The sequence below is a fragment of the Rhizobium sp. H4 genome (genome assembly GCF_003013335.1).
In the GTDB taxonomy this organism is placed as follows: Bacteria; Pseudomonadota; Alphaproteobacteria; order Rhizobiales; family Rhizobiaceae; genus Rhizobium; species Rhizobium sophoriradicis.
In genome coordinates this window covers 54,767-402,993 of the sequence record NZ_PSOW01000003.1, presented here as the reverse complement: position 1 = coordinate 402,993, position 348,227 = coordinate 54,767, and the positions used below count along the sequence as shown (strand labels likewise).

Annotated in this window: 335 protein-coding genes, 9 tRNA genes and 8 pseudogenes (1 of these 352 cut by a window edge); 138 read left to right on the top strand and 214 right to left on the bottom strand. The window is 61.2% G+C overall.

Annotated features, from left to right (window positions below; all coding sequences use genetic code 11):
- Window positions 1–323: 323 nt before the first annotated feature.
- A complete protein-coding gene (locus C4N04_RS06840) occupies window positions 324–2,579 on the top strand; it encodes an EAL domain-containing protein (protein ID WP_106795647.1) in 2,256 nt (751 codons plus the stop codon).
- Between the two features lie 5 nt (window positions 2,580–2,584).
- Here C4N04_RS06840 and C4N04_RS06835 read toward each other — a convergent pair whose 3' ends face one another.
- From C4N04_RS06835 to speB, 5 genes are all read right to left on the bottom strand, one after another.
- Window positions 2,585–4,018 (bottom strand): NAD-dependent succinate-semialdehyde dehydrogenase, encoded by a 1,434-nt coding sequence (locus tag C4N04_RS06835; protein ID WP_106795646.1) that lies wholly within the window; start codon window positions 4,016–4,018, stop codon window positions 2,585–2,587.
- A gap of 15 nt (window positions 4,019–4,033) precedes the next feature.
- Window positions 4,034–5,626 (bottom strand): gamma-glutamyltransferase, encoded by a 1,593-nt coding sequence (gene ggt, locus C4N04_RS06830; protein ID WP_106795659.1) that lies wholly within the window; start codon window positions 5,624–5,626, stop codon window positions 4,034–4,036.
- A 17-nt stretch (window positions 5,627–5,643) separates the two neighbouring features.
- A complete protein-coding gene (locus C4N04_RS06825) occupies window positions 5,644–7,026 on the bottom strand; it encodes an aspartate aminotransferase family protein (RefSeq protein ID WP_077993637.1) in 1,383 nt (460 codons plus the stop codon).
- 121 nt (window positions 7,027–7,147) lie between these two features.
- Window positions 7,148–7,990 (bottom strand): transporter substrate-binding domain-containing protein, encoded by an 843-nt coding sequence (locus C4N04_RS06820; protein ID WP_077994075.1) that lies wholly within the window; start codon window positions 7,988–7,990, stop codon window positions 7,148–7,150.
- 74 nt (window positions 7,991–8,064) lie between these two features.
- A complete protein-coding gene (speB, locus tag C4N04_RS06815) occupies window positions 8,065–9,111 on the bottom strand; it encodes an agmatinase (protein WP_106795645.1) in 1,047 nt (348 codons plus the stop codon).
- Between the two features lie 177 nt (window positions 9,112–9,288).
- Between speB and C4N04_RS06810 the strand changes: the two genes are divergently transcribed.
- The 6 genes from C4N04_RS06810 to C4N04_RS06785 all read left to right on the top strand — a co-directional run bounded on the left by C4N04_RS06810 (window position 9,289) and on the right by C4N04_RS06785 (window position 16,439).
- On the top strand, window positions 9,289–9,987 hold the full coding sequence (locus C4N04_RS06810; RefSeq protein ID WP_225880917.1) for a GntR family transcriptional regulator: 699 nt from the start codon (window positions 9,289–9,291) through the stop codon (window positions 9,985–9,987).
- A 33-nt stretch (window positions 9,988–10,020) separates the two neighbouring features.
- Window positions 10,021–10,746 carry an ABC transporter permease subunit gene (locus C4N04_RS06805; RefSeq protein ID WP_096762764.1) on the top strand — a complete coding sequence of 242 codons (726 nt, stop codon included), beginning with the start codon at window positions 10,021–10,023 and terminating at the stop codon, window positions 10,744–10,746.
- Complete coding sequence (locus C4N04_RS06800) at window positions 10,746–11,444, top strand: ABC transporter permease subunit (RefSeq protein ID WP_106795644.1); 699 nt, start codon at window positions 10,746–10,748, stop codon at window positions 11,442–11,444. Before C4N04_RS06805 ends, C4N04_RS06800 begins: the two co-directional genes overlap by 1 nt.
- A gap of 12 nt (window positions 11,445–11,456) precedes the next feature.
- Window positions 11,457–12,260, top strand: a complete 804-nt coding sequence (locus tag C4N04_RS06795) for an ATP-binding cassette domain-containing protein (protein ID WP_106795643.1) — start codon at window positions 11,457–11,459, stop codon at window positions 12,258–12,260.
- A gap of 178 nt (window positions 12,261–12,438) precedes the next feature.
- Window positions 12,439–15,684, top strand: a complete 3,246-nt coding sequence (locus C4N04_RS06790; protein WP_077993644.1) for an adenylate/guanylate cyclase domain-containing protein — start codon at window positions 12,439–12,441, stop codon at window positions 15,682–15,684.
- A gap of 74 nt (window positions 15,685–15,758) precedes the next feature.
- Window positions 15,759–16,439 (top strand): peroxiredoxin-like family protein, encoded by a 681-nt coding sequence (locus tag C4N04_RS06785; protein ID WP_038688944.1) that lies wholly within the window; start codon window positions 15,759–15,761, stop codon window positions 16,437–16,439.
- Between the two features lie 143 nt (window positions 16,440–16,582).
- On the opposite strand, the gene C4N04_RS06780 is transcribed toward C4N04_RS06785, so the two are convergent.
- The gene (locus C4N04_RS06780; RefSeq protein ID WP_077993648.1) at window positions 16,583–18,091 is read right to left on the bottom strand and encodes a winged helix-turn-helix domain-containing protein; all 1,509 of its coding nucleotides are present in this window, start codon (window positions 18,089–18,091) and stop codon (window positions 16,583–16,585) included.
- 144 nt (window positions 18,092–18,235) lie between these two features.
- On the opposite strand from C4N04_RS06780, the gene C4N04_RS06775 reads away from it, so the two are divergent.
- The 3 genes from C4N04_RS06775 (at window position 18,236) to C4N04_RS06765 (ending at window position 20,720) form a co-directional block, all read left to right on the top strand.
- On the top strand, window positions 18,236–19,405 hold the full coding sequence (locus C4N04_RS06775; RefSeq protein WP_077993651.1) for an MFS transporter: 1,170 nt from the start codon (window positions 18,236–18,238) through the stop codon (window positions 19,403–19,405).
- Window positions 19,406–19,519: 114 nt separating this feature from the next.
- Window positions 19,520–20,026 carry a MarR family transcriptional regulator gene (locus C4N04_RS06770; protein WP_096762759.1) on the top strand — a complete coding sequence of 169 codons (507 nt, stop codon included), beginning with the start codon at window positions 19,520–19,522 and terminating at the stop codon, window positions 20,024–20,026.
- A 13-nt stretch (window positions 20,027–20,039) separates the two neighbouring features.
- A complete protein-coding gene (locus C4N04_RS06765; RefSeq protein WP_009996873.1) occupies window positions 20,040–20,720 on the top strand; it encodes a GNAT family N-acetyltransferase in 681 nt (226 codons plus the stop codon).
- Window positions 20,721–20,792: 72 nt separating this feature from the next.
- Here the strand turns inward: C4N04_RS06765 and C4N04_RS06760 are convergent, their stop codons facing one another.
- Window positions 20,793–23,639, bottom strand: coding sequence for a M16 family metallopeptidase (locus C4N04_RS06760; RefSeq protein WP_096762801.1), 2,847 nt, complete (start codon window positions 23,637–23,639; stop codon window positions 20,793–20,795).
- Window positions 23,640–23,940: 301 nt separating this feature from the next.
- Between C4N04_RS06760 and C4N04_RS06755 the strand changes: the two genes are divergently transcribed.
- Window positions 23,941–24,921: a substrate-binding domain-containing protein gene (locus C4N04_RS06755; protein ID WP_077993655.1), complete on the top strand. Its 981-nt coding sequence runs from the start codon at window positions 23,941–23,943 to the stop codon at window positions 24,919–24,921.
- A 65-nt stretch (window positions 24,922–24,986) separates the two neighbouring features.
- Here the strand turns inward: C4N04_RS06755 and C4N04_RS06750 are convergent, their stop codons facing one another.
- From C4N04_RS06750 to C4N04_RS06725, 6 genes are all read right to left on the bottom strand, one after another.
- Window positions 24,987–26,252, bottom strand: a complete 1,266-nt coding sequence (locus C4N04_RS06750; RefSeq protein WP_009992734.1) for an ABC transporter substrate-binding protein — start codon at window positions 26,250–26,252, stop codon at window positions 24,987–24,989.
- Between the two features lie 25 nt (window positions 26,253–26,277).
- Entirely contained in the window at window positions 26,278–27,111 is an 834-nt protein-coding gene (locus tag C4N04_RS06745) for a carbohydrate ABC transporter permease (protein WP_077993657.1), read from the bottom strand.
- Complete coding sequence (locus C4N04_RS06740; RefSeq protein WP_077993659.1) at window positions 27,108–28,031, bottom strand: sugar ABC transporter permease; 924 nt, start codon at window positions 28,029–28,031, stop codon at window positions 27,108–27,110. The genes C4N04_RS06745 and C4N04_RS06740 overlap by 4 nt, the downstream gene beginning before the upstream one ends.
- Window positions 28,024–29,235 (bottom strand): ABC transporter ATP-binding protein, encoded by a 1,212-nt coding sequence (locus C4N04_RS06735; RefSeq protein ID WP_106795642.1) that lies wholly within the window; start codon window positions 29,233–29,235, stop codon window positions 28,024–28,026. The genes C4N04_RS06740 and C4N04_RS06735 overlap by 8 nt, the downstream gene beginning before the upstream one ends.
- A complete protein-coding gene (locus tag C4N04_RS06730; protein WP_077993661.1) occupies window positions 29,232–30,062 on the bottom strand; it encodes a metallophosphoesterase in 831 nt (276 codons plus the stop codon). The genes C4N04_RS06735 and C4N04_RS06730 overlap by 4 nt, the downstream gene beginning before the upstream one ends.
- Before the next feature lie 184 nt (window positions 30,063–30,246).
- On the bottom strand, window positions 30,247–30,642 hold the full coding sequence (locus C4N04_RS06725) for a hypothetical protein (protein WP_077993663.1): 396 nt from the start codon (window positions 30,640–30,642) through the stop codon (window positions 30,247–30,249).
- 209 nt (window positions 30,643–30,851) lie between these two features.
- Between C4N04_RS06725 and C4N04_RS06720 the strand changes: the two genes are divergently transcribed.
- The 5 genes from C4N04_RS06720 (at window position 30,852) to C4N04_RS06700 (ending at window position 34,641) form a co-directional block, all read left to right on the top strand.
- Entirely contained in the window at window positions 30,852–31,040 is a 189-nt protein-coding gene (locus tag C4N04_RS06720) for a hypothetical protein (RefSeq protein WP_039619729.1), read from the top strand.
- A 138-nt stretch (window positions 31,041–31,178) separates the two neighbouring features.
- Complete coding sequence (locus C4N04_RS06715; protein WP_077993665.1) at window positions 31,179–31,685, top strand: helix-turn-helix domain-containing protein; 507 nt, start codon at window positions 31,179–31,181, stop codon at window positions 31,683–31,685.
- A 13-nt stretch (window positions 31,686–31,698) separates the two neighbouring features.
- Window positions 31,699–32,964: a beta-ketoacyl-ACP synthase II gene (gene fabF / locus C4N04_RS06710; protein ID WP_077993667.1), complete on the top strand. Its 1,266-nt coding sequence runs from the start codon at window positions 31,699–31,701 to the stop codon at window positions 32,962–32,964.
- 80 nt (window positions 32,965–33,044) lie between these two features.
- Window positions 33,045–33,473 carry a DUF4864 domain-containing protein gene (locus tag C4N04_RS06705; protein ID WP_039619726.1) on the top strand — a complete coding sequence of 143 codons (429 nt, stop codon included), beginning with the start codon at window positions 33,045–33,047 and terminating at the stop codon, window positions 33,471–33,473.
- Window positions 33,474–33,567: 94 nt separating this feature from the next.
- The gene (locus C4N04_RS06700; protein ID WP_077993671.1) at window positions 33,568–34,641 is read left to right on the top strand and encodes an acyltransferase; all 1,074 of its coding nucleotides are present in this window, start codon (window positions 33,568–33,570) and stop codon (window positions 34,639–34,641) included.
- A gap of 13 nt (window positions 34,642–34,654) precedes the next feature.
- On the opposite strand, the gene tgt is transcribed toward C4N04_RS06700, so the two are convergent.
- From tgt to coaD, 5 genes are all read right to left on the bottom strand, one after another.
- A complete protein-coding gene (gene tgt / locus C4N04_RS06695) occupies window positions 34,655–35,785 on the bottom strand; it encodes a tRNA guanosine(34) transglycosylase Tgt (RefSeq protein WP_077993673.1) in 1,131 nt (376 codons plus the stop codon).
- Window positions 35,782–36,867: a tRNA preQ1(34) S-adenosylmethionine ribosyltransferase-isomerase QueA gene (queA, locus tag C4N04_RS06690; protein ID WP_077993675.1), complete on the bottom strand. Its 1,086-nt coding sequence runs from the start codon at window positions 36,865–36,867 to the stop codon at window positions 35,782–35,784. The genes tgt and queA overlap by 4 nt, the downstream gene beginning before the upstream one ends.
- Window positions 36,868–36,936: 69 nt before the next feature.
- On the bottom strand, window positions 36,937–37,446 hold the full coding sequence (locus C4N04_RS06685; protein ID WP_106795641.1) for a peptidylprolyl isomerase: 510 nt from the start codon (window positions 37,444–37,446) through the stop codon (window positions 36,937–36,939).
- Window positions 37,447–37,474: 28 nt separating this feature from the next.
- On the bottom strand, window positions 37,475–38,047 hold the full coding sequence (locus tag C4N04_RS06680) for a peptidylprolyl isomerase (RefSeq protein WP_106795640.1): 573 nt from the start codon (window positions 38,045–38,047) through the stop codon (window positions 37,475–37,477).
- A 56-nt stretch (window positions 38,048–38,103) separates the two neighbouring features.
- A complete protein-coding gene (gene coaD / locus C4N04_RS06675) occupies window positions 38,104–38,598 on the bottom strand; it encodes a pantetheine-phosphate adenylyltransferase (protein WP_077993679.1) in 495 nt (164 codons plus the stop codon).
- Between the two features lie 90 nt (window positions 38,599–38,688).
- On the opposite strand from coaD, the gene C4N04_RS32580 reads away from it, so the two are divergent.
- The 3 genes from C4N04_RS32580 to C4N04_RS32470 all read left to right on the top strand — a co-directional run bounded on the left by C4N04_RS32580 (window position 38,689) and on the right by C4N04_RS32470 (window position 39,437).
- A complete protein-coding gene (locus C4N04_RS32580; RefSeq protein WP_106795639.1) occupies window positions 38,689–38,979 on the top strand; it encodes a hypothetical protein in 291 nt (96 codons plus the stop codon).
- A gap of 131 nt (window positions 38,980–39,110) precedes the next feature.
- Window positions 39,111–39,266, top strand: coding sequence for a hypothetical protein (locus C4N04_RS31795; protein WP_003539654.1), 156 nt, complete (start codon window positions 39,111–39,113; stop codon window positions 39,264–39,266).
- 36 nt (window positions 39,267–39,302) lie between these two features.
- The gene (locus C4N04_RS32470) at window positions 39,303–39,437 is read left to right on the top strand and encodes a hypothetical protein (protein ID WP_010056528.1); all 135 of its coding nucleotides are present in this window, start codon (window positions 39,303–39,305) and stop codon (window positions 39,435–39,437) included.
- A gap of 149 nt (window positions 39,438–39,586) precedes the next feature.
- Here the strand turns inward: C4N04_RS32470 and gyrA are convergent, their stop codons facing one another.
- Window positions 39,587–42,409 (bottom strand): DNA gyrase subunit A, encoded by a 2,823-nt coding sequence (gene gyrA / locus C4N04_RS06665; protein ID WP_077993681.1) that lies wholly within the window; start codon window positions 42,407–42,409, stop codon window positions 39,587–39,589.
- Between the two features lie 237 nt (window positions 42,410–42,646).
- Here gyrA and C4N04_RS06660 point away from each other — a divergent pair, with 237 nt between their 5' ends.
- Window positions 42,647–43,294: a MarC family protein gene (locus C4N04_RS06660; RefSeq protein ID WP_038688903.1), complete on the top strand. Its 648-nt coding sequence runs from the start codon at window positions 42,647–42,649 to the stop codon at window positions 43,292–43,294.
- Window positions 43,295–43,379: 85 nt separating this feature from the next.
- On the opposite strand, the gene C4N04_RS06655 is transcribed toward C4N04_RS06660, so the two are convergent.
- Entirely contained in the window at window positions 43,380–43,892 is a 513-nt protein-coding gene (locus tag C4N04_RS06655) for a single-stranded DNA-binding protein (RefSeq protein WP_086156221.1), read from the bottom strand.
- Between the two features lie 283 nt (window positions 43,893–44,175).
- Here C4N04_RS06655 and uvrA point away from each other — a divergent pair, with 283 nt between their 5' ends.
- The 3 genes from uvrA to C4N04_RS06640 are packed head-to-tail and all read left to right on the top strand — an operon-like array spanning window position 44,176 to window position 48,386.
- Window positions 44,176–47,097 (top strand): excinuclease ABC subunit UvrA, encoded by a 2,922-nt coding sequence (gene uvrA, locus C4N04_RS06650; RefSeq protein ID WP_038688898.1) that lies wholly within the window; start codon window positions 44,176–44,178, stop codon window positions 47,095–47,097.
- Window positions 47,094–47,555: a GNAT family N-acetyltransferase gene (locus C4N04_RS06645; protein ID WP_106795638.1), complete on the top strand. Its 462-nt coding sequence runs from the start codon at window positions 47,094–47,096 to the stop codon at window positions 47,553–47,555. The genes uvrA and C4N04_RS06645 overlap by 4 nt, the downstream gene beginning before the upstream one ends.
- 24 nt (window positions 47,556–47,579) lie before the next feature.
- The gene (locus tag C4N04_RS06640; RefSeq protein WP_106795637.1) at window positions 47,580–48,386 is read left to right on the top strand and encodes a DUF72 domain-containing protein; all 807 of its coding nucleotides are present in this window, start codon (window positions 47,580–47,582) and stop codon (window positions 48,384–48,386) included.
- Window positions 48,387–48,392: 6 nt separating this feature from the next.
- On the opposite strand, the gene C4N04_RS06635 is transcribed toward C4N04_RS06640, so the two are convergent.
- The gene (locus C4N04_RS06635) at window positions 48,393–49,865 is read right to left on the bottom strand and encodes an NAD(P)H-hydrate dehydratase (RefSeq protein WP_077993690.1); all 1,473 of its coding nucleotides are present in this window, start codon (window positions 49,863–49,865) and stop codon (window positions 48,393–48,395) included.
- Window positions 49,866–50,208: 343 nt separating this feature from the next.
- On the opposite strand from C4N04_RS06635, the gene C4N04_RS06630 reads away from it, so the two are divergent.
- From C4N04_RS06630 to hspQ, 3 genes are all read left to right on the top strand, one after another.
- On the top strand, window positions 50,209–50,547 hold the full coding sequence (locus tag C4N04_RS06630) for a P-II family nitrogen regulator (RefSeq protein WP_003539626.1): 339 nt from the start codon (window positions 50,209–50,211) through the stop codon (window positions 50,545–50,547).
- Window positions 50,548–50,625: 78 nt separating this feature from the next.
- A complete protein-coding gene (gene glnA, locus C4N04_RS06625) occupies window positions 50,626–52,035 on the top strand; it encodes a type I glutamate--ammonia ligase (protein ID WP_038688890.1) in 1,410 nt (469 codons plus the stop codon).
- A gap of 158 nt (window positions 52,036–52,193) precedes the next feature.
- On the top strand, window positions 52,194–52,523 hold the full coding sequence (hspQ, locus tag C4N04_RS06620; protein ID WP_009992774.1) for a heat shock protein HspQ: 330 nt from the start codon (window positions 52,194–52,196) through the stop codon (window positions 52,521–52,523).
- Window positions 52,524–52,862: 339 nt separating this feature from the next.
- On the opposite strand, the gene C4N04_RS06615 is transcribed toward hspQ, so the two are convergent.
- The gene (locus C4N04_RS06615) at window positions 52,863–53,516 is read right to left on the bottom strand and encodes an invasion associated locus B family protein (RefSeq protein WP_038688888.1); all 654 of its coding nucleotides are present in this window, start codon (window positions 53,514–53,516) and stop codon (window positions 52,863–52,865) included.
- Between the two features lie 282 nt (window positions 53,517–53,798).
- On the opposite strand from C4N04_RS06615, the gene C4N04_RS06610 reads away from it, so the two are divergent.
- Window positions 53,799–55,601: an extracellular solute-binding protein gene (locus tag C4N04_RS06610; protein ID WP_106795636.1), complete on the top strand. Its 1,803-nt coding sequence runs from the start codon at window positions 53,799–53,801 to the stop codon at window positions 55,599–55,601.
- A 62-nt stretch (window positions 55,602–55,663) separates the two neighbouring features.
- Window positions 55,664–56,335, top strand: coding sequence for a DsbA family oxidoreductase (locus C4N04_RS06605; protein WP_106795635.1), 672 nt, complete (start codon window positions 55,664–55,666; stop codon window positions 56,333–56,335).
- 30 nt (window positions 56,336–56,365) lie between these two features.
- On the opposite strand, the gene C4N04_RS06600 is transcribed toward C4N04_RS06605, so the two are convergent.
- The 3 genes from C4N04_RS06600 to C4N04_RS06590 are packed head-to-tail and all read right to left on the bottom strand — an operon-like array spanning window position 56,366 to window position 60,655.
- Window positions 56,366–56,833 (bottom strand): OsmC family protein, encoded by a 468-nt coding sequence (locus tag C4N04_RS06600; RefSeq protein WP_077993692.1) that lies wholly within the window; start codon window positions 56,831–56,833, stop codon window positions 56,366–56,368.
- A 16-nt stretch (window positions 56,834–56,849) separates the two neighbouring features.
- Entirely contained in the window at window positions 56,850–60,353 is a 3,504-nt protein-coding gene (mfd, locus tag C4N04_RS06595) for a transcription-repair coupling factor (RefSeq protein WP_077993694.1), read from the bottom strand.
- Window positions 60,350–60,655, bottom strand: a complete 306-nt coding sequence (locus tag C4N04_RS06590) for a succinate dehydrogenase assembly factor 2 (RefSeq protein WP_009993873.1) — start codon at window positions 60,653–60,655, stop codon at window positions 60,350–60,352. Before C4N04_RS06590 ends, mfd begins: the two co-directional genes overlap by 4 nt.
- A 92-nt stretch (window positions 60,656–60,747) precedes the next feature.
- Between C4N04_RS06590 and recG the strand changes: the two genes are divergently transcribed.
- Window positions 60,748–62,853: an ATP-dependent DNA helicase RecG gene (gene recG / locus C4N04_RS06585; protein ID WP_106795634.1), complete on the top strand. Its 2,106-nt coding sequence runs from the start codon at window positions 60,748–60,750 to the stop codon at window positions 62,851–62,853.
- 77 nt (window positions 62,854–62,930) lie between these two features.
- Here recG and C4N04_RS06580 read toward each other — a convergent pair whose 3' ends face one another.
- The 14 genes from C4N04_RS06580 to pcsA all read right to left on the bottom strand — a co-directional run bounded on the left by C4N04_RS06580 (window position 62,931) and on the right by pcsA (window position 79,209).
- Window positions 62,931–63,638 (bottom strand): DUF502 domain-containing protein, encoded by a 708-nt coding sequence (locus tag C4N04_RS06580; protein ID WP_038688880.1) that lies wholly within the window; start codon window positions 63,636–63,638, stop codon window positions 62,931–62,933.
- Between the two features lie 135 nt (window positions 63,639–63,773).
- A complete protein-coding gene (gene glmS / locus C4N04_RS06575; RefSeq protein ID WP_106795633.1) occupies window positions 63,774–65,600 on the bottom strand; it encodes a glutamine--fructose-6-phosphate transaminase (isomerizing) in 1,827 nt (608 codons plus the stop codon).
- A 109-nt stretch (window positions 65,601–65,709) separates the two neighbouring features.
- The gene (glmU, locus tag C4N04_RS06570; protein WP_106795632.1) at window positions 65,710–67,071 is read right to left on the bottom strand and encodes a bifunctional UDP-N-acetylglucosamine diphosphorylase/glucosamine-1-phosphate N-acetyltransferase GlmU; all 1,362 of its coding nucleotides are present in this window, start codon (window positions 67,069–67,071) and stop codon (window positions 65,710–65,712) included.
- Between the two features lie 165 nt (window positions 67,072–67,236).
- Window positions 67,237–68,022 carry a FadR/GntR family transcriptional regulator gene (locus C4N04_RS06565; protein WP_039623240.1) on the bottom strand — a complete coding sequence of 262 codons (786 nt, stop codon included), beginning with the start codon at window positions 68,020–68,022 and terminating at the stop codon, window positions 67,237–67,239.
- Between the two features lie 15 nt (window positions 68,023–68,037).
- On the bottom strand, window positions 68,038–69,006 hold the full coding sequence (gene yjfF / locus C4N04_RS06560; protein WP_009995722.1) for a galactofuranose ABC transporter, permease protein YjfF: 969 nt from the start codon (window positions 69,004–69,006) through the stop codon (window positions 68,038–68,040).
- A complete protein-coding gene (locus C4N04_RS06555; protein WP_009995723.1) occupies window positions 69,003–70,016 on the bottom strand; it encodes an ABC transporter permease in 1,014 nt (337 codons plus the stop codon). The genes yjfF and C4N04_RS06555 overlap by 4 nt, the downstream gene beginning before the upstream one ends.
- Window positions 70,013–71,536, bottom strand: a complete 1,524-nt coding sequence (gene ytfR, locus C4N04_RS06550; protein ID WP_106795631.1) for a galactofuranose ABC transporter, ATP-binding protein YtfR — start codon at window positions 71,534–71,536, stop codon at window positions 70,013–70,015. The genes C4N04_RS06555 and ytfR overlap by 4 nt, the downstream gene beginning before the upstream one ends.
- A gap of 119 nt (window positions 71,537–71,655) precedes the next feature.
- Entirely contained in the window at window positions 71,656–72,618 is a 963-nt protein-coding gene (ytfQ, locus tag C4N04_RS06545; RefSeq protein WP_003559333.1) for a galactofuranose ABC transporter, galactofuranose-binding protein YtfQ, read from the bottom strand.
- Between the two features lie 145 nt (window positions 72,619–72,763).
- Complete coding sequence (locus C4N04_RS06540) at window positions 72,764–73,840, bottom strand: BMP family ABC transporter substrate-binding protein (protein ID WP_106795630.1); 1,077 nt, start codon at window positions 73,838–73,840, stop codon at window positions 72,764–72,766.
- A 49-nt stretch (window positions 73,841–73,889) separates the two neighbouring features.
- Window positions 73,890–74,810: an ABC transporter permease gene (locus C4N04_RS06535; protein ID WP_106795629.1), complete on the bottom strand. Its 921-nt coding sequence runs from the start codon at window positions 74,808–74,810 to the stop codon at window positions 73,890–73,892.
- Window positions 74,807–75,892: an ABC transporter permease gene (locus tag C4N04_RS06530; RefSeq protein WP_106795628.1), complete on the bottom strand. Its 1,086-nt coding sequence runs from the start codon at window positions 75,890–75,892 to the stop codon at window positions 74,807–74,809. The genes C4N04_RS06535 and C4N04_RS06530 overlap by 4 nt, the downstream gene beginning before the upstream one ends.
- Entirely contained in the window at window positions 75,882–77,450 is a 1,569-nt protein-coding gene (locus C4N04_RS06525; RefSeq protein ID WP_086156219.1) for an ABC transporter ATP-binding protein, read from the bottom strand. Before C4N04_RS06525 ends, C4N04_RS06530 begins: the two co-directional genes overlap by 11 nt.
- A gap of 39 nt (window positions 77,451–77,489) precedes the next feature.
- Window positions 77,490–78,470, bottom strand: coding sequence for a quinone oxidoreductase (locus C4N04_RS06520; protein WP_077993708.1), 981 nt, complete (start codon window positions 78,468–78,470; stop codon window positions 77,490–77,492).
- Window positions 78,471–78,480: 10 nt separating this feature from the next.
- Window positions 78,481–79,209, bottom strand: a complete 729-nt coding sequence (pcsA, locus tag C4N04_RS06515; protein WP_010060952.1) for a phosphatidylcholine synthase — start codon at window positions 79,207–79,209, stop codon at window positions 78,481–78,483.
- Window positions 79,210–79,545: 336 nt separating this feature from the next.
- Between pcsA and C4N04_RS06510 the strand changes: the two genes are divergently transcribed.
- On the top strand, window positions 79,546–80,358 hold the full coding sequence (locus C4N04_RS06510; RefSeq protein WP_010060954.1) for a ferredoxin--NADP reductase: 813 nt from the start codon (window positions 79,546–79,548) through the stop codon (window positions 80,356–80,358).
- A 50-nt stretch (window positions 80,359–80,408) separates the two neighbouring features.
- Here the strand turns inward: C4N04_RS06510 and C4N04_RS06505 are convergent, their stop codons facing one another.
- The 6 genes from C4N04_RS06505 to C4N04_RS06480 all read right to left on the bottom strand — a co-directional run bounded on the left by C4N04_RS06505 (window position 80,409) and on the right by C4N04_RS06480 (window position 85,483).
- Window positions 80,409–81,023, bottom strand: coding sequence for a GntR family transcriptional regulator (locus C4N04_RS06505; RefSeq protein WP_010060956.1), 615 nt, complete (start codon window positions 81,021–81,023; stop codon window positions 80,409–80,411).
- Window positions 81,024–81,429: 406 nt separating this feature from the next.
- The gene (locus tag C4N04_RS06500) at window positions 81,430–82,632 is read right to left on the bottom strand and encodes an ABC transporter permease (protein WP_096762745.1); all 1,203 of its coding nucleotides are present in this window, start codon (window positions 82,630–82,632) and stop codon (window positions 81,430–81,432) included.
- Complete coding sequence (locus C4N04_RS06495; protein WP_106795627.1) at window positions 82,622–83,338, bottom strand: ABC transporter ATP-binding protein; 717 nt, start codon at window positions 83,336–83,338, stop codon at window positions 82,622–82,624. Before C4N04_RS06495 ends, C4N04_RS06500 begins: the two co-directional genes overlap by 11 nt.
- A gap of 12 nt (window positions 83,339–83,350) precedes the next feature.
- On the bottom strand, window positions 83,351–84,643 hold the full coding sequence (locus C4N04_RS06490; protein WP_106795626.1) for an efflux RND transporter periplasmic adaptor subunit: 1,293 nt from the start codon (window positions 84,641–84,643) through the stop codon (window positions 83,351–83,353).
- Between the two features lie 247 nt (window positions 84,644–84,890).
- The gene (locus C4N04_RS06485) at window positions 84,891–85,265 is read right to left on the bottom strand and encodes a GFA family protein (RefSeq protein WP_106795625.1); all 375 of its coding nucleotides are present in this window, start codon (window positions 85,263–85,265) and stop codon (window positions 84,891–84,893) included.
- 8 nt (window positions 85,266–85,273) lie between these two features.
- Window positions 85,274–85,483, bottom strand: coding sequence for a hypothetical protein (locus C4N04_RS06480; RefSeq protein WP_009993527.1), 210 nt, complete (start codon window positions 85,481–85,483; stop codon window positions 85,274–85,276).
- A gap of 369 nt (window positions 85,484–85,852) precedes the next feature.
- Between C4N04_RS06480 and C4N04_RS06475 the strand changes: the two genes are divergently transcribed.
- A complete protein-coding gene (locus tag C4N04_RS06475; RefSeq protein ID WP_004673791.1) occupies window positions 85,853–86,035 on the top strand; it encodes a hypothetical protein in 183 nt (60 codons plus the stop codon).
- Between the two features lie 65 nt (window positions 86,036–86,100).
- Here C4N04_RS06475 and C4N04_RS06470 read toward each other — a convergent pair.
- The 6 genes and pseudogenes from C4N04_RS06470 to C4N04_RS06445 form a co-directional block, all read right to left on the bottom strand.
- Window positions 86,101–86,469 (bottom strand): annotated as a pseudogene (locus C4N04_RS06470) (TOBE domain-containing protein); the annotation flags it as partial.
- Between the two features lie 525 nt (window positions 86,470–86,994).
- Window positions 86,995–88,074, bottom strand: coding sequence for a sn-glycerol-3-phosphate ABC transporter ATP-binding protein UgpC (gene ugpC / locus C4N04_RS06465; RefSeq protein WP_106795624.1), 1,080 nt, complete (start codon window positions 88,072–88,074; stop codon window positions 86,995–86,997).
- An 18-nt stretch (window positions 88,075–88,092) separates the two neighbouring features.
- On the bottom strand, window positions 88,093–89,145 hold the full coding sequence (locus C4N04_RS06460; protein ID WP_096762742.1) for a carbohydrate ABC transporter permease: 1,053 nt from the start codon (window positions 89,143–89,145) through the stop codon (window positions 88,093–88,095).
- Window positions 89,142–90,179 (bottom strand): sugar ABC transporter permease, encoded by a 1,038-nt coding sequence (locus C4N04_RS06455; protein ID WP_096762741.1) that lies wholly within the window; start codon window positions 90,177–90,179, stop codon window positions 89,142–89,144. The genes C4N04_RS06460 and C4N04_RS06455 overlap by 4 nt, the downstream gene beginning before the upstream one ends.
- Before the next feature lie 11 nt (window positions 90,180–90,190).
- Window positions 90,191–91,450 carry an ABC transporter substrate-binding protein gene (locus C4N04_RS06450; RefSeq protein WP_096762740.1) on the bottom strand — a complete coding sequence of 420 codons (1,260 nt, stop codon included), beginning with the start codon at window positions 91,448–91,450 and terminating at the stop codon, window positions 90,191–90,193.
- 166 nt (window positions 91,451–91,616) lie between these two features.
- Window positions 91,617–94,136: a hypothetical protein gene (locus C4N04_RS06445; RefSeq protein ID WP_106795623.1), complete on the bottom strand. Its 2,520-nt coding sequence runs from the start codon at window positions 94,134–94,136 to the stop codon at window positions 91,617–91,619.
- A gap of 187 nt (window positions 94,137–94,323) precedes the next feature.
- On the opposite strand from C4N04_RS06445, the gene C4N04_RS06440 reads away from it, so the two are divergent.
- Window positions 94,324–95,379, top strand: coding sequence for a LacI family DNA-binding transcriptional regulator (locus tag C4N04_RS06440; RefSeq protein WP_106795622.1), 1,056 nt, complete (start codon window positions 94,324–94,326; stop codon window positions 95,377–95,379).
- 235 nt (window positions 95,380–95,614) lie between these two features.
- Here C4N04_RS06440 and C4N04_RS06435 read toward each other — a convergent pair whose 3' ends face one another.
- From C4N04_RS06435 to C4N04_RS06415, 5 genes are read right to left on the bottom strand one after another with little or no spacing between them, the layout of a single operon-like run.
- Entirely contained in the window at window positions 95,615–96,358 is a 744-nt protein-coding gene (locus C4N04_RS06435; protein ID WP_106795621.1) for an ABC transporter ATP-binding protein, read from the bottom strand.
- On the bottom strand, window positions 96,355–97,194 hold the full coding sequence (locus C4N04_RS06430) for an ABC transporter ATP-binding protein (RefSeq protein ID WP_106795620.1): 840 nt from the start codon (window positions 97,192–97,194) through the stop codon (window positions 96,355–96,357). The genes C4N04_RS06435 and C4N04_RS06430 overlap by 4 nt, the downstream gene beginning before the upstream one ends.
- Before the next feature lie 16 nt (window positions 97,195–97,210).
- Complete coding sequence (locus tag C4N04_RS06425) at window positions 97,211–98,113, bottom strand: ABC transporter permease (protein WP_106795619.1); 903 nt, start codon at window positions 98,111–98,113, stop codon at window positions 97,211–97,213.
- Complete coding sequence (locus tag C4N04_RS06420; RefSeq protein WP_038688838.1) at window positions 98,110–99,138, bottom strand: ABC transporter permease; 1,029 nt, start codon at window positions 99,136–99,138, stop codon at window positions 98,110–98,112. The genes C4N04_RS06425 and C4N04_RS06420 overlap by 4 nt, the downstream gene beginning before the upstream one ends.
- Before the next feature lie 20 nt (window positions 99,139–99,158).
- Window positions 99,159–100,754: an ABC transporter substrate-binding protein gene (locus C4N04_RS06415; protein WP_106795618.1), complete on the bottom strand. Its 1,596-nt coding sequence runs from the start codon at window positions 100,752–100,754 to the stop codon at window positions 99,159–99,161.
- A 132-nt stretch (window positions 100,755–100,886) separates the two neighbouring features.
- Here C4N04_RS06415 and C4N04_RS06410 point away from each other — a divergent pair, with 132 nt between their 5' ends.
- The 3 genes from C4N04_RS06410 to kdgD all read left to right on the top strand — a co-directional run bounded on the left by C4N04_RS06410 (window position 100,887) and on the right by kdgD (window position 103,599).
- The gene (locus tag C4N04_RS06410; RefSeq protein WP_106795617.1) at window positions 100,887–101,597 is read left to right on the top strand and encodes a FadR/GntR family transcriptional regulator; all 711 of its coding nucleotides are present in this window, start codon (window positions 100,887–100,889) and stop codon (window positions 101,595–101,597) included.
- Window positions 101,598–101,661: 64 nt separating this feature from the next.
- The gene (locus C4N04_RS06405; protein WP_106795616.1) at window positions 101,662–102,636 is read left to right on the top strand and encodes a mannonate dehydratase; all 975 of its coding nucleotides are present in this window, start codon (window positions 101,662–101,664) and stop codon (window positions 102,634–102,636) included.
- Window positions 102,637–102,672: 36 nt separating this feature from the next.
- Window positions 102,673–103,599 carry a 5-dehydro-4-deoxyglucarate dehydratase gene (gene kdgD / locus C4N04_RS06400; RefSeq protein ID WP_106795615.1) on the top strand — a complete coding sequence of 309 codons (927 nt, stop codon included), beginning with the start codon at window positions 102,673–102,675 and terminating at the stop codon, window positions 103,597–103,599.
- A gap of 316 nt (window positions 103,600–103,915) precedes the next feature.
- Here kdgD and ugpC (C4N04_RS06395) read toward each other — a convergent pair whose 3' ends face one another.
- From ugpC (C4N04_RS06395) to C4N04_RS06380, 4 genes are all read right to left on the bottom strand, one after another.
- Window positions 103,916–104,989 carry a sn-glycerol-3-phosphate ABC transporter ATP-binding protein UgpC gene (gene ugpC, locus C4N04_RS06395; RefSeq protein ID WP_106795614.1) on the bottom strand — a complete coding sequence of 358 codons (1,074 nt, stop codon included), beginning with the start codon at window positions 104,987–104,989 and terminating at the stop codon, window positions 103,916–103,918.
- A 23-nt stretch (window positions 104,990–105,012) separates the two neighbouring features.
- Window positions 105,013–105,861, bottom strand: a complete 849-nt coding sequence (locus tag C4N04_RS06390) for a carbohydrate ABC transporter permease (protein ID WP_038688829.1) — start codon at window positions 105,859–105,861, stop codon at window positions 105,013–105,015.
- Window positions 105,854–106,792, bottom strand: a complete 939-nt coding sequence (locus C4N04_RS06385) for a sugar ABC transporter permease (protein WP_009989437.1) — start codon at window positions 106,790–106,792, stop codon at window positions 105,854–105,856. The genes C4N04_RS06390 and C4N04_RS06385 overlap by 8 nt, the downstream gene beginning before the upstream one ends.
- Before the next feature lie 83 nt (window positions 106,793–106,875).
- Window positions 106,876–108,180 carry an extracellular solute-binding protein gene (locus C4N04_RS06380; RefSeq protein ID WP_106795613.1) on the bottom strand — a complete coding sequence of 435 codons (1,305 nt, stop codon included), beginning with the start codon at window positions 108,178–108,180 and terminating at the stop codon, window positions 106,876–106,878.
- Between the two features lie 199 nt (window positions 108,181–108,379).
- On the opposite strand from C4N04_RS06380, the gene C4N04_RS06375 reads away from it, so the two are divergent.
- Genes C4N04_RS06375 through C4N04_RS06365 form a run of 3 tightly spaced genes read left to right on the top strand, consistent with a single transcriptional unit; the run spans window position 108,380 to window position 111,372 of the window.
- Entirely contained in the window at window positions 108,380–109,579 is a 1,200-nt protein-coding gene (locus C4N04_RS06375; protein WP_077993734.1) for an ROK family transcriptional regulator, read from the top strand.
- Between the two features lie 33 nt (window positions 109,580–109,612).
- Window positions 109,613–110,713, top strand: a complete 1,101-nt coding sequence (locus C4N04_RS06370) for a Gfo/Idh/MocA family oxidoreductase (RefSeq protein ID WP_009996613.1) — start codon at window positions 109,613–109,615, stop codon at window positions 110,711–110,713.
- Window positions 110,714–110,730: 17 nt separating this feature from the next.
- On the top strand, window positions 110,731–111,372 hold the full coding sequence (locus C4N04_RS06365) for a ThuA domain-containing protein (RefSeq protein ID WP_077993736.1): 642 nt from the start codon (window positions 110,731–110,733) through the stop codon (window positions 111,370–111,372).
- A gap of 203 nt (window positions 111,373–111,575) precedes the next feature.
- On the opposite strand, the gene C4N04_RS06360 is transcribed toward C4N04_RS06365, so the two are convergent.
- Window positions 111,576–112,055 carry a DUF2938 domain-containing protein gene (locus C4N04_RS06360; RefSeq protein WP_077993739.1) on the bottom strand — a complete coding sequence of 160 codons (480 nt, stop codon included), beginning with the start codon at window positions 112,053–112,055 and terminating at the stop codon, window positions 111,576–111,578.
- 366 nt (window positions 112,056–112,421) lie between these two features.
- Between C4N04_RS06360 and C4N04_RS06355 the strand changes: the two genes are divergently transcribed.
- The 4 genes from C4N04_RS06355 (at window position 112,422) to C4N04_RS06340 (ending at window position 115,363) form a co-directional block, all read left to right on the top strand.
- Window positions 112,422–113,309 (top strand): AraC family transcriptional regulator, encoded by an 888-nt coding sequence (locus C4N04_RS06355; RefSeq protein ID WP_077993744.1) that lies wholly within the window; start codon window positions 112,422–112,424, stop codon window positions 113,307–113,309.
- 170 nt (window positions 113,310–113,479) lie between these two features.
- Window positions 113,480–113,878 carry a heme-binding protein gene (locus C4N04_RS06350; protein WP_106795612.1) on the top strand — a complete coding sequence of 133 codons (399 nt, stop codon included), beginning with the start codon at window positions 113,480–113,482 and terminating at the stop codon, window positions 113,876–113,878.
- 53 nt (window positions 113,879–113,931) lie between these two features.
- On the top strand, window positions 113,932–114,735 hold the full coding sequence (locus C4N04_RS06345; RefSeq protein ID WP_077993748.1) for an SDR family oxidoreductase: 804 nt from the start codon (window positions 113,932–113,934) through the stop codon (window positions 114,733–114,735).
- Between the two features lie 79 nt (window positions 114,736–114,814).
- Window positions 114,815–115,363 carry a nuclear transport factor 2 family protein gene (locus C4N04_RS06340; protein ID WP_077993750.1) on the top strand — a complete coding sequence of 183 codons (549 nt, stop codon included), beginning with the start codon at window positions 114,815–114,817 and terminating at the stop codon, window positions 115,361–115,363.
- 169 nt (window positions 115,364–115,532) lie between these two features.
- On the opposite strand, the gene C4N04_RS06335 is transcribed toward C4N04_RS06340, so the two are convergent.
- From C4N04_RS06335 to C4N04_RS06325, 3 genes are all read right to left on the bottom strand, one after another.
- Window positions 115,533–115,769, bottom strand: coding sequence for a hypothetical protein (locus C4N04_RS06335; RefSeq protein WP_096762727.1), 237 nt, complete (start codon window positions 115,767–115,769; stop codon window positions 115,533–115,535).
- Window positions 115,769–115,939, bottom strand: a complete 171-nt coding sequence (locus C4N04_RS06330) for a hypothetical protein (protein WP_164517744.1) — start codon at window positions 115,937–115,939, stop codon at window positions 115,769–115,771. The genes C4N04_RS06335 and C4N04_RS06330 overlap by 1 nt, the downstream gene beginning before the upstream one ends.
- Before the next feature lie 116 nt (window positions 115,940–116,055).
- On the bottom strand, window positions 116,056–116,313 hold the full coding sequence (locus tag C4N04_RS06325; RefSeq protein ID WP_106795611.1) for a DUF982 domain-containing protein: 258 nt from the start codon (window positions 116,311–116,313) through the stop codon (window positions 116,056–116,058).
- A gap of 417 nt (window positions 116,314–116,730) precedes the next feature.
- Between C4N04_RS06325 and C4N04_RS06320 the strand changes: the two genes are divergently transcribed.
- A complete protein-coding gene (locus C4N04_RS06320) occupies window positions 116,731–117,567 on the top strand; it encodes a nickel-binding protein (RefSeq protein WP_038688808.1) in 837 nt (278 codons plus the stop codon).
- A 148-nt stretch (window positions 117,568–117,715) separates the two neighbouring features.
- Here the strand turns inward: C4N04_RS06320 and C4N04_RS06315 are convergent.
- The 7 genes and pseudogenes from C4N04_RS06315 to C4N04_RS06280 all read right to left on the bottom strand — a co-directional run bounded on the left by C4N04_RS06315 (window position 117,716) and on the right by C4N04_RS06280 (window position 124,892).
- Window positions 117,716–118,007, bottom strand: a pseudogene (locus C4N04_RS06315) (DUF982 domain-containing protein).
- Window positions 118,008–118,508: 501 nt separating this feature from the next.
- Window positions 118,509–119,393, bottom strand: coding sequence for a ribokinase (locus C4N04_RS06305; protein ID WP_096762724.1), 885 nt, complete (start codon window positions 119,391–119,393; stop codon window positions 118,509–118,511).
- Window positions 119,390–120,262 carry a MurR/RpiR family transcriptional regulator gene (locus C4N04_RS06300; RefSeq protein ID WP_038688805.1) on the bottom strand — a complete coding sequence of 291 codons (873 nt, stop codon included), beginning with the start codon at window positions 120,260–120,262 and terminating at the stop codon, window positions 119,390–119,392. Before C4N04_RS06300 ends, C4N04_RS06305 begins: the two co-directional genes overlap by 4 nt.
- Window positions 120,259–121,233, bottom strand: coding sequence for an ABC transporter permease (locus C4N04_RS06295; RefSeq protein ID WP_039619652.1), 975 nt, complete (start codon window positions 121,231–121,233; stop codon window positions 120,259–120,261). The genes C4N04_RS06300 and C4N04_RS06295 overlap by 4 nt, the downstream gene beginning before the upstream one ends.
- Before the next feature lie 17 nt (window positions 121,234–121,250).
- Window positions 121,251–122,762, bottom strand: coding sequence for a sugar ABC transporter ATP-binding protein (locus C4N04_RS06290; RefSeq protein WP_077993765.1), 1,512 nt, complete (start codon window positions 122,760–122,762; stop codon window positions 121,251–121,253).
- 65 nt (window positions 122,763–122,827) lie between these two features.
- Window positions 122,828–123,874: a substrate-binding domain-containing protein gene (locus tag C4N04_RS06285; RefSeq protein ID WP_077993768.1), complete on the bottom strand. Its 1,047-nt coding sequence runs from the start codon at window positions 123,872–123,874 to the stop codon at window positions 122,828–122,830.
- Window positions 123,875–123,902: 28 nt separating this feature from the next.
- Window positions 123,903–124,892 carry a TIM barrel protein gene (locus C4N04_RS06280; protein ID WP_106795610.1) on the bottom strand — a complete coding sequence of 330 codons (990 nt, stop codon included), beginning with the start codon at window positions 124,890–124,892 and terminating at the stop codon, window positions 123,903–123,905.
- Window positions 124,893–125,470: 578 nt separating this feature from the next.
- Between C4N04_RS06280 and C4N04_RS06275 the strand changes: the two genes are divergently transcribed.
- Window positions 125,471–127,261, top strand: coding sequence for an ABC transporter ATP-binding protein (locus C4N04_RS06275; RefSeq protein WP_077993773.1), 1,791 nt, complete (start codon window positions 125,471–125,473; stop codon window positions 127,259–127,261).
- Window positions 127,262–127,486: 225 nt separating this feature from the next.
- Window positions 127,487–128,245, top strand: coding sequence for an alpha/beta fold hydrolase (locus C4N04_RS06270; protein WP_179363819.1), 759 nt, complete (start codon window positions 127,487–127,489; stop codon window positions 128,243–128,245).
- Between the two features lie 150 nt (window positions 128,246–128,395).
- On the opposite strand, the gene C4N04_RS06265 is transcribed toward C4N04_RS06270, so the two are convergent.
- On the bottom strand, window positions 128,396–129,802 hold the full coding sequence (locus C4N04_RS06265) for an adenylate/guanylate cyclase domain-containing protein (RefSeq protein WP_106795609.1): 1,407 nt from the start codon (window positions 129,800–129,802) through the stop codon (window positions 128,396–128,398).
- Window positions 129,803–130,065: 263 nt separating this feature from the next.
- Between C4N04_RS06265 and C4N04_RS06255 the strand changes: the two genes are divergently transcribed.
- Entirely contained in the window at window positions 130,066–130,797 is a 732-nt protein-coding gene (locus tag C4N04_RS06255) for a hypothetical protein (RefSeq protein WP_106795607.1), read from the top strand.
- Between the two features lie 15 nt (window positions 130,798–130,812).
- Here the strand turns inward: C4N04_RS06255 and C4N04_RS06250 are convergent, their stop codons facing one another.
- Both C4N04_RS06250 and C4N04_RS31790 read right to left on the bottom strand, forming a co-directional pair.
- The gene (locus C4N04_RS06250; protein ID WP_106795606.1) at window positions 130,813–132,306 is read right to left on the bottom strand and encodes an FAD-dependent monooxygenase; all 1,494 of its coding nucleotides are present in this window, start codon (window positions 132,304–132,306) and stop codon (window positions 130,813–130,815) included.
- A gap of 344 nt (window positions 132,307–132,650) precedes the next feature.
- Window positions 132,651–132,821 (bottom strand): hypothetical protein, encoded by a 171-nt coding sequence (locus C4N04_RS31790; protein ID WP_010053075.1) that lies wholly within the window; start codon window positions 132,819–132,821, stop codon window positions 132,651–132,653.
- 265 nt (window positions 132,822–133,086) lie between these two features.
- Between C4N04_RS31790 and C4N04_RS06245 the strand changes: the two genes are divergently transcribed.
- From C4N04_RS06245 to C4N04_RS06185, 13 genes are all read left to right on the top strand, one after another.
- The gene (locus C4N04_RS06245; RefSeq protein WP_106795605.1) at window positions 133,087–133,710 is read left to right on the top strand and encodes an outer membrane protein; all 624 of its coding nucleotides are present in this window, start codon (window positions 133,087–133,089) and stop codon (window positions 133,708–133,710) included.
- A gap of 697 nt (window positions 133,711–134,407) precedes the next feature.
- Window positions 134,408–134,734, top strand: a complete 327-nt coding sequence (locus tag C4N04_RS31550; RefSeq protein ID WP_158775547.1) for a hypothetical protein — start codon at window positions 134,408–134,410, stop codon at window positions 134,732–134,734.
- A 1,104-nt stretch (window positions 134,735–135,838) separates the two neighbouring features.
- On the top strand, window positions 135,839–137,134 hold the full coding sequence (locus C4N04_RS06230) for a site-specific integrase (protein WP_106795603.1): 1,296 nt from the start codon (window positions 135,839–135,841) through the stop codon (window positions 137,132–137,134).
- Window positions 137,135–137,333: 199 nt separating this feature from the next.
- Window positions 137,334–137,597 carry a helix-turn-helix domain-containing protein gene (locus C4N04_RS06225; RefSeq protein ID WP_106795602.1) on the top strand — a complete coding sequence of 88 codons (264 nt, stop codon included), beginning with the start codon at window positions 137,334–137,336 and terminating at the stop codon, window positions 137,595–137,597.
- 125 nt (window positions 137,598–137,722) lie between these two features.
- Entirely contained in the window at window positions 137,723–138,028 is a 306-nt protein-coding gene (locus C4N04_RS31545; protein WP_158775545.1) for a hypothetical protein, read from the top strand.
- Window positions 138,012–138,227, top strand: coding sequence for a hypothetical protein (locus C4N04_RS31540; RefSeq protein WP_158775544.1), 216 nt, complete (start codon window positions 138,012–138,014; stop codon window positions 138,225–138,227). Before C4N04_RS31545 ends, C4N04_RS31540 begins: the two co-directional genes overlap by 17 nt.
- Window positions 138,228–138,277: 50 nt before the next feature.
- Window positions 138,278–139,087, top strand: a complete 810-nt coding sequence (locus C4N04_RS06215; RefSeq protein WP_245425542.1) for a hypothetical protein — start codon at window positions 138,278–138,280, stop codon at window positions 139,085–139,087.
- Window positions 139,084–139,986: a toprim domain-containing protein gene (locus C4N04_RS06210; protein ID WP_245425540.1), complete on the top strand. Its 903-nt coding sequence runs from the start codon at window positions 139,084–139,086 to the stop codon at window positions 139,984–139,986. The genes C4N04_RS06215 and C4N04_RS06210 overlap by 4 nt, the downstream gene beginning before the upstream one ends.
- Entirely contained in the window at window positions 139,983–141,242 is a 1,260-nt protein-coding gene (locus C4N04_RS06205) for an AAA family ATPase (RefSeq protein ID WP_106795599.1), read from the top strand. The genes C4N04_RS06210 and C4N04_RS06205 overlap by 4 nt, the downstream gene beginning before the upstream one ends.
- A gap of 408 nt (window positions 141,243–141,650) precedes the next feature.
- A complete protein-coding gene (locus C4N04_RS06200) occupies window positions 141,651–142,100 on the top strand; it encodes a hypothetical protein (RefSeq protein ID WP_158775542.1) in 450 nt (149 codons plus the stop codon).
- A gap of 56 nt (window positions 142,101–142,156) precedes the next feature.
- Window positions 142,157–144,139, top strand: coding sequence for a head maturation protease, ClpP-related (locus tag C4N04_RS06195; RefSeq protein ID WP_106795597.1), 1,983 nt, complete (start codon window positions 142,157–142,159; stop codon window positions 144,137–144,139).
- 29 nt (window positions 144,140–144,168) lie between these two features.
- On the top strand, window positions 144,169–144,384 hold the full coding sequence (locus C4N04_RS06190; RefSeq protein WP_106795596.1) for a hypothetical protein: 216 nt from the start codon (window positions 144,169–144,171) through the stop codon (window positions 144,382–144,384).
- A 179-nt stretch (window positions 144,385–144,563) separates the two neighbouring features.
- Window positions 144,564–145,268, top strand: coding sequence for a hypothetical protein (locus tag C4N04_RS06185; protein WP_106795595.1), 705 nt, complete (start codon window positions 144,564–144,566; stop codon window positions 145,266–145,268).
- A 211-nt stretch (window positions 145,269–145,479) separates the two neighbouring features.
- On the opposite strand, the gene C4N04_RS06180 is transcribed toward C4N04_RS06185, so the two are convergent.
- Complete coding sequence (locus C4N04_RS06180; protein WP_106795594.1) at window positions 145,480–145,914, bottom strand: hypothetical protein; 435 nt, start codon at window positions 145,912–145,914, stop codon at window positions 145,480–145,482.
- 833 nt (window positions 145,915–146,747) lie between these two features.
- Window positions 146,748–146,823 (bottom strand) — tRNA-Lys (locus C4N04_RS06170).
- A 319-nt stretch (window positions 146,824–147,142) separates the two neighbouring features.
- On the opposite strand from C4N04_RS06170, the gene C4N04_RS06165 reads away from it, so the two are divergent.
- A complete protein-coding gene (locus tag C4N04_RS06165; protein ID WP_106795593.1) occupies window positions 147,143–147,892 on the top strand; it encodes a cytochrome c biogenesis CcdA family protein in 750 nt (249 codons plus the stop codon).
- Between the two features lie 47 nt (window positions 147,893–147,939).
- Window positions 147,940–148,902 (top strand): AEC family transporter, encoded by a 963-nt coding sequence (locus C4N04_RS06160; protein ID WP_106795592.1) that lies wholly within the window; start codon window positions 147,940–147,942, stop codon window positions 148,900–148,902.
- Here C4N04_RS06160 and C4N04_RS06155 read toward each other — a convergent pair.
- Genes C4N04_RS06155 through cysG form a run of 5 tightly spaced genes read right to left on the bottom strand, consistent with a single transcriptional unit; the run spans window position 148,870 to window position 154,074 of the window.
- Complete coding sequence (locus tag C4N04_RS06155) at window positions 148,870–150,081, bottom strand: UbiH/UbiF family hydroxylase (RefSeq protein ID WP_106795591.1); 1,212 nt, start codon at window positions 150,079–150,081, stop codon at window positions 148,870–148,872. The two genes, C4N04_RS06160 and C4N04_RS06155, sit on opposite strands and share 33 nt — an antisense overlap.
- Window positions 150,082–150,118: 37 nt before the next feature.
- Window positions 150,119–150,631: a DUF934 domain-containing protein gene (locus tag C4N04_RS06150; protein WP_106795590.1), complete on the bottom strand. Its 513-nt coding sequence runs from the start codon at window positions 150,629–150,631 to the stop codon at window positions 150,119–150,121.
- Between the two features lie 10 nt (window positions 150,632–150,641).
- Window positions 150,642–152,312 (bottom strand): nitrite/sulfite reductase, encoded by a 1,671-nt coding sequence (locus C4N04_RS06145; protein WP_106795589.1) that lies wholly within the window; start codon window positions 152,310–152,312, stop codon window positions 150,642–150,644.
- A gap of 8 nt (window positions 152,313–152,320) precedes the next feature.
- Complete coding sequence (locus tag C4N04_RS06140) at window positions 152,321–152,635, bottom strand: DUF2849 domain-containing protein (protein WP_038688777.1); 315 nt, start codon at window positions 152,633–152,635, stop codon at window positions 152,321–152,323.
- Window positions 152,636–152,637: 2 nt separating this feature from the next.
- A complete protein-coding gene (cysG, locus tag C4N04_RS06135) occupies window positions 152,638–154,074 on the bottom strand; it encodes a siroheme synthase CysG (protein WP_106795657.1) in 1,437 nt (478 codons plus the stop codon).
- Window positions 154,075–154,340: 266 nt separating this feature from the next.
- On the opposite strand from cysG, the gene C4N04_RS06130 reads away from it, so the two are divergent.
- On the top strand, window positions 154,341–154,928 hold the full coding sequence (locus tag C4N04_RS06130; protein WP_106795588.1) for a nucleoside deaminase: 588 nt from the start codon (window positions 154,341–154,343) through the stop codon (window positions 154,926–154,928).
- A gap of 20 nt (window positions 154,929–154,948) precedes the next feature.
- Window positions 154,949–155,788 carry a nucleoside triphosphate pyrophosphohydrolase gene (gene mazG, locus C4N04_RS06125; RefSeq protein WP_106795656.1) on the top strand — a complete coding sequence of 280 codons (840 nt, stop codon included), beginning with the start codon at window positions 154,949–154,951 and terminating at the stop codon, window positions 155,786–155,788.
- 370 nt (window positions 155,789–156,158) lie between these two features.
- Here the strand turns inward: mazG and hflX are convergent, their stop codons facing one another.
- The 7 genes and pseudogenes from hflX to C4N04_RS06090 all read right to left on the bottom strand — a co-directional run bounded on the left by hflX (window position 156,159) and on the right by C4N04_RS06090 (window position 165,105).
- Window positions 156,159–157,484, bottom strand: coding sequence for a GTPase HflX (gene hflX / locus C4N04_RS06120; RefSeq protein WP_077993797.1), 1,326 nt, complete (start codon window positions 157,482–157,484; stop codon window positions 156,159–156,161).
- A gap of 77 nt (window positions 157,485–157,561) precedes the next feature.
- Window positions 157,562–157,804, bottom strand: coding sequence for an RNA chaperone Hfq (gene hfq, locus C4N04_RS06115; protein WP_003539403.1), 243 nt, complete (start codon window positions 157,802–157,804; stop codon window positions 157,562–157,564).
- Between the two features lie 111 nt (window positions 157,805–157,915).
- Window positions 157,916–158,779, bottom strand: coding sequence for a D-amino-acid transaminase (locus C4N04_RS06110; protein WP_038688771.1), 864 nt, complete (start codon window positions 158,777–158,779; stop codon window positions 157,916–157,918).
- Window positions 158,780–158,900: 121 nt separating this feature from the next.
- Window positions 158,901–160,265, bottom strand: coding sequence for a sigma-54 dependent transcriptional regulator (locus C4N04_RS06105; RefSeq protein ID WP_106795587.1), 1,365 nt, complete (start codon window positions 160,263–160,265; stop codon window positions 158,901–158,903).
- A complete protein-coding gene (locus tag C4N04_RS06100) occupies window positions 160,255–162,525 on the bottom strand; it encodes a PAS domain-containing sensor histidine kinase (RefSeq protein WP_096762710.1) in 2,271 nt (756 codons plus the stop codon). The genes C4N04_RS06105 and C4N04_RS06100 overlap by 11 nt, the downstream gene beginning before the upstream one ends.
- A gap of 218 nt (window positions 162,526–162,743) precedes the next feature.
- Entirely contained in the window at window positions 162,744–163,733 is a 990-nt protein-coding gene (locus C4N04_RS06095) for an aldo/keto reductase (RefSeq protein ID WP_077994089.1), read from the bottom strand.
- A 197-nt stretch (window positions 163,734–163,930) separates the two neighbouring features.
- Window positions 163,931–165,105: pseudogene (locus C4N04_RS06090) on the bottom strand (MFS transporter).
- Here C4N04_RS06090 and gcvA point away from each other — a divergent pair.
- The 4 genes from gcvA (at window position 165,072) to C4N04_RS06070 (ending at window position 169,563) form a co-directional block, all read left to right on the top strand.
- Complete coding sequence (gcvA, locus tag C4N04_RS06085; RefSeq protein WP_245425538.1) at window positions 165,072–166,232, top strand: transcriptional regulator GcvA; 1,161 nt, start codon at window positions 165,072–165,074, stop codon at window positions 166,230–166,232. The pseudogene C4N04_RS06090 and the gene gcvA sit on opposite strands and share 34 nt — an antisense overlap.
- A 467-nt stretch (window positions 166,233–166,699) precedes the next feature.
- The gene (locus tag C4N04_RS06080; protein ID WP_245425537.1) at window positions 166,700–167,710 is read left to right on the top strand and encodes an alcohol dehydrogenase catalytic domain-containing protein; all 1,011 of its coding nucleotides are present in this window, start codon (window positions 166,700–166,702) and stop codon (window positions 167,708–167,710) included.
- Window positions 167,697–168,371: a cupin domain-containing protein gene (locus C4N04_RS06075; protein WP_077993808.1), complete on the top strand. Its 675-nt coding sequence runs from the start codon at window positions 167,697–167,699 to the stop codon at window positions 168,369–168,371. Before C4N04_RS06080 ends, C4N04_RS06075 begins: the two co-directional genes overlap by 14 nt.
- Before the next feature lie 97 nt (window positions 168,372–168,468).
- Complete coding sequence (locus tag C4N04_RS06070; RefSeq protein WP_106795654.1) at window positions 168,469–169,563, top strand: FAD-dependent oxidoreductase; 1,095 nt, start codon at window positions 168,469–168,471, stop codon at window positions 169,561–169,563.
- 373 nt (window positions 169,564–169,936) lie between these two features.
- Here the strand turns inward: C4N04_RS06070 and ntrC are convergent, their stop codons facing one another.
- The 3 genes from ntrC to dusB are packed head-to-tail and all read right to left on the bottom strand — an operon-like array spanning window position 169,937 to window position 173,555.
- Entirely contained in the window at window positions 169,937–171,388 is a 1,452-nt protein-coding gene (gene ntrC, locus C4N04_RS06065; RefSeq protein WP_038688732.1) for a nitrogen regulation protein NR(I), read from the bottom strand.
- Window positions 171,385–172,539 (bottom strand): nitrogen regulation protein NR(II), encoded by a 1,155-nt coding sequence (locus tag C4N04_RS06060; RefSeq protein WP_077993809.1) that lies wholly within the window; start codon window positions 172,537–172,539, stop codon window positions 171,385–171,387. The genes ntrC and C4N04_RS06060 overlap by 4 nt, the downstream gene beginning before the upstream one ends.
- Window positions 172,536–173,555, bottom strand: coding sequence for a tRNA dihydrouridine synthase DusB (gene dusB / locus C4N04_RS06055; RefSeq protein WP_106795585.1), 1,020 nt, complete (start codon window positions 173,553–173,555; stop codon window positions 172,536–172,538). Before dusB ends, C4N04_RS06060 begins: the two co-directional genes overlap by 4 nt.
- 143 nt (window positions 173,556–173,698) lie before the next feature.
- On the opposite strand from dusB, the gene C4N04_RS06050 reads away from it, so the two are divergent.
- Window positions 173,699–174,916: a bifunctional 2-C-methyl-D-erythritol 4-phosphate cytidylyltransferase/2-C-methyl-D-erythritol 2,4-cyclodiphosphate synthase gene (locus tag C4N04_RS06050; RefSeq protein ID WP_106795584.1), complete on the top strand. Its 1,218-nt coding sequence runs from the start codon at window positions 173,699–173,701 to the stop codon at window positions 174,914–174,916.
- Window positions 174,916–175,416 (top strand): CinA family protein, encoded by a 501-nt coding sequence (locus C4N04_RS06045; protein WP_077993813.1) that lies wholly within the window; start codon window positions 174,916–174,918, stop codon window positions 175,414–175,416. The genes C4N04_RS06050 and C4N04_RS06045 overlap by 1 nt, the downstream gene beginning before the upstream one ends.
- An 18-nt stretch (window positions 175,417–175,434) precedes the next feature.
- Here C4N04_RS06045 and C4N04_RS06040 read toward each other — a convergent pair whose 3' ends face one another.
- From C4N04_RS06040 to C4N04_RS06030, 3 genes are all read right to left on the bottom strand, one after another.
- Window positions 175,435–175,887: a type II toxin-antitoxin system RatA family toxin gene (locus tag C4N04_RS06040; RefSeq protein ID WP_077993816.1), complete on the bottom strand. Its 453-nt coding sequence runs from the start codon at window positions 175,885–175,887 to the stop codon at window positions 175,435–175,437.
- Window positions 175,888–175,981: 94 nt separating this feature from the next.
- A complete protein-coding gene (locus C4N04_RS06035; RefSeq protein WP_077993818.1) occupies window positions 175,982–176,512 on the bottom strand; it encodes a cytochrome b/b6 domain-containing protein in 531 nt (176 codons plus the stop codon).
- Window positions 176,493–176,969: a MarR family winged helix-turn-helix transcriptional regulator gene (locus tag C4N04_RS06030; RefSeq protein WP_106795583.1), complete on the bottom strand. Its 477-nt coding sequence runs from the start codon at window positions 176,967–176,969 to the stop codon at window positions 176,493–176,495. Before C4N04_RS06030 ends, C4N04_RS06035 begins: the two co-directional genes overlap by 20 nt.
- 106 nt (window positions 176,970–177,075) lie before the next feature.
- Here C4N04_RS06030 and C4N04_RS06025 point away from each other — a divergent pair, with 106 nt between their 5' ends.
- Entirely contained in the window at window positions 177,076–177,435 is a 360-nt protein-coding gene (locus tag C4N04_RS06025; protein ID WP_077993821.1) for an antibiotic biosynthesis monooxygenase family protein, read from the top strand.
- Window positions 177,436–177,866: 431 nt separating this feature from the next.
- Here C4N04_RS06025 and lipA read toward each other — a convergent pair whose 3' ends face one another.
- From lipA to C4N04_RS05960, 13 genes are all read right to left on the bottom strand, one after another.
- Entirely contained in the window at window positions 177,867–178,838 is a 972-nt protein-coding gene (gene lipA / locus C4N04_RS06020; RefSeq protein ID WP_106795582.1) for a lipoyl synthase, read from the bottom strand.
- A 47-nt stretch (window positions 178,839–178,885) separates the two neighbouring features.
- Window positions 178,886–179,134 carry a GlsB/YeaQ/YmgE family stress response membrane protein gene (locus C4N04_RS06015; protein WP_009984605.1) on the bottom strand — a complete coding sequence of 83 codons (249 nt, stop codon included), beginning with the start codon at window positions 179,132–179,134 and terminating at the stop codon, window positions 178,886–178,888.
- Between the two features lie 14 nt (window positions 179,135–179,148).
- Entirely contained in the window at window positions 179,149–179,403 is a 255-nt protein-coding gene (locus C4N04_RS06010; RefSeq protein ID WP_011425215.1) for a GlsB/YeaQ/YmgE family stress response membrane protein, read from the bottom strand.
- 93 nt (window positions 179,404–179,496) lie between these two features.
- A complete protein-coding gene (gene lpdA, locus C4N04_RS06005; RefSeq protein WP_077993826.1) occupies window positions 179,497–180,942 on the bottom strand; it encodes a dihydrolipoyl dehydrogenase in 1,446 nt (481 codons plus the stop codon).
- An 18-nt stretch (window positions 180,943–180,960) separates the two neighbouring features.
- Window positions 180,961–181,542, bottom strand: coding sequence for a GNAT family N-acetyltransferase (locus C4N04_RS06000; RefSeq protein ID WP_077993829.1), 582 nt, complete (start codon window positions 181,540–181,542; stop codon window positions 180,961–180,963).
- A gap of 2 nt (window positions 181,543–181,544) precedes the next feature.
- Entirely contained in the window at window positions 181,545–182,186 is a 642-nt protein-coding gene (locus C4N04_RS05995) for an SGNH/GDSL hydrolase family protein (RefSeq protein ID WP_039619569.1), read from the bottom strand.
- A gap of 19 nt (window positions 182,187–182,205) precedes the next feature.
- Window positions 182,206–183,546 (bottom strand): pyruvate dehydrogenase complex dihydrolipoamide acetyltransferase, encoded by a 1,341-nt coding sequence (locus tag C4N04_RS05990; RefSeq protein WP_077993831.1) that lies wholly within the window; start codon window positions 183,544–183,546, stop codon window positions 182,206–182,208.
- Between the two features lie 15 nt (window positions 183,547–183,561).
- Entirely contained in the window at window positions 183,562–184,959 is a 1,398-nt protein-coding gene (locus C4N04_RS05985) for a pyruvate dehydrogenase complex E1 component subunit beta (protein WP_077993834.1), read from the bottom strand.
- Window positions 184,960–184,975: 16 nt separating this feature from the next.
- A complete protein-coding gene (gene pdhA, locus C4N04_RS05980; protein WP_038688700.1) occupies window positions 184,976–186,022 on the bottom strand; it encodes a pyruvate dehydrogenase (acetyl-transferring) E1 component subunit alpha in 1,047 nt (348 codons plus the stop codon).
- A gap of 145 nt (window positions 186,023–186,167) precedes the next feature.
- Window positions 186,168–186,488, bottom strand: coding sequence for a septum formation initiator family protein (locus C4N04_RS05975; protein WP_009993749.1), 321 nt, complete (start codon window positions 186,486–186,488; stop codon window positions 186,168–186,170).
- A 136-nt stretch (window positions 186,489–186,624) separates the two neighbouring features.
- The gene (gene eno, locus C4N04_RS05970; RefSeq protein WP_038688698.1) at window positions 186,625–187,899 is read right to left on the bottom strand and encodes a phosphopyruvate hydratase; all 1,275 of its coding nucleotides are present in this window, start codon (window positions 187,897–187,899) and stop codon (window positions 186,625–186,627) included.
- A 141-nt stretch (window positions 187,900–188,040) separates the two neighbouring features.
- Window positions 188,041–188,886, bottom strand: coding sequence for a 3-deoxy-8-phosphooctulonate synthase (gene kdsA, locus C4N04_RS05965; RefSeq protein ID WP_106795581.1), 846 nt, complete (start codon window positions 188,884–188,886; stop codon window positions 188,041–188,043).
- Complete coding sequence (locus tag C4N04_RS05960) at window positions 188,883–189,779, bottom strand: VOC family protein (protein ID WP_106795580.1); 897 nt, start codon at window positions 189,777–189,779, stop codon at window positions 188,883–188,885. The genes kdsA and C4N04_RS05960 overlap by 4 nt, the downstream gene beginning before the upstream one ends.
- A 196-nt stretch (window positions 189,780–189,975) precedes the next feature.
- On the opposite strand from C4N04_RS05960, the gene lexA reads away from it, so the two are divergent.
- The gene (gene lexA / locus C4N04_RS05955; RefSeq protein ID WP_009995727.1) at window positions 189,976–190,695 is read left to right on the top strand and encodes a transcriptional repressor LexA; all 720 of its coding nucleotides are present in this window, start codon (window positions 189,976–189,978) and stop codon (window positions 190,693–190,695) included.
- On the opposite strand, the gene C4N04_RS05950 is transcribed toward lexA, so the two are convergent.
- Window positions 190,676–193,108: a ComEC/Rec2 family competence protein gene (locus tag C4N04_RS05950; RefSeq protein WP_106795579.1), complete on the bottom strand. Its 2,433-nt coding sequence runs from the start codon at window positions 193,106–193,108 to the stop codon at window positions 190,676–190,678. The genes lexA and C4N04_RS05950 overlap by 20 nt on opposite strands.
- 290 nt (window positions 193,109–193,398) lie before the next feature.
- Here C4N04_RS05950 and gltA point away from each other — a divergent pair, with 290 nt between their 5' ends.
- Complete coding sequence (gene gltA, locus C4N04_RS05945; RefSeq protein ID WP_038688692.1) at window positions 193,399–194,688, top strand: citrate synthase; 1,290 nt, start codon at window positions 193,399–193,401, stop codon at window positions 194,686–194,688.
- A gap of 35 nt (window positions 194,689–194,723) precedes the next feature.
- Here gltA and lpxB read toward each other — a convergent pair whose 3' ends face one another.
- From lpxB to C4N04_RS05855, 18 genes are all read right to left on the bottom strand, one after another.
- Window positions 194,724–195,893, bottom strand: coding sequence for a lipid-A-disaccharide synthase (gene lpxB, locus C4N04_RS05940; protein ID WP_009986721.1), 1,170 nt, complete (start codon window positions 195,891–195,893; stop codon window positions 194,724–194,726).
- The gene (locus C4N04_RS05935; protein WP_077993838.1) at window positions 195,890–196,771 is read right to left on the bottom strand and encodes an LpxI family protein; all 882 of its coding nucleotides are present in this window, start codon (window positions 196,769–196,771) and stop codon (window positions 195,890–195,892) included. The genes lpxB and C4N04_RS05935 overlap by 4 nt, the downstream gene beginning before the upstream one ends.
- A gap of 2 nt (window positions 196,772–196,773) precedes the next feature.
- A complete protein-coding gene (gene lpxA / locus C4N04_RS05930; RefSeq protein WP_038688686.1) occupies window positions 196,774–197,592 on the bottom strand; it encodes an acyl-ACP--UDP-N-acetylglucosamine O-acyltransferase in 819 nt (272 codons plus the stop codon).
- On the bottom strand, window positions 197,589–198,056 hold the full coding sequence (gene fabZ, locus C4N04_RS05925; RefSeq protein ID WP_077993839.1) for a 3-hydroxyacyl-ACP dehydratase FabZ: 468 nt from the start codon (window positions 198,054–198,056) through the stop codon (window positions 197,589–197,591). Before fabZ ends, lpxA begins: the two co-directional genes overlap by 4 nt.
- Window positions 198,049–199,116: a UDP-3-O-(3-hydroxymyristoyl)glucosamine N-acyltransferase gene (gene lpxD / locus C4N04_RS05920; RefSeq protein WP_038688682.1), complete on the bottom strand. Its 1,068-nt coding sequence runs from the start codon at window positions 199,114–199,116 to the stop codon at window positions 198,049–198,051. Before lpxD ends, fabZ begins: the two co-directional genes overlap by 8 nt.
- A gap of 50 nt (window positions 199,117–199,166) precedes the next feature.
- Window positions 199,167–201,506, bottom strand: coding sequence for an outer membrane protein assembly factor BamA (gene bamA / locus C4N04_RS05915; RefSeq protein ID WP_038688680.1), 2,340 nt, complete (start codon window positions 201,504–201,506; stop codon window positions 199,167–199,169).
- Window positions 201,507–201,702: 196 nt separating this feature from the next.
- Entirely contained in the window at window positions 201,703–202,827 is a 1,125-nt protein-coding gene (gene rseP, locus C4N04_RS05910; protein ID WP_038688678.1) for an RIP metalloprotease RseP, read from the bottom strand.
- 37 nt (window positions 202,828–202,864) lie between these two features.
- The gene (locus C4N04_RS05905; RefSeq protein WP_077993842.1) at window positions 202,865–203,695 is read right to left on the bottom strand and encodes a phosphatidate cytidylyltransferase; all 831 of its coding nucleotides are present in this window, start codon (window positions 203,693–203,695) and stop codon (window positions 202,865–202,867) included.
- Window positions 203,695–204,438: an isoprenyl transferase gene (locus C4N04_RS05900; RefSeq protein WP_077993852.1), complete on the bottom strand. Its 744-nt coding sequence runs from the start codon at window positions 204,436–204,438 to the stop codon at window positions 203,695–203,697. Before C4N04_RS05900 ends, C4N04_RS05905 begins: the two co-directional genes overlap by 1 nt.
- A gap of 37 nt (window positions 204,439–204,475) precedes the next feature.
- A complete protein-coding gene (gene frr, locus C4N04_RS05895; RefSeq protein ID WP_004678618.1) occupies window positions 204,476–205,036 on the bottom strand; it encodes a ribosome recycling factor in 561 nt (186 codons plus the stop codon).
- 74 nt (window positions 205,037–205,110) lie between these two features.
- The gene (pyrH, locus tag C4N04_RS05890; RefSeq protein WP_038688672.1) at window positions 205,111–205,833 is read right to left on the bottom strand and encodes a UMP kinase; all 723 of its coding nucleotides are present in this window, start codon (window positions 205,831–205,833) and stop codon (window positions 205,111–205,113) included.
- Window positions 205,834–205,929: 96 nt separating this feature from the next.
- A complete protein-coding gene (tsf, locus tag C4N04_RS05885) occupies window positions 205,930–206,856 on the bottom strand; it encodes a translation elongation factor Ts (RefSeq protein WP_009994369.1) in 927 nt (308 codons plus the stop codon).
- A 239-nt stretch (window positions 206,857–207,095) separates the two neighbouring features.
- Window positions 207,096–207,863, bottom strand: a complete 768-nt coding sequence (rpsB, locus tag C4N04_RS05880) for a 30S ribosomal protein S2 (RefSeq protein WP_008526906.1) — start codon at window positions 207,861–207,863, stop codon at window positions 207,096–207,098.
- A 232-nt stretch (window positions 207,864–208,095) separates the two neighbouring features.
- The gene (locus C4N04_RS05875) at window positions 208,096–209,202 is read right to left on the bottom strand and encodes a substrate-binding domain-containing protein (protein ID WP_106795578.1); all 1,107 of its coding nucleotides are present in this window, start codon (window positions 209,200–209,202) and stop codon (window positions 208,096–208,098) included.
- Window positions 209,202–209,819, bottom strand: coding sequence for a 5-bromo-4-chloroindolyl phosphate hydrolysis family protein (locus tag C4N04_RS05870; RefSeq protein ID WP_077993855.1), 618 nt, complete (start codon window positions 209,817–209,819; stop codon window positions 209,202–209,204). Before C4N04_RS05870 ends, C4N04_RS05875 begins: the two co-directional genes overlap by 1 nt.
- 7 nt (window positions 209,820–209,826) lie before the next feature.
- Window positions 209,827–211,395, bottom strand: coding sequence for a substrate-binding domain-containing protein (locus C4N04_RS05865; RefSeq protein WP_077994092.1), 1,569 nt, complete (start codon window positions 211,393–211,395; stop codon window positions 209,827–209,829).
- Window positions 211,396–211,409: 14 nt separating this feature from the next.
- Window positions 211,410–212,486, bottom strand: coding sequence for a toxic anion resistance protein (locus C4N04_RS05860; protein ID WP_106795577.1), 1,077 nt, complete (start codon window positions 212,484–212,486; stop codon window positions 211,410–211,412).
- Window positions 212,487–212,685: 199 nt separating this feature from the next.
- On the bottom strand, window positions 212,686–213,522 hold the full coding sequence (locus tag C4N04_RS05855) for a cell envelope integrity EipB family protein (RefSeq protein ID WP_038688665.1): 837 nt from the start codon (window positions 213,520–213,522) through the stop codon (window positions 212,686–212,688).
- Window positions 213,523–213,658: 136 nt separating this feature from the next.
- Here C4N04_RS05855 and C4N04_RS05850 point away from each other — a divergent pair, with 136 nt between their 5' ends.
- The 4 genes from C4N04_RS05850 to C4N04_RS05835 all read left to right on the top strand — a co-directional run bounded on the left by C4N04_RS05850 (window position 213,659) and on the right by C4N04_RS05835 (window position 216,596).
- Window positions 213,659–214,129, top strand: a complete 471-nt coding sequence (locus tag C4N04_RS05850; RefSeq protein WP_009986485.1) for a RidA family protein — start codon at window positions 213,659–213,661, stop codon at window positions 214,127–214,129.
- Entirely contained in the window at window positions 214,126–214,845 is a 720-nt protein-coding gene (locus C4N04_RS05845) for a glycerophosphodiester phosphodiesterase (RefSeq protein WP_077993857.1), read from the top strand. The genes C4N04_RS05850 and C4N04_RS05845 overlap by 4 nt, the downstream gene beginning before the upstream one ends.
- 78 nt (window positions 214,846–214,923) lie before the next feature.
- The gene (locus C4N04_RS05840) at window positions 214,924–216,114 is read left to right on the top strand and encodes a GNAT family N-acetyltransferase (RefSeq protein ID WP_106795576.1); all 1,191 of its coding nucleotides are present in this window, start codon (window positions 214,924–214,926) and stop codon (window positions 216,112–216,114) included.
- A 50-nt stretch (window positions 216,115–216,164) separates the two neighbouring features.
- Complete coding sequence (locus tag C4N04_RS05835) at window positions 216,165–216,596, top strand: HIT family protein (protein WP_009985296.1); 432 nt, start codon at window positions 216,165–216,167, stop codon at window positions 216,594–216,596.
- 42 nt (window positions 216,597–216,638) lie between these two features.
- Here the strand turns inward: C4N04_RS05835 and C4N04_RS32075 are convergent.
- The 10 genes and pseudogenes from C4N04_RS32075 to C4N04_RS05785 form a co-directional block, all read right to left on the bottom strand.
- Window positions 216,639–216,783 (bottom strand): annotated as a pseudogene (locus C4N04_RS32075) (gfo/Idh/MocA family oxidoreductase); the annotation flags it as partial.
- A 20-nt stretch (window positions 216,784–216,803) separates the two neighbouring features.
- Window positions 216,804–217,253, bottom strand: a complete 450-nt coding sequence (gene aroQ, locus C4N04_RS05825; RefSeq protein WP_077993862.1) for a type II 3-dehydroquinate dehydratase — start codon at window positions 217,251–217,253, stop codon at window positions 216,804–216,806.
- Between the two features lie 31 nt (window positions 217,254–217,284).
- Window positions 217,285–217,653, bottom strand: coding sequence for a 5-carboxymethyl-2-hydroxymuconate Delta-isomerase (locus C4N04_RS05820; RefSeq protein ID WP_077993864.1), 369 nt, complete (start codon window positions 217,651–217,653; stop codon window positions 217,285–217,287).
- Window positions 217,654–217,668: 15 nt separating this feature from the next.
- Complete coding sequence (locus C4N04_RS05815) at window positions 217,669–218,517, bottom strand: shikimate dehydrogenase (protein WP_010057705.1); 849 nt, start codon at window positions 218,515–218,517, stop codon at window positions 217,669–217,671.
- A gap of 18 nt (window positions 218,518–218,535) precedes the next feature.
- A complete protein-coding gene (locus C4N04_RS05810; protein ID WP_039623222.1) occupies window positions 218,536–219,297 on the bottom strand; it encodes an amino acid ABC transporter ATP-binding protein in 762 nt (253 codons plus the stop codon).
- Between the two features lie 19 nt (window positions 219,298–219,316).
- Window positions 219,317–220,141, bottom strand: coding sequence for a transporter substrate-binding domain-containing protein (locus C4N04_RS05805; RefSeq protein ID WP_077993867.1), 825 nt, complete (start codon window positions 220,139–220,141; stop codon window positions 219,317–219,319).
- 40 nt (window positions 220,142–220,181) lie between these two features.
- Window positions 220,182–220,832, bottom strand: a complete 651-nt coding sequence (locus C4N04_RS05800; RefSeq protein WP_039619523.1) for an amino acid ABC transporter permease — start codon at window positions 220,830–220,832, stop codon at window positions 220,182–220,184.
- A 9-nt stretch (window positions 220,833–220,841) separates the two neighbouring features.
- A complete protein-coding gene (locus C4N04_RS05795) occupies window positions 220,842–221,510 on the bottom strand; it encodes an amino acid ABC transporter permease (protein ID WP_039619521.1) in 669 nt (222 codons plus the stop codon).
- Between the two features lie 46 nt (window positions 221,511–221,556).
- On the bottom strand, window positions 221,557–222,378 hold the full coding sequence (locus C4N04_RS05790; protein WP_164519052.1) for a sugar phosphate isomerase/epimerase: 822 nt from the start codon (window positions 222,376–222,378) through the stop codon (window positions 221,557–221,559).
- Entirely contained in the window at window positions 222,378–223,115 is a 738-nt protein-coding gene (locus C4N04_RS05785; RefSeq protein ID WP_038688642.1) for a GntR family transcriptional regulator, read from the bottom strand. Before C4N04_RS05785 ends, C4N04_RS05790 begins: the two co-directional genes overlap by 1 nt.
- A gap of 248 nt (window positions 223,116–223,363) precedes the next feature.
- Between C4N04_RS05785 and C4N04_RS05780 the strand changes: the two genes are divergently transcribed.
- Genes C4N04_RS05780 through C4N04_RS05765 form a run of 4 tightly spaced genes read left to right on the top strand, consistent with a single transcriptional unit; the run spans window position 223,364 to window position 226,516 of the window.
- Window positions 223,364–224,257 (top strand): intradiol ring-cleavage dioxygenase, encoded by an 894-nt coding sequence (locus C4N04_RS05780; protein ID WP_039619514.1) that lies wholly within the window; start codon window positions 223,364–223,366, stop codon window positions 224,255–224,257.
- Window positions 224,258–224,278: 21 nt separating this feature from the next.
- Window positions 224,279–225,061 (top strand): 2-oxo-hept-4-ene-1,7-dioate hydratase, encoded by a 783-nt coding sequence (gene hpaH / locus C4N04_RS05775; RefSeq protein ID WP_106795575.1) that lies wholly within the window; start codon window positions 224,279–224,281, stop codon window positions 225,059–225,061.
- Between the two features lie 7 nt (window positions 225,062–225,068).
- The gene (gene hpaI, locus C4N04_RS05770) at window positions 225,069–225,833 is read left to right on the top strand and encodes a 4-hydroxy-2-oxoheptanedioate aldolase (RefSeq protein WP_077993875.1); all 765 of its coding nucleotides are present in this window, start codon (window positions 225,069–225,071) and stop codon (window positions 225,831–225,833) included.
- 11 nt (window positions 225,834–225,844) lie between these two features.
- Window positions 225,845–226,516 carry a transporter substrate-binding domain-containing protein gene (locus C4N04_RS05765; protein ID WP_096770996.1) on the top strand — a complete coding sequence of 224 codons (672 nt, stop codon included), beginning with the start codon at window positions 225,845–225,847 and terminating at the stop codon, window positions 226,514–226,516.
- 70 nt (window positions 226,517–226,586) lie between these two features.
- Here the strand turns inward: C4N04_RS05765 and clpA are convergent, their stop codons facing one another.
- The 6 genes from clpA to C4N04_RS05735 all read right to left on the bottom strand — a co-directional run bounded on the left by clpA (window position 226,587) and on the right by C4N04_RS05735 (window position 232,449).
- On the bottom strand, window positions 226,587–229,076 hold the full coding sequence (gene clpA, locus C4N04_RS05760) for an ATP-dependent Clp protease ATP-binding subunit ClpA (RefSeq protein ID WP_038688631.1): 2,490 nt from the start codon (window positions 229,074–229,076) through the stop codon (window positions 226,587–226,589).
- A gap of 10 nt (window positions 229,077–229,086) precedes the next feature.
- Window positions 229,087–229,440 (bottom strand): ATP-dependent Clp protease adapter ClpS, encoded by a 354-nt coding sequence (clpS, locus tag C4N04_RS05755; RefSeq protein ID WP_008526939.1) that lies wholly within the window; start codon window positions 229,438–229,440, stop codon window positions 229,087–229,089.
- Between the two features lie 276 nt (window positions 229,441–229,716).
- Window positions 229,717–230,088, bottom strand: coding sequence for a phasin family protein (locus C4N04_RS05750; protein ID WP_038688629.1), 372 nt, complete (start codon window positions 230,086–230,088; stop codon window positions 229,717–229,719).
- Between the two features lie 272 nt (window positions 230,089–230,360).
- Window positions 230,361–230,564, bottom strand: coding sequence for a DUF3126 family protein (locus C4N04_RS05745; protein WP_010021897.1), 204 nt, complete (start codon window positions 230,562–230,564; stop codon window positions 230,361–230,363).
- 137 nt (window positions 230,565–230,701) lie between these two features.
- A complete protein-coding gene (gene cysE, locus C4N04_RS05740; protein WP_096770995.1) occupies window positions 230,702–231,535 on the bottom strand; it encodes a serine O-acetyltransferase in 834 nt (277 codons plus the stop codon).
- 128 nt (window positions 231,536–231,663) lie between these two features.
- The gene (locus tag C4N04_RS05735; RefSeq protein WP_096770994.1) at window positions 231,664–232,449 is read right to left on the bottom strand and encodes an alpha/beta fold hydrolase; all 786 of its coding nucleotides are present in this window, start codon (window positions 232,447–232,449) and stop codon (window positions 231,664–231,666) included.
- Between the two features lie 158 nt (window positions 232,450–232,607).
- On the opposite strand from C4N04_RS05735, the gene C4N04_RS05730 reads away from it, so the two are divergent.
- Window positions 232,608–232,853: a zinc-finger domain-containing protein gene (locus tag C4N04_RS05730; RefSeq protein WP_010024961.1), complete on the top strand. Its 246-nt coding sequence runs from the start codon at window positions 232,608–232,610 to the stop codon at window positions 232,851–232,853.
- A gap of 28 nt (window positions 232,854–232,881) precedes the next feature.
- Complete coding sequence (locus C4N04_RS05725) at window positions 232,882–234,027, top strand: FAD-dependent monooxygenase (RefSeq protein WP_106795574.1); 1,146 nt, start codon at window positions 232,882–232,884, stop codon at window positions 234,025–234,027.
- 35 nt (window positions 234,028–234,062) lie between these two features.
- Here the strand turns inward: C4N04_RS05725 and C4N04_RS05720 are convergent, their stop codons facing one another.
- Window positions 234,063–235,253 carry a cystathionine beta-lyase gene (locus C4N04_RS05720; RefSeq protein ID WP_077993884.1) on the bottom strand — a complete coding sequence of 397 codons (1,191 nt, stop codon included), beginning with the start codon at window positions 235,251–235,253 and terminating at the stop codon, window positions 234,063–234,065.
- A gap of 354 nt (window positions 235,254–235,607) precedes the next feature.
- On the opposite strand from C4N04_RS05720, the gene C4N04_RS05715 reads away from it, so the two are divergent.
- From C4N04_RS05715 to C4N04_RS05700, 4 genes are all read left to right on the top strand, one after another.
- The gene (locus C4N04_RS05715) at window positions 235,608–236,633 is read left to right on the top strand and encodes an amino acid ABC transporter substrate-binding protein (protein WP_077993886.1); all 1,026 of its coding nucleotides are present in this window, start codon (window positions 235,608–235,610) and stop codon (window positions 236,631–236,633) included.
- A 96-nt stretch (window positions 236,634–236,729) separates the two neighbouring features.
- Window positions 236,730–237,932 carry an amino acid ABC transporter permease gene (locus C4N04_RS05710; protein WP_077993889.1) on the top strand — a complete coding sequence of 401 codons (1,203 nt, stop codon included), beginning with the start codon at window positions 236,730–236,732 and terminating at the stop codon, window positions 237,930–237,932.
- 1 nt (window position 237,933) lies between these two features.
- A complete protein-coding gene (locus C4N04_RS05705) occupies window positions 237,934–239,079 on the top strand; it encodes an amino acid ABC transporter permease (RefSeq protein ID WP_077993892.1) in 1,146 nt (381 codons plus the stop codon).
- Window positions 239,080–239,097: 18 nt separating this feature from the next.
- Window positions 239,098–239,871, top strand: coding sequence for an amino acid ABC transporter ATP-binding protein (locus C4N04_RS05700; protein ID WP_038688615.1), 774 nt, complete (start codon window positions 239,098–239,100; stop codon window positions 239,869–239,871).
- Between the two features lie 60 nt (window positions 239,872–239,931).
- On the opposite strand, the gene C4N04_RS05695 is transcribed toward C4N04_RS05700, so the two are convergent.
- Window positions 239,932–240,585 (bottom strand): hypothetical protein, encoded by a 654-nt coding sequence (locus C4N04_RS05695; protein ID WP_106795573.1) that lies wholly within the window; start codon window positions 240,583–240,585, stop codon window positions 239,932–239,934.
- Window positions 240,586–241,092: 507 nt separating this feature from the next.
- Here C4N04_RS05695 and C4N04_RS05690 point away from each other — a divergent pair.
- From C4N04_RS05690 to C4N04_RS05665, 5 genes are all read left to right on the top strand, one after another.
- The gene (locus C4N04_RS05690; RefSeq protein ID WP_038688611.1) at window positions 241,093–241,515 is read left to right on the top strand and encodes a DUF3597 domain-containing protein; all 423 of its coding nucleotides are present in this window, start codon (window positions 241,093–241,095) and stop codon (window positions 241,513–241,515) included.
- 201 nt (window positions 241,516–241,716) lie between these two features.
- Complete coding sequence (locus C4N04_RS05685; RefSeq protein WP_009990942.1) at window positions 241,717–242,028, top strand: hypothetical protein; 312 nt, start codon at window positions 241,717–241,719, stop codon at window positions 242,026–242,028.
- Window positions 242,029–242,213: 185 nt separating this feature from the next.
- Window positions 242,214–242,546 carry a hypothetical protein gene (locus C4N04_RS05680; RefSeq protein ID WP_077993898.1) on the top strand — a complete coding sequence of 111 codons (333 nt, stop codon included), beginning with the start codon at window positions 242,214–242,216 and terminating at the stop codon, window positions 242,544–242,546.
- A gap of 174 nt (window positions 242,547–242,720) precedes the next feature.
- Window positions 242,721–243,098: an immunity 50 family protein gene (locus C4N04_RS05675; protein WP_245425535.1), complete on the top strand. Its 378-nt coding sequence runs from the start codon at window positions 242,721–242,723 to the stop codon at window positions 243,096–243,098.
- Between the two features lie 824 nt (window positions 243,099–243,922).
- Complete coding sequence (locus C4N04_RS05665) at window positions 243,923–245,755, top strand: choice-of-anchor Q domain-containing protein (protein ID WP_038688606.1); 1,833 nt, start codon at window positions 243,923–243,925, stop codon at window positions 245,753–245,755.
- A gap of 175 nt (window positions 245,756–245,930) precedes the next feature.
- Here the strand turns inward: C4N04_RS05665 and C4N04_RS31785 are convergent.
- From C4N04_RS31785 to C4N04_RS05645, 3 genes and pseudogenes are all read right to left on the bottom strand, one after another.
- A pseudogene (locus C4N04_RS31785) lies at window positions 245,931–246,153 on the bottom strand (ATP-binding protein); the annotation flags it as partial.
- A 686-nt stretch (window positions 246,154–246,839) separates the two neighbouring features.
- Window positions 246,840–246,916, bottom strand: a tRNA-Arg gene (locus C4N04_RS05650).
- A gap of 57 nt (window positions 246,917–246,973) precedes the next feature.
- Window positions 246,974–247,279, bottom strand: coding sequence for an ETC complex I subunit (locus tag C4N04_RS05645; protein WP_009995432.1), 306 nt, complete (start codon window positions 247,277–247,279; stop codon window positions 246,974–246,976).
- Window positions 247,280–247,867: 588 nt separating this feature from the next.
- Here C4N04_RS05645 and C4N04_RS05640 point away from each other — a divergent pair.
- A tRNA-Pro gene (locus tag C4N04_RS05640) sits at window positions 247,868–247,944 on the top strand.
- A 69-nt stretch (window positions 247,945–248,013) separates the two neighbouring features.
- Here C4N04_RS05640 and C4N04_RS05635 read toward each other — a convergent pair.
- Together C4N04_RS05635 and C4N04_RS05630 are read right to left on the bottom strand one after the other, a co-directional pair.
- Window positions 248,014–248,496: a DUF192 domain-containing protein gene (locus tag C4N04_RS05635; protein WP_106795572.1), complete on the bottom strand. Its 483-nt coding sequence runs from the start codon at window positions 248,494–248,496 to the stop codon at window positions 248,014–248,016.
- A 1-nt stretch (window position 248,497) separates the two neighbouring features.
- Window positions 248,498–249,076 (bottom strand): cold-shock protein, encoded by a 579-nt coding sequence (locus C4N04_RS05630; protein WP_004675946.1) that lies wholly within the window; start codon window positions 249,074–249,076, stop codon window positions 248,498–248,500.
- Between the two features lie 195 nt (window positions 249,077–249,271).
- Here C4N04_RS05630 and gloA point away from each other — a divergent pair, with 195 nt between their 5' ends.
- The 5 genes from gloA to C4N04_RS05605 all read left to right on the top strand — a co-directional run bounded on the left by gloA (window position 249,272) and on the right by C4N04_RS05605 (window position 251,749).
- Window positions 249,272–249,712 carry a lactoylglutathione lyase gene (gene gloA, locus C4N04_RS05625; protein ID WP_106795571.1) on the top strand — a complete coding sequence of 147 codons (441 nt, stop codon included), beginning with the start codon at window positions 249,272–249,274 and terminating at the stop codon, window positions 249,710–249,712.
- A gap of 166 nt (window positions 249,713–249,878) precedes the next feature.
- Window positions 249,879–250,955: a D-Ala-D-Ala carboxypeptidase family metallohydrolase gene (locus C4N04_RS05620; protein WP_106795653.1), complete on the top strand. Its 1,077-nt coding sequence runs from the start codon at window positions 249,879–249,881 to the stop codon at window positions 250,953–250,955.
- Window positions 250,956–251,152: 197 nt separating this feature from the next.
- Window positions 251,153–251,227, top strand: a tRNA-Glu gene (locus C4N04_RS05615).
- A gap of 74 nt (window positions 251,228–251,301) precedes the next feature.
- A tRNA-Glu gene (locus tag C4N04_RS05610) sits at window positions 251,302–251,376 on the top strand.
- A gap of 298 nt (window positions 251,377–251,674) precedes the next feature.
- Window positions 251,675–251,749, top strand: a tRNA-Glu gene (locus C4N04_RS05605).
- 46 nt (window positions 251,750–251,795) lie between these two features.
- Here the strand turns inward: C4N04_RS05605 and recJ are convergent.
- From recJ to C4N04_RS05580, 5 genes are all read right to left on the bottom strand, one after another.
- Window positions 251,796–253,598, bottom strand: coding sequence for a single-stranded-DNA-specific exonuclease RecJ (recJ, locus tag C4N04_RS05600; protein WP_106795570.1), 1,803 nt, complete (start codon window positions 253,596–253,598; stop codon window positions 251,796–251,798).
- An 80-nt stretch (window positions 253,599–253,678) separates the two neighbouring features.
- Window positions 253,679–253,924: a hypothetical protein gene (locus tag C4N04_RS05595; RefSeq protein WP_106795569.1), complete on the bottom strand. Its 246-nt coding sequence runs from the start codon at window positions 253,922–253,924 to the stop codon at window positions 253,679–253,681.
- A gap of 207 nt (window positions 253,925–254,131) precedes the next feature.
- Complete coding sequence (locus C4N04_RS05590) at window positions 254,132–255,457, bottom strand: homoserine dehydrogenase (RefSeq protein WP_039619482.1); 1,326 nt, start codon at window positions 255,455–255,457, stop codon at window positions 254,132–254,134.
- 61 nt (window positions 255,458–255,518) lie between these two features.
- The gene (locus C4N04_RS05585) at window positions 255,519–256,736 is read right to left on the bottom strand and encodes an LL-diaminopimelate aminotransferase (RefSeq protein ID WP_106795568.1); all 1,218 of its coding nucleotides are present in this window, start codon (window positions 256,734–256,736) and stop codon (window positions 255,519–255,521) included.
- A gap of 220 nt (window positions 256,737–256,956) precedes the next feature.
- The gene (locus C4N04_RS05580; RefSeq protein WP_106795567.1) at window positions 256,957–257,370 is read right to left on the bottom strand and encodes a hypothetical protein; all 414 of its coding nucleotides are present in this window, start codon (window positions 257,368–257,370) and stop codon (window positions 256,957–256,959) included.
- 146 nt (window positions 257,371–257,516) lie between these two features.
- Between C4N04_RS05580 and phaC the strand changes: the two genes are divergently transcribed.
- Window positions 257,517–259,385 carry a class I poly(R)-hydroxyalkanoic acid synthase gene (gene phaC / locus C4N04_RS05575; RefSeq protein ID WP_225881373.1) on the top strand — a complete coding sequence of 623 codons (1,869 nt, stop codon included), beginning with the start codon at window positions 257,517–257,519 and terminating at the stop codon, window positions 259,383–259,385.
- A 207-nt stretch (window positions 259,386–259,592) separates the two neighbouring features.
- Complete coding sequence (locus tag C4N04_RS05570; RefSeq protein ID WP_077993908.1) at window positions 259,593–260,936, top strand: DUF2778 domain-containing protein; 1,344 nt, start codon at window positions 259,593–259,595, stop codon at window positions 260,934–260,936.
- A 37-nt stretch (window positions 260,937–260,973) separates the two neighbouring features.
- Here the strand turns inward: C4N04_RS05570 and C4N04_RS05565 are convergent, their stop codons facing one another.
- Window positions 260,974–262,131 (bottom strand): aminotransferase class I/II-fold pyridoxal phosphate-dependent enzyme, encoded by a 1,158-nt coding sequence (locus tag C4N04_RS05565; RefSeq protein ID WP_106795566.1) that lies wholly within the window; start codon window positions 262,129–262,131, stop codon window positions 260,974–260,976.
- A gap of 209 nt (window positions 262,132–262,340) precedes the next feature.
- On the opposite strand from C4N04_RS05565, the gene C4N04_RS05560 reads away from it, so the two are divergent.
- The 5 genes from C4N04_RS05560 to aat all read left to right on the top strand — a co-directional run bounded on the left by C4N04_RS05560 (window position 262,341) and on the right by aat (window position 266,164).
- Window positions 262,341–263,099 (top strand): DsbA family protein, encoded by a 759-nt coding sequence (locus tag C4N04_RS05560; protein WP_039619477.1) that lies wholly within the window; start codon window positions 262,341–262,343, stop codon window positions 263,097–263,099.
- A 151-nt stretch (window positions 263,100–263,250) separates the two neighbouring features.
- Complete coding sequence (gene aroQ / locus C4N04_RS05555) at window positions 263,251–263,688, top strand: type II 3-dehydroquinate dehydratase (protein ID WP_038688586.1); 438 nt, start codon at window positions 263,251–263,253, stop codon at window positions 263,686–263,688.
- Window positions 263,689–263,708: 20 nt separating this feature from the next.
- A complete protein-coding gene (gene accB / locus C4N04_RS05550) occupies window positions 263,709–264,182 on the top strand; it encodes an acetyl-CoA carboxylase biotin carboxyl carrier protein (RefSeq protein WP_077993912.1) in 474 nt (157 codons plus the stop codon).
- Window positions 264,183–264,186: 4 nt separating this feature from the next.
- On the top strand, window positions 264,187–265,542 hold the full coding sequence (gene accC / locus C4N04_RS05545) for an acetyl-CoA carboxylase biotin carboxylase subunit (protein WP_179363877.1): 1,356 nt from the start codon (window positions 264,187–264,189) through the stop codon (window positions 265,540–265,542).
- A gap of 7 nt (window positions 265,543–265,549) precedes the next feature.
- Entirely contained in the window at window positions 265,550–266,164 is a 615-nt protein-coding gene (gene aat / locus C4N04_RS05540) for a leucyl/phenylalanyl-tRNA--protein transferase (RefSeq protein ID WP_009995153.1), read from the top strand.
- Between the two features lie 116 nt (window positions 266,165–266,280).
- Here the strand turns inward: aat and C4N04_RS05535 are convergent, their stop codons facing one another.
- The 5 genes from C4N04_RS05535 to gatB form a co-directional block, all read right to left on the bottom strand.
- Window positions 266,281–266,721, bottom strand: a complete 441-nt coding sequence (locus tag C4N04_RS05535; protein ID WP_009995152.1) for a DUF2155 domain-containing protein — start codon at window positions 266,719–266,721, stop codon at window positions 266,281–266,283.
- Window positions 266,722–266,833: 112 nt separating this feature from the next.
- Complete coding sequence (locus tag C4N04_RS05530; RefSeq protein ID WP_004671258.1) at window positions 266,834–267,232, bottom strand: NADH:ubiquinone oxidoreductase subunit NDUFA12; 399 nt, start codon at window positions 267,230–267,232, stop codon at window positions 266,834–266,836.
- Between the two features lie 102 nt (window positions 267,233–267,334).
- Window positions 267,335–267,808: a GNAT family N-acetyltransferase gene (locus tag C4N04_RS05525; protein WP_009995150.1), complete on the bottom strand. Its 474-nt coding sequence runs from the start codon at window positions 267,806–267,808 to the stop codon at window positions 267,335–267,337.
- Window positions 267,809–267,811: 3 nt separating this feature from the next.
- A complete protein-coding gene (locus tag C4N04_RS05520) occupies window positions 267,812–268,315 on the bottom strand; it encodes a GNAT family N-acetyltransferase (protein ID WP_096764049.1) in 504 nt (167 codons plus the stop codon).
- A 3-nt stretch (window positions 268,316–268,318) separates the two neighbouring features.
- Window positions 268,319–269,821, bottom strand: coding sequence for an Asp-tRNA(Asn)/Glu-tRNA(Gln) amidotransferase subunit GatB (gatB, locus tag C4N04_RS05515; protein WP_077993918.1), 1,503 nt, complete (start codon window positions 269,819–269,821; stop codon window positions 268,319–268,321).
- Window positions 269,822–270,080: 259 nt separating this feature from the next.
- On the opposite strand from gatB, the gene C4N04_RS31780 reads away from it, so the two are divergent.
- Complete coding sequence (locus C4N04_RS31780) at window positions 270,081–270,257, top strand: hypothetical protein (RefSeq protein WP_009991334.1); 177 nt, start codon at window positions 270,081–270,083, stop codon at window positions 270,255–270,257.
- A gap of 7 nt (window positions 270,258–270,264) precedes the next feature.
- Window positions 270,265–270,639 (top strand): VOC family protein, encoded by a 375-nt coding sequence (locus tag C4N04_RS05510; protein WP_039619465.1) that lies wholly within the window; start codon window positions 270,265–270,267, stop codon window positions 270,637–270,639.
- 77 nt (window positions 270,640–270,716) lie between these two features.
- On the opposite strand, the gene C4N04_RS05505 is transcribed toward C4N04_RS05510, so the two are convergent.
- A complete protein-coding gene (locus C4N04_RS05505; protein ID WP_077993920.1) occupies window positions 270,717–271,223 on the bottom strand; it encodes a GNAT family N-acetyltransferase in 507 nt (168 codons plus the stop codon).
- Between the two features lie 309 nt (window positions 271,224–271,532).
- Here C4N04_RS05505 and C4N04_RS05500 point away from each other — a divergent pair, with 309 nt between their 5' ends.
- On the top strand, window positions 271,533–271,790 hold the full coding sequence (locus C4N04_RS05500) for a YjhX family toxin (protein WP_039619461.1): 258 nt from the start codon (window positions 271,533–271,535) through the stop codon (window positions 271,788–271,790).
- Between the two features lie 51 nt (window positions 271,791–271,841).
- Here the strand turns inward: C4N04_RS05500 and C4N04_RS05495 are convergent, their stop codons facing one another.
- The 5 genes from C4N04_RS05495 to C4N04_RS05475 form a co-directional block, all read right to left on the bottom strand.
- Window positions 271,842–272,117 carry a hypothetical protein gene (locus C4N04_RS05495; RefSeq protein ID WP_077993923.1) on the bottom strand — a complete coding sequence of 92 codons (276 nt, stop codon included), beginning with the start codon at window positions 272,115–272,117 and terminating at the stop codon, window positions 271,842–271,844.
- A gap of 6 nt (window positions 272,118–272,123) precedes the next feature.
- A complete protein-coding gene (locus C4N04_RS05490; RefSeq protein ID WP_077993925.1) occupies window positions 272,124–272,636 on the bottom strand; it encodes a GNAT family N-acetyltransferase in 513 nt (170 codons plus the stop codon).
- Window positions 272,627–274,108 carry an Asp-tRNA(Asn)/Glu-tRNA(Gln) amidotransferase subunit GatA gene (gatA, locus tag C4N04_RS05485; protein ID WP_077993928.1) on the bottom strand — a complete coding sequence of 494 codons (1,482 nt, stop codon included), beginning with the start codon at window positions 274,106–274,108 and terminating at the stop codon, window positions 272,627–272,629. Before gatA ends, C4N04_RS05490 begins: the two co-directional genes overlap by 10 nt.
- Before the next feature lie 57 nt (window positions 274,109–274,165).
- Entirely contained in the window at window positions 274,166–274,453 is a 288-nt protein-coding gene (gene gatC, locus C4N04_RS05480; protein WP_009992749.1) for an Asp-tRNA(Asn)/Glu-tRNA(Gln) amidotransferase subunit GatC, read from the bottom strand.
- Window positions 274,454–274,521: 68 nt separating this feature from the next.
- Complete coding sequence (locus C4N04_RS05475) at window positions 274,522–275,226, bottom strand: metal-dependent hydrolase (protein ID WP_009992750.1); 705 nt, start codon at window positions 275,224–275,226, stop codon at window positions 274,522–274,524.
- 113 nt (window positions 275,227–275,339) lie between these two features.
- Here C4N04_RS05475 and ruvX point away from each other — a divergent pair, with 113 nt between their 5' ends.
- Entirely contained in the window at window positions 275,340–275,834 is a 495-nt protein-coding gene (gene ruvX, locus C4N04_RS05470; protein ID WP_106795652.1) for a Holliday junction resolvase RuvX, read from the top strand.
- On the opposite strand, the gene C4N04_RS05465 is transcribed toward ruvX, so the two are convergent.
- The 3 genes from C4N04_RS05465 to C4N04_RS05460 form a co-directional block, all read right to left on the bottom strand.
- A complete protein-coding gene (locus C4N04_RS05465; protein WP_077993930.1) occupies window positions 275,771–276,103 on the bottom strand; it encodes a DUF6105 family protein in 333 nt (110 codons plus the stop codon). The two genes, ruvX and C4N04_RS05465, sit on opposite strands and share 64 nt — an antisense overlap.
- The gene (locus C4N04_RS31775) at window positions 276,100–276,273 is read right to left on the bottom strand and encodes a hypothetical protein (RefSeq protein ID WP_009994755.1); all 174 of its coding nucleotides are present in this window, start codon (window positions 276,271–276,273) and stop codon (window positions 276,100–276,102) included. Before C4N04_RS31775 ends, C4N04_RS05465 begins: the two co-directional genes overlap by 4 nt.
- Window positions 276,274–276,404: 131 nt before the next feature.
- The gene (locus tag C4N04_RS05460; RefSeq protein ID WP_009994753.1) at window positions 276,405–277,064 is read right to left on the bottom strand and encodes a TetR/AcrR family transcriptional regulator; all 660 of its coding nucleotides are present in this window, start codon (window positions 277,062–277,064) and stop codon (window positions 276,405–276,407) included.
- A 236-nt stretch (window positions 277,065–277,300) separates the two neighbouring features.
- On the opposite strand from C4N04_RS05460, the gene map reads away from it, so the two are divergent.
- The 7 genes and pseudogenes from map to C4N04_RS05425 all read left to right on the top strand — a co-directional run bounded on the left by map (window position 277,301) and on the right by C4N04_RS05425 (window position 284,455).
- Window positions 277,301–278,137: a type I methionyl aminopeptidase gene (map, locus tag C4N04_RS05455; protein WP_077993931.1), complete on the top strand. Its 837-nt coding sequence runs from the start codon at window positions 277,301–277,303 to the stop codon at window positions 278,135–278,137.
- Between the two features lie 7 nt (window positions 278,138–278,144).
- Window positions 278,145–278,969, top strand: a complete 825-nt coding sequence (gene radC, locus C4N04_RS05450; RefSeq protein ID WP_077993932.1) for a DNA repair protein RadC — start codon at window positions 278,145–278,147, stop codon at window positions 278,967–278,969.
- Between the two features lie 105 nt (window positions 278,970–279,074).
- Window positions 279,075–280,262, top strand: coding sequence for an alpha-hydroxy acid oxidase (locus C4N04_RS05445; RefSeq protein WP_106795565.1), 1,188 nt, complete (start codon window positions 279,075–279,077; stop codon window positions 280,260–280,262).
- A pseudogene (locus C4N04_RS05440) lies at window positions 280,252–280,412 on the top strand (JAB domain-containing protein); the annotation flags it as partial. The gene C4N04_RS05445 and the pseudogene C4N04_RS05440, both read left to right, overlap by 11 nt.
- A gap of 96 nt (window positions 280,413–280,508) precedes the next feature.
- Window positions 280,509–281,915 carry a Si-specific NAD(P)(+) transhydrogenase gene (sthA, locus tag C4N04_RS05435; RefSeq protein ID WP_038692490.1) on the top strand — a complete coding sequence of 469 codons (1,407 nt, stop codon included), beginning with the start codon at window positions 280,509–280,511 and terminating at the stop codon, window positions 281,913–281,915.
- Between the two features lie 56 nt (window positions 281,916–281,971).
- Window positions 281,972–282,523 (top strand): hypothetical protein, encoded by a 552-nt coding sequence (locus C4N04_RS05430; RefSeq protein ID WP_009996532.1) that lies wholly within the window; start codon window positions 281,972–281,974, stop codon window positions 282,521–282,523.
- A 162-nt stretch (window positions 282,524–282,685) separates the two neighbouring features.
- Entirely contained in the window at window positions 282,686–284,455 is a 1,770-nt protein-coding gene (locus C4N04_RS05425) for a radical SAM protein (RefSeq protein WP_106795564.1), read from the top strand.
- A 94-nt stretch (window positions 284,456–284,549) separates the two neighbouring features.
- Here C4N04_RS05425 and C4N04_RS05420 read toward each other — a convergent pair whose 3' ends face one another.
- From C4N04_RS05420 to C4N04_RS05400, 5 genes are all read right to left on the bottom strand, one after another.
- The gene (locus tag C4N04_RS05420; protein ID WP_009996534.1) at window positions 284,550–284,972 is read right to left on the bottom strand and encodes a nuclear transport factor 2 family protein; all 423 of its coding nucleotides are present in this window, start codon (window positions 284,970–284,972) and stop codon (window positions 284,550–284,552) included.
- A 184-nt stretch (window positions 284,973–285,156) separates the two neighbouring features.
- Window positions 285,157–286,641 (bottom strand): trigger factor, encoded by a 1,485-nt coding sequence (gene tig, locus C4N04_RS05415; protein WP_106795563.1) that lies wholly within the window; start codon window positions 286,639–286,641, stop codon window positions 285,157–285,159.
- A gap of 204 nt (window positions 286,642–286,845) precedes the next feature.
- A tRNA-Leu gene (locus C4N04_RS05410) sits at window positions 286,846–286,930 on the bottom strand.
- A 152-nt stretch (window positions 286,931–287,082) separates the two neighbouring features.
- A complete protein-coding gene (locus C4N04_RS05405; protein WP_086156208.1) occupies window positions 287,083–287,673 on the bottom strand; it encodes a GDYXXLXY domain-containing protein in 591 nt (196 codons plus the stop codon).
- A complete protein-coding gene (locus tag C4N04_RS05400; protein ID WP_077993941.1) occupies window positions 287,670–288,773 on the bottom strand; it encodes a DUF2157 domain-containing protein in 1,104 nt (367 codons plus the stop codon). Before C4N04_RS05400 ends, C4N04_RS05405 begins: the two co-directional genes overlap by 4 nt.
- An 898-nt stretch (window positions 288,774–289,671) precedes the next feature.
- On the opposite strand from C4N04_RS05400, the gene C4N04_RS05395 reads away from it, so the two are divergent.
- From C4N04_RS05395 to trmFO, 3 genes are all read left to right on the top strand, one after another.
- Window positions 289,672–289,818, top strand: a complete 147-nt coding sequence (locus C4N04_RS05395; RefSeq protein ID WP_004678838.1) for a DUF1127 domain-containing protein — start codon at window positions 289,672–289,674, stop codon at window positions 289,816–289,818.
- 299 nt (window positions 289,819–290,117) lie between these two features.
- Window positions 290,118–290,261 (top strand): DUF1127 domain-containing protein, encoded by a 144-nt coding sequence (locus C4N04_RS32575; protein WP_004678841.1) that lies wholly within the window; start codon window positions 290,118–290,120, stop codon window positions 290,259–290,261.
- 100 nt (window positions 290,262–290,361) lie between these two features.
- Window positions 290,362–291,798 (top strand): methylenetetrahydrofolate--tRNA-(uracil(54)-C(5))-methyltransferase (FADH(2)-oxidizing) TrmFO, encoded by a 1,437-nt coding sequence (gene trmFO / locus C4N04_RS05385; RefSeq protein WP_077993943.1) that lies wholly within the window; start codon window positions 290,362–290,364, stop codon window positions 291,796–291,798.
- A 55-nt stretch (window positions 291,799–291,853) separates the two neighbouring features.
- Here the strand turns inward: trmFO and C4N04_RS05380 are convergent, their stop codons facing one another.
- From C4N04_RS05380 to yajC, 5 genes are all read right to left on the bottom strand, one after another.
- On the bottom strand, window positions 291,854–292,321 hold the full coding sequence (locus tag C4N04_RS05380; RefSeq protein WP_077993945.1) for a hypothetical protein: 468 nt from the start codon (window positions 292,319–292,321) through the stop codon (window positions 291,854–291,856).
- Window positions 292,322–292,392: 71 nt separating this feature from the next.
- Entirely contained in the window at window positions 292,393–293,250 is an 858-nt protein-coding gene (locus tag C4N04_RS05375) for a phytoene/squalene synthase family protein (RefSeq protein WP_077993948.1), read from the bottom strand.
- A 2-nt stretch (window positions 293,251–293,252) separates the two neighbouring features.
- Window positions 293,253–293,639, bottom strand: a complete 387-nt coding sequence (locus C4N04_RS05370; protein ID WP_077993951.1) for an Mth938-like domain-containing protein — start codon at window positions 293,637–293,639, stop codon at window positions 293,253–293,255.
- A 4-nt stretch (window positions 293,640–293,643) separates the two neighbouring features.
- Complete coding sequence (gene secDF / locus C4N04_RS05365) at window positions 293,644–296,184, bottom strand: protein translocase subunit SecDF (protein ID WP_077993953.1); 2,541 nt, start codon at window positions 296,182–296,184, stop codon at window positions 293,644–293,646.
- A 44-nt stretch (window positions 296,185–296,228) separates the two neighbouring features.
- Complete coding sequence (gene yajC / locus C4N04_RS05360; RefSeq protein ID WP_004678848.1) at window positions 296,229–296,576, bottom strand: preprotein translocase subunit YajC; 348 nt, start codon at window positions 296,574–296,576, stop codon at window positions 296,229–296,231.
- Window positions 296,577–296,778: 202 nt separating this feature from the next.
- Between yajC and C4N04_RS05355 the strand changes: the two genes are divergently transcribed.
- Window positions 296,779–297,651, top strand: coding sequence for an ATP-binding protein (locus C4N04_RS05355; protein ID WP_009990833.1), 873 nt, complete (start codon window positions 296,779–296,781; stop codon window positions 297,649–297,651).
- Between the two features lie 54 nt (window positions 297,652–297,705).
- Here C4N04_RS05355 and C4N04_RS05350 read toward each other — a convergent pair whose 3' ends face one another.
- From C4N04_RS05350 to C4N04_RS05290, 13 genes are all read right to left on the bottom strand, one after another.
- Window positions 297,706–299,286: a peptidoglycan DD-metalloendopeptidase family protein gene (locus C4N04_RS05350; protein ID WP_106795562.1), complete on the bottom strand. Its 1,581-nt coding sequence runs from the start codon at window positions 299,284–299,286 to the stop codon at window positions 297,706–297,708.
- A 139-nt stretch (window positions 299,287–299,425) separates the two neighbouring features.
- Window positions 299,426–300,079: a protein-L-isoaspartate(D-aspartate) O-methyltransferase gene (locus C4N04_RS05345; RefSeq protein WP_077993958.1), complete on the bottom strand. Its 654-nt coding sequence runs from the start codon at window positions 300,077–300,079 to the stop codon at window positions 299,426–299,428.
- Complete coding sequence (gene surE, locus C4N04_RS05340) at window positions 300,076–300,849, bottom strand: 5'/3'-nucleotidase SurE (protein ID WP_106795561.1); 774 nt, start codon at window positions 300,847–300,849, stop codon at window positions 300,076–300,078. The genes C4N04_RS05345 and surE overlap by 4 nt, the downstream gene beginning before the upstream one ends.
- Before the next feature lie 4 nt (window positions 300,850–300,853).
- Window positions 300,854–302,137 carry a serine--tRNA ligase gene (gene serS, locus C4N04_RS05335; protein WP_077993961.1) on the bottom strand — a complete coding sequence of 428 codons (1,284 nt, stop codon included), beginning with the start codon at window positions 302,135–302,137 and terminating at the stop codon, window positions 300,854–300,856.
- A 99-nt stretch (window positions 302,138–302,236) separates the two neighbouring features.
- A complete protein-coding gene (gene tatC / locus C4N04_RS05330) occupies window positions 302,237–303,064 on the bottom strand; it encodes a twin-arginine translocase subunit TatC (RefSeq protein WP_038688492.1) in 828 nt (275 codons plus the stop codon).
- Window positions 303,061–303,678, bottom strand: a complete 618-nt coding sequence (gene tatB / locus C4N04_RS05325; protein WP_009990120.1) for a Sec-independent protein translocase protein TatB — start codon at window positions 303,676–303,678, stop codon at window positions 303,061–303,063. Before tatB ends, tatC begins: the two co-directional genes overlap by 4 nt.
- Window positions 303,679–303,729: 51 nt before the next feature.
- Entirely contained in the window at window positions 303,730–303,921 is a 192-nt protein-coding gene (locus C4N04_RS05320) for a twin-arginine translocase TatA/TatE family subunit (protein WP_009990121.1), read from the bottom strand.
- Between the two features lie 182 nt (window positions 303,922–304,103).
- Window positions 304,104–304,808, bottom strand: coding sequence for an SMC-Scp complex subunit ScpB (gene scpB / locus C4N04_RS05315; protein WP_077993964.1), 705 nt, complete (start codon window positions 304,806–304,808; stop codon window positions 304,104–304,106).
- The gene (locus tag C4N04_RS05310; RefSeq protein WP_106795560.1) at window positions 304,805–305,662 is read right to left on the bottom strand and encodes a ScpA family protein; all 858 of its coding nucleotides are present in this window, start codon (window positions 305,660–305,662) and stop codon (window positions 304,805–304,807) included. The genes scpB and C4N04_RS05310 overlap by 4 nt, the downstream gene beginning before the upstream one ends.
- A gap of 18 nt (window positions 305,663–305,680) precedes the next feature.
- Complete coding sequence (nagZ, locus tag C4N04_RS05305; RefSeq protein WP_077994098.1) at window positions 305,681–306,694, bottom strand: beta-N-acetylhexosaminidase; 1,014 nt, start codon at window positions 306,692–306,694, stop codon at window positions 305,681–305,683.
- Window positions 306,695–306,804: 110 nt separating this feature from the next.
- Window positions 306,805–310,014: an SPOR domain-containing protein gene (locus C4N04_RS05300; RefSeq protein ID WP_077993965.1), complete on the bottom strand. Its 3,210-nt coding sequence runs from the start codon at window positions 310,012–310,014 to the stop codon at window positions 306,805–306,807.
- Window positions 310,015–310,075: 61 nt separating this feature from the next.
- Window positions 310,076–311,833: an arginine--tRNA ligase gene (gene argS / locus C4N04_RS05295; RefSeq protein ID WP_106795559.1), complete on the bottom strand. Its 1,758-nt coding sequence runs from the start codon at window positions 311,831–311,833 to the stop codon at window positions 310,076–310,078.
- A 63-nt stretch (window positions 311,834–311,896) separates the two neighbouring features.
- Window positions 311,897–313,114, bottom strand: a complete 1,218-nt coding sequence (locus C4N04_RS05290; RefSeq protein WP_077993968.1) for a deoxyguanosinetriphosphate triphosphohydrolase — start codon at window positions 313,112–313,114, stop codon at window positions 311,897–311,899.
- A 218-nt stretch (window positions 313,115–313,332) separates the two neighbouring features.
- Here C4N04_RS05290 and erpA point away from each other — a divergent pair, with 218 nt between their 5' ends.
- Together erpA and xth are read left to right on the top strand one after the other, a co-directional pair.
- Window positions 313,333–313,665 carry an iron-sulfur cluster insertion protein ErpA gene (gene erpA / locus C4N04_RS05285; protein ID WP_009996185.1) on the top strand — a complete coding sequence of 111 codons (333 nt, stop codon included), beginning with the start codon at window positions 313,333–313,335 and terminating at the stop codon, window positions 313,663–313,665.
- A 125-nt stretch (window positions 313,666–313,790) separates the two neighbouring features.
- Window positions 313,791–314,582, top strand: a complete 792-nt coding sequence (gene xth / locus C4N04_RS05280; RefSeq protein ID WP_039619369.1) for an exodeoxyribonuclease III — start codon at window positions 313,791–313,793, stop codon at window positions 314,580–314,582.
- 61 nt (window positions 314,583–314,643) lie between these two features.
- On the opposite strand, the gene exoR is transcribed toward xth, so the two are convergent.
- The 7 genes from exoR to C4N04_RS05245 all read right to left on the bottom strand — a co-directional run bounded on the left by exoR (window position 314,644) and on the right by C4N04_RS05245 (window position 323,225).
- Window positions 314,644–315,438, bottom strand: coding sequence for an exopolysaccharide production regulator ExoR (gene exoR / locus C4N04_RS05275; RefSeq protein WP_009996187.1), 795 nt, complete (start codon window positions 315,436–315,438; stop codon window positions 314,644–314,646).
- A gap of 19 nt (window positions 315,439–315,457) precedes the next feature.
- A complete protein-coding gene (locus C4N04_RS05270) occupies window positions 315,458–315,919 on the bottom strand; it encodes a hypothetical protein (RefSeq protein ID WP_106795558.1) in 462 nt (153 codons plus the stop codon).
- Between the two features lie 227 nt (window positions 315,920–316,146).
- On the bottom strand, window positions 316,147–317,412 hold the full coding sequence (locus tag C4N04_RS05265) for an OmpP1/FadL family transporter (protein ID WP_096764065.1): 1,266 nt from the start codon (window positions 317,410–317,412) through the stop codon (window positions 316,147–316,149).
- A 400-nt stretch (window positions 317,413–317,812) separates the two neighbouring features.
- Window positions 317,813–320,656: a valine--tRNA ligase gene (locus tag C4N04_RS05260; RefSeq protein WP_106795557.1), complete on the bottom strand. Its 2,844-nt coding sequence runs from the start codon at window positions 320,654–320,656 to the stop codon at window positions 317,813–317,815.
- Between the two features lie 117 nt (window positions 320,657–320,773).
- Entirely contained in the window at window positions 320,774–321,643 is an 870-nt protein-coding gene (locus tag C4N04_RS05255) for a DUF2497 domain-containing protein (protein ID WP_077993974.1), read from the bottom strand.
- A 365-nt stretch (window positions 321,644–322,008) separates the two neighbouring features.
- Window positions 322,009–322,674, bottom strand: a complete 666-nt coding sequence (locus C4N04_RS05250) for a protein-L-isoaspartate O-methyltransferase (protein ID WP_009995508.1) — start codon at window positions 322,672–322,674, stop codon at window positions 322,009–322,011.
- A 477-nt stretch (window positions 322,675–323,151) separates the two neighbouring features.
- Window positions 323,152–323,225: transfer RNA gene (locus C4N04_RS05245), tRNA-Cys, on the bottom strand.
- Window positions 323,226–323,486: 261 nt separating this feature from the next.
- Between C4N04_RS05245 and C4N04_RS05240 the strand changes: the two genes are divergently transcribed.
- The gene (locus C4N04_RS05240; protein WP_106795556.1) at window positions 323,487–323,825 is read left to right on the top strand and encodes a KTSC domain-containing protein; all 339 of its coding nucleotides are present in this window, start codon (window positions 323,487–323,489) and stop codon (window positions 323,823–323,825) included.
- Window positions 323,826–323,881: 56 nt separating this feature from the next.
- Here the strand turns inward: C4N04_RS05240 and C4N04_RS05235 are convergent, their stop codons facing one another.
- Window positions 323,882–324,169: a hypothetical protein gene (locus C4N04_RS05235; protein WP_009995501.1), complete on the bottom strand. Its 288-nt coding sequence runs from the start codon at window positions 324,167–324,169 to the stop codon at window positions 323,882–323,884.
- A 71-nt stretch (window positions 324,170–324,240) separates the two neighbouring features.
- A complete protein-coding gene (locus tag C4N04_RS05230) occupies window positions 324,241–324,555 on the bottom strand; it encodes a PGPGW domain-containing protein (RefSeq protein ID WP_077994101.1) in 315 nt (104 codons plus the stop codon).
- 117 nt (window positions 324,556–324,672) lie between these two features.
- Between C4N04_RS05230 and C4N04_RS05225 the strand changes: the two genes are divergently transcribed.
- A tRNA-Asn gene (locus C4N04_RS05225) sits at window positions 324,673–324,747 on the top strand.
- 311 nt (window positions 324,748–325,058) lie between these two features.
- Here the strand turns inward: C4N04_RS05225 and C4N04_RS05220 are convergent.
- From C4N04_RS05220 to C4N04_RS05205, 4 genes are all read right to left on the bottom strand, one after another.
- Window positions 325,059–325,367, bottom strand: coding sequence for a hypothetical protein (locus tag C4N04_RS05220; protein ID WP_077994103.1), 309 nt, complete (start codon window positions 325,365–325,367; stop codon window positions 325,059–325,061).
- 535 nt (window positions 325,368–325,902) lie between these two features.
- Window positions 325,903–326,106 carry a CsbD family protein gene (locus C4N04_RS05215; RefSeq protein ID WP_009986102.1) on the bottom strand — a complete coding sequence of 68 codons (204 nt, stop codon included), beginning with the start codon at window positions 326,104–326,106 and terminating at the stop codon, window positions 325,903–325,905.
- A 150-nt stretch (window positions 326,107–326,256) separates the two neighbouring features.
- On the bottom strand, window positions 326,257–326,436 hold the full coding sequence (locus tag C4N04_RS32065) for a hypothetical protein (protein WP_096764068.1): 180 nt from the start codon (window positions 326,434–326,436) through the stop codon (window positions 326,257–326,259).
- A gap of 277 nt (window positions 326,437–326,713) precedes the next feature.
- Window positions 326,714–327,052, bottom strand: coding sequence for an oxidoreductase (locus C4N04_RS05205; RefSeq protein ID WP_077993978.1), 339 nt, complete (start codon window positions 327,050–327,052; stop codon window positions 326,714–326,716).
- Between the two features lie 266 nt (window positions 327,053–327,318).
- Here C4N04_RS05205 and C4N04_RS05200 point away from each other — a divergent pair, with 266 nt between their 5' ends.
- From C4N04_RS05200 to C4N04_RS05185, 4 genes are all read left to right on the top strand, one after another.
- A complete protein-coding gene (locus tag C4N04_RS05200; RefSeq protein ID WP_009996375.1) occupies window positions 327,319–327,591 on the top strand; it encodes a hypothetical protein in 273 nt (90 codons plus the stop codon).
- Window positions 327,588–327,857 (top strand): hypothetical protein, encoded by a 270-nt coding sequence (locus C4N04_RS05195; protein ID WP_096770361.1) that lies wholly within the window; start codon window positions 327,588–327,590, stop codon window positions 327,855–327,857. Before C4N04_RS05200 ends, C4N04_RS05195 begins: the two co-directional genes overlap by 4 nt.
- 195 nt (window positions 327,858–328,052) lie before the next feature.
- Window positions 328,053–328,973, top strand: a complete 921-nt coding sequence (locus C4N04_RS05190) for a hypothetical protein (protein WP_106795555.1) — start codon at window positions 328,053–328,055, stop codon at window positions 328,971–328,973.
- Window positions 328,974–329,218: 245 nt separating this feature from the next.
- A complete protein-coding gene (locus C4N04_RS05185) occupies window positions 329,219–329,578 on the top strand; it encodes a low affinity iron permease family protein (protein WP_009996378.1) in 360 nt (119 codons plus the stop codon).
- A 12-nt stretch (window positions 329,579–329,590) separates the two neighbouring features.
- On the opposite strand, the gene C4N04_RS05180 is transcribed toward C4N04_RS05185, so the two are convergent.
- Both C4N04_RS05180 and C4N04_RS05175 read right to left on the bottom strand, forming a co-directional pair.
- Complete coding sequence (locus C4N04_RS05180; protein WP_009996380.1) at window positions 329,591–329,998, bottom strand: low affinity iron permease family protein; 408 nt, start codon at window positions 329,996–329,998, stop codon at window positions 329,591–329,593.
- Between the two features lie 224 nt (window positions 329,999–330,222).
- Complete coding sequence (locus C4N04_RS05175; RefSeq protein WP_038688460.1) at window positions 330,223–330,522, bottom strand: DUF6074 family protein; 300 nt, start codon at window positions 330,520–330,522, stop codon at window positions 330,223–330,225.
- A gap of 186 nt (window positions 330,523–330,708) precedes the next feature.
- Between C4N04_RS05175 and C4N04_RS05170 the strand changes: the two genes are divergently transcribed.
- Window positions 330,709–331,977 (top strand): glycerate kinase, encoded by a 1,269-nt coding sequence (locus tag C4N04_RS05170; RefSeq protein WP_106795651.1) that lies wholly within the window; start codon window positions 330,709–330,711, stop codon window positions 331,975–331,977.
- 12 nt (window positions 331,978–331,989) lie between these two features.
- Here the strand turns inward: C4N04_RS05170 and C4N04_RS05165 are convergent, their stop codons facing one another.
- From C4N04_RS05165 to C4N04_RS05155, 3 genes are all read right to left on the bottom strand, one after another.
- A complete protein-coding gene (locus C4N04_RS05165; RefSeq protein ID WP_009995843.1) occupies window positions 331,990–332,943 on the bottom strand; it encodes an NAD(P)-dependent oxidoreductase in 954 nt (317 codons plus the stop codon).
- A 95-nt stretch (window positions 332,944–333,038) separates the two neighbouring features.
- Window positions 333,039–333,995, bottom strand: a complete 957-nt coding sequence (locus C4N04_RS05160; RefSeq protein WP_106795650.1) for a lytic transglycosylase domain-containing protein — start codon at window positions 333,993–333,995, stop codon at window positions 333,039–333,041.
- A gap of 144 nt (window positions 333,996–334,139) precedes the next feature.
- Window positions 334,140–334,799 (bottom strand): peroxiredoxin, encoded by a 660-nt coding sequence (locus C4N04_RS05155; protein ID WP_038688456.1) that lies wholly within the window; start codon window positions 334,797–334,799, stop codon window positions 334,140–334,142.
- Window positions 334,800–335,215: 416 nt separating this feature from the next.
- On the opposite strand from C4N04_RS05155, the gene C4N04_RS05145 reads away from it, so the two are divergent.
- From C4N04_RS05145 to C4N04_RS05120, 7 genes are all read left to right on the top strand, one after another.
- On the top strand, window positions 335,216–335,803 hold the full coding sequence (locus C4N04_RS05145) for an ANTAR domain-containing response regulator (RefSeq protein WP_010058808.1): 588 nt from the start codon (window positions 335,216–335,218) through the stop codon (window positions 335,801–335,803).
- Window positions 335,804–335,837: 34 nt separating this feature from the next.
- Window positions 335,838–337,121, top strand: a complete 1,284-nt coding sequence (locus C4N04_RS05140) for a CmpA/NrtA family ABC transporter substrate-binding protein (RefSeq protein ID WP_009995378.1) — start codon at window positions 335,838–335,840, stop codon at window positions 337,119–337,121.
- Window positions 337,122–337,157: 36 nt separating this feature from the next.
- On the top strand, window positions 337,158–337,340 hold the full coding sequence (locus C4N04_RS31530; protein WP_158775538.1) for a hypothetical protein: 183 nt from the start codon (window positions 337,158–337,160) through the stop codon (window positions 337,338–337,340).
- A gap of 175 nt (window positions 337,341–337,515) precedes the next feature.
- Window positions 337,516–338,757, top strand: a complete 1,242-nt coding sequence (locus C4N04_RS05135; RefSeq protein ID WP_077993984.1) for a nitrate/nitrite transporter — start codon at window positions 337,516–337,518, stop codon at window positions 338,755–338,757.
- 18 nt (window positions 338,758–338,775) lie between these two features.
- On the top strand, window positions 338,776–341,226 hold the full coding sequence (gene nirB / locus C4N04_RS05130) for a nitrite reductase large subunit NirB (RefSeq protein WP_077993986.1): 2,451 nt from the start codon (window positions 338,776–338,778) through the stop codon (window positions 341,224–341,226).
- A gap of 4 nt (window positions 341,227–341,230) precedes the next feature.
- On the top strand, window positions 341,231–341,566 hold the full coding sequence (gene nirD, locus C4N04_RS05125; RefSeq protein WP_010048597.1) for a nitrite reductase small subunit NirD: 336 nt from the start codon (window positions 341,231–341,233) through the stop codon (window positions 341,564–341,566).
- Entirely contained in the window at window positions 341,566–344,223 is a 2,658-nt protein-coding gene (locus C4N04_RS05120) for a nitrate reductase (RefSeq protein WP_106795554.1), read from the top strand. Before nirD ends, C4N04_RS05120 begins: the two co-directional genes overlap by 1 nt.
- Before the next feature lie 27 nt (window positions 344,224–344,250).
- Here the strand turns inward: C4N04_RS05120 and C4N04_RS05115 are convergent, their stop codons facing one another.
- Window positions 344,251–344,928 carry an HAD family hydrolase gene (locus tag C4N04_RS05115; protein WP_096770391.1) on the bottom strand — a complete coding sequence of 226 codons (678 nt, stop codon included), beginning with the start codon at window positions 344,926–344,928 and terminating at the stop codon, window positions 344,251–344,253.
- Between the two features lie 116 nt (window positions 344,929–345,044).
- Window positions 345,045–345,362, bottom strand: a complete 318-nt coding sequence (locus C4N04_RS05110; RefSeq protein WP_096770364.1) for a hypothetical protein — start codon at window positions 345,360–345,362, stop codon at window positions 345,045–345,047.
- Between the two features lie 196 nt (window positions 345,363–345,558).
- Between C4N04_RS05110 and C4N04_RS05105 the strand changes: the two genes are divergently transcribed.
- The 3 genes and pseudogenes from C4N04_RS05105 to C4N04_RS05095 all read left to right on the top strand — a co-directional run.
- A complete protein-coding gene (locus tag C4N04_RS05105; RefSeq protein ID WP_010038239.1) occupies window positions 345,559–345,885 on the top strand; it encodes a hypothetical protein in 327 nt (108 codons plus the stop codon).
- Window positions 345,886–346,011: 126 nt separating this feature from the next.
- Window positions 346,012–346,502, top strand: a pseudogene (locus C4N04_RS05100) (deoxyribodipyrimidine photo-lyase); the annotation flags it as partial.
- 1 nt (window position 346,503) lies between these two features.
- Window positions 346,504–347,144: pseudogene (locus C4N04_RS05095) on the top strand (cyclopropane-fatty-acyl-phospholipid synthase family protein); the annotation flags it as partial.
- On the opposite strand, the gene C4N04_RS05090 reads toward C4N04_RS05095, so the two are convergent.
- Together C4N04_RS05090 and C4N04_RS05085 are read right to left on the bottom strand one after the other, a co-directional pair.
- Window positions 347,145–347,978, bottom strand: a complete 834-nt coding sequence (locus C4N04_RS05090) for an SDR family NAD(P)-dependent oxidoreductase (RefSeq protein WP_106795553.1) — start codon at window positions 347,976–347,978, stop codon at window positions 347,145–347,147. It abuts the pseudogene before it with no gap.
- Window positions 347,979–348,076: 98 nt separating this feature from the next.
- On the bottom strand, window positions 348,077–348,227 hold the final stretch of the coding sequence (locus tag C4N04_RS05085; protein ID WP_199852446.1) for a ChrR family anti-sigma-E factor. 512 nt of this gene lie beyond the right edge of the window; only the last 151 of its 663 coding nucleotides appear in the window; the start codon falls outside the window, past its right edge; the stop codon is at window positions 348,077–348,079.

The window sequence follows — 348,227 nt, the reverse complement described above, 5'->3', positions numbered from 1 at the left end:
CCCGCCCCGATCTGATCTTGCAACCCGGACCAGCCGCTCAGATCGGGGCTGATCGGCCTGCCGGATGCAGACCAAAGTGACATTTCGACTTTGCAGAGATCCGGACATTCCAACTTCACCGCCACATTTGATGTAGCCGGGTACATTCTATTTCCAAGTGCGACGGTCCCGCCTCCTCCTCGCCCTCCTGACTCCGCAACCCGCGCGCGCCGGACTGACCATATTCCCACTGGATTGTCCTTCCTGCACCCGGATCGGCCGCTTAGCGTTGCCTTAAAGAAACTGTGCAAGGATGCCAGCCTGTCATTCATACTGGCGACTTGATGAAGTTTCGAAGAAACACAAAGACAATTCGTGGCCTCGCTGGCTCCCTGATGAGCCATGCGAGCGCATTTGCTCCGGCAATATTTGCGGCCGTTATCGCAGCCATCGTCGTTTGGGTGGCAACGAACTGGCGGCTTGAGCGGTCGTTGGCCAACGAGCGCTCGGTTGTTGCCGGCGAGCTTGCGACGATGTCATCTCGGCTTCAGACCAACCTCAATAGCAATGTGAAGCTGTTGCAAGGTTTGGCGGCGGGTATCGCGGTCGATCCGGCGATGGGCCAGAACAGATTTTCCAAACTTGCCGCGCAGATTCTGCAGCCGGATTCACAATTGCGAAGCTTCGCTGCTGCGCCCGACATGGTGGTCCAGTGGGTCTATCCGGAAAAAGGAAACGAAAGGGCCATCGGACTCGACTACCGAAGAAATGAGAAGCAACGGGCCGCCGCGATGCTGGCGCGCAACACACACAATATCGTCCTGACAGGCCCGGTGGAGCTTGTCCAAGGCGGAACGGCTTTCGTTGTCAGGTGCCCGGTCTATATCGACGATGGAAACAGCCAGATCTTTTGGGGTCTGCTTTCCGGCATCATCGATATTCCGAGGCTATACCGGGATAGCGGTCTTAGTTCGACCGAGCTGGAGATCGCCATCAGCACGACGCCGGAGCCGAACTCGGCCAAACAGGTCTTTTTTGGCAGCCTGGAAACCTTTGAGAAGAAACCGGTCGTCGCCTCCGTCGATATGACTTACGGCCGATGGTCCCTCGCCGCACTGCCCAGGCATGGATGGGGGCAGAATAACGGCATCGGCACTTTTGAGCTCTATGCCAGTCTGTTGGCCTTGTGTGTCGTCGCGCCGATCGTCTGGGTCGGCTTTCTGACCAAATCGCGCCAGAAGACCATCGAAAAATTGCGCCTTCACAAGAGCAAGCTCGTACGAACACGACAGAGGCTGGAGCACCTGTCACTGCATGACGCCCTCACCGGACTACCCAATCGGCGGTTTGTCGACCAGATGATCTCGCAGCCGCCGAGGCCCGATCCGCAAGATCGCCTGATCCTCATCCATATCGACCTCGACCGCTTTAAAGAGATCAACGACACGAAGGGGCACGCCGGCGGCGACATGGTCCTGCAAACAACGGCTTCGCGGCTTGCCGAAATGACCGGCCCCAACGATGTCGCGGCGCGCATCGGCGGAGACGAGTTCGTCTTCGCCAGCTGGAGCAGCGATCCCGAGCCCAAAGCAACCGAATTGGCCAGGCAGATTGTCGACGCACTGCAGCAGACCATCTTTATCGATGGAGCCGGTTATGTGGTCGGCGCAAGCGTCGGTGTCGCCTGGGAACGGGCTCGCGACCGGGACCTCGGTCAGTTGCTTCTGAATGCCGATCTGGCTCTGTACGAGGCGAAGAAAGCCGGCCGCGGCCGCGCGGCCGTTTTCACCGAAGAGCTCCGCAGCGCCGCAATCCATTCAAAAGAATTGGCGGATGACTTCAATCAGGCGCTCGATCGCGACGAACTCGTCGCATTCTTCCAGCCGCAGTTTAACGCGGTCACGCTTGATATCGCAGGCGTCGAGGCGCTCGCCCGCTGGAACCACCCGCGAAAGGGTGTGCTCGGACCCGACAAATTCCTTGACGCCGCGGAAAAGCTGGGGCGCACCGGCGACATGGATCGGCTGATCCTGCAAAAGGCGCTGTTCGAGCTGACGAGATGGGACGGCTTGGGAATGCAAATTCCGCGGGTCTCCGTCAATATTTCAGCGCGCCGCCTGGCGCAGCCGAGCCTGCTTACCGAACTGTCGGAGCTTCCCATAGCGAAAGGCCGTCTGTGTTTCGAGCTGCTCGAGACGATCTCTTTCGACGATCTTCAACCTGCCCTCAGCGAGATCATTCCGACGATCAAGGCGCTCGGCATTGAAATCGAGATCGACGATTTCGGCACGGAACATGCCAGCATCGTCAGCTTGCTTCGATTTGAGCCGCGCAGACTTAAGATCGATCGAGAAATCATCAAGCCGATCATCGCCTCCCCCTCGCAACGCCGTCTGGTCTCCTCCATCATCGAAATCGGCCGGTCGCAAAACATCGACATCGTTGCCGAGGGCGTGGAGACAATGGAGCATGCGAAGATCCTGAAAGATCTCGGTTGCCATTTGCTGCAAGGTTACGCCCTGGCCCGACCGATGACCTCGGATCAGTTGATCGAATTTTGCCGGATGAAGGGCAAGGGAACGGCAAAGGCAAGCCGATAGCCTGCTCAAGCCGCCTCGGTCACGAGTTTCGTATTGAAGTAACTCTCCATTGCTTCAGCGCCGCCTTCCGAGCCGTAGCCGGAATCCTTGATGCCTCCGAACGGCAGCTCCGGCAGCGCCAACCCATGATGATTGATCGACAGCATCCCACTTTCGATATCGCGAGCAAGGCCTGCGCTGGTCCTTGCCGAAGTTGTGTAGGCATAGGCCGCCAGGCCGTATGGCAGACGGTTGGCCTCCGCAATGGCAGAGTCGTAGTCCGAAAATGCACTCACGATCGCCAAGGGGCCGAATGGTTCTTCGCTCAGCACGCGGGCATGCTGCGGAACGTCGGTGAGAACCGTCGGCTGGAAGAAGTTACCGAGATTGCCGATCCTTTTGCCGCCGGTCGCAATCTTCGCACCACGCATCTCCGCGTCTGCTACCAGCGCCTCCATGGCCCCTACCCTCCTCGCGTTGGCGAGCGGTCCCATGGTGACGCCGTCGCTCAATCCATCGCCGACTGTGATCGCCTCGGCCGCCTTTACCAGGCCATCGAGGAATTTATCGAAGACGCGTTGCTGAATGAGAAACCGGGTCGGCGCGACGCAGACTTGCCCGGCATTTCGAAATTTCGCAGCGGCCAATAGCCTGACTGCGAGATCGATATCGGCATCATCGAAAACGAGCGCAGGCGCATGGCCTCCGAGTTCCATTGTTACCCGCTTCATGTGGGCGCCGGCCAGGGAGGCCAACTGCTTTCCGACGACGGTCGATCCGGTGAAGGAAATTTTCAGGATAACGGGGTGTGGGATCAGGTGATTTGAAATATCGGCCGGAATTCCGAAAACGAGATTGAGGACGCCCGCCGGCAGACCCGCATCGGCAAAGGCGCGAACCAGTTCGGCGCAGCTCGCCGGCGTCTCCTCCGGCCCCTTCAATATGATCGAGCAGCCGGCTGCAAGGGCGGCCGCGACCTTGCGGACAGCCTGGTTCAGCGGAAAGTTCCAGGGACTGAAGGCCGCCACCGGGCCAACAGGCTCCTTGATCATCATCTGCCTGACATTGCTCGCTCGTGGCGGGATCAGCCGGCCGTAGGCACGGCGAGCTTCCTCGGCAAACCAGTCTATGATGTCGGCAGCTGCGGCTGACTCTGCCTTGGACTCGGCGAGCGGTTTGCCTTGTTCCAATGTCATTATTCGAGAGATCGCTGCTGAGCGCTGGCGCAGGATCTCGGCCGACTCACGCATCATCTTTGCCCGGTCGAACGCACTTATGCGCCGCCACTGCTCAAACCCGGCGGCGGCTGCCGAAAGCGCTTCGTCGAGATCAGGAGCGCCGGCATTGGAAACACGGCCGATGACTTCGCCCGAGGCCGGATTGACGACAGGCAGATCGTCGTTTGAACCCTGCCTCCAGCGGCCGTTGATATGAAGTTGGGTACTCGGATACGCCGACATTCAGCTCTCCTGCTGTTAGTAACCGAGCGCGCAACCATCTTTTCGATGATCGGAGGCGCCGAGCAGTGTGTTGTTTTGATCATCTATCCAGATCGCCTGGGCGCCGCCGATCGCCCAAGTCGGGGCGACGACCTTAAAGCCGCGGGCTTCGAGCTCACGCCCGATCGAGGTTCTCAGAAGCGCCTCGGTTTCGATCGATGCCGTGCCGGGAAGCGGAAAGAGCCGAGGCAGATCAATCGCACTTTGTATGTCCAGATTGAACTCGAACAGCTTGGAGAGGAAGTGGGCGTGGCCCATCGCCTGATAGTGCCCACCCATCACACCGAACGACAAGACGCTCTTGCCATTGCGGGTGACCAGACCCGGGATGATGGTGTGCATGGGCCTCTTGCGCGGCCCTATCGCGTTCGGATGCCCCTGCCTCATACTGAAGCTCTGCCCGCGATTGTGGAACAACACACCGCAATTCGGCGCCATCAATCCGCTTCCGTAAGAATGAAAGATCGAGTTGATGAAGCTGGCGACATTTCGGTCCTTGTCGATAACCGTAATGTAGACAGTGTCCGCATGCTCGACGCCGTCGATAACGGCCCCGGCATCGGCGATGGTATTCAGGTCGATCCTGGCGGCAAGGCTGTCGGCGAGTTCATCGGATAACAGGAAGTCGACCGGAACGTCCGAGGCCGCCATGTCGGCAACCCATCGATCACGAGCCGCATAAGCCAGCCGCGTGGCCTCGACTTCGATATGCAGATTGTCCACACCAAGCGGATCGCCTTTGCGTTCGAAACGCTCCAAGATCTTCAGGATCATCAGAGCGACGATGCCCTGCCCGTTCGGCGGACATTCATGCACCGTCCATCCCCGAAATGTCGCGCTGATCGGCTTCACATAATCGCCGGCAGTTGCGGCAAAATCCTCAACTGTATGGAGGCCGCCAAGGGAATTCAGCCGGGCCACCATGTCGGCTGCCACCGGACCGCGATAGAAGCCGTCACGGCCCGACGCTGCGATCGTTTCCAGCGTCTGCGCCAGTTCCGGCTGATGTTGAACCGATCCGACCGGCGGAGCCTGATCATCGATCAGGAAAAGGCGACGGGTCGATGGATCGCGCAGCAGCAGGTCCCGTTGGTTAGAGATGTCGGCGGCAACCCGTGGCGTGATCGCATAGCCGTCGCGAGCCAATGCAATTGCTGGCGCAAGAATTTCCGACAGCGGCATCCTGCCGTGATCGGCAACGAGGCGGGTCCAGGCGTCCACCGCCCCAGGAACGGTCACCGCATGCGGCGATGACCGCTCGATCGAACTGATGCCGTTTTCCTGAAACCAGTCAAAATGCGCCGCCGCCGGCGTGCGCCCCGAGCCGTTATAGGCAATGACATCATCATTTCCATTCGACGCCAGCAATGCAAAGCAATCGCCGCCTATGCCGGTGGATCCGGCCTCCACGACACATTGCACGGCACAGGCGCCGACTGCGGCGTCGATGGCCTTTCCGCCGGCTTTCAGGATCTCGATCGCAGTCAAAGTCGCCATCGGGTGCGATGTCGCGGCCATGCCATTGCGGCCGACGGCCATCGATCTTCCCGGCAATTCGAAATTTCGCATATCGTCGCTTCCTTCGCTCAATAGAGGCCGGTTGCCCTCGCCCATGTATAGGTATCATCCAATGCGCGCGTGGAGCGATCGAACAATTCGTGGATTTCTGCCTCGGTGATGATGAGCGGCGGGCAAAGAGAGTAGTTGTCGCCAAGGGCGCGTGTGATGACGCCATGGAGCTGAGCCTGCTTGCCTGCGTGAATGGCAATGCCGTCCGTCGGCTTGAACGGCTCTTTCGTTTCTTTGTTGCGAACCAGTTCAAGGGTGCCGATGAGTCCACGACCGCGAGCGTTTCCGACGAGCGGATGGTCGCCAAGTTCGTTCAACCGCCGCTGGAATACCGGGGCGATGGTGCGGACGTGGCCAAGGATGTCGCGTTCCTCGTAGATTTTCAGGGTTTCCAATGCGACGGCCGTCGCGACGGGATGGCCACTATAGGTGAAGCCATGGCCGAATGTTCCGATTTTCTCGCTCTCAGCAACGACTGCGGAATGGATCTTTTCATTGATCATCAGTGCCGAGATCGGCTGATAGGCGGCAGAAAGCTGCTTTGCCATGACGATCATATCCGGCTGGAGCCCAAAGCTTTCCGAACCGAACATCGTACCGAGCCTGCCAAAGCCGCAGATAACTTCGTCGGCGATCAGCAGTACGTCATATTTCTTGAGGATTGCCTGGATCTTCTCGTAATAGGTTGGCGGCGGAACGATACAGCCGCCGGATGCCATCAAGGGCTCGGCGAAGAACGCGCCGATGGTCTCCGGTCCCTCTGCGAGGATCATCTGTTCAAGCGAGTGGGCACAGCGCGTGGCGAATTCTTCCTCCGTTTCGCCCGGCCGGCCATAGCGATAAAACTCCGGGCAATCCGTATGCAGCACCCGATCAATCGGCAGATCGAAATCGCGGTGATTGTTCGGCAGTCCGGTCAGGCTTGCCGAAGCGATGGTCACGCCGTGGTAAGCCCGCATGCGCGAGATGATCTTCTTCTTTTCCGGTATGCCGATGGCATTGTGATAATACCAGACAAGCTTCATGGCCGTGTCGTTGGCCTCGGAACCCGAATTTGCGAAGAAGACTTTGGACATGGCGACTGGTGAAAGCTGAATAAGCCTTTCGGCCAGCTCGACCGCCGTCTCATGCGTTTTGCCGCCGAAGCTGTGATAGAAAGGCAGTTCCTTCATCTGGCGGGTCGCCGCGTCTACCAGACGTTGTTCGCTGAAGCCCAGCGACGCGCAGAACAGCCCGCCGAGACCTTCGATGTATTTGTTGCCTTCGCTGTCGACGATATGGATCCCCTCGCCCCTGGTGATCACCAGCGGGCCGTCCTTCAGATGCTGCGAAGCGTTGGTATAGGGATGAAGAACAAACGCAGCGTCCCGGGATTCGACGGAATTGAGAAGGATGGTCACAGAGGTTCTCCAAATGTGGATCTTATTCATAGGCGACGCCTGGCAAGCTGCACCGGTCAGCCGGCGCGACCTAGTCGGTGCACCAGCTGCCAATTGCTGCCGAGGGAGCTTTGCCGCTTAATCAATCAAGGGATGTCTTGATCCATTTCTGCGCAAGCTTGTTGATCGTGCCGTCGGCTTCCGCCGCTTCGATCGCCGCGTCGAACATCGACTTCAACACCGTATCGTCCTTACGGATCCCCGCCGCGATCCCCTGTCCGAAGACCCCGCCTTTGAAGGTCGGGCCGGCGATCTTGTAGTCTTTGAAGTCGTCCTTGCCGAGCGTTGCAGTCAGTGACGTTTTCTGGGCAACGACGGCGTCGATGCGGCCGGCCTGGAGGTCGAGATCATGCTGCTCGACGGTCTTGTATTCTCTCGGATCGACAACGCCCTTGAAATAGCTGTCGAGAAAGGCGGCGTTCGCCGTCGATACCTGCGCGCCCACGGCCTTGCCTTTGAGGGCGTCCCGAAGCGGCTGTAATTCCTGCTCCACCTTCGCCTTGTCGGCGGCGAGGTCGACCGTCGTCCCCGTCCCCGGCAGATCGGCGAGAGGGCCGGTTTTCTCGACCATGAAGGTGGCGGCGGTCGGGGCATAGGGCTTGCTGAAGGAGATGACCGCAAGGCGTTTTTCGGTCACGATCATCGAGGCCATGATGGCGTCGAACTTTTTGGCCGTAAGCGATGGAATAAGCCCATCCCAGTCCTGCGCCACGATGGTGCATTTCACTTTCATGCGGGCGCAGAGGTCGTTGGCGAGATCGATCTCGAACCCTGCGAGCTTGCCGTCGGGACCGGAAAAATTCCAGGGCTCGTATGCGCCCTCGGTCGCAATGGTGATCTCGGTTGGTTTCGTCTGCGCAACGGCAGCGCCGGCCGAGATGACGCCGAGCAGAGCGGACGTCAGAAAAAGCTTTGATACTTGCATGTTTTTATTCCCCTTTTGGTGCGCCCTGCCCTTTTCCCAGGCAAGGCGGTTGCAGACTCCGCGACGTCCGTAAGCTAGGACGCGCGAACCTTGATTGCCTCGGCCGCGAGGCAGAGGAGTTCGAACAAAACCTGAGCGGCAATTTGCGCCGTATTCGACGTCGGGTCGTACTGCGGAGCGATCTCGACAACGTCGCCGCCAACAATGTTCAAGCCGATAAGACCGCGCAGAATGCCCAGGGCCTGCGCCGAGGTCAGTCCGCCTACCTCTGGCGTTCCCGTCCCTGGTGCAAATGCGGGATCGAGAGAATCGACGTCGAAGCTGGCATAGGTGGGCCCCGCCCCGGCGATCTCTCGCGCCTTGGCGATGACGGCGCTTATGCCGAGATCGCCGACCTCTTCCGCATGAATGACGGTCATGCCGGACGCATACGAGAATTCCCACAGATACTCGGAATTGCCGCGAATTCCGATCTGGATCGTCCGCCTGGGATCAAGCACACCGTCCAGAACCGCCTGGCGAAACGGTCCGCCATGGTGGAATTTGCATCCCTCGAACGAACCGCCCGTGTCGCAGTGGGCGTCGATGTGGATCATCCCCACAGGACGATCCCTGCCGACCGCCCTGAGGATCGGAAGGCCGATAGAGTGATCGCCGCCGACTGCCAGGGGCACGACTCCCGCCTTTAACAAGCCGCCGACAAATTCTTCGATATCGTCATGGGATGCAGCTAGATCGAAGCGGCTTTTGAACGGTACATCTCCGACATCGGCAACACGTGCATGGGCGATCGGGACGGTCCGCAAGACATGATCGTAAGGGCCAACCCGGTCGACGTTGCGCACAGCCCGGGGCCCGAACCGCGCTCCAGATCGGTTCGTCACCCCGAGATCCATCGGAATACCGAAAAGCGCAATATCTATATCAGCAAAGCTGGGTGCGGCATCTGGACGATATGGCGCTTTCAGCAATGTCGGGACGCCGCAGTAAGGCGCTTGGCGACGATCGCCCTCGCCGAAGACCAGGTCGGCCACCTTCCGAAACTCCGGATCGAACATCTCACCGCCTGAGGCGTTCGAAAAGCGCTTCCGCAATTCGTCCAGACTGAGAATCTCCGGCATTGGACCTCCAGGTGTTGCGACCAGATCGCCAGCGACTTTGAAAGCCGGGGAAAAGACGATTGCTTGTTGTAGCCAACATTGTATACATAATCGTATTCTTCTTGATCGAGCAAGAGGGAAAAAGTTATGGTGACGCTCACCGAGCGGTGAATGGACCGGAGACGGAAGGGGAATCGATTGGCATCGACCAAAACTGAACAGCGGGGATCGTTGCGGGAGAGCACCTATTCGCAATTGAAGGACCTGATCCTCACCGGCCAACTTCGCCCCTCCGAGCGCCTTTCGGAAGTGACGCTCGCCAAGCGCTTCGGCGTCAGCCGAACACCGCTGCGTGAAGCCCTGATGAAGCTGGAAGAAGAAGGGCTTATCGTCGGTCAGCGGAATTTTGGTTACACGGTGACCGATCTCGACGTCACCAAGTTCTGCAATCTGCTGGTCGTTCGCGAAGCGCTCGACGTTTGTGCGGCGCAACTCGCCTGCGAGGTGGCGAGCGAGGAAGACCTCGATAGGCTCAGGGGCGTCATTGCCCAGATGGTCGAACTCAAGGATACGACCAACAAGACGCCGTCTGACGCGGCCCGTAACCTCGATCTTGGACTATACATCCATCGCGTCATCGTGGAATCAACCCGAAACGAGGCCCTCGTCAGGGTGACGGATCAAGTTTATCAGCAGCTTCGCCTAGCCCTTTGGCTCGAAGTTCTTTGGGTCGATCTGGAGCATACGGACCTCGACGAGCACCGGGCGATCGCGGACGCCATCTGCGCACGCGACCGGGAGGCGGCGGCCGCGGCCGCGCGAGCGCATGTGCAAAGCTCGCTCAAAAACATGTCGAAGCTCCAGCGCATCTGGGCGCATCGGCGAGCAGCCGACTGACGCAAACCCGATCCTTCTCAAAGAGGTCCCCGCATGGCACCCATCGACAGTTACCTTGCTATCGTCGGCTTCGGGCAGACGGGTTGGGGTTGGCTCCTCCTCACTGCAGCGGCCATGACAATCGGCGTATCCGTCTGCGGCTTTCTGGCCGGAACGGTGATCGGTACGATGATCACCTTCATGCAGCTGTCCCGCCACATGGCCATTCGCTGGCTTGCGGACTGTTACACCACCGTTCTGCGCGGCGTCCCGGACCTTCTGGTCATCTATCTTTTCTATTTCGGCGGCAGCGCATTCCTGGGATCCTTGGGCGGCCTGTTCGGCTATCAAGGGTTCATCGGAATGCCGGCATTTCTCACCGGAACCCTGGCGCTTGGCGTGGTTTCGGCGGCCTATCAGGCTGAGGTATTTCGCGGCGCCTACAGGTCGGTTGCACGCGGCGAAATCGAAGCTGCCAGCGCCGTCGGCATGCGGCGATGGCCCAAATTCAGGCGCATCGTCGCCCCGCTCGTCCTGCGCTACGCTATTCCGGGTCTCGGAAATACCTGGCAACTGGTGCTGAAGGAATCGGCATTGGTCTCCGTAACCGGTCTCGTAGAGCTCCTGCGTCAATCGCAAATCGCTGCCGGATCGACCCGCCGCCCCTTCGAGTTCTATCTGATGGCCGTCGCTCTCTATCTCGTCATCACATGGTTCTCTTCAATCCTGTTCAGACGAATGGAAGCTCGAACGACCCAGGGCATAAGGGGAGCGTTGTAATGGATACCGGCTTTCTGTGGGATACGTTTCTCACGCTTCTGAGCGGTTTGCCGCTAACGCTTGAGCTTGCCGTTACGTCCATTATGGCAGGAAGCATCTTGGCGCTTGCGATCTCGCTCCTGGCCGTCACGGGCGGTGCAGTGGGTCGAAACATAACCAGTGCTTATGTCTTCGTATTCAGAGGTTCGCCCCTGCTGGTCCAGATGTTTCTGATCTATTATGGCCTAGGCCAATTTCGGCATGAACTGCAGGACCTCGGCCTGTGGGGCTTCTTTCGCGAACCATACTGGTGCGCGGTGCTGGCGCTCACTTTGAACACCGCCGCTTACTGCAGTGAGATTTTCCGTGGCGGCCTGCAGGCCGTTTCCGTCCAGGAGATCGCGGCGGCGCGCGCATGCGGCATGTCGGGCGTTCTCTTGTTCAGACGGATCATCCTGCCGATTGCCATCAGGCATGCCCTGCCCGCCTATGGCAACGAAATCATCCTGATGATCAAAGCAACGGCACTTGCGTCTGTGATCACGATCATGGAAGTCACCGGCCTGGCTGGAAAATTGATCGCCGACAGCTTTCGCGCTTTCGAGATATTCATCGTCGCAGGCGCGATCTACCTTGCGATCATTTTCGTCGTCACACGAATGCTCATGGTGGTCGATTTCTGGCTTTCGCCTCATATGCGCATGCGGCTGCAATCTTAAACGGGAGTGTGCATGTCTGACAGGGGAACAGGTTTGGTCAGCGACAATAAGGACAAAAGCGCTGCCGTTTCGGTCAAGGATCTTCGCAAATGCTTCGGCCCGCTGGAAGTCCTTAAGGGAATTTCGCTTGAAGCGCATGAGGGGGACGTGATTTCCATCCTCGGCTCATCCGGCTCCGGAAAATCAACGATGCTGAGATGCCTCAACATGCTCGAAATTCCCGACAGCGGGGAAATTCGCATCGGGGGCGAGATGTACGCTCTGAAGAAATCGGGGCATAGAACGGTGCCGGCTGACCGCAGGCAAGTCGACCGGATGCGCGAACACATCGGCATGGTGTTTCAAAATTTCAACCTTTGGTCGCATATGACGATCCTGGAGAACGTAATCGAAGCGCCGGTGCACGTGCAGAAGCGCAACCGGGCGGAATGTATCGCTGAGGCCGAAGCTCTGCTCGAACGGGTCGGCATCGCCGAAAAACGAAATTTTTATCCGGCGCATTTGTCTGGCGGGCAGCAGCAACGCGCTGCGATCGCCCGCGCTCTCGCACAGCGGCCGAGGCTCATGCTGTTTGACGAGCCGACCTCGGCGCTTGATCCCGAACTCGTCGGCGAAGTGCTGAAAGTGATGCGCTCTCTCGCTGAGGAAGGTCGGACCATGCTTGTCGTAACCCACGAAATGGCCTTCGCGCGAGACGTGTCGAGCAAAGTGGTTTTTCTTCACCGGGGCGTCGTCGAAGAAGCAGGGGAGCCCACCGAGCTTTTCACGCATCCGAAATCGGATCGCTTCCGCCAGTTTCTGGCAGGGACGAGGTGACCTCGTTTGACCTCCGACGCCGATAGCAAGAGAGCCCGGCGTTCAACGGCGATCGTCGTTCTGCGCCCTGATTTGATGCTTGCGGGCACAGGGCAACAGGTTCATGCTGCTCTTCTGTTGAGGCCCGTTGGTTGCGGCTGATATAGCCGTCGCATACCGGGTTCGTGAGACGCCTGCGATGGATTGCGCTGGCTGCGGTTTCGATATTCAGAGCGGTTTTGCTTTCTGTCCGCGATGCGGCGCAAGGCAGCCCCTCTCCTGCGCCGCCTGCGGCTATGCGTGTCAGCCCGATTTTGCTTTCTGCCCCAAATGCGGTGCATCGATCTCAGGTAGAGCCCCGCCTGCGCCGAAGCCGACTATTGAGCTCGTGCCGGCGAAATCCGACGGCGATGCCGACCGACGGCCGGTGACGGTGCTGTTTGCCGATCTCTGCGGCTTCACCACGCTGAGCGAGCAGATCGACCCCGAAACCATGCGGGCGCTGCAGAACGAATTGTTCGAAGAGATGACCCGGGCGGTGGAAGCCTATGGCGGCTTCGTCGACAAGTTCGTCGGCGACGCCCTTCTGGCGCTGTTCGGCGCGCCGGTTGCCCACGAGGACGATCCGGTGCGGGCGCTTGGCGCCGCGCTTGATATGATCGACCGAGCCGCCGCGGTCGGCACACGCTGGCAGTCGCGCGCCGGTGTGCCGCTGCGCCTGCATATCGGCATCAATAGCGGCCCTGTCGTTACCGGCGGCTTCGGCGCGGTCGGCGCCAAATCCTATTCCGTGACCGGCGATACGGTGAACACCGCCCAACGGCTGCAATCCATGGCCGGCGAAAACGATATTCTTGTCGGTCCACTGACTTACCGCCTCACCCGGCATGCCTTTGCCTTCGACAGCCTCGGCGCGCAGACCTTGCGCGGCAAAAGCGGAAACGTCCACGTCCATCGGCTGACCGGGCTGCTGGACGCGCCGCATACAGCGCGCGGGCTCGAAAGTTTCGGCCTTCAGGCGCCGATGATCGGACGGGATGCGGAATTGTCGCGGCTGCTCGCCTGCCTCGATCTCGCCTGCGACGGTGCCGCGCAGCTCGTCCGCCTGATCGGCGAAGCGGGTATCGGTAAGTCGCGTCTTGCCACCGAATTCGTCGGGATCGCCGCGAATGCGACCCGCTTTCCTGGCCTTGCCATCCGCAAAGCCACCTGCTCTCCCCTTGGCGAACAATCCTACGGCACCCTCGCCGCGGTCGTGCGAAGCGCTTACGGGATCGGCGAGCGCGACGATCGCGACAGGACACGACAGCTGTTGACGACGGGGTTTCGCGCACTCGATCTGACGCAGGACGATGTCGACGGGCTCCTGCCGCTTTTTCTGCATGTGCTCGGCCTCGGTGATCCCGATGGCGCGTTGCGCCACATCGAGCCGGAGCAGTTGCGGCGGCAGATCTTCTACGCGATCCGCACCGTCTTCGAGCGGCGGCTGGCGCAAGGCCCTCTTCTGCTGGTCATCGAGGATCTACATTGGGCAGACGCGGCTTCGTTGGAAGTGCTTCGTTTCATGATGGATCGGCTGGAGCGCAGCCGGCTGATGCTGCTTGTGATCTACCGGCCGACATCGCAGACCGACCCACTGAACTCCAATCGCGTCAACGTCACCGTGCAGCGTCTTGGCCCACTCGCCGCGGCCGACGGGCAGAGGCTGCTTGCCGCCTTTTTTGGCGAGGCGCATGGCAAGCTACCGGTCGCAATGCGCAAACGCATCCTCGACCGCGCCGGGGGCAATCCGCTCTTCATCGAAGAAATCCTGCGTGGACTGATCGACATGGGCACGTTGCATCATGACGGTGAGCGCTGGCATGTTGCGGCCGACGACACGGATGTCGCCATCCCGGTGAACCTGCAAGCCTTGTTGCTTGCCCGCGTCGATCGTCTGCCGCAGGAGATGAGACGGTTGGCGCAGGAGGCGGCGGTGGTCGGCCCGAAATTTGATACCGCCCTGCTCCGCGCCGTCGCCACCGAGCCGGCCGCCATCGATGCCGCGCTGGACTATCTCTGCGATGCCAATATCATCGAGGAATTGCGCGGCCCCGATGCCGGCGGGTCGCCCGGCTATCGCTTCAGCCAAACGCTGATGCACGACGTCATCTACCAGAATCTGCTGCTGCAACGGCGCATGGAGCTCCATGGCAGGATCGGCCGGGTTCTGGAGCGCCAATATGGCCTGGCGCCCGAGCGTCCCGAGCATCTGGCGCAACTCGGCCATCACTTCAGCCTCACGACTGATAAAGCCAAAGGCGCAGCCTACCTAATGGCGGCGGGTGATCAGGCGCGCAAGACCTATGCCAATGACGATGCGATGCGCCTCTATCGTCAAGCCCTCGCGGCCTTCGCTGACGAGCCGGAGGTGACGCCGGAGCAATTGGAGCTGCTGGAGCGCCTTGCCGATCTCTGCGGCCCTGCCGGCCGCCGCGACGATGCCTTGACCTATTATCAGCAGGCACTTGCGATCCACCGCGCCAACGACGACCGGATCGCCGCAGGAAGGATATTGCGAAAGATCGGCCGCCTGCATCTCGATGCGGGGCGCCGCGACCAGGCGGAGACGCATTGCGCCGCCGCGGAAGCGATGATTGCGACGATCGATGCCCCGGTCGAACATGCCCACCTACTGCAGGAGCGCGGCCATCTCGCCTTCCGCATGGGTGATCAGGCCGCCGCCGCCGAGTGGGCGACACAGGCGCTGCAATGCCTGCAGACGCTGCCGATCGACGGCACGACCGAAGCCGGTCGCGAGGCAGCCCGGGCGATGGCGGAAGCGTTGAACACCAAGGGTGCCGCGCTCGCGCGGCTCGGACGCCGGCGCGATGCCGTGCAGGAAGTGGAGCGCAGCCTCTCGGTCGCCGAAAAAGCCGATCTGCAAAGTGCCGCCTGCCGCGCCTATTCCAATCTCGGCGTTCTCTACACGATCGTCGATCCGGCCAACGCCATCACGATCTGCCGCCGTGGCCTGGAGGTCGCAACCCGCATCGGCGATCTCGGCTTTCAGGCGCGCCTTCTCGCCAATCTCGCAGTGTCCTGCTGCACCTTCACCGATCGCTGCGCCGCCGAAGGCGTGCCGGCGGCGGAAAAGGCAGTCGAAATCGACCGGGCGCTCGATCAGCGCGATCATCTATCCGTGCCGCTGATTGTCCTCGGCCAGATCCACCAATGCCATGGGCAGCCGAAGCTAGCTCGTAAGTATTACGAAGAAGCTCTTGAGGTTGCTCAGGAAATAGACGAGCCGCAACTGCTCTTTCCGTGTTATGATGGCTTGGCGACGTTGAGCCTCGAACATGACGATATGGACGAAGCGGAACGGTACTTCACGCTGGCACAGAATGTGTGCATCCGCCACAACCTCGACCCAGGTACGCTCGTCGTCTTGCCGTTTCTCGACTGAATGGTTCGCGTCGCAATAACCTTGCAATATCGAATCCATCAAGAGATTCAAACATATAATGGGAGGAATGAACAATGCAAGAGAACCGCGCCGATAGACCATTGCAGCCTGGAGATCGCGCGCCAAACGTGGTGCTGGATGCGATCACCCGCCAGGGCAAGATCGCCATCGACGACTTTCGCGGCCAGAAGCCGCTGCTCGTCGGCCTGTTCCGGGGACTGCATTGCCCCTTCTGCCGCAGGCAGATCGCCGCCATGGCCGAACTGACCGATGCATTGCAGGAGAAGGGCATCGACAGCCTGACCGTCGTCAATACCCCAATCGAGCGAGCCCGCCTTTACTTCCGCTACCACCCGCTTCCCAACCTGCTGGCGGCCTCCGATCCCGAACGGGTATCGCATCGCGCCTTCGGCCTGCCGCGCGTTCATTTCACCGAGACCGAAAACGAGTGGCCGCACAAGGTCAGCAAGGACACGGTGATGTCGATGCGCGTCGACATGCCGGGCGAGCTTCCCGAACCGATGAACCCGATGGCGGCGATGGAAATTCTCGACAGGGCCGACGGCTACGAAATGACAGAGGATGACAAACGGATGCTCGTCCCCGGCGAAGGCCAGCTTGTCGGCGAATTCCTGCTCGATCGCGATGGCGTCGTGCGCTGGTGCTTTACCGAAGTCGAGGAGGCCGGCCGTCATATGTTCGGCGTTCCCGCCCCTCGGGAAGTGATGTCGGCGGCGGCCAATATGGCGGTCTGAAGCGGCCGCCTTAAATCGCCTGATCCGAAATTGGAAGCCGGCGCCCGCGGTCGGCGAAGGCGTGTCCGGGCGGCCTCTTGTCGATATCCGGACGTCGCCGCGCCATCCATGGCACGCTCGCCGGCCGTGAGTGCTGCGGCGGATCAATCCGGAAGACCGGCCTTGCGGTAGCCTTCTACGAAATGGTCAAGCACGCGAGCGTCGCGAAACGGTTCGGTCGCCGCCCAATGGCGGATGGAAAAGCCGGGGTTGGCAACAAGGAAGAGTTCGGTCTCCGCCTGCGCCTCGTCGAGCCGGCCGAGCTGAGCAAGGCTTGCCGCCAGGAAACGGCGCGAGCTTGTGCGATACGTCTCGTCGCGGCGCAACGTCTCGACGGCGGCCGCATATTGCCCGGCCGCATATTGTGCCTGGCCGAGCGTCAGATAATACCAGCTTGCCGGAAACGGGTTCAGCCGGAACGCCTTGCGAATCTGCTCAAGCCCCTCCTCGACCCGCCCTGCTAGAACGGTAACGTCGGATAATGCCGCAAAGGTATCGGCCTCGTTCGGGTCAAGTTCGATCGCCTTGGCGAACTCCGCATCCGCCGCGGCAAAATCGCGTTCATAGGCAAGAAGGTAGGCCAGCACCCAGCGGCAGCCGGCATCGTTGGGGTCGATCGCAACGGCCTTGCGCGCTAAGTTTAAGGCGATGCTGCGGGTCGCTTCCGTCGGCCCGCCACTATGAACCCACCCCATCCAGTGGTTCATGGCCAACCAGCGATAGGCCTCGGCATAGTCGGGGTCGAGAGCGACTGCGCGGGTCAGCATCAGATGCGCCTCCTCAGCCGCCTGCGGGGAATCATCCATCAGCTTGCGCGCCCGCACGCAGAGATCGTAGGCCTCAAGACTTCTGGGCCGATGGCGCGGCGGCGGGGTGCGCAGTCGGCCGAGCAACGCCTCGACGATTCTGGCGGTGACCTCGTCCTGAACGACGAAAATATCGTCCATGCTGCGATCGAAGCGTTCCGCCCACAAATGAGTGCCGCTGAGGGTGTCGACCAGCTTGGCGTTGACGCGCACGCGCCCCGCGGCGCGCCTCGCGCTGCCCTCCAGCAGGTAGCGTACGCCGAGCTCCTCGGCGATCTCCCGTACGTCAACCGCCCTGACCTTATAGGCGAAGGCCGAGTTGCGGGCGATGACGAACAGACCCGGCATTCTCGAAAGGTCGGTAATCAGGTCCTCGGTCAGCCCGTCCACGAAAAATTCCTGTTCGGGATCGTTGCCGATGTTCAGGAAGGGCAGCACGGCGATCGATGGTTTGGCAGGCAGCGGCAAGGTCTTTCGCTTCACGCCGCTCAGCCGCTGCATGGCACCCGTGAAGCGGTAGCCGACGCGCGGAACCGTTGCAATCCATTCGCCGCCGTCGGCAGCGGGGCCGAGCAGCTTGCGCAGCTGCGCGATCTGGACGGTGAGGTTGCCCTCCTCGACCGCCATGCCCGGCCAAGCCGCGTCCATCAGTTCGGCCTTGGCAAGGATTTCGCCGGATCGCCCGACGAGCGCCGCAAGCAGCTTCAACCCGCGATGACCAATGGCAACGGGTTCATCATTCCGAAGGAGCGTTCCCGCCTCCGGATCAAGCACGAACGGACCAAAGGCAAAGCGCAATCCCTGCATAGAGCGGATCTATAGTCCGTTTGGAAGTTTTTGAGAACTTTTTGGAGCGGCTTAATTACGCCGCTCCTTCTATTCCGCAGAATTTATCCTCTTTCGGGCGGGGCTTCTGCCCCCTCACCTATGCCGACTGACGAGGAGATCTGCATGACTGCCGCAAGCACGACAGCACAGCAAGACGATCGGATCCGCGGGGCCGCGATGGCAGGCATCATAGCGACGGTCACGGTGTTTGCCGTGGCGCAAGGGCTAACCTATCCGCTGCTGAGCTTCATCCTGGAGCGCCAAGGAACGGCCTCTGGTCTGATCGGTCTGTCGGCGGCGATGACGCCCCTGGGCTTCATCATATCGGCACCCGTAATTCCAGCGCTCTCGCGGCGGGTGGGCGCAGCGCGGCTTGCAACCCTCTGTTCGATCCTGGCCGCCTTCACCCTTATTGCAATAGCCGGGCGGCAGGACGTCTGGGCCTGGATGCCGCTGCGTTTCCTGCTCGGCTTCTTTGCCAATCCACTCTATGTCATCAGCGAGACCTGGCTGATCGCGATCACGCCGGCGTCGCGCCGGGGCCGCATCATGGGCCTCTATTCATCGATCGTTTCGGCCGGCTTTGCCGTCGGTCCGCTCTCGCTCGGCCTCAGTGGCACGGAAGGCTGGGCACCCTTCCTGATCGGCATTGGGGCCTTCCTTGGCTGCGGCCTGATCGTGCTTGTTGTTGCCCTCCGCCTGCCTGACATGCCCGGCGAAGGCGAGGCAATATCGGTCGGCGGCTTCCTTGCGCGGGCGCCGCTGCTGCTGTTTGCGGTTTTCACCGCCGCCGCCTTCGAGCAGATCCTGCTCTCCCTGCTTGCCGTCTATGGCGCGGCACTCGGCAGCACTGAAAGCCGCATCGCTTCGCTTATCACCTGTTTCGTTGCCGGCAATGCCGTGCTGCAGATCCTGCTCGGGCGCGTGGCGGAACGGTTCGGCGCGACGCGGACCATGTTGTTCTGCGTCCTCACTTGTCTTTCCGGCTGCCTGCTGCTGGCGTCAACCTTCACCACCTGGCTCATCTGGCCGCTCGTTTTCATCTGGGGCGGCGTCTCGTTCGGGCTCTACACCATGTCGCTGATCCAACTCGGCGAGCGTTTCAGCGGTCAAGCCCTGATTGCCGGCAATGCGGCCTTCGCCTTCGCATGGGGCATCGGCGGCATGGCGGGCTCGCCCGCGGCCGGATTGGCAATGCAACTGGTCGGGCACCAGGGGCTGCCGTCGTCCCTCGCCCTACTCAGTTGTGTCCTGGCGATTTCTCTGTTGGCCGCGAGGCGGCGTGACCAATGAAGGACCTCGCGTGCTTTCGATAAGTCCCCTCCGGCCGCTAGATACCTACTCTTGAATTTCGCGTTGCAAATATATAACGTGTTATATAACATTCAATGCAATTGGAGAGATTGAATGGTCGAAGATGTGGTGCGAACACTTGGCTTTTTGTGCCTGGGCAGCCGGTTGCGTCGCATCGGCGAGAGACTGCAGGCCGATACGCAGCAGGTCATCGACGAGGCCGGCGTCGGCATCCAGGCAGGTCAGTATCCGTTCCTCGCAGCGATCGACCGGGCCGGGCCGCTGACGATCGGCGAGCTTGCGCAGGCGGTGGGCATCACCCAGCCCGGCGTGACGCGGACCATCGGGCAGCTTCTCGAACTCGGCTTCGTCGATATGCAGTCGGCGCCGGACGATCAGCGCCGCAGATTGGTGTCGCTATCCGACAAAGGACAGGAACTCGTCGATCATTCGAAGGCAACCATCTGGCCGCGCGTTGCGGCTGCGGTTGCGGATCTCTGCGGCGACCTCGACGGACCGATCCTCGAGCAACTCGCTGCCATCGAGGACGGGCTGGCGGCACTGCCGCTCATACGACGGAGCACGGTTGCAGGCCCGCACGCCCTTTCCACCGCGCAATAGGGAGAGAAAGACGATGAATCACGTGCTTGACCGGCCGATCTGGAGCGCGCTCAAAACCGCGCATGCCGCTCTTGCCGAAGGCAACAGCTACGCACGGCGATACCCACCCTCCATCGTTCCCTTCGCGGCCTCTGCCGACGATAGCCTTGAGAGCCTCGATGCCTTGGAGAATCTGCCGTCAGCGGAAGAGAAGATGTTTCTCGTCGAGGCCGGGCCGATCGCGATTCCAGCGGGTCTTGCCGTCGTCATGGAGGCGCCGGTGACCCAGATGGTTGCCGAGCGGCCTCATGAGAGGATTTCGGATTCCCGCATTCAGCCGCTGACCGAGGCCGACGCCGCCGACATGCTTGATCTGGCGAGCTTGACCAGACCCGGGCCGTTCACCCTGCGCGCTCAGAGCCTGGGCAGCTTCTGGGGGATCAGGCATGAAGGCCGTGTGGTGGCGATGGCCGGGCAGCGTATGCGGCAGACCGGTTTCATCGAGCTGAGTGGCCTTTGCACCCATCCCGACTTCCAAGGGCGTGGCCTCGGCACCCTGCTGTTCCGCTTCGTTGCCGGCGAAATCGCTGCTAACGGCGACACGGCCTATCTGCATGTCTATGCCGGGAACACCTCCGCCATTTCCCTCTACAAGGCGCAAGGCTTCACGCTTCGCTCGGAGATGAACATGCGGGTGGTCAAACGCCGCGCCTGAGTTGTTGCTCAACGGCCGGGACGGTGTCTCCTCCCCAACACCGTCCAATTTAAGGGGCTTCGGTTCGAGAAACTACCTTACGGCCGCCGGCAGCACTTCGAACTTCCAGAATTTTTCCGGGCGGAAATAGGTTGTGGCGAATTCGCGGATATTTGCGGCCGTAACCTCGTTGTAGCCGCTGAGATTGCTGCGTATGCGGTCCAAACGACGCGGATCCGTCTGGGCGCCGCGCAGATATTCAATCCAGTACTCGTTGCCCTGCCGCTGGTGTTTCAGTGTCTCGATGATGGGTTCGCGAGCGCGTGCGAGCTCGTCGGCAGAAACATCATGCGACCCGAGATCGTTGGCGATCTCGTCGACAAGTGCATAGAAGCGCGCGAGCTTTGTCGGATCCGTCTCGACGTAGAAATAGGCGTAGCCATAGCCGGGAATTTCCCTCGACAGATTAACGTCGCCGTCCAGCGCGTAGCTTGCTCCTTCTGCAATACGAAACTGGTCGGTCAGCCTATTCTGGAAAATCTGGGTGGCAACATTGGCGGTGAAGGAGCGCGGGAGATCGGAGAGCAAATCGCCGACGGGAACTCCGACGACGGCGGCGGCGCTATCTGCCCTTCCGTTATGGGTCTGCAGAACGGGCTTCTCAGTGGCCGCCGGAAAACGCACGTTACCCCAATCATTACTCGGCGCCGCCTCCGGGCGTGGCAGCAAAGCGCCAAAGGTTTCAGCTGTCAGCCGGATGGCGTCGTCCACCGTCACGTCGCCGACGATGGTGATATCGATCGGGCCATTAGACACCACAGGCCGGAACAGCGCCTCGAAATCGTCCGGCCTGGCGGCGGACAACTGGGCGCGATCCGGAAAGGTCCAGCGCGGATCGCCGGAGTGGACCAGACCTCCGAGGTTACGGCTGACAACGCCGCCAGGGGTGGCCTCATACTGATCGAGGCCGCTCAAAAAGGCCTGCTGCACCCGCCTGAACGCCTCGGGGCGGTATGCGGGATCGGAGGTGTATGCCGTCATGAGCTGCAATTGCGTCGCCAGATCCTCAGTCCGCGTGCGACCGTCGAACTTGAAGGAGCTGTCGCCTACCGAGACGTCAAGGCCGACGATGTTGGCGGTCAGCGCCTTCTGGATATCCTGGTAGTCCATGGCCTTCACGCCGGACAGCGCGACCGCCGGCGATGCCCAGATCGGGAGGGGACGGTCATGCGGCAAGTCCAGCCGGCCCCGGCCGATATCCTCGCGCACCAGCACTTCATTGGCGCGCAGCTTGGTCGGCTTGACGGTAAGCCGTACGCCGTTGGAAAAGCGGACCATGGTCAGGCCGAGATCTTCGACGGCGCGGCGTTCGACCACAGCGCCCGGCGCGCCGAAATGGGTGTAGGGCCAGGCGACATCGGCTGCACTGGAGGGCGCCGAGACGGCAATCGCCTTGGAAGCGTGATAGACCTGCCGGAGCGCGTCGGCTCCGCCCTGCGGCGATTGGGCGGTCTGGAGCACGATCTGCGGACCATTGCCGGAGAAAGCACGCTGCAGGGCCTTATTGACCTCGGCCGCGGTGACGCCGTTCGTCACCCTCTCAAAGAGCGAGAGGTCGTCGGCCGGCGACGTGAAGACTTGATTGTCATCGACGCTGCCAGCCAGCGCCGAAGCGATATCGGTGGTCGTGCGCGTCGTGGCTCCGGCGGCAGCAGCCTTCAGGGCTGAGCGATATTCGAGGATTTCGCGATCGATCTCAGCCTGGGCAACGCCGAACTGTTGAATACGACGCTGTTCCTGGTCAATGGCCCCGAGTGCCGTCTGCCATTTGTCCGGTTCGGAATTCGCCGTGACCAGGACGACATGAGCGGAATCTAGGAGATCCTGGGAGCCGACGCCCGCGCTGATGAAAGGCGCATCCGGCTTGCTGGCGATGGTGCTGACTCGGCGTTTGAGCACCATCAGGCCCAGATCTTCAATAAGCTGCGTGCGGCGCTTGGCCAAGGTGTCGGGTGCGGCGTCATAAGGACGCGTCCAGGCGATCTGGACGCTGGTCATGCCGCCGGGAACGACGATGACATCCGCGCTTTCGCCTTTCGCCTGTAGCGCGCCAGTATCCTGACTTGCAGGCGTAGGTCCTATGGCTTTCCAGTCGCCGAAGCGCTGCCGGATTTCGATTTCCATGGCAGCGGGGTCGATATCGCCCACCACGATAAGCGTTGCCCGATCGGGCCGGTAATTGGCCCGGTAGTAATCGCGGACGAGGTCTACAGGCGCATTGCTGATAATATCGGCTTTACCGATCGGCGGGCGCATGGTCACGCGCCGGCCGGCGAGCAATGAATTCAGGATTGCGAGCCCCGCGCGGTACTGCGGCGTATCGCGCAGCCGCTCTTCCGACAGGATGACGCCGCGCTCGCGATCGAGGGCGCCGGCATCGAGGGTCAGCTCGCTCGCGGTTTCTCGCATCAGCATCAGGCCCGTGGATAGCGTCTCTGGATCGACCTCGGGCAAATCCAGTGCATAGACAGTCTCGTCATAAGAGGTATGGGCGTTGGTGTCCGGTCCAAAGGCCAGGCCCTTGCGCTGCAGGATACGGATCATTTCGCCTTCGGCGACATGCGTCGAACCTTTGAAGGCCATATGTTCGAGAACATGCGCCAGGCCCTGCTGGTCGTCGTTTTCCTCCAGTGAGCCGGAGCCGATGCGAAAGCGGATCGCTGCCTGTCCTGATGGCGTGGCGTTGCGCATGATTGCAAAGCGCATGCCATTGGCGAGCACGCCGAAATGGACATTGGAATCGGCTTGGATGTCGCTTTGCGTTTGCGGCCAAGCGGTGGACGGCGTGTCGGCATGGGCCGGCGATGCAAAAATTGCGACAAGGGAGACCGTCGCGAGAAACCGCCAAGCGGCGGCGCATTCCATTTGTTTGGGAGACATTCTTATCCAGGCGATGAGCATGAAGAGAGGAAACGACTTTGAACCGACCATTCCATAAGTTGCATATTGCTTCAACTTCCATGTGTGAATGGATAAGACGCAGATAATTCGGGTTAGAGCTCGCGGGAGCTCCATAGAAATCTTAGAATTATTGTATAGGCTGTTGATATTTAAATCTTATGATCGTGGCTTCCGTCGTCATTCCCGATGAATTCCCCACACCTCGTCAATTGTCAGATCACTGTCATCGAGCCCGACTAAAAGATTGCGCTTCGACGCTGTGACCAGGAGGGCGCATTCGATGGCGACATTGCAGCAAGTCGCATTCCGGGCAGGATGTTCGCTGGCGACGGCAAGCCGGGTTCTCAATCGCAACGGACCGGCCAGCGATCTGATGGTGCGCAAGGTGCGCCGTGCCGCCGCCGAACTCGGTTATCGCCCGGCCGGCCATGCTGTCGTGCGGCTCGGGCGCAGGCCGGTAATCGGCGTCTTGATCCCGAGCATCACCAATCCGGTCTTTGCCTCGTCGCTGTCGAGCATCCAGAACCGCATGCTGGTCGCCGGCCATGGGGTGTTGATCGCTCAGTCGAATTACGATCCGGCACGCGAGGCCGATGCCGTCGCCGCACTCCTGAATGACCGGCCGACCGGGCTGATCCTCACCGTCTGCGACCCGTCGACGAGCGAGGCGCTGCTCCCCAAGCTGCCGCCGACCGTGCTTCTCAACAACCTGCCGACGGCGCAGTTTCCGGCGGCCGTCACCGCCGATAATCGCGGCGCCGGCCGGGTGATCACGACGTTCCTGATCGGCATGGGCCACCGCCACATCCTCTTTCTCTCCGGCAATTTCGCCGCCTCCGATCGCGCTCGTCTTCGCTACCAGGGTTACCTCGACGCCATGGCCGAGAACGGCCTGACGCCGCTCGACGCTATTCAGATCTCCTTCGTCGGCGGCTATGACCAGCTCGATCTCAGTGCGGCGATGACCTCGCTTTCGCCGACGGCGATCATCGCCTCCAACGATCTTCTGGCGCTCGGCGTCATCGGCGCGCTGAAGCGCGAGGGGCTGTCGGTGCCGGGGGATGTTTCGGTCGCCGGCTTCGACGGCATCGCCATCGGCCGGCTGATCGATCCGCCGCTGACAACCATCGAAATGCCGGATGCCAGCATGGGCGCGACGGCCGCCTCGCTGCTGCTCGACATGGCAGAGAATGCCGCCCCTGCCCGCCACCTCGACGTCGCCTATACGCTGCGCCGCGGCGGCACGGTGCGCGCCATCTAACCACCCGGAATAAAGGGCCGCCGCGCGCTCGGCGTGGCGGCCCCTTCTTCTGACGCGGAAAACGATCAGCTGCGCGGCAGCATCCCTTCGACATCGGCGGCTGCATCGTCGAGCGCTTCCTTCGGCTCGGCCGACTGGTCGACGATGCGCGAAAGATTGTCGACGATCGTCTGGGTGACCTTGACACCGTTGGAGCCGGGGAAGGCATACCAGGGGATCATGACCGGCATCTGGCTGAGGCCCGCCTGGAACAGCGGGTTCTGCTTGTAGAAATCGCCGAGATATTCGGGCGACTTGGCGGCAAGCTCGTTGTTCGGGACATAACCGGTGCCGGGCACGACTACCGAGGCGCCGTAAGGGCCGGCGGCGAACTTGGCGAACTTCCAGGCGGCGTCTTGCTTGGCGGCGTCATGGGTCAGGATGACGACGGCATTACCGCCTGTGGGAAGGCGGCCGTTCACCGGATCGATCAGCGGGATCTTGGCGGTGCGCAGATCGAATTTATTGCCGACATTCTTGATCGTGTTGCGCAGAGCGCCTGTGGTCTGGAATTCGAAACCGACCTTGCCGGCGGCGAAAGCCTGTTCGCCGGCGGGCTTGGTGAAGACGGGCATGCCGCCCTCGGTGACCAGACGATGCAGGACCTCGACGGCCTTCTGACCTTCCGGACCGTTGAAGGCGACCTTGCTTTCGTCATCGCTCAGCATCTTGCCGCCGGCGCCGAAGAGCAGCGCCGAAAACATCCAGTCGTCGCCCTGCCAGCGGAAATCGATGCCGTCGACGCCGTTGCCGAGCGCCTTGATCTTGCCTCCGAGCGCAATGACCTCATCCCAGGTCTTCGGCGGATTGTCGGGATCGCCGCCGGCCGCCTTCACGAGATCGGCGTTGTAATACATGATCGGGTTGGAGGTCGCGAAAGCGAGGCCAACCTGCTTGCCCTTGACCTGGGCGAGCTTGAGGATCGTGTCGGAGAAGCCCTGCTCGGCCATGTTGCCGTCCTTCTTGACGAGCGGGCCGAGGTCGACGGCGACATCGCGTTCGTCGAGCATGCGCAGGCGGTTCAGGCCGATGAAGGTGATATCGGGCATTTCGCTGGTGCCGGCCTGGCGAAGGATCGTCTGGATGCCTTCTTCATAGGTGGCCGAGGGGCTGGCGAACTGGATCTTGATATCGGGGTTCTCAGCCATGAACTTCTTCGAGATCGTGTCCATCACGTCCTTGAAGAAACCCGGCATCGGGTAGTGAACCGTCAGCGTCGTCTCGGCATGCGCGGGAAGCGCGATTGCCATCGATACGGCCGCTGCGGCGAGAATCTGGGTGATAAGTTTCATCGCTCGTTCTCCTGGTTGAAGCCGGTCAGCCTTTGAGACCGGTCATGGTGATGCCCTCGACGAAACGCTTCTGCGCAAGCAGGAAGGCGGCGACGAGGGGAAGGGTTATGATGAGGGTCGCCGCCATCAGTGCGCCGTAGTCGTCGCCGGCCTCGGCGGCGCGGAAATACATCAGCCCGAGCGGTGGCGTGGCATAGTCCTGCTTGCTGATGACGATCAATGGCCAGTAGAGATCGTTCCAGTGGGCGACGACCGAGAAGATGGCGAAGGCGGTGACGGCTGGCCAGGCATTCGGCACGATGACGCGGGCGACGATGCCGAGCTCCGACATGCCGTCGAGGCGTGCGGCATGGATGAGGTCGTCAGGCATGGCACGGAAGAACTGCAGGAACATGAAGATCGCGAAGACCGAAATCGTAAAAGGCGCGACCAGGGCGGCATAGCTGTTGAGCAGCGCGGCGCGGTCGAAGGCGACATAAAGCGGCAGCGCGGTCGCATGGATCGGCACGAGAAGTCCGAGCATGACCAGCACCATCATGGCCCGCGCCGCGCCGAAACGCAGCTTCGCCATGGCATAGGCGCAGGGGATGGCCACCAGCACCTGAAAGAAGAAGATCAGCCCGCAGACGACAACGCCGTTCCACAGGAGCCGCGCCATCGGCACCCGGCTCAAGGCCTTGGCGAAATTCTCGGCATAGGCGAGATGCGCCGGGATGAGCGACAGCGACGAGGTAAAGATGTCGCTCTGCGTCTTGCCCGCCGCCGAGATCATGAAGACGTAGGGCGACAGGAAGATGATTGCGCCCAGCGAAAGCAGCGTCAGGCGGATGATCCTGCCAAGGGAAAATGCGCTCGTCATGTGTAATGCACCCGGCGATCGAGAAGGCGGTATTGCAGGAACATCAGCACCACGAGGATCAGCAGGAAGACCACGGTCATCGCCGAGGCGTAACCGATGCGTAGGTAGACGAAACCCTCCTGGTAGATCGTGAAGAGCAGCACTTCAGACGCCTTGTTCGGGCCGCCCTCGGTCAGCGTTTTGACAGTCTCGAAGACCTTGACCGCATTGGTGATGCTAATGGTGATGACGAAGAGCGTCGTCGGCCCGAGCATCGGCCAGGTGACCAGCAGGAAGCGATCGAAGGCGGATCTGGCGCCGTCCACTTCGGCCGCTGCGTAAAGCTCCCGCGGGATTGCCGTCAGACCGGCCAGAAACAGCACCATGTTGAAGCCGGCCGATTGCCAGACGCCGATGATCGACAGGCTGTAAAGCACGGTGCCGGAGCTGCCCAGCCAGTTCGGACCGGCCAGACCGACAAGTGACAGCAGCGCGTTGAGCGGGCCGATCGTCGGGTGGAACATATATTGCCAGACGGTCGCCATGGCGACGATCAGCGAGGCGACCGGCAGGAAATAGGCCGTGCGGAAGAAGCTGCGCGCCGCGGTCTCGCTCTCGATCAGCAAGGCGATGCCGAGACCGAGCAGGATCGAGACCGGCGCCACGATCGCCGTATAGAGCGTCGTATTCCACAGCGATTTGCGGAAGGTGCGGTCGGTGATCAGGTGAGCGTAATTCTCGAAGCCGACGAAACGGAACTTGCCGTAGCCGAGTTCGAAATCGGTAAAGCCGAGCACGACGACAGCCGCGACCGGCAACAGCACGAAGAGAAAGAGCAGGATCATCGCCGGCAGCACCAGCATCCAGGCTATGCGGGCCTCGCTGCGGCGATGGGCAACGGCGGAGTTATCAGGGATGGCCATGGAGGCGAGGCTAGCCATGCGCCCACTCCCGCTGGACGTCGGCATCAGCAGCGCTGAGCCCGGCATCAGCGGCGCTGAGCCCGGCATCACTACCGGCGACGAAGCCGGCCAGCCGGCTGCCGTCCTCGGCAAAGATCAGCGTGCGGCCGGGCGACAGTCGCAGTCCCACGGCATCGCCGGCCGCAAGCCCGGAGGCTTCGGACGGCTGTACCTTGGCGATGACGGTCTCACCGATCGCGTCGAGCCGACAATGGAGGATAACCTCGGACCCCAGGAATTCGACGCGTTCGATCCGGGCGGCAAGGCCGTCATGCCGGCTCTTGGCGAGAAAGACGAATTCAGGGCGAATGGCGAGCGTGACCGGCATCTTTCCGGCGGGTGAATTTTCAAGCGTCAGCCGCAGGCCGCCGCAGAGAACGACGCCGCCTTCGGCAAAGGCCGGAAGCAGGTTGATGCGCGGCTGGCCGATGAAGCGGGCGACCTCGATATGGGCTGGATCGTCGTAGACGAGCTGAGGACTTGCGATCTGCAGCAATCGGCCGCCCATCATCACCGCGACGCGATCCGCCATCGACAGTGCTTCCGCCTGGTCATGGGTGACATAGAGCGTCGGCACGCCGGCGCGGCGATGCAGGTCGACGATCTCGCCTCTGGCGTGAACGCGCAGATTGGCGTCGAGATTGGACAGCGGCTCGTCCATCAGGAAGATGCTCGGCTGGCGCACCATTGCCCGGGCCAGCGCCACGCGCTGACGCTGGCCACCCGACATCTGGCCGGGTTTGCGGTCGAGCAGATGGTCGATCTTCAGCGAGGTCGCCATATCGCGGACGTCGCGGGCGATCGCCGCACGAGTGGCGCGCTGGCCTGGTATCAGCGATCCGATGAAGGGCAGCCGCTGCACCCTCGAGAGCCGGCGCATCGCCAGCGGCACGGCGATATTCTGAGACGCCGTCAGATGCGGATAGAGCGCGTAGGACTGAAAGACCATGGCGATGTTGCGCTCGGCAGCCGCGACGCCCGACATGTCTTGCCCACCGATCAGAATTTCGCCGCTATCGGCATGGTCGAGGCCGGCAAGGACGCGCAAAAGCGTGCTCTTGCCGCAGCCGGAGGGGCCGACCAGGGCGATGAATTCACCGGCGCCGACATCGAGGCTGACGCCGTTGAGGATCTGGTTTCCGCCGAAGGCCTTGGTGATGCCGCGAAGCGAGAGCGCGCTCATTCGACAGGTTCCCGCTGCTTGACCGCTTGGGGATAGACATCGAGCACAACATCATCGAGCACATGGGCGGTCATGCCGGGAACGGCGACGATCTGGCTTTCGACCCAGGTATCGAACTCGTGAACGACGGCGCCGATCAGGCGCTCGCCCGGCATCTCGCGCTCCATCTTGTCGATGATGAAGGCAGCCGATGGACCCCAGGTCAGCTGAGTATTGTCGAAACGGCCCTGCCAGGCCCAGTGAAGGTGGCCGCTGGCAAACAGCGCCACGTCATGGGCTGCGATCAGATCATAAAGCCGCCGGCGCTGAGCCGGGCGAACGCTCCAGTAGCCGGTATCGCCTTCATCGGGTGCATCGACGAACAGAGGCTTATGCGCGAAGAGAGCCACGCGCCGCCCCGCCCTGTCTTCGAGCGCCTTGGCGAGCCATTCGAACTGGGCCTCCTCCTCGTCATCCTCATGACCGAGAAGCAGCGAATTCAAGCCGATGAAGCGCCAGCCGGCCGCATCCTCGAGCCAGCGATCGTCACCGGCTAGGCTGCGCCAGCGGGCCAGCCGCTCGGCGTTGACGGGCTGGTCGGTTTCCCTGAAGTGGCCGACATCGTGATTGCCGGGAACGATCAGCATCGGGATCGACACTTGCCGCATCAGATCCATCGAGAAGATTATATCCTCGTCCTTGTCGGCGCCGTCGACGGTGAGATCACCGGTATGCACGATCAGATCGGCGCCGGTCGCTTCGATCCAGCTCAGAAGCGGCGCCCAATTGCCGTTGAAATGCGGTTTGTTCGGGCTGAAATGAGTGTCGGTGATCTGGATGATTTTCATGAGGGCGCGTCTCCAAGACCTGGGAAGCGCGTCACGGACGCTCCCTTCTCGGACCCTCTCTAGAAGGCTCGCATGTCAATCAGACATCCGCGGATTTCAGCTGTTTTTCAGTTTTGACATCAATCCGTCATACGGGCGCTGATCGCCCCCGCGAAGGGGCGGTCAGCGGCAAGCTCCGCGGAGATCAGTGCCGAGGCGCAGTGGCGGGAATAGACGACACGGTTGCCGAAACGGGGTCGCTTGCCGGAAAGCTATCTTCGAGGCCTTCGTTCAGCTCCTCTTCCAGCGTTTCGCTGTCATGGGTCGAACGTGCGCTCGGCTGGCCTTTCAAACCCTTGCTGCCTTCGTCGAAGTTGCCGTTGCTCAAGGCGTCGTAACGGTTGATGCTGCCGTCAGCGCCGCGGCCGGGAAATGCAGTCAGCTGAACCATCATCACCTTGGCGTGGTCCAGCGCCGTCGAGCTGTCGAGTTCGCCATGGGAATTATCGATTTTGACGGAAACCGATTCTCCTCCCTCGCCCAGGAATTCGACGATGAAGAAGTCGCCGGACTGTGTCACGCGTGTATCGATCAACTGCATGGAAACCTCCTGTGTTCATGCCAGATCAACGGCGAGCAACATCAGGAGTTCCAGCGACAATACCATTTCAATCGGGGTGAATGCCGCGCCGAGGTTGCAGCGGCTTACCCTCGGCCGGAATTTATGGTTAATTTATTAATAATTCAGCTTCTATAGTTGGAACCATGCGGCCTTTCCGAGTGTTGATGCTGCGCCGTGGAGGAACCCCGATGATCCTGAAAATCCTTGCGCCGAAGACCGACGCCGACTGCCATGATACCGGCACCTATCCCGACGGGATCTTTGCCGAAAACCGTATCGACCTTTCCTCGCGCCGCGACGACCGCCGCCGGTCGCCGCATGAGCGCGATTACGGCGCCGACAGGAAACCGGAAAACCTGCCGCTCGGTTTCGCCTGACATTCCTTCGGGATAAGTGGGGCGCCCCGCGGTTTGCCGCAGAACTGGCATGCGTCACTGGCACCCTGCCCGCCCGTTTTCTTTTGCGCGATAGATGTAACTTGCATGATGATAGTCACTGCTGTAGTGACTATCATCATGCAACGAACCAGCTTCAGTGAGTCCAAATGCCCGGCGGCGCGCGCGCTCGACAGCGTCGGCGACTGGTGGAGCATTCTGATAGTGCGTGATGCCTTCCAGGGTCTGTCCCGCTTCGATGAATTCCAGAAAAGCCTTGGCGTGGCGCCGAACATCCTGACGCGGCGGCTCAAACACCTGACGGATCAGGGGCTGTTCGAACGACGGCTCTACCAGCAGCGCCCTGCCCGTTACGAATATCAGCTGACGGCGAAGGGCCGCGATTTCTTTCCGGTGCTGATGGCGCTGTTTTCCTGGGGAAGCCGCCACATTCCGGAAGAGGATCTCGCCTTTTTCCTCAGCGATGCGGCCTCGGGCAGAGCGCGCGAGACCGTGTTGGTCGATGCGCAGACCGGCGAACAAGTGACACCCGAAAACACCGGCCTGCTTGCAGGCCCTGCAGCCGATGACGAGGTGCGCGCGCGGATCGCCCGCATGCGCGCCTGGTATCTCGGCATCGACGCATAGAAAGGATAATAAAATGGATCGCATCGTTGTCACCGGCATGGGACTTGCCTCGCCACTCGGAACCGGCGTCGAGCCCGCCTGGAAACGCCTTGTCGGCGGAGCCTCGGGTCTGAGGACACTGCCCGAGGATGTCGTCGGCGAACTCGCGGCCAAGGTCGGCGGTATCGTTCCCGGTATCACCGAGGATGTTGAGGCGGGCTTCGACCCCGACCGCTACATTACACCCAAGGACCAGAAAAAGATGGACCGCTTCATCCAGTTCGCCATGGCGGCAACGGAGGAAGCGGTGAAGCAGGCCGGCTGGATGCCGACCGACGAAGGTGAGCGCGAACGCACTGCAACGATCATTGCCTCCGGCGTCGGCGGCTTTCCGGCCATTGCTGAAGCGGTGCGGATCGGTGAGGCACGCGGCGTGCGGCGGCTGTCGCCCTTCACCATCCCCTCCTTCCTCGTCAACCTCGCCGCCGGCCAGGTCAGCATCCGCTACGGCTTCAAGGGGCCGCTCGGCGCGCCGGTGACGGCCTGCGCTGCCAGCGTCCAGGCGATCGGCGATGCGGCACGGCTGATCCGCTCCGGCGAGGCGGATGTGGCGATCTGCGGCGGCGCCGAGGCCTGCATCGACAAGGTGAGCCTTGGCGGCTTCGCCGCTGCGCGCGCCCTTTCCACAGGCTTCAACGAGACGCCGGAGCTGGCCTCGCGCCCCTTCGACACGGCACGCGACGGTTTCGTCATGGGCGAAGGCGCCGGCATCCTGGTGATCGAGACGCTGGAGCATGCGCTCGCCCGCGGCGCCACACCGCTTGCCGAACTGGTCGGCTACGGCACGGCGGCGGATGCCTACCACATGACCGCAGGTCCCGAAGACGGCGACGGCGCGCGCCGGGCCATGGAGGCCGCGCTCAGGCAGGCGAATATCCCTGCTTCCGAGGTCAAGCACCTGAATGCGCACGCCACTTCGACGCCGGTCGGTGACAAAGGCGAGATCGCTGCGATCGGCACCGTCTTCGGCCGCGATGGCGCCATTGCCGTCAGCGCGACGAAATCGGCGACCGGCCATCTGCTCGGGGCCGCCGGCGGGCTGGAGGCAATCTTCACCATCCTGGCGCTGCGCGACCAGATCGCGCCGCCGACCCGCAACCTCGATGAAGCCGATCCTGATGCCGACGGCATCGATATCGTCGGCAAGACAGCGCGACCCGTGGCGATGGACTATGCCATCACCAACGGTTTCGGCTTCGGCGGGGTCAATGCCAGTGCTCTCTTCCGGCGCTGGTCGTAAAGTCCACTTTTCTTACGCTGGAAATGGCCTACACTCTGCTCTGTCGGGGATTATTCTCCGATAGAGCCGGAGATCACCCAATGCGCGCCTTCTTCGCAGTTGTCATTCTGTGTGCCGCGTCCCTCCTCTCCATCGTCTCGGCCCACGCCGAAGATCCGATCGACACAACGCGAACGATGATCGAGGCGCAGATCAAAGCCTTCCTCAAGGACGATGCCGAAACCGCCTATTCCTTCGCCGCTCCCGCTATCAAGGCGATGTATCCCGACAAGAACCTGTTCTTCGCCATGGTCAAGAAGAGCTACGAGCCGGTCTACCACCCCGGCAACTACGCCTTCGGCCGCAGCCGCTCGATCGACAACGGCGCGCTGATCTACCACGAGGTGCTGATATCGGGCCGCGACGGCAAGGATTGGACAGCGATCTACCAGATCACCCGCCAGCCGGACGGCAGCTACGGGATCAACGGCGTGCAGATCATGCCGGATGCGGACAGCAAGGGGATCTGACGGGCTAAGGAAAGCTCGCCGTAACACAGACTGGTTGCACTAATAATTTTGAAACCCTGCCGTTGCAAGATAACGCCAGCGGGGGACTGTCGTATTGAATACTGGCAAGCAATTTTTCACGGCGCTTGAAGCCTTGCGAGGAATCGCGGCCATCATGGTCATGTTCCTGCATACCGGAGGCACGCTTGGCCCGATCCCGGCGAACATCGGTTACCTTGCCGTCGACCTCTTCTTTCTTCTCAGCGGCGTCGTTCTGGCAAATTCCTACGAGAAGCAGTTGATCGCAGGACAGATCTCACCCGTCAAATTTCTGCTCCAGCGTATTATCCGGCTTTACCCTCTCTATCTGCTTTCGCTCCCGATTGGCCTTGTTAACTATGCGGTTCACTTCGGTCTGGACTACGGCGCTCTGGCAGGCCTTCTGGTGAGGGCGATCCTGCTCGTCCCAAACCTGAATGCGGCAGGCGCGTTTCCATTAAACGAGCCCAGTTGGTCCCTTTTCTTCGAGTTCTGGGCCGGACTGCTGTTCTCCGTTCTGCTGATGCGGCTGTCATTCCAAAGCTTGCTGGCGGTGGCTCTGGGGTCTGCCTGCATCACAACGTATGGGGCATCGATCGGAGGCAATTTCGATATTGGCCACCAGGCGGGCTATTTAGGATTTGGCTTTTCGCGCGTGCTTTTCTCGTTCTCGCTCGGAATTTGCCTCTACAGGCTATTTGACGTCCGCAAACCGAATACTGCCGAGAACGGCAATCTTATCGGCCTTCTTGTCTGTGGTTGCTTACTCACGATCACGAACATACCAGCCGCCCTATTCTTCGGCTTCCCGTATTTCGATCTTCTAATATGCCTTACGGTTTTCCCGACCATTGTCTGGATTGCGATGCGCACGACGCAGACCGGCTCAATTGACCTGACATTCCGGTGGCTGGGGAGGCTGTCCTATCCGATTTATATCCTGCATGGGCCCATCTTCAGCCTGCTGCAGTCGTTGCGGCAAAAGGGCTTCAACCTTCCCGCCTCTCCGGGAGCCGGCATCATCGTGGTTATCGCAGTTTTCATTGCTGCCGGCATCTTCGCCGTTCGCTTCGACGAGCCCGTGCGCAAAAAGCTCAAAATCATGGTTTTGCCGAAGCCGACGTCTATCGCCCCGCAATCAGCAACCTAGGCTGAGGCCGCGATCAGACAGGTTCGAGGTCGCCCCTCGCCCATTCCTCCTGCGTTTCCGCCATGAAATCGGCAAAGCGGCCTTCGGCAATTGCCTTGCGAATGCCCTGCATCAGTTCCTGGTAATAGGCGAGGTTGTGCCAGGAGAGCAGCATGCCGCCGAGCGCTTCGTTGGCGCGGACGAGATGGTGCAGATAGGCGCGTGAATAATCGCGCGAGGCCGGGCAGTTCGACTGTTCGTCGAGCGGACGCATATCCTCGGCATGACGGGCATTGCGGATATTGACCTTGCCGCGGCGGGTAAAGGCGAGGCCATGGCGGCCGGAGCGGGTCGGCATCACGCAATCGAACATGTCGATGCCGCGGGCGACCGATTTCAGGATATCGTCAGGCGTGCCGACGCCCATGAGGTAGCGCGGCTTTTCCACCGGAAGCACGGGCAGCGTCGTTTCCAGCATCCGCAGCATGACGTCCTGCGGCTCGCCGACGGCAAGACCGCCGACGGCATAGCCCTTGAGATCGAGCTGGCTCAGCGCCTCGGCCGAGCGGACGCGCAGCGCCGGGATGTCGCCGCCCTGGACGATGCCGAACATCGCCTTTCCGGGCTGCTCGCCGAAGGCGACCCTGCAGCGCTCGGCCCAGCGCAGCGACATCTCCATGGCGCGCTCGATCTCCTTCGGCTCGGCCGGCAGCGCCACGCATTCGTCGAGCTGCATCTGAATATCGGAGCCGAGCAACCCCTGAATTTCGATGGAGCGCTCCGGCGACATGTGATGCAGGCTGCCGTCGACATGCGATTTGAAGGTGACGCCCTGTTCGTCGAGCTTACGCAGGCCGGAGAGCGACATGACCTGGAAGCCGCCGGAATCGGTCAGGATCGGATGTTCCCAACGAATGAGCTTGTGCAGACCACCCAGACGGGCGACGCGTTCGGCGGTCGGGCGCAACATCAGGTGATAAGTATTGCCGAGGATGATGTCGGCGCCGGTCTCGCGCACCTGGTCGAGATACATGGCCTTGACGGTACCGACCGTTCCAACAGGCATGAAGGCCGGCGTGCGGATTTCGCCGCGCGGCATGGAGATTTCGCCGAGACGCGCGCCGGCATCGGTCTTATTCAGGGTGAATTGGAAGTTCTCGGTCATTGGTCTTTCCGGAAAAGTAGGCTCGCGTCGCCGTAGGAGTAGAAGCGGTAGCCTGTCGAAATGGCATGTTCATAGGCCGCGTGCATGGTTTCGAAGCCTGAGAAGGCGGAGACCAGCATGAACAGCGTCGAGCGCGGCAGGTGGAAATTGGTCATCAGCATGTCGACCGCTTTAAAACGGTAGCCGGGTGTAATGAAGATACCGGTGGCGCCGGCCCACGGCTTGATCTCTCCGCTTTCCCCGGCCGCGCTTTCGATCAGCCGCAGCGAGGTCGTGCCGACGCAGACGATACGCCCGCCCCTTGCCTTGACGGCATTCAGCCGGGCCGCGATTTCACCGCTGACATAACCGCTTTCGAGATGCATCTTGTGATCGTCGGTATCGTCGGCCTTGACCGGTAGGAAGGTGCCGGCCCCGACATGCAGCGTGACGAAATGGCGCTCGATGCCGGCCTTGTCCAAGGCCGCAAACAGATCCGGCGTAAAATGCAGGCCGGCGGTAGGGGCGGCGACGGCGCCCTCCTCGCGAGCATAGATCGTCTGGTAATCGGCGCGGTCGCGCTCGTCCTCGGGACGTTTGGCGGCGATATAGGGCGGCAGCGGAATATGGCCGACGGCGGCGATCGCCTCGTCGAGGGCCGGGCCTGTGAGATCGAAGGCGAGCGTCACTTCGCCGGCCTCGCCCTTTTCCTCGACGGTGGCATCGAGCGAGCCGAGGAAGCAGCTTTCACCGGAATGGCCGAAGGCGATGCGGTCGCCCTCCTTGATGCGTTTGCCGGGCTTGGCAAAGGCCTTCCAACGGCTGGGGCCGAGGCGCATATGCAGCGTTGCCGACACCTGCTGGCCGCCGGCGCCGTCGCGGTGGCGGATGCCCTCGAGCTGCGCTGGAATGACCTTGGTATCGTTGAAGACGAGCGCGTCACCGGCACGCAGAAACGACGGCAGATCGTAAACGTGATGATCAGACAGCGCGCTTTCCGCATGGGGATCGACGACCAGTAAGCGCGCGCTGTCGCGCGGTTCGGCGGGCCGCAACGCGATGCGTTCATCGGGCAGATCGAAATCGAAAAGGTCTACGCGCATAAGAGCACTTTCAAAGCGAAACCCGCCCCCGCGCTTTCGCGCAAGGGCGGGTTCCAGCAGAAATCACAATCAGACGTCGGCGGCAACCCGCATCGAGACGATCGAATCCGGATCGGAAACCGGTTCGCCGCGCTTGATCTTGTCGACATTGTCCATGCCTTCGATCACCTGTCCCCAGACGGAATACTGCTTGTTCAGCCACGGAGCGTCGGTGAAGCAGATGAAGAACTGCGAGTTGGCCGAGTTCGGGTTCTGCGAACGGGCCATCGAGCAGGTGCCGCGCACATGCGGCGTGGCGGAGAATTCAGCCTTCAGGTCCGGCTTGGACGAGCCGCCCATGCCGGCCCGGCCGGGATTGAATGTTTCAGAACCCTTCTTGCCATATTCGACATCGCCCGTCTGGGCCATGAAATCCTGAATGACGCGGTGGAACACGACGCCGTCATAGGCCTTCTCGCGGGCGAGTTCCTTGACGCGGGCGACGTGTTCCGGGGCGACCTGCGGCAGCAGCTGAATGACAACCCTGCCCTTGGTGGTTTCCAGAATGATGGTGTTCTCGGGATCCTTGATCTCGGCCATTGTCTACTCCTCTTGTTTGTCTCGTAACTTACTTCTTGGCCAGCGTGACCTTGATCATCCGGTCGGGATTGCTGACTTCGCCGTTCTGGCCTTCGCCGCGTTTGATCTTGTCGACGTTTTCCATGCCGGAAACGACCTTGCCGACGACGGTATACTGGCCGTTCAGGAAGGAACCGTCGGCGAACATGATGAAGAACTGCGAATTGGCGGAATTCGGATCCTGCGAACGGGCCATGCCGACCGTGCCGCGCACGAACGGGGTCTTGGAGAACTCAGCCGGGATATCGGGCATGTCGGAGGAGCCGGTGCCGGCAAGGCTGGCATCGAAGCCCTTTTCCATGTTGCCGTATTTGACGTCGCCGGTCTGGGCCATGAAGCCGTCGATGACGCGGTGGAAGGCGACATTGTCGTATTCGCCCTTCTTGGCCAGCGCCTCGATCTGGGCGACGTGCTTCGGCGCCACCCCGGGCATCAACTGGATGACGACAGGGCCGCTCTTCAGCTGGATGGTGAGATAATGATCGGCCGCCTGGGCGAAGGCATCCCCGGCGAAGGAGGCCAAATAGAGCACGCCGGCAAATGCGAGATAAAAGAGTTTCATATGGGCTCCGTTGCGGCGGGTTCCGCCTGGTCTGCGTTTGCTAGACTTTTTACTTGCTAGTTCGGGCGCTTGGATGTGAGGGCTTGCAAGACGGCGGCCGGCACGAAAGCGCTGACATCGCCGCCCATGGCGGCGATCTGGCGGACCAATGTGGCGGTAATGGGCCGCGACGCCGTGCCCGCCGGCAAAAAGATGGTCTGGATGTCGGGCGCCATCGCCCTGTTCATGCCGGCCATCTGCATTTCGTAGTCGAGGTCGGTGCCGTCGCGAAGGCCGCGGATCAAAAGCGTTGCGCCATGGGCACGGGCGGCATCGACGACCAGATTGTCGAAGGCGACGACGGTGATGCCGCCGGTCTTGCCGGGCAGCGCTTGCGCCAGGGAAAGGCGGATCAGCTCGGCTCGTTCGTCGAACGAAAAGAGCGGCGCCTTGCCGGGGTGGATGCCGATCGCGACGATCACCTTTTCGGCGACGTTCAGGGCCTGAACCAGAACATCCACATGTCCGTTGGTGATCGGGTCGAAGGACCCAGGATAAAAAGCTGTCGTCATCTGGCTCGGCCGTTGGTTTGACGCCTTTTGTCACGGATGCCGGTTTGCCGCAAGTGATTTGCCCCGCCGCTTCCTGCGGCTGAACAGCGAATGAACATGCCATTCAAGGCTGTTTCAGACAGGACCTGCTTAACTCGGATCATCAAGGCAGCCGATGCCATTCCGGCATCCGGCGTTCCCCGAAGGACCATATCCATGCTGATCGTGCTCGTTGCGCTTGCCGTCTTTTTCTCTCTCGCTGCCGAAATGGCCTATGGCTTTTTCGCCGATCGCTACCAAGTGAGCTGGGTGCGGCCGGAGGTTGCCGAACATGCCGCGATCGTGCGCGCCCAAGGCCGGCTGCGCGAACAAAACCGGGCCTCGAATCTGAACGCCAGATGAACGACACATTCAAGGAGGCTTCAGATCGGCATTGGTAAACACCGCCTCAACATCCGGCGGAACCAATTTAAAACGGATGCGTTCATTCAACCGACACATAGATGCGATTATCGCGGCAGGAAGGACTAAAGATGCCCGGCAAGATTACGATGATTAACGTGCTCTGGATGGTAATGGTCACGGGCATGCTCACCGCAACTGTCGCTCTATATGATCAGAAGGTAGATACGTCCAAGGTTTATGGTCCCTATGCTTCGGCCCGCACGGCCGTACTTGGCCAGTACTGAGGGGCGAGAACGCAACTCCCCAGGAAAGGAATGCCTATGTTCACGATCTTGACAGTGCTCACCGCCCTCATCAGCGTCATGTTCATCGTGTCTGTGGCCTCGACGATTTCAGCGCTCCGGCGCGAAGGCGAAGAGGTGAAAGCGCTGAACGAAAAGCATAGCGCATTCTGATATTCCTCTCTTCCCCACCCAAGAGCGGCACCCTTCCGCCGCCTCGGGCCCTACAAAGCCGGATGCACCCAGCATCCGGCTTTTTTCTTGGGACAAACCAGGCTAAGCCCGAACAGAAAAGGGCGGCCCGAAGCCGCCCTTTCTCTTGATCATTCCTCGGTGGTCCCGGCGGGATCGCCATCGGCAACCGGCGTCTCGCCGGTTGAACCTTCCTCAGCAACAGGAGCACCTTCGGCGGTCTCGACGGCTTCCTCCGTCTCGTCCTCTTCCGGCTCGCTGATGCGCTCGACGGAAACGACCTTCTCATCCTTAGCCGTCGAGAAGATGGTGACGCCCTTGGTGGCGCGGCTGGCGATGCGGATGCCGCCGACCGGCACCCGGATCAGCTGGCCGCCATCCGAAACCAGCATGATCTGATCGCCGTCATCGACCGGGAAGGCGGCGACCAGTTCGCCGATTTCGCCGGTCTTCGACGTGTCGGTGGCGCGGATGCCCTTGCCGCCGCGGCCGGAGATGCGGAAATCGTAGGACGACGAACGCTTGCCGAAGCCCTTCACAGAGACCGTGAGCACGAACTGCTCGCGTGCCTTCAGCTCTTCATAACGCTCGTCCGAGAGCTGTCCCTCTTCGGTGACTTCCTCGCCGACGAGAGCGATATCCTCTTCATCGACGCCCGTCGCGCGACGTTCGGCGGCAGAGCGTTTCAGATAGGCTGCGCGCTCCCACGGCTCGGCATCAACATGGCCGACGATGGTCATCGAGATGATGCGATCGCCTTCACCGAGATTGATGCCGCGCACGCCGATCGAGTTGCGGCCGGCGAAGACGCGAACGTCGTCGACGGAGAAGCGGATGCACTGGCCGAGCGCGGTCGTCAGCAGAACGTCGTCATGTTCCGTGCAAGTCTCGACGGAGAGGATCTCATCGCCCTCCTCCTCGAGCTTCATGGCGATCTTGCCGTTGCGGTTGACCTGAACGAAGTCCGACAGCTTGTTGCGGCGAACCGTGCCGCGCGTCGTCGAGAACATGACGTCGAGATTGTCCCAGCTCGCCTCGTCCTCGGGCAAGGGCAGGATGGTGGTGATGCGCTCGCCGGGGGCGAGCGGCAGCATGTTGATCAGCGCCTTGCCGCGCGAGGTCGGCGTGCCGATCGGCAGGCGCCAGACCTTCTCCTTGTAGACGATGCCGCGCGAGGAGAAGAACAGAACCGGCGTATGGGTATTGACTACGAATAGCCGGCTAACGAAATCTTCGTCGCGGGTGGTCATGCCGGAGCGACCCTTGCCGCCACGGCGCTGGGCGCGGTAGGTGGTCAGCGGTACGCGCTTGATATAACCAAGATGCGAGACGGTGACGACCATGTCCTCGCGGGCGATCAGATCCTCATCGTCCATTTCGAGACCGCCATCGACGATCTCGGTGCGGCGCGGTGTGCCGAACTCGTCGCGCACAGCGGTGAGCTCATCCTTGACGATGGTCTGGATGCGGACACGCGAGGAAAGAATATCGAGATAATCCCGGATTTCCTCGCCGATCTTGTTGAGTTCATCGCCGATTTCGTCACGGCCGAGGGCCGTGAGGCGGGCAAGACGCAGTTCGAGGATGGCGCGGGCCTGTTCTTCCGACAGGTTGTACGTCATGTCCTCGTTGATGCGGTGGCGCGGATCGTCGATCAGACGGATCAGGCTTTCGACATCTTCTGCCGGCCAGCGGCGGGTCATCAGCTCTTCACGGGCCGACTGGGGGTCCGGCGCCTGGCGGATGACGCGGATGACTTCGTCGATGTTGGCCACCGCAATGGCAAGGCCGACCAACACATGGGCGCGCTCGCGCGCCTTGCGCAGGAGGAATTTCGTTCTCCGGCTAACGACTTCTTCGCGGAAGGTGACGAAGGCTCGCAGCATATCGAGCAGCGTCAGCTGTTCCGGCTTACCGCCGTTCAGCGCCACCATGTTGCAGCCGAAGGAGGTCTGCAGCGGCGTATAGCGGTAGAGCTGGTTAAGGATGACCTCGGCATTGGCGTCGCGCTTCAGCTCGATGACGACGCGATAGCCCTGGCGGTCGGATTCATCGCGCAGGTCGGAGATGCCCTCGATGCGCTTTTCGCGCACCAGTTCAGCCATCTTTTCGATCATCGTCGCCTTGTTCACCTGATAGGGGATTTCGGTGATGATGATCTGCTCACGGTCGCCGCGCATCGGTTCGATCGTCGCGACACCGCGCATGATGACGGAACCGCGGCCGGTCTCGTAAGCCGAGCGGATGCCGGCGCGACCGAGGATCTTTGCGCCTGTCGGAAAATCCGGGCCGGGAATGATCTGCATCAGTTCCGGCAGCTCGATCGCCGGATCGTTGATCAGCGCGATACAGCCGTCGATCACTTCCGACAGGTTATGCGGCGGAATGTTGGTCGCCATGCCGACGGCGATGCCGCCGGCGCCGTTGACGAGCAGGTTCGGGAACTTGGCGGGAACCACCACCGGCTCGGAGAGCGTGCCGTCATAGTTGTCGCGGAAGTCGACGGTTTCCTTGTCGAGATCATCGAGCAGCGAATGGGCGGCCTTTTCCAGGCGGCATTCGGTGTAACGTTCGGCCGCCGGCGGATCGCCGTCGACGGAGCCGAAATTGCCCTGACCATCGATCAGCGGCAGCCGCAGCGACCAAGGCTGCGCCATGCGGGCGAGCGCATCGTAGATCGCGGCATTGCCGTGCGGATGGTATTTACCCATCACGTCGCCGGTGACGCGGGCGCATTTGACGTATTTCTTGTTCCAGTCGATGCCGAGCTCGGACATGCCGTAAAGGATGCGCCGGTGCACGGGCTTCAGGCCGTCGCGCACGTCGGGCAGCGCGCGGCTGACGATGACGCTCATCGCGTAATCGAGATACGACCGCTGCATTTCCTCCATGATGGAGATGGGCTCGATGCCTGGCGGGAGCTTCCCGCCGCCGGGGGGTGTTTGCTCAGTCAAAACAGATCACGATCTCTTCTAGAATCACTTGAAGATTTATAGCGGAAAGCCTGTTGCCGCGCCAATTTCCGAGCGCGTTTTGAACAGGCTTTTGCGGCCGAAAAAGGGTAAAGCACGGGACTTGTGCGGCCGGACCGGACAAATCCGCAGCGGCCGCCCGCGGCATATTTGCCAAATCCAAATCCCCGCTTCACAATCGTAGAAAATCACGCACCCATATGGGCTTTCGGAGAGACGATGGCAAGCGCCGACCAGTTGATCAACGCCTTCACGACGCTTCTCGTCACCATCGATCCGCCCGGGCTCGCCCCGATCTTCCTGGGACTGACGACCGGCATGAGTCGGAGCCAGCGAACCCAGGTAGCGCTACGCGGCTCAACGATCGCCTTCATCATCCTCGCCGTCTTCGCCCTGTTCGGCTCAAGCGTTCTCGGCGTGCTCGGTATTTCGATCGGCGCCTTCCGCATCGCCGGCGGGCTGCTGCTCTTCTGGATCGCCTTCGAAATGGTGTTCGAGCGGCGCCAGGAGCGGAAGGAGAAAGCCAGCGAGGCAGCTGTCACCAAGGACCATATCGAGAATATCGCCGTCTTCCCCCTCGCCTTGCCGCTGATCGCCGGCCCGGGTGCGATCTCGGCGACAATCCTATTGGCCGGCACGCTGCCGACCTCGGTGGAAAAGGCCCAGCTGATCGCCGTCATCGCCGCCAACCTACTGCTGACACTGCTCATGCTGCTGATTGCCGACAGGCTCGACCGTTTCCTCGGCGTCACCGGGCGGGCGATCCTGACACGGCTCCTCGGCGTCATCCTTGCCGCCCTTGCAGTACAGTTCGTCGTCGACGGCGCGAAGGCAGCGCTTAATCTGATCAGCGCGACGCCGCACTGAACAGCGCGAGAGCAAACAAAAAGAGCATGACGCCGTCAAAGGCATCATGCTCTCGGATCTTCTTCAAGCCGGGATAGGCGGCCGATCAGAACGGGATGTCGTCGTCGAGATCGCGCGAGAAGTTGCCGCCACCACCGCGGTTCGACGATGGGGACGAAGCCGGGGCGCCGTAATCGTCGCCGTAATCATTATTGCTGCTGCCGCCGCGGCTGCCGCCGAAACCGGAGCTCGCACCACCACCGTCGCCGCGGCCGTCGAGCATGGTCAGCGTCGAGCTGAAGCCCTGCAGCACCACTTCCGTCGAATAACGGTCCTGGCCCTGCTGGTCCTGCCATTTGCGGGTCTGCAGCTGGCCTTCGATATAAAGCTTGGCGCCCTTCTTCACATATTGCTCGACCACCTTGCAGAGGCCTTCGTTGAAGACGACGACAGTATGCCATTCGGTCTTTTCGCGGCGTTCGCCGGAATTGCGATCACGCCAGGTCTCCGAGGTCGCGATACGAAGATTGGCGATCGGCCGGCCGTCCTGAGTGCGGCGGATTTCGGGGTCTGCACCCACGTTTCCAACCAGAATTACCTTGTTCACGCTACCAGCCATCTTCTCACCCTGCCTGCCGCCCTGCCCGGCGGCGTTTCAATCGATCGGCGCACCTTAAACCATCACGGACCGCCGATGCGCATGGGCGGCATTTAATCCACATGTTTATCCATCAGAAAGCCGCATGCATTCATCAGGAAATTTGTTCTTTATTTGTTCTAGTTTATCCGTATCATCCTGTCAACAGAATCGAAAACCTTGAACCTTCCCGGATATTCAGCCTCGACTCGCCCGCCGGCATCACTAAATAAGGGCTGTTATCCAGAAAACCAAAGCAGAGACGATGAGCGAACTGAAGACGATCTCCATCCGCGGCGCGCGCGAGCACAATCTGAAGAGCATCGATCTCGATCTGCCGCGCAACAAGCTGATCGTCATGACCGGTCTTTCTGGCTCGGGCAAATCCTCGCTCGCCTTCGACACGATCTATGCCGAGGGCCAGCGGCGCTATGTCGAAAGCCTGTCGGCCTATGCCCGGCAGTTCCTCGAAATGATGCAGAAGCCCGATGTCGACCAGATCGACGGGCTGTCGCCGGCCATTTCGATCGAGCAGAAGACCACCTCGCGAAACCCGCGCTCGACCGTCGGCACCGTCACCGAGATCTACGACTATATGCGCCTGCTCTTTGCCCGCGTCGGCGTTCCCTATTCGCCGGCGACCGGCCTGCCGATCGAGAGCCAGACCGTCAGCCAGATGGTCGACCGCATCCTCGCTTTCGGCGAAGGCACCCGTCTTTATATTCTCGCGCCGCTGGTGCGCGGGCGCAAGGGCGAATACAAGAAGGAACTGGCGGAGCTGATGAAGAAGGGCTTCCAGCGCGTCAAGGTGGACGGCCAGTTCTACGAAATCGCCGAGGCGCCTGTTCTCGACAAGAAATACAAGCACGACATCGACGTGGTGGTCGACCGCATCGTCGTGCGCTCCGATGTTTCGGCGCGGCTGGCCGACAGCCTGGAGACGTGCCTGAAGCTCGCCGACGGGCTGGCGGTCGCCGAATTCGCCGACAAGCCGCTGCCGCCGGAAGAGACCTCGGCTGGCGGATCGGCCAACAAGTCGCTGAACGAGACGCATGAGCGCGTGCTGTTTTCCGAAAAATTCGCCTGCCCGGTCTCCGGCTTCACCATTCCGGAAATCGAACCTCGGCTCTTTTCGTTCAACAATCCCTTCGGCGCCTGCCCGACCTGCGACGGCCTCGGCGCTCAGCAGAAGATCGACCCCGATCTGATCGTACCCGAGCCGGAGCGGACGCTGCGCGACGGGGCGATCGCGCCCTGGGCGAAGTCGACGTCGCCTTATTATAATCAGACGCTGGAAGCGCTCGGAAAACATTACGGCTTCAAGCTCGGCACCCGCTGGAACGATCTTTCCGCAGAGGCCAAGGACGTCATCCTCAACGGCACCGACGACAAGATCGAGTTCCACTACGCCGACGGCGCGCGCTCCTATACCACCCACAAGAATTTCGAAGGCATCATCACCAATCTCGAGCGCCGCTGGAAAGAAACCGATTCCGCCTGGGCGCGCGAGGATATCGAGCGCTTCATGTCGGCAGCCCCCTGCCCGGCCTGCAACGGCTATCGCCTGAAACCCGAAGCGCTGGCTGTGAAGATCAACAGGCTGCATATCGGCGAAGTCACTGAGATGTCGATCCGTGTCGCGCGCGACTGGTTCGAGACGCTGCCAGCCAGCTTCAACGCCAAGCAGAACGAGATCGCCGTGCGCATCCTCAAGGAGATCCGCGACCGGCTGCGCTTTTTGAACGATGTCGGTCTGGAATATCTCAGCCTGTCGCGCAATTCCGGCACGCTGTCGGGCGGCGAGAGCCAGCGCATCCGGCTTGCCTCGCAGATCGGCTCGGGGCTGACGGGCGTGCTCTACGTGCTCGATGAGCCGTCGATCGGCCTGCATCAGCGCGACAATGCCCGGCTGCTCGACACGCTGAAGCACCTGCGCGATATCGGCAACACGGTCATCGTCGTCGAGCATGACGAGGATGCGATCCTGACGGCCGACGACGTCGTCGACATCGGCCCGGCGGCCGGTATCCATGGCGGTCAGGTCATCGCCCATGGCACGCCGCAGGATATCATGGATAATCCGAAGTCGCTGACTGGCAAATATCTCTCTGGCGAACTCGGCGTGCCGGTTCCCGACCAGCGCCGCAAGCCGAAGAAGGGTCGCGAGATCAAGGTCGTCGGCGCGCGCGGCAACAATCTGAAGAATGTCACGGCCTCGATCCCGCTCGGCGTCTTTACGGCGGTGACCGGCGTTTCCGGCGGCGGCAAGTCCACCTTCCTGATCGAGACGCTGTATAAATCGGCGGCGCGCCGCGTCATGGGTGCGCGCGAAATCCCTGCCGACCACGACCGGATCGACGGTTTCGAGCATATCGACAAAGTGATCGACATCGACCAGTCGCCGATCGGCCGCACGCCGCGCTCGAACCCGGCGACCTATACCGGCGCCTTCACGCCGATCCGCGACTGGTTCGCCGGCTTGCCGGAAGCCAAGGCGCGCGGTTATCAGCCGGGCCGCTTCTCCTTCAACGTCAAGGGCGGACGCTGCGAGGCCTGCCAGGGCGACGGCGTCATCAAGATCGAAATGCACTTCCTGCCCGACGTCTACGTCACCTGCGATGTCTGCCATGGCAAGCGCTATAACAGAGAGACGCTCGACGTCACCTTCAAGCAGAGGTCTATCGCAGACGTGCTCGACATGACGGTGGAGGAAGGCGTCGATTTCTTCGCGGCGGTGCCCGCCGTACGCGACAAGCTGCAATCGCTGAAGGATGTCGGCCTCGGTTACATCAAGGTCGGCCAGCAGGCCAACACGCTTTCCGGCGGCGAGGCGCAGCGCGTCAAGCTCGCCAAGGAACTGTCGAAGCGCTCGACCGGACGCACGCTTTATATTCTCGACGAACCGACGACCGGCCTGCATTTCCACGACGTCGCCAAACTGCTCGAAATGCTGCACGAACTGGTCAACCAGGGCAATTCAGTTGTAGTGATCGAGCACAATCTCGAAGTCATCAAGACGGCCGACTGGGTGCTCGATTTCGGTCCCGAGGGCGGCGATGGCGGCGGCGAGATCGTCGCAGCCGGCACGCCCGAGGCAATCGTCAAGGAGAAGCATTCCTATACCGGACAGTTCCTCAAGGAATTGCTGGAGCGGCGCCCGGCGAAGAGGGCGGCGGCGGCGGAATGACGATGAGGCTGGCGTCGCGCGACGATCTCCAAACGATCACGACGCTGACGGCAGCCGCCTATCTGCCCCATACCGAACTTTTCGGCGTTCCACCGGTGCCAGCGACAGAAGATTACGTGCCGCGCATCGAACGCGGCGAGGTCTGGCTGCGCGAGATCGGCGATGAAACGGTCGGCCTCGTCTTCGTCGAGCAGCATCCCGACCACCTCATGCTGTTCAGCATCGGGGTCTCGCCGGCCTTTCAGGGCGCCGGGCACGGGCTTGCGATGCTGCGCTGGCTGAAAGGCAAGGCGCGGGAATGGGCCACGCCGCAGATCCGGCTCTATACGAATGCGCGGATGGAGCGGAACGTCGCGCTCTATCGCGCCTTCGGATTTCAGGAAACGGGTCGCCGGCAAAATCCTTATCGGCCAGGATGGACGCTCGTGGACATGGCGAAAGAGATTGTTGCGGCCTGAGCGGCTGCCAAAGGGGAGGACGACATGACGAAATCCGGCACTATCCGCACTGGCATCGGCGGCTGGACCTTCGAGCCCTGGCGCGGGCATTTCTTTCCCGATGATCTCAAACAGAAGGACGAGCTGCATTATGCCAGCCGCCAGCTGAAGGTCATCGAGGTCAATGGCACCTATTACAGCACTCAGAAGCCGGCGGTCTTTGCGAAATGGGCGGCCGATGTGCCCGACGGCTTCATCTTTTCGCTGAAGGCGACGCGGTTCGTCACCAATCGGCGGGTGCTCGCTGAGGCTGGGGAATCGATGGAGCGCTTTCTGACATCCGGGATCAGTGAACTCGGCGACCATCTCGGGCCGCTGCTCTGGCAGTTCGCGCCGACGAAGAAGTTCGATCCGGAAGACTTCGAAGCCTTCCTGAAGCTGCTGCCGGCAAAACAGGACGGGCTGGCGCTTCGCCACGTTGTCGAGGTCCGGCACGATTCCTTCAAGGTGCCGGAATTCGTCGCCCTGCTTGCCAAATACGGCGTGGCGCCGGTTTGCGCCGAACATTTCGAATATCCGATGATTGCCGACGTCACGGCCGTTTTCATCTATGCCAGGCTGCAGAAGGGATCGGACGATATTGCGACCTGCTATCCCGACAAGGACCTGAAGGCCTGGGCGGACCGGCTCGAGACCTGGGCGGAAGGCAAGGTTCCTGACGACCTACCGCTGATCGATAAAGACCGCAAGATCAAGGTCGAGCCGCGCGACGTCTTCGCCTTCATGATCCATGAGGGCAAGGTGAACGCACCGCATGGGGCGATCGCCCTGCAGAAATTGCTGACGAAATAAATCGAGTTACAACGGCAGTACCGCCGTTGCGAGATCTTCCGCTGTCAGACCTTTGCCGGCGCGGCGGCCTGCCTCTCCATGCAGCCAGACGCCGGCGGCTGCCGCCTCGAAGGCCGGCAGGCCCTGCGCAAGCAGTCCTCCGATGATGCCGGCGAGCACATCGCCTGAACCGGCGGTCGCAAGCCAGGCCGGCGCATTGGTATTGATCAGCGCGCGGCCGTCCGGTGAGGCGATGACGGTGTCGGCGCCCTTATAGACGATCGCGGCATTGGCGCGGCGGGCGGCGGCGAGCGCCTTGTCGACCTTGCCCAGCGCATCGTCGCCGCCGATCTCAGGAAATAGCCGCGAAAATTCGCCCTCGTGCGGCGTCAGCACCAGGCGCGGCTCGCCTTGGAACAGATCGAAGAGCTGTTGCGGATCGTCCTTGAACGAGGAGATGCCGTCGGCGTCGAGAACCAGCCGGCGATCGGCAAGGGCAGTGACATAGGCGCGCGCCCTGGCGCCGATGCCGAAACCGGGGCCGAGGACGAAAGTCTGCAGCCGGGAGTCGGACAGCCAGTCTTCGAGTTCGGCCTCGCCGTCGATCGCATGCAGCATGACGGCTGTGAGATGGGCGGCATTGGCGGCCATTGCCGCATGGGGCGCTGCGATGGTCACCAGGCCGGCGCCAGCCCTCAGGCCGGAGGCCGCCGACATGCGCGCGGCACCCGTCTTGTCGGCGTCGCCCGAAAAGACGACCAGATGGCCGCGCTTGTATTTGTGGGTCTCCAGCTGCTCGGGCGGCAGCGCGGCCTTCCAGGCATCCGGCTTGTTCTCGGCAATCAGACCGCCTGCCTCGGCCCTGATGATGCGGGCGGGAATGCCGATATCGAAGACCGCCAGCTCGCCGCAAAGCTCCCTGCCCGGCATCAAGAGATGGCCGGGCTTGCGTGTCATGAAAGTGATGGTGTTGCGAGCGCCGAAGGCTGCGCCCAGCACCTTACCCGTGCGGCCGTCGAGGCCGGAGGGCAGGTCGATGGCAAGCACGGGGATGTCGGCCTCGGCGACCTGCTCGACCACCGTGCGGACAGCGGCCGGCACCGCGCGTGCGAGCCCCGCGCCGAACAGGCCGTCGACGACGACATCGCCGCTTTCGGGCCGGTAGAGCTCGAGCCCCTGACCCTGAAGCGCACAGCCGGCCCGAGCGCGGGCGGCGTAGCCTTTCAGCCCGGAGGGATCGCCGAGATGGAAAAGCGCCACTGTCGCTCCGCCTTCCTGCAGATGCCTTGCCGCGACATAGGCGTCGCCGCCATTGTTGCCCGGGCCGCAGAGCACGACGAAACGCAGAGCAGCCGGGTAAAGCCTCAGCGCGGCAGCGGCGACCGCAGCCCCCGCTCGTTCCATCAGACCGAAGGAGTCGATGCCCGACGCGGCGGCAGCCGCATCGACGGCTGCCATTTCGGCTGGCGTAAGGAGAAGGTCGGAGAGATGTTTGCTCATCAGCCTATTCAATTCAAAAAACGCTCAAAAAACAACCGCATGAACCGTCCAGCGGAAGCCCTTATTTTATGCATTTGCCTATCTTTTCACCGAATCGAGATCTGCTTTGGCAACCACCGGAAAATGTGACTTTCGCGGTTTTCGATCTGATTTTGGGCGGGAGGCCATGTTTTTTCACTTTTCCATCACCAAAACCATATCGAATGCCCCGCAAACGCGCCGGTTTTGACAGAATCGGCGTATTTTTTCGAAAAGACGGATTTCAAACTGGCACGATATCTGCATCATATTCGGCGAGCGGGAAACATCCTGCCATAACGGGAGAAGCGGAGAGCATTTTCTCATGAAAAAGATCGAAGCGATCATTAAGCCTTTCAAGCTGGACGAAGTGAAGGAAGCCCTTCAGGAAGTCGGCCTCCAGGGTATCACAGTCACGGAAGCCAAGGGCTTCGGTCGTCAGAAGGGCCACACGGAACTCTACCGCGGTGCCGAATATGTCGTCGATTTCCTGCCGAAGGTGAAAGTCGAGGTCGTGCTGGCCGACGAAAACGCGGAGGCCGTCATCGACGCGATCCGCAAGGCGGCGCAAACCGGCCGCATCGGCGACGGAAAGATCTTCGTCTCCAATGTCGAAGAGGTTATCCGCATCCGCACCGGCGAGACCGGCATCGATGCCATCTGACCACTTTGCCTACCGCGCAAAGTCCGATACCGTCACCGCGCCCACCTATTGTCATTGCAAATTGGAGGAAGGTATTTAATGGCGACCGCAAGCGAAATTCTGAAGCAGATCCAGGAAAACGACGTGAAGTTCGTCGATCTGCGTTTCACCGATCCGAAGGGCAAGTTGCAGCACGTGACGATGGACGTTGCCGTCGTCGACGAAGACATGTTCGCCGACGGCGTGATGTTCGACGGCTCCTCGATCGGTGGCTGGAAGGCCATCAACGAGTCCGACATGGTGCTGATGCCCGATACCGAAACGGTGCATATGGACCCATTCTTCGCCCAGTCGACCATGGTCATCGTCTGCGACATCCTCGATCCGGTCTCCGGCGAGGCGTATAATCGCGATCCGCGCGGCACCGCCAAGAAGGCCGAAGCCTATCTCAAGGCCTCCGGCATCGGCGACACAATCTTCGTCGGCCCGGAAGCCGAATTCTTCGTTTTCGACGACGTCAAGTACAAGGCCGATCCCTACAATACCGGCTTCAAGCTGGATTCGACCGAACTGCCGTCGAACGACGACACCGATTACGAAACCGGCAACCTTGGCCATCGTCCCCGCGTCAAGGGCGGCTATTTCCCGGTTCCGCCGGTCGACAGCGCCCAGGATATGCGTTCGGAAATGCTTACGGTTCTCTCCGAAATGGGCGTCGTCGTCGAAAAGCATCACCATGAAGTGGCAGCCGCCCAGCACGAACTCGGCATCAAGTTCGACACGCTGGTGCGCAACGCCGACAAGATGCAGATCTACAAATACGTCGTGCACCAGGTGGCAAACGCCTACGGCAAAACGGCGACCTTCATGCCGAAGCCGATCTTCGGCGACAATGGTTCGGGCATGCACGTGCACCAGTCGATCTGGAAGGGCGGCAAGCCGACCTTTGCCGGCGACGAATATGCCGGTCTCTCGGAGAGCTGCCTCTATTATATAGGCGGCATCATCAAGCATGCCAAGGCGATCAACGCCTTCACCAACCCGTCGACCAACTCCTACAAGCGTCTGGTGCCGGGTTATGAAGCGCCGGTACTGCTCGCCTATTCGGCCCGCAACCGCTCGGCCTCCTGCCGTATTCCGTTCGGCTCTAATCCCAAGGCCAAGCGTGTCGAAGTCCGCTTCCCGGATCCGACCGCCAACCCCTACCTCGCCTTCGCCGCCATGCTGATGGCCGGCCTCGACGGTATCAAGAACAAGATCCATCCCGGCAAGGCCATGGACAAGGATCTTTACGACCTGCCGCCGAAGGAATTGAAGAAGATCCCGACCGTCTGCGGCTCGTTGCGCGAAGCGCTCGAAAGCCTCGACAAGGACCGCAAGTTCCTGACGGCCGGCGGTGTCTTCGACGACGATCAGATCGATGCCTTCATCGAGCTGAAGATGGCAGAGGTGATGCGTTTCGAAATGACGCCGCACCCGGTCGAATACGACATGTATTACTCAGCCTGATCGGCTGCAATATTGAAAGTCCCGGTTCGCCGGGGCTTTCACCTTCCCAGGTCATGAACGGCAGAAGGAGGATATGACGTTCATGTGACGGACAAGTGCAAAAATCTTGATTTGCACGACACCAATCACCAAATTCGGTGATGAAAGGAAGTCGTACCATGAAAGAAAGAGTAGCAAAGTTCAGTATCGGCGAAGTGGTCCGGCACAAGGTATTCCCGTTTCGCGGCGTCATCTTCGACGTTGATCCGGAGTTCGCGAATACGGAGGAGTGGTGGAATTCCATTCCCGCCGAGGTGCGCCCCAGCAAGGACCAGCCATTCTACCATCTGCTCGCCGAGAATGACGAAAGCGAATACGTCGCCTATGTCTCCGAGCAGAACCTGGTGAATGACGAAAGCGGCACGCCCCTTCGCAATCAGCAGGTCTACCAGATTTTCGACCAAGCCCCATCAGGGCAGTTCAAACCCAAGATGAGCTTCGCCCACTAAGGTCAGACGTACCGATCATTGAACAAGGCCTCGCCTCTCCCAGCGAGGCCTTTTTCTTTTGTTATCAGATCCGGCTTTTTGCTTTTCATTGGGAAGCCCCTCTTCCGGCTGCCGCCACCTTCTCCCCGTTCTGACGGGGCGAAGGGAGCAGGCCGCGTGTCGGTTCCCACTTACCTCGCGCAGGGCACGTCCCCTCGCCCGTTTAAGGCAAGAGGGTTAGGGTGAAGGGCATATCCAGAGCACGAACACACAACCGAGGCGCAAAGCCAAACCGAGACAACTGTTGGCCAATAAAAAACCCGGCCTGAAGCCGGGTTTCGATTCGATACGGCGGCAGGATTACTGCGCCTTGGCTGCCTTCTGGGCCTCTTCCAGTTTCTTGCGGGCTTCGTCAGCCTTCTTCTGCATGCCTTCCTGCAGGCTGCGCTGGCTTTCGGCGAGCTTGTTTTCGGTGACCGGTTCGCCGTCATAAGCGCCGGTGAAGCCTTCGAGCGAGATCTTGATCGGGTTCGGGGCGCGGCGGAAATTGATCGACGTGAAGATCACGTCGCTGCCCTTCTTCAAGCTGGCGATCATCGCGTCGGTCAGCGGGATTTCGGCGGTGCACTTGTCCGGCAGGCAGACGGCATAATCGAGCTTCTGACCCTTGCCGCCATCGATCTGCATCATGATGCCGGGGGGAATCAGGCGTGCGGTCGGAACGGAAACCTGCAAGAGCTTGCGGTTGATCTTGCCGGAGACCGAGATCAGGCCGACGGCCGTGACGAGCTGGCCGCCATTGGCGAGGATCAGGTTCTGGACGACACAGATGTCGTTGTCTTCCTGCTTGCTGCAGGTCTTGTACCAACCGAGCTTGGGAGCGCCGACGCCCTGGGCTGGGCCCTGTGCCGCAGCATCCTGAGCGAAGGAGGAGACCGGAGCCGAAGCGGCGCCGAACATCACTGCCAGAACGGACAGTGCTGCCCGCATTTTCTTTTCAGACTTGAACATCATAACGAATTCCGTCTCCTGATATCCGTTCGGGGCAGCGACCTGCCGCCCCAACCATCGGGTCATTCGGCACTCCACCTCATGGAAAAATGAGGCAAATGCATGACCCCGAAACTTCGGGTTCACCTGTTACATCGCAGCGTTCAAGATATCCAGCTTTTCTTTGGCAATTTAACGAGCAATTTCGCCGCCACGCCAAAGAAATGGCTCTCACGTGTTGGAATCGGTCGACCAGATGTTAATCTCGCGGTGAATCATGCCCTTTCACGGATCAAGGATTGCCGAATGCTCCGGATCGTCGTCCCGCTCGTCCTCTCGCTGCTGTGCGGCACTGTTGCCGCCGAGCCGTTGCATGGAATCGCGATGCATGGCGCGCCGGCTCTGCCGCCTGACTACAAGCACTTCCCTTACGTCAATCCCGACGTCAAGAAGGGCGGCAAGATCACTTATGGCGTCGTCGGCACCTTCGACAACCTCAATCCATTCATTCTGAAGAGCATGCGCACGACAGCACGCGGCATGTGGGACCCGGACTACGGCAACCTCGTCTACGAATCGCTAATGCAGCGCTCCAGGGACGAGCCCTTCACGCTTTACGGCCTGCTTGCCCAGACCGTCGAATGGGACGACGACAGGAGCTTCATTCAGTTCAACCTCAATCCGAAGGCAAAATGGTCCGACGGTCAGCCGGTAACGCCCGAGGATGTGATGTTCAGCTTCGAGCTGTTGCGTGACAGGGGCCGCGTCCCTTTCGCCAACCGCCTCAAGGTCGTCGCCAAGATGGAGAAGGTCGGCGAACACAGCGTGCGCTTTACCTTCAATGACAAGGCCGACCGAGAGACGCCTTTGATTTTCGGCCTTTTCCCGGTGCTGCCGAAACATGCGATCGATCCCGAAACCTTTGATCGCACATCGCTGACGCCGCCGGTCGGTTCCGGCCCCTACAAGGTGAAGGTGGTCAAGCCCGGCGAAAGTATCACCTATGAGCGCGACCCGAATTACTGGGGCAAGGACATTCCTGCCAAGGTCGGCACCGACAATTACGATCAGATCACTGTCCAGTATTATTTGCAGGACACGACCTTGTTCGAAGCCTTCAAAAAGGGCGATGTCGACATCTATCCCGACGGCAATCCCGGTCACTGGGCCAATGCCTATAACTTCCCCGCGGTCACCTCCGGGGCTATCATCAAGGATGTGTTCACGCCGAAACTGCCGAGCGGCATGCTCGGCTTCGTCTTCAACACGCGCCGGCCGATCTTTGCCGATCCGAAAGTGCGTGAAGGCCTGTCGCTGGTGTTCGATTTCGAATGGGCGAACAAGAACCTCTATTCCGGCGCCTACAAGCGCACGCAGAGCTTCTGGCAGAATTCCGAGCTTTCGAGCTTCGGCGTGCCCGCCAATGCCGCGGAGCTTGCGCTACTCGGACCGATCAAGGACAAGATCGCGCCCGCGATTCTCGACGGCACCTACAAGCTGCCGGTTACCGACGGCTCCGGCCGCGACCGCAATGTACTGAAACAGGCGGTCGCGCAGTTGAAACAGGGCGGCTATACGATCCAGGGCGGCAAGATGGCCGATGCCTCGGGGCGGCAACTCGCTTTTGAAATCATGACGCAGAATGCCGACCAGGAGAAGCTCGCCGTCGCTTACCAGCGTTCGCTACAGGCGATCGGCATCGCGGCGTCGATTCGCACGGTCGATGATTCGCAATATCAGAGCCGAACGAACAGCTTCGATTACGACATGATCATGAAGTCCTTTACCTCTTCGCTGTCACCTGGAAACGAGCAGCTCGGCCGATGGTCTTCGGCTGCCCGCACGCGCGAGGGCTCGGACAGCTTTGCCGGCGCCAACGATCCCGATCTCGACACGCTGATCGACCATCTGCTGAGGGCGCGCTCGGCGGAAGAATTCACCGCGGCGGTTCGCTCCTACGACCGGCTGCTGCTCTCGAGCCACTATGTGCTGCCGCTCTATCACATGGACCAGCAGTGGGTGGCGCGCAGCAAACGCATCGGCCATCCCGAGAGGGTTCCGCTTTATGGCTATCAGCTGCCGATATGGTGGGATACAAGCGCGCAATAGAAGCGGCCGAACGCCTCGGCCCGATGTCTCCTCCGGAGACACAGAGAATAAGGAAAACGATCATGGAGCGCATCACCATCGACGTGGTCTCGGATGTCGTCTGCCCCTGGTGCTATCTAGGCAAGGCGCGGCTGGAACTCGCCATCGCCGAGGTGCAGGACGAGATCGGCGTCGACATCAACTGGCGGCCGTACCGACTCAATCCCGACTATCCCAAGGAGGGCGTCGACCAGATGAAGGCACTGGCCGAGAAGCTCGGCGGCGAGGAGCGTGTGGCGCAGGCCCACAAGATGCTGACCGATCTCGGCCGCGAAGTCGGCATTGCCTTCGATTTCGAGGCGATCAAGATCGGCCCAAATACGCTCGATGCCCATCGGCTAATCCACTGGGCGATGATCGAAGGACGCGAGGCGCAGGACCGGGTCGTCGCCGCCTTGTTCAAGGCCAACTTCGAAGAAGGCCGCAATGTCGGCGACCACGCGGTGCTGCTCGATATCGGCGAAAAGGCCGGCCTAGACCGTTCGGTCATCGCCTCGCTGCTCGCCTCCGACGCCGATCGTGATCTGATCGGTGCCGAAATCAAGGCGGCGCAGGAAATGGGCGTCAACGGCGTGCCCTTCTTCATCTTCGACCAGCAATATGCCGTCAGCGGCGCGCAGACACCGGATGTGCTGGCGAATGCACTGCGCGATATCGCCAAGGCGAAGGCCGAGGCGCGATCGGGGCTTAACTAACAGAGGGCAAGGCCGGACACGGCCCTAGATTTACCCCAGAACCGGCACGCAGCGCACCTCGGTCTTCACCGAATTGGCGATGAAACATTCGTCGTGGGCGCGATGGTGCAGCGCTTCGAGTTGGCTCAACGAGGGCTGCTTGTCGCCGGAGAAGACGACATGCGGGCGGAGCGTTACGACGGTCATGGCGAGGCGGCCTTCGGCATTCTTCTCCATGATGCCCTCGGCGGCATCGGTGTAGCCGTCGACGCAGAAGCCCTGTTTGGCGGCGATCGACAGGAACCAGAGCATGTGGCAGCTGGAGAGCGAGGCGACGAAAGCCTCTTCGGGATCGACGGCGTCTTGGGCGGAATAGGGAAGCGGAACGACATGCGACGATGAGGACGCCCTCACCTGGATGCCGCCGTCGAACGTCCAGCGATGGACGCGGCTGTAGCGGTTGTCCGTGAAGGTCTCGCCGTTTCGCCGCCAGGCGATTGTTGCGCCGTATGTCGCCATGCCCTTTTCCCTCGGTTTATCTCGCCATCTCTGCCAGTTGCGTCATGATGACCGCGGCCCCCTGGAGGCGTTTTTCCGGTGTCGGCAGGTCGCGGGTCAGGAACAGGCTGTGGTCGGGGCGGATCTTCGCCATCGTACCCTGCTTGCCTATATAACCGACGAGATTTGCCGGGTTCGGGAATTCCTTGTTGCGGAACTGCACGACGACGCCCTTCGGGCCGGCATCGAGTTTTTCGACATTGGCGGTGCGGCAGAGCGACTTGATGTAGACGATCTTGAGGAGGTGCTGGACTTCGATCGGCATCGGGCCGAAGCGGTCGATCATCTCGGCGCCGAAGCCGTCGATCTCCTTGAGCTCGGTGAGTTCGCCGAGACGGCGGTAAAGCGCCATGCGCAGATGCAGATCGGGAACGTAGTCCTCCGGGATCATCACCGTCGTGCCGACCGAGATTTGCGGCGACCAGCCGGTATCGTGGATCTCGTCGACGCCCTTCACCTCGGCGACCGCTTCTTCCAGCATCTGCTGGTAGAGTTCGAAGCCAACCTCTTTGATATGGCCAGACTGCTCTTCGCCGAGCAGGTTGCCAGCGCCGCGGATATCGAGGTCGTGGCTTGCCAGCTGGAAGCCGGCGCCGAGCGTATCGAGCGACTGCAGCACCTTGAGGCGGCGATCTGCCGTCGGCGTCAGCACCTTGTTCACAGGCAGGGTGAAGAGTGCGAAGGCGCGCACCTTCGAGCGTCCGACGCGACCGCGCAACTGATAGAGCTGGGCAAGGCCGAACATATCGGCGCGGTGAACGATCAACGTGTTGGCTGTCGGCACGTCGAGGCCGGATTCGACGATGGTGGTCGACAACAGCACGTCGTAACGGCCTTCATAAAAGGCGTTCATGATATCTTCGAGTTCGCCGGCCGGCATTTGACCATGCGCCACGGCAACCTTCAGCTCCGGCACATCGGACTGCAGGAAGGCGTGCACATCGGCGAGATCGGCAAGCCTCGGGCAGACGTAAAAACTCTGGCCGCCGCGATAGTGCTCGCGCATCAGCGTCTCGCGGATGACCAGGCTGTCGAAAGGCGAGATGAAGGTGCGCACCGCCATGCGATCGACCGGCGGCGTGGTGATCAGCGACAGTTCGCGCACGCCGGTCATGGCAAGCTGCAGCGTGCGCGGGATCGGTGTGGCCGACAGCGTCAGCACGTGCACGTCGCTCTTCAGCTCCTTTAGCCGCTCCTTGTGCTTGACGCCGAAATGCTGCTCCTCGTCGATGACGAGCAGGCCGAGATTGGCAAATTTGATGCCGGCGCCGAGCAGCGCATGGGTGCCGACGACAATATCGGTCTTCCCTTCCGCCACTTCCTTCTTGGTCAGCGCCAGCTCCTTGGCGCCAACCAGGCGTGAGGCCTGCTGGATGCGCACCGGCAGGCCGCGGAAGCGCTCGGAAAAGGTTTTGAAATGCTGGCGCGCGAGCAGTGTCGTCGGCACGACGATGGCAACCTGGACGCCATTCATCGCGGCGACGAAGGCGGCGCGCAGTGCCACTTCGGTCTTGCCGAAACCGACGTCACCGCAGACGAGACGATCCATCGGCCGGCCGGCGCCCAGATCGGAGCGCACCGCGTCGATGGCGTTATCCTGGTCCTCGGTCTCATCATAGGGGAAGCGGGCGGCAAATTCGTCGTAAAGGCCGTCCGGCGTCGTCAGAACGGGCGCATGGCGCGTCAGGCGCTCGGCGGCGATACGGATCAGCGCATCGGCCATGTCGAGCAGGCGCTTCTTGAGCTTGGCCTTGCGCATCTGCCACGCGCCGCCGCCGAGCTTGTCGAGCTGGGCGTCGGTGCCCTCGCCGCCGTAGCGCGAGAGCAGGTCGATGTTTTCGACCGGCAGGAAGAGTTTGGCCTCATCGGCATATTGCAGTTCGAGGCAGGCATGCGGGGCGCCCGCCGCCTCGATGGTCTTGAGGCCGATGAAGCGGCCGATGCCGTGTTCGGCATGGACGACGATCGAGCCTTCGTCGAGGCCGGCGACCTCGGCGATGAAATCGGCGGCGCGCTTGCGGCGCTTGGAGCGGCGCACCATGCGGTCGCCGAGAATATCCTGCTCGCCGATGACGACGAGATCACCGGCCTCGAAGCCGGATTCGAGATTGAGCACGGCGGCGGCGGCCTCGCCTTTGCCCAGCGCCGCGAGATCCTTCAGCGCCTCGACCGGCTTCACCTTTTCCAAGCCGTGCTCGTTCAGCACCTGCAGCAGGCGCTCCAGCGAACCTTCGGTCCAGGCGGTGACCAGCACCTTCGCCCCGTCGGCGCGTCGGTCGGCGATATGCTTGACGACGACGTCGAAGATATTGACGCGTTCGGCATCGCCGCCGCCTTCGGCATTCGAGCGGGCCCAGCGCTGGCCCTGGCGGGCCTCGATATTGACGACCCGCCTCGCCTCGCCCTCTATCTCGTTGAAGGGGCTGATGCGGATCGCGCCGAGCGCGTCGAGAGTCTTGGCGAAAAGCTTGCTGTCCAGGTAGAGCTGCCCCGGCGCCACCGGCTTGTAGGGTGTGCCCTGCGCCATCTGACCCTTGGACGGCTGGCCGGAATTCAGGCGGGCATCGAAATAATCGAGGACGAGCTTGGAGCGTTCCTCCGCCGCCTCCCGCACGGTGTGGTCGGTGACGACTCGGAAGCCGCTGAGATAATCGAAGACGGTATCGAGCTTCTCGTAGAAGAACGGCAGCCAATGCTCCATGCCGGGATAACGGCGGCCTTCGGAGACGGCGAGATAGAGCGCGTCATCACGGGTCGTCGCGCCGAAAGCCGAGAGGTAATTCTTGCGGAAGCGGCTGATCGTATCCGGCGTCAGCGTCACCTCGCTCATCGGGTTGAGATCGAGCGAGCGCACCTGACCCGTCGTGCGTTGGCTCGCCGGATCGAAGCTGCGGATCGATTCCAGCGTATCGCCGAAGAAATCGAGGCGGACCGGCTCTTCCGAACCCGGCACGAAGACGTCGAGAATGCCGCCGCGCACGGCATATTCGCCGACCTCGCGAACGGTCGCAACGCGATCGAAGCCGTTGCGCTCCAGGCGCCCCGCGAGATCGTCCATGCGCAGCTGGTTGCCGGGTCGGGCCGAAAAGCTCAGGCTTTCGATGACATCATGCGGCGCCACCTTCTGCAGCATGGCATTGGCGGTGACGAGCACGATGGCCGCATGCGGCTTTTTCCGGTGGGCGATGAGGCCGCCGAGTGCCGCAAGCCGGCGGGCCGAGGTATCGGCGCTCGGCGAGACGCGGTCATAGGGCAGACAGTCCCAGGCCGGCAGGGTGAGAACCGGAATGTCGGGGGCGACGAAGCCCAGCATCTGCTCGAGATCGGCCATGCGGTGGCCGTCTGACATGACATAGGCGACCGGCTCTCCCGTGCGGGCGAGTTCGGCGAGCAGCAGCGGTTCGAGGCCGGCAGGCACATTGCCGATCGTCAGCGGCTCGGCAATGGCCGCAAGCTTCTTCGCATCGAAACCAGGGATCATTCCGGCGTCCTGAGGGGCTTGTCGAAATCGGGCGTATAGGCGGCAAGGCGGGCAAACATCGGTGTCTGGAAACGCTCTGGCACCGGCCAGGTTCCCATGATCCAGCGGAGCAGGTCATTATCCTCTTCGGCCATGATCGTCTCGAACTCGTCGAGCTCGGCGTCCGAAAGCGTCGCGATCTCGGCTTCGGCGAACTGGCCGAAGACCAGATCCATCTCGCGGATGCCTCGATGCCAGCAGCGGAAAAGGATGCGGCGGCGGCGCGGGTCGAGACCGGCACTCGTGAGCGTGACACCTGTCATGGCATTACCTTCCTGTTGATGCGCCTCTATAGCCACTCGAAAGCGGCTTGTCAGCCTTGCCAAGGCCGCATTGTTCATCGCATTTTGACCGCATGCGCCCCGCCATTCTCGATCCGCTGTTTTCCCCCATTTCGGGCCTTCCGGGCGTCGGCCCGAAGATCGCCGAACTGCTGGTCAAGCTGCTCGGTCGCGAGACGCCGGAGGATTGCCGGGTCATCGATCTCCTCTTCCACGCGCCCTTCTCGCTGATCGACCGGCGCAATCAGCCGGGAATCGCCTTGTCGCCGCAGGGTGCGATCGTGACGATAACCGCCCGCGTCGACCGCCACCAGGTTCCGCCGCGCGGCAAGACCAATGTGCCCTATCGCGTCTTCCTGCATGACGAGACCGGCGAACTGACGCTGGTCTTCTTCCGCGGCCAAGCGGCTTGGCTGGAAAAGCAGCTGCCTGTTGATGCCGAGGTGACGGTCAGCGGCAAGGTCGACTGGTTCAACGGCCGCGCCTCGATGGTGCATCCGGACTATATCGTCAGAGCGGAGGAAGCGGAGAACCTGCCGCTGGTTGAGCCGATCTATCCGCTGACGGCGGGGCTTTCACCGAAGACATTGCGCAAGATCATCGATGCCGCCCTGCCGCGATTTCCCGAGCTGCCGGAATGGATCAACTCGGCGCTGGCGCAGAAGCAGGGCCTGCCGTCGATCCGCGACAGTTTCCATATGCTGCACGAGCCGCGCGACCCCGCCGATATCGACCCGCAAGCCCCGGCGCGGCGGCGGCTCGCCTATGATGAGTTCCTCGCCGGCCAGCTGTCGCTGAGCCTGGTGCGCCAGCGGCTGCGCAAGGTGGCGGGCCAGCCTGTGCAGGCGACGGGTGCGGTCAGCGGCAAGATCCTGAAGGCGCTGCCCTTCTCACCCACATCAAGCCAGAACGAGGCGATCGCCGACATTTTGAATGACATGGCCGGCAACGAGCGCATGCTGCGGCTGCTGCAGGGCGATGTCGGTTCCGGCAAGACGCTGGTGGCGTTGATGTCGATGGCGGCGGTGATCGAGAGCGGCGGCCAGGCCGTTCTGATGGCGCCGACCGAAATCCTGGCGCGCCAGCACCACGCGACGATCTCGAAATTCGCCGCCTCCGCCGGGCTCGGCATCGAGGTGTTGACCGGGCGCACCAAGGGACGCGAGCGGGAGGAGATCCTGGAGCGCATCGCCTCGGGTGCGGCGCAGGTCATCATCGGCACCCATGCGCTGTTCCAGGATACTGTATCTTACGCCAACCTCATGCTGGCCGTCGTCGACGAGCAGCACCGTTTCGGCGTGCATCAGCGGCTCAGGCTGACGGCCAAGGGCATCTCGCCGCACATGCTTGTGATGACGGCGACGCCGATCCCGCGCACGCTGGTGCTTGCCGCCTTCGGCGACATGGACGTTTCCAAGCTCACGGAAAAGCCGGCCGGCCGCAAGCCGATCCAGACGATCACCGTGCCGATGGAGCGCACCGGCGAGATCGTCGGCCGGCTGCAGAGCGCGCTTGCCGAGGGCAAGAAGGCCTACTGGATCTGCCCGCTGGTCGAAGAGTCCGAAGAGCTCGACCTGATGTCGGCCGAGGAGCGGCATGCGACACTTGTTGTCGCACTCGGCCCCGATATCGGCCTCATCCACGGCCGCATGAGCGGGCCGGAGAAGGATGCGGCGATGATGGCGTTCAAGAACGGCGAGAGCCGGCTGCTCGTCGCCACCACTGTCGTCGAAGTCGGAGTCGACGTGCCGGATGCGACGATCATGGTGATCGAACATGCCGAACGCTTCGGCCTGGCGCAATTGCACCAGCTGCGCGGCCGGGTCGGACGCGGCGACGAAGCGTCGACCTGCATCCTGCTCTACAAGGGGCCGCTCGGCGAGACTGGCCATGCCAGGCTTTCGATCATGCGGGAAACGGAGGACGGATTCCGCATCGCCGAGGAGGATCTGAAGCTGCGCGGCGAAGGCGAGCTGCTCGGCACCCGGCAGTCCGGCACGCCGGGTTTTCGTATCGCCAGCCTCGAGGCGCATGCCGACCTGCTGGAAATTGCCCGCAAGGATGCGGCCTATCTCATCGAGCGCGATCCGGAGTTGACCAGCGACAGAGGACAGGCGATCCGCACGCTGCTCTACCTGTTCCGCCGCGACGAGGCGATCCGGTTCTTAAGAGCAGGATAAATCGCGCCGCGGCGCTTCAATCTTCTTTCCATGCATGTCGTTATCTCAAAGCGCCAAACACTTTTGGGCGATATGCATCAATCCGCCTTGGACACCGCCACCGGCTTCGGCCGCGGCAGATGCTTCTGCTTCGGCTCGGACGGCTTGTGTTCGGGGGCGACGAGGCCGCCTGAGATCAGGAACTTGGCGGCGTCCTCCGGGCTCATGTCGAGCATCACGATCTTTTCGCGCGGCACGAAGATCAGGAAGCCGGCCGTCGGCACCGGCGTCGGCGGCAGGAAGACGGCGACCATATCCTGGCCCATGGCATTGAACTTCGAGGCGATCTCGCCCTTGGCGTCGGTTGCGACGAAGACCAGCGCCCAGAGGCCGGGGCCTGGATATTCAATAAGCCCGACCTTCTTGAAGGAGTTCGACTGCTCCTTCAGCACGGTTTCGAAAATCTGCTTCACGCTTCTGTAGATCGTGCGCACTAGCGGCATGCGCTGGACAATCGATTCGCCGAAACGGACGATGCTCTGGCCGATGAGGTTCTTGCCGAGGAAACCGACGACGGTGATCAGCACGATGGCGATCAGCAGGCCGAAGCCGGGAATGGCGAAATTGAGATAGCTTTCCGGATTCCAGCGCGCCGGAATATAGGGCCTGACCCAGCTGTCCGACCAATGGATGAAGGTCCAGGTCAGCCAGATGGTAATGGCGATCGGCGCGCAGATGATCAGGCCTGCGAGAAAATTGTTCCTCAGCCGGGTCGCGACCGGCATTCTGGGGGCGTTGTCGGCCATCGTTTCCTGATGAACTCCATCTCAGTCCTGGACGGGCCGGAACGCCGGCCCTTCCCCCTTGTCCGCATCCCAAAATTGCCAGAATTCGGGGCGTCGCACAATATGTTTCGGGGCGAAGACCCCGGTCCAAAAGGCTTATTCCACGGTCACGGATTTCGCGAGATTGCGCGGCTGATCGACGTCGGTGCCCATGAAGACGGCCGTATGATAGGCGAGCAGCTGGATCGGCAGCGAGAAGATCATCGGCGCGATGATTTCGTCGACGACAGGCAGGGTAATCGTCGCCATGGTCGGCAGTTTCGAGGCGGCGGCACCGGCTTCGTCGGTGATGAAGACGATGCGGCCGCCGCGGGCTGCGACCTCCTGCATGTTGGAGACGGTCTTTTCGAAGAAGCGGTCATAGGGAGCAATGACGATAACAGGCATGTTCTCGTCGATCAGCGCGATCGGCCCGTGCTTCAATTCGCCGGCGGCATAACCCTCGGCGTGGATATAGGAGATTTCCTTGAGCTTCAGCGCGCCTTCCATGGCGAGCGGGAAGCTGGTGCCGCGGCCGAGATAGAGCACGTCCTTGCATTTCGACAGTTCCCGCGACAGGCTTTCCATCTGCGGCTGGATGAGGTTCAGCACCCGGCTCATGATGCGCGGCATTTCGGCGAGATGCCGCACCAGCGCCCTCTCCTCTTCGGCGCTGACCGTGCCGCGCGCCTTGCCGGCACCGATCGCCAGCGACGCCAGCACGGCGAGCTGGCAGGTGAAGGCCTTGGTCGAGGCGACGCCGATTTCCGGGCCTGCCATGATCGGGAACACGGCGTCGGATTCGCGCGCCATAGTCGATTCGCGGACATTGACGACGGCGCCGATCTTCAGGCCGTTGTCGCGGCAGTAACGCAGCGATGCCAGCGTGTCGGCGGTTTCGCCGGACTGCGAGATGAAGAGGGCCGCCTGCGTCGGCGAAAGCGGCATTTCGCGGTAGCGGAATTCCGAGGCGACGTCGATCTCGACCGGCAGGCGGGCATAGCGCTCGAACCAGTATTTGCCGACAAGGCCGGCGAGATAGGCGGTGCCACAGGCCGAGATCGCCAAGCCGGTCGCCGCTTTGAAGTCGATCGCCGCGGCATTGGCGCCGATCGTGTTCTCGGCGAAATCGACATAGTGGCTGAGCGCATGGGAGATGACCTCCGGCTGCTCGTAGATTTCCTTTTCCATGAAGTGGCGGTGATTGCCCTTGTCGACGACATAAGCGGTCGCCTGCGAGATCTGCCGGGCGCGCTCGACCGGCTTGCCGGTAAAATCCAGCACCGAGACGCTATCGCGGGTGATGACGGCGCAGTCGCCGTCGACGAGATAGGTGATTTCGTTGGTGAAGGGCGAGAGCGCGATGGCATCCGAGCCGAGGAACATCTCGCCGCGGCCGTAGCCGACGGCAAGCGGCGGACCGGAACGGGCGGCCATGATCGTGCCGGGATCGGCCTTGAGCATGACGGCCAGCGCATAGGCGCCGGTCACCCGGTTCAGCATTTTCAGCATGGCGGCGCGCGGCTCGAAGCCCTCGCGCAGATATTTTGCCATCAGCTGGGCGACGACCTCGGTGTCGGTCTGGGTTTCGAAGACCGAGCCGTCCGCGGTCAGTTCGTCGCGAAGCTCGGAGAAGTTCTCGATGATGCCGTTATGGACGACGGCGACGCCTTCGACGAAATGCGGATGGGCATTGGTTTCGTTCGGCACGCCGTGGGTCGCCCAGCGCGTATGGGCGATTCCGACCAAACCCGGCAGCGGTTCCGCATCGAGGCGTTTTTCCAGATTGAAGAGCTTGCCCTCGGCGCGGCGGCGATCCATCACGCCCTCATGGATGGTGGCGACACCGGCGGAATCATAACCGCGATATTCGAGACGCTTCAGCGCATCGACCAGGCGCCCGGCAACGGGCTGAGTTCCGACGATCCCCACAATTCCGCACATGCAATATCCCCATGAGCCTCCAACAATGAGGCCAGTCCTACTGATTTCCGCTTATTTCTCAATGGCCTCGGCGGTCACTTTCAATTTCCGCCGGTTACGGAAAGCGGCCTCAAGCCTTGGCCTTCTTCGCCGCCTTGCTGGCGAGCGCACGCTCGCGCAGCAGGGTCGCCCGGCCGGGCTTGATCTCTTGGCGGGCGCGGCCGAGCGCCAGCGCATCGGCCGGCACGTCGGCGGTGATGACGCTGCCAGAGCCGACATAGGCGCCGTCGCCGATCGTCACCGGCGCGACCAGCGACGAGTTGGAACCGATAAAGGCGTTCTCGCCGATCACCGTCTCGCTCTTGTTGACCCCGTCATAATTGCAGGTGATCGTGCCGGCGCCGATATTGCTGCCGGCGCCGACGACGGCATCGCCGATGTAAGTGAGATGGTTGACCTTGGCGCCCTCGCCCAACCGGCCATTCTTAACCTCGCAGAAATTGCCGACCTTGGAACCATTGGCGAGATCGGCCCCCGGCCGCAGCCGCGCGAAGGGACCGACGGTCGCGCTCTCACTGACATGGGCGCCTTCGATATGCGAGAAGGCGTGAATGACGGCGCCGCTGTCGATCACTGCGCCGGGACCGAAAACGACATTCGGCTCGATCAGCGCATCCTGGCCAATGACGGTATCGTAGGAGAGGAACACCGTTTCCGGTGCGATCATGGTGACGCCCGCCAGCATCATCTCGCGGCGGCGGCGTTCCTGCCAGAAGCGCTCGATGACGGCGAGTTCCGCGCGGTTGTTGCAGCCGGTCATCTCGATTTCAGGGGCATCGACGGCGGTGACGCGGCTGCCGAGCGAGCGGGCGATCTCGACGAGATCGGTCAGATAGAATTCGCCCTTAGCATTGGCATTGCCGATGCGTGAGAGCAGATCGAGCGCCTTGCGGCCGTTGATCGCCATCAGCCCGCTGTTGCACCAGGTAACGGCGCGCTCGGCATCGGTCGCATCCTTCTCCTCGCGGATGGCGATGAGTTCGCCGTCCTTGACAAGCAGCCGGCCGTAGCCGGTCGGACGGTCGGTGTGAAAACCGATGACGACGATGTCGCTGCCATCGGCAAGACCCTGGCGGGCGGCTTTGAGCGGGCCGTCGGTCTGCAGGGGCACGTCGCCATAGGTGACGAGGATATCGTCATAACCCCTGGCGATCGCTTCGCGCGCCGCCAGCACCGCATGGCCGGTGCCGAGGCGCTGCTGCTGCAGATAGGATTCGACGCCAACACCATCGGTGCTTGCGGCCTTTGAAACCGCCTCGGCGTCGCGGCCGACGACAAGGGCGACGGAGGAAATACCGGCGGAGGCGACCGCCTCGACCACATGGGCGATCATCGGCCGCCCGGCGACCGGATGCAGCACCTTCGATTTCGAGGATTTCATCCGCGTGCTGTCACCGGCAGCAAGGATGACGGCAAGGCAAGTACGTTCCATGATCTGCTCCGCGAATCCGCGCGATAAGGCGGCTTTGCTGCCTCATACTGCATAATTCCTGAAATCGGAATCGATTTTCGGAAGCCGCGATGGAAGGATCGAAAGTGCGATGGCGTGCTTTGCGCGTCTCCAAAGAAGCACAAAGCCACAGCTCAGGCAAAGCCCTTACTTAGGTGAAATTTCCGGCGAAAGCGGCTCCATGACATCAGGAGAGCCGCTGGTCGCAAAGGATTCGCGCACATGATCGCGGCCGTCCAAGATGACGACTTCCATCGCCCGGCGCGCGGCGGCGCTGTCACCGGAAGCGATGGCATCGACGATGCGCATATGGGTGTCGGCAATATTGGCAAAGCCATTTTCGGAAGGCGGCGTACTGATGCGGAACATGCCGACGAGAGCCGCCTCGATGAGGCTGCCGAGGGTGCGCATGAAGGGATTGTGCGAGGCTTCGGCGAGCGCCAGGTGAAAGTGTAGGTCGGCGAGCGCCAAGCTGTCGGCCGTATGGCCGCTTGCCGCCATCTCCTCCGCCAGCCCGCGCAGCGTTTCGATTTCCTCGGCATTGGCCCGCTCGGCGACGAGGCCGGCGGCGAAGGGTTCGACGGCAAGACGGATATCGTAAAGCTGCAACAGGAATTCTTCCGTCACACCACTGTCGAAGTGCCAAGCGATAATCTCGCTGTCGAACATGTTCCAGAGGTTCTTCTCGGTCACACGCGTGCCGACGCGCGCCTTGGCGACGACCATGCCCTTAGCGGCGAGCGTCTTCATCGTCTCGCGCAAGACCGTGCGCGACACCTTGAAGCGTTGCGCCAGTTCCGTATCGCCCGGCAGGATCGAGCCGACGGGATAGGTGCCTGCGACGATCCCCTTGCCGAGCTCGTCGACTACCTGCGCGTGGCTCGTCCGCGTCCGGCGCCCTGTCTTGCGTGTCTCGATCAATTTGTTGCGCAAGCGATCCGTCTCCCCTCAGGCATACCTCTTGTTCAAACTGGAAAGGAACAGGATCGCCTTCTGCATCAGGATGAATGCAAACAGCAGAAGGCCGATCAGGATCTTCGTCCACCAGCTCGACAGCGTGCCGTCGAAGGTGATGTAGGTCTGAATGAGCCCCTGGATCAGGATACCGATCAAGGTTCCTGCCACGAATCCCGCTCCTCCGGTCAGCAGCGTCCCTCCGATGACGACTGCCGCGATGGCGTCGAGTTCGACGCCGACCGCCGCAAGAGAATATCCAGCAGAGGTGTACAGCGAAAAAACGATTCCGGATAGGCCGGCGAGAAAACCCGACAGCGCATAGATCTGGATCGTCGTGCGTCCCACAGGCACGCCCATCAGCCGCGCCGTCTGCGGACCACCGCCGAGCGCATAGACATTGGTGCCGAAGCGGGTGCGGTGGGCGATGAAGATGCCGGCGGCGAAAACCAGAAGCATGATGGCGCCGATCAGCGTCAACCGCCCGCCTCCGGGCAGCCGCCAATAGAGGCTCGTCAGCGTCGAATAATAGTCGTGGTTGATCGGAATGCTGTCGATCGAGAGCACAAAGGCAATACCGCGCGCCAGGAACATACCGGCAAGTGTCACGATAAAGGCCGGCATTTCGAGATAATGGATGATCGCGCCCATGACGGCACCGAAGGCGGTGGTGATGACGAGGACGAGCGCGAAGGCGAGCAGCGGATGGATCGAGGTGTTCTGCAGGATAACGGCAAGGAAGACACCGGTAAATGCGATGATCGAGCCGATCGACAGATCGATGCCGCCGGAAATGATGACGAAGGTCATGCCGACCGCGGCAATTCCGAGGAAGGCGTTGTCGGTCAGCAGATTGCCGATGACGCGCGTTGACAGCATGTTCGGATATTGCAGCGTGCAGCCGGCATAGGCGAGCACGAAAATGACGATCGTCGCAAGCAGCGGCAGGTATTTGGAGTTCATTTCGGCTGCTCCCTTCCGCCCTGCCGGCGGCTGGCAAAGATGGCGAGCGACTGCACCGCCGGCGACTGAATGACGAGGATCACGATGATAATCACCGCCTTGATGATCAGATTGAATTCGGGCGGAAAGCCGGAGGACAAAATGCCGGTATTGACAGCCTGGATGATCATCGCGCCGATCAGCGATCCCACGATGCTGAAGCGACCGCCGAGCAGCGAATTGCCGCCGACCACCACGGCGAGGATGGCGTCGAGTTCGAGCCAGAGACCGGCATTGTTGGCGTCGGCGCCCTTGATGTCGGCTGCGACGATGATGCCTGCAATCGACGCGCAGAGCCCGCTCAGCATATAGACGGCCATCAGCAGCACCGGCGTCTGGATGCCGGAGAGCGTGCTGGCGCGGCGGTTGATGCCGACGGCTTCGAGCAGCATGCCGAGCGCCGTTCGGCGGACGAGCAGGATGACGAGCAGGCCGACGAGGAACCAGATGACGACGGGCATCGGCAGGAGAGCCATGGAGCCGCTGCCGAAGAAGATCAGCCCGTCATCGTTGAAGGTCAGGATGGCGCCCTCGGTGATGAGCTGGGCGATGCCGCGGCCGGCGACCATCAGCACCAGCGTGGCGATAATCGGCTGGATGTTGAGGATCGCCACCAGGAAACCGTTCCAGACGCCGCAGGCAAGTCCGATCGCCAGCGTCAACAGAATGGTGTAGGCAACTGAATTTCCAGACACGATCGATGATGCGGCAACGGCGCCGCAGATGGCGATGATCGCGCCGACGGACAGGTCGATGCCTTTGGTGGCAATCACCAGCGTCATGCCGATCGCCAAGAGCGCCACCGGCGCGCCGCGATTCAGAACGTCGATCAGGCTGCCATAGAGGCGTCCGTTCTGAACCACCACATTAAAGAACTGCGGTGACGTTATGAAATTCAACAGAAGAATGACAGCGAGAGCGATCAATTGCGGCGCCAGGCGATAGGCCAGCGCATTCCGGGAGGATTTCATGCGTCCTCCGTCTTGTGTTCGGCGGCGGCAATGGCATCGACGATACCAGCGGCGGTGATGCGCTCGCCCGTGAGTTCGGCGATATGCTGCCTGTCGCGAAGTACGATAACACGTGAACTATAGGCGACAAGCTCTTCAAGTTCCGAGGAAATTACGATCAATGACATGCCTTCGGCGCAGAGCTGTTCGATGAGCCGGATAATCTCGGCATGGGCGCCGACATCGATACCGCGGGTTGGCTCGTCGAGGATGAGAAACTTGGGATTGGTCGCCAGCCAGCGGGCAAGAATTGCCTTCTGCTGGTTGCCGCCGGAGAGCAGCCGGATCGGCTTCTCGCGGTCGGTCGTTCTGATGTCGAGCGCCTTGATGTAGCGGTCGGCCAGCGCATTCTGCTCGGCGCGCGACAGCGGCCGGGTCCAGCCGCGGCGGGCCTGCAGCGCCAAGGCGATATTTTCCCTGATCGACAGGTCGCCGACGATGCCATCGGTCTTGCGGTCCTCGGGGCAGAAGCCGAAGCCCTTTTCGATCGCGGCACGCGGACTGGACAGGGTTGCAGGCTGGCCGTCGATCGTAACACTGCCGCTATCGGCATGCTCGACGCCGAAGAGCAGTTCGGCGGTCTCGGTGCGCCCGGAGCCGAGCAGGCCGGCGATGCCGACCACCTCGCCCGCGCGCACATCGAGATCGAAGGGTTTGACCTTGCCGCGTTTGCCGTAGCCGGCAAATCTGTAGCGGACTTCGCCCGCCGCAATGCTGTGTTCCCTGACCGTCTCTTCGGCCTGGGCAAGCTCGCGGCCGAGCATCATGGCGATCAGGCCCTGGCGCGGCAGATCGGCGGCGTCGCGGGTGCCGACTAGCTTGCCGTTGCGCAGCACGGTGATGCGATCGCTGATTGCATAGACCTGCTCAAGGAAATGGGTGATGAAGACGATGCCGAGACCGCGCTTCTTCAAATCCTCGATGATGCGGAAGAGCAGCGCCACTTCCTGGTTGTCGAGGCTTGCCGTCGGCTCATCCAATATCAGCACCTTGCCGGAGAGATCGACGGCGCGAGCGATCGCCACCACCTGCTGGACGGCAACGGAGAAGCGGCTGAGTTCGGCGGTGACGTCGATATCGATGCCGTAACCGGCAAGCAGTTCGCGCGCCTTGCGGTTCATCGCGCGCACGTCGGTCATGCCGAACCGCCTCGGCTGGCGACCGAGAAAGAGATTTTCGGCGACGCTCAGATTAGAGAGGAGGTTGACCTCCTGATAGACGGTGCCGATGCCGAGATTCTGGGCAGCGAGCGTATTGGCCGGATTGATCTCCTGGCCGTCCAGCATCAGGCTGCCTTCGTCACGATGGTAGGCGCCGGTGATGCACTTGATCAGCGTCGATTTGCCGGCGCCGTTCTCGCCGAGAAGCGCATGAACCTCGCCGCGGCGCAGCGTGAAATCCACCTTGTCCAATGCGATGGCGCCCGGGAAGAATTTCGATATGGCCGAGGCTGCGAGAATAGTCTCGTTATTGTGAACCATGAGGGCTGCTGTTTCCTGATATTTCGCCTTGCGCCTGCGCCAAACCGGGCATGACGCCCGGTCCGGCACCGGCAGTTCCGTACCGGTCCATGATGGACCGGTACGGTTCCAGGTTCAAATCAGTAGCCCTGACCCTTCTTCTCTTCGTAGACCTTCATCGGCTCGTCGGCGGGCGTGTAGAGCTTTGATTCGGTCTGGATCCACTTCGCCGGAGCTTTCTTGTCCTTCAGATAGGCTTCGAGCGCATCGAAGGCCGGACCAGCCATGTTCGGCGTCAGCTCGACCGTGGCATTGGCTTCGCCTTCGGACATGGCCTTGAAGATATCGGGAACGGCGTCGATCGAGACGACGAGGATATCCTTGCCTGGCTTCAGGCCGGCTTCCTTGATCGCCTGGATGGCGCCAACGGCCATGTCGTCGTTATGGGCGTAGAGCGCGCAGATATCCTTGCCGCCATTCTCGGCCTTCAGGAAGCTTTCCATGACTTCCTTGCCCTTGGTGCGGGTGAAGTCGCCGGTCTGGCTGCGAACGATCTTGAGGTTGTCGTGGCCGGCGAGAGCTTCTTCGAAGCCCTTCTTGCGGGCGATGGCCGGCGACGAACCGGTCGTGCCCTGCAACTCGACGACATTGCACTTCTTGTCGCCAACGGTCTTGACCAGGAAGTCGCCTGCGACCTTGCCTTCATGGACGAGGTCCGACGTGACAGCCGTCAGGTAGAGATCATCAGGAGCCTTGATGGTGCGGTCGAGCAGAATGACCGGGATCTTGGCTTCCTTGGCTTCCTTAAGAACATCGTCCCAGCCGGTTTCGACGACCGGAGCAATCAGGATGGCGTCGACGCCCTGGGCGATGAAGGAGCGCAGGGCCTTGATCTGGTTTTCCTGCTTCTGCTGGGCATCGGCAAACTTCAGATCGATGCCGCGCTTCTTGGCTTGCTCCTTGGTTACGGTCGTTTCAGCCGCACGCCAGCCCGATTCCGAGCCGATCTGCGAGAAGCCGACGGTCAGGCCGGCGGCCGAAGCCGAACCGAACATGCAGGCAGCAAGAATCGTAGCACTCAAGAGTGCAGTCTTCAATTTCATGATATCCTCCCAATGCCGCTCCTTCGCGGCGCAGGGTCAAAAAATCATATAGTATTACTTTTGTAAATCGGTTTTTTAGGATGCACCGCAACAAAAAAAGGGCGTCCACAGGGACGCCCTTCGCACGTGCAAAATCAGCAACCGGTTATTGCGCCGGCAGCTTGTCGTCGACGCCTTCGACGTAGAAGTTCATGCCGAGCAGCGTGCCGTCATCGGCCTTCTCACCCGCTTTCAGCCAGGGCGTACCGTCCTGCTTGTTGATCGGGCCGGTGAAGGGATGCAACTCGCCCGACTTGATCTTGGCTTCGGTCTCTTCGGCGAGTTTCTTCACATCATCGGGCATGTTCGTATAGGGCGCCATCGTCAGAATGCCGTCCTTGAGGCCATCCCAGCTCTGTTCCGACTTCCAGGTGCCGTCGAGGAGCGCCTGGACGCGCTTGACGTAATAGTTGCCCCAGGTGTCAATGATCGCGGTAAGCTGTACGTTCGGGCCAGCCTTGATCATGTCGGACGCCTGGCCGAAGGCCTTGACGCCGCGTTGCTCGGCAACCTGCATCGGTGCGGTGGTGTCCGTGTGCTGGGTGAGAATATCTACGCCTTGGTCGAGCAGCGCCTTGGCGGCATCAGCCTCCTTGCCCGGGTCGAACCAGGTATTGACCCAGATGACCTTCATCTTGAAGTTCGGGTTGACCGACTTGGCGCCAGTTTCGAAGGCGTTGATGCCCATCACCACTTCGGGAATCGGAAAGGAGGCGATATAGCCTGCCGTGCCGTTCTTCGACAGCTTGCCGGCGATAATGCCGCTGATGTAGCGGCCTTCATAGAAGCGCGAGTTGTAGGTCGCGACATTGTCTGCGGCCTTGAAGCCCGTCGCATGCTCGAATTTCACCTTCGGAAACTTCTTGGCGACGGCAACGGTCGCGTCCATGTAGCCGAAGGAAGTGGTAAAGATCAGAGCGCAGCCGGAACGGGCCATGCGCTCGATGGCGCGTTCGGCATCCGGACCCTCCGGCACACTTTCGAGGAAGGACGTTTCGACCTTGTCGGCGAATTCCTTCTCGACCTGGAGTCGGCCGTTTTCATGGGCCTGCGTCCAGCCGCCATCGGTGCGGGTGCCGACATAGACGAAGCAGACCTTGGTCTTGTCGGCAGCCTCGGCGGCAGTACCGATGCTCAGGACAAGGGCAGCTGTCGCTGCGAGAGCAAGTGCAAGTTTTTTCATTTTGATCCCTGTTGGTTGGAAGTTTGAAACCCGTCTTTTTTGTTGTTGCTCACCGGTCAGGCACGAAGGCTTTGCCAAGCGAGGCCGGCGTATTGATCATCGTCGTGCGCCGATTATGCGAGATCATGATGAGGACCACAACTGTCGCCGCATAGGGCAGCATCGACAGGAACTGCGACGGAATGCCGATGCCGAAGGCCTGCGCGTGCAGTTGCAGGATCGTCACAGCCCCGAAGAGATAACCGCCAGCCAGCAGCCGCCAAGGCCGCCATGAGGAGAAGACGACAAGCGCCAGCGCGATCCAGCCCCGCCCGGACGACATATTCTCGGTCCATTGCGGCGTATAGATCAGCGACAGCTGCGCCCCTGCAAGGCCGGCGCACGCACCGCCGAACATTACGGCGAGATAACGCGTGCGGATGACGTTGATGCCGAGCGCATGGGCGGAGGCGTGATTATCGCCGATGGCGCGTATCTTCAGGCCGGTGCGGCTCCTGAAGAGGAACCAGTTGACGCCGATAACGAGCAGGATCGACAGGTAGAAGATCGGATCCTGCTTGAAGAGGACGGTTCCGATATATGGAATAGCCGAGAGCACCGGGATTTCGATCGGCAGAAGCCGGACGCCGGGCGCGCCGACGAAGGGTTCGCCGAGCATACCGGAAGCGCCAAGGCCGAGGATCGTCAGGGCAAGGCCCGTCGCCACCTGATTGGTGACGAGCGTCAGCGTCAGAAAGGCGAAGAGCAGCGAAAAAACCGCTCCGCTGGCGATGCCGCCGACGATGCCGATATAGGCCGATCCGGTAAGCTGAGCTGCGGCAAAGGCACCGACGGCGCCGATGATCATCATGCCTTCGACACCGAGGTTGAGAACGCCGGAGCGTTCCGTCACCAGTTCGCCAAGGGCTGCGATAACGAGCGGTGTCGAGGCGGTGATGACAGTCAGCAGAATGGCTTCGAAGATGCTCATGCCGCCTCGCCCCTGACCCGCGACCAGACAAAGCGGATTTTATAATAGATGAGCATATCGCAGGAGAGTACGAAAAGGAGCAGCAGCCCCTGGAAAACGCGGGTGACCTTATCGGAAATGCCGATCGAAAGCTGCGCGGCCTCGCCGCCGAGATAGGTCAGCGCCAGCACCAGTCCCGATGCGATGATCCCGAGCGGGTTGAGACGGCCGAGGAAGGCGACGATAATGGCGGTGAAGCCGTAGCCCGGAGAGATTGCCGGCTGGAGATGGCCGATCGAACCGGACACCTCCGATATTCCGGCGAGGCCCGCAAGAGCGCCAGAGAAGAGGAAGCTGAACCAGATCATCTTCTTCGAGGAGAAGCCGGCAAAGCGCCCTGCCCGCTCCGACTGGCCGAGCACGACGATCTCGAAGCCTTTCAGCGTATAACGCAGCATGAACCAGACGCCGATCGCCGCAATGATGGCGAAGATGAAGGCCCAGTGAGCCCGGCCCGATTCTTCCCAGATCGCCGGCAGCACGGCCTCCGGCGCGAAATCGCGTGAAACAGGAAAGTTGAAGCCCTTCGGATCGCGCCAGGCGCCGCGGACCAGCCAGTCGAGGAAGAGCTGGGCGATATAGACCAGCATCAAGGACGTCAGGATTTCGTTGGTGTTGAAATGCGCCTTCAACAACGCCGGAATGGCGGCGAAAAGCGCGCCGCCGAGCGCTCCCAGGATCAGCATCAGCGGCAGGACTAGCGGCGAATGCCAGTCGTAGAAGACGATCGGCAGATAGGAGCCGGTGATGGCGCCGATGGTGAACTGTCCCTCGGCGCCGATGTTCCAGTTGTTCGAGCGATAACAGACGGCGAGGCCGACCGCGATCAGGATCAGCGGGGCGGCCTTGATCGCCAGCTCATGCAGCGACCAGACCTCGAGCAGCGGTTCGACGAAGAAGGCGCTCAGTGCCGCGGCGGGGTCCTTGCCGAGCAAGGCGAACATGATAGCGCCGAAAGTCAGCGTCAGGACGAGAGCGAGGAGCGGCGAGACGAAGCCGAAGAGCTTCGAAACGTCGGGGCGTTTTTCCAGTTCAATGCGCATGGGCTGCCTCCGCGGCAGAACTGCTCTCATGCAGGCCACCCATCAGCAGACCGATCTTTTCGCGCGTCAGCTCGCCCGCCGGGAAAGGCCTGGAAAGGCGGCCTTCGGAAATGACGGCGATATCGGTCGCCACCTCGAAGATTTCGTCGAGATCCTGGCTGATGACGACGACGGCGGAGCCGGTTTTTGCGAGATCGACCAAAGCCTGGCGGATGCGGCTCGCCGCTCCGGCATCCACGCCCCAGGTCGGCTGGTTGACGACGAGGACGGCCGGTTGGCGGTCGAGTTCACGGCCGACAATGAACTTCTGCAGATTGCCGCCGGATAGCGATCCGGCGGCCGGGTCATCGCCGCTCTTGCGAACATCCATCGCTTCGGAAATGCGCCGTGCGGCAGATTTCACCGCGCCGTGGCGGATAATGCCAAGCACGCCGAGAAAGGCTTTGCGATCCGATTGGCTGCGGGCAAGCACCAGATTGTCGGAGAGCTTCATGGTAGAAACGGCGGCGTGGCCGTGACGCTCCTCCGGAACGAAGCCGGCTCCGAGCAAGCGGCGGGCCGTGATGCCCTCGCTGCCCACAGGCTTTTTGCGGATCACGATCGCTTCGGCCGAGGCGACCGGATATTCGCCGGATAGCGCATCGAAGAGCTCGCTCTGGCCGTTGCCGGCAACACCGGCGATGGCAAGGATCTCGCCTGATCGCACCGAGAGCGAGATGTCGCGCAAAGCCATGGCGAAAGGCGTGCGCGCGGCAACTGATAGGTTCGATACGGCAAGCTGCACCTCGCCCTTGTCCGAACGCTCGGGGTGGGTGACAGTCGCCACCTCGCTGCCAACCATCATGCGGGCAAGCGAGGCTGGCGTCTCCTGCTTCGGATCACAGGCGCCGGTCACGCGCCCATGGCGCAGCACGGTGGCGCGATCGCAGATGCGCTGCACCTCTTCCAGGCGGTGGCTGATATAAAGAACCGAGCGCCCTTCGGCGCGCAGCTTGAACAGCGTTTCGAACAGCCTGTCGGCTTCCTGCGGCGTCAGCACCGAGGTCGGCTCGTCGAGAATGATCAGCTTGGGGTTCTGCAGCAGCGCACGGACGATCTCGATGCGCTGGCGTTCGCCGACCGAGAGATCGGCGACATGGGCATGGGGGTCAAGCGGCAGGCCGTAGGCGACGGAGAGCGCCCTCGCCTCTTCGGCGATCCTGTCGATTGGAATGGCGTCATCGAGCGACAGCGCAATGTTCTCGGCAACGGTCAGCGCTTCGAACAGCGAAAAATGCTGGAACACCATGCCGATGCCGAGCCTGCGGGCCTCACCGGGCGAAGCAACGGTGACCGGCGCGCCCTCCCAGCGGATATGACCATGGGTCGGCTCCAGAACGCCGAACAGCATCTTTACCAGCGTGGATTTGCCTGCGCCATTTTCACCGAGAAGCGCGTGAATTTCGCCCGGCGCGATATCGAGATCGATTTCATTGCAGGCGGCAAAGCCACCGAAAAATTTCGTCAACTTCTGGACGGATAGTAACGCACCGGAATCCGGCACATTCAATGGCGACACGTTCCCCTCATTTCTTCTGCCAACCGGTCCGTTCGGATCTCATGGAATCAGCAGCGTCGTTCCTGTTGTTTTTCTTGATTCCAGATCCGCGTGAGCCCGCCCAACCTCACGCAGCGGATAGGTTTGATTGACATTGATACGCACTTTGTTGCTTTGCACAACATTAAATAGCGCTTTCGCACTGTCGATCAGTTCCTGACGCGCGGCGATGTAGGTGAAGAGCGTCGGCCGTGTCGCAAAGAGTGAGCCCTTCTGCGCCAGCTGGGAAAGCGTGAAATTCTCGACCGGGCCGGAGGACTGGCCGAAGGAGGCGAAAAGACCACGCGGTTTCAGGCAGTCGAGCGACTGGGGAAAAGTATCGCGGCCGATCGAATCATAGACGACATCGACGCCCTTGCCGCTTGTTATGTCGCGGACCCGGCCGACGAAGTCTTCGCTCTTGTAATTGATCACATGGTCGTAGCCATGGGCGAGCGCAAGCGCGACCTTGTCTTCAGATCCCGCCGTGCCGATGACGGTGGCGCCGAGCGCCTTCGCCCATTGGCCGGCGATCAGGCCGACGCCGCCGGCGGCGGCATGAAACAGCAGTACCGTCTCAGGGCCAACTTTGAAGGTGCGGTTCAGCAGATATTCCGCGGTCATACCCTTCAGCATCATTGCCGCCGCGGTTTCGAGCTCTATGCCGCCGGGCACATGAACCAGATGACGCGCCTCGATATTGCGCTCGACACTGTAGGCGCCGTCGGCGCTGGCATAGGCGACACGGTCGCCGACCTTGAAATCCTCCACACCAGGGCCGACTGCCGTCACGGTGCCGGCGCCCTCCTTGCCGGTGACAAAGGGAAGATGCGGCACCTTGTAGGAGCCATTGCGGAAATAGACATCAATAAAGTTGAGGCCGACTGCGGCCTGACGAATCTGCACCTCACCTGCAGCAGGTGGCGCAAGGTCGATGTCGACGTACTCGAACACCTCAGGTCCGCCGGTCTTGGAGAATGAAACTGCCTGGGTCTTCGTCATATTGCCGTCCTTAAGCTTTCCGTCCGAGGGCCGGGAAGAATTGCAGCACCGCGCCGATGACGTAAAGATAGATCCCGGTCACAATGAAGAGAATGAGCGCCCATTCGGGCGTCTGGAAATTTTTCAGCAGCGAATAGATGCCGAGCGCCGACCAGAGGAAAAAGACGCCGAGATTGAGCGGGCGCAGCCTTTGGACGCGAACCGGGTGCAGGAAATTGATCGGCAGGAAGGTCAGCACCACAGAAACGATGACGACGGCAAGTGCCGTCGTCGCGCTGGCGTCGATGACGAACAGGGTGAAGACGATCATGTTCCAGACAACGGGAAAGCCGGAGAAGAAGTATTCCTCCGTCTTCATGCCCATATCGGCATAATAGATGGCGCTGGAAACAACAATCATGCCGGCGGCGACGAAGGACCAGGGCTCGCCAATCATGCCGCTCTGATAAAGCGCAAAGGCCGGCAGCAGCACATAGGTGACGTAATCGATGATATTGTCGAGCGTATCCCCCGACCAGTTCGGCAGCACTTCCTTGACGCGCACCTTACGGGCAATCGGGCCATCGATGCCGTCGACGAGGAGGGCAAGGCCCAGCCACCAGAACATGTCGATGAAGCGGTGCTCGGCGGCGGCGACGACACCGAGAAAGGCCAGGAAGGAACCGGAAGCCGTCAATATATGGACGGAAAAGGCGCGCATCTCCGCGTAAGGAACACGCTTATAGTTGAAAATCTTCATATTCCCCGACCGCCCTATCGCGCTCGCCCCTGCAAGCGTCTTTTTGCCACCAGCACCGATCCCGTCGCTGAATCGGTTCTCGTAGATCGTTGTTGTCGCACCGCTTTTGCCGAAAACCGGCGTCCACATCAGGCACGCCGCCCTAATATGCATCCTTTGCCGGGCTTCGCCAGCGGGAAATGAGACATTCCCCGGCGGCCATTGAATCCTGACAATGACATGCATATTTCCCTTCATGAGCGCTGCGTGGAATGGAATGCCTTTAATTACGGCCGGATATGTAATATCTGCCTCGCATCTGATGGTTCATCCGACGAAACGGGATCCTCTACCGCAATGAACGCGCCTGCAAAGACCGAAGACTTCGCCTCGTCCATCCCCGCCGGCGTCTATGCCGAGACGGTGCTTGCCGTGACGCATTACACCGACCGGCTCTTCCGCTTCACGATGACCCGGCCGCAGGGCTTCCGTTTCCGTTCCGGCGAATTCGCGATGATCGGCTTGATGGTCGAAGGCAAGCCGGTGTTCCGCGCCTATTCGATCGCCAGCCCCGCCTGGGCCGAAGAGCTCGAATTCTTCTCGATCAAGGTGCCGGACGGCCCGCTCACCTCGCATCTGCAGGCGATCAAGCCTGGCGATCAGGTGCTGATGCGCAAGAAGCCGACCGGCACGCTGGTGCTCGATGCCCTGACCCCCGGCCGCCGCCTCTACATGTTCTCGACGGGAACGGGCGTTGCGCCCTTCGCCAGCCTGATCCGCGATCCCGAGACTTACGAGAAGTTCGAGGAAGTCATCCTCACCCATACGACCCGCGACGTCGCCGAGCTGAAATACGGCTTCGACCTGGTGCATGAAATCCAGAACGACGAGCTGCTGAAGGAAGTTGTCGGTGACAAGCTGCGCCATTATGCGACCGTCACGCGCGAAGACTTCGAATATCGCGGCCGCATCACCGACCTGATTTCGTCAGGCAAGCTGTTTACCGATCTCGGCGTGCCGCCGCTCGACCCGGCAATCGACCGCGGCATGATCTGCGGTTCCTCGGCGATGCTGAAGGACACCAAGGAGCTGCTCGAAAAGGCCGGCCTCAATGAAGGCGCCAACAGCAAGCCCGCGGAATTCGTCATCGAACGCGCTTTCGTCGGCTGAACTTTTCCCGATAATCAAATCAGGCGGCGGCTCCGGAAACGGGGCCGTTTCTATTTGTCGGCCAGATAGTCGATCAGCACTGTCATCGTAGCGCGCGCCTCCTCCGCCCTGCCCTCTTGGATAGCGTGAATGACGGCAACATGCAGCGCGATGGCGCGATCCATTCGCTCCGGGCTTGCCGTCGAGTACCAAAGGCGACGCGAATGCGTCTGCACCGGCCCGAGTGCTGCCACGATGAAGCCGTTCGGGCAGGCATCCTCGAGGATTTCATCGAAGGCCTTGTCGGCGGCGAAGAAGCCGGCGAGATCGCCGGTCACCGCGCATTCCTCCATCGCCCGGGCGCAGTCGCCAAGGCGGTCGCGCTGCTCATCAGTCGCATGTTCGGCGACCGATGCGGCCGCAATCGGCTCCAGCTCGCGGCGAACCTGCATGACATTGCCATGATCCTCAGGCGCAATCTCGGCCACCTGCAGCCCGACGCGCGGCTTCACCAGGATCAGCCCCTGCCAGGCAAGCTTCTGGATCGCCTCGCGCACCGGCGTGCGCCCATGGCCCGCCAGATCGATCAGCTGCTTCTCAGTGACGAGCGCGCCTGGCTTCAGCGCCAGGGTGACAATCAGGTGCTCCAGCGCGAGATAGGCACGATGGCTTTGTGACGTCTGCATGCTGAAAGTCCGCTGGCCAAACTGATATATCACATAGTGGCACGGTCAAAAACCGAAGACAACATTGAAATACCAGAACAGAGACAAATAGATAACAGCGGCGTGAGTTTCGGCGAATGCATTGATAACTTGGTTGTCCACGCCGAGGCCGCCGCGGGAAGATTGGGAGCGGTAGGGTCGGATCTGAGACTAAGTCTGTTGGAGTGAGCTATCTCCGGCGACTTTAGCCCCACTCTCCGTCATGCTCGGCCCCTGAGCCGAGCATCCACGCCGCAACCGCCAGCAGTCGCGGCATGGATCCTCGGCTCAAGGCCGAGGAAGACGGAGGACAGGTTGGAGCTCCTCCCAAACTCACTCGGCATAAAGAACGAGATCGCGCGCTTTGCCACAACGCCTTTATCTTGCGTCACTCATGCCGCAGCGCCTCTATCGGGTTGAGCTGGGCTGCCCGTCTTGCCGGAAAATAACCGAAGATCATGCCGATTGCGGCGGAGAAGAGGAAGGCGACGGCGACCATCATCGGGCTGAAGACGAAGGGGACCTTCAGGAGGGTGACCGACACCAGGCCGAGGCTAAGCCCCAGCACGATCCCGGTGATGCCGCCGAAGAGCGAGAGCGCCACCGCTTCGACCAGGAACTGGGTGAGCACCTGGCTTTCGAGGGCGCCGATCGCTAGCCGGATGCCGATTTCGCGGGTTCGCTCGGTGACGGAGACCAGCATAATGTTCATGATGCCTATGCCGCCGACAAGCAGGCTGATGGCAGCCACCGCGCCGAGCAGGCCGGTGAGCAGCGTCGTCGTGCCGGTCATCGCCTCGGCGATCTGGGTCATGTCGTTGACGTTGAAATCGTCCTGCCGGCCAGGAATGATCTTGCGGCGCTCGCGCAGCAGGTTTTCGACATCGGCCTGCACCTTGGCAGTCGATACACCGTCGCGCGCCGAGATGACGATCTGCGGCACGTTGCTGTTGCCGCTGATGCGCCGCTGAAACACCTTGACCGGCATGATGACGACGTCGTCCTGATCGGTGCCCATGCCGGACTGGCCGCGCCTGGCGAGCACGCCGATGACGGGGCATGAGACCTTGCCGACACGGATCTGCTGGCCGATCGGGTCGGCGGCGCCGAAGAGCTGTGAGCGAACCGTCTCGCCGATGATGCAGCGGGACTGGCCGCGTTCCTCGGCAGGCGTGAAATTGCGGCCGAGCGCCAGGTTCCAGTCCTGCGCGACGAAATAGTCGTTCGTGGTGCCATAAACACTGGTCGAATGGTTCTGGCCGCCGAAAATAACGGTCGCCGTCGACTGATTGAGCGGCGCCACGGCCCTCAGGCCACCGATCTGGTCGCGGATGGCGGCGACGTCCTTGACGCTGAAGCGTTTGGCCTCGGAGCTTGCCCGGCCGGGGCCGAACTGGCCGGGACGGACGAACAGCATGTTGGTGCCGAGCCGCGACAATTCGGTCGAGACCTGCGCGGTCGTGCCGTTGCCGATCGTCACCAGGGCGATGACGGCGGCCACGCCGATGACGACGCCGAGCACGGTCAGGAAGGAGCGCAGCATATTGCGGCTGATGGCGCGCAGCGCCAGTTTCAGCGTCTCAAAGAACATGATCCGCCCTCCTCCGGTGCTCGACCTCGGTCTCCAACTTACCGTCGACAAACCTGAGCAGCCGCTCGGCATAGGCGGCGATATCGGGCTCGTGCGTGACCATGACGATGGTGATGCCCTGCTCGCGGTTCAGCCGCGTCATCAGGTCCATGATCTCGACGCTGGTCTTGGTGTCGAGATTGCCCGTCGGTTCATCGGCGAGCATCAGCGCCGGCTCGGTGACGATGGCGCGGGCAATGGCGACGCGCTGCTGCTGGCCGCCTGACAGTTCTTGCGTCTTGTGATGTTCGCGGCCGGAGAGGCCGACCAGGGCCAGAGCTTCCCTTGCGCGTTCGCGCCGCTCGCGCACCGCCATGCCGCGATAGATCAGCGGCAGCTCGACATTCTCGACCGCCGAGGTGCGCGACAGGAGGTTGAAGCCCTGGAAGACGAAGCCCAGCATGTGGCGGCGCAGGAGCGTCAGCTGGGCGCGGTCGAAGCCGCTGGTCGCAATACCCTGGAAGACGTATTCGCCGGATGTCGGCACGTCGAGGCAGCCGAGGATGTTCATCGCCGTCGACTTGCCGGAGCCTGACGGCCCCATGATCGCGACGAATTCATGGGCCTCGATCGCCATGTCGACATGGTCGAGCGCGCGAATCGCCGCCTCGCCCTCGCCGTAGATTTTCGAGACCTGCCTGAATTCGATAAGCGGCGGGCTTGTCATCCATCTCTCCGCCTAGTTCGTCCGCACCGCGGCGTCGGTCACCAGCGCGTCGTTTTCCTTGAGGTCGCCGGAGACGACCTGGGTGAACTGGCCGTCGGACGAGCCGACCTGGATGACAACGGGCGTGGGGCGGCCGTCGCGCAGCACCCAGACGCGGCGCTCCGCTCCCGTCAGCGCCTGAGGTGCATTGCCGCCGCGCCGGCGTGGCGGGCCGAAGATTCCCAAAATGCCGCGGCCGCGCCGCTCTGCCTGCGGCAGGGCGTAACGCAGCGCGGCATTCGGCACCATCAGCGTATCCTTGACGGCCTCGACGGTGATATCGGCGGTCGCCGTCATGCCGGGGCGCAGCAGCAGGTCGGCATTGTCGACGGAGAGAACCGCCTTGTAGGTCACGACGTTGTTGACCACTTCGGAGGCGAAGCGGATCTGCTCGATCTCGGCGGGGAAGGACCGGTCGGGATAGGCGTCGACGGTAAATTTCGCCTTCTGGCCGACGGCGATCTTGCCGACATCGGCCTCGTCGACATCGACCTGCAACTCCATCTTCTTCAAATCGCCGGCGATGGTGAAGAGGATCGGCGCCGAAAGCGAGGCAGCGACGGTGGCGCCGGGATTGACCGAGCGGGTGAGGATGACGCCATCGATCGGCGAGATGATCTTAGCCTTGGCGAGATTGACCTCGGCCAGTTGCAGGTCGGCTTCCGAGGCGAGCACTTCGGCTTCGTTGATCTGTTTGGCGGCGACGGCGGAATCATATTTGTAGGTGGCATCGTCGAGGCTCTGCTGGGTGGAGACATTGCTCCTGACCAGGCTCTTCAGCCGCTCGAGCGAGGTGCTTGCCGATTCGAGATCGGCATTGGCCTTGGCGACGTTCGCCTTGGCCGAATTGACCTTGGCGCGCGAACTCTTCACATCCGCCTCGAGCTTGTTGGTATCGAGCTGCGCCAGCACGTCACCAGCCTTGATCGTGCTGTTGTAATCGACGTTGACGTCGCGGACGGTGCCGGAAAGTTCGCTCGATATATCCACCTGCTCGGTCGGCTGCACCGATCCGGTGGCGGTGACGAGTACCGTCAGGTCGCCGCGTTTGGCCGGCTGCGTGGTGTAGCTCACTTCACTTTGCCCGCGGGCGGCATAGAAATAAGCGGCGGCCGCGGCGGCAGCGACGAGGATCAGCAGGATGAACAGCCGTCCGCGCCAGCGGCTGCGCTTGTCCCGCTTGCCCGATGCGGCAAGAACCGCTGCGAGGTCGGGCGTCGGGCCCGCCTTTGCTCCGGTTTCGTTGCCGCTCAAGATTTTGTTCATGTCATCCTCGATCAGTCAGTGGCCGCCTCGGCCCTGCAGTGAACTAATCACACCGCAGATGAACCGGGAATTAGCGTCGCCGCCGAACTGGCACGGAATTGCCGACGGGTGAAATGAAATATTGGTGAGAAAACTCAAGTTTCGACGCGGCGGAGCCTATCGTGCGAAACTGCGCAGCGTTTTTCCCAATGATGACATCGGGAAACCAAAGAGCTGACGCGTGACAAACGACACGCCTCGGCGCCGGTCACTCGGCATCCTCGGCATATTGATCCGCACCCGGCAGCGGATGCAGCCACGCTTCGCGCCGCTTGATCCAGAGTTCATAATTCGGTTCAAGGTCGGTCGGGGGATTGTCGAGGGAACCGAGCCGGACTTCCACCGACTTCTCCTGCAGGCAGAAGAGCCTACCGCCGCAGGCGGGGCAGAAGCTGCGGCCGGCGAAAGTGGCGATCTGGCCGGTGTGGGAAAAAGCCGGGCGCGGCCAGACGGCGAAGAAGACAAAGGCTGAACCGCTCGTTTTGCGGCAATCGGCGCAATGGCAGAGACCGACGCGGAGGGGCTCACCCTCGACGCTGTAGACAACCGCCCCGCAAAGGCAGCCTCCCGTTCGCCTCCGCATCGCGGCGGTCAGGAATCGAGACTGGTGGGCAGCCCTGGCGGGCGCCGCTTTGCCGCCATCAGCAGATCGAGTTCGGTGGCGGAGGGGCCGAACTTCTCATAGAGGCGTTTGGCCTCCTTGTCGTCCAGCCGGTATTTCCTGGCGAATTCGCTGAAGCTGTAGGGGCGGCCACGCAGGACTCTTCGCGCCGGGGTCGCCGTTTTCGGTGCGTCGGTCATGGTTTTCTCCTTTCATTAACTGCCCTTTAAGTTAGAGCGCCGCACCCATTTGGAAAGAGTCGCATGGCCGTGAAGGGGGGCGGATGCGGCTGATTTTCCGGAACCTTTTCGCCGATAGCTGGTTTGCGAAGCGAGGTTGCGGGCCGCGCCAAGCGGACGCGGCGGTGCTGGAGAACCTCGGGATTTTTCCGCGTTCTCCCGAGGGCCAACGAAACGGCAGGCGAGCTCCCTACCCGCCCGGTCCGCTTCCTCATCTCCCCGTTTCGGGATGAGATCACGAAATGTTAAAATGCGGAACGCTCGCGCCGAAGCGAGGTTGTTCACACGAGGTCGACGTGGCCTCAGTTGATAAAACCAAGGAGAAACCAAATGGCAAACCAAGGTGGAACCCACGAACAGCACGTCAAAGCCGGGCAGCAGAGTCACAAGAACGACTCCAATACCCGCAGCGCCTCTTCAGGCGGCCGCGACGCGCAGTCCAGCGGAACCCGCGGCGGCAGCCATGAGCAGCATGTAAAGGCTGGTCAACAAAGCCACAAGAACAGCCACTAAAGCTGTCCTGAAATGAAGATTGGGCGGGCTCGCGCTTCGGCGCGGGCCTTTTTCCTTGTCTTGTGTCAGGACAGACGCCGGCCATCCTCGGCGAAGAGATGCAGCACGGCGGGATCGAGATGCAGCGGCAGGCTGTCGCCCGATTTCATCTTCTGCTGGCCGGCAAAGACCGCGATCAGTTTCTTGCCTGATGCGTCGGCGTGGACGACGGTCTCCGAGCCCAGTTCCTCGACAAGGGTGACGCGGGTGTCCAGCCGGCCTGCGGCGGCTCCATCGGCCAGGGTGATGTGTTGCGGCCGGATGCCGATGCTGACCCTTTCACCCGCCGGGCGCGTCTCCCGGGCAGTGACTGAAAGACGGTGGCCGCCGACGGTTTCGACCTCGGCAAAACCGCCATCATGATCTATGTCTTGCGCATTATTTTGTAAGTAATTCCCGCGTATCCATTTCTTGCGTGAATCTCCAAGGTTAATCCTTCGATAGGCTGACAACCGCTAAATGGCCAATCAATTCCGAAATCCAAAGGATCGAAGTTCATTACCGAATAGGATCCTTCTCCAAGCAGGTACATGCTGAAATAACTCATGCTCAGAGGATCATTCAATTCAACGCCTGAGACCAGTTTCGAGTTTCTTAGTTCATACGGTGGAGTTCCACCTTCGCCGGACAAACATACCTTGTCGAATTTGTATTCACTATTTTTCAAAACATCCTTAAACCAAAATTTCCCCTCACCGTTCCTCCAAAAATAAGAATTCAAATAATTCGGCTCCGCGAAAATGTAATTCGGGCGATAGGGAGGAGAGTAAATATAAGCACCAGCACAGAAAGAAAATGCTACAAACAGAACAATCAATAAATCTCGAAATATCGTCATCACGAAATCCTCAATTCTCGCAATTTCGGTACTAAAAACTCTTCTGGAATTAATCCTCTCTTTTGCGATTAGCAATGCCGCCTTAGGACAGACGCCGGCCATCCTCGGCGAAGAGATGCAGCACGGCGGGATCGAGATGCAGCGGCAGGCTGTCGCCCGATTTCATCTTCTGCTGGCCGGCAAAGACCGCGATCAGTTTCTTGCCTGATGCGTCGGCGTGGACAACGGTCTCCGAGCCCAGTTCCTCGACAAGGGTGACGCGGGTGTCCAGCCGGCCTGCGGCGGCTCCATCGGCCAGGGTGATGTGTTGCGGCCGGATGCCGATGCTAACCCTTTCACCCGCCGGGCGCGTCTCCCGGGCAGTGACTGAAAGACGGTGGCCGCCGACGGTTTCGACCTCGGCATAACCGTTCTCGTGGCCGATGATCGAGCCTTCCAGGAAATTCATGTGCGGTGCGCCGATGAAGCCGGCGACGAAGCGGTTGGCCGGGCTGTTATAGAGTTCCAGCGGTGTTCCGACCTGTTCGATCCGGCCGCTTCTCAGCACGACGATGCGGTTGGCAAGCGTCATCGCCTCGACCTGGTCATGGGTGACGTAGATCATCGTCGCCTTCAGCCGCGCGTGAAGGGCCGCGAGTTCGGCGCGCATGCTGACCCTGAGTTCTGCGTCGAGATTGGAAAGTGGTTCGTCGAGCAGGAAGGCATCCGGGCGGCGGACGATGGCGCGGCCGATCGCGACGCGCTGGCGCTGGCCGCCGGAGAGCTGGCCCGGACGGCGCTGCAGGAAAGGCTCGATCTCCAGCATGCGGGCGGCGTCGGTGATGCGCGCTTCGATCTCGGGTTTCGCCACCTTGGTATTCTCGAGACCGAAGGCCAGGTTCTCCCGCACGCTCATATGCGGATAGAGCGCATAGGACTGGAAGACCATGGCAAGGCCGCGGTCGGCGGCGCCGATCTCGGTCACATCCTTGCCATCGATGGCGATGTTGCCGCCCGTCGGCTTATCGAGGCCGGCGATCAGGCGCAGCAGGGTCGATTTTCCGCAGCCGGACGGGCCGACGAAGGCGACGAACTCGCCGTCATTGACGGCAAGCGAGACATCGCGGATGACCTCGACGGCGCCGAAATTCTTGACGATGTTTCTGAGCTCAAGGCCGCTCATGCACTCTCCTGTGTCATCTTATTTCAGTCCGGAGCCGGCAATGCCCGTGGTGATGAAGCGCTGCAGGAAGACGAAGATCAGCACCACCGGGATCATCGAGACGACGGTCATGGCGAGGATATAATGCCATTGCACATTGAGTTCGCCGGCATAGACGTTGAGGCCGACCTGCAGCGTATAGAGTTCCTTGCGCGACAGCACGATCAGCGGCCAGAGGAAATCGTTCCAGCGCCAGACGACCGAGAAGATCGCCAGCACCGCAAGGGCGGGTGCTGACAGCGGCAGGATGATGCGCCAGTAGATCTGCCATTCGCTGGCCTTGTCCATGCGCGCCGCGTCGATCAGCTCGTCGGGGATGGTCAGCATATATTGCCGCAGCAGGAAAACCCCGGTCGGAGTGGCCACCGTCGGCAGGATGACGCCCCAGAGACTGTCGAACAGGTTCAACGTGCCGATGACGGAATAGAGCGGCACGACGATGACCGAGAGCGGCACCATCAGCGTCGCCAGGATCATCAGCATGACGGCGGTGCGGCCGGGAAACTGGTATTTCGACAGGGCGAAGGCGGCCATGGAATTGACGATCAGCGTGATTGCCGTCGCCGTCACCGTGACGAAGACAGAGTTGCGCAGGAACAGGAAGAAATCGAAGCGCTGGAACGGTTCTGTGTAATTGCCGGCAGCGAATTCGACCTTACGCACCGGCGTGCGGTCCTTGATATTGACCTTGACGATTTCACCCGGCTGTTTCGGATCGACCATCTGGCCCATGATGCCGATGCGGCGGACTTCGGCGAGCACGCGGCTGCTGCCATCCGGCATCACAACGTTATAGAGCGGCAATGGCTTGTCGTGGCCAGGCACGACAGTCTGTTCGGTGACATAGGGCAGGACGGAGGGCGGGAATTCGGCAAGGGCCGCCGGCGTCTTGAAGGAGGAGAAGACCAGCCAGACGGCTGGGCCGAACATCAGGAAGACGCCCGAGATCAGCCAGATCCAGGTGACGACGTCAGTCCAGTGCCAGCCCCGGCCGCCGCGGCGGCGGAGGAGAAAGGTGCCGACGGCGCTCATTGGCGTTTCCCCTTCTTCTCGTTGCGATTGCTGGCGCTGAGTTGGATCAGCGTCAGGATGACGAGCACGATGCCCATCAGGATCGAGGCGGCCGATGCAAGCCCCGGATTGCGCAAGGAACTCGCAAAGCCGGTCTCATAAATATACTGGGTGATGTACATGGTGCTCGTGCCCGGCCCGCCGCCTGTGAGCACGAAGACCTCGTCGAAGATCTGCACGGCGCGGATCAGCGCCAGAACCAGGACGACGATCAGGTTCGGCATCAAAAGCGGCAGGGTGATGCGGCGGAAGATGCGGGTCGGGCTCGCCTTGTCCATCGCTGCCGCCTCATAGAGATCCTTCGGGATCGCCTGCAGGCCGGCAAGCAGAATCAGCGCATAAAAGCCCATATGCGCCCAGACCGAGACGAAGACGGCGAAGAAGAAGGCCCAGAAACGGTCGCTGAGCCAGGAGAAGGGCTCGAAGCCGAAGGGGCTCAACGCATAGTTCAACAGCCCCTCGCGCTGCAGGATCCATTTCCAGATCAGCCCGACGACAACAGGCGACAACAGCACCGGGAAGAAGAAGACGGCGCGCCAGAAGCCGCGATTGGACAGCTCGCGGTTGAGGATCAAGGCCGTCGCCAGTGCCGCGATCAGCATCGCCGTGACCTGGAAGACGACGAAGACGGCGGTGTTGCGCACGGCCGCCCAGAAGGTGTCGGCCGCGCAGGTCGAGGGGTCGAGATAGGAGCCGCAGTCGAAGAGGATGCGGTACTGTTCGGCACCGACATAGGTTCTGTTCGGCAGGAAAATGGCGCTGCCGCTGGTCGTCGAATAGATGAAGTTGATGACCAGCGGCAGGAGCACGAAGACAGTGAAGATCAGCATGTTGGGCGCCAGGAAGACGCCCGCCATGCCGTTCAGCCCCGTCAGCTTCTGCCAGGCGCGCATGGGGATGTCGACCAGCCCCATGACAAGCCGGACAGGCGCTGAGAGCGCCTGCCGCAGACCGGCCTTTGCCGGTGGTTCGGAAGAAACCGTCTTTCCCGCCATGCGCTGTTCCGTCAGTTGCCGGCGACCTTGGCCTTGATGTCCTCGTCGATGCGGGCATAGGCGTCGTCAAGCTTCATTTCGCCGGCGATCACCTGGCTGATGCGGGCGACGATGGCGCTGTAATAGGCGTCCGACCACTTCCAGCCCGGCAGTTTGACTGCGGGTGCGGCCGTCTGGCCGGACGATTCGACGAAGGCCTTCAGCGCCGCCTGCACATGCTGATTGTCGGTCTTGAAGTCCATCTGGCCGGCGGCCACACCCTTATGCGCCGGAATGAACAGGCTGCGCTCGGCAAATTCCTTCTGCACGTCGGCGCCTGCCAGGTAGTCCATTACCTTGGCGACGTCCTTGGGGTTCTGGGTGTATTTGACGGCGACCAAACCGGCGCCGCCCAGCATGCCGGTGCAGGCGGCCGTGCCGCACGGGCTTCCCGCCATCACCCAGTCGAAACTGTCGCCGATCTTCTGGGCGAAGGCCGAAATCTGCCAGCTGCCGGAGTAATAATAGGCAAGGCCGCCATTGATGAAGTCCTCGGCCGCGGCGCGATAGGTGGTGCCGGCCGCACTCACCCAGACATCCTTGTTGACGATGCCCTCCTCGTTCCACTTGACGAAGCGGCTGAGGAACTCCTTGGCGCCCTGATCGATTGGCGCCGGCTTGCCGTCGGAGCCGATGTAGTTGGCGCCGTAGGAAATATTAGGGCCGGAGACGCGGTGGCCGGAGCGGTCGATCGCCATGGCGAAGACCTTCTGGCTGTCGGCGACCTTCTTGGCGGCCGCTGCCCAATCATCCCAGGTGGCCTTCGGGCCGGGGATTTCGACACCGGCCTGCTCGAACAGCGTCTTGTTGACGAAGCCGCCGGTCAGCGTCAGCTGGGTCATGAAGCCGGTAATGGCGTTCGAGCCGTCGGGACGCATCCAGTCGGCCTGGGCGCCGAAATTGTCGTCCCAATATTTCGCATCGGCCAGCAGCGGGCGAAGATCGAGCCAGTGCTGCGCCTGCGCCTTCAGATTGGTGACGCGGGCGATGTCGGGCCCCTTGCCGGCTTCGAGCTGCACCGGCAGCTGTTCCTTGACGACATCGTAGGAGACTTCGTCGAGGATGACGTTGACGTCGGGATTGGCCTTGGAGAAGCGCGACAGCAAGTCCTTGATGACAGCGCCTTCGCCGCCATCGGAATACCACATGATGCGCACGTCGCCGGCATGGGCAGCCACGGAACTCAACAGAACCGCGGCAAAGGCCGCGCCGATCGATTTCATTCTGGTCATTTTCTCCTCCTCTTGACCGATAAATTCCTACAGCGCCGCGCGTCTTTTCAGACGCGCAAAGGACGCTGTAACACTTTGAATTGCTGCATAATTTTATCCTTAAATCGATTCCGATTTAAGGAATTATGCAGCAGGTCCGGCCGGTCCTCCACCTGCCGGGCATCGTTTACGAGGCGGCGCGGCGAAGCTGCCTGCCCGGTATCTTTAGATGTACCGCGTCTCCCCGCACCGACCAGTCCGAGGGACGAAGAATGCGGCCTTCGGCGCGCACCGTGCCGTCCTCTTCGAAGACGACCTCGCCATAATCCGGATCGACAACGATCAATGCGCCCCCATTAGTGCGGCGGGCCACAAGGCTGGCGAAACGCTCCCGCATGCCGTCAAGACCGCCTTCGCGGCCGAGATCGGAGAGACGGACGATCCAGCGGCCCCGGCGGCCGGCAAGCCGCAGCTCGACATCCGCGGTCGGGCCCTGCTTCACCGGCTCCAGCGCTCCGTTGCCGATCAGCATGGCGACGCCGCCGCCGGAGCGGGCGAGCGCCAGATTGGCATCGACCACCGTTTCGTCGAAGGCTTCGAGCGGAAACCAGGCATGGGTGAAATCAGGCTGGCCCGCGTGGATCTCGAAATCGAGGATCGCTAGATCGCGATATTGATGCACACGCGGCAGCGTTCCGCAGCCGCCCCAGAAGCTCGGCCGGCCGTAGCCGAACTGGATGGTTTCGCCGGGATGGTTGATCCAGATCTGCGCTTCCGGCCGGTCGCCGAGGCGCAGATGCAGCACCGTCTCCTGATAGCCCCAGGCGCCGGGGCGGTAATGGGCGATGGTGCCGAGCGCGGTGTCGCGCGTCTTGTAGTGATAGAGGGCGGCGAACCGATTTTCGCCCTGGGAGAAGGTCCATTCCTGCGCGTCGTCGGACTGGTGCGCGGCGATTTCGGCGAGCGCCTCGGGGAACTGCAGGCCGTGATCGCGGATGCAGACGGCAAGCTGCGGCAGCGCATGGACGCGCCGGCCGTACCAGCCGCGGCCCCAGAGCAGCCGGGCGATGGCCGACAGCTCGACCGAGCGGCCTGGGCGCAGCGTATGTTCGTAGGAGCGGCCCTGGCTGCCGGTCAGCATGCCGTGATGGGCCGAGCGGGCGACGATTTCCATCAAGCGGACGATGCTGGCATTGGCCCGGGCGCGGATCGTATCATCCGGCGCGCAAGCGGCGAGCGCCGTCAGGCCCTTCAGGTCGATCGGGAAATAGGGAACGGAATTCCACTCGGCCATTTCCCAGCGTTCGAAATGATCGAGCCAGGCGCGGACCCGCTCTTCGCCGACCTTCATCTGCTCAGCGCCGGTGCGGCCGGAGCGGACGAAGATGGCATCGGAAAACAGCCTGCCGCCGAGATAAGCGGCGGTATGGAAGAGCAGCGCATGGTTTTCCGAAAAATACCACTGAACGTCGTTGCCCGGCTCGTCCATCCAATAGCGGTAATTGAGGACCGCCTGCTCGATTCTGTCGCGTAGCGCCGGTGAGAGCAAATCGCTCCAGCGCGTATAGGCAAAGAGCAGCGGCACCAGCACGAAATCGGCGCAGTCGTGACAATCCTCGATGACCGGCAGCATAGCCGAAATCATCGCCTCGGTCTCCTCGCCGCCCTGCCCCAGGGCAAGACGGGCGAAAGCGCAGACCGTGTCGGGTTCGGAATGGGCGGCGACTTCGGCAAGCGCCTCGGAGACGCGATCCGCCAGCACAGCGGGCGCTTGCCCCTGGCGTTGGGGGTGACAGATCTCGACGCCGAGCGTGCGGCCGAGCGAAAGTTCGCCTGTTTTGAAGGTGATGCGGAAATGGCGGAAATCGGCGGGCATATCCCCCGAGCTTCCGAGCGCCAGCTTGGTTGCGGCTTTCTCCAGCGGGAAATCATAGTCGAAGCGCTCGGTCGACATGAAGTCGCCTTCGATCTCGACATGGCAGCGCAGCGCCACCGGCAGGGGCGCGGGAAACAGGATCGCCACGTCCTCGCCGAGATAGGCGGTGCGGTCGAAGCGCATGCCTTCGAGGATCGCCTCCAGCCGATCCGCTTCATCGGCGGCGATCGGAACGGGAAGTGATGTTTCGACTTCCGGTCCGTCGAGATAATCCAGCTGGAAATAGAAGCGGGCGTCGCGCTCGGCGAGATCGTCGAAATAGACGCGGATCTCGTTGAGGCCGGCGACAAGCTCGACCTCGAAGGTCTGCTCGGCTTCCAGATTGCGCTCGTAAGGCGCCATGAAGCCCTGTTCGGCGCCGTTGACGAAGAGGATGGCGCCGCCGCAGGTCGACAGGCGGAGGTCAGCTGGCCCGGCCGTGCGGGCATCGAGGAAGGTGCGCGCCCAGCAGCCGATACGTGTCGGGCGAAACCAGAAGCCGGAGAGGTCGACACGCGGCGAGGCAAAGGGCAGCCACCAGCGGACGACCTCGAACTCGGCAGCTGGCTGCGGCCGCCGGCCGGAAAAGGCAGCCTTGAAGTCGGTGCGGCAGGGATATTCATGCGGAATGAAGTTCTTCGTCTTGGTGACGAAGAAAAACGGATCCATCCTGCCTTCCATCGGACGGTCGGTGACATCGTAGCGCGCCTGCGAGAGCTGGCCGAGCTGCCAGTAGACGATCGGGCTATTCTTTGCGGTATCGCGGCGGAGACGGGCTTGCTCAGCGGCCATCTGAAATCTGCTCCGGCCTTGGGATTTCCGAAAAAACGCCGTCGCATGGATGGCGGTCAAGCCGCATCTTCAAAGCCTCCCTGCTTTGCCTGGTGTCACGGACTCCTCATCGGCAATTGTGCATAGGCATTCCATTTGCGCAATCTGAAAGATTTTTGCATAAAGGAGTGGGAGCGAGGAAACCGACATGGCCCCGGACCAAAAGAAAGGCAGGCGCACGCGCCTCGACGACATCGCCGCCCGCTGCGGCGTATCAATCAGCACCGTCTCCCGGGCGCTCGCCGGTGAAAAGGGCGTCAGACCCGAGATCCGCAAGCTGGTGCTGGAAACGGCAAGTGCCGTCAGTTACGCGCTGCCGGCCAGTGTCGCCGGCAAGAAGGTGATGCTCGTCGCCTCCGGCGCGGCGATGATCGATTATGTCCGCAACCAGTTCACCCTCTACGTTCTCGAGGGCTTGAATGCGCGCGCGGCCGCCCTCGGCATCGAGATGGCGATGCGCCCGGTCGCCGACAAGGCGGACGAAGCTCGGGTCATCGCCGAGATGCGAGACGATTCTGGCTTTGGCGGCATGCTGATCCTGACCGTCGACGAGGAGGATATGCTGGCGGCGGCCGCAGGCTTGGGGAAACCTGTCGTGCTGGTCAATACCGACGATCCCTATATGCGGCTTTCGAGCGTGACGCCCTGCAACCGCTCGGCCGCCTTCATTGCCGCCGAGCGGCTGATCAGGGCCGGGCATCGACAGATCCTTTTCATGCTGCGCCCGGGCCGGCGGACGATCGAGCGGCGCCTGGAGGGCTGGCGTGATGCCCTGCTGCATCACGGGCTTAAGGCCAATGCCGCGCTGGTGCTCGAGGTCGATGACTGGCTGCCGGAACTCGGCGCCGAGGCCATCACCCGCCTCGTGCGCGACAAGGGCCTTTCCTTCACCGCCGTCCTGACGGCGGGCGACAGCCTTGCCAATGGCGCCATGCGTGGATTACAGGCGATGGGATATGCGGTACCACAGGACATCTCCGTCATGGGCATCGACGACCTGCCGCAATCGGCCTTTCTCAATCCGCCGCTGTCGAGCGTGCATATTCCGATGCGAGAACTCGGCGCCACCGCGCTCGATCTCCTGCGCGACATGATGCTCGGCCTTGCCGCGCCGCGCCGCCGTGTCGAGCTTGCCTGCCATCTCGTCGAAAGGAGCAGTGTGGCGGCTGTCAGCCGGCCTGCTGCGGCGCCGGCAGATCGCTGATGATCTCGGCCGAGAGATTGCGGGCACCCGCCCCTCATCCGCCTGCCGGCACCTTCTCCCCGTAAACGTGCGAAGAGACATGCCGCCGTCCGTTGTCCACCTCTCACATGGCACGTCCCCTCGCCCCGTTTACGGGGGTCCGAAGGACGGATCGGATGGCTCGACCCCGGTCGGTAGGGTGAGGGGCAAGAGCGATCGGTGCGAACCGGACAGCAACGGCAAGAGGCAGAGGTTATCAAGCCGCGATGAAGCTCGCCTCGAACAGCTCGCGCGCATAGGCATCATGGGTGGTGCCGGCCTGCAGATCCTCCTTGGTCAGTTCGTCGACGAAGCCGCCGTTCTTCATGATCAGCACCCGGTCGCACATATGGGCGATCACTGCGAGATCGTGGCTGACGAGCAGATAGGTCAGCCCCTTTTCCTCACGCTGATCGGCCAGCAGATTGAGGATTTCGGCCTGGACGGAGACGTCGAGCGCCGATGTCGGCTCGTCGAGCAGCAGGATGGGCGGCGACAGGATCAGCGCCCGGGCGATCGCCACGCGCTGCCGCTGGCCGCCGGAAAGCTCATGCGGAAAACGATTGGCGAAGCTGGCCGGCAGCCCCACCTGGATCAGTGCCCTTTCGACTTTCGACCAGATATCGGCATGGCGCATGGCGCGCAGCGGCTCGGCAAGCGCCGTGCCGATGCGATGGCGGGGATGCAGCGAGCCGTAAGGATCCTGAAACACCATCTGTGCCGACGTCAGTTCCTCGCGCGAGCGCGTCTTGCCGATCGGTTTGCCGCCAAGCTCGATCTGACCGGTCCAACCGGCCTCCATTCCGGCGAGGCAACGCAGCACCGTCGATTTGCCGCAGCCGGATTCGCCGACGATGCCGAGCGTCTCGCCCGGACTGACCTGAAAGCTGATGCCCCTGATGACATGGTTGCTGGATTTGCCGGCGGAAAAGACGACATCGAGATCACGGACATTGATCATTGCGCCGTCTCCAGATCGAGTTTCGCCCTGTCGAGAACGGCGAGCCGGCGAACCGGGTTCTTCGGGTCGGGCAGCGCCGATATCAGCCCGCGGGTATAGGGATGGCGGGCCTCCTCAAGACTGGTCAGCGTCTCGACAATGCGGCCGGCATACATGACGATGATGCGTTCGCAGAAGGCCGCGACCATGCGGATGTCATGGCTGATCAAAAGCAGGCCGGAATTGTTTTCGCGCACCAGCTCGTCGAGCAGCAGCAGCACGTCCTTTCGGACACTGACATCGAGCGCCGAGGTCGGTTCGTCGGCGATGACGAGCTTCGGCCGCGCCAAGAGCATCATGGCGATCATCACGCGCTGGCCCATGCCGCCCGATATCTGGTGGGGATAAAGCGCCATGACCCGATCGGGATCGCTGATGCGCACGCGCTCCAGCATGGCGCGGACGGCATCCCGCGCCTGAGTGCCGCGAAGGCCGAGGTGAAGACGGGCGGCCTCGCCGATCTGCTTGCCGATCGACAGCACCGGGTTCAGGGAATAACGCGGATCCTGCATGATCAGCGCGATATCCTTGCCGCGCAGCGTCCCCATCTGGCGCTCGGTCTTGGCAAGCAGCGAACTTCCGGCAAGATCGAGGCGTTCGGCGGAGACGATCGCAGCCGGCGGCAACAGGCGCATGACAGCGCGCCCGGTCGTCGACTTGCCGGAACCGGATTCGCCAACGATGCCGACACGTTCGCGCCCGACATCGAAGCTGACACTGGAGACCGCGGGCACAGCACCCCGTCCGAAGCGGACGGTCAAATCCTTGACGGAGAGAACGGGTTGAAGATCTTGCATGTCACGATCTTTCTTTTCACGATCTGGCATGCCGCGGATCCAGAATGTCGCGCAGAGCATCTCCGGCGATGTTGAAGGCAAGGCTGGTCAGCAGGATGGCGATACCGGGCATGACGGCAACCCACCAGTAATCGAGCATGAACTTGCGGCCGTTGGAGATCATCGCACCCCATTCGGGCGCCGGCGGCTGGGCGCCGAGGCCAAGGAAGCCGAGCGAGGCAGCCGTCAGGATGATGCCCGCCATGTTGAGGGTCAGCCGGACGATCACCGATGGAATGCACATGGGCGCGATATAAAGCAGCAGGATGCGCAGCGGCGAAGCGCCGTACAGGCGGGCGGCGACCACATAATCGGCATTTCTGACGACCAGCGCTTCGGCGCGGGCAAGCCTTGCAATCGGCGGCCAGGCCGTCAGCGAGATAGCAATGATCGCCGTGCCGAGACCGGCGCCGAGCGCGGCGGCAAAGGCGAGCGCCAGGATCAGCGAGGGGAAAGAGAGCACGATATCAGTGGCGCGCATCAGCAAGGCATCGGTATTGCCGCCGAAGAAGCCGGCGACGACGCCAATCAGCAATCCGATCGGCCCGACGATCAGGGACACCGACAGCACTGTCTGGATGGTGATGCGGGTGCCGAAGATCAGGCGGCTCAAAATATCGCGGCCGAATTCGTCGGTGCCGGCCAGATGCGCAAGGCTTGGAGGCTGCAAGGCATCACCAAGCGCCTGGATTGTGGGATCGTAGGGCGCCAGAAGCGGCGCGAAAATCGCGACGATGCAAAGCAGACCGAGAATGACGAAGCCGGCAAGACCGAGCGGCTCGTCGGCCAGTTTGCGGCCGGCGCGCCCGAACGAGGCGGCAACGCGGCTCGGCATGCTCGGCGGGCGGATCCGGATCTCGCTGTTGACGGCGTCGCTCATCGGGTCGCCTCCCGCATGCGCGGATCGAGCAGGGCGTAGGCGACATCGGCCAGGAAGTTCAGGAACATGAAGATGAATCCAACGATGATGGTGGCTGCGACGATAGCGTTCATGTCTCCGATCATCAGCGCGTTCGTCATATATTGGCCGATGCCCGGCCAGGAGAAGACGATCTCGGTGACGACGGCGCCTTCGAGCAGCCCGCCATAGGAAATGGCAAGGATGGTGATCAGCTGCACCGCAATATTCGGCAGGACATGGCGCAGAACCGTGCCGGTCGGGCTGACACCCTTGGCGCGGGCGGCAATGACATAATCCTGGCTCAGCTGCTCCAGCGTGAAGCTGCGGGTCATGCGGGTGATGTATGCCATCGCCGCATAGGCAAGGATGATGGCCGGAAGAATGATGTGGCCGAGCGCGTTCCAGAAGATTTCGGTCTCGCCCTGCAGCAGGCTGTCGACCAGCAGCAGACCGGTCTGCGGTGTGACCAGCCCCTCGTAGAAGACGTCAACCCTGCCCGGCCCGCCGACCCAGTTCAGGCCGGCATAGAAGATGACGAGTCCGACGATACCGAACCAGAAGACCGGGATCGAATGGCCGACGAGGGCGACAACCCGGGCGATCTTGTCGATCAGGCTGTCGCGAAACAGCGCCGCGACCAGGCCGAGCGGCACGCCGACGAAGGTCGAAATGATCACCGCCAGCGTCGCAAGTTCGAATGTCGCGGGAAAGGCCTGTGCGAGGTCCGAAGAAACGGGATTGCCGGTGAGCACAGCCGTGCCGAAATCACCATGGGCGAGGCCGTTCAGATAGAGGAAGAACTGCTGATAGATCGGCAGATCGAGCCCCAGGCGCGTCCGCATCGCCGCATAGGCGGCGGGATCGGCGAGTTCGCCGACGATCGCGCCGACGGGATCCGTGGGCAGGACGCGGCCGATTACGAAGGTCACACACAAGAGGATGAACAGGCTGACGAGCAGATGCGCCAGGCGTCGGCCAAATTCGGCTACAGAGAGTTCCTTCATGATCGGCGGCCTCGGGAGTATTACTGGGTTTCGGACTTCGTGACGTTCTCGAGGCGCGTCAGCTGGGTCGGGTGCCCGACATATCCCTCAACCTTGCTCGACAGGACGATCGGCTCGAAGCGCTCGAACATCGGCAGCACCGCCGGCTTCTGCTCGACGAACATGTTCTGCATCTGAACATAGAGCTCGCCGCGCTTCGTCGCGTCCGGCTCCATCGAAGCCTTGGCCGTCAAAGCCGTCAGTTCCGGAATGTCCCAGGCCGAGCGCCAGACGAAGTTGCCGGCATTGTTGGCTTCCTTCGAATTGTCCGGGTTCGACGAGAACTGCTCCATCGATCCGAGCACATTCGGCATGTAGGCGCTGGTCTGCGGGATCAGCAGGTCGAAATCCCGGGCGCGGTGGGCGGCGATGATTTCCGAGCCGTTGCCTTGCTGGATATCGACCTTGATGCCGACCTGGGCAAGCGATGCCTGGATGGCGGTGGCAAGATCGATGCGCGGCGTCTGCGCGATCGTCTTCAGCGTCAGCGAGAAGCCGTCCTTGTAGCCTGCCTCAGCCAGCAGCTGCTTGGACTTCTCGACGTCGAGATGCCAATCGGGGCTCGGGATCGCAGATTCGAAATTCTCTGGCACGGGAACGGTTCTCGCCCGCCCGTAAGGACCCATGATGGTCTTCTCGATGCCCTTGTAATCGATGCCGTAGGCGATCGCCTCGCGGACCTTCGGGTTGGAGAGATACTGGTTGCCGGCATTCATCGACAGCACGTAGAAGCCGCCTGTCGGGATGCGCTGAATGGTAAAGCCCTCTTTGTCCTTGAAGGTCGCGAGATCGGCTGCGGTCAGCGCGCTGGCGATATCGATGTCGCCTCGCTCCAACATCAGCCGCTCAACCTGGCTTTCCGGAACATGGCGGACGATGACGCGCTTCATCTTCGGAGCACCGGTGACATAATCCTTGTTGGCGTCGAGGATCACGAGTTCGTTAGGAGACCAGCGGTTCAGGGTGAACGGACCGGAGCCGGCCGAGTGCGTGCGCATCCAGGCGTTTCCCCAGTCGTTGTCGGTGACATGCTTCTGCACTTCGACGCTGTCGACGACGCTGGTGGTCGATGCCGCGAGCCGGTAGAGCAGCATTTCCGCCGTCACCTGCCCGGAAAAATCAATGCGAACGGTCTTGTCGTCGACCGCCGTGACAAGCTTGTCGACATTGGTCTTGTCATAACCGATGCGCTTGAGGTTGGCGGCGGCGGCCTGGTCGAGCTTCAATAGTCGCCCCAGCGAATAGACGACATCCTTTGCCGTGACAGGATTGCCGGAGGCGAAATTGGCCTGGCGCAGCGTGAAGGTGATGCCCTTGTCGTCGACCTTCCAGCTTTCGGCGAGCTGCGGCACGATCTTGCCATCAGGCGTGCTGTTGACCAGCCGGTCATAAAGGTTCGACATGATCTCGACCGCCTTGCCCTCGGTCGCCTGATGCGGATCGAGCGACAGAACCTGCGCCAATGATGTTCCGATCACCAGCTGGTCCTTGGGCGTGGCGGCGTATGAGAGCGGCGCAGCGATCGTCAGAGCACCGAAGACGGCGCCGACGAACAGGCCTTTAGAAAAATGCTTCATTGTCACTCCTCCCTGAATTACTATAAGAGACATATTATGTCGTCCGTATGTCGTATTATGATTTATCGAAGTCCAAAACGATTTGCAAGAGCCGTGCGGAAGACTTGAGGCGAAGGAACTGGGGAATAGAAAATGACGACACTCAGCCGTGGGCGGCAAAGACTGGCGCAGCAGGTCATCGATCAGCTGCGGGCACAAATCGAGACGGGGAAATTGCGCGTCGGCGACCAGCTGCCGACCGAGCCGCAACTCGAATCGACCTTCGGCGTCAGCCGCACCGTGGTGCGCGAGGCCATCGCCGATCTGAGGGCTGCCGGTTTCGTCCGGCCGATCCAGGGCAAAGGCGTTTTCGTCGCGGATCCGAAGGTCCATTCGGCGATGTCGCTGACGCCGGTGGAAATCAAAAGCATTCCGGAAACCCTTGAATTGCTGGAGTTTCGCATGGCGACCGAGGGCGAAGCGGCGGCGATTGCCGCCTATCGTCGCACCGCCGAACAGGAGGCCGCGATCCGCGAGGCCAACCGCAAAATGGCGCAGCTGATCGAGAGCGCACAGCAAACCGTGGAGGCGGATTATGCCTTTCACATGGCGATCGCCGCGGCCACCAACAATCGATTCTATGTCGACGTGCTGCGCCATTTCGGCCCCCGCGCCATCCCGCGCGGGCAGTTCCCGACGCTGCCCGAAGCCAATGACCGCGACTATCTGCAAAAGGTCCATGCCGAACATGTGGAGATCCTGTCGGCGATCGCCGATCAGGATCCGGACCGCGCGCGCCAAGCGATGCGCGCCCATTTGATGGCGAGCCAAAGGCGCTATCGAATGCTCGCGGAGCAGCAATAGGGCTCGACACCCTTTCGAATTCATATTATGTCATATGACCTTGTTGAATTCGAGAGGGTCTCTAATGTATTTGGGAACACAGGTGGCGGCGCGGGATGACGACGATTATCGGATCTTCGCGCAATTGGGCGTCAAGCATATCAGCGCCGATCCGCCGGGAAAGCCGAGCAGCTGGACACTTGCCGACATCGAGCGCCATCGCGACAAGGTCGAAAGCTTCGGCCTGATCCTCGACATGATCCAGCTGCCCCTACCCTCGCAGCCGATCGAGAGGGCCTCCTATCCCGATATTCTGCTCGCCGGTCCCGAGCGCGACCGGCAGATCGATGCGGTCTGCACCATGATCGAGAATGTCGCGAAGGCTGGCATTCCGGCGGTGAAATACAATCTCAACCTGATCGGCATTCCCCGCACCCCGGATGAGCCGGGGCGTGGCGGCTCGATGAATGCCAGCTTCCGCTGGGACAAGACCGATCAGCAGGCCGCACCTGGTCTTGCCGGCGTGCTCTCCGAGGACGAAAACTGGGAACGGATCGACTATTTCCTCGAAAGGGTCGTGCCGGTTGCCGAAAGTAACCGCGTCAGGCTCGCCTGCCATCCGCACGATCCCTATACGCCGCCCGGCTATCGCGGCGTCACGCGGGTGCTCGGCACGGTGGAAGGCCTGAAGAAGTTCGTGCTAATGCGCGAAAATGCCTATCACGGCCTGAATTTCTGCCAGGGATCGATCGGCGAGATGCTCGAAAATCCCGGCGAGGAGATCGACGACGTCATTCGCTGGTTCGGTCAGCGCGACAAGATCTTCAACGTCCACTTCCGCAATATTCGCGGCGGCAAGCTTTCCTTCATGGAGACCTTCCCCGATGAAGGAGACATGGACATGGTCCGCTCGGCCAGGATCTACAAGGAAGTCGGCTTCAAATACATGCTGATGCCCGACCATGTGCCGACCGTCAGCGGCAAGGATCCGTCCGCCACCGCATTCGCCTTCTGCTACGGCTATATCGCAGCGCTTCTGCAAGTGCTCGAGAGCGCCTGACGCCGCCGATTTTCAACACCCAAGGAATAGGACTTGATGATGAACCCGATTGAATTGAAGAAGGCCGTCGGCAGTGGCCTGCTCTCGTTTCCGGTCACGCATTTCGACGACCACCTGAAATTCGACGAGGCGAAGTACCGCCGCCATGTCGAGTGGCTTGCCGGTTACGACGCCGCCGCACTGTTTGCCGCCGGCGGCACCGGGGAGTTCTTCTCGCTCAATCCGAGCGAGATTCCGCAGGTCGTACGAGCCGCCAAGGCATCGGCGGGCAATACGCCGATCATCTCCGGAACCGGCTACGGCACGTCGCTTGCCATCGAAATCGCACAGGCGGCCGAAAGGGCAGGCGCCGACGGATTGCTGCTGCTCCCGCCCTATCTGATGTTTGCCGAACAGGCCGGCCTGATCGCCCACGTCAAGGCGGTCTGCCAATCGGTCGGCATCGGCGTCATCGTCTATAACCGCGACAACGCCGTCCTCACCGCCGAGAGCATCGCGCGGCTCGCCGAGGAATGCCCGAACCTGATCGGCTTCAAGGACGGCGTCGGCGATGTCGACAAGGTCATCGAGATCACCACGCTGCTCGGCGACCGTCTCGTCTATGTCGGTGGCATGCCGACCCACGAGGTCTATGCGCAAGCCTATTTTGCCGCCGGTGTGACGACCTACTCGTCCGCAGTTTTCAACTTCGTCCCTGCCCTCGCCCAGCGCTTTTACGGCGCCTTGCGCACCGGCGACCAGGCGACCGTCGATGAAATCCTGAAAAGCTTCTTCTTCCCCTTCGTCGCCTTGCGCAATCGCAAGAAGGGCTATGCTGTCTCGATCATCAAGGCGGGGCTTCGCGTCCTCGGACAGAATCCAGGCCCCGTGCGCCCGCCTTTGACGGATCTCACCCAGGAAGAACTGGCGCTGCTGGAGAAGATCGTCCAGACCAACGGCGTCTCGAAGATCGCGGCGGAATAATCGTCGACGGAGGACAGCAGCAGTATCTGCCGCGCCCTCTCGATTCCCTCTTCTCCCCTCGGGGAGAAGGTGCCCGTAGGGCGGATGAGGGGGCCAGCATCGCCGGTCTCTCCTTCACCCCTCTGCGGGCTTCGACCGTCCGGCTCATCTCGACCATGCTCGGGGTGCTGGGCACAACATTTCCGTCGGCGAGCCGGAATAGAATTTACGTGAGGGGGTGCTGTTCCGCCCCCTCATCCGCCTGCCGGCACCTTCTCCCGGAGTGGAGAAGAGGATGCGCCGCACCCTCTCCGTTCCCCAGCAGACTTAACCGCGTTTACAGCGCCATCCCGCTGCCGCGATCAAAGACATGCACCTGGTCGCTGGCGATGCTTGCCTCGAAGACGGCGCCGTAGCGGGCAGGATATTCGCCGTCGACAATTGCGGTCACCTGCTGGCCGGCGAGATCGAAGACCACATGGGTCTGGGCGCCTGTGGGTTCCACCAGCATGGTGCGGCCGGCGAGCGGCGTGCCGGCCGATATGCCGGGAACGAGATGTTCGGGGCGCAGGCCGATGGTGATGGCCTGGCCGGGTCTGACCCTGCGGTCGGGCGCAAGGCGGATCGCCGTGCCGTCTTCGAGGCGGGCGGCGGGCGCACCGTTTTCACCGTCGACAGTACCCTCAAGCATGTTCATCGCCGGCGAGCCGATGAAGGCGGCGACGAAGAGGTTGGCCGGCTTCTTGTAAAGTTCGAGCGGCGTCCCCGACTGCTCCACCCTGCCCTGGTTGAGCACGACGATGCGGTCAGCGAGCGTCATTGCTTCGATCTGGTCGTGGGTGACATAGATCGAGGTGGTTTTCACCTTCTGGTGCAGCGTCTTGATCTCCGAACGCATCTGCACGCGGAGTTTAGCATCGAGGTTGGAGAGCGGCTCATCAAACAGGAAGACGGCCGGATTGCGCACGATGGCGCGGCCCATGGCGACACGCTGGCGCTGACCGCCGGAAAGCTGGGCCGGCTTGCGGTCGAGCAACTGGGCGAGATCGAGCATGCGGGCGGCTTCAGCAACGCGGGCCTCGATCTCAGGCTTCTGAACGCCGGCAAGCTTCAGGTTGAAGCCCATGTTTTCGGCGACGGTCATATGCGGATAGAGCGCGTAGGACTGGAAGACCATGGCGATATTGCGCTCGCGCGGCGTCATGCCGTTGACGACATTGCCGCCGATCGCGATCTCGCCGTCGGTGATCTCTTCCAGGCCGGCGATCATCCGCAACAGCGTCGATTTTCCGCAGCCGGACGGCCCGACCAGGGCAACGAATTCGCCATCTTCGATATGAAGCGAAATGCCGTGGATGACGTCGACGGCGCCATAGGCCTTGCTTACATCGTGCAGTGAAACGGATGCCATGATTGCAACTCCAATGGTTCGGCTCAGGACTTGACGGCGCCTGCGGTCAGGCCGGCGATGATGTGCCGCTGGGCGACGAAAAAGACGATGATGGTGGGAAGGATGGTCAGCGTGATGAAGGCCAGCACCAGCTGCCATTCCGTGCCGTATTCGCCGCGATAGACCATGATGCCGAGTGGCCAGGGATATTTCGATTCCGAGTTCAGCATGATCAGCGGCAAGATGTAGCTGTTCCAGCTGCCGACGAAGGAAATGATGCTGACGGTGGCGACGATCGGCCGCGAAAGCGGCAGCGAGATATGCCAGAAGAACCGGAGATAACCGCAGCCGTCGACGAAGGCCGCCTGAAATAACTCCTCCGGCAGATTGCGGAAATAATTGCGGAACAAGAGGATGCTCATGCCGAGGCCGAAGGCCACCTGCGGCAGCACCACGCCCCAATAGGTGTTCAGCAAGCCGAGATCGCGAATGCGGATGAAGAGCGGCAGGATCGCGGTCGCCGCCGGAAACATCAGGCCGAGCAGGAAATAATTGAGCAGGAAGGACGAGCCGAAGAAACGGACATGGGCAAAGGCAAAGGCCGCCATCGACGAGACGATCAGCGTCAGCAGCACGGTGAGCGCTGCAATGACAAGCGAATTGCCGATCTGCAGCCAGTAACGCTCGCCGAAGAGGATATCGGTGTAGTTCGTCCACTGCCATTCGGTCGGCAGGCCGAATGGATTGGTGCGCAGGTCGCCCAGCGTCTTGAAGCCGCCAAGCGCTGTCGTCAGCAGCGGGATCAGCACGATGGCGGCAATCAGGCTCAGCGACACGTAGAGGTAGATGCGGGTCGATGTGCGCATGCGGATGGAAGAGCTCATATCAGTCATGGCGCATGAAGATCCTTTTGTAACCGAAGGCGAGCGTCACGCAGATGATGAAGAGCACGACGCCGACGGCGCTGCCGAGACCGACCTGCATGCGCATGACGCCATAGGTGTAGAGGAAGGTGACCATCGTCTGGGTGGAGTTGGACGGTCCTCCGCCGGTCAGCGGCATGATCATGTCGAAGAGCTGCAGCGAGCCGACGACGGCAAAGAAGATCGACAGGCGCAAGGTCGAGCCGAGCAGCGGCAAGGTGACGTAACGGAATTTCTGCCAGCCGGTGGCGCCGTCGATCTCGGCCGCCTCAAGCACGCTCTTGTCGACCGATTGCAGGCCGGCGATGAACAGCATCATGTGAAAGCCGAAATACTTCCACACGACGACCCCGAGCACGGCATAGATCGCCACGTCCTTGTCGGCGAGCACATAGGGGTTGGCGAAGCCGAAGAAGTTGGAAATGGCGGCAAACAGGCCGTAATCGCCGTCATAGACGAAGCGCCAGATCAGGCCGGCGGCGACATCCGCCAGAACATAGGGCAGGAAGAAGATCAGCCGGTAGCCGACGACACCGGGAATGCGGTGGGCGAGCATGGTGGCAAGCCAGATGGCGAGCGGCACCTGGATGCAGATCGAGATGACGATGATCAGGCCGTTATTGACCAGTGCCTGGGTAAATGCCGCATTTCTGAACAGGACCTGGAAATTGCGCAGGGCGATGAACTCGGTCGGCGTGCCGTAGCCATTCCATTTATAGAGGCTGTACCAGGCCGCCTCGCCCATCGGCATGATGACGAAGAGCGTGAACAGCAGCAGCGCCGGCGGCAGGAAGAGCAATAGCACGGCCAGCCGGTCGTGAGCGACCGAGCTTTTCCGGTTTGCGGCTCGTCGGGCCGGCCTTGCAGCCGATGTCATCGAGGGGACTGAAATATTGGCCATGGATCCTGCTTTCGTTCGTCGGCAGCAATGCCGGCGCTCCGCCGCTTTTGGCAGGAGCGCCGGGAAGGCTCTGCGGGCGCTGGTTATTGTTCCAGTTCGAAAGCGTCCTGGATCATCTGGGCGCCGTCCTTGGAATTCATCTGGCCAGAGACGATTTCCACCGAGACGTCGTTGACGACGCGGCCGACGGCGGCGCCGAGATCCTGGTCGAAGAAGTTCTGATGCCAGGTCGAACCCGCAAGCTGCTTGGCCGATTCGGCGAGCAGCGGGCTTGTGACACCGTCGCCGGCGCCGACGGCAACCGGCAGAAGCATGCCGGCCTTGGCCATTGCCCGCTCATTCTCCGCGTTCGTCAGGAATGCGAGGAAGTCGATCGCTTCCTTGGACGCCTTCTTGGTGACGGCCCAGCCGTTCAAACCGCCGAGCGTATCGGTCGGCTTGCCGGCGCCGCCCTCGACCGCCGGGAAGGCAAAACGGCCGATATTGTCGGTCGCTAGCCCCTTACCGTCACCGGCATTCTTGCGCTGGTTAGCTTCGGTGTTTTCGAAGCCGAGGATCATCGCAGCCTTGCCGTCACCAAAAACGCCGAGCGTCTGCGGCCAGGTGGCGCCGAGATAGCCGGGCTGGAACGGTTCGAGCTTGCCGAGTTCGGCGAGATCGTCGCCGGCCTTGATGATAGCGGGATCGAGGAAGCCTTCACCTTCACCGTTCTTGGCCGCGTCGAAGACCTTCTGGCCACCCTCGCGCATGACGAGATAGCTCCAATAGAAATGGATCGGCCATTTCTCACCGCCGCCGCCGGCAATCGGCACGATACCGGCCGCCTTGATCTTCTTCACCGTGTCGAGAAAATCAGCCCAGCTCTTGATGTCCCCGGCCTTGACGCCTGCCTTGGCAAACAGCGCCTTATTGTAGAAGAAGCTGACCAGGCCGACCTTATAGGGGATAGCCCAGGTCTTGCCCTCGAAAGTCAGGCCTTTGACCGATGCCGGCGTATAAGCCTTGCGCAGTTTGCCGCCATCGGCGTCGAGGGCTGCCGTCACATCTTGCAGAGCGCCGGTCTCGGACTGCTGCTTTAACACTCCGCCGCCCCAGCTATAGAAGAAATCCGGCACGTCGTCGGACTGCAACAGCGTCGGAAGTTTGGCCTTGAACGCCTCGTTTTCGAGGAACTGCATCTGGATGTCGACGTCGGGATGCTGGGCTTCGTATTTCTTGACGATGTCTTCCCAGGCCGCAACATTTTTCGGGTCGAGCTCGAGATGCAGCCATTTGACCACCGTGGTCGCCGAGGCAGCGCCTGCTCCCGCCAGCAGCATGCCGGCTGCCGCGGCCATGGATACGAAACGCCTGCCGCCGAATGCTGCGTTCTTCAGCATGAACTTCATGATTTTCCTCCCAGGGGACCTATCCTCATAATTTTTCCCCTATGCGGATTAATTCAACGGAGCTTTCGTCGGATGTCAACCCAATAGGCGCTATTTTTACCAAATGCGCTTGACAGGCTCGTGGGATTGCCTGCTATTTATTTCGTAACCCGTTAAAAATATTGGCTTCCGCCCAACGAACGATGCCGGCTAGTTTTTCATGAAGACCGCAGATCCAGAATTGATGCGCGCGATCAATCGCTTGAACGTGCTTGATACCGTCCGGCGCCATGGGCCGATCTCGCGCATCGAGATCAGCGAACGCACCGAACTCTCAACCACCACGGTTTCCGCCATCACCGCTTCGCTGCTCGACGACGGGCTTATTCTGCCGCGCCACGAAGGCGATATCCGCAACGAAGCGGTGCGCGGCAGGCCACGCGTGGCGCTGGAGCTCAATCCCGACGCCGCGCGAGTGGTCGGCGGCAAAATCGCCGCCAACCGGATGGTCTTCGTCGTGACCAATTTCCGCGGCGACGTGCTGTCGAAGCTCGCGCTGCCGATCCGCATCGACCGGCAGCCAATCGGCGTCATCGCCGATCTCGTCGAGGATGGTGTGCGGCGTTGCGTCGTCGACGCCGGGCTATCGCTCGAAGATGTCGACAGCGTCTGCCTCGGCTTTCCCGGCGTCATCGAGCACCGCACCGGCTACATCAGAAGCAGCCCGATCTTCCGCGACATCAATGTCGATTTCGCCGCCGAGATGTCGACGCGGCTCGCAACGCCGACCATTGTCGAAAGCGACGCGCATGCCATCACGCTCGGCCATCACTGGTTCGGCAAAGCGCGCGATCTCGAGGATATGGTGTTGATTTCATTGGAGCAGACGCTGGGTCTCGGCGTTCTGCACGGCAACAGCCTGTTTCGTGGTGCCGGCGGCCTCAGCCACAATCTCGGCGATCTCGTGCTCGGCATGGGGCCGAATGGCGTCGTGCGGCTGTTCAGCCAGGCCGGCGAAAGCGCCATACTCGGCGAACAGCAGGCCGATGGGCGTTTTGCCGAAGCAATCCGGCTCGGCCGCGGCATGACCCACGCCCAGGCGCTGATCAAGGCCGATGACGACCGGCTGATCAGCGCCGCCATTCGCGCCGGCGAAGCGGTGGGATTGACCATCGCCAATATCGTCACGCTGTTTGCGCCGCCGCGGGTCATTCTTGTCGGGTCGAGCCTGGCGCTTGGCGAACCCTTTTTGAACAGCCTGCGCGATGCCTATGCGCTCGCCATTCCGCCTTCGCTGAAGGGGGTCAGCGAACTCGTCTTCGACGATTCGAGTGATGATTTCTGGGCGCAGGGTGCCGCCGCGGTGGCGCTCTACGAGCTCTACGAATCGCCCTGGAGCACGACCGGGCCGGCGCTCTGACTAGCGACAAAATCACAATGAATGGAGGAGTTTATGGATAAAGTCGGTATCGGCATCATCGGATGCGGCAATATTTCGGGCGCCTATCTCACGGCAATGGCGTCATTTCCTATTCTCGACATCCGCGGCGTCGCCGATCTCAACCGGGAACTGGCGGAAGCCAAGGCACGCGAATTCAACGTTCCCGCCAGGTCGGTCGAGGAGCTTTTCGCCGACCCCAAGGTCGAGATCATCGTCAATCTGACGATCCCGAAAGCCCATGTCGCTGTCGCGCTGCAGGCGCTCGAAGCCGGCAAACACACCTATTCGGAAAAGCCGCTCGGGATTAATTTCGCGGAAGGGAAAAAATTGGCCGAAGCGGCGCGCGCCCGCAATCTGCGCATCGGCGCGGCGCCCGACACCTTCCTCGGCGGCGGCCATCAGACGGCGCGGGCCCTGATCGACCAGGGCGCCATCGGCCAGCCGGTCGGCGGTTCGGCCACCTTCATGTGCCCCGGCCATGAGCGCTGGCATCCGAACCCGGCCTTCTATTACGAAGTCGGTGGCGGGCCGATGCTCGACATGGGTCCCTATTACATCACCGATCTCGTCAATCTTCTCGGGCCGGTTGCTCAAGTCTCCGGCTTTGCGACGACGCCGCGGTCCGAACGGCTGATATCAAGCGCGCCGCGCAACGGCGAACGCATTCCAGTCCATGTGCCGACCCATGTTGCCGGCATGATGGCTTTTGAGAACGGCGCCGTTGTCCAGATCGCCATGAGCTTCGATGTCGCCGGTCACAAGCATGTGCCGCTCGAAGTCTACGGCACCGAAGGAACGTTGATCGTTCCCGATCCGAACAAATTTGGCGGCCCGGTGGAATATCTGAAGAAGGGCGCCGCATTCGAGGATCAGCCGGTCACATCACCCTATGCCGAGGGCAATTACCGGTCGCTTGGCGTCGCCGACATGGCGCATGCAATCCGCTCCAACCGGCCACATCGCGCCAATGGCGACCTGGCGCTGCATGTGCTCGAAGTCATGGAAGCTTTCCACACCGCCGCCAAAACCGGCCGGACGGTCACCATCACCACGGTGACGGAGCGCCCTGCCCCCTTGTCGGATTCCATCATCGACGGACGGCTGGCGAAATAATTTCAGGAGGAATGACTATGCGTGAAGCACTGATCGTCTGGGGCGGCTGGAGCGGGCATGAGCCGCAGGAATGCGCCGAAATCATCAAGGGGATGCTCGAGGAGGACGGGTTCAAAGTCTATCTCGAACATGGCACCGAGGCGCTTGCCGACCCTTCCGTCCATGATCTCAGCCTGGTCGTGCCGATCATGACGATGTCGAAGATCGAGAAGGAGGAGGTCAAGAACCTCGCCGCGGCGATCGAGAGCGGCGTCGGCATTGCCGGCTATCACGGCGGCGCGGGCGACGCCTTCCGCGACTCCGTCGACTACCAATTCATCATCGGCGGCCAGTGGGTGGCCCATCCCGGCAACATCATCGACTATACCGTCAACATCACCAGACCGGACGATCCGCTGATGGGGGGGATCTCTGATTTCCCCTATAGGTCGGAGCAATATTACATGCATGTCGACCCCTCGAACGAGGTTCTGGCGACAACCAAATTCACCGGCGAGCACGCCTACTGGATCGACGGCGTCGTCATGCCTGTCGTCTGGAAGCGCAAATACGGCAAGGGCCGCGTCTTCTATTCCTCGCTGGGCCATCAGGCCAAGGAATTCGACGTGCCGGAGATGAAGACGATCTTCCGCCGTGGCGCGAACTGGGCGGCGCGGTGAGATAGGGCCTTTCGCGGGGAACCAAAAGACCCCTCCCCAACCCCTCCCCACAAGGGGGAGGGACTAAGACGCCGCACCGCTTAACATAAACTCTACTGTATCAATCCGTCGAACGGTAACAGCCAGCAAGACCTCTGCGTTCGGTCGCCGCCGGACGCCACAGCATAGTCCCTCCCCCTTGTGGGGAGGGGTTTTTGGCAATCTCAGCGCAGAATCAACGCCGTCCCAAATAGCCCCAGCGCAAACACCGTATGCGCAAGCAGGTTGAAGCACCGGACTTTCATCGGCTTCGGATGTTTGGAAGCCGCCCAGCCGAGACCGAGGCCGGGCAGCAGCAGGAACCACCCTGCCCCGACGGTGATGATGCCGAAAATCCAGGCGGGGAGAAATGTCGGTGTAGCGAGCCAACCCTGCCCCATGATGATCGCGAAGATCACGCCATAGAGAATGCCGACGGCGTAGTGGCTGATCCAGCCGAGCGCCAATTCCCCGGCATAAGGTTCGGCATCGGCGATGTTGTCATGAAAGACCTTGCCGCGGCGAAGATGCCAGAACCAGCGGCCGACCGGCGCCCAATTGGCCGGTGTCTGGCCGAAGACCTTGGTAAGCACGATCGCCCAGAGATCCATGAGGATGGTTGCGCCGGCGCCGATCGCCAGGCCGCGCAATAGAATATCGAACATCGGGAATCACCGGAAAGTGTTGCGAATGCAGGACGCTACCAAACCATTGCGGACGCGCCGGCGCAAGGCTGCCGCGAATTCATTGCCTCAACTTCGCTTTGAATAGCTGCGACTTTGGCGGACTTTCGTCCGACACATTCGGAAGCCGCAACAAGGGGTGCGGTATCGCTTCGTGTCATGAGACTTGCGCTCCCCTGAAATTTAGCGAAAAATCCTCATCGCAATACCCGCCCCCGGACGGCAATGCGGCGCGCCTGGCTATCCATTTAATAGATCAAAGATGATTGCAGATTGACGGCAGCGTAATCGGCCCGCCGAGACTGAACAATTCGAACTTTTCTCCTATCTTCACGGCGTGGATGCGACATGACTTTCGTGGAATCGCAAGGGGACAAAAAGTATCGGACCAGCGAGCGGGTGGGCGGGCTTGTTGACTGCTCATCGCTGCAGGTCGAACTCAGGCATTTCGATCCGGGCTGGCAGGTCGACCTGACACTCGAATGCACGGAAATAGCCGTCCTGCTCTCGGGTCAGTCGAAGATCAGGTGGACCGGTGACGGCCACAGGCGGGAGGCGATCGCTCGCCCCGGTGTCGCTTGGGTATGTCCGGCGGGTGTGCATGAGAGCGGCGTAGAAATTGTGGGTACCATGCCCGAGTCCCTGCACATCTTCCTACCGCCGTCGCTCGTCGGTGAGAGCGCGCTTTCAAACTTCGACATTGACCCGGCCAAGGTGCAGCTTGCCTATGCAGGAGGCGTCCCTGATCCTACGGTGCTGCAGATCGGTCAGCTCTTTCGGGGTTTGTTGAACAGACGCCTCGAGCCTACTGACCGACTCTTCCTCGACGGACTTCAGATGGCGCTGGCGGCGCACCTGCTCGGCACCTATTCACCCGTTCGCTGGCAACCCGCCGCACGGGCGCCGAATGTCGACCGAAAAAGGCTGCAACGCGTCTTCGATTTCATTGAAGCCCGCATCGCGGCAGAAATCTCGCTGGATGACCTTGCGGCGGAGGCTTGCCTCAGCCCCTTTCATTTTGCCCGCATGTTTCGCAAGGCTACCGGCCTGACGCCGCATCGCTACGTCACCGAGCGACGGATCGAAGCGGCCAAGGAAAAGCTGCGGCTCGCACGGTCCTCGCTGGTGGAGATCGCGCTCGACACCGGCTTCGGCTCGCAGGCGAATTTCACCCGGGTCTTCCGCAAGATGACCGGCTTGACGCCCGGCCAATACCGCTCGCTCATCACCGGTTAGCGGGTTCCGCCTATCGGACATAGTTCTCCGTTCGCGTATGCCGGCAAGCCGGAGAGCAAGATTTGAGCATAGCGCAGCAAGAGCTGAAAATACTGCAGAGCGGTTCCGCCTATACACCTGTCTCATCGCGCGGGGAGCGCTAGCGCCCGAACGAAAAGAGGAGACAGGAGATGATTACCATTGACGACGCTCGCAGGGTCATCGCCGCAGGTGAGGCGCGGGCCAATGAGATCGGTGTGCCAGTCAATATCACGGTCTTGGACGCCGGAGCGCATCTCAAGGCGTTCAGCCGAATGGACGGCGCAGTGCTCGGCTCGATCGACCTCGCTATGGGCAAAGCGCGAACGGCCGTATTGTTTCAAACGACAAGCGAGGCCGTCTGGGAATATTGCAAGCCCGGCGCTCCCGCCCATGGCCTCGAATTGTCCAATAGCGGCCTAACTCCCTTTGCCGGCGGCATCTCGCTCTTTGCCCGCGACGGCACGGTGATCGGCGCCGTTGGCGTTTCCGGCGGAGCGGTTCCACAGGATCTCGAAATCGCGCAGGCAGCGGCTGCGGCCGTCGCGTGAGCTGTGCCAAGACCTGATTTCCACCAACCCGAAACCATCGAAAGGAATGTCTCATGAGCAAGACCATTTTGATCACTGGCGCAGGCTCCGGCTTCGGCAAGGGTGCGGCCATCGGCATGGCCAGGAACGGCCACAGCATCATCGCGACCACGCAGGTTTCCTCGCAGGTTACGCCACTGCGTGAGGAGGTCGCCGCCCTCGGCCTCAAGAACGTCCGTGTCGAGCGGCTCGACCTCACCGATCCCTACGACATCAAGCAGGCGCAGGGCTGGGATTTCGACGTTCTTTGGAACAATGCCGGCATGGGCGAAGCCGGCCCGGTTTGGGAAATCCCGATCGAACTTGTTCGCAAAAATTACGAAGTCAACGTCTTCCTGCCGCTGGTGCTGACTCAGGGCGTCGTCCAGAGATGGGTGCGCGAAGGCAAGAGGGGCAAAGTCGTGTTCACCTCCTCGATGGGCGGCCTTTTCACTCCGGCCAACTGGGGCACCTATGTCTCCACCAAGCACGCGTTGGAATCGATCGCCGAAGCGCTGCAGCAGGAACTCGCCCCTTATGGCATCAAGATCCAGACGATCAACCCAGGCGCCTACTACACCGGCTATAACGAGACGATGGCGGACAATCCGTTCCGCTGGCTGGATGACAGCAAGAACTTCACAAAGCGCGCAGATCTGCGAAAGGGCTTCGATGATTTCTTCGCGACGCCCGAAGGCAAGATGGATCCGAAGGAGATGATCGACCGGATGATCGAAGTCGTTCCGGCCGATATCGGCAGGTTCCGCAACGTCGTTCCGAAGGTCATCGAGGACATGCTGAAGGAGCATCAGCTGAGAGCCTGGGAAAACCAGATCTAAGCAGATTGCCGGCTGCGTGCGCCGCAAGCGGCACCCGGCCAGCGGGTGTCGCCCCACTCGTTTACCTCTGGAGAAAACCATGTCCTACACTGCAACGGCAACCGTCTGCCGCCCGCAATCCCTGGCCAAGCGCATCTTCAATGCAACTCTCGGCGTCGCCGCCGCCATCCTTGCTCTGGGCGGGCTCGAAGCTCGCGCCGCAGCGCAGTCTCTCACTGAAGCCGAACGCCGCAACAAGGCAGCCGTCGAGGCTGGATTCGAAGCCTGGGCGGCCGGTACAGGCAGTCCTTACGACCTCCTCGCCGACGACGCCCGCTGGACAATCGAGGGCTATTCGCTGGCATCGAAGACCTATCCCAGCCGCGAGGCATTCCTGCGAGAGGTGATCCGCCCGTTTAACGCCCGAATGAAGGCACCGCTGAAGCCGGCGATCCGCAACGTATATGTCGACGGCGACACTGTGATCGTCTTTTTCGACGCCCGCGGCGTCGCCCGCGACGGAGAGCCCTACGCAAACACCTATGCCTGGTTTCTCGACATGCGTGACGGCCGCATCGTCCGTGCCTCGGCCTTCTTCGATTCGGTCGCGTTCAACGCCTTTTGGACCCGTGTGACGCCGGTCGACTAGAGTCTTCCAGGTCAGAACCAATCCTGCCGTTCCTAGATGGCGTGGCGGACATCCTGCACCATCACTCGGATGCCCGCTGCCTTCTCTGCGGCTTCGATCAGCCGCCCTCTTCCTGCGCTTCCTCGGCGCCGTTACCGATATCGTCACTGATATCACGGGCAGGCATGTTTCAGAGTGTGTCGCGTTCGTATCGCGGTGTCCAGCCGCGGGCCATCCCGCGGCTCATCACGCTTTCCGCCAGCGCCAGTTGCCGGCGCAGATGCCTGCAGTCGTCGAGCAGAGTGCGGATCGCCGCCTTGGCATCGTCGTCATGCCAGGCGAGCACGGCCTCCACTTCCCATGCGCGATCAGGCCAAGCCGGGGTGGAGCAAGCGAGATCGGGCCTGAATGACTTTGCCGGCTGCATCAGTTCAACGCCAGCGGCAATTGGACCGGCCGCGGCAAGGGCGGCAGCGGCCGGCTGAGTTCGACCTTTTTCTGCCAGGCAGCGCGACGCTGCTGATCCCGTTCGCGGGCCGCGCGGGAGGCTTCGACAAGGGCCAGGGCGTTGGCGATCACCTGTTCCGTATGTGTCATGACCATCTCCAGTGTTCCTGTTTTGTTCTAATTTAGACCCTAACCCGCAGAAGTCAAGTGCGGCGAGACCTTCTCGTGAAAACGGGAGAAAACAGAGATCGAGATACGGCCGCTGTTCAGTCGGCGGCTTCTATGACGGCGATGCCCGCCTCCTGAGCAGCCCTGACGAAGGCGGCCCGCACATGATCCGGCGGCAAATCGCCGATGATCGCATCCAGGCAGGCTTTGACGGCTTCGAAATATTCCTCGCCGTCGTCCACCGGCCAGTCATGGAGGAGCGTGCGCGCGGCATCCCACACAGAGTTAATAACCGCATAGTGCCCGAGCCGCATCGAGGCCAGGCCGACCGGTCGAAAATGTGCCCTCTGTCTCACTTTGCTACAGCTTTTCCTGATTTCGGCGAGCTAATCGATAATAAGCAATTTGCGTGCCGTTGGCGGCGGCTTTTCGATCCTGGCCAATCATGGCCGCGATAAACATGTCTCTCCATCCAGGATCCGGCGGGCTAGGCTTGAGACAGGAAACGCCTGCAGCCTCTCGAGGGGGTCCGGAAACCCTGCCATCAGTCAATAAACGACAGACTATGGTAAATATCAGACTTAGAGCGCCAAGCCTACTCGTTAAAACTGGCTATTTTCTTGATTATTCTACCGACGATGCAGCAACGCGTTGCTTTTGCGGAAGCAACGCAGCGCAACAATGCAACGTCGATAATCCCGAAGGTGGACGGGGAGATATCCAGATCGTACAATGCCCGCCTCTTGCACGCGGCGGATCTGGGAGGACGCGCGATGCCCATCTTCATGGATCGGCACTTTCTCGAAGGTACCTCGCCCGCCGAGGTTGCCCAGGCACATCGCATGGATATTGACATTCAGGATCGATACGGCGTCAAGTTCCTGACCTACTGGTTCGACGAGCGGCGCGGGACGGCCTTCTGCCTGGTGGATGCGCCCGATATGGCAACCGTCCAATGCGTGCATCGCGAGGCGCACGGGTTTGTCGCCAATGAGATCGTCGAGGTGGCGCTGTCGGCGGTGGAGGCTTTTCTCGGCCGCATCAATGACCCTGATCCGGCGCCCGGCCAATCGTCGCCGCAAATGGATCCAGGCCACCGGGCGATCCTTTTTACTGATATCGTCGGCTCGACCGAGATGACGGCGCGCCTTGGAGACCGTATGGGGACAGAGCTGGTCAGGGCGCATGACGCAATCGTGCGCCGATGCCTCGGCAAGAATTCAGGCCGCGAAGTCAAGCATACCGGCGACGGCATCATGGCGGCCTTCGCGGCGACAACGGCAGCCGTCGAATGCGCCATGGCGATCCAGCAGGAATTCCAGCATTACAACAGCGGCAACAATGCCCAACCGATCCATATCCGCATCGGGATCGATTGCGGCGAGCCGGTCGAGGACAGCAACGACCTCTTCGGCTCGACCGTGCAGCTGGCGGCCCGCCTCTGCGCGGCAGCCGCCAGCGACCAGATCCTCGTCTCGGAGAATATTTTCCGGGAATACGGCGCCGCCGATCTCTTCGCCCACGCGACACGCCGCCGTCTCAAGGGATTTGCCAAGCCCGTGCTGGCCTTCCGATGCGACTGGGCCAACGCCCGCCGGCAAGTGAGCTAGCGCACCGACCCGAAAAAACCATCCCGATTTTCGGGTCGGTGCGCGTCGCCACGCGCCATGACAAGCACGCCGCCGATTTCTCGCGGTGGCCGAACCCGCCTCGATGCGGCCGTGGCAGCGCCCTTATCCGTCGCCTGTCTCAATCAGATCAAGCAGCGCCGATCGTTCGATCGTTCATCAGCTGCTCGAATTGGCGCGCCCTCGCCTTTTGCAAGCACGCCCGACATTTTTAGGAAGCGGCGGAAATTCTCCCTCGCCGCGTTCAACGGGAAGCGGCCGCTCGCCGTATCTCTGCACGCCTTCAGAAGCGTGTCATATGCCAATCCTCGCTTGTCCTGCGGCCATTCGTCCAGAAAATCCATGATTTCGTCGAGACTCGTGATCTCTGCGACGAAATGCTGACGGCGAAGAAAAACCGGCTCGAACCGAGCTTCTGGCATAGTATCCTCCCATTTATATTACTTTTTTATGGGTTTATATTACTGAAAAAGCTTGAATATTTCAACATGAATCGAGTATTTTTTGCCAACAAAGACAATGCAACTACTTCCATAACGGCAGAATAGCGCGACAGATCAGCTGAACATAAAATATGCAATTACAGCTTTTGCCGCGCGCGTGATCACGTCCATCCCTGCTCGCGAATCCATGGGCTGCCATGATAGATTGCGAGAATCGAGCCGAAGGAGATGCAGATGAACCGGATTATCAGATTGGCCGCAGCCGGCGTGCTGATCGGCTTTTCCGCTCTGGGCTCCGCCTGCACCTCACCTGCGAAACACGACAGGGAGGATTATCAGTATCAGCTGGATACATCGAGGAACCCGGCTTGCGCAGGCGGGTTCAGGCCCGGCAATGCTCGCTCCTGCAGCTATTGAAAAGCATCAGGGATTTCCCTGAGCGCCAACCTCGCCAGGGGCGCCGCTCCAAGCGCGCCGCGTTCAGCTGATGCGGGGCGTGCTGACCAGCACAGCAGCGGCGCGGTTCGCCGAAGCCAGCGCCGAGCGGATGTCACGACCGCGGGCGAGCTCGGCGGCGAGCACACCCGTGAACTCGTCACCGGCGCCGTGCGTGCTCACCACGTCGACCTTGACCGCTGCAATCGAGAAGGTTTCGCCGTTCTTCGTCGCGCAGGCTACCCCCTCCCCACCCGCCGTGACCACGACCACCGGGAAACGTTCCGCCAGCCGCCTTGCCGCCTCCAGCGCCCCGGCCAAGCTGTCGACGACCGGAACCTGCGCCAACTGCTCCGCCTCGATCGCATTCACGACGACGATATCGACAAGCTCCGCGAGGCCGTCCGACAAGGGCCGCGCCGGCGCCGCATTCAGCACCACCTGCCCGCCGGCCTCCTTCATCGCCCGTGCCGCCGCGACGTTGGCAGGATCGGGGACTTCATTCTGCAACACCAGGACGCCGCCGCCGGCAAACACCTCCCGGGCGGCATCGACATCCGACTGGCCGAGCGCAAGGTTGCTGCCCGATACGATGACCGCGCCGTAATCGCCTTGCCCATCGAAGATTGCAACGCTCATGCCGCTGCCGACGCCGGCCACCGTCTTGACGAAGCGGTGATCCACGTTGCCAAGCGCAAGGTGGTCGGTCAAAGCGCGTCCGAAATCATCGTCGGCGACAGCACCGACCATATGTGACGAGACGCCTGCCTTGGCGGCCGACAGCGCCTGGTTGCCGCCCTTGCCGCCGCATTTGGGATGCCAGCTGCTTCCCGTCACCGTTTCACCCTTGCGCGGCCGCGCCGGGCCGTACACCATAATGTCGTAGTGCAGGCTGCCGAAGACGACGACGGAGGGTGAAGCACTGGTCATGGAAGCTTGTCCTTGCGTTTGGATGTAACGGCGGACATCGTCCTTTCGAGGTTTCTCTCCGCCGCCTGGTAGTTTCTCTTGGCGACGGCCATGAAAAGCGCGTCGAGTATGTTGAGTTGCGCAATCCGCGCCGCGGCGTTTTCGCCCATCAGCGGCGATCCCTGCGCCGTCGAACACAGAACGATGTCGGCGATCTGAGCCAAAGCCGATCCGCCGTAATTGGTAATGGCGATCGTACGCGCGCCGGACTTCCGCGCGAGCTGTATCGCCTCGATCACCGCCGTCGTGTTGCCCGAATGGGAGAATCCTATAGCCACGTCGTCTGTCCCCAGCAGGGAGGCCGACATCAGCATCATGTGCGAGTCGTCCTGGACGCTGCAGCGCACGCCGATCCTCAGGAATTTGTGCGCGACATCGCGGGCGATTTGCGCCGAACCTCCGACACCATAGAAATCGCGTTGTCCCGGTTTCGCCAACAAGTCGGCAGCGCGATCGAAGGCATCGACATCAAGGATCGCAAGGGTTTCCTCCAGCGCGTTGATCGATGTACGGAAGACTTTCTGGATAATTTCGGCGGAACTGTCTTCCGCGGAAAGTTCCTGATGCATTTCCGCGGTCGGTAGCTTGTTGTAACTTGAGACGGCGGTGCGGAAGTCACGAAAGCCGCTGAATCCCAGTTTCTTGGTGATCTTCACGACCATTGCCTCGGAAACCCCGGCCTCGGCCGCCAGGTCCTTGAGAGCGGTGTCTTCGGAGAAATCCCTCAGCCCGAAAACCGTCTCGACGACACGCGCCTCCAAGGGGGTGAGCTGAGGCATCATCATCCGGATGCGCGGGCCCACCGCCTTGAGATCATTTGCAGAATTCATCCCCGTCCCCTTGTGACGCGATCGATCATCATCGCGACAAGGATAATAAGGCCAGTGGCAAGAAGTTGGTAGAAGGCCTGCACGTTCATCAACGTCAATCCATTGCGCATCGCCCCTAGAATGATCGCCCCGAGCAGCGTGCCGATGACGCTGCCCTTGCCGCCCATCAGCGACGCCCCGCCGATTGCCGCTGCGGCGATTGCGTCGAGCTCCCACAGATTGCCGAGGATCGGTTCGGCGGCCCCAAGCCGACCGATGAGGATCATCGAGGCGAGCGCCGCCAGTACACCGGAGATCACATAGGCCGTGATCTTGGTCATGGCGATCGGGACACCGGCGACGTAGGCCGCCTCTTCATTGCCGCCGACCGCAAGCAGATATTCACCCAGCGGAGTCTTCTTGAGAAGCACCCAGGCCAGGAGAGCGACGACCGCCACCATCACGACGGAATTTGGAATGCCTGCGGCGCTGCCGTTGAACAGCGTCCGGAAGCTTTGCGGGACACCGAGCACAGGGTTGCCGCCGGTATAGATGAGCGCAATAGCTCGATAGGTGCTGAGCGTGCCGAGCGTCACAATGAAGGGCTGCAGCCCGGCATAGGCGACAAGCACGCCATTGACGAGGCCACAGAGGACGCCGATGCCGAGCCCGGCAAGGATGGCGAGAGGAACCGGGACGCCGGCCACGAGCAGCGTCGCCGAAATGACGGCCGCAATCGCCGCCGTCGGACCAACGGAGAGGTCGATGCCGCCGGAGATGATCACCAGGGTCATGCCGAGCGCCAGACAGGCGTTGATGCTGGACTGCTGGAGGATGTTCAGGAGGTTTCGCTGCGAGAGAAAATCGGGAGCCAGAAGGCCGAAGATGATCACGATGGCGACAAGGCCGATCAGCGTGCCGGCGTCGCGGACCGATAAGGATCCGACAAGCCTGGTTGATGGCGCTGCGGTATTCTCGATGGTGTCAGACATAGGCTCTTTCCTGTTGGTCACACCGAGCCGATGCGGCTTGCGGTCGTGCCGACGGCATGGGAGACGATGGTTTCTTCGCTGAGTTGGTCGCGGCCGAGTTCAGCCGCGATAGCGCCGTCGCGCATCACGAGCACACGGTCGGATACCCTCAGCACCTCCGGGAGTTCGGAGGAGACGACGACGACGCAGTGCCCGTCGGCGGCAAGGTCTTCGATCAGCTGATAGATTTCGGATTTGGCGCCGACGTCGATGCCGCGGGTCGGCTCATCGAAAAGGAGAATGCGCGAGCCGGCCGCCAGCCACCGTGCAATGATCGCCTTCTGCTGATTGCCGCCGCTGAAAAGCTTGATCTGGCGATCTAGCTGAAATGGCCGCAGATTGACGCGTTTGAGAAGGTCTTCCGCGGTTCGCTTGAGCTTGCGGTGGTTGATCATACCTGCCTTGGAGAAACGCGCCATCGAAGGCAGCGCCATGTTCGAGGTCACCGACCTCCCCGGAATAATCCCTTCCCGCTTACGCTCCTCTGGGAGCAGACCGATGCCGGCGGCGATCGCGGCACGAGGATTGGATAGCGCCAAGGTCGTCCCATCGACTTTGACGGTGCCTGACGTCAGCCTATCAGCGCCGGATATGGCGCGCAGAAGCTCCGTCCGGCCGGAGCCGACCAGACCAGCCACGCCGAGAACCTCGCCCTGGTGCAGGTCGAACGATACGTCGCGGATACGGTGCGTTGAAAGATTGCGGACTTCGACACTCACCGTGCGGGTCGCGTGCGAATGGTGCTCTTCAGCCAGCAATTCGCGGCCGACCATCATGCCGATGACTTCATCAGGCGCGCTCGCCCTGAGATCGATGCCTGTGCGCACGACCCTTCCGTCACGCATAACCGTCGCCCTGCGGCAAACTTGGAAGACCTCGTCCATCTTGTGGGACACATAGATGATCGACACGCCGCTGGCGGCAAGCCGTTCGATGATCTCGGCCAGCCGGTCAAACTCACTGGGCGTCAGGCTCGATGTCGGCTCGTCCATGGCAACGATCCTGGCTTTGTCGAGCAGCGCGCGGGCGATCTCGACGACTTGCCGCCGGGCCACCTTCAACGAGGAAATCGGCGCAGACGGGTCGATCGCCGGATCGATCATCGCCAGAGCTTCAGCCGCTCGGCGCTCCTGCTCGCGTCGGTCAACGATGATGCCTCCAAGCCTGGTGAGGGAATGACCAAGAAACATATTCTGGGCGACGGTGAGATGGGGAACCTGCTGGAGCTCCTGATGGATCATGGCGATCCCTGCCTGGCGGGCGCTTTCCGGCTTGCGGAAATGATGGACCGTCCCATCGACCTTCACCTCGCCCTGCGTCGGCCGAAAGACACCGGAGAGGATGCGCAGGAGTGTCGACTTTCCCGCCCCGTTCTCCCCAAGAAGCGCGTGAATTTCACCTGGCGCGACGTCGAAGGAGACTTCCGAGAGCGCCTTGACGCCGGGAAAGACCTTGGAAATGTCTTCGAATGCCAGTCTGGAAGGAGCCATGGAACCGAACCCTTTGTGAATGAGGACGACCGGCCGAGCGCCGGCCGTCCCGCCTTGGGAGGCGCTTACTTGCCTGCGGCCTTCATCAGCACCGTGCGTATGTCGACGCCCTGACCCTGGAAGTCCTTGACGTTGTCCTTGGTAATCAGCGCCTGCGGCGTCGCCACAACGCGCGGCAGCTTCTGGCCCGCGACGAGGCGAAGAGCGACTTCCATCGCGACCTCGCCCGTCAGAATCGGGAAGCTGTCGACGGTGCCCGTGAGCTCGCCGGCTTCGATCGACTTATAGGCGTCCGATATGCCGTCGGTGCCGAACACCACGACCTTGTCCTGCAGTCCCGCCGCCTTCACGGCTTCGACGACGCCGAGCGCCATGCCGTCATTGTTGCAGTAGAAGCCGACGAGATCGGGATGTTGCTGCAGGATGGTGGTCGCGGCGTCATAGGACATCTGCCGATCCCAGTTGCCGGGAACGCTTGCGACCACGGTGAACTTGCCACCTTCCTCGATCGTGCTCTTGAAGCCGCTGGTGCGCTGCACGGCGGCGTAGACTCCCGCCTGCCCTTCGATGATCGCGACCTTGCCGCCGTTCAGGCGGTTTTCGACGAACCACTTGGCGACGCGGACGCCGTTGTCGCGCTGGACATTGCCGACATAGTGCTCCGCCTGCGGGATCACGGCGTCGTTGACATTGACGACAGGGACATTGGCCGCCTTGGCCTGTTCCATGACCGGTTGGAGATTGGCGTCAGTCTGCGGAGAGACGAGCAGAACATTGTAGCCCTGCGTGACCATGCCTTCGGCGATCGTCAGCTGGCCGAGCTGATCGCCTTCGCTTTGGGCAGCCTGATAGGCGACGCTCACACCGAGCTTGTCCGCGAACTTCTGGTAACCCTCGCCGAGCGAGCGCCAGTATTCATTGGTCAGCGTCTTGGAGACACCGCCGACCTTGAGACCTTCGGGCGGTTTCGCCAGTGCGCCGAGCTTGGCATCGAGGTCGGACCAGTCCATGCGGTCCGGCTCGGAGTCCGAGTTGAGCGGCTTCAGTTCCTGCGCTGTCGCGATGCCAGCACAAAGGGTGGCGGCAAGAGCCGCGGCAAAAAACCTGTTCATGGAATCCCTCCCGGAGAGTTAAGTCGGTTCAGTGGTCCGCGCCGAGCATCAACTCCTGTACAATGGCCAGCGTGGAAAGGGCGTCCTGTCGGTCAATCGCGCTCGATAGGCGGTTGTCCTGCTCGAGGCGGTCGACGACCCTCAACATCCGTCGGACGGTCTTGATGTTGACCTCGCATTCGCGGACCGGGTCGAGACCGGTCAGATCGGGGAACGTGTCGAAATAGATCGCGCCGTCATAGCCATCCCGGCGAATCTGGCGGAGCAACTCGATGGTCTGCAGCGAATGAACGGCGCCGACCATCAGCCCGTCGTCGCGCTTGGCGTAGCCATCATTCAGATGGACGCCGAGAACCCGGCTGTGACGTGCGATCAGGGCCGCCGCGAAGGCGGGTTGTTCGTCGGCATAGAGGACATGGGCGAAATCAAGCGTCACGCCGAGATTCCCGGCCCCCACTTCCTTGATGGCGAGCAGCGTTGTCGCGGCATCAGGCAGCAGGCTGTAGGAGCGCGGCTCGTTCGGCTTGTATTCGATGGAGATCAGGCAATCCGGGTCATGTTGACAAACTTCACGGATTCCGTCGATTTCGTGTTGCCACAACCTAGCATAATCGGCCTGGAAAGCGTAATCGAAGCCATCCTGCCCGAGCCAGATGGTCATCAGGTTCGCGCCGGCCTCGCGCGCTGCGTCGATGCCTTTCTTCGTCAGATTGATCGCTTCGCGGCGAACCGCTTCCTCCGGATGTGTGAAGGCGCCGAGCTTGAAATCCGGATTGGTGTAGTAGCGCATCGCGAAGCCATTGATGGACAGGCCGAAATTGCCAAACTTCCGGGCCAACTCAGCCGGATTGTCGTTCACGTGATCGGGGTAATTCAGGTCGAGGTCGGTCAATCCTTGCACGCGAGCCGCACGCTCCGCCATCTGCAGGACGGACGGCTTTCCAGACTGCCCGGGCCAGGCGAGGTGCGCACCAGAGGCGAAGGAATTCAATCGTGTGGCAAAACGTGTCTCGCTCAAGGCATTCGTCCCGTCTGTGAAGCTTTACACTACTTCACAGATTTTTGCATATTTGTAAAGCAGAATATGTACTGCGAGGCACCATCTGAAGCGGCAGAGCGGTGACGGAGCTTCCCCGTGCGGCTGGGAGCCCTGTCTGCGCAGGTGGATCGAGGCCAACCGATAGGGGATGCGATCTGTCCGTAACAGCTGTTCGCAGGCTGCCCGACCGGCCGCCTCGAGCGTCGTTGGAATGCGTCCCTTCCCGCCCTCTTCAGCCTTTAAATTGTGTCGTTTCCGCACCACTGCCTGCAGGGTTGTAAAAATCCGCTTGGCAATGGCGAAATGCTCCGGTACATAAAGCTCACCGCTTCAGATCGAACATAGGGAGGCGTTGCATGACAGCAGCATTCATCGACAGCTTCCCGCACGGCATGCGACGACACTAGTCGCGGCCCGCCCCGAGCGCGCCACATGCGGTTTTTCCACTCTTCATAGCCCGATTGATCTGACGGGATCATTTCGCCTCCCGCCCGGGCTGTGTCATCCAACTCTCGATTTTGAGGCCGGTTGCCGAATTACGGGCCGGGCAGGTTAAAATGACGCGCAAGAAGCTCGATTTCCGTGCCGATGCCTATCGCCAGGTGCTCGGCTTCGTTTTTCATCATTGGAGCCATCAGCGCTCTCTTGTCGGCGCTATTGTCGTGCTGGTGATATCAAGCACGCTCGCCGAAGTCATGGTGCCGGTGTTTTCCGGCCGCATCGTCGATGCCATTGCCGGCGCCACGGCAGCCGACGGCGCCCTAAACGCTTTCGCCGTCGTCGTGGTTCTCGGCCTCACCAGCGTGGTGTTGCGCTGGTTCATCTTCAACGGCATTATCCGGCTGACGCTCCGCATCATGGCGGATGTGGTCAATAACGGCTTCCACAAGGTGCAGCGCTTTTCGACCGACTGGCACGCCAACAGCTTTGCCGGCTCGACAGTGCGCAAGATCACCCGCGGCATGTGGGCGCTCGATTCGCTCAATGACCTGCTGCTCGTCGCCCTGCTGCCCTCCATCGTCATGCTGATCGGCGCCAGCATCGTGCTCGGCAGCTACTGGCCGGTCATGGGACTGTTCGTGGCAGTGGGATCGCTGATCTATATCGGCGCGACGGTGGCGCTTTCCATGGGTTTCGTGTCCCCGGCAGCGCGGCTTGCCAATGCCTGGGACACCAAGCTCGGCGGCGCGCTGGCCGATGCCATCAGCTGCAATTCGGTGGTCAAGGCCTTCGGCGCCGAAAGCCGCGAAGAGGCGCGCCTGCGCCACGTGCTGGCAAGATGGGACAGGCGCACCCGGCGGACATGGAAGCGCGGCACGTTGAGTGGCACGATCCAGGGCTTCATGATGGTGTCCATGCAGGCGGGCATCCTCGGAACGGGTCTGGTCATGTGGCAGCGGGGGTTGGCGACGCCCGGCGACATCACCTTCGTGCTCGCCATGTTCTTCGTTCTGCAAGGCTATTTGCGCAATGTCGGCCAGGACATCCGCAACCTGCAGCGCGCCGTCAACGACATGGAAGAGCTGGTGCTGCTCGACAAGATGCCGCTTGGCGTCGAGGACAGGCCGGACGCCAGGCCGATCGCGATCGATACGGGCGAGATCGTCTTCGATCGCGTCACCTTCCAGTATGGTGCTCATCCCGATCCGCTCTATCAGGACTTTTCAGTCACCATCAAAGCGGGCGAGCGTGTCGGCCTCGTGGGGCATTCGGGCTCGGGCAAGACGACCTTCGTCAAGCTCATCCAGCGCCTCTACGACGTCAATTCAGGCGCCATCCGCATTGACGGACAGGATATCGCCGATGTCAGGCAATCGGACCTGCGCGGCCAGATCGCCATCGTGCAGCAGGAGCCGATCCTGTTCCATCGCACGCTGGCGGAAAACATCGCCTATTCCAGGCCGAACGCCTCGCGGCGCGAGATCGAGCAGGCGGCGAAACAGGCCAATGCGCACGGCTTCATCATCGGCCTGCCCAAGGGCTATGAGACGATGGTCGGCGAACGCGGAGTCAAGCTGTCGGGCGGCGAACGCCAGCGCGTCGCCCTCGCCCGCGCCTTTCTGGCCGATGCGCCAATCCTGATCCTGGACGAGGCGACCTCGAGCCTCGACAGCGAGAGCGAACAGCAGATCCAGCAGGCCATGGAACGGCTGATGGTCGGCCGCACGACGCTCGTCGTCGCCCACCGCCTGTCGACGGTGCGGGCGCTCGACCGGCTGCTCGTCTTCGACAAGGGCAAGATCGTCGAGGAGGGTGACCACCAGGCGCTGATCCGGCTCAATGGCGGCATCTATCGCCGGCTGTTCGAACGCCAGGCACTGGAACTGACCAAGGGACTGGTGGCCTGAACCTGAATGCCGGGGCTGACGTCCCGGCATTCAGACGACTGACAAGAGGCGCCCCTTCGTTTCGTCAGGGGGCTTGGCAAGCACCAGAGCTAAGGGCAAGGTTTGCCAATGGCCGAAACGCCAAGGCCACTGCTCCCAAACCACCTCCGCCTTCTACCAACATCAGAGATTGACAACCTCCCCTGCCCGCCTATCCTCGGCCGGCGGGAAAACCTTTTGGTGTTCATGCCTGGAGTGACGCGGCATCTGATTGATCGAGGCGATGGCGCTGCTGTCGAGCTTTTCCAGGCTGAGGCCGCCGGTGCGGCGCCGGCCGGTGCGATCCTGTTCGTCCACGGCAATCAGGGCGGCCTTCTGCTTGGAGCGAAGGAATTCGCCGATAATGGAACCTTGCTTCGCTTCTCGTCCCGCCTGAATATCACGGCGGCGGCTGTATCACAGCCCGGCTTTGGGGCTTCGGACGGCCCGGCCGATTTCTGCGGTCCATCCACTCAGCGGGCGATCATGGCCGCCCTCTCCTTCCTGAAGCAACAACCGTCCGTCGCTCCCGAGCGCATCGTCCTCTACGGCAACAGCAGGGGAGCCGTTGCTTCGGCAATGGTCGCGGCTCAGTTTCCCGACCTTAGAGCCATCGTTCTCTCGAGCGGCGTCTATGATCTTGAAGCCGTCTTCATAAACAGCCCACCCGGCCTGCAAAGAGCGATCGAAACCGAAGCCGGCCTGTCGAAAGAGGCTTTCCTAAAGCGCTCAGCCTTGCACCATGCGCAAAAAATCCGCTCGGAAACACTCCTTCTGCACGGACGGCACGACGATCGCGCTCCCGTTGCTCAGGCCGAAAGTTTCTCGAAGGCTCTGTCCGATGCCGGAGTCCCGGTTAGTCTCAGCATCTTCGAATGCGGGCATCGTATCCCGCGCGAACACTCTCAGGCGGCCCTTCGGCCCTTCCTGCAGCGGATATTCGGTGCTCGCGTAACCTCTCACTAGGCGTGCATCCTACTCGACCACCCGGTATATCTCGGCCAGGTCGCACAAGTCCCAGCTCCCGCCAGTCAAAACCGCACAGACCTTCTCATCCGGGCTGTGTTCAGGTCGAACGCGCTTTCGCCTCGATGCCGGCGTTCAGCGCAACGACGCTCACGACAGGGCAAAGATCCTGACCTCCCTGCCGATGCCCTGGAGTTCCGCCATCCGGGAGGCCGAGCTGATGCCGCTGTCACGCAGGATCTCCGAGACATTGACATCCTCGACGATCGCCTCCGTCGTCATGATCACGTTGGGGTCGGCAAGGCCCTGGACGCGCGAGGCGATGTTGACGGTCTGGCCGAAATAGTCCTGCCGATCGTTGAGGTTGACGGCGAGGCACGGTCCCTCGTGAATGCCGATCTTCAGGAGCAGGTCCTCGCTGCCGTGTTCGGCATTCAACCGGCGCATCGCCTCGCGCATTCTGAGCGCTGCCGCCACCGCACGGTCAGGGCTCGGGAAGGTCGCCATGACAGCATCGCCGATCGTCTTGACGACGGCGCCCGCTTCGGTGGCGACGATCTCGTGAAGAACGCGGAAATGCGCCCGCACCAGGTCGAAGGCGGCAAGATCACCGACACGCTCGTAAAGCGCGGTCGAGCCCCTCAGATCAGTGAACAGAAAAGTCAGGCTGGTGATCTTCAGGCGCTGGTCGACGTCGAGCGTATCGGTCCTGTAGATGTCCCGGAAGCTCTGGTTGGTCAGCAGGCGCTTGGCCGTCAGAAAAGGCCGGCGACGGCCCAGGAGATCGTGCAAATCATCTCCGGCGATGCAGACATTCGGCACCACCCGGCGATCGGTATGGTTCTCCAGGGTGAGCCGCAGCAGACCCGGGCGCAGGGTCACGGTTTCGTTCAGCGCATGCCCGCGGCTGATGACCATCGACAGGGCCTGGCGTTCGCTGGTGGGTTCACCCTGCACATCGATAAACTGCGCCGAGTGCGTGACCGCATCGAAGATGATGACGAATTGCGCCGGTAGCTGCAGCGAGACGAAAGCCTTCTCGCCCGGGGCCAGCTCGATCATCTCCAGCAGTATGCGTTGAAACTTCGCTTCCAGATCCTGCGGCAGGTCGACGCCGGAACTGAAGAATATCTGGCGATAATATTCGAGCGGCGGCAGCCTGTCGGGATCGTGGGCGGCAATCCCGCGCACCCGCGGACTGACGGTAAAGGTGACCTCGACCATCTCGTCGAGGGTCGGTTCGTATCCGGCCGCGCAAAGCGCGCAATGATAGGTGTCCTGGACGACGCCTTTCAGGGTCGCGCCGCTGTCCAGAACGCCGCCGCATCCCGGACAAAGCACGTTCCAGGTCATCTCGAACGCGCCAATGCGGGCGGCATGCAGAAAGGCGGCAATGGTTTTCTCTTCCTCGAGATGATGTTTTTCGGCGAAGGCGAGCACATTGATGCGATTGAGCTCGCGATCGGCGCCATGCCTGACGACGTTTTCGATGCACTCGACTACCTGCGGGTCAGCCGCCTGTCGCAGGGTGGCAAAAAGCACGTCCATTTCGCTCATTGGATAGTCTCTACGCGCATGACAGGACAGACAACGTCAATGCCGCGATCATAACACGACAACCTGCCAATAGAAATCGATGGGTCCGCTTGCTTGCCAATCGACAGAGTCCGCCGGTAGCAATCGCCTGTCGGGCCGCCCGTCACCCGTTGCATCTCCGTTTCAACAATTTGCAGGACAACGGAGAAAAATGCGAGCATCACCCCCTCGCCCTCCTTTACAATCGATCGGTTCGGCTCCGGCCGATCGACGAAGGAGAAGCGATGGATCGTCTTGAGGAGAAAGGGGCTCGATCGGCAAAGCCGGCGGAAAAAGCCGCTCATGCGGAGGCGCTCGCACGGGATATCACGGCGATCAAAATCGGCGATTGTCTGCTGGGCTACAAGGCCGTGCAGCGCCGGATGCGGGGCGGCCGCTGGAACCATTTCCGCGGTCGCATGCGCGAGATCGAGAAATTGATCCGGCACCGCCATGGAGAGATCGTGCCGGAAGCGGATGACGCCCTGATCTATGTCGAGGTGATCGCCAGCCTTGCTTTCGTCGAGTTCAAGGAAGGGTTTGTCGAGGTGGTGCTCGGCTGGGCGGCGCGGTGGGTCCCCTGGGCTGGGAAGGCCGCGATCGAGGAAATCATCTATGAGCGGACAAAGGTGCGCTTTTCCCCGCTTTCCGCCGACGCGCTCGGCCATGCCCTGCATCTGAGCTACGCCGAACGCTGCGCGCTCGATATCCGCACCGTCGGCGCCTTCGACGTACCGAAGGCGAAAAGGGCAAAACTGCAAAAGGCAAAGCGCCGCCAGCGCGAGCAGAACCGCAAAGAGCAGCAACGCCGCGCCGCCGGCGCTGTTCCCAGAGCCGACTATCTCTCCAACTCCCTCAGCCAGTCCCGCCCATGGGAGGCCTTCGGCATCAGCCGTCGGACGTGGGAACGGCGCGGCAGGCCGATGCCGGAACCCGAGGCGATACCGGAGGGCGGCTCGATCCCGCTCGCCGCTTAACCGGGGCTGCGGCTCTCAGGCGGGTGGTCCGAACCAGGTGATCATCGCGTCGTGAAGCCCATCCTGCGTCCCCTCGCCGACCCATGCCACATATCCGTCGGGCCGGATCAGCACCGCGCTCGGCGCCGAAACTGCCCCGAGCGTCGGCAGTTCCCATGGACCGCCATAGCTCGCCTGAACCAGCCGGACGTGGCCTAACCATGGCGCGATGTCGAGGCTGCCGGCGGCGCCGAGATTCAACAGCACCGGCCGCGCGTTTCTGAGCAGCGCAAAGACGCGGATGGCCCCGTCCGGGGTGGCGAGGTCGAGGTCGGGCATGCGGCGGCCGAGCAGCGGGTGCCCCTCGCCGAGATCGTAGCGGAGGGCAAGTCCGGACATCTCGCCGGCAATCGTCTTGCGGGCCCCCTCCAGCCCAAGCAGCTCCAGCACGATGTCTCTCAGAGCTTCGGTGCGGTCATCTGAGCGCTGCAGGGCGACCTGGGCCATTGTCGTGCGCAACACGCGGGCGGCGACCGGATGCCGCTCGGCATGATAGCTATCGAGCAGGGGCTCAGGCGATAGTCCCTTCACCACCTGGGCAAGCTTCCAGCCGAGATTGACGGCATCCTGGACGCCGGTATTGAGGCCCTGCCCGCCCACCGGCGAATGCACATGCGCTGCGTCCCCCGCCAGGAATACCCGGCCCTTGCGATAGGCCGCCGCCTGCCGCGACATGTCGGTGAATCTGGAAATCCACTTGAGACCATGAATTCCGTAATCCGTGCCGCAGGCGGCGATCAGCGCTTGCCTGAGATCGCCGAGCGTCGGCTCGCCTGCTGCGCCGGCATTGCTTTCCGTCACCATGATGTTGATCGGGCCTTCGCTGGCAAAGACGACCTTGCCGTCGCGAATTTCATAATCCTCGCGGCCGAAGGCATGCATGCCGAGTGCCGTGCGATGGACGCCGAGCGGCGGCTCCTCCTCCACCTCCGCCTCGGCGAGAATATTGCTGGTCGTCGCGTCCCAGCCGGGAAATTCGATACCGGCCAGCTTGCGAACCAGGCTGCGGCCGCCATCGCAGCCGACCAGGTAATCTGCGCGGATTTCCGAAGCGTCGGAGAGTTCGACGGTCACACCAGCAGCGTCCTGCACGAAGCCCGTCAGCTCGCAACCGCGATAGATCACGACCGGTAGCTCGCCGACCCAGCCGGCCAGGATGCGCTCGATATGCTTCTGCCGCAGCGCCAGCCCGTAATTGTGCCGCGTCGGAAAATCGCTGATATCGAGCCGCGTGACCGCAAATCCGGTCACCTGGGCGACCTGCCCCTCGGCCAGGAACCGCTCGACTATGCCCCGCTGATCGAAAACCTCGAGCGTGCGCGCGCTCAGGCCGCCGGCACGCGAACCAACGATCTCCTGGTTCAAGCGACGCTCGACAATGGCGACATCGACGCCGGCTAAGGCCAGCTCGCCCGCCAGCATCAGCCCGGTCGGCCCTCCTCCGGCAATCAAGACCGCATGTTCCCTCATCCGCAAACTCCTCTGCCCCGACTGTCAGGATAACGTCTCAGCATTCCACACCGACCGGCCCGGCTTGGTGCTCCTGCAGTTTGACCGGCTCTCTCAGGTGCCTAATTCCCCTGTCGCAGGTTGTTCCCCCTATAAATATAAGCTCTCTACTGGTGGGAAGGACTTGCGACAGGATTTCCGTCTGGCCTTCCAAAGCCCTTTTCGTTGCCGCTCGTGCGGCTTCTTGGCTTAGACCCAGGCGCTTCAACGCGACCAAACCGGGTCAGCGCCGGATTTGGCAAAACTCCATCAATTTCACCATTCGTTCTCGAAGGGCGATCAGAATAGCTGGGTGTGGTTGCCGCTCACTGCGGAGCCGTGGCTTTTTGCGGAATCGTTTCAGCCGCCGGCGGCTCCGAGGGATCGGCGGGATGGCCGTAGATCGTGTAGACAGCGCCTGCCAGAACGCCCAGGACGAGGAGAGCGAGCACGTATAACATCATTCCCCGGATAGCGGTTTTGGGTGTCTCTTCCATATGGCATCTCCAAAATTGCTCAGCCGTCAAAGTAGATGCGAGCGCGTTTGGTTCCGGGGTTGAACATCTTGAAAAGGCAAATCGTCGGTCTATGTGCCCGCATCAGGACAGTTTCTGACGACGCCGGCTTCGGCTCGCCCTCTGGCCCGGCGACATGACAACTTGTACGACAGCTTACAATTCCGCGAGTGTGTCCTTATTGCTACAGCCTTCTGTTGAGCAGCTGTATATCCTTTGGTTCTAATGTAATCCACGGGGTACGAAAATGAAGTTAACTGTCGCCACTATCTTTCTCGCACTTGTCGCTACGACTGCGTTCGCGGCCGATGTCGTTCAGGAGGCCCCGACCGCCCCGCTTGCGGCAGCGCCTGTTTTCACCTGGTCTGGTCCGTATTTCGGTATCGATGGCGGCGCCGCTTGGTTGAACGGTGATTTCAGCGCCGGCGGTGCCTCTGCCTCTGAGGATTTTAACGGCGGCGTCTTCGGCGGGTTCGCAGGTTACAATTTCCAGTTCGATAACTTTGTCGTGGGCATCGAAGGAAACCTCGAACACAATTGGAATGAAGAGGACGCGCTCGGCGCAGAAGTCGGGACGGATTGGGCTGGAGCCGTTCGCGGTCGTGTCGGCTACGCCTTCGATAAGGCTCTGATCTACGGCGCAGCCGGCTGGGCCGCCACGCGCGGTTACGTCGATGCGCCCGGCTTCGATAAGGAAACCGAGACGTTCAACGGGTACACGGTTGGAGCAGGTGTCGACTTTGCTATCACCAACAACATCTTCGCCCGCGGCGAATACCGCTACAATGACTATGGCGAACAAGATATCCTGGGCGTTGACGTCGACCTCGATCAGCACGAACTGAAGTTCGGTATCGGTGTGAAGTTCTAATAAGAATTCCTCGGATCGATAGCATCAGAGCCTCGCCGCGTTTCGGCGGGGCTTTTTCATTCCTCCGGATCACGTCGCGGTTCACGCGCGACATATGGGGCCGGACCGTTTAGCGGTGAGCCGCCCGGTGATCGAAACGAAATCATTAGTTTCCCTGCCCGTGCCCTAAGCGACGATCCCGCTCGGCGCCACTTGCAGATCCAATTTCGCCAATTTTCTCGCGCGTCGATTCTCGGTGTGGCGGTCTTTGCCGCCCATCAAAACGGCAAGCGGAGCGGCGGCGCTTCGACACGGCGATCAAACCGCCGCTTATTTTTTGCTCGCACTGGCCGATCAGCCCTCGGCCCCAGTTGCCGCATGTCTCGCCTGAGATCGCGGGGCGTTATTGCGAGGAGACGCGCATGGTAGTGCGAAATTGGAACCAGAGCTGCCGCGACGCATTACATGCTTGCAACTTGGCTCATTCCATTTCGAAGGAGATTTCACATGAACCAGCTTATTTGGATCGTCGGTGCCGTCGTCATCGTGCTCGCTATCCTGAGCTTCTTCGGCTTCCGTTGAGAAAGGGATCTGCGGCTCGACCGCACCATCCACAACGCAACAGCGCCGCTGCTCTGGCCGCAGAGCACGATGCCAGGCGCAGCGTGATGGGTACCATTAGCAGTGGCTTGTATGTCTGCTATCGTATCCGGTTGGTGTGAGGCTGGCCTGGCGAATTCAGAGTCTCAAACGTCCGCGGATCGGCGGCGCCTCAATAAAAAGACGGCGCCCGAAGACGCCGCTGGGTATTGGAACCTCTTCACTGAGAATACGATCTGAGCATGCGGCCAACCGGACATCTTCGCTGGTCGTCGAATTGTTGAAAACGCCGCGCCGCGCCGTCGACATCGATGAAATCGTCAATCCCTGCTTCTACCAAAATTCGCACCGCGTTTCGCTGCATGGGCCGGCGCAGCTGTTTAGCGGCGAGCCGAGCGCCGAGCGAAAAGAAATGATTACTCTCAATCACCTGCCGCTACTCTGAGGCGACTATCGCGCTCGGCGCCACTTGCAGATCCGATTTCGCCAAACTTCTCGCGCATTGATTCTCGGTGGCGTCTTCAGCCTTGCCAGTCGCTATCCTGCTGATCTCGTCGTTCTAGACGCGCAGGACAGCGCTTCCAACCCACCGACATGAGAAGAATCTCTGCCGCACCCATCACCGTCGCAGGCGGAGCGGCGCCACTTCGACCCGGCGCGATCCAAGCGCCGGTATTTTGCTCGCACCGGCCGATCAGCCCTCTGCGCTAGTTGCCGCATATCTTGCCTGAGATCGCCAGACGTCATCGATCCCGAACTATTGCGAAAGCAGCTTGATACAGGTGGAAATTTTCATGCCGAGAAATTGTACTATTCACTCTTAGAAGCGATGGGATAATGCTCTCACGTTCGGCTGGCGGTCTGTTTGGGTAAGGGCTTCGCGTGGAAATCAAGACTATGCTTGGCGAGATCGCTGACAAAGGTGGCAGTGTCGAGGTCTTGGAAGATCACTATTGCCCTTGTGATGCAGAGGCAGAGTTGCTTGGCTTGATCAAAAGAGAGAATAATGGCGGCGGTTTTGGCTTCACCGAAACACTCTCCCTAACGAATAAAGGCCGACAGTACCTTGGAACAGGCGTAGTTACGCCCCCAGTTCAGCTCTCAGCCAAAAGTGCATTCACTCGTTTTCTCCGTAGGCTTACGCGTCCAATCCTGGCTAGATAAACTCCCGCCATTCCTCTCATCAGATGACGGGTCAATCATCTCGCGCGACGAAAGAGAACCTGCAGCGGATCGAGGCCGGCCGGCGGCAGAATCGGACTTGATGGTGTGAGGAATTTCGCCTCACAAACTTTTCTACTAAAGCAGTTGAAATGATGGTGAGAGCGTCGGGGTTCGAACCCGAGACCTACTGATTAAAAGTAAGTTGCAGAACCGATTCTAGCGCCAACAATCACCAACATAATGTCTCCCAACATTGAGAAATAGAGATTATTTTACAGCTATTTAGACCATCATTAATAAACACTCGCTAACACTTGCAATCCCTCCTATAATTTTCCCCCAGCTTTCCCCCGGATGGTCCGGGGAAAATTTTAGGGGGCGGAAGATGAGGAAGGCGAAGAGTGCATTCACGGCTAAATGGGTGGAGGCCGTCGCGGCAACCGACAAGCGACAGGAGATTGCCGATCCGAGCTTGCGAGGATTCTACCTGATCGTCCAGCCGCTTCCGGGAGCGGCGAAAAGTTGGGCTGTGCGCTACAAGGGAAAACCAAAATTTACGATCGGCAGCGTCGCGGCGTGGAGCCTCGCGGATGCCCGTAAGGAAGCTGGGCGCGTCATGCGCGCCCTTGACGAGGGCCGTGATCCGCACGCCGAAAAAAAGGAGGCGACCAGCGATGATAATCTCACCGAGAACGTGCTCGATGAATTTCTGAAACGACACGTCAAGGCAAAGAACAACGGTCGCACCGCCTACGATGTAGAGAATACGATCAGGCGGGAGATCAAGCCGAAAATGAAAGGCAAGATGATCACGGCCATCCGCCGCCGTGATGTCATCAGTCTGCTGGACGACATGGTTGATCGCGGTGTGCCGACCATGGCGGTGAGGACCTACGCGCTGCTTAAGAAATTTTTCAATTGGTGCATTGAACGTGGAATTCTCGAAGTTTCGCCTATGGGCGGCCTGAAGCCCCCCGCGACAGTGGAAGCGCGTGACAGGGTTCTTTCTGACACGGAGCTTCGCTGGGCGTGGCTCGCGGCGGACGAGATCGGATGGCCTTTCGGGCCGTTGTTCAAAATGTTGGCAGTGACGGCCCAGCGCAAGGAGGAAGTAGCAGGAGCATCCCGGCCAGAATTCGACTTGAAAGCCAAAGAGCCCGTATGGGTTATCCCGCCAGCGAGGGCCAAGAACGGCCGCGAGCATCTTGTGCCGGTCACGCCGCTGGCGATCAATCTTATCGAGTCGCTGCCTGTTATCAATGAGTCAGGTCTTCTCTTTACGACCAACGGCGAAACGACCGTGGGCGGCTTTTCCAAAGCCAAGGAACGGCTAGATGCGGCGATGTTGAAGATCGCTCGCAGAGAGGCACAGGAACGGGGCAACGATCCTGAGGAAGTCAAGATCGCACCGTGGGTACTGCATGATTTCAGGCGAACGGTGGCAAGCGGTATGGCTGCACAAGGGGTTCAACCCCATGTCATTGAGGCCGTGCTGAACCATAAGAGCGGTACGATCAAAGGCGTCGCAGCAGTATACAATCGCTACGACTATGATCGCGAGAAAAAACGGGCTCTGATAAGTTGGGAGAGACACGTCAGGTCGATCATCGCCGCCAATCCGGGTTCGAATGTTGTCCCATTAAAAAAAATCGGCAAGGGAAAGTTGCTCGATCAAGGGTAAATGCTGGTGAATGCGGATCATTGATAAAGCTATGATCCGCGAAAGAAAACTTTATTTTAGGGTAAGCTAAAGGCAACAAGAGCTTGCATGCTACGAGCAAGAAGAGGTTGCCAGATCAATAGGTTAGCGAAAATTTGGTGTTGCCGGAGTGCGCGCGATTGCTGTAGTCTGTTAGCGATTGTTTTAAAAGGAAAGCGCGATGGGCAAGCGGTTTTTGACCCAACCCCAGCTAAGGCTGAGGTATGGCAACATCAGCGACATGACGGTCTGGAGATGGATCAAGGCCGGTCGCATTCCAGAACCGGCATTATTCGGCAACCGGAACTATTATGCCGAGGATGAGCTTGATGAGGCTGACCGTCGGGCCAAGGCCGACTACCGCCAGGCACGGGCACAGTCGTCCATGCACAGGCCGCCCAGCAAAGGTTCTGCCGTCGATGCGGCTGATACCAAAACAGATTAGAGCCGCCGCTATTTGCGCGCGCGACGGCTCCTAGGCATCAGGGTTTTCTCGGGGGCGAGAACTGCGAAATCTAGCATACCTTCCTAGCGCGTCAAATCCGGCGATTTCCACCACGGAGATCGCTAATGAACTTCGATTTTTCATCTTGTGGCGGGCTTATGCAGCGCCATCTCGACTGGTTGACCGGCTCCGGCGTGCCGATGAGCGCGATAATCCGGCCCGAGCCGATGCGCCTTGCCCATGGCTTTCGCGCGGCTGACAGTCGGTTCGACCATGACCCGAGCAGTCCCGCCTGGCTGGCATTTCCCGAACCCGAAGATTGCGTCTTCTGGGAACCGCGAACTGGCTTGCGGGCGACAGCGGTGGCAGATGTCATTTCCCCACAAGGACCGGTGACAATGGGAGTGACGGCCAATGGCTCGCATTCCTGAGTCTGAGCGGCAGCGGCTCGACCTTGCCCGTCACCTTGCCAATTGCGGCGCGCGGCCGGTTCTGGAAGCGCTGGAGGCGGCTGCGCGGGGAGAGCCAGTTGACGCCGTGCTTGCCGAGTTTGCCCGCCTTCCCTCCGGTTGTGATCGCCCAAGGTTCCCCGGAAAGATCGTCGCCATCGCCAGCGGTGACCTGCGATGAGAACAAATCCGGCTAGCCGAAAAAAACGACACAAGGCAACGCGCGCCGAAATGGTGGCGCTGAAACAGCGGCTCTACGAGATCATCGCGATACAGCGACCGATGACAGTGCGCCAAGTGTTCTACCAGGCCACCGTGCATGGCCTCGTGGAGAAGACCGAGCAAGCCTATGACCGTATCCAATGGACCTTGGCGCAGATGCGCAGGGACGGCGATCTGCCCTATTCCTGGCTGACGGATTCCAGCCGCAGCGTCTATCGCGTCGATTCATTTGAAACGCCTGAAGATGCCATTGAGGCGACCGCCCGCTTCTATCGAAAATCTCTTTGGGCTGAGGCCGATGTCCGAGTCGAAATCTGGTGTGAGAAAGATGCGTTGTCGGGCGTCATCCTGCCGATTACCAACGAATATGATCTTGGGCTCTACGTCGCGCGTGGCTTCGCCAGCCTAAGCTACCTTCATGCCGCCGCCGAGGTGATTGCCGCTTCCTACAAACCGACGGTCATCTACCACCTTGGTGATCATGATCCATCTGGCGTGATGGCGGGGAGGAAAATCGAGGAGACGCTCCGCGATCTAGCGCCGGAGGCGGATATCCGTTTTGAGCGCCTTGCCGTCACGGAATATCAAATTGAGCTGTGGAATCTTCCGGCACGACCGACGAAGAAAAGCTCACATGATCGCGGCTGGCAGGGCCAGAGTGTCGAACTCGATGCGATCCCGCCAGATATGCTCAGAGAACTTATCCGGGCGACCATCGAAAAACATCTACCGCGCGAGCATTTCAAGGTGCTGAAGATCGCCGAGGAAAGCGAACGCGCCTTCCTGAGGCAATGGGCGGATGATGGAGGCGGACGATGATGTCGGCGCGCGACATCACGGCTGCACTCGGCGGCTTCTGGCACGGCTCCTACGGCATGGCGAAATGCCCGGCGCACGACGATCGTTCGCCGTCGCTGTCAATCCGCGACGGCAGTGACGATAAGGTGCTGGTGAAATGCCATGCCGGATGCGATCAGGCCGACGTGATCGATGCGCTCCGGCATCGCGGATTATGGCCGCGCCGGCGTGATGATCCGGAATCATCGCGCACCCGGTCGCCGTCGCCGTCGCGCTCTTCGAAGCCAAGGGATGAACGCGACGAAATATCCCGCATCGCGCTTGTTCGCCGTCTGTGGCGCGAAGCAATCGACCCTCAAGTGCCATTGGTCTTTGCCTATCTTGACCATCGCGGCCTACCGCCGCTGACTTACGATCAGATCCCCGTCTTCCGCTTCCATCCGCGTTGCCCCTTCGGCAGCGAGTGCGTGCCGGCGCTGATCGCTCGTTTCTCGCCGATCGAAAATTTCGGACCTGAGAGCGAGCCGACGGCGCTCTTTCGAATCCGGATAGACCGCTTCGACGGAGACCGGCGCAAGCTAGCGCTCGGACCGTCTCGCGGGCAAGTCGTCAAGCTATATCAGGACACCAGTCTCGGCGGCATCGGCTTAGCCGAGGGCATCGAAAAGGGCCTGGCGTTGGCAGCGAGCGGCTGGAATCCGATCTGGGTGACATGCGGCACCTCAACCATGCGCAGCTTCCCGCTGTTGCCCTGGATGGAGGCGTTGACGGTTTTCTGTGACGCCGACGACCCCGGCCGTGATGCCGCGCTTGCTGCCGCCGGTCGTTGGCATGGGGCCGGCCGCGAAGCGCGGATCCTTCAACCGCCTTCGCCCTACAAGGATTGGGACGCTTGGTATCGTGGAGGTGGTGAGTCATGAGCCACCGCACCGCCGATGACATCGAGCGCGAGGCCGTTCGGATCGAGCCGGGATTTGGAGTGGGACCGAGCGGCGAATCCAACCGCGACCATCATCCCCCCGCGCGGGGCTACGACAACCGTTTCAGGTCAAAGCCCGATGATCGAAACGGAAGCCAGCAGCAGCCGCAAGAGGAAGACCAGCCGCTTGAACCGCTCGAAACCTTCTCGGTCGCCGACTTCGCTGGAAAGCCTGTTCCCGAACAAGAATTCCTAGACGGGCGACAGATGTTCCCGGCCCGCAACGTCACGCAGCTGCAGGGCGACGGCGGCACCGGCAAGTCGCTGCTCGCCATGCAGCTTTGTATGGCAGTCGTGAGCCGCAGCACTTGGCTCGGAATCAGCGTCCGCCACGGCGCGGCGCTCTATGTGTCCGCCGAAGACGACAAGACGCAAAACCATATCCGCGCTGCCGCGATTGCCGATGCTGAAGGACTCGACCTCGCCGCCATGTCAGGACTGCGGATCACATGCCTCGCGGGCGAGGACGCGACGCTGGCGACCGAGGACCGCAAGGGCCGGCTCTCCGTTACCTCGCTTTTCAAGCGCCTCGAACTGACCATCGCGAACGTCAAACCGCAGATCGTCGTGCTCGACAACCTCGCCGACGTTTTCGGCGGCAACGAGATTTCGCGTTCGCAGGCAAAACAGTTCATCGGCATGTTGCGCGGTCTCGCGATCCACTTCGATTGCTGCATCCTGCTTCTCGGGCATCCCTCACTTACCGGGCTGAATAGCGGTTCAGGGACATCCGGTTCGACCGCCTGGTCGAATTCCGTCCGGTCACGGCTCTATCTGTATAAACCGACCGACGAGGGCGCCGACGACGGCGCGCGCGTGCTCGAAATCATGAAATCGAACTACGGCCCTCGCGGCGATCCGATTAACCTCAAGTGGGACATGGGCCGCTTCATCTGCACCGACAAGCCGGAACGGGCCGGATCGAATATAGGCAAGGCGGATCGCGCCGAGCGCGTGTTCATGAAGCTGATGCGCGCCGGCATCGAACATGGGCAGACGTTCTCGCCCTCCATCAGCGCCCGCACGTATCCACCGACGCTGTTCGCCGGCAGCAACGAAAGAGAGGGCGTAAACAAGCGCGAATTCGAGCGCGCCATGCACGTTTTGCAGGACAGGGGCGACATCAAAACCGCCATTCTTCACCCCGGAACAAGCCGGCAAAAAATCATACTGGTGGTTGCGAATGACAATGGCTGATTTTCCACCTCAGGTAAGCCGCACACACTGCTATGTCGCTGTGTGCTGCACCCCCACCTATGTATTTGGTTTCATTGCACTATCGTCGTGTGGTGCACACACACCCTATATCTACGATATAAAGGGCCGCTTGGCGGTGGCCCCTAATATCGACACACGGAACGATAAAGCCGGACCTCCTATTTGCGGCACAAGCTGCGGCGCAACATGGGAGGGAAAGCATGATCGATTCCGTCACGACTGCCGCCGCCGCAATGAAAGACGAGCTCCCCGTGCCACGCGCTGCCGAAGGGCCGGTGGCCTAGGTTCTTCCCAGCCGAAAACTGAAAGCGGGAGGGGCGGCAGCGCAGTAGTTTTGACTATATACGCAACTGCTAAACTAACCACTACCATGATGATGGTTGAACGATGAACGAGCCTCACGCTTCGAGCCCGATAGAAGACGTCATCAACCTAGTGGAGCACCTCGACGGGGTGCAGGAGCGTTGGGCGCGCAACATTGCCGCCGGCCTAAACCGGTTCCTTTCGGGCGAAACGGATGACGTCGCCGCAGCGCTCGATCTCAAAGTGGCACGCGGAAAGCGCGGCTGGCGCGGGCTATCGGTGTTTGCCGCACGCGACACGGCCATTCGGGAAGCCGCAGCGAAATTCTTTCCCGCACTGAAGACGTCGCAGCAGGCCGAAGCGCTGGCGGTAGCGCTTCAACGCTATGCGACCTCCGCCTGGTGCATCGATCGGCAGAAGCAAGAATGTCCATACAAAGCCGGTGACCTGCGTGCCGCACTCTGGCTCATCTTGACCCGCGTCGATTATGCGGTTGCGGCTCGGCGGATCAGAAAAATTTTGGCCACGAGATAGGGCTTTTCGTGGCCACGCTTTCGGGAAATCCTTAAGGCAACCGAATTGAGGCAGGCATGTCAAAACTGATCGTAGACGGCGAGCTGATGCTTTACGGGCCGGTTGGCTTCACCGATTTCTGGGATGAAAGCGGCTTTACCAGCTCGCAGGTGATCGAGGCTTTGGGCGCGCTTTCCGGCGACATCGTCGTGCGCCTCAACTCCGGCGGCGGCATCGCCATGGAGGGCTCGGCGATCCACAATGCTCTAAAGCGCCGCGACGGCAGGGTGATCGTGAAGATCGACGCGATAGCCGCCTCGGCGGCTTCCTTGATCGCTATGGCTGGCGACGAAATCGAAATGCCGCTTGGCACCCTGTTGATGATCCATGAGCCCTCGGGAATGACCCTCGGCCCGGCCGATGATCACCGGCGCACCGCCGGCGTTCTCGACACGATGACCGGTGTGTTTGCACAAGTCTATGCCGAGCGCACCGGTCTTTCCGAAAACGAAGTCCGGCAAATGATGAAGGATGAAACATGGATGGCGCCGCAGGAAGCGCTGGCCAATGGATTCGCCACCTCGGTTTCCGAACATGTACCGACCGCGCCGACGGCCGATGCGGCGTTTGACTATAGCAGCTACGCAAAAGCGCCGGATCGCCTGAAGAGGCTGGCGGGAGAGCGGAAGGCCATGGGTCTCCCGATGGTGGCGGTTGCGTCCGCTCCGCACAAACGAAAGGAAGTGACCATGACCGAACCGAACGTGGCTGCGGCCGATGACCAGGCGGCCGCCAAGATGCAGGACGTCAACAGCCGCATCTATCAGCTCTGCACCACTGCGAAGATGACGCTGGTGGAGGCAAACGAAATCGTGCTCAACGCGAAGGGTGATTTCGCCAAAGCACAGACGATGGTTATCAACGCGCTCGCCGACAAAGAGCCGGGCGGCGGTCGGGTGTCACCGTTGGTTTTGGACGAAAGCTACGGCTCGATGATGGTCGCCCGCGATATCGAGGATGCGCTTTATGCCCGGATCGCTGGCAAGCCCGCCCAGGGCCGCGCCTCGGAATGGCAGGGCCGCAGCCTACTCGACATGGGGGCTGCTCTGCTTGAGGCGCGTGGTGAGCGGGTCATTTCGCGAAATCGCGATCGGCTTGCGACGCAGATCATGAGCAGCGGATCGACACACAGCACGTCAGACTTTCCTTTTGTCACCGGCAACGCCGCGAACCGCTTCCTGCTCGATGCCTATCGCGCCGCCGAAACGCCGCTGAAGCAATTGGCACGTGTCCGCAACGCCGCCAATTTCAAGGCTATGACAATCGGCCGCATGTCGGAAATGCCGACGCTCGAAGAGGTGCTTGAAGGCGCCGAAATCACCTACGGCTCGCGATCGGAGGCGAAAGAAACCTACCGTGTCAAGACATATGCGAAAATGTTCGGCATCTCGCGGGAAGCGCTCATCAATGATGATCTAGACGCCTTCTCCGACACGCTCCGGGCGTTCGGCCAAGCCGCCGCTCAAACGGAGGCGGATTTGATCGCCGATCTTCTGCTCGACAACAGCGGCCTCGGGCCGCTGCTCGACGACAGTGTCACGCTCTTCGCAAATGCACGTGGAAACAAGGCGGTTACCCCATCCGCCCTGACGATCAGCAGCGTCAGCGCAGGCCGCAAGGCGCTGCGCGATCAAAAGGGGCTCGACAACGAGACGCCGCTTTCGCTGAAGCCGCAGTTCCTCATCGTCGGCTCTAATAACGAAACGACGGGCGAGCAAATTATCGCCGCGATCACGCCCTCGGCCACCGAAGAGGTGAACCCCTTCTCCGGGAAACTCACGCTGCTGGTCGAGCCTCGCCTTGAGGATGCCGCCTGGCGGCTCTTCGCATCGCCCGACCAGGCGCCCGTCTTTGAGATCGCCTACCTTAACGGTGTCCAGCAGCCCAAATTGGAAACGCGCGAAGGCTGGAACACGCTGGGAACCGAATTCCGGGCGATCCTCGATTTTGGCTGTGGCATCACCGGCTGGCGTGGCGCCTATCTCAATGAGGGCGAATAGAAAGCCCGGATCAACCGAGAGGACTGGGAATGTCGGAACATTACTCGCATCTCACCGACGACGAAATCATGGCCGAAGGTTCAAAGATCGCCCAGGAGCGCGCGCAGGGCAAAATCATATCTATTGACGAACTTTGCGCCCGCTTAGGTATCACGTTAGAAACGGCTCTTGCCTTGGGAGCCGAGGAGGCATCTCGCATTCATGGCCGGCCGATGAAAATCATTCGAATCGACTCGATCAACTAAAATGCCGACGCCGACGGCGTCGCAGTGCCTGCGCATCGACGGGTTTCATGTCCCCTCCGGTCCGCTGCATTGAAGGGGCGCTGCTAAGGGAAGCGCCACTACAAATCAATCTGTTGATAGCCTAGAATCGTCTTAGAGACTGGATATCGAGCTGGCGGCGCTGCTGATAGCATCAATGTATGGCTGCGTACAAAATAAATACTGTCTTAGGTGGCGCGTTCCTCGTTGAGGGAGATACGTTGCGCAATCTCGTGAGATTCGTCGCCGAAGCCTATGGGAAGCCCCCAGAGATTACAGCCACCTTCGAGGAAGCTCGGTCGATTCAAACCGACAATATCGACGACATATTCACCGACCCATTAGTTAGGTCGGTGGAGCTAACGGCCTTCAAGATATTGGCTGTTAGTGAGACGGGATACACGTCAATACAATTCAACAACATCGACAGCCGACCGGCCACGATTGATATCAGTGGTGATAGAACGTGGGCTCTGGCGCTTGAACATAAACTGAACAATGAATTGCTGGCGTGCAATCGCTGGTGGGGGTTCTTTCGGGACAACACAAAACGCAGAGAGAACATAGGTTTTTGGATGTTCATCCTGACATTAATGTCAGTATCCGCAATTTTCCTTGGGTTGACCTATGACTGGAAATCCACACTACGGGTCGGTGGTCTAGTTCTCGCGTTGGTAAACCTTAGATTTCTAGTTAACCTGGGGATGAATGCCCTCTTTCCCGTCGTCCAGTATAATTTCGGAATGGGTGAAAGACGGGCCAGGCTCCGAACGAATATCCTCAAATTCATTATGAGTGGCGTTGTCGTTGCCGTTATTGTTGGCCTCTTTACGGGTTGGCTTGAGAAGCTTTTGGGAATCGACTAGGGCGTCGCGCGAGGAAAACTTGCTGACAAATGCGTCTACTGGTCAGTCGGAGTTCGACGCTCCCACAAGACTCCGACGCAGATGACAGCGATCACAATCGAGAGCGTGATTGCCATGGCGATGTTGCCAAAGTAGGCAGCGGCTGCACATAGAATTGCGAGGCCCGCGATGATCTTCAAGGTTGCGTCTGCATACTGGTTGCTTTTTGGCATCAATAGCGCCCTGATTTCGATTGCTTCACCGTCACATGGCCCAAATGCGCCTTGCACTTCGGGCAGTTGAACAGCCTCCCTTGTCCAGCGAGGTCCTGAACGACCTTAATCAAAGATCCATTTTCCTCACATATCGGGCAGTATGGCCGCCCAACCGGCTCACCGTCTTCCATGTCGTAAAGCAGGGAGTTCAGCCGGGTAGTGTTCTCCGCCTTGTATTTCAGTTGGTCGGAGAGCTTTCGAATTTCGGCATCCTTTCGGCGGACGACTTCTTCAGCATCGACCAAACCGAGCTTTGCGCTGGCAAGTGCCGAAGTAATCTCCGCGATCTTCAATTTGAGATCGGCTTTATCGAAGTGGACGTCAATCTCGTTGAGTTGCTTCACCACACCAAGTGCTGCGCCGATCGCAGTAATCGTACCGGTAATATCCATAAAGCTGCCTCCCGTTGTCTACAGGAGATCATCTCACTATTCCGCCGTCAAGATTGCATGTGGCCTAGATTTCACCTTCGGATAGTAGTCGCAGCCTCACGATATCAATAAGTGGACGGTGCTCGCATCGAGAAGACAAGGGCGTTCTACCCCGGCTAATAGCCACGGATGCGTTGTCTGTGCGCCCCTGGGCGCAAAGGGGGCATCAGCGCCGTGTTGCCAGCCGCCAAAGCTCAGCGAGATCATCCAAACTCATCCGGAGCATATCCGCCGCCGTCAGCCGTTCCCGCTTGCCACCGCCGACCACCTTATGCAGCGCATAACCCTCACCGCAAACTGCGGAAACGAGGCCATACATTCGGACCCCCAAGGAGAGCCCGGCATCGCGCCAGTTCCTTGCTCGCATTCACCTGCCGCTCGGTGATCGGGTCGCGCGCCTTGCCGCCGTCAACGTGTTCCCGGCCGCAATTAATGGCCGAAGCACCCTTGCCACCTATCGATTCCCACAGCGCCCGAAACGAGTCGCGGCGGCCACCTGAGCAGCATCGAGAACATCTCTCGCCGCCATTGTCGTGAGGGCGTCCGCCCCGTCATCGTGGAGAATCCCTATTATTCCCGCGCACACTGCGAGGATGCGACGAACCCTCGAACGATTCCCGCGATGAACATCCGCGAAAGCGGCTTTGTTTTCGATGGCGCGGCATGTTCGGCAGGATGCCATAGAGGCGGGGAAAACGGAAAACCAATTTTCCCCCAGATTTTCCCCCAAGCCGAGTCACCGGAGCTATGGTTCCGTATTAGAAACTATATGCATTTGTTTTTCTTGGGGTTTTTGGTGAGAGCGTCGGGGTTCGAACCCGAGACCTACTGATTAAAAGTCAGTTGCTCTACCGGCTGAGCTACGCTCTCCCTCTCCGCGGGTGTGAAGCACCCCGGCTGGAAGTGGGCGGAACATAGGCAGGCGACCCATTGCGGTCAACCGAAAAATTCGGCTTTTTCCAGCGATCGGCACATTTCTTGCGGGCGCAAGGCTTATCCCTCGCGCGTGCAAGGCTTATCCCTCGCGCGTGCACGGGTTATCCCTGCGCGTTCAAGGGTTATCCCTTGTGCTTTCAAGGCTTATCGCCTGCGTGCGACAACTTGAGTTCTTGCGCACGCAAAAAGGTGATTGGCAATCCGGGCCTCGCAAAGCTAGGAACAGGGCGCAGATTGCAGCCGGAGAGAGTGCGTGTCGATTGCCGATATTTCCCTGTGGAGCGCTTTGATAGCCGGGGCGCTTTCCTTCCTCTCGCCCTGCGTGCTTCCCCTCGTCCCGCCCTACCTCTGTTATATGGCCGGTATTTCAGTCGAGCAGTTCCGGGGCGGCTCCGCGGTGGCGGTGGCGCCCGATGTCAGGCGCGGCGTGCTGTTCTCCGCGCTGCTTTTCACGCTCGGCTTTGCCACCGTCTTCGTGGCGCTCGGCGCCGGCGCTTCCAGCATCGGCATTGCGCTGCGCCAGCATCTCGACCTGCTCTCCAAGATCGGCGGGCTGATCATCATCGTCATGGGGCTGAATTTCCTCGGTCTCTTCCGAATCGGAATTCTAGGCCGCGAGGCGCGCTTCCAAGGTGGCGGCAAGCCCGCGACGCTGACGGGGGCGTATATCATGGGCCTGGCCTTCGCCTTCGGCTGGACGCCCTGCATCGGCCCAGTGCTCGGCGCGATTCTCGGTGTGGCCGCCTCGCGCGAGACGGTCGGCTCCGGCGCCGGGCTGTTGGCCATCTATTCGCTGGGTCTTGCCATTCCCTTCTGGATCGCCGCCGGCTTTTCCGGCGCCTTCATGCGCTTCCTGTCGCGCTTCCGCCGCCATCTCGGCACGGTGGAAAAGGTGATGGGCGTCTTCCTCATCCTCACCGGCCTCGCCTTCCTGTTCGGCTGGGTCAGCGATGTGGCGATCTGGTTTCAGCAGACCTTTCCGATCCTTATGAAAATCGGCTAAACCGGTCTTCCCTACCCGCCGATCATTCCCGCGTCCTGGAAGACCTCTTGGCCGATATCGTCAGTCTGCTTCTGCCGTTCTTCGGCCTGATCCTAATCGGTTACATCGCCGCCAAGGCGACGAAGCAACCGGCGGAAGCGCTCGGCTGGCTGAACACCTTCATCATCTATGCCGCCCTGCCCGCTCTGTTTTTCAAGCTCGTCTCGCGCACGCCGATCGAAGAGCTGACGCGGGTCGATTTCATCGTCACCGATGTCGCCGCGACCTATGCAGTCTTCATCCTGCTCTTTGCCATCGGCCGTTTCGTGCGCGGCAATGCGCTTGATGACTGCACCATCCAGTCCTTTGCCGGCGCCTACGGCAATATCGGCTATATGGGGCCGGGGCTGGCGCTGCTGGCGCTCGGCGAAGGCGCCGCCGTGCCGGTGGCGCTGATCATCTGCTTCGAGAATGCGCTGCATTTCATCGTCGCGCCGACGCTGATGGCGGCCGCCGGCGACGACAAGCGTTCAGTGGGCCAGCTTGCCGCCGATATCACCCGCAAGGTGACGCTGCATCCCTTCATCCTGTCGACGGCGGCAGGGTTTGCGGTGGCAGCCTTCGATATCGACCAGCCGCTGGCGTTTCAGCGGCTGGTCGATTACCTCGCCCAGGCGGCCGCCCCCTGCGCGCTCTTTGCCATGGGCGTGACGCTGGCGCTGCGGCCACTGAAGCGCATCCCGGCGGAAATCTCCTATATCGTGCCGGCCAAGCTGATCCTGCATCCCATCGCGGTTTTTCTGGCACTGACAGCTGTCGGCGGTTTCGAGCCGGTCTGGATCCAGGCAGCCGTGCTGCTCGCCTCATTGCCGACGGCGACCAACGTCTTCGTCATCGGCCAGCAATACGGCGTCTGGCAGGAACGCGCCTCGGCGACGATCCTGATCATGACGGTGCTTTCGGTGGCGAGCGTTTCGCTCTGGCTGGTCGTGATCCGCTCAGGCCTTCTTCCGCTTCAGCTTTTCCTTTAAGGAATCGGGAATATCACGGAAGCCCCGGCCGGGCTCAATGCCCTCACGCATGACGAGGTTGCGCAGCGGCGGAATGGCCGAAAGAATATGCAGGCCGGCAGCCCGCAGCATTTGCACCGGCAGGAAATCGGAGAGCAGCGAGCGGTTGAGAAGATCGACACTGGCGGTGCGCGTCATGATGTCGGCGCGGCGTTTGCGGTCGAAGCTGTCGCCGGCATCGGCCGGCAACGGCAATTCGGCCCTGTCACAGAGGATGTCGACGAGCGCCATGATATCACGCAGGCTGAGGTTCAGCCCCTGCGCCCCGATCGGCGGGAAAACATGCGCCGCCTCGCCGATCAGCGCGATGCGCCCCTTGCCGAAACGATGCGCCATCATGCCGGACAGCGGCCAGAGCTGGACGCCCTCCTCCACGTCGACTTTGCCGAGCATGGACTGCATCTGCGCCTCGACCATGGCCGAGAGTTCGGCCAGCGGCAATTCCATGCGAGCGGCGGCCTCAGCGGGATTCTGCACCCAGACGAGGCTGGAGCGGCTTCCCGACAGCGGCACCTGGGTGAAGGGGCCGTGTTTGGTGTGGAATTCGCTCGAGATGTTCTGGTGCGGCAGCGAATGGGCAAAATTCAGCACCATGGCCGATTGCGGATAGGACCAGTTGCGAACGCCGATCCCTGATGTCTCGCGCAGCTTCGAGCCGCGGCCGTCGGCGCCGACGGCAAAATCGGCTGCGAGCGTCTCGCCGCCGGCAAGGGTGATTGACACCTTCTCGGCCGAGATCTCGATCGATTCGGCCATGTCGCTGAAGCGGCTGATGTTGCCCTCGCCGGCCGTGGCCTGTTCGAGGATGTCGATCAGCGCCTTGTTGGGGAAATTATAGCCGAAGGCATCAAGGCCGACCTCAGCGGCGCGGAATGTCGTCGTCGGCGCGCGCAGCAGCCGGTCGGTGCCGTCGATGATGCGCATGCTGGTGAGAGGTGCTGCCGCCGGGCGCAGCCTGTCCCAGAGCGTCAGGCGATCGAGGAAGCGGATCGATTGATCCATCAGCGCCGTGGTGCGCCGGTCCTCCTTCGCGGCAACGGGTGCAACCAGCGCCACGCTGCGGCCACCGCGGGCGAGCGCAATTGCGGCGATCATGCCGGCGAGCCCGCCACCGATCACCGCGATTTCAAATGTCTTCATGCTATTGTTCCGCCATCGCAAGAGGCGGACCAGCCGCTTATGCGGCCGGCTTCGCCTGACGGCGCCAACTATAGCCCTTGCCGGCTTCGGCGTCACGCACCGCCGGCTGATAATGATGGGGAATGGCGGGAAGGCGGTTTTCAGCAAGCCGCTTCAGCGCCGTCGCGTTGCTGACGGCAAAACTGTCGATGCCGACGCGCAGCATCAACGGTACCTGGTCGATCAGCACGTCGCCGACGGCGCGCAGCTCGTTGGCGTAGCCCAAACGCTGGCGCAGCAGCGAGGCATGGCTGAAGGCGCGGCCGTCGTTGAAGGCCGGGAAGGCGACGGCGACGATGTCAAGGCGAGAGAGATAGGGCTCCAGCCTCCGCACGTCGTCAGCCGGCTTGATCAGCACGCCAAGGCCGATCTCATTGCTTTCATCAGCCTTGACGATCAGCTCGTCGAGGCCGAGCAGCGGCTTCTCCTCGCCAGTCGCCTTCACCTCGTCGGTCTCGATCACCCAGGGATCGTTTTCGACAAAACCGGTTTCTCTCCAGATCTTCGTCATGATCCCCTCCTTATGCCGCTTCGGCGGCCGAGCCGTAGAGCGCAGTCTTGAAAGGCTGCGGCCCGACGCGGCGATAGGCGGCGAGGAAGGTTTCGGAATGATCGAGGCGCAGGCCGAGATAGGTATCGACGATCGTCTCGATTGCATCCGTCACCCGGTCCGGCTCGAAGCCGCGGCCGATGATTTCGCCGATCGACGTATGCTCGTCGCCGGAGCCGCCGAGCGTGATCTGATAGAGTTCGGCGCCCTTCTTCTCCACACCGAGCAGGCCGATATGGCCCACATGGTGATGGCCGCAGGCATTGATGCAGCCGGAGATCTTGATCTTCAGTTCGCCGATCTCGGCCTGGCGTTCGGGATTGCCGAAGCGGCGGGAGATTTCCTGCGCGACCGGAATGGAGCGCGCGTTGGCAAGCGCGCAGTAGTCCAGCCCGGGACAGGCAATGATATCGGTGATCAGGCCGGCATTGGCTTCGGCGAGATCGATCGCGACAAGACCGCGATAGACGGCTTCGAGATCGGCCAGCGCCACATGCGGCAAGATCAGGTTCTGCTCATGGCTCACGCGGATTTCGTCGAAGGCATATTCCTCGGCGAGATCGGCGACCGCATCCATCTGCGCGTCGGTGGCGTCGCCCGGAATGCCGCCGATCGGCTTCAGCGAGATCGTCACCATGCCATAATCGGGGTTCTTGTGCGGCTGCACATTCTGCTGGACCCAGCGGGCGAAAGCCGGATCGGCCTTCTTCCAGCGGGCGAGGTTTTCCCAGCCCTCGGGGCGCTGAGGCAGATCAGGCAGCGCGAAATAGGCGGCGATCGCCTCGACATCCTGTTCCGGCAGCTTCAATTCACTATCCTTCAAGGCAGCGAATTCGGCTTCCACCTGGCGGGCCAGTTCCTCGGCGCCGGTTTCGTGCACGAGGATCTTGATGCGAGCCTTGTACTTGTTGTCGCGGCGGCCGTGCAGATTGTACACGCGCACGATCGCCGTGGTGTAGGAGAGCAGATCCTCCTCCGGCAGGAAGTCGCGGATCAGCTTGGCGATCATCGGCGTGCGGCCCTGGCCACCGCCGACATAGACGGCAAAGCCGATCTCACCCTTGTCGTTCTTCTTCAGATGCAGGCCGATATCATGGACCTGGATGGCGGCGCGGTCGCGCTCGGCGCCGGTGACGGCAATCTTGAACTTGCGCGGCAGGAAGGAGAATTCCGGATGGACCGACGACCACTGGCGCAGGATTTCCGCATAAGGCCTGGGATCGGCGACCTCGTCGGCCGCCGCACCGGCAAAGTGATCGGCCGTCACGTTTCTGATGCAGTTGCCCGAGGTCTGCAGCGCATGCATCTCGACGCTGGCGAGATCGGCCAGCGCATCGGGGATCTCCGACAGCTTCGGCCAGTTGAACTGCAGGTTCTGGCGCGTGGTGAAATGGCCGTAGCCGCGGTCATAGGTGCGGGCGATATGGGCGAGCATGCGCATCTGGCGCGCGCTCAGCGTGCCATAGGGAATGGCAATGCGCAGCATATAGGCATGAAGCTGCAGGTAGACGCCGTTCATCAGGCGCAGCGGCTTGAACGCATCCTCGGCAAGCTCGCCGGAAAGGCGGCGCTGAACCTGGTCGCGGAACTGCTCGACGCGCTCGCTGACAAAGGCATGATCAAATTCGTCGTAACGGTACATCGTCTTCCTCAGACTGCAATGAATTCGGGATCGGCGGGAGCGTAGCCCGGAGCATATTCCATGGTCGGCCCTTGCGCGCGAATGCGCTCGCGAAGGCGAAGCGGCCAGAGAATGCCGTTGGTTTCCTGAACGTCGACGACGGCGACGTCAACGACTTCGTTGTCGGCATAGGATTTCTTGCCGATCGCTTCCAGCGCTTCGACGGCTTCGTTGTGGCGGGCGACAAGCGCCTCCTGCAGCGAGGTGGACCATTTCCCGTTCGCATCCAGCCAGACGGCAATGCCGTCCGTCAGCCGGTTGGCCGTCAGAACCTTGTCTACCATATTCAGCTCCTTGCAAGTTCCTCGAGCCGGGCGTTCGCACGCACCAGCGGCTCGGACAGTTCGAAATTGGCGCCGGCGACCGCATCGCCGATAATGACCATGACCGGTCCGGTCAGCTCGTCGCGGTGCTGCAGATCGGGAAGATCGGCAAGCGTGCCATGCAGCAGGCGGCGCTCCGCGCGGCTGGCATTTTCGATGACGGCGACTGTCGTCTCGGCGGGAATACCGGCCTGCATCAGTCGCTCGGCGACCGAGGCGGCAACGGTGCGGCCCATATAGACCGCGATCGTCGCGCCGGAGACGGCAAGGCTCGCCCAATCGGGCAGTACATCGCCGGTGAGATCATGGCCCGTGGTGAAGACCAGCGAGGAGGCAACGCCGCGCAGCGTCAGCGGCAGCTCGAAATCGGCGGCGGCGGCGAAAGCCGAGGTGATGCCGGGCACGACCTCATAGGTGATGCCGGCAGCGCGCAATGCAGCCATCTCTTCGCCTGCCCGGCCATAGACCAGCGGATCGCCGGACTTGAGGCGGACGACACGTTTGCCCTGGCGGCCGAGCTCGACCAGCAGCTCGTTGATCTCTTCCTGCGATTTCGAATGGCAGCCCTTGCGCTTGCCGACGGAACGCCGCTCGGCATCGCGGCGGCCCATATCGACGATCGCCTGCGGCACGAGCGCGTCAAAAACGATGACGTCGGCTTCCATCATCACGCGCTGGGCGCGCAGCGTCAGCAGATCCTCAGCCCCCGGACCGGCACCGACCAGCCAGACGTGGCCCGCGACCTTGTCCATCGCGCCCAGCAGCCGGTCGGCGGCGTGGCGGGCCTGCGGCAGGTTGCCGTTTGCAACAGCATCGGCAACGGCGCCGGAGAAAAAGCGGCGCCAGAAGACGCGGCGGGAAACGCCACGGGGGATCAGTTGATCGACGGCCTTTCTGTAGCTCGTCGCCAGCGCGGCCAGACGCCCAAGCGAAGGAGAGAGAAGCTGATCGATCTGGGCTCGGATCATCTGCGCCAGGACCGGCCCTGCCCCTTCGGTGCCGATTGCGACGGCAACCGGCGCACGATTGACCAGCGCCGGTGTGAAGAAATCGCAGTAATCGGGCTGATCGACGGCGTTGGCCGGAACTTTGGCGGCGCGCGCGGCATCGACGATGGCCCGATCGCTAGCTTCGTCACCGGTTGCGGCAAAGACCAGTGCAGCTCCCTCGACCTGCTTGGCGGCAAAGGCGGCGCGCACGGTCTCGATCCGGTTGGCGATCAGGAAGGCATGATAATCGGCTTCCGGCCGCTCGGCGTAGGCGACGATCCGCGCCCGCGTGTTGAGCAGCAGCCGCACCTTGGCGAAGGCTTCGTCGCCATTACCGAAGACAGCCGTCTTCTGGCCTTCGACGCGAAAGAAGGCTGGAAATACCGAAAGCTGCTCAGTCTTGGGAGACATCATCAATCCACTTCGAAGTTGCCAGAATATGCCCGTGATCGACAAGCGATTGAAGGAACAGAAATTCGAAAGCCCCAGCAAGCGCGTATTCTTATGCTCGCGCCATCGGCGATTTGAGAAAAGTCAACCGTGCCGACAAAAACCACCTGCTCCCACTCTCTTTGTTGCGGTGCAGTATAAAGCCTGTGATAAACGGCGTCCACCGGCGTTTGGCGCATTTCGCTCGCGCCTCCAAGGCGATAGACTGGGAAAAACCGGAGACGCCAATGCCTGGCAAGACCATCGCCGCCCGCCTGCTTTCGGTGATCGAGGACGATATCCTGCCGCTTACCGAACGCGGCGTTTCGCTTGGCAACAAGGTGTTCGGCGCGGCGATCCTGCGCAAATCCAATCTGTCGCTCGTCGTCGCCGAGACCAACAACGAGTTGGAGAACCCGCTCTGGCATGGCGAGGTGCATACGCTGAAGCGCTTCTACGAACTTGGCGACAAGCCGGCGACCAAGGATTTGATCTTCCTTTCCACCCACGAACCCTGCACCATGTGCATGTCGGCGATCACCTGGGCGGGCTTCGACAATTTCTATTATTTCTTCAGCCACGAGGATTCCCGCGATGCCTTCGCCATCCCGCATGACCTGAAGATCCTGAAGGAGGTCTTCGGGCTTGAACCCGGCGGCTATCGCAGGCAGAACGCCTTCTGGAACAGCTTTGCGGTCGCCGATCTCGTCGAGACCGAAGAGGCTCAAATGAGAGAGGCGCTCAAGGCGCAGACCGCCCGCATCAAGGCGCGCTACGACGCATTGTCGGCCAGCTACCAGTCATCGAAGAGCGCCAACGATATTCCCCTCAACTGAGGATGCTGAACCGAGGCACCATGGAACCTTCAAAAGACATTTCGCGGCTGATCGAGATCATGGCGGCATTGCGCCATCCCGAGACTGGTTGCCCCTGGGACATCGAGCAGAATTTTCAGACGATCAAGCCCTATACGATCGAGGAGGCCTATGAGGTTTCCGACGCAATCGAGCGCGGCGATATGGACGATCTCTGCGACGAGCTCGGCGACCTGCTGCTGCAGGTGGTCTTCCATGCCCGCATGGCCGAGGAAGCCGGCGAATTCTCCTTCGGCGACGTGGTCAACGCCATCACCACCAAAATGATCCGCCGCCACCCGCATGTCTTCGCCCGCTCGGAAGCGGATACGCCCGACGCGGTGAAGATCCAGTGGGACGAGATCAAGCAGGCGGAAAAACGCGAGCGCGCCGAGCGCCGGTCAAGGCAGGGGATTACCGAGGATTTCAACGGCGGCTTCCTCGGCTCGGTGCAGCGCAGCTTCCCGGCTTTGACGGAAGCGCTGAAGCTGCAGGAACGCGCCGCCAAAGTCGGCTTCGACTGGTCGGCGCCCGAGCCGATCCTCGACAAGATCGAGGAGGAGATCGGCGAATTGCGGATGGCGCTCAGAGACGGCGACCGCGCGAAGGTCAACGACGAACTTGGCGACTTGATCTTCGCGGTCGTCAATATCGGCCGGCATGTGAAGGCGGATCCGGAACAAGCGCTGCGCGGAACGAATACGAAATTCCGACGTCGGTTCAATCATATCGAGCAGGTTCTTGATGCGGAAGGTGAGACGCTGGAGGCGGCTACTCTGGAGCGGATGGAGGAGATCTGGCAGGCGGCAAAGGCGATAGAGCGGGCGGTGACGTCGGGATGACTCGGGCCGAGTTTGGCGAGAAGCTAACCCCACTCTCCGTAGTCCTCGGCCTTGAGCCGAGGACCCATTGCCACGGCTGTCGGTGGATGCGGCAGCGCCGGTTTGTCGACGGCAAGACGAGCGGGCAGTGACGCCGGGGGGGCTGAGTGAGCAGAACGTTGCCGCATCTCCCTTCTCCCCATCGGGGAGAAGATGCCGGCAGGCAGATGAGGGGGTGAGCGACGACAGGAGCGAATGCGCTGAGCGCAAGCGAAGGGCAATGAAGGGCTTGCCGCGTGGGCCCCTCATCCGACCCTTCGGGCCACCGACCGGGGTCGAGCAACAGGTCTCGACCCGTCCTTCGGACCCCCGCTGGGGAGAAGGGAGTGCCTCACCGCTCCCAATCTTCCTTCGGAGCCTTCGGCCCGTTGCCGATGCGGCGTTCGAGTTCGGCGGCTTCGGTTTCGGAGAGGCGCAGGTCGAGCGTGATCGAGCCGTCTTCGTTGTCCTCGCGGGCATCGACGATCGCGTGGTCGTAGAGCCAGGGCAGCAGCGCCAGCTTGTCGACCGGAAGGCGGATGGTGGTTTCGGTCATCACGCCGGAGAGCCGGCGGCTGATCTCGTCCATCAGCGTGTCGACGCCCTCGCCGCTGACGGCTGAAACCGCCACCACGTTGCTAGCGCCGGCAGCCTTCTGCACCATCGCATCATGCACCTCGGGCTCCAACCGGTCGATCTTGTTCCAGACCTCGATCAGTCGCTTCTCGGCTTCGGCCTCATCGATGCCGAGATCACCGAGGATACGCATCACGTCGGAGCTCTGCGCCTGATTGTCGTCATCCGACATATCGCGGACATGCAGGATGAGATCGGCTTCGAGCACCTCCTCCAGCGTCGCCCGGAAAGCGGCGACGAGATGGGTGGGCAGGTCGGAGATGAAGCCGACGGTGTCGGACAGGATGACGGTGCGGCCGTGCGGCAGCTTCATGCGGCGCAGCGTCGGGTCGAGCGTGGCAAAGAGCATGTCTTCGGCCAGCACGCCGGCGCCGGTGATGCGGTTGAACAAGGTCGACTTGCCGGCATTGGTATAACCGACGAGCGCCACGATCGGATGCGGCACCTTGCGGCGCTTGGCGCGGTGGAGCTGGCGGGTGCGCACGACCTGCTCCAGCTCGCGCTCGAGCTTGATGATGCGGTCCTGCAGCAGCCGCCGGTCGGCTTCGATCTGAGTTTCGCCGGGGCCGCCCATGAAGCCGCCGCCGCCGCGCTGGCGTTCAAGGTGGGTCCAGCTGCGAACCAGCCGGCCCTTCTGATAATTCAGATGCGCCAGATCGACCTGCAGCGTGCCCTCTTTGGTGGAGGCGCGGCGGCCGAAGATTTCAAGGATCAGGCCGGTGCGGTCGATGACCTTGGCGTTCCATTCCTTTTCGAGATTGCGCTGCTGCACAGGGGTCAGCGGATGATCGACGATGACCAGACCGGAATCGCGCTCGTCGAGTAGCGCCTTGATCTCCTCGATCTTGCCGGTGCCGAGCAGCGTCGCCGGTCGGGGATCATTGACTGGGACGATCGAGCCGTTAACGACATCGAGGTCGATCGCCTGGGCAAGGCCCGTCGCCTCCTCCAGCCGGCTTTCCGGCGTGCGGGTCGAGGCCGATTCGGTCTGGCCGCCGCGGTTGCGGGATTTCAGAACCGGCACGACGACGGTCGCGCGCATGTCATCCCTGTGCTTGGCTGCCTCAGGGATGATCGAATCGTTCTTGGTATCGCGTGTCGAAATGACGGCTGATCCTGTTAGGACGCGGCTTCTTCACTCTCGAACATCTGCATCGGCTGACCCGGCATGATCGTCGAGATCGCATGCTTATACACCAGCTGCGAGTGGCCGTCACGGCGAAGAAGAACACAGAAATTGTCGAAAGAGGTAACAACGCCCGTGAGTTTCACGCCGTTGATCAAAAAGATTGTCAGGGAAATCTTTTGCTTGCGAACAGTATTGAGAAATAAGTCCTGCAGATTCTGAGAACGTTCCGCCATCGCGCCGCTTCTTTCTTTATTGCCGACCTGATCTGGCCGGTTGAATATTAATCAACCTCTCAATGCAAGACCGGCGGCACCCTCATTCCACCTGTCCAGCAAATCTTGGTATCAAATCGCAATCTTTTCCGCAACGTCGAAAAAGGCTTCACGGACTTTCTGCGAGACGCTGCCCGGATGACCGTTGGCAATGGCTTGGCCATCGACGGAAACCACCGGAAAACAAATACTTGTGGCTGCCGTCAAGAAAACCTCGCGGGCCGCGAGCATCTCTGAAACGGAGAAATTCCGCTCGGTGATCTCAAGCCCCAGCCGGGCTGCGACGTCGATCAAGGTGGTGCGCGTAATGCCGCGCAGAATGCCGTGTTCGGCGGGCCGCGTCACCAGAGTTCCGTCCCGGTCGACGATCCAGACATTGGTCGCCGCCCCTTCCTTCACCATGCCGTCGCCATCGACATAGATCGCCTCCTGGGCGCCGGCTTCCTTCGCCTGCTGACGCGCCATGGCGTTCGGCAGCAGGCCGACGGACTTGATGTCGACGCGGTCCCAGCGATTGTCGGCAACGGTGATCGCCTTGATGCCGTTGGCGTTCTTGGCGGCGATGATCTTCGGGTCGGTGCTCTTGGCAGTGATGACAAGCGACGGCGGCGTGCCCTCGGCGGGAAAGACATGATCGCGGCGTGCGACACCGCGCGTCACCTGCAGGTAGAAAAGCCCGTTGCGGACATGATTGCGGCGCAGGGTCTCGCGAATGACCTGCGTCAGCGCCGCCCGGCTCATCGGCCAGACGATGCGCAATTCACCGAGCGACCGGTCGAGACGGTTCAGGTGGCGGGTGAGATCGACGATATAGCCGTGACGGACCTCGCAGACTTCGTAGACGCCGTCGGCGAACTGATAGCCGCGGTCCTCGATATGGACGCTCGCATCGGAATGCTTGACGTAACGGCCGTTCACATAGGCGATTCTCGGCATGGGAAACCTGATCTTCCGGGAAGCGAGAGAAGGATATGGCGCGGCGGCATGGCCGCGCCTGCTAGATCAAAAAGTGGAGCATGATGTTGCCCGAACCGCTCACACTTTTCGGCATCATGCTTTAGACGCCGAGCGATTTCAGCTTGCGGTGCAGCGCCGAACGCTCCATGCCGACGAATTCGGCGGTGCGTGAGATGTTGCCGCCGAAGCGGTTGATCTGGGCGATCAGATAATCCTTCTCGAACATCTCGCGGGCTTCGCGCAGCGGCAGCGTCATGATGTGATAGTCGTTCTTGGCCGACACCTTCGGCAGCATGTCGCCGAGATCTGTCGGCAGCATGTCGGCGGTGATCGGCGCATCCGGCCCGTCGGTGCGGGCAAGAATCATCAGCCGCTCGATATTGTTGCGCAGCTGGCGGATATTGCCCGGCCAGTCATGCGCTTGCAGCACCGCCATGGCGTCGTCTCCGATGCGGCGCGGACGAATGCCAGCCTGTTCGGAAATCTGCCGCATCAGATGGTCGACGAGGAAGGGAATGTCCTCGCGCCGCTCGGCAAGGGCGGGTACGCGCACCGGCACGACGGCGAGGCGATGATAGAGATCCTCGCGGAACCAGCCTTCGGCGATGCGGCTCTCGAGATTATAGGCGGTCGAGGAGATGATGCGGACATCGACCTTGACGCGCTTGGAGCCGCCGACCCGCTCGAACTGCTGATCGACCAGCACGCGCAGGATCTTGTTCTGCGTCTCGCGCGGCATCTCGCCGACCTCGTCGAGATAGAGGATGCCGCGATGGGCCTCCTCGAGCGCGCCGATCTTGCGCGCCTGGCCGGGCGTGCCCTCGGTTCCGAACAGCGCAACTTCCATACGATCGGGCGTGATGTTGGCGGCATTGATCGCCACGAAGGGGCCGTTGGCGCGGGCCGACTTCTTGTGGATCATCCGCGCCACCAGCTCCTTGCCGGAGCCTGAGGCGCCGAGGATCATGATGCGGCTGTTGGTCGGCGAAACCTTCTCGATCGTCTGGCGCAGCTGCGAGACGGCGACCGAGGTGCCGATCAACTCCAAGGCATCGCCGGTTCGCCGCTTCAGCTCGGAAACCTCGCGCTTCAGTTTAGAATTTTCGAGCGCCCGTTCAGCGATCAGTATCAGCCGGTCGGCCTTGAACGGCTTTTCGATGAAATCGAAGGCGCCGCGTTTGATCGCCGAGACGGCGGTCTCGATGTTGCCGTGGCCCGAGATCATCACGACGGGCAGATCGGGATGGCGGGTCTTGATCTCGTCGAGCAGCGACAGGCCGTCGAGCTTGCTGCCCTGCATCCAGATATCGAGGAAGATCAGCCGCGGCACGCGGTCGGAAATCGCCGCCAGCGCGCTGTCGCTGTCATGGGCGGTGCGTGTTTCGTGTCCCTCGTCCGAGAGAATGCCGGAAACGATCTCGCGAATATCGTGCTCGTCATCGACGACGAGAATATCAGAGGCCATAAACACTTTCCTTGTCATTGGCTGCGGGGGCAGCAGGCGTCGGATCCCGGCGTGGCAGATGCACGCGGATCATGGCCCCTCTTCCCCGGTCAAAATCGGCGGGCGCATCGTGCAGCTCCAGCTGCCCGCCATGTTCCTCGATGATCTTCTTGACGATGGCGAGGCCAAGGCCGGTGCCCTTCTCGCGCATCGTCATATAGGGCTCCAGAATGCTGTGGCGGTTCTCCACCGGCAGGCCGCGGCCATTGTCGATCACGTCGACGGTGAAGCGGTCGCGGCCGGCGTCGAGGGCGGCGCGGACGAGAATCTTGCGCTCGTCCCGTTCATCGCTTGGAACCGCCTCGATTGCTTCCACGGCATTCTTGATGAGATTGCCGAAGGCCTGGCCGAGCATGCGGCTGTCGAACAGGCCCTCCAACGGCTGGTCACCGAAATCCTGCTGGAAGGCGACATGCTGGTTGCCCATCTCACGCAGGAAGATCGCGTCGCGCAGAATCTCGCGCAGATCGCTCGGCTCCTTGGTCGGCTTCGGCATGCGGGCAAAGGCGGAGAATTCGTCGACCATGCGGCCGATATCGCCGACCTGGCGGATGATCGTATCCGTGCACTGGTCGAAAACGGTTCGGTCGTTCTGGTCGATCTGCTTGCCATAGCGGCGCTGGATGCGTTCCGCGGACAGCTGAATCGGCGTCAGCGGGTTCTTGATCTCATGGGCGATACGCCGTGCGACGTCGCCCCAGGCGGTCGAACGCTGGGCAATGACGAGGTCGGTGATGTCGTCGAGCGTAATCACATAGGATTCGCTCATGTCACGCACTTCCTCGCGGGTGACCTGGACGCTCAGCGTCCTGACCGTGCCGCCGCGCACCAGCGCGATCTGCTTGCGGAAATCGCCGCGATGGCGCACCGCCGCCTCGGTCAGCACCTGATCGACCTCCGGCGCAATGTCTGCCAATTGCTTGCCGAGCATTGCGTCGGCCGACAATGACATCAGCGTCTCGGCCGAACTGTTGACGATGGCGATGCGGCGGTCCTGCTCGACGCCGATGACGGCGGCGGTAACACCCGACAGCACCGCCTCGATGAAGCGCCGGCGGTCGTCGACCTCGTCCTTGGCCTCAAGGATCTCGTCGCGCTGGGTGCGGATTTCCGAGATCATCTTGTTGAAGGTGCGCGACAGATTGGCGACATCGCCATCGACGGCATGCACCGGCACGACGATGTCCATATTGCCCGAGGCGACGCTGTCGGCAGCGGTAATCAGCAACCGGATCGGCCGAACGATGCGGTCGGCAACGGCGATCGCCGTCCAGATCGCCGCCAGGAGCACGATCAGCGCAAAGCCGATGTAAAGCACAGCAAAGGCGATCTGCAGCGAGAAACGGTTGGCCTCCATCGAACGGTATTCGGTGGCGTTCTCCTCCATCATGCGCATGGCGCCCATGACCTTGGGATCGACCGCGCGCACCGTGTAGAGGAAGGTACCCTGGATGGCATCGAGCCTGATGATGGCGCCGACAAGGTTGGTGACGCCGGGCGGGATCAGCGTCGGCTGGCCGGCCGCCGCCTTTTGCAGCGCGTCCTGTGGAATGGCCGGCAACGGCTTTTCGGTGGCGATGTCGGCCTGGACCTTTACCGAGCCGTCGCTCTCGACAAGAAAGGCGCCGAGCAAGCCGCGGCCTCTCGCCTGGCGCGTCATCAATTCGGCGAACCCCGTCCTGTCGAGACTGTAGAGGGCGCGGTTGCGCTCCAGGTCGTTGGCCATGGAAACCGTCTGCCCCTGCAGGTAGCTGGCATTCTCCATCATATAGGCCTGGCCGATATTGCGCGACGAGCTGACGATCGACTGGGTGCGTAGGGCAAACCAGCGGTCGAGGCCGGCATTCAGCGTGATGCTGGCGAAGATGGCGACGAGGATCGCCGGCGTGATCGCGACAATCGAGAAGAGCACGACGATGCGGATATGCAGGCGCGCGGCCGCCCTACCCCGGGTGCGGGCCTTGAGCAGCCTTGCCACCTCGCGGCCGATCAACGCCAGCAGCGTCAGCACGAAGAAGGAATTGACGATGACCGAGGTGATGACGACATGCGAGGTCGGCGCAATCGGCGTCAGGCCCAGCAGTATGAAAAGCGTAATCGTGGCGCAGAGGAGCGCGCCGCCGGCGAGCACGAGGCCGGGCACGGCAAAAAGGGCGCGGCGATCGGTCACCGTCGTCACCGCCTCGCCCGCCGCCGCCGGCGCTACCCCATCCTGCGTCATTCGGCCTCTCTTCAGGCAGCGCCCGCCGCCCTGCCCTTCGACCGAAACCAGCCAACGCCGGCTTGAGAAAGCCAGCGCCAAGACGACTCGATCGGGAGCGAAATGTCCAAAACCCTGCGTGACCTTTAAGCAACGCATTGTGGCGAAAATGCAACGCGCCTTGTCACATTGTCAAGCTCCGGTGGAGCCCCGCCTCGGACACTTTTGCGCGACACGCGTCAGAATCGACGTGCACCTTCCGGCTTATTTCCTGCAATTGCATCGATCCGCTCCATCACCTCAGGCGTCATCTTGTGCCGGTGCGAGAGGGCCGCGAGGTTGTCCTGCAGCTGGCTGGCGCGTGAGGCGCCGAGAATGACGGTGGAGACGTTGGAATTGGCGAGGCACCACAGAAGGGCGAGATGGGTGATCGACAGGCCGACATCGCCGGCGAGTTTTGCCAGTTGGCCGACCTGCTGGAGCTGGGCGCGGCCGGCATCGCTCGACCACTTCTCCTTCAGCCATTCATAGCCGGGCAGGTTCATGCGGCTGTCGTCCGGCACGCCGTTATTGTATTTGCCGGTGAGCACGCCCGAGGCGAGCGGCGACCAGATGGTGGTGCCGAGGCCGATAAGGTCATAGAGGGGGAGATAATCGGCCTCGACCTTCTGGCGCTCGAAGATGTTGTACTGCGGCTGCTCCATGGTCGGCGGCGTGATGCGCAGGTCCCGGGCAACGGCGTAGGCTTCCGTTAGTTGCTGCGCCGACCATTCCGATGTTCCCCAATAGAGCACCTTACCCTGGGCGACGAGATCGTGCATCGCCCGCACAGTTTCCTCGATCGGCGTGTCGATGTCAGGGCGATGGCAGAAATAGAGGTCCAGATAATCGACCTGAAGCCGCTTCAACGCTGCATGGCAGGCGTCGGTCACATGCTTGCGCGACAGGCCGCGCTGCGTCGGCTTCTCCCCTCCCCAAAAGACCTTGCTGGAGACGACGTAGCTGTCGCGGCTCCAACCCAGCGCCTTCAGCGCCTCGCCCATGACGATTTCGGACTTGCCGCTCTCATAGCCTTCGGCATTGTCGAAGAAGTTCACCCCATTATCGTAGGCAAGCCTCATGAGGTCGACGGCGTCACCGCCGTCCACCTGCTTGCCGAAAGTCACCCATGAGCCGAAGGAGAACTCGCTCACCTTCAGGCCCGACTTTCCCAAACGACGATATTCCATCATGCAGCTCCCGCAGGTTTTGAGCATGTGCCGGCCGGTGCCGGCCTCGACATTCACACAATCGATCAACGACCGACCGGCTTAATCTATGGCATGAACAACGATAGGCGAGCCTCGGCGCAACAACCTGCTTAAACCAGCCCCAAGAAAAACGCTCAATGCGGTTTTGATGCCTCCTCGATACCTCTAACTGCCAATCACGCCCGCGCCGACTGCCATACAAGCGGAACGAGCACCAGGGCGACGGCGGGATGACGAACCAGTTCACCGTCTCCCAGCCGGAGCTGAACATCAGCGAGCCCGAGAAGAACGAAGCCATCGCCACGGTCCCGAACACGACGAAGTCGTTTGCCCCTTGGACTTTGCCCCGTTCCTCAGGCGTGTGGCAATCCGACACCATTGCCGTCGCGCCGATGAATGCAAAATTCCAGCCGATGCCGAGGAGGATCAGCGAACCCCAGAAATGTCCGATGTCGAGACCGGATAGCGCCACCATCGCCGAGCCGCCGATCAAAAGCAGTCCGACGGCGGTGATCTTCTCTTTGCCGAAACGCGCCATCAAACGACCGGTCATGAGGCTCGGAGCATACATGGCAAGAACATGCCACTGAATGCCGAGCGCCGCATTGTCCATCGAATGGCCGTGACCGACCATTGCTATCGGCGCTGCCGTCATGACGAAGGTCATGAGACCATAGGAGACGACGCCCGCGGCCACCGACAGGACGTACCGGGGCGTGGTGAGTATCTCGGATAATCTACGTCCGCCACCGCCGCGGCCAGTCTTCGCTGCAGGAGGCGTGCTGCGGTAGGCCAGAAGCAGCGGGATCGCGAGGAGCGCCAGGCCCGCCTGGCTGACAAAGCTGCCGGCGAAGGCAAAGCCGGGCACGGAATCCCGCGTCCAGATGACGAGCTGCGGCCCGATGATAGCAGCAAGCAGCCCGCCCACCATGACGCGGGAAATAGCCTTGTCCCGCTGCGATCCCGACATCTCGTCGCCGGCTGCGAACCTATAGCTTTGAACATAGGAGCCATAAAAGCCGGCAGCCATTGTTCCCAGGCAAAAGATCAAGAACAGATTCGCGATGATCCCGAAAGCGGCAATCAAACCGCCTGATATCCCCAGGAAGGCTCCAAGGATATAGGCATTGCGGCGGCCCAGACGGCGCATGAAGTAAGCGGCTGGAAGGGTGCCGAGCGCCAGCCCGACATTGTAGAGACTGACGGGAAGTGTGGCGAGCGCCGGGTTCGAGGAGAGATGCTGTCCGACCAATCCACCCAGGGAAATCACGATCGGACCATTGGCGCCGCCAAAAACCTGGCTTCCCGCCAGAATGTATGTGTTTCGGTTTTTGGCGCGTTCATCGATCAAGCTTCACCTGCAATTCGTTCTGCCAGACCGGCGCCCGCAGCGGCGACTTCCCGGACTTGTCTCGAATAGAAAAACTGACCCATAATGCAAGAAAGGGGCCGGCACCCCTCGCGACATCGCCATGCGAAGGCGGAGGCAATTTAGAGTTTCACCCCGTTCTGACAACATCGAAAAATTCCGCTCACGACAAAGAAAACATTTCCATGAAATCGCCCGTCTATCTCAATGCTCTCCGCGCGTTCGAAGCCAGCGCCAGGCATGGCAGCTTCGTCGAAGCCGCCGCCGAGCTCAATGTGACGGCTCCTGCCGTCGGACAGCTCGTGCGCGGCCTTGAAGAATGGCTCGGCACGCCGCTCTTTTATCGAACGGCGACGGGGAAAACCCGGCTGATGCCAACGGAGGCGGCAAACCGGGCCTTGCCTGACATCCGGGAAGGATTGGATCGACTGAGCCTCGGACTTGAGCGCCTGAAGGAAGGGGCGGCCGGCCGGGTCCTCACGGTCACGGTCAGTCCCGCTTTTGCGGCAAAGTGGCTGCTTCCCAGAATCGAGCGGTTCCAAGCGAGGGTACGGGAGGTCGATATTCGCTTGGACACCAGCCTGAAGCTGGCCGACTATGCTGCCCAGGGCATCGATATCGGCGTCCGATACGGCGCCGGTGATTGGCCCGGCCTGGTTTCGGAGAAATTGATGGAGGAAGAGGTTTTTCCAGTGTGTTCTCCGACGCTGAGGGGCTCCCTTAAATTACAGCAGCCGGATGAACTTGCTGCCTGCACGCTTATTCACGACGTCTCGGTCGATCCGAGTTCCGGCTTCATGACCTGGGATTTGTGGTTCAAGACGGTCGGCTCTACGCAGACGACGCAGCCAAGGGGCTTAACCATCAACAATTCGGCAGCTGTGCTGCAAGCCGCAATCGATGGGCGTGGCGTTGCTTTGGCCCGAAGTATTTTGGCGCATGACGACCTTGCGGCCGGCCGGCTGGTCAGACTGTTCCCCGATCGGTCGGCCGCTTCGCCGCTGGCCTATTACGTCACCTATCGGCCCGATTTTGCCGGACTGCCGCGCCTTGCCGCATTCCGGGACTGGCTGTTCGAGGAAGCGCTCGCCGAGCGGCCCGCGGCCTGAATAGTTTTTCTTTCCGATCGACGAAGAACTTCGCGTTTGCGAGTTCGTGCAGCTTCGATCAATCCTCACATCAGTGGAGTGTCTCCGGCGGCGCTGTGGGCTGGGCGCGACGCAATTGCGGTTTGCGGAGACACAAAGTTTTTCTTTCAATCAAATCCCTGGCGCTCTCCGCCGGTGTTTTGGGAAGCAGATCGATCATGTTGAACAACGGGAGCTGCCTTCGGGGCGGCCAATGACCCTTCCTGTCATGATTGTTGGTGGCGGTATTGCGGGCCTGACGGTTGCTCATCCGGTTCCGAAACCAGCATGACCAACCCGGGTTACCTGGAAGGCGGGGCTGAAGCGGCTCTGTGGGTCGCGGCTGACAATGAACGGACACGGCAGAGCCTTGCTAGGCAACCGGCCTCGGCATCCACCTTGTGACATTCCAGGAGGTTCAAATGAAACGGACATATCGCGCGATACAGGTGACGAGCCCGGGCACGCTCGAGTTGGTGGAGAGGCCAATTCCGACGCCGGGCGACGGCGAAGTGCTGATTGAGGTCGACGCCTGCGGAATCTGCGGCGCAGACGCCAAAGACATTGAGGGCCCGGACACCAATGGCCGTTTGCCCCGAGTGCCGGGACACGAGGTGGTCGGCAGGATTGCCGCCATAGGACGAGGGACACCCGGGCGATGGAAGATCGGCCAGCGTGTTGGCGTCGGCCGGCTTGGCGGTCATTGCAATGAATGCGACGCGTGCCGCGGTGGCCAATTTCAGCTGTGCACGAACCAGCCGATCGTCGGCGCGACCTGTGACGGCGGCTATGCCGAGATGATGATCGCCCGCAATACCGGGCTTGTGGCGATACCCGACGAACTCACGGCCGAGGAGGCCGCGCCGATCCTCTGCGCGGGGCTGGCGACCTTCAACGCGCTGAAGAAATGTGGTGCAGAAGCCGGCGACGTCATGGCGATTGTCGGCATAGGCGGTCTTGGCCACATGGCGCTGCAGTATGCCCGCAAGATGGGTTTCAAGGTGATTGCCATCGGACGGGGCGACGACATTGCTGACGACGCCAGATCGCTTGGAGCATATGATTATATCGATGCCGCGAGGGAAAACGCAGTAGAATGTCTGCAGCGCCTTGGTGGTGCGAAGGCCGTTATTTCCACCATCGGAGATCTTCAGATGGTTTCGGCACTCATGCCAGGTGTCGCGGCTCAAGGCCGGCTTGTCGTCCTTGGAATCGGAAAGGACCCTTTGGCGGTGTTGTCAAGACCGCTGGTCGGCGGTGAGCGCAGCGTGTTGGGTTCGATCACCGGAACGCCTTTCGAGAACGAAAAAACCTTGGACTTTTCCGTCCTCGTTGGCGTGCGTCCCCAGTTCGAGACCATGCCGTTCGAACAGGCCGCGAGCGCTTTCGAAAAGATGAAGTCCGGTGGCGTCAAGTTTCGAGTGGTGCTGACCATGGAGAAAAACGATGCGTCTGAATGATGATTTCACCAAGCCGACGGTCGTGCACGCCGCGAAACTGGATTGGGTCGCCAGTCCGGCTCGCGGGGTCGATCGCCGGATGCTTTATCGCGTCGGCGAGGAAGTGGCTCGGGCGACGTCGATTGTCCGCTATGCCGCAGGCAGCGTATTTCCGTCTCATACCCACACGGGCGGTGAGGAAATATTGGTGCTCGATGGGATATTCGAGGACGAACACGGTCGTTTCCCGGCCGGATCATACTTCCGAAATCCGCCGGGTACGTCGCATGCGCCTGCATCCGCTGACGGCTGCACCATCTTCGTCAAGCTCTGGCAGTTTCGCGAGGGCGACGAGGCGCAAATCGTGCGCAGAACGGGTGAAGGAGAGCCTGGACTTCAAAACGATGCCGTCACCGCAACGATCCTGTTCGATGACGGTCATGAGCAGGTCTATCTGCAAAGGTGGGGTAGCAGCGCCTCGATCAGACTCTCGAATCATCGTGGATTGGAGCTGCTGGTTCTCGAAGGCGAGCTGTCCGTCGGCGCGCAACGACTTGTATCCCAGAGCTGGATGCGGCTGCCCGCAGGCGAAAACCTGATGACGAGCGCCGGTGCACAGGGTGCCTATGCTTGGATCAAGGACGCGCCATTGCAGCATGCCGATGTTTTGAAACTCCCCTAGCAAGGCAACCTCTGTGCTTTGACTAGACGCCGGCCCGTGCGTGCCCGCGCTGAATTCGCCCGCATCCGCATTCTGCCGGTAAGCCAGAGGTATGTTGATGAAAAGATACCAAGTCGCGATTGTCGGCGGAGGGCTCGCTGGGCTCTGCGCCGCACGGGCCTTGAATTCGAAGGGCGTCGACTTCCTTTTGTTCGAAGCTAGAGATCGACTGGGCGGTCGCATCCTGACGACAGATGAACATGGGATTGCCTCCGACAACGGGTTCGATCTCGGTCCGTCCTGGTTCTGGCCGATGATGCAGCCGGAGCTTGCCGACCTGGTGCTGGAACTTGGGCTTTTGTCGTTCGCGCAAGCCAACGACGGCGATGTGATCTTCGAGCGAATGTCGCGCGAAGGACCGCAGAGGTATCGTCCTGTCGAACAGCAAGGAAAATCTCTTCGCTTGACCGGCGGGTCGGCGGCGCTGGTGCGTGCTTTGGAACGAGACATCCCTGCGGGCAAAATTCAACTCAATACCCATGTGTCGGCGATGGCGCTTACCGGTGACGGTGTCGAGATTACCTCGAACGCTGCGGACGGCACGGCCGCAGTGATCCAGGCGCAGCAGGTCATTTGCGCCCTGCCGCCTCGACTGCTTGAGGCGAATGTGACGTTCACGCCGCAGCAGGACCAATCCACCTTGGCTCGCTGGCGGGATACGCCGACCTGGATGGCGCCACACGCCAAGTTTTTCGCGATCTATGATCGGCCTTTCTGGCGCGACGGCGGGTTGTCGGGAACCGCCCAGAGCATGGTTGGCCCCATGGTCGAAATGCATGACGCGACCCTCGCGGATGGAAAGGCAGCCCTCTTCGGCTTCATCGGCACCGGCGCGGATCAGCGAGCGGCACTCGGCGAAGAGCTGTTGAACAAGGCCTGCCTTGCTCAGTTCGGGCGAATTTTCGGCGCTGGCGCATTGGAGCCGCGCAGCACTATTTTGAAAGACTGGGCAGCCGATCCATTGACTGCCACAAGCCGTGACCGCGTCGCGGCGGGACACCTATCGGCCGAGGACACGAATTGGATGTCGGGACGGTGGAGCCGGCGGCTGGCCATGGCCGGCAGCGAGACGAGCGCGATTGAACCCGGCTTTCTTGCCGGGGCCGTAGCCGCTGCGAAACAGGCTGTTTCGGCGGTTGTCTCGTCACTCTGACCGCGAAGAGCTACTTCCTCAATGACCTAAGCCCGACGGAAGCAACGGCGATGACGCTCCTTGGAACGAATTAGCAACATCCGGGCGAAATCGGGCCGCCGTCGCCCGCTGACCGGCCCATGCCATCCACCTGTTATCCACAGCTTATCCACAGGCGTGGTGGCGGCGACCGCAGCAACTTCAATGACATTTGCGCGGCGGCAAACAATAGCTCGCAAATACTATGTGACTATCAAATGACACTGCGTTTTTGTTTTCCGGCGCAGATACAAACCGTGACGGGGCTGCGATAGATTTAATTTTGTTCCCGACCGTGGCGGCGGATACTGGGAGGAGGAGGCGGTGGGCAAACGAGGAGCCCACCGCCTTTTTTTCAGGCCGTGCGGGAGCTTCTGTAAACCGAAACGCCGAGTTCCCTGATCTTCTTGCGCAATGTGTTGCGGTTGAGGCCGAGGAGATCGGCCGCCTTGATTTGGTTGCCGCGCGTTGCCGTGAGCGCAGCAAGGATCAACGGGTATTCCATCTCGGTCAGCACCCGGTCATAGAGGCCGGGCGGCGGCAGGTTTTCGCCGAAGCTGGAGAAGTAGGTGCGCATGTTCTCCTCGACCGCTTGCGCGATCGTCATCGAGCCGTTGCGGATCGGCCCCTTGTCGATCGGGCTGTCGGGAACGTCGGAGCGCAGCTCGGCATCGATGATCTCGCGGGTAATGACATCCTGCGGATAGAGCGCCATCAGGCGGCGGATGAGGTTTTCCAGTTCGCGCACATTGCCCGGCCAGGCATAGGCCTTCATCAGTTCCAGCGCCTCCTGATCGAAGCGTTTGGAGCCGAGGCCTTCCTTTTCGGCCTGCTGGATGAAATGGCGCACGAGATCGGGAATATCCTCGGCGCGGTCGCGCAGCGGCGGCAGGCGCAGCGGCACGACGTTGAGGCGGTAATAGAGGTCCTCGCGGAAGAGGCCCTGGTTGATCGCCTGCTTCAGATCCTTGTTGGTGGCGGCGACGATGCGCACGTCGGTGCGGATCGGCGTGCGGCCGCCGACGGTGGTGTATTCGCCCTGCTGCAACACGCGCAGAAGCCGGGTCTGGGCGTCCATCGGCATGTCGCCGATCTCGTCGAGGAAGAGCGTGCCGCCTTCGGCCTGCTCGAAACGGCCGGTCGAGCGGGTCTGCGCGCCGGTGAAGGCGCCCTTCTCATGGCCGAAGAGCTCGGATTCGATCAGGTCGCGCGGAATGGCCGCCATGTTGATCGCGACGAAGGGGCCGTTGCGGCGCTTGCCGTAATCATGCAGCGCGCGGGCGACAAGCTCCTTGCCGGTACCGGATTCGCCGGTGATCATCAGCGTCAGATCCGTCTGCATCAGACGGGCGAGCACGCGGTAGATTTCCTGCATCGCCGCCGACCGGCCGACGAGCGGCATGCCGTCCTGCATATCCTCTTCGAGCTTGGCGGGCTTGCGCTTCGGCTCGGCGAGCGCGCGGCCGATGATGCCGATCAGCTCGGTCAGGTCGAAGGGCTTCGGCAGATAATCGTAGGCGCCCTTCTCCGAAGCCTTGATGGCGGTCATGAAGGTGTTCTGCGCGCTCATGACGAGAACCGGCAGATCGGGACGCGCCTTCTTGATGCGCGGCAAGAGGTCGAAGGCGTTTTCGTCAGGCATCACCACGTCGGTGACGACAAGATCGCCCTCGCCCGCCGAAATCCAGCGCCAGAGGGTAGCGGCGTTGGAAGTGATGCGAACGTCATAGCCGGCGCGGCTCAAAGCCTGATTGAGCACGGTGCGGATCGCCGCATCATCATCTGCAACGAGGATCGTGGCTGTCATCGAGAAGGTCCTGTCGAGCTTGCGGAAGAGGCATCCTCGAGCGAAACGTCTTTCGACGCCGGCATGAGAACGCGGAAAGTCGTGCGGCTGTTCTGGCTGTCGCATTCGATGATGCCGCCGTGATCACCGATGATTTTGGCGACCAGCGCCAGGCCGAGTCCGCTGCCGTTCGTCTTGGTGGTGATGAAGGGATCGAAGAGATGCGGCAGCAGATCGGCGGGAACGCCGGGGCCATTGTCGTGAACGCAGAATTCCAAGGGCAGCGAGATCTTTTCACGGGTGCCGGCGACGGAAAGACGGATGCCCGGGCGATAGGCGGTCGTCAGCATGATCTCGCCGTCCGCCCGATCGCCGACCGCTTCGGCGGCGTTCTTCACCAGATTGAGGAAGACCTGGACGAGCTGGTCGCGATTGGCATAGACGGCCGGCAGCGACGGGTCGTAGCTTTCGGTGACGCGGATGTTGCGAGCAAAACCGGCCTTGGCGACGGCCTTCACATGATCGAGAACGGAATGGATATTGACCGGCATGCGGTCAACAGGACGTTCGTCGGAAAAGACTTCCATGCGGTCGACCAGCGAGACGATGCGGTCGGTCTCGTCGCAGATCAGCCGGGTCAGCGCCCGGTCGTCGTCAACCGCGGACTGTTCGAGCAGCTGGGCGGCGCCACGGATGCCGGAGAGCGGGTTCTTGATCTCATGCGCCAGCATCGAGGCGAGACCGGTCACCGAGCGGGCGGCGGCGCGATGCGTCAGCTGCCGGTCGATCTTGTCGGCCATCGATCGTTCCTGAAACACGATGACGACGGCGCCGGGCTCGCTGAGCACCGGGGCGACGTAGAGATCGACGAGCTTGTCCTGGCCGAGGCGGGGCGAACTCAGGTCGACGCGATATTCGTTGACCGGCGCCTTGCGCTCCCGCACCTGATCGATCAGGGCGAGCAGCGGGCTGCCGAAGGGAATGAAGGTGGAGATGCGGTAACGCGCCAGATGCGGGGCGCTGGCGCCGAAGAAGGCTTCCGCCTCCCAATTGGCGAAGGCGACGAAGCCGGATTCGTCGACCATGACGACCGGGTTCTGGATGGCGTTCAGCACGGCCATGGCGACGGTTCCCCCGGTCTGATCGGGCGGAGATATCGTATCCTTCGTCATGCCGCCTCCCGGCTATCGACAAGAGCTGCATCAAGCGCATCGTAAAGGCGCGCGGCCACCTCGCCCGGATCGCGCGAGGTCATGATCGCAGCCTTCTCGCCGTCGGCCAGCGCGGGGGCAAACCGCTCGAGATACCAGCCGAGATGCTTGCGGGCATGGCGGATCGCCACCGCCTCGCCGTAGAAATCGAGCATCATCCGGTAATGTTCGACGGCGATATCGGCAATGTCTTCGCGCCGCGGCTCCGCGGCACCGGCAAGCACGCCGGCATGCCACGGCCTGCCCTGGCAGCCCCTGCCGATCATCACGGCATCGGCGCCGGAACGGCGCAGGATTTCCTGCGCATCCGCGGCGGTTTCGACATCGCCATTGGCGATCAGCGGGATGGAGATAACTTCACGGACGGCACGGATCGCATCCCAATCGGCGCGGCCTTGGTAGAATTGCATGCGGGTCCGCCCATGAATGGTGACGAGCTGAATACCGGCGGCTTCGGCGCGGCGCGCAATGTCGGGCGCGTTGATGGAATTCTCGTCCCAGCCAAGGCGCATCTTGAGCGTCACCGGAATGTCGACGGCCTTGACCGTCGCCTCGATCAGGCCGAGCGCATGATCGGGGTCGCGCATCAGCGCCGAGCCGGAATAACCGCCGATCACCTTCTTTGCCGGGCAGCCCATATTGACGTCGATGATATCGGCGCCGTGATCGGCGGCGATCTTCGCCGCCTCCGCCATCCAGTGCGCCTCCCGGCCGGCAAGCTGCACCATGTGCGGCCGGAAGCCCGCCGCCTTGAGCCGCGACCAGGATTCGGCCGTGTCGTTGACCAACTCGCGGCTCGCCACCATCTCAGTGACCACGAGCCCGGCGCCAAAGCGCCAAGCCAGCTCGCGGAACGGCACGTCCGTGACGCCGGACATCGGCGCCAGCACAACCCGGTTCCGCACGGATACGGATCCGATTCGGAGAGGCGCTGCGAGGTCCTTGCAAATCAAATGATTATCTTTCAGGCACACCATGTAACTGCATTATTTTTAGCCATAGATCCATGGCTTTGCCAAGGGGGCTTGGATCGGAATCGATATTTTTCGGGCAGATGCTGGAAAAGGCCCAAGCAAGAGGTTAGAGCACTCCGGTCAATTCCGCATATTTTAGGGGATTTATGCTGCAAATGCCGTCCAAGCAACCGATATCGGCCGGAATTGTCATCGTTGCCGCCGGCCGCGGCGAGCGGGCCGGATCCTCCAAGGACGGTCCCAAGCAATATCGCCTGATCGGCGGCAAGCCGGTTATCGCCCATACGCTTGAAAACTTCATGACATGGGAGCTGGCGACCGAGATCGTCGTCGTCATTCATCCCGATGACGAGGCGCTGTTTGCCAAGGCGTTTCGCCATATCATTTCGGCAACGCCGATCGAAATCGTGCATGGCGGCCCCACCCGGCAGCAATCGGTGCTGGCCGGCCTTCGATACCTCAAGGACAAGCATGTCAGCCATGTGCTGATTCACGATGCGGTGCGGCCCTTTTTCGACCACGCGCTTCTCGACCGCATTGCCGAAAGCCTTGGCAACGGCGCGGCGGCAGTGCTGCCGGCCATGCCGGTAACCGATACTCTCAAACGCGCCGACGGCGCCGGCACGGTGCTGACGACGGTTTCACGCGAGCAGCTTTATTCGGCGCAGACGCCGCAATCCTTCGCTTTCGAAACCATTCTCGACGCGCATGAAAAGGCGGCGGCGAGCGGGCGCAGCGATTTCACCGACGATGCCTCGATCGCCGAATGGCTGGGCATTCCGGTGACGATCGTCGAGGGCACGGGAGATAACGTCAAGCTGACTGTTAAAAGCGATATTGTCATGGCCGACGACAAGCTGTCGGCGTCGCTGCTTCCTGATGTGCGCACCGGCAACGGCTACGATGTGCACCAGCTCGAAGCAGGCGACGGCGTCACGCTCTGCGGCGTGTTCATTCCGCACGACCAGAAGCTGAAAGGCCATTCGGATGCCGACGTGGCGCTGCATGCGCTGACCGACGCGCTGCTTGCCACCTGCGGCGCCGGCGACATCGGCGATCATTTCCCGCCATCCGACCCGCAGTGGAAGGGAGCGGCTTCGCGGATCTTCATCGAGCATGCCGCGCGAATCGTGCGCGAACGCGGCGGCACGATCATGAATGCCGATGTCTCGCTGATCGCCGAGGCGCCGAAGGTCGGCCCGCATCGCGAGGCCATGCGGGCGAACCTGTCGGAATATCTCGGCATCGATCTCGAGCGCTGCTCGGTCAAGGCGACGACCAACGAGACGATCGGCTTCGTGGGCAGGCGCGAAGGCATCGCGGCGATCGCCACGGCGACCGTCGTCTATCGCGGGAGGAAATGATGAGCCCTTTCCCTCCAGATATCCTTACGGCGGCAGAGGCGATCATCCGTGACTTCACCGCGGCAGGGCTGATGGTGTCAACCGCCGAATCCTGCACCGGCGGGCTGATATCAGGCGCGCTGACGGAGATATCCGGCTCATCCGCCGTCGTCGACCGCGGCTTCGTCACCTATACGAATAGCGCCAAGACCGAGCTGCTCGGGGTGCAGGCGGAAACATTGCTGCGTTTCGGCGCAGTCTCCGAGGAGACCGCCCGGCAAATGGCGCACGGCGCCCTCTTCCGCTCGCGCGCCGATATCGCCGTCGCCGTCACCGGCATTGCCGGCCCCGGCGGCGGATCAGCCGAGAAGCCGGTCGGCCTCGTGCATCTCGCTGCCAAATCGCGCGCCGGCGTCCTTATCCATCGGAAAATGCTCTATGGCGACATCGGCCGCAGTGAGGTTCGGCTGGCAACGGTCAGGACGGCGCTGGAGATGGTGCGTTTGCTGCTCACGCATTGATGTGCCTGCAACCGGCCGTCAGACCGGAGCGTAGATCTTACTCGCGCGCGTTTCGAAGGCTTCGGTGAACATGCGGAAGGCGCGGTCGAACATCGAGCCCATCAAAGCGCCAAGGATGCGGCTTTTGAATTCGTAATCGATGAAGAAATTGATGGTGCAGCCGCCAGCCGGTGTCTCGATGAAATGCCAGCGATTGTCGAGATATTTGAACGGACCGTCGATATATTTGACTTCGATGACACGCTCGGCCCGGTTCAACAGCACCTGGGTCGTGAAGGTCTCGCGGATCGCCTTGTAGCCGACGGTCATATCGGCCACGAGCAGGATCCTGCCGTCACGCTCCTTGCGGCTTCTGACCGACAGCGCCTCGCAAAGCGGCAGGAACTCGGGATAACGTTCGACATCGGCAACGAGATCGAACATCTGGTCGGGCGTATGCGGTACGGAACGGTGCGTTTCGAAGTGCGGCATAGGCGGCACTTAAGCGGCTGCGCCAAGAAGATCAAGAAGCTGGCGCATACGACGGCGGGATTTTAGCTGAGAACGGGGCGAAGGCGGCGCGGTCTCAGCGCCTATACCACATACGCTGGAGCAACCTGTCGCTGCGGACGAACTGATGGAACAGTGCCGCTCCAATATGTGCGGAAAGCAGTGCCAGCAGGAGATTTGCCCCAAGCCCATGCGGCAGGCGCGGCGGATAGAGATGGAAGTTCGGCAATTCCGTGCCAGCACCGAATATGGCTTGCGCCGCGCCGCTCAGCGCGATGATGCCGACGCCGCTCGCAATCATGCCGAGGATGACCACGTAGAAGGCAAGATGGACGGCGCGGGCCAGCCACTCTTGCCACGAGGGCGCGCCCTGAACAGGCAGCGGCTTCCTGTCGAAAAGCCACCACCACACGATGCGGCACACGGTCAGCAGAAGAACCATGATCGCCGCTGGGATATGAACACGAAGGAGCGCCACCTTTGCGACCGGTTCGACGATATTGCCTGCTCGAAAGCCGGAGACGAGGGCAACGAGCAAGAATATGGCGGTCAGCCAATGCATGGAGACGGCGATGGCGCCGTAGCGATCAGTCGTGCTTTTCAGCATCAATTTCTCCTTCGAGACTGTGCCGCAGCCTCGTCATGACGCGATGTGCGGTTTGGATTTCGGCAAGTGAAAGCCCTGCGGCCATGGCGTTGACGCGCGGGTTGTAGGCTGCGATCGCAGCATCGTAGGTTTGTCGTCCTTTGTCGGTCAGCACGACGAGCTGCGCCCGCCGGTGATGCGGATTGGGTTCAAAGGCGACCAGCCCCTCTCCGTGCAGATCATTGACGATGCGCTGCACGTTCTGGCGGTTGGCACCAAGGTCCCGGGCCAGCCATGCCACCGGCTGCGGCCGATCCGCATAGACGATGGCCCCGAGGATTTGCCAGCGTGCGCTGGTCAGCCCATAGGCCGCCACAAGTCTGTCTCCCCAGGTCAAGGTCAAGTTATTCACCCGAAACATTGAAAGGATCAGTTCCGTCAAGGCGTCGCCTGTCGTGGTTCTCGTCGCTTCATCCATTTGTCACCATATATTGTTATTGACATCATCATGTCAAGTTATTATGTATGCACCACACCAAATTGACATCATTACACCAATACGAAAGGGATCTGAAGTCATGCACATGCAACCACTTGATGAGAATTTTCCGATCCACCGCCAGCTCGATGTCGATGCAGCCCCGGTCGTGCTGATCAACCTCTTCACGCTCGATCCCGCTGATGAGCCGCGTTTTCTCGAAGTCTGGAGCCGTGATGCCGAGTTTATGAAGCGGCAGCCCGGCTTCATCTCGACGCAGCTTCATCGAGCACTCGGCGAGAGCATGACCTACCTGAATTATGCGATGTGGGAATCGAACGAGGCATTCCGAGCCGCCTTCACTCATCCCGACTTTCGCGCCCAGGTCGCTGCATACCCGGCATCCGCCGTCGCTCGGCCGCACCTGTTTCAGAAGGTCGCCGTAGCCGGCATCTGCACAGCTTGAGCATCATTAGAAGGAGGATCTGCTGCGCATTAATCGGTAGCAGATGCTCCGGACAAGCCCACAGCCGTCCGGTTAAAAAATTTGGACTGGACGGAAGACACTGATTGTCTTTGATTCTGGCGTTTTTCGCTGTTCGGGACACGAACGGCAGCTCACTACCTAGGCGACATCCCCCGGCCTGGGAGATCGGCGAAGGCTGCCCCTCATCCGCCTGCCGCCACCGACCGGGGTCGAGCCGCGGGTCGCGACCTCTCCGCCTCTCTCCAGTCACTCGCAGGGCTCTCCCCGTCAGAACGGGGAGAGGGTTAGGGTGAGGGGCAATCGTGAGTGTGAACCGAACAACCGTCGGACAAGCCCGAGCATGACGCAGGAGAGGTTAGCAAGCATTGTCGTCCGCAGACCGACCAGGGCGAAAGATTGCGCGCCGAACCTTACTCAGCCGCCATCAACAGCTTCTTTTCCCGAGCCGCTCTCAGCCGGGCGAAGTCGTCGCCGGCATGGTGGGAGGAGCGGGTCAGCGGGCTTGAGGCGACCATCAGGAAGCCCTTGCTGTAGGCGACCGTCTCATAGGACTTGAACTCTTCGGGGGTGACGAAGCTTCCGACCTTGTGGTGCTTGCGGGTCGGCTGCAGGTATTGGCCGATCGTCAGGAAATCGACATCGGCAGTGCGCAGGTCGTCCATCAGCTGCAGCACTTCGTTGCGCTCCTCGCCGAGGCCGACCATGATGCCAGACTTGGTGAACATGGTGGGATCGAGTTCCTTCACTCGCTGCAGCAGCCGGATGGAGTGGAAGTAGCGGGCGCCGGGGCGAACCGTCAGATAGTTGCCGGCGACCGTTTCCATATTGTGGTTGAAGACGTCGGGTTTGGCGGCGACAACACGCTCCAGCGCGCCCGGTTTCTTCAGGAAGTCCGGCGTCAGGATTTCGATCGTCGTCATTGGCGAGGCGGCGCGGATCGCCCAGATCACCTTTTCGAAATGTTCGGCGCCGCCGTCCTCGAGGTCGTCGCGGTCGACCGAGGTGATGACGACGTGGGACAGGCCCATCTCCTTGACCGCCTTGGCGACATTTTCCGGTTCGGCCATGTCGAGCGCATTCGGCTTGCCGGTGGCGACATTGCAGAAGGCGCAGGCGCGGGTACAGATCTCGCCCATGATCATGAAGGTGGCGTGCTTCTTGTCCCAGCACTCGCCGATATTCGGGCAGCCGGCCTCCTCGCAGACGGTGACGAGCTTGTGCTCCTTCACGATCGCCCGCGTCTCGGCATAACCTTTGGAGGTCGGCGCCTTGACGCGGATCCAGTCCGGCTTGCGCATGACTTCCGTATCCGGCCGATGCGCCTTTTCGGGATGGCGCACGCGCTTGGCGTCGGGATTGATCGTGTCGAGAATGGTCACCATTGCAGTTTCAGCTTTCCGTCGCCCTTTAAGCGGCATCATCTCTTGATCTAGCGCCGCACCAGCCGCGCAAGGAATATCAGCAGGCAGGCGCCAAGGAAACCCGTCACGAAATAACCGAGCCGGCCGCCGGCGAGCTGGACATGGAATTGGGCGAGGATGGCGGTGGCGACGACCGAGCCGGCGATGCCGAGCACGATGTTCAGGAAAATCCCGTACCGCGCCTCCATCAGCTTGCCGGCGAGCCAGCCTGCAAGCCCGCCGATGATGATTGCCGAGATCCAGCCCACGCCTTCCATACCCGCCCTTACCCCTAAGCGACCGCTCTGGCGACCAGAACCACTATGATGGCACCGACGGTGGCGTGGATGATCTGTACGACCAGCGCGTTCTCAATGCCCAGCGAAATGCCGAGCGCGCTGAACAGATAGCCGCCGACGAAGGCGCCGATGATGCCGCTCAGCAGGCACCTGATCAAGCCGCCGCCACCGACGACGAGACTTGCAAGGAAGCCCGCCACCAGGCCGATCAGCAAAAACACCAGCAACGCCTGCGTCTCCATAGACATGAGGATTTCCTTTCGATTTTTCCACTCCCGGCGTGGCTTTCCACCCCGGGAGCAAATTTCCACCCCGGACAAAGAGGGCGGCCCCGGAAATTATCAAGCGTTCAGCACACGGCCATAGGCATCGAGCACCGCTTCCTTCATCGTCTCGGAAACTGTGGGATGCGGGAAGATCGTGTGCATCAGCTCTTCCTCTGTCGTCTCGAGGTTCATCGCAACGACGAAGCCCTGGATGAGTTCGGTGACTTCGGCGCCGACCATGTGGGCGCCGAGCAGCTCGCCGGTCTTCTTGTCGAAGATCACCTTGACCATGCCCTGGTCTTCGCCGAGCGCGATCGCCTTGCCGTTGGCGGCAAAGGAGAAGCGGCCGACGCGGATGTCGCGGCCGAGCTCCTTGGCCTTGGCTTCGGTGAGGCCGACAGAGGCGACCTGCGGATTGCAATAGGTGCAGCCGGGGACCTTGCCCTTGTCTGTGGGATGAACGTTCGGCAGGCCGGCGATCTTTTCGACGCAGACGACACCTTCATGTTCCGCCTTGTGCGCCAGCATCGGCGGGCCGGCGACGTCGCCGATGGCATAGATGCCGGCGACATTGGTCTTGCCGTAACCGTCGGCGACGACGCAGCCGCGATCGGTCTTGATGCCGAGCGCTTCGAGGCCGAGATTTTCGATGTTGCCCTGAACGCCGACAGCCGAAATCATCCGGTCGGCGGTGATCTGCTGCACCTTGCCGTCCGACGTCTCGACATGGGCAGTGATGCTGCCCGCCCCCTTCTCGACCTTGGTGACCTTGGCGCTGGTGAAGATCTTCAGGCCGCGCTTTTCCAGCTGCTTGCGGGCGATGGCGGTGATTTCGGCATCCTCGACCGGCATGATCGTCGGCATGACTTCGACAACCGTCACATCGACGCCCATCGAGCGGTAGAAGCTGGCGAATTCGATGCCGATCGCGCCCGAGCCCATGACGATCAGCGACTTCGGCAGCGCGTCGGGCTTCAGCGCCTCGAAATAGGTCCAGATCAGCTTGCCGTCCGGCTCGATTCCGGGCAGTGCGCGCGGACGGGCGCCGGTGGCGATGATGATGTGCTTGGCAGTATAGGTGCCCTCGCCCTTGACGTTCTTCGGCAGCGGATGCTGCGGCTCGACGACCGGCTTCGACGACTTGCCGACGACGATCTCGCCTGGTTTGGTGATCTTTGCCTCGCCCCAGATGATGTCGATCTTGTTCTTCTTCATCAGGAAGCCGACGCCGGCATTGAGACGGGCGGAGACGGCGCGCGAGCGGCCGACGACGGCCTTGGCGTCCGGCTTGACGGTACCTTCGAGAACGAGACCGAAATCCTTGAAGTGGTTGGCGTGATCCAGCACCTCGGCCGAACGCAGTAGCGCCTTTGTGGGTATGCAGCCCCAGTTCAGGCAGATGCCACCCATATGCTCGCGCTCGACGATCGCCGTCTTCAGGCCGAGCTGGGCCGCACGGATGGCGGCGACATAGCCGCCGGGACCGGAGCCGATGATGATGACGTCGTAGGATTCAGCCATATGTGTCCTGCCCTTCGTTTACGCTGCGCTGCGGGTCATGAGCACCCAAGCGTGTCTCTTGCTGTTTTCGAAGAGCGGCACGGCATCAGCGCGCGCAGCCTCCGAGAATCCGTTTCTTCCATAAAGCGACAGAGCCGCCTCGTTATCACTTGCGGTAATGAGACTGACAGGCCGGCCATCGGCCCTGTCGATCTGATCCTCCAGCAACGTTCGCCCGATGCCGATGCCACGCAGATGGCGGTAGACGCCGAGACTGCCAATGAACCAGCTTCCCACAACCGTCTTCTGCAAGACGAGCATCGGCTCGGTCGCCGCGCTCGTCGCCTCGATATCGCCTATGCCTTCCCCGAGCGTATGGCCGATTGCCACGCCCGCAACCTCGCCATAAGCCTCGGCGATCACCGCATCCCGCCAGCCGCCGACAGCCTCCTCCTCACTCATTTTCAGCCGCCCCCGCTCCAAAGGCGTGTCGCTTATGCCGTTCGCCACATCGGCGAACCAGAGCCAGGAGGCAAAGCCATGCGAGGCGATATCCGCCAGGATCGCCAGCTCCGAGGCATCCCGCCGCGAGGCCTGCCGCAGGGCGACGAAGGCAGCCATTTTCAGATCCCCAGCATCATCCGCACGATCGATTCCAGGCCGCGTCCGAGCGCACGCGTGTTCTCCGCGTCGAGATGAATGCCGTCGATCGGCGTGGTCTTGGCGACGGAATTGCCGTCGAAAAAGCCGCAGCCAAGTTCGTCGGCAAGGTCACGATAGAGCGTTGCAAGCTTGGCCGATTCTTCGATTCCGCCGGGAAAGGATGCGGCAAAAGGCACATTGCCCGTCGCGCAGATCGCCGGTGGCGCCACGATCAGGATCTCCGGCCCATCGAATTCGAAGGGCCAGGCGTGATTGCGGATCAGCCGCACGAGGCGGCTGATGCCCTGGCAGGCGGCAAAGGCCGAACCCGCCACGACCGGCTTCATGTCGTTGGTGCCGAGCAGGAGGATGACAAGATCGAGCGGCGCATGCGTCTGCAGGATCGTCGGCAGGACGCGCGCCCCGTTGCGGTCGCAATCGGCGAGGTGATCGTCGAAGGCGGTGGTGCGACCGTTCAGGCCTTCGGCAATGATGCGGGCCTCGCTGCCGAGCGCTGCCTGAAGCACGCTCGGCCAGCGATTCTTGTAGTCATGACGGCCGATCGTCTCGGCGTCATAACCCCAGGTCAGCGAGTCGCCATAGCAAAGAACGGTCTTGGTCATTTCCGCCTCCGCTTCGCGATCAGACAAGCATGCCCATCGGGTTTTCGATGTAGCCCTTGAAGGCCTGGAGAAGCTCGGCGCCCAGCGCGCCGTCGACGCAGCGATGGTCGGTCGAAAGCGTGACGCTCATGACCGTGGCGATCGCCATTTCGCCGTTCTTGACGACGACCCGCTGCTCGCCGGCGCCGACCGCCAGGATCGTCGCATGCGGCGGGTTGACGACGGCGGCGAAGTTCTTGACGCCCATCATGCCCATGTTGGAGACGGAGCTGGTGCCGCCCTGATATTCCTCGGGCTTCAGCTTGCGATCCTTGGCCCGCTTGCCGAGGTCGCGCATCTCGTTGGAGATGACAGACAGCGTCTTCTGCTCGGCCTTGCGGATGATCGGGGTGATCAGGCCGCCGGGGATCGAGACGGCGACGCCGACATCGGCGTGCTTGTGCTTGACCATGTTGCTGTCCGTCCACGACACGTTGGCCTCGGGAACGTCGCGCAGCGCCAGCGCCATGGCCTTGATGACCATGTCGTTGACCGAAAGCTTATAGGCCGGAGCGTTGTCCTTGCGGGGCGCCGCATCGTTCAGCTGGGCACGCAGCGCCATCAGAGCGTCGAGCTCACAATCGACGCTGACATAGAAATGCGGGATCGTCTGCTTGGATTCAACCAGGCGCCGGGCGATCGTCTTGCGCATGCCATCATGCGGCACGAGCTCGTAGGAGCCCGGCTCGAAGAGCTTGAGCACGGCTTCCTCGGAAGCGCCCTTCGGCGCTGCGGCGGCCGGAGCCGCGGCGGCCTGCGGAGCAGCAGCAGCCGGTGCGGGCGCAGCCTTGGCGCCACCGCCGGCAACGGCGGCTTCGACATCGCTCTTGACGACACGACCGTGCGGGCCCGAGCCTGCGACAGCCGAAAGGTCGATGCCGGCTTCTCTCGCTAGCCTGCGGGCAAGCGGCGAAGAGAAGGTGCGGTTGCCGCCGGCCGAAACTGCCGCGGGTGCGGCAGCGGGCGCAGCAGCCGGAGCGGCCGGGGCCGGTGCAGCCTCGGCCTTCGCAGCCGGGGCGGCCTCAGCTTTTCCCGGAGCGGCGGATCCTGCGCCGCTTGCGGCGGCGGCGACATCCTCGCCATCGGCGGCGAGAACGGCGATCAGCGCGTTGACCTTGACACCCTCGGTGCCGGCGGCAACGACGAGCTTGGCGACCGTGCCTTCATCGACGGCTTCGACTTCCATCGTCGCCTTGTCGGTCTCGATCTCGGCGATCACATCGCCAGACTTGACCTTGTCGCCTTCCTTGACCAGCCACTTGGAAAGATTGCCTTCTTCCATGGTCGGAGAGAGGGCGGGCATCGTGATATTGATCGGCATCGAGATACCCTCCCCTTATTTGTAGCAAACAGCCTTCACCGCATCGACGACTTCGCCGACGTTCGGAAGCGCCAGCTTTTCGAGATTGGCGGCGTAAGGCATCGGCACGTCCTTGCCCGCAATCGTCAGGATCGGCGCATCGAGATAGTCGAAGGCCTGCTGCATGACGCGGGTGGCGATTTCGGTGCCGACGGAGGACTGCGGATAACCTTCCTCGACGGTGACGAGGCGGCCGGTCTTCTTGACCGATTCGATAACCGTCGGCAGGTCCATCGGGCGGATAGTGCGAAGGTCGATCAGTTCGACGTCGATGCCGATCTTTTCGAGTTCGGCAACCGCCTTCGTCGCATAGGTCATGCCGATGCCGAAGGAGACGACGGTAGCGTCCTTGCCCTGACGATGGATGCGGGCCTTGCCGATCGGCAGGACGAAATTATCGAGCTTCGGCACATCGAAGTGCTGGCCGTAGAGAATTTCGTTTTCGAGGAAGATGACCGGGTTCGGATCGCGGATCGCCGCCTTGAGCAGGCCCTTGGCGTCGGATGCCGTGTAGGGCATGACAACCTTCAGGCCGGGGATGGCGCTGTACCAGGCCGCATAATCCTGGCTGTGCTGGGCGCCGACGCGGGCGGCTGCACCATTCGGGCCGCGGAAGACGATCGGAGCGCCCATCTGGCCGCCGGACATATAGAGCGTCTTGGCGGCCGAGTTGATGATGTGGTCGATCGCCTGCATGGCGAAGTTGAAGGTCATGAATTCGACGATCGGGCGAAGGCCGGCCATGGCGGCGCCGACGCCGACACCGGCAAAGCCGTGTTCGGTGATCGGCGTATCGATGACGCGACGGGGGCCGAATTCCTGCAGCAGTCCTTGAGTGACCTTGTAGGCGCCCTGGTATTCGGCGACTTCCTCGCCCATGACGAAGACGTCGTCACTGGCGCGCATTTCTTCGGCCATGGCGTCGCGGAGCGCTTCGCGCACGGTCATCGACACCATTTCGGTGCCGGCCGGGATTTCCGGGTCGTTCGGAACGACGGCCTTGGGCTCTGCGGGAACGGGAGCAGAAGCGGAACCGGTATTTGTCGGCTTTTCTTCCTGAGCAACCTGCGGAGCAGCGACCGGAGCCGGCTGAGCAGCGGCAGGAGCGGTGGAAATCGCGTCAGCCGATTCGCCGTCCTGCAGCAGCACTGCGATCCTGGTGTTGACCTTGACGCCTTCAGTGCCGGCATCGACCAGCAGCTTGCCGATGATGCCTTCGTCGACGGCTTCGACTTCCATCGTCGCCTTGTCGGTTTCGATTTCGGCGATCACGTCACCGGAGGTGACCTTGTCACCTTCCTGCTTCAGCCATTTGGACAGCGTGCCTTCTTCCATCGTCGGAGAGAGGGCGGGCATGAGGATATCGATGGGCATGGGTTCCCTCCCCCGATTAGAGCAGAATGTCGGTGTAGAGCTCGGATGCATCCGGCTCCGGATCGGCCTGGGCGAAGTCGGCGCTGTCGGCGACGATGTCGCGGACATCCTTGTCGATCGCCTTCAGATCGTCTTCGGAGGCCCAGCCCTTTTCGATGAGGCGCGCCTTGACCTGCTCGATCGGATCCTGCTCGGAGCGCATCTTCTGCACTTCTTCCTTGGAGCGATACTTCGCCGGGTCGGACATGGAGTGGCCGCGATAACGGTAGGTCAGCATTTCGAGAATGATCGGGCCCTTGCCGGAGCGGCAATGTTCGAGCGCCTCGTCGGCCGCCGCCTTGACGGCGCGCACGTCCATGCCGTCGACCTGGATGCCGGGGATGCCGAAGCCGGAGCCGCGCAGCGAATAGTTCGACTGCGCGGTGGCGCGGGCCGTCGACGTGCCCATGGCGTAGCGGTTGTTCTCGACGATATAGACGATCGGCAGCTTCCAGAGAGCGGCCATGTTGAAGCTCTCGTAGACCTGGCCCTGGTTGGCGGCGCCGTCGCCGAAATAGGCGATCGCGACATTGCCGTTGTTACGGTAGCGATTGGCAAAGGCGAGACCGGTTCCGAGCGAAACCTGGGCGCCGACGATGCCGTGACCGCCGTAGAAATGCTTCTCTTTCGAGAACATATGCATCGAGCCGCCCTTCCCGTGGGAATAGCCGCTGCGGCGCCCGGTCAGCTCGGCCATGACGCCGCGCGCTTCCATGCCGGTTGCCAGCATATGGCCGTGGTCGCGATAGGCGGTGATGACCTGGTCGCCTTCCTTCTGCGCCATCTGCATGCCGACGACGACAGCTTCCTGACCGATGTAGAGATGGCAAAAGCCGCCGATGAAGCCCATGCCGTAAAGCTGACCGGCCTTCTCCTCGAAGCGGCGGATCAATAGCATCTCGCGATAGGCCTTGAGTTCCTCATCCCGATCGAAGTCGGCTACCGGGCCTCCATTCGATGCTTTGGCTGCTGGTTTTGCTGCAGTTTTGCGGCTGGAAACGGTCGCGGTCTTTCGCGGCGCCATTCAACCCTCCCTATGGGTTTGTCGTTTCTCGATGGCGCGTACCATAGGGAAGAAATATGACCACAGCAATGCCATAATTGCATGGCTCGTATTCGTCACCAAGCTGTTGGAAATACAGCAGAAATTGAAATTAACCGAATTCAGGTTAATTGGAATAATGGTTGAATATGACGATCTCGTCCGCGCGCGACATATTCAGCTGATAGCGCGCCTTTTCGTCCAGCATATCCTTGTCGAGCGAACCGTCACTGAGGAGCGCGACCTGACTTTCCAGATGTTCGCGCTTCGCCTTCAATACCGCAAGCTCTTTTTCGCGCTCGACGCGCTGACGCTCGAACGTCTCCGTCGCCCGCAACCCGTAATCGCCATGGATGCAATGATAACCGAAATAGGAAAGGAAGGCGACCGTCATGGCCGGAATGACGAAGCGACCGAGCTTTCTCTTCTTATGATGCTTTGTCCACATACACGTATGCTCTTGAACGCATTACCAATTCGTTCAGCATAATGCGCAGAGATTAACCGTTCGTTGACCGTAAAAATCAGGCAATAAAAAAACCGCGCCAGGTGGGCGCGGGTGAAGCCATTGAAATCAGATTTGCTCAGCCGCGGATGATCGAGCGGCCGGCATACTGGGCCTGCGGCCCAAGGCCTTCCTCGATGCGGATCAGCTGGTTGTACTTGGCGAGGCGGTCGGAACGCGACAGCGAACCGGTCTTGATCTGGCCGCAGTTGGTGGCAACCGCGAGATCGGCGATGGTCGAATCCTCGGTCTCGCCGGAGCGGTGCGACATGACGGCGGTGTAGGCCGCCTTGTGCGCCGTATTGACCGCATCGAGCGTTTCCGTCAGCGAACCGATCTGGTTGACCTTGACGAGGATCGAGTTGGCGACACCCATGCGGATGCCGTCGCGCAGACGGGCGGAGTTGGTGACGAAGAGATCGTCTCCGACGAGCTGCGTCTTCTTGCCGGTGAGGTCGGTCAGCGCCTTCCAGCCGTCCCAATCGTCTTCAGCCATGCCGTCCTCGATCGAGATGATCGGGTACTTGGCGGCGAGTTCGGCCAGATATTCGGCCATGGCGCCCGATTCGAGCGTGCGGCCTTCGCCTTCGAGCACGTATTTGCCGTCCTTGAAGAATTCCGTCGAGGCGCAGTCGAGGCCGAGGTAAATGTCCTCACCCGGCTTGTAGCCGGCTTTTTCAACCGACTTGACGATGAAGTCGAGGGCTTCCGAAGCGCTCTTCAGGCCCGGTGCGAAACCGCCTTCGTCGCCGACATTGGTGTTGTGGCCCTGGGCTGCAAGCTCCTTCCGGAGCGTATGGAAGACTTCCGAACCCATGCGCACGGCTTCGGCGATCGAATCGGCGCCGACCGGCAGGATCATGAATTCCTGGAAGTCGATCGGATTGTCGGCATGAGCGCCGCCGTTGATGATATTCATCATCGGCACCGGCAGCAGGCTCGCCGAAGCGCCGCCGACATAACGGTAGAGCGGCAGGCCGGAGGCCTGGGCGGCAGCCTTGGCGACGGCGAGCGACACACCGAGGATGGCGTTGGCGCCGAGACGCGACTTGTTCGGCGTGCCGTCCAGTTCGATCATGATGTTGTCGATCTGGATCTGGTTTTCGGCGTCGATGCCGCCGATGGCGTCGAAGATCTCTGTGTTGGCGGCCTCGACGGCCTTCTCTACGCCCTTGCCGAGGTAGCGCTTGCCGCCGTCGCGCAGCTCGACCGCCTCATGGGCGCCCGTCGAGGCGCCCGAGGGAACAGCCGCGCGGCCCATGCTGCCGTCTTCGAGATAGACGTCGACTTCGACGGTGGGGTTGCCACGGCTATCGAGGATCTCGCGGGCGATGATATCGGTGATTGCAGTCATGGGTTCTTCCTGCTCGGTGGGTGATCAATCGTTCGAAGCCTGTCATAATCGAAGGCGTGCAAATTACAATGCCGCAATTTCCAGCCTTCGTACCGGCGTTCTGAAGTGGCCTAAACCACGGTCGTGTCAACCTGTTGAACGTCAAGCCTTGGCAACCGCATCGAACGCAAGCAATTTCTCAAGCAGTCGCGGCATGTCCTTGAGATAGACCATGTTCGGGCCGTCGGACGGAGCGTTGTCAGGGTCCTGGTGGGTTTCGAGAAAGACACCGGCAATACCCGTCGCCACGGCTGCGCGCGCCAGCGTTTCGACGAATTCGCGCTGGCCGCCGGAGGACTCGCCCTGCCCGCCGGGCTGGGCGACGGAATGGGTCGCATCGAAAATGACGGGCGCGCCCATCGCCGCCATGATCGGCAGCGAGCGCATGTCGGAAACCAGCGTGTTGTAGCCGAAGGAGGCGCCGCGCTCGCACAGCAGCACGTTCGGATTGCCGCTGGCATTGAGCTTCTTCAGGACATTCTTCATGTCCCAGGGGGCGAGGAACTGGCCCTTCTTGACGTTGACGACGCGGCCCGTCTTGGCGGCAGCGATCAGAAGATCCGTCTGGCGGCATAGGAAGGCGGGGATCTGCAGAACGTCGATCACCTCCGCCACCTCGGCGCATTGCTCGGCGGTGTGGACGTCGGTCAGGACGGGAAAGCCGAATTCCCGCTTCAGGTCGGCGAAGACCTGCATGCCCTTTTCAAGCCCGATGCCGCGCTCGGCCGAGAGTGAGGTGCGGTTCGCCTTATCGAAGGAACTCTTATAGACGAGGCCGATGCCGAGCTTTGCGCAGAGATCTTTCAGCGTGCCGGCGACCATGAAAGCGTGATCACGGCTCTCCATCTGGCAGGGGCCGGCAATCAGCGACAGGCGGCCGGTATTGGAAAAGGTGACCTGGCCTTCGCCTTCGCCGATCTTGACCTCGGAATTTGTATCAGTGCTCATCGTGGTTCCTCGAAGGCAAAAAGCGCGCCCTGCCCGGGCGTGGGCTTCACCAGAATGCGATTGTTCTTGCGTGTGTATGTCACTCCGTTAGCAGCCAAATGCGCTTCTGTCACGGCAAGATCGGTAACGGTGAAGAGGATTGCCCGGCCGCGCAGACCACGATCGGCGGAGGAGACGACAGGCTCGAAATAGGCCTCCAGCCCTTCCGGCGTCATCAGGCTGATCTTGGCATTCGATGCCGCGATATTCATGCCGAAACCGGTTTTTTCCACCGCCGTTTGCCCGACGGCAAGACCAACGAAGGCGGCAAACGCAGCCGGCTCCGGCGCACAAAGCGCGATCTCGGCAAGGCCCGTCACGCCGTTGGCATGCGCCTCCAGCGCCGCGCGGTCGGCCGGGAACGAATTGATGCGCTGACAGGTGAAGAGAAAGAAGTCGGGCGCGCGCAGATCGCTTGAAAAGGCCAGTTTGAAGCTGCCGACGCTTTCCGAACCGTCCGGCATTCGCATCGGCCGGCTGAACTGCAACATCTCGCCGGCGCTCGCGCCGTTGCCGACGAATCGCCGATGATCGAGGCCGGCATCCTCGGTGAGGAAGGCCAGCGCCGAAAGGCCCTCCTCGCCGCAGCGGAAGCGGAAGGCACGATTGCGGGCGACGAAGACATTCCCCTGACGGGCCGCCGCCTCGCTCTCCTCGACGCTCGCCACGCCGAGCGGCTCGATATAGGTCTTGTCGGCGAAAAAGACGCAGGCATTTTCCGTTCCGAACGGATGGCGCGCATCGGCGGCGACGGTAAAGCCGAGCTTGCCGAGCCTTTCGCGCGCCAGATCGATATTGACGACGGGCAGCACGACATGATCCAGCGGGTGCGGCTTGGCGGAATGTGCGATCATAGGATCCCTCCTGACACGTCAAAGAGATGTGCGACAGCCCCATTCCCAATGCAAGACATGTGCGCCAATCCGGCGAATGAAAATAAAAATCTCGACGAGTTGGCGCGAAGTTTTACGGAAATTTAGCTACTTGCGGAACACATATGGAACATATAGTGTCCGTTCTGGATTTGTTTCAATCAGGGGTCTGACGTCGATGCTCACGCGCAAACAACAGGAGCTTCTCCTTTTCATTCATGAGCGCATGAAGGAATCCGGCGTTCCTCCCTCTTTCGACGAGATGAAGGATGCCCTGGATCTGGCCTCGAAATCCGGCATTCATCGCCTGATCACGGCGCTGGAGGAACGTGGTTTCATTCGCCGCCTACCGAACCGGGCCCGGGCCTTGGAAGTGATCAAGCTGCCGGAGGCCTATAGCCCCAGTCTTCAGCCGCGCCGCGGTTTTTCACCGAGCGTTATCGAAGGCAGCCTCGGCAAGCCCCAGCCGGTCGCCGCCCCCGCTGCCGCAAAGCCGATCGCCGACAACGGCAGCTCTGTCTCCGTGCCGGTCATGGGCCGGATCGCCGCCGGCGTTCCGATCTCGGCTATCCAGAACAATACGCACGACATCGTCGTTCCTGCGGATATGCTCGGCTCGGGCGAACATTACGCGCTGGAGGTCAAGGGCGATTCGATGATCGACGCCGGGATCTTCGACGGCGACACCGTGATTATCCGCAACGGCAGCACCGCAAGCCCTGGCGATATCGTCGTTGCGCTGGTCGACGACGAGGAAGCGACGCTGAAACGCTTTCGCCGCAAGGGCGCCTCGATCGCCCTCGAAGCCGCCAACCCGGCTTACGAGACCCGCATCTTCGGGCCTGACCGGGTCAAGGTGCAGGGCAAGCTGGTCGGCCTCATTCGCCGTTATCACTGACAGCCAACGGAGCTGATTCGGTAAAAGCGTCTTTGCGCCAATCATAGGCGCGATGGCGCATCCATGGACGCGACAAGGCATCGAATGCGGTTGCGACCTCGAGGCCTGTCTGCGCAAAACGCAATTCGACGGAACCGGTCCTGCGCAGCGTCTCGCCGGTGAAGAGTGTCGCACCCGAGTGGCAGCGGTCGAAACGCAGGCGCACCGCGGTCACGACAATCTCGCTGGCGTCGCAGGCCGGGCCGAGATAGGCGGCATTGTCGATGACGGCGACGACATGGCCATTGCCGAGCCTGGCGATACACCAGGCTTTCTTGACGCAGGAAAAACGATTTGCCTCACCGCCGGCTGCGGCGGCCACCATTGCCGTCCTCGCCTCATTCTGCTGATCGCGGGAAAGCCTGAGGCGGCGGTCCTCACCCTGCGGCGGGATGGCAGGGCCATCCAGCATCTTCGGCGGGTGGTGCGTCGGCAGGACCAGCGCTCTCTGCCACTGGTCGAAGATGAAGTCCGGCGGGTTTTCACGGTTGGAAGCCATTGCCGCCGTCGCGACGAGCGCGACCAGACCACCATCCTCGGAAATCACCAGATCCGGCGGTCGGGAACCCGGCAGGATCAGCACGATAAGCGTCGAGACGGCGAGGATCGATGTGCCGGCATGGCGCAATCGGGTGCGGAGCAGCGTCAGCAGCAGAAAGCCTGCCACGGCGACGGCGAAATACCAGGCGGGCAAACGGCCGAGGTCGATATCGCCGCCCCAGCCGGACACCGTCTTGGCGACCGCAATCACCAGATCGAGGCCGAAGCCGACCACAGTCCAGAGCGGAGCGTCCAGGCCGAACGGCATGAGCAACATCGCCAGCAGCCCGGCCGGCATGACGATGAAGGAGATGATCGGCATCGTCGCAAGGTTCGCCGGCAGGCCATAAGCTGTCAGGCGATGAAAATGCTCGACCGCAAACAGCGCCGTGGAAAAGCCGCCGATCAGCGAGGTCAGGAAGACGCCGCCGAAGAAACCGGCGACCGCCACGACCGGCCGCAGGACCGGCAGCTTCAGCAACGGGTTTTCCCGGACGCGCCGGTCCTTCCACAGCTGATAGCCCGATACCAGTGCCAAAGTCGCGGCAAAGGACATCTGGAAGCTCGGACCCAGGACTTCGGAGGGTGAAATGGCGATGATGATGAGCGCCGAGAGAACGACATTGCGCAGGCTGATCGACGGCCGGTCGAAGAAGACGGCAATCAGCATGATCGCCATCATGATGAAGGCGCGTTCGGCCGAAACCCCGAATCCTGAGATCAGGAAGTAGGCTGTAACGGCGACGAGTGCGCCGGCGGCGGCGATCTTCTTTGTCGGATAGGCTTGAGCGACACCCGGAACGAGGCTGAGCAGCATCCGGAAACCGACGAAGAAGATGCCGGCCGACAACGCCATGTTAAGGCCCGAGATCGCCACGATATGAGCAAGGCCGGACTGACGCAGCGCCTCCGTCGTTTCCTTCGAGATGGCGCGCCGCTCGTCGGTCACGAGAGCAGCGGCAAAAGCGCCCGTGTCGCCGGGCAGAATAGAGCGTATACGATCGCCGATGCCGCTGCGCAGCCGGTAAAGCCGTTCGAGCAGAGCGTCGGATGTCGATCTCGCAGCCTGCGGGCCCGCCTGCACATCGACTTTCTCGGGCGCACCGTAGAAGAAGCCGTTGGCGCCGATGCCATCGAAATAGGCACCGAAGGAAAAGTCGTTGAGGGTGGGAAGCGCCGGCCCCGCCGGCGGCGTCAACCGCGCTCGGCCGGTGATGATGTCACCGAGGTCGAAAGGCGCATCGGCACCGCGGGCGATCACGGTTATGCGCCTCGGCGGCCGCTTCACCTGCGGCGCCTCGGTGCCGGTGACCGCAAGAACATAGCGCCACCGCCCGCGATCGTCGCCTTCGCGCCGCTCGACGCGGCCGGTCACCGTCGTCGTCACGGATGAATCGAGGATGACAGTCGAGGCCCGCCGGCTTTCGAGCTGCGCACAGAGCATGCCGCATGCCACGAGGGCAAGCGCCATAAAGGTTGCCCGCCAGGCCGGCCGGCTGCGGCCGGCGACGAGCACCGCAAGCATCAGCACCGACAGGCAGAGCAACGATGGAATGAGCGGAAAATCCGTTGCAGCAAGAAACCAGTATGCCGCGCCGGCGCCGAGGAAGACCGGCGAGAACAGGAGCAGGCGGCCGTGGTCGGCCTCCTCGCTGAGCAAACGGCCGGCAGCGCGCAGCAATTGTGCGACCGCGGTCGTCAGCCGGTGGCGCAATGGCACCGCAGACTGCGTTTTTGCCGGCCGCGATCCCACGGCAGGAGCCGGAAACGCGACGTGATCGGCAAGGCCGACGCCTGCTTGCGGCCGCAATTCGACTGTCGTCAACTCCTGCATGCGCCGCCCAAAATGACCTTACCCTGGGCCCAGAATGCAACCTCCGAGCTCATCCGGCAAGAATAATCGATTGAAATACGGGCGAAAATTGCGAGCGCGAAAAGAACAGTCGAATCATCGGCTTCCGCTATGCGTGCTGCTCATCGCTGCAGTGCCTAAAAGGTGATGCCGCAATGCACAAAATGGCGTCACGGTAACTTGGCATTAGCCTCGCGATCATATAGCTATCGCAAAGGACGCTTAACCCCTATGGCGCTTTTGTGGCGCCACCGACATTTCGGAGGATCAGCATGACGGATCAAAGCGCAACAATAAAAATCGGTGACAAATCAGTCGACCTCGCCGTCAAAAGCGGCACGATCGGCCCGAGCGTCATCGATATCGGTGCTCTCTACAAGAACACCGCCTCCTTCACGTACGATCCGGGTTTCACCTCGACCGCATCCTGTGAATCCAAAATCACCTATATCGATGGCGACGAAGGCGTTCTGCTGCACCGCGGCTATCCGATCGAGCAGCTCGCCGAACATGGCGACTTCCTCGAGGTCTGCTATCTGCTTCTCTACGGCGAACTGCCGACGGCAGCGCAGAAGAAGGACTTCGACTATCGCGTCACGCATCACACCATGGTGCATGAGCAGATGAGCCGCTTCTTCACCGGCTTCCGGCGCGATGCGCATCCGATGGCCGTCATGTGCGGCTGCGTCGGCGCGCTGTCGGCCTTCTATCATGACTCCACCGACATCACCGATCCGCACCAGCGCATGGTCGCCAGCTTGCGCATGATCGCCAAGATGCCGACGCTTGCGGCCATGGCCTACAAGTACCATATCGGCCAGCCCTTCGTTTACCCGAAGAACGATCTCGACTATGCGTCGAACTTCCTGCGCATGTGCTTTGCCGTTCCGTGCGAGGAATATGTGGTCAATCCGGTGCTTTCGCGCGCCATGGACCGCATCTTCATCCTGCATGCCGACCACGAGCAGAACGCCTCGACCTCGACGGTCCGCCTCGCCGGTTCGTCGGGCGCCAACCCGTTCGCCTGCATCGCCGCCGGCATCGCCTGCCTCTGGGGCCCGGCGCATGGCGGCGCCAATGAAGCAGCGCTCAACATGCTGACGGAGATCGGGACGGTCGACCACATTCCTGAGTATATTGCCCGCGCCAAGGACAAGAACGATCCTTTCCGCCTGATGGGCTTCGGCCACCGCGTCTATAAGAACTACGATCCGCGCGCCAAGATCATGCAGAAGACGACGCATGAAGTGCTCGGCGAACTCGGCATCAAGGACGATCCGTTGCTGGAAGTGGCGATGGAGCTGGAGCGCATCGCGCTCACCGACGAATATTTCATCGAGAAGAAGCTCTATCCGAACATCGACTTCTATTCCGGCATCACGTTGAAGGCGCTGGGCTTCCCCACGACCATGTTCACCGTGCTCTTCGCGCTTGCCCGCACCGTCGGCTGGATCGCGCAGTGGAACGAGATGATCGAGGATCCGGAACAGCGCATCGGCCGTCCGCGCCAGCTCTATGTCGGCGAACCGAAGCGCGACTACATCCCGGTTTCGAAGCGCTGATCGCTTGAGACCAATCGGCTCAAACGAAAACCCGGTCAGAAACGACCGGGTTTTTTCTTTTTCAGCACCTCGAGCAGGATTTCGGCAGCATGTTCGCCGGGCGGCTTTTCGGTCTGCATGCGCTGCCAGATCAGCTCATAGCCTTCCTTCATCGCCTTGAGCTGGAGAGTGTCGGCCGACAGCCTTTCCATCCAGCGTGCGAGACTTGCCCCGCGAACGATATCGTTCAGATATTCCGGCACGACCGCGTAATCGGCGATCAGGTTCGGCAGCGCTCCTGTCCAGGTCTTGATGCCCGATGTCAGCAACCGCATGATCCAGTCGACCTTGTAGGCTGAGACGACGGGAACGTCGGCAAGCGCCAGCTCGAGAATAACGGTTCCGGATGCGGCCATGGCCGCATCGGCCTCGACGAAAGCCTTCCACTTTGCTTCTGCGCCGATAACGATCTCCGGCGTTACCGCCCATTTCGCAGTCAATTCGCGCACAAGCCCTTCCTTGTGTCTCATCGTCGGCAGGATAAAACGCATCGGCCCATTGCGGGAGACAAGTTCGCTCACCGCCGCCTCGAAATGCGGCAGGAGCTTCTGGATTTCCGAGGAGCGTGAGCCGGGCAGAAGCAGGATTGTGCCGCTGCCGGGCCGTCTTCCGGCGCGCAGGCGTCGGGTCTCCAGGAGCGCAGGGTCAGCGGTCAGGCGATGCCCCACATAGGTCGTTGCCGGGCCGTTGAGGCGCTGCATCGTCGCCGGTTCGAAAGGCAGAACGGCGAGCACGTGATCGACATAGGCAAGCATGCGGTTGGCGCGATATTCCTTCCAGGCCCAGACGCTCGGACAGACATAATTGACGACAGGCAAATCCGGCAGCGCCGTGCGGACACGTTTTGCCACGCGATGAGTGAAATCCGGGCTGTCGATGATGAGCAGAATGTCAGGCTTCGCGGCGATGATCTCGGCCGTTGTCCGGCGGATCAGGCCAAACAGCTTCGGCAGCCGGCTCAGCACCTGGGTGATGCCCATGATCGACAGTTCGGAAAAATCGAACAGGGATCGCAGGCCCTCCGCCTGCAGCCCCTCCCCGCCGACGCCGACAAGTTCCACCGGTCCGTCATGGATGCGCTTCAGCGCAGCGATGAGGTCGGCGCCGAGGAGATCGCCTGACACCTCACCGGCAATGACGGCAATCTTCAGCGGCGCGCCGTTCATTCCAGCCCCCATTCCGGCAGGCCGCGATCAATGCCGCAGACGAAAAGCTCTGTCTCGTCGGCGGCGCGGATGACGGCAGCACGATCGAGCACCAGCGAGCGGCCGGCTTCGACGGCGATACCGGCAAGGCCGGCTTTACCGGCGTTCAGCACCGTGGAAACGCCGATCGCCGGCAGGTCGGCACGAATATCCTGCTGCGGCTTGCAGAGCTTGACGAGCACGCCGCGGCGGCGCGTCGAAATGCGCCCGGCGGCTCTGAGCCCGGCGACACGGTCAAGCATCTCGTCGGTGCCCTCAAGACCCTCCAGTGCGACAACCCGCCCGCCGATGCTGACGGCGCCCTGCCCGACATCCAGCCGGCCGAGCGTCTCGGCGGCTTCGGCAGCACGGCTGATATCGCGCCGATCTTCGTCACCGGGTGTGACGGCGCCAAGCGGACCGACGGAAGCCAGCAGGTCGGGGGCGATCTCATGGGCGCCGACGACGCGCCGGCCATTTCCCTCGATCAGCCGGATCACCATCTGCAGGACCGTATCGTCGCCGCCGGAGAGCAGGGTGCGGATCGCAGCCGGCACCCTCATCAGAATACGCAGCGTCGGGCGCACCTCACGCCATTCCGGCCGGCGGCGCACGCTGCCCGACATCACCACGCGGCCGATGCCATAACGGTTGAGAAGACTATCGAGAGCGGCGAAATCGCCGATGCCGATAATGGCGTGGTCGTAGCCTTCCCAACGCCGGTCGCTTTCGTCCTTCAGGGCGACGATAACAGGATTTTCGCCAGCGGCGCGTGCGGCTTCCGCGACATAGGAAGGCAGAAGGCCGCCGCCGGCGATGATCGCTAGCCGGCCCGCCGCGGTGTCGCTTGATAAAGCCACGGCTAGCCCTTCTGACCTCGGGTCGGCGAGGACAGGGCGCGGTCGCTATCGGCGGCGATGAAATCCAGGATCTGCATCACCTCTGCGCAATCGGCATATTCCTCGCGGATGGCCGCGGCGTTCTCACGCACGGAGGCCGTTCCCTCAAAGATCGCCTTGTAGGCGCGGCGGACCCTGTGGATGACAGCGCGGTCGATGCCGGCGCGCGTCATGCCGACGACATTGAGGCCGCCCAGCAGCCCGGGATTGCCGTTCAGCATGCCGTAGGGAATGACGTCGTAACTCACTGCCGACAGCCCGCCGACGAAAGCCTGGCGGCCGACGCGGGTGAACTGATGAACGGCCGACCCGCCGCCGAGAATGACACGATCCTCAATGACGACGTGGCCGGCGAGCATGACGTTGTTCGACATGATCACGTGGTTGCCGACGCGGCAATCATGTGCCACATGCGAATTGGCCAGGAACAGATTGTTGTCGCCGACGATCGTCTGGCCGCCGAAATCTGCGGTACCGGTATTCATCGTCACGCCTTCACGGATCGTGCAGTTGGCGCCGACCGAAAGCGTCGTCTCTTCGCCGGCGTGATGCACGCTCTGCGGATCGCCGCCGACGACCGCCATCGGGAAGATGCGCGTGCCCTTGCCGATCACGGTCCGGCCGGTGACGATCGCATGCGCCAGGAGCTCGACATTTTCATGCAGGACGACGTGCGGCCCGACATGGCAGAAGGGACCGATCTTCACGCCCTCACCAATGGTGGCCCCGTCTTCGACGACGGCCATCGGGTGAATGCGGGCGCTTTCGGCAATCGTACTCATGCCTGATCCTTACGAACGATCATCGCGCCGATATCGGCCTCGGCGACCAGCGCGCCGTCCACTTTGGCGTCGCAATGAAATTTCCAGATATTACCACGCTGCTTGTGCTTCTTAACGTGGAATTCGACGCGATCGCCGGGCACAACCGGCTTGCGGAAGCGCGCATTCTCAATGGTCATGAAGTAGACAAGGTTGCCGGGCTGGCCTTCCTTCTTGGCACAGATCGCCCCCGCCGTCTGCGCCATGCCCTCGATCAGCAGCACGCCCGGCATGATCGGCGACTCCGGAAAATGGCCGGTGAAATGCGGCTCGTTCACCGTGACGTTCTTGATGCCGACCGCTGAGTTGTCGCCATCGATCTCAATGATCTTGTCGACCATCAGAAACGGATAGCGATGCGGCAACAGCTTCATGATCTCGATGATGTCAGCCGAAGAAAGCGTCGTCGTGGCTTCCTCAGTCATTTTCCTTGCCTCCAGGGTTCCGCCCGCGCAACTTGGACTTCGCCACTTGTTGCGCCGCCTCTCTCAGATAGTCTTTCAGCGGACGAGCCGGCACGCCGCCATATTGCCCGCCGGCGGCAAGATCGGTCATGATACCGCTTTTGGCGGCGATCTGCACGCCGTCGCCGATCGTCACATGGCCCTTGATGCCGGCCTGGCCGCCGATCTGCACGCCGTTGCCGATCTTGGTGCTGCCGGCGATGCCGACCTGCGCGACAATGGCGCAATGGCGGCCCATCTGGACGTTGTGGCCGATCTGGACCTGGTTATCGATCTTGGTCCCCTCGCCGATTACCGTATCGTCCATGGCGCCGCGGTCGATCGTGGTATTGGCGCCGATCTCGACATTATCCTGGATGATCACCCGGCCGATCTGGACGATCTTGATCATGCCGCGCGGACCGGGCGCATACCCGAAACCGTCCTGGCCGATGCGAACGCCGTTGTGGATGATGACGCCGTTGCCGATCAGCGCACAGAGAATGCTGGCGCCGGCTGCAATCGAACAATCCCGGCCGATCTTGACGCCCGGACCGATGATGCTGTGCGCGCCGATGCGGGTGCCTTCGCCGATTTCGGCATGGGCGCCGATAACCGCCAGCGGCTCGACGATCACGCCCTTTTCCAGCCTGGCGCTCGGATCGATCACCGCGCTCGGCGCGATCTCGCTTTCACCCGGCGAAATGGCGACCGGACGCAGTGCTGCCGGATAGAACAGGCCGCCTGCCATCGCAAAAGCCGCATGCGGATTGGACGACAGGATGATCGGGATATGCTGAGGTACGAGGTCGGCGAGCGCCTTGTCGCAGATCACCGCCGAAGCCTCGCAGGTCAGCAGCTCATCCCGGCTGCGGCGCGACAGGATGTAACAAACATCGCCCGCCCGCGCCCGGTTGATGGGAGCGACGGATCGGACAATGACATCGGCATGATCGGAATTGGCGAGTTCCGCCCCAAGAAACTCTGCCAGCTCAGCGAGCTTCAGACCTTCATGGGGCAGAAAAAAAACGTTTTGCTCCATCGGCAATGCTCCAGAACGGAATTGAGTCTTACAGTTCCGGACTGCCGATATCAGAATTGGTTGTTGATGCCAAACTTGAAGTTCTGCGTCTTGTCAAAGTCTTCCTTGAGGACCGGGATTGCGTAATCCAGACGCAATGAACCGAAAGGAGACTGCCAGACGACGCCGACACCGACGGAAGCGCGCAGCGAGGCGTCTTCACCCTCGATGCCGTCGCCCCTGAGGTCGACGTCGTTGCCGAACAGCGTGCCCGCATCGGCGAAGACCGCGCCGCGCAGATTGAAGTCACGCGGGAAGCCCGGCATCGGGAAGGTTGCTTCGGCCGACGCCGTGAAATACGTCGTACCACCCAGCGGATCGTCGTTGGTGCCGGCAACGCGAGGGCCGATGCCCTTGTTTTCGAAACCGCGAATGTCGCCGTTGGTCAGCGTGAACTGGTCGAAGACGTTCAGGTGCTCGCCGAAGCCGACGACATAACCAGCCGAGGCCGAAACCGAGCCGATGATATCGGCATCGTCAGCGAGCAGGTGGTAATAACGCGCCTTGCCGTAGATCTTGTAGAACTGCGAGTCACCGCCGAGACCGGCGATTTCCTGCGTCGCCGTCGCGTAGATGCCCTCGCGCGGCAGGACGGTGTCGTCGAGCGTGTTGTAGGTCAGCGTCTGCGAGATGGAAGACCGCGTCCACGGGCTGTCCTCGACGAGGTGCTGATATGGAGCCGACAGGTCGGAAAGATCGCCGTTATCAGCGTCATACTTCATCTGCTTGTAGTTATAACGGAAGGTCGTCGCCAGATCTTCGGTGATCGGCGCGGTGACGCGCAGGACGACGCTGGTTTCCTCGTAATCGTAGTTGTCGTTGCTCGACGTCTCGCTGTGGTTGACGTCGAAGCCCGCCGCCAGACGATAGCCGAGGAAATAGGGCTCGGTGAAGCTGACGCCGTAGGCGCGCGAACCTTCCTGACCGCCGCCGGCCGAGATGCGGATGTACTGGCCGCGGCCGAGGAAGTTCTTCTCTTCGATCGAAGCTTCGAGCAGCAGACCGTCACCGCCGGCGGCATAACCCGCACCGACGCCGAACGAACCGGTGGACTGATCCTGCACGTCGACGACCACCACGACGCGATCCGGCGAGCTGCCCGGCTGGGTGGAGATATTGACGGAGGAGAAATAGCCGAGCGCTTCGAGGCGGCGCTTGGCCTTGGTGATCATCTGCTGATTGAAGGCGTCGCCTTCGCTCATGTCGAATTCGCGGCGGATGACGTAATCGCGCGTGCGGCTGTTGCCGCGGATTTCGATGCGCTCGACATAGGCGCGCTCGCCCTGGTCGACCAGATATTCGACCCCGATCGTGTTGTTGTTGAGGTCGCGGTTACCGCGCGGCGTGACGCGCGCGAAGGGATAACCGGCAGAGGCCACCTGATCGGAGATCGCTTCGATTGACTTCTGCACCTCCTTGGCGCTGTAGACATGGCCTTCCTTCGTGCGCACCAGCGGCAGCAGCTGATCCGAGCCGACGCCTTCGACGGTCGACTGCACGGTCACCGGTCCGAAGTCGTAACGCTGACCTTCCTCGATATTGAAGGTGAGCGTGTACTTGTTGGTTGCCTCGTCGAAGCTCGCATCGGAAGAGACAATGCGCATATCGGCATAGCCGCGGTTGTAATAGAACTGGCGAAGCGCTTCTTCGTCCGCGTGAAGCTTGTCTTCGTTGTAGACGTCCTTGCGGGTCAGGAACGAAAGGAAGTTCGAACGCTTGGTGTTGATGACGGCAGCCAGGCGGCCGGCGCTGTAGGCATTGTTACCGACGAAATTGATCGCATCGATCTTGGTGCGGTCACCCTCGTTGATGACGAAGGCAAGGTTGACGCGGCCCTCGCCGAGCGGCACGACCTGCGTCGTCACTTCGACTTCGCTGCGGCCGGTGGCGGCATAGGCTTCCTTGATCGCCTGGATATCGGCCTGGATCTGGGTGTCGCTGTAGGGGCCGGCGGCATGGGTCTGGACGATCGTCGCGAGCTTGTCGTCCTTGATCTTGCGGTTGCCGTTGAAGACGACCTGATTGACGAGCTGGGCCTCCTGGACATTGACGACGAGCGTACCGCCGGAGACCGAAATCTTGACGTCGGAGAAGTAACCGGTGCCGTAGAGCTGCTTGACCGAGTCATCGATGTCTGTGTTCGAAAAACTCTTGCCGGGCGTGATGGTCAGGTTCGACCGGACAGCTTCCGCGCCGACGCGGCTGGCGCCGCGCACATCAATGCGCTGGATAACCGCGGCCTCGGCGGCCGTAGCGGAAACGAACGTCAAAGCGCCTGCGCCCGAAGCAACAACACTAGCAGACAGCGCAACCGCCGATACTGCGTTCAAAAACTTTGAACCAGCCTTCATTTCACCTATTACCTTTTTTCCCTCGTCCCCGTCCCCGGGAGAACCCGATTCCGGTCACGTGTGTCGTTTTACCCGCTTTTGACATACAAGCAAGGGAGGGCGTTAATTTCTGTTTACTTCATTTCGAAGCGTGACCCATTCGCCACTACAGCCTTGAAACATCGTAAATAAATAGTAATTCCCTTGCCTTGCGCGTTTACCCTGAGCTCACGCTTATGTCGTTCCAGGTCGTAAAAACCATCAATGTCAGTATCATTGCCAAGCCGATGCGAAACGCAATTTCCTGAGCCTTGGAACCCAGGGGTCTGCCCCTCACCGCCTCCACCGCATAGAACATCAGGTGGCCGCCATCAAGTACCGGAACGGGCATCAGGTTAAGCAATCCTATCGAAACTGAAAGTGCGGCAGCAAGTTGCAGCACTGCGCCGATACCAAGGCTTGCCATCTGGCCGGACGCCTGCGCCACGCGGATCGGCCCGCCCAGTTGATCGGCCCGCATCGACCCGGCGAAGATATTGGCGATATATTTGAAGGTGCCGGTAACGATGCCAGCGCTTTCGATCACACCCTCACGCACCGCCTCAAGCGGCGTGTAGGTCCGCAGGCGGAAATTGCCCGCTTCCTTGTTGGTGATGATGCCGATCTGGCCGAGTTCGATCTTGTTGCCGAATTGGTCTGTCCGGTCGGTCCGCTGCGGCACCATCGGCACATCGAGCTTCTGGCCGCCGCGCTCGACCGTCACAATAATCTTCTGGCTTGGACGAATGGCGACGTAGCGGCGCACGTCGTCGAAGGTCTCGACCTTGTTGCCGTCGATGGCAACCAGCAGATCGCCGGGAAGGATGCCGGCGGCAGCAGCCGCTCCGTCCGGCGCAACTTCGGCAACGACGGGATCGGCGATCATGCGGCCATAAACCGAGAAAAGAACGGCGAAAATGGCGATTGCCAGCAGGAAGTTGGCGATCGGGCCGGCGGCGACGGTCGCGGCGCGTTTCCACAGCTTGGCGCCGGCAAAGGAGCGCGCCCTGTCCTCCTCGGACATGGCGGCGATCCCATCGTTGTCGGGCTTGCTCGAAACATCCTCATCGCCGAAGAAACGGACGTAACCGCCAAGCGGGATTGCCGAAATCTTCCAGCGTGTCCCATGGCGATCGGTGAAGCCGAATATCTCCGGACCGAAGCCGACAGAAAAGGCCAGGATGCGGATGCCGCTCCAGCGCCCGACGAGGTAATGGCCCATCTCATGCACGAAGACGAGCAGCGACAGCACCAGGATGAAGGTGACGACATTCCCCATCAAAAATGTATATAGGCCGCTCATCACTTCCTTGAGTTCCTTCCGTCAGCCTGCAGCCTCATCAGAGGCCGAACAATGCCGAGCCGAGAGACGTCATTTCAGCCCCCTTTATCAAGGAAAAAAGCCCAGCAAGCAAGAACGCCGAAAAACAGGCGAAAATCAGTCCGTCGACTCGATCCATGACGCCGCCGTGGCCCGGGATGAGACGGCTTGAATCCTTGACCCCGAATTTTCGCTTGATGAAAGATTCGAACAGATCGCCCGACTGGCTGCAAACCGACAGAATGAGCGCCACGCCGGCGGCAACGACTTCCGCGCCCGGAACAAGAAAATGGACAAGAACGACGCCGGCTGCGACCGCCGAGACGGCGCCGCCGATGGCGCCGGACCAGGTCTTTCCGGGCGAGATCGAGGGCGCAAGCTTCGGCCCGCGCAGAGCCCTGCCGACGAAATAGGCGAGGATATCGGTTGTCCAGACGACGGCGAAGACAAAGAGCATGGCATAAAGGCCGGGCCGGTCGTCGCCTCTGATACCGGCGAGCGCCACGCCGGTGGCGCCGGCATAAAACAGGCCCGCCGGGAACCAGCGGCTGGTGCCGTGAAGGATGATCAGCGCGATGCCGACGGCGGTCACGCCGGCCAGCATGCCGGCGGCAAATTCGAAATTGCCGACAAGCACCAGCAAAGCGATCGCCGCCTCGCCGATCCAGCCGACGGCATTGGAAACCCAGTCACGTGCGACGCCTGATATTTTCGACCATTCATAATAGATCAGCAGGCCGATCACGGCCGCCAGAATGCGGAAGGCAAGGCCGCCATACCAGGTGGCGGCAAGAACGATGACTGCGAGAATCAGCCCGGAAGCGATGCGCAGTTTCAGTTCCTGCTGCATCAGGTGCCAACCGCGGCTGCCTGCGACGACAGGCCGCCGAAACGCCTGTCGCGGGAGGCGAATTTTTCGAGCGCCGAGCGAAAGATTTCCGGGCTGAAATCCGGCCAATATTCCGGAACGAAGATGAATTCCGAATAGGCGGCCTGCCACAGCAGGAAATTGGAAAGCCGCTCCTCGCCGCTGGTCCGGATGATGAGATCCGGATCGGGGATGCCCGCCGTGTCGAGACGGGCGTCGATCAGCGCAGGCGTGATATCCTGCGCCCTCAGGCGGCCGGACTCGACGTCCTTGGCCAGGCTCACCACAGCGCGGGAGATTTCATCACGCGAGCCGTAATTGAACGCGATGACCAGCGTCAGCGCCGTATTATCCTTGGTCGTCTCCTCCGCCTCGAGCAGCAGACCGAGGATATCGCTGCGCAGGCTGTGGCGATCGCCGATCACCCTGATGCGCACATTCTGGCGATGAAGCTCGGCCAGGTCACGGCGGATGAAAGCCTTGAGCAGACCAAGCAGATCGGAGACTTCAGCCTCGGGCCGGCGCCAGTTCTCCGAGGAGAAGGCAAAGAGGGTCAGATATTTTATGCCGGCCGCGCCGGCCGCGCGCACTGTCTCGCGCACAGCCTCGACGCCCTTGCGATGGCCCATCGTGCGCGGCAGGCCACGTTGCTTGGCCCAGCGGCCATTGCCATCCATGATGATGGCAACATGCTCTGGCACAGTCAAAAATACAGTTTCCGACATTTCCCGTCCGGTCTTTCCAGGCAAAGGCACAGATCCACTAGACCTGCATGATTTCCTTTTCCTTCTCGCCAAGCAAGCGGTCGATTTCGGAAATCGTCTCGTCCGTCATCTTCTGTACGCGTTCCGACTGTGCACGGCTCTCGTCCTGGCCGATCACGCCATCCTTTTCGGCCTTCTTGAGACCGTCCATGCCGTCGCGGCGGACATGGCGAATCGCGACCTTGCTCTTTTCGGCATAGTCGTGAGCGACCTTGACGAGCGATTTGCGACGCTCCTCGTTCAACTCCGGCAGCGGGATGCGCAGGCTCTGGCCGTCGACGATCGGGTTGAGGCCGAGGTTGGATTCGCGGATCCCGCGCTCGACGGCGCTGACCATCGACTTGTCCCAGACGGAAACAGTCAGCATGCGCGGCTCGGGCACGGTGATGTTGGCCACCTGGTTCAACGGCACGCGCGAACCATAGGCCTCAATCGTCACCGGATCGAGAATGTTGGCCGAGGCACGGCCGGTGCGCAGCGATGCGATGTCGCTCTTGAATGCGGAAACTGCGCCATCCATGCGACGCTTCAGTTCCTTGATATCGATACCTTCACTCATGTCGATGCTCCCGTCTCAAGCACGATGCCGAAAAAGCGTCAGCGGTTTCGGACACCATCATGCTCTAACTATTGTCAATTGTCGGAGACGATGGTCTTGAGGCCACCGCCCGTCAAGATTTGGGCAAAACCGCCCTTCTCGTGAATCGAGAAGACGATGATCGGAATGGAATTCTCCCTGGCGAGCGCCACGGCGGCAACGTCCATCACCGCAAGCCCCCTGTCCAGCACTTCCTGGTGCGTCAGACGATCAAGCCGCGTCGCGTCGGGATATTTCTTCGGATCGGCGGTATAGATGCCGTCGACCTGCGTGCCTTTGAAAATCGCTTGCGCACCCATTTCGGCAGCGCGCAGCGCGGCGGCGGAATCGGTGGTGAAGAAGGGGTTGCCGGTGCCGCCGGCAAAGATCACCACGCGTCCCATCGACAGATGATAGAGGGTCGCGCGCTGCGAAAAGCTCTCGCAGATCTCCGGCATGGAGATGGCCGAAAGTACCACCGTGTCGATGTTGAGCTTGCGCAGCGAGGTCGCCAGCGCCAGCGCGTTGATGATGGTGCCGAGCATGCCCATATGGTCGCCGGTCACCCGGTCGCCGCCCTTGGATGCCACCGCGACACCGCGGAAGATATTGCCGCCACCGACGACGACGCCGACTTCCACGCCCATATGCCTTGCCTCGGCGATATCGGATGCAATGCGGTCCGCCACCGCGACATCGATCCCGAAACCCTGAGCACCCATGAGCGCTTCGCCGGAAGCCTTGAGCAGAACGCGTTTATAGACAGGCTCTAAAGACATCTTGGCTCCTCGTAAATTGCCGTGAATGCCCGATACACGAAGGGCACCGCGTTGTCACGCGATGCCCTTCTTGTTTTCAGAATTATGGCTGGAAGATCAACCCTTGACGGCAGCCGCGACTTCGGCTGCGAAATCGGTTTCTTCCTTCTCGACGCCTTCGCCGAGCAGAAGACGGGCCATGCCGGCAACTTCGATCGGAGCGCCGACGGCCTTTTCAGCTTCCTTGACGGCGGCTGCGACGGTCAGATCAGGATTGATGACGAAAGCCTGCGAGAGAAGGGCGACTTCTTCGAAGAACTTGCGCATGCGGCCTTCCACCATCTTCTCGATGATATTGTCCGGCTTGCCGGAGGCGCGCGACTGCTCGATGAAGACGTTGCGCTCGCGCTCGGCGACGGCGGCATCGACTTCTTCGGGGCGGATCGCCAGCGGCGCGGTCGCGGCAATATGCATGGCGACCTGGCGGCCGATTGCGTTCAGGGCTTCCTTGTCGCCGGTCGACTTCAGCGCGACGAGGACGCCGAGCTTGCCGAGGCCGTCGGAAACGGCATTGTGGATATAGGTGGCAACAACGCCGTCCTCGACGGAGAGAGCGACCGAGCGGCGCAGGTTCATGTTCTCGCCGATCGTTGCGATCGCATCCTTGATCGTGTCGGAAACCGACTTGCCGGATGCCGGGTAGGTCGCGGCCGCAACGGCCTCGACGCTGCCGTTCGTGGAGACGGCGACCTTGGCGATGCCGCGGACGAGATCCTGGAAGGCGTCGTTGCGGGCGACGAAGTCGGTTTCGGAGTTGACTTCGACGACGACGGCCTTGGTACCCTCGCTCGAGACGCCGATGAGGCCTTCGGCAGCGGTACGGCCGGACTTCTTGTCGGCCTTGGCAATGCCCTTGGCGCGCAGCCAGTCGATTGCCGCTTCCATGTCGCCATTGGTTTCGGCAAGCGCCTTCTTGCAGTCCATCATGCCTGCGCCGGTCTTTTCGCGCAGTTCCTTCACCATTGCAGCCGTAATCTCGCTCATTATCTTCCTCTTGTCGGTTCAAACGGTGGACCGCAAAGCGCGGCGCGGCACCGGATTGAGGCACGAAATGTACCTGTATGTATGACAGCGTGATGAAGACGCGTCATAACGAAAACTTATCTGGCGAACGGCTGACGCCTCCGCCCTGAAACAGGTAAGGCCGCCGAACTTCGATGAGTCGCGAGCGGCCTTCCCAGTCTATGCAAGCTTTGGCGGAGTTTCCGATCCGCCCGCTTTCATCAGCCTTCGGCTGCTTCTTCGAGAGCCGGCTCGACCGGAACTTCGGAGGATGCGCCGAGATCACGGCCGGAAGAGCTCTGCTGACGCGCGATGCCGTCGATGGCAGCGCGGGAGATCAGTTCGCAGTAAAGAGCGATTGCGCGCGATGCGTCGTCGTTGCCCGGGATCGGATAGTCGATCAGGTCGGGATCGCAGTTCGAGTCGATGATGGCGACAACCGGGATGCCGAGGCGCTTAGCTTCGTCGATCGCGATCTTTTCCTTGTTGGTGTCGATGATGAACATCAGGTCGGGAGTGCCGCCCATATCGCGGATACCGCCGAGAGCCTTGTCGAGCTTTTCACGCTCGCGCTCGAGGTTCAGACGTTCCTTCTTGGTGAAGCCCTGGGCTTCGCCGCCGAGGATTTCATCGAGCTTGCGCAGGCGCTGGATCGAGTTGGAGATCGTCTTCCAGTTCGTCATCATGCCGCCGAGCCAGCGCGAGTTGACGTAGTACTGGGCCGAGCGCTTGGCGCTGTCGGCGATGATCTCGGAGGCCTGGCGCTTGGTGCCGACGAAGAGAACGCGGCCGCCGCGAGCAACGGTGTCGCTGACAACCTGCAGGGCACGCGACAGCATCGGAACGGTCTGTGCCAGGTCGATGATGTGAATGTTATTGCGATCGCCGAAGATATACGGCTTCATCTTCGGGTTCCAGCGGTGCGTCTGGTGGCCGAAGTGGACGCCTGCCTCAAGAAGCTGGCGCATAGAGAAATCGGGCAATGCCATGCCTTTTTATCCTTTTCCGGTTGAACCTCCGCAAGGCGAACAGCATCCTCTTCGAGGATGCCACCGGGCGGAACAGCCCGGATTTCTCCCGGACGATCCCATGCCTTACGTGTGGAATGCCGGTGCCCATACATCCCGTTTGGCATAAAAGCAAGGAAAACATTCCATTCGGCACAGAAACACGGACTCCGCCGCGCATCCCGACGCTGCCCTGCCCTGCAAATGCCGCCGCTCAGCTCACCAGCATCGACAGCAGCGACAGCATCACGCCTGCGTCCGGCATCGGCAGAATAGCGTCGACCTCGGCCGGCAACAGGCTGCCGATCGCACTGTCGGCATTGCCGGTCGCAGTGCCCAAGGGACCGCGGAAGCCGTGTCTCGTCCAGGCAAGTTCCTGTAGCCGCGGGCTCACCAGCGCCTCGATCAGTCGGTTGGCGTTTTCGTCGACGACGATCAGCGGATGCGCGGAATAGACGGTCGGTCTGGGATAGAGCACCACCGGCTTCGCGCCCGCGCTCGTCTTGATGCGATCCCAGCGCGTGGGGTCGGCGAGGATCCATTCGACCAGCTGGTTCTCATAGCCGACGATCATCGGCTCGCCGCCAAGGCCGCCGGCCAGATACTGGTCGAAAAGCTTGCCTGACGACGGCGATTTGAAACCCATATTGCGGAAGATCGCCTGCGCCTTGCCGCCGAACGTCGCAAGATCGCTTGCCGTCGCGACATTGCCACTGAAAAGGCTCAGCACTAGCCCCGCGAACATGAAGCCGGAGTTGGAGCGGTTGGGATCGGTCGAGACGATGCGAGCGCGGCCATAGAGCGAATTGACGCCGAGCTTCGACCAGTTGGCGCCAGCGAGGATCGCATCGAGCAGGGCCTTCAGATCGAGCTGATGATGACCTTCGCTGATCACCGTCACCAAACCCGCCTTCATCAACCCATCGACCACCGGCTGCCAGGAATAGACGACGATCGGCGTATTCAGCACGACGCGGTCGTTGCGGATACCGATGCCGCTCTGCCGGGCGATATCGACCATGATCGAAGAGGACGGCCATAAATATTGCGGATGCTGCGACAGCAGCGCCTGTTCGCGCACCATCTCGACGGAGCCGGCGACGCGGCTGTCCATCGTCAATCCGTATGAACCGAGCGCCCTGACAACTTCGGGGTCGGCGAGGAAGGCCTCCTTCTCACCGCCGACGAAGCCAAACAGCGTCGTGCGGCTGCCCAGCAAGCCCTGCAATTCCGGCCGGTCCCGAACGGCGAAATAACCGCCGGTGCCGACGACACCGGCTCCGAGCAATCCCACTCCAAAGGCGCGACGAGAAAGGGCCATCAGCGTCCGATATCCTCTTTGAGCGATGCCTGGATGAGGCGCAGGTCGGTGTCGAGCGTGCCGAGTTCCTCGTCGACGAGACTATCGGCATAATGAACGAAAGCCTCTTCGAGCTTCACCAGAACGCCGCGCACCTCCCCCAACTGCTTCGGGTCGGGAACGCGCTTGGCTTCGATCACGGCAAACCCCTCCGCCACCTCGGCGGCGCGCGGCAGATAATAGGAGAGAAACCGGCGAACGGCGTTGGCGCTTTCGGGCTTGGCCTCGACCTTGCGAAAGACATCGGCGGCGATTTCGGCAAGGTGCCGGACGGCGGCTGCAGCCGGCTTGTCGCCGATCGCATCGGCGGCAGTCTCCAGCCTTTCAGCAAAGGGAACGGCCGCCTCCAAGAGGTCGCGGGCAAAAGCGACGCGCCCGCTGCCGATGCGCTTGAAATCGAGACCTTCGAACAGCCGACGCGGCGCCAGCAGAGATACGAGCCCGACAAAGACCAGAAGGGCGATGATGGCGGCAATCCAGAAGGGCATGCCGGCGGCAAAACTCAACAGCGGCACGGTGATGGCCGCCGCCAGTCCCGCCACGATCCAGTTGCCGTCATTGCCGAGCCAGTTGCGCATGCCTGTCCTAATTATAACCGCGCGCGGTGCGGAAGGCGGTGGCGAGATCCGAACCACCGTCGAACACACGCGCCGAGGTCTGCTTGGCAAGACTGTCAAGCTGGGTCTTGTCGGCGTCGCCGAATGTGATGCCGAAGATCGGTACACGCGGCTCGATCGCGTTCCACTCGCTCATGAAGGCCCGGCTTTGATCATCGGACCTGCCGTCGGTCATGATGACGATGGCCGGCAGATAAGTCGAGAGCCGGTCGGTTCCGGCGATCTGCTGCAGCGCCCGTTCGGCGCAAGCATACATGTTGGTGCCGCCGTTGGCCTTCTGCCGGGAAATCTCGTTCAGCAGTCCTTCCTGCTCCAGCGGATTTCCACTTGCCATGAAGGTGTTGCGCACGCGGCCGTCGAAAGGGATGACGATGATCTGGTCGGCCGGCGACCATTGCACCAGCACTTTGCTCGCTTCGTCCGGTGTCAGCAGGAATCGCATAGCCTTCTGCAGCTGGTCCTCGCCGTCGCCCTGCATCGAGCCGGAAAAGTCGAGGCAGAGCGCGGTCAGGGACGGCTTGCGCAGCGCCGCCTGATAAAGGTTGAGCGCCTGGCGGATAACGCCCGGCTCCGGCATACGGATCGCCGTCACCAGCCGGGTCGGATCGAAATTCCAGTTTGGTTCCGGCTTCGCGGCGACGTCGGTCAACGGGATGCGCCGGCCCGTATCAGCAATGCGCTGCTGCACGGGGCCTGAGCGGAGATAGGCGAGCAGATCGTTGAAGAAGGTCTGGACTTCGGGCCCGCGGCCATGATCGACGAAGCCGATCGGCGAATCCGCCATGGCGACGCCGTCGGCCGGATAGATCGCGTAAAGCGGTTCCTGCGACAGGCCGGCGAGCCTGTCGTTGGTTTCCTTCAGCACCGCCTCGTAATTCCACATCGCGTCGTAAATCGTGCCCTTGCCGGCGGATTCGACATAGAGATCGGCAAGCCAGCCGGAGGACCCGGAAGAGCGCACGACACCCGACAGCAGCGACCGGACGCTCTCCTGGACTGCTCTGTCGTCGAGATCACCGGGTTCGATCACAGGCTTATTGCCGAGCGCGCTCGACAGCATGGAGAGATAGGCGCTGGCGCCGGAATTGGATTGCGTCGCCGAAGTCATCAGGAATTTCAGCGATCCGCTTTCGACGGCAGCAAGAATGTCCTTCATGAAGACATCCTTGCCGATCCAGCCGAGCTGCTCGGCCTTGGACCGGCGCACGCCCAAGACCACCGGCGTCTGGGCGATAGAGGTCAGGCTCTTGACGCGGCGTTTGGTGTCGAACATGTCCACCCAGACGCTCGAGGCCGGCCAGACCGCATCCTGGGCGACACCCTGGTCGCTCTGCAGCGCCAGGCCGATATCGAGCGTGCCTTCGTATTTGAAGGTGCAGGTGGCATTCTTCTGCTTGCAGAATTCCTCGACGATTGGCTGCAGGACGGTATTCTCCGATCCCGACACGATCGAGAACTCCGGCCCCTGGCCGAAGGGATTGCAGCCGGCAAGGGGGAGAGCGGCAAGAAGTGCCAGGCCTGAAAGCAGCGCTCGCATCGTCATCCTGTCGATCACGCCTGAGTCACCGCCTTCTTGAGCTCGCTCGTCATCTGCTCCATCTGCTGTTCGGCGATCGCCCGCTTCCGACGCCCCTCCTCCTGAACCCGAAGCACGCCTGATATCGTATCGATCAGATCCTTGTTCGCCTTGGCGAGCGTGTCGATATCGACGATGCCGCGCTGCGACTGCTGCTCGATTGATATCGCCTGGTCCTTCATCATCTCGGATGCCTGGCGGATCATGTCGTTGGTGGCGTCGGTCACCGCCTTCTGCAGCTCGAGCGCCGATTTCTGCCGCGTCAGGCCGAGCAGGATCACCATCTTCTGCTTCCAGGCCGGCACCGTCAGCGCCGAAGTCGCCTGCAGGTTCTCGATCAGCGTCTCGTCACCCGCTTGGACGATGCGAATTTGCGGCAGTTGCTGAATGCCGAGCTGGCGCGCCTGCTGCAGGTAGAACACCCGCTTTTCCAGCCGGTCGAGCGCCTGCAGACTGTCCTGATAGGTCTGCGCCTCCAGCATGCCGCCGCCGGGGCCGGTTGCGGCCGCTTCGGCCTGCGCTTTCAACCTCGGCAGCTCGGTGCTGCGAAAACGCTCGGCGAAAGTCTTGCCGGCCTGCACATAGGCTTCGAGCCGCATGATCGACTGCCGGGTTTCCTCATGCAGGTCGTCGAGCAGCGCGATGTCGCGCCGCAGCGTATCCTTGTGACGGTCGAGCTCCAGGCAGATCCGGTCGATCTGGCCGGCCACGTCCTCGAACTCCGCCTTGAACCGTTCGAGCCGGGCCTTGGCGGAAAGAAATATGCGGCTGAGGAAACCCTTGTCCTTCAGCGACGCCGGATCGAGGCCTTTCGACTTGAGGATGATATCGCTCAGGAGTCGGCCGATCTCGCCGAGATCCTTGCTGCGGACCTCGCGCAGGATCCTGTCGGCATAGTCGCTGACCGCCTGCTGGGCTCGGTCGCCATAGACCGAGATGCCGGCGCGGTCGGTGATGTTGATCGTATCGGAAATGCGGGCAATTTCCGCCGGATCGGCGGCGACGACCGGCAGGGCGGCGTTTTGAACAGTCGCGAGATCGGTATCGGCCATGAGGCAGGGCTTTCCAGGCTTGCGGCAGGAATCGTCTGGAGGCCCATCTTCGCAACAAACAGGCCTCATCGCGATGGACTGGCCGCTGGGATCGCATCGACCCGGTGAGCAGGACGATAGAATGCGACTCAATCATCGCTGGTCCCGACACAATAATGAACTTTATGCTACAGATTTATGACAGTGGACAAGCCGCAGTTTACTGACAAGCCTCGGCCTTGCGTTCAAGCAGTTCCAGCTTGGCCAGCTTGCCGGTCAGGACGAAATCGCCGTAATCCATCGTCAGGTCGCGGGTGATGCCGTTCTCATAAAGCTTGAAGGACATGCGATAGACCGGCAGCGCATCCGATTTCGCATTCTCGTTGAAATAGGCGATCGTCACCGGCCAGAACGCGGTCTTCGAGAAGGCGCCGGCATTGCCGGCATCGGCCTCCTCGGCAACCGGCGTCTGCTGCTTGCCGACGATCGTCGTCGTCACCAGCGCCTTGTCGCCGTCATCGGAACCGTCGAAAACGCGCGCCTCGAAGAAGCGCTTGCCGTCCTTGGCGTTCTGGATCACATCAAGCATGTGTTCGGTGGGAAAGCGGCTTTCGGCCAGTTGCAACTCGCGGCTCGCCGGCTGCTTGAGATCGACCTTGACGCCATCAGGCTGGTCCTGAGCGGCGCCGTTGACCTCCTTGTCGAGCTGGTCGTCGGTGAAGGATTTGGTGTCGAAGGTGAACTTGCCGTCCTTCAGGTTCTCGAAGGTCGTCGTCTGCTGGTCGCTGACGCGCACGCTGTCGCCGGTGTCGATTTGCGTCACGAAGCGGAAATTGGTGGTGAAGCCCTGGCAATAGCTGCCGTCGAACTCGTAGACCATGCGGCCGTACATGCCGGCGATGCCGGAGCGGTCCGAAGCGTCCTTCAATTCCAGATCGTAGACGGCGCGATGGGCGATGAGGCCGGTCGCGGCCGCAGCGCTTGCCGCAGGCGCGCCCGCCCATGCATTGGCGGATACGCTGGCAAGAAGCAGAGCGGCAAGCGACGATCGGAACATTCATTCACTCCTGTTGGACTCGGCCGCAATGTTATATGAACTCTTTCGGCCAAATCGAGGCTCGAAGCTGTCATAATAAAGATTCTAGTCTTGATGCATAATTTTTGAAACATTGACAACAAAAGCGGAGACGAAAATGTCCGATGAAATTGCTGCGCGCCTGACTGAGATGGGGATAACCCTGCCCGAAGCCGCAGCCCCAGCCGCAAATTACGTTCCCTATGTCATCAGCGGCAATCTTCTCTACATCTCCGGCCAGCTGCCGCTCGAAGGCGGCAAGGTCGCCGTCGCCGGCCATCTCGGCAAGACGGTTGATGTTGCAAGCGGTCAACGCGGCGCCGAACTCTGCGCCATCAACATCCTCGCTCAGGCCAAGGCCGCACTTGGCGGCGATCTCGGCCGCATCCGCCGGGTGATCAAGCTGAACGGCTTCGTCGCCTCGGCGCCCGACTTCGTCGAGCAGCATCTCGTCATCAACGGCGCTTCGAACCTGATTGCCGGCGTGCTCGGCGAGGCCGGCAAACATGCGCGTGCCGCCGTCGGCATGGCAGCCCTGCCGCTGAACGCCGCCGTCGAGATCGACGCTATCATGGAAATCACAGAATGACCAATGCAGACTGGATCAAGGACGTGCCGGTCGCCCATCGCGGCTTTCACGACCTCAATAAGCTCGTCTGGGAAAATACGCTTTCGGCTTTTTCGCGCGCCGTCGAAGCGGGCTTTGCGATCGAATGTGATCTGCATTACGCCTCCGACGGCGTGCCGGTCATTTTTCATGACGAGGACCTGCAGCGACTGTGCAGTCTCACCGGCGACGTTCGCGAGCGCACCTCCCGGGAGCTTGGACTGATCGCCGTCGGCGGCACCAGCGACAAGGTGCCGACGCTCAGCCAGCTTCTCGATCTCGTCCAGGGCAAGGTGCCGCTGGTACTGGAGCTGAAGGGCCGCGAGGCCGATGACGAAGGGTTTGCCGAATCTGTTCTCGAAGTGCTGGAAGGCTATGAAGGCAAGGTGGCGCTGATGAGCTTCGACCATTGGCTGCTGCGCGATCTGAAGGCGCTTGGCCCCCCTTACCCGCTCGGGCTGACCGCCATCGGCAACACACCGGAGGAGTTCGCAACCCACGCCCAGGCGATGGAGATCGGTCTCGATTTCATCTCCTACTATTACGACGACCTGCCGAATGCCTTCATATCAGGCGAACGCGAAAAGGGCATTCCCGTCATCACCTGGACGGTCCGCGACGAAGAGGCGCGCCAGCGGACCTTCGCCAACGCAGACCAAATGACCTTCGAAGGGTTCGATCCGCGTGCGGCGGTTTGAGGCTCGCTTTTTGGCCAAGATCATGCGCAGACTGAAGCAAAGCCGAGACCATCTTCCCACAGGCTTCGCATCTGCTCCATGACCGATGAATTATCCATTCGCGTAGAACGCTCCTTCACCGCGATTTCCCCGGAGAGCTGGTCCAGGCTTTCCGGGGCATCGAAGAGCGCCACCACGATCGCTTACAATCCCTTCGTCTCGCACGCCTTTTTGTCGTCGCTGGAAGAATCGGGTTCGGCCACTGCCGAGACCGGCTGGCTCGGCCATCACCTGCTGCTCGAGACCGATCGCGGCGAACTGATCGGCGCCCTGCCCGCCTACCTCAAGAATCACAGCCAGGGCGAATATGTCTTCGACCATGGCTGGGCCGATGCTTTCGAGCGGGCCGGCGGGCGCTATTATCCCAAACTTCAATGCTCTATCCCATTCACTCCTGCGACGGGCCCGCGGCTTCTCGTCACCGAGGGGCTGCAACGGCTGCCGATCCAGAGTGCGATCGCCGAAAGCCTGAAGGAGGTCGTGCGCCGGCTCGGCATCTCCTCGGCCCATGTCACCTTCGTGCCTGATGAAGAGATCGGCGTCTTCGAGATGGACGGCTATCTGCACCGCACCGACCAGCAGTTCCATTTTATCAATGACGGCTATGCCAATCACGAGGAATTCCTCGAAACGCTCGCTTCGCGCAAACGCAAAGCGCTGCGCAAGGAGCGCCGTGTCGCGCTGGAGAACGGCATCAGCATCGACTGGCTGACCGGCCGCGACCTGACCGAACGCATCTGGGACCAGTTCTTCAAATTCTACATGGATACGGGTGGGCGCAAATGGGGCCGGCCCTATCTCACCCGCAAATTCTACTCGCTGATCGGCGAGCGCATGGCCGACGACATCCTGCTCGTCATGGCCAAGCGCGACGGGCGCTATATCGCCGGCGCGATCAACTTCATCGGCGGCGATACGCTCTACGGCCGTCACTGGGGCTGCATCGAGGACCATCCCTTCCTGCATTTCGAGGTCTGCTATCACCAGGCGATCGATTTTGCCCTTACGAAAGGGTTGAAGCGGGTCGAGGCGGGCGCCCAGGGCGAACACAAGCTCGCCCGCGGCTACCTGCCGGTGACGACGCATTCGGCCCATTATGTCGCCCATGCCGGCCTTCGTCGGGCGATCGACGATTATCTCGCCCGCGAGCGCGCCGATGTCGAACAGATGGGTGAGCTCTTGGCCGAGCACAGCCCCTTCCGCAAGGGCGAGCGCCAGCAGGAGGATTGACGTTGCCCTGCCGGCCGCGTTACCCCAACCAGAAACGAGGAGATTTCGCGATGACCAAGCCGGCCGCCTATGACGACAACAACATCTTCGCCAAGATCCTGCGCGGCGAAATTCCCTCGCACCGTATCTATGAGGATCAGCATGCGGTCGCCTTCATGGATGTGATGCCGCAGGCGCCGGGCCATGTGCTCGTCGTCCCGAAGGCGCCTTCCCGCAATATCCTCGATGCCGATCCCGCCACCCTCGCCCATGCCATCACTGTCGTCCAGAAGGTCGCCAAGGCGCTCGAAGAGGTCTTCGATGCCGATGGTGTGTTCATCGCCCAATTCAACGAACCGGCCGCCGGGCAGACGGTGTTTCATCTGCATTTCCACGTCATTCCCCGCCATGAAGGCGTGGCGCTCAAGCCACATTCCGGCAAGATGGAGGACGGCGCGGTGCTTGCCGCCAACGCCGAGAAAATCAGGGCAGCTCTGGCATAGGTAGCACGTGACGTGCTTCAGGGCAGCGCAACGCGCTTAAGCGATGAGGATCCCGGCTGTCTCCTCGACGGTGTTTCCGCGCATTGCGTTGGAGCCGCGCCTGGACGGCCGCGATATCCCCCAACAGGTAGCGAAGATCGTCGATGTCGTGGATGAGGTTTAGGAAGACCGGCCGACCGCTCGTTTGAACCGGTCGACCATTTTGCGCTAGTCGTTCTTCGGGGTCTTCAGCATTGTCGCGACGCGGCGGATACCGAGCTGGTAGCCTTCCGTCCCAAGGCCGGCGATTACGCCGTCTGCCCGATGGGAGACAAAGGAGTGATGGCGGAAGCTTTCGCGCTTATGCACGTTGGAGATATGGATCTCGATGACGGGACCTTCGAACGTATTCAGAGCGTCGAGGATGGCAAGCGACGTGTGCGTGAATGCAGCTGGGTTGACCACGATCCCGGCTCCATTCTCACGCGCTTCATGGATCCAGTCGATGATTTCGTATTCGCGGTTGCTCTGGTGGAAGCGGAGCTCGTGTCCGAGTTCCGATGCCAGCCTCCGACAGGACGCCTCGACGTCGGCCAGTGTCTCGTGGCCGTAGATGTGGGGCTGGCGCTTGCCCAGTAGGTTGAGGTTTGGGCCGTTCAAAACATAGATCAGGCTCATTGCAATTACCCTTGTGAAAGCACCGACAAGTTCAGGCGAGTGCTATTTCCTGGAATGCGAAATTCGGATCGGATTCGTAGAGATCCGCGCGAAGCCCAAGCCGCCCTTCCTGCAGTGCGGGTGCTGCGACATTCTGAGCGGCGTCGAGAACCGCTTTCAGCAGTTCTCGCTTGGTCTCCGTCGGCCGTCCGGGAGCCACACGCACAATTATTTGAATGAAGTGATTGTCGGCATGTTCGTCACCGACGCAGGAGAAAGTCGCTTCCCTGGCGAATGTACGAACTATAGTAGGCTTTACCAGTCCCCCGTCGCGGACTCGGCGATGCACTGCTCTGGTCAGCTCGTCGATAACGACGCGCTCGGCAGCGCCCCGGCTATAATCAATGATGATATGCGGCATCGCATGTCCTCCAGCTCAGCACAACTCTTCAAAATGACGCGACATTCGTTCCGCGTCCGGCTGCACGCTGGTGAACAATTCGAACGCCGCGGCGGCCTGGAATACCGTCATTCCACCACCGGGCAGCGTTCTGCAGCCCTTCTTCTCGGCCAAAGCCAGAAGTTCGGTCACGACGGGCATGTAGACAATATCGGCCACCCAGTGACGCGACTGAAGCGCTTCCGGGTCGATCGGAATGCCAGGATGGCTTCGCATACCCGTCGGCGTGGCGTGGATCAGCCCGTCGGCCGAAGCGAGCGTGGCCCTGACATCCCTGATCGCCTGCGCGCACCTTTTTGAGAAGCGCTGATTGAGCTGATCGGCAAGCGTGGCGGCGCGATTTGCGTCCTGATCGAAGATCGAAAGCAGCTCGATTCCGAGCTTGATGGCTGCGTGCGCGACTGCGACCCCCGCGCCGCCTGCGCCAAGCAGGACCGCATGCGTTTTGGCAACATCGGGCAATCCAAGCTCGAAATTCTTATAGAAGCCATACCAATCGGTGTTGTGCCCAATCCGCTTTCCATTGCGAAGCACGACCGTGTTGACTGCACCGAGCATCCGGGCATCTTCCGACAGATCTGTAAGGTGAGCGATGACGGTCTGCTTGCACGGGTGAGTGATGTTGCTTCCCGCAAAGCCCCGGCGTTCGATCTCGTCGAGAAGGTCTGGCAGCGCAGATGCAGGGAGACCACGCTCGGCCAGATCGAGCAGCTCGTACCGATATTCCAGTCCAAGCTGACATGCTTCGGTCTCATGGAGAGCGGGCGACTTCGACATCTGAATGTCCGCTCCGATCAGCCCGACATGAAATTTCCTGTTGTCCATTTTGATAGCTCTACCGGATCAGTGATGGGCAAGTATTTCGCCGAGAAACGCCTTGGTGCGCTCGTGCCGAGGAGACTTGAAGAAAATCTCCGGTTGAGCCTCTTCGATGATCTCACCGGAGGCCATGAAGATGACCCTGTCTGCGACCTGGCGGGCGAAGCCCATTTCATGGGTCACACAGATCATGGTCATGCCGTCGCGTGCGAGCCCGATCATCGTATCCAGCACTTCCTTGACCATCTCAGGGTCAAGCGCGCTCGTGGGCTCGTCGAACAGCATCACTTTCGGCTCCATGCAGAGCGCACGCGCGATCGCGACGCGCTGCTGCTGGCCTCCGGAAAGCTGGGCGGGATATTTTGCCGCCTGATCAAGAATTCTGACACGCTCCAGATATTTTCGTGCCAGTCGTTCGGCGTCGGCGCGGCTGGTGCCGCGAACGCGCATGGGCGCTAGCGTGCAGTTCTGAAGTACGGTCATGTGAGGGAACAAATTGAAACTCTGGAACACCATGCCCACTTCGCGTCGGATCGTGTCGACAGCCTTGGTGCTGCCATCCAGCAGCTGTCCCTCGACGACGATCTTCCCGTCCTGGACCGTTTCAAGCGCGTTGATGCAGCGGATCAAAGTAGATTTGCCAGAACCCGATGGGCCGCAAAGGACGATCTTCTCGCCTTTGCGAACCGACAGGCTGACGTTTTTCAGAGCATGGAAGGAGCCGTACCATTTCTCCAGCTTCTCGAGTGAAATCAACGTCGACTGATCGTTTGAAGAATTGAGCACGGCGCCCTCCATCTATGCTTTACTTGACAGTGAACGGGATGTTGGGGATGGATTCGGGGAATGTCGGAAGGTCGATGCCCATCCACTTCTTGGTGATGGCCGCCAGCTCCCCGCTTGCCTTGATCTTGTCGATGAAGCTGTTGGCGGCTTCGTTCCAGTCCTTCTCGCCAAGGCGAGTTCCGACGCCGTTATAGGTCTTCAGGAAGTCGATCTTACGCTCGTAAGTCCCGGCGCTGGCCGTATCGAGCCTCTGTCCGTAGAACTGGTTGCCGCCGACAGCCTTTACCTGTCCCGAGATGAGAGCCTGGATAGTGGCGGCGTCATCGTCGAAGCGGCGGATCGTTGCAGTCGATCCTACGGCGTCCGTCACAGCCTTATCCTGCGAGCTCGACTTCGGCACACCGATCTCCCAGCCAGCTACATCGGCCGGCGCCTTTGCGGCATCGGCCTTCGCGGCATAGAGCGAGATTGTGTTCGCCGCATACGGCTTGCTGTACTGGATCGATTTGGCGCGCTCCTCGGTCATGGCCATTGTGGCGAATAGGATATCCACCTTCCCCGTCGTCAGCGCCGGAATTCGGTTGGCGACGGCGAGCGGCTGGAACTCGACCTTCACGCCGAGTTCCTTGGCGAACAGCGTTGCGATATCTGCGTCGAAGCCGTCCTGCTTGCCGCTCGTATTCACAAAGCCCCATGGTGCGTTGTCGCCTTGGATGCCGACGACGAGAGTGCCTTTGGCTTTGATCTCTTCGACCGTGGCGGCCGATGCGGCGGCAGCGCCGATGGTGGCGAAAGCGGCCGTCGCAAAAGCGATCCCCAGAAATTTCCTACGGTTGATCTGCATTGCTTATTCCTCCTCTTTGGTTTTGCTTCGAACGAAGCGGTTAGCGGACTGCTTTCGCCATCCGTTTTTCGAGGCCGCTTCCAAGGTGCGACAGCGGCCAGCAAATGATGAAATAGATCACGCCGACGACCCCGAAGACGAGGAGCGGCCGGTAGGTCTGGTTCGAGATAATCTGTCCAGCTCGGGTCAGCTCGATGAAGCCGACGATCGCCGCGAGCGAGGTTCCTTTGATGAGCTGGACAAGGAAGCCGATGGTCGCAGGCATGGAGATTTTCAGGGCTTGCGGAAGGATGACGTCCCTCATCCGCGATACGTAGTGGAGGCCGAGCGCGTTTGCGGCTTCGCTCTGACCTTTCGGAACGGCTTCGATGGAGCCGCGCCAGATCTCGCCGAGGAAGGCACTCGCATGAAGAGTGAAGGCAATAGCCACCGCGAGCCAGGCATTGACATCAATGCCGAGCAGCGCCACGCCGTAGTACACGACGAAAAGCTGCATCAGGAGCGGCGTGCCCTGGAAGAGTGCGATGTAGCCCGAAGTCGCGATGCGCGCGGTCCGATTTCTCGATGTGCGCGCCAGGGCGATCAATATCCCGAACACGCCTCCACCTACAAAGCCGATGATCGCTAGCAGTACGGTCCATTTGAGGCCCTGCAAGATGAAGAGAAATTCGTTTTCGCCGATGGGACTCATAAGTGCCTCCTATCGCGTCGGGTAATTGAACTGGTGGCGGGAAATGAGGGCGAACATACCCATCATCAGGGTCGAAATGACGAGGTAGATGGCTGTTACGGTGAAGTAGACCTCGAAGCTGCGGAACGTATCGGATTCGATTCTCTGCGCCGCCGATGTCAGCTCGTAGGCTGCGATCGAGGTGCAGACGGAGGTCGTGAGGGTCAGCATCACGAACTGACTTGTGAGCGACGGGTAGATTGCCCGCAGAGCCGGCTTCAGCACGATCAACCGGAAGACGTCGCCCTTATGGAGGCCAAGCGCGAAGCCTGCCTCGATCTGACCTTTGCTGATGCTCTCGACGCCGCCCCGGATGATCTCGATCGCGTATGCACCGCCGTTGATGCCCAGCGCGATGATCGCGGTGACGGTCGGGTTTAGGCGTATCCCCATCAAGGGAAGCGCGAAGTAGATGAAGAAAATCTGCACGAGGAAAGGCGTGTTCCGGACGACTTCAACGAACCCGATGACGAGAGCTCGAACGAGCGGAATCTTGGACGTTCTGGCGGCAACGCCGAGAACGCCGATTAGGAGCGCGAGGAGCATTCCGGCCAGCGCCAGCCCCATCGTACCGAGCGAACCCCAAAGCAACTCCGGGGCGCGGTCAAAGACCGCACCAAAATCGAACGTATAACCCATGTATGATTTCCTCCTCCCCGTGCGGAAAATTTGCACCCGCGCCGGACTATCGATCCGGTCTGACCATTCTTTCCGCGCAGTTGAAAAGATGTTTAAGGTGGACCTCCGGCGCCACGGATCCGACCAGAGGCACCTCCACCGAGATGGAAGCGGCGGTGCCGACCACAGCAACCAAATCCCTCAGCGGCAGCTCCCCCTCGCCTGGAGGCAGTCGGCCGCTTCGTGCTTCCGCGATCATTTCCTCCGGCTTTGTCGGCGCCGGGCCGGCTACGTCGCATATTTGAACATGTTTCACTTTGTCGAGGTTGGCCCGCAACTCTGCCAGAGCCGCGCCGTTCCTGAAAAAATGGATGCCATCGACGAGAACGCCGGCATTCTCGATCCCCGCCCCTCTCACGAGATCAATGCTGTCTTCAAAGGCTTTGACCACCCGCCAGCCCATGTTTTCGACGTCGACCGCCAAGCCGTACCGTCCCGCGAGAACGCAGAAATCCGAAAAGTTCGATAACAGTCTGGCATGATCCTGATCGTCACCACAGACGCTGAGCCGACGCGCTCCAATGTTGGCAGCAGCGGCGAGGGTCGACTCCACTGACGACGCGTCGAAAGAGGGATCGATGACGAAGAACTCGATGTCGAAGACCTCTACTTCTTCACCGGCAAGCACAGCCTTCAACTCTCCGGCTGCTGCGCTACCGACAGGCAGCTCATAGTACGGCGCACCGGGAAAGGCTGGGTGGAGCCTGAGGCCGATCCTGGAGAAACCTGCGCGTCCGGCTATCTTTGCGAACTCCGCAGGGGGCAGCATTATAGACGAGAAGTGCGCGACGCCGATCGGGAGCGTCGCTCTTGGTCTTGAGGCGGCCATCATGCGACGCCTTTCGTCGCAAGATGGTTGCGAAGATTGGTTCCGGTGCGGTGGATGTGCTGTCGCAGCTTCTCGCAAGCATATTCAACGTCGCGCGCCACGGCGCCCTGCGCAATCTCGCTGTGTTCCTGACCTACATTGCGGTCCCCGGATGTGCGGACAAGGAAGGCGCGGCGGTATCGGTCGTTCAGATTCAGCAGAAGATTGCAAAAGTGAAGAAGCAGGGGCTTGCCACAGCCCGAGATCAAGGTGAGGTGGAATTCGCGGTGCAGCGCTTCCCAGTGCTCCAGGGTTTCGGGACGGGCGGCATCGCGCTCAGTGCGGTTCAAACGATGGAGCGCACGCATGATGTTGCCCTCCCACTCGACGTCGCCGACGCGAATAGATTCGCGTAGCGCGAAGACCTCGAGCTCCTCCCGAAGTGTCGTAACTTCTTCGAGATTGGCAAGCGAGATCGGGGCGACGCGATAGCCTCGATTGTCCTGAAACTCAACCAAGCCGTCGGAAATGAGTCGGGCCAGGCCTTCGCGCAACGGGCTCAGGCTGACGTTGAACGTCTTTCGCGCCCTGTCGAGATTGATCTTGCTGCCCGCCTCCAGTTCCCCAGAAATGATGGCCTCTCGAAGACGCGAAGCCAGCTGGCTGCCGATGGTGTTTTTTCCATCATCGGCAAAAGCAGCGGACGGCGCGTCTTCTTCTGTCAGTGCGCCACGGGCGCCGTCGTCGCTCGAGTCCATCTCTCCTCCCAGACTATCAAAACTTTCGATGATCGATATAATAAACGATTATTGATGTCAACTTTCCCCTAAGAAAAGCTCCTCGACTCCCACAAATCGATTCACGATTTTTAAAAATATTATTCATAATAAATAGGTTAATTCTGCTTTACCGGCCAGCCAGACAAACTTGGCGGTTGAGACGCACTTAATCAGCTTGACAAATAATCGATTATTTCAATACTGGAGCGCCATGAGGAGGTGGCAGCATGCCAATCAGAACCGAGAGCGAGTTGACGCCCGCCGTCCTCGCCGTGATGAACCGCACCGAGGATCCCAGACTGCGCGAAATACTCGTCGCAATGGTGAAGCATCTCCACGCGTTCGTACGGGAGGTCAGGCTTTCGGAAGCTGAATTCCGCGAGGCCACAGCGGTCCTCAACGAAATTGGCCAATTGCAGACTAATAGCCACAACGAGTTCGTGCTGATGGCAGGATCGCTCGGCGTCTCTTCGCTCGTCTGCCTGCTCAATAACGGTGACAAGGGGCAGACGGAGACGTCGCAATCGTTGCTCGGACCATTCTGGCGGCTTAACTCCCCGCGGGTCGAGAACGGCGGAACCATCATCCGGTCCGAGACTCCAGGCACGCCTTTGTTCGTCCACGCGAAGGTGATTGATCGGGACGGCAAGCCTATAGCAGGCGCCGAGGTCGACGTGTGGCATGCGTCGCCTGTCGGTCTTTACGAAAACCAGGATCCCGATCAGGCAGAAATGAATCTCCGTGGCAAGCTCACCACGAACGAAGAAGGCCGCTTCTGGTTCAGAACGGTCAAGATGGTTGGTTATCCTATCCCCGTCGACGGGGTCGTGGGCCGCCTTCTCAAGGCGCAAGGCCGTCACCCCTATCGCCCCGCCCACCTGCATGCACTCATCTTCAAGCACGGGTACAAGACACTCATCTCCCAGGTCTTCGACCCGAGCGATCCAAATATCGACTCCGACGTGCAGTTTGGCGTGACCGCGGCGCTGACGGGCGACTTTGTCCGGCATGAAGAGCCGCACCCGTCCTACTCAGACGTCGCAGGCCCGTGGTTCTCGCTCGATTACACCTATGTCATGGAGCGGGGCGAGGCCGCCCTGCCGCGCCCTCCGATCAAATAACGAAACCAGCAGAGCCAAATCATGATCACGGAAAAGGAACGCCAGGAGGCAGCCGACGCGCTGCTGAGGGCCGAAGTCGAACGCAAGCCAATCATCCAGCCAAGCAAGACATACCCGAACCTGGAACTCGAAGACGCCTACAATATACAAGCGCTCTGGGCGCAGGCGCGGGTTGCGAAAGGTGCACGGATCGTCGGCCACAAGATCGGACTGACGTCGCGGGCAATGCAGATGGCCTCGAAGATGACGGAGCCCGATTACGGCGTCATTCTCGACGACGCTCTCTTCAATGATGGAGCGCAGATCAAAGCGGATCTGTTCATCAAGCCTCGTCTCGAAGTCGAACTCGCATTCGTAATGGGCGAGGATCTTGAAGGTCCAAGCACCCGTATCTATGACGTGATGAGGGCGACCGAATTTGTCGTTCCAGCTCTCGAAATCATCGACTATCGAACCGAAGTGCCAAGAGCGATCACCGACACGATCGCCGACAACGCGGCTTTCGGAGCGATCGTCGTGGGTGGTCGTATCGTCCGGCCGATGGATATCGATATCCGCTGGGTCGGCGCGACGCTTTCGAAAAATGGCATCATCGAGGAGTCTGGCGTTTCCGCAGCCATCATGGGGCATCCAGCCGCCGGAATCGCATGGCTCGTGAACAAGCTCCATGCTGTCGGAGGTGGCTTGAAGAAGGGCCAGATCGTTCTTGCCGGTTCGTTCACCCGCCCCGTGGATATCGCCACGGGCGATGTCATCCAGGCTGATTACGGGCCGGTCGGCTCCATCGGCGTTTCGTTCGTGTGAGGTGGCGATGGAACTCCCCGTCAATCACTTTAAGCGGAATCTTATGGCTGGGCAAAGCCAGATCGGTCTATGGTGCGGCCTTCCGGGAAGCTACGCAGCGGAAATCGTGGCGCCGGCAGGCTTCGACTGGTTGCTGTTCGACACCGAGCACTCTCCCAGCGACGTCCTCACCGTCCTGCCCCAATTGCAGGCGGTCGCGCCCTACAGCGTTTCTCCCGTCGTACGCCCTGCCTTCAATGACCCTGTGCTGATCAAGCGGTTCCTGGACATTGGCGTGCAGACGCTGCTCGTTCCGTATGTGCAGAATGAAGAGGAGGCGATGGCCGCCGTAGCAGCCATTCGGTATCCGCCGCGCGGGATTCGCGGTGTCTCCGCCTTGACGCGTGCCACGCGCTTCGGGCGCGTTTTGAACTACGCACAGGTCGCGGAGCAGGAGATATGCTTGCTTCTTCAAATCGAGACCCGGGAAGCGCTCGATCATCTCGAGTCCATCGCCGCTGTCGAAGGAGTGGACGGCATCTTCATCGGCCCGGCTGATCTCGCGGCGAGCTTTGGCCATCCTGGTCAACCGGGCCACCCGGAAGTGGTTGTGGCGATCGAGGATGCGATAAGGCGCTTGAAGGCGCTTGGAAAGCCGACGGGCATACTCACCCCCGACGAGAAGTTCGCAGCCCGCTGCATTTCGCTGGGGACGCTGTTTACCGCAGTCGGTGTAGATGTCGCCCTACTCGCAAGAGGATCCGAAGCGCTCGCGGCCAGGTTCGCATCTTAGGGAGTTCGAAGATGTCGACGCGGAAGCAGATTTTGGCTGAGATAGCGCCGACCGGCGCTATCAGGGCCGCCATCAATATGTCAAATGCGGCGTTGGTCCGATGGGACGATGAGGCGGGCGCCCTGGTCGGTCCGAGCGCCCAGATAGCCCACGAGATTGCCGAACAATTGGATTGCGGCCTCTCTCTAATCCAGTACGGCTCGGCTGCCGACATACTTGCCAATGCCGACGGCGACGAATGGGACATCGCTTTCATTGCCTCGGATCCATCAAGAGCCGACCGCTTCTCCTTCTCACCTCCATACATCTCCGTCAAAGCGACCTATCTCGTGCCTGACAGTTCGTCCTTCCGGCGTGTCCAAGATATTGACGTCGAAGGAGTCCAGATCGCCTCTGCAAGGAGTGCAGCCTATACGAAGCAGCTCGAACGAATCCTTCAAAGAGCTTCAGTCTCCTACACCGATAGCCCTGCAACGGCCATCAATCTGCTTGTCGAATCGCAGTGCGCTGCGGCTGCTGGACTGACCGAGTATCTCATCCAAACTTCGGAAAGAATTTCAGGCTTCCGGCTCGTGGAAGGAACATTCTCCGAAATCCCCCAGACGATCGCCGTGCATAAGCGATCCGTTCATGCCTCAGCCTTTTTGGCAGATTTCGTACGCGATTTTACAGTGCGCCCTTAGCTAGCAACACAAGGCGGAAAATCAAAAAGGCCGCGGATGACGCGGCCTTTTCCAATTCAGTGGCAAGATCTCACTTCTTGCGGGGAACCTTGGGGACCGTGCTTCCCTTCTTCGGGGCGTCGCGGACTTCAGGCTCTGCCTGCGGGACCGTCTTGGCGCGGGTCTTGCGGGCCGTCTTCGTCTTCAGCTCGCCGTCGCCCTCGTCATCGGCTTCGGGATGCACGACTTCGGCTTCCGGCTTCGGCTTGATCGGCGCCGTATCCGGTATGGCTTCCAGCACGATGCCCGGCTTGCCGTCTTCCTTGGGACCGACGGTGACGTTGACGACGCCGCCCTTCTTCAGCTTGCCGAAGAGGATTTCGTTGGCAAGCGGCTTCTTGATGGTGTCCTGGATGACGCGGGCAAGCGGGCGGGCGCCCATCTTCTCGTCGTAACCCTTTTCCGCCAGCCAGGCGATCGCGTCCTCATGCAGGTCGAAGGTGACGTTCCGTTCGGAAAGCTGGGCCTCCAGCTGCATGATGAACTTCTGTACGACCTTGTGAATGACAGCCGTCGGCAGCGCCGCGAAGGGAATGATCGCGTCGAGACGGTTGCGGAACTCCGGCGTGAACAGACGGGTCAGCGCCTCCTCGTCCTCGCCGGTGCGCTTGGACGAGCCGAAGCCGATCGCAGCCTTGGCCATTTCGGACGCGCCCGCATTGGTCGTCATGATCAGGATGACGTTGCGGAAGTCGATCTTCTTGCCGTTATGGTCGGTCAGCGTGCCATGGTCCATGACCTGCAGCAGGATGTTGTAGATGTCAGGATGCGCCTTTTCGATTTCGTCGAGCAGGACCACGCAATGCGGATGCTGGTCGACGCCATCTGTGAGAAGACCGCCCTGATCGAAACCGACATAGCCGGGGGGTGCACCGAGCAGACGCGAGACCGTATGCCGCTCCATATATTCCGACATGTCGAAGCGCAGAAGCTCGACGCCGAGCGACGACGCCAGCTGCTTTGCGACCTCGGTCTTGCCGACGCCGGTCGGACCGGAGAAAACATAGGAGCCGATCGGCTTGTTCGGCTCGCGAAGGCCGGCACGCGCCAGCTTGATCGAGGTCGAAAGGGCTTCGATGGCGATATCCTGGCCGTAGACGACCGAGCGCAGTTCCTGCTCGAGATTGGCGAGCACCGCTTCGTCATCCTTGGAGACGGTCTTCGGCGGAATGCGCGCCATCGTAGCGATCGTTGCCTCGATTTCCTTTTCGGTGATCAGCTTGCGGCGCTTCGACGGCGGCAGCAGCATCTGGGCCGCACCGGTTTCGTCGATCACGTCGATCGCCTTGTCCGGCAGCTTGCGGTCGGAGATGTAGCGGGCCGAGAGTTCGACGGCCGATTTGATGGCGTCGTTCGAATAACGCAGGTGGTGATACTCTTCGAAATAGGGCTTCAGGCCCTTCATGATCTCGATCGCATCGTTGATCGACGGCTCGCTGACGTCGATCTTCTGGAAACGACGCACCAGCGCCCGGTCCTTCTCGAAGAACTGGCGATATTCCTTGTAGGTGGTCGACCCGATGCAGCGAATCGCGCCGGATGACAGTGCCGGCTTCAGCAGGTTCGATGCATCCATCGCCCCGCCCGAGGTGGCGCCGGCGCCGATCACCGTATGGATCTCGTCGATGAACAGCACCGCACCCGGATATTCCTCCAGCTCCTTGACGACCTGCTTCAGGCGCTCCTCGAAATCGCCGCGGTAGCGCGTGCCGGCAAGCAGCGTGCCCATGTCGAGCGAGAAGATCGTCGCATCGGCAAGCGCCTCGGGAACCTTGCCCTCGACGATGCGCTTGGCGAGGCCCTCGGCGATCGCCGTCTTGCCGACGCCGGGATCACCGACATAGAGCGGATTGTTCTTCGAACGGCGGCACAGGATCTGGATGGTACGGCTCACCTCGGCGTGACGGCCGATCAGCGGATCGATCTTGCCGCCCTTGGCCTTCTCGTTGAGGTTGACGCAATAGGCTTTCAGCGCATCCTGCTGCTTCTTGGGGCCGCCCTCTTCCTCGCCGCCGCGTGCCGTCGGCTTGCTCTCGGCTTCCTCTTCGGCGCCGCGCGGAGGGCGGGCCTCGGAGGCGCCCGGCCGCTTGCCAATGCCGTGAGAGATGTAGTTGACGGCGTCGTAACGGGTCATTTCCTGCTCCTGCAGGAAATAGGCGGCATGGCTTTCGCGCTCGGCGAAAATCGCGACGAGCACGTTGGCGCCGGTGACTTCCTCGCGCCCGGAAGACTGCACATGGATGACGGCGCGCTGGATGACGCGCTGGAAGCCGGAGGTCGGCTTCGAATCCTCGTCATATCCGGTGATCAGATTGGAAAGTTCATTATCGACATATTCGACGAGCGTCTTGCGCAACGCGTCGAGATCGACATTGCAGGCACCCATGACCGCGGCCGCATCGGCATCGTCGATCAGGGCGAGCAGCAGATGCTCGAGCGTCGCATATTCGTGATGCCGCTCGTTGGCAAAGGTCAGTGCCTGATGGAGCGCCTTCTCTAAACTAGGCGAAAATGTTGGCACGTTCAGATCCTCACTTCTTTTCCATGACGCATTGCAGCGGATGCTGGTGCTGCCGGGCGAAGTCCATCACCTGGCTGACCTTCGTTTCCGCTACCTCGTATGTGAATATTCCGCATTCGCCGACGCCGTGATTGTGGACATGGAGCATGATGCGGGTGGCACTTTCACGATCCTTCTGAAAAAACCGTTCCAGAATATGAATGACGAATTCCATGGGCGTGTAATCGTCATTCAGAAGCAGCACGCGATAGAGGTTGGGTTTCTTGGTCTTCGGCTTGGTGCGCGTGATGACCGAGGTTCCGCGATTTCCGTTGTCCCCGTTCCTTTCGCTGTCGTTCTGCATCCGGATCGGCTTTGCGATCATTGTCATTCATTCCTCAATCAATCCGGCGGAGCATGGGAGGGTGCTTTTCCCGCCGAATATCTGAAACACTAACTTAGTTCATAATAGGCCGATTTTAAGCCCCCTGTCAGACACTGCAATCAAGAAATGCCGGCATGCACGGGAAAGACCAAAAAAGTCCCCGGGCCGATCCAAGCCGACGCTGTGGCGAAAGTGGAAACAAAAAAGACCGGCTACAGATGCGTAACCGGCCCCGGTATTTCAATATGTCGCGCAGGTTGCGCCGTCGCAATCAACTCATGCGGCGGCAGGCGTTGCCGCCGGCGCCTGCCTGCCCGTCTTGGCGACGGCAGCGGCGATCGGAGCCTCGTAAGGCTTGTAGGCGGACTTGGCGAGATCGGCGTACATTTCGCCGAGCTTGGTGGCCTCGGAAACGAAGCTCTCATAGCTGGACTTGACGTAGCTGGTCTGCAGTTCGAACACGGCCTCGAAGCTCTTGGCCCCGGCCAGCGTTTCGAAATGCGTCACTGCATCCTGGAAGGACTTCTTCGAATAATCAGCAGCTTCGGCGGCGATTGCCTGAAAGCCCCTCGCCGTTTCGGAATAGGTTCTCAGCGCCGTATCGACGGCTTCCTTGCTCTTCCTGTTTGCATCATCAAAGTTGAACATGACCGTCCTCCGTTGGGCTGTGGATGGCGGCAGGGTAACTGCGACGCACAAATAGTCAAGTAGTCTTGTGCAATGCAAAACAACCCTGAGGTTGCATGACAGTAATAAAACAAAGGCCGCGCGCCGGGGCACGTACGTCTTTAACTGATTTTGCTAATATATATCAAATGCCCACAACCCAAGATTTTAAAAAAAAATTTTTTTGACAAGCCAAAAAACGAAAAAACCGGGCGGATCGCGCCGCCCGGTCCTCTTGAAACGTTTGCGCGCGATCAAAGATCGACGTCGAGGATCGCCATCGAAAAGTTGTAGGAGCGGTCGCCGTCCTCGTCATCGATATAGACGACGCCCAGAAACTCTTCACCGAGATAGACTTCCGCGGAATCATTCTTGCGCGGACGCGCCTTGACGATGATCTGCGGGTTGAACATGCGCTTGAAATAGGCGTCGAGCTTCTTGATTTCTTCAGGCTTCACTCTGTCATCTCCGTAAGCGGTCTTGATTGGCCGCTTCTCGCACAGGAAAAGCAGCGGTGTAAAGGCGGGCTGCTGCTTGCGCAGTGGCTGTCCCCGCTCGGCTCCTGCCGGTTTTCCTATCTTTTTCCAACAGGCGCTCAGATATCGGCGCCGATCACCTGGTCCATGTTGCGCGACGGTTCGGAACAACCGGCCTCGCCGACGACCTTGGCCGGCACGCCGGCTACCGTCTTCTTCGGCGGCACTGCCTTGAGCACGACGGAGCCGGCGGCAACGCGCGAGCAGAAGCCGATTTCGATGTTGCCGAGGATCTTCGCGCCGGCGCCGATCATCACGCCGCTGCCAATCTTCGGATGGCGGTCGGCGCCCTCCTTGCCGGTGCCGCCGAGCGTGACGCCATGCAGGATCGAGACATTGTCGCCAACAACCGCCGTTTCGCCAATTACGAGGCCGGTGGCATGATCGAGGAAGATGCCCTTGCCGATACGGGCGGCCGGATTGATGTCGGTCTGGAACACGCTGGAGGAGCGGCTTTGCAGATAGAGGGCGAAGTCACGCCTGCCGCGGTTCAGCAGCCAATGGGCCAGACGATGCGTCTGCAGCGCATGGAAACCCTTGAAATAGAGCACGGCCTCCATAAAGCGGAGGCAAGCGGGATCGCGGTCATAGACCGCCTGGATATCGACTCGCAGGATCGAGCTCCATTCCGGCCAATCGGAGAGCATTTCCTCGAAGGTCTGGCGCAGGAGGATCGCCTGCATGTCGGGGTGATCGAGGCGTTCGCAAATGCGGTGAATGACGCATTCCTCGAGCGAACGGTGATTGATCACCGTCGAATAGAGAAAGGCGGCGAGAACCGGATCCGTTTCGGCGGCGGCGCGGGCTTCCTCGCGCAGGCTGTCCCAGATGGGATCCATCACTTTCAGCGGATGGCCTGTCTCAAAAGCACGAATGTCTGTCTTGGCGACCATCGCCACTCTCCTCGGTACCTAACAGGAATGCCGTTTTCGCAATGCCAGTATATAGTGGAAAACGCCAATAACATAAATGGGTGCCGTCACCATGGTTTTTAGCACGGTTTTTCGGCATCACGATGATGTCAGCGCCCGGCCACCCTTGCGTAGAAGGCGAGCACCGCCTGCTTGAAAACCTTGTCGCCGACGGCGAGCATATGATCGCGGCCGGGAATATCGAGCGCCTCGGCCTCGGGCATCAGTGCGGCCAGCTGCTGCGGCGAGCCGGCGATATCATCCCTGGTGCCGACGCCGATCAGCGCCGGCATATCGAGTTTGGCCATATCCGAGCGAGCGACGAGATCGCGCGAGCCGCGAATGCAGGCGGCGAGCGCGGTGCGGTCGCTCTTTGTCTGTTCGGCAAAGGCGCGGAACATGCGGCCGCGCTCATGCGTCACGACGTCCAGCGACGGAGCCAGCAGCGCATCGGCAATCGGGTCCCAGTCGCCGACGCCGTCGGTCATGCCGATGCCAAGGCCGCCGAGCACCAGTGAGCGGACGCGATGCGGATTGGCAAGTGCGGCAAAGACGGAAATGCGCGCGCCCATGGAATAGCCCATGACATTGGCTTCGGCGATGCCGAGATGGTCGAGCAGCGCAATTGCGTCACCGGCCATCACCCACGGACGATAGGCTTCGGCGTCATGCGGCTTGTCGCTTGCGCCATGACCGCGATTGTCGATGGCGATCACCCGGTAGCCGGCATCGCCGAGCGTCTTCAGCCAGGCCGGATGCACCCAGTTGACGTTTGCCGTCGAGGCAAAGCCGTGAATCAACAGGACAGGCACACCGGAGGGATCGCCTTCGTCGAAAAAGGCGAGCCGCAATCCGTCATGAGTGAAGCTTGAAAATGCGGGCGTGTTCAGGTTCATCGGGTCTTCCTTTTTGGCGCGACCATAATTGAGCCGCCTGCCAGCGTGAAGCCAAAAACCGTAGCTGAAAACTGTGCTTGCCGCTGCGCTTTGGCTCTACACATTTGCGGCGAAGGCTTATAAGGTCCGCGCACCTTGCAAAGCATTCGGAGAGCGATATGGCCGGCCACAACATTCCTCACTTCCAGAACGACGGCGGTCATCGCGTCATCGAAGTCGGCGTCAAGGAATTCATGTGCACGGGCGCTTCGGTTCCCTTCGATCACCCGCACATCTTCATCGACATGGGCGACGACAACGAGAAGGTCTGCTCCTACTGTTCGACGCTCTATCGCTTCAATTCCTCCCTCAAGCCCAGCCAGACCAATCCGGCCGGCTGCGTTTTCCATGTGAAGGCGGCGTAGCCCGACTAGAAGCCGGAACGGACTGGCAATGCCCGTCGAACATGCCGTCATCATCGGCGCCGGAATTGCCGGGCTGACCGCTGCGCTGTCGCTTTCGCGCCGGGGCATCAGCTCGGAGATTTTCGAGCAGGCGGACGAACTTACCGAAATCGGCGCCGGATTGCAGCTTTCGCCGAATGCCTCGCGTATTCTTGCTGACCTCGACATCCTCAACGTACTTTCCAAGATCTGGCTCGAACCAGAGAGCATCCGACTGATTTCGGGCAGTTCGCTGCGCCAGCTTGCGGCAGTGCCGGCAGGCAAATTCGCGCGGCAGCGCTGGGGCGCGCCCTATGGCGTCCTGCACCGCACCACTTTGCAGAAAGCGCTGCTCGCCGCGGTCGAAGCCGATCCGCTCTGCCGGCTTCGTCTCGGCATGCGCATGGAAGCGGGTCCGCCTTCCGAGCGGCCGGCCGATGTCGTGATCGGGGCCGACGGCGTCTGGTCGAAGCTGCGGCAATCTATTGCGGGCGGCCCCTCGCCACGTTTTTCCGGCAATATCGCCTACCGCTTCACCATTGCCGAGGATGAAGCCCCCGGCTTCCTCGATCGGACAAGCGTTTCCGCTTTCCTCGGCGGGTCGGCGCATCTGGTCAGCTATCCGCTAAAAGAGACCGGCAGCTTCAACATGGTGGCAATCACTGCCGGCAACATTGCGCCCCAGACCTGGCAAAGCGAGCCGACGACAGAGCAACGCGCACAGCTGCGAGCGCGTCTCGCCGGCTGGAACGCGGCCATCGTCTCGCTGCTCGAAAGGCAGCGGAAGCTGACCTTCTGGCCGCTGTTCGAAACGACGTCAGGCGCGTGGCAGGACGGCAGGGCGGTTCTGATCGGCGACGCCGCTCACGCGATGATGCCCTTTGCCGCCCAGGGAGCGGCGATGGCAATCGAAGATGCCTACGAACTTGCCGCGTTTCTGTCGGATAGTCCCGTGACCGAAGCGCTGGCGCATTTCGAAAGGCATCGCGCGCCGCGCATCGCCAAGCTTCGCCAGCGCGGCGCCTTCAACCGGTTTGCCTATCATGCGAGAGGGCCGATCCGCATCGGCCGCGACCTCGTGCTCGGGCTGAAGCCGCCGCAAAGCCTGGCGGCGGATCTCGACTGGATCTACGGCTATCGCGCCATGCGGCCATAGAGCGCCGCAAGCGACGGAGGCGCCCACGCCTGCCCTCAGACGGCGCTTGCCGCGGCAAACCCGCGTTCGATATCGGCCTTGAGGTCAGCCACGTCTTCGATGCCGATCTGCAGGCGGATGACCGCACCGTCGGTCGGGGCCTTGGCGACCCTGCGGTCGTTGAGATAGGCGTGCAGAGCGAGGCTTTCGAAACCGCCCCAGGAATAGCCGAGGCCGAAGATCCGCAGCGCATCGAGGAAGGCATGCGCCTTTGCCCTGGACTGCTCGGGACCATTGGCGGCAAGCACGAAGGAAAAGATGCCGCTGGCCCCCTTGAAATCGCGCTTCCAGAGATGATGGGAGGGGAAGCTCGGCAGCGCCGGGTGCAGCACGCGGGCAACATCGTCCCTGCCCTCCAGCCATTCGGCGATCGCAAGCGCACTTTCATAATGGCGCTCGAGGCGCAGGCCCATAGTGCGCAATCCGCGCAGGATCTGATAGGCATCATCGGGCGCGCCGCAGATGCCGAGGGCGCCGTTCGCCTCCTTCAGCCGCTCCCAATGCTCGGCATTGGCCGACACCGTCCCGAGCAGAATGTCGGAATGGCCGGACGGATATTTCGTCGCCGCGTGGATGGAGATGTCGACGCCATGATCGAGCGGCCGGAAATAAAGCGGCGTCGCCCAGGTATTGTCCATCATGACGACGGCGCCGTGGCGGTGGGCAACCGCCGAGATCGCCGGAATATCCTGCATCTCGAAGGTGTTGGAGCCGGGAGCCTCGGTGTGCACGATCTTCGTGTTCGGCCGGAAAAGCGCCTCTATGCCGCCGCCGATCGACGGGTCGTAATATTCCACCTCAACGCCGAGGCGCTTCAGCATCGTGTCGCAGAAATGTCGGGTCGGACCGTAAACCGAATCGACGACGAGAGCATGGTCGCCGGCGGCGGCGAAACCCAGGAACGGAATGGTGACGGCCGCAAGCCCCGAGGGAACGAGGATGGTGCCGGCCGAACCTTCGAGCGCGTCGATCGCCTCGCAGAGCGCATCCGTGGTCGGCGTGCCGCGGGTCCCGTAGGTGTATTTCTGCGAACGCGTCTCCATCGTCCGGGCATTCGGAAACAGCACCGTCGAGGCATGCACGACTGGCGGATTGACGAAACCGTGATAGTCGAAGGGATCGTTGCCGATATGGCTCAAGCGGGTGTTGATACCGGCATTCTGCAGCAAGCTGTCTTTGTCTTTCATGGTCGGGAATAGCCTTTGGCGAAGAACGCGAAAACGAGACTTTTGGACACCTCGCCGCCTCCGGTCAACCCCTTGGGACCTTGGGGTAGATCCCATCGAAAAGTATGATTTTCGCGTTATTTTTCCGCAATTGGACGCCCATTTCCTGGCCAACCGCCCATGAATGCGGCGCAATTGACCAAATTTCTGAATTTTGCCGCAATTATCGATGGCGACACTTGACCATGGTGACATTTGCGACTGTGATAGACCCACTCGCGCCGGGAGGGTGTCGAGACGATTGGGGAGGCCGACGCAACGTTCGGGCGCACTCCCCACAAGATAAAGATAAGACAACGGAAAAAGGTTGGGAAAATGAAGAATAAGCTCCTGTCCGCCGCCATCGGCGCAGCGGTTTTGGCACTTGGCGCATCGGCAGCCTCGGCCACCACTCTCGGTGACGTCAAGGCGAAGGGTTTCGTACAATGCGGCGTCAATACCGGCCTGGCCGGCTTTGCTGCACCCGACGCTTCCGGCAATTGGGCCGGCTTCGACGTCGATTTCTGCAAGGCCGTCGCTTCAGCCGTCTTCGGCGACCCCACGAAGGTGAAGTTCACCCCGCTCAGCGCCGCCAACCGTTTCCCGGCGCTTCAATCCGGCGAAGTCGATGTTCTGGCTCGCAACACGACCTGGTCGATCAACCGCGACACCGCTCTCGGCCTGAACTTCCGTTTCGTTAACTATTATGACGGCCAAGGCTTCATGGTCCGCAAGAGCCTGAACGTGAAGTCGGCGCTCGAACTCTCCGGCGCATCCGTCTGCGTCCAGTCGGGCACCACCACCGAGCTCAACCTCGCCGACTACTTCAAGGCAAACAACCTTCAGTACAATCCGGTTGTTTTCGAAAAGCTGGATGAGGTCAACGCCGCCTATGACGCCGGCCGCTGCGACGTCTACACGACCGACCAGTCCGGTCTCTATTCGCTGCGCCTGACGCTGAAGAACCCCGACGAGCACGCGATCCTTCCGGAAATCATTTCCAAGGAGCCGCTGGCGCCGGCTGTTCGCCAGGGTGACGACCAGTGGTTCGACATCGTCAGCTGGGTTGGCTACGCCATGATCAATGCTGAAGAGTTCGGCATCACTCAGGCCAATGTCGACGACATGAAAAATTCGCCGAACCCTGACATCAAGCGCTTCCTCGGCGTGGAAGCAGACACCAAGATCGGCACCGATCTCGGGCTGACCAATGAGTGGGCCTACAACATCGTCAAGAACGTCGGCAATTACGGCGAAGTCTTCGAGCGCAATATCGGCCAGGGCAGCCAGTTGAAGATCGATCGCGGCCTCAACGCCCTGTGGAGCAAGGGCGGCATCCAGTACGCCCCGCCGGTTCGCTGAGGGGTATCACGCAGGAAAGCCGGAAAGGCGGGCGACCGCCTTTCCTCCTCCAATAAAAAAGCTCCGAAAAGGAGCGTAATGGGGAATTGGCCAGGCATGACGCATCAGGCTGTGGATTCGACACATTTACCCAAGAGCGGCTGGAGCTTCCAGACTGCCCTCTACGACCCGAGAATTCGGGGCATTTTCTTCCAGATTCTCACCATCGTATTGCTGGTGGCCTTCGTCTGGTGGGTTGCACATAACACTGCCGTCAATCTGGCGCGCGCCAACATCGCATCGGGATTCGGCTTTCTGAATGGCCGCGCCGGCTTCGAGGTCGGTCAGTCGCTGATCGCCTATTCAAGCGATTCGACCTACGGCCGCGCGCTGCTCGTCGGCCTTCTGAACACGCTGCTAATCGCGGTGACCGGCATCATCACCGCCACCATCATCGGCTTCATCATCGGCATCGGCCGTTTGTCGCGGAACTGGCTGATTGCCAAGCTGTGTACGGTCTACGTGGAAGTTTTCCGCAATATTCCGCCGCTGCTGGTGATCTTCTTCTGGTATTCGGGCGTTCTGGCGGTTCTGCCGAATGCGCGCGAATCGCTGCATCTGCCGCTCGGATCCTATCTGAACAATCGCGGCCTTGCCTTCCCCAAGCCGATTTTCGGTGAGGGTTTCTGGCTCGTCGGCGTCTCCTTCGTCATCGCGATCATCGCCGTCATCGCGACGGCCCGATGGGCGCATCGCCGGCAGGCGGCCACTGGTCAGCCGTTCCACACGATCTGGGCTTCGATCGGCCTGCTGATCGGCCTGCCGCTCATCGCCTTCCTGATCGCAGGCGCGCCGCTTTCCTTCGATTATCCGATCGTGGGTAAATTCAACCTCACCGGCGGCTCCGTCGTCGGGCCTGAGTTCATGTCGCTCTTCCTGGCGCTTTCCTTCTACACCGCAGCCTTCATCGCCGAGATCGTGCGCGCGGGCATTCGCGGCGTGGCGAAGGGACAAACGGAGGCGGCAGGTGCACTTGGGCTTCATCCCTCGTCGATCACCCGGCTGGTCGTCATTCCGCAGGCGTTCCGCATCATCATTCCGCCGCTGAGCAGCCAATATCTCAATCTGACCAAGAACTCATCGCTGGCGATCGCCATCGGTTTCGCCGATCTCGTCGCCGTCGGCAGCACAACGCTGAACCAGACCGGTCAGGCCGTCGAGGTGATTCTCATCTGGATGGTCATTTACCTCGCGCTCAGTATCGTGACTTCGCTGTTCATGAACTGGTTCAATGCCAAGATGGCGCTAGTGGAGAGGTAAGATGAGCAACAGTTTCGTCAGAACCGCCATACTCGCGCCGGAGCCGCCTCCACCGGGAGAAAGGGGCGCGGTCGCCTGGATTCGCCGCAACCTGCTTGCCACGCCGAAAGACATCGTTCTTACCATCGTGGCGCTAGTCTTTATCTCCTGGGCGATGCTCCACGCGATCGACTGGCTCTTCGTACAGGCTGTCTGGAGTGGCCCAGACCGCACCTTCTGTGCCACTGCCGTACAGGGCGGCATCCAGCCGGATAGCTGGAACGGTGCGTGCTGGGCCTTCGTCAACGCCAAATTCGACCAATTCATTTTTGGTCGTTATCCGCTTGACGAGCGCTGGCGCCCGACGCTGGTCGGCATTCTTTTCGTGCTCCTGCTGGTGCCGATGCTCATCCCTTCGGCACCACGCAAGGGCCTCAACGCCATCCTGCTCTTCGGCGTGCTGCCGGTCATTTCCTTCTTTGTGCTTTATGGTGGATTTGGCCTGGAAATCGTCGAGACCCCGCTCTGGGGCGGCTTGCTGGTGACGCTGGTCCTCTCCTTCGTCGGCATCGCCGTCTCCTTCCCGCTCGGCATCATCCTGGCGCTCGGAAGGCGCTCGCAAATGCCGATCATCCGCACGGTCTGCATCGTCTTCATCGAGGTCGTCCGCGGCGTGCCGCTGATTACGGTCCTCTTCATGGCGAGCGTCATGCTGCCGCTTTTCCTGCCTGCCGGCTGGACGGTGGACAAGCTCTTGCGCGCGATCATCGGGGTATCGATCTTTGCCTCCGCCTATATGGCTGAGGTCATTCGCGGCGGTCTGCAGGCAATCCCTAAGGGGCAGTTCGAAGGAGCGGATTCGCTGGGGCTCGGCTACTGGCAGAAGATGCGGTTGGTCATCATGCCGCAGGCAATCAAGCTGGTGATCCCTGGCATCGTCAACACCTTTATCGGCATGTTCAAGGACACCTCGCTGGTTTCGATCATCAGCATGTTCGACCTTCTCGGCATCGTTCGCCTCAACTTCGTCGATCCGAACTGGGCGACCGCAGTAACGCCGCTGACGGGACTGATATTTGCCGGCTTCGCCTTCTGGCTCTTCTGCTTCGGCATGTCGCGCTATTCAGCATTCGTCGAACGTCACCTCGACACCGGCCACAAACGATAAGAATGAGGGAAAACAATCATGGCTGAAGCTCCAGCTAAAAAGCTCACCGTTTCCGCAACGGAAGTGGCGATCGAAATCATCAACATGAACAAGTGGTACGGCGATTTCCACGTGTTGCGCGACATCAACCTGAAGGTCATGCGCGGCGAGCGCATCGTCATCGCCGGCCCATCCGGCTCGGGTAAATCGACCATGATCCGCTGCATCAACCGCCTGGAAGAGCATCAGAAGGGCCAGATCATCGTCGATGGCACAGAGCTAACCAACGATCTGAAGAAGATCGATGAAGTCAGGCGCGAAGTCGGCATGGTGTTCCAGCACTTCAACCTCTTCCCGCACCTGACGATCCTCGAAAACTGCACGCTGGCGCCGATCTGGGTGCGCAAAATGCCGAAGAAGCAGGCGGAAGAGATCGCTATGCACTTCCTGAAGCGCGTCAAGATCCCGGAACAGGCCAATAAATATCCGGGACAGCTTTCCGGCGGCCAGCAGCAGCGCGTGGCGATCGCCCGGTCGCTCTGCATGAACCCGAAGATCATGCTGTTCGACGAGCCGACCTCGGCGCTCGATCCCGAAATGATCAAGGAAGTACTCGACACCATGGTGGGTCTTGCCGAGGAAGGCATGACCATGCTCTGCGTCACCCATGAAATGGGCTTTGCCCGCCAGGTCGCCAACCGCGTCATCTTCATGGATCAGGGCCAGATCGTCGAGCAGAATTCGCCCGCCGAGTTCTTCGACAATCCGCAGCACGAGCGCACCAAGCTGTTCCTCAGCCAGATTCTGCACTGAGCCAAGGCCGAAGCTTTCAAAGACCCGCCGCAGCCTTCCGGTTCGGCGGGCCTTTTACATTCAGCGGAAGGTTGCCGCCTGTAACAGGCTGCAGAGGCCGGCAAGACCGGAATCGGAGCCACCTGAAGCAGAGCCGCCCGGCGACGAGATATCAGCGCAGCGGACAAGCATCTTGCGCTGCTCACTGACCGGCCTTGCCCGGAAGTCTTCCAGGGTGCGAGCCTGGGCAGCGCTAAGCGTGCCGTCAGCCGCGGACCCGTTGCTGCCGTCTGCCCCCGCTCCTCTGCCGACCGCAAGAGCTTCGACGCCGCTACCGCGTCTGACGGAGGCGGTGGCGTTATCGAGCCTATCGGACCTCCCGATGCGCGCATTGAGATCGGCATTGGCGCCGCGGCCGCCGCCGAGCCTGGCATTGGCATTCGTGTCGAGACCATTGCCGCCGCCGCGACCGGCATTGATATCGGCATCGACGCCCCTGCCGCCGCCGAAATTGGCCGCCGCATCGGCATTGACACCACTCGAGCCGCCGAGTGACGCATTGGCATCGGCGCTGATGCCGCCGCCAAGCGAAGCCCCGACATCGGCGCTGGCGGCATTGCCTGCATTCACGGACACGCCGACATCAATCGCATGCGCATCGCCTGCGGGTATGGCAAACAGGACGCAGGTGGATGCAAGCGCTACGAGGGATAGTCTATGGTGCTTGTGGGTCATGTTTTCCTCTCCGTTGTCATTTGCCGGGCGAACTTGTCCGGCAGTTGAAAATCGAGGAACGCGCGTGCCGTCGATCGTCCGGACGCCTGCAAACCTACAGGGCGTCCACGGCAAGGCAACGTGAGGAGATGACAAATGTTTCACGACACTGCCCGGCAAGTCGGCTCTAGGGCGAGCAATGTTCTTTCAGGGTTATTGAAATACCAATTGCCGGCCAGACTGTGCCAAAAACAAACGTGTCCTGCAGCGAGTAGAACGCCGACCGATTATGTCCTTTTGGGTTGCATCAGGAAATCCCCGGGGTGAGCAAGAAAAGCTCAGTTGTCGACGGAATTGCCGCGATTGATCTATCGCAACGCTGTCGCGCAGATCGCCAATACCTTGTCCAGAACCGGACGTTCTGCCGCTGATCGATGCCGCCAAAAATAACTCCTCTTCCGCCTGGATATATCGGGCGAGAAATCCATGTTTCAGCATGTTCTCATCTAACCGAGTGGAGGTTCTGGAATGGGCATTTTCGACAAGATCAAACAGGCAATCTTTCGAGAAGCGAAAGCAGCCGAACCGGCCAGCGCGCCGAAGACACAGCCCGTTTCGCCGTCACCAGCACCCAGTCCGGCGCCTGCGGCCTCCCCCGCTCAGAGCAAGCCGGCCACCGCCCCGGCCACAGCCGCAGTGGATATCGTCCCTATCCTCGACGCGGCGGTAAAAAAGAGCGGCCAGAAACTCGATTGGCGTCACTCGATCGTCGACCTGATGAAAGCCGTCGGGATGGATGCGAGCCTGACCGAGCGCAAGGAGCTCGCCGCCGAGCTCGGCTATACCGGCGACAGCGGTGATTCCGCAAAAATGAATATGTGGCTGCACAAGGCGCTGATGAAGCGGCTTTCGGAAAATGGCGGCAAGGTGCCGGCCGATCTCCTGGATTGATCCATCAAAATGATGGATGACCACAGCCGCCACGCTGCGGCGGTGGTCATCCGGCCAGGCTAGAAAAGGATGTCATCCGAAAACCGCTCACACTTTGGGCACCATGCGCCGGCAGTGCGCCCCCTCTTGCCCGCAGGCGTTGAAGCAAATAACCTCACGCTCGATTACTTCGAGGATCGATCAGGGGAGAATCTAAATCCAATGAGATTGATGGCAGTCGTTGGCGTTGCACTTAGCTTGGGCTGTATCTCGGCCGCAGAATCCCCTTCAAACTATCGATCCTACAGCGGTGTTCGGGTCGATACCGATCCCGTCCTCCTGGCTCGATACGACAAAGCCCTCGGCTGGTGCGTACCGGAGGCCGGTTCATCGCGACGCGGCTCGCCGGATTCGCAAAGCCTGCATTACAACGCAGCGCTCAGAAACTGCCTTTACAGACGCGGCTTCGTCGACCGTGGCGTCTATGCCTACCCCATTCCCAAGGTTTACTTCGATCATTTCCTGGATCGCTGAGAAGAGCTTCAGCGCGACGGCTGGGAACGCGATGAAATTCGGCCGTCGCTGCGGCAATCCACAATAAGCAATTGCTTCCAGCTCCGGTGAAAACCTTGTGATTTCGCGCGAGGTCTTTCCGGCGTCACACGAATCGAAATAAACATCGGACGCCGATCATTGGGTAATTAGGGGATAGAATAATAATGCGCGCTCGTACCACAACAGTATTAATTGCCATGGGACTTCTGACTGCCTGCGTGCCGACGCGCCAGGACTATGATGCATACGTCACATTGCTACAGGGCAGCTCAAGAGCAAGAAATGAAGCAACTAAAGATTGCGTGAGGGGCTTCGATGGAAAGTCCAGTCGCAACCTCGGCCTTTTGACAGACACATCGGACAAGGACGCTGTACGCGTTGGTTGCGATCGTTTTATTGCAGCGGTCGTTTCCGGTCGCGCCACCTATGACGACGTCGTTGATATCAAACGCCAACGGCCCACTCCCAAAATAATCAAAATTTTCCAAGGTCGCTAAACAAGATCGCGCGGCGGCTTGCAGCCTCAAGCTCAAGCCGTCGACAACTCGCTCCGGAGCGAAGCCGCCGCCCAGAAAGCGACGGACGCGGTGCATTCAGGGCCGATGGCCAACTCATCTGAGATTGCTATCGTGTGGCATGTGGCATCACCAATCTGACGCGTGAGATGAGAGATGACCTACGAGAAGATAGCAGGAGACCCGGAACTGCTGGCATGGTTTCGCCAGAAGCCGACCTTTCATGACGCGGAAATTCTGAGTCTCTCACTCAATCGCACTGGGGTCAGCGAGTTGACGATTCATGGGTGGATCGCCACCGATGGTGTTGATCAAGATGGATACTGCATCCTTGACAAGCATGCAGTCGTCACTTTCGCCTTCGAAGATATTATGGACCTGCAGTTGGACGGCTTCAGCCACCAGAACGTGATCAATGGTCTCGTCCTCCGCTACGCAAGAGATCGCGGTCGAGCTGGCTACTACCGGAAGACATCGAAATCGAGCTCCGACCCTGTTACGGGCTGGATGGTTTCATCCGCGCGAAGAAAGTGACCGTGACGTTCCGTCCGGGTCGGCCTGCTGACGACAGACCAATTGCCGCAGCAGTCCCTTGAGGAAATCTTTGCTTCTCGACTTTGTCAACGCCTAGCCTGAGCCGGGGCTTTCCCTGTGACATCAGTCGGCAACGGGTTTGCGGCGGCGAGCAATTGACCGAGTGATGCGAGTGCTGCGGTTCGTGCTGCAATGTTGACGGTCGATCCAAAGCGATCGCCTGCTCTGCGGATAACTGGGAATTGGTTCAGCCTCGCTCGAGTGAGTGGTTGGCGCGGTTCCTTGCGGCATGCTTTCCGAGTACCTCGATCGTTGTCGGGCTCAACACGAGAGCATTGCCTTACCGGCAATTCCCTTGATTGGGGGCTCATTTTGACGTTCGAGGTGTGGGCGATTCGACGGTCATGTCCTCCCTTACCATGTCGATAAGTATCACTTTTGAGGGCGAATCTACCCAAAAAGGGCTGGATTCACAAAAAATGCAGATTCCACCTTTGGCCGGAGGAATTCGCTCACGCCCACCAAGTTTTTTGTAATGTTTTCAATCTGTGCATATCGCTATAGTTGCAGAAAGAATAATTCGCGGCTTGCGAGATAGAAATACTGCCACATTTTGAGTCAGTCAAAATTCCGCAAATATTTCAAAATGTAACTCCGGAGTGATCGGCACATTATGGCAGCAATATGGCCATACTTCTCAAGTACTTACTGTCGCGATGCTGTTGCACTTTCCCAGGATGACGTCCTATAACCCCCGCCGTAACGGCTGATTAGCTAGAAAATATTAACTGACAAACACAACGTCAGAGTTGAGGAACAGGACTATGACAACATATTACGTATCGACGACCAGCAGCGGCGGAAACGGCAGTGCCTCTTCCCCCTTTCGCACGATCAGTGAGGCGATGAGGGCGGACCTTAAGCCAGGCGACGAGGTCGTGGTGAAGCCCGGGACCTACAATGAGAGCATCAACTTCGATAAGGACGGCTCGGCGGCAGCCGACATCACGCTGCGCTCGGAAGTGCCCGGCGCAGCGCTGATCCGGCCGCCCGCGGGCTCGTGGAACGCGATCAGTGTCAACGCCAACTACGTGGTCATCGACGGCTTTGACATCGGCGGCGCCGCCGGCGACGGCATCGAAGCGAACGGTGTCCACCACGTCCAGATCCTCAATAACAAGGTCCACGGCAACGGGGAGTCGGGCATCCAGTTCAACCAGTCGGACTTCATCCACGTCGAAGGCAACGAGACCTACAACAATGCGTCGTCGGGCTGGTTCTCGGGCATCTCGCTCTACCAGAACCGGAACATCACCGGTGATACCTCGACGGACGGCTACCGGAACATCGTGCGCGACAACATCTCCCATGACAACGTCACGAAATCGGGTGCGCACACCGATGGTAACGGTATCATCATCGACGATTTCCAGAGCACGCAGACGAGCGGTCATCCGAACTACACATTCAAGACCCTGGTCGACAACAACCTTGTCTACGAGAACGGCGGCAAAGGCATCCAGGTTACCTGGAGCGACTCCGTCACTGTGTCGAACAACACCGCATACCACAACAATCAGGACCCGCAGAATGACGGCACCTGGCGCGGCGAGCTCAGCAACTCGGCGTCGAGCAACAACACCTGGGTCAACAACATTGGCGTAGCCGACCCATCGCTGAACAAGAACAACACTGCGATCGATAACACGTCAACCGGCGGCTACACCAACAACAACGTCGTCTGGGCCAACAACATCACCTATAACGGCACGGCCGGCCAGGCCTCGGTCAAGACCGACGGCGGCAACGCGATGCCGAGCACGGCGAACGGCAACAAGCTTGGCGTCGACCCGCATTTCGTGAATGCAGCGAACGGCGACTTCCACCTCGCCTCGGGCTCGGCGGCAATCGACAGCGGAACCACCAAGTACGGCGTCGACTCGGTCGACCTGGACGGCGACGCCCGCGTCGTTGGAACTATCGATATGGGTGCCTACGAATCTGGCTCCGCCCCGGTTTCGGGAACGCCAACCACGCCGACGCAACCGACAGCGCCAACCACGCCGACAGAGCCGACAGCGCCCACCGCGCCGACAGCGCCCACCGCGCCGACCGCGCCCACCGCGCCCACCGCGCCCACCGCGCCCACCGCGCCGACCACATCGACGAAGGTATACACCGGCACCAGTGGTAACGACTACCTGCCACACACCGGCCAGTCCAACGGCGGTAACGAAACCTACAAGGGTCTCGGCGGCAATGACGTGTTGAAGGGCGGCGCCGGCTCGGACATCCTCATTGGTGGTACCGGAAAGGACATCATGACCGGTGGCACGAGCTCGGATACCTTCGCCTTCAAGGCACCGACAGAGACCGGGTCCGGCTGGGCCCGCGACCTCATCACCGACTTCCGGCATGGCATCGATAAGATCGACGTCTCGGCGATCGATGCGAATGGCTCTGCGCAGGGCGATGCAACCTTCCATTTCCAGGCGCAGGAGAATGCCTTGTTCGATAGGAAGGCCGGCGCGCTCGCTTGGCACTACCAGGACGATGATACCGTTATCCAGGCCGACTTGAACGGCGACGGCGTTCATGACTTCGAGATTCAGCTGAAGGGCCACGTCCAGCTGGGGGCAGGCGATTTTCTCCTGTAATGATACCCGTTGCGGCGGTCGTCGGACCGCCGCAACAATCGGAAACGTGTCGACGGCGGGGTAAAAACCGCCCCACGGCGCGCAAACTTCGGTTTACTTCAGCGCGTGGATGAGCAAGCTGGGAGGGCATAGCCCGAGCGGCGATCTCATCCACGCGCTGCGTTTTTGACGGGTGTCAGCCGAACTTTCCGGTGCCGCTTTGCGGGAGGCGATAGCGGTCGCCATTCATCTCGAGGATGTTGACATTGCGGGTGACGCGATCGAGCAGAGCGCCGGTCGGGCGCCCGGATACGGGGCAGGCCGTGCATTCGTCGAACGGAAAGGCTGCTGGTGATCAAGATGGCAATGCGTTCGTGGTGTTGCGATATCAGCTCGAACAATAATTCCGCACCGGTCTCGTGCCTCTCCCGCGTTAGCTTGAAGAATTCTGCCGAGCGGGTTTTCGTCGGGGTAAGGCGACTTGCGAAAGGCATACCCAAAGGCGCGCTAACTCAATCGCTTTTGATCGGAGCCTACGGTCTGCAATCACACTCGCAATTTACAACCACAGTGATATTCTACCCGCGCACCCGTTGCCGTGCAGAACCCGCTCTGATCGACTGAGGGTTTCGACCTGGACAACACCGTGGGGTCCATGTGATACGGGTAGCAGCTTTCGGGGGAGCGCCACAGCCAAGCGAAACGGTATCAGGTCAAGCGAGGCCCGTCAGAATCATCGGCCGTCGTCGATGATCGTCCGTCGAGATGGATGGGAAGGCGATCAGGTACTTCTATCGTCTGAGCGACACAGTCCCCACCGTTAGCGGAGAAGTGATGAAGGCTGGATTGGGCAAAGAGACGTGCAACTTTTGGAAGCCCAAATTCAAGGCAGGTGAATTTACGTCAGCCTTGTATGATTACACATTCAAAGACGGGCATTCGAGCTTTGTGCTAAATGCCTATGAATGCGAGTGAAGCACCGTTGGGCAAAAGGTCCGGCAATACCTCGCTGACAAAAATCAACGCTAAGCCCTTCTGCGAAAAACCATCAGATGTTCGTAGTAAGTGGCCGAAGAGAACAAGGACTGCTAACTTTTTGAAATGGTGGCGACCCCTGCAGGAATCGAACCTGCGACAACCTGCTTAGAAGGCAGGTGCTCTATCCAGCTGAGCTAAGGGGCCGTCTGCTGGCCGCGCCCAAGAAGCGCGACCGGATGCGGCATATGTGGACGAGAAACCTCAATGCGTCCAGGGCTGCGTGCGGGTATATCGGAAATTATCCGGATAGGCCACGACCTGGCGAGCCGGCTCCTTCGGCGCGATGACGCGGTATTCGATGCCGTTGCGTTGGGCATAGGCTTCCGCGAGCGCCTGCGTTTCAAAGGTAAGCTTGACCTGCTGGCGGGTATCGCTGGAGGAGGTATATCCCATCATCGGATCGATTTTGCGGGGCGACTCCTGATCGAATTCGAGCACCCAGAGATGGGTCTTGGCCTTGCCGGACTGCATGGCGGTCTTAGCAGGACGATAGATCTTGGCAGACATGACTGCGGCATCTCCGAATATGCGGGGACAGCGCCCGCCTTTCATGGTCTCAACCCGTCCCCGGGCTTTGCTTCGTCGTCAGGGATAACGCGACGAGGTGAATTTTGCTTAGCCGCGAATCCCTGCCTTTTCAAGAAAAAAGGCGTATCAGGCGGCTGCAGACATCTTCCATCTTATCGCCCGCCGTCACGGCCAATTAGACGGATTTCGCAATGTAACCGATTGTCTCATGTTGTGATCACAACCTGATTGCCGCAATCGGTGCCGGGAACTAGTTTACGGCCTAATCGACTTCAGTGGATTTGCAAGCATGATGAGACGTTCGGCAGAGTTCAATGCCATTGTGATAGGAGCCGGCATCACCGCGTTCTTCTATGTCGCCATCAGCTATGCCCAATATATCGGCCTGCTCGCCCGCGGCTGAAGGCTGAACCATGCTGGCGGCTGATCGCACCTCGCAAACAAATCGAGGGCCGCTGAAGATTTTCCGCATTGCGTCCACAGGCCGGTGAGAAATCTCCGGGCAGAGCGGGATTTATGGGTTGCGAGGGCGAAGTGAACCGTGTATTCCCCCTGCCAATCACGGCACGGAGTGTAGCGCAGTCTGGTAGCGCATCTGGTTTGGGACCAGAGGGTCGGGAGTTCGAATCTCTCCACTCCGACCATTCAATATCCCGATATTCCCGAGTTTTCGATGGTTGCTTCGCAGCCCGCGGGCGCACGCTTGCGCCCCGTCACTTCACCTTTGTCGTCGTGGCGCTCATGATCCTGTCGCCCACCTTGATTCCCAATTTGCCGACAATGCCGGCATTGAGTTCAACGACGTATTTCACCGGGCTCATCGAATCGATGATGTCGCGCGAATAGGGCGTTGCGTTTTCCTTGATGTGGCGGATCGTGCCGGTGTCGTCGGCAAAGAGCATGTCGAGCGGCAGGAAGGTGTTTTCCATCCACATGGCGACGCGCCGCGGCTCGCCGAAATCGAAGATCATGCCGGCGTCATCGGCCATCGTCTTGCGGAACATCAGTCCATGGGAGCGCTGGTCGGGGTTTACCGCGACCTCGACGGTGAAATGCAGCGTCTTGCCGGCGGCCGTCTGGATGAGCAGCGGCTCCTTGTCGAACCGCATCGGCTCCTCAGCCAGGGCCGGCAGGGCGATCAAGAAAAAAAGCGCCGTGATGGCGCTTCTAATCGCATGAAGGACGAGATCTCGCATCTCAGTGCGACCGGCTTGCCGGGCTCGGAATATCGGGGTGAATTTCCGCGGCCATCAGGCCTTTTTCGCCATCGCCGAAGCGGACGAGAACCACCTGACCGGGGCGCAGCTCCGTCAGGCCGAAACGGCGCAGCGTCTCCATATGCACGAAGATGTCTTCCGTGCCCTCGCCGCGCGTCAGAAAGCCGAAGCCCTTGGTGCGGTTGAACCACTTGACGAGCGCACGCTCGAGACCGCTGGTGGCGGTGACCTGCACATGGGTGCGGACCGGGGGCAGCTGCGAGGGATGAACCGCGGTCGACTGATCCATTGAAAGGATCTTGAAAGCCTGGTAGCCGCGCTCGCGGCGCTGGATGAGGGCAACGATGCGCGTTCCCTCGAGGATCGTCTGGTAACCGTCGCGGCGCAGGCAGGTCACGTGCAGGAGAACATCCTGCATGCCATTGTCCGGAACGATGAAGCCGAAGCCCTTGGCGACGTCGAACCACTTGACGACCCCGGTGATTTCAACAAGATCGACCGTCTCTGACGACAGCTCGTCGAGATCAGTGTATTCGTTCGATGAAATCCTATCAGCCATAGTCGCCAGCCCCTCGAATACGCGTCACACTGTTACGGTTAACTGATTCTTGAAATCAAGATTAACATCTTGGTAACGGATAAGCGCAAGTCCTAGTTTTCGGTTATTCCCAGCTGCACATTTTATAAAGATGACTTGCCCGAAGCTGACCACGGCTGGCCGATAAGGGCCAGCCCCAATAAAGGAGTAGATAGAATGCGTTATCTTCATACGATGGTTCGCGTCAAAGATCTGGACGCTTCGCTCGCCTTTTACACCGCCCTGTTCGGGCTGGAGGAGATTCGCCGCCACGAAAACGAGAAGGGCCGTTTCACCCTGGTTTTCCTGGCTGCCCGCGACGATCTTGAGCGTGCGCGCAGCGAAAAAGCGCCCTGCCTCGAGCTTACCTACAATTGGGATACAGAGGATTATAGCGGAGGACGCAATTTCGGCCACCTCGCCTATGAAGTCGACGATATTTATGCGATCTGCCAGAAGCTGATGGACAACGGCATCACGATCAACCGGCCGCCGCGCGACGGCAATATGGCCTTTGTGCGCTCGCCCGACGGCATCTCGATCGAAATCCTGCAGAAGGGAAGCCCGCTTCCACCTTCCGAACCCTGGGCGTCCATGCGCAATACCGGCGCCTGGTAAGGGTTTTCGCCGCAAGGCTTTTGCGAAGCTTGCGGCTTTTGCGATTTCGGGTCCGGCCGGCGCCTTGGTGCTTGCCGCGGTCCGGCCCCGCAGGCAATCTCCAGCTGACTCGACGCGGAAAATGGCGATTTTCGGCCGTTTTCCGCATCAACTGGAGACTGGTTGCTTGCGTAACAATGAGATGCGGATGCCCGTAACAGGCGCTTTGCTGATCGCCACCTCGATGCTGGCGCTGTCTGGCTGCGCGTCAGACAAGAAGGCGCTCGATTCAGCCGCCGCTGTTCCGGTCGTTCCGGCAACGGCCGCCGCAGCGCCCCAGCTTGCCGCGACAGCGCCGGCGAAATCTGCGCCGCGCTCGGTCTACACCGACCCCCGCCTTGTCAATGTCTCCGGCGCCCAGGCCGCGCCCCAGGGCGTGCTAGCGGATCCGAATGCCGCCGTTCCGCCGGCCGATCCGGCAATGGCAGCGCCTGCCAATATCGGCGGGCTGGTCATGCAGTCGACACGGATCAACGCCCAGGCGATGAGCATCTTTTCCGATCGCCAGCCGCTGCCGCAGAACAACAGCACGTCCACCATCATCCAGCCGCAAGCCTATGCGCCGACGCAGGGCGTGGCACCGACAAGAAGCAGCGTTTACAGCCAGCCTGCCGTGCCCACACAGCCGGCGACGCCGGTGCTGCCGCAGCAATCCTCGGAGAACTCCGGCACGCAGCCTCTACCCGTTCAAACCGCCGCGCTGGCAACAGGGGGCATTCCGGCCTCGACGACGAACGCGCTCTACAGCGCGCCGAAGCAGAACCTGCTCGGCAGCCTTTCCGGCCTCCTGCACAAGGCCGCCCTGCCCGGTGTGACGCGTGTCGCCCCGAACGGGCTGCATGTCCAGAACGATCATGTCGAGGTCGGCTGCTTCAAGCCCGACCTGTTGAAAGTGATCAAAATGGTCGAAGACCATTTCGGCCGGCCCGTCATCGTCACCTCGGGCTATCGCGACGAAGAGCATAACCGCCTGGTCGGCGGCGCTGACGAATCGATGCACAAGAGCTGTGAGGCCGCCGACATCCGGATCGACGGCGTGTCGAAATGGGATGTCGCCGCCTATATCCGCTCCTTGCCGGATCGCGGCGGCGTCGGCACCTATTGCCACACGGAGTCCGTCCACCTCGACACCGGCAAGGGCCGCGACTGGAACTGGGGCTGCGGCGGCAAACGCGCGCCCATGACGACCGCCAAAGCGATCTGATATCGACCGCATGGAATGGCATCACGTTACGTCATCTCGGCTTGCCGCGCTTCCGGCAAGCCATACAAGCCGTTGATTCGGCATCGGTAATCTCCCATGCTTGAGCCGCGAAATATCTGTCATTTTTTTGAAAAAAATCGAATTTGCCGCTTGCGGCTTTTGAAGGTGCTGACTATAAGGGCGCCACCACGAAGGAAGCGCCCTTCGTCTATCGGTTAGGACACCAGATTTTCATTCTGGGAAGAGGGGTTCGACTCCCCTAGGGCGTGCCATTCTCCTCCACATTGAAGCCAACGCACCCGCTTGCAGAAGCTGGCGTGCGCTCCTATTTTAGCAAAGCCGGCCTGCGCCCTTCGTCTATCGGTTAGGACGACAGATTCTCATTCTGTAAAGAGGGGTTCGACTCCCCTAGGGCGTACCACATTTGGGCTAGAGCTTGCCTTTGACGAAAGCGCGCCGAAGAAAATCTGATCATCGAGGAGGCGACCGCTTGCGGCAGTCATTGCGGCGACAGCTCTCGTAAGACGTTGCGCAGAGCCCTCGTAAGGGGTGGGGCGTGTCGCCCAAATGATCCGCCGGGCTTGAATTCTCCCGGTCCGCCATACCGTTCGCCACGTTTTCCACAGCAGCAAAAAAATCGGCGAAAACGATGATTTTTTCGCGCCTTGGCGCTTGCGGCTTTTGAAGGTGCTGACTATAAGGGCGCCATCACGAAGGAAGCGCCCTTCGTCTATCGGTTAGGACACCAGATTTTCATTCTGGGAAGAGGGGTTCGACTCCCCTAGGGCGTGCCACTTTCTCCCCGCGAATTCCTCAACATCAGCCCTTTTGTGCGGCCTTCTATTTTGCCGGCGCGGCATCGCAGACGCGCAGCTGGATGCGGCGGGCGCCCTGGTAATGCTCGGCGCCGAGCGTACCGGCCACATGCAGGCTGGCGCCGCGAGAATTGACGAGAAGATTGCCGAGCGCCGTGTCGGCGGCGCGGAAGGCGATTCCATCGAGCCGCGACCCGTCCATCGCCTCCAGCGTCACCTTCACATGTTTCTCACCGACTAGGCGCGCGTCGCGCACGCGGTGCGCCGGCACGGCAAAGAGCGGCTGGGCGTGGCCGGAGCCGTAGGGGCCGGCGGCCTCCAGGCGATCGATGAGTTCGAGCGTGGCGCCGCTGGCGCCGATCGCCCCGTCGATCTTCAGCGTCTCGTTGGCGACGAGGTTCGCCACCGTCCTTGCCGCCTTTTCGGTAAAGAAAGTTCTGAGCCTGCCGAGATCGGCGCGCTCGACGGTCAGGCCCGCGGCCATGGCGTGGCCGCCGCCCTTGACGAGCAGCCCCTCGTCGACCGCCGCCCGCACCATTTTGCCCATGTCGAAGCCGTTGATGGAGCGGCCCGAGCCGGTGCCGCGGCCGGAGGGATCGAAGGCTATCGCGAAGGCCGGCCGTTTGAACTTTTCCTTCAGCCGCGCCGCGATCAGCCCGACGATGCCAGGATGCCATTTCTCGTGGGCGGTGACGATGACGGAGGCGCCCTCGCCGTCGCCGTATTCGGCCAGCGCCTCGGCTTCCGCCTCCTGTAGCATCACGGCCTCCATTGCCTGGCGCTCGCGGTTGAGCTCGTCGAGGCGTTGGGCGATCATTTCCGCCTCGCCCGCATCGTCGAGCGTCAGCAGGCGGCTTCCGAGTGCGGCATCGCCGATTCGCCCACCGGCATTGATGCGCGGGCCGATCAGGAAGCCGAAATGATAGAGTGTCACCGGGCCGGCGAGCCCGGCCTTGCGGAAGAGCGCGGCAAGTCCGGCATTGCTCTGGTGGCGGGCGGCGACCAGCCCCTTCACCACATAGGCGCGGTTGAGCCCCTTCAGCGGCACGACATCGCAGACCGTCGCAAGTGCGACGATATCCAGCCATTGCAACAGGTCGATGGCCAGGATGCCCTTGTTGCCGGCCGCGCGCAGCAGCCTCAGCGTCGCGACCAGCACCATGAAGACGACGCCGGCCGCGCACAGATGCCCCTGCCCCGAGAGATCGTCTTCACGGTTCGGGTTGACCAGCGCATGGCAAGGCGGCAGCTCGTGTGTCACCTGGTGGTGATCGATAACGACGACATCGATATTGCGCGCCGCAGCCGCCGCAAGCGCCTCGTGACTGGTGGAGCCGCAATCGACGGTGACGATCAGCCGGGCGCCGTTGTCGATCAGCTGGTTGATCGCTGCCGGATTGGGGCCGTAGCCTTCAAAGATCCGGTCGGGAATGTAGATGTTCGTCTTGACGCCGAAATGGCTGAGAAAGCGAAACATCAGCGCCGATGAGGCCGCGCCGTCGACATCGTAGTCGCCGAAAATCGCCACGCTCTCGCCGCTCTCGATCGCGCGCATGAGGCGGGTCGCCGCCTTCTCGCAGTCGGTCAGCGTGTGGGGATCGGGCATCAGGCTGCGGATCGTCGGATCGAGAAATTCGATCGCCTCGTCCACCGGGACGCCGCGTCCGGCGAGCACGCGAGCGATCAGATCCGGCAGCCCGTGAACCTGCGACATTGCGAGCGCCCGATTCTGGCCGGCCTGGTCGAGCCGCGCAACCCAACGGTTGTCGAGCGCGGATTTCTCCACGCCGAGAAACGCGCGTTGTACCGGATCGACGAGATCTGCCATGCCAAACTCCGCTGATGTCATCTGTTCTTTCTACAGGAGCAGCGGAGATAACATAGGGATCGACGTGCAGACACGGATTTTTACCAGAAGATCGCCCAGATGATCATGGCAATGCCGCCGATTTGCACCAGCAGGAACGAAAAGAGCGTCAGCAGAATGGCCCAGTTGCGGCCCTCAGTGTTTTCTTCGTCGTCAACGTCATCGGCAATCTCCCCGCGAATGTCGCGATGGACCGGCTTGAGAATTGCCCCAGGCACATCAGGACGGTTTGGCGGCACCTCGCTCGGGCAGCCATACCCCTTCCCGGCATGGCTGTCCTTGCTCATGAAATTCTCCACGCCGACGACTCACCATCTATGGTTTTATTTATATCAATATTTGCGTCTTTGTTAATATAGACTTCAGTACGGGCGGGTTGCACGATCAACAGAAATAGCCGCGCTGCCATCGTGAACTGCCCCGAAGTTTGATGTCCAACTTTCGCGGGTCAGTTCCAGAAGACAGGGCGGCTCGTGTTCCCGAACGGGATAGGATCAAGCTTCCTCTTTCGGCCGCTCGATGCGGATGACCTGCGGCTCGCCGAAGAGATAACCTTCCGACCTGATCGAGGCGACGGCCTTGCGCACCGATTCCTCCATCGTCGCATGGGTAACGAGAATGATCGTCTGGTGGTGCGACGGCGCCAGATGCTGCTTGGAGCGCTGGACGATCGATTCGAGCGAGATGTGGTTTTCGGCCATGCGGGTGGCGACGCTTGCAAAGACGCCGGTGCGGTCGAGCACCGTCAGGCGGATGAAATAGCCGCCCTCGTGGCTCTGCATCTGCGCCTTGCGGTAGGGCTCGAGCGCCTTTGCAGGATGGCCGAGCACCGGCACGCGCTGGGCGCCCGGCCGGCTCTTGGCGATATCGGCGATGTCACCGAGCACCGACGAGGCCGTGGCATTGCCGCCGGCACCGGGACCGACCATCAGCAGCTCGCCGAGCACATCGGATTCGATCGCCACCGCATTGGTGACGCCGTCCACCTGGGCGATGACCGAATCGACCGGCACCATTGTGGGATGGACGCGCTGCTCGATGCCGGTATCGGTGCGCTGGGCAACGCCCAACAGCTTGATGCGGTAGCCGAGCTCGGCCGCGGCATGAATATCCTCGATCGAGATGTTGGTGATGCCTTCGAGATAGATGTCGTCGGCCGCGATGCGATTGCCGAAGGCGAGCGTCGTCAGGATGGCGAGCTTGTGGGCGGTGTCGTTGCCCTCGATATCGAAGGCAGGATCGGCCTCGGCATAACCCAGCCGCTGCGCTTCCTTGAGGCATTCGGCGAAGGAAAGCCCCTCCTTCTCCATCTTGGTCAGGATGTAATTGCAGGTGCCGTTCATGATGCCGTAGATGCGCGAGACGGCATTGCCCGTCAGCGATTCGCGCAGGGCCTTGATGACGGGAATGCCGCCGGCGACCGCTGCTTCGAAGTTCAGGAGCGAGCCCTTCTCTTCGGCGATCGTCGCAAGCTCGACGCCGTGATAGGCAAGCAGAGCCTTGTTGGCCGTCACCACATGGAGACCGCGCTGCAGTGCTGTACGCACCGAGACGTTGGCGGGCCCTTCGGCCCCGCCCATCAGCTCGACGAAGACATCGATGTCGCCCTTTTCGGCAAGCTCTTCCGGCCGGTCGAACCAGGTGACGCCGGAAAGGTCGATGCCGCGGTCCCGCGTCTTGTCGCGTGCGGAGACCGCCGTGATCGTGATCGGACGCCCGCAGGTGACGGCAAGCTCGTTGCTCTTCTGCTGAATGATGCGGACAAGCGAGGCGCCAACGGTGCCCAAGCCCGCAATGCCGATTTTGAGGGCATCTGCCATGGATCGATCCTGAAATGTCTGTGTGGCGGCAGCCGCGGAAGGCGGCTGCCGAGCGTTGAGATTAGCGGTGTGCGTTCAGCGAAATGACGTTATGCATCGTCTCGTCCGCCGTCGACATGAACTTCTTGATGTTGCGCGCAGCCTGGCGGATGCGGTGTTCGTTCTCGACAAGCGCCAGACGGACATAGTCGTCGCCCTGTTCGCCGAAGCCGATACCGGGGGCAACGGCGACATCGGCCTTTTCGACCAAGAGCTTGGAGAATTCCAACGAGCCGAGATGACGGAACTTCTCCGGAATCTTCGCCCAGGCGAACATGGTGGCAGCCGGCGGCGGCACTTCGAAGCCGGCCTTGCCGAAGCTTTCGACCATGACGTCGCGACGGCGCTTATAGACGTTGCGGACTTCGGCAATGTCGGAACCATCGCCGTTCAGCGCGTGCGTCGCCGCCACCTGGATCGGCGTGAAGGCGCCGTAGTCAAGATAGGACTTGACGCGGGTGAGCGCCGCGATCAGCCGCTCATTGCCGACGGCAAAGCCCATGCGCCAGCCGGGCATGGAGAAGGTCTTCGACATCGAGGTGAACTCGACCGTCACATCCATCGCGCCCGGCACTTCGAGAACCGACGGCGGCGGAGCGCCGTCGAAGTAAATCTCCGAATAGGCAAGGTCGGACAGCACGATGATGTCGTGCTTCTTGGCGAAGGCGACGACGTCCTTGTAGAAATCGAGCGTCGCGACGAGGGCGGTCGGGTTCGAGGGATAGTTGATGATCAGCGCCAGCGGCTTCGGGATCGAATGCCGGACGGCGCGCTCGAGCGGCGGAAAAAAGCTCTCGTCCGGCTCGACCGACATGGAGCGGATCACGCCGCCCGCCATCAGGAAGCCGAAGGCGTGGATCGGATAGGTCGGGTTCGGGCAGAGGATGACGTCGCCGGGCGCCGTGATCGCCTGCGCCATATTGGCGAAGCCTTCCTTGGAGCCCAAGGTGGCGACCACCTGCGTATCCGGGTTGAGCTTGACGCCGAAACGGCGGGCATAGTAGGCGGCCTGAGCGCGACGCAGCCCCGGAATGCCCTTGGACGACGAATAACGGTGCGTGCGAGGGTCCTGCACGACTTCGCAGAGCTTGTCGACGATCGCCTGGGGAGTGGGAAGGTCAGGGTTTCCCATGCCGAGATCGATGATATCGGCGCCGCCCGCTCGCGCGCTTGCTTTCAAACGGTTGACCTGTTCGAAAACATAAGGCGGCAAACGCCGGACTTTGTGAAACTCTTCCATTTCATTCCCCATGGAAAGGCGGCATTCGGGCCGCAGTCGAAGTTCGTTCCGTCTCCCGGCGGCTGCGACACGAACTTCAGAATCGCAGCGCCGTATTCATCAGACCCAAGCCACGCGGCAAATCTTTGACGAAAAGGCCGCGCAAAGCGCATTATCAGGAAAATTGCATCTTCCGATCCTTGCCGAAGGCTTTGCGTCCAAATTGCTTGAAAGGCAAGGTTTATTTGGAGATTTCGGAGAGCGTCTGCTCGCCGTGCTCGGCGGCCAGGCGGCGCATTTCGGCAACCCTGGCCTTATATTCGGCTTCCGAGATCGTGCCGGCCTTGCGCCGGGCGGCAAGTGCTGTCAGCTGATGCTGCAGTTCGGCCGCCTGCTCGTCGCTCATCTGGACATTGGCGGCCGTCAGCGGCGCGCCGAAATTGGGATAGCCGTCCGGCGACTTCGCAAGCCCACCTTCGACCGCATCGCCCTTGGTGGCCGGCATGACGACGGCGGTCGGCGCCGCTCGCTTGGCAGCGGCCGCGGCCTTCTCCTCCGCCGTAAGATTGCATCCGGCAAGGACCATCGCCGCCGCGGCGCAAATCAATGCGGTGCGGTTGAAGGTTGCGATGCGCCGAATGCCGTTCTTCGTCATGCCTCAAAATCCAGTTCTGACTGGTTCGACTGTTAAATTTGTCGCAGCCACAAAGCAATAGCACGAGCCGATGCGGGTGGAACTTGTTTTCTCGTTCGATCACGATGTACAACGAACGGATAAATAGGGTGCTGCCGCCGGAGGAAATGGTGACCGACAGCAAGCAGGAGAGTGGCGGCCAGAAGAATGGCGGCAAGGCCGGTTTCGACGCAACCGATCTCGATCCCTATGTGTTGAAGGATCCCGAGACCATGGCGATGAATTTCGCCCGGGCGCTCGAAAATCTCGGGCAAGCCGCTTCGGCCTGGCTTGCGCCGCGCGAACGCGGCGAGATCAGCGAAACCGTCATCGATCCGATGGCCGACATGGTCAAGACGCTTTCCAAGGTCAGCGAATACTGGATTTCCGATCCCCGCCGCACCTTCGAGGCGCAGACGCAGCTGATGTCTTCGTTCTTCGGCATCTGGATGCGCTCGATGCAGCGCATGCAAAGCATGAGCGGTCTGCCAGGCGAGCCCCTGCCGCCCGAGCCGGACACCCGCAAGGACAAGCGCTTCTCCGACGAGGACTGGCAGAAGAATCCCTTCTTCGATTTTCTCCGCCAGGTCTATTTCGTAACCACCGACTGGGTGGAGAAGCTGGTGTCGGAGACCGACGGCCTTGACGAGCACACGAAGCACAAGGCCGGCTTCTATGTGAAGCAGATCACGGCAGCGCTTTCGCCGAGCAACTTCATCCCCACCAATCCGCAGCTCTATCGCGAGACGATTGCCAGCAACGGCGAAAACCTGGTGCGCGGGATGAAAATGCTCGCCGAGGATATCGCCGCCGGCAGGGGCGAGCTTCGCCTTCGCCAGACCGACATGACGAAATTCGCCGTCGGCCGCGACATGGCGCTGACGCCGGGCAAGGTGATCGCCCAGAACGATATCTGCCAGATCATCCAGTACGAGGCGTCCACCGAGACGGTGCTGAAGCGGCCGCTGCTGATCTGCCCGCCCTGGATCAACAAATTCTATATTCTCGACCTCAACCCGCAGAAATCCTTCATCAAATGGTGCGTCGACCAGGGGCAGACCGTCTTCGTGATTTCCTGGGTCAACCCGGATGCGCGGCACGCCGAGAAGGACTGGGCGGCCTATGCCCGAGAAGGCATCGATTTCGCGCTCGAGATAATCGAGAAGGCGACCGGCGAGAAGGAGGTCAATGCCGTCGGCTACTGCGTCGGCGGCACGCTGCTGGCGGCGACGCTGGCCTTGCACGCCAAGGAGAAGAACAAGCGCATCAAGACTGCGACGCTCTTCACCACCCAGGTCGACTTCACCCATGCCGGCGACCTGAAAGTCTTCGTCGACGAGGAGCAGCTTGCCGCGCTCGAAGAGCATATGAAGTCCGCCGGCTATCTTGACGGCTCGAAAATGTCGATGGCCTTCAACATGCTGCGCGCTTCCGAGCTGATCTGGCCCTATTTCGTCAACAGCTACCTCAAGGGCCAGGAGCCACTGCCCTTCGACCTGTTGTTCTGGAACGCCGATTCGACCCGCATGGCGGCGGCAAATCATGCCTTCTATCTGCGCAACTGCTATCTCCGCAACGCGCTGACGCAGAACGAGATGATCCTCGACGGCAAGCCCGTGTCGCTGAAGGACGTGAAGATCCCGATCTATAATCTCGCCACCCGCGAGGACCACATCGCCCCTGCCAAATCCGTCTTCCTCGGCAGCCGGTTCTTCGGCGGCAAGGTGGAATTCGTCGTCACCGGCTCGGGACATATCGCCGGCGTTGTCAACCCGCCCGACAAGAAGAAGTATCAATTCTGGACGGGCGGCCCGGCCAAGGGCGAGTACGAAACCTGGCTCGAGCAGGCGACCGAGACGCCGGGATCGTGGTGGCCGCATTGGCGGGCCTGGATCGAGACGCATGACGGCAGACGCGTTGCGGCGCGCAAACCCGGCGGCGATGCGCTGAATGCGATCGAGGAAGCGCCGGGAAGTTACGTGATGGAACGTGTCTGAGAAGCCTACCCGCATCTCTCTTTGAGACGTCTTGGGAAAGAGCAATCCCGCGTAAACAAATTAGAAACCATAATTCGTCATTCTTGCGAAACAGTCGGATGTCGCGAATGGTCTAAATTCGGCCCATTTGCGCCATTACCGGCCCCGGCGAAGTGTAGTCAGTCAGTGCCGCCGGCCTGCGTAGCGAGTTTGAAAGACGAGTCTGGTATGGCGTTTGCGGTCGGGGCGTTTAATGGCGCCACCTCACTTGGTGGATCTGCTGTTCGTTTGCGCAGATCTCGCGGCTTTCTTTACGGCGTCGTCGGCGCCGGATTCCTGACCTCGACATGGCTGATCGCGACCTTCGCGACAATGCATTCGATCGGCGCACCCGTTTCTCCGTCCGAGAGCTTCACGCATGTCGCGTCGGCGCCGAAGTCTAAGCCGGCGACGTCGCACGAACGACTGATCCATGTCGGCAAAGCCGATCGGCTGGCCGCCTTCAATGCCAAGCCGGTCGTTGCCCTGACGGCTCATCTCATCCAATCGCATGCGCAAAAGACCAACGCTGCCGCAGCGGCATCGCTGGCGCTTGCAAAGAATCGCCCTGTCACCCCTGCCGAACCGCCGGTCGCCGTTGCCGCAGCAACGCCTTCCGACACCGCGAAATTCGTCAAGGACGACAGCATCACGCCGTCGGTCGAGCTTGCCCGGGCGGATACGGAAGAGAACGACGGCGACCGCATCATCATTCCTTCCAAGGAAACCGTCGCAGCCGTTGAACTTCCTGCCCTGCTCGCCCTTGCGGATGCCGGGCCCCAGCAGATTGCGCCAGCCCCGGTCGAGCCGGCCGCACCCGCCCTCAAGACGGCGTCGCTGCCGCAGGAAAAGCCTGCGCCGGTAGAAGTTGCCGAGGCCGAAGAACAGCAACCCTTCGATCTCGTGCTGGCGCCGGATGCCGGTTCAGTGCCGCTGCCGATGGCGCGTCCGGATGGCCTGATCGGCAAACCGGCCCTGGGTTCCAAGGAGGTGCAGCGTTCCGCCGCGCCCGTGCTTGCCTATGCCAAGCCGAACGCGCCGATCGAGGACGATGAGGACGACGCCGTCCCGCGTTACGACAAGCCGGTCTTCTCGCCGAAGCTGCGCGCCGGCGTCGCCATCTACGATATCGAAAACAGCACCGTCTATCTGCCGAACGGCGAGCGGCTGGAGGCCCATTCCGGCCTCGGCAAGATGCGCGACAATCCGCGTTACGCCAACAAGAAGATGCGCGGACCGACACCGCCCCACACCTATGTCCTCACCATGCGCGAGGCCCCGTTCCACGGCGTCGAGGCATTGCGGCTGACGCCGGTCGAGGGCTCTGACGCCATCTACGATCGGGTCGGCCTGCTCGCCCACACCTACATGCTCGGCAAGAACGGCGATTCCAACGGCTGCGTTTCCTTCAAGGATTACAAGCGCTTCTTGGCCGCCTACAAGCGTGGCGAGATCAAGCAGCTCGTGGTCGTGCCGCGGCTGAACAACAAGCCGGCTTCGACGCTTGCCTCGCTGTTTTCATCTCGCAGCTGATGGATAAGAGAACAAGCAGTTTTGCTCTCGCCGAACGCTACTTCAACCAGGCAGCGATTCGCTCCACCGCCTCAGCGATCTCTGCCTGCGATCCCGCATAAGACACGCGCAGGGTGCGGTGTCCCTCCAGCGGATCGAAGTCCAGCCCAGGGGTTGCGGCGACATTGATTTCGGTGAGCATCCGCTTGGCAAAGCCCATGCTGTCATTGGTGAAGCGCGAGACATCGAGATAGGCATAGAAGGCGCCGTCCATCGGTGAAGCGGGTGCTAGGCCGATCTTCGGCAGGCGGTCGAGCAGCAGATCACGATTGGCGGCGTAACTTGCTTTGACTTTGTCAAGCTCTTCGGCTGCGCCGAGCGCCGCCGTGGCGGCGATCTGGGAGAGCTCGGGCGGGGAGATATAAAGGCTCTGCGCCACCCGCTCGATCGGCCGCACCAGGCGCTCGGGCAGCACCATCCAGCCGATTCGCCAGCCGGTCATGCAATAATATTTGGAGAAGGAGTTGATGACGATCGCCTCGTCGGTCAGCTCCAGCGCGCTCGCCTCTTCACTGGCGAAGGTCAGCCCGTGATAGATTTCATCGGAGATGAAGGCGATGGAATGCGCCGCGCAATTATCCGCAAGCGCCTTCAGTCCGTCCCGGCCAGTCACGGTTCCGGTCGGGTTGGCTGGGCTTGCGAGCAGCACGCCTTTCAGCGTCACGTCGTTTTCCCTCTGCGCCGCCTCGAGGCTCTCGGGCGTCAGGGTGAAGTGAGTCTCGGCACTTACCGGCACTTCGACAACCTTCAGGCCCAGCGCGCCCAGGATGTTGCGATAGGCGGGATAACCGGGTCTTGCGATCGCCACCGCATCGCCGGCATCGAAGAGGGACAGGAAGGCGAGATTGAAGCCGGCCGAGGAACCTGTGGTGACGGCGATACGCGCCGGATCGATCTCCAGGCCGTGGCGATTCCGGTAATGCCAGGCAAGTGCCGATTTCAACCGCGCCGTTCCCAGCGCATTGGTGTAACCGATCCGGCCTTCTGCCAGCGCTTCGCGGGCCGCTTGGAGGGCCGCCTGAGGGGCCGGATGCGAGGGTTGACCGACCGCCATGGAGATGACGGGATGGCCGCCGGCGCGCCGCTTCGTCGCCTCGGCCAGGACATCCATGGCGTGAAAAGGCTCGACTTCGCTGCGTTTGGATATGGAAAACAAGGTCGTTTCTCGCTCGGCTTCTTCGATGACGGCCCGACAATTGCCGCATTAATCGGCTCATCACAATCCCGCGAGCGTTACGCGGGGATGAAAAATTCCTGTTTGAGCGGAACCGAACGCCCTCTACCTTGACGCGACGCATTCAAGTCCATTAACCCGGCGACGGTCTTCTCAATAGGAGACCACCCATCGCCGTTGACGAGGATATCATGGCCTTCTTCCCGAAAACCTTCACCGCACTGGCGCTTGCCGCATCGATCGCCCTTCCGTTTCCGGCGGCAGCGCTCGACGACCAGCAGAAGAAGGAATTCGGCGAATTCATCAAGCAATATCTGATCGAGAATCCCGAGATCATGCTCGATGTCCAGGAGGCGCTGCAGAAGAAGCAGGAAGCCCAGCGGCTGGTGAAGGCCAATATGGCGATCGAAGAGAACACGGCCGCGATCTTCGATTCGAAGAACGACGTCACGCTCGGCAATCCGAAGGGCGATGTCACCGTCGTCGAGTTCTTCGATTATAATTGCAGCTACTGCCGTCATGCGCTTTCCGACATGCAGGCGATGCTGAAGAAGGACAAGAATGTCCGATTCGTGCTCAAGGAATTTCCGATCCTCGGGCCGGATTCGGTTGCCGCCCACAAGGTGGCGGACGCCTTCCGCAAGTTGGCGCCGGAGAAATACGCCGATTTCCATTTTGCCTTGCTCAGCAGCGAGGGCCGCGCCTCCGACGAAAGCGCGATCGGGGTTGCCGCCTCGCTCGGCGTCAGCGAAGACAAGATCCGCGCCGAGATGGCGAAGAGCCCGAATGACGGCATCGTCCAGGCGACCTACCAGCTCGCCTCCAGCCTCGGCATCAGCGGCACGCCGTCCTACGTAATCGGCAACGAACTGGTGCCGGGCGCCGTCGGCCTCGACGATCTCGAAGCCAAGGTCAAGAATATGCGCAACTGCGGCAAGACCGCCTGCTGAGCAAAGCGGCCATCTCATCAAATCGCCAAAATCGAAGCGTTTCAGCCATGTGGACAAATGTGGCGCGATTCCGGCCGGCCAATCCGTAAGGGCTTTCATTCAGCCCTCGCGGAGTCTATAGGTTGCCGTCGTGCATTTTACGGAACATTCGATGACGCAAACGATTTTTGTCCTGAACGGCCCCAACCTGAACATGCTCGGTAAAAGAGAGCCCGGCATTTATGGCGGCAAGACGCTGAAGGACATCGAGACGGACTGCAGGGCCGCCGGCCGCGAACTCGGCTTCGATATTGATTTCCGCCAGAGCAATCACGAAGGTACGCTTGTGGATTGGTTTCACGAGGCCGACGAAAAGGCCGTCGGCGTCGCCATCAATGCAGGCGCTTATACGCACACATCGGTCGCGCTGCATGATGCGATCCGCGCTATTTCCATTCCCGTCGTCGAACTGCACATTTCCAACGTCCATGCACGGGAAGAATTCCGCCACAAATCGATGATCGCGCCTGCATGCAAGGGCGTGATCTGCGGTTTCGGGCCTCACAGCTACATCCTGGCGCTGCATGCGCTGAAAAACATCACGGCATAAGAAGAAGACAGGGCAACACCATGGCTGAAAAGAAATCGGGTATCGATCAGGCACTGATCCGCGATCTCGCCAACATCCTCAATGAGACGGATCTGACGGAGATCGAGGTCGAGCAGGACGACCTGCGCATCCGCGTTTCGCGCGCCGGCGCGACGCAATACGTGCAGGCGCCGATCGCAGCACCGGCCTTTGCCGCGCCCGCAGTCGCCGCTCCGGCAGCGGCAGGCGCAGCACCGGCCGCAGCACCCACCCGCAATCCGGCCAATGTCGTCAATGCGCCGATGGTCGGCACCGTCTACATGGCGCCGGCTCCGGGCGCGCGCCCCTTCATCGAGATCGGCGCCACCGTCAAGGAAGGCCAGACGCTGATCATTATCGAAGCGATGAAGACGATGAACCAGATCCCTTCGCCGAAGTCGGGCAAGGTCACTGAGATCCTCGTCGATGACGGACATCCCGTCGAATACGGCCAAGCCCTCGTCGTCATCGAATAGGCCTATGCCCATGATTTCGAAAATCCTCATCGCCAATCGCGGGGAAATCGCCCTTCGCGTGCTCCGGGCCTGCAAAGAGCTCGGCATTGCCTGCGTCGTGGTGCATTCCACCGCCGACGCCGATGCCATGCATGTGCGCCTTGCCGACGAAAGCGTCTGCATCGGTCCGCCCTCCTCGCGCGAGAGCTATCTCAATATCCACCAGATCGTCGCCGCCTGCGAGATCACCGGCGCCGACGCCGTGCATCCGGGCTACGGCTTTCTCTCCGAGAACGCAAAGTTCGCCGACATTCTCGAAGCCCACGGCATCACCTTCATTGGACCGACTGCGGATCATATTCGCATTATGGGCGACAAGATCACCGCCAAGACGACGGCACTGGAACTCGGCATTCCCGTCGTTCCAGGCTCGGACGGCGAAGTGAAGACCGAAGAGGATGCGCTGCGGACGGCCGCCGAAATCGGCTATCCCGTGCTGATCAAAGCAACCGCCGGCGGCGGCGGGCGCGGCATGAAGGTCGCCAGGAGCGAGGCCGATCTGATCGAGGCCTGGTCGACGGCCCGCACGGAGGCGGCAGCCGCCTTCGGCAACGATGCCGTCTACATGGAAAAATATCTCGGCAAGCCGCGCCACATCGAAATCCAGGTGTTCGGCGACGGCGAAGGCAACGCCATCCATCTCGGCGAACGCGACTGCTCGCTGCAGCGCCGCCACCAGAAGGTCTGGGAAGAAGCGAATTCGCCGGCGCTCAATGTCGAGCAGCGGATGAAGATCGGCCAGATCTGCGCCGACGCCATGAAGAAGCTGAAATATCGCGGCGCCGGCACGATCGAATTCCTCTACGAGAATGGCGAGTTCTATTTCATCGAAATGAATACCCGCCTGCAGGTGGAACATCCGATCACCGAAGCGATCACCGGTATCGACCTCGTGCACGAGCAGATCCGTGTCGCTTCCGGCGGCGGCCTGTCGGTGACGCAGGACGAAGTGCATTTTTCCGGCCACGCCATCGAATGCCGCATCAATGCCGAGGATGCGCGCACCTTCGTGCCCTCGCCCGGCACGATCACGCACTTCCATGCGCCGGGCGGCCTTGGCGTGCGCATCGATTCCGGCGCCTATCAGGGCTACAAGATCCCGCCCTATTACGACAGCCTGATCGGCAAGCTGATCGTGCACGGCCGCACCCGCGTCGAGTGCATGATGCGGTTGCGCCGCGCGCTCGATGAATTCGTCGTGGACGGCATCAAGACGACGCTGCCGTTGTTCCAGGAACTCGTCTCCAACCAGGATATCGCCAACGGCGACTACGACATCCACTGGCTGGAACACCACCTCGCCAACACACCGGCGGCATAGGATAGGAATGGCAGGACCGCGCAGGAAATCACCAGGCATCACCCCTGACATTCTCCTGCGCGCCTATTCCATCGGCCTCTTCCCGATGGCCGAATCCGCAGACGACCCGGAGATTTTCTGGGTCGAGCCGGAAATGCGCGGCGTATTGCCGCTCGATCGTTTCCATGTATCGAAGAGCCTCGCCAAGACGGTGCGCCGGCATCCTTTCGAGATCCGTTTCGACCACGCCTTCGAGCAGGTGATTGCGGCTTGCGCCGAGGAGACATCGGGTCGCCCGAGCACCTGGATCAACCAGACAATCCGATCGCTCTATTCGACGCTGTTCGACATGGGCCACGCCCACACCGTTGAAGCCTGGCACGGCGATGAACTGGTCGGCGGCCTCTACGGCGTCTCGCTCGGCTCGGCCTTCTTCGGCGAAAGCATGTTTTCACGCCGAACGGACGCGTCGAAGATCTGCCTCGTGCATCTGGTCGACCGGCTTCGGCAAAAGGGCTTCACCCTGCTCGACACCCAGTTCACCACCGAGCATCTGAAGACGTTCGGAGCGATCGACGTTCCGAAGGCCGATTATGCCCTGCTGCTTGCCGCCGCGATGGAATCGCCACACCTCAAGTTTTAAGCGCGATCGAGGAACAAAACACCACCGGTACGCGCGCGAGCGCAGCAAAGTGCTGCGGCTTCCCCTGCGTGTCTCAAAAGACGCGCTGACGCTGCGGTGCCCTCGCGCGGCACGTGTTAACGGGCGGTCGCCTTGGTGCCGTCAGGAGCCGGGACGTCGGAGCTTGTCTTGCAGTCCTTCAGCCAGACGTCATAGATCGGGTGCTCGACAGCGTTGAGGCCGGGGCTGGCGGCAAACATCCAGCCGGTGAAGATGCGGCGGATCTTGCGGTCGAGGGTGATCTCGTCGACCTCGACAAAACCGTCGATCTTCTGCGCTTCAGCCTGATCGCGCGAATAGCAGACCTTCGGCGTCACCTGCAACGCGCCGAACTGCACCGTCTCGTTGACATAGACGTCGAAGGTCGTGATGCGGCCGGTGATCTTGTCGAGGCCGGAGAAGACGGCAACCGGGTTTTCGATGCGGGTGGCATGTGCCGCACCGATCGGAAGCAAAGCCGTGAGCGCCAGCAGCGATCCGGCGGCACGCAGGACCATGTTCCGCGTGAAGAGCTTCATGTACCCGTCTCCAGATAATTTTCAGTTTCATCCGCGGTCAAGCGCGGCCAACCTGCGGGTAAAGGTCAATTGTGGCCAAAAGCCGGGCTTGGGGATCGCCCGGTCAGCCGTCTCAGTTGCCTGGCGTCCAGGCGTCGTAATCGCCGGTGACGCGCGGACGCTCGCCGGGAACCGCGAGAGAGCCCGGCGGGCGGTAAGCCTGTGGCGATCCGGTGAGGTTGGGGCGGTGCGTCTTCTGCCATTCCTTGGCGACGTAGTTTTCCTTGGACGGAGGTACATCGGTGCGATGGTGCATCCAGCCGTGCCAGCCCGGCGGAATGGCCGAGGCTTCGGCATAACCCTTGTAGATCACCCAGCGCTTCGGCAGACCGTAGGACGACATGCCGCCTTCATAATAGACGTTGCCGAATTCATCCTCGCCGACGCGTTTGCCGAAACGCCAGGTCGCAAAACGCGTGCCCATCGTCTGACTATTCCACCAGGTGAAGGTCTGAACCAGAAGATTCCACATGTCTTTTCCTTGTGCCCGCCAGCGCGGACCAAACCAGAATTCGTTTTCTCGCTTATGCCGTCGCCAAGCCGAATTGTCCAGCGATTCCACGAGAGCCAAGGGTCATTTCAAGGCCATCTTGAAGCCCAGATGCGAAGGTTTGAAGCCAAGCCTTTCATAGAAACGATGGGCGTCTTTGCGTATCGCATTCGAGGTCAATTGCACAAGGCGCACACCGCGGCCTTTTGCCTCGGCGATGGCGAATTCGATCATCCGCGCGCCGATCCCCTGCCCGCGCATATCGGAGCGCGTCTGCACCGCCTCGATGATCATCGCCGAGGAGCCGCGGCCGGTTAACGAGATCGTCAGCATCGTCTGGAACGTACCGACGACCTCGCCGCCGCGCTCGGCAATGTAAAGCGTCTGGTTGGGCGAGGCCTCGATGGCTGTGAAAGCCCTGACATAATCGACAAAGGCCTCAGGATCCGTCGTATCGCCATGACCGCCGAGCGCATCGGCGGCAAAGATTGCCACGAGGGCCGGGAGATCGTCCTTTCGCGCCTGACGAACGAGAATATCAGGCACCCCGACCTGCATGGCTCAGTGCCCCTCGAGCGGTTTTTCCAAGATCAGCGCCGGAATGCCGGATTGCCCGGGCGCGCTATACTCGTTGCGTCCGACCTCGGTGAAGCCGTGCGCATGGTAGAAGGCGATGGCCGCCGCATTTTGCGGCTCGACTTCGAGACGCATGATTTCCGCATCGGGAAAGCAGGTTTCGAGTTCAGCGAAGATGTCGCGGCCGATGCCCTGGCGCTGCAGCGTCGGGCTGACATAGAGCAGATGCAGCATGACCGTTTTCGTCAACGCCTGCGACATCGCCGCATACCCCACGCCGCCGAACTTGCGGCCGTCGTCGGCAACGAGGAACTCGGCATCTTTGCGCGCCAGGCGCGCCTTCAGCGCCGCCGGTGTGAAAAGATGGGCGATCAGCTCGTCCACCTTGGTCTTGCCATGCAGGTCGTCATAGGTGGCGTGAAAGCTCTCCACCAGAAGAGCGCGAACCTTCTCCAGGTCGCCCTCGCCGGCGGTGCGGACGAAATACACCGCTTATTCCTCGATGCCGAGCTTTGCCTTGACCAGCGCCTGGACGGCCTGCGGATTGGCTTTGCCACCGGTCGCCTTCATCACCTGGCCGACAAACCATGCGGCCATGGTCGGCTTCGCCTTGACCTTTTCCACCTGATCGGGATTGGCAGCGATGATCTCGTCGACGGCCTTTTCGATCGCGCCGGTATCCGTCACCTGCTTCATGCCGCGCGCTTCGACGATTTCGGCGGGGTCGCCGCCTTCGGTCAGCACGATCTCGAAGAGGTCCTTGGCGATCTTGCCTGATATGGTTCCAGCCTTGATAAGGTCGATGATGGCGCCGAGCTGGGCCGGCGAGACCGGCGTTTGCTCGATGTCCTTGCCGGTGCGGTTCAGCGCGCCGAGCAGGTCGTTGATCACCCAGTTTGCCGCTGTCTTGCCGTCGCGGCCCGCGGCCACAGCCTCAAAATAGTCGGCGATCGCCTTTTCGGAGACAAGCACGGAGGCGTCGTAAACCGACAGGCCGAGCTCGCGCACGAAGCGCTCCTTCTTGTCGTCAGGCAGTTCCGGCAGATCGGCTGCCAGCGCCGTGACGAAGGCATCGTCGAATTCGAGCGGCAGCAGGTCCGGGTCGGGGAAGTAACGATAGTCGTGCGCATCCTCCTTGGAGCGCATCGAGCGCGTCTCGCCCTTGTTCGGGTCGAAGAGGCGCGTCTCCTGCTCGATCTCGCCGCCATCCTCGAGAATGCCGATCTGGCGACGGGCTTCATATTCGATCGCCTGGCCGATGAAGCGGATGGAGTTGACGTTCTTGATCTCGCAACGGGTGCCGAAAGCCTCGCCCGGGCGGCGGACGGAGACGTTGACGTCGGCGCGCATCGAGCCCTCGTCCATGTTGCCGTCGCAAGTGCCGAGATAACGCACGATCGAACGCAGCTTGGTCATATAGGCCTTGGCTTCGTCGGAGGAACGCATGTCGGGCTTGGAAACGATTTCCATCAGCGCCACGCCGGACCGGTTCAGATCGACATAGGACATGGTCGCATGCTGGTCATGCATCGACTTGCCGGCATCCTGTTCCAGATGCAGGCGCTCGATGCCGATCTCGATATCCTCGAACTGGCCCTGACGGTCCGGCCCGAGCGAAATGACGATCTTGCCCTCGCCGACGATCGGATCCTTGAACTGCGAGATCTGATAGCCCTGCGGCAGATCGGGATAGAAATAGTTCTTGCGGTCGAAGAGCGAGCGCTTGTTGATCCGAGCCTTGAGGCCGAGACCGGTGCGCACCGCCTGCTTGACGCATTCCTCGTTGATGACGGGCAGCATGCCGGGCATGGCGGCATCGACCAGCGACACGTTCGAATTCTGCGGCTTACCGAATTCCGTCGAGGCGCCGGAGAAGAGCTTCGAATTGGACAGCACCTGGGCATGAACCTCCATGCCGACAATGACTTCCCAGTCGCCGGTGGCGCCGGGGATGAAGCGTTTCGGATCAGGCGTGCGGACGTCGACAAGGGTCATCTGATACTCTTTGCAGGCTGTTCTTTTCCATTGGTGAGGTAAAGGAAATGGCGTGCCGGTGCAAGGCTTTCGCGGCGTTAGCAGCCGCCTATGGTCGCTTAAGGCCGAGACGCTGCTTTGCACCGGAGCGCGGTATGCTCCGATATGCGAAGCGACCGAAACGAGCTTCGACCGTCCCCGATTGTCGATACCGCAGTCCTCTCTATGTTTGTCTCAAAATACCGTTCGGACTTGAGGCCCTGACAATATGGAGGCTCGATTGAAGGATTATCTGCCCTATCTGGTCGGAACCCTCACGGGGGTGCTGGTCGCGCTCATCATTTCCGCCTTGTTGACGCTGCAGGGAACACCGCAGCTCATGCTTTTCGCACTGCTACCGGCTATCGGTGGCGCGATCGTCGAGCGCGTTTCCCAGCGCCGATCCCGCAAGTCATAGAAGCGTCATGGGAAGGCTGAAGGAGATCGTCATCGACTGCGACATCCCCTCGCGTGTCGCCCGTTTCTGGGCCGCGGCGCTCGATGGCTACGAAGTGATGCCTTATGACGATGCGGAGCTGGCCCGCCTTGCCGAGATGGGGCTGACACCTGAGACGGACCCGACCGTGATGGTCGACGGTCCCGGAACACGCCTCTGCTTCCACCTTCGCCAGGGAGAGCGCCCCGCCCGCAACCGTGTCCATCTCGACATCGCCGCTTCGGATCGCAGACAAGAAGTGGAACGGCTCTTATCCCTCGGCGCGACTTTCGTGCGTGAGACGGATGCCTACACGGTCTTGAATGACCCCGAAGGCAACAACTTCTGCGTCACCTCCGAATAGCCTCGCGTACGGCGCCCGGCGACATTTGCACATGCGCGCCGCAAGCACTCATCCGCCTTCTGCGGGGATTTGAAACCTCAGAATTCCTGTCCGTATCCGCCGCCGTCGGAGACGAGCTGCTTCGTCAGTCCGACGGAGGGTACGTCGCGGTCGAGCTTCGGATTATAGGCGACCGAGAGCCAATGGATGCTGTAGCCGTGCTTCCGAAAGAAACCGATCGCCTCGCTGTTGCCAGAGTGAGTCTGCATCGCCGCCTTCTCCAAGCCCTGTTCGGCGATCTCCTTTTCAATGCGCTCGAGGAGCGCCGAACCCAGCCCCTGTCGAGTGAAGACGGGGTCGATCCAGAAATCCGAGATGGTTTCATCCAGGCCCTCGCGCGCCGCCCAGCCGGCGACCTGGCCGTTCTGTTCGAGGACGGTGATGGTCAGCCAGTCGTTTTCCACGAAGTTGCGAAAGGCGCTACGCGCTGCGTCGATCATCGCGTCCGATTCGCCGATCGACGCCATCGCCTTTTGCCAGGCCCTCAGCCCGATCTCACTCAAAAGTTCCGCTTCCCCGTCGCGGGCATTGCGAATGTGGATCAACGACACCTCCGCGTTAGCCCACAACTAGACCATTGAGTCGCGGATTTTACCAGTGCCCCCAAAAGGATGACTGGTGGAAACCATGGTTTTCGACCGGTTTTGAACGACAAGGGCGCTCTTGACCGCTTTTTGCGACCTCAATACAAAACATTATCGAGGTGTTTATGTTGAACCTGCCTGAGACCCGGTAAAGGCCCTGCCCGCAAGTTTTCTTGCGCGCATGGGCCCGAAAAAACGAAGCCCTGACGTTCGATTGAGCGTCAGACCGTTTTTGTGCGCCCTGCCGGGCGCAATACCGGATCTCAACACATGGATATTTCCCGCACGGATCAGCGCATCCTGCATCTCATGGCCCAAGGCGGCCGCATCGAAATCACCCGCGACGACGACAGGAAGATCGAGAACGTCAGTTGCTTCACCCGTGACGGCTGGCTCTATCCCGGCGTCGACCTCGATCTCTTCCGCAGGCTGAAGCGGCTGAAGGCGATCAAATCGTCTGGCGGCCAGCCCTACCGGATTACCGAAAGGGGGTTGAAGCTGGTCAGATCACAGCTGGACAACAGATAATAGGGCCATCAACCTGATCGCGCCTCAAACCGGCGCGGTCAGGGCACGGCCTCAAGCCTTCTGAGACAATACCGCTCGCATCGCCGACCATTCGTCGGCCATCGTGCCGGTGCCGCGCGTCTTGCCGGCGCGGCGATACCAGTAATCGGCATTCCAGTCGTCGCCCTCGATGCGGTGGCAGAGGGCATGGCCCCAGTCGAACGGCTGTTCGCCTTCATGGCGCTGACAGATATCGTGAACCGCCTGCCAATCCGCGCCCATGACGAAACCGCCTGCCGCCAGACGATCGATTGCCTCGATCAGTCGCACAAGATCACTATTCGCCATAAGACCTCATCTCCGATTTGGTCGATCAGCCAATTGCTTCTCCATATGCACCTTTTCGAGCGGAACGCCCATGCTCTTGGAGAATTCGACGCCATGCCAGATGATGGTGAAGCCGCAGCGTTCGTAGAGACGGATCGCGCGCTCATTCCTTGCATGTGTGTCGAGCCGGACCGTCGCCAGCCCTTCGGCCGCCATCAGCTCATATAAATACGACAGCAGAGCCCGGCCGACACCCTTGCCCTGAGAATACGGATGCACCCAGAGATCGGACACATAATTCCGTTCGCCTTCCCGTGCTGTCCAGCCGACGATCTCGCCCGCTTGTTCAGCAACGAAGATTTCGCCCTTCGTCTCATGTGGAAAGGCGGCGAACTCTTGCTGTACCTTGGCGATCACATGAGGATCGCGATAGCAATCCTCGAAGGCGCCGCCTGCGGCCCATGCGGCGAAGCCGACGGCACCGACCGCTTCGTGGTCGGCGGGGACTATCGTTCGGATCGTGAGATCCGTTACCACCACTTGGCCGGCGTAAACTTGCCGGCGGCCTGTTCGATGACGTAAGCGGTCTTGAAGAGAGTTTCCTCGTCGAAGGCCTTGCCGATCAGCTGCAGGCCGAGCGGCAGGCCCTTGTGGTCGAGGCCGGCAGGCACGGCGATGCCCGGCAGGCCAGCCATGTTGACCGTCACGGTGAAGATGTCGTTCAGATACATTTTCACCGGATCGGCGGCGAGGTTCTCGTCGGCGACGCCGAAGGCAGAGGATGGGGTGGCCGGGGTCAGGATGGCGTCGACACCGGCGTCGAAGGCGAGTTCGAAATCGTGCTTGATCAGCGTGCGGACCTTCTGGGCGCGGATGTAATAGGCATCGTAATAGCCGGCCGACAGCACATAGGTGCCGATCATGATGCGGCGCTTGACTTCCTGGCCGAAGCCGGCGGCGCGCGTCTTCTCGTACATGTCGACGATATCCTTGCCGTCGACGCGCAGGCCGTAGCGCACGCCGTCGTAGCGCGCCAGATTCGAGGAGGCCTCGGCGGGGGCGACGATGTAATAGGCCGGAAGCGCATATTTGGTGTGCGGCAGCGAAATATCGACGATCTCGGCGCCGGCATCCTTCAGCCAGGCAATGCCCTGGCGCCACAGGGTCTCGATCTCCTCGGGCATGCCGTCGACGCGATATTCGTTCGGGATGCCGATCTTCATGCCCTTCAGCGACTGGCCGAGGGCTGCCTCATAATCCGGCACGGGCAGATCGACCGAGGTCGTGTCCTTGGCGTCAACGCTTGCCATCGACTTCAAAAGGATCGCGGCATCGCGCACGTCGCGGGCGATCGGACCGGCCTGATCGAGCGAGGACGCGAAAGCCACGGTGCCCCAGCGCGAGCAGCGGCCATAGGTCGGCTTGATGCCGACCGTACCGGTGAAGGCAGCCGGCTGGCGGATGGAGCCGCCGGTATCGGTTGCGGTGGCGCCGGCGCAAAGATGCGCGGCGACGGCGGCGGCCGAGCCGCCGGAGGAGCCGCCCGGAACGAGCTGCTGGTTGGAGCCCTCAGCCCGCCAGGGATTGATCACCGGGCCGTAATAGGAGGTCTCGTTGGACGAGCCCATGGCGAATTCGTCCATGTTCAGCTTGCCGAGCATAACGGCGCCGTCGTCCCAAAGGTTCTGCGTGACGGTTGATTCATAACGCGGCTCGAACCCATCGAGGATATGGCTGCAGGCCTGGGTGTGGACACCGACGGTGGCGAAGAGATCCTTGATGCCGAGCGGAATGCCTTCGAGCTCGCCCGCCGTGCCGGCGGCGATGCGCTCGTCCGATTTCCTGGCCATGACGCGGGCCAGATCCGGCGTGACCTTCACATAGGCGTTCAGCCGCTCATTGGCCGCATCGATCGCCGCGATGTAAGCGTCGGTCAGTTCGAGTGCGGTGATTTCCTTGGCGCGCAGCTTCCGGCGGGCTTCGGCAATGGTCAGGCTGGTAAGTTCGCTCATCGTGTTTTCGCTTCAGATCTTAAATGGCAACAGGGTCGGAAAGAGGCTTGTGGCGCCCTATTCGACGACTTTCGGCACCAGGAAGAAATTGTGGTCGGTGACCGGTGCGTTAGCGACGATATCGGCCGCCTTGTTGCCATCGGTCACCTCGTCGGTCCGCTTCTTCATCGCCATCGGGGTGACCGACGTCATCGCCTCGACGCCGTCGACATTGACTTCGGAGAGCTGCTCGACGAAGCCCAAGATGCCGTTCAGCTCGCCGACCATGCGGTTTGCCTCGTCCTCGGAGACGGCAATACGGGCAAGTTTGGCGACGCGCTTCACGGTGGCAAGATCGACGGACATGGCATTCTCCGGATAGGATTTTTCCTATCGCTATAAAGGCCATGTCCGCCCGGTGCAACGGGGTTTCGTCAGATCGACAGGCTCTCGGCAGGCTTCAGCGCCTTCACCTCAGTCTTCGATCCCTCCATGCCGTCAATGAACTTATCGGCCGTCTGATCGATGATCGGGAAGGTGCCGAAATGACAGGGGATCGCGGTCTTGAAGCTGAAGTAACGCTGGCAGGCGAGTGCCGCCACTGCGCCGCCCATGGTGAAGCGGTCGCCGACCGGCACGAAGCCGATATCCGGCTGGTGCAGTTCGTTGATCAGCCCCATGTCGGAAAAGATATCGGTGTCGCCCATGGCGAAGATCGAGGCTTCGTCGTCGAAATGCAGCATCAGTCCGTTGGCGTTGCCAAGCGCATGCGAGACGCCGTCCTCGGTGATCTGGGCGGAGGAATGCAGCGCATTGGTGAAGGTCGCCGAGAAGCCGCCGAAGGTGATCGTGCCGCCGGTATTGCCCATTTCGATCCTGTCGACGCCCTTGGAACCCAGCCAACCGGCGAGATCGGCATTGGCGAGAACGACGGCGCCGGTTTCCTTGGCGAGCGCGACCGTATCGCCTACATGGTCGCCATGGCCGTGCGTCAGCAGGATATGGGTGATGCCTGAAGAAACATCCTTGATGTCCTGGCCGGCAAAGGAAGCGTTATGATTGAGGAACGGGTCGAGCAGGATCTTCGCCTTTCCGGTCTCGATGCGAAAGGCGGAATGGCCAAGCCAGGTGATCTTCATAAAATCTCTCCTTAAGTGATGCAAAATCTGATTTCGATGGTAAGGACATATCTCATGCGCCGGCGAAGGAAAGCGGCGGCGACTTCAATTTCTTTTGACGGGATGAAATGGCAATGACGGTGCTGACCATCGAGGAAATGGCCGCAACCCTCGCCCCCGGGAAGGCGATTGCCGGCCTCGATCTCGGCACCAAGACGATCGGGCTTTCGATGTCCGACCTCGGACGGCGTTTCGCCACGCCACGGCCGGTGATCCGCCGTGTCAAATTCACCATCGATGCGCAGGCGCTGCTGGGTTTCGCGGCAACGGAAAAGGTCGCGGGCTTCGTGATCGGCCTGCCGATGAATATGGACGGATCGGCGGGCCCGCGCGTGCAGGCGACGCGTGCCTTCGTACGCAACATGGAGCAGAAAACGGCGCTGCCCTTCGTCTATTGGGATGAGCGGCTTTCAACGGTTGCGGCCGAACGGACGCTGCTCGAAATGGACGTCTCGCGCGCCAAACGCGCCGAACGGATCGATTCGGCCGCGGCCAGCTTCATTCTTCAGGGCGCGCTCGACAGACTTTCCTTGCTGGCAAGATCTGCAGGGGAGGAATTCAGCGCCTGACGCGCCTGCCACCAGGCAATGATCGACTTGCGCTTTCTGAAGCCAAGGAGGGCGAAGACGATGACACTGTCGACGGCGATTGCCCGGGCAACGAGCGGCGGGATAGCCTCCGGGGGCATGCCGAGCGCCTCGCCGTAGATCTGGAACGTCAGGTCATGGACCTGCCGTGTCAGCATGAAGATGCCGAAATTGATGTCGTAATAGGAGAGCCAGTACCATCCGCCCAGAAAGACGATGGGGCCGGCCCAGAAGATCAGAAACCACTTCATGCGGCCTCTCCTCCATGCTTGCGCGCGACGGGCAGATCGAGGGAGACCAACCAAGTCGACAATGCCATGGTGCAAAGCACCAGCGTCGGAATTGCAATATCCAGCGCCAGGAGCGCGAAGAACATCATTGCCGTCACCAAAAATGCGGCTTTGGCGATCTTGCTTCCCATGGATGTCAACTCGGGGACTTTCACTCGTACCATCTCTGCTGGTGTCACAGTGTCGGCTTAACCCGCCCCACGCAACGTAAACCATTCGTTAAGGTTAACGCCGCATCCGCCTCCTGTGGATAACGGAAATGTCAGCCATAGACGCCGCGAACGAGACGCTTCAGCGCCGTCGCCGCCTTCTCCCAGTCCTTTGATGTCTTGAGCGACAGGCCGGCGCATTGGCCGCCGGCGGACCCGGCAAGCACGAGATGCTGGATTGCAGCGATGACGACGGCATTGACAGCCGCCGCATCCACACCCTTCGGCGGCGCCAGCGAGCCGCGCATGCGATCCAGCCAAAGGGCGAGAGCCTTCGATCGTGCTTCGGAAAGGCGCCTCACCTGCTCGGTATTTTCCGATACCTCCCAGGCGAGGATGCGGCGCATCAGCGGATCATTTCTCAAGGCGTCGAGCAGAAGCAGCGCCAACCGCTCCATCAGATCGCCGTAAGTGAGCAGGAACATGCCGCCAGCATCTTCCGGAATGCGATCCCTCACCCATGTGCCGAGATCGGCGCCGATCGCCTCGACCAGACCGTCAAGGCCGCCATAATACCGGTAGATCAGTTGCTTGTCGCAACCGGCGCGGCGGGCGACGGCATTGATGCCGAAATTCTGGAAGCCTTCTTCCGCCAGCAGGCCCTTTGCGGCGGCAAGGATGGCGCGCTCGGTGGCGCCGCGATCGCGCACCCGCCGTTCCGGCTCGCCACCGGCGCCGGGCGAACTATCAAGATTTATTGCTTCATTCAGCATGACCGACCCTTCCCCGCTGTCACCAATCGGTGAGTAGCGGGGAGGCTTCCTCCGATCAATCCTATCCCTTTGGGAAGATTGTGGATATTTCGTTCGGCACGAATAATTCGGCTGCGAATGGCTGCTTGAGGCGGCCAAATCCCTTGAGAAATCTCGCCCCGACGGTTGATCGCGATGGACGAACCCGTCATAGCTGAATTATGAACAAAGCTAATATTCTCCGCTAAGGCCCTGCAATGGTGAACTATATCGAAGCCTCTTCCGCGCCGCCGAAGAACACCGGCGCCATCCGGCTTTACGACACGCAAGCATTCGAAGGCATGCGCAAGGCATGCCAGCTGACCGCCCGCTGCCTCGATGCGCTGGCCGATATCGTCAAGCCCGGCCTGCTGACCGATGAGATCGACCGGTTCGTCTTCGATTTCGGCATGGACCACGGCGCCTATCCGGCGACGCTGAACTATCGCGGCTACACCAAGTCGACCTGCACGTCGATCAACCATGTGGTCTGCCACGGCATTCCGAACGACAAGCCGCTGCGCGAAGGCGATATCGTCAATATCGACGTCACCTTCGTGCTCGACGGCTGGCACGGCGATTCCAGCCGGATGTATCCCGTCGGCACCGTCAAGCGCGCCGCCGAGCGACTGCTCGAAGTGACCTATGAATCGCTGATGCGCGGCATTGCCGCGGTCAGGCCGGGCACCCGCACCGGGGCGATCGGCGAAGCGATCCAGACCTATGCGGAGGCCGAGCGCTGTTCGGTGGTGCGCGATTTCTGCGGCCACGGCGTCGGCCGGCTGTTCCATGATTCACCGAACATCCTGCATTACGGCCGCGCCAATGAAGGGCCCGAACTGCGTGAAGGCATGATCTTCACCATCGAGCCGATGATTAATCTCGGCCGGCCGCATGTGAAGGTGCTGGCCGACGGCTGGACGGCGGTGACCCGCGACCGCTCGCTTTCGGCACAATACGAACATACGGTCGGCGTCACCGCCGACGGCTGCGAGATCTTCACGCTGTCACCTGCTGGGCTCGACCGGCCCGGACTGCCGTCGCTTGCCAGGTGACGATCCGATGGCGAAGGGGCCTGCTGCAACATCTTCTGACGACGAGCTGCCTTTCGCGACTGAAGAGCCTGTTGCCGACGAACGTTCGTTCTTCGGCGGCCGGCCGCAAAACCCAACCGTGCCGAATGCCCGGACCGCCCTGCCCGCCTCGCTCTCCGCACCGGAACATTACCACGGTCATCGCGAGCGGCTGCGTGACCGCTTCCGCGAGCAGGGCGACACGGCGCTGGCCGATTATGAAATCCTCGAGCTCCTGCTTTTCCGCCTGATCCCGCGGCGCGACACCAAGCCGATCGCCAAGGCGCTGATCGAACGCTTCGGCTCACTTTCCGGCGTTTTTGGCGCGCCGGCGGCGTTGCTGACCGAGGTCAAAGGCGTCGGCGAGAATGTAGCCCTCGACCTGAAACTGATCTCGACGGTGGCCCACCGGACGTTGAAAAGCGAGATCAGAAGCAAACAGGTGCTCTCCTCCTGGTCCTCGGTCATTCAATACTGCCACGCCGCCATGGCGCACGAGACCCGCGAACAGTTCCGCATCCTCTTCCTCGACAAGCGCAACGTGCTGATCGCCGACGAGGTACAGGGCCGCGGCACGGTCGACCATACGCCAGTCTATCCGCGCGAAGTGGTCAAGCGCGCGCTCGAGCTTTCGGCAACAGCGATCATCCTCGTCCACAACCACCCCTCCGGCGACCCGACGCCCTCTCGCGCCGACATCGACATGACGAAGGTGATCATCGAGGCGGCCAAGGCGCTCGACATCACCGTCCACGACCACATCATCATCGGCAAGGACGGACATGTCAGCCTCAAGGGGCTGAAGCTGATCTGAGAAGCAAGGCTGGAGTTGACAGCAGTCGGTGGCGCGCGATTGTATGCAATCTGCGCTCCATTCGCTGAACAATGCCCGCTGGGGATACCGAGAAGATGAAGCTCCATGACGATCCGCAGCGGTAACATTGATCGATCGACCCGGCTCTGCCGCGGCGTGCTCTGCCTCGACGACTTTGAAATGAAGGCACGGCGACATTTGCCGAAGCCGCTGTTCGGTTACATCGCCGGCGCGACCGAGACCAATGCGTCGCTGCGGCGTAACGCCGAGGCCTTCCAGGCCTATGCCTTCCGGCCTCGGGTCCTTCGAGACGTCTCGACGCGCAGCACCGAGACGAGCCTCTTTGGCAAGACCCACGCCGCCCCGTTTGGCATCGCGCCGATGGGGATCAGCGCGCTGATGGCCTATCGGGGGGACATCGTGCTCGCGCAAGGCGCGGACCAATCGGGAATCCCGATGATCATCAGCGGCTCGTCGCTTATCCCCTTGGAAGAGATCGCTGCGGCTTCGCCACAAGCATGGTTTCAGGCCTATCTGCCCGGCGAACCCGATCGTATTGATGCCCTCATCGATCGCGTCGGTGCGGCCGGCATCGACACGCTTCTGCTGACCGTGGACACTGCCACGCTGCCCAACCGCGAAAACAATGTCAGGGCTGGATTTTCGACGCCTTTGCGTCCCGGCCTCCGCTTGGCATGGCAAGGCATCTCGCATCCCCGCTGGACCACCGGCACATTGCTGCGCACGATCGCCCGGCACGGCATTCCGCATTTTGAAAATTCCTATGCCACAAGAGGCGCGCCGATCATCTCCTCCAACGTCATGCGCGATTTCGGCAGGCGTGACCATCTCAACTGGGCCCATTTGGAGCAGATCCGCAAGAGGTGGTCCGGCAAGCTCGTGGTCAAGGGGATCATGCATCCCGAAGACGCAGCACGGGCGGCCGATACCGGGGCGGATGGCGTGATCGTCTCCAATCATGGCGGCCGCCAGCTCGACGGCACCGCATCTCCCCTTCAGGTCCTTCCGGAGATTGCGGCACGCGTCGGAGACAGCATTGCCGTCATGATCGACGGCGGCATCAGGCGGGGAACTGATATCATGAAGGCGCTGGCGCTGGGGGCCCGTTTCGTGTTCGTCGGCAGGCCGTTCCTCTATGCCGCAGCCGTCGCGGGGCTGCCGGGCGTGCTGAAGGCGGCGGATATCCTGACGGCGGAACTGCATAGCAATATGGCGTTGCTCGGCGTTACCAAGGTGGGCGATATTTCTGCGGACTACATCACCCGCGCATGAAAAGCCGTCGCGTGCTGACATCGATAGGACGAAGCTGATCATCGACGCGGTGAAAGCACTTGATATCATCGTCCACGACCAGATCATCATCGGCAAGAACGGCCATGTCGCCTGAAGATGCTGAAGCTGATAAAACACAGGTCCGGCTGAATCGGCGGTCGTAAAACAATCTGTAACATTGACCGGCTACCGATGAGGCGCGACATTTTTGTCGCAAATGATTCCATTCCAATCCGGGGCTTGATGATGTTTCAGTACGATCTCGTTGTGGTGGGTAGCGGTCCTGCGGGGCGCCGCGGCGCGATCCAGGCTGCCAAGCTCGGCAAGAAAGTGCTTGTCATCGAGCAGGGTAAGCGCGTCGGCGGTGTGTCCGTCCATACCGGCACCATTCCCTCGAAGACGCTGCGCGAGACCGCGCTCAATCTTTCCGGCTGGCGCGAACGCGGTTTTTACGGCCGATCCTACCGCGTCAAGCAGGAGATCAGCGCCGAAGATCTGCGCCGTCGCCTGCTGATTACGCTCAACCATGAAGTGGAAGTGCTGGAGCATCAGTTCGCCCGCAATCGTGTGCACCATATGCGCGGCAGGGCGAGCTTCGTCGATACGTCGACGCTGCAGGTCATCAAGGATGACGGCGAGATCACCCAGGTCAGCGCCGCCAGCGTGCTGCTCGCCGTCGGCACCAAGCCGTTCCGCCCCGATTACATGCCCTTCGACGGCAAGACGGTCCTCGACAGCGACGAACTGCTCGACATCGAGGAGCTGCCGCGCTCGATGATCGTCATCGGCGCCGGCGTCATCGGCATCGAATACGCGACGATCTTCAGCGCACTCGACACCGCCGTCACCGTCATCGACCCCAAGGCGACGATGCTCGACTTCATCGACAAGGAAATCATCGAGGACTTCACCTATCAGCTGCGCGACCGCAACATGAAGCTACTGCTCGGCCAGAAGGCCGACAAAGTTGAGAAGCTCGAAAACGGCAAGGTCGAGCTGACGCTCGATAGCGGTCGGCGCCTGACCACCGATATGGTGCTCTTCGCCGCCGGCCGTATGGGGGCGACCGACATGCTGAACCTTGAGGCCATCGGCCTCGAAGCCGACAGCCGCGGCCGCCTCAAGGTCAACCCGGAGACGTTTCAAACATCGGTTGCCAACGTCTACGCCGCCGGCGACGTCGTCGGCTTTCCGAGCCTCGCCTCGACCTCGATGGAACAGGGCCGCATCGCCGCGCGCGTAGCGATCGGGGCGGTTGCCAAGGAGCCGCAGAAATATTTCCCCTACGGCATCTATGCCGTGCCGGAGATTTCGACTTGCGGCCTGACCGAAGAGGAAATGAAAGAGCGCGGTATTCCCTATGAATGCGGTATTGCCCGCTTTCGCGAGACCTCGCGCGGCCACATCATGGGTCTCGACACCGGACTTCTGAAGCTGATCTTCTCGCTGAAGACGCGCCGCCTGCTCGGCGTGCATATCGTCGGCGAAGGCGCCACCGAGCTGGTGCATATCGGCCAGGCGGTGCTCAATCTCAAAGGCACGGTCGAATATTTCGTGGAGAACACCTTCAACTATCCGACGCTCGCCGAAGCCTACAAGATCGCCGGGCTCGATGCTTGGAACCGGATGGGCGACATCAAGTCGGAACTGTAGCCGCACGGCGACAGAGCAGCCATCTCAATCCCGCCACCTGAAGGGCGCCGAAGGCATTGCGCATCATTTCCCTGAACGCATGGGGCGGCAGGCTGCATGAAGCCCTGATCGATTATGTCAGGCAGTCCGATGCTGATGTGCTGTGCCTGCAGGAGGTGCTGCGGGCGCCGGATCCTGGTTCCGGATGGCCGATCTATCGCGATTCGGGGCTGGAGCTGCCGCAGCGCGCCAATCTGTTTGCGGAGATCAGCGCCGCCCTGCCCGGCCATGACGGCTTCTTCTGCCCGACATCGCGAGGCACGCTCTTCGACGGCGATGCCGCCATTGTCGCCGAATTCGGGCTGGCGACCTTCGTGCGCAAATCGCATTCCGTCATCGCCCAGGCGATAGACTTTGACAGTGCGACCTTTAAGATCCTCGCCCGATTAGGTCTTTCTGATCTCGTCACCGGAAACGGCCTTGTCGATACGCGGACCTCCTACTATCTGAAGCAAGGCCGCTTTGCCGACTACATGCTGGTGACGCCGGAGGTGAAAATTGCCAAGTTCGAGGTGGTGGCGAGCCCCGAGGTCTCCGACCACCGCGCATTGCTGCTCGATATCGTGTAGTATATTGAGGAACGGCGCGCGCCGCCCAAACTTTTGCGCGCAATGTACGATTTTACGCCTTAGGTTGAACCGTGATCAATCGCATTAATACGCCGTGCCTGATTTGTGCCCTCAACGCCATTTTGCCTCCGGGCAGACGTTTCTAAAGAAAGATAGATACTCTTGTCCCATGCTTTGGAAGCCGCACGCAGACGTTTTCAGCTCATCCTGATCAAGCCGTCGCATTATGATGACGACGGCTACGTCATCCGCTGGTGGCGGGCGATGATCCCTTCCAATTCACTCGCAGCTCTCTACGGCATCGCCGCCGAATGCGCCGAGCGCCAGGTGCTCGGGCCCGATACCGCAATCGATATCACCGTCATCGACGAGACCAATACGCGGATCGATTTCCCCAGGCTGCTCGCCCAGTTCAAGCGCCACGGCAATTTCGGCATGGTCGCGCTGGTCGGCGTCCAGTCAAACCAGTATCCGCGCGCGCTCGATATCGCCCGCCCCTTCCGTGATGCCGGCCTGCCGGTTTCGATGGGCGGCTTTCATGTATCCGGCTGCCTGTCGATGCTCGACGGCAAGGCGGTCGGGCTCGACGCCTGCCGCGACATGGGCATCTCGATGTTCGCCGGCGAGGCCGAGGGGCGGCTGGACATGGTGTTGCGCGATGCCGCCAACGGCGAGCTGAAGCCCCTCTACAATTTCATGAACGACCTTCCCGGCATCGGCGGCACACCGGTTCCCTTCCTGCCGAAGGACAATATCCAGCGCACGCTCGGCCTCAGCACCAGCTTCGATGCCGGGCGCGGCTGTCCTTACCAGTGCTCGTTCTGCACCATCATCAACGTGCAGGGACGCAAGTCGCGCTTCCGCTCGGCCGACGATGTCGAAAAGCTGGTGCGGATGAACTGGGCGCAGGGCATCCACAAATTCTTCATCACCGACGATAATTTCGCCCGCAACAAAGATTGGGAAGCGATCTTCGACCGGTTGATCGAGCTCAAGGAGCGGGACGGAATTCCGCTCGGCCTGATGATCCAGGTCGACACGCTCTGCCACAAAATCCCGAACTTCATCGAGAAATCCCGGCGCGCCGGCGTCACCCGCGTGTTCATCGGTCTTGAAAACGTCAATCCGGACAATCTGACCGCCGCCAAGAAGAACCAGAACAAGATCACCGAATACCGCAAGATGCTGCTCGGCTGGAAGGCGCAGGGCATCATGACGCTGGCCGGTTACATTCTGGGCTTCCCCGCCGACACGCCGGAATCGATCCGCCGCGATATTGCGATCATTCAGGAAGAGCTGCCGCTCGACGTCATCGAATTCTTCATCCTGACGCCGTTGCCGGGTTCCGAGGACCATCAGGTCCTGTGGAAGAAGGGCGTCGAGATGGATGGCGACCTCAACATCTACGATGTCGAGCACGTCTGCACCGCGCATCAGAAGATGAGCAAGCAGGAGTGGGAGGACATCTACCACGAGGCCTGGTCGCTCTATTATTCGCCTGATCATATGAAGACGCTGCTGCGCCGCGCTGTCGCGACCGGGGTGCCGCTCGCAAGGCTCGTCAAGGTTCTCGTCTCCTTCGCGACCACCGTTCCGCTGGAAAACGTGCATCCGCTGCAGAGCGGCCTCATGCGCCTGAAGACGCCGGCCGAGCGACGCCCGGAACTGCCGCGCGAAAACCCGCTGGTCTTCTGGCCGCGCTTTGCCTGGGAAACTTTGAGCAAACATGCTTCGCTCGCCGCCACGATTATCGGCCTGACAATTTCGGCATTCCTGATTTCGTGGGATGCCAAATCGAAGAGCTACACGGATCAGGCTCTGACGCCGGTCGCCGACGACGAGGAAGAGACGCTCAGCCTCTTCACCAAAACCGCCGGGGGAGCGGCGGCCGTCAGCCATGTCCGGAAAGTCGCGGAGCTGACACGGCATTGAGCTGCAATCCCGGCAACGGCGGCTGACGCCCTGTTGGCCGGAAATCACCGGAGACGTCAAAGGCGAAGCCTGGCGCTCCGACTTTGACCGGCGACTAAGCCACTCGGATCATTTGGCTGGTCTCAGCCACCTGCAGGGTATCGAGAAATTCCACGATCTTCACTGGTTTGCCGCCACTGAAATGGATCTTGTCGATGAACTCGGTGCGGAAGCGCACCCCTGACGGGATATGTCGGACCTCGCCTTCACGATGCGCAACGACCACCTCATGGTCCTCATCGGCATACATCCCAGCTGTCCTCATGCCGGACAGATCCCAGTCATTGATCAGCTGCGTAATCGCTTGGCGAAAGGCAGGTCCGCCTGTTTCAGTAGAAAAAGGCGCCATCCGCGTATTGCCGACAATGCGAAAGGTGCAATTCTCGCCGAGCAGCGCCAGCGTGCCCTCGATATCGCCGCGACCACGCACAGCATAGATTTCCTCTACCAGCTTTTTCATCTCATGCGTTGAAGTCATTTTCCGGTCCTCCCATTCCCCCGTAAAATCTGCCTTGAATACTACTTCATTTCAACTCTTTGTTGTTGCATTCAAGACAAGACCACGAAGACGGCATTGGAGAATGAACCGTCCGGATGATCCGAAAAAACAAAAGGCCCCGCGCGATGGCGGGGCCTTTCCAAGCTTCAGAACTGAAAAGCGATTATTCGGCGCTTTCGTCGGCTGCCTTCTTCTTCGGAGCAGCCTTCTTCTTCGGAGCGGCTTCCTCGCCTTCAGCGGCGTCGGCAGCTTCGGCCTTGGCGGCAGCCTTCTTCTTCGGCGCCGCCTTCTTGGTGTCAGCCTTGGCCTCGCCTTCTCCCTCGGCGAGCAGTTCTTCCTTCGTCACCTTCTTGTCGGTGACGTCGATTTCGGTCAGCAGGTGATCAATGACCTTCTCTTCGAAGATCGGGGCGCGGATCGAGGCGGCGGCGCCCGGCTGGCTGCGGAAGAATTCGAGGATCTGCTTTTCCTGGCCGGGATACTGGCGCAGCTGATCGTAGATGGCGCGCTGCATTTCGTCTTCGGTCACTTCGACGCCGGCCTTTTCACCGATCTCGGAGAGAACGAGACCGAGGCGGACGCGACGCTCGGCGAGCGTCTTGTATTCCTCACGCGCCTTCTCTTCGGTCGTGTCTTCGTCCTCGAAGGTCTTGCCCGACTGGGCGAGGTCGTTGTTCACCTGGCTCCAGATGCCGTTGTATTCGGCGTCGACGAGCGAAGCCGGAGTGTCGAACTTGTACATCTCGTCGAGCTGGTCGAGGATCTGACGCTTCAGCTTCTGGCGGGTCAGCGAGCCGTACTGCGATTCGATCTGGCCACGGACGATCTCCTTCAGGCGGTCGGCGGATTCGATGCCGAGCTTGGAGGCGAGTTCGTCGTTGATCTCGACAGCGCCGGGGGCTGCAACATCCTTGACCGTGATGTCGAAGGTCGCGTCCTTGCCAGCGAGGTTCTTGGCCGGGTAGTCGGCCGGGAAGGTCACGGTGATGGTCTTCTCTTCGCCGGCCTTGACGCCGACGAGCTGGTCTTCGAAGCCCGGGATGAAGCGGCCGGAACCGATCACCAGCTCGGCGCCCTGGTCGGTGCCGCCTTCGAAGGCTTCACCGTCGACCTTGCCGACATAATCCATGGTGACGCGGTCGCCGTTGGCGGCCTTGCCGGTTTTGCTTTCGTAGGAACGGGCGCTTTCGGCAACCTTCAGGACCTGCTCGTTGACTTCGTCATCCGAGATGTCGATGACTTCGCGCGTGACCTTGATGCCCTTGACCGACTTCAGCTCGATCGGCGGCAGCACTTCATAGGAAAGGGTGAATTCGAAATCCTGCTGGGCGGAGAGGATCTTGTCGGCTTCGTCCTTGTCTTCCGTCATGGCGATTTCCGGCTGCGTGGCCGACTTTTCGCCGCGGCTGGACAGGATGGCGGACGGCTGTTCGCGGACGATCTCGTTGACGAGTTCGGCCATGATCGACTTGCCATAGACCTTCTTCAGGTGAGCTGCGGGGACCTTGCCCGGACGGAAGCCGTTGATGCGAACCTTGTCCTTCACATCGGCAAGACGCGCATTCATCTTGTCTTCCATGTCCTTGGCCGGGATAACGACCTTGATTTCGCGCTTCAGCCCTTCAGCGAGCGTTTCGATAACCTGCATGTCTTCCTACCTTCATGTCGTGGCGGCCGTGCCCAGACGCCGTTCGTTTCGATGAGCACGACGCCGGCTGCGTGCCGCGCGTGGCTTTTCCCAATTCCTGTATCATTCCGCCAAAAAGGGGAACGGCACTCACTTCCGAGTATTCGGAACAACCTTCGGTCATTCGGGGACAACTAAGATCTTAGTCTCCCCCTGCAAACAGCCTGGTGCGGGTAGAGAGACTTGAACTCCCACGCCTTGCGGCACCAGAACCTAAATCTGGCGTGTCTACCAATTTCACCATACCCGCGTCCACAGAACCGCATGCCTATGCCTGCGCATGAGGCCTTCCGGAGCGCGGCGTCTCTATATCACCCGATTTGGTCGAGGCAAAGGAAAAATGAACGGCAAATGACAAGGGATTTAAGGTCTCCAGCCGCCCTGCTCCGAAGGCTTGCGGGATCAGTAAAGCGGCTCGTCGTAAACCGGCTTGCCGTCAACGAGCAGACTGCGAATCTGCGCGCTTCCGTCAGGCGAAACGCGCACCGCTATGGCGACATTGCCATCATTGCGCGCCTCCTCCAGCGGTTTACCCTGACCTTCGGGGACGTAATAGCGCTCGATGCCGTATTCGACGCGGATGCTGTCACCCGCAGCCAGTCCGCCGCTATAGAATGGCTGGCTGCGCAGGATCACCGTTTCCGGCTGACGCGGCAGCGTCTGGAAGGACGATTCGGTCACCGTCCAAAAACCGTCCCCCTGCTTCTTCAACCGGACCCACAGCGTGCGTTCGCCCGGCTCCGCCGGAATGCCGCCGGAAACTGTCTGCACCGGCACAGTGGAAATGTCGTAGTTCAGGACGACATAATCGCCGCGCAGGAAATCACGCGGATCGACCGGGGCCGTCTTCAGCAGCACTTCGGTGCCGTTGGTGAGAATCGACGCCCGGCTCTGGATGATCGTGCCGAGGATCACAGTCTGCAGGCCGGCGACGATGATTGCCGAAAGCAGGTAGCCCTTGCCGGACTGCAGCCGTGCCATCAACGAGCTCATGCGAGCTCCTCCCGTGCATTTGCCGAAAAGCGCCGCTCGAGACGGATGACGATCCATGCGACCAGCGCAACCACGAGACCGGAAAACAGGAAGAGGCTCGACGTGCCGAGGATCGAGCCGACGGTCACGGAAGCGAGATAGAGCATCTCTGCAGCGAAGGCCGTATAGGCAAGGTAACGCACGGCACCGTTGTTCCTGCCATGCAGCGCGATCGCCAGCACGGCGGCGGCAAGTGTCGCCAGACCGAGCACCACCAGCCGCCATCCCTGCTCTATCTCGATATGCAGCAGCAGCAAGCCGATCGCCGCGACGAGGAAGCTGTAGAATGCCGGGGCCGCGCCGGCACTCCTGACCAGTGGCGCGATACGGGGATGCGGCAACGCCGTCAGCACGAAAACCGCCATGCCGCCGATGGCGAAGGCAAGCGCTACCGCCATCTCCTCATAAAGCGTGTAGAGCCATGCAAGCCAGCCGATCATCAGCAAATAGGCCAGATGACGAGCCCGCGCAGCGCCGGTGTAACGCACCAGCGCGATGACGATCACCGCCATAACAGGCGCCATCCAGGGATCAGGCCCGATCCAATGCGTGTCATTATTCTCGAGGTAAACGGCAAAGGAGGCCCAGGAGAGGAAGCCGGCGACGACCACCACAGCGCCCGAACGGAACAGGATCGCCGAGATCGTCGCGATGGCGAACCAGAGATACATCACCGTCTGCTGGTCGCCGGAGAGATGATACATCTGCCCGACCAGAGAAATGGCACCCCCGAAGCTCATCGCCCCGATGACCAGCAGGCCGCTTGCAGCGGCTGTCGCACCGCGTGCGAGCATCAGGGCGGCGGCGATATGCACCGCCCAGATCAGAGCGAGGATGGCGCCGACGCGGACGAGGCGCGGAATGGCTTCCCAATTGGAGGCGACGACCAGCAGAACGGCAGCAGCAAGCAGCACCGCCGCCAGCCCCATCAGCACCCGGCCGAGGCTGAAGCTGGCCGGGCGGCTGTCATATTCGGCGAGAAGCGCGCCGGCCGTTTCCTTTGCCAGCAGACCCTTGCCCACCCAGAGCGAGAGATCCCGCTCCAATCTGCCGCGATACATGATTCCACCCCTCAGTTTCGCGACGCTCGCCCGGCGCTGCGGCTTCGTCATTTATAGACGCAGCAGGCAGCTTCGCAAACGCCTCAGCGCTGAATATGCAAATTCCTCATTGGTCTAATTTGGGTCAGGTGTTAACCGGGCGCTAACGTCGGAACTGCTAACATCAGCATATGAAGGACGAGGTATGCGCGATCGGCATATCTCACATGTAATTATTGCACTGCAAAATATCAATTAGTCATACTATTTACCGACATATCGAAGCACGGGGGTGGCGCCCCGGCCCGGCACTGCCGGACGCCCGCGGATGGCTTTGTCCGTGACGAGATTCGCAGCCGCGCACTCCTCCTCCCAAGCGCGCCGCGATAGACTGGCGACACTCCTCCTCCCAGTTGCCAGTCACTATAATGCGCCCGCCGGATCCTCCCCCGGCGGGCGTTTTATTTGATGACGGCATACTACGTAAGTTCAAGGCGTTAGCACCTCGAGGCTGGTTCCGCTGCGCCACCGAGAAAACAAGGTTCACCGGATTTTTCTTCGCATCAAGCCGTGGCGCCGGATTCGTGATCGCGACGCTTTGCGGCGGCCAGACGCAATGACGGACAGGCTTGTCGAACCGGCACCGGATCACTTGCCCAGCGCGCAACTCGCCAGAGGCGGGTTTTCCTCATCGCAGCCCCTTCGCCACTTCAAAGCTCGAGTATTCGCTCAAGTGACTTTGCCTAATCGTTGACCAGAGTGCGGTAAGATTGTGTAAAGCATTGCATATCTCGCATAGGTGACCTGAAAACTTGGCTGTTTTCGTTCTTCGCGCCGCAACATATATTCCGGCCATCAAATAGAGGTCAGCGCCGATGGGTGGCTGCTGGCAGATCAAACCCTCGGAAAGGGGCTTAACATGAACATCACACGCTCTTTCAACAACTGGCGCAAGTATCGTCAGACGGTCACCGAACTCGGCCGCATGACCAACCGCGAATTGCATGACCTCGGCATCGACCGTTCGGACATCCATCGCGTTGCCCGCGAAGCTTCTTCGCGTTAATTCAAAGGTTTCTGCTTCCTCCCAAGCAGATCCCTCCAAGATTAAAACGCCCGCTGCACCACAGCGGGCGTTTTCTTTTTCGGCGATCGACGGTCGTCGCGGTTACAGGATCTTCCTGGTTCCTTTGTCCGCTCAAAAAATGTTCACCGCTTATTTCTGAAGCATCATATTGCACATTTGCATGGCAGACGCCTTTTATTTGCACTGCACAATGAGAGGGTTTGCGCCTATATAAACATCAACCGCAGAGAGACAGGCGATCCCGCCGTCCAGCGGACATTTGTTCGAGGAAGATGACAATGAACCCGATCCGCATTGCAAAAAGCTGGCTCAGCTACCGCCGTACACTCAACGAACTCGGCAGCCTGTCGAACCAGACCCTGTCCGACATCGGCGTCAGCCGCTACGACATCCGCAATATTGCATCCCGCTCGTTCCGCTAATAGCGGGTAACCGGCACGATGCTTCAAGACGGCGCCATCAGGGCGCCGTTTTTGATTCGGGGGTGTTGGATCGCATCTGCCGACATGATATCAGCCCGGAATGAACACGATCTCCTATCCTCCTATTCACGTCGTCGGCGGCGGGCTTGCCGGTTCGGAAGCCGCCTGGCAGATCGCCAGCTCCGGCGTTCCCGTCATTCTGCATGAAATGCGAGGGGTGCGCGGCACGGACGCACATAAGACTGACGCTCTTGCCGAGCTCGTGTGCTCCAATTCCTTCCGGTCCGACGATGCGACCAGCAATGCCGTCGGCGTCATCCACGCCGAGATGCGCATGGCGGGCTCGCTGATCATGGCCGCCGCCGATCGCCACCAGGTGCCGGCCGGCGGCGCGCTGGCCGTCGATCGCGACGGCTTTTCTGAAGCCGTGACCAAGGCGATCCACGATCACCCGCTCATCACCGTCGTGCGCGAGGAAGTCACCGGCCTGCCGCCGCGCGACTGGGATCTTGCCATCGTCGCCACCGGGCCACTGACGGCGCCATCGCTCGCCAGCGCCATCCAGGCGCAGACGGGCGAGGATTCGCTCGCCTTCTTCGACGCCATCGCGCCGATCGTCTATCGTGACAGCATCGACATGGATATTTGTTGGTATCAGTCGCGCTACGACAAGGTCGGCCCCGGCGGCACCGGCAAGGACTACATCAACTGCCCGATGGACGAGGCGCAGTACAATGCCTTCGTCGATGCGTTGATAGCGGGCGACACCGTCGGCTTCAAGGAATGGGAAGGCACCCCCTATTTCGACGGCTGCCTGCCGATCGAAGTGATGGCCGAACGCGGCCGCGAGACGCTGCGCCACGGGCCGATGAAGCCGATGGGGCTGACGAACGCGCATAATCCGACAGTCAAGGCCTATGCCGTTGTGCAATTGCGCCAGGACAATGCGCTCGGCACGCTCTACAACATGGTCGGTTTCCAGACGAAGCTGAAATACGGCGCGCAGGCGGAAATCTTCCGGATGATCCCCGGACTGGAAAATGCCGAATTCGCCCGCCTCGGCGGTCTGCATCGCAACACCTACATCAACTCCCCGACCTTGCTCGATCCGTCGCTGACATTGAAATCGCGGCCCGGCCTGCGCTTTGCCGGCCAGATCACCGGCTGCGAGGGTTATGTCGAAAGCGCCAGCGTCGGGCTGATGGCCGGCCGTTTCGCCGCCGCCGAACGCAAGGGCGAAGCGATCTTGCTGCCGCCGGCAACGACCGCGCTCGGCTCGCTGCTCGGTCATATCACCGGCGGCCACATCGTCTCCGACGAGGAGCCCGGCAAACGGTCATTCCAGCCGATGAACATCAATTTCGGGCTGTTTCCGGAGCTTCAGCCGGGTTCGATCGTCAAGCCCGAGGGCGTGAAGCGTTTCCGCGGCAAGGACAAGACGATCATGAAACGGCAGTTGATCGCGCGTCGCGCGCTTGCTGACTGCGCCGCCTGGCTCGGCCAGACGCAGGGGGTTGCCGAAAGCGCCTCTGCATAATGCTGAAACCGTTTTTGGGCGTCTTTTCAAGCGCGCAAAGCCGTAAGCAACACTTCTACTGTTTGTTCGCCGCGGCGATAGTGCCCGGAGGCAGATCCTTATCCGGCTCGGCGATGTAGTTGCCGAGCAGCCAGAGCGCGACCTCGGACGCCTCCTTGGGCGAGGCGAATTCGAACTTGCCGTTGTGATGAGGGGCGTCGAGAAAATCGATCGCCAGTCCCCTGCCCGTCTCCGAGCTTACCACGCGCACACGGCCGGGCTCGATCAGATGGCAGGAGAAGTGGCGCGCCATGTTGCGCATCAGGCCAGCCTTGTTGTCGTGTAGACGCACGAAGATCGCCTGGCCGTTTTCAGTCGCCTGCAACTGCCGGATCGCCTCGTTGGGAAAGGCGCGGCCGAACTCGATGATGGCGAGACCGGTGTCGTGCAGGCTGTCGTCCTTGTTTTGCGCAGCCATGCGTGTTGCCACGAAGGCAAAGAAAATGACGATGGCGAAAAGGACGCACCAGACGATAATGCCCACGCCGAGTCTCCGTTCAATGGGTAGCGGTGAGGAGCTTGTAGCGCGCGAGACTTGCGCGAATTTGACCGATCTCAGATTTTCCTGCGCGATGCAGCCAGCGCCATTGCGAGCTGGCGGCGCCATTGCGGCGGCTGCAGCGGCCGCTCGAACACAAGGGCACCACGCCTCTGTGCCTTGCGGAGCACCGGCTCGGCCAGCGTGACCGGCAGGAAGGCCGGAAAGACGGCCGGCGCAATCGGTCCTGCCCCCCTTGCCTTTGCCAGATGCTCGCGGCCGAGGCCGGCGAAGGCCTCGACGGCGGCGGAGATGCGCGGCCGGTCTTCGCCGGCAAGGAAGGTATCGCGGTCGAGGCCGGTGGCCGAAAGGATCTGCAGCGGAATATAGAGCTGGCCGCGGCGACGATGCAGCGGCATCAGCAGCAGCAGGCCGGCGACCGCCTGGGCGACACCGGCATGGCCGGCCGCGCCGGCCGATTGGGCGGCTGCCTCAGGCGACAACACAAGGCTTGCGAGTTGGATCAGCGCGGACGCCGTTTCGCCGGCATAACCTTCAAGCGAAACACGCGTTTCCATAGGGTCGTCGTAGAGATCGAAAGTGCGAGCCTCGATCATATCGATCAGCGTCTTACGAGGCAGGCGATGCGTTTCGATTGCGCCCAGAAGGCCCACGGCGACGGGATTGGCCGCCGTCGAGCCATGCGCACTGCCTTCCAGCAGGTCACGCCAATATTGCATGCGCACCTCGCCTGGCAGCGGCTCGTGCACCAGGTCGCGGATGCGGGCAAGCTCGGCATTGAAAGCGTAAAGCGCCGCAAGCGCCCCGCGCTTGTCCTGCGGTGACAGAAGGCAGGCGAGATAGCGGTCGCGATCATTGTCGCGCAGCATCGCCAGGCAGATATCCTGGTTCGTCGCAATATTTCCTTCCGCCATCGTCAGACCGCAATCAATGCCGCGGCGACGGCGCGCTGTTCGGCGAGCATGATATTAAACGTGCGCACTGCGGCACCCGTGCTCATCGGATCGGAGGCGACGCCGCGCGCCTTCAGCGCCTGCTTCAATTCCTCGGGCAGACGGCGAAGCTCGGTTCCTGTGCCGACGAGCAGAACCTCAATATCGCCGGCCTCTTCCAACACGCGGCGAAAATTTTCAGGCGACAGCGGCTTCGACATGTCCATGTCCCAGCCATGAACCCCGGAGGGCAGGCAAAGGATCGAGCCGCGATGCGACATGTCGGCAAAACGGAAACCGCCATTGCCGTAAGTATCGATCGGGGCGCGGCCGGGAAAATGCGCGGCGCGGATTTCTATGCCTTTTGCCATGTTTTCAAACCACCGTGCCGGATCTTACACTAGCATCCGTCTTGTTGCTCTCTTGCCCGTCGGGGCTTTCCGGCCGCAGCCGGAAGACGATCAGCACGGGAGCGGCGATATAGATCGAAGAGAAAGTTCCGAGAGCGACACCGAAGAGCATCGCAAAGGCGAACGACCGCATGACGTCGCCGCCGAACAGGTAGAGCGCCAGCAAGGCAAGCAGCGTCGTCGCCGCCGTCAGGACGGTGCGCGACAATGTCTGATTGATCGAGGCATCGATCAGGATCGGCAGCGGCATCTTCGTGTAACGCTTCAGGTTCTCGCGCATCCGGTCATAGACAACGACGGTGTCGTTCAGGGAATAGCCGACAATCGTCAGCACCGCGGCGATACTCGTCAGATTGAATTCGATACCGGTTAGCACGAAAAGCCCCAGCATGATGATGACGTCGTGCAGCGTTGCGACGATGGCGCCGATGGCGAACTGCCACTCGAAGCGGATCCAGATGTAGAGCAGGATTGCCGCCAGCGCGGCAACGACGCCAAGCGTCGCCATCATCGTCAATTCGCCCGAGATCGCAGGGCCGACGACTTCGACGCGGCGGAAATCATAATCCGCCTCGAGCTCGCCGCGCACCAGCGTCGCTGCCGATTGCTCGGCATTCTCTCCGCCGCCCTGGGACGCGATGCGGATTCGCGCGTTGGCCGGCCCGCCGGTGCGTTCGACCCCGACCTCGCCGAGATTGAGATCGTTGAGGCGCGATCTGAGATCGGCGATGTCGGCATTGCCCTGTTTCGCCGTCACCTCGATAAGCGAGCCGCCGGTGAAGTCGATGCCGAGCTGCAGGCCGACAGTGGCAAAAGCCGCCATGGCAATCAGCGAGATCGCAGCCGACGCCGTGAAGACATAGCGGCGGATCCCCATGAACCGGATATTGGCGTGCTCGAAGAGATGGGTCAGGACGCTTTTCGGCAGGTGCCGTGGATGGAGTCGCGCCAGCCATACGGCGACGATCGAGCGGGTCAGCGTGAATGCCGTTAAAACCGTCGTCAGAATGCCGACCGCCAGTGTCACGGCGAATCCACGAATGGATTCGCTGCCGAGGAAAAAGAGAATGACGGCGGCGATGAAGATCGTGACATTCGCATCGACGATGGTTGCGAAGGCGCGCGAGAAACCGCGCTCGACGGCCTGCGCAAAGGAATGGGCGGTTTTCTCCTCCTCGCGGATGCGCTCGTAGATCAGCACGTTGGAATCGACCGCCATGCCGACGATGAGCACGATGCCGGCAATACCGGGCAAGGTCAGCGTCGCGCCGGCAAGGCTGAGCGCCGCAATGATCAAGATCAGATTGAAGAAGAGCGAGACGACGGCGACAAGGCCGAGAATACGATAGAGCGCGATCATCAATGCTGCGACCAGCACGACGGCGCTGAAGCCGGCGATGAGGCCGGAGAAGATGGAGTCGGCGCCGAAGCGCGGGCTGACGCTGCGTTCCTCGACGCTCGTCAGCGTTGCCGGCAGGGCCCCTGCCCGCAGCATGACTGCCAGGTCGCGGACGCCATCCTCGGAGAAGTTCGCTGAGATCCGACCTTCGCCGTTGGTTATCGCCGCATCGATGGCCGGCGCCGACATAACCTGGTCGTCGAAGACGACGGCAAGGTGCTTGCCGATATTCCGCGCCGTCGCCTCAGCCAGCCGCTGCGTGCCTTCCGCGTCCAGGCGATAGGTGATCGAGACATCCTGGGTCTGCGGATCCACCACAGGCTCGACGTCGACCATGTTGCTGCCGGTGACAAAGGCCGTACGGTCGACGAGATAGGGAACCGGCGGATCGTCCAGCGAATAGAGCACCTGCGATGTCGCCGGCCAGCGGCCGTTCAGCGCCTCCTGCCCCGACATGCTTTCATCGATCAGATGAAAGGAAAGCTTGGCCGGCTGGTTAAGGAGATTCTTCAACCGCTCGGCATCGACCGATCCCAGCACCTGCACGGTGATTCGGTCGTCCCCGTCGGGGCGAACGAGGAAATTCTCGTAACCGAATCCGGCGATGCGCCGGCCGACGATATCGAGCGACCGGGTCCGGGCGGAGGCGACATCAGCTGTAATGCCGGCGTCGGAAATCTGCAGCGAAAGCTGCCCTTCGCCGCCCTGCTGCAGCGCGAGTCCGGCGGCGGAATCGCCGCCGGTCATCGTCAGGGATTTCAGACGATCGACCGCTTTCTGCGTCTCGGCAGGATCGGTGATCCGGACAGTGACGGTCCGGTCGTTGCCGGTCAGCCCGGTATAGCGGATGCCGGCGCCGCGCAGCGCGTTGCGCACATTCGCGACTGCCTCTTCCAGGCGGTCCTTGACGATATCGGAACGCTCGACCTTCAGAACGATATGCGAACCGCCCTGCAGATCGAGGCCGAGCATCACGCGATCGTTTCGCAGCCAATCCGGCAGAGAGGCACGCTGTGCCTCGCTCAGCAGATTGGGCGCAGCGATGACGACGGCCGCAAACGCAACCAGCCAAATCAGAAGTGTTTTCCAGCGGGAAAAATGCAACATTCTCTCGACGATCTTCCGATCCGGCGGTTTGCCGTTATCGCCTGTTACGCCGCGTCGGCCTTTACAGGTTCACCCTTGACGCGAACTTCCGAAATTCCGCTGCGGACGATGCGCACGCGAACGCCTTCGGCAATCTCGACTTCGACTTCCTTGTCGTCGACGACTTTCGTCACCTTGCCGACGAGACCGCCGCCGGTCACGACCTGGTCGCCGCGACGGATCGCCTTCAGGGTTTCCTCACGCTTCTTGGCCTGGGCGCGCTGCGGGCGGATCAGCAGGAAATACCAGACGACCATCAGCGGCACGAACAGAATGATCATTTCGAAACCGGAGCCGCCGAAACCGGTTGCGGTATCGGTCGCACTCTGGGCGAATGCCGGGGTGATGAACATGCTAAACTCCTCAGGCTTGGCGGCGGAACTCCGCCTCGTTTTTCAGGTTGCCGGACTATAGTTGCCGCTTCGATGAATGCAACAGAAACAGCCGGGAACAGTACCGATTCCGCTGCCTCATAACCTTTCCGGCGGCAAAACGCCATGCTACCCGCATCGAAAGATAAAGCGGATAGCCGCAGCAAGAAATCAGGAGCTTGCGATGACCGAGGAAATCAACACCGCCCTGCTTGCCGAGCTCAAGCGCCTCGCTGATGCCGTCCAGCGTCTTGCCGGACCGGCACCCTCCGTCAATGACTGGGATGCGGCCGACTGTTTCGTCTGGGCGCCGCTGCGCCAGCATCTGCAGCCTGTCAAGAAACCCAACCGGGTGGCGCTGAAGCTCATCCGCGGTGTCGACCACGTGCGCGATATCCTGCATGAAAATACGGTGCGTTTCGCCGAGGGTTATGCGGCCAACAACGTTTTGCTCTGGGGTGCACGGGGCATGGGCAAATCATCGCTGGTCAAGGCCGTGCACGAGGATGTCAGGCGCGAAAGCGGCGTCGCGCTGAAGCTGGTCGAAGTTCACCGCGAGGATATCGCCAGCCTGCCCAACCTGCTCGACCTCTTAAAGGACACGCCGTACCGGGTGATCGTCTTCTGCGACGACCTCTCCTTCGATCACGACGACACCGCCTACAAGTCGCTGAAGGCGGCGCTTGACGGCGGCGTCGAAGGACGGCCGGACAACGTGCTCTTCTACGCCACCTCGAACCGGCGCCACCTGCTGCCGCGCCACATGATGGAAAACGAACAATCGACGGCGATCAATCCGTCCGAAGCCGTCGAGGAGAAGGTCTCGCTGTCTGACCGTTTCGGCCTCTGGCTCGGATTTCATAAATGCAGCCAAGAAGACTATCTCGGCATGATCGACGGCTATGCCGATCACTTCAAACTCGGGCTCGCGCGCGACACGCTGCATGCCGAGGCGCTGGAATGGGCAACGACGCGCGGTGCGCGCTCGGGCCGCGTTGCCTGGCAGTATATTCAGGATCTGGCGGGACGCATGCGCGTCCATATCGATAGAGTCTAAAATGACAAAAGCCCGGCGGTTGGCCGGGCTTTTGCGCTTCCTGGTACGCTGTACCTATTCCAGGAAAGTCATCGGGTTGACCGGTGACGCGTCCTTGCGCACCTCGAAATGGACCTGCGGCTGCTTGACGTCGCCGCTCATGCCGGAGACCGCGACGGTCTGACCGCGCTGGATCTTCTGGCCGCGGGCAACGCTCAGCGTGTCGGCATTGCCGTAGACGGTGACGGTGCCGTCGTCGTGACGGACGAGAACCGTGTTGCCGAGTTCCTTCAGGCCGTTGCCGGCATAGATGACGACGCCGTTTTCGGCCGCCTTGATCGGCGTACCCTGCGGTACCGAGATATCGATGCCGTCGTTGCGGTTGCCATTGACGTTGGCGCCATAGGCGGCAATGACCTGGCCGCGCACCGGCCAGCGATACTTGCCGATGCCGGTGGATTCCGGCGCGTCGGCGCTGACATCGGCCTTCTTCTCGACCTCGTCGAGGGTCTGGGTGGCGGCCGGCGCCTTATAGGGTGCGGGCTGAACGGACGCCGTCTGCTGGGCAGGCGCGGGCTCGACCGGCTTCGACTCGACCTTTTCAGCCGGGATCGAGGCGGTCTTGATCGTGTCGGCTTTGCCGTTCGGAATCTTCAGGGCCTGGCCGACACGCAGCGAGCTCGCCGAAATATTGTTGGCGGCCTTGAGATCGTCGATATTGGCGCCGGTCGCCTTGGCAATCTTTGCCAGCGAATCGCCCTGCTTGACGACATAAGTGCCGGCAGGCGCCTTCGGATCCTTGCCCGCGCCGGCGGGAAGCTTGCCGGTCGGATCGGCGCTCGCCATGGTCTTGTCACGCGCGGAATTGGCGCCCGGGACGACGGCGACCTTCTGCTCCGGCGCCTTGGCCGGTCCCGGCATATTGCCGGGCTTGGAAAGGTCGGCCGCCTGCGATGCCGCCTTGGCGGCATTGCCGCCATTGAAAGTCGGTATCAGGATCGCCTGGCCGGGTTGGGCGGCAGAGGCCGTCTTCAGATTGTTGACGCGCAGGATTTCCTTTTCCGGAACGCCGAAACGTCTGGACAGCGTGGCGATGTTTTCGCCCGGACGCAGTGTCACGGAAGGCGCATTGGTCGCCGACCAGCCGGAAATCTTCGGCGTCGTGCCGGTCGTCAGCGAATCGGGCGCCGCCTTCGGCGCCACCAGCCGCGGTTTTTCAGCCCGTGGCGAAGCTGGGAACGGCTGGGCGAGCGCCACTTCCTTTTCCCGCTGACGGGATGGCGCGGCAGCGGTCGGCGCGGCAAGCTCGGAACGCTGTATCGAGACCGGCGAGGAAGCCAGACGTGCGCTCGATGGACGGACCGGCTCGTAGCCCGGGTTTACCGGATAGGGCTGGTTCGGCGCATTGTTGCCGCCGTAACCGGGCTGGCTGGCGAGGGCCGTACCGCCGAGATCGGCACGCGGCACCGGATCGCCCTGGACGCCGCCCCGGCGCGGAATGGAACTTGTGGTGATCTGATCCTGACCGGAGGAGGAAAACAAACTGCCAAACCGTGTCACATCGGAACTGCAGCCCGTTGCGGCACTCGCCAGCAGGCCCACAACCAGAAGATTACCGGCCGACTTACCGAACTTTGGCGAAAGACTGAAACGCATTGACTCGACCCACTGAGAACGCAACCATTTGTGAGTCTATTAAAACGCGTTAGTATTACCACGCGGTTAAGATGCTGGAATCAGTGCGATATTTTTGAGGAGTTGATAACCATAGCTTACGGGTGAAAAATCGCAGTGCCTACAGCAGCGAGGCAAGACGCGGAACGATCGGCAGATAAGGGGCTTCGAACAGTTCCTCGCGTTCGAAACGGCTGCCGGTTTTCGTCAGCCGCACCATGCGACATTCGTTTTCGGAAATCATCAGCGGCGCGATCATCGAACCGCCGGAAACGAGCTGGTCGGTATAAAAGCGCGGCATCGCATTGAACGCCGCCGTCACCAGGATACGGTCGAAGGTGCCCTCGCCCTGCATGCCGGCGCTGCCGTCGGCATGGCGGATGACGACGTTGCGCAGGCCAAGCCATTCCATGCGCCGCTGCGCTGCCGATGTCAGCGTCTTGTAGCGGTCGATCGACAGCACACGCTCGGCCAGGCGCCCCATGACGGCGGCGGTGAAGCCGCTGCCGGTGCCGATTTCCAGGACCCGCTGGCCCGGCTTGAGCTTCAGGTGATGCAGGATGCGGACCGCAAAATCGATGCCTTCGAGGAAGGATCCGCATTCGATCGGGATCGTTCGGCTCGAATAGGCATTGTCGGAAAATTGCGCCGGCACGAACTGCGAGCGCGGCGTCTGCTCGACCGCCGTCAGCAGATCGAGGTCGGAGATACCTTCGGCACGCAATCTGAGGACGAGCGCCGCAAAGCCCTCCTTCTCCGCCAGTCTTGCCGTCAAACCTGTGCTCCGTATCCCAGGGCCCGCGCCACGCGGTCCGTCACGGAATAATCGGTCAGATCCAGTTTCAAAGGCGTTACCGAAATCTTGTTATGCTTGAGGGCGTGAATATCGGTACCTTCGATGAAGGCGCCGGCGCGTTCGCCGAACTTCAGCCAGTAATAGGGAAAGCCCCGGCCGTCGGAGCGGGCACCGACCTGCAGATTGAAGGCGAGCTTGCCTTGCATGGTCACTTCGGCGCCATCGACCTCATCGGGACGGCAGTTCGGGAAGTTGAGATTGAGGAACGTGCCCTCCGGCAAGTCCAGACCCATCAGCTTTTCCAGAAGAGCCGGGGCATGTGCCTCGCAGACTTCCCAGGGCACGATGCGTGCGCCATCCTCATAGAGATAGGCTTGGCTGAGCGCGAAGGAGCGCACGCCCTGCATCGTGCCTTCGATGGCACCGGCGATCGTACCGGAATAGGTCACATCGTCGGCAACGTTCGAACCCGAATTGACGCCGGATAGAACGAGATCGGGCTTGATGTCCATCACCTGGCGGATACCCATGATGACGCAATCGGTCGGCGTGCCGCGCAAGGCGAAATGCTTGTCGGAAATCTTGCGCAGCCGCAGAGGTTCGGACAGGCTCAGCGAATGGGCAAGACCGCTCTGGTCGGTCTCGGGCGCCACGATCCAGACATCGTCGGACAGCGTGCGGGCGATCCGCTCCAGTGCGGCCAGGCCCTCTGCGTGAATGCCGTCGTCATTCGTAAGCAGGATGCGCATCGCCTCAGGCCGCCCGTTCGATCTTGGTCAATCCGCCCATATAAGGCAGCAAAACGTCCGGAATCGTGACCGAACCGTCCTCGTTCAAATAATTTTCAAGCACGGCGATCAGGCAGCGGCCGACGGCCGTGCCGGAGCCGTTCAGCGTGTGGACGAACCTGTTGGTCTTGTCATCCTTGCCGCGATAGCGCGCGTTCATGCGACGGGCCTGGAAATCGCCGCAGACCGAGCAGGAGGAGATTTCGCGGAAGGTGTTCTGTCCCGGCAGCCAGACTTCCAGATCGTAGGTCTTGCGCGAACCGAAGCCCATGTCGCCGGTGCAAAGGGTCATGGTGCGGAAGTGCAGGCCGAGACGCTTTAGCACTTCTTCGGCGCAGGCGGTCATCCTTTCATGCTCGGCGATGGCGCTCTCGGCGTCGGTAATCGAAACGAGCTCGCATTTCCAGAACTGGTGCTGGCGCAGCATGCCACGCGTGTCGCGGCCGGCCGAGCCCGCTTCCGAGCGGAAGGACGGCGTCAGCGCGGTAAAGCGCAGCGGCAGCTCTTCCTGGTCGAGGATCTCCTCGCGCACCAGATTGGTCAGCGTCACCTCCGCCGTCGGAATGAGATAGCGGCCATCCGTCGTCTTGAAGAGATCCTCTTCGAACTTCGGCAGGCTGCCGGTGCCGAACACCGCTTCAGCCCGAACCATCAGCGGCGAGCTTACTTCGGTATAACCGTGCTCGCGGGTGTGGAGATCGATCATGAACTGGCCGAGCGCGCGCTCGAGCCTGGCGAGCGGCCCGGTCAGCACCGTGAAGCGCGAGCCGGAGAGCTTGGCGGCGCGGTCGAAGTCCATATAGCCGAGCGCCTCGCCGATTTCGAAGTGCTCCTTCGGCGTGTGGTTCCAGCGCGGCTTTTCGCCGACGGTGCGGGTGACGACATTGTCATGCTCGTCCTTGCCGACCGGGACGTCGTCGAAAGGCACGTTCGGGATGCGCGAGAGCGCGTCGTTGAGCTCGGCCGTCAGCTGCCGGTCCTCTTCCTCGACCATCGGCAGCAACGTCTTCAGCTCGGCGACCTCGGCCTTCAGCTTCTCGGCGAGTTCGCCGTTCTTCTGGGACAGCGCCGCGCCGATCTCCTTGGAGGCGAGATTGCGGCGGGACAGCAGGTCCTGCGCCTTCTGCACGGCGGAGCGGCGCTTTTCATCGAGGGAAATGAGGCTTTGCGCAAGAGGCTCCGCACCGCGCTTGGCAAGGGCGGCATCGAGCGCTTTGGGATTCTCACGGATCCATTTGATATCGAGCATCGTCGTTCCAGGTCGTTGCAACAGAAGTGACCCGGCCAAAGCCTGATCGGCTTCGACCGGATGGGACGGCGCTCATGAAAGGATTGCCGGATCGCCGCTTCAGACGCTGTCCGTCTTGGCAACGTCTGCGGATCCGGTTTCCTTCTCGACCGCCTGCCGGGCACGCTGGCGCTCCACGAGTCGCGCCGCATAGATGGCAATCTCGTAGAGAAGGATCGCCGGTATCGCAAGGCCGATCTGGGATAAGGGGTCCGGCGGCGTCAGCACGGCAGCGACGACAAAGGCCAGCACGATGGCGAATTTACGCTTTTCGGCGAGCCATTCCGACGTCAGCAGGCCGACACGGGCAAGCAGTGTCGTGACAACAGGCAGCTGGAAGACGAGGCCGAAGGAGAAGACCAGCGTCATGATCAGACTCAGATATTCCGAGACCTTCGGCAGAAGCGAGATCGCTACCTCGTCATGGCCCGGCGCTTGCTGCATCGACAGGAAAAACCACATGACCATCGGCGTGAAGAAAAAATAGACCAGCGCGGCGCCCAAGAGGAACAGAAGTGGGGAAGCGATCAGGAACGGAAGGAAGGCCGCCCGTTCATTCTTATAGAGGCCTGGAGCGACAAACTTGTAGATCTGGGCGGCGATGATCGGAAAAGCGATCACAAGGCCACCGAACATGGCGACCTTGACCTGCGTGAAGAAGAATTCCTGCGGCGCGGTGTAGATGAGCTGCGCCTTCTCGACATCGAGGTTGGCCCAGCTGACGGCGAGCTTATAGGGATAGACCAGATAGTTGAAGATGTGCTTGGCGAAAAAGAAGCACACGACGAAGGCGATGAAGAACGCGCCGATCGACCACATAAGCCGCGTGCGCAGCTCCATCAGGTGCTCGATCAACGGCTGCGGCTTGTCTTCGATATCACCGCTCATGCCTCGTCCTTCTTCTCAGTCTGCGCCGGCGTTTTCGGCGTTGCGGGCTTCCTGGTTGCCGTCGCGCGCTTCGGCTTTTCCACCTGCGCTGCAGTGGCCGCGACGGCATCGGCCTTATCAGCGGCCTTGCCGCGCGGCTTCCTCGGAGCCTTCGGCTTGGCGGCAATCGTGTCGGCCTGGACGGCCGCTGCGGCGACGGGTTCCGGCGTCGGCGCCGGTGTCGGCACCAGTGGCGGCGTTTCCGGCAGGCTCATCGAAGGCGCCGGGGCCGAAGCCGCAGTCGGCGGCACTTCGGTCTTGTTCTGAGGAGGTGTGCTTGCCTTCTGCAGATCGGCCTTGATCTCGTTACCCATCTGACGAAGGGGGTTCATTGCCTCGCGCAGACTGTTGACCGGGTTGAGCTTCTGGGCGTCGCCGATGGTCTGGCGGACATCGTCAAGCTCGGCTTCACGCAACGCCTCATCGAACTGCGCACGGAAGTCACCCGCCACCTTGCGGGCGCGCTGCGTCATCTTGCCGAAAGCGCGCAGCATCGGCGGCAAATCCTTGGGACCGACAACGACGATCAGCACGACCGCGATGACCAAAAGCTCGGTCCAACCAATATCGAACATGCAAGGCTCCTGGACGGGAAGCGCGGGGGCGGCGCTTTTTCCCGGACTTGGTTACTTCGTTTCGTCGGCCTTGTGATCGACGGTCTTTGCCGTTTCCGGCGCGTCTTCGTCCGTCATGCCCTTCTTGAAACTCTTGATGCCCTTGGCGACATCGCCCATCAGTTCCGGGATCTTGCCGCGACCGAACAACAACAGCACGACGACCAGAACGATCAGCCAGTGCCAGATGCCAAAAGAACCCATTACGCTTACTCCCTGTTGTGATGTTCCCTCGATGTAAGGATTTCCCACACCGTTTCCAACATCAAGCCCTTCGAACTGCGCTTAATGTCACGGTATCGCCCTTTGTGACAAGCCACAGAACCGCCGAAAAATGGTGAGCACCATTGTTTTCGTCAAGCATGGCAAAAGCAAGAGGAAGTCCTTCAATCTTCGGACGTAGAACGCGGGGCAAGCAACCCAAGTTCTTCGAGATCCATCTGGGTAATGGGGTCTTCGTCCTCGCTCAGCTCGTCGTTCATCAATGGCGAGGGAATATTGAAATTCGCCGGAATGCGGCCCGAGAGCAGGCCTGCTCCCTTTAATTCTTCGAGACCGGGCAGATCGCGCAATTCCTCGAGGCCGAAATGGTCGAGAAAATCCCGCGTGGTGCCCAATGTAACCGGCCGGCCCGGCGTGCGCCGGCGGCCTCGAAACCGCACCCAGCCCGCTTCCATCAGCACGTCGAGCGTGCCGCGCGAAGTCTGCACGCCGCGGATATCCTCGATTTCGGCGCGCGTCACCGGCTGGTGATAAGCGATAATTGCAAGCACTTCCAGGGCGGCGCGCGAAAGCTTTTTCACCTCGTTTTCATCGCGGCGGATGACGAAGGAGAGATCGGCGGCAGTCCGGAAGGCCCAGGCTCCCTCCACCTGCACGAGGTTGACGCCGCGCGGCGCATATTGCGCCTTCAGGCGCAGCATGATCGCCCGCACATCGACTTTCTCAGGCAGGCGCTCGGCGAGGAAAGCTTCGGGGACCGGCTGCGATGAGGCGAAGACCAGCGCCTCGGCGATGCGCTCGGCCTCGATCGCGGCCTGCAGATCGCGGCCCTCGTCCTCGAAATCCTCGTCGCCCTTCAGATCGATCAAGCCGGCCGCTCCTGTTCCACCACCTGCAGCGTCGCATGTTTCGGGCCTCGGCGCATATAGATCGGCTGAAAGGCGCCGTCTTGGCGGATTTCGAGCTTGCCCTCGCGCACCAGTTCCAGCGAAGCGGCAAAGGCGCTGGCGATGGCGGTAACACGTTTCTCGGGCGCCGCGAGATAACGCAGCAGATAGTGCTCCATCGCCGTCCAGTCCCCGACCTCGCCGATCATCTGGGTCAGTAGCTCGCGGGCATCGGTCAACGACCAGACATTGCGCCTCTCGATCGTCACTTGGGTGATGGCGTGGCGCTGGCGCAGCGCCGCATAGGCGGTCAGGAGATCGTAGAGGCTGGCCGCATAAGCCGACTGCTGCCGGTCGGGAATATGCTCAGGCGCGCCGCGCGCAAAAATATCGCGGCCGAGGCGGTTACGGTTGACGAGGCCTTCGGCCGCCTGGCGCATGGCTTCGAGACGTTTCAGACGGAAGGCGAGCGTTGCCGCCATCTCCTCGCCCGAGGGGCCGTCATCCTTGACCTGCTGGGGAATGAGCAGGCGAGACTTGAGATAGGCAAGCCAGGCCGCCATGACGAGATAATCGGCGGCAAGTTCGATGCGGATGCGCCGGGCGCTCTCGACGAACTGCAGATATTGCTCGGCGAGCGCCAGCACCGAAATGCGCGACAGATCGACCTTCTGGTTGCGGGCGAGATAGAGCAACAGGTCAAGCGGACCTTCGAAACCGGCGACGTCGATCACCAGCGCCGGCTCATGGCTGGCGCGCTCGGCGCCGTTGTCCTGCCACAGCTTGTCCATCGGCGTTGCCGCCTGCGGACGCTCCGTGCCCTTGACCGTGTTCACCAACCTGCTCCTCTGCGATCAGACAATCGCAAACATCGCCTCGAATTCCGCCCGCAACTCAGCCTCATGGGCTGTATCCGGCGCGGCAAAACCTGCTTCTACCGCTTTTGCGCGCGCAAGCGACGCGCCGGCGAGCGGCGGAACGTTTGCCACGACATCCAGCATCTCGTCCATCTTGCCATTGCAATGCAGCACGATATCGCATCCGCCTGCAATGATATTCGCCGCACGCTCGCCGATTGTGCCGGAAAGAGCGTTCATCGAGCTGTCGTCGGAAAGCAGCAGACCGGTAAAGCCGATATGCTGACGGATAACGCCGTCGATCACCTTGCGTGAGGTCGTCGCCGGATTGTCGGGGTCGATGGCGGTGAAGACGAGGTGGCAGGTCATCGCCATCAGCTCGTCCTTCATGGCGATAAAGGGCGGGAAATCATGGGTTTCCAACTCATCGCGCGAGACGGTGACGACAGGCAGTTCCAGATGGGAATCGGCAAAACCGCGACCATGGCCGGGCATATGTTTCATCACAGGCAACAGGCCGCCTGCCTTCAACCCTTCGGCCGCCGCCCGGCCCATGGCGATGACGGTCCCGGGATCGCCGCCATAGGCGCGGTCGCCGATGACATTGCTGCTGCCTTCGACCGGCACGTCGAGCACCGGCAGGCAATCGACATTGATGCCGAGCCGCGCAAGGTCGAAAGCATGCAGCCGCGACATCACCCAGGCGGCGCGCAGGCCGAGTGCTGTGTCGCGGCGATAAAGATCACCGAGCGCCTGACCCGATGGATAACGCGGCAGGACCGGCGGGCGGATGCGCTGGACGCGACCACCCTCCTGGTCGATCAGCACCGGCGCATGCCAACCGACGCTGTCGCGCAGTTCGGCGACAAGATCGGCAATCTGCGAAGCTTCGGAAATGTTGCGCCCAAAAAGGATGAAGCCCCAGGGCCGTTCGCCCCGGTAGAAGGCTTTCTCTTCGGATGTGAGGGCAAGGCCGCTGCAGCCCAGGATCATCGCTTTTGATTCGGTCATTTGGGAATCATAGACCGCCCCGGGCCAAATGCGAGCAAGCGCGGGCGCGATGCACAAAAAAGAGCGGCGGGCCGATCGGCCCGCCGCTCTCACAATTCTGTGACCTGATTTTATTTGGAGATCAGGCAGCTTCCACCGGCTGCGCGATACTTTTCGCAAAGTGCTGCGGCCTCATCCTTGGAGCCGACCGGGATGCGAACACGGTAGAAAGTGCCCTTGCCGGCGATATCGGCCCTGCGGATCTCGTGAGCACGGCCACCCAGCACCCCGGCGAATTTCTTCGAGAGGTTGGCATAGGATTTGTTGGCCTCGTCCTCCGACGGCAGGGACGCGATCTGGAGGCCGTAGCCGCCGGTGGATGCGGCCTGCTGCGGCTGGGCGGCGGCCGGCGCGGCAGAGGCGACCTGCGTCGGCTTCGGCTGCTGCGCGGGCGTGCGGACATTGCCCCTTTCGGTGACGGTGCCGACGACATTGACGGGCTGATCGGCCGGGCGGGCGATCGGAACCGGGGCCGTATCGGCGACCGCCGTCGTCTTGACCGGCCGTACCGGCGCATCGACCGGGGCGGGATTTTCCTGCTGCACATCGGCAGTTGCCGCAGGCGACGGCTGAGCCGGCGCTGCTTCAACAGGTGCTGCCGAACGCGAATCGGCGGAAGCAACCTCGGCGCTTGCCGGGAAGCTTGCAGCCGTTCCGCCGACCGGCGGCACGGCGGGGGTCGACGGCGCGGACTGGGCGGTGACCGGCGGCTGGGCAGACGGCGTTGTCTGGGCAGACTGTGCAGGCGGCTCCGGCTGATCGAGCGGCGCAATCTCCTCGCGGGCGACCAGGGTGCCGTCAGGCTTGACGATCATCGTGCGGACCTTGCGCGGCGAAACGGACGGCGTCTTGTCGGCGCTGCTTGCGGGCGCGTCGTCGGCGTTCGCCTGGTTCGGCAACAGACGCGGATCCTCCGTCTCACCGACCGCAGTCGGCGTGACCCGATCGTCGGCGCCGGCGTTCTCGTCGTCCTCGGGCAGCGCTTCCGGTGTCAGTGTCCGCTGGACGACATCGACGGGCGCCTCGTCGGACGACACGAGCGCCTTCTGCTTCGGATCCTCGGCAGAACCCGCAACCCGATCATAAACGGCCTTGTCCTGGTTGGGCACGGTCTTGCCGCCGGGATTTTCCGGAACGACCTTGACCGGCTCCTTGTCGGCGGTGATCACGCGCGGCTCGCCGGATGCGACAATGCCAAGTCCCTCGCCGTTCCAGACGGAGGAATAGACGCCATAACCGACGCCGGCGAAGACCACGAGCACGACAGCCCCGGCTAGCAACCGGCGCATCGAGCGGGCGCGGCTGAAATCGGCGGCCTGGCTTGCTGACTCGATGCGGACCTCGGAGGTCTCGCGGCGCTCGACCGGCTCGCGCACGCTGCGGCGGAAATCCTCCTCCAGCGCCCGTTCAAAATCGTCGAGGCCGTCGGCAATGGTCGGCTTGACCGGCTTGGCCGCGGCTGCGGTATCCCGGGGCGACGCCGGCATTTCCCGCGGCTTGGCCGGTTCGAAGAAGCTCGCGATCTCCGCGTCGAGATCGAAATCGAAGTCTGCCGTTTTCGCGACCGGAGCAGGTTGCTCGACCGGCGGCAGCGCCGGCACGTGCATGTCGTCGACGGTTTCGGGACGTTCCTCCGGGTCAGAGATCATCGCCGGATCGAAAGGCAGGTCTTCAGTCGATTCTGCGACTGGCGGCGCCCAGTTGAAAGCCGCAACTGGGGCCGGCGGCTCGGGAACGAAAGCCGGCGCGGGTCGTGGAGCGGCAGCGGCGATCGGGCGCATTTCCGGCTGGGGCGCAGGCACCATCGGCTGGGGTGCGGGAGCGACCGCCTGCGGCTGAGGCGCGATGACCGGCGCCTGCGGCTTTGGCTGCGGCGCGGGTTCGGATGCTTCCGAGAAATCGAGATCGGAAAGTTCCAGCTCGATGCCGGCAAGATCCAGCTCGAAATCGTGGCCGGCGAAGGGGTCGTCGGCTTCCGGCACCGGCTGCGGCGCCCGCGAATATGACGGCGCGGCAGGCTGGGGTGCGGCAACCGCAGTAGGCGGCGGCGCGATCGGCCTTACGGCTTCGACAGCATGGGCCGGAGCCGATTCGGCCGGCGCAGGCCGGACGGGCGCTTCGGCCACGGGGGCAGCAGCCACGGGCGCGACGTCGATCGAGGCAGGCTGCGATGTGACAGGCACCGGATTGGTACGCTGCAATACCGGATGCGGCACGGGATAACGCGAGACATCGGCGAGCAGATCGTCGAGATCGAACGTGCCGGCAGTATGCGGCACTTCAGGCACGACCTCGGTCAGCGCCGCATCGGCCTGGATCTCGCCTTCGACGGCGGCGGCAATGAGATCGAAACCGGCGTCGGGCCTAAATTCCTGAAGGTCCTCCTCGATCTCAACAAAATCCTCTGCCTCTGCAATCTCTTCCGGCGCGACCATCTCATCATCGTGACGATCGAGTTCGGCGGGGAAGCCGAGCGACGGAGAAACGGATGCGAACTCCTCGGGAGGTTCGACGGCGGCCGAAGCTTCAATAGCGGCGACGGGCGCCGGCTCCTCGATCACGGGCGCCGGCTCCACCTCGGGAAGATCGGCAAGCGACGTCTCGGCCGGCGCTGCGGCGGTCGGTTCAGCCACCGGCTCGACCCGCTCCGGCTGAACGACCGGCTCCTCGCGTTTGGTCGCATGAAAATTGGCAAGCGGCAGCCGGATGCTGGCAGCCGACCATTGTGGCGCCTTGACAGGCTGCGGCACAGCAGAGACCGGCGCCGCACCGATCGACAATTCGAGCTCTTCGATGAGGTCGCGCGCACCGCCGAAGGCCGATTGCACCGGCGCCTCGAAAGCGGGATCGATGGAGACCGGCTGAGGAGCAACCGCCCAGGCGGCGGCCTGCTCGTCTGCACCGCTTGCGGCAGGTGCGGCAGCTATTTCTTCGACCACAACGGGGGCGACGGAAACCGGCTCGGAAATCTCGGCATGTCCGACAGCGGGAGAGGCATCGAGAACGGGCTCGACATAATCCTCGGGCGCAACCTCGTCGGAAATCGGCTCGGCCGGATGGTCGAGCTCTGCGAGCGGACGCGGCGAATCGTAACGGTCGAATTCGCGCCCGAGCTCATCTTCGAGATCGAAGGCGGGCTCGCGCCGTGCGGCTTCGGTCACCGTATTTGCTGCAACACGCGGTTCGAAGCCGACGATACGAGCAAGCTCGGCCAACGGATCGTCGTCAGCAAACAGATCGTCTCTTCCGCGCGTATCATACGCAAGTTGTTTCTCAGCCATGCTTTTCCCACTCGCAAACGCCAACGCTCAAATGCCAGCGCATTGTGGGGAAATGGTGACGTTATCGCATTTCGTCAGGTGCGGCAGTGCCTGTAATGGCAAGTCCCGACTTCAAAACCGACGCGACGGCGTACACCAGCCCTAGTCTGGCAATACTTGATTTTCGGTTTTTATCATTAACAAATCGTAATTCCGTCTGATCTTTACCTTTGTTCCAGTGCGCGTGGAAGGAACTGGCGAGGTCGTAGAGGTAAAAAGCGATGCGATGCGGCTCCTGCGATTGAGCCGCTGCTTCGACCACACGCGGGAATTCGGCGAGCTTGGCGACGAGCTGCAATTCGGCCGGATCGCCAATGCCAGCAACGGCTTTCGCCAGATCTTCAGACGAAACATCGAGGCCTGGGAAAGCCTCCCTCGCCTGCCGGAAGACCGACATGCAGCGGGCATGCGCATACTGCACGTAAAAAACAGGATTGTCCTTCGACTGTTCCGTCACTTTGGCGAAATCGAAGTCCAGCGGTTCGGAATTCTTGCGGTAAAGCATCATGAAGCGGACCGAATCACGGCCGACTTCCTCGACCACGTCCCGAAGCGTGACGAAATCGCCCGAGCGTTTCGACATCTTCACCGGCTCGCCGTTGCGATAGAGCTTGACCAGTTGGCAAAGCAGCACCGTCAGCTTCGCCTTACCGTCCGAAACACCACGCGCAACCGCTTCCAGGCGCTTGACGTAACCGCCGTGGTCGGCGCCGAGCACATAGATCATCTCGTCGAAACCGCGGTCGAACTTGTTCTTGAAGTAGGCGACATCGGCGGCGAAATAGGTGTAGGAGCCGTCCGACTTGATCAGCGGCCGGTCCATGTCGTCGCCCACCTCGGTCGAGCGGAACAGCGTCTGTTCGCGATCCTCCCAATCCTCAGGCAACTGGCCCTTCGGCGGCGGCAGAGTGCCCTTGTAGACGTAACCCTTGAACGTCAGGTCATTGATCGCCGTGCGGATCGCGGCGGCGCCATTGGCATGCAACGTGCGTTCGGAGAAGAAGATATCGTGATGGACGTTCAACGCCGCCAGATCTTCCCGGATCATCACCATCATCGCACTGATGGTGCGATCCTTGACGATCGGCATCCATTGCTCTTCCGGCATGTTATGCAGCCGCACGCCGTAATCGGCGGCAAGCGACTGGCCGACGGGCACGAGATAATCGCCTGGATAGAGACCCGAGGGGATTTCGCCGATCCGTTCCCCGAGCGCTTCGCGATAACGCAGGAAGACCGAGCGGGCGAGCACGTCGATCTGCGAGCCGGCGTCGTTGATGTAATATTCCTTCTCGACGCCGTAACCGGCAAAGGCGAGCAGGTTGGCGAGCGCATCGCCGACGACGGCGCCGCGGCAATGACCGACATGCATCGGCCCGGTCGGATTGGCCGAGACATATTCGACGTTGACCTTGCGCCCCTCCCCGAGGGTCGAGCGGCCGTAGTCGGTGCCGGAGGCGATCATCGAGGCGAGCAGCCGCTGCCAATAACCGACGGCGAGACGGATGTTGATGAAGCCGGGACCGGCGACCGAGACATCGGCGACGTCGGCATCCTCTTTGAGCTTGGCGATGATGACATCGGCAAGCGCGCGAGGATTGGACCCGAGCGGCTTTGCCAGGACCATCGCGGCGTTGGTCGCAACATCGCCATGGCTCGCATCGCGCGGCGGCTCGACGGTGATGCGGCCGAAATCGAGCTCGGATCGCTTTTCCCTGACCAGATCGATCTGTTCAAGGGCGGTTTTGATCCTGGCTTCGAAGTCGGTAAAAAGGTTCATCGCACTCTTCCATGCATAGGCTGTGCCAAAGGCGCAAATCGGCCTTCGGCGGGCGACCGCTGCCTATCGCAAATCCGGAGTGTGGTCAAACAATCGCCTGTGGGCACTGATTGCATAGGTGTCGGTCATGCCGGCCAAATAGTCGCCGACATGGCGAGCCTTCGGCGCATCGGCGAGGCCGGCGATATGATCGACCCAGTAATGGCTTTGCATCTCCTTGGGGCTGGCCATGTAGGCACCGAAAAGATCGGAGACGATCTGGGCGGCGCCGGCGCGGATACGCATGATATCGGGATTGCGGTAGATGCGTTTGAAGAGCATCGCCTTGATTTGCCTGTCGGTTTCGGCCATCGCGTCGGAGAAGGTGGCGATAACCCGGTCGGCAGCGCGAATGTCGGCTGCGCTCTCAGGGCGAAGAAGTGAAAGACGCTGTTGCGCGACGCCGATCACGTCTTCGACCATACGGGTGATCTGCCGGCGCATGATCTCGTGAGTGAAGCGGCTCGGCTCCAGATGCGGGTATCGCGCCCTCACCTCGGCCATCAGCCCGGCCAGAAACGGGATTTCCTCAAGCATGTCGAAAGTCAGGTAGCCGGAGCGCAGGCCGTCATCGATATCGTGGGTATTATAGGCGATATCGTCGGCAATCGCCGCGACCTGGGCCTCGAGGCTGGCGTAGGTTGCAAGCTCGAGATCGTGCAGTTCGCAATAGTCGAGGATCGGCTGCGGAACCGGGCCGCGTGTGCCGACACCATCCGGCGTCAGCAGCGGACCATTGTGCTTGACGAGGCCTTCGAGACTTTCCCACGTCAGGTTGATGCCGTCGAATTCGGCATAACGCCGCTCCAGCTTGGTCACGATGCGCAGCGATTGGGCATTGTGGTCGAAGCCGCCATAGGGCAGCAGCACCTCGTGCAATGCGTCCTCGCCGGTATGGCCGAACGGCGTGTGGCCGAAGTCGTGCACGAGCGCCACGCCCTCGGCCAGATCCTCGTCAAGTTTCAGGGCGCGGGCGAGCGCGCGGGCGATCTGCGCCACCTCGATCGTATGCGTCAGCCGGGTGCGGTAGTGATCGCCATCCTGGGCGATGAAGACCTGGGTCTTGTGCTTCAGCCGGCGGAAAGCCGTCGTGTGGACGATGCGGTCGCGGTCGCGCTGAAAATCGGATCGCGTCGGACTTTCATCCTCCTGATAGAGGCGCCCGCGCGTCGTCCAGGGGTCCGCCGCATAGACCGCCCTTTCGCTGTTGCCGAAACCCAAAGCCCGCCTGTCAACCGTCATTCTTCACCGTCATTCTGCCTGTTGCCGCATCTGCCCATTGACGCCGCTTTGCCCTGTTCATACCTATAGCCCGACGAAACGACAAAGGCGCCCGCCGACCGTTTCGCACATCATGGCCTTTTTGCGAAGATCATGGTAAGTTCTTTTGATATCAGGCATTTGAACATTTCAGTGCCAAAACCCATTCTCTCCGGATCTTGACCCCGGCAGGAGGAAACATGACGGATACGAGTGTAACCCTTTCAGATGCCGCGGCAAAGCGTATCGCTGCGATCATCGGCGCGGAGGCCGGCAAGAGCGCGTTGCGCGTTTCGGTCGAAGGCGGCGGCTGTTCGGGCTTTTCCTATAAGTTCGACCTTGCCGACAGCGCGGGCGACGATGACATCATCGTCGAAAAGAACGACGCGAAAGTGCTGATCGACAGCCTGTCGCTCGTCTATATGGCTGGCTCCGAGATCGACTTCGTCGATAATCTGCTTGGTCAATCCTTCCAGATCAAGAACCCGAATGCGGTGGCAAGCTGCGGCTGCGGCACCAGCTTCTCGATCTGACCTTCCAGAAACATTTCGCTGTGCGAACGAACCGGCCGAAGAAGCGCTTCCGGCCGGTTTATCGTCTTGTCCTGTTGTGAAAGACCACGATAAAAGAAGCGCACGCAGCGAAATAGGACGAAGAGATGAAGATCGCGACTTGGAACATCAACGGCGTCAAGGCGCGCATCGACAATCTGACGCAATGGCTCAAGGATTCCGATCCTGATATAGTCTGCCTGCAGGAGATCAAGACGATCGACGAAGGTTTTCCCAGGCTGGAGATCGAGGCGCTCGGCTATCACGTCGAGACGCACGGCCAGAAGGGCTTCAATGGTGTGGCGATTCTCTCCAAGACTTCGCCTTCCGAAGTCAACCGCGGCCTGCCCGGCGATGCGCTGGATGAACAGTCGCGTTTCCTCGAGGCGGTGTTCACGCTGCCGAACACGCGCATCCTGCGCGTCTGCTGCATCTATTTGCCGAACGGCAATCCCGTCGAAACGGAGAAATATCCCTACAAGCTCGCCTGGATGGAACGCCTGCGGAGCTTTGCCGCAGAGCGCCTCGCCTATGAGGAGATGCTGGTGCTTGCCGGCGATTATAACGTCATCCCCGAGCCGCACGACTGCTTCGACCCCAAGGTCTGGGAAAACGATGCGCTGTTTCTGCCGCAGACGCGGGAGGCATTCCGCAGGCTCGAAAATCTCGGGCTGACGGATGCGGTGCGCGCAACGACGGACGCGACGCGGCTCTATTCCTTCTGGGACTATCAGGCAGGTGCGTGGCCGAAGAACAACGGCATCCGCATCGACCACCTGCTGCTCTCACCGGAGGCTGCCGACCGGATGACGTCGGCGGCGATCGAAAAACATGTGCGGGCCTGGGAAAAGCCGTCCGACCACGTGCCTGTCATCGCCTATTTCGATTTTGCGGCCTGACATTCGCAGCCCATAGCACCGCGTCATTGCAAGCGCGTATCAGGGCGCTGCATCGCAGGCTTCAGTCGGAGCCGCTCGCGATGGCGTGCGACAGCGATACTGCCGTGCGGCGGTCGGCCTCGTTCGCAACCGAGAAAGCCTGCTCCTGCAGGGCTTCCATCCAGCCGCAGTCCTTGGGCTTGCAGCGGTCGAGAGCGGCGGTCATCAGCGCGAGACCGCGGGCCGTCTGGCCTTCGTCGAAGAGAATATTTCCGAAAATTGCCATGGCGCCGGGATGGCCACTCTTGCGCGCCTGGTTCAACCATTTCTTCGCCTGCTGCGGGCTGGCATTGCCGCCCTCGCCGGCCAGCATCATCTGCGCCAGCTGGAACTGCGCTTCGGGAACGCCAAAAGTGGAGGCCACCTGGAAATAAAGCTGGCGTGCCTGGGTGAGATCGATCTTGACCGGGCTGCCGGATATGCCGTGCTTGTAGTAATTGGCGAGCGAGAGAAGCGCGTTGACGAAGAAGCCGGTGTCCTCCGAGCCGGGTTCGACACCCTGCTGGGCAATCTCGCTGTAGATCTTGAAGGCTTCGAAATCATCCTGGGTGACGCCGTCGCCGTCGGCATACATATTGGCGAGCGCCCAGCGTGAACCGGTATGGCCTTTTTCGGCGGCGTATTTGTAAGCTTCGACCGCCTCCTCCTTCTGTCCGTTTTTGTAGGCCTTGAAGCCGAACTTGAAGAGGTCGAAAGGACCGGATTCCTTGCTGACGTCGCTTTTGATGTCGAAAGCGCGAACCGGGCCAGACATTGCCAGCGCGATCCCTATGCCTATCAGCATGAATTTGAACAACTTGAACTCGGACGTTACCATTTCAACCGATTTCTTTCGTTCATCGCACGCAGCCGGCGCGGGCGCCGGGCAGACGGTCGATGTATTCATTCGAGGCGAGCGATCCCGCGGTGGGCTCCATGGCCCCTTCGCCCGCGTCGCATCCAGCCCATTGGCCGTTTCCCGGCCGAATTTTCAGCATGTCATCTAGAACCACCCGGCTCCCGGCATGGCCCCACTGCAATCTGCCTGGCATTCCTTTGGCAGGCGCGGCATCCGCCTTCCTGCCTTGATCGCTTTGGTAAACAGCAAATGTGACGAAACCAGTATCGGCTTCTCCGCCAAAGCCGCGCTGCTCAGGCGTATTGGTCGAAAATACCGACAGTGGACGGATCGACAACCTCGTTGCAAGGCTGGATCTGCGGCCGGAACAGCCTTGTCCAGAAAGCGAAACGGCCGCAATCGAACGACTGTCGCCAATCGCGTCGTATGACCTGCTGTTGTCGGAAAAAAATCGACCCATGCTACTCTTTACACGCACCCTACGTCTGCCGTCTCGTCGCCTGCCAATATCGCTGCGCTCTCTTTGTGGCGGGAAATAGACAAATTCGCCGCGCAGTCACCATATGCCAACCGTCGTAAAAAAGTGTTGCTGAATCGTCACAAAATCGGCGCGGGAATAGTATGATTAACGGACGCAAAACAGAAAAGCCCGGCACTGCCGGGCTTTCAATTCTTCAAATCGGAGTATTAGAACTTGACCTTTAGGCTCGTCGACAGTGCAGTGACCAGATCGTTGCCGAAGGAATAGGAGACGTCATCTCCAAACGTGACACCATTCTGGGTCACAACGCCGGACGAGCCGCTCGTCAACAGACCCACGGCGCCGGCGATGCGCCATTCGATATGTTCGGTCGGCGTATAGGCTGCACCGACACCCAGCGTCCAGCTGTCTGTCTGTGCACCATAGCCCTGGCTGGTGCCGCGGTCCCAGGTCAGGCTTACCGCACCGGCCCATTGATCGGTGAACTTGTGGCCGACACCACCGGAGATCGTCCAACCGTCACGATAAAGCAGGTCGAGGGAGGTCAGTTCCGTCGCGCCGCCGGATTTGCAGGCGGCCAAGCCCTTTGTCGAGGTCGGGCAGAAAGGCACGGATTGAAGCACACTCCAGTTCGTCCATTTCACCGAGCCGAAGGCGAGCCAGTCTGGAGCAATACCGCTTTGCAACTTCAGCTCAAGTGAATCCGGCGCTTCGGCGGAACCAAAAACAGGTGTGACTTGACCTCCATAAACCGGCACAACTGGAACCTGACGGAGATCAACAGTTCCGGTCAGGTCGTCGTACTTGACGCGGCTGTTATAAACGAGGCTCGCGCGCATCGCATATTCCGGAATCTCATAGGCGAGGCCGGCCCGCCAGCCCCAACCGCTATCTTCCAGATCAAGGCGGCCGACGCCCGTGCCTACGCCGAGTAGAAGCGGAAGTGTTGAAACCAGACGTTCCTTGAAGCCCTCGACTTCCTGGTAAAAGGCGCCGCCGATGAAGCGAAGCTGGCCGGGACCGACGTCAAAACGATAGGAGCAAGTGCCGCCATAGTTGCGGGTCTTGATTTCCGTTTCGATGTTGTTGTTGGCGCCCGCCCAGTTCAGACCAGGATCGGAGTGGCCGCCGAAGGGCTCGGAATAATCGACGAGGCAATCGATCGTATCGGCGAAGCCGGCTTTGAAGCCGACATAGGGAATGGTGTAATTCGACGTCTCGTCGGCGGTGTCCGAACGGGTGTTGAGATTGCCACCCCCAGTTAAGACGGATGTATTCGTGTCACGGACGTCCTTCAGCTTGCGCTGTGGGGTGACGTAGGTCACACCCGACTGGAACGAAAAAGGCGACGTGTCGAACAGTTGGTCGATATTGTATCCGCCGCGCTCCAGACCGCCGGCGAAGGACGGCGATGCAAGCGACGAAAGAAGAACGAGCGACGTTACGCCCTTGGAAAACCTACGCGATGCCATTGTGTCTCCCCCACTCCAGCAATTGATGTGACGCCACTGTAGTAAGTGTTCGCCTGACATGGCAACGCGCCCCACGGCAGCGCTCCCGGGCATTGCAGTGGCCAACTTACGTAAAAAAATTGACGGACACGTCAAAAAATCTGGTTAATAAAATTTTATTCCGAAACCACCGGGTTTCAGCCTGGCTTTTGGGTTTTCATTCCACACATTGCGAAAGCTGTATCAATCCGACAACAGTGGCAGTTTTCGCCCTTGGGATGCCAGCATAGCCACAATCCACAGGCTCAGGGCCCGAAATCAGCCGCTTTCAGGACCGAATCACGCGGGCGCCTAGAACGACAAAAGACGCGCCTTAGCCGGGCGCGTCTTTGAAATGATTTGCCAAAATGGGCAGCAAAACTTATCCGGCTTCGCTCACCCTGGAAAGGGCGATCTTCAGGCTCGCCATCTGACCCTTCAGTTCCTCTAAACGCTCGCGCTCAGCCTCGACCACTTCGGGATTGGCATTGGCGACGAACTTCTCGTTGGAGAGCTTACCGTCGATGCGCGACATCTCGCCTTCCATCTTGCCAATCGCCTTTTCGAGACGCGCCTTTTCCGCGGAAAGGTCGATCAGATTGCCGAGCGGCAGGCAGATGGTGGCCTCGGCGACGACGATCTGGGCTGCTCCCTTCGGCGCATCGTCGGCCAGCGAGATCGCCTCGACACGCGCGAGTCGCTTGATGGCGGCGTCGTGGCGGAACAGCCTTTCGCGGGTCAGGTTGTTGGCCTTGACCACGACGAGCGGCGCTGTGGCCGACGGCGGCACGTTCATTTCGGCGCGCACGGAACGAATGCCGGAGACGAGGTCGATCAGCCAGTTGATCTCGTCGGCAGCCGCGTCGTCAGCATAGGAGGGCGCCGGCCATTCGGCATGGCAGACCAGCGTGTCGCGCTCTTTGCCTTCACCTGCCGTATGCGCCCAGAGCTCTTCGGTCATGAAGGGCATGAAGGGATGCAGCAGCTTGTAGATCTCTTCGAGAATATAGGCGCTGCAGGCCTGGGCTTCGGCCTTGGCGCCCGCATCCTCGCCGTTGAAGACCGGCTTCAAAAGTTCGAGATACCAGTCGCAGACCTCGTTCCAGACGAAACGATAAAGCGCGCCGGCGGCGTCGTTGAAGCGGAAGGCTTCAAGCGCTTCCGTAACGTCACGTTCCGTACGGGCAAGTTCCGTCAGTATCCAGCGATTGATGGTGAGTTCGGCCGCCTCCGGCACGAAATGCGGATCGCTTTTTGCACCGTTCATCTCGGCAAAGCGCGTGGCGTTCCAGAGCTTGGTGCCAAAATTACGGTAGCCGGCGATGCGGGCCGGATCGAGCTTCACGTCGCGGCCCTGGGCCGCCATGATCGCCAAGGTGAAGCGCAGCGCGTCGGCGCCGTATTCGTCGATCAGTTCCAGGGGATCGATGACGTTGCCCTTTGACTTCGACATCTTCTGTCCGTTCTTGTCGCGCACCAGCGCGTGGACATAGACGGTATTGAAGGGCTCAACGGGGCTGCCGTCATCATCCTTCATGAAGTGCAGGCCCATCATCATCATGCGGGCAACCCAGAAAAAGATGATGTCGAAGCCGGTGACGAGAACGTTGGTCGGATAATAACGGGCGAGTTCCGGCGTTTCGTCCGGCCAGCCGAGTGTCGAGAAGGGCCAGAGAGCGGAGGAGAACCACGTGTCGAGCACGTCCTCGTCCCGCGTCAGGATCTCGCCCGGCTTGAAGTTTTCGAGGAGGTCCTCGACATAGGCCTTCATCGGCCCCTCATGCGAGAGGTAATGCTGGATCGCCGCCTGCAACGCCTCTTCCTCCGTCTTTTCGACGAAGACCTGGCCGTCCGGACCGTACCAGGCGGGGATCTGGTGACCCCACCAGAGCTGGCGGGAAACGCACCAGGGCTGGATGTTTTCCATCCATTCGTAATAGGTCTTGTCCCAGCTCTTCGGCACCATCCTGGTGCGGCCCTCGCGCACCGAAGCGATCGCCGGTTCGGCGAGCGTCTTGGCATCGACATACCATTGCTCGGTCAGCCGCGGCTCGATCGGCACGCCGCCGCGGTCACCGTGCGGGACCATGTGCTTGTGCGGCTCGATCTTGTCGACGAGACCGGCCTCTTCGAAAATCTCGACGATGACCTTGCGCGCAAAGAAACGATCCTGCCCTTCCAGGCGATCCCAGGCGCCGTGCAGCGCCGCCGGATTATCGAGACCTTCGAGGAAATCCTCATTGTCCTTGATGGTGATCGTGCCGTCGCCATTCATGATATTGATGATGCGAAGGCCTGCGCGCTTGCCGACGTCGAAGTCGTTGAAATCATGCGCAGGCGTGATCTTCACCGCGCCGCTGCCGGCGGCCGGATCGGCATAGTCGTCGGCAACGATCGGAATCCTGCGGCCGACGATCGGCAGAATGACATGCTTGCCGACAATGCCCTGGTAGCGTTCGTCTTTCGGATTGACGGCAACACCGGTGTCGCCCAGCATTGTCTCCGGCCGTGTGGTTGCGACAACCACATAGTCGCGCGTCTCGAATTCGGTCGGCTTGCCTTCCTCATCGAAAGCGATCGGGAACTGATAGGTGACGCCCTTTTCTAGCGGATAACGCAGGTGCCAGAGATTGCCCTTGACCTCGTGCTGCTCGACTTCGATATCGGAAATTGCCGTCAGCAGCTTCGGATCCCAATTGACCAGACGCTTGTCGCGGTAAATCAGACCTTCCTTGTAGAGCGTGACGAAAACCTCGAGAACGGCCTTCGACAGGCCTTCGTCCATGGTGAAGCGTTCGCGCGACCAGTCGCATGAGGCACCCAGGCGCTTCAGCTGATTGAAGATCAGGCCGCCCGATTCAGCCTTCCACTCCCAGACCTTGTCGATGAAGGCGTCGCGGCCCATGTCGCGGCGGCCCGGCAGCTGCTGTTCCATCAGCTTGCGCTCGACGACCATCTGCGTGGCGATGCCGGCGTGATCCATGCCCGGCTGCCAGAGCACGTTCTTGCCGCGCATGCGCTCGAAACGCACCAGGATGTCCTGCAGCGTGTTGTTGAGCGCATGGCCCATATGCAGCGAACCGGTGACATTCGGCGGCGGGATGACGATGGTGAAGGTCTCGGCCCCGGGCTTGGCGTTGGCGCCAGCGCGGAAGGCGTCCTCTTCATCCCATTTCGCTGCGATTTTTGGTTCGACGGCGGCGGAATCATAGGTCTTGTCGAGCATTTTCTGACCAATTTTCGAGGTTCGAGGGTGGCGTTTGTAAATAGGATGGCCACGGCCAAGTCAATAAAAAAGCCGCCCCGGAGACCGGAGCGGCTTTTCCAAGAAAAAGCAATCCGATCAACGGCGCGGGCCGCGCGCCACGCGCTCGATTTCCTCGCGCACCAACCGCTCGACCAGCGTCGGCAGATTATCATCAAGCCATTCGCGCAGCATCGGGCGCAGCATGTCCTCTGCGATTTCATCCAGCGAGCGGCGCTCCGCGCCGTCGATCGCCGCAGCAAGCTCCTCGAAGGAACGGCTGATCTGCAGACCGGCATCTTCGGAGAGAAGCGTCGACTGGACCTCATCGACAACGCTCGGCAGGAAGCGCTCGGTCGACGAACCGGCGGGCTCTAAGGCAGGCGGCGCCGTTTCGACGACCGGGGCCGGCTCGGCGACGGCCACCCGTGGCGTTTCGACAGGAGCCGGCTCGGCCGGCTGCTGAATGCCATGTGGCGGAACGGGTGCTGCAGCGGCCGGGAAAACGGGCTGGACCGGCTGCGGCTGCGGCGCCGTCGCGCGCGACGGTTCCGGCGTCACGGCCGGCTGCGGTTCGGGCTGACGGAAGCCGCTCGGAATTTCCCGCAGGGCCTGACCGGCCTGCACGGCACTGCGCTCGGAGGCGGCGCGCACGCGGGCGGCGACATCGGCAAGCGACAGGGCGCGGGCCGGCGCTTCCGTCTCGGGGGCGGTCCCGGCCGAATTGGCGGCGACGAAACGCGGATCGGAAGAGCGCATGGCCGGCTCGGGGAACTCGACGCCGGCATAGGTGTCATCGACGGTCAGATGGATCTCGGAGCCGTTCACGTCCTCGTCGGAGCCGTAAACCGGCGGCAGGGATGCGGAAATCGCCTTGCCGGCGCCGGGTTCATTGCTTTCGATGATCTGGCGGATGGACGCCAGAATTTCTTCCATGGACGGTTCACGCGCTACACTTGGCTGAGCCATATCTATCCCCGTTATCCCAAAACAACGACCGGATGGTGTGGAGCGTTCATCCGAATCACCACGACCTTAGAATACCCCAGACGTGAAAAAAATCATCGCGAATCAAATGAATGCGGCCATGCACAGTTTTGTTACCCAATGAATGCCGTCGGCAATTCGCGGCCGAGGCGTCAGGATAAATGATGTTTGTGAAGGGTTTCCGGCAGCGCGAACGACTCCGCCCGGAAATCGGAATCGATCTTGAGGGCGGATGCGCTGATGCAAACTGTCACAGCGTCCTTTGCGCGTCTGAAAAGACACGCGGCGCGCAAATAAAAGCGGGCGCCATCGGCGCCCGTCGCTGCAATTCGTCGAGGAGACCAGCGTCAGAAAACGAATTCGCGCGCCTTGGCGAAACCCGGCAGCGGCTTGACTGAAGCATTGAAGAAGACGTTCTCCGAAATGGCGCCGCGCTCGGCGACGAAGACCTTGGCGCGGGCGGCATTGCCATGACCTTCGACCGTGACCAGACGGCCGCCATCGCGCAATTGGCCGAGAAGAGCGGCCGGAACTTCCTCGACCGCGCCATTGATAAAGATCAGATCATAGGGAGCGCCGGCAGCGTAGCCCATTTCGAGCGGGCCGGTGACAACTTCGACCTTGCCGTAGCCGGCAAGCTTTTCCTTCGCCTCGGCGGCCAGACCCTCGTCGCATTCGAGCGCGATGACCGAGCCGGCGATAATCGACAGCAGCGCCGATGTGTAACCGGTGCCGCAACCGACTTCGAGCACGAAATCATCCTTGCTGATAGCAGCGAGCTGCAGCAGCTTGGCGAGTGGCGAAGCTTCCATCAGGAAGCGGGCCGGCTTGCCCGGTGCGGCAGCGGAGATCTCGACATCGTTGTCGACATAGGCCAGGAGCTTTGCCTTCTCCGGCACGAAAGCCTCACGCGGCACCGTGAGAAACGCCGTCAGCACGGAATGCGAGGTCACGTCGGTCGTGCGAACTTGGTTGTCGACCATCTTTGCGCGCGCTGCTTCGAAATCCATCATGTCCTCTCGCTCTTGAAAGCGGTTCCTGTCCCCCGTCTCTTAATCTCCGACACGAATGCTTTCAAGGCTTGGCAGCAGTCGGCGAAAAGAATCCGGCGGACGCCTCTTTCGAGCCACAGGAGGGGAAAGGCGCTGCAGACCAAACATGGAATCCCCTGCCCCTTCATGGTATGATTTGCAGCGGAGGAAATGGGAGGAGCAGGCCATGTCTGCGATTTTCGAATATCTGACGCTGTTCGATTTCTTCATCCTCGCAGCGCTCATCGGCATCTTCTGTTGCAGGTTGCTGGACGGTGAAACAAGCTGAGGAGCGCGCGCTGCGGCATGGAGCCGCTGGCGCCGGTCACGATCTCATCCGGGCGGACGCGGGCTGCGCACGCCGGTTGGCATAGGCTGGACCGAGCGGCGGCTGCAATTCGGCGCGATAGCCTTGAAATATCAAGGTTTCACAATCATTTATCAGCGGTGGGGAAATATTGGAGGCCTCGCCCGGAATTGAACCGGGGTACAAGGATTTGCAGTCCTCTGCGTCACCACTCCGCCACGAGGCCTCACATGCTCATCATCTGAGCCGTGGCGAGCGTTTAGAATGATCGTAAGGAAATCGCAAGAGGGCATTTTGCAAAAACGCCATTCCGCGGCAGCCGAGAAGACCATTTTTCCATCCCGGGACACGCCGCGGCCCAGGCTGAAACTTCCTCTCGGCGATCACGCCCTGTTTCGCACCAACCACAGCATTTGAACCAACTCTTAACTTGACTTCGGACGCCTACCCGCCATCTTCCGCCCCGGGAGGGTATAGGAGCTGCTGTATGAAATGGGCTGCCCTCAAGTCAAATCAGGGACGTGCGGCGTATAACGCCGAAACCGGCGATCTCCGCGTAAAGTTCTCCGGTTCCGCGGCGGTACGACATGCCGACATTCCGCCGCATGTCTACCAGAACCTGCTGGAAACGAACGATCCCCATTTCTATTACCAGTACTATATCGCGCCATCGCGCTTCTCGCCGGCTCGTCGAGGGCCGATCTCGATGGTCTCCTACGGACTGAAGCTCGTTCTGCTTCTGGCCGCCTGCAGCCTGTTGATGGCAACCGATCTCGATCCGGGCCATGACGTGATTTTCGAGGAAAGCCAACTGAGATCGAATTAGAACCGCGTGCGCCCCCGGGTCCATGCGTCTCGATCCCGACAGCCTGCAGCGCGCAATCAGGCAACGATGCTGACCGTCGCAAGCGAGGTCCTGCTCCGGGAGCGGTAGCGGCGATCGTCCCGGCCACGGTCGTTCTCGCCGTCGCGCTCATTGCGGCCGTTAAAATTGCGATAGTTGCGAGGCCCGCTATATCCGCCGCCCTGGCCTTGATCGATGACGCAGCCTTCCGGACGGCGGCAAATACCGCCGGCGTCAAATCCGCGGCTGTCGACGGGTTGGGCTCCGGCGGACCTCGCCGAAAGAATCGCCGCCGCTGACAGGACGACAATCAAGAACACTTTCATTACCTCACCCTCGGTAGTGCCGTGTTGGCGCAAGCGATCCGCACTCCCGCGGGGCTCTGCGGTGATCAGCCTCATCCGGCCGGTCTTCCCCGCTTATGCCACCAGACTGCCAGCCGGCGCCGAAGCCTCCGCGCTATGGGAAGGTCATGCGAGAGCACCAGGAGGCCGAGCGGTATCATCCAGAAACCCAGGATCGGAAGAAAGCCCAGGAAGCCGCACAAGACGAGGGCCACGCCGATTGCCATCCGCCCGATGCGCGAACGCGGCATACCGATGCTGAAGGAGCCGAGCATAAGCCTGTGGCTAGCGTGATCGATGCCGAAGCGCCGTGCCCGCACCCTGCGCTTCTCGCTACCCGTGTTCTGGCGATCATCCCTTTTTGTCATTTCCCAGAGATGGGCATAGGCCACCCAAATACAAGTTCATTTCATTTTTTTGAAAAAACCGCTTGGCAAATCGGGCAAGCATTTGTATTAGCCCACTCACACCGCGCCAAGCAGTGATCCCTGGTAGCTCAGCGGTAGAGCATTCGACTGTTAATCGACAGGTCGCCGGTTCGAATCCGGCCCGGGGAGCCATTTCTTAATTGCCTGTTTTGTTGAGAAATCCGAAGACAGGCATTTACTTCCCACCTTCCCTCCCCGCTTTAGCATCCTGTGATAATTCGCGGTTGAAGTTCTGCACCGCACGCAGCTTTGCGCGGGCGCCTTCTTTTGTGATGCATGTTTATTCCGAGCGAAATCGGTGCGCCCCGATGGCGCACGCGTTTCTGTCGGAGATGTAAAACGGGTTGTGTTCGCATACAGCCGGTTTCAGACAAGATGCCGGCGATACGGAAGCGTGCCGCCGGCCTGTGAGGCCGACGGCCAAGTGGCCCGGGCACTGCCGCCTAAAAATTGAAGTACACAGTCACACCCGACCGACGGCGATAGGGGGAATAATCGCGATAGCCGTAACGCTCGCGATAATACCGCGGACGGTAGCAAGAGTCGTAGTACCGGCAGTCGCGGGAAGCGTACCGGCGTTTCTTCCAGTGGCCATACGCATGTCCATTACCGTGACGACGGTGTTTGACCTGCTCGACGTCGGAGGTGTGCACAGCTACCGCTTTTGGCACGACGATCGGCATGGCGTTTAGCGGCAGAGCGAAACATGCAGCCAAGACTGACGCTGCGACTGCGGGTAAAAGCTTGTTCATCGGCGCATCCTTTCCAGCCCGCAAGTCTGGGTTAATAGGCATTAACCTAGGATGAACGGCTCTCCGCTGCGGATCGAAGGTGCGCCATACCCGTCTCATAAGTTTTTCAACAAGTACGGTTTATTGGAACGAAGATATTCTGAGTCACCTGGAGCATAAAAAAGGGAAGAGATTGGGAAGAAGATGCTTACGGAGGGTTTTCGACCCCCTGGAGTTCGAAGCAGCGTAACGACTGGTGCGACTAGCGGAATATCCTCTGTCAAATACCGTACAGGAACTTGGCCGAGCCCCTGCCGTTAAGGCGTAGGATCGCACGGGTGTTCCTCGTTTTTTCTGTGCGGTCCGCTCGCCAAGCTTGCCCCGCCACGGCGGGGCATTTTTTCCGAGCGCCGCGGAAGCCAATGTAAATCGATCAATTGACAGCGCCCAACTTGCGACGGGACGCAGCCGAAAGAGATGAGAACGCCCGTCGCGAAATTAGGCGCAGCAGGTCAGCGATTAAGGCTAACGGCAGCCGCTGCGCGGTGCAGGTGAATTACCAGGTCTGGCGATTATACCAATCGTCGATATCTCTCCTGGTGCGGTCTTTTTCATAGCCGTAGCGCTCTTGGATCTTGCCTTCGAGCTGATCGCGCTTACCGTTGATGACATCAAGATCATCGTCGGTCAGCTTGCCCCATTGCTCCTTGACCTTACCTTTCATCTGCTTCCAGTTACCTTCGACGCGATTCCAATCCATGGTTAGTTCCTCCTATCTTGGGATAGAGGAACGGGGACGAACGATAAGGGTTCCGCTTCGGTCAGCGGTGGCGGTTCCACCTTGCGGAAAAATATTCACACACCACAGATCAATCACAGTGGCCTCCGCGGATTGACCACGGTACCATCTCTAATAACTGCACGACCGACCGTTGCCGGGTCGGAAGCCGTCGGCACAGGCCGGGTTCATTGAATCGCCCGGCTGATATCCCGATGCCGAGCCGTATGAGTTTGGTGAGGTCGAGCAGGCTGAGGCAAGGGCGGCCAGAGTAATTGTGCCGGCCGCTAAAAATGCCCGAAATCTCTTCATCTCTACTTCTCCCATTGTCGCCGCGATCGGTGAGCGAGCTCCCCAGGAACAAAGGGAGTCGTTTTCCAAACTTACTCCGAAATCGCTTGCGCTTAGAGATATAGGCACTTCTGCAAGGGACGCAGCTCCAGCAGCGCGTATTCTTGCCGATCGTCATGAATTTCGCGTGCAGGCGGTCCGATATGCCCGCCTTTGCTAAGGCATCTCGAATAGCATTGGACGCGTACCCCGGAAGCGATGTTCCTTCCGGGGTAGCTTTGTGACGCGGCGTCCGCGCTTACTGGCATGCATTTGCAGCATCGGGCTGTGTCGAGCTGTTGCCGGAAGTGGGAGCCGGGTTGCCGGTGCCACCGGCCTGCTGGCGCTGACAGTCGTTCGGGTCGCCACCGGAGCTGTTCGCACCGGTCGCGCCGGCGCCGATGGTGGTATTTGCGCCGGTGCCGCTGGCGTTGGTATTGCCGGAGCCTGAAGCATCAGTACCAGACGTGGTGCCGCTGCCGGAACCTGAAGCTCCGCCACTGCTACCGCTGCCAGATCCCCCGCCGCCCGATTGCGCCATTGCCGATGTTGCCAGGCCAATCGAAATTGCCGTTACTGCCATCATTCTCAGAAGCATGGTATCCTCCTCGAGGCTTCATTGCCGATAGGCAGCAAACAAGAGCCCCAGAAGATTGTTTCAGTTCGAAAGCGTACTGGAACTTCCGCCCTCGCCGATTTTGTTGCCTGAGCTGGATCGCGCAGACGGAGGCTCTGTCCCGCACGCACCACCCTCGCTTTGCGCGACCTCCTTCACCACCGATATTTTCGCGTGCAGCGTCTCGCACTTGCACGATCGATGCGCGAGACGCGTTCTTTCTTGACTCGACGACCAGTCGGAACATAATGAGAACATCCGTATGGCAAAAGCTGAAAACATGGTCGAAAGTTTTGAAGGAGATCGGGGTCGTGCGTCCGCAGGCAGCTGAAAAACTGGCAGAAGACGCGCTGAAAGGAGAAGTCGACGCAGTCGTCGCTTTTCACGACGGCGACATTCGTGCCGCCATTACGACGCTGCTGCTGGATTGCCGTCACCTGCGACTTCAGCTTGCCCTTCGAGATGGAGGGGTGAGCCGCGGCACGGCATGTGAACGCTCGACGTCTCGCGAAGGGACATGAAACATCGTCGCAGCATCGAGCTCGTGCCGCCTGATCGTCATGCCATCGAAATCGACAATGCAACGCTGGCGAACCTGCCGGAGTGGTTCGTCATCTACGCCCGTTGCCGTGCTTGCCGCCACCAAGCGCCTATAGACCGGCGGGACGTTGCCTGGCGCTGCGGCCAAAACCTATCCCTCGCCACGCTGGCCAAGCGCCTCAGATGTCGGGAATGCGACAACCGCTCCGCCAACCTGCTGCTCCTTCGGATGCTGCCGCGCGATTGAGGACGTCCCCGCGCGTTGCGCGACGACATAGTCTGCCGGGAACAAACCTCGTGGTTAAAAGTTGTGTGGCATCAACCATGTAACGTCGACTTTGACAGGAGGTCTCTCATGGGTCGCGGTATTCTACTTTGGCTGCTCGGTGTTCCACTGCCTATCATCATTCTTCTGGCTCTGTTTATGCGATAGGAACAGATCATGTCGGTTTCAATGACAGGTTCCGGAGAAGTTGCCACTCCGGTCGAATCCTCCAAATCGGCCATGACATGGGGACCCATCTTCGGCGGCGCAGCCGCCTCCATCGGAGTGACCCTCATCCTTCTGCTTCTGGGATCCGGGCTCGGGCTGACGATGGTGTCTCCCTGGTCGGGGCAAAGCAGTTCGCTCGGAACACTTGGCGTTACGGCGGCAATCTGGCTCGTTCTCGTGCAATGGCTCTCCTCTGCGCTTGGAGGCTATGTTACCGGCCGCTTGCGGACCAAATGGGCGGCCGTCCACACCGATGAGGTGTTCTTCCGGGACACCGCACATGGGTTCTTAAGCTGGGCTCTGGCGACGATCTTTGTCGCCGGGTTCCTCGCATCGTCGCTGTCATCGCTCGCCGGCGCCGGCGCCCAAGCGGTGGGATCGGCCGCACAGGCCGTGGGTTCCACTGCCACAGCCGCCGGTACGGCAGCCGCATCGTCAGCAACGTCGCCGCTGGATCTTTCCACCGCCTATTTCACCGACGCCTTGCTGCGTCCTGATCAGGCGCGTGCGGCGGCCACATCCAATGATGTCGCGGCGACATCGGAAGTCTCCCGCATTCTCCTCAATGGTGCCGCCGAGGGGCAAGTTCCCGATGAGGACAAGGCCTATCTTGCCACCATCGTCTCTGCCCGGACCGGTCTTTCCGAAGCCGATGCGCGCGCCCGCGTTGACACGGTTCTGAAACGTGTCGACGACGCCAAGGTCGCCACCCAGAAGGCTGCCGACGAGGCACGCAAGGCCGCTTCCACCACGGCATTGCTTGGATCCCTGTCGCTTCTGGTCGGCGCTTTCATCGCCGCTGCGGCCGCGGCTCTCGGAGGATCGCAGCGCGACGAAGAGGAAGATCTCATCGTCACCCCCCGGGTGTAGAGGATGAGCAATGGGGGCGCGGAAATGCTGTGCCCCCATGTAAACACCCTCGGCTCTCTCAGGTCGGATGAGGCGTCATCCAGGCGGCCGCTTTTGTCATAGGCTTCGCTCGCGCCGAACACGGGGCCGCCGCAAAGCTTCAGTTTGTAGGTGCCAACCTTTCGAACTTTAGGCTCGCCACGCGTTCGGGTGATGGACAAGGCTCCAATCTGCTCCATCTCTGATTACAGGCTGTGGAGAGCCGTATGCGCTGGCGCTTTCGACAGATTTCTGACCTCGCCGCGTCCTGGGCAGGACATCGTGTGCTGCCCGTCGCGCTGATCGCGTTCGTTGTCATATGGACGGCGGTCGGTCTGAACTTTTCCTTTCCTCGGCGGTGGTTTTTGCTGACCAATACTTTCTGCACGCTCATCGCGTTCTTTGTAGTGCTGCTGGTGCAACACGCCCAAAATCGAGACACGAAGGCGCTCCATGCCAAGCTTGACGAACTCATCCGTTCAAGCGAGGCGGGAAACCACTGGATTGCGGCCGAGAAGAGAGATGCCGACGCCATCGAGGCTATGCGCCGGCAACACCAAGCACAGATTTCGGAAAGGCAAGCCTGAAGCGCGACGAATTTAGGCGGATGTTGCCTCTGCGTCAGATTTCTCCTCCGCTTTCTCCTCGACGCATTCGGCCTTTTCAGCGAGCGACTTGCTCATTTCCCTCAGTTCGCCCTCATCCAGCTTTTCGATGCCGACGAATTTATTGGCGGCCTGGCTCGTGAGAATGAGCTCGTCGAGCTTGGCCTGCAGAGCCTTTCCATCTCGGTTCTGAGTGTTCTGCAGCACAAACACCATCAGAAAGGTGATGATGGTGGTCGTCGTGTTGATCACAAGCTGCCAGGTTTCAGAATAGTCGAAATAGGGTCCGGTTACCGCCCAGGCGAGGACGAGCGCCAGAGCGGCGACAAAGGTATATGGTCTTCCCGAAAGCTCGGCGACGGCGGTTGAAAAAGAAGAGAAGAAGTTTGATTTGTTCGACATTTGAGCAGGCTCCCGCGTCGTCAATGCTGTCATTCGACAAATCAACTCCAGATCCGGGCGGAAGTTCCTCATGCCGTAGGACCTGTCCGGGGGCGGGCGGCGGCTCAATCTTCGAAGTTGCCGCCACAGTACATTGCATTAGACCAGATGCACGTGGATGGCATTAAATCGTTGTACTTAAAAACATTCTCTTCACAGCCGCTGCGCGCCTCCGGCGACCTGCATCAGCCTTTCTGAGATTTTGCAACAGCCCGTTTTTGGTGGCTTAGGACGAGCTCGATCTGGACATCTTGTTGAAACTCCAGCACTCGCTGACCGACCTCACTCTCCGACATCCCTGCGGCCAAAAGCTGATCGGCGAGCCTGCGGCATTCGCTCTTCCAGAATTCGATCGCCTCGGCGCCATGCCGGCGGCCGAGCTCTCGGGCGCAGCGCTCGATATTGGCGATTCCGGTTCCGGAGGGAAAGGCGATAACCTTGCCTTCATGAGAGATAGCAGGGCGGCGGGTCGTTTCAGTGGCCATCGAACACAGGTTTCCTTTGATCCTATATGTTGTCTACGGGACGATGGTTAATGCTTTCTATTCATTTGACTGGTTCGGCGGCAAGACGTGGTGCCGCGTGGTCAAATCGCAGTGTCTTCGACCTTGACGGCGGCACGCCGATGCGCCGACAGTCGTGACCGACACCTCAGCCAGCAGAGACCAATGATGACAATAACCGCCGCCCCCCGCGACTTCCTGAAAAGCCTGTTCGACGCGGCGGTTCGTGCCGCCGATCCTCTGACCGGCATAAAGGCGCGCCTGCCGGAGAAGCCGAAAGGCAGAACCGTGGTGATCGGCGCCGGCAAGGGCGCGGCGCAAATGGCGCAGGCGCTCGAAAGCGTCTGGGACGGACCGCTCGAGGGACTGGTGGTTACCAGATACGGCTATGGCTGCGGAACGCGCCAGATTGAGATCATCGAGGCCGCCCACCCTGTGCCCGATGCGGCGGGGCTTGCCGCGGCAAGACGGTTGATGGAAACGGTGAACCGGCTGACGGAAGACGATCTGGTGATTGCCCTGATCTGCGGCGGCGGCTCGGCGCTGCTACCCGCCCCGCCGGAGGGGCTGACCCTCGAAGACGAGATCGCGCTCAACGAGATGCTGCTTGCTTCGGGTGCGCCGATCTCGGCGATGAATATCGTGCGCAAGCATCTCTCCACCATCAAGGGCGGCAGGCTTGCAGCGGCGACGAAAGCGAAGGTCGTCAGCCTGATCGTTTCCGACATTCCGGGCGACAATCCCGCCCATGTCGCCTCCGGGCCGACCGTGCCCGACGGTTCGACTCGGCACGAGGCCCTTGAGATTATCAGGCAATACGGATTGCAGCTGCCGCAGGCCGCCCTCGATCATCTGAACTCGCCGAAGGCCGATGCGCCGCGGCCCGACGATCCGGTGTTTTCACGGCACGAGCATCACGTCATCGCCTCGGCCGGCGTATCGCTGGAGGCGGCGGCCGCCCAGGCGAAAGAGCATGGCATCGAACCGGCGATCCTTTCGGATGCGATCGAAGGTGAATCGCGCGACGTGGCGCAGGTGCATGCGGCGATCGCCCGCGAAGTGCTCGGCCGGAACAGGCCTTTTTCGAAGCCGGTCGTCATCCTGTCCGGTGGCGAGACGACGGTGACGCTCCGGGCCAAGGGCGGCAGGGGTGGGCGCAACGGCGAATTCGCGCTCGCCATGGCGCTCGCGATCAACGGACAGGAAGGCATTCATCTCCTTGCTGCCGACACGGACGGCATCGACGGCTCGGAGGACAATGCCGGCGCCTTTGTCGATGGCGGCACGGTCAAGCGCCTTCGCGCCGCCGGGCTCGATGCGCGGCGGCTGCTGGACGGCAATGACAGCTATTCGGGCTTTGCTGCCGTCGGCGATCTCTTCGAGACAGGCCCGACCGGCACCAATGTCAATGATTTCAGAGCCATCCTGATCGCTTGAGACCCGGCCGGATCACGTCTTGATCCGCCCCTGCCCCACCAGCCAGCCGACCGATTCCTGCACTGCCTGCAGCGACGTATATCGCGGCGCATAACCGAGCAGGCGTCGGGCTTTCGCGATCGAGCAATTTGGACTGCGGGCAATATGCTCCCATGTCGCCTCCGCATCCTCGGCCGTCTGGCCTTCGGCCCAGGCATCGAAAGGCGCGAACGTGAGCCTCGGCTCCCGCCCGAACCAGCGCGACATGGCTTCCGCATAACCGCGAAGGGTCAAGGCCTGCTCGGAAACTGCGTGGAAACTCTCACCGATCGACGCGTTCCAGTGGGCAATTGCATCCATGAACATCGCCGCCACGTCATCGGCGTGGACGTGATGAACGGTCTCCAGGCCGAAATTGGGCAGGGTCAGGGTTTCGCCCCGGGCAAGGGTCGAGAAGACCTCCAGGTTGAAGTTGCCGGCCGGGTTGAGCGGCGCCCATCCGGTGCCGACAATATGGCCAGGGTGGATGATGGTTGCCGGGAAGCCTTGCAGCCTTGCCTGCTGCAGCAGATAGGTTTCGATCGCCGCCTTCTGAATACCATAGTCACCGAACGGAGACTTCGGGGCTTCCTCGCAGGTTGGCACAGACACGGGATAGCCATGTGTCCAGATCGTGCCGGTGTGCAGGAAGTGTCCGACATGCCCGGACAAGGCCGTCACCAGCTGCTCGGCACTTGCCAGCGTGAAGCAGATCATGTCGATGACGATATCGGCTTTCAATGCGCGCACGGCCGGGGCGAATTCGCCGGCCCGCTCCATCCCGGCTCGATCCATCCGGCGCTGGTCGACGGAGGCCCAGGCCCGGTTTTCCATATAAGGTTTTGCCGCGCCGCGGCTGATGGTGACGACGTCGTGACCTGCCTCCACCAGGCGCGGAACGAGATAGGTTCCGACATGGCCCGTCGCCCCGATGACCAAAACCCGCATTGTCGTTCCTCCGTTGGCGTGATCCGCACCGACTATGCTGCGCCGGCCCAAGATCCTGCAAGCGGAGTTTTCCCCGAGAGTGGCGAGCGGGCCGGCTATCGATTCTTGAAAACAAGACACGTGCCGCCATGCCGGCGGATCTGGTTGCAGACGTCGTTGGCTTCCCCACGCGTCTGCCGGGCGATGCGGGCGACATAACGCGGGCGGAAACCGAAGCTGCGATCGCGCTGGCGCAGGATCAGCGGCTGTTCCGCATTCAGAGGTGAAGGCAGATCCTGCACGGCATCGAGAAACAAGCGCCGTGCCACCGCCACATCGGCATTCGCGGCCAGTTGAACGCCCCAGGGCGCCCAATTGCCCTCCTGACGCCAGGGCGTGTCCTTCAACCTCCGCCTTTCGGCGAGCGCCACGCAGCCATCGAGAAAGGGCTTGTCCTTGTCGAGCGGGGCTGCCGCGTCTTTCGGCGGATTGTCCTTCCACTCCTCGACCGTATGGGCGGTGATCGCCATGACGTAGCTCCGCGTCTCGTAAGGTAATCTCCCTGACGCAAGGTAAGAAGCAAGACCGTTTTCGCCGGCATTATAGGCGGCGGCGGCAAGGCCGAGATTGCCGAAACGGTTGCGCAATTCGTCGAGATACTGCGCCGATTTCCGCAGCGCCTCCAGCACCTGGTAGCTGTCGTCGAGGCCGCGCAGTTTCGCCGTGCCGGGCATGAACTGCGCAATACCCTGCGCGCCTTTATAGCTGACGGCATGGGGGCGAAAGGTGCTTTCGCGCCAAATGAGACGGGCGAAATAATCCGGCGGCAAGCGATTGGCCCCGGCGAAATGCTCGATAGCGGCGCAGAGGTCGCGATTGAAATTGTCCTTGCGGATGCAGAGCGTCTCGCCTGATCCTGAGGCAGCAGGCCCGGAATAGAGGCAGGCCGGTGGCGCATCGCTTCCTTCCGGCTGGGCTTTTGGCGTGTCCGCCGTGGAAAACAGCAAGCCGAGCGAAAGCATGACCTTCGCCGATCTCCTCCCCATGTCGGACTGACGTTTTCGCCCTATCATCTCGGCAGGTTCGACTTCCATCGCGACGCTGATCTTAGATAACATCAATCGAGGCGCGAAGCTTCCCCATTTCAGCAATGCCGGCACGAAAAAGCCGCCGGACCATATGGCCGCGGCGGCTTGGAAACAGCTTGAAAACAGCGATCAGGCCGTCGGCTGCTTGGTCTTCCGGAGATAGGGCAGAACCGTATCGAAGGAGCCGAAACGCGTGATCGCGTCCTCGTTGGACACCGCGGCGGTGATGATGACGTCCTCGCCCTGGTTCCAGTTTGCCGGTGTCGCTACCTGGTGCTTGGCCGTCAGTTGGATGGAGTCGATGGCGCGCAGGATCTCGTTGAAATTGCGGCCCGTCGTCATCGGATAGGTAAGGATCAGCTTGATCTTCTTGTCGGGTCCGATTATGAAAACCGAACGCACCGTCGCGTTGTCAGCGGGCGTGCGGCCTTCCGAGCTGTCGCCGGCGCCGGCCGGCAGCATGTCGTAGAGCTTGGCGACCTTAAGATCCTTGTCACCGATCAGCGGATAATCGACGTCGAAGCCGGTTGCCGTCTTAATGTCGCCCTTCCACTTGGAGTGGCTTTCGACCGGATCGACTGAGATGCCGATGATCTTGACGCCGCGCTTGGAAAATTCGCCCGCCAAGCCTGCCATCGCGCCGAGCTCGGTTGTGCAGACCGGCGTGAAATTCTTCGGATGTGAGAACAGCACGGCCCAGCCGTTGCCGATCCAGTCATGGAAGCTGATCGGTCCCTGCGTGGTGTCAGCGGTAAAGTCGGGAGCGATATCGTTGATACGTAAGCTCATGGTCGGCCCTCCAAAGCCGTTGTTGGTTTCATTATCTCAAAACGGCGGCCATGGGACTGCCTGCCGCAGTCGTGATAAATTGCGATCGACCGGATAGCATCGGCTGCGAGCGGAAAACTCTCCCATCCCACGGTTTTCGCTGCATTTCTTTAAGCTATATACCACGATAACCGAAGGTACGCTCTTTCGATTTGCAGCCTCCGCCGGCATTATTTTTCCCGGCAAGCTGGCGCGATGACAAGACCGATCAATTTTGATCGGTCTTGTCACAGCCCAGCAGGAGCTCTTTCGAAATTTTCTTCCGATCCCGCGCTTAAAAGCGCAGCACACTGGCTATTTTTTGTGCGATCTTATTTATGCACAATTTTAGGGCGGATATCTTGCCAAAATTGCTGCACTGCGTCATTATTAGAGGCATGACGCATCTCGATCTGACGATTCTGGTGATCGACGAAAATACCATTCGCGCTTCCATCATCGAGGAAGGGCTGCGCGAGGCTGGGCACGCGCGCGTTACCGTAGTGCATGAAGTCAACGGCATTGCACGAACCATCGAAACGCTGATGCCTGACGTGATCATCATCGATATCGAAAATCCCAACCGCGATATGATGGAGCATCTGTTTCAGTTGACGCGCACCGTCAGCCGACCGATCGCCATGTTCGTCGATCGCTCCGACACCGCCTCGATCGAGGCTGCGGTCGAGGCCGGCGTATCCGCCTATATCGTCGACGGACTGAAGAAGGAACGCGTCAAACCGATCCTCGACATGGCCGTCAGCCGCTTCAACGCCTTCAGCCGATTGCGGCGGGAGCTTGCCGATGCCCGTTCGGCGCTGGAGGAACGCAAGCTCATCGAGCGCGCCAAGGGCATATTGATGAAGAAACGGGGCCTGAGCGAGGAAGAGGCCTTCGCCCTACTGCGCCAGACCGCGATGAACGAGAAGAAGAAGATGTCGGAAATCGCCCAGAGCGTTGTCACCGCCGCGGGGCTTTTGATGTGATGGCGGGCCTCCTAAATTTCCGGAGGAAACCGGAGTGGACATGATGACGAAGACCGCCAGTTCCAGCGGCGGGCTGCCCTCGCCCGCGCAGATCAACAATGAAGGCCCGAAAGTGCTGCGGGCTGGCTTCATTCCGCTCGTCGATGCATCGGTGCTGATCGCGGCAGCGGAATTCGGCTTCGCGCAGAAGGAAGGCCTGACGCTCCATCTCGTCAAGGACGTCTCCTGGGCGAATGTCCGTGACCGCCTGGCATTCCGCCAATTCGATATCGCCCATATGCTGTCGCCGATGCCGGTCGCGTCCATGCTCGGCCTCGGCTCCAATCCCTCGCCGACAATCACGCCGTTTTCCCTTGGCCGGGGCGGCAATGCGATCACGCTGTCGGCGCGGCTCTTCGACAGGATGCGGGATGACACCGGATTGCCGGAAACAGCAACCGCGCTGGATAACGCCCATGCTCTGGCAAAAACGATCGCCGCGATCAAGGCGCGCGGCGAGCCGCTGCCGACCTTCGGGGTCACTTATCCCTTCTCCTCGCACAATTACGAATTCCGCTACTGGCTGGCGGCCGGCGGCATCGATCCCGACAAGGACGTCAAGCTCGTCGTCGTGCCGCCGCCGCTGACATCGGATGCGCTGGCGGCAGGCGCGATCGACGGCTTCTGCGTCGGCGCTCCCTGGAACATGGTCGCCTCGGAGCGCGGTCTCGGCCGCATCGTCGCCGCCAAACAGGACATCTGGCCGTCGGCGCCGGAAAAGGTGATCGGCATGCGGCCGGATTGGGCGGAAAGCCATCCGGAGACCGTTTCCCGGCTGATCGTAGCGCTCGACGCGGCTGCCCGCTGGTGCGACCGGCCAGACAATCACAACGCGCTGGCCGCCGCCCTCGCCGATCCGCGCTATATTGCCGCCCCCGTCGACATCATTCGCCGCGTTCTCGCCGGCGAATTCAGCCTCGATGGCAGGGGAAACCGGCGCATCATCGCCGATTATTTCCAGTTTCATTCCGGCTTCGCCAATTATCCCCGGCCGAGCCATGCGCTGTGGATTTACAGCCAGATGATGCGCTGGGGGCAGGCCGAGGCCAGCCTCGTCAAGGCGCGGGCCGCCGCCTCCGCCTACCGCCCCGATCTCTATCGCACCGCTCTCGGCGACGCCAACGCACCTGACGACGCCGATATCCGTATCGAAGGCAATGACGAGGGCGACCGCTTCATGGACGGCCACGTCTTCGATCCGACGGAACTGCCGAGCTATGTAGCGAGCTTTGCCGTCAAAAGCACCCTGCCCTTCGCTCCCCACAGCGATGAGACCTGATCCTTGCCGGACTGCACAAAACGCCAGCAAAGTTCGATGCCCACCATCACCGCAACGCACAAAAGATTTGCACGATTTTTGGCAGCCGTAAAAACGAGCAGATGGATGCTGGCGGTAAATTCCCTTTATATCCAACAACTTAAAGAAAAACCACAAAACTGGCACGCAGTTTGCAAGACTATTAGCGCACAGATCAATGGCGATCAGCGCAGTATGTGAGCGCAACAGGCGCTCGCAGAAGACCATGAATTCGGCGTCCAACGGCGGGCGCCACCAGCAAAGCCGCTGATCAGGATATTTCGCGCACCTCGTGCAGCGCAGCCTGACCAGCGGCTTTTTTGTTTTTAACCCCCAGCGATGGATCGGCGCGACCTTGTCGGGCCACGGAGAAGCCATGTCTGTCATCGAGAAAGCGAAGCCTATGTCCGCCGGCGAACCAGCCAAAGCATTGTGGATCTCCACGGTTGCCTTCACCCTCTGTTTCGCCGTCTGGACGATCTTTGCGATCATCGGCGTCCGCATCAAGCAGGAGCTCAACCTCAACGAGGCTGAGTTCGGATTGTTGATCGGCACTCCGGTTCTGACCGGTTCGCTCGTGCGCATCGTGCTCGGTATCTGGACGGGGCGTTACGGTGGCCGTCTCGTTTACACGCTCACGATGCTTGCCGCCGCAGTGGCGACCTTCCTGCTCTCCTACGCCCACACCTATACGCAGATGCTGATCGCCGGCCTCGGCGTCGGGCTTGCCGGCGGCTCCTTCGCGGTCGGTGTCGCCTATGTCTCGCCGTTCTTCCCGGCGGAGAAGCAGGGAACGGCGCTCGGCATCTTCGGCGCCGGCAATGTCGGCGCGGCTGTGACCAAATTCGCCGCTCCCTTCGTTCTGCTCGCCTGGGGCTGGCAGGCGGTTGCGGAAATCTGGGCCGTCTGTCTGGCGGTGATGGCCATCGTCTTCTGGTTCACCACCACGGACGATCCGGCCTTCCGTCTTCGCCGCGAGCGCGGCGCCGCTTCGAAGAGCCTAGCCCAGGAATTCGCACCGCTGCAGAACGTCCAGGTCTGGCGCTTCTCGCTCTACTATTTCTTCGCCTTCGGCGGCTTCGTCGCCCTGTCGCTGTGGCTGCCGCGCTATCTGGTCGGCGTCTACGGCTTCAACCTCGAAACTGCCGGCATGATCGCGGCGGCCTACTCGATCCCCGGCAGCATCTTCCGGGCCTTCGGCGGCGTGCTGTCCGATAAGAAGGGCGCACGCAGCGTGATGTACGCAATGTTCGCCGTGTCGGCCGTGGCCACGCTCATCCTGTCGCTGCCGGTCGCGACAATCACACCCGTCATCTTCATCGCCGTCATCTTCGTGCTGGGCTTCTTCATGAGCCTCGGCAAGGCCGCCGTCTACAAGCACATTCCGGGCTACTATCCCGACAGCGTCGGCGCCGTCGGCGGCGTCGTCGGCATGATGGGCGGTCTCGGCGGTTTCATCCTGCCGATCGCCTTCGGCCTCCTCAAGGACATGACGGGCCTCTGGTCCAGCTGCTTCCTGCTGCTCTTCGCAATCGTCGCGATCTCGCTCATCTGGATGCACCTGTCCGTCAAGCAACTGTCGCGCCAAGGGCACTCCGCGCCCGTGCCTGCAACCTAATCCAAGGGACTTGAACGTATGACCGAAAAACTCGTCATCATCGGCAATGGCATGGCGCCGGGGCGCATGCTGGAGCACCTCTTCGAACGGGCGCCCGGACGCTACGACGTCACGATCTTCAATGCCGAACCGCGCGTCAATTACGACCGCATCATGCTGTCGCCGGTTCTCTCCGGAGAGAAAGACTACGAGCAGATCATCATTCACGGTGACGGCTGGTACATCAAGCACGGCATCATGCTCTACAAGGGCCACAAGATCGTCAACATCGATCGCGCCGCCAAGACCGTCACCTCCGACCACGGCGTCACCGAAAGCTACGACAAGCTGGTGATCGCCACCGGTTCCGTGCCCTTCATCATCCCGGTTCCCGGCAAGGATCTGCCCGGCGTCATCACCTATCGCGATCTCGACGACGTGCAAGCGATGCTGCTTGCCGCCCAGTCGCGCGAAAAGGCGGTCGTCATCGGCGGCGGCCTGCTTGGCCTCGAAGCGGCGGCCGGCCTTGCCCAGCGCGGCATGGACGTCACCGTCCTGCACGTCATGCCGACGCTGATGGAGCGCCAGCTCGATCCCGCCGCCGGTTATCTGCTGCAGAAGGCGGTCGAAGAACGCGGCATCAAGGTCATCTGCAAGGCCAACACCAAGGCGATCATCGGCAATGGCAAGGTCGAAGGCATCGAACTCGACGACGGCCGCATCATCCCGGCCACCCTCGTCGTCATGGCCGTCGGCATTCGCCCGAGTGTCGGCCTGGCGAAGGACGCCGGCCTTGCGGTCAATCGCGGCATCGTCGTCGATGCCGGCATGCAGACTTCGGATGGCGACATTTTCGCGCTCGGCGAATGCGCCGAGGTGGGCGGCATGGTCTACGGCCTCGTCGCGCCGCTCTACGAAATGGCCCGCATCGCCGCAGCGCATCTCTCCGGCGACCGTTCGCCTGCTTTCGTGCATGCGGACACCCCGACCAAGCTTAAGGTCACCGGCATCGAACTCTATTCGCTCGGCGATTTCGCCGATGGCGACGACCGCGAGGAGATCGTACTGCGCGATGCCAGCGCTGGCATCTACAAGCGCCTGGTGCTGAAGGACAACAAGATCATCGGCACCGTGCTTTACGGCGAAACCGCCGACGGCGCCTGGTTTAACGATCTGAAGAAGAAGGCGACCGATATTTCGGAGATGCGCGAGACGCTGATCTTCGGTCAAGCCTATCAGGGAGGGTCGCCGCTGGACCCTATGGCGGCCGTTGCAGCCTTGCCGGATGACGCGGAAATCTGTGGCTGCAACGGCGTATGCAAGGGCAAGATCACCTCGACGATCACGAGCAAAGGGCTGACGTCACTCGACGACGTACGCGCCCATACAAAGGCCTCCGCCTCGTGCGGCTCCTGCACCGGCCTCGTCGAGCAACTGATGGCGCTGACGCTCGGCGACGGCTACAATCCGGCTGCCGTGCAGCCGATGTGCACCTGCACCGAACTCGGCCATGACGATGTTCGCCGCCTGATCAAGGCGAAAGGTCTGAAGAGCATCCCCGCCGTCATGCAGGAATTGGAATGGAAGACCTCCTGCGGCTGCGCCAAGTGTCGGCCGGCGCTCAACTATTACCTCGTCTGCGACTGGCCGGACGAATATGCCGACGACTACCAGTCGCGTTTCATCAATGAGCGCGTCCACGCCAACATCCAGAAGGACGGCACCTACTCCGTCGTTCCGCGCATGTGGGGCGGCGTCACCAATTCGAACGAGTTGCGCGCCATCGCCGATGTCGTCGACAAGTTCGAAATCCCGATGGTGAAAGTGACGGGCGGCCAGCGCATCGACTTGCTCGGCATCGAGAAGGAAGACCTCCCCGCCGTCTGGGCCGATCTCGGTAAAGCCGGTTTCGTCTCCGGCCAGGCCTATGCCAAGGGCTTGCGCACGGTGAAGACCTGCGTTGGTTCGGACTGGTGCCGCTTCGGCACGCAGGATTCGACCGGTCTCGGCATCCGCATCGAGAAATTCATGTGGGGCTCATGGACACCGGCCAAGCTGAAGATGGCCGTCTCCGGCTGCCCGCGCAATTGCGCCGAAGCGACTTGCAAGGATATCGGCGTGATCTGCGTCGACTCCGGTTTCGAGATCCATTTCGCCGGCGCCGCCGGTCTCGATATCAAGGGCACCGAAGTGCTCGGCCTGGTGAAGACCGAGGACGAGGCGCTGGAGCATATCGTGGCATTGACGCAGATGTACCGCGAGCAGGCCCGCTATCTCGAGCGCATCTACAAATGGGCCAAGCGCGTCGGCCTGGATGAAATTCGCCGCCAGATCATGGACGATGCCGAAAAGCGCAAGGCCTATTACGACCGCTTCGTCTTCAGCCAGAAATTCGCCCAAGTCGATCCCTGGTCGGAGCGCGTCTCCGGCAAGGACAAGCATGAATTCAAGCCGATGGCGACGATCGGCTATCCGCAGGCTGCCGAGTAAGGAGATGGACATGAATTGGGTTGCAATCGGTGACATCTCCGATATCCCGCTGCGCGGCGCGCGCTGCGTGAAGACGCCGCAGGGCAAGATCGCCGTCTTCCGTACGGCCGAAAACGAGGTGTTCGCCATCGAGGATCACTGCCCGCACAAGGGTGGTCCGCTCTCCCAGGGCATCGTGCATGCCAAGGCCGTCACCTGCCCGCTGCACAATTGGGTGATCTCTCTGGAAACCGGCAAGGCGCTCGGCGCCGACGATGGCGCGGTGCGGACCATACCGGTCCGCAACGAGGACGGCGCCCTGTTCATCGCGCTCGAAAGCCTGATGATGGCGGCTGAATAATGGCGGCTGAGGTCAAGACCACCTGCCCCTATTGCGGCGTCGGCTGCGGCGTTATCGCCACGGTGGACGAGGCCGGCGCCGTCAGCGTCAAGGGCGATCCCGAGCATCCGTCGAATTTCGGCCGGCTCTGCTCGAAGGGTTCGGCGCTTGCCGAAACCATCGATCTCGACGGCCGGCTGCTTTATCCCGAAATTGCAGGCGAACGGAGCGATTGGGACGAGGCGCTCGATTTGGTCGCCCGGCGTTTTTCCGAAACGATAGCCGAACACGGGCCTGACTCTGTTGCCTTCTACGTCTCCGGCCAGTTACTGACCGAGGATTATTATGTCGCCAACAAGCTGATGAAGGGCTTCATCGGTTCGGCCAATATCGACACCAATTCCAGGCTCTGCATGTCCTCGTCGGTGGCCGGGCATCGCCGCGCCTTCGGCGCCGATACCGTGCCAGGGACCTATGAGGATATCGAACTTGCGGATCTCGTGGTGCTCACCGGCTCCAACCTCGCCTGGTGTCACCCCGTCATCTACCAGCGGCTGGCCGCCGCAAAAGCGGCGCGGCCGAACATGCGGATCGTCGTCATCGATCCGCGCCGGACGATGACATGCGATATCGCCGACCTGCATCTGGCTATCCGCCCGGACGGCGACGTCGCGCTGTTCATGGGGCTGCTCGCCCATCTCGCCACAAGCCCAGCGATCGACCAGAATTATATCGCCTCCCATACGGAAGGCTTCGCCGGCGCCTTTGCGGCCGCCGCAGCGCTTGATATCAACGATCTCCTGGAGCGGACCGGCCTGCCGGCCATGCAGATCCGGGAATTCTTCCGCCTGTTCGAGACAACGTCGAAGGTCGTCACCTGCTACAGCCAGGGCGTCAACCAATCCTCTTCCGGCACTGACAAGGTCAATGCCATCCTCAACTGCCATCTGGCGACCGGCCGCATCGGCCGTCCGGGCATGGGCCCGTTCTCGCTGACCGGCCAGCCGAACGCCATGGGCGGGCGCGAAGTCGGCGGTCTCGCCAACATGCTCGCCGCCCATATGGCGATCGAAAATCCTGACGACCGCGACCGCGTGCAGCGCTTCTGGGATTCGCCAGTCATCGCCGCAAAAGGGGGCCAGAAAGCGGTCGACATGTTCCGCGCCGTCGCCGACGGACGCATCAAGGCGCTCTGGATCATGGCCACCAACCCCGTCGTCTCGATGCCGGATGCCGATAGCGTCGAAAGCGCGATCGCCGCCTGTCCCTTCGTCGTCGTCTCCGACGTTCTGAGAGAGACGGATACGACCCGGCATGCAGATGTGCTTCTGCCCTCGCTCGGCTGGGGCGAAAAGGACGGCACCGTCACCAATTCCGAACGGCGCATTTCCAGGCAGCGGCCGTTTCTCGGCATCCCTGGCGATGCGAAGGCCGACTGGTGGCAGCTTGCGGAGGTCGGACGCCGCATGGGATTTGCCGCTGCCTTCGATTTCGATGCGCCGGCCGAAATATTCGCCGAACACGCCGCCCTTTCCGCCTTCGAAAACAACGGCAGCCGCGACTTCGACATCGGCGCCCGCGCCGGTATCTCAGGCGCCGCCTATGAAGAACTGTCGCCCTTCCAATGGCCGCAGGCGGCAGGGAGCGCGCCGGGCGTCACCCGCTTCTTCGCCGATGGCGGCTTCTACCATGCCGATGGCAAGGCACGCTTCGTTGCGGTGGAACCGCCGGCAACCGATCGCACCAATGCCGACTTCCCCTTTACGCTGAATACCGGACGCATCCGCGACCAGTGGCATACGATGACGCGAACCGGAAAGAGCGCGCGGCTTTCCGCCCATATCGCCGAACCCTTTGCCGAGATCCATCCGCGCGATGCGATCGAGACCGGTATATCGAGCGCCGGTCTCGCCGAGATCGACAGCCCGCACGGCAAGGCGATCGTCCGCGCGCTGGTGACCGATCGCCAGGCGCGCGGCAGCATTTTCGCGCCGATGCACTGGAACGACCAGTTCGCGGCAAAAGCGCGGATCGACGCCGTGGTCGCGCCGATCACCGATCCGATTTCCGGCCAGCCGGCATCGAAAAACGTCGCCGTCGCCGTCCGCCCCTTCCGCGCCGCGCATTACGGCTTCGCGGTCTCGGCCGTCAAACCGGCCACGCCGGAGGCGGCTTATTGGGCGCTGGCGAAAGCCGACGGCGGCTGGCGGCTGGAGCTTGCCTTCGGCGAAACCGTCGAGGACTGGACGGCCTGGTGCCGGGCGGTTTTTGCCATTCCCGACGAAATCGAACCGCTGGGTTACGCCGACCGGCAAACCGGCGACCTCAGGCTCGCCTTCTTCGACGGCGAGACGCTGCTCGCCGCGCTGTTCCTCGCGCGCGAGCCGGTCGCCGTGGCGCGCAACTGGGCAATCTCGCAGCTCTCGGTGCCGCATGGTGACCTGCGGAAACGCTTCGCGCTGGTAGCAGGCCGCCCTGGGGCCGGCAGACCGGATCCGGGCGCCACCGTCTGCTCTTGCTTCAGCGTCGGGGTCAATCAGATCGCCGCTGCCGTGCGCGGCGGATGCCACAGCGTCGAGGCGGTCGGCAAGGAAACCAGCGCCGGGACCAATTGCGGCTCCTGCCGCGGCGAAATCGGCCGGATCATCGATCGCTGTCTTGCCGCGGCCGCGGAGTGAAAGGCGAAAAACTGTAACGTGGCGATATCAGGCCACGTTCGGGGCGATCAACATCTTGTGGTCGGCCGAGATGCGCACCGAAATTTCGTCGTAGGATGCGAGGGTCGGATGCGACGTCTCCATCTTCTGGTGATGGGTTGCCGTCACTACCATCACGTCGGCGCCCGCGGCCTCGCCGGCGATGATGCCGGCTGTGACATCCTCGAACACCAGGCAGTCCTGGGTGCTGACGCCGAGACGTTCGGCGCCGAGAATGTAACATTGCGGATCGGGCTTTCCGACTTTGACGTCCTCCGCCGTCACCATGAATTTCGGCAGTGACAAGCCTGCCGCTTCCAGCCGCCGGCGGGCAAGACGCAACGGCGAGGAGGTGACGATCGCCCAGCGATCCGGCGGCAGCGAACTTAGGAAGGCGGCAGCGCCAGAAATGGCGACGACATCGCTGACATCGGCGATTTCGGCCTCGGTCACCAATTTGGCTTCATGTTCGGGATCGACGCCCGGCAGGTTCAGCCGGGCGATCGTGTCGACGCCGCGCGATCCATGCATCTTCGGCAGAAAGTCCGCAACATCGAGCCCTTGACGCCTGGCCCAATCGCTCCACACCCGTTCGGCCGCACGGATCGAATTGAGAATGGTACCATCCATATCGAACAGGAAGGCGGCATAAGGCTTCTCGAAGCCACGCGGCATCGGCTGGGACAAAATGCTGAATCCTTCGGGAAAGAGAGTCGGATGGCAGTCGCTGGACGCGATGAAACGGCAAATCGCCATGTTTTGCAAGTTTTCGAGCGTGACTGCGACGATGTCGCAAATCTGTCCTAAAAGGCGGCGGCGCCCGAAGCCGCTATCAGATCGCAGGAGAGGCGAAGGCCGATCCGGTCATGGCAAAGGTCGCCAGTTCTGGCGGCTAGCCGCAGTTCAGCCGGCGCGTCCGCCCGGAGACGGGCCTGTCCTGTCGGATCGACGCGTGTCGGAATGGCGGTCCACAAGGAGGGGCGGCTGACGTCGATCGCGGAAATATCGGCTCTTTCGCCGCCTGTGGCCGTGGCAGCGATCGCCATTCCACCTGCCGTCAAAGCAAGTGAAAGCGCAATCTGCAGACCGAGATCTGCGGCCTCGCGAGGGGAAACGAACATAGCGGCCTCATGCTGCGGATTAGCGTTTCGTGTGCCTAAGGCAGACAGTGGCAGCGATCCAGCGGCTTCGCCGGTTAAGGTTTATGCGTAACCATGCAAGGCCAGCGTGCAGGTTTTTCGCAAATTTCGGAACAATGCCTCCGTGGGCCAGTTACCCAACGGTCATCCAAGATGAAAATCAAAGGAGGATATCCTCATGACCAGATCTCTTATCGCCGCTTCGCTGCTCGCGATCGGCATGGCATCGTCGGCCTTTGCCCAGTCGAACCCCGATCCGATTGGGCCGACGAATGGCGGTTCGACCGATCCGAGTTCGGGTAACTATTCGTCCGATTACACCAACAGCGACAATGGCATCCGTCCGGTGCAGGTCGCCCCGGTCGATCCGACCACGACACAGAGCATCGGCCGGCCCCAGACGATGGAATGCCCCGGCATGCCGCAGCAGAATTCAGGCGTCGACACCCGTGGCGGTCAGAGCGGCGCATCGATCAGCGAAGCCTGCCGCGAATACGACAACTGAGCAGGCCATCGCCCACTTTGAGAAAGGCCGGTTCACGCCGGCCTTTTTCATGTCTTCGGATGAAAATTTGATCCGGCCTTTCCGTCGATTCGTAGCAGCGTCAATGACACGAGCGGAGACGGCTTCTTGGCAGCGGGCGAGACAAAACCTGTCATACTGTGGTTTCGCAAGGATTTGCGCCTTGACGACAACCAGGCTCTTGGGGCCGCTCATCGTTCCGGGCGACCGATCATCCCCCTCTATATCCGCGAGCCGACGGCCGCGGGCACAGGTCCGCTCGGTGCCGCTCAGGCTTGGTGGCTGCATCATTCGCTGGAAGCGCTGAATATGTCGTTGCGCAAGCGGCAGGGACGGCTGGTGCTTGCAAGCGGCGAGGCGCTCGAGGTGCTGCGCGGCGTCATCAGGAAGAGCGGCGCAGACGCCGTTTACTGGAACCGGCGCTACGACCCGTCCGGAATGTCGATCGATGTCCGCATCAAGGCTGAACTGGAAAAGCAGGGGATCGAAGCAAGAAGTTTCACCGGCCAGCTGCTGCACGATCCGTGCCGGCTGGTGACCGGCAAGGGCACGCCCTACCGGGTCTACACTGGCGCGCACTGGAGAGTGCCGGCGAACCAGGATCACGTCCTGGAGATCGGCTGCGGTTGGGGCGGTTTTGCCGAATTCGCAGCCGGCGAGCTGGACTGCAAGGTCACCGGGCTGACGATCAGCCGGGAGCAGCTCGCCTATGCCGAAGCGCGCATCGAAAAGGCAGGTCTTGGCGATCGCGTCAAATTTCGTTTTCAGGATTACCGTGATGAAGCCGGGCTCTACGACCGGATCGTCTCGATCGAAATGTTCGAGGCTGTCGGCGAAAAATATTGGCCGTTCTATTTCTCCAAGCTCCGGCAATGCCTGAAGCCGGGCGGCAAGGCCGGCCTGCAGATCATAACCATCCGGCCTGAAGCCTTCGACCAATATCGCAGCAATCCCGACTTCATTCAGAAATACGTCTTTCCCGGCGGCATGCTGCCGACGCGCAACCACCTGGCCGATCTCGCCGGCAGGGTCGACCTGTCACTGGTCAGGGACTTCAGCTTCGGGCTCCCCGTACGCTTGCCGAATGGCGCGAGCGCTTCCGGTCGGTCTGGGAATGCATCCGCCCGATGGGTTTCGACGAGCGCTTCAAGCGCTTCTGGGAATTCTATCTGTTCTATTGCGAAGCCGGTTTCCGGGCCCGCAATATCGATGTGCGCCAGGTGGTGTTCTCGCGCAGCTGATCATTCCGCCGGATGCGGTGTCGCCGGATGGTGACCTGCCGATGACGGCCGTTCGCGCCAGCCGGTCAAGCGGTTCACCAGCGGGAAATAAGCGCCGTAGGGAAGCAGACGCGCAAGCTTCAGCATCGTGGTGAAGCGCCCGGGGAACGTGATCTCGAAGGCTTGCGATTTCAGTCCGGCTGCGATCTGCCGGGCAGCCTCCTCGGGCGACACCAGCGCCGGCATCGGCAAGGCGCTCTTGCCTGTCGCCGGGGCATCGATGAAGCCCGGGCTGACGAGTTGGATGCGGATGCCCATCTTGTCGAGATCGAACTTCAGGCTTTCGGCCATGTTGATCAGCGCCGCCTTGGTGGCGCCATAGGCCGCCCCCGTCGGCAGGCCGCCATAGCCGGAAACGGAGGAGACGATGGCGATCTGCCCCTGCCCTTTCGCCTTCATATGGCGGATCGCCGGCAAGAGACAGTTGACGACGCCGGAAAGATTGACGGTGAAGCTCTTTTCGAAATCGGCGCGGTGCAGGTCCTCGGCATGAACAGGCAGATAGACGCCGGCATTGAGGATCGCCATGGCAAGCGCCCCGTGCTCGTATTCGATGGAGGCCATGACATGTTCCATGTCCTCGGCATCGGTGACGTCGCCATCGAGAACGACGATGCTGCCGTCAAGGCCGCTGGCCTCGGTCTGCAGTTCGACCAATTTTTCATGGCTTCTGGCGGTGACGGCGACCTTGTATCCCTCGCCGGCAAGCTTCAGCGCAAGCGCCCGCCCGAGGCCGGAACTCGCGCCCGATATCCAGACGATTCCATGTTCGGGACGGGCGATGAAATCACGCATGACATGTCCTCCGGCTCTGCCTGACCAACACGACAACGGGTCCGGAAGTTATCATCTCCTCCCGGATTTACGGCTTTATCACACCATTGTGGCTGCTTTCAGCCGATCAGGTCGCCGATCATCTGACGAAGGGATCCGGTGAGCTTGACCGGCCCGTCGGAAACGGCAAAGGCGATGCAGGGCCTGGCCTTTTCGGCGACCGGGCGATGCTCGACCGTCTCGTCGGCGATGGAGATGTCACCGGGACCA

Excerpts from the sequence above, each read along its gene's own strand:
- C4N04_RS06840 (WP_106795647.1), top strand. The coding sequence starts at position 324 with ATGAAGTTTCGAAGAAACACAAAGACAATTCGTGGCCTCGCTGGCTCC.
- C4N04_RS06835 (WP_106795646.1), bottom strand. The coding sequence starts at position 4,018 with ATGTCGGCGTATCCGAGTACCCAACTTCATATCAACGGCCGCTGGAGG.
- ggt (WP_106795659.1), bottom strand. The coding sequence starts at position 5,626 with ATGCGAAATTTCGAATTGCCGGGAAGATCGATGGCCGTCGGCCGCAAT.
- C4N04_RS06820 (WP_077994075.1), bottom strand. The coding sequence starts at position 7,990 with ATGCAAGTATCAAAGCTTTTTCTGACGTCCGCTCTGCTCGGCGTCATC.
- speB (WP_106795645.1), bottom strand. The coding sequence starts at position 9,111 with ATGCCGGAGATTCTCAGTCTGGACGAATTGCGGAAGCGCTTTTCGAAC.
- C4N04_RS06805 (WP_096762764.1), top strand. The coding sequence starts at position 10,021 with ATGGCACCCATCGACAGTTACCTTGCTATCGTCGGCTTCGGGCAGACG.
- C4N04_RS06800 (WP_106795644.1), top strand. The coding sequence starts at position 10,746 with ATGGATACCGGCTTTCTGTGGGATACGTTTCTCACGCTTCTGAGCGGT.
- C4N04_RS06795 (WP_106795643.1), top strand. The coding sequence starts at position 11,457 with ATGTCTGACAGGGGAACAGGTTTGGTCAGCGACAATAAGGACAAAAGC.
- C4N04_RS06790 (WP_077993644.1), top strand. The coding sequence starts at position 12,439 with ATGGATTGCGCTGGCTGCGGTTTCGATATTCAGAGCGGTTTTGCTTTC.
- C4N04_RS06785 (WP_038688944.1), top strand. The coding sequence starts at position 15,759 with ATGCAAGAGAACCGCGCCGATAGACCATTGCAGCCTGGAGATCGCGCG.
- C4N04_RS06780 (WP_077993648.1), bottom strand. The coding sequence starts at position 18,091 with ATGCAGGGATTGCGCTTTGCCTTTGGTCCGTTCGTGCTTGATCCGGAG.
- C4N04_RS06775 (WP_077993651.1), top strand. The coding sequence starts at position 18,236 with ATGACTGCCGCAAGCACGACAGCACAGCAAGACGATCGGATCCGCGGG.
- C4N04_RS06770 (WP_096762759.1), top strand. The coding sequence starts at position 19,520 with ATGGTCGAAGATGTGGTGCGAACACTTGGCTTTTTGTGCCTGGGCAGC.
- C4N04_RS06765 (WP_009996873.1), top strand. The coding sequence starts at position 20,040 with ATGAATCACGTGCTTGACCGGCCGATCTGGAGCGCGCTCAAAACCGCG.
- C4N04_RS06760 (WP_096762801.1), bottom strand. The coding sequence starts at position 23,639 with ATGTCTCCCAAACAAATGGAATGCGCCGCCGCTTGGCGGTTTCTCGCG.
- C4N04_RS06755 (WP_077993655.1), top strand. The coding sequence starts at position 23,941 with ATGGCGACATTGCAGCAAGTCGCATTCCGGGCAGGATGTTCGCTGGCG.
- C4N04_RS06750 (WP_009992734.1), bottom strand. The coding sequence starts at position 26,252 with ATGAAACTTATCACCCAGATTCTCGCCGCAGCGGCCGTATCGATGGCA.
- C4N04_RS06745 (WP_077993657.1), bottom strand. The coding sequence starts at position 27,111 with ATGACGAGCGCATTTTCCCTTGGCAGGATCATCCGCCTGACGCTGCTT.
- C4N04_RS06740 (WP_077993659.1), bottom strand. The coding sequence starts at position 28,031 with ATGGCTAGCCTCGCCTCCATGGCCATCCCTGATAACTCCGCCGTTGCC.
- C4N04_RS06735 (WP_106795642.1), bottom strand. The coding sequence starts at position 29,235 with ATGAGCGCGCTCTCGCTTCGCGGCATCACCAAGGCCTTCGGCGGAAAC.
- C4N04_RS06730 (WP_077993661.1), bottom strand. The coding sequence starts at position 30,062 with ATGAAAATCATCCAGATCACCGACACTCATTTCAGCCCGAACAAACCG.
- C4N04_RS06725 (WP_077993663.1), bottom strand. The coding sequence starts at position 30,642 with ATGCAGTTGATCGATACACGCGTGACACAGTCCGGCGACTTCTTCATC.
- C4N04_RS06720 (WP_039619729.1), top strand. The coding sequence starts at position 30,852 with ATGATCCTGAAAATCCTTGCGCCGAAGACCGACGCCGACTGCCATGAT.
- C4N04_RS06715 (WP_077993665.1), top strand. The coding sequence starts at position 31,179 with ATGCAACGAACCAGCTTCAGTGAGTCCAAATGCCCGGCGGCGCGCGCG.
- fabF (WP_077993667.1), top strand. The coding sequence starts at position 31,699 with ATGGATCGCATCGTTGTCACCGGCATGGGACTTGCCTCGCCACTCGGA.
- C4N04_RS06705 (WP_039619726.1), top strand. The coding sequence starts at position 33,045 with ATGCGCGCCTTCTTCGCAGTTGTCATTCTGTGTGCCGCGTCCCTCCTC.
- tgt (WP_077993673.1), bottom strand. The coding sequence starts at position 35,785 with ATGACCGAGAACTTCCAATTCACCCTGAATAAGACCGATGCCGGCGCG.
- queA (WP_077993675.1), bottom strand. The coding sequence starts at position 36,867 with ATGCGCGTAGACCTTTTCGATTTCGATCTGCCCGATGAACGCATCGCG.
- C4N04_RS06685 (WP_106795641.1), bottom strand. The coding sequence starts at position 37,446 with ATGGCCGAGATCAAGGATCCCGAGAACACCATCATTCTGGAAACCACC.
- C4N04_RS06680 (WP_106795640.1), bottom strand. The coding sequence starts at position 38,047 with ATGAAACTCTTTTATCTCGCATTTGCCGGCGTGCTCTATTTGGCCTCC.
- coaD (WP_077993679.1), bottom strand. The coding sequence starts at position 38,598 with ATGACGACAGCTTTTTATCCTGGGTCCTTCGACCCGATCACCAACGGA.
- C4N04_RS32580 (WP_106795639.1), top strand. The coding sequence starts at position 38,689 with ATGAACATGCCATTCAAGGCTGTTTCAGACAGGACCTGCTTAACTCGG.
- C4N04_RS31795 (WP_003539654.1), top strand. The coding sequence starts at position 39,111 with ATGCCCGGCAAGATTACGATGATTAACGTGCTCTGGATGGTAATGGTC.
- C4N04_RS32470 (WP_010056528.1), top strand. The coding sequence starts at position 39,303 with ATGTTCACGATCTTGACAGTGCTCACCGCCCTCATCAGCGTCATGTTC.
- C4N04_RS06660 (WP_038688903.1), top strand. The coding sequence starts at position 42,647 with ATGGCAAGCGCCGACCAGTTGATCAACGCCTTCACGACGCTTCTCGTC.
- C4N04_RS06655 (WP_086156221.1), bottom strand. The coding sequence starts at position 43,892 with ATGGCTGGTAGCGTGAACAAGGTAATTCTGGTTGGAAACGTGGGTGCA.
- uvrA (WP_038688898.1), top strand. The coding sequence starts at position 44,176 with ATGAGCGAACTGAAGACGATCTCCATCCGCGGCGCGCGCGAGCACAAT.
- C4N04_RS06645 (WP_106795638.1), top strand. The coding sequence starts at position 47,094 with ATGACGATGAGGCTGGCGTCGCGCGACGATCTCCAAACGATCACGACG.
- C4N04_RS06640 (WP_106795637.1), top strand. The coding sequence starts at position 47,580 with ATGACGAAATCCGGCACTATCCGCACTGGCATCGGCGGCTGGACCTTC.
- C4N04_RS06635 (WP_077993690.1), bottom strand. The coding sequence starts at position 49,865 with ATGAGCAAACATCTCTCCGACCTTCTCCTTACGCCAGCCGAAATGGCA.
- C4N04_RS06630 (WP_003539626.1), top strand. The coding sequence starts at position 50,209 with ATGAAAAAGATCGAAGCGATCATTAAGCCTTTCAAGCTGGACGAAGTG.
- glnA (WP_038688890.1), top strand. The coding sequence starts at position 50,626 with ATGGCGACCGCAAGCGAAATTCTGAAGCAGATCCAGGAAAACGACGTG.
- hspQ (WP_009992774.1), top strand. The coding sequence starts at position 52,194 with ATGAAAGAAAGAGTAGCAAAGTTCAGTATCGGCGAAGTGGTCCGGCAC.
- C4N04_RS06615 (WP_038688888.1), bottom strand. The coding sequence starts at position 53,516 with ATGATGTTCAAGTCTGAAAAGAAAATGCGGGCAGCACTGTCCGTTCTG.
- C4N04_RS06610 (WP_106795636.1), top strand. The coding sequence starts at position 53,799 with ATGCTCCGGATCGTCGTCCCGCTCGTCCTCTCGCTGCTGTGCGGCACT.
- C4N04_RS06605 (WP_106795635.1), top strand. The coding sequence starts at position 55,664 with ATGGAGCGCATCACCATCGACGTGGTCTCGGATGTCGTCTGCCCCTGG.
- C4N04_RS06600 (WP_077993692.1), bottom strand. The coding sequence starts at position 56,833 with ATGGCGACATACGGCGCAACAATCGCCTGGCGGCGAAACGGCGAGACC.
- mfd (WP_077993694.1), bottom strand. The coding sequence starts at position 60,353 with ATGATCCCTGGTTTCGATGCGAAGAAGCTTGCGGCCATTGCCGAGCCG.
- C4N04_RS06590 (WP_009993873.1), bottom strand. The coding sequence starts at position 60,655 with ATGACAGGTGTCACGCTCACGAGTGCCGGTCTCGACCCGCGCCGCCGC.
- recG (WP_106795634.1), top strand. The coding sequence starts at position 60,748 with ATGCGCCCCGCCATTCTCGATCCGCTGTTTTCCCCCATTTCGGGCCTT.
- C4N04_RS06580 (WP_038688880.1), bottom strand. The coding sequence starts at position 63,638 with ATGGCCGACAACGCCCCCAGAATGCCGGTCGCGACCCGGCTGAGGAAC.
- glmS (WP_106795633.1), bottom strand. The coding sequence starts at position 65,600 with ATGTGCGGAATTGTGGGGATCGTCGGAACTCAGCCCGTTGCCGGGCGC.
- glmU (WP_106795632.1), bottom strand. The coding sequence starts at position 67,071 with ATGGAACGTACTTGCCTTGCCGTCATCCTTGCTGCCGGTGACAGCACG.
- yjfF (WP_009995722.1), bottom strand. The coding sequence starts at position 69,006 with ATGAACTCCAAATACCTGCCGCTGCTTGCGACGATCGTCATTTTCGTG.
- C4N04_RS06555 (WP_009995723.1), bottom strand. The coding sequence starts at position 70,016 with ATGAAATCCTCCCGGAATGCGCTGGCCTATCGCCTGGCGCCGCAATTG.
- ytfR (WP_106795631.1), bottom strand. The coding sequence starts at position 71,536 with ATGGTTCACAATAACGAGACTATTCTCGCAGCCTCGGCCATATCGAAA.
- ytfQ (WP_003559333.1), bottom strand. The coding sequence starts at position 72,618 with ATGAAATTGAAGACTGCACTCTTGAGTGCTACGATTCTTGCTGCCTGC.
- C4N04_RS06540 (WP_106795630.1), bottom strand. The coding sequence starts at position 73,840 with ATGAAAAAACTTGCACTTGCTCTCGCAGCGACAGCTGCCCTTGTCCTG.
- C4N04_RS06535 (WP_106795629.1), bottom strand. The coding sequence starts at position 74,810 with ATGAGCATCTTCGAAGCCATTCTGCTGACTGTCATCACCGCCTCGACA.
- C4N04_RS06530 (WP_106795628.1), bottom strand. The coding sequence starts at position 75,892 with ATGCGCATTGAACTGGAAAAACGCCCCGACGTTTCGAAGCTCTTCGGC.
- C4N04_RS06520 (WP_077993708.1), bottom strand. The coding sequence starts at position 78,470 with ATGACGAAGACCCAGGCAGTTTCATTCTCCAAGACCGGCGGACCTGAG.
- pcsA (WP_010060952.1), bottom strand. The coding sequence starts at position 79,209 with ATGAAGATTTTCAACTATAAGCGTGTTCCTTACGCGGAGATGCGCGCC.
- C4N04_RS06510 (WP_010060954.1), top strand. The coding sequence starts at position 79,546 with ATGAACGCGCCTGCAAAGACCGAAGACTTCGCCTCGTCCATCCCCGCC.
- C4N04_RS06505 (WP_010060956.1), bottom strand. The coding sequence starts at position 81,023 with ATGCAGACGTCACAAAGCCATCGTGCCTATCTCGCGCTGGAGCACCTG.
- C4N04_RS06500 (WP_096762745.1), bottom strand. The coding sequence starts at position 82,632 with ATGTTCTTTGAGACGCTGAAACTGGCGCTGCGCGCCATCAGCCGCAAT.
- C4N04_RS06495 (WP_106795627.1), bottom strand. The coding sequence starts at position 83,338 with ATGACAAGCCCGCCGCTTATCGAATTCAGGCAGGTCTCGAAAATCTAC.
- C4N04_RS06490 (WP_106795626.1), bottom strand. The coding sequence starts at position 84,643 with ATGAACAAAATCTTGAGCGGCAACGAAACCGGAGCAAAGGCGGGCCCG.
- C4N04_RS06485 (WP_106795625.1), bottom strand. The coding sequence starts at position 85,265 with ATGCGGAGGCGAACGGGAGGCTGCCTTTGCGGGGCGGTTGTCTACAGC.
- C4N04_RS06480 (WP_009993527.1), bottom strand. The coding sequence starts at position 85,483 with ATGACCGACGCACCGAAAACGGCGACCCCGGCGCGAAGAGTCCTGCGT.
- C4N04_RS06475 (WP_004673791.1), top strand. The coding sequence starts at position 85,853 with ATGGCAAACCAAGGTGGAACCCACGAACAGCACGTCAAAGCCGGGCAG.
- ugpC (WP_106795624.1), bottom strand. The coding sequence starts at position 88,074 with ATGAGCGGCCTTGAGCTCAGAAACATCGTCAAGAATTTCGGCGCCGTC.
- C4N04_RS06460 (WP_096762742.1), bottom strand. The coding sequence starts at position 89,145 with ATGAGCGCCGTCGGCACCTTTCTCCTCCGCCGCCGCGGCGGCCGGGGC.
- C4N04_RS06455 (WP_096762741.1), bottom strand. The coding sequence starts at position 90,179 with ATGGCGGGAAAGACGGTTTCTTCCGAACCACCGGCAAAGGCCGGTCTG.
- C4N04_RS06450 (WP_096762740.1), bottom strand. The coding sequence starts at position 91,450 with ATGACCAGAATGAAATCGATCGGCGCGGCCTTTGCCGCGGTTCTGTTG.
- C4N04_RS06445 (WP_106795623.1), bottom strand. The coding sequence starts at position 94,136 with ATGGCCGCTGAGCAAGCCCGTCTCCGCCGCGATACCGCAAAGAATAGC.
- C4N04_RS06440 (WP_106795622.1), top strand. The coding sequence starts at position 94,324 with ATGGCCCCGGACCAAAAGAAAGGCAGGCGCACGCGCCTCGACGACATC.
- C4N04_RS06435 (WP_106795621.1), bottom strand. The coding sequence starts at position 96,358 with ATGATCAATGTCCGTGATCTCGATGTCGTCTTTTCCGCCGGCAAATCC.
- C4N04_RS06430 (WP_106795620.1), bottom strand. The coding sequence starts at position 97,194 with ATGCAAGATCTTCAACCCGTTCTCTCCGTCAAGGATTTGACCGTCCGC.
- C4N04_RS06425 (WP_106795619.1), bottom strand. The coding sequence starts at position 98,113 with ATGAGCGACGCCGTCAACAGCGAGATCCGGATCCGCCCGCCGAGCATG.
- C4N04_RS06420 (WP_038688838.1), bottom strand. The coding sequence starts at position 99,138 with ATGAAGGAACTCTCTGTAGCCGAATTTGGCCGACGCCTGGCGCATCTG.
- C4N04_RS06415 (WP_106795618.1), bottom strand. The coding sequence starts at position 100,754 with ATGAAGCATTTTTCTAAAGGCCTGTTCGTCGGCGCCGTCTTCGGTGCT.
- C4N04_RS06410 (WP_106795617.1), top strand. The coding sequence starts at position 100,887 with ATGACGACACTCAGCCGTGGGCGGCAAAGACTGGCGCAGCAGGTCATC.
- C4N04_RS06405 (WP_106795616.1), top strand. The coding sequence starts at position 101,662 with ATGTATTTGGGAACACAGGTGGCGGCGCGGGATGACGACGATTATCGG.
- kdgD (WP_106795615.1), top strand. The coding sequence starts at position 102,673 with ATGATGAACCCGATTGAATTGAAGAAGGCCGTCGGCAGTGGCCTGCTC.
- ugpC (WP_106795614.1), bottom strand. The coding sequence starts at position 104,989 with ATGGCATCCGTTTCACTGCACGATGTAAGCAAGGCCTATGGCGCCGTC.
- C4N04_RS06390 (WP_038688829.1), bottom strand. The coding sequence starts at position 105,861 with ATGACTGATATGAGCTCTTCCATCCGCATGCGCACATCGACCCGCATC.
- C4N04_RS06385 (WP_009989437.1), bottom strand. The coding sequence starts at position 106,792 with ATGGCCAATATTTCAGTCCCCTCGATGACATCGGCTGCAAGGCCGGCC.
- C4N04_RS06380 (WP_106795613.1), bottom strand. The coding sequence starts at position 108,180 with ATGAAGTTCATGCTGAAGAACGCAGCATTCGGCGGCAGGCGTTTCGTA.
- C4N04_RS06375 (WP_077993734.1), top strand. The coding sequence starts at position 108,380 with ATGAAGACCGCAGATCCAGAATTGATGCGCGCGATCAATCGCTTGAAC.
- C4N04_RS06370 (WP_009996613.1), top strand. The coding sequence starts at position 109,613 with ATGGATAAAGTCGGTATCGGCATCATCGGATGCGGCAATATTTCGGGC.
- C4N04_RS06365 (WP_077993736.1), top strand. The coding sequence starts at position 110,731 with ATGCGTGAAGCACTGATCGTCTGGGGCGGCTGGAGCGGGCATGAGCCG.
- C4N04_RS06360 (WP_077993739.1), bottom strand. The coding sequence starts at position 112,055 with ATGTTCGATATTCTATTGCGCGGCCTGGCGATCGGCGCCGGCGCAACC.
- C4N04_RS06355 (WP_077993744.1), top strand. The coding sequence starts at position 112,422 with ATGACTTTCGTGGAATCGCAAGGGGACAAAAAGTATCGGACCAGCGAG.
- C4N04_RS06350 (WP_106795612.1), top strand. The coding sequence starts at position 113,480 with ATGATTACCATTGACGACGCTCGCAGGGTCATCGCCGCAGGTGAGGCG.
- C4N04_RS06345 (WP_077993748.1), top strand. The coding sequence starts at position 113,932 with ATGAGCAAGACCATTTTGATCACTGGCGCAGGCTCCGGCTTCGGCAAG.
- C4N04_RS06340 (WP_077993750.1), top strand. The coding sequence starts at position 114,815 with ATGTCCTACACTGCAACGGCAACCGTCTGCCGCCCGCAATCCCTGGCC.
- C4N04_RS06335 (WP_096762727.1), bottom strand. The coding sequence starts at position 115,769 with ATGCAGCCGGCAAAGTCATTCAGGCCCGATCTCGCTTGCTCCACCCCG.
- C4N04_RS06330 (WP_164517744.1), bottom strand. The coding sequence starts at position 115,939 with ATGACACATACGGAACAGGTGATCGCCAACGCCCTGGCCCTTGTCGAA.
- C4N04_RS06320 (WP_038688808.1), top strand. The coding sequence starts at position 116,731 with ATGCCCATCTTCATGGATCGGCACTTTCTCGAAGGTACCTCGCCCGCC.
- C4N04_RS06305 (WP_096762724.1), bottom strand. The coding sequence starts at position 119,393 with ATGACCAGTGCTTCACCCTCCGTCGTCGTCTTCGGCAGCCTGCACTAC.
- C4N04_RS06300 (WP_038688805.1), bottom strand. The coding sequence starts at position 120,262 with ATGAATTCTGCAAATGATCTCAAGGCGGTGGGCCCGCGCATCCGGATG.
- C4N04_RS06295 (WP_039619652.1), bottom strand. The coding sequence starts at position 121,233 with ATGTCTGACACCATCGAGAATACCGCAGCGCCATCAACCAGGCTTGTC.
- C4N04_RS06290 (WP_077993765.1), bottom strand. The coding sequence starts at position 122,762 with ATGGCTCCTTCCAGACTGGCATTCGAAGACATTTCCAAGGTCTTTCCC.
- C4N04_RS06285 (WP_077993768.1), bottom strand. The coding sequence starts at position 123,874 with ATGAACAGGTTTTTTGCCGCGGCTCTTGCCGCCACCCTTTGTGCTGGC.
- C4N04_RS06275 (WP_077993773.1), top strand. The coding sequence starts at position 125,471 with ATGACGCGCAAGAAGCTCGATTTCCGTGCCGATGCCTATCGCCAGGTG.
- C4N04_RS06270 (WP_179363819.1), top strand. The coding sequence starts at position 127,487 with ATGCCTGGAGTGACGCGGCATCTGATTGATCGAGGCGATGGCGCTGCT.
- C4N04_RS06265 (WP_106795609.1), bottom strand. The coding sequence starts at position 129,802 with ATGAGCGAAATGGACGTGCTTTTTGCCACCCTGCGACAGGCGGCTGAC.
- C4N04_RS06255 (WP_106795607.1), top strand. The coding sequence starts at position 130,066 with ATGGATCGTCTTGAGGAGAAAGGGGCTCGATCGGCAAAGCCGGCGGAA.
- C4N04_RS06250 (WP_106795606.1), bottom strand. The coding sequence starts at position 132,306 with ATGAGGGAACATGCGGTCTTGATTGCCGGAGGAGGGCCGACCGGGCTG.
- C4N04_RS31790 (WP_010053075.1), bottom strand. The coding sequence starts at position 132,821 with ATGGAAGAGACACCCAAAACCGCTATCCGGGGAATGATGTTATACGTG.
- C4N04_RS06245 (WP_106795605.1), top strand. The coding sequence starts at position 133,087 with ATGAAGTTAACTGTCGCCACTATCTTTCTCGCACTTGTCGCTACGACT.
- C4N04_RS06230 (WP_106795603.1), top strand. The coding sequence starts at position 135,839 with ATGAGGAAGGCGAAGAGTGCATTCACGGCTAAATGGGTGGAGGCCGTC.
- C4N04_RS06225 (WP_106795602.1), top strand. The coding sequence starts at position 137,334 with ATGGGCAAGCGGTTTTTGACCCAACCCCAGCTAAGGCTGAGGTATGGC.
- C4N04_RS31545 (WP_158775545.1), top strand. The coding sequence starts at position 137,723 with ATGAACTTCGATTTTTCATCTTGTGGCGGGCTTATGCAGCGCCATCTC.
- C4N04_RS31540 (WP_158775544.1), top strand. The coding sequence starts at position 138,012 with ATGGCTCGCATTCCTGAGTCTGAGCGGCAGCGGCTCGACCTTGCCCGT.
- C4N04_RS06215 (WP_245425542.1), top strand. The coding sequence starts at position 138,278 with ATGGTGGCGCTGAAACAGCGGCTCTACGAGATCATCGCGATACAGCGA.
- C4N04_RS06210 (WP_245425540.1), top strand. The coding sequence starts at position 139,084 with ATGATGTCGGCGCGCGACATCACGGCTGCACTCGGCGGCTTCTGGCAC.
- C4N04_RS06205 (WP_106795599.1), top strand. The coding sequence starts at position 139,983 with ATGAGCCACCGCACCGCCGATGACATCGAGCGCGAGGCCGTTCGGATC.
- C4N04_RS06200 (WP_158775542.1), top strand. The coding sequence starts at position 141,651 with ATGAACGAGCCTCACGCTTCGAGCCCGATAGAAGACGTCATCAACCTA.
- C4N04_RS06195 (WP_106795597.1), top strand. The coding sequence starts at position 142,157 with ATGTCAAAACTGATCGTAGACGGCGAGCTGATGCTTTACGGGCCGGTT.
- C4N04_RS06190 (WP_106795596.1), top strand. The coding sequence starts at position 144,169 with ATGTCGGAACATTACTCGCATCTCACCGACGACGAAATCATGGCCGAA.
- C4N04_RS06185 (WP_106795595.1), top strand. The coding sequence starts at position 144,564 with ATGGCTGCGTACAAAATAAATACTGTCTTAGGTGGCGCGTTCCTCGTT.
- C4N04_RS06180 (WP_106795594.1), bottom strand. The coding sequence starts at position 145,914 with ATGGATATTACCGGTACGATTACTGCGATCGGCGCAGCACTTGGTGTG.
- C4N04_RS06155 (WP_106795591.1), bottom strand. The coding sequence starts at position 150,081 with ATGAAGACATTTGAAATCGCGGTGATCGGTGGCGGGCTCGCCGGCATG.
- C4N04_RS06150 (WP_106795590.1), bottom strand. The coding sequence starts at position 150,631 with ATGACGAAGATCTGGAGAGAAACCGGTTTTGTCGAAAACGATCCCTGG.
- C4N04_RS06145 (WP_106795589.1), bottom strand. The coding sequence starts at position 152,312 with ATGTACCGTTACGACGAATTTGATCATGCCTTTGTCAGCGAGCGCGTC.
- C4N04_RS06140 (WP_038688777.1), bottom strand. The coding sequence starts at position 152,635 with ATGGTAGACAAGGTTCTGACGGCCAACCGGCTGACGGACGGCATTGCC.
- cysG (WP_106795657.1), bottom strand. The coding sequence starts at position 154,074 with ATGTCTCCCAAGACTGAGCAGCTTTCGGTATTTCCAGCCTTCTTTCGC.
- C4N04_RS06130 (WP_106795588.1), top strand. The coding sequence starts at position 154,341 with ATGCCTGGCAAGACCATCGCCGCCCGCCTGCTTTCGGTGATCGAGGAC.
- mazG (WP_106795656.1), top strand. The coding sequence starts at position 154,949 with ATGGAACCTTCAAAAGACATTTCGCGGCTGATCGAGATCATGGCGGCA.
- hflX (WP_077993797.1), bottom strand. The coding sequence starts at position 157,484 with ATGCGCGCGACCGTCGTCGTGCCGGTTCTGAAATCCCGCAACCGCGGC.
- hfq (WP_003539403.1), bottom strand. The coding sequence starts at position 157,804 with ATGGCGGAACGTTCTCAGAATCTGCAGGACTTATTTCTCAATACTGTT.
- C4N04_RS06110 (WP_038688771.1), bottom strand. The coding sequence starts at position 158,779 with ATGCCGAGAATCGCCTATGTGAACGGCCGTTACGTCAAGCATTCCGAT.
- C4N04_RS06105 (WP_106795587.1), bottom strand. The coding sequence starts at position 160,265 with ATGGCCTCTGATATTCTCGTCGTCGATGACGAGCACGATATTCGCGAG.
- C4N04_RS06100 (WP_096762710.1), bottom strand. The coding sequence starts at position 162,525 with ATGACGCAGGATGGGGTAGCGCCGGCGGCGGCGGGCGAGGCGGTGACG.
- C4N04_RS06095 (WP_077994089.1), bottom strand. The coding sequence starts at position 163,733 with ATGGAATATCGTCGTTTGGGAAAGTCGGGCCTGAAGGTGAGCGAGTTC.
- gcvA (WP_245425538.1), top strand. The coding sequence starts at position 165,072 with ATGTGTTTCGGTTTTTGGCGCGTTCATCGATCAAGCTTCACCTGCAAT.
- C4N04_RS06075 (WP_077993808.1), top strand. The coding sequence starts at position 167,697 with ATGCGTCTGAATGATGATTTCACCAAGCCGACGGTCGTGCACGCCGCG.
- C4N04_RS06070 (WP_106795654.1), top strand. The coding sequence starts at position 168,469 with ATGAAAAGATACCAAGTCGCGATTGTCGGCGGAGGGCTCGCTGGGCTC.
- ntrC (WP_038688732.1), bottom strand. The coding sequence starts at position 171,388 with ATGACAGCCACGATCCTCGTTGCAGATGATGATGCGGCGATCCGCACC.
- C4N04_RS06060 (WP_077993809.1), bottom strand. The coding sequence starts at position 172,539 with ATGACGAAGGATACGATATCTCCGCCCGATCAGACCGGGGGAACCGTC.
- dusB (WP_106795585.1), bottom strand. The coding sequence starts at position 173,555 with ATGGTGTGCCTGAAAGATAATCATTTGATTTGCAAGGACCTCGCAGCG.
- C4N04_RS06050 (WP_106795584.1), top strand. The coding sequence starts at position 173,699 with ATGCTGCAAATGCCGTCCAAGCAACCGATATCGGCCGGAATTGTCATC.
- C4N04_RS06045 (WP_077993813.1), top strand. The coding sequence starts at position 174,916 with ATGAGCCCTTTCCCTCCAGATATCCTTACGGCGGCAGAGGCGATCATC.
- C4N04_RS06040 (WP_077993816.1), bottom strand. The coding sequence starts at position 175,887 with ATGCCGCACTTCGAAACGCACCGTTCCGTACCGCATACGCCCGACCAG.
- C4N04_RS06035 (WP_077993818.1), bottom strand. The coding sequence starts at position 176,512 with ATGCTGAAAAGCACGACTGATCGCTACGGCGCCATCGCCGTCTCCATG.
- C4N04_RS06030 (WP_106795583.1), bottom strand. The coding sequence starts at position 176,969 with ATGGATGAAGCGACGAGAACCACGACAGGCGACGCCTTGACGGAACTG.
- C4N04_RS06025 (WP_077993821.1), top strand. The coding sequence starts at position 177,076 with ATGCAACCACTTGATGAGAATTTTCCGATCCACCGCCAGCTCGATGTC.
- lipA (WP_106795582.1), bottom strand. The coding sequence starts at position 178,838 with ATGGTGACCATTCTCGACACGATCAATCCCGACGCCAAGCGCGTGCGC.
- C4N04_RS06015 (WP_009984605.1), bottom strand. The coding sequence starts at position 179,134 with ATGGAAGGCGTGGGCTGGATCTCGGCAATCATCATCGGCGGGCTTGCA.
- C4N04_RS06010 (WP_011425215.1), bottom strand. The coding sequence starts at position 179,403 with ATGTCTATGGAGACGCAGGCGTTGCTGGTGTTTTTGCTGATCGGCCTG.
- lpdA (WP_077993826.1), bottom strand. The coding sequence starts at position 180,942 with ATGGCTGAATCCTACGACGTCATCATCATCGGCTCCGGTCCCGGCGGC.
- C4N04_RS06000 (WP_077993829.1), bottom strand. The coding sequence starts at position 181,542 with ATGGCTGCCTTCGTCGCCCTGCGGCAGGCCTCGCGGCGGGATGCCTCG.
- C4N04_RS05995 (WP_039619569.1), bottom strand. The coding sequence starts at position 182,186 with ATGACCAAGACCGTTCTTTGCTATGGCGACTCGCTGACCTGGGGTTAT.
- C4N04_RS05990 (WP_077993831.1), bottom strand. The coding sequence starts at position 183,546 with ATGCCGATCAATATCACGATGCCCGCCCTCTCTCCGACCATGGAAGAA.
- C4N04_RS05985 (WP_077993834.1), bottom strand. The coding sequence starts at position 184,959 with ATGCCCATCGATATCCTCATGCCCGCCCTCTCTCCGACGATGGAAGAA.
- pdhA (WP_038688700.1), bottom strand. The coding sequence starts at position 186,022 with ATGGCGCCGCGAAAGACCGCGACCGTTTCCAGCCGCAAAACTGCAGCA.
- C4N04_RS05975 (WP_009993749.1), bottom strand. The coding sequence starts at position 186,488 with ATGTGGACAAAGCATCATAAGAAGAGAAAGCTCGGTCGCTTCGTCATT.
- eno (WP_038688698.1), bottom strand. The coding sequence starts at position 187,899 with ATGACTGCAATCACCGATATCATCGCCCGCGAGATCCTCGATAGCCGT.
- kdsA (WP_106795581.1), bottom strand. The coding sequence starts at position 188,886 with ATGAGCACTGATACAAATTCCGAGGTCAAGATCGGCGAAGGCGAAGGC.
- C4N04_RS05960 (WP_106795580.1), bottom strand. The coding sequence starts at position 189,779 with ATGATCGCACATTCCGCCAAGCCGCACCCGCTGGATCATGTCGTGCTG.
- lexA (WP_009995727.1), top strand. The coding sequence starts at position 189,976 with ATGCTCACGCGCAAACAACAGGAGCTTCTCCTTTTCATTCATGAGCGC.
- C4N04_RS05950 (WP_106795579.1), bottom strand. The coding sequence starts at position 193,108 with ATGCAGGAGTTGACGACAGTCGAATTGCGGCCGCAAGCAGGCGTCGGC.
- gltA (WP_038688692.1), top strand. The coding sequence starts at position 193,399 with ATGACGGATCAAAGCGCAACAATAAAAATCGGTGACAAATCAGTCGAC.
- lpxB (WP_009986721.1), bottom strand. The coding sequence starts at position 195,893 with ATGAACGGCGCGCCGCTGAAGATTGCCGTCATTGCCGGTGAGGTGTCA.
- lpxA (WP_038688686.1), bottom strand. The coding sequence starts at position 197,592 with ATGAGTACGATTGCCGAAAGCGCCCGCATTCACCCGATGGCCGTCGTC.
- fabZ (WP_077993839.1), bottom strand. The coding sequence starts at position 198,056 with ATGACTGAGGAAGCCACGACGACGCTTTCTTCGGCTGACATCATCGAG.
- lpxD (WP_038688682.1), bottom strand. The coding sequence starts at position 199,116 with ATGGAGCAAAACGTTTTTTTTCTGCCCCATGAAGGTCTGAAGCTCGCT.
- bamA (WP_038688680.1), bottom strand. The coding sequence starts at position 201,506 with ATGAAGGCTGGTTCAAAGTTTTTGAACGCAGTATCGGCGGTTGCGCTG.
- rseP (WP_038688678.1), bottom strand. The coding sequence starts at position 202,827 with ATGAGCGGCCTATATACATTTTTGATGGGGAATGTCGTCACCTTCATC.
- C4N04_RS05905 (WP_077993842.1), bottom strand. The coding sequence starts at position 203,695 with ATGCAGCAGGAACTGAAACTGCGCATCGCTTCCGGGCTGATTCTCGCA.
- C4N04_RS05900 (WP_077993852.1), bottom strand. The coding sequence starts at position 204,438 with ATGTCGGAAACTGTATTTTTGACTGTGCCAGAGCATGTTGCCATCATC.
- frr (WP_004678618.1), bottom strand. The coding sequence starts at position 205,036 with ATGAGTGAAGGTATCGATATCAAGGAACTGAAGCGTCGCATGGATGGC.
- pyrH (WP_038688672.1), bottom strand. The coding sequence starts at position 205,833 with ATGTCTTTAGAGCCTGTCTATAAACGCGTTCTGCTCAAGGCTTCCGGC.
- tsf (WP_009994369.1), bottom strand. The coding sequence starts at position 206,856 with ATGAGCGAGATTACGGCTGCAATGGTGAAGGAACTGCGCGAAAAGACC.
- rpsB (WP_008526906.1), bottom strand. The coding sequence starts at position 207,863 with ATGGCATTGCCCGATTTCTCTATGCGCCAGCTTCTTGAGGCAGGCGTC.
- C4N04_RS05875 (WP_106795578.1), bottom strand. The coding sequence starts at position 209,202 with ATGGCCCTTTCTCGTCGCGCCTTTGGAGTGGGATTGCTCGGAGCCGGT.
- C4N04_RS05870 (WP_077993855.1), bottom strand. The coding sequence starts at position 209,819 with ATGCGCAACTGGCTCGGCAATGACGGCAACTGGATCGTGGCGGGACTG.
- C4N04_RS05865 (WP_077994092.1), bottom strand. The coding sequence starts at position 211,395 with ATGCGAGCGCTGCTTTCAGGCCTGGCACTTCTTGCCGCTCTCCCCCTT.
- C4N04_RS05860 (WP_106795577.1), bottom strand. The coding sequence starts at position 212,486 with ATGGCCGATACCGATCTCGCGACTGTTCAAAACGCCGCCCTGCCGGTC.
- C4N04_RS05855 (WP_038688665.1), bottom strand. The coding sequence starts at position 213,522 with ATGTTCCGATCGTCGCTTGCCGCTCTGCTTCTTGCCAGCGTATCCGCC.
- C4N04_RS05850 (WP_009986485.1), top strand. The coding sequence starts at position 213,659 with ATGTCCGATGAAATTGCTGCGCGCCTGACTGAGATGGGGATAACCCTG.
- C4N04_RS05845 (WP_077993857.1), top strand. The coding sequence starts at position 214,126 with ATGACCAATGCAGACTGGATCAAGGACGTGCCGGTCGCCCATCGCGGC.
- C4N04_RS05840 (WP_106795576.1), top strand. The coding sequence starts at position 214,924 with ATGACCGATGAATTATCCATTCGCGTAGAACGCTCCTTCACCGCGATT.
- C4N04_RS05835 (WP_009985296.1), top strand. The coding sequence starts at position 216,165 with ATGACCAAGCCGGCCGCCTATGACGACAACAACATCTTCGCCAAGATC.
- aroQ (WP_077993862.1), bottom strand. The coding sequence starts at position 217,253 with ATGAGCCTGATCTATGTTTTGAACGGCCCAAACCTCAACCTACTGGGC.
- C4N04_RS05820 (WP_077993864.1), bottom strand. The coding sequence starts at position 217,653 with ATGCCGCATATCATCATTGATTATAGCCGGGGCGCTGCCGAGCGCGTC.
- C4N04_RS05815 (WP_010057705.1), bottom strand. The coding sequence starts at position 218,517 with ATGGACAACAGGAAATTTCATGTCGGGCTGATCGGAGCGGACATTCAG.
- C4N04_RS05805 (WP_077993867.1), bottom strand. The coding sequence starts at position 220,141 with ATGCAGATCAACCGTAGGAAATTTCTGGGGATCGCTTTTGCGACGGCC.
- C4N04_RS05800 (WP_039619523.1), bottom strand. The coding sequence starts at position 220,832 with ATGAGTCCCATCGGCGAAAACGAATTTCTCTTCATCTTGCAGGGCCTC.
- C4N04_RS05795 (WP_039619521.1), bottom strand. The coding sequence starts at position 221,510 with ATGGGTTATACGTTCGATTTTGGTGCGGTCTTTGACCGCGCCCCGGAG.
- C4N04_RS05790 (WP_164519052.1), bottom strand. The coding sequence starts at position 222,378 with ATGGCCGCCTCAAGACCAAGAGCGACGCTCCCGATCGGCGTCGCGCAC.
- C4N04_RS05785 (WP_038688642.1), bottom strand. The coding sequence starts at position 223,115 with ATGGACTCGAGCGACGACGGCGCCCGTGGCGCACTGACAGAAGAAGAC.
- C4N04_RS05780 (WP_039619514.1), top strand. The coding sequence starts at position 223,364 with ATGCCAATCAGAACCGAGAGCGAGTTGACGCCCGCCGTCCTCGCCGTG.
- hpaH (WP_106795575.1), top strand. The coding sequence starts at position 224,279 with ATGATCACGGAAAAGGAACGCCAGGAGGCAGCCGACGCGCTGCTGAGG.
- hpaI (WP_077993875.1), top strand. The coding sequence starts at position 225,069 with ATGGAACTCCCCGTCAATCACTTTAAGCGGAATCTTATGGCTGGGCAA.
- C4N04_RS05765 (WP_096770996.1), top strand. The coding sequence starts at position 225,845 with ATGTCGACGCGGAAGCAGATTTTGGCTGAGATAGCGCCGACCGGCGCT.
- clpS (WP_008526939.1), bottom strand. The coding sequence starts at position 229,440 with ATGATCGCAAAGCCGATCCGGATGCAGAACGACAGCGAAAGGAACGGG.
- C4N04_RS05750 (WP_038688629.1), bottom strand. The coding sequence starts at position 230,088 with ATGTTCAACTTTGATGATGCAAACAGGAAGAGCAAGGAAGCCGTCGAT.
- cysE (WP_096770995.1), bottom strand. The coding sequence starts at position 231,535 with ATGGTCGCCAAGACAGACATTCGTGCTTTTGAGACAGGCCATCCGCTG.
- C4N04_RS05735 (WP_096770994.1), bottom strand. The coding sequence starts at position 232,449 with ATGAACCTGAACACGCCCGCATTTTCAAGCTTCACTCATGACGGATTG.
- C4N04_RS05730 (WP_010024961.1), top strand. The coding sequence starts at position 232,608 with ATGGCCGGCCACAACATTCCTCACTTCCAGAACGACGGCGGTCATCGC.
- C4N04_RS05725 (WP_106795574.1), top strand. The coding sequence starts at position 232,882 with ATGCCCGTCGAACATGCCGTCATCATCGGCGCCGGAATTGCCGGGCTG.
- C4N04_RS05720 (WP_077993884.1), bottom strand. The coding sequence starts at position 235,253 with ATGAAAGACAAAGACAGCTTGCTGCAGAATGCCGGTATCAACACCCGC.
- C4N04_RS05715 (WP_077993886.1), top strand. The coding sequence starts at position 235,608 with ATGAAGAATAAGCTCCTGTCCGCCGCCATCGGCGCAGCGGTTTTGGCA.
- C4N04_RS05710 (WP_077993889.1), top strand. The coding sequence starts at position 236,730 with ATGACGCATCAGGCTGTGGATTCGACACATTTACCCAAGAGCGGCTGG.
- C4N04_RS05705 (WP_077993892.1), top strand. The coding sequence starts at position 237,934 with ATGAGCAACAGTTTCGTCAGAACCGCCATACTCGCGCCGGAGCCGCCT.
- C4N04_RS05700 (WP_038688615.1), top strand. The coding sequence starts at position 239,098 with ATGGCTGAAGCTCCAGCTAAAAAGCTCACCGTTTCCGCAACGGAAGTG.
- C4N04_RS05695 (WP_106795573.1), bottom strand. The coding sequence starts at position 240,585 with ATGACCCACAAGCACCATAGACTATCCCTCGTAGCGCTTGCATCCACC.
- C4N04_RS05690 (WP_038688611.1), top strand. The coding sequence starts at position 241,093 with ATGGGCATTTTCGACAAGATCAAACAGGCAATCTTTCGAGAAGCGAAA.
- C4N04_RS05685 (WP_009990942.1), top strand. The coding sequence starts at position 241,717 with ATGAGATTGATGGCAGTCGTTGGCGTTGCACTTAGCTTGGGCTGTATC.
- C4N04_RS05680 (WP_077993898.1), top strand. The coding sequence starts at position 242,214 with ATGCGCGCTCGTACCACAACAGTATTAATTGCCATGGGACTTCTGACT.
- C4N04_RS05675 (WP_245425535.1), top strand. The coding sequence starts at position 242,721 with ATGACCTACGAGAAGATAGCAGGAGACCCGGAACTGCTGGCATGGTTT.
- C4N04_RS05665 (WP_038688606.1), top strand. The coding sequence starts at position 243,923 with ATGACAACATATTACGTATCGACGACCAGCAGCGGCGGAAACGGCAGT.
- C4N04_RS05645 (WP_009995432.1), bottom strand. The coding sequence starts at position 247,279 with ATGTCTGCCAAGATCTATCGTCCTGCTAAGACCGCCATGCAGTCCGGC.
- C4N04_RS05635 (WP_106795572.1), bottom strand. The coding sequence starts at position 248,496 with ATGCGAGATCTCGTCCTTCATGCGATTAGAAGCGCCATCACGGCGCTT.
- C4N04_RS05630 (WP_004675946.1), bottom strand. The coding sequence starts at position 249,076 with ATGGCTGATAGGATTTCATCGAACGAATACACTGATCTCGACGAGCTG.
- gloA (WP_106795571.1), top strand. The coding sequence starts at position 249,272 with ATGCGTTATCTTCATACGATGGTTCGCGTCAAAGATCTGGACGCTTCG.
- recJ (WP_106795570.1), bottom strand. The coding sequence starts at position 253,598 with ATGGCAGATCTCGTCGATCCGGTACAACGCGCGTTTCTCGGCGTGGAG.
- C4N04_RS05595 (WP_106795569.1), bottom strand. The coding sequence starts at position 253,924 with ATGAGCAAGGACAGCCATGCCGGGAAGGGGTATGGCTGCCCGAGCGAG.
- C4N04_RS05590 (WP_039619482.1), bottom strand. The coding sequence starts at position 255,457 with ATGGCAGATGCCCTCAAAATCGGCATTGCGGGCTTGGGCACCGTTGGC.
- C4N04_RS05585 (WP_106795568.1), bottom strand. The coding sequence starts at position 256,736 with ATGGAAGAGTTTCACAAAGTCCGGCGTTTGCCGCCTTATGTTTTCGAA.
- C4N04_RS05580 (WP_106795567.1), bottom strand. The coding sequence starts at position 257,370 with ATGACGAAGAACGGCATTCGGCGCATCGCAACCTTCAACCGCACCGCA.
- phaC (WP_225881373.1), top strand. The coding sequence starts at position 257,517 with ATGGTGACCGACAGCAAGCAGGAGAGTGGCGGCCAGAAGAATGGCGGC.
- C4N04_RS05570 (WP_077993908.1), top strand. The coding sequence starts at position 259,593 with ATGGCGTTTGCGGTCGGGGCGTTTAATGGCGCCACCTCACTTGGTGGA.
- C4N04_RS05560 (WP_039619477.1), top strand. The coding sequence starts at position 262,341 with ATGGCCTTCTTCCCGAAAACCTTCACCGCACTGGCGCTTGCCGCATCG.
- aroQ (WP_038688586.1), top strand. The coding sequence starts at position 263,251 with ATGACGCAAACGATTTTTGTCCTGAACGGCCCCAACCTGAACATGCTC.
- accB (WP_077993912.1), top strand. The coding sequence starts at position 263,709 with ATGGCTGAAAAGAAATCGGGTATCGATCAGGCACTGATCCGCGATCTC.
- accC (WP_179363877.1), top strand. The coding sequence starts at position 264,187 with ATGCCCATGATTTCGAAAATCCTCATCGCCAATCGCGGGGAAATCGCC.
- aat (WP_009995153.1), top strand. The coding sequence starts at position 265,550 with ATGGCAGGACCGCGCAGGAAATCACCAGGCATCACCCCTGACATTCTC.
- C4N04_RS05535 (WP_009995152.1), bottom strand. The coding sequence starts at position 266,721 with ATGAAGCTCTTCACGCGGAACATGGTCCTGCGTGCCGCCGGATCGCTG.
- C4N04_RS05530 (WP_004671258.1), bottom strand. The coding sequence starts at position 267,232 with ATGTGGAATCTTCTGGTTCAGACCTTCACCTGGTGGAATAGTCAGACG.
- C4N04_RS05525 (WP_009995150.1), bottom strand. The coding sequence starts at position 267,808 with ATGCAGGTCGGGGTGCCTGATATTCTCGTTCGTCAGGCGCGAAAGGAC.
- gatB (WP_077993918.1), bottom strand. The coding sequence starts at position 269,821 with ATGACCCTTGTCGACGTCCGCACGCCTGATCCGAAACGCTTCATCCCC.
- C4N04_RS05510 (WP_039619465.1), top strand. The coding sequence starts at position 270,265 with ATGGGAAGGCTGAAGGAGATCGTCATCGACTGCGACATCCCCTCGCGT.
- C4N04_RS05500 (WP_039619461.1), top strand. The coding sequence starts at position 271,533 with ATGGATATTTCCCGCACGGATCAGCGCATCCTGCATCTCATGGCCCAA.
- C4N04_RS05495 (WP_077993923.1), bottom strand. The coding sequence starts at position 272,117 with ATGGCGAATAGTGATCTTGTGCGACTGATCGAGGCAATCGATCGTCTG.
- gatA (WP_077993928.1), bottom strand. The coding sequence starts at position 274,108 with ATGAGCGAACTTACCAGCCTGACCATTGCCGAAGCCCGCCGGAAGCTG.
- gatC (WP_009992749.1), bottom strand. The coding sequence starts at position 274,453 with ATGTCCGTCGATCTTGCCACCGTGAAGCGCGTCGCCAAACTTGCCCGT.
- C4N04_RS05475 (WP_009992750.1), bottom strand. The coding sequence starts at position 275,226 with ATGAAGATCACCTGGCTTGGCCATTCCGCCTTTCGCATCGAGACCGGA.
- ruvX (WP_106795652.1), top strand. The coding sequence starts at position 275,340 with ATGACGGTGCTGACCATCGAGGAAATGGCCGCAACCCTCGCCCCCGGG.
- C4N04_RS05465 (WP_077993930.1), bottom strand. The coding sequence starts at position 276,103 with ATGAAGTGGTTTCTGATCTTCTGGGCCGGCCCCATCGTCTTTCTGGGC.
- C4N04_RS31775 (WP_009994755.1), bottom strand. The coding sequence starts at position 276,273 with ATGGGAAGCAAGATCGCCAAAGCCGCATTTTTGGTGACGGCAATGATG.
- C4N04_RS05460 (WP_009994753.1), bottom strand. The coding sequence starts at position 277,064 with ATGCTGAATGAAGCAATAAATCTTGATAGTTCGCCCGGCGCCGGTGGC.
- map (WP_077993931.1), top strand. The coding sequence starts at position 277,301 with ATGGTGAACTATATCGAAGCCTCTTCCGCGCCGCCGAAGAACACCGGC.
- radC (WP_077993932.1), top strand. The coding sequence starts at position 278,145 with ATGGCGAAGGGGCCTGCTGCAACATCTTCTGACGACGAGCTGCCTTTC.
- C4N04_RS05445 (WP_106795565.1), top strand. The coding sequence starts at position 279,075 with ATGACGATCCGCAGCGGTAACATTGATCGATCGACCCGGCTCTGCCGC.
- sthA (WP_038692490.1), top strand. The coding sequence starts at position 280,509 with ATGTTTCAGTACGATCTCGTTGTGGTGGGTAGCGGTCCTGCGGGGCGC.
- C4N04_RS05420 (WP_009996534.1), bottom strand. The coding sequence starts at position 284,972 with ATGACTTCAACGCATGAGATGAAAAAGCTGGTAGAGGAAATCTATGCT.
- tig (WP_106795563.1), bottom strand. The coding sequence starts at position 286,641 with ATGCAGGTTATCGAAACGCTCGCTGAAGGGCTGAAGCGCGAAATCAAG.
- C4N04_RS05405 (WP_086156208.1), bottom strand. The coding sequence starts at position 287,673 with ATGAGCTCGTTGATGGCACGGCTGCAGTCCGGCAAGGGCTACCTGCTT.
- C4N04_RS05400 (WP_077993941.1), bottom strand. The coding sequence starts at position 288,773 with ATGTATCGCGGCAGATTGGAGCGGGATCTCTCGCTCTGGGTGGGCAAG.
- C4N04_RS05395 (WP_004678838.1), top strand. The coding sequence starts at position 289,672 with ATGAACATCACACGCTCTTTCAACAACTGGCGCAAGTATCGTCAGACG.
- C4N04_RS32575 (WP_004678841.1), top strand. The coding sequence starts at position 290,118 with ATGAACCCGATCCGCATTGCAAAAAGCTGGCTCAGCTACCGCCGTACA.
- trmFO (WP_077993943.1), top strand. The coding sequence starts at position 290,362 with ATGAACACGATCTCCTATCCTCCTATTCACGTCGTCGGCGGCGGGCTT.
- C4N04_RS05375 (WP_077993948.1), bottom strand. The coding sequence starts at position 293,250 with ATGGCGGAAGGAAATATTGCGACGAACCAGGATATCTGCCTGGCGATG.
- C4N04_RS05370 (WP_077993951.1), bottom strand. The coding sequence starts at position 293,639 with ATGGCAAAAGGCATAGAAATCCGCGCCGCGCATTTTCCCGGCCGCGCC.
- secDF (WP_077993953.1), bottom strand. The coding sequence starts at position 296,184 with ATGTTGCATTTTTCCCGCTGGAAAACACTTCTGATTTGGCTGGTTGCG.
- yajC (WP_004678848.1), bottom strand. The coding sequence starts at position 296,576 with ATGTTCATCACCCCGGCATTCGCCCAGAGTGCGACCGATACCGCAACC.
- C4N04_RS05355 (WP_009990833.1), top strand. The coding sequence starts at position 296,779 with ATGACCGAGGAAATCAACACCGCCCTGCTTGCCGAGCTCAAGCGCCTC.
- C4N04_RS05350 (WP_106795562.1), bottom strand. The coding sequence starts at position 299,286 with ATGCGTTTCAGTCTTTCGCCAAAGTTCGGTAAGTCGGCCGGTAATCTT.
- surE (WP_106795561.1), bottom strand. The coding sequence starts at position 300,849 with ATGCGCATCCTGCTTACGAATGACGACGGCATTCACGCAGAGGGCCTG.
- serS (WP_077993961.1), bottom strand. The coding sequence starts at position 302,137 with ATGCTCGATATCAAATGGATCCGTGAGAATCCCAAAGCGCTCGATGCC.
- tatC (WP_038688492.1), bottom strand. The coding sequence starts at position 303,064 with ATGAGCGGTGATATCGAAGACAAGCCGCAGCCGTTGATCGAGCACCTG.
- tatB (WP_009990120.1), bottom strand. The coding sequence starts at position 303,678 with ATGTTCGATATTGGTTGGACCGAGCTTTTGGTCATCGCGGTCGTGCTG.
- C4N04_RS05320 (WP_009990121.1), bottom strand. The coding sequence starts at position 303,921 with ATGGGTTCTTTTGGCATCTGGCACTGGCTGATCGTTCTGGTCGTCGTG.
- nagZ (WP_077994098.1), bottom strand. The coding sequence starts at position 306,694 with ATGACCGAATCAAAAGCGATGATCCTGGGCTGCAGCGGCCTTGCCCTC.
- C4N04_RS05300 (WP_077993965.1), bottom strand. The coding sequence starts at position 310,014 with ATGGCTGAGAAACAACTTGCGTATGATACGCGCGGAAGAGACGATCTG.
- argS (WP_106795559.1), bottom strand. The coding sequence starts at position 311,833 with ATGAACCTTTTTACCGACTTCGAAGCCAGGATCAAAACCGCCCTTGAA.
- C4N04_RS05290 (WP_077993968.1), bottom strand. The coding sequence starts at position 313,114 with ATGACGGTTGACAGGCGGGCTTTGGGTTTCGGCAACAGCGAAAGGGCG.
- erpA (WP_009996185.1), top strand. The coding sequence starts at position 313,333 with ATGACGGATACGAGTGTAACCCTTTCAGATGCCGCGGCAAAGCGTATC.
- xth (WP_039619369.1), top strand. The coding sequence starts at position 313,791 with ATGAAGATCGCGACTTGGAACATCAACGGCGTCAAGGCGCGCATCGAC.
- exoR (WP_009996187.1), bottom strand. The coding sequence starts at position 315,438 with ATGGTAACGTCCGAGTTCAAGTTGTTCAAATTCATGCTGATAGGCATA.
- C4N04_RS05270 (WP_106795558.1), bottom strand. The coding sequence starts at position 315,919 with ATGGGTCGATTTTTTTCCGACAACAGCAGGTCATACGACGCGATTGGC.
- C4N04_RS05265 (WP_096764065.1), bottom strand. The coding sequence starts at position 317,412 with ATGGCATCGCGTAGGTTTTCCAAGGGCGTAACGTCGCTCGTTCTTCTT.
- C4N04_RS05260 (WP_106795557.1), bottom strand. The coding sequence starts at position 320,656 with ATGCTCGACAAGACCTATGATTCCGCCGCCGTCGAACCAAAAATCGCA.
- C4N04_RS05255 (WP_077993974.1), bottom strand. The coding sequence starts at position 321,643 with ATGGCTCAGCCAAGTGTAGCGCGTGAACCGTCCATGGAAGAAATTCTG.
- C4N04_RS05250 (WP_009995508.1), bottom strand. The coding sequence starts at position 322,674 with ATGATGGATTTCGAAGCAGCGCGCGCAAAGATGGTCGACAACCAAGTT.
- C4N04_RS05240 (WP_106795556.1), top strand. The coding sequence starts at position 323,487 with ATGAAATGGGCTGCCCTCAAGTCAAATCAGGGACGTGCGGCGTATAAC.
- C4N04_RS05235 (WP_009995501.1), bottom strand. The coding sequence starts at position 324,169 with ATGAAAGTGTTCTTGATTGTCGTCCTGTCAGCGGCGGCGATTCTTTCG.
- C4N04_RS05230 (WP_077994101.1), bottom strand. The coding sequence starts at position 324,555 with ATGACAAAAAGGGATGATCGCCAGAACACGGGTAGCGAGAAGCGCAGG.
- C4N04_RS05220 (WP_077994103.1), bottom strand. The coding sequence starts at position 325,367 with ATGAACAAGCTTTTACCCGCAGTCGCAGCGTCAGTCTTGGCTGCATGT.
- C4N04_RS05215 (WP_009986102.1), bottom strand. The coding sequence starts at position 326,106 with ATGGATTGGAATCGCGTCGAAGGTAACTGGAAGCAGATGAAAGGTAAG.
- C4N04_RS32065 (WP_096764068.1), bottom strand. The coding sequence starts at position 326,436 with ATGAAGAGATTTCGGGCATTTTTAGCGGCCGGCACAATTACTCTGGCC.
- C4N04_RS05205 (WP_077993978.1), bottom strand. The coding sequence starts at position 327,052 with ATGCTTCTGAGAATGATGGCAGTAACGGCAATTTCGATTGGCCTGGCA.
- C4N04_RS05200 (WP_009996375.1), top strand. The coding sequence starts at position 327,319 with ATGAGAACATCCGTATGGCAAAAGCTGAAAACATGGTCGAAAGTTTTG.
- C4N04_RS05195 (WP_096770361.1), top strand. The coding sequence starts at position 327,588 with ATGAAACATCGTCGCAGCATCGAGCTCGTGCCGCCTGATCGTCATGCC.
- C4N04_RS05190 (WP_106795555.1), top strand. The coding sequence starts at position 328,053 with ATGTCGGTTTCAATGACAGGTTCCGGAGAAGTTGCCACTCCGGTCGAA.
- C4N04_RS05185 (WP_009996378.1), top strand. The coding sequence starts at position 329,219 with ATGCGCTGGCGCTTTCGACAGATTTCTGACCTCGCCGCGTCCTGGGCA.
- C4N04_RS05180 (WP_009996380.1), bottom strand. The coding sequence starts at position 329,998 with ATGTCGAACAAATCAAACTTCTTCTCTTCTTTTTCAACCGCCGTCGCC.
- C4N04_RS05175 (WP_038688460.1), bottom strand. The coding sequence starts at position 330,522 with ATGGCCACTGAAACGACCCGCCGCCCTGCTATCTCTCATGAAGGCAAG.
- C4N04_RS05170 (WP_106795651.1), top strand. The coding sequence starts at position 330,709 with ATGACAATAACCGCCGCCCCCCGCGACTTCCTGAAAAGCCTGTTCGAC.
- C4N04_RS05165 (WP_009995843.1), bottom strand. The coding sequence starts at position 332,943 with ATGCGGGTTTTGGTCATCGGGGCGACGGGCCATGTCGGAACCTATCTC.
- C4N04_RS05160 (WP_106795650.1), bottom strand. The coding sequence starts at position 333,995 with ATGATAGGGCGAAAACGTCAGTCCGACATGGGGAGGAGATCGGCGAAG.
- C4N04_RS05155 (WP_038688456.1), bottom strand. The coding sequence starts at position 334,799 with ATGAGCTTACGTATCAACGATATCGCTCCCGACTTTACCGCTGACACC.
- C4N04_RS05145 (WP_010058808.1), top strand. The coding sequence starts at position 335,216 with ATGACGCATCTCGATCTGACGATTCTGGTGATCGACGAAAATACCATT.
- C4N04_RS31530 (WP_158775538.1), top strand. The coding sequence starts at position 337,158 with ATGCCCACCATCACCGCAACGCACAAAAGATTTGCACGATTTTTGGCA.
- C4N04_RS05135 (WP_077993984.1), top strand. The coding sequence starts at position 337,516 with ATGTCTGTCATCGAGAAAGCGAAGCCTATGTCCGCCGGCGAACCAGCC.
- nirB (WP_077993986.1), top strand. The coding sequence starts at position 338,776 with ATGACCGAAAAACTCGTCATCATCGGCAATGGCATGGCGCCGGGGCGC.
- nirD (WP_010048597.1), top strand. The coding sequence starts at position 341,231 with ATGGACATGAATTGGGTTGCAATCGGTGACATCTCCGATATCCCGCTG.
- C4N04_RS05120 (WP_106795554.1), top strand. The coding sequence starts at position 341,566 with ATGGCGGCTGAGGTCAAGACCACCTGCCCCTATTGCGGCGTCGGCTGC.
- C4N04_RS05110 (WP_096770364.1), bottom strand. The coding sequence starts at position 345,362 with ATGTTCGTTTCCCCTCGCGAGGCCGCAGATCTCGGTCTGCAGATTGCG.
- C4N04_RS05105 (WP_010038239.1), top strand. The coding sequence starts at position 345,559 with ATGACCAGATCTCTTATCGCCGCTTCGCTGCTCGCGATCGGCATGGCA.
- C4N04_RS05090 (WP_106795553.1), bottom strand. The coding sequence starts at position 347,978 with ATGCGTGATTTCATCGCCCGTCCCGAACATGGAATCGTCTGGATATCG.